Source organism: Paenibacillus hexagrammi, assembly GCF_021513275.1.
Lineage (GTDB): Bacteria > Bacillota > Bacilli > Paenibacillales > NBRC-103111 > Paenibacillus_E > Paenibacillus_E hexagrammi.
This window is the reverse complement of sequence record NZ_CP090978.1, coordinates 3,401,258-3,862,630: the sequence shown is the minus strand read 5'-3', so window position 1 is coordinate 3,862,630 and position 461,373 is coordinate 3,401,258. Positions and strand designations below refer to the sequence as shown.

Genomic DNA, 461,373 nt, shown 5'->3' with positions numbered 1-461,373 from the left:
GTTTCCGGCTCGCGAACTTTCAGGTTCATGATATTAAAAATGGGTTCATAAGTAAATAAGCGGAGGTAAAAAGAACATGTCAAACAGCCGTCCGGCATCACTAATCTGATGTGCGGACGGCTGTCATATGCCGGGTATTAATAATTTACGTCAGGTGTATAGTTGTTATTGGCGTTCCATAGTAAGAATTCATCAATGCCGTTGTCTTTGAGAGCCTTGATTTGTTCTTCGACTTCATGCTTGCCGTATTTAATATGGCCGGGTACCCAGGACGCTGTAAAGTCTTGGATCCAAGGTCTAACGATAGGCTTTAACCCCTGAGTTTCGAGGCTTTCCAGTTTCTTATTCGTATCGACTGAAGCTCCGTTGATGGTCGCATAAGGAGCAGCGTCCGGTACTTTAGTTCCAAACCAGCCGTTGCCGTAATGGCTTGGGTAAATCATGGGACAAATCACATTTACATTCTCGGAAATTTTCTCAAAATCTTGCCCGATTCCTTCTGCTGCGGGTACTGATGCCGCATATCCGAAAATATCAACGGAAACACGCACACCTAGTGGCTCTAGTTGCTCCCTAGCATATTTGACAAAAGAAGCTACGGCATCAATGCGGCTACGTTCGTCTCTGGTGTATTTCAGAATATCGGCTCTTTTTTCAAAGCCTTCCGGAAAGCGGACATAATCAAACTGGATTTCTTTAAAGCCTGCTTTGACAGCTTCCTTAGCCACGGCAATGTTGTAGTCCCATACTTCCTTCATGTATGGATTCACAAAGCTGTCAGGTGGAGTTTTGCTATTGCCCCACAGCGTACCGTCAGGGTTTATGTACGATAGCTCTGGGTGCTTCTTGGCTAGCACCGTATCCTTAAATACCACGATACGTCCGATCGGATAAATGTCATGCTCCTTGAGTGTGTTCATAAGCGCAGGCATGTCGCCGATAATCTTCTGGGTAGTGCCCATGGCGTCAAGGTCCGGATTGCCGGTCTCCCATGTGATATAGCCCCAGTCGTCCTTCACGTCGATGACCATGGAATTAAGCTCCGTATCATCCATCAGTTTTACAAGTGTGTTCAAACGGCTTCCACCTGCGCTATGCGCTGTGGAGTAAATTCCCTTCACTTTAGGAGCGTCCTTCTGCGGGTCGACCTTGTTTACAGGAACCAGCGTATTCGTCCCATCTGCAGCAGCCGTTTGCACAACAGCATTCTTGGCATCCAGGGATGCCTGAACTAGCTGCTCAAAATTGGCGTCGGGGTTTGTAGCCGTAACATTTCCCCAAATCATCACTAAAGAAGCAAGTAAAATATCCATGATGAATAATTCCTCTCCCATCTATCATTCTATTAGTATTATAAGGCAAGCAAGAATTCCCGCACAGAGGAAAATTGTAGAGGATTGTTGAAACACGTAGATGACTGTCAGGAAGGAAGACGTGATAAGCTTTTCGTGAACAAAAAAACACCCTGGACTCTTAGGGCTTATGCAAGCCAACTTAGAACCGGGTGTCTTTTCTTTACTTTTGAACTTGTCCTGTTTCGGAATTGGTGATTTCTGCTTGGTTTACTTCTTTACGTGGCAGCTGCTCGTCTGAGGAGTTGCCGTTGTTTCCGTTCGTAGCGTCCTTGAATTCTCTAAACATTTTACCAAAACCGCGTCCTAGCTCAGGCAGCTTGTTGGGCCCAAACAAGAGAAGCGCGACAATCGCAATCAATATGATGTGCCATGGTGATAACGCACCCATGATAACACCTCCAAGTTTCGTTTCTTCTCCTACCATCATACCACGATCTTATTATAAACTACACAGCCTATTTATTACAAAACTCAAACAAATCCGTCTGCAGAAAAAAACGCCTCTTAATGGTAAAAGGCGTCTTTGTGGTGCTCAGAGATGCTGAATTGAATAATTTCCATCACGTCTTCCGCTTCGAGTGCTTCCAATCCATATCGCAGTACGATTTCGGATTCCAGCTCACTGCTGGTCAAAAAGGAAATCAACTCCGGCGTTAATTTCATCACAATCCTGGATAACTTGACTGTCTCCACAAGCATCACCCTTCCAATCATAAGATTAGAAAAAGACCTACGCCTGAACCACTGTGATCAAACCAGAACTATATGAAATTACAATTCTTATTATAGCACAACAAAAGACGCTTCTGAAAGAGGCTGTTTTCACGGTTGTTTCAAAATCTCTCACTTAGGCTTGCGGAATTCGCCCATAACACCAACCGTTTCAACTACATTTACGAATGCTTTCGGATCTATTGCTTTGATTATCCGTTTTAACTCTGCAAGCTCATACCGTGTGGTTACAGTCATCAACATGTCATGCTGCTTGTTCGTATAAGCACCTTCTGTTTTCATAACCGTTACGCCGCGCGGCAATTGCAGCAGCCGTTTTAGTAATTCATCTTTTTGCATCGTAACGATAAAAGCTGTCACTTTCACATGCCGGATGTGGATGGCATCCACGACCTTACCGCTGATGTAGATCGTAAGCATCGAGTAGAGGGGAAGATCCCAATCCTGCTTGTAGTAACCTAATAATAGAATTACGCCGCCGTTCAGTGCAGAGAGGATTGTACCAAGTGGAAAATCAAATTTACGGGTTAGAACGGAACCCACAATATCAAATCCGCCGGTGGAGCCGCCGATCCTAAGCGTAATACCGCTGCCAATACCAATTAGAACGCCGCCGAATACAGCACCGAGGATAGGAGCTTGCGCGACATAGCTCGTGGGCAGCACCTGCATAAGCCAAGAAGTAAGTACGACGGATATGACGCTGTAAACAATGAATCGTTTGCCAATAGAGAGGGAGTCCCCAGATCATAATTGGCATATTGAGCAGCAGGTAGAGCAGAGCGATATTCCACTTGGTAAAATAGCCGATCAGCATGGCGATACCGGAGACGCCTCCGCTGAGCAGCTGGTGCGGAATGAGGAACATGTTAAAACCGACGGATATGAGAATCGCGCCGACAAAAATGATAAGAATATCAAGCGTTTTTTTCAAAAATCTCCACCTCTACATCCTATGGGGTTCATGCCTGTATCATTCGCACAAATGAAGTGTAAACTTTATTTTAACTATGGTCAATAAATGAAAAAAAGAAAACAAGCTTATTCTTTCTTGAAGAATTTGCTTGTTTTCTTAATGAGGCTATCTTCTTTTAAAGGATCCTGTTCGTTTCGTAGTGCTGGGTTTGCTAACCGAAGGTTTGGTTACTTTGTTCGGCGTAGATCCATCGTTTTTTCTTGTCGTTGAGCTGCTGCCGCTGCCAGCGGTTCCTGTATTCATACTGGAGTTACCGGTGCCGGTTTTGAACGTCCCCGTGCGGTCAGAAGTAGTCGGTTTTTTATCGCTTGTCGTATCCGTGACAGGAGGCTTGGCAGTCGATCCACCACCTGCACTGTAGGTTGGAGTTCGAGTGTAACCCCGATAATCATAGTCTCTATGGCTATTAAACCAACCTCCGCCAAAAACGGATTGCAGGAGGCTCGCGGTTAAATATCCTTGCAAGAATGAGGAATCGTAATGCTCTCTTGCATATTGAATCGTATTGATTTCTACAAGTGTATTATTACTTGCCTGAGGATCCTTTTGAATATTGATAATCTTATCGTTATAGAGCAAGAACATCTCGTCATCGGATTCCTTGCTTTTCTCTTGCGGTGTCTCCTGTGCTGCCAGTTCTGCTGCAACAGCTGGAACTGTCTTGCCTTCTACTGCGTAGACCTTTTGCAAATTGCTTCCCTTGCCGTCCACACTGACCAGAGGGTATTCGTTCTTCACATAGCTTCCGGCGTCTCCGCATGCAGTCAAAAGGGAAATGGTAAGTACAATGGCAATCCAAAAAGACCATTTTTTCATGAATAGCATCCCTCCTTCCGGTGCATGGTTAATGATACCACAGCTCGTTTATAGCGTCGATTTTAAAAATTTTATTTGATTACCCGGTGTCCGCTCGCCTTCCATAGCTACAAATTTACCATCCTGCCACTGCAGGAAGAAAAACCTTTTATCCGGTCCGAAATATCGCCAAAACATCACATCGTCACCGCTGCGGAAATCTGTATTACCTTCTGTGCGTGTCATATCACTGCGGTAATGTTCTAATTCGAAAACCGTATCGCCATCAAGCTCTAAACGGGAAGGAACATCATTAGGATCGTCTAAGGCGCCTTCCACAAAACTGCATATAAAGCAGTCGAACGTTCTTCCTTTTTCTACAATTAAACATTGAATATTCGTTCCGCTTTGCAAGTAGTATGCGTAACGGTGGGGGGCAAATCCCCGGTCAAAATAAACAACCTTTCCAGAAATCACATACTCTTCAAGGTCTACATTAACGATATCCCCGACACGCGAATCTTCTAAGGGATTGGTCGGTTCAGCAGAGGCTGGTGCTTGCTTTTGACTGCGGATTATATTGCTCACACGTTTAAATATTGACATATGAAACGCTCCTCTTTATATTTCGATTGTTTTCTCTATTTGTCTTATACGTGTAGGGTGTACGGCTGGTTTCGTTCTAATCAAAGAAGTGCCTCTGGAAATATGTAATGAGATTGTGGTATAATACTCGAGATATTCTTAAGGGCGGCCGGTTGGATCATGGATGATGTAAATCGAGAAGTGGATTCCGCTAAGAAAACTATAGACACGGATAGGAAGTCGTACTTAAGGGTAAAAAAGAAACAAGGCATTAGCCTGCCCTGTACAAAAGGAGATTGAATGTATTGAAAACATTTCAAGAGTTTGGTTTAGAACCAAAAATTTTACGCGCAATTACGGAGATGGGTTTTGAAGAATCTACACCGATTCAAGAAAAAACAATTCCGCTCGCTATGGAAGGCCGCGATTTAATCGGTCAAGCACAGACCGGTACGGAAAAACCGCAGCATTCGGTATACCGCTTGTTAATAAAATCAACATCACAGAAGACCGGATTAGTGCACTTATCATGTGTCCTACAAGAGAGCTTGCGATTCAGGTAGCGGAAGAGATCGAGAAGCTTGGACGCTTCAAAGGAATTCGCTCACTGCCAATTTACGGCGGACAGGATATCGTTAAGCAAATTCGTGCACTTAAAAAGAAACCGCAGATCATTATCGGAACTCCAGGACGTTTGCTTGATCATATCAACCGCAAAACGATTAAACTGGATGATGTAAAAACTGTTATTCTTGATGAAGCGGATGAAATGCTGGATATGGGCTTCATGGATGATATTCAATCCATCCTGAGTCTAGTTCCTGACGAGCGTCATACGATGCTGTTCTCCGCAACTATGCCTGCTAACATTCAAAAATTGGCGCAACAATTCCTTAACAACCCTGAGCATGTTTCCGTTATTCCTAAGCATTAGCGCTCCGCTAATCGATCAGGCGTATATTGAGCTTCATGAGAAACAGAAGTTTGAGGCCCTTAGCCGTTTGCTGGATATGGAATCTCCTGAGCTTGCGATTATTTTCGGAAGAACAAAGCGAAGAGTCGATGAGCTTGCTGAAGCGTTGCAAAAAAGAGGTTACGCGGCAGAAGGCTTGCACGGCGACTTGTCCCAAAATCAACGTGACAATGTCATGAGAAAGTTCCGTGACGGCAGCATTGATGTTCTTGTTGCTACAGACGTGGCTGCACGCGGATTGGACGTGTCCGGTGTTACTCACGTAGTGAACTTTGACCTTCCTCAAGACCCTGAAAGCTACGTACACCGTATCGGTCGTACTGGACGCGCTGGTAAAGAAGGAACAGCTTGGACATTTGTTACCCCAAGAGAAATTGATCACCTGCATTTTATCGAAAAAGTGACTCGTCACCGCATTTCCAAAAAGCCGCTACCTAGCTTGGCGGATGCGATTGAAGGTAAACAAAAAGTCACAGCTGAACGCATTTTGGAAATTATGCAAAATGAAAGCCACAACGAGTTCAAAGGCTTGGCTATTCAAATGCTTGAGCAGTATGATTCCGTTAACTTGCTTGCGGCTGCAATGAAGCTACTGACCGGCGAGAAGAAAGAAGTTGAAATCGAACTTACTCCGGAAGAGCCAATTCGCGCTAGAAAGAAAAAATTCGATGTTCGCAGCTCAGGCCGCCGTGTAGGCGGAGGCGGTTACGGCTCAGGAGACCGTAGAAACGATCGTCAAGGCGGGGGAGGCTATGGCTCTAACTCCAGATATCCTCGCAGAGACGGACGCGATTACGGTTCCAAAGAAGGCGGCTACAACCGTGATGGAGAAGGACGCAGTTCTTCAAATCGCAACCGAGATTATAACAGCGGAAACCGTGACCGTTCCAGAGCTCCGCGCAAGAACGAAGAGACTTTGGTGAACAACTAATATATGAGAGGGGCGGGGATTACAAGATCCTCGCCTTTTTTGCGCTGTTTCCAATCCTTTCAAACGTCTACCTATATAGATGAAAATAAGTTATAATGGAAACATTACATCTGCTGAGGAGGGCCCAGTTTTGGAGTTTAGAGGAGTCATGGGAGGGCTATACAGAATTACCGAATGGATTATGCGGTTAACCGTCATTAATCTTTTGTGGATTGTGTGCTCGATTCCAGTTTTCTTTTTCGGATTTATGGGTTTGGTAAGTCAAACTACGGATGCATTTCTATCCATACTTCCTATTGTAGCGATATTGTCACCGTTTACATTATTTCCTGCAACGGCCGCGATGTTCACCGTAGCAAGAAAATGGGTGACTGGGGAAGAAGATGTGCCGCTTCTGAAAACATTTTTCCGCGGCTATAAAGAAAATTATGTTCAGAGTATGGTTGGCGGAATCATATTCATTATTGTTATCGCGATCATTGTCGTGAACTATTTCTTTTACACCAAGCAAGGCGGATCTCTGAAAATGCTTTCTGTGCTGTTTATCGCATTTTCAGTAGTTATTGCTATCGCCATGTTTAACTTCTTCTCCATCATGGTTCATTTGCATATGAAGGTGCTTCAGATAGTCAAAAACTCCATTCTGATCACTATTGGCAGTCCGATCAATTCGATCGTCACCATACTTTGTAATGGTGTAATCGTCTACATCTGCTTAACCAAGATGAATTTTTTCCTTGTTGTATTCTTCATGGGAAGCGTTGTCGCAACGTTCTCCTTCTGGCAGTTTAACCGTAGCTTCACGAAGCTTCAAATGAAACAGCAGGAGCTTGAAGAGAAGGCTCAAATGAATCAAGAGCAGAACGAAGATGACAACGATAAAGACATCACAGAATCGGAGCCTAGCTTGTCAGAATCTCATGAGTCGGACACGCATACTTCATCCAATGATGAGAACAATAAAGTGTAAACCTACCAGTTGAAAAACATGTTGTAGAGCACTATAATAAGAACTACAAAAGAATCCTGCGATGTTCGTCTCGGTTTTAAGTTGTTTTGAACCAATGACTGTTTCTAGGGAGACCTAAATCAAAGCATAGCTGACATGCCCTCGAAAAGGGACTTCTAATATGCTTTTGCGGACACCCACCTGCGAGAGCGGGTTTGAAACACCAAAACCGGACGGCATATGCGGGTTTCTTTTTTTGTGTAAAAACGAAAGTAAGCAAAAACGGACTATCTCTATGTAGAGATAGTCCGTTTTTGCTGGACATGGAATTATACATTCCATTTGTCTTTTAGTTCTTGTGGGATTTCTGGGGAGTTAGCAGACCAACTTAATGGACCAGCCAATGGAATGATCATAGCTACTGCTGCGACAATCATAGATATTGCAGTTAACGTAATTTTTTTTCATGGTTGTTTCCTCCTTTCTAAGAGTATGAATAATTTTTCGAATAAAGGACTTATTGATATAGAATAAAAAGCAAAACTAAGAATGATAGTGGAATTTCCCAAGACTAGACTTAAGAGAATAAGTAGTACACCTAGCCATTTTAGATATTTGAAATTTTCTTTCTTGAATTTGAAAAAAACTCTAACATTTTTTGGAGCATATAATATTATAGATAATGCTGCTAGGAAACCAATAAAGTAGTTGAAATAAGAGTTGTCAATATTAATATGAGTGAGTCCTATCATAACTAGTGATGAATATATCATACATAAACTTGATGATTCAAAATGTAAACTGCCAATAAACATTTTAAGAAGAATTGTACAAAGTATAACGAGTAATGCTTCTTTTATGTGATTTGTAAAAATCGATATAATAAGTGTTGTAGCGAAGCTAACGGAAATATTTTGCCAAAACTTTAAAAACAAAAACGATAACCTCTCGAGATGGAGATTTCGGATTATTATTAACAGAATAATCAGCAATGCTTGCTATATATCTATCAATTAAATCCATGTCGAATTCCCGTTTCTATTATATTTATCTTTTAGAAGTTTCTTATTTAATTTATAAGAGAAAGTTACAACTAGAAATGTACATATTAATAATAATACTGTACCAATTAAATGAATAATTCCAATATTTCCAATGTATAAATAATTAACAAAGACTGTAACTAATAGGGATGTTATCATACACGAAGAAACAATGAAAAAAAGTTTGTTTAATGGAGGATTTGCGTAAATATTAGGAATTAAAAATCCAAATTTTTTCCTGCTTAACAAAACAGAGACTAAGTAAAGAACAAGTGCAACAGAAAATAGAACTATGTTCCTCGTTAAGTCATCGATTTTATTTAAATTTATTGATTCAATTAAATTTCCTATCATAAACCCAATCAATTCAAGTCCAACACCCAACAAGCCTGAAACAATGCCAATTAACATACTAAACCAGATCGAAATTTGAAAAAATACTACTAACGAAATTATCCACAAAAATAAAGTGAACATAAAGTTTATTAGTGCGTTATGCCAATAAGTTGTAAAATATGCTGATTCTAAGGCGAGAAATAAAGATATAATCACGTGTTTTAATCTCTTGTTCTTCTCTACTGGCAATCTGAAGAGTACATCCGCAAAGGAAAGGCCCGCTAGAAACTCAATAAATGAAAAGAAAATATTAATTAAGAAGTTCATGTTGATTCACCATCGTTTCATTATTATGTTTTCTGCTTTTTTATTCGTTCTTTTGTATAGCCAATCCTCTTAAAGAGAGTATAAGCCTATTTATACCAAAAGCATATACTATTTAATATACTACAAAGGTCGACATAAATCGACTTCGACCAGTTATATATGATTGGAAACATTAATTATAAAAATAAAGTTTAAAATTAAATGCCCTATTAGGGTTGGAATTATGGAACTAGATTTATAGTAAATATAGCAGAAAACAACTCCGATAACGAAGTATAGTAGGAATCCTTGCCAATCGTTATGCAAAGCAGCAAATAGTATAGAACTAATAAAAGCGCTGATAAAAAAATTGCTTTTCGAAACTAAGGATCCAAAGATTATCTTACGGAAAATTATTTCTTCTACGATAGGAGCGTTTAAAATCATATGAACGGACTGAATTGGATACTCCAGCATAAGTTGATGTGGCACATTAATTTTAGAGCTAGGAACCAATAAATTGAAAGCGATTTCTAATAATAATGGAATAAAAATCGCCTTCTGAACCCAACCGCCGATTGATATTCTGGAGAAGGCTTCTTTTATGCTTATTCTTATGTATTCAGCTCTGATTAAGTACAGTGTAGATGCTAATGTTATAAGCGGCAGATCAACAACCATAAATTTATTTAATGTAAAATAGGTAGGTATGGTCGCACACATATAAATCAATAAGATTAGCAAATAATTTCTTTTTGGTTTGGATGATTTCTGTTGACATAAAAATCTCCTATAATAGTTATACTTCTACTTATAGTATAAAAATCTTATACATTCAAGTAATATGAAGAAAAAGCCCCTTTTTAAATAGAAAGGGCTTTTTCTTTTTCTATTTTTGTACCAAATCGCTCAATTCATGGAAAGTTTCTTTTAATGTTCCATACAGTTTGCGGTAGATTTGGTAGTAGCTATTGTAGCGGTTATGGTTTTCGGCTATCGGTTCCATGCGATCAACAACTTGGATCCATTTCTCACATAGGGTAGTGATATCTTCCTGGAGTACTCCGGAAGCGGCCATGATTGCCGCGCCGTAGGCAGGTCCATCTGTTGAGTTGACGGTAACAACAGGAATACCGAAGATGTCTGCAATCATTTGACGCCAGAAAGGACTTCTGGCTCCACCACCATTGACTCGCAGCTCCGTAACTTCGATGCCTGACTCCTTGATTAGCTGCATAGAGTCATACAGTCCAAATGTAATACCTTCAAGAATAGCGCGAGTTAGATGAGCTTTGCCATGACGTAGGTTCAAGCCAATGAAGCCGCCGCGTGCTTTAGGGTCCGGATGCGGTGTACGTTCGCCGGATAAGTAGGGTAGGAAGATCAGTCCTTCGCTGCCCAGTGGTGCAGCTTCTGCTTCGGCTGTCAGAATCTCATAGACGTCTTTTCCTTCTCGCTTAGCCTGCTCAAGCTCTTCGTGGGCAAAGTGATTGCGCCACCATTGGAAAGAGCCGCCAGCCGCTAGCATAACACCCATGCGATGCCATTTGCCTGGCACGCCGTGACAGAAGGAATGAAGTCGGCACGCTTCATCCGCTTGATAAGTGTCGTCGTGGACAAAGACGACACCGGAAGTGCCGAGCGCCACGGACGCGATGCCATGGCGGACAACGCCGACGCCGACGGCGCCGCAGGCTTGATCGCCGCCCCCGGCGACGATTGGCGTACCGGCGGCTAGCCCGGTCAAGGCTGCTGCTTCAGGCAGCAACTTGCCCGCTACGTCGCCGGACTCAAAGAGCGGCGGCAGCCATGCCATGGGGATGCCGAGTCGATCAACGACCGTCTCCGACCATTTGCGGCCGGCTACGTCCAAGAGCAGCGTGCCGCTTGCGTCCGCCATGTCCATGCCGAATTCTCCTGTCAGGCGCAGCCTGACATAATCCTTCGGCAGCAGCACGTGGCGAACACGCTCATAATGCTCCGGCTCTTGATCGCGGAGCCAAATGATCTTAGGCGCTGTAAAACCAGTGAGCGCCTTATTGCCTGTGAGACGGCCAAGCTCTTCGCGGCCTACTGTATTTTCGATATATTCGCACTGCTCCCCAGTACGTTGATCACACCAAAGGAGAGCGGGGCGAATGACTTGCTGCGCTTCATCCAAGAAGACAGAACCATGCATTTGGCCGGAAAAACCAATTCCTGCTATTTCATTACCTTGAATACCAGCCTTCTGGATCAGCGCGCGGATCCCCTCGACAGTAGCCATCCACCAATCTTCAGGATGCTGTTCTGCCCATCCCGGATGTGGTTGATACAGAGGATATTCAACACTGTGACTTGCAGTTACATGGCCCGTATCATCAACAAGGATACATTTGACAGCAGATGTTCCTAAATCTAAGCCTAAAAAATACGTCATGAATCGAATCACCCCTGGAAATTATGAATAAAATAGTGTTTGCATCATCTTTGTTTGTTTAATAAATATACAAAGATATATTCTTAACATATTCGCACTGCTGGCTTGAAATCCTTCTTCAGCAAGAAATAATTTTCTGCAAAATTTACGATTATTGCATTGTAAACTTCAGATTTTCCGGGCTCGTAGATGTGACCTATAAATTAAAGCTTAATTGCAGCAGCAACAAGAGAAGCTTCATCTCATTTTTACTGGTACATCTTGCGATTCATTTTCATAAGCTGAACCAACGAAGTAAATGGGCTTGGTCCTAAACTTTCTGAAAGGATAGGGAACTTTCATCATACATGTCTTCAAATGTTTCCTTAGGGAAAAATATTTCCGTATGCACATAACTGTTTGCCAGTAGCATAATATGAAGTTGTGTAGTATAATTGCAATATAAAGTTTCCCCCGGACAACATTATTGGTCACACGAAAGAAGGGATCGATTTATGGAAGTGGCTTACAAGAAGACGGATGAAGAATTAAAAGGCTGGAGAAGCAAGTCTCCTATGCCGAGTTTGCCGGAAGTGCACCAAAGCTTGTCTGTACCCAAGAAGGCCGGATTTTTTCGTAAGCTTCTTGCCTTTGTGGGACCAGGATATTTGGTTGCGGTGGGTTATATGGACCCTGGTAACTGGGCAACCGATTTGGCGGGCGGCTCACAGTTTGGTTATACGCTCTTATCCGTTATTTTAATCTCGAATTTGATGGCCATTTTACTGCAAGCATTATCAGGACGTTTAGGTATTGTTACTGGCCGAGATTTGGCCCAGGCGTGTAGAGATCATTATAGTAAGCCGGTCTCTTTTGTGCTATGGATACTTTGCGAATTAGCGATTGCCGCATGTGATTTGGCGGAAGTCATCGGTGCTGCTATTGCATTAAATCTCCTGTTTGGGATCCGTTGATTTATGGTGTCATACTTACAGCTGTAGATGTCTTAATTGTTCTGATGCTTCAGAAAAAAGGATTTCGTTATATAGAAGCTTTAGTTATTAGTTTAATGGTTTTAATCACCGTTTGTTTTGTTTTCGAGCTCATATTCTCACAACCTGAATTAAAAGCTGTCGCAGCAGGTTTTATTCCAACGACAGAGGTCGTGACGAATCCCGCAATGCTTTATATTGCTTTAGGTATTCTAGGTGCGACTGTGATGCCGCATAATCTCTATCTACACTCATCAATTGTTCAAACTCGTAAAATTGAGCCTACCATTGAAGGGAAACGCTCGGCAATTCGTTTTGCTACGATTGATTCGACGGTTGCATTAATGTTGGCGCTGTTTGTTAATGCAGCAATTCTGATCCTGTCTGCCGCTGCATTCCATTCGGCGGGCCAAGAAGTAGCAGAAATCCAAGATGCCTATAAGCTGCTTGGACCTGTACTTGGAACTGGAGCAGCAAGTATTTTATTCGGAGTTGCTTTACTAGCATCGGGGCAAAACTCGACTTTAACCGGTACTTTGGCAGGTCAGATCGTAATGGAGGGGTTCCTCAATATTCGGTTAACTCCATGGCTTCGCCGTTTAATTACCCGAATGATTGCGATTGTGCCTGCAGTTATTGTCATCGCAATCTCAGGAGAAAAGGGTGCTTCAGATCTGCTGGTACTTAGCCAGGTCATCCTTTCCTTGCAGCTATCCTTCGCCGTAATACCGCTTGTAAAATTTACAGCTGACCGTAAGAAAATGGGTGAGCTTGTCGCTCCAGTATGGATGCAGGTGTTAAGTTGGTTTGTTGCTATTGTTATTGCAGTTTTGAATGCTTACCTGCTGTATAGCACATTTTTTGGATGATCATATGCAAAATAAGGCAAATAGAGCAGGGGTGCGACACATCCTTGCTCTTCTTACTTTTATTTTACCTCTTTTTCTTGGGCTTAATCAGTGGTAAGATAGGGGAAGTGTAGAAAAGGCAAGCGGTCTATACACTTCATTGAAGGGGGAACGGCTTTTGCTAAAGAGAATGTTAATAGGTTTGGTTCGTAGTCACGAATCGACCGGGGAGAGAGCCAAGGATCCACTGCTCAAAACAAGATATTATAAGCTGCCTAAGGACCAAGTATGGGAGGAAGTAACGGCGGTCATTAAGAAGACACCGGGGTACAAGCTTCTGCATGAGGTTAAAAATGTTGGTGAAATCGTAGTTGAACGAAGAACAATGCTGGGACGTACACAGGATGTGACTTTAACCCTGTTTGGTATTACTCCTGTTAAGACGGCTATAGATATTTATTCAGCTTCCCGCGGTTCTATGGGAGACTTGGGGTCCAATTATCGGACAATCTTGGATATTTATAAGCAATTAGATCGAAAGCTAGCTTCATATAAAATTGACTCATAACAAAAACAGCAGGGAAGCTTGGCCTCCTTGCTGTTTTTATTTCGCTATAAGAATAAATAGGTTGTGGGTTTCAGCTGCCTTACACGAGTTTCTTTACAGCTTCAATAGCTGTTTCATAGTTCGGATGACTCGTCATTTCACCCAGGTATTCTACATATTGAACCGTATCGTTAGCATCAATCACGAAGATTGAACGCATATCAAGCTGAATTTCTTTAATAAGTACGCCGTAAGCTTCGCCAAACGCTCTCGTTTTGTAGTCGGACAAAGTAATGACTTTGTCGATTCCAGCAGCGCCACACCAGCGGGATTGGGCGAACGGAAGGTCTACGCTCACGGTAATAACAACAACATTATCGCCAAGCTTAGCTGCTTCTTCGTTGAAACGACGAGTTTGTGCATCACACACGCCTGTATCTAGAGAAGGAACAACGCTGATCAGCTTAACTTTACCGGCATAGTCAGCTAGAGTAGCTTGATTCATCAGGTCTTTGTTGAGTGAGAAGTTAGGTGCTTTGTCACCTACTTTAATTTCAGGACCTACGAGAGTGATCGGATTACCTTTTAGTGTTGCAACACCTGTGCGTTCTTGTGCCATATGTACGTTTCCTCCTTTATTTACCATCCAAAATACCAACTTTATTATTATAAGCTTTTTGAACTCGGCTTGTCCAATTACCGTGCTAAAGCTATAATTAGAGCCGTATGACCTCAGATTTTTCTTTAGCTGTCCGTTGATGTTGGAGGATTGGAATGTGGAACTAAGACAATTGCAATATTTCGTGAAAGTAGCCAGAAAACAGCACGTTACGCAAGCTGCGGAGGAAATGCACGTGGCGCAATCGGCTGTCAGCCGTCAGATTCACTTATTGGAAGAAGAGCTAGGAGTAAGTCTTTTTGTACAGAAGGGGCGTAACCTTCATTTGACGTCAGTCGGACAGTTATTCTTGAGCCGAGTGGAAGGGATTTTAACGGATTTGGAGCGAGCGGTCGGAGAAATTCACGAATTTCTTGATCCCGAGGCCGGCGAAATTCGAATTGGTTTTCCGCATAGCTTGGTCATTCATTTGCTTCCTTCCGTCATTGCTGCTTTTAAGAAGGACCATCCTAATGTGAAGTTTAGACTTCGTCAAGGGACGTATAATAGTCTGATTCGGGATGTTTCGAAAGGTGAGCTGGATCTCGCATTTATTTCCCCATTTCCTGAGTCTCATGATTATGTCACCGGAGAAATCCTGCTTACAGAAGAGTTGTTTGCCATCCTCCCTCCCAATCATATTCTTGCGGATTACAATTCGATCCGACTTCAACAGCTTAAAGATGATTCCTTTGTGATGTTCAGCGAGGAGTACACGCTGCGTTCGATTGTGATGGAAGCATGTGTGAAAGCTGGTTTCACGCCCAAGATCGAATTTGAAGGTGAAGAAACCGATACGATCAGAGGGTTAGTTGCTGCAGGTATGGGAGTCAGCCTGCTGCCAAGTATGGCGCTGATGGAAGGCGGAATTATGCAGCCGGCGAAAATAAGGGTTACGGACCCGCAGGTCACCCGTACAGTCGGTCTTATTCGTAGAAACGAGCAAAAGCTGCCGCTTGTTGCAGATGTGTTTCGTCGATTTTTATTTGATTATTTTCAAATTCTTAAATAATGCGAAAAGAAGAAGCTTTCCGGTATCTCCCTTAGAGGGCGGGACCGAAAAGCTTTTTTAGTTTACCTTTATTCGTCATCGCTGCGGCTGTTGAATATCATAATATATTTGAGCAGCTCCAATATGGATATGAGAGCGGCAGCAACGTAAGTGAGAGCAGCGGCGTTGAGCACTTTGGCGACTCCGCGTTCCTCCTGATTGGTTATGAAGCCTTCGGCAACCATGAGCTCACGAGCTCGGGAGCTGGCATTGAATTCGACAGGCAGAGTGACTAATTGAAAAGCAACTGCAGCAGAGAAGAAAATAATACCAAGTCCGAGAAGCCAAGGGATTTGTTGAAAGAGGAAACCCGCCAATATCAGAAACGGTGCTACGCCTGAAGCGAAATTTACAACGGGAAACATTTGATGGCGAAGCACGAGCATCGGATAATGAACCTTATGCTGAATGGCATGCCCCACTTCATGGCAAGCTACGGATACAGCTGAAACGGAGTTTTGATAATAAACAGCCTCGGAAAGACGGACAACTCTTGCAAGAGGGTCGTAATGGTCGCTGAGTGCGCCGGGGACTACCTCAATGGGTACATCATACAAGCCGTTAGCATCAAGCATTCGTCTGGCCGCTTGGGCGCCTGTCATGCCTGAATACACAGGTACGTCCGACCATTTGTTGAATGTTCCCCTTACGCGGAACGAAGCCCACATGGAAAGTGCGAATGCAATAATAATGAGAAAATCCATCGGGTGAAAAAACATGTGCATTCCTCCAAATCAATTTATGAGAATGGATTTTTGCCCAGGAGGATCACAAGCGCCTCAATGCAGGCAGCGGTGGGCTGCGTAAGAATCTTATAAAGTTTTTTCATTTGACTGGGCTTAAGCTGCTGAATGATCGGATCCAATTCCTTGGCTTCTTTCACAACCTGCTCCAAGTGAAGTTGAATTGATGTCAGCTTATCTCTCACCGAGTCGTCTGGAGATACTTTATTTAACTGCTGCAGACTCGCTTTGATTTCCTCTAAGGTATACTTCTCGTTCTTCATGAGTTCAATACGCCTCAGCAAGCTCAAAGTTTCATCGCTGTACAATCGGTAATTGGTATCAGACCGTTTTTCCGGTTCAATCAATCCCAGCTTGGTGTAGTAATCAATCGTTCGAGGACTGACATCGCTAAGCTTGGCTAATTCTCCGATTTTATAGAGCTTTGCGTTCCCCATTAACAATCACCTCTACTCCATGTTTGGTTTGTTGCTTCTACTATACTTAATGATAACTGATTCCAAACCGTACAGTCAAACGTAATGCTTTTATTGGCAGGTGCGGGAATAGGCATTCTCGGCAGATTCCTTAACATTGACTTCTGTATATGAAGGGAAACACGAATTATGCATGTAACATGTTAGGTTTATTTTCGTTTTTTTCATTTTTTTCGTGAATATCCTATTGTCAAACTATACCTTCCTGTATATAATGACATTAAGAATTTCATTGCGTGTTATAAAAACTAACATTAAGGGAAGTGGTCGTATGGTGAAGAAGTTTGTGTTAGCTTTTGGTCTCATGTCATTATTGTTCCCGACTCTGGCGTTTGCAGATGATCCGACAACGCCGCAATTAGCGAGTGCAGTCAATGCCGTTTGGGTTATGCTGGCAGCTGTCTTAGTTATCTTCATGCAAGCCGGTTTCGCACTGCTGGAAGCAGGTTCTACTAGAATGAAAAATGCCGGACACGTAGCAGGTAAAACAATTCTAACTTTCGGTATTTGCGCGATTGCTTTCTGGGCCATCGGTTTTGGTTTAGCCTTTGGTGATGGCAACTCCTTCTTCGGTGAAACAGGATTCTTCGTTTCCGGACTTGAGGATCAAGCGAAGGCGGCATTTAGCTCCTTGGCTGCAGCGGATGTTCCTATTTCCATTAAGTTCTTGTTTCAATTGGCCTTTGCTGGCGTATCGCTTGCCATTGCTTGGGGCGGATTTGCTGAGAGAGCGAAGCTTTCTGTTTACTTTATCTTCAGTATTTTGTTCACAGTAGTCATTTATCCGATTGTTGCTCACTGGGTATGGGGCGGAGGTTGGCTGGCTCAGCTTGGAATGCAAGACTTTGCAGGCTCCACAGTTGTTCACTTGCAAGGCGCAACAGCGGCACTTGTGGCAACAATCTTGCTGAAGCCGCGTATTGGCAAATATAATAAAGACAAAACAGTAAACTTGATCCCTGGACATAACCAAGTCCTGTCCGTTCTGGGTGTTATCATTCTTTGGATTGGCTGGTTCGGATTCAACGCGGGTAGTACCGTAAGTGCTATGGGTGACGGATTCTTCGGTTATGTTGCTTTAACAACAAACATGGCAGCCGCGGCAGGCGGTGTTGCAGCGCTTGTTATCTCTTGGATTTACTTCGGTAAAGCGGATATTCCTAGCATGTTGAATGGTGTTCTCGCAGCACTTGTTGCAATCACTGCGGCTTGTGCGTTCGTAGATACTTGGGCGGCTATCGTAATCGGTGCGGTATCCGGTATCCTTACCTTCTTCACGGCTCAATGGTTTGAAAAGGCGGGTATTGACGATCCGATCTTCGCATTCTCCGTACACGGTATTGCAGGTATTTGGGGGACGTTATCCACTGGTTTGTTCGCAACGCCAGAATTGGCTGAGAAAGTAGCGATCGGCGGTCCTGGTTTATTCTATGGCGGCGGATTCCACCAACTTGGTATTCAAGCTCTGGGTGTATTCGGAGCATTCGCATTCGTTATTGTATTGTCCTTCATTATTCTAGGAATTGTGAAAGCAACGGTAGGCCTTCGTGTAACGGAAGAGGAAGAAATCATCGGTTTGGATTTGTCTGAACATGGTTCCTACGGCTATCCTGAACAAATGAAAAAAGCAAATCAAAGCGGAGTTTCTGTTTAAACAAAAAGTACTGATTATACTACTGTCGATTACTGACTAGAGCGAGGGGATGCAACATGAAACATCTCTCATTGGAACAGATCATGGAACGCATTCATTTATCTGAGCATTTTGATGAAATGCGAATAACCAGGGATCAGGTGCATGAGATGTTTCGGGAGCATCTCCTTTTTTCCCTATTCCGAAGAGACGAACTGTGAGATTAACTTGTTCCATGATACGTTGATCCGAAGAACAGTTGAGCTTTCTGAACAAATGTTGGAGGATCAAGGTTTTGGGAAGCCTCCGGTCCGATATGCGTTCATGTTGTTTGGCAGCGGGGGCAGGAGTGAACAAACGCTGTGGAGTGACCAAGACAACGGATTTATTTATGAAGAGTCACCTCACCATACCGAAGAAGAGCTGGAAGATTACTTTTCAGAATTGGTGGCTTGTATCTTACAGGGTCTTCATGTGCTTGGCTATCCGCCTTGTCAGGGGAATGTGGTCTCGAGTAATAAGCAATGGAGAAAATCTTGTTCAGCTTACAGCTTGATGTTAAGGGAATGGCTTGAGAATCCCAATTGGGAAAGCGTACGGTACTTGTTAATTGTTGCTGATATGCGCTGTGTGTATGGATCGAATGAGCTGGTAGAGCAACTAAGGGCAGAGCTTCTTGGGTATGTGAGGCAGCATCCGCTTATTCTCAAAAGCCTGCTGTCGAACACACTTCACCACAAGATTTCGTTAGGGGTATTTGGTCAATTAATTACGGAGCGATACGGGGAAGATGCAGGAGGATTTGATATCAAATATGGAGCGTATATTCCGATTGTGAATGGAATTAGGCTGCTTGCTATACAGTCCGGTATCACCGAATCATCGACAATAGGGCGAATGAATAAACTGCTTGAAGCATCGGCCGTGCCTGAGGGGCTCATTCAAAGCTGGCGCGAGGCGTTTGCCATTGCCGTGAAGCTGAGGGATCAGACTCCGTTTCAATTGGAAGGCGGATATTATACGACAAGAAGTAAAATTTCAGCCGAACAGCTGACGAAGGATTGCAAGCTGGAGTTGAAGTTCTGTCTTAAGATTGGCATGGATTTGCAAAAGTATGTTAGTAAATCCATAGATACGCGGGTAGATAGAGAAAAAGGTTAATTTGGACGGATCGGTGGAAGAGGTGAAAGGCTATGAAGGATATGCGTCCCGCCGGCAGGATGTGGCACTTGTATAAGATGGGAGGCATTACACCCGCTATTACTTCTATGTTCGACGCGCAAAACGCACAGCAGATGGCATTTATTCGTTCCATGTTGAAAGAACAGAGGAAGAATTCACTGTTTGATATGCCGCTCCATTCCATGGAGATAGCTGTCTTTGACCTGGAGACAACAGGTTTCTCTCCATATAATGGAGATGAAATTATTTCATTTGGGGCAGTTTCGGTAATTGGCGATAAGATTGAGCATGGGAACACCTTTTATAGTGTGGTAAATCCTAAGAGGAAAATTCCTGAAGATATCATTGAACTAACAGGGATAACCAATGAAATGGCACAGGATTCTCCAGACCTCATTCAGGTTTTGAGAGAGTTTTTGGAATTTGTCGGACAAAAGGTTCTAGTAGCACACGCAACCGGTCATGATAAAAATTTCTTGAATGCAGCTCTCTGGAAAACATCGAAGGTAAGTTTGTCACATCGTGTGCTTGATACCATGATGATCGCAAAGTGGCTCATGCCGAAGAGGAAAGATTTGAGCTTGGATGCATTGCTCGACACCTATCAAATACCTGTCACGAAGAGGCATCACGCGTTAGAGGATTCTCTGATGACAGCCCAATTATGGTCGAAATTTATGGAAGAAATTAAGTCTAGAAATGTGGACACACTAGGGGACTTATATGCGCTGTTAAGCCATTACTAATCACTCTCAAACGAAAGTTTGTTGAAGGAGATTGGGGCGGCTTTTTTTATTTCATAAAATTGCATATGGGGTCGATCTGCGTTTTGAAGTGAAATGATGCCATACAAAGGGAATGTGTGCCACAATGTGCTTGTATCTAAGCTTGAGGGTTCTGCTGCTGCTGTAGGATGGGAATGGTAAATGCCAAGGATACTGTGGGTAGCGTTTGTAAGAATTGGAATTGAAACAGCTGGATCCATGGTAAAATGAGTTTGGGATTGCTTGGATATGTTGGGAACCGGGATGAAAGAGAGAACCTCATAACATCGACTCTGTATGTTTCCCAGTAAGAATCCACACGATTCAGCGGGCAGTTTCTCGCAAGAGTTCTTTATCAAACTATTAAGCAATTCTTTCCGCATGAATACGTGTCTGCACATAGTGGGTCTCCTTCTTTTTATCTTAGAAGGTATTATATGTGATAAGAAGAGAAAAAGACAGACTCAGTTACATCTGCCTCTCTCTATGAAGAACTAGCTAATCTGGCCTTTAGGTTTGATCAAGAAGAAGACAAGTCCGAGTGTGATCAGTGATAGGGTGGAAACAGTAATAAAAACGGTTTGATGAGATATTTTCATTAACCATCCAAAAATTGGCGGACCAAAGGCAACGCCGATAAAACGAAGGCTGCTATATATGGAAGTGATCATGCCGCGCTGTTCTTTTTCTACAGAGCCTGTGATCATCGTATTCAGACAAGGAAGCAGCAAGCCGGTGCCAATAGCGCTTATAGTAAGAAGGCCAATGAAGATATAGAGATTTGTATTGAAGAAAATCGTTAATGCAAGCGAAACGGTCATCAAGGCTAAACCAATATTGATTAGCCACCGCATAAGCGTACCGTTCTTTTTGATCAGTGCTCCTGTTGTATAGGAGGTTATAACCATTCCAAGCAAAGGGATAGCTAACACTAGCCCTTTTTTCACTCCGTCGATATTATGAGGCGGCTCTTCCAGGATATCTGACAGATAAAAGAGTACGCCGAACAAAATAAATAAGGCCAGAGATCCGGCAAAGAATGAGGTGATGAGCCATCTTCCCTTTTTTTCAGAATGCTGCCGATCTGTCCGATATATTGTTTAAGAGGCTGCGGTTTTTTCTTTTGTTTAGGTTCTTTGATGATGAAAATAACGGCTAACAAAGATAACACGCAAAAAATCGGAAATGCGAAAAAAGGAGTGAACCACACGATTAAAGCTAGCAAGGAACCGATAATAGGGCTTAGTACCTTACCTGCGCCGTTAGAGGCTTCTGTGAGGCCTAGAGCTTTACTTTCTGTAGCTCCCTTGTACAAATCACCTACGAGTGCCATCGCGATTGGGGGCGGTTCCTGCGGCGCCTATGCCTTGTAAAGCCCTGGCCATAATAAGAATCGTATACGACTTCCATATCGCGCCAAAACCTGCAAGGACACCTGCTGCTCCATAGATGATAAGAGAAGGAATGATGACTGATTTCCGGGAAAATCGATCAGAAAGGTATCCGGATATCGGGATAATAAGACCTGCAGTGACGGAAAATAAAGAAATGACCAGGCTGCTTTGAAAGCGTGTGATTCCTAATTCATCTTGCAGTTGAGGTAGAATGGGCACAAGCATTGAGTTCCCTAAAACAAGCACTAACGGAATAGTAGCAATCGCAATAAACTGCCAAATTAATCCTTTAGCGGCATTCTTGTCTTCTTTCTCGTCGCTTTTCTTGACATTCGTTTTGTTGGTTTTATCAAAGAGTTCACTCTCAAATACGATGTCAAGCCGTCTGTTCTTTGTCTTCTCCATCGCTCGGCTCCTTTGTGGCTATAAAGTTGTACCCTTACTTTCTCCCTAACGATGTCTCTGCATTCTTAAAATTTTCTTCAGATGTTGGAATTGTCGAGCTTTTGGAGATAATATAGACAGAGTGGAGGTGCACTATGTGGAAGAAGAATGGCTTTATCTTAGCCATCGTTGTTATTTTAGCCGGATTAGCCGTATACCAAAGTGTAAGCAATTCCGACCGGCAGACAAGTCTCCCAGCGGAAGAAGCGCCACAGACGAACTATTTGGCGCCGACGTTCACGCTGACAGGACTAGACGGTAAAGAATATACCGTTGGCGGAGCCAGGGATAAGCCTATGCTTGTTAACTTTTGGGCGTCCTGGTGCGGGCCGTGTGAGGAAGAAGCTCCGGAATTAGTGGATGTATATAAAAAATACGAAGGGCAATTCGATCTATACGCTGTTAATGTAACACCGGGTGATAAAATCGAGAATATCAAGAAATTCGTTGAACAATATAAGTACCCGTTTCCAGTCTTGCTAGACAAGCAGGGGACCAATGCAGATACTTATAAGGTAATCGCGATTCCTACAAGCTTTTTAATTGATAAAAATGGTGTAGTGCGCGATGTCATTCATGTCGTTTCTCCGAAGGAATTGGATAAGAAAATTAGTCAATTGATTAAGAGCACATAGAAAAAAAGCTGCAGTCGAATTTCTGGCTTTTGTCCAGGTTCGATGCAGCTTTTGTTTTTGTATTAATGATTGACTAGACCAAGACGTTCTTGTTGGTCCTTGTTAGCAGGTTCTACTTTTGTTTTCCCGAGTAAAGCGTATCGTAAGCTGTCGGTCAGCGCATACCAGCTTGCTTCAATAATGTTGCTTGATACACCTAACGTGCTCCATGTGCTGTTGAAATCGGTGGATTCCATTAAGACCCTGACTTTCGCGGCAGTAGCATCTTTCTCATCCAAGACGCGCACCTTGTAATCCGACAAATGTACCTGCTGGATATCCGGGTAGTACTGAACGAGAGCTTTTCTTAAAGCGTTATCCAGTGCATTGACTGGTCCGTTGCCTTCTGCCGCGGTATAAATGGTCTCACCGTGTACTTTTACTTTCACGATCGCTTCCGACACGACAGAATGATTGGCGCTTTTCTCTACAAGCATTTTGAAGGATTCTAAAGTGAAAATCTCTTCAAGTCCCTCGAAAGCTTCGCGGAGCAGAAGCTCAAGTGAAGCGTCGGCACCTTCGAACTGATAGCCTTGATGCTCGAGGTCTTTGATTTTCTCAATGATTTCTTTCGTTTTTTGATGCTCTTTGTTGAAATCCAGGTTTAATTCTTGCGCCTTGACCAATACATTGCTTTGTCCTGCTAATTCAGAGACGAGCACGCGCTGCTTGTTGCCGACGAGCTCTGGCGTGATATGCTCGTAGGTGCTAGCGGCCTTCAGGATGGCCGACACATGAATGCCGCCTTTATGGGCGAATGCAGCGTTGCCGACATATGGCTGGTTAACCGGCATGTGCATATTGGCGATTTCACTGACATAGCGGGAAACTTGAGTTAAAGATTTTAATTGCTCCTCCGAAATGACCTCATAGTCCAGCTTCAGTTGAAGATTCGGGATGATGGAGCTTAAGTTGGCATTGCCGCAGCGCTCTCCATAGCCATTGATTGTCCCTTGAACTTGTCTGGCACCGGCTTGTACGGCAGCCAAACTATTAGCTACAGCTAGTTCGCAATCATTATGTGCGTGGATGCCCACTGGTGTATTGATGCTCGATTTGACAGCTGTTACAATCGAAGTGATTTCCTGCGGCAAGGATCCGCCATTCGTATCGCACAGTACAATCCAATCCGCACCGGCTTCCTGAGCTTTCTTGATGGTTTGCATGGCGTATTCGGAATTGTTCTTGTAGCCGTCGAAAAAATGCTCTGCGTCATAAATGACTTCGAGTCCCTTGCTTTTCAGATAATGTACCGAGTCATAGATCATGGCCAGGTTCTCTTCAAGTGTAGTTTGAATGGCTGTATGAACATGGAAATCCCATGATTTGCCGAAGATCGTAGCGACCTTGACACCTGATTCCACAAGCCTGTTCAAGTTGATGTCATCTTCAGGTTTGGAGTCTTTACGGCGCGTGCTTCCGAATGCTGTGATTTTGGCATTTTGAAATTGCATATCCCTAACGCGGTCGAAAAACTCAATATCCTTGCTGTTGCTTCCGGGCCATCCGCCTTCAATATAATGAACGCCCAGCTCATCGAGCTTCAAGGCGATTTTGATTTTGTCCTCTACGGAAAGGCTGATTCCTTCACCTTGAGTTCCGTCACGTAAGGTAGTATCGAAGATTTTGACTGATGTTGACATGGCTTCCTCCTTAAAAGCTAGCAGCTGACTGACGATACGCAGTATGTGTTGTAGAAAACGTTTGCTTTAAAGCGCTAATGTATAATTAGTAATTATAGCATAATTCCCATACTAAGGACACAACTTAGGATACAATTTAGCAAAATTACGTTTGAAGGGCAGAATGTTTTTTTGTATGCTGAGGATGAAGAGATCTCAGTAGACGCTGAAACATGCAGTCGGAAGGAGACAAGTATGAGCATCCAATCCACGCATGAGCATTATCCCAAAAAGGGCAGAGTCATCCTGCATATTGATATGAACGCGTTTTACTGCTCGGTTCACGAAGCTGTTGACCCGGCCTCTTATAAAGGTAAGCCTCTTGCAGTTGCGGGAAGCGTAGAGCTTCGCAAAGGCATCATTGTTACTTCTTCGTATGCTGCCAGGGCAAAAGGTGTCAGAACTGGTATGCAGGTTAGACAGGCTCTTGTGCTATGCCCTGACTTGATCCTTCTGCGTCCAGATTTTGAGCTTTACCGGAGTTTTTCCAGACGGTTTATGCAAATCGCTTACAGCTATTCGCCGATGGTGGAATCCATGTCCATTGATGAATGCTTTGTTGATATTACAGGCTCCAAGCAATTCGGGACTCCCATTGAAATTGCACAGCAGATTCAGTTTCGGATTATGGAGGAGCTTAGGCTCCCATGTTCGATCGGCATTGCTCCTAATAAGCTGCTTGCGAAAATGGGATCAGATATGAAAAAACCAAACGGCATCTCGATCATCCGTTTGCGAGACGTTCCTCAACTGTTTTGGAGCAAACCTTGCAATGAATTATATGGAATTGGCAAAAAAACAGCGGACAAGCTGAACAAGCTGGGCATTATGACGATTGGTCAGCTCGCCCAGGCAGATGAGTCCCGGCTGAGTAAGCATTTTGGCATTCTAGGTCCGCATTTAATCATGTCGGCTGGCGGCATCGATCACTCTCCGGTGAATCCGGAGCAGGAACAGAGCAAGTCAATCGGTCATACTACCACTTTGCCGCAGGATTGTACGGAATCTAAAGAAGCACACCGCATTTTCTTAAATGTGGCCGATCAGGTGGCAAGAAGGTTGAGGCGTCAGCAATTGGTGGCTTCCACTGTGCAGATCACGATCAGAGATCCCAATATGAGAACAATTACCCGTTCATTGACCTTGGAGACACCGACGGATAATATGGATGACGTGTACAAGACTGCTTGTAAGCTCTTCGATTACCATTGGGATGAAGGCAAGCCTATCCGCTTGTTAGGTATAACGCTTCAAAATTTATCCGGAAAAAAAGAGACTGCTATTCAACTGGATATGTTTGATTATGAGAAGCAGCCTCGTCGAGATGAGCTTAACCGAATTATGGACAAGCTGCGTGATAAATTTGGGGAAAATGCAATTCTAACGGCAGGTATGCTGGGAGAAGATCCTTCAACGATGATTAGAAATCATAAAGCGAGAGGAACCTCCTTGCAAATGGATCATTTAAAGAACAATCCTCTGCATGGAAAGGAGGAGTAAACGGGATGACTCATATCATCGGCTTTGCGGGTTATTCGAATAGCGGAAAGACTACACTAATCTCGAAGATTGTATGTGAGCTGCAAATACGTGGATACCGTGTTGCTGTATTGAAGCATGACGCTCATGGGCATTATAAAGAAGCGGAAGGTTCAGATTCGGATGTCTTCATGAAGTCAGGTGCAGATACGGTGGTAACTGTGTCACCCGATGCGTTCCACATGACCATGAAACAAACCGATTCATCATTAGGAGCGGCGATACAGAGCATTCCGAAATCGGATTATGTAGTCATTGAAGGCTTCAAATCAGAACAACATCCTAAGATCGCAGTGTTCAGAAATGAAATGCAGATGTCCATCATCGAGCAATTAGATCCAAAACCTATTGCGGCAGCCACAGATATGCAAGGGTTGGACTTGAATATTTCGGTGTTTCATCTAAACGCTGCAGCTGAGATCGTGAATTTCCTGGAATTGTATTTTACTAACAAATAGATATTAAAAGTTTGAACTTTATAAACTTTTATATTATATTTTATTCTGAGGATATATTGAGGAGGAGTTCAGAATGGCTAAGTATACTTGGGTAGAAAAAGAAACCTGCATCGCTTGCGGCGCATGTGGAGCAACTGCACCTGACATCTACGATTATGACGATGAAGGTTTGGCTGAAGTTATTTTCGAAAATGATGGCAACAAAGGTGTAACAGAAATTCCTGAAGATTTGTACGATGATCTGCAGGATGCACAAGATGGTTGCCCTACGGATTCCATCAAAGTTGCAGATTCACCTTTTAACTAATATTAACAAAGTCTACGTTTGCGGGCATGCTCGCAGATGTCGAAGAAGCTCGATTCCTGTTGAGGGATCGGGCTTTTTTTGTGATACATTTTGTAGATTGCTGGAACATTTGATTGCCAATTTGCAATCCCCATTTTACAATGAAGCTAGTACATATACAGGAGGAACATATGGGCAAGAAGAACTGGATTCAGCCGCTTGCAGCAACATTGGTGTTGATCGTTTTTTCGACATTTTTATACACCGCTGGATCTGTTGGCAGGTTGTCTTACATCGAAGAGCCGCTGCAAGATTTCTTGCGTAAAACGAAGTCGGTTGACGAAAGAGAACCTGAGGATCGCATTAAGATTGTAAAAATTGACGACAAATCCTTAAAGGCGATTGGGAAATTTCCGTGGGACCGTGCAATTTATGCGCAAATTATTGAAAAGCTGGAGCAATCCGGAGCGGCTGCAATCGGTATTGACGTCGTTATGGCAGAGCCTTCCAAAAACCCCCCGCAGATGATCAAGCATTGGCAGATGTTTTGGCCAAATATCATAATGTCATCTTACCAATTCAAATCAATTACCCCGCTACTCAGCAATCCGCTGGTGATCTGATCCCTGAAAAGATAGACTATCCTTCCAGCACGTTAACAACGGATAAAAACCAAATGGCGCATATTAATGTTTTTGTCGATAAAGATGGTAAGGCTCGCAAGCTGCCGGTAGGTTTGCCCGATGAAAATAATCAATACATACCTGCTTTCAGTGCTGCGCTCGCAAATCTAGTATTATCGGATCAAGAGAAAATTAAAAGAGACCCGGTATCCGGGATTTGGACGCGCGGCGATACAGTGATACCAACCAATGAGAAAAACCAGGTCACTACTGAGTTTTACTCCAAGCCCAGACAAAAGATAGGTACAGATACAGGGTACGAATCGCTCTCTTTCGTGGATGTACTTAACAGCAAGGACGGCATTCCTTTACCCGAAGGTGCTATTGTACTGGTAGGGCCGTTTGTGACAGCGATGCAGGATGAATATCCAACTCCAATAAGCTCGGTCAAAATGTTCGGGATTGAAATTCATGCGAATATGATTCAAACGCTGCTGGAAAGCAAATTTTACAAGGATTCCAGCAAAACAACAGGCGTTACAATCATTGTATTGATGGGGATTCTCGCTGCGTTCTTATTTGAAAGATATAAGGGCAAGGCAGCTTTGATCCTGTTCATAAGCTTGTTCGTCATCTACATACTCGTATGGTTTGTGATGTACACGGTTTGGAATACATTTTTTCCAATGATCTATCCGGTCTTCACATTAGTGACGATATATATATGGTCAATTGTCAGTCATTACTTATCTGAACGGAAAGAGAGAAATCGAGTTACGGGCATTTTCGGTCGATTTGTCTCTAAGTCTGTCGTAGATGAACTGCTCCAATCCGGGGAGGATGTCAAGCTCGGGGGAAGCAGAAAGGATATCTCACTTATCTTTGTGGATATCCGCGGATTCACGCCGATGTCCGAACGCTTGGAACCGGAGCAGGTTATTCAAGTGTTAAACGAATACCTTGATGTATGTACAAAGGCAATCTTCAAGTTTAACGGCACACTGGATAAATTTATCGGGGATGGCGTTATGGCGATGTTCGGAGCTCCTATCGAATATGATAACCACCCAGAAATGGCAGTAAGGGCTGCTATCGAAATGAAGAGTCAAGCGAACATTCTAGAACAGAAATTGATTGAAATGTACGGTATCGGCGTCAAGTTCGGTCTTGGCATCAACAGTGGTCCAGCCGTAGTAGGCAATATCGGATCTGAAGATTTAAGGCTGGATTATACGGCGATCGGCGACACGGTTAACTTGTCTGCACGATTAGAATCGAATGCCAAACCTGGGCAAATTTTGATCAGTGAAAATACGTATGCCAGAGTGAAGGACTTATTTCAGATTGAAGCGGTGGGCGAGATCAAAGTTAAGGGGAAAGAAAAACCTGTTATGGTGTATGAAGTGTTAGGACATTTGTAGGAAGAGGAGGAAGTCATGGTGGAATTTAAAATTAAAATCCCAAGCATCCATATGACTCAGAAATCATTTTTATCGTTATTTATAAGCTTTTGTATGGTATTTGCACTTGTATCATCCATTTGGGTTAAGCCTGTTCATGCGAAAACCGTTCGTATTGCCGTTGTGTCGTCCATATTTGGAGACGTAACAGTGAAGAAGGGCGGAGGTTCGAAGACTTATGAGGCGTATGAAGATATGAGCTTGAATGAGGGAGACACCATTTATACAGGCGATAGCTCTGGCGCTACATTAACACTCAGTGAGGGTGATGGTGAAGTGACTGTCGGTGCGAACGCCGAGATGAGTGTCTCTGATCTTAGCTCATCGGACAGCGGTAAGAAGTCTAAGTTGAAAATTTGGGCGGGATCTCTTTGGGTGAAAGTAAAATCCCTTGCCAGCTCTGATGATGAGTTTGAGGTAGAAACACCAACGGCTGTCATGGGTGTGCGCGGGACAGAGTTTTACGTAGGCGTAGATCCTTTGAAGGGGAAAACGACGATGTTCGTTGCAGCTGGTAAGGTTTCCGCAACCACAGTAACAAATGACGAGAATAATCAGCAGTTTAAGAAAGTGGCTTATTTGTATCCGACTCAGCAGATAAATCTCGATTCCAGGGATGAAGTGAGCGATCCGAATTTAAAAGTAGAGTTCGTTAACATCAACGACATTGTGGACCAGGCATCGGCAAATGTAATTGAAGCGATGATCAAGAATAAAGCGGAAATTGATAAAGAAAACGACGAATTCTTGAAAAAGAATAAGGAATTGCTTGAACAAGGAAAAGTCAATCAGACAGACGGTTCGTTTATCATCCGATCCATGGATGAGCTCGACAAGGTATCACGAAATTTTGATAACCTTATTGGAAACATTGCTAAACAAGCCGTTGCAACGAAGAAGATTGAACAAGCTACAATGAATAACATTATTGATGAGGCTAACAAAAAAATTGAAAAGCAAGAGCGCAAGCTTGACCTGGGTAATGTGAAGAAATTAGATAAAACAGCAGGCACAGATCCAGAGAAGGAAAAAGCCAAATTGGAAGCTTTGAAAAAAGAAGCAGCTAAAAAACTGTTAGAGAAGGCTGCGACAGCCAAAAAACGTGAAGAAGTTATCAAGCAATTAGAGAAATTTATTGAACAGGTTGCAAAGACGAACTCCTCCAATACGGAAGCAAATTCTCAAGCACAAGCAGATCAAGCAGAACAAGCGGAGGTTGTGTTTAAATCAAATAATCCTCCTGAGATTGTCGAGCAGTACGAGGAAGCCAAGAATAACTCAGCCCCAACAACTCCATCAACACCTTCGACCAGTGGAAGCAATAATAGTGGAAGCAACAATGGCGGAAACAACGGAAGTACGGATACAACGTCTCCTTCTGTAACTTTAGAGAAAATGGCGGACCCTGATCATCCATCAAATCCAAGTTATTTCAATTTAAATGTCAATATGAGTAACTTTACAGGAAATCAATCCATTTATGCGGTTGAGCTACATCTGATGTATTATAGTGGCTCCGCTGACGCAAGTGGAATCTATGTTACAGATTCTACTCCTGTAGCGAATCATCCAAACGGAAAAATTTTCGATGACTCATCAAGTGCTGAATCAATTAAAGAATATGAAGAATACGATCAAACTTCTAATTTATATAAGAAAGAACTGATCTACGCGGTAACGAACTTCGGGACAAGCTCTGACAACATCTCTGTATCCGGAACAAAAACGCTTGTAAGTATACCGTTCCGTGCGATCAATTATGACGATAACAATGACATTCCGGCACAAATTGAAGTAGGCTATATCAAAGTCATTAAAAAGGATGGCACCGTATCTTATGCTAATCTTCAAGTAGCACCTTTAACGATGACGATTGGACACGGCAGCAACTATAAATTTTCAGAGTAGACTGGAATTTAAATAAAGGGAGAAGCATATGAAACCATTGAAACATCTTGTAGTTTCGTCCATTACGGCTGCAGCACTTCTCACAGGGTCATCTGTCTGGGCAGCAGAACTATCCGGCGACGCTTTATATACAAGTCAGGGGCAGATCATGTCTGATGTGGGAACACATGCAGGTATCGGTGATTTCGATGATATAAATGGAAAGGCGGCCGCTGCCGCTTTCCGTTCACCCAGCAGCGTTGCGCAGCTTCCTGATGGAGGTATCATCGTAGCGGATACGAGAAACCACATGATTCGTAAAATTAAAGATGGGCAAGTAACGACCTTTGCCGGACCAGAGGTTACTGTAACCAAGGACGAGCAGGGATTTCCTACGGGCGGGTTCTTGAACGGAAAGGCTTCGGAATCATTTTTTAATGAGCCCTCAGCTATAGCTGTAGACGGTAACGGCAATGTGTATGTGGCGGACGCAGGTAATCATGCGATTCGCAAAATCGATACCAAAGGCCAAGTAACCACTTTGGCCGGTAATGGTGTCATGGGCAATAAAGACGGTAAAGGGACCGAGGCGCAGTTTGACCATCCTACGGACCTTGCTGTTACAACTGATGGCATCGTATATGTAGCCGATACGTTAAATCATGAAATTCGTAAAATTACGCCGGATGGAACAGTAAGCACTTTGAATGCAGCCTCTACTCGAGCGATTCAAATTCGGCCTGGCGCTGCGTCCTTTGCAGGGGAATACAAGGATGGTGCTCTATCTGTAGCCAAGTTTAATGAGCCGTCGGGTATTGCTTTGGATAGTAAAGGAAACTTGTATGTCAGTGATACGGGTAACCAACGGATCCGGTACGTGGATCTGTCGTCCGGTACGGTGAAGACGGTGGCGGGATTCTCATCGCAGCTTAGTGGCAATACATGGTACGATAAGGATGAGCTCTATGTAGACGGAGATTATGCAGACGGCCAAGCACTAAAAGCGAAATTTAATTTTCCTAAGGGATTAGCGGTTACATCTGAAGGTGGTTTGTTGATTGCGGACAGTCTTAATCACTCTATTCGCTATTTGCTGAATGATCGGGTCAGCACGATTGCAGGACAAGCCAAGACTGGTGAGAGTGATGGTGTAGAGAGTGCAGCTGCCTTTTACAACCCGACCGATGTTATCGTAACCGAGCAAGGGAATCTGGTTGTTGCTGATGCATTTAATAATAAGATTCGGAAAATCCTTCCGTATCATCTTCCTCAGGGGCTCCCTGACAATGGAGAAATCAAGGTCGTTAACGGGAATACCATCATTCAATTCGACGCGCAGCCTGAGCTGTCAGAGGGAAGAACGATGGTGCCTGTAAGAGCGATCAGCGAGGCGCTTGGTTATGAGGTGAAATATACCGAAGCCAATGGAACTTCAACAATTCAATTAATAAAAGGCGATGTTACGGTCGAGCTGTATATCGGCCGAACCGGAGTGAAGCGGATTACAGGCAACCAGCCTGCAGTACTTCAAAAGACCGATGCTGCTCCGTACATCTCACAAGATCGGACATATGTCCCTATTCGCTTCTTTGCCGAACAAATCGGATTAGATGTGGAGTGGGACGATGCGCATAAAACCGTCATTTTACGTACGAAATCTTATGATGTTGAATAGCTGATTGATTGAAAAAGAATGTGCAGGATTCACCTGCGCATTCTTTTTTATATGAGATAGGAATTAATTAATTTCTATCTTTCTACGCAATACGTGAGTCAGCTTCGACGTTAAGACTCCACTTCGATATGAAGACTAGGTTCGATGTTATGACACCGCTTAGTTGCAGGAATTTACGTGTGGATTCCCATTATATAGCTAAGTCTGCTTTGCAGTTATCGGGCTATAATGTGAAGCTGTTTTCATTCACTTTTTGGTAGAGTTTGCCGATAAAAGGGGAAGTAGCTATTTGGTGCAAAAGGAGGAGAATTCATTGAAAGGGAGTCAGCGGAACGATCAGCTGGAGCGCTTTTTTCAACATCATCCATTCGAAGATCCTCTCTACCTAAAACGATATGTCAAAGAGCATCCTGATCATAAAATGGCCTGGTATTTGCTGGGGAGGGAGTACGCAGCTCAGGGCAAAGAAGGAAAAGCGGCGTATTGCTTCGCACAGTCCGGGGAAATTTACGAGGCGTTCGAGCGGCAGAAGATAGTCGTCGAGGGTCCGCTGCCGCCATGGAATCCTGCAGTAAACCAACGCACGGCACCAGTGGTTAAGAGGAGGGTAACAAGTTCAATTAGGGCATGGTCTGTTTGGCTCCTCTTGTTGCTGCTACTTGCACTTCCCGCCTCAATGGACAGTGCAAAGGATGATGTTACGACTCAGCTTCCATCACTGCCAATGGAGGTTAGGGGAGGAGAGGCACTTGCAGAGACGCCTGTTTCTTCGAAGATGAAGATTTACTTGGCAGGAAACGATTGGTCGGACAAGCTTAAAGAAGTGCTAGCGCCGACAGGGGCGAGAAATAAGGAATCGATCCTAGTATCAGCTTCGCAGAGTGCGGATGGGAATTGGCTTCAGTGGAACGAGCCTTTGCAGCTATTGCTTGGTGTGGAGCAGACAAGTGGAAATGAGTATGGAGCTGTTGTTCGATATTATAGCCCTCAAGTATGCTCCTGCCAATTGGCTGACGGCAGCCGATTGACGCCGATCCTTCAGCGTTGGATGCGAGCTAACGAACAGGCTGTTGTTCTTCGAAGTGCCATTCAGGCTTACGAGAAGAAGCAGGGCCGCATGCCCGAGCAAGCAGAACAGTTAGCAGCGCCATATCCAGACAACATCCTGCCCGGAATTACGGAAGATATGAAGGATATGTTTGCTGAGATTAATCGTGAAGCAAACGGAGGAGCGACGCCTCAAGGAGATGCTGCAGAAAAGACAGAAGCAACTGAGGCCACTGAAGATAGCGGCTCAACAGGGAGTTCAACAGACCCGGCTGCAAGCAATCCGACTGGAAAGCCTGCTGAGATGGCCGCCAATTCTCCGCTGCAAGAGCCTGTTAGCATCGTGATTGATACGGTGAAACATCGTTTGGCCTTAGTCAGCGGCAACATCATTCTCAGAAGCTATCCGGTAGGTCTGGGAGGTACAAAGACGCCACAAGGCGAGTTTGTCATTACGGAGAAAGTCCGGAATCCGAATGGGAAATCGAATGGTGAATTTGGCAGTAGAGGAATGACACTCTCTGACACGCTGTATGCGATACATGGTACCAATAAACCTTCCAGTATCGGCAAGGACGAATCGCATGGATGCGTCAGAATGAAGCAGGAGGATATAGAGGAGCTGTACGATATGACTCCTCAGCAGACAAAGGTAACGATCGGCAAAGATGTGCTTCCCGACGATGGCGCGGGAAGTTCCAACCCTGATGAAGGAGTGGGGGCGGGGAGAGGGAATGCTAAGCAGTCTTTTGCATTGCCTTTACAAACCAACGATTCCAACCCGCACAAAACGTATAAATGGTTGGAGTAGTTGCGTCAAATACATGGTGAAAGGTCGTAAAAGAAGTCAAGAGCTCCTTGGAGGGAACTCTTGACTTTGGGTTGGTAAGCGGTTACAATAATCAATGTGATTGAAACGATCATTTCGCTGTGAACTAGCTGTTTAAAATGATCAAAACGGCCATCACAATGATGATGACAAGCAATACGGAGCCCGTCCATATAAGCGCTTTCTTATTGATTTCATCTTTAGCTTTGCGGGACACAGCTGCTGGTTTTCGTTTCGACATCGAACACCACTCCTATGAAATGATTAAGTAGATGTGCCTATTTTATCACAGATTGGGTTCAACTTAGAAGTTGAATATTCAGGCAATAAAATGATTGACGGCCATGTTATCTTGGTGTAATATTAAGTTACAAATTACCATGCAAACAATCTAATATGTTAGTTTTAATAACATGTTACCGAAAGGGCATTAGTTATTGAAGATTGCAAGTCGTCTTCTTTAACTGTGCTCTTTTTTTTGTTGTTTTTTTTCAGACTAATCTTGAAAGGGGGCGGTAGCTCCAACTACTGCTGCAGCTTCAAGGGATTCTTAGAAACAAAAAGCACCAACCGAATTTATATGAAAAGGGAGAAGATGGACACATGAAGTTAAAAAAATGGTCTACGATGAGCATGGCGGCAATAATGGCAATGGTAGCCGCAGGTTGCGGTAATTCCGCAGCTCCGGCAGAAACGACAAATGCCGCAGCAACAGCAGCACCGACAGCGGCTGCTGCAACAGCCGCAGCTGCAAGTCCTACGTCGGACGGCGGCAAAAAATTAACCGGTGACTTCGAAATTCAATATTTCGTCGGCGGCTATGGCGATGCTTGGTGGAAAAAGTCATCGCTGATTTCCAAGCGGCGAATCCGGATTTGAAAATTAAGCAGAGTGCGGGACCAAAAATCAACGAACAAATGAAACCGCGTTGGATCGCGGGCAACCCGCCTGATTTCGTATATATTGACGGCCCTGAGCTCTTTGACCGCCAAATGGTGACAGACGGTCAGCTCGAGGATTTGACGGACTGGATCAAAGACGCCAAAAACGTTGATGGCGAGAAGATCCTGGATCTACTTGCTCAGAAACCACAGGAATTTGATGGGAAAATCTATAATATTCCTTTTGTTTTAAGCGCATGGGGCATTTTTTATGACAAAGCCTTGTTCAAGGACAAAGGCTGGGCGGAGCCGAAAGATTTCGAAGACTTCTTGGCAACAAGCGAAACCATTAAAGCTGCCGGTATTAATCCTTTCATTCATACAGGTAAATATCCGTATTATATTAACGGAGCCGTACTCTACCCGGCTATCGTATCAGCAAACAACAATGATTACACCTTGCTGCAAAATATGGCAAAGAACGATCCGGAAGCTTGGAAAAATCCAGCCATCCTGAAAGCGTTAAACAGAATCGTACAAATTCGTGATAAGGGCTTTATTGATAAAGCTTCCGTACAAATCAATCACACCGATTCGCAGTCGTTATTCCTGCAGCACAAAGACGCCTTCATCCCGAACGGACTGTGGCTGCCAAATGAAATGGCCAAAGATGTTCCCGGCGGATTTGATTTCGGCTTCATCCCATCCATTACGCAGGACAAAGGCGGCAAGTTTGTAGCCAATACATCGACAGCAACTTTTGGTATTGCAAAAAAAGCAAAAAACAAGGATGCGGCCAAAGCGTTCATGCAGTTCGTCTTCTCTAAAGCACAAGCGACTCAATGGGCTGAGCTTAGCGGCGCTCCATCTAACGTCAAAGGTGACATCTCCTCCTCCAAGGCACCTAACTTTGTTAAGGATGCAGCTAGATTCTTGTCTTCCCCAGACACGGTAGTCGTACCGACCGTTTCGTTCTCGGCAGATGTGGATAAAGCGATGCAAGATGCAACAGTAGCGCTTACCATTGGCAAGATTACACCTGAAGAATGGGTGAAACGCGTGAGTGATGTCGTAGCCAAGCAAAAGAAATAACAGTTGAGTAGCAGCAACGGAGGATGAGAAAGGCAGCAGCCTCGCTCATTCTCCGCCACTTTAACGATTGGACGGTGGAGATAGAATGAAGACCAGCGCGAAAATGTGGAAACGGAACCTGTTTATCGCTTCATTCATCATTCCGACATTTCTGTTCTTCTGCGTGTTTACGGTGTATCCGGTTATCCAGGCGCTTCAGAAATCATTCTATGATTGGTCGGGAATGTCTGAAAACAGCGAATTTATCGGGTTTGACAATTTTATCGAGATGTTTAAAGATCCCATCATTTTAACAGCCATTGGCAATGATTATTTCTTAGTAGTTGGAAAAGTGATCGGTATTATGATGCTGGCGACCTTCTTTGCCGTTGCTTTAACAAGATTCAAATTGAGAAGCTCGGGATTTTTCAGAGCCATCTTCTTTATTCCGAACGTGATTTCGGTAGTCGTCATCGGAGTGCTATGGAATTTCATCTATAACCCTCAGATCGGGTTCCTCAATGCATTTTTATCCCTGTTCACCAAAGAAAAGGTTGACATCGCTTGGTTAGGCTTTCCCAAGCACACGATCTGGATGCTGCTGCCGCCTACGATTTGGGCAGGTATCGGATTTTACATGATTTTGATGATTGCCGCAATCGTGAATATTCCTGCTTCGTACTACGAGGCAGCTAATATAGACGGAGCGGGTCAATGGGGCCAGTTCCGCCATATCACCATGCCGCTCATCTGGGAGCAGATTAAAGTCTCCATTATTAACATTGTCATAACGACACTCAACGGATCTTTTGTTATCGTACAGCTGATGACAAATGGCGGACAGCCTGACAATACAACTCATGTGATGGGCTCCTATCTGTATCGGATGGCTTTTCAACAGTATCATTTCGGTTACGGCGCGGCTATCGGTGTCATGATCCTGGTCATTTCTATGATTACCACGCTGATTCTCCAGCGGATCCTGCGACAGGAAACCATTGAAATGAGCTAAACCGACCAAGAATATGATACTGAAGGAGGGACAAACGGAACCATGACTGTGAAAAATCCTATTGCAAAACTGAGTGTATGGCTTGTGCTCTTGATCTGGAGCATTGCGGTTCTTTATCCGCTGTTGTGGACCTTATTGGATGCCTTGAAAAATAACGAACAGTTCTTTCTAAATATGCCGTGGGCTCTTCCCAAAGCTCCGCTGCTCTGGTCTAATTTTACCTATGTGTGGAGCAAGTATAATTTCAGCACTTATTTTATCAACTCGATCGTAGTGACTATAGGAAGTACCCTCTTGGGTATGATTTTATCCGCCATGACGGCTTACATTTTAGCCAGATACGAGTTTAAAGGGGGTAAAATTCTCTACGGAATTTATATCTCCTCTATGATGATTCCGTTTGCGCTCGCGCTCATCCCGCTCTTTTTCCTGCTGAATGATTTGAATTTAATTAATACTTGGCTAGGGCTTATCCTCGTTTACGCTGCGCTTAATTTACCATTCGGTATTTTCTTGTTGGTGGGCTTCTATAAAACGCTCCCGAAAGAGATTGAAGAAGCGGCAATCATCGATGGAACCTCGCATTACGGAACGTTTTTTCGGGTTATGCTGCCACTTTCGCAGCCGGGGCTCATTACGGTTTTGATCACCAATATGCTCAATAACTGGAACGAGTATTTTCTAGGTGTCGTCTTGACGAATGATCCTGCGAAATACACACTCCCGATCGGACTTGCGGTCATGCAGGCGGAGATGCAGTATCGGGTCAGTGGGGGCCGCTATTCGCGGGACTGCTCATCACGACGATACCGACGCTCATCATCTATATGATCTTCCAAAGGCAGATCGCCAGTGGGATCACAGCCGGCGCTGTCAAATAAATCGGCATAGCAATATAGAAAAAACACCTTACCCTAGAGGAATTTATCCTTTCAGGGCAGGTGTTCTTTCTACTATAATGAGCTTATCAAAAGATGGAGCGGGAATCGGACCCCGTCAGCAGACGAACTAGGAGATCAAGATATGAAAATCATGTATTTGCTGCAAAAAATCGGCCGTTCCTTAATGATTCCAATCGCCGTGCTGCCGGCAGCATCCATTCTGCTGCGGATTGGCAAGATGGAGTTCAGCCATCCGGCGCTTGTACAGCTTGCGCAAATCTTTGAGTCAGGCGGCAGTGCCATCCTTGACCATCTTCCGCTGATATTCGCCGTAGGGATCGCCATCGGATTAACCTCGGGAGAAGGGATCGCTGCGCTTGCGGCAACCGTCGGCTATCTGGTATTTGATAACGTGCTGAAGCATTTTCAGGCAGGGACTTCCTCGATCGACAGGCTTGATATGGGCGTGTTGGGCGGCATAGCTGTAGGAATGCTTTCGGCGCTGTTTTTTGAGAAATTTCAACATGTGGAGCTTCCTGAAGCGCTTGGTTTTTTCGGAGGAAAAAGATTTGTCCCCATCGTGACTTCGCTGGCCATGGTCGTGCTCGGAGTTATCATGGGCTATGTATGGCCCCCGGTTCAACACGGGATTAGTGAGATAGGGCTGTGGGTCGTAGATAACGGTGAAATCGGCGTATTTATCTATGGAACTCTGAACAGACTGCTGATCCCAACTGGGCTGCATCATATCATTAACAACATTGCCTGGTTCCAGATCGGTGACTTTGTGACTCCAACGGGTAAAGTGGTTCATGGCGATATGTCCAGGTTCTACGCCGGTGATGCCGAGGCGGGCATATTTATGACAGGTTTCTATCCCATCTTCATGTTCGGTCTACCTGCTGCGGCGCTGGCCATAGCGAGGTCCGAACGTTCCGGTAATCGGAAAATGGTGGTATCAGTCATGCTGACGGCAGGTTTAACAAGCTTTTTAACCGGCATAACAGAGCCGATCGAATTCGCATTCATGTTTCTGGCACCTGGATTATATGTAGCGCATGCGGTCTTGACGGGATTATCCCTCATGCTGATGAAGCTCCTGCAGGTGCATATGGGCTTTACATTCTCGGCAGGCTTCATCGATTTTGCACTCAGCTGGAGTGCTTCTACCAAGCCGTATTGGATTTTGCTGCTGGCACCTGTTTATTTTATCGTTTATTACTTTACATTTCGTCTGGTTATCAACTTTTTTCCTTTTAAATTGCGGGAGCGCTCTGAGGATCAACATTCGGAGGCAAGCAATGATTTAGCAGATGCAGAGTTCGTCAATCCGGGCAAGGAAGACAGAGTGGGCAGCATTTTGAAGCATATTGGAGGAGCAGCTAATGTTGTCTCGGTGGAAGCATGCATCACGAGACTGCGGCTGCTTGTTAAGGAAGAACATCGGGTGCAGGATACGGAGCTCAAAGCGCTGGGAGCTATCGGGGTCATTAGGCTTGGTAAAGGCAATGTCCACGTTGTATTCGGTACGGAATCCGAGCAAATTCGTGAGGGTATCAAGCCCATGCTTGTTGCAGATCGGGATTCAAATCAGGACTAGCCTAAGTACATTCGGAGGTGTCTTATGATTGAACGGACCATTATTCATGTGCTGTCCCATAATGTTGTGATGGCGCACTTATCTTCTGGAAAGAATTCGATCGCCTTCGGGAAAGGAATCGGCTTCAAGAAAACGCCCGGTATGTCTCTTGATGGTGAAATTACGCAAGAATTTCTGCTGCATACTTCCGAAGTGCTAAAAAATTATGAGCAGATCCTAAACGCAGTCGATGTGAAGATTATCGGTATTACCGAAGAAGTCATTGCCTACGCGCAAGGCATGCTGGAAGGTGAATTCTCCGAAACGATTCATGCATCGCTCGTGGATCATATTAATTTTGCAGTGGAGCGTCAGAAGCGGGGAATCTTTATTACAAATCCGTTTGCCTATGAGATCCAATATATGTACCCGGAGGAGTATAAGGTCGCCAGCAAAGCCGTGCAATTTTTGAATGAACATCTGGATGTGATGCTGCCTGAAGATGAAATTGCCTTCTTGGCGATGCATTTCAAAGGGGCGCGCTCGCAGGAACGTCCAACGGAATCGCTGGCGGTTGTGAAGCTGGTATCGCAAACGATTGAGGCGGCCAAGGAGCTCGGCTTCGGCTTTGAGGATTCGTTTTCCACACTGCGTTTTATCAGCCATTTAAAAGGGTTGATTGAACGGGTCAAGCAGGGGAAAACCTTGCAAAATACACTGCTTGATAAAATAAAAGAAGAGTACGGCGACATATACTTGAAAGCAACGGTCTTATCCATGCAGCTTAGCGATGCTCTCAAGGTTGAAGTGCCCCCGGATGAGACCGGATATTTGACGATGCATCTGGAACGTGTCCTTCAGCGCAGCAGCGTCTAACGAATTCAGTTTTCTACATAAGCTTCAGACCGAGTTCCTTGCGCCGACAGGCTGCAGGGATTTTTGCTGTTAGGGACGATATATGGCAGGAAGATTCGATGTTTGTCGATTGCATAATTTGGTTTTGTCAGCTAAACTGACAGTTAGAGTAATTACAGAACGGAGTGTATGGACATGCTGTATAAAACGATTGGCAAACCGATTTTGTTTCGAATGGACCCTGAAAAAGCGCACCATCTTATCATAGACGGCCTCGGGGGTGTAGGCTCATTTCCCGGCGGGAAGCAAGTGCTGAAGGCAATCTGGGGGGTTGCCCGAGACACGAGCATGGCCCAGCAGCTATGGGGAATTGACTTTTCGAATCCGGTCGGACTTGCTGCGGGCTTGGATAAGAATGCGAAAGCGGTAAAGAGCTTTTCGCAGCTTGGATTTGGCTTTATGGAAGTGGGCACGATTACACCGCAGCCGCAGCCCGGCAACGAACAGCCCCGCCTGTTCCGTTTACCGCAGGATCATGCGCTCATTAATCGAATGGGCTTTAACAATGTTGGTGTGGAGGAAATGGCCTCCAATCTTCGTAAAGCAGGCAAGAGAGATATACCCGTAGCTATTAATATAGGTAAGAACAAGGTGACTCCGAATGAACGTGCGGAAGATGATTACCGTGCATGCATTCAGGCGTTGTATACATATGGGGACTTTTTTGTGGTAAACATCAGTTCACCAAACACGCCGGACTTGCGTAATTTACAACATGGCAACGATTTGGAGAGATTGCTGGATGCAGTTACAGATGAAATGAATGTGCAGCAGCGAAAGCACCAGGATTCCGGTAAGCCTGTCCTCGTGAAGATTGCTCCGGATCTTACCGACGCTGAATTGGAGTTGACGGTGAAGACTATCCAGAACAGCGGAGTCTCTGGCATCATAGCGACGAATACGACACTGAATCGGGCGGGGACGACTCACTCGAATAGGCTCGAAACAGGCGGTCTCAGCGGCAAACCTCTTACGGAGCGTTCGACGGAGGTAATTCGCCGCGTATACCAATTAACTGGTGGAAAGCTTCCTATTATCGGCTCCGGAGGCATTTTTTCTGCACAGGATGCATATGACAAAATACGGGCCGGGGCCAGCCTCGTAGAAGTATATACTTCATTAATATATGAAGGTCCTGGACTGCTAGGCCAATTAAACAAAGGTGTTAAAGCGTTGCTCGCTAAAGATGGATACACGCATATTTCCCAGGCAATAGGTGCCGATCATAAGTGACTTCATCAGTGAATGGAGGGCAGAAAAGATGGATGGACGAGACTGGAAGAAGTTTTTACTCCCTTATGAACAATCTGTAGAAGAGCTGAAAGTGAAATTTAAGACGCTCCGCGGCGAGCTGAAGAGCCGAGAAGAATACTCGCCGATCGAATTTGTAACCGGCAGGGTTAAGAAAATTTCAAGCATTTTGGATAAAGCCAAGCGGCTAAACGTTCCGGTAGATCAGCTGGAATCCGGAATTGAAGATATAGCGGGGATTCGCATCATGTGCCAATTCGTTGAAGACATCGAACGGCTTGCTGATCTCATTAGAGCCAGACAGGACATGTCTGTTGTGTATGAAAAGGACTATATTGCGAATAAGAAGCCAAGCGGCTACCGCAGCTATCATATAATTATTGAATACCCCGTTCAAACCGCATTGGGGATGAAAAGAGTTCTTGCGGAGATACAAATCAGAACGTTAGCGATGAATTTCTGGGCTACGATCGAGCATTCATTAAATTACAAGTATAAAGAGACACTACCAGAAGATGTGAGAGCGAGACTTAGCAAAGCGGCTGAAGCGGCTTATTTACTGGATCAGGAAATGTCGAGCATCCGGGATGAGATTGTTGAAGCGCAGCAAATGTTCGAGGACAACTCCAATCTGGTCAACAAAGTGCTTAACAACATACAGGTGCTCTATTTTTACCACCGGATTCGGGAAGCGGCCCAATTTCAGCTGCGATTTAATGAAATCTGGGAGAATGAAGATGTATGGAGCTTAAGTGATTTGTCGATGGAGATCGAAGCTGCGATCTCAAGAGCCAAAAAAGGAGATCAATCCTAACTCTATGAATCAGAATCAATATGATCGTCTATATGTCGAGTACCTGTATTATTTTAATGAAGCAAGAGATTATTTTGAATGTCATGAGGTGATGGAGGAGCTTTGGCTGGAAGAAGGACGAAGCCCTCTATATCAAGGTCTGCTGCAGATTGCAGTAGGCCTTTATCATCATGCAAATGGAAACGTAAGCGGTTCGATCAAGCTGTTCAGTGCCGGTATTCAAAAGCTGGAGAATTATCCGACTCCTACACTGGGTATTGATCTAAACAAACTCTTGAATGACAGTCGTGTATATTTGAACAAGCTTAGCGCGATCGAGGAAGCTTTCTTTCTCCCCTATGATCTGGATATTGTGATTGTCGATGAGCATCTGCAGCGATTGTTGGAGGAAGTGAAGGCAAATCCCCCTGTCCCAGGCGAGGAGGAATCGCTATGATTGAGGTTAGGCATCTGAGCAAACATTACCGGGTACATGAACGGGAGCCGGGGTTTGCAGCATCGATACGCAGCTTGTGGAATCGAAAATTTCGGACAGTGAAGGCTGTGGAGGATATCTCCTTTACCATTCCGGAAGGAAGCATAGTTGCATTTCTTGGGCCAAATGGAGCAGGGAAAACAACGACCATGAAGGTGCTGACAGGCTTGCTGTACCCTACTAGCGGTGAAGTAAGCGTTGGTGGGTTCAAGCCTTTTGAGCAGAAGAAAGAGTTCAAGAAACAGATTAGTCTAGTGATGGGGCAGAAGAGCCAATTGATATGGGACATACCTGCCGCCGAAACCTTTCTGGTTAATAAGGTGATCTATGAAATTCCCGAAAGGGAGTATCGAGAAACCCTTAATGATTTGATAGAGCTCCTTGAACTCGAAGAGGTGATCCGTAAGCCTGTGAGACAGCTTTCCCTCGGAGAGCGCATGAAATGTGAACTGGCGGCGGCTTTGCTGCATCGTCCGCGCATCGTCTTTTTGGATGAGCCTACCATTGGGCTGGACGTGAATATGCAGGAGGTTATGCGGCGGTTCATACAGGATTACAATCAAAAGTATCGAGCGACCATACTGCTAACGAGCCATTATATGGCGGATGTTACCGCGCTTTGTGAACGTGTGCTTGTCATCGGCAAGGGCAAGCTGCTTTATGATGGGGACATAGCCGCATTGGTAGATACCTACGCACCCAACAAGCACATCCGTCTGCAGTTGGCTCAGCGGATTAAGCAGCGAAGTGAGTTCGAGCGGATTGTTGCTGAGGGCGGGGGAAGCTTATTCATGATGCGTTCCCGGACCTAGAGCTTGAAGTGCCGCGGGATCAGGTATCAAGCCTCTCTGGCAAATTGCTGACGACCTTTAACATCATGGATTTGACGATTGAGGACCCTTCCATGGAATCCGTGATCTCAAGAGCATTTGAAGGGAAGCCGAAAGCGGCGGAAGGCAGGAATGATTCATGAGAGCCTGGCAGCTGTTTTGGAATAAATATAAGGCGCTATGCCGAGTGGAATGGGCGGTCCTATTAGCCTATCGGAGCGAAAGTGTCATCTGGATGGCAGGTGCTTTGATCCAACCATTGGTCAGCCTAGCTGTATGGCTATCCATCAGCTCAGGAGGCTCGGTGGCCGGCTTTAACGCGCATGATTATATCGTGTACTTTCTGGGCGTCCTTCTGGTAGACAGACTGACAAGCACTTGGGATGTGTGGGACTTGGATGCAAATATTCAGGACGGCTCCTTGTCCTCTAAGCTGGTGCGTCCCTTTCACCCGATTCATTGGAGCATTGCTCAAAATTTGGTATATAAAATGTTTTTTGCGGTTGTGCTGATTCCCGCTTGGTTGGTATTAGCCTGGATATTTCCCGCTTTGCGGCTTGAAGCTTCGCCTAGCCTCTACGTCCTGGCTGTTCTGGCGATTCTTCTTTCCTCGGCACAGCGGTTGCTTATTGGGTTCGAGTTCGGCCTGTTGGCGTTTTGGACCAATCGGGCTACAGCCATTTATGGCTTATACGAGGGGCTGCATTTATTTTTGGCTGGCCGGCTGGCACCGCTCACCATGTTTCCGGAATGGGTGGAAATGACGGCAAGATGGCTGCCCTTCTACGGCGCGGTTGGATTTCCTGTGGAGCTGCTGACAGGTAAGCTGCAGGGAGGAGCGGGAGCCATCCTTCCTAATTTTGCCGTTCAATTCGCTTGGCTGCTGCTCCTTTATGCCGTGTATCGCTGGGAATGGAGACAAGGGATTAAGAAGTTCGGGGCTGTTGGAGGTTAGCATTCAGAAGACACCGTAACAGCTTTCCAGCAAGGAGGAGCACGGACATGAAGTATGTGCGCTTATTTCGAGAATTTGTAAGGGCGTGCTTGGTCGAAGAATTTGAATACCGCGCCAATTTCGCCGCTAATCTGCTAAGCACCGTTTTCTGGCTGGCGATGGCTGTGCTGACGGTTCAGCTGTACTTCTACAGATCTGGCCAGGTCGGTGGCTGGGGATATTATGAGGTAATGGTTCTGCTTGGAATTTTCAATGCCGTTCACGGCTTTATCGAATTTTTCCTGCAGCCCAATATGTCGAGGCTCGTCAGTCATATCCGCAAAGGAACATTGGACTTTGTTCTCACCAAGCCGGTAGACAGCCAGTTTTATATCAGCTTTCGCCACCTTGTATTCTGGAGACTTGCCGATGTACTGCTCGGATTGGGGCTCGTTGTATACAGTTTGTGGAAATTGGATGCAATGCCGACCGTATCACAGGCCTTCATGTTCCTCATAGTATTTCTGGCGTCGCTTGTCGTCATCTACTCCTTATGGATGGGGATGATGATTCTCTCCTTCTGGGCGGTGAAAGTGGACAATTTGTCCTTCTTATTCAGCTCCGTATTTGAAACGGCCAGATTCCCGGTGACGGTGTATAAAGGCGTGCTGAAATTCGTGCTTACGTATTTGTTTCCGGTAGCATTTATAACGACTTATCCCGCTGCTGCGCTCATTGGCAAGCTGACCTTGTATCAGGCCGGGGTCAGCTTGGCTGCTGCTGCTATATTTTTCGCGCTGGTTCGATGGTTTTGGAAGTTTGCTCTAAGGCGTTATGCGAGTGCTAGTAGTTGACATGGAGGGGGAATGTGTCAGGGGAGATAGACGTAAGTAACTAAAGGAGATTTATACGTAATGAAAACGGATCGTATAAAAATTCCCCAGGGATTCTGGGCGGGATTGCAACAATTAGGAATGATACCGCACGAAGTAGTTCGTAATGCGGGGCTGCCTCTATCGGTTATTGCAGAATCAACGGCAGTCACTGCAGCCCAATATTTTAAAATCTGGCAAGCATACTCCGATCACGTTGGCGAAACTGCCAAGGCCATCACTAAGCTTGTAACTGTCTTTGAGACGACACAATACCCGCCGGCCGTCTTAGCGACCTACCATGCTCGTAACTATCGCGACGCTCTTAATCGAATGTCCCGGTACAAACAAATGTGCCCTCCGGAAAGATTACATGTAACCGAAGAAGGAGAGCGCTGTATCATCGACTTGGACTGGACGAGTATCGATCATCCCGAACCGCCCGTGTTGATTGGAACCACATTGGCCTTTCTTCTTGAGCTTGGGAGACGGGGAACAGGCCAGTCTATAACTGCAAAGTCTGTGGAATTTTCTCAATCGATGGGTGATATAAAGACCCTGAAACCTACTTTGGGTGCCCAATCCGTATGGGTACAACCTATAACCGAATGATTCTGCATCGAAACGATCTGGATCGTCCTTTTATTTCGTATAATAATGAGTTGCTGGAAATCCTGACTCCCGTATTGGATCGCTCATTGGAGGAACAGCGCAGCCCAACAATCACCGAGATGGTCAGATGGATCTTTAAGCGCAGTTTACCTGGAGGGCACTTTGACATATATGCTGTAGCGAGTGAATTAGGTATGAGCGATCGTACCCTACAGCGCCGCCTTAATGACGAAGGGATGACTTTCAAGCAGCTTTTGACACAGGTTCGGCATGAGCAGGCTCGAGAATACTTGGCAGACCCGAAGCTCGAAATAAAAGAAGTTGCTTTCTTAGTTGGATATAAAGATCAGAATTCGTTTTACCGCGCTTTTCGCCTATGGGAAGGGGACACACCATCAAATTGGCGTACCGCATACGAAAGGGAGTAACTGCCGTGTTCTTGAATTCTAATTTAATTAGGTCTATGAATGGCTAACAATTCCTACGGTTCATGATTTGGCGGGTTAAACAAGAAGTTTGGCGCTTTACGCTAGTTACTGATTGATCCATACAAAGTAATATACTCTCTATCGGCAGTGCTTGCCGTGAATGACATCAAAGGGAGATATATATGATGGATATGGGATTAAGGTACAAAACAGCTTTAGTGACCGGATCGACCAGAGGCATAGGAAAAGCAATTGCCATTGAGCTTGCCAGAGAAGGTGTTAATGTCCTTGTTAATGGACGGAGTCATGAAGAGGTAGAACGAGTGGTAAATGAACTGAAATCGGAGTTCCCGTCTACCAATCCTCTGAATGCATCAGGCGATATCGTGGATACGCTGCAAAGGGAAGCTTTGTTTGAGAAATATCCCTATGTCGATATTCTGGTTAACAATATGGGGATTTATGAAATCATGTCTTATGAAGATGTTGATGATGAAGTATGGGAAACCTATTTCCGAACGAACGTCCTTGCTGCAAATGGATTAACCAAATACTATTTGCCTAAAATGCTGAAGAATAATTATGGACGAATCATCTTTATTGCAAGTGAAGAAGCGATTATGCCCTCAGGGCAAATGCCTCAGTATTGTATAACCAAATCCATGTTATTGTCTCTGTCAAAAAGCTTATCTAAATTAACGATAGGAACGGAAGTTACATCCAACACGATCATGCCGGGACCAACGCTTACCGAAAATGTATATAAAATCATTGATAGTTTGTTTCCTAATGATATGGAATTTTCTGAGAAAGAGAAAACATTTATGACTGCAAATCTCCCTCAATCCGAGTTACAGCGATTTATTAAGCCCTTTGAAATAGGCAGACTGGCTTCATTCATATGTAGTCCGTATGCCTCCGCATTTAAGGGTTCTCCTATTCGCATGGATGGGGGGATGGTACCTACAATTTTTTAATTTTTTAATCATGGATTCGTTGTGTAACTGGTCCCGTAGATGTTTACGGAACCAGTTTTTTTTTGCGCAGAGAGCGATTATGCTTGCTCACCGGAAATCGAGGAAGAGGATGAGGAGGAGGAGGTTCGCGAAGAAGATTCGAAGGCGAGGGTCGCGCCGAACCAGATGTAGACGAGGTGGATGAGGGAAAACGAATAATCGAAGATTTGCAGCGGAATAAAGCGCCCGATGATGAGTAAAGCAAGAACAACGAGAGCTAGGATGCCGGGGCCTTTGGGCAGGATGCGCGCTTTGAGCGAGGAGAGGCCGGTTAGGAGTAGACCGATCAAAATACAGGGCAGGATGGGGATCAGTACCAGCAGCTGCAGCGGGTATTGGTCGACGCTCAAATTGTTGATTTGATCGGATACGAGTTTAAGCGCCGCATCATCGTGGATGGAGCCAAATAGAATAAGGTAGGCAAGAATTTGGACAGGACCGTGGAAAATTTCGAACATCATGCCGATGAAGAGCAGCGGCAGTCCGACCCAGCCCCACACTCGAAGACCTTGGGATTGCCGTAAAAAAAGTCCTGGCAGACCCATGAGAAGAAAAGTGGAGGAGAAGGCGAGCATAACGTGAATGCTAACGGCTTGCTTGAGAAACGAGGGAATGGCTGCGACTGATTCGGGCACATCGCCTGCATGAAGAATTTGCCCGATAACCCCGAGTATACCGCCAAGAAAGAGCGCCCAGCCCGAGAAACGCAAGAACCCTTTGGGTAATGTAAGATGCATAATGTCCTCCTTTTGCCGTTCCCTGCAGAACAGCGTGCTTTGTTATCATTATCATAGCAGGCAGACCACTCCCGGTAGGAAGAGGCAGCGCATCCCAAAGGCTGGGAAAAGGTTTGGGAAATTGACTCACGGCAGGGAAAATCCATTTACGCTGCTATAAGGCGGCTGTTATAATTTTTTCATTCATATTCACTATGCTGAGAAACGGAGCATCCAAACCGTGAACCTATTTCGTATCTTAACCGCAGTAATCGGACTATCTGCGTTAGCATTATTTGCCGCCAGTATTCCAACCTTTTATACCCAGTTAAGAGATTATTGCAGCTTGCAGCCTTGTCAATCTTTCTACGTGCCTCCTCCACCAGCAGGTTGGTTGGCCGCTCATCATGTTACTCCTGGTCAGTACGCATTCAGTTATGAAGTGATTTATGCGGTATTCGGCTTCGTCTACGTGCTAGCAGGCATGCTCATTTATTACAAAAAGCCGAACGAGTGGCTTGGCTTACTCGGTACGATGATGCTGATGTCTCTCGGGACGACGTTCACACCGATAACCTCAGCTCTGATGCAGTATCCGTGGTTGACCTATCCGTTTCGTATCATTGAAGGGTTGGGCTTTGCTGCATTTATTCTGTTTTTCTTCATGTTCCCAACTGGGAAGTTCGTTCCCAAATGGTCGATGATCGCAGCGTTCTTGGTCATTGGGGTAAGAGTTCCGGGCATGTTGGCTCCGGGTACGATCTTGGACATTCAATATTGGTCACAAATTCTCATGTTTGTGTGGCTGTTTGGGTGGGCTTCCTGTCTAATCGGCGTTCAAATCTACCGTTATAAAAGAGAGATGAAGCCCCTCGAGCGACAGCAGACCAAATGGGTCGTGTATGGACTTGTCGTTTCGTTGTCCGGCCTTCTCGGCTTCACGATCATCTATATCATTTGGCAATCGGCATTTGATTCGGACCCGTATTTAACCTATCTCATGGAAGTATGCATCCACTTCTCGATGCTGATTATTGCGGTAACGCTGATGATGGCGATCCTCAAGCACAGGCTGTGGGATATAGATCCTCTGATGAACCGAACTTTGGTGTACGGGATCCTGACTGCTTGTGTGGTCGGAGTGTATGCGCTTAGCATAGGCTACTTCAGCAAGCTGCTGAACGGACAGCATCATTGGTTTGCTTCAGTTGTCGCTACGGGCATTGTCGCTGTCATGTTCGCGCCCGTCAAAGCGAAGCTGCAGCGCTGGATCAACAGGCTGATGTACGGTGAGCAGGATGACCCGCAATCGGTGCTCGTAAAGCTTGGTAAAAAGCTGGAGGAGCCTATGCCTCCGGAAGAAGTCTTGAGACTGGTTGTTCGTACCATAAAAGAGGCGCTGCGACTGCCTTATGCAAGTCTGCTTTTGACGCAGGGCAACCGGGGGATTGTTCAGATTGAAGACGGATCGCCTCAACCGGATTGCCACGAATATGGGGTTGTTCATCAGGGCGAGCAAGTTGCGAAGCTCTTGTTAGCCCCTAGGGGACCTGGAGAGACATTCACGGCTTCCGACCGAAGCTTTTTGGAGACGCTCATGCATCAGGCGGCAACCATTGTAAACAGTGTGAAAATATCGCTGGATGTGAAGCTGCTGGCTGAGGATTTGCAGGAGTCGAGAGAAAGATTGGTGCTGGCCCGGGAAGAAGAAAGAAGAAGGCTCCGCAGCAACTTGCATGACGACTTGGCTCCCCGCCTGGCGGCGCTCGCTTTCACTACGGCAGCAGCTGAGGAACTGCTGGAATCCGATCCTGCTACTTCCAAAGGCATATTAGCTGAGCTTAGGACAACGATTAGAAGCACAGTATCTGAGGTTCGCAGCTTGGTGCATAATTTGAGACCGCCCGCTCTTGATGAGCTGGGACTGATTGGAGCGATTCGTGAACGGATCAACGATGTCATCTCTCCGTTTCAGCGCTTCCAGCAAGGGGGCCATTTGCAAGGGCTTCACATCGAATTAGATGCGCCTGACCGATTAGCGGAATTGCCTGCAGCCGTAGAGGTTGCGGCGTATCGGATCGCGACGGAAGGGATCGTGAATGTCGTTCGTCATTCTGGGGCTACTCATTGCCATGTCGTGGTACAGCATAATGAAGAACGAGCACAGCTTACCCTGGAAATCACAGATAACGGCAGGGGGCTTCGTCCGGCGGAGAATCGGGGTTCGACTGGTGGAATAGGGTTAGCTTCAATGAGAGAGCGCGCTGAGGAGCTCGGGGGAAGTTTTCATATCGAGAGCCTTCCGCAGGGCGGTACAAAGCTGATGGCTGCATTGCCAACGAATGAGTAATTGGAGGAGTAATGATGAAACAACTAAGGCTTGTGATCGCTGACGATCATCCGCTGTTTAGACACGGTGTGAGCACACTGTTCAGCACCATTCCCGATCTGGAGATTGTAGGAGAGGCTTCTAACGGAGAAGAAGCCGTTCGGATGGCGGCCGAGCTGCAGCCGGATGTCATCTTGATGGATATACGAATGCCGGGCATGAATGGAATTGAAGCAACCAAACGGATTGTCAGTGCCAATCTTGGCGTTCAAATTCTAATTTTAACGATGTTCCAGGACGATACCTCCGTATTCACAGCTATGCGTGCGGGAGCTAGGGGATATGTACTGAAGGATGCGGAAAAGGACGAGCTGCTCAGGGCCATCCGGGCAGTGGGAAGCGGGGAGGCCATATTCAGCAGCGGGATTGCTTCCCGTATGATTGAATACTTTGCGATGCCTCGCCCGGCGGCTCGGGAGGAGATGTTTCCGCAGCTTGCGCAAAGGGAGCGGGAGGTTCTTTATTTGATGGCGGATGGCGCCACGAATGCTCAAATTGCGCAGAAGCTGGAGCTGAGCGGGAAAACGGTCTCCAACTATGTAACCAACATTCTCAACAAGCTTCAAGTGGCTGACCGCAAGGAAGCGATTCGACTAGTCAAAGAGTCGCGTCCGGATCAAGGCGAATCGGATAGTTATTTATAAGAGGAAAATCCCCTATTCGAGCTGATGTTGTCAGCGCGCATCGGGGATTTTAACCGTTTACTTCGTCTTATATTTTTCGAAAAAGGCTTTATACTGTTCCGGTTTGTTGCCTACGGATGGGTCGCTCTCGGGAATGCCGCCTTCCATACGCTCAACCTCCACTCCGTCTTTGTAATAGACGAGCGTCGGTGTTACTTCAATGTTATACTTCTGCCAGCCGTCTTTATACTCCTGAAGATTGAATTCCTTCACGTCAATGCCCAACTCTTTTTCCATTGGAACGAGGACCGGCGTGGTCACCTTACAATGCGGACAGGTGGAGGAATAAAAATATTGGAAAAAGGATTCCTTATTTTTCAGTCTTTGATCCAAGTCTTTTGGAACAATGACGTTTTGATAATTCGGATCATTCAGCTGCTTGACGGTTTCGGGATGAAGCTGGCTGACGGATACACCGTATGGATTATAAGGATAATCTTTGTCGGCAGACTGGCTGGACTGCCTGTTAACGAAGTAGAGACCTCCGAACAGTACGACAACAATCCCCAAGTAAATAAGGAGCTTTTTCATCATACACCTCTTTTTATATATCTTTGTGGATAGATTCTATTAGTAGAATAGCATATCCTGTGCGATTTTTGAAAATAATTGGCTGTTTGGTGACAAGTCGGCTATAATACCGTTAGATTAGGGGAGAACGCCCGTAGCAAAGGAAAGATGAAATCATGAGCAGCAAGCTTCCTGCCGCATTTGTAGAGAAAATGAATGATCTGCTGGGCACGGATCAGATAGAGCCATTCATGGCTTCCTACGACCAGCCGAGAGCATTCGGCATTCGAGTCAATACGGCCAAGATCAGCATAGAGGATTTTAAGCAATGTGCCACGTTTGCCATCCAGCCCGTACCTTGGGCGCCGGAAGGCTTCTATTATGAAGAAGGTGTAAGACCCGGCAAGCATCCCTACTATCATGCGGGTCTTTACTATATACAAGAACCGAGTGCGATGGCGCCCGTTCAATTACTGGATGTGAAGCCTGGAGAGCGTGTGCTGGATCTGTGCGCTGCGCCGGGAGGAAAATCCACCCAAATTGCCGCGAAGCTTCAAGGAGAAGGTGTGCTTGTCGTCAATGACAACCATTCGGACCGGGTTAAAGCGCTTGTGAAAAATTTGGAGCTGTTCGGCGTCCGTAATGCCGTTGTACTGAATGAAAAGCCGGAACGAATGATTCCTGTGTTCCGCGGTTATTTTGATAAAATTTTGATTGACGGCCCTTGCTCCGGGGAAGGGATGTTCCGTAAGGAAGAAGACATGATGTCTTCTTGGGAGCGGCATTCGGTGGAGCAGTGCTCCCTGATGCAGCGGGAACTGCTTGTTCAGGCAGCTCAGATGCTGGCCCCGGGCGGCAGGATTGTCTACTCCACCTGCACCTTCTCTCCGGAGGAGAATGAGGCGCAGATTGCCGCCTTTTTGGACGGGCATGAGGAATTCGAGGTCGTGCCCGTCCGCGATTTTGAGCCGGGCCGTCCGGATTGGCTGCGGGCGCCCTGGGTCGACCCGTGCGCGTTCTCGCCGCGCGCCGTAGAAGCCGTCGCCGGCACGGCGCGGCTGTGGCCCCATCGCCTGAAGGGCGAGGGCCACTTCGCCGCGGTGCTGCGGCGCGCACCCGCATCCGCCGGCCGTGCCGCGGATGAAAGACCCGCCGCTGCGGCTGCGCAGCCGCCGGCGGCAGGCAAGCGCAGCGGCCGCGAGGCGCTGCGCCAGGGCAAGGGCCGCGCGGAGCCTCCGCGCGCGGCCGTGAGCCTCGAACCGCTGCGCGCGTTCGAGAAGGAGCTGCTGCGCGGCGAGCCTTACGGCGCCGCGCAGCTGGTTTGCTACGGCGAGCACGCGTACGCGTCGCCGGCGGGCTTGCCCGAGCTGCACGGACTGAAGGTCGTGCGGCCGGGCTGGTACATCGGCGCGCTGCACCGCGGCCGATTTGAGCCGTCCCATGCGCTAGCCATGGGACTGCGCATGAGCGAAGCGAAGCGGGCGCTGAGCTTCGCGATCCAGGACGGGCGCGCCCTTCGCTACTTGAAGGGCGAGACGCTGGAGGTCGCGGAGAGCGAGATTGTCCGCGACCCGGCAGGAAGCGGCTCGGCCAAGGGGTACTGCCTCGTTGGTATAGACGGTCATCCTGTCGGCTGGGGAAAATGGAACGACGGCATGCTCAAGAATGAGTACCCGCCGGGTTGGAGGTGGACGTAAGAAGCCATGAAGCAGACACAGCGATTGGATAAAATTTTATCCCATATGGGGATCGGAACCAGATCGGAGCTCAAACGTCTCGCCAAAAGCGGAGCGATTTATGTCAACGGCTCCAAGGTCAAGGACAGCGGCATGCAAGTCAATCCGCTGCAGGATGAGATTACGGTGAACGGTGAGCCGGTCACCTATAAGGAATTTATATATGTGATGATGAATAAGCCGCAAGGGGTTGTCTCTGCTACAGAGGATAACCGGGACCGGACAGTTGTAGATTTATTGGATGATGAGTACGCTGCTTTCGATGTTTTTCCGGTTGGCAGGCTGGACAAAGATACGGAGGGCTTGCTTTTGCTGACGAACGATGGCAAGCTTGCCCACAATTTGCTTTCCCCGCGCAAGCATGTTCCCAAAACTTATTTCGCCAAGGTCGAATGGGGCGTAGGACAGGCGGATATTGATGCATTTGCCCAGGGAGTAACGCTGGATGACGGCTACGAGACGCTGCCGGGGGAACTGCGTATCCTTCGGCAGGGAAGCGAGGCAGCAGGGGAGCCGTCGGAAATTGAGCTTACGATTATGGAAGGTAAGTTTCATCAGGTAAAGCGAATGTTTCAGGCCGTGGGCAAGACGGTCGTGTACCTAAAACGGATATCGATGGGGCCGCTTTTATTGGATGGCAATCTGAGATTAGGACAGTCTCGAGAGTTGACGGAAGAAGAGCTGCAAGCCCTACGATCCGTCCATGAATAACGAAATTTGACCGGCGGAAAGCATAGACGGCTTCTTTACCGGCCGGCTTCATTTATGCTTATATGGAATATTTTCTATAGTAGAGAACAAAGTTTTCGGGAAGGAGTCATTGCCAGATGACCTACAAGCTAATCGCATTAGACGTAGACGGAACCTTGCTGAATGATGAGCACCGGCTCACGGAGCAGACCATTCAGACGATCCGAGAAGTGCACGAAGCAGGAAGTCATATTGTGCTTTGCACCGGACGGGCTCCTGCAAGTACAGTGCCGATTCTTCAAGAGCTCGGACTGGAAGGAACCATGATTACGCATAACGGCGCTGTTACGGTTCAAGCTGATGAGCGTGGACAGGCGCTGCTGCATGAATTTTCATTTTCACTGGATGATATTCAGCCGATGCTCAATGATGTGAGAGAAAAGGGCATTCATTTCGATGTGTGCACCCCTTTCAACATGTACATTGAACGATTGGGTGAGTATGAGAAAGCGATGTATAAAAAATTTCTCATTAACCCCAAGCTTGTGACGGATGTGTCGGAGCTTGGCATGCCAATTGTGAAATTTACCTTGTTCAGCCAGCCTGAAGTTCTGGATTTGGTGGAAAAGGATTGGTCGGAACGCAAGTTGTATGGCGATCTTCGCATGATTCGTTCCGGCGAGCTGTTTATCGACGTCATGAGCGCGGAAGCGAACAAGGGCAATGCGCTGAAAGCATTGGCTGCATCGTGGGAGATTGATGCACATGAAGTCATGGCCATCGGCAACTACTATAACGATTTGGAAATGATGGCCTTTGCCGGGCTAGGCATTGCGGTGGACAATTCGCCTGAAGATGTCAAGCAGGCAGCCGACGCCGTTACAGCTTCTAATAATGAAGAAGGTGTGCATCATGCCCTTGTGCGTTATTGCTTGTAAAGACAACCTAGCCATTGGATGTCGGAACAGCCAACTGATCGCACTCTGTCCTCACATGTCGGAACAGCCTGCTGATCGCACTCTGTCCTCACATGTCGGAACAATCTGCTGATCGCACTCTGTCTACGCATGTCGGGACAGCCAGCTGATCCCACTCTGCCATCGCATGTCGAATCAGCCTATCCCTCTCACCTCCCATTCGAGGTTGGGATCCATTCATGCTCTCACCCCACCCTCGAATGGTGGGTTTTTTTGTCGTTTATGGGTTCTACAGTCATGGATAGCTATGGTAGAATGATAGAAAGAATCATGCTAGAAAGTAGGATGTGATGCCCGTGAACAAGAAACAGAAGCCCTTTTCCAAAAAAGAGAAGGCGGTTGCGGCTGTTGTGACCACTGCGCTGGTCTCAGCCCCGTTTTTCCTTAGCTCATCTTTTGATATGAACGTTCGTGCGCAGGACAGTGTCGGCACCACCAGGTATCCGGTGGATAAATTGACAACCATGGTAATGCCCACAACCGGAAGCTTTATCACGCTGGATCTGAATGCTGTTTACGGTCCGGCTCAAAGTACATTTTTTGTTACAAATATAGAAGGAGAGGCCGCTTCTGTCATTAGCAGCTATGCCGAGCAAGGAATTCTTAAGATATACCCGAACGAAGCAGGTTCGACTACTTTCTACGTAGAGTTCAAGCAAGACGGACTTTATTATGAGGATGAGTTCACGGTCATTACCGACGCCACGCTAAGTCCCTCCGATTCCTTCCATCGTTTTGATATTACGGATGTACTGCGACATGTTATCAATCTGCCCGATGACCCTGCAAGCGGAGAAACCGTCAAGCAGTTACTCTCTGACCTGGCTCCTGTTCGCACCTCCGGCATTGCTCCAGATAATCAGCCTCCCTATTTAATTTCCGAAGAATCGCCTCAAATGGAGCTTCATACAGACGAATCGACCGCACTTCCGCAGCTGGCCGCATTATTTGGCGATGCCGATGAGGATGAGATCGAAGTTACCTTATTGCCGCAATCCTATGAGCATATCGAGCTAACGCAGGATGAGGTTAGTGGTGAATGGTCGGTGAAAGGCATTTCGGCAGGAGTAGAGATGATCAGGCTTGTGGCGAGAGATGGCAGAGGGGGCATATTGGAAACGCAGCTGCAGGTGACCGTTCAGGGTTCTCCGCAAGCGAATCAAAAGCCTTTGCTGGTCGGCATCCAACCGGTCGTTAAGCATTTTACAGATTATCCTGCTGCGGACGGCGGCGTTATGATCCTGTCGAATGGAGCCGAAATCGACCTTACCCATCTATTCTCCGATCCGGACGGAGATACCTTGCATTATCAGTTCGTAGCGGATTATATGGCAACCTCATCTGATATCGTTTCGCGAACTTATGATCTAGATGCTACCTCTCCAGTCCTCTCATGGGAGACATGGCCCGATCAAGTTCAAGCGATAAAGAAGCTTATTGCTTATGATGATGCGCATCCATCCGAGCCTGTAGAGCTGGATGTTTATATTGATCAAGGGGACGAAGGTCCTTTTAGTAATGAAATGGACATGTATGAGTCCAATAGTGCGGGGACGAGCAGCTATATCTTTCATACTCATTATCAATTCGGCTCGGATATGGAAGTGTATGCAGACGATATTTCTACGAAGTCAGGATCGTCTGTAACTGCGTCCGTGTATGACGAAGAGCATATCAAGCTGGATGCGATAGGTTCAGCGGGAAGCACGCCGACGGAGTTTACCTTTTACTCGCACCTTAGAGAGACGGGTTATGTGTTATACCAAGACGACGTTAAGGTTAACCTTATTTCGCCGAACGATACGCCTAATCCGGATGATCATCTGCCGGCCATAAGTTTGGCTCGACTGTATCCGAATTATTGGAACTATTTGGGCAATTTGTTTCCTAGCGATCAAAATGATCCTGATAATTACATTACATTAAATCCACATGTTCCTATTACGTTCGAAACCGGAGATGCATTTACGATGCATCCGGATGGAAGCGGCATACAAACCGTGTTCACCATCGATCCGGATAAAGGCACAGACGACAGCGGAAGCCGCGTCTTTATAATTCCATTCATTAAGGAGTAAAGCGCTGCGATGAAAGCAAAATACCAAGCGATTGCGTCGCTGCTCAGAGACCGCCAATTCAAAAAGGCAGAAGATGAAGCGAAAGAAGCAGTCCGACGAATACCGTTAGATGGGCAATTCTGGATGATGCTGGGGGAAGCGCTGCTGCACCAGGGATACGGACTTGCTGCGAAGCGGGTATTCGAGCGGGCTTGGCTCTTGGATCCTCAAGCGGAATGGGTTCATCGTATGTATGACAGGATCGCTTCTACTCCCCGTGGGGACGAACGATATGATATTGAGGGCTTACTCCATGTACCTCGAGTGAAGGTTGCTGCTGCGATTTTGACTCGCAATGAGGCTTCCCGGATATCGAGATGTATCGAAGCACTTCAGGCTGCGGTTGATGAAATCATTGTAGTCGATTCCTCAACGGATGAGACTCCTGAGCTTGCAGCCCGCTATGCGAAAGTAAAAGTAATTCCGATAGAATGGAGGGATGACTTCGCTGCAGCACGTAATGCGGCGCTGCCGCATTTGCAATCCGATTGGGTCATATGGATTGACGCCGATGAAGAATTGCTCGCCGAAGATGTGGGTGCGATCCGTGAAGTCGCAGGGCTGTTTCACAATCTTGAGACGATCCCGGTTCTGCATGTTTGGCATTTAAACCTTGTACATGGGGACATCCATCATGATTTTTCCCAATCTAGGATGTTTCCGCTCCAGCGAGGGCTTCAATTCTGGGGGCGGATTCATGAACAAATTGGGACTGCCGAAGGCATTTATGGACAAGACACCTACAGACGCACGGTTCGAATCCGGCTGCGCCATAATGGATACGATCCTGAAGTGGTAAAGACCCGCGGTAAGCTGGAAAGAAATATTCGTCTTCTTCGTTTGATGATCGAGGAAGAGCCGGGTAATCCGGGCCATTATTTGTACTTGGGTAGGGAGTTGCTTGCTAGTGGTGAGCAGCAACAGGCTGCGGAGATGCTTAGGAGGGCGGAACAGCTTGCTCTTCAGACGCCTAGCTTTGGCAGACAGCTGGATATTTACAAGCTGCTTGTCCATCTAATGATCGAGCAGAGGAAGTATGCGGAAGCGGAGAGCTACTGCTTGAAAGCGCTGGAATATGAACCGAATTTTCCGGATGCGCATTATTTGCTTGCACAAGTCAGGATAAGGCAGGCGGACGAGCTGTACCGTTTGGCAGAGGAAGCGCTTCATGCGGCTGTTCGTTATCTGCCTAGCTATCGCGGAACTGTAAACCCCGACTATCAAATTGGGGAATGGAAGGCAGAGGCTGCTCTCGCAGAAGCTGCAATTCGGAGCGGTCGGTTGTCCGTGGCACGAAGTCTGCTTGATAAGCTTAAGCGCCATCAGCCATCATGGGTGGAGAAGAGACTTACATGGATCGAGCGGGAACGTGAACTGCTGAACGCATCAAAGCCTATGGATTGATAAAAGGGTAAATGAAGGGCTCCGCAGTTTATGAATAAAACAAAACCGAGGCGAACTTCGCCTCGGTTCTTAGTATGAGGCCCAGAAGGGCCGGAGGATATGAGGAATTAAAGTAGGAAAGAGCGGGAAATGATCACTAACAGAATGAACAGCACCAGGATCGCACCAGTCGAAGAGTAAGCTCCTACAGCAGACATTCGTAAAACCTCCCTTATGAATATGTTTTTCCAACAGCTTATTTGGATTTGTCGGAAGGATGTTTGTGTGTGTAAGGTTGTTGTCATGTGCATTGATGTTTGTTCCTTGCCGTTGGTTTACTTTAGAATATGGCTTTATGTCCATATGTGTATAGACATTTATCCCAGTTATTCATAATTTGGGCGCAACTGGGATACGCTACGGAGGAAGATGAATCCGTGAGGGGGCGAACCATGTCGTGAGCAGCATCCAGCTAAGACCTGATTTGAAGACAGCGGGCGGTGAGGTCTGCGATATCTTGTTGGGTGATCAATTTGTAGGTACATTAACACTTGTATACAGGGAGATGGACCGGATAGCCGGCTCCATCCAGCTTGAGCACAATTTGCTGACCAGTCAGGATAAGGAACATGTCTATTCATTTGTTCAATCTCATATTCAGCACATGATAGATGCCCTGTATATTCAGGATTGTGAGGTTGTAGTTACATGCAGCGATTATGATATGGTGATTGCAACCGAGCCTGCTCGGCAGTCGATGGAATCAGGAAGTCCCAGCATATCCCGCATGGATGACGATGAAGCTGACTACGAGTGGGTTAGGGATGAGTCCAGATTTGATGACGTCGATCCGGAGAGCTGGGATCAGATGGATATGGCTGCGGACCCAAAGAAGCAATTAGGCTATGAGCTTGTGATTGTTAATGAGAAGCGGAATCTTGTGGAATATCACGTGTATGACGGTGATTCGGAAATCGTGGCTGAGGCGATCTTACATGTTTATGGATCGGAAGTCGTCGGAGAGATTCATTGGAAATTCGATCCTTTCGACGAAGAGATGGATCATGTATCGGAGCTGATGGTCGAGGACTTTGATGACGAGGAGACGGATACTTTCGTCTTCCATATGATCTATAACGGTGAGACTATCGATACGATTGAGCTTACGCATATTGATTTACTGGATGACGGCGATGAGATGTGGTCAGAACTAGAGGAACCAGACCGGGATGATTACAGCGTTATTTTAGCTAGAGACGATGGAGATACATTAACGTATGAAATTTACCAGCAATCCTACGGCGGGCTGCCTATCGGGACGGCAACAGTGGATATCAGCCAACGTCAAATAACGGGATTTATTGATTTTCGTGAGCCTGGCAGCAGCGATGACCGTGAGCTGATCGCGTCTCTTCTTCTTGAAGAACTGGATAAGGAAAAAGAGTATGAGACGGTGAATTTGTCCATGCTGTTCCGCAATAAGCTGATCGATGAAATTTTGTTTGAGACGGAGCACATCCATTAATGAAAAGGCATGAAGCTCTTCATCTGAAGAAGCTGCATGCCTTTTATAGTTGAGCATTAAAGCCAAGACTCCACGTTGCAGTGGATTTTATATGATTCAATTAGAACGTATTCGCTACCGTTACTTGATCCAAAGAAAGGCGTCCGGATGGTCTTGCCGGTTTCGCCGGCAGGCCTACGCTGATGAGCATAACAGGTACATAACGCTCAGGTACGTTAAATTCTTTAACGAAACGAGCAGCGTCGTATCCGCCCATTGGGCAAGTTTCATAGCCAAGCGCTTTAGCAGCGATCATGAGCTGCATAGCAGCCAGGGAAGCATTGCGAACCGCTTCGTCACGGGCAACCTGAGGATATTTATAGGCGCCTTCGACTTGACCAGCCAGGTTATCATACAATTCTTTAGGCATGTGACCAGCTTCAAGCAAAGGACCGAAAACGAGCTCATAATTTTTATTCGCTTCGAGGTCGCCAAGGACAGCAATGACAACGGAGCTTTCTACGATTTGTTTTTGTCCATAAGCGATAGGAAGAAGCTTTTCTTTGTAAGCCTGGTCTTCAATGACGACGAATTTCCAGTGCTGCAGGTTCCAGGAAGATGGAGCTTGGGTAGTAGAAGTAAGAAGCTGCTCAAGGTGCTCCTTAGGCATTTTGTGGCCGGCTTGATATTCTTTTACACTGTGACGCTCAGCAAGTACTTTCAATACTTCGGATTGGATAGCTTGTTGACTCATTAGGAATCCCTCCAATTAATTTATCTTGGTTATTGTCATTCTTAGGTGTGAAAATATACAGCTCATGCTTTGGAAAATTATCTATGTTAATGAACTGTAAATACATAAGTAACTGTAAAAAGTATAATGCCTGAAATTACTGTAATCATAATTGTTATAGAATAGAATGTCAAGGGTGTCTTTCGTCCTATCGAAAAATGTTGGATAATGGTAACAAGAGAGGGGTTGTTCGGATGAACATAACGCAAAAGGAGTTAAGTCATCTTGTTTTCTTGTCGGAAGTTGTTTTAACGGCGAAAAAAAAGAGCCTCATGGAAGAGACTCTACAGTGCTTGCTCTATATTGTGAAATCTGTTGAGGAAGTAGAATTGCCCGACTCCGTCGTAGATCAAATTGAGGGCTTAATCGCCATGATTGAATCCGACTTGCGGGAAGAGAATACCCGTGTGCAAGAGATTCGCAGTCATTTGGACTGGCCTCAGAATCGGCGCAAGCCTTTGGGATAATGATTCTTGAGCTGACCTTCGCTTTCTTTGCCCCATCCCAGAGCCAAGCCGTCCACGATTACAATCGCCCAGCCCTGTGTGCTTCGATCGGTGAAAAGGGTCTCGCCGCGGAGATAAGCGTGAGCTTCTGCGGAATCCGGGCTCAAATCGTACGTCCTAGCAGAGCGCAGCACCTCATGTGACACCGCTAGAGCTAAAGCATGCGACGGTTCGAAGCGGTTCTTCTTTACCTCGCCCAGATGCAGACCGGCGCGAAGTACCTTCAATCCTTCCAATTGGGCTATCGTCAATGGACGTTCTTTCGCCGCAGGCAGCACATACAGATGCTCACCGAATAGAAGCGACTCTCCTGTTGGAAGCTGATAAGCAGGCATTGCTTCGTTACATAAGCTTTGAAACATCGTCATCGCTTCTTTAACGGCTTTTTGCAGCTGCTGTTTGGATGGCGTGTTCGACGTGATCTTGCTCTTCTTGCCTGGCATGCGCGATGATGCTTCCTCTGATTCATCGAGATCGGAATGTGTATGCTGCTTTCGCAGCAGCGCCACGAAATGTCCTTCCCCTTTATGCTTATGCGGCCATATCCGTTCAGTTCGCACTACTTCCAGCTCTGGAAATCTCCGCAACAACTCATCTATTGTAGCTTCGTTTTCTTCCTTATTAAACGTACAGGTGGAGTAGGCCATCTGGCCGCCGGGCTTTAGCATCGTTACGGCATCCGGCAAAATATCCATTTGTCTGGCAGCGCACATCGTGACATGCTGCGGCGACCACTCGGCAATGGCATCGTGATCCTTGCGGAACATCCCCTCTCCGGAGCAAGGAGCATCCAACATGATTTTATCAAAGAAGGCTGGGAATTTACTTGCCAGCCGATCTGGCGCGGCATTGGTGACGACCGCATTGCGGATGCCCATGCGTTCTACATTCTCAGAGAGAATCTTGGCTCTGCCCGGATGAATTTCATTGGCGATCAGAATGCCTTCGCCGAGCATTTTGCCTGCGATGTGCGAGGTCTTGCCTCCTGGCGCAGCGGCCAGGTCCAATACAATGTCGCCAGGCTCTGGTGCCAATAGCTCTACCGCAGACATGGCGGAAGGCTCCTGAATGTAATAAAGGCCGGCTTGATGAAACGGATGCTTCCCCGGTCGAAGCGGTTCCTCGTAATAAAACCCGGTAGAGCACCAGGGTACGGGCTCCAGTTGAAATTGCCGGATCAGCTCCCGGATGATCGGACTGCTCATGTCAGCCTTAAGGGGGTTGAAGCGAACCCCTTGTGTTCTTGGTTGTTCGTAGCTTTGGAGAAAAAGAGGAGTTTCTTCTCCCAGCATATCGTTCATTTGTTTGATATAGGAAGCGGGCAGCTGTACCATTCGTTACTAACTCCTTTGTTGCGATTGTCAAAAAGTTCAAGACTATTATACCCTCTATGAAGGATTGTGAGAAGTTGACTCTCCGTGATATAATGGGGAGTACTTGTTTTTTCATAGATGAGGTGAATGATATGACATATGAAATCCCAAAGGATGTACAACTGCTGGGGCGTGACATCACAGAGCAGCAACTCAAATATCATCACAAATCCGTATTGGTTTCCAAGGAGTTTACGTTTGACAGCGCGCATCATTTGCACTGTTATGAGGGAAAATGTAAAAATCTGCACGGCCACACCTACAAGCTGCAAGTGATTATGCGCGGTAAAGTAGACAGCCGGGGGATCGCTATAGATTTTGGGGATATCAAACGAATTGCCAAAGAGCGTGTTGTCGACCGCTTGGACCACAAATATTTGAACGTTGTACTGCCGCCGATGAACACAACCGCCGAGAATATGGTGGTGTGGATGTACGAGCAAATTCAAGAAGCTTTACAGGAAGAAGGGCTATACCCGGCCATCATGCTGGAGGAAATTCGACTCTGGGAGACTCCGACGAGCTACGCGGCAGTTACCCGCCAGATGATGGAGGAGGAAGCGTAATGCTAGATACTCGAATCCCGATGGTGGAAATATTCGAGACGGTTGAAGGCGAAGGAACCCGTGCCGGGTTTCCGACCGTCTTCGTCCGTCTTTTGGCTGTAATCTGCGCTGCAGCTGGTGTGACACGACCTACAGCTACCCGCCTGCAGAGGCGGAATTTGTCATGACGATCGGTGAAATCGTTCAAGAAGTGCAGAAGTACCGTTCCAGGCACATATGCCTTACGGGCGGCGAGCCGCTGCTCTATGGAGAGAGATCGCTAGCTTTGGTGCAAGCGCTGGCTGAGTTGGAGCAGGTGGAGGATCTTCACATTGAAACGAACGGAGCCATTGATTTAACGATGTTCATAGAGCGGATCGAATCACCGAAGGTTCGCTACGTCATGGACTTCAAGCTGCCCGACTCCGGCGAAATGGAACGTATGGTAACCGGCAACTTTGCGCTTCTTCGCAAGCAGGACGAGCTGAAATTCGTCATTGGCAGCGATTTGGACTTTCAAACGGCTGTGGAAGTGCTCGAGCAGCACCCAACGAAGGCCTTGCCTATGTTCAGTCCGGTGTGGGAGACGATGCCGCCGCGCAAGCTGGTGGAGCTTATGCTGGATAAGGGTTTATCTCATGTCAAGCTGAATATGCAGCTGCACAAGATCATTTGGGACCCGGCGATGCGCGGGGTCTAATGCTTTTGCTTTGAGAATGGTGGAAGAAGAATGGTGCAAGAAGAAGTATGGAAGAATGGAGCGAATACACATATGAGTGAAACTGTGAAAAAAGCGGTCGTCATCCTGAGCGGAGGCTTGGACAGCACGACCTGTATGGGAATCGCGAAAGCGGAAGGATATGAGCTGTACCCGATTACGTTTGACTACGGACAAAGACACCGCATTGAGATCGAAAATGCCAAGCAAGTCGCTGAGCATTACGGTGTAGGCGCGCGTCACAAAATCATCAAGCTGGACTTCCTCAGAGATTTCGGAGGAAGCGCGCTGACAGACGAAAGCATTGATGTGCCGAAGGTATCGATGGATGCGGAGGATTCTGCTGAGATTCCGGTCACGTATGTGCCGGGGCGTAATCTGCTATTCTTGTCCATCGCGACTTCCTATGCGGAGGTTACCGGGTCAGAGGCTATTTATATCGGTGTCAATGCTCTCGATTACAGCGGCTATCCCGATTGCCGTCCGGAATTTATTGCGAAGGTCGAAGAAGTCATTGAATTAGCAACCAAGGTCGGAGTAGAGGGTAAAGGGATCGCGATCCGCACGCCGCTCGGCGAATGGACGAAGGCAAGAATCATTCAAGAAGGCCTGAAGCTGGGCGTGCCGTATGAATTGTCCACTTCTTGCTATAACGGTAAGGCGGAGGCGTGCGGTGAGTGTGACAGCTGCAGACTTCGCTTGAAGGGCTTTGCTGAGGCGGGTTCTGAGGATCCTATCGCGTATATGCATCGCTAGATCAAGCATAAGGGCCAAAGATGGAAGGACGGTGAGCGCGTGGCAAAGATACTCGTCGTGGATGATGACCCGGATATTCGCGAGCTGATCAAGGTTTATTTGATTGGCGAGGGCCTGGAGGTCATTGAAGCTAGTAATGGACTTGATGCATTGGAAATTCTGGATCGTATTCAAACCGATTTGGTTGTACTGGATATTATGATGCCTCATATGGACGGCTGGGAGCTTTGCCGCGAGCTCAGAGCCAGATACAGGGATCTGCCTCTGCTAATGGTCACTGCGAAGGGGGAGTCGACGCATAAAGTGAAGGGATTTCAACTAGGGACCGACGATTATGTTGTGAAGCCTTTTGACCCTGTGGAGCTTGTTATGCGGGTGAAGGCCCTGCTTAAGCGATATCGGATCGCCTCGTCGCAAACCGTCCAAATCGGAGGCACACAGATTGACCGGAGCACCTATGAAGTTCGGCTGGACGGAAAGAGGTTCGTTTTACCGCCTAAGGAATTTGAGCTGCTGTATAAGCTAGCAAGCTATCCGGCGCAAATTTTTACAAGAGCCCAGCTTATCGAACAAATTTGGGGAATGGATTACGAAGGCGACGAACGAACGGTGGACGTGCATATTAAGAGATTGCGCGAGCGCTTTGAGCCTGTGACCGACGAGTTTCATATTGCTACCATTCGAGGGTTGGGTTATCGTCTTGAGGTTCAGTCATGATCAAAACCCTGTATTTACGAGTAGTCCTTACATTTACAGCCGTGGTGATTGTCAGTGTCTTACTTTCTTTTCCGATCTCGTTGTTCCTATACACGAATCAAATTACGACCGAAATTCAGAATAAACTGCTGAGTGTAGGCAAAAGCGTTGCCAAGATGAGCCAGGAAGTGAACTCGCTCCAATTGGAATCGCTATTAACGGGAAGCACGGAGCTTAATGACGGCTATATCCTAATCCTCTACGACAGCCTAGGCCATTCAGAGGCTTACGGCGTGCAAGTGGCTAATCCGGACCTGCACATCTCCGAACAAGATGTTAAGAGTGTCCTGCAAGGGAAGGCGTACAAAGGGATTGAAGTGAATTACCGCGATTTCAGATATCCGGCCACGTTAAGAATCGGAGTCCCTCTTACGGTGAGCGGCAAGCCCTATGCCCTGTTTGTTATGCCTCAATATACGGAAGCAGCACGGAAACAAATCAATATCGCCATTATTTCCGTTTTGTCTATCGTACTGGTTCTAGGCAGTATTTTTATTCTGGTGGCTTCCCGGTATATCGTCAATCCCATCAAGAAATTGACTTTGGCGACCAATCGATTAGCCAGAGGTAATTTTGATGTGAATGTAACGGTGAAGCAAAAGGATGAGCTTGGTCTTCTGGCTGACAGCTTCAATCACATGGCCGGTGAGCTGAAGCAGTTGGAGCAGATGAGACAGGACTTTGTGTCCAATGTCTCGCATGAGATACAGTCTCCTTTAACCTCGATCCGCGGATTTTCGAAAGCGCTGCGTCAGCCTGATCTGAAGGAAGAGTCGCGGCTTCATTATTTAGAGATCATTGAACGCGAGAGTGAGCGGCTCTCTCGGTTAAGCGAGAATCTTCTGAAGCTGGCTTCCTTGGAGTCCGAACACCATCCGTTTCAGCTAACGACCTTTGATCTCGACGAGCAGCTTCGCAGAGTGGTTGTGTTCTATGAACCTCAGTGGTCGGAAAAGAAGCTGGATATGGAGCTTAAGCTGCCCAAGGTGAAGATCAGTGCCGATGCGGATCAACTGAATCAGGTGTGGGTCAATCTACTAGGCAACGCGATTAAATTTACACCTGAGCATGGCAAAATTGAGGTTTCACTTATACCGTATACAGATCATGTGCAAGTATCCATTAAGGATACCGGCATCGGGATACGCAAAGAAGATCAGGAACAGATATTCACTCGCTTTTATAAAGGGGATACCTCCAGAGAGAGAAGCAAGGGCGGCAGCGGTTTGGGACTTGCCATCGTCCGCAAAATCATCGATGTCCATCAAGGAACAATTGAGGTGCAAAGCGAACTGGGACAAGGCGCAATATTTATCGTTTCGCTGCCGATTTTGACCAAGCATAGAAAAAAATGAAGAAGAGCTGTCGAAGCTCGCAATCAAATATGCGATTAAACATTGTGACCTTGGAGGCTTCTTCCAAGGTTTTTTTTACTTGTTCATATTGGGTTCATATTCAGCTAGTATCTTATTGTTACAAACGCTAGCCGGATATGCGCAGCGTGATGGTAAAGAGAGGAGTGCAGGAATGAACCGACTTACGAAGTTTTCTATGAAAAACGTCTCGGCCTTATTCATTATGATGATCATGCTGTTTGTGGGCGGATTTTATTCGTCTACACAGCTTAAAGTTGAGAACATGCCGGACGTTTCATTCCCTGTTGTAGTCGTAACGACAACCTACACAGGAGCTCCCAAGGATGTCATGGACGAAGTAACCGATCCGCTTGAGGAGAAGCTGGCCAACATTGAAGACTTGGATTCCATGACTTCAACATCCAGTGATAATTTCTCTTTGATTATCATGATGTTCAAACAAAATGTAGACACAGACAAGAAGAAACAAGATGTGCAAGACCTGCTGTCAGAGGTTAATTTGCCTGCCGCTGCGGGAACACCGAAAGCCTCTACCTTCGGTGCGGCCTCATCTCCTTCCAACTATCTGGTTGCTTACGCTCAGAACGGTATGAGCCAAACCGAGCTGGATAAGTTGTTTAAGGATACGATCAAGCCTGGATTGGAAGGAATAAAAGGCATTGACCATATGGACATTGTCGGTGCGCGTGATACATCACTTGATATTGAATTAGATGCCAGCGCGATGGATGTATATGGTCTATCTCCTGCTCAGCTAACGGGCGCAATTAATGCTGCTGTCGCGAAGAGCCCAATCGGCAGTGTAGAGATCAGCGGCAACGATAAGATGGCTCGGGTAACCGGTAATATTACCAGTGTATACGAATTGGAGCAGCTTGAAATTACAACGCCGAAAGGCGACATTGTCACCTTATCTCAAGTTGCGCATGTGAAATCCATTACGGAGTCCGACTTTAACGGACGACTTGACGGCAACCCTGCAATCGGCATGATTTTGTATAAAGCAAGCAGTGCCAATGCGGTTGACTTTTCCGGAGAGATTGGGAAGAAGATTCAGGAATGGAAGACGACGATGCCGAACGTTACGTTCAAAAACACGTACGACAGCGCCGACCAAATTAAAGATTCCATCTCCGGATTAATTCGCGAGGGTATTGTCGGAGCGATTCTGGCTTCGATTATGATTCTTGTATTCCTGCGTAATGTGCGGATGACGCTGATCGTGCTCGTGTCGATTCCGCTGTCCATTCTGATTACACTGCTTCTCATGTCTCAGCTTGGACTGACGCTTAATACCATGACCCTTGGCGGAATTTTTATTGCAGTGGGAAGGGTCGTCGATGACTCGATTGTTGTTATTGAAAATATTTACGCTTCATTAGAAAAAGCGCAGCAGCGCAATGAGTCGGTTATTGCCTTGGCGACCAGCCAAGTTTCGATGGCGATTACGTCCTCTACACTTGCAACAGTCGGAGTATTTGCTCCGCTTGCATTAGTTACAGGCGTGGTCGGGGGCTTCTTCCGTCCTTTCGCTTTGACGATCGGATGCGCGCTCTTGTCTTCTCTGATCGTTGCTTTGACGGTAATTCCGATGCTGGCGAAAATATTGGTGCTGCGAGGTAAACCTGGCAAAACTCACGATGAGAACCAGCCCAGCAAGCTTACCAACTTCTATGAATCTGTTCTTTCTTGGAGCTTGAAGCACCGGATCAAAACACTTCTGATTGCGGGCTTGCTGTTTGTTCTGACAATTGGGGCAACCATTCCGTTACTATCGGTATCGTTCATGCCGAGCTCCAAGGCGTCCAAGACGATGTATTTTCAATTGAAACTGCCTTATTCTACGTCGTTTGAAGCTACAGACGCCAAGACGAAGGAAATTGAGAAGGTACTGATGGACACCAAGGATTCTAACGGAAATAAAGTGTTCGACTTTGTTGAGGCGCTCGTCGGTTATGCCGGTGACGATGAAAGTCGTACCCCGTATGCTTCGCAAATTTTCGTTGAAGTCAACGATAAAGTTGATCCAGATGTAGTCAAGAAGCAAATGAAAGACTTCATTCTGTCTGAGCTTCCTGCGGGCTCCGAGGTTCAGCCGAAATCCATGGAAGGCGACTACGGAGTTTCGTCAACAGACTTTGAATATACGTTGCAGGGGGAAGATCAGCTTCAGCTGGAGAAAGCAGCCGCACTCGTAAAAGAGAAGCTGAATACATTCCCGGAGCTTAGTGAGGTTGAAGATAATCTTAGCGATGAGAAGACAGAAATCGAAATTGCCGTTGATCAGAAAAAAGCAAGAGCGTATGGTCTAAGTGCATCGACTGTCCGCGATACGGCAAGAGCTTGGATTCAAAAGCAGGATTTAGGCGATATGAAATTTGATAATATTGTGTACACCACAACGGTATCTTTGGACAAAACCGATAAAGATACACTTGAAAAGCTTGGCAACATTCCGCTCACCAGCACGAGCGGCTCGACCGTTTTGTTGAAGGAAGTTGCCAAAGTCAGTGAAATTCAGGGTGCAGCATCCTTGTCCAGAGAAGATGGCAAACAGCTTGTCAAGGTATCGGCTAAAATTAACTCCACCAACAAAACAGCGGTGAGTGCGAAGCTTGCCATGGCCTTGAAACAAGTAGAACTGCCGGAAGGCGTTTCGCCGAAAGTCGGCGGTGTCTCCGAGGATGTCAATGAAAGCTTTAAGCAATTATTCGTAGCGATGGCTGCAGCTATCTTCGTCGTGTACTTGATTATGGTTCTGGCATTCGGTAACGCAGGTGCCCCATTTGCGATCTTGTTCTCCCTGCCGCTGGCAGCGATTGGCGGACTGCTGGGTCTCGTAATTGCGAGGGAGCCGCTGACGGTTACCTCGATGATCGGGTTCCTCATGTTGATTGGTATCGTAGTGACGAATGCGATCGTACTTGTTGATAAAGCACAGCAGCTCAGACAGGAAGGCTACACGGTACGGCATGCCCTGATCGAAGCAGGTAAGGTTCGTCTTCGTCCGATTATCATGACGGCAGGTGCAACGATTATGGCGCTGATGCCGCTTGCGTTAGGAATATCCAGCGAAGGCGGATTGATCGGAAAAGGTCTCGGTGTTGTCGTAATCGGCGGTCTAACTACTTCTACGGTACTAACACTAGTAGTTGTACCGATCGTATATGAGCTTATCGAAAGCATGAAAAACCGAATCAGCCGGATGTTTGGGCGGAAAAAAGGCAGCGAGTCAGCAGCGCCGAACACCATGGAAGTGTAATCAAGATCTAATCAAGATCATGGATGTCCTTGGATGTATTATGGGATAACCAAGTCAATCTGTTAGGGGAGGCACATAGATGAATATGGGTAGTATGCGTCAACGGAAAGTCAAATATCGATCATTAGGTGTATTGGCCTTATTGAGCGCGGCCGCGATTATGGCGGCAGGTTGCGGGGTGCCGGGCGGAGCGGGTCCGGCCACTGCTCAGCTCGCACCGAGGGCTGTGAAGACGGAAGTGATCACGAAGCAGAAGATCAGTAGTCCCGTCGAGCAGGTTGCTGACGTTGCAGCGGGTACGACACTGGACGTCACCCCTAAGGCTAGCGGTGAAGTTACGGAAGTGCTGAAAAAACGAGGAGAATACGTGGAGAAAGGCGAAGTCCTTTTCGTCATCGATGATAAAGATGCAGTTTCGAACAAACGCAAGAGCGAGCTGCAGCTGCGAAGCGCACAGGAAGCTTTGCAGTCCGCAAGAGATAACAAAGTCAACAACCGCAAGGATTTGGTGGACAATGTGACGAAAGCGGAGACAGCAGCACACAATGCGCAGCAGGATTATAATAAAATCCGGAATGATTTCGACTCCGGTCTTGCGACCGAGCATCAAGTCGAGCAATCGAAGCAGGCGCTAGATAGCGCGCAAATGAATCTGGAATCTATGCAGAATAAGCTTTCTGCTTTTGACAATACCGATGCGATCGCTTCGGCTCAGACTCAGGCAGACAGCGCCAGCCTTGCACTTGAAGATGCGACTCGCGCTCTTGATAATTACGAGGTGAAAGCTCCTGGGAGCGGGATCCTTACTGACTTTAACGTCGTAGCTGGGCAAACTGTATCGGCGGCCGCAGGCAAAGTAGGCCAAGTCCAGGCCGTGGATCCGGTTAAAATCAAAACAGAGCTGGCTGAAACCAACTATGAGCTTGTAAAAGGGAAACAAGAGCTGGTGTATTACAATCCGGACACGCCGGATGTAAAACAATCAGCTAAAATCAGCTATTTGGCTCCTATTATGAGCGCAGCTACTAAGACTTATACGCTCGAGCTCGAGGTGCCGAATCCGGATCATACGATCCAACCGGGTACCCGTTACATGATCCAACTGACGACGGATGCCGAAGAACAAGTCGTAGCTGTTCCTACGCTGAGCATTATTCGTGAAGAGTCCGATACCTTTGTATTTGTTCAGCAAGGCGATCAGTACCAGAAGAGAAAGGTGAAGCTCGGACGAATTAACGGAGAAAATCAAGAGATATTGGAGGGCGTGAAGGAAGGCGAGCTGCTTGTAGTAACCGGTCAAAACACGCTTTCCGACGGACAAAAGGTAGATGCAGCGCCTAGCCCTGCAGCAACAACAGCTACAACTCCGGCAGCTAAGTAAAGCCGCATAACATATAGATAAAAGGAGTGTACGATATGAAAAGGCAATGGAAAACGGGATTAACATCCATCGTACTTGGTACGATGATCATTCAGGGAGGTATTCCGGTATTTGCCGCTGACTCAGTAGCTGCGGTAACGAGCGTTGTATCGGCGCCTTCCTCCAACTACGGATTAACAGACGAGATTCGAGCGGCAATTAAGAACGTTGCTGTGGAGTCTACGGCAAACGGTGTACAGATTTCGGCTACGATCCGAGTCTATAATGGCGGTAATACGGAAAATAGGCTGCCGGAACACGAGCTTCGCGTTCGCACGGCTGAAGGCCTGGTATATACACTGCAGCCGAGCGCAACGAATAAGGCTGCCTTACAGCCGAAGGAAATCGGTGAGCTGACCTACATGGCTGTCATCGACAGCAAGGAGCTTACCAAAATTGATTCCTTGTCCTTTGTTAACGTAGATGTCTACTCTTATCCCAAAGTAGAGACGACGCTGCTAACCATGCCGGCTGCTAACGTATGGTATGGAACCGGCAATGCCGAGCTGCAGAAGCTGGATGCGCTGAGCTGGGGGCAAGCCTTTACGCTGCCTGGTATAAATTCAGGTCTGGTGTACACGCCGGTAGAAGCCTCCATGCAAAATACCAGCACAAGCCGCGCGGCTGTTGTTACTCTGCTGGCGGAAAATCCGGGAGCAGGACGGGAAACTATGCCGGATTTCCGCATCGATGGACAGTCCGAGCTGAAAACCTATGAAGGTACACGTGCAGAGAAAGATGCCGTCACCCTCGAAGCAGGTGAAAAGAAGTATATCCATTTTTCAATTCCGGTAGAGAATGGTGTCAATTTGTCCAATCTGCTGGTCGTTTCTACCGATAGTTTTGTACCAAAATCCGGTGGGCAATCGACCGTCATTGACACAGGGAAGCTGGCTTTTGCATGGCCGGCGGCAAGCGAGGCGAACGCTTCCGCGACAGCTTATACCATTGGCGCACCGATTGCATTCGATGCCTTAACGAAGGTCATCGATAGCAAGACTCAGGTGTCTTTGATGGAAATGCATATGCATGAAAATCCAGGCGAAGGTTACCAAACAGTCGTTGCCAAGTTCAAGCTGACCAATACCAGTGATGTGCCGACCGCGTTCCCTGCTTTCCAAACGGAAATTGTGAGCGGCAGCGGCGTAACCTACCGCGGTGCAAGACAAGCGAATGTCACTTCCACCATGAATCCAGGCCTAAGCTATGTGGTGAGCTATTCCTATATCGTCCCGCAAACGGAAACGGGGGATGCTTTCACGGTGAAAGTATTGGATGCGCAAGCGGCAGCGCCGTTTACGACTACCATCGCTTCACTCAAAACGACAACGCAAGCTGAAGAGAAAGGCAGCACCTTCTCTCTGTATCCGTTTGATTTGACAGTGAACAACTGCAGTGTTTCCTATCAATATGCCGCACTTCAATATTCATACAAAATCAGTCTCGACTTGGATATCAAGCAGGCAGAGAATGTAGTCGTCGACAACAACTTCTCCACGCTAAGATTTGAGATCGTTGATGGACTTGGTCGTGTCATGGGCTCGAAGGACGCTTCCTTCACCGGAGCCAATAAACTCATAAGCGGCAAACAGATTATTGATGCAAGCAATGTCACCTCGGAGCAATTTGTTTCGCCGGTTTCGGTCAATGTCTATGAAGTGATCCAAACTGAAAATGGAACAGCGAAACGTTTGTTGGAAAATGTAAAATAATACACCTTGAGATGTCCTGTAAGCAGAAATGATGCGAGCAGGGCATCTTTTTTTGAAAATTGTGATCTATCAATCCGTTTCCTATGGTAGAATGAAGATGGATTTCTTGGAAGCGCTCTATTCGTACTCGGAATCATCCCTATCTTCAAGAAGCAGGGAGTGGAACGGTTGAATAAAAAGGTTTGGGCGAGCGGAGCGGCTGGCCTGTTCGCATGTCTTCTATTATTGATCGCTTACCTATCTTATGTGCGTCCTGAGCATTCTCTAAAAAGGGCTATGTTCTCCTCTGAACCGACCTCTACTCCACAATCGGAGGTTCATACTAAAGCCGCTGACGAGGAAGCGCAAAAACAACGGCTTGAGGAGATCGGCCGTTGGGAGGAAGCCGGGACCCATTTTATAACCGATACAAAAGAACCTGTTGTTTTGCTTCGTGGCAAAGATCAGGTTGTTTACATACAGAGCAATCAGCTTCGCTTTGAATGGGTGGGAGGCAGCGATTATGCCAATATCCCACTCAGCTTTCCTGTAACCCGATCCGGTTATATTTGGCGCAGCGGAGCCACTGCTTATGTGGGATTTGCACCTCTGCCAGGCAGTCAAACGACCAAAGGCGATTGGTATGTGATCCAGCTAAGCCCCGGCTCTGGAGGCAACCCGCTTCGCAGACTTGGCGATATGCCGCTCTCACCTTCCAAGGTTGAGAGGGTGACTTTTTCCAGTAAGCCGGAGGGCGTTCTTTTACTCGAGCAGGAAGAAGAATCCTATCAAGAGTACTGGATCAGCGGCCAAGGCAGGCAGCAGTTATATGTAAATGACTACTCCGCGGCTGCCCAACCGACGGTTAATGATAATTCCCCCCAACATCCCGCTAAACCAACACAATTCACTAAGACGATTGAACTGAACGACACCACGTATGTAATGGAAGACGACCTGGGAATGCTTGTGTATGTGAAAAGCAGCAAAGGTCCGCGTATATACCGGTTGTCCGGCTATGAGTATCAACAAACCGGTAACATCCAACTTGATCCTGCCTTGCGCATGAAAGCGCCATATTCCGAATCTGATGCAGAGCTCATCTACATAACGGATCGACGAAACCGTACGACCCAAGCCTTCCTTCTTCCTTCAACGCGCCCGTACACCTTCATCCCCGATCCTTCGCTCGTGCAATACGACTGGCAACTGCTGGAGGGCTTGAATTTTGTTCGAATGGATACCTCTCATATGTACACCATGAGCTACGAGTACGATGAAGAGTGGCATACGCTCCCTGTCTGGAAATCATTCATATCCATAGAAGGGCTCAGCGAAGTAAGCAGACAGTACAAGTGGATTACGGCTAAAAAGGGAAAAGAGAGCCTGAGTGCTCATCTGGATGATGTTATGAATATCAGGTTTGCTGAGAATATGCACGGATCCTTCTGGCTAAGGTCTCTACCGGAAGTCAGAAAAATGGAAGATCAGAAGAAAGAGAATACGGGATCGACTGTGGATGCGGCTATTCCGAAGCAGGAGGCCGAAGCTGAACAGAAATTGGTCTATAGTGAACAAGATCGAGATCAAGATCAGGAGCAGAAGCAAGGCGAAGAGCAGAAGCAAGAGCAGAAGCAAGAGCAGAAGCAAGAGCAGAAGCAAGAGCAGAAGCAAGAGCAGAAGCAAGAGCAGAAGCAAGAGCAGAAGCAAGAGCAGAAGCAAGAGCAGAAGCAAGAGCAGAAGCGGGACGAAGAGAAAAAGCAGAACCAAGAGAAAAAGCAGAACCAAGAGCAGAAGCAAGAGAAACCGCTTCTGTTACCTGTTCAAAAACAGATAGAGCTTCAACAAGTGACTGTCGATTCGGAAGCTGTCTATGATGATTCGCATGGAATGCGCTGGATCTATGCCGCGGGACACTTGTATGTGAAGCAGGGAGATCAATTCGTGAAGCATTACGATCTTCACTCGCAAGCTGACAGCTATGAGTCTGCGAAGCTCGTTCCTTACGGAAATCAGGTGCTGCTCCTGTTGAACAAGCACATTCACGTTTTTGACAGTAAAGGTGTCTGGGAGAAAGTCATTCAACTGGACTCAGAGCTTCAGGAAGCCGGGGATGAGCCGGACAGTTCTGTTGAAAATTCGTATGTGCTGGATGCCAAGGAAGACCGTTTATATGTGACGCATGGCACCAAGATACTTTCCATTGGGCTGCAGAAGGGGGACGTTCAAACAATGTTTTGGCAGCTGCATGCGCAGTTCGGCCGCTTGCTGCTGGACAATGGGATTCTATATGTAACCTTGCATTCTACGAGCGGAAGCATGGAGCTGTCTGCCTACGGCTCCGAATTGCTCAGCATACATACGGACACGGGGGAGCTAGTTAGGTATCGGCTTCCAGGGAACTATGATACGGAAGCCATAAGCGCAGCTAAGGAGCTTCAGCTTTGGTCACCGTCCGATTTGAATCGGTTAGGCTCCGAGGGTACCAGGCTGCTTATTCCGCTGAACGTGTTGTCTGATAATAAAGTCGTTTAAATTATAATAAAGTTATTTAATTCATAATAAAGTTGTTTAAAAATCAGCGGTCCGCATACAGCATAGAGGATAATGCTAATAACAGGTTTGAAATAGAAGCATTATTAAAAATATAAGCTTCTCGAAACGTAAAGGTAAGTCCTATCAAGGGGGAGTAAAAAATTCATGGAAATCAATGAAGTAAAAGAAGGAGTATTGTGTTGGATCATATTTAACGAAAATCAAATTAGCTTTGATAACACATTGAAATGGATGAATGATTTTCGTTTCTTTACTCCATCCAAAGTAAAATACCGTGGAAAGAAAAAAGCAACAGTAAAGTTTTCGGAAAAAAATCTGCATGAGGGAATTAAGCAGACAATTACTTATAAAGATCACTATTTGCTTGAGATTATGGACTCGAATAATTCCCTTAAGTTACACAGGGGTTCTAGAGCATTACTAACTCTAAATCTTGATATAGAGACATTTGATAAGAGTGCTAATAAAATTATGGACACGGTTAACAAGTTTTTCCTTGGTCATGAAGGGTTTGTGGGAATTGTTTGTTCATCAAAGGATAACTTTATTCAAAATATTTCGGATCCTGCCTGGATGCGTCTCTATGGATTACCAGTGAATGAATCTGCATTAATATCTGATCCTATGGTGACAAGTAGAATAATTTACGATATAGAGAATAATCCGGGGCATAGCCATCATTTACATGGCCTATGGTTTGGTTCATGTTGGGCGATGTGGTATGGGAACCAGTACTTCGATTTTGTATCTAAAGCTGCTCTTCTTGCCTTTAATAATTGCAGTGAAAATATTGAGTTAAGTGAAGATGCTATCAGGATAATATTACATGATAATATTTGGGATTATAATCTGCCACAAAACAGGGATAAGCAATGGGCATTTCGTAAAGCTGCATCTATCGATGAAGTGGCAGAAAGACTTAAGAACACCCCTTACTATTCGAATAACAGCAATCCGTCAATTGAGATAAATACAGGGTCTTTCGATCACGGTGGTGTAAGACAAATTATCTACTACTTGGATGAGAACGGTAAGAACGTTTCTAAAGCTATTGCCAAGAGGTATAGAATTAGTGAACTTGATAAAGATGGGGTTACACTTTGGGAGAAAGAAGTACCAGTACAGTAGGCGTATGCCCCAAATAAATATAAATATCCGATATACATTCTAATGGCATCAGGTTTTTGGGTAAGTCCTACGAAAAGGAAAATTTTATTTGTTTATTTACTGTTTCCATCATAAATACTCCTTGTGGAATGTAAATTCCGATCGATTGAACAAATATTTAATATTATGAAGGATGCACTATTATACATCAAGCTGCATCTATAAGGGACAGAATTTAAACAAATTTATTATTATCCTCTTTCATTCATTCATTCATTCATTCATTTGTGTCTTCTTACTTTATTTTTAAACAACTTTATTTTCAGAATTCAGTATAATATCCCTTATGGAATCAGTAGCTAGGAATATTGTTTTAAACAACTTTTTTATCAAGCAACAGAACGGGCACGGAGACATTCAGCCTTAAATAATGAAGGGACACAGCGTCTGAATTGCGCTGTGTCCCTTCTGCTGTGCGTAGGCTTATCAGGTATTTGGTGTTTCTTGGCTCTGACGTTCTTTCCAAAATAGGGCGGTCAGCATTCGCTCAATCCATTCTTTGTCGTCTTCCGACAAGATGATCCCGTCAAACATCAGCTCATTTTCACGGAGAAATCGGCGTAAATTAACTGGGCTTCGGCGGTAATCAGGCGGAATCGGCTGTGCCGATTCCAAATATCCAGCGATTTCCATGAGCTCAGAGTAGGAGGTATTCAGCCCCTCAGAGAGCTTCATCAATACATCGGGAGAAGGTATGCCGCGGTTTCCGTTCTCCAGTTGGGAGATGTACGCCGCGGAGACGCCGGAACGGTCGGCTAGTTCCCGGATCGTAAATCCTTTTAATTTGCGCATATCTTTTAGCTTGTCATAAAAATACACGGACGCTCACCCTCGCCAGTCAACGGTAAGTAAACATAAGTTAACAGTTTTATATTAGCAGTTAACTGTTGTAATTACAATTGAGGGGAGCGAATGTGTTTTATTCGTACCGCTTAAAGATAAGCACGGCATTATGTCCGCCAAAGCCGAAGGAATTGGATAAGCCAACACGAACGTCTGCCTTTCTTGCTTGAAGCGGGACATAATCCAGATCGCACTGTGGATCCGGATTGTCGAGATTGATCGTCGGCGGAATGACGCCCTCCTGCAGCGATTTGATCAGCCCTACGGCCTCCACGCCTCCGGCTGCCCCTAGCATATGGCCGATCATCGATTTGTTCGCTGTGATCGGCACTTGATCGCTCTTCTTGCCAAGCAGCCGCTTGATTGCCATCGTCTCGGACAGGTCGCCTGCCGGCGTGCTCGTCGCATGAGCGTTGATCGTGTCGATCTCCTCAGCGGCGAGACCGGCGTCCTCCAGCGCAATAGCCATGGCGCGGTACGCTCCCGCGCCTTCCGGGTCGGTCGCCACAATGTGGTAGGCGTCCGCAGTTGAGCCATAGCCGATGAGCTCGGCATGGATACGTGCACCGCGCCGCTCGGCATGCTCGAGCGACTCGAGCACGTGCACGCCCGCGCCTTCGGCGGAGACGAAGCCGCTGCGCTGCGCGTCGAACGGGCGGCTCGCCTTCTCCGGCGCGTCCGTGCGGCCGGCCAGCGCCGTCGCATTGCCGAAGCCGGCGAGCGCGAGGTCGGTGACCGACGCTTCGGCTCCGCCGGCAATGACAGCATCGGCGCCTCCGCGCTGGATCAGCTTGAACGCCTCGCCGATGGCGTTATTGCCGGTCGCGCAAGCAGTCACCGGCGCGAGGACCGGGCCCTTGGCGCCGTAGATGATGCTGACCTGGGCTGCAGCCATATTGGCGATCATCATCGGCACCACGGTAGGGCTCACCCGTCCTGGACCGCGCTGCAGAAGTGTCCGGTAGTTGTCCAGAATCGTCTGGATGCCGCCGACACCTGAGCCGATATAGACGCCGATGCGCTCCGCATTCGTATCGTCGATCACAAGTGAGGCGTCCTCCAGCGCCATTTTGGCAGCTGCGACGGCGAATTGACAGTAGCGGTCCATCCGCCGCACATCGCGTCGCCCTACAGTCGCTTCGGGATCAAAGTCTTTGATGCTGCCGGCAATATTGGATTTATAGTCGCTGCTGTCAAACGATTCAATGAAAGAGATGCCTGATTTTCCTTGAACCAGTTTGTCCCAGAATGTCTCCACATCATTGCCAAGAGGTGTCAGAACCCCCATGCCTGTAATTACAACTCGCTTCATCTCCATAACCTCCAACGATTTTTCTATAGATTGTCATATAATTTATCCTATTACAAGTTAGAGTTTATACTGGTATAATTAGTTCCATGATATAGCTGCGCCGCCTATGTAAGTCAACTTTCGTACCACGCGAAGCTCCCATCGAGAGGTGTGGCGTGGCTTGACGGTCGTCAGCCACACGCAAATGCCATAGGGTATTGGTGTAGGTGCAGGTACAATGACAGATACAGATGAAGCACATGCTGCAGCTAGGAGGAAAACCTTTGAATGCGAAAGAACGTTTAGAAGCCTTATCTCAATTTCTCATTGCCCATCGCGCTAGGCTTCAGCCGGGAGATGTGGGGCTGCCGGCCGGCTCGAGAAGGAGAACCCCGGGACTTCGCCGGGAAGAAGTAGCCCAAATTGCCAACGTAAGCACGACCTGGTATACATGGCTGGAGCAGGGCCGCGAGATCAAAATGTCCGTTCAAGTGCTCGAACGCATCGCTTATGCGCTAAAACTCAACGAAGACGAGCGGCAGTATATGTTTATGCTGGCTTTAGAACAGCCTGCTCCTGCAGCGGTAGTGGACAGCCCTCCGGCGATCAGCCCCGCCTTGCATCGGATTTTGAGCGAGCTACGCGAGTGTCCGGCCATTGTATTTGATAGAAGATGTCATATCGTAGGCTGGAACCAGGCTGCGGCAACAGTTTTTCTCGATTTCGAACGTATTCCCGCGGAAGAGCGCAATATGATCTGGCTGTTATTCACACGTAAAGAGCTCAAGGCATTGGCCGCCAACTGGAATGAATTCGTTCGGGGCTTCCTTGGCATGTTTCGAGCCTTCTACGGCCAGTATGCCGGGGATAACTGGTATAGTGACTTTATCCAGAAGATGCTGGATACGAATCCAGAGTTCAAAACCTTTTGGAATCACAATGATGTTAGCTCCGCCCCCAAAGTACTGGTTGAATTTCGGCATGCGAAGGTTGGAAAAATGCTGTTTGACTTGACTACGCTGCACGTACAAGGGCCGACGGATTTACGCTGCAGCGTATACACACCGGCTCCCGAAAGTGAAACGGAGCAAAAGCTGCGAGGCTTAATGCGCAGAATAACCGAAAGCAAGGAAAATATACTAAGGTAAACATATTTGGTTGCATTAGTAAAAAACCGTGTTATAATGAAAATATGAGAACAGGAGGAGAACGGAGGAAGCAGAAGGGCGATGAAGATCATGGCAAAGACCGATATATTCATCAGAGCAAGGATTATGAAGGGATATTCACAGAGGGATTTGGCCAAGCATTCCGGATTAAGTCATGCGTATATCAGCCTCTTGGAGCGCTCCGTGAAACCGGTCGGACCTGCTACAGCCAAGAAGCTCAGCGAATTGCTGGAGAAGAGCATGGAGGATTTGTTTCGGATTGAAATTATGTAACCAAGAATAATAGATTGCCAAGACGTCCGAATTGCATTATCATACGACAGAGTACGGATCTATTTTCGCTTGAAACGACTTAGAACGACCATAAATAAATGAAACGGTGGGATGCCCTTCTCATGAGGTGAAGGGCATTTGTTTTTGTCGACGTTTGGTCAAGGAAAGAGCAAATCCATTTCACTTCTTAGGAGTTGTTTGACGGACTATGAACAAGAAAGAACTTGCGCACATTCGCAAGCAGCTGAAGCTGGACCACGACATGCTTGAAATTTTTACGATTCTCAACGTGTATATCATGAAGGAAAGTAACGAAATCTATCATTTTGAACGTCAGCCGTTCGCCCTGTTGGACAGAGAGAAGCAGGAGCTTTATATGGCGAATTTCAAAAAGCTGATGACCGGTGAACTGGATCAAAAAATGTTCGAATTAAAGTTCCAGGAGGAAGCGGAGTCGCCTTCACAAGTGCTTCTCCATCAAGGCCTGGTGACGGGAAATCCGGAAGAATGGCAGGATCTGATGCTTCTGCTGGTGGACAAGATGCTGGCGGATACCAAATATGAAAAGGATATGGTCGTGACTTTCGTCCACGGACAGTATCTCAAACCGACTAGGGTCAGGACTGAGGAATCCGAGGAGAGCGAAAAGGACGAGATGTTCGCGAATCCGTTTATTTTGTGCAGCGTGAATTCTACAGAACAGCAGCGGAAAACGCTCATGTTTGATTACGTTGAACGGGAATTCAAGTATAATGTCTTTGTGGATCCGATCATTAAATTAAACACGCCGGAGCAAGGGTTCTTCTATCCGAGTGTGACGGATAACTATTCGGACGTGAATCGCGTTCTGTACTGCGCGGGCAAAGCCCATGAGCCGAATGTACCATTCATTGAGCAGGTCTTGAATGCTGAGATGATTGTGACGGCACTCGAGGAGAGAACCTATTTTGAGGATATTGTGAAGGAAGTAGCGGGGGATCAGCTTGATGCTGCAACGATCGCTCATGTCTATGAGGAAATTCATCGTGTCATCGAGACTAACGAAGAAGAAGAACCTCCCAAGCTCGATTATAAAGATGTGGAGCGTATGCTGACCGTGAGCGGCGTGGAGCACGTGACAGAGGAAAAAGTGGAACGAGCGTTTCAAAACGTCATCGACGATAAGAACTATGAAATCAAAGCGAGCAGCGTCATGCCGAAGTTTACTTCGAAATCGATTAAGATTGATACGAAAGTCGCCACCATTTCCGTCAGTCCGCAGGATTTAAAGTTCGTGAGACAGGTCAACTTTCAAGGAAAACGATGCATTCTCATCGAGGTTGATGAGGATGTCGTGATCGAAGGATTTACACTGAACACGGAAACGTTGTAGGAACATAACCCTATGTAACAGTCTAAGCCCTCCTTTCATAGGAAGGGCTTTTTTGGCTGTTTGTTGATCCTGTATTCTTTCGGTGTAAGCCCGTATCGCTGTTGAAAAAGCTCATAGTTCGGACGCAGTCGGACTTGGATTCTGATCGGTAACGTAATTGGTGCTCTAGAGCCGGACCAAGTTTGGCTTTCTCCGGTATTATCGGGGGCGTGCTCTCGGATCAGAGCGTACATGTTCTATATGGAGATCCCGAGCTCAGCGCGCGACAAAGGGTTGTATGGAAGGTCAAAAATTTGGAGCGTGGCAACTGCCCATGTGATAGGATTTTTAAAAGCACTGCGGAGAAATCTATATGTTTGATACACTTTGTATCTGTTTTTTAAACATTTATATCTGTTTTTTAAGTGGGATTATCTAGGGGGGAAAAGTAAGATAGGAATGAAAGCACTTACATGTGAGGGGGTATCGTACGGATTCCAGATCCATTTCTTTCTTTGGCTTTTCATTATAAAAGGGAAAGCGAGGTTTAGTAGATAATGACAAGAAGAAAAACTAAGCGTGCATTGACCGTATCCATTGGCGCCTTTATGCTGGCTTCCAGCGTATTGCCGCTCACTCCGCAGGGAGTAAATACAGTTCATGCCGAAACGCTGTCAGGCGTTATGAAGTTCGATTTTGGTACGCAATCAAGTCCGGTGATGAGTGGATATCATCAGGTGCATGACGGGCTGCTTTATACGCCGGAGCTGGGGTACGGGTTGGATAAGTCGGTTATTTCCAGACTTCGTACAGGATCGGATGATTTGTACAACGATTTTATTTTAGGTACGGATTATACCTTTATGGTGGATGTACCTGACGGAGAATATGATGTGACGGTCTATTCAGGCGATCTGCTGACGGGAACTTCAACGACCAAGACGACGGTTTCCCTGGAGGGTGAGACGAAAGGGACCATCCAAACGAAACAAGCGGTGGCTGAAGAGACATTTCATACCACAGTTACGGACGGTCAATTAACAGTTGGTATCACGGGGGTCGGCGCGGGCGGATATGTCAATGGTATGGTCATTGAACAGGTAACTCAGGAGCCGCCTGCTGCTCCGCAAGGACTTGCTGTAAGCTCCGTTTCTGCAAGCGAGAATGAATCCGCTGTAAGCTTGCAGTGGAGCAATGTGCCGGATGCTGCAAGCTACAATGTGTATCGGGCTACCTTCGGCAGCGAAGAGTATACCAAGCTCGGTTCGACTGACGCGGCCGCTTATACGGATGCTACAGCTGTGTTCAACAATCGTTACTCGTATCAGGTATCTGCGGTAAATGCCGCTGGTCTTGAATCCGCATTCAGCGACGCGGTTACGGTTGAGGTGAAGCCGCCAAGTGAGGCTCCCGCAGCACCTGCGGACGTGTCAATCATCCATATAGCAGAAGATGAAGTTAGTCTATCGTGGACGGCAGTGAACTATGCGGCGAGCTACACGATTTTCAGATCCGATGAGGAAAACGGTGACTACGTAGAAATCGGAACGACGGATTCGACGAATTACACGGACACCACGGCAGACACATCTACAGCTTGGTATTACAAAGTAAAAGCAGTGAATGTCAGCGGGCTGTCACTATTCTCCAGCGCTGCAAGGAGTACGCCTTACTCCGCACCGCAGCCGCTGCCGGAAGGCACCCCAATAAAGTTTGATTTTGGATCCGGTGCTGTGGCCGATGGATATATCGGGGTAGCTTCTACGACAGCATACAACGAGCAGTTACAATATGGATTTACTGATCCAAGCAAGGTCAGCGCTGAAGATAGGGGGGAGCGGACCCGCTGAAGAGCGATTTTGCCGCACCTGCCGATACATCCTTTGCTGTGGATCTTCCTAATGGCGATTACACCGTATCGCTAATTGCCGGGGATGAATCTGAAGCCACGGACGTTGCCATTAAAGCCGAAACGATTCAAAAAGTTCAGGAAACAAGTAAAGAAGCCGGCGAGTATCTCGAAACAAGCTTTGACATTGCGCTTATAGACGGACAGCTGAATCTCCAGTTCTCCGGTACAGCGCCGAAAATCAATGCGATTGTCATCACGAAGCTGCCGGAAAGGCAAGCGGGAGAGAAACCGGATGTCTACATCGCGGGAGATTCCACCGTTCAGACCTATGATCCATATTGGCGGCCGCAAGCCGGCTGGGGGCAAATGATTCCGAAATTTTTCACAGATGATGTCCATTTCTTGAATAAGGCAATCGGCGGCCGAAGCTCGAAGTCGTTTATCGTGGAAGGACGTTTGGACGAGATTCTTCGCGAGATCAAACCGGGGGATTATTTCCTTGTCCAGTTCGGTCATAATGATTCCACCATCAGCGTACCTGAGCGCTACGCTTCTGTTGCCGATTACAAAGTATATCTGAAAAGCTATGTGAACGGAGCGAGGCAGCGCGGAGCTACACCGATTCTGGTCACGCCGATGGGACGCCGCAGCTTCGACGAAGCCACAGGCAAGTTCAATGTAAGCTTCGCTGGTTATGTAGCGGGCATGAAAGAGGTCGCCCAAGAATTGAACGTGAAGTTGGTGGATTTAAGCACGCTGAGCGTGGCTTATTATGATTCAATTGGTCCCGCCGCATCACTATCCGTATTCCTGCATGTGGAGCCAGGTGTCTATGCCGCATTCCCTAACGGCGACGCAGACGATACGCATTTCCAGGAATATGGCGCGATCCAGCTAGCCCGCTTGCTCTCGGGAGGCATTAGAGAGTTAAGCTTGCCATTATCGGGGTATGTCAAGGATATTGAGGTTCCCGCTGAAGTGCCGGCGAAGCCGACAGGCTTAACTGCAAGCAGTATCAGCAATGCGGCTGCCGTGCTCAAATGGGATACAGTTACTGGCGCCGATATCTACAGAATTTACCGCAAGCTTGCCACTGATACAGATTATACGATGGTAGGATCGTCTACAATCCCAACCGCAAGCATAGGAAGTATGCAGGACAATACGACTTATGATGTTCGGATTTCAGCGGTGAACGGGCGTGGCGAATCGGATATGTCTGATAGGCTTTCCATTACAACGAAGTCAGCAACGTATAAATACGACATGGGAACAGTTACGAGTCCCGTCATGGAAGGATACACAGCGATTACTTTCGATTCGGTTTATACACCGGAGAAGGGCTACGGGATCACCTCTACGGAGGGCATGATCACTCGTGAGCGTACCGGCGGCAACGAATTGACAAACGACTGGCTGGGATATTTTTCAAACAACTGGGAGTTTAAGGTCGATGTTCCTAACGGAACTTACGCAGTGAAGTTATATGTGGGCGATTATCTGGGAACCGCCAAAACGGATGTTACAGTTGAAGGTCAAAGCTACGGTACGGTATCAGCGCCTAGCAAGTCTGTAACCGAAAAGGTGATTAACGAAGTAAATGTAACTGACGGTCAAATCAACTTTGTGTTCGGCGGTGCAACCGGTATTGTCAACGGTGTTGAGCTTACTCCACTGGATCAGTCACCTGTCTCTGATGAGACGTCAACGACATTAACTGGCTCATCCACTGTCGCATCCGGTCAACCTTTCTATTTGACATATGGACTAAGTGGCATCACAGAGAATGTGTATGCCCAGGACCTGACCATCACGTATGATCCTAACCAGGTGGAATTCGTTTCTGCGGAATCGCTCCAGGAAGGTTATCAAATGCTTGCTGTTTCCGACCCGGAAGCGACTCCGGGCAGCGTGCGCATCATTGCAGCCGCTCTGGGGCAGGACAGTGCGCTTCAAGCAGGAGGAGACTTGCTGAAGCTGAACTGGAAGGCGCTGTCCCAGTCGGGGGAAGCAGCCATCCTTGTGAGCAAGGCGATTCTTGCAAACGGCGAGGGTACGGAGAGTGCTGCGCTCGGTACTTCCAAAACCATACAGATTCAAGCAACAGCTGATAAAACGACTTTGCTTACAGCGATTGCCGACGCACAGGCGAAGCATGATTCGGCCATAGAAGGTGATCATGCCGGTCAATATCCTGCCGGAGCCAAAGCTGCACTCCAAACGGCTATCGATCAAGCGAAGACAATCGTGAATGATGCTTCGGCAACGCAGGAGCAGGTAGAGCAGGCCGTTCAAGAGCTGAATACGGCGGTTCAAGCTTTCCTGTCGTCCGTTCATACGGCATCTCCTGGCGATATGAACGGAGACGGAGCATTCACGGTCGGTGACCTGGCTATTGTGGCAGCCGCTTACGGCAAGACATCCGCAGATGCGGAGTGGTCCAGCTATCAAGAAGCCGATATTGTCCAAGACGGTATCATCGATATTCAGGATTTGGCGGCTGTTGCCAGCAAAATACTGGAGTAAGGAGTGGCGATTCTGACGCTTGTGGGCGCAGAATCGCTCTTCAAATGTTCAAGATGCGGAGGGTAACTATGAAACGAAAACAAAGCTCAATATCCATCATGATAATGGTGGCCGTTATGTTCACTCTTATTCTAGGCAGCTTCAATCCCAAATCAGCGTTTGCTGCCGAGCAGCAATTTCCTCTAAAATTTGATTTCGGCACGTCATCAAGTGTGGTGGCCGACGGCTATATAGGAGTTGGGCCTTCACTGATCTACACGGCGGAGAAAGGCTACGGGCTAAACCAAGCGATCGACTCTCGCGATCGTTCGACCAATTCGAATTCTCTGCTGAGAGATTTTGTGATCTCAAGCCAATCCTATACCTTTCAGGTTGATCTGCCAAATGATGTATATAATGTGAAGGTAATCGCAGGAGACGACATTGCGTCGAACAGAACGGCAGTTACTGCAGAAGGTATTGATCTTGGGTCGACAAGCACGCCAAAAGGACAGTTCGCAGAACTGAACGCTTCCGTTCCTGTTACGGAAGGCAAGATGGTGTTCACGATCACTGGGAACGACGGACGTCTGAACGGTATTGAGATCAGCAGGTCGGGGGACGGAGACAACACACCTCCGCAAGATGTTACACTCGTCGATAACGGCAGCACCGTTACGCTGAAGAACTCCAAAATTTCCTTCGATGTCAATAAAACAACGGCAAATATATCATCGATCTTTTTTACCGACAGTAAAAATCCTTATTTCAACTTAGTAGGAGGCCAAAACGGCAGAGGCTATTATCTGGCCAATTATAGTGTTGACGGCACATCCTATCAGAAAGGCATATCGGGAGCCGACTTCAAGGTGGTCTCTCAAACGCCTGAACGCGCAGAGATTTCCATGACGGTCAATGATCCGAGCACCCTTCAATTCTACCTGGAAGTTCATATGGTGCTGGAGAAAGACTCACCGGGCTTCTATTATTACACGGTTTATAAGTATCCCGATACGATGCCTGACGGCTTAAGCATCGGTCAATTAAGATATGCTTTTGCGCTCGGCGATCCTTCCTTTACTTACTTTGCCGTGGACGATCAGCGCGGTATTCAGCAAAGACCGACCATTGACGATTTGAGCAACGATACTACGCTTCAAGATACTACGTATCTGCTGCCAGGCGCCGACTTGCCTGAGGGCAGAATCTATTCAAAATATCAGAATATCTCGAATATGGAAGGCGACAATCATGTGTTTATGGCTTCCAACGGCAAGGTCGGCGTATCCATCATTCAAGCGAGTAAGGAATATGTGGACGGCGGACCAACCAAGCAGGATTTAACGGTTCATGATTACTATAACGGGGAAATTCTGCTGTGGCATGAGCATACCGGCCATTACGGAACTCCTGCAATCGAGCCTGCGAAAGGCTGGGAAAAGGTCTATGGCCCCTTCTACTTGTATGTAAATGAAGGCTCCGGTTCGGATGCATCTGTTGCCAATGTGCAGGAGATGTGGGAGGACGCCAAAGCGAAAGCAAGCGAGGAGCAAGCCAAATGGCCGTATACCTGGATTACCGATCCGACCTATGCGGCGTCCAGCCGATCTGATGTGAGCGGAAAGCTGGAAATTTCCGACGGCTCCTCCGCAAACGAGGCACATGTCATTCTATCGCGTCCTGGCATAGATTGGCAGCTGGATACAGAAAGCTATACATATTCGGCTCGCGCCGGTGCTGACGGTAAATTTACGATTCCTGCCGTACGTCCGGGCACCTATACGCTGACGGCCTTTGTAGATGGCGTAATGGGAGAATATAAACAAGAAAATATCACGGTGGGAAGCGCCACTCCGCTTGATCTTGGTACGATAAGATGGACACCTGCAAAATATGGAGACCTGGTCTGGCAGATCGGTACACCGGACCGCTCAGCCGAGGAATTCCATGTATACGGCGGAGAAGAGGGCTTTAGAAAGCATTTGACCTGGCTGGAGTATCCGTATGAATTCCCGAATGGTGTTGACTTTAAAATCGGAGAAAGCGATCCGAAAACAGACTGGAACTACTTCCAGCCGATGTTTAAGACACCAGGCACCCCAACTCAGCTGGATCTGCGAGGCACAACGGAAGACCAGTCGCTAACCGAATGGAAAATCCGCTTTGATTCGGATGGATATCAGGAAGGTACCGCAACCTTGAATATTGCCCTTGCAAGCTCTGTATTCGGTTCTCTCGATGTAAAGCTGAACGGTACCCCCGTCGGGAGCTTTGAAACACTGCCGGGGCCCCCTGGAGACAACGCCTTATACCGATTGGCTGTTCGCAGTGTGTACCGACAATTGGATCCCATTCAATTTGATGCAAATCTGATTCATGAGGGAGAGAACATCATAACGCTCTCGCCGCATCAAACTCCTACTGCCCCGACCTCCGACGATTGGATGAACCCTATGGCCAGCATCATGTATGATGCCATTCGGTTAGAGGTAGCGGATGATGCGGCTCCAGCAGGCCCAATCAGCGCAGTACTGAACGCCTCGGATCAAGTTACCGGCGGTGCGGAATTCGAAGTTGCTTATGGTCTAGAGAGTGTCACAGATAGCGTCTATGCTCAAGATCTGACCTTCACTTATGATCCGTCCGCAGTTGAATTTGACTCAGCGGAATCCGTCAAGGAAGGACTTCAGATCATCAGCAAGAAGGAAGCTTCCGGTCAGGTGCGGCTACTGCTCGCAAGCTTGGGCTCGGAGAATGCTGTGCAATCAGCAGGAGATCTCGTGAAGCTGAAATTCAAAGCAAAGTCAGATGCCGCTTCAGCCAGCACTGTCATTACTTTAACTCAAGCAGTTATTTCTAACGGAAACGGCGATGAAACGGAACTTGCAGCTGCTGCGAAATCGATCGCGATCATACCTGTTAATCCTTCGATACCGGGAGATATGAACGGAGAAGGTCATGTAACCGTTGGGGATCTGGCTATCGTGGCAAGCGGCTACGGCAAAACCAGCAGCGATGCGGACTGGGCTACCTACAAAGCAGCGGACCTGAGTGGCGATGGTAAGATTGGAATTGAAGATCTGGCTCAAATCGCACGATTGATTCTAGGGATGGAATAGAATAAGGGCATGCGGGTTTACCTAGCTTTGTGATCCTTGGCTTTCCCTGCAATCAATTCGCTGACCAGGAACCGGATGATAATGACAAAGCCGTTTTGAATCAACTACGGACCCTATTGAAATGAAACCGGCTTTTGAAGCTGCGCTTCAAGATTCATATGACATGCCAAACTGCAGTTCTCCAAGTGAGAGCCCAATGTCATTTAGTTAAGATGCAGTGCTAAATATCAACTGAAAGAGCAGGTTATCAAAATGATAGCCCGCTCTTTTTTTACGCCAAAATGAGAAATAGGACTTGACAATCAGTTGGAAGTATGTGGCGAAGCCCCTTGAAAAAACGAGGAGGTTACGCCTGTGAATGCCTACGCGAATTCGCTAAAAGAAACGCTGACATCCCTCATACGAGAAATGTCAGCGCTACCCGCACCCTATGTCAAAAACCCAGAAAGAGATTTTACCCGAAAGAAGAAGCTGCCCTTTGAAACGGTCATGCAGCTCCTGATCTCCATGGGCGGTAACAGTATCTATAAGGAACTCTTAGAATCCCAGGGTTATGATGTAAACACCGCAACCACTTCTGCTTTTGTTCAGCAGAGGAATAAAATCCTACCGTCTGCTGTGGAATTCCTGTTTCACAAATTTACACAATCACAAACGGATATCAAAAACTACCGTGGTTATCGATTGCTTGCGATTGACGGTTCGGATTTACATATCGCAACGGATCCTACGGACAAGGACACCTACTTTCAAAATCAACCGAACACGAAAGGCTACAATCTTTTGCATTTGAACGCAGCTTATGACCTCTGCAACAGACTTTACGTGGATGCCATTGTTCAGCCGCGAAGATTAAGTAACGAGGGAAGAGCACTGGCAGCTATGGTTGATCGTTCCCCTATAAAAGGCAAAATCATCGTTATTTCCGATCGAGGCTATGAAAGTTACAACAATTTCGCGCATATTGAGCGTAAAGGGTGGAACTACATCATTCGAGTAAAAGATTTGGATTCCAATGGTATTCTTTCGGGCTTGAGTTTGCCCTCTAGCGGAGAGTTTGATCAGGAGGTTCATTTGACACTCACCAAAAAACAAACGAAAGAGGTTAAGGCTCATCCCGAGATGTACAAGTTCATCCCGTCCAAGTCAACATTTGATTATTTGGATTTACATGAAAACTTGTATTATCCAATTTCCTTTCGGGTTGTTCGTTTCGTCCTGCCAAGTGGCGCTTATGAAACTGTTATCACGAATCTTTCAGCCGCAGACTTCCCACCCGATGAACTAAAGTCCATTTATAACATGCGCTGGGGCATTGGCGTGTCCAGTTAAGGACACAACATCTAGTCGGTGAAAGTCCGACCGGGAGAAAAGACTAGACTCCCGTAGCCTGAGAGGCGCCGTGGAGCGAAAGCGAGACGGTGAAGCCCTCTGACATCACGCTCAAAAGGAGCATGGGCAAAATTCCAGGTTGTAACGTACAGTGAACGCAGACGTAGCCTCGTTACACGCAATTCCGGTGGCTGAGACGGTCGATAACGCGCGAAAGCAGCAAGAACTGACCGAAAGAGTCTGAAACGGCAGTTCTCACCGGCGGGGTATCAGCGGCGACATGGAGTGAAAGATGTTATGGAAACTGGAGAAGCCCTCGGCATCCGGTGAAGAAAGCTCACCGAGGAGGCATTCCCTATAACCGTGATCGGGAAATGGGACATGCAGATGTCAGGGTGGCGGATCGGACCGTAGTACTTTAGATCCGCGTGCAGCAAAACGCGCGGGGAGGGAAGGGTCCGGACCGGTAAACAAATCCGTATAACCAAAGGAGGCAAGGGTGAAAATGACAAAAACACCCATCAGTCTGCAGGAACTGAGGCAACGGATATATCAAAAGGCGAAGTCTGAACCTACGCATCGGTTCTGGGGTCTATTTACCCACATAACCAGCATAACGACTCTCCATGAAGCGTACCGACATGCGAAGAAAAACGGCGGTGCCGCAGGCACAGACGGACAAAGCTTCGCAGACGTGGAAAAAGAGGGTGTTATCCCGTTTCTCGAAGGCATCCAAGAAGAACTCCAAACGGGAACGTACCAACCTCAAGCCAACCGGAAGTTAGATATACCGAAGGCGAACGGCAAAATGCGAACTTTACAAATTCCCGTAATCCGGGATCGCGTTGTACAAGGTGCTCTAAAATTGATTCTCGAAGCGATCTTTGAAGCTGACTTCTGCCCAAATTCGTATGGATTTCGACCGAAGCGCTCACCTCACCAAGCATTAGCCGAAGTGAGACGAAGTGTACTGCGACGCATGACCAATGTAATCGATGTCGATTTATCCCGATACTTTGATACAATCCGGCACTCGATTCTACTGGAGAAGATGTCGAAGCGCATCCAAGACCCACAAGTGATGCACCTGATCAAACAGGTGATAAAAGCGGCGGGAAAGATCGGCGTACCCCAAGGTGGGCCGTTTTCTCCATTAGCTTCGAATATCTACCTGAATGAGGTAGACTGGGCATTTGATGCCATTCGGCGTAAAACGGCAGAAGGCAGTTACGAAGCGGTCAATTACCATCGATTTGCCGATGATATGGTGATCACCGTAAGCGGACACTCCAGCAAACAAGGGTGGGCTGAACTAGCTCTTAAAAGACTTCAGGAACAGCTGAAACCGTTGGGTGTAGAACTAAATCTGGAGAAAACTCGGATGGTTAACGTCCTGAAAGGCGAGGCATTTGCTTTCCTTGGATTTGACTTAAGGCGAGTACCAAACCGTAGTGGAACTGGATACTTCATCCTCATGACACCGAAGAAGAAAGCACGCATTGCAGTCAAGGCGCGAATCCGCGAGCTAATCCAAAATGGCGGGGCAACCCCGGCAAAAGACATGGTGAAACGGATCAATGCCGTATTAGCTGGATGGGTGAATTATTTTCGGGTTGGCAATTCGAGTGATGCATTTAGCGAGGTGCGTGACTACACGGAGATGAAAATACGAACCTTGCTGACGAGAAGAAAACGGAGAAGAAAGCGTAGTGTCGGATGGCGAAGATGGAGTAATGAGTACCTCTACGGTGTATTGGGACTATATTGGGATTGGAAAGTCCATCCCCTCAAGAACGTAGAAGGATACCGATGAAAGTGATCGCCATTTGATAGGTCTCATAACCCTTTTGAAGAAGTTTACTGGGTGAGCTGCTTGAGGGAAAACCTCACGAGCAGTTCTTATGGGGAGGGGCTGGAAACGGGTCGCAAACGACACCGCGCCAATTCTTTACCCGACAAACCTCTTTCAGAGCGTTGAAGTACACCGTCGGATTGACGAGTTTTCACGCAAAGAAACAAGAGTCCATCATCCAAGAGATTTTCGCAAGAATGATCATGTACAATTTCGCTGAAATGATGACCTCGCACGTCGTCATTTCCCAAATGGATAAGCGGCACCACTACCAAGTCAATTTCACGGTTGCCGTTCATGTTTGTAGACATTACCTGCGCTCAAAAGATGATGAACCCCCGCCCGATGTTGAAGCGCTGATTCGCAAAAACATTTTGCCAATTCGACCCATCCGACCAGGACAGCAGAATATGCGCAAAATCCGCTACAAATCATCTGTTAGCTTCGTCTACAGAGTAGCATAATTCAGCTCATCTGAACATTTTTTTAAGTGGATATTCCATCCGCTTGTTTGCTGTTCACTTTTTTTCCTAGCTTGAACAGAAAACAAACGGCACAGAGATTTTTCCCGTGCCGTTCCAGATTCCATTTTTATATCTCAAAGCATAACTAAATGACATTGAGTGAGAGCCTGCAGTTTTTTAATGTTCTAAGCTGTGCAATTTTTGGTGCCATCTCCAAGCGTGTTCAATGATCGAGCGAATGGATGAGAATTGCGGTTTCCATGTGAGAGCACGTCGGGCTCTAGCCGTATCCGCTATCAATAGATCGGGATCCCGGGTCTCCTCTCTTGTATGTGGTATGGAATGGGTTTCCTGTAAGTCTTCGTGCTTCAGCGATAATATCTAGAATGGAATATCCGGTACCGCTGCCTAAATTAAAGCTATCCGTTGGGTGTCCGTCATTCAAGGCTTCTAAGGCCTGAACATGTGCTCTTGCAAGATCGGTAACATGGATAAAGTCCCGGACACAAGTACCGTCTTTCGTATTGTAATTGTTTCCGTAAATATGAACATGAGGTCTTATCTCTGCGGCAGTATCGAGTATAAGGGGGATAAGATGTGTCTCTGGGTTATGGTTCTCACCGATATCCAAATCAGGGTCTGCGCCTGCGGCATTGAAATAACGAAGTGATATACTCTTGATCCCATAGGCCGCATCTGCGTCTGCCAGAATGGTTTCAATCATAGACTTTGAACGGCCGTAGGGATTAATAGGGCGTTGCGGATGGGATTCTGTGATGGGAGTTTCAATAGGATTGCCATAAACTGCGCACGTTGAAGAAAAAACCAGCTTATTTACGCCGATATGTTTCATAGCTTCCAGTACATTCAAGGTGCCAACTACATTGTTACGATAATAGAGAAAGGGCTTCTTGATGGATTCTCCTACATAAGCGGATGCCGCAAAATGAAGCACAGCCAGAGGCTTATACTTGCCAACGATGAACTTTAGTTTATCCAAGTCCAAAAGCTCCCCGATCTCGAGCACACCCCACTTTACGAACTCTGCGTGTCCCATACTTAAATTATCATAAACAACAACGCTGTATCCGTTCTTAGATAATTCTTTACACGTATGGGAGCCGACGAAGCCCGCCCCTCCGGTGACCAGGACCGTTCTATTTACCATACAAACTCCCTCCATTTAATGCTTTAAGTAGCGCTCGGCAGATGTCTTGCAAGCACTCTTGAGAGCTGTAATGAGATCAGCCTGCTCTTGTGTATGACCATTATTTTGAAGTATACGCAATGTATTGTGATAGATTCGTATATCCCTAATAGGATCGAGGACACTCATCAGGGTTAGCTCTGGATCCTCAACACCGTACTTTTCATAAAGTCTAGTAAAAAAGGTCTTTCCGCCGTCGGCTACCTGTTTTTTTACGGCAGGATGATCCTGATGGTAGCCAATACTTCTATCAATGTGTGCGAAAGATAATCCGTATTTATACAAACGATACCCTAGCTCCTGGTCCTCTCCTCCGTATATAAGCTTTTCGTCAAATAAACCAACCTTAAGCAAATATGCTTTCTCAACCGAAGCACAGCGGCTAATAAACATCACCCAGGGAGCGACATCCAACCGGTTAAACTCGTTATTTTCGATTCCTTGAGGAAAAAATTCGTCCCATGACCATAGAAGCGAGTTTACGATGTTAAAGTTATTGCGAATATCTTCTTGCGTAATGATCGGCGTTACTTTCGATACATGCAGGAAGCTTTCTTTCCAGAGACCGGCTTTGGTTAACAAAGATTTAAGCATCTCTTTATTGCCAGCTGCTAAATTCCGGATAAAAATTAGTAAATACACTTTTCAAAAAGCTTAATGGGCTCCCAGAAACAGCTGTTTTCGGGTACAGTTAATGGTATTTGGCATGCGTTTCTACAAAGTCGGGGGTGACCAAGAAATCAAGATCACAAAAGATGATATAGGTTCCGCGGGCTAGTTCAATACCAACATTACGGGCATGGCATCGACCTCTTGTGCTGCGGATGGTTTTATAAATAAAAGGATAGGACGGGCGGTAATTCTTTAACAGTTGATCGGTGTGATCGGTAGATCCATCGTTAATGACGACAACTTCAAATCGGCTATGATCATAGGTTTGGAGCTCGAAGCTAGTTAAAGTGAGAATTAATTCTTCGATTCGGTTATGACTTGGAATGACCACGGAAAAATCAATACCCATACAATCACCTCGTCAAATGTACTCTTGTTCTAAGAGTATTCATTTCGAAGGGGAACGCAACGGTTGTTGACCTAGTTCGATGTGATAAGCGATTAGACTATAGGGCAACTGGTGACCTGCCGTGGATAAAAATCTCATAACGAATAAGATGTAAAGCATGAGGGGCTTTTGAGATATGTAAGGGAGGGTGAACGGATGAAGGTATCGGTCATTACAGCGGTATTCAATGGAGAAGCTTATATTCAAGAAGCAATTGATAGCATTCTAGGTCAGACTTACACCGATTTGGAATATATCATCGTGAATGATGGATCAACGGATAAGACGAGGGAAATCCTCGATCGAATTCAAGACCCAAGAGTTAAAGTCATTCATCTACCCGAAAATCAAGGCGCAGCACGTTGCATGAATCTGGCTGCTTCACATGCTACAGGGGAGTGGATAGCCGTACAGGATGCAGATGATATCAGCTTGCCTCGGCGTTTGGAGCTTCAAGTTGAACATATTCGAAAGAATCCGAAGCTGGTACTAGTAGGATCGAAGATTGATTGCATTTCGGGGGACGAAGGGGGAAATTAAAATCAAAAATTGAAGCGGTAAAAAAATACTGGAATAAAAATAGATTCTCACAGAGATCAATGCGGAGGGAGATTCTAAGAGGCTGTCCGCTTTGTCACGGTTCTGTTATGTACTCGAAAGAGCACTTTGAGCGGGCAGGGGGATACAATCCCAAAATCAAGATCGCGTATGATTGGGACTTGTGGATACGGATTTTTCAACTAGGCGAGGTGGAAAAGGTACCCGAAATCTTATATGTATATCGGCTGCACCCGAAATCATTATCACACATGAGTTGGAAGGAAACCTGTAATGAGATGATGAGTATATCGGTTCGATATATAAAGGAGCTGCGTTTTCCGAATCACACTCTTCCGGTTCGCTTCGTTGTCATTGGCAGAGAAGAAGGGTGCTACCGGTTTCAGAAGCATGTAGAACTAAGGAAAAAGGTGAAAATTATTACCTATATCACCGATAACCATTACGAATATGCTTATGAATTGTATAAGAACAATAAAGCAGATGGAATTTTACTCCTGGATCATCCCCGGAAAAAAGAAATAGTGCAATTTTTGAAAGACAACGGAATGAAATATAACCACAATTATTTCCGACTTCACAGTGGAAACTTTTGATTGCATGTGGTCCCTTCCTCTTTTCTAGATCTGCCTCATAAAATGATATCATCTGCTAGAACCTCCTGCTACTATAGTAGATATATCGGAAGAACGAATTTGTTCTCAACAGGAGGCGAAAGTTTTGAAAAGATGGATGTATAGAGCCCAGTTGCAGCAAGGACTAGAGCATGAAGGTTTGCATCGCATGAAAGAAAACCACACAGCCGCAGCCTTGGCAGCAGCGGGGCTGCTCATGACGGCTGCGGGCTATTCCTGGAATCAACAATTATTCATCTATTATGAGTGTGTGGAGAGGGATATTGCACCAGAAGAGCTGCTACCTGGAATGGAGGCGTATCTCGTGGATTGGCCGGGGGGCCAGGCTCCAGCACGGAAATGGGTGCCTATGGTGGATGTATTCCACTTTAATGCTCCGGCAAGCTTTGAACACTGGATGCGCAAGGAACCAGTGGAGCGCCGTGTCGGGAGGGTGGCTCATTTGAAGCCGGACATGATCAGCAGCTATATCTACTATCATTACCAGCTCCAGGAGGAGCGGGCGTTCTTGGGTGATAAGTATGAGATCATTGCGATCCATGAGAATCTGCTCTTTGGCTATCAGGAATTCCCGAAAGTGGTGGAGGAACCGCTCCTTCCCAAGAAGCTGCATACACAGGGAACACCGGCCAACTGGAACGATTCCCGCATGGATTTGCATTTTCAGCCTTGGGACGATGGTCATTTGTATTTTAAACCGATCGAAACGGTCTTTACCTACTACAGCGGGGAAAAACGACAGGAATAGTTACTTGGGAGTAAAAAAAGGCTGCGGTCACCCGCAGCCTATTCATATTTGACGACTTTGTTTTTACCGGTGGTTTTCGCCTTGTACATGGCTTCATCCGCCTGCTTGATCAGCTCTTCGGCACTAAGCCCCTTCTTGTACTTGCTGTATCCGATGCTCGCCGTAACGATGGTTTCGCTCTCGATCCGCTTGCGGACGCGTTCGGCGAAAGCATCCATCTTGATGCCGGGATCGGTCACCATGACCACCATCTCTTCTCCGCCGTACCGTCCGGCGATGCCGTATTCTTCCACCTCATCCTTTAAGATCTGCGCCACCTGCTTGAGTACTTCGTCACCTTTTTGATGCCCTTGCGTATCGTTCAGTTTCTTGAAATTGTCAATATCGCTGAATAAAACGGAAATCGGCAGGTGCCGCTGTACATGTTGAGTGACCCGGTTATAAAAATATTTGCGGTTGTACAGCCGGGTTAATCCGTCAGTGATGGAAGAATTGTAGATCGCCTGCATCAGCTCGACCACCCGCTCAAACAGTATGAGGAACAACAAGAAGTAGTACACGATCGGAAGTACATTGTCGGCAATGGACAGCCACGCCTTCGAATCCCCGTATAAATAAGTATTCAAGAGGTGGGCTACTTGTCTGAAAAAAGACGGTGAGCGCTACCTGATATTTGATTTGCTGCCCGATGTGAGGCGGTACCATGTAGAAGCATAAGAAAATAAGCACGAATATGTACAGTTCAAGTCCGATATTTTGCAAGAGAAGGACTTGGTCGGGGGCTCCTTGATAAATCCGGGGAACATAGAAGTGCAGCATGGAGACGACAAAGCCTAAAATAATAAGTCCGTAAAAAAATACATATTGTCTTCTGCTAGTCCGATTGTAAAGCTGATAAATTCCCATATTGACCAAAATAAAAGATATGATTTTGAGCATGAGCGATATGTAAGCCGTCATACTTGTATGTATAGGGGTTAGCAGTACATACAGCTGAAACATATCATGAATGCCGAGGATGACGAGCGAGATCGTCATGGATAAGTATCCTTTTTTCCTTCTGTCCAAGAAGAGCCGCAGTGAAACGACAAAGATGAGCACGAGGATCACAAGAGTAATCGTTTGGGACAGAATAGAGGCGCTGCTGCCTGAAACGAAGTCAGAATAGGTCATGTTGTGCTTTCCTCCAAGTGTCTGAAGCTGGGTAGGTTCTACCATGTTCTATTATAAAGGAAAATGACAGATTGGGATAGAATCCGTTACAATAAGAACGAAAGCTCAAGGATTGGGAGAGGGGCTCATGCAATGAACATCTTGCAAGCTTTATTTTTTCCCCGGAACAGCCGGGCGGAGTGTCATCCATGGTTCCCTATATTTTGGAACGTTTTAATAGAAAAGGCTGGGAAATGGATTTATTCTCGCTGCCGAAGCGGATTCGGGGCAAAGGTACGGAGGAAGTGGAGTTTGCTACCTTTGATTGGCGAGAATATGCCGGACATCCTATCGTAGATAGATACATACAAACTTATAAAGATTATGTATGGTGGACCAAACTCAGAATTAAAAAGCAATATGATTTGATTCATGCCCATCATCCGATCGCGGCGCTCGTCATGAAGCAGCTGTACCCGGATATTCCGGTTATTATGACCATCCACTCCAGCTTCGAGCGGGAGCTGATATTGAACGGGCGAATTCCGGAGAACGGACCGGAGCATCAATTTCTAACTCTGATTTACGGCGAGCTGGAAGCCAAGCTGGATCAGCTGATTACGGTCTCGAATTCATTCAAGCATTATGTGTCGGACTATGTGCAGGACCCAGAACGGGTGGGCGTCATTCCCAACGGCTATGATGAAAAGCGCTTTCGTCCCATTTCCCACGAAAATAAAGTAACGCAATTTATTACCGTATGCCGTCTGGTTCCGGCTAAAGGGCTTGGATACGCTGCTGCTCGCTTGCGGAGAATTGAAAAGACGAGGGCATCCGTTTGTCCTTCATATTATTGGCGACGGCCCAAGCCGAGAAGAGCTGGAAAAGCTCGCAATCGAGCAAAATATTTATGAAGATACCATTTTTTACGGCTATATGCTGCACCCGGAGGAATTCATGCCGTTCTTTGATGTGTTCGTTCTGCCATCCAGAGCGGAGGCGTTCGGCTCCGTGTTTGCGGAAGCGGCGCTATGCTGGCTCGCTTTGATCGGAACGAATGTTGGAGGGATCGCCGAGCAAATCGAACACGGTCATAACGGACTGCTCGTTCCTGTAGGTGATGCCCATGCGTTAAGCCAAGCGTTAGAGAAAGTCATCATTGATCCGACCTATCGCTACAATATGGCGCGTGCCGCTTGGGATAAAGCGAAGAAAACCTACTCGCTGAACCGAGTGCTCCAACAGTTGAAAGGCGTATATGAGCTGTACCGAGTGAAGAAATCATAGCAAACTGACATACAACCGGAAGAAAGGCGGTGCAATCATGAAGAGATTGCGGTTTCTGCATGCCGCCGATCTGCATCTGGATAGCCCGTTCAAAGGTATGAACCAGATTCCCGCAACCGTTCGCGAGCGTGTGCGGGAATCTACTTTTGAGGCTTTAAGCCTACTTGTGAACTTAGCTATTCAAGAGCGGGTCGATTTTATCGTAATAAGCGGGGATGTGTACGATCTGGCGGATCGTTCCCTTCGCGCTCAAATTCGATTTCAAAAAGCATTGCGTCATCTGGCGGAGGAAGGAATTCCCGCTTATATCGTTCATGGCAATCATGACCCCGAGGATGGACGCGCAGCGAAGCTACAATGGCCGGCTGCCGTCCATTTTTTTGCATGCGACCGGGTAGAAACCGCCGAGGTGGTAAAGCCGGGCCGCGGCGTCATTGCTCACATTCACGGCATCTCCTATGCAACTGCTGCGGTTACCGAGAATTTGGCGCAGCGCTTCCGTGCAAAGGCAGAGGACATCTGCCAGATTGGACTGCTTCATACCAATGTCGATGGCGATGCTTCACATGACAATTATGCGCCCTGCAGCAAATCCGATCTGCTCGCAGCCGGGATGCATTACTGGGCGCTTGGTCATGTACATACCCGCGAAGTGCTGAATGAAAGTCCGGCCATCGTATACCCGGGCAATCTTCAAGGGCGCAGCATTCGCGAAACCGGCCCTCGCGGCTGCTACATCGTGGACATACAGGAAGACGGTCGAGCGGAGCTCACCTTTCACGCGCTGGACCAAGTGCGTTGGTTCCGAGAGTCTTTGTCCGTCGCGGGTATGCAGACGGAGCAAGAACTTAAGGACCGGCTCGGGGAGCTCCTCGAGCGGGTAAGGGCGGAAGCGGACGGCCGTGACGCCGTCGTTCGCATCGTGCTGGAAGGCCGTGGTCCCGTGCACGGCCTGCTGCGAAGGGGGCGGGCGCTGGACGAGCTGACCGCCGAGCTGCGGGAGGACGAAGCGGAGCGCAGCCGCTTCGTCTGGATTGAATCAATCGAGGACCGCACAGGGCGGGGAGCTCGATCTACATGCGCTGAGGCAGCAGAAGAGCTTTCTTGGCGATCTGCTGCGCCTTTCTGAAGAGCTGCGCGCCGATAGCGCAGCGCTCAGCGGTTTCGCAGCCGAGGCGCTGGCTGCGCTGCAGGGCTTGCCGCAGACAGCCGGAGGCCCGGCTGCGCGAAGCCCCGAGCAGCTGCGCGAGTGGCTGCGCGCTGCGGAAGAGCTGGCCGCGGACCTGTTATCCGCGGATGGGGGGTGGGATGGATGAGAATCATCTCCATCCATGTGGAAGGCTTCGGTGTCCTCCGGGAGAGGACACTGTATACGAACGGCCCGCTTACGCTGTTCTACGGCGCCAACGAAGCGGGCAAAAGCACGCTCATGGGCTTCGTGCGTGCCGTGCTGTTCGGCTTCCCGGCGAGGTCGAGCCGGGCCGAGCGCTATGAGCCGCAGGGCGGAGGCGCCCACGGCGGCTGGCTGACCCTGGAGAACGAGCAGGGTCAGCAGATCCGCGTCGAACGGTACGACGCGCCGGCCGCAGGCGGCAGACGCGCCTCGTCCGGGCGCGTTCTAGTTACGCTCCCCGACGGTACGACCGGGGGAGAAGAGCTGCTCAGCACGCTGCTGGGCGGCCTCTCGGCCGACCTCTTCCGCAGCTTGTTCGCCTTCGGGCTGACGGAGCTGCAGGAGCTTCGCACTCTGCAGACGGAAGAGCTGAGCGGCTATCTGTACAGCGCCGGTCTTGGCGTAAGCGGCTCCGCGATCATGGACGCGCAGCGGAAGCTGGCGGCGCAGGCGGAGAGCCTGTACAAGCCCCGCGGTCGCAATCAGGAGATCAATGTTCTCCTGAGGGAGCTTGAGGGGCTGGAGCAGGCGCTGCGCCGCAGCCGGGACCAGGCAGCCGACTATGATCGGCTGCAGGAGGAACGCCGCTCGGCGGAGGAGCGCATCGCTGCCGCTGAGCGGCAGCTGGAGGCGCTGCGCGCCGAGCAGCGCTGGCTGGACCTGGCCGGGAAGGCTCGAAGCGGATGGATCCGCTTGAAGAGAATCGGCCAGGAGCTTGCGGCGCTGCCGCAGCCCGGCGGCTTCCCGGAGCAAGCGTCCGCGAGGCTGGATGCGCTCGAAGCGGAGCAGGAGCGCATCCAGAGCGAGCTGGCGCGCGCAGCCGTGAAGCAGCGCGCGCTGCAGGAAGAGCTGGCCGGCCTCGATATCCGGCCGGAGCTCTTGGCGCATGCGACAGCGCTGAATGCGCTGCTGGAGCAGCTCCCGGTCTATGATGAACAGCTGCGAACAGCTGCTCAATTGGACGTGGAGCTGGAGCATCTGCAAGAGAAAGTGGGCAGCATGCTGAAGCATATCGATGCGGAGTGGACGATGCAGATGTTGGAAGCATTTCCCGTTTCGATTTCACTTAGGAACAAATCCGTTCCTTTCAAGGAAGGCTGCAGCAGCTGTCCATGAAACGGCAGCAGAAGGCAGCTGAACTCGGTGGGCTGCAGCTGCAGATGCGAAGAGAGCAAGAGTTGATTCAGGCTCTGGAGATAGAATTGAAGAAAAAAGGAATTCCCTTGGTTTCAGCCGATTATGGTCTTGAGAACGATGAAATGGCCGTACTGCAGCATCTAGCAAAAGATTACTCCCGCTGGCGGATGTTGATGAAGGACGCCGAGCATCAGCAGGAACGGGAAGCGGACAGGCTGCAGCATCTTCGCATGGCGGAGGAGCTTTCAGTGCAGGGGAAAGTTAAACTTAGGCAAATGCTACTTCGATTGTCTTTCGCTGCTGCGGTGATGGCGGTGCTGCTGCCCTTATGGTTAATTCTGGAGGGGGATATTGCCGCAGGAGCTATTGCGTTCTTGCTTCTTGCTGGGGGTTCCGTCTATTTATGGATCGCCAGCCGCCCCGAAGCGAAGAAGAGGTCCTCCCGATCACTCGCTTTATCCAGCGTCGAGTCACGAGGGGGGCCCGGCTCGGAGCTTGGCAGGCTGAACGACCAGCTGACGGACTTGGAGGCAAGACTGCGCGAGCAAATTGAGAAGCAGCTGTCCGGCCAGGCAGATTCTTCAAGGCTGTCCAGACACTCAGGGTTACCTGAGTCTGAGCTGTCCGAACAGCCAGGACAGTCAAGATTGTCCGGCCAGGCAGATTCTTCAAGGTTGTCCAGACACTCAGGGCTACATGAGTCTGAACTGCCCGAACAGCCAGGACACACGGGGAGCTCATTGACGAACTCACGGCTCTCCAAGCTTTCCGTTCAGGAGGCAGCAGCAGCTGCTGAAGGCGCGAGTCCGTTAATTGGCATCGTTGATGCCGCCAGGAGCGGTTCAGCTACAAGCCGATACACAGGTAACGGCACGAGAAGCACTGACACCAGTACCAGCAGCAGCAGAGGTACCTCGACATCGCCATTCTCGGCCTTTCTTCGTGAGTTTGAGCCCCAGCTTGATGCTTGGATCAGAGAAGCGGAACAGAAGCAGCGATTAAGCGGAGAGCTGAAGCTCAAGGCGGAAAAGCTAGCGGATTCGCGTCATGAGTGGCACATTCTTGCCAAACAGGAGGAGCAGCTGCTCCATGATTTGCGAGAGTACGATTTGATGACCGATGCCGTGCAGGATCAGTGGAAGCAGTGGCTAAGAGGACGCGATTTGCATGAGGAGCTTTCTCCTGAAGCGGCGCTGGAAACCGTGCAAGCTGTTGAACAGGGACACGAGCTGCTCCGCCAGCTGCGTAAGGCAGAAGGAAAGCGCGAGCAGCTTGGAAAGCTTATTCAGCAGTTTGAAGATGATGTGATGTCCTGCTTGCAAGTACAGCCGCAACAGAAACGCGATTTCCCCCTTCTCCTTAAGCGGTGGAAAGAAGAAGAGCGAGAGCAGCGCAAGCTTCTCTCCCATAAAGAGCAGTTTTTGCTTTTGCTTTCGGAGAGCAGTGAGCAGTACAAGGTGCTGGAACGGCAGCTTGAACTCGTCCAGGCGCGTATCGATGCCCTGCTTCAGGAGGCGTCTTCTGAAAGCGGCGAGCAGCTGCGCTCTCTGCAGAGGAAGGTGGAGCGGTATGCCGCTCTGCTTCAGGAGCAAGCTGCTGCCGAAGAATTCCTTGAATCATTGGCAGGAGGCAGCCACGTAACAGAGCTCACGGGCATTCTTGAATCACAAGGCGAAGAGGAGCTGGAGACGAGCAGGCAGCAGCTGGAGACCCGAGCGGCTCTTCTGCATGAAGAATGCAATACCCTCAGAGAAAGTCTAGGCCAATTAGCAGCTGAAATCAGCGCCTTGGAACAAGGTACAGCGCAAGCCGACCGACGGCTGCAGGCGGAAACGGTGCGAAGCTCAATGGGGCGGCTTGTGGACCAATATGCCGCTGCCTCGTTCGCGTCGCTTTTGATCAAGAAGGCACGCGATGTGTACGAGCGGGAACGCCAGCCCGATGTGCTGCTCAGAGCCGGCGCTTATTTTGCCATCATGACGGATGGCAAATACCGCTGGATCAAAGCGCCTTTCGGCGAGCAGAGGCTGGTCGCTGTCAGAGAGAGCGGTCAAGCGGTAGATACGAGTCAGCTAAGCAGGGGAACGGCTGAACAGCTCTATCTCTCTATGAGATTCGCACTCGCAGAGGAATATGCGGGCAGGGTCGTGCTGCCTCTGGTCATGGACGACATTCTGGTTAATTTCGATGAGAAAAGGATGGAGAGCTGCTTGAAGGTGATTGAGGAGCTGAGCCGCCGTCACCAGATTCTCCTTTTCACTTGCCACAGTCATGTCCGGGATGCGGCGGCAAAGCTCATTGCTACTTGTCAACTCATTGATCTCTAAATGTATGAAACCTGATTGAGAAGCAGGAGCATCGAATTTGACACATAAGATTATGAATGAAATTTCGGAGAACCGAGGTGAAGGACGATGGAATCCGGTCCGGAAAAAAGAAAAGAACCAAGAGAGATTACGTATCAGGTAGGCTGGAAAAAGGGCAAGATCGCTTATCAAGAGGAATCTGTACGGGAGGACTCGAAGGAAGATAAGCAGCTAGATCAATCGCACGCCCAAGCTGCGCACATACGGCTGCTGACGTTATGGAAAGCGGCTCCTTCCTTGCCGGAAGGCATGCTGCTTCCACTGCTCTACGGGTTGCCTCTTGTCTTATTCATAGCTACACTAATTCTTGTATATGAGTTAAGGGGGCCATCTTAATGTATGGATTTCTGGCAGTTTTCGGAGGGATGCTGGGGTTGTTTATCACAGGTGTGGCGGTATACACGGCCTGGTTGATCCACCAGCTTTGGAAGCAGCAGGCCGCTGCTCCCAAGCCTTCCAGTCAAACGCAAATTGCTGCGCAATATTTATCCAGATGGACATTTCTCGATTTCGCTACCGTAGGTGTATTTATCATCGGTATGCTGCTGCTGCTTGCTGAATTAGTAGCCGTCCTTCGGGACAAGGCGGCGCTGGAGAATTTCCATTTTGCCTATTTATTATCCGGCATTCTTCTCTCTTTCATGGGTATGCTGCTTTTGGTTGTCCGTCTGCTTGTCGTTCTTGGTTTCAAACAGCCGTCCGTGTCAAGCAGTGCGGTTTCGCCAGACCATCATGACCAGCCAAACCATGCTGATTAGGCCGAAAATGGGATAGAGTGCAGAAAGCAGTGCTTTAAATCCGATCAGGCTCACACAGTAGCTGAGAGCGAGAATTCCCATGATCAGCACGTTAGGACGGATATTCATGCGCTGTTGAAGCTGCAGGGACAGCCCGTAGGCATCCGCGATGAAGGTTGTAAATATTTCACCGTAGATCACGAGGATATAGGCGACTTGCGGAACGGACCCCAGCTTCGTAATGATATGTCCCATGGGGATTTCATAGTGGGCGATTCCAGGCATTTGCGCCGCTAGGGAGTAGTGTGCGGCTAACAGAAGCAGACCGATGCCGGCTCCGCCTAGAAGTCCGCCCCATACCAGCACGGTTTTGTTGGCAACTGCGGCACCCATGGGGACAAGGACGGCTTGCGCCATTGCCAGATTAAATGCGGTATAGAGAATCGGCGCCGTCCATACCTTTAGAAGTGAATGCTGGGTAGGGGCCGTAATCCAATTGGATGAGTCCGGCGAGTGCGACGTATAAACAACGAGTACAAGGCTAAAGAAAAGCATGATAGGAACCACGATCGAATTGACGGTCATAATGGCTTGTATGCCTTTGGAGAGGATAATATAGGCTAGCACGAGCGTGATGAGCAGGCCGATTTGATAGGGCAGATGAAGCTGTTCCTGAAAAATCGTGCCTCCGCCAGCCAGCATGACCGTTGTAATTCCGAACAAGACAAGCATGGTAAAAAGACTGACCCATCTGCCTGCTTTTTTACCGAACAGCAGGTTATTCAAATCCTCATACGAGGCTGCTTTGACCTCATGCGCCATCAGCATCAGCTTAATGCCAAGACCTATGAAGAGAAGGGTAGACAATGCGATGGTCACGGAGGCCATCCATCCATACCGGGTGAAGAATTGCAGGATCTCCTGACCGGAAGCGAATCCTGCTCCAACGATCGTTCCGATATACGTAAAAGCAACCCGCATGATTGCAAGCCCTGTTCGCATTTGTTGCTCCACTCCCTGTCCTTTGATATAGTACAAGGTATGTTCTTGTTGACACAAGCATGACTGGAACTTGGGGTCAAGCCCTCAATTTGTAGGTCTAATATGAATACAGTTTCTTGGATTCTGTTCGGGAGTGTGTCTGCGTGCAGCAAACCATGTTTGAGTTTATTAATCATTACGGATACTTTGCGCTGTATATCCTGCTCTCTGCGGGTATCGTAGGAGTGCCTGTGCCTGATGAGACCCTAATGGCCATTGTTGGCTCCCTGACGGCGCCTGGAGGGCCTTTTCGATTCACTACTGCACTTATGGTCATTTATGCGGGCACCATGACAGGTATGATCGTCAGCTATACGCTGGGACACCGTGTCGGCAAGCCGCTGCTGTACCGCTATGGCAAATGGTTCAAGCTGACGCCGGGGCGTATTGAACGTGCGGAGGGCTGGTTCAAAAAGTACGGTTTGTGGACGGTGTTTTTCGGCTATTTCGTGCCGGGGGTGCGTCATTTTACCTGTTACTTGTCAGGCGTGAGCGGTGTGAAATTTTACAAGTATTTGCTTTATGCGGGCACAGGTGCCATGCTTTGGTGTACGACGTTTTTGACACTTGGGCACTTTATTGGGCGTAATTTGGAAGGGATCTTTCATTTGCTTCACCGCTACATGGGGATGAGCTTCCTGGTTCTTGCCGTTTTTGCCGGCATCGGTTGTTACATCTATCTACGATTACGTAAACGTCGGACGGTATAGTCTGTTCAACATAAAAGCCTTCAAATCCGCTTGCGTGGAAATGAAGGCTTTTTTTGCTAACGATCAGCAAACAGCTTAATCGATTGGATTGTGTTTTCCTTTGGGTCGATATCGAGTTTAAGAATCGTACCTTGTGCTTTATAAGAAAGAACGAACGTCGTGTTCGTGTCAGGCTTCCCTAATATAGCCACTGCATCTTCGATTTTTGTCCTAACCGCACGCCGCGGAGACCAGGATCAATATCTTCGGAATGAATATCGACAAACTCCAGCTCATTCTTCTGGTTGAAGCCTATCGAAAAGTCCTGATAATCATAGACATCTACAGGATCTTCATCCTCATCCATTACGAATTGTTTCTTCGCTTTTCCAAACCTATCCAAGACTTTATCTTTCGCAGCTCCCAGCTTAAGACCCATAAGTGTCGGCTTCTCCTGCTGGTAGGCATCTTCCTCGTCAATTTTCGGCTTAGGTGTAGGTTTAGCGGTTGGTGCTGCAGGCTTGCCTAGGGTCGGGTCGTCGCTTTTCACACTGTTGGCTACCTGAGCTTCATGCTGACTCTTATCCTCTACAGGTGTAGATGTCGGCTCCGGAGACGGGTTGCTAATGGTCGGGGGTGTCTGGATTGCTGCCATAGACTGACCTTGGGAGGTAGTCTGTACAGGCGATTGAACAATCGGAACAGATGACTTTTGGCAGCCGGATAACAGCATTGCAGAGAATGCGATTGGCATGCAGCTAAGAACTATAACCTTACATTGCTTGTTCATCGTCATCTTTCCTTTCTTTCTAAGTTCTACTTATAGAAGCACAACATTACTTATCATAATGTTTTGGTCTTTCAATCTCAATCGTCAAATGAGCGCAAAAAAGTAGGATTTTTACTTGAAAACGGACGATTTTCATTTTCACGATCGTGTTTTCATCGCAAAGGTAGTCCTTTTAGAGACTTATATCATTATAGACAGTTTGAAATGGGAAAAAGTTTCACTTCTATGGTCCTATTTCGGAAAATTGGGACTTGAAACCTAGTTGATCAATATGGTAATTTACTCATAATACACTGGTATGGAGGGTTACATATGGAATTACTGAAGCAGCGGATCTTAGAAGTAGGTGTCGTCGTATCGGATCAAGTATTAAAGCTGGACGCCATCTTGAATCATCAGGTGGATCCGGTGCTGATTATGGAGATGGGTAGAGAGTTCGCTAGGCTGTTCCGCGAGACAAGACCGGATAAGGTACTAACTGTAGAGTCCTCGGGGATTCCAATCGCCTTTGCAACAGCTCTTCATCTAGAGGTTCCAATGATATTTGCCAGACGCAAAAAGACGCTCACGATGGACCAGGATACCTACAGTGAACGCGTCCCTTCATTTACCAAAGGAATCGTAACGGATATTATGGTATCATCTCACTTGTTGCACAAAGGGGAACGAGTCCTGCTGATTGATGATTTTATCGCCAATGGTGATGCTGCTCGCGGTTTGATTCGAATTATTGAAAAAGCCGAGGCAGAGCTGGTAGGTGTAGGCATTGCTGTAGAGAAGCTGTTCCAGGCAGGCGGTAAATCGATTCGCGAGCGCGGTATTCGCGTGGAATCACTGGCTCGAATCTCATCGCTGGCTAACGGCCAGATCGCGTTTGACTAATTTTTCATAAGGATAATGCCTTCCCTGTAAGCGAATTTTCCTTTATAATGATTACATGGTATGAGAGGAGGCTGACATCTATGGGTATTGAAAATGGTTCCGCCGAATATTTTATGACCAAGTTGGCTGAGGCTAAGAATCACTTTGAACGTGCTCTCGATTGTAAGCATACAGAGTTCGATGATCTGTATCCCTATATGATTGAACACCCTCAATTTTTCTGGTACAAACGCTATGTAGCTTGGTCAGAGCTGCTGACAATCGTTAAGCTGTGTACGGAATTGTCTATGGAGTGGGAGCAGCAGTTCTCCGCTCAGCAAGTCGAGTACATTAAGAAACGAGTCATGTCCAGTAAGGTCCTTGATTTCTGGTTTGAAACCAATGATTCCAAGGAACATGTAAGCTAATTGATGAACGGATTTACCTTATAAAAAGACTTTGGTCCTTCTGGGATCAAAGTCTTTTGTTTTGCTTGCATCTGCAAGTTTGATCTGCGGAAAAATTCATGTATGCTAGTAATGGCAGCTTCTAGGCCCGAAAGCTTTGATGCTAGTTCATTTTTGGAGGTATGATTGGGAATGATTTCGGATGATCAATTGGATACATACAGAATCGAGAATATCGTATTGCGGGTGGTACGTGATGTGAATCCGGCCAACGATGTCAAGGGAATCGTAGTAGCTTGGGATGACGAAAGTGTGTTGATTCGCAAACAAAACAGGCGTGTAGTCAAGCTGGGACGCGGCTATGTCTATCAGCCTTTTACGGACCCAAGACCCCCTGAATACATGCTTCCCCAAGAGTCGGCCGTATTAGAGGATGAGGAGTAACGTGCATGCGCTCGGTCGGGAGCCCGCTGGAATGATGAAACATCATTTGCACATACCATTACCGGGCATAAATTTAAAAAGAATCAGTTCCTCTCGCGGAGAGTATCTCATAGCCCAAAGTGAAGCACCTTTGTACACGTTGAATTCCTCGCCTTGGGGGGCGGATTTGGCTATCACCGCACTTTAATTAACAGACAGGTGGACAAGCATTATCAAGCCGAGGATCCCGTGGGCGAGATGAACGAATTTCTTACGTTAGAGGGGTTCAATCCTCAGGACTGTGCAAGTATGTTAACCGCGGCCTATGTAAAACAAGCAGGTTGCTTTACTTTGAGCACCATTGATATTGAAACGGACCGAACTGTGCAGTCGGTTTCCGATGAGGATAACAGGCTTCAGGTAACTTCGTGTGTAACCTCCGGATTCAGCAATAAAGCACGGGCAGGCAGTAGGACTGGGAATGATTTGTACCCAGGAACGATTAATATTATGGTAATTGTGAATGGTTGTATGACCGACGCTTGTATGGCCAATGCCATCATAACCGCTACAGAAGCCAAAACAGCAGCGCTTCAGGATCTAGGCGTTACATTAGACAACGGAAAGTCGGCAACGGGCACTACTACGGATGCAGTTCTTATCGCAGCGACAGGGCGTGGCAGAGTGTTACATTATGCGGGCACAGCCACTCAGCTAGGTTACTTGCTAGGCAAAACGGTATACGATGGCCTGATAGCTTCTGGTCGGCTGTGTATATGACTATTGCCCTGGTCTTGTAAGGAGATAAGTGACCAGGGCGTCTTGGTCATATGAAGCTGATCAGTCTCACTCTATGTTCTTCTAAACAGACCATAAGCAGCTGCGGCAGCAGGTACATCTGCAGTTAAATCATCGTCAGAATCAATTTGGTTGGCGGGATCATGCACGATAGCTTGCGCCTCGCCTTCTGTTAGATCCCTTTGATTCCCCGTGAATTTTGGTTCTAGGGCGTCAATTTCTTTTTGATCCATGGGTTGTCTACCTCCTTTTTGTGTTAGGTTTTGCTGCTAGTGGGTGAAGTATGCAGCCATCGATCATTTGGATTTGACTTCATATAGGTTGCATGATATATTTGATTTTGTCACTACGACAAGCGGTCGTGGCGGAATTGGCAGACGCGCACGGTTCAGGTCCGTGTGGGCTAACCCCCGTGGAGGTTCGAGTCCTCTCGACCGCATACTCAAAATAGACCTTTCAGAACATCATTTCTGAAGGGTCTATTTTATTTTGAAACGCGTTAAAGCCGAATTTCGTATGGGATGAAGAGTTTACTCTATTCCGAGGTGATGCTCATGCTAGTACGCCGCAAGAACCCTTCGCAACGTAACCGTAGGTGGTTTAAACGTTTTCAAGACATTGAAATGGAAGCTATCGGAGAAATGATTTCGGAACTACTGGTTCGGGGAGGCTTCAGGCTCATTACTGCGATAGTCAAAGCACTCATGCATGGCTAACGGGATGTGATAGCTGCTAAGCCCCGCCAACCTGAATTCTGAATTCATGCTTTGGGTAGCTACTTACATGAATTCTGGATATAATGCATAGTATAGGTTGTACAAAATTTAACTAGTAGGAGTTGAAAGTCATGGAAAGAACGATAACAGCTTCTCATACAGGCAGTTTTGCTCATGTACTACAGACGTTTGCCATATCGCTGCTGGTTTCCTTCATCGGCATGCTCATAGGCGCTATGGTCGTGCCGCCGCAGATGATCATGCTGTTTGTAGTTGCTGAACTTGGGATGCTCGTGGCAGCATTCGTCATTCGAATTCGCGGCCGACATATCGGCTATGGCTTCCTCTATGCCTTCACCGCGATATCAGGCGTGACGCTGTATCCGGTCATTATGAACTATGGTAGTTTGCTGGGTGCTAACCTTGTATCTGGAGCTTTCTTAGCTACTGCCGCCATATTTGGGGGGCTTGCTCTCTACGCACACCGTTCTAAGAGAGATTTTAGCTTCTTAGGTGGCTTCCTATTTGCCGCTACAATCGGTCTAGTGATCATGAGCTTAGTAAACCTCTTTTTCACCTTCGGTTCGGCGATGAGCATAGTGTGGTCAATGATCGGCATTCTTATTTTTAGCGGATGGATCCTTTACGATGTATCTCAATATCGAGATGGGGTTGCAGCTGAGGAAGTTCCCCTTGCGGCGCTGAACATTTACCTGGATTTCATCAATTTGTTCTTGTATATTCTGCGCTTCATCGCTTCTATTGCAGGAGCAAGCAGAGATTAGTTCATCTGTAGAAGCACCTTCTTATTGTGCCATCGTGTACAACCAAGAAGGTGCTTTTTTTCATTCTATAAATGTGTGTCCGACTCGGGAGGACCGTTTAGTGGAGCCGGCTCAAAGTAAGCCTTGTCGCCTCGGAAGTTTCGGTTGATTTCCAGCATGGCCTGAATCATTTCTATCACTTCAGCATGATTGAGCTGAATCGACACGGGGGAGGAGGGATCTTGAGCAGCAAGCTTAATCTCCATAATTTGATTTTCCGTGTTCATCTGAATATCCATTCTATCCGTGTGCAGCATTGGTTTCCACATTCTAGCAAACACCTCTTCCAAATCTATTTGTTCTAGTATATGCAGGACAAAAAAGAATAGAAGCCGAAATTGGCTCCTATTCTTGTCTGCGGATTCAATGTTTACCTTCATTCATTTGCCTCTGTGCTTCGCCTTGGCTTTAAGCCGGGCCATTTCACGTTTCATCTCCTTGGCTGCTTCGCGCTGCTCGCGGGAGACAACTTTACGTTCCTTTTTCCGATGCTCAAGCTCAAGCTTTAGCGCCTCCTGGGCTGCCGAAGATACGCCTCTACGTTCCAGTTCCTTCGCGGCGAGGCGCGCGATCCGTTTGGGATTCAACTTGCGCTCCGAGAGCGGAGCAACCTCTGTTGACCTCTGGACGCGTTCCAGCCAAGCGGTCATTTTGGTATTCACGAAGTCTAGGACTTCAGCATCGTAAGGCTCTGAACCAAATACGTAGCGGACAGCCCGCAACCTGCCGTTTCGCTCTTCTTCGACGACGCCGACCCAGAATGGTTGTTCAAAAAATACCGTTAATTTCATAGGTATTCCCCTCCTGATTACATATCGCGATGGACATCCCGAGGGGGGAAGGATACGACATAGTGCGTCCGCTATGCATCCGGACTACCAACCGGACCGTGTTTTTTCGCTTGTTCTATTATACGGGACGGAGCGGAGGCCTGCCAACAGGCACAATATTCAATCCCGCGGCAACCCCCAAGAGGTGTCGAAGTGAATGTAGAGAAGGTGAGGATTGAAACTGGATTTCTTTTCTAGACAAGCACTTTTTTGGCTCCCAGTTTCATACAATTTATTGAGACTTCAGGGTGAAGGGGAGATGACCTATGGCGGCGTGCAGCACATGGACATATAAAGGTATTTCGTCTTCGGTATTTAAAGGACTTCAGAGTGTAGGAAGAAAGCAAGGCTTTTCCATCCCGAATGCGCCTTCAGGTAAATTCAACATATCGGTAGCAGGCTTGAATGTAGGCTTTCAATATGCGTGGGATATGAACAGCCAAACACTGCTGCTGCAGTGTGTCAACAAGCCCATGCTGCTTGGCTGCGGCACGATTAAATCGTTCGCCGATAAGATCGTAACCGAAAGCGGTGGCAAAATAGCTTAAGCATCCAGCCTCTGCCTGTCCGACCAGTTTAATCCTTTATTTCCTAGGTAATAATGAGAGGAAAAGGGAAGGACAGGTGGCGGAATGGCGAAAAGCGATGATCTTGTCAAATTTATTACGCAGCAGGTTATTACTTACATAGAAACGCCCAAAGATGTACGCAGACAGGTCAGAGCCAGCAGTAAAGAACAAAGGGAAGCCTGGCAGACTCGTTGGTTCGGAATGATCCCTTTATCAACAAAAATGCTTATAGACCAAACCAAATCTATTAAGCAAGCCCTACGAAGGCTAAAATCCTGATGATAGAATCACCTCCTGTCTATCTTGTACTTTTTGATAGATGTAGGAGGTTTTTTTTATTTAAGCCGCGAATGATAATACGATTCAATGATGGGAGGGGTATTGAAGCATGAAGCTGGAACGCGGGGACAAGCTCGTCATGATTGGCGATTCGGTTACGGATTGTGAGCGGGCAAGGCCTGTTGGACAAGGATTGTTTGGGGCATTGGGCAAAGGCTACGTCTCGTTAGTCGACGGTCAATTGAATGCACTTTATCCGGAATTAGGCCTGAAAGTGATCAATGTCGGCACAAGCGGAAATACTGTTCTGGATTTGAAAAAGCGGTGGCAGACGGATGTCGTTGATTTGAAGCCTGACTGGGTGTCCGTGATGATCGGGATCAATGATGTATGGCGGCAATTTGATTCACCGCATCAGCCCGAGTTAATGGTTGATCTGGAGACCTATGAATCTACACTGAGAGAATTGGTTCAAGCGACGAAGCCGCAGGTTAAGGGCATGGTCCTCATGACTCCGTTCTACATAGAGCCTAATCCGCAAGACGCTATGCGCAGCAGAATGGACCAATATGGTGAAGTCGTCAAAAGGATTGCCCATGAGACCGGGTCGGTCATGGTGGATACACAAGCGGCATTTGAGCCGGTGCTGAAATCTTACTATGCTGCTTATCTGGCATGGGACCGTGTCCATCCGAATCATGTGGGGCATACGGTGCTCGCGAATGCTTTCCTGCGTGGAATCGGTTTTCAGTGGAACTGAGCGAGATGAGAGCTGACTATACGGTCGTGACAAAACGTCGATCATGACTCCATAAAACCTCAAAAGCCCTTGAAGTCTGCGTGACGAACGCGCTTCAAGGGCTTTGCTTCTTTTCATGCTATTAGATTGAGCTAAGAGAAATGTGTCCTTGGCGGACGGCATTATGGAGCAGGATAAACCGCGGCCCCTCTTGATCAACAATGAGGTATGGCTCTTCGGAGTCCCACTGCCGGTAGCCTAGCACAGCAAGGGGTATGGTAACCTGATGATCATAGAGCTCTGCTACATAAGTAAGCTTAGACTGCTGATCCAGTTGGTTCTGGAGGTCTTTCAGCTCTGTTATCGCTAGAGGCTCTCCGACAATCCATGACATGTTTTCATAGGGATCAAAGCTCGGTACCCGTCTTTCTTGAATGGAGCCGTTCAGCGAGGTTCCCGTTCTTAGCTCTGCGGCGAGTGAGCTTGATGCGGGATCTTCATGTATAGGCAGCAGCTCGCCAGTCTTGGCATCTACATAATAGGTTTGGTCAGGAAGCTGTACTTTCCATACCGATGTGAAACCATCCATGTATAACCGTTCTTTAGTTATCATGCCGCTCTCACTGAACTGCATGAAGCTGATTGTGGGAGGTATAAGTTCTTGCTGTATCAACGTGCGATACAGCGTATTCAAGCTGAATAAGGGTTGATCTCCGCTGCCGTATTCGGTCAGTTGGAGAGAGCCGTTTTCCGCGGCGCTGATGACCATGTAACCGACTTCCTGTTGGCCGCTGTTTAAGATAACCACCCAGCCGTGTGTGCCTGGTCCAAGCGGATATTGTTTCCATGCAGCATCCTTCCAGCTCTCAAAGCCTTGCTCCTTCGACAGTTCCATTTGCCATTTGTTGACGGTGTTCGTAAACGCAGCTTCGCTCGACACAGCGGGATTGTTTTCTTGCATTCCTGCGGAATTCTGTTCGGGATCGGCTTCTGCGCGGTTTGCAGGATCACTGGGTATAGATGCCTCATTGATCTCATTTACAAGAACACGGGGTGCTTGTTCCTCAGTGTATTTGCTGCTTTGAATCAAGCTTGTCCGGCTTGCATCATCCGTTGCCGAGCTGCGGACAGGGGCTTGCAAGAGGCCGCCTATGCCAATCAGGCAGGCTGTCGTCCATATTAGCCATTTCATCTGGAATCGTTCACCTACCTATCTGTAACCTATCAAGATATGCTTTATTTTAATAGATATGCGTTAAAAAGAATGTTAGAACCTGTAGCGATGTATTTGAAAGGTTTTAGCGACTGGCGTCAATTTCTGGTTGCTCTGCCTGAGTTCAGGTGAAACAATCCGCAATTGATGACAGAAACGACGATTCTTGGCTTATATTGCCAATCAATTTCCTGCAGACGGTTGCGGCATTGAAGCTCGATCTCGGGGCGCTGCTCAGGTTCGGCACTGAGCAGTAGTCCATCATAGTACGATTCGACACGGTTAATTTCGCTGCGGTGCTGATCATTCGCTTCAGCGGCCCATGTATGGTCGTAGCGGCTGATTTTGCGTTCTAGAAGCATCTCGAGCGCATTGACGGCCTTAGGGATTGTGAGAGTATCGGGCAGCATTTGGCAGCCGATGGGCAGCTTGGGCGAGAGACTCTTGTTCAGCATCTGCTTATGAAAGTTTTCCCGGATTTCGCCGCTGTTGAGCTGAATGCCGAGCGAGTGAATCTCACTGCGTTTGCGGTCGCAGGCCAGCTCTACCTTGTAATTCACGCAAAACCAGCGGTCATAGATGAGCGCTTGCGACGAAGGAGCCTGCATCGGGAATGGCTCTTCAAATAAATGAACGAACCTTCCGCGTTGTCTGACAATGCCGAAGAGCTGCTCCAGTCTGCGGCTCCCGAACGTGAGTTCATCCTGCGGGACGCGGGCTGTAACAGCCGTCGGAACGAAGCCGAAATATCGGCCGAGGATGCTCTCGGAGCCTCCCCTGCGCAGCACCTTCTGCAGGCGGAGCGGGTGCAGCTGCAGGGGTGACCGCTTGCGGCTTAGGCTTTGCTTCCGCTTTCATCTGTTCCGGGTCGAAGATGAATTTGTAAGTCATCGTCTCCGCTTGAGCGCCTGTTCGTTCCACAAAGCTCCAATAATAAGGCCTGCCGGTCAATTCCTTATCTGCTTCAGGTGAAAGCTTTACGGTGACGTAAGCGGGTGTCTTTTCCATAATGGTGCAGTCGTAAGCTTCTAGAAATCTCATGACGAAAGTATGGATGTTTCGTTTGTTCATGGTCTGACCTCGATGTTGTGGCTGCCTACGGCATCCAGTATAGCGGCGAGAGGAGCGCCGTCGCTCTCAACTTCGCTTTGAATTTCGGAGAAGGAAGAGCCCAACTCATCTAGCTTTCTTCGAATATCCTCCTGAGAGCCGGACTCCATAACCATGCGGAATAAGGAGGACTCTAGAGAGCCTTTTTCTCAATCCGCTCCAGAATCGTATCCAATTGTCCAATCACCATTTCAAACATGTTGATCTTCTCATGCAGCAAAGACAAAATATGCTCTTCAATGGTATTGCGGGTTGATAGGTTGTAAATGTTGACATCATGTGTTTGCCCGAGCCTGTGGACGCGGCCGATCCGCTGCTCTACACGCATCGGATTCCATGGAAGATCGAAGTTGATCATGTTGTGGCAGAATTGCAGGTTGATACCCTCACCGCCTGCTTCCGTAGCGACAAGGACCTGGGCGCGGTTGCGGAACAAGTCCATCATCCAATCCTTTTTGCCGCGATTCATGCCGCCTCGATAAGGAACGGCTGTGATTTTCTTTTCCTTCAAATAATTCATTAAGTATTCCTGGGATGCGCGGTATTCGGTGAAAATGATGACCTTCTCCCCGATATCCTGAATGAGCTCGACCGTCTTCTCCGCTTTGGAATTCGCCTTGATGCTGCGTATGAGCTCCACAAGCTCCCAGATTTTCGCTCGTATCGGCGAATCTTCAGCTGTCTTTTTAAATAAATTCACGAGTGTTATAAAGACAGCATCCCGTGAGCTGCAGACCTCCCTCTGAAGCGTCAGCAAGGACAGCATGCTGGTCGCGTCCCCCTTGCTTTCTTGATAGCGGGAGCGAACGAACTCCGTTACACCGTCGTAGAGCGCCTGCTCGTCCGGAGAAAGGGTGAGCGGTATATTCTTAACCACACGCTTTGTATACTGCAGTCCGCCGTCACCGCGACGGTTGCGGATCATGACCTTAGACAGCTCCTGCTGCAGGAGACCTTCATTCTTCGGCATCCGTTTTCCGACGACAAAGTTGGATTTGAAGCTGCTTTGCCCCCCGAGCTGACCCGGCTTGAGGAGTGTAATAAGGTTGTAAAGCTCTTTCAGATCGTTCTGAACCGGTGTAGCGGTTAACAGCAGGCAGTATTTTTTTCGAAGACCGTTGACAAAGGTGTAGTTCGTCGTTTTCTTATTTTTGAGCTTGTGTGCTTCGTCGACAATGAGCATGTCATATTCAAGCCCCATGACGATATCACGGTGCGGATCTCGTTTGGCTGTTTCCATAGAAGCGACAACAATATCGCAGTTCTCCCACATGTAAGCTTTCTTTTGCGCGGCTGCCGGGATGCCGAATTTGGTGTTCAGCTCTCTGACCCACTGCAGGACGAGAGAAGCGGGGACGAGGATCAGCACCTTTCGCACCAAGCCGCGAATCATGTATTCCTTCAGAATCAAGCCAGCCTCGATTGTTTTACCCAGCCCGACCTCATCGGCCAAAATCGCGCGGCCTCTCATTTCGTTCAGAACTCTCTTGGCCGTTTGAAGCTGATGCGGCATCGGTTCGAGCTGTCCCAGATGGACAAGGCATTGAAGCTCGTCGAAGCTCGGAATTAAAGCGGATTCCTCCGACTCATACGCAAGCTGATATAGCGTCCAGTCGTCCCAGGGGCCGCCTCCCCGGATGCGACTCTCTAATTCCGTAGACCATTCCCGGTCAAAATGCATATGAAGATGATCATGAATGGGGCGAATGTTCTCTTGCTGTTCATTCTGACGCATAGGCGTGCCTCCTTATGATCGTGCGAATACGTGTTAGTATGTCCGCTTTTGACCCATTTCATAACTTTTCCACTGGCTCCGGGCTGGGGCTCAGGTATAAAAAAGCTGTCTTTGCGAGTTGTGAAATCTTACGTTCATAAGTTAATTTTAGATTAATGTTTGCAGGTAGGGCCTGTGCTAGAATGGCTGTTGAATGGATATTCGTGCCAAACGTACGGTCCTAATCAGACGACAAGAGGAATGACGATTATAATGAAACGATGGCGGATGAGAAGCTGGCAAACACTGCTCTTGATCTTGGTGCTGGGAGTGGCGGCAATTGGCGTTGCGCAGCATGTGATGACATGGAGTAAGCCTAGTACAATGGAATTTCAAGCGGAGAAGGTGCCGGCAGGCGCTTCGGATGCGGGCGGACAGCAGGGAGGAAGCGAACCGGCTGTCCAACCGTCGCAGCAAGGAGGAAGCGGATCGGCAGTTCTGCAGGAGCAGCAGGGAGGAAGTGGATCGGCAGTTCTGCAGGAGCAGCAGGGAGGAAGTGGATCGGCAGCTCTGCCAGTACAACAAGGCGGAAACGTAATAACTGTTCTAAAGCCTGCCTTGCCTTCAATCAATAAAGCACAGACGTTGTCTCTAACGAACGTCACCCCCAAAACGTATTACAAGAACAAGGTTGCTGTCTTAACGTACCATCATCTGGATAGCGAAGAGTCCTCCGTCACCATTACACCTGAACGGTTCAAAGCTCATATGGATGCACTGAAAGCCTACGGATTTCATGTGATTTCCATTGAGGATTTCATAGATTTCTTGCAGAAGAAAAAATCCGTGCCAGCTAACGCGGTCGTTCTCACCTTTGACGATGGTTACGAATCGGTCTACCGGTATGCATATCCGATTCTGAAGTCGGAAGGGATGCCGGCGACGGTCTTCTTAATCGTTGGCTATGTCGAGGACGGTACGGCTAGAAAACCCGCTATTTTAAATTGGTCGGAAATCACGGAGATGAAGCGTAACGGCTTTAGCTTCTACTCGCATACCTATAACTCCCACGACACGGTGGTGCAAAAGGGAAAAGAATATTCGCAGCTTACCGCCAAAATCGTGAGTTCGGCAACAAACAAGCTGGAAACGGATCAAGAATATAGGACGAGGGTTCGGACAGATCTTGAGAAAGCTGACCAGATTCTTGCAGACAAGCTCGGGAATAAGCTCAATCTGCTGTGCTTGCCTCATGGACAATCGAATTCGGAAGTGAACGAAATTGCGGCGCAGGTGCATATTCCTTACATTTTCACTGGGGACGATGGTTTTAACACCAATAAAGCGAAGCTGATCAAAAGAATTAATGCAGGATCACCCTATGTAACGGACAAGCTGTTGATTACGCGGTTAACTTCTGGCAGGTGAAGCCATTTGGTCGATGGTACAGGGGCTATTTGTTGGAGATTTCAAGGGATTGATGCTGCGTGTGCGGGATTTTTTCTCAGAGATTGTGGTATGATGGACGAGTTGTAGATATAGTTAGTGAAGCGAAATGGAGTTGCATGCTGATGGAAAAGTGGCGTTTCGTACATACGGGAGATCGTTCTCCCGCTGAAAATATGGCAATGGATGAGGCAATGCTGACCATGCACAGTCAAGGCAAGGTACCGCCTACAGTGCGTTTTTACGGATGGAACCCGGCTACGCTGTCGATCGGCTATTTCCAGAAGGCGTCGGAAGTGAACCAAGAGGCAGTCGCTGCAGAAGGAATTGGTTTTGTCAGGCGTCCGACAGGCGGCAGAGCCGTGCTGCACGACAAGGAACTGACTTACAGTATCATTGTCTCGGAGACCTATCCGGGCATACCGCGTAATGTAACGGAAGCTTACCGGGTGCTTAGTGAAGGGCTGCTGCAAGGGTTTCGCGGGTTAGGCTTAGATGCGGAAATGGTACAGCTCGCTTCGGAAGAAGAGAAGGAGAAATATGCGTCCGTAGGCTCGTCCGCTTGCTTCGATTCGCCTTCCTGGTACGAGCTTGTCGTGGAAGGACGCAAGGTGGCGGGCAGCGCCCAGGTCCGGCAGAAGGATGTCGTCCTGCAGCACGGCTCGATCCTTTTGGACATGGACATCGATCAGTTGTTTCGTCTTTTGACTTTCAGTAATGAGAAAGTGGCGGAACGGATGAAGGCGAGCTTTGTGAAAAAAGCGGTGGCGATCAACGATCTGCTGCGGGCGCAGGGCAAGGCAGCTGTTACGCTCAAGCAGGTGGAGGAGGCCTTCCGCAGCGGGATCGCAACTGGACTTGGCGTCGAGCTGGAACCATCTGCTCCCACGCCGGAGGAAGAGGAATTGGCAGCACAGCTGGTTCAGGAGAAATATGGCACGGATGCGTGGAATTTGCGCAGATAAGCTGGAATGTGGCGGACGACCATCTAGCGATGCTACACCGCGAGCTGGGAGCTTCGCGTGGGAGTTGAGTTAGAGGAAATAGAGAAAGGCGCTTGCCCGGGAAGGGGCAGGCGCCTTTTGCTAGTTCGCTTGGCAGCGCTCCGACTAAGGAGTGAGATCTTCTGCATACCGTAAGGAAGCCGAAGTGTATAGCTGAAGCATAGCATAAAAATTTGTAAGTGAAGATAGGTGAGGTTACGAGGACATATCCCAGGACAAGCGTCATCTTTGAGGTGAGAGTCCCGAACTTGGGCTAGTCGCCTTCTGGTTGAATGTTGCTAGGGACGGGCTTCACGATCACTTGCTAAAAGTACGTTCGAACTGCTGCTGCAATTGCTTGGTGATGGTTCCGGGAATACCGGAGCCTATCGGTTTATTGTCGATTTCTACAAGTGGTGTAATCTCGACTGTAGTTCCGGTAATGAACGCTTCATCAGCCTGGTACAAATCCTCAAGCGTGAACGGTTCTTCGCGCACCTCCAGCTTCAAAGCGTGAGCTAATCGCAGAACAACCATGCGGGTAATGCCATGCAGAATTAAGTGGTTCGCCGGGTGTGTGTGCAGAATTTGGTTCTTGACCATCATCAGGTTCGAAGCGCTGCATTCCGTAACGATGCCGCCTCGGTGCAGCACAACTTCTTGAACGCCGTGATCCACGGCCGCTTGTTTGGACAGCACATTAGGCAGCAGATTGAGTGTTTTGAGGTCGCAGCGCAGCCATCGGATATCGTCTTGGGAGATGGCGCGGATGCCATTATCCATGGCATCGGTCGGTCTCGGGACATCTGTGCAGTAGGCGGTCATGACAGGCTTGCCGTTCTGAGGGAACGAGTGTGCCCGCGGAGCCTCACCTCTGGTGATTTGCATGTATAGTGTGCCTTCGGAAATACGGCTTTTTTTGACAAGTGTGGTAATGATCTCTCTAATTTGCTCTAAGGAATATGGCAGCTCAATGCGTACGTCTTTAGCACTCCGGACTAACCTTACCAAATGTGCTTCCTGTTCATAAACCTTGCCATGGTATATACGAAACACCTCATAGATCCCATCTCCAAAGTAATACCCTCTATCATCTGGTGAAATCATTCGGTCCGTCTTCTCGACAAATGAATCCTTATAAAAATACATGCGGGCTGCCTCCTGCCGATAATGAATTCTCATATCAGATTTCCACAAACTAGGCGTAAATCCTTCAAGAAGGTTATATTCTAAAAATATACAAACGTATGTTCTATTTAGAGGCAGGTTATGATATACTACATGTAAGAAACATAGTCTTAGTGTCTGCGAAAATTGTCGAATTTCTTTATCGGATTATATTGAAATAACGAGCAATCCGTAGAAAATCGACGAAAACTGCATCTAGGCTTGGACTAATCGTAAAATTTGGTTGAAAACCTATTCGATACACAACATATAGTGCTGTATAATGAAAAACGCACACAATATATAGTGCTTTTACATAAACTTCATACACAGATTTTATCTATATTGTTGCAAATCATGGAGCTTATTGGGAGGGTGTTGTTGTTGGAAATGATGCAATCAAGCAGGAAGTTGGAAGGCTTAAGCGAGAAGATTTTTTGGATCGTTACGCGCTCAAGAACGCGGATACGAACCTGGCCAAGGTCGGCGATACTGTGCTTGTTCTTACGAAGGATGATCCCAAATTCCCAGCCAAGGAAGTCGGCGAAATCATCAGCCGTGAAGAAAAAATGGTCAAAGTGAGAACACGCAGCGGTCATGTTGTGGAATCCGCTGTGGAGAAGCTTACTTTAAATATAGAAAAAACACCTGAAGAAATGTGGGATCGGCTCGCAGGAGCAATGGCTTCTGTAGAGGCACCTGAGAAGAAACAGGAATGGACTGAGAAATTCCGTTATATTCTAAATGACTGGAAGCTCGTTCCGGGAGGACGGATTGCAGCGGGTGCTGATGCTAGTGATGAGTTAACGCTGTTTAACTGCTATGTCATTCCATCGCCTCACGACAGCCGTGGCGGAATTATGAATACATTGTCTGAAATGACAGAGATCATGTCACGCGGCGGGGGCGTAGGTATTAATTTATCCTCACTGCGACCAAGACGCTCTATCGTGAAAGGCGTGAACGGATCTTCAAGCGGCGCCGTATCGTGGGGCGGTCTATTCAGCTATACAACCGGCCTGATCGAGCAAGGAGGCAGCCGACGCGGCGCACTCATGCTGATGATCAATGATTGGCATCCGGATCTGGAAGACTTTATTACCGTGAAGTCCACCATGGGACAAATTACGAACGCTAATCTTTCGGTTTGCGTCAGCAATGGGTTTATGAAAGCAGTCAAAGAAGACTTAGAGTGGGATCTAGTATTCCCGGATACGACGGATCCTGATTACAACGATAAATGGGACGGCAATCTGGACGCGTGGAAGCAGCTCGGTAAGGGCGTGAAGCATTATCGTACGGTTCGCGCGCGTGATGTGTGGCACACCATTATCGAATCTGCATGGAAATCCGCAGAGCCTGGCGTTGTGTTTATGGAGTACTATAACCAGATGTCCAACAGTTGGTATTTTAACCCGATCATCTGTACGAATCCATGCGGTGAGCAAGGGCTGCCGGCTTGGGGGGTATGTAACTTATCCGCAATCAATCTTTCCAAATTCTACGATGCAGCCAAGCATGATGTGGATTGGGAGGATTTGGGCAGAGTCGTCCGCTACTCGACACGGTTTCTGGACAATGTCATTGATAAGACGCCGTACCATTTCGAAGAAAACCGGGAAAACCAGCAAAGTGAGCGCCGCGTAGGACTGGGGACGATGGGACTAGCCGAGCTGATGATTAAGCTGAGAATTCGTTACGGAAGTAAGGAATCCTTGGACTTCCTTGATCGAATCTATGGTTTTATGGCGAAAGAAGCCTACCTGGCATCCTCAGAAATTGCAGCGGAAAAAGGCTCTTTCAAGCAGTTTGATGCCGAAAAATTCCTGCAAAGCGGATTTATGAAAAACATGACCTCAGAATTTCCAGAGGTAGGTGTAGCTGTTCAAAAGAACGGAATGCGCAACGTTACCGTGATTACCCAGGCCCCTACAGGAAGTACGGGTACCATGGTGGGGACTTCAACGGGAATCGAGCCTTATTTCGCATTTGAATATTACCGCCAAAGCCGCCTTGGCTTTGATAAGCAGTACGTGCCAATCGCGCAGGAATGGAAGGACCAGCATCCGGATCAGGATCTGCCGGACTACTTCGTAACGGCGATGTCCTTGACTGCGGAAGACCATATTCGCGCGCAAGCCGCTATTCAGCGGTGGGTAGACAGCTCTATCTCCAAAACAGCGAACTGTCCGGCTGACTTCACAGTCGAAGAGACCAAGCGTCTCTACGAGCTGGCATTTGACCTGGGATGTAAAGGCGTAACGATCTATCGTGACGGAAGCCGTGACGTGCAGGTGTTGAGCACAAGCTCAGACAAGAAAGAAGAGAAGAAAGAGGAAGCTGCACAATCCTCGGCGGAAGCTGCTGCTTCTCCGGTGGCTGAGACAGCCCCGACTCCGGTCGCTGAGACTGCTGCAGCTTCGGCAGCGCAGGAGTCAGCGTCATTCTCAGCTATCTCGAATCAGCTAGCTGTCGACGTAGATGCGAAGACGGAGCAAGTCTTCGACAAGCAGTACAAGCGCCGCCCGCAAATCCTACGCGGGGCTACCTATAAAGTCAACACGCCGTTTGGCATGGCGTATATCACCATTAATGATATGAACGGCACACCAAGTGAAATTTTCTTAAACGTAGGGAAAGCAGGCTCTGACGTGTTCGCCATGTCCGAGGCGCTCGGTCGGGTATGCTCCTTGTTCCTGCGCTATGGTGACCACGGCGATAAAGTGAAGCTTCTCGTGAAGCACCTCAAAGGCATCGGCGGCTCCGGCGCCATCGGCTTCGGCAACAACCGTGTCGAGTCCATCGCCGACGCAGTTGCCAAAGCCTTGAGCAGCACGACGAAGTCATGAACGAGTCGGACGACGCTCGCAACTACGTCACCGCGACCAGCGAGGTGCTCGACGCACCGGTAGCTGTCGCAGCAGCTCCAGTAAGCAGCGGTGCTGGAAGCCAGGGCCAGGGCTACTCCAGCTCGGCGGCCAGTTCTTCGACGAAGGACCTGTGTCCATCGTGCGGCTCCGCTTCGCTGATCAACAGCGAAGGCTGCAAAAATTGCGCAAATTGCGGATATAGTAGATGTAGCTAAGGGGAAGACCAGGCGGGAGCCTGGTCTTTTTTTTTATTTTTATTTACTTTTACTTACGATTTTCTTTTCTTTTTTTTCATTTGTGCCACCTTTTGGGGTGGCATTTTATTTTTGTTTAGTGTGTCCTTGCAACAAACCATCATTTACTCGCGGAGTCCCTTGGATTCTAAATAACTCTGGAATATCACTGTTTTCTTTCATTGAAGCTGAGTTCTCACTTTATATATAAATGTTCTGTACGTTTCGAAGTATGTTCTTTACTTTCCAGACTAAAGTTTCTTGAATCTAGAAATATCTCATATTAGAATATAATCAATAATCAGGTATTGGGTTATTTGTATAATATTGCTTGTAGAAAGGATGATTTCTTATGGAATATATCGAAATTAATCCTCAAATTGAATTATTCATCAATAGACACTCCACACCCAATTGGATTATTGAAGATGCCACAACAGATTTTATCGACTTAACCTATATCTTCAAAGGTAGAGCTTATTATTCTATTAACGGCACCGTGTATGAAGTCAATCAAGGTGATCTCATATGTATTCCTAAAGGCAGCCGCCGAAGCGCAACCACCGACCCAACTAATTTGATGACCAGTTATGCACTGAACATTCATCTCTATGATTTGAAAGGCAGAGACATTCGCTTACCGTTTCCTTTCATTTCGCATATCGGTGAGCAGGAGGAATTGCAATCCTTATACAATGAATTAACATTTGAATGGTTAAAGAAAAACGAAGGTTATGAATTGAAAGCGCGTGCATTACTGCTTCTCATTCTTCATTATTATTTCAAGTCTCTCTATTACAAAGGCAACAATTTGAATATAGACAAACGTATTCAGAGAGCTATTAGATACGTATTAAGCAACTTGCAGAAACAAATTGAGGTTGAAGAGCTAGCATCTATTAGTGGTTTGACTACCGCATATTTTGGAACGCTATTCAAGAAAAACATGGGAACATCCGTCAAAGAATATATCAATAGAATGAAAATCAACAATGCTGAGAATATCCTCCTTAGCGGTGAGTTTACCGTTCAGGAGGCTGCCTATAAATGCGGTTTTGAAGACATTTATTATTTCAGCAAGTTATTCAAAAAAATAAAGGGATTTCCCCCCTCCAGACTTCTGCTGCATAATAGCAGGTCCGATCGGCAGGAGTTAAATATCATAAACAAGTAAGATAAAAGGACTTATCGAGGATAGCGATAGGTCCTTTTTCCATGCAAAAAATGTTATCCATAATTAGTACAAATGGGTAAAAGTTTGTCCATGGATTTTGTAAGCGCTTAACACTACAATGCAAATATAAAAAAATCTTCAGGAGCTCAGGATTGTTTGTATCTGACGCATCTGATGAAAGCAACAATACCAATAGTTACAAAGAGGTGAGTACACCAGATGGAGAGGAATGATGTAATGAAAACAGAAGCAAGAACTACAACCTCCATTCTTGCAGTTAAAGGAGGTGGCGTCGCCTACTTGAAAAGACAATGGCCACTTTACGCAATGATGACCATACCCATGGCATTCTTTATCATTTTTAGGTATATTCCGATGGCTGGCGTTATGGTTGCTTTCAAGGATTACAACATTTTTAAAGGGGTTTGGGCCAGTCCTTGGGTAGGCTTCGCGGTCTTTAAAGAAATTTTCACCATGCCCGAATTTTATAAGGCACTACGCAACACTCTGATGTTGAACGTGCTCGGATTGCTTACCTTTCCGGTTCCTATTCTATTAGCCCTTCTTCTGAATGAACTACGGGTGCAGTGGTACAAGAAAGTAAGCCAGACATTGATGTATTTGCCGCATTTTATTTCGTGGGTCATCGTTGGGGGAATGGCCATCGAGTTGCTTTCAACGAATAATGGTTCGATTAATCATATGCTGATGGCAATCGGCGCTCCCCCGTTCCATTCTTGGAAAAACCGGCTCTATGGATTGCTACTTATGTTGGGACAGGGGTTTGGCACAATGCCGGATGGGGAACGATTTTGTATTTGGCAGCGCTTACAGGAATTAATAAGGAGCTGTATGAAGCGGCAGAAGTGGATGGTGCAACCCGGATGCGCAAGATTTGGCATATTACTTTGCCAGGGATTAAGCCGACCATCGTCGTCCTGTTCATTCTTCAGATCGGGAATATGGCGAATATCAGCTTCGAACAGCCTTATGTTCTGAAGAACTCATATGTGATGGATTACGCTCAAGTAATCAGCACTTATGTATACTCTGTAGGGATTCAGTCGGCAAGATTCGCACTTGCAACTGCTGTCGGCTTGTTCCAATCCGTAGTAGGACTAATTCTTCTGCTGTCGGCAGAGTTCATTTCGAGAAAAATCAATAATCAGGGCATTTTCTAAATGGGGGTACATCTATGACTCAAAATCCGGCTGAGAAAATAGGCAATACAATTATTATGCTTTTGCTGGGTATCTTCTGTTTGTTTTGCGTGGTGCCCATGATCCATATGTTCGCGTTATCTCTAAGTGGTAATCGGGCAATCATGTCCGGCGAAGTGACATTATGGCCGATAGATTTAAATTTCGAACCGTATAAGAACGTATTTGGTGACCTGAGCATGATTCGCTCGTTGCTGTTTACGATTTGCCTTGTTGTCGGTTACACCTTTGTGAGCTTGATCGCTACGATCCTGGCTGCGTATCCGCTTAGCCGACGGAATTTTAAGGGAAGAAATATTCTGTTCGCAATGATCATCATAACCATGTTCTTTAATCCGGGCATTATCCCAAACTATTTATTGATTAAAGAGCTTCATCTATTGAATAGCGTAGGGTCGCTGGTCTTACCGCTGCTTATCAACGCCTTCCTCTTGATTATCCTGAAAACATCGTTCACGCAGCTCCCTGCTGAACTGGAAGATTCCGCTTGGATGGACGGCTGCGGTCATTTTCGTTATTTAATGCAAATCGTGCTGCCGCTGTCACTGCCGATTTTGGCTACATTGGCTCTGTATTCCGCTGTCGACCGATGGAACATGTTTCAGGATGCTCTGTTCTATATCAATGACTCACGCCTATACCCGATTCAACAGAAGCTCTATGAGATCGTGATCAACAGTCAGGTGAATGACGCCACGGCACAGGAGGGATTTGGAGGTTCTGCGCCGGTTCCGGAGAGCTTACAGGCCGCAAGCATTATGTTTGCAACTGTGCCCATTCTACTCGTATACCCTTGGCTTCAACGTTATTTTATATCTGGCATGCTTGTTGGTGCAGTTAAAGGTTGATAGCTGTCTCGACCGCTTCAAGCGGTTGAATTCACTATATACTCTAGAGGATGAAAGGGAGGTACGAAACATGCGAGTAAAATTTCGCAAGACATTGAACGCAGCTATGGCAGTATTAGCGACGACTGCTATCGCGCTTGCAGGATGCAGCAGCTCACCAAACAGCTCAAGTAACTCAGCTTCGCCGGGAAGTTCGGCAGGTGCGAGCGAGAATCCTAAGGGTCCGCCAATCACGTTAACAGTCGAGCTGTTTGATCGGAGTAATGCACCAGCGGGGGCTCCGCCCATCACTGACAATTTCATGACACAATACGTGCAGAAAAACTTCGGAGATCCGAATCATATCACAGTGAAGTTTGTCACGGTCCCTCGCTCCGAGGAAGTCAAGAAGCTCAATGTATTAATGGCGTCGGGAACCGCACCGGATCTCGTCTTTACGTATGACAAGCCAACCGTTCAAAGCTATGTGCAAAATGGCGGCATTGCGGATCTGGGGCAGGCGATTGAGAAATACGGACCGCAGTTGAAGAAAGTGCTTGCTCCAACACTGAAGGATGGCGTTTTTAACGGCAAGCAATATGCCATTCCGGCACTCCGGGTCATCCAATCCCAAACGACAAGTATTATCCGTAAAGATTGGCTGGATAAGTTGAACCTGCCTTTGCCGACGACAAGGGATGAATGGTATCAAGCATTGAAAGCTTTTAAGGAGAAGGATCCGGGGAATACTGGCGGTAAAGTCATTCCTTTTACATTGATCGATATGTTCCATATTAAACCGCTAACCAACTCCTTCTGGGACTGGAGTAAAATCTCCGAAGAAGACTTATTTGCTGATCCAGACGGATGGACGCTACCTGGCAACAAGGAAGCCTTCCAGTTTTTAAACAAACTGTACAATGAAGGCCTGATCGATAAAGACTTCCCGCTAGAGGCAGATTTCAGTCAGACTTTCAACAAGCAAGTCGTCAGTGGCCTAGCAGGGTCCGCTACCCCGAACACAAACGATCCTGTTTACAGCGGGTATTATGCAAACCTGAAGAAAAATAATCCTGAGGCTGTTCTAGCACCGATTGATCCATTCAAAGCATCGAACGGCAAGTATCCTAAACCGATGTATTCTCCTAGCGGTATTTATCTGATGGTTCCAGCAGCGAGTAAAAATGTTGATTCGGTTATCAAATATTTGAACTGGATGGCGGAACCGAAGAATCTGATCGCACTTCAATTCGGACAAGAAGACGTTTCTTACAAAACAGGTGATGATGGCATTCCATTTGCCTTGACAACGCCTGAAGCCAATCAGATTCTTTTTAATAATCAAGATTATGCCATGATTATGAATGGCAAATACGTGAGCACGGACAACCCGGAACAGAACATGGCGGCCAATGCAACCGACCCGCAATTTAAAGATTTTACCATTGACAGTATTAAGACTGGTGCCCGAGATGGCTACACAGGTCCACGTGTGGACATTCCCATTCAAGCGGAAATCAAGTATTCACAGATACTGACCGACAAGGTTAAGCAGATGCTCGCAAAGATTATTACGGCCAAGTCTTCGGATGTCGACAATATCTATGACCAGCAGGTCAAGGAATGGAAAGATGCAGGCGGCGAAGCCGTTATGAAAGAAAGAAGAGAGGCATATCAGCAAACCTACAAGAAATAATATCTTTACCAGCCTAGCGGACTCGGTTCTCTCCCCATGGGGAACCGAGTTTCATTATTCTATTTTTAAGGAAGTAAGGAAGATACAAAATATTTATAGTTTTTTAATAAAATATTCCATATAATTCCTATCCATGTTTGATTAAAATTTCATTAACAGCAAATTCGAGGGAACGTATGAAAAAAAGAAGGGAAATGGTGATAGACATTATTGGCAAGGAATAGCCTATTAACTACTCAAGGAGTTGAAATCAGTGAATTTACGTTTTAAAAAACATGTAGCATTCTCTTGGCATGTGTAACCGCACTGCCGTTATTCCTCGTCCCCTTATCGACGGAGGCATTAGCCGCTTCGGAAGCTAATGATGTAGTTGTTAATTTATCGGCAGAGAAGCAAGTGATTCGTGGATTTGGTGGGATTAACCACCCGGCGGATCGGGGATTTGACACCTGAGCAAAGAGAAACCGCTTTTGGTAACGGAGAGAATCAGTTGGGTTTTTCTGTTTTAAGGATTTTTATCGATCCAGATAAGAATAACTGGTATAAAGAACTGGAAACAGCTAAAAAAGCGATTGAGCGGGGAGCAATCGTGTTTGCATCTCCATGGAACCCTCCAAGTGAAATGCTCGAGACCTTCACCCTCGGGATGAGCTCAGGGAGCGGCACCACATATGAAGCGGAGACGGGAACAACTCTAACCAGTTCCACAACGGAAGCGACCCAGCCCGGTTATTCCGGCACAGGATATGTCAACTTTCAAGCAGCATCGGGTGCGGCCATTCAGTGGGGGAATATTGGAATTGGCAGTACAGGCACGAAAAACGTAAAGATTCGGTACGCTCAACAGGAAGAAACAAGCAATCTAGATGTTTATGTGAATGGGGCGAAAGTGCTCTCTAATGTAGCCTTTGCAACTACCGGCAGCCTGTCAACTTGGGGAGAACGATCCATTCAAGTTCCTATGAATAGCGGGAACAATACGTTAAAACTGGTAACTACCGGCGCAGATGGACCGAATATCGATAATATCAACCTAACTGCATATATTGAAGTTCCATCAGCGAAACGCCTTAAACATGATATGTACGATGAATATGCACAGTATTTGAATGAATTCGATTCATACATGAAGAGTCATGGTGTGGATCTGTATGCGATTTCTGTTCAAAATGAGCCTGATTATGCATACGATTGGACGTGGTGGAGTCCCGAAGAAATGCTGCGCTTTATGAAAGAAAATGCGGGAGCTATCCATAACAGGGTTATCGCACCGGAGTCATTTTCTTACGTGAAGCAAATGTCAGACCCGATATTGAACGATCCGGAAGCATTAGCAAATTTGGATATTCTAGGCGCTCACACGTATGGCACAAGTTATAAAGATTTCCCGTACCCGCTTTTTGAACAGAAAGGTTCGGGTAAAGAACTCTGGATGACGGAAGTGTACTATCCAAATAGTGAGAATAATTCAGCGGATCGTTGGCCCGAGGCATTAGGCGTTGCAGAGCATATGTATAATGCCATGGTAGAAGGGAACTTCCAAACATACGTATGGTGGTATATACGAAGACAATACGGTCCCATGAAAGAAGACGGAACGATAAGTAAGCGTGGATACATGATGGCCCAATACTCGAAATTTATCCGACCCGGCTATGTTAGGGTAGAAGCCACTAAAAATCCCGATCCGCAGGTATTTATATCTGCATATAAAGGCAGCAATAAAGCGGTTATTGTAGCAGTAAATAAGGGGAATTCAGCCGTGAGTCAAAAATTTGTTCTGCAAAACGAGACCGCAACGAGTGTAGCTTCATGGTTAACGGATGGCACTAGGAATCTTGTTGCCGGAGCGCCCCTCAATGTGTCGAATAATTCCTTTACGGCCGAGCTGCCTGCCCAAAGCGTTACGACTTTTGTTGCGGATTTGAATAACGGCACCCTAGTACCAACAGCAGCACTTTCAGCTGACAACAGTGTGACGCCTGGTAGCAGCTTTACAGTGGGAGTTAGCTTGAACAACTTGGGAGATCGTGTTTATGCCGAAGACCTTACATTGACCTATGATGCCGATAAATTTGACTATGTAAGTGCGGCAGGGGCAAATAGTAACATTGAAATTGTCGGAGAGGACAAAACAACGGCCGGCAAAGTCAGGCTTATTGCAGCTAACATTGGAGGTATAACTGGAGCAAGCATTCCGGCTTTGAATTTAAATTTTAAAGTAAAAGCGGGTGTTCAAGACACGATTGGCACGATTGAAGCTTCTAAGGCAGAACTTGCTAATTCTGATGGATCCGTGTTTCAGGCAGCGCTTGGCAGCAAGAGAATTTCGATTGGTAGTGTAGAAGAAAATGTAGATAAGTCCGCTCTGACAACGGCCATTATGAATGCACAAAGTCTTTATGAAGCTGCTGTCGTTGGCACAGAACCAGGCCAATACCCACAGGCGGCCAAAGATGCCTTCGGTACTGCGATTGATGCAGCAGAAGTGGTAAAAGACAGTGCAAATGCGACGCAATCTCAGGTGGACACTGCCTTAGCAGCATTGGGCAGCGCGGTAGAACTCTTTCAGGCAGCAGCTATTAAATCTCCTGATCTCAACAAAGATGGACACATAAGTGTAGGCGATCTAGCGATTGTGGCTTATCATTACGGCAAGGATTCTAACAGTGCAGATTGGGCAACGGCTAAGATAGCTGATCTAAATCGAGATCAAAAGATTGATATTAAGGATCTCACATTTGCAGCATCCAAGATACTTGGATAATTTGATACAGATCGACCGCCGAACTCGCGGTTGGTCTGTATTTTTTCTATATAATTAGACTCCGAACCCATGTAGCGGGCCGCTCCGCGCTTTTGTTCCTTACAATAAAAACTGTTGTCAAATTCTATACAGTTATGATATGGTGTAACAACAAATAGATCAGATTTCTGAAAATGGAATCAAACTTGGAGAAGGAGAACATCAAAGAATGAGTCACAAAAGCAATAACAATACCGTGAGGCTGGCGCTGCTGCTCGGTTTATTTTCGACACTCGGGCCTTTTACCATTGATATGTATTTACCGGCTTTTCCTCAGATCGTCAAGCAATTTGGGACAACAGCTTCCCTCGTTCAGCTCAGTTTGACTGCATGTCTGCTGGGACTTGGCGTTGGCCAGTTGGTCATGGGCTCGCTCAGCGACGTCCATGGCAGACGCAAGCCGCTGCTCATTTCCATGGCAATCTATGTTGCGGCATCAGTAGCTTGTGCGATCTCGCCAAGTATTTGGCTGCTGATTCTCTCGCGGCTCGTGCAGGGATTCGTGGCGTCGGCGGGCATTGTGATATCCCGTGCAATCGCACGCGATATGTTTAGCGGCCACGAGCTCACCAAATTTTTCTCAATGCTCCTGCTTGTCGGGAATCTGGGGCCTCTTGTAGCACCTGTAACGGGAAGCGGAGTGTTAGCGGTCTCTAGCTGGGTAGGTGTCTTTGTTGCCTTGTCGCTGCTGGGGATCTACCTTCTGGCCATGACGAAGTGGAAGCTCCAGGAGACGCTTCCTGTCGAGCGCCGTAGTCCTAGTAATTTTGTTCAGCAATTACGCAACTACGGATCTCTTTTGCGCGACCGCTCCTTTACGGGCTATATGCTTGCGCAGGGGATCATGATCGCGGGGGTATTCGCGTACGTCTCCGGGACCCCTTTTATTTATCAAAATATTTACGGCGTTTCTCCTACGGTATTTGCTCTGTTGTTCGGTTCCAACGGTATCAGCTTGATTATTGGCTCGCAGTTAGTCGGTCGTATGGCACACCGTGTGTCGGAGCAGACCTTCCTGCAGCTCGGACTATGGATTGCCGCTGCTGCCAGCGTTACCGTCTTATTGGTGGCCTATTTCCACGGACCACTGTATGCGCTCGTAATTCCGCTCGTTTTCTTTGTAGCCTCCATCGGGATTACATCCACGGCGGCATTTCCACTTGCGATGGAGAGCCAGGGGCATATGGCGGGAAGTGCGGCTGCGCTGATGGGCGTCATTCCCTTTTTGCTCGGCGCTGTCGTTTCTCCACTAGTCGGTATCGCTGGAGAAGACACGGCAGTTCCGTTGGGTGTCATTATTTTATGCACGAGTGCAATCGCAATGCTGTCCTACTTCCTTTTAGTGAAAAAAGGGGTTAAAAAGGCGGATAGCGGCGAAGAAAAGCAGGCGACGGTTTGAAGTTGGGCTTAAAAAGGTTGAATTAGGCAAGGGCATCACGATCAGATCCAGTTATGAATTCTTGCTGGAAAACGAAACATCTAACATGGAAAAAGCAGTCCATCCTCTACAGAGGAAGGGCTGCTTTTGTTCTAGAATCAGCTCTTTTCTAACAGAAAATGAATAAAACTTGCAGAATGTAACGACTTTCTTCAAAATAAGACATATCAATCACGCCATGAGAAGGGGAGTACACGGAATGAGAAGGAGAGCAGATGCAATGAAGCTATCAGTTAAACTTGTTATAGGGATCGTCGCTCTGATTGCCTTAGCTGGGGTAATAACAGGAGCAATGGCCTTGAAATCCATTCAGGACTCGAACAAAATCACGAATATTGAATTGGTGGATGGCCAATCCGTATATGGAATACCTGGCGCACAAATGATCGTTCGAATGGGGAAAACAATTGCCGTCAGTACAGACAACGAAGGGATTCCCGATCTAACTGCCGGAAAAGATTTGCTGCCGGGTACATCAGTCGCTGACAACCACTTGTTATTTTTCCCGAAGGACACTCGCGGGCTCAAAGCCGACCCGAACACAGACAATGAGATCTGGATCACAGTTCGTGGCGGTTTTACAGCTTATGACTCCAATGGGAAAAAGATTGCGCCGATTAGTGAGTAGGAGAGGTTGAATGAAAAGTTAAATGTAGAAAAGGGTAAGCAATTGAATCACTTGCTTACCCTTTTTGCATTGGCAGTGTTAAACCGAGTAATCTATTGCAAAAAAAATATTTTGTCGAATATTTGTGAAGGGATTTTCTAGTAAATAAAGAATAACTTTGTATATTCTTTTGTCATTCAGGAGGCCACAATGAAGAAATTTTTATTAGGTTTATCAGGATTAATAATTTTGAGCAGCATGCCAACAACGATGGCTTTTGCGAATACTGATGTGCCGGATCCGATTGTCCTACCGCTAAAGGATGATAGCGGACACAATTGGTCTCTTTTAAATGAGAATAACATGTACCGATTGAAGTGGTCATATACAAGTGATAGTCAATATGATCATTTTGATGCTAGGAAGGTAAACGAACATACAATCATTATACATAGCTTTAACGAGGTGTTTGCAGTTGATGAGAATGGCCATGTCTTATGGAAGCAAGATGGCTCTAGTCATGAGCTTGAAACAAGTGTGGATGGAAATCTTTTTACGGCTACCGACGATTTTGCTTTCCTAGATCCAGAGGCTAAAACATCGAAGGCAACGATTACCCGTTTTAATAACAACGGAACTATCCTTAACCAGTATAAAGATATTCCTTTAGCAATTGTTCGTCCTGGTAGTACTTTTACGGCAGCTCGGTTTTATACAATTGATTGGAAGGGCAACTTGATAGCGTTGTTGGAAAATGGACTAACGATGCTTCGACAGGATGGAAGTGTCAAATGGCAATTTAAAGAGTTGAAGGTCAACGATGTTTCATACAGTATGTCTCAGGTAAAAGCACTTCTCTCTGATTCCCAAGGCCATCTATTGGTTGCCAGTGATAAACAATTATTTTGCTTAAATGATGATGGAAAAGTGATATGGAATATCCCCTATCAAAATTCGAAAACCCAAATAAAAATAAATAAGGACTATCTTGTGATTGGGGAAAACATATACAAGGTTTCATCAACTGGCATTACAGAAGTGACAGACCCAGAAGTTACTGTTGAATTAAGCGGCAGAGCTAGTGACCATCATGGCGGTTATTACCAAGTTGATGAGAACACTTCTACTCTAATGGATAAAAGCTTTCAAGCCAACACAACTCTTTGGAGCTATAAGTTAAGCGATCCTGAACAATCGGCAGGATACAATATGGCAGGAAATTTCGATCAGAATTTGGTGGCAGATGATGAAGGGAACGTCTATGTATCAACAAATGGCGGAACAATTCATTCTCTAGATAATCAGGGAAATCCAAGATTTACTCTTCAAATTACGAATAAAATCATTGGGTACTCTCAAATCATTCCGCTCAATCCGAATAATATTGTCATCACGAACAATAGAAATGTTCTCTGTCTCGAAAGAGTAGACAATCAACAAAGCGATATCTCTTTATGGTTGAACGGAAAAGAACAATTCATGAAGAAGAAGCTCTTTATGAAAGATGGTCGAGTTATGATATCACTTCGTGAAATTTTTGAAATGCTTGGGGCGGAGGTTACGTGGAAAGCAGAAAATGAACAAATTTTGGCCAAGAGAAACGGGAAACAGATTGCATTTCAAATTGGCTCTAATGATGCATACGTAGATGACACTGCTATAGTACTCGATGCTGCGCCAGTACTCATAGATGAAGTGACCTATGTGCCGCTAAGATATGTTACCGAAGCACTCGGAAGCAATGTAGAGTGGGATGCTACAAATAAGGTAGTAAAAATTATCGATTCTGAATCGAATGATCCGAAATGAGAGAAAAAAGAAGATATCCGGCAATCGCCTCTCTATTATCTATCCTGGTACCTGGATTATGCCAGTTTTATAACGGACAAATTCGTAAAGCCAGCATGTTACTTTTTCTACGATTAGCGTTATTGTATGTTTTTCTTTTTACTGGAATGCTTGATCATTATTATGGCATGGTAAGTCTAATGCTAATCGAAATATGTATCTGCTTGTTTGCTATCATTGATGCTGTCGTCATATCCATAGTTAGAAAAAAAGTAGTGTTACGTAAATATCAACGGATATATATCTACCTACTTATTATTATGATAGCCTGTGGTTATTCATATTTTATTGACACTAGCATGGTAATAGGAAGGAAGGCAGAAATTAGTTCTGGTTCATCCATGGCTCCTACCCTCCAAGCAAATGAACGATTTGTTATTGATACTCGAACGAAACATTTCAAGCGAGGGGATATCATTGTATTTTGGCGACCAGGCGGGGGACAGCAACAATTTGTGAAACGAATTATAGCGATTGGGGGGGACACAATTGAAATGAAAGAAGGAAAGGTGTTTGTTAATGGTGAAGAGATATCAGAGTCCTATATCACTACGCCTAAAATGAACACGCACTGGGGACCTGCCCAAATACCTGAGGGACAATATTTTGTGTTGGGTGATAATCGGGACAATAGTTTAGACAGTCATATCTTCGGCCCAATATCTGAATCATTAATCATTGGAAAGGCCAAGTTTATTTATTGGGCAAGTGACACCGGTAGGCTGGGGAGACAGCTTTAATGTGTGTATGATTATTTGATTTCAATGAAATAACGAAATGGCAACAGCGATCGGAGAAAAGCTACTGATGCTCGAAATGGAACCTACGTTATCAACAAACAGAGGTTGAACAGTTATTCCCTGTTCAACCTTTTTCCACGTTCATCATTACTTTCCCTGAGCCAAAATCGATTCCCACAAAGCGCCTTTACCGTACAACTCTTTGTTTACCTGTGTCCAGCCGCCCAAGTAATTGATGTCGAATAAGCCTTCTGGTGTTTGGTAGTTCTTTTCGTACTGTTTGGCTATGGTTTCATCGACAGCCCGAAAGCCCTTTTCAGCAAAAACTTTCTGCGCTTCGGGACTCCACAGGTAGTTCAGGAATGCTTCAGCGACTTCCCGATTGCCGTGCTTGTCGACGTATTTATCCACGAGGGCTACTGGGTTTTGGATGGAGGTTGTGTACGTCGGGATGACTTCCTCATATTTTTTGCCGCTTTGCATGCGTGAAATCAATTCATTCTCATAAGTGACGATGGCATCGCCTACACCTTTGTCAAAGGTAGCCAGGGAGTCAGCACCGCTCTTATCCAGCACTTTAATATTTTTATAGACGCCTGTAAGCAATTGCTTTGCTTGTTCAGGGTCTTTTTTGCCTGAAGCTTCGGAGGCTTTAAGTCCTGCACCGTAAATGGCGTTAATATCCCATTTTGCGCCTCCGGAGGTACTAGGATTTGGGATCAAAACTTCAACACCTGGCTTCGCTAAATCGGCAAAATCTTTGATGCCCTTAGGATTACCTTCCCGCACCCCAATCGCTGCGATTGAGGCCGTCATCATGCCGCCATGCGGTTTGCTTTTCCAATCACTTGTGATCAAGCCTTTCTCCACGATTTTTTGAATATCCCCCTCCAATGAAAGAGGCGCGATATCCGCTTCAAAACCTTGAATGATGGCTGTTGCTTGAGAGCCTGAGGCCTGGTAGGATTCTTTGAATTCTACCGTTTGTCCGGTTTTCTTTTTCCATTCCTCTTTAAATGTAGGCAATAATTCATCGAAGGAGTCCTTCAAAATAGAGTAAGCGCCAATTGTGATGGTGACGGTTCCTCCTTCAGCAGCTTTCGGGGTTGAATTTGCTGGAGAGGCTGAAGAGGCTGAAGAGGCTTTTACCGATGAAGCAGACGAGGCCGATGATGAAGCCGCTTGGTTGGCGGTACCGCATGCCGTTAGTGCTAAGCTCGCAGTGAATAATGTTGCTGTAAGTAGGCTGAATGATCTTTTGTTTTTCATGAATTCCAACTCCCCTTTAATGGTAAGTGATTTTATATAAAAACAGGCATAGGATCTTGCTTGGCCTGATTGTCTAACAGCTTGTTATCTGTTTGTGTAAAAACGGAAATTTGGTGAATCAGCAGATTAACTTCATCTCCGACTTGAAAGGCGTTCTCTTTAAGAGACTGATAAGCAAAAAGCTTCTGAGTCCCTGCCTCGATCTCCAGATACCAGGAATCTCCGCGGAAATGAACGTGGGTAACCGTGCCAGTTTCACCGGCAGAAGGGAGATGTGTGGTGTTAGACGGACGCACCTCGATGGCTTCAGGTCTTACGAGTACATGCACATCTTTCTTCCAGCGCCCTTCTTGCTGAATCTCCTTCAGATAAGGGAAGCCCTTGAGCGGAACATACGATTCCACCCTATTGGATTCACCTATGAATGAAGCAACGAAGGGGGTTGCAGGCTTGGTATAGATCTCCCAAGGAGTGCCCTGTTGTTCGACTTTCCCCTGTTGCACGATAATGATCTCATCAGCAACTTCGATGGCTTCGTCCTGATCATGAGTAACAAAAATAGTAGTCACTTTAAACTCATCGATCAGATTTCGCAGCCAAACGCGCAGTTCTTTACGAATTTTTGCATCGATTGCCGCAAAGGGTTCATCAAGCAGCAACAGACCGGGCTCTGGTGCAAGAGCTCTAGCGAAAGCTACCCGCTGACGCTGCCCACCGGATAATTGATGAGGATACTTACGCTCACTTCCAGCTAAGCCCATTAGACGCAGGAGGTAGGTGACCCGATCGTGTATCACTTCTTTCGGTTTTTTCAAGACTCTTAAGCCGTAAGCTACATTGTCAAACACAGTCATATGTTTAAAGAGCGCATAGCTTTGGAACACAAATCCGATCCCTCTTTCCTGAACCGGAAGATTCGTAGCTACTTTGCCGTCAAAATAAATATCGCCGGTGCTCGGACGTTCCAGTCCGGAGAGCATTCTAAGAATGGATGTTTTCCCTCCTCCGCTCGGACCGATTAAGCCGACCAGGTGCCCCTTGGTAATACTGAAATTCACATCCTTGATTGCGTGAAAATCTCCAAAGTATTTATTGATATTCTTCGCTTCTATTTGCATGGGACAAGACCTCCAACTCATATTCACTATTTTCGCAAAAGCTCACTGCGGTGCTTCAACCATTCTAAGGATAATAAAGTGCCTATTGATACAATTCCGAGAACGAAAGCGACGCTGTTGGCGGCAACCATATTGAAATTCTCAGCATCCTGATAAACAAGTGTTGTTGCGGTTTGTGTCTCGTTGATAATATTGCCGGAAACGACAAGGATGGAACCGAATTCCCCCAACGATCTGGCTATAGTTAGGATGAGTCCGTACATAACTCCCCAACGAATGGCCGGCCAAGTAACCTGAGTAAAGGTTCGCCAAGATCCTGCACCTAGCGTAGCTGATGCTTCTTCCGATTGGGTGCCGATCTCCTGCAGAAGCGGGGCAACCTCCCGAACCATGAGCGGGAAAGTAATGAACGTTGTAGCCATGATCATGCCTGGCAATGCGTATACGATTTTCATATGGTGATCTTCGAAAAAAGTACCGAGTACTGTATTGGGACCGAACAACAGGATGACCATTAATCCGGCGATGATTGGCGAAACGGCGAAGGGCAAATCGATCAAAGCGTTGATGAAAGGCTTCATCCATCTGGAGATCCAACTGCCTCGAACAAGCTCTAATGAAAGATAAATACCCACAATCGTATTCAGCGCCGCAACGACAACGACAATGATGAGAGAAATCATAAATGCATGCACGGCTTCGGGCCGTACCAGTGAATCAAGGAAAGCGCCGAATCCATCTTGAAAAGCACCGAACGTGATACCTAGGAACGGTAACACAATGAGAAGTATAATGACTGCAAATGAGATACCGATTAAAAGACGTCTCATGCCAACCGCCCCTTTCCACGTGTGAGTATGTGAATGACCCACAGGATGATGAGTGAAAGTGTGAGTAAGACAATGGAAATGGCGGCAGCGCCTTCCGGATTGTAGTTTTGTGTTTCGCCATAAATATAGACAGAGGCAACCATTGTTTTACCGGGCAAATTACCGGATATCAGAGAAATGGCGCCAAATTCGGCAAGAGATCGGGAGAAAGTCAGCATACTGCCTGCAAGAATTCCTGGGATCATGGCGGGAAGGATAATTCTTCGAAACGTGTACCATTTGCCTGCACCAAGGGTGAAGCTCGCTTGCTCTTCACTAAGGTCAATCTGTTCAAGAAGCGGTTGAACCGTTCTAATGACGAAGGGGAAGGTAACGAAAACAAGTCCGATGACAATAGCGGTTTGATTATATAGAAGAGAAATCCCTATATGGTTGAGCCACGTACCGATAGGACTTTGAGGACCCAGTAAGGTCAAAAACATAAGACCGGCTACTGAGGTGGGCAGAGAGAAAGGGAGGTCTACCATACTGTTTAAAAGATGTTTCCCCTTGAAGGAGTACCTCACCAGTACATATGCGATGATCGTACCGATTACAGCTTCGATAGCTGTAGAAACAATACTTAGCTTCACCGTAAGTAAAATAGACTTCCAGGCTAGAGGACCTGTGATCTCCTGCAGGAATGCTTCCCATCCTAACGAAAAGCCTTTTACATAAATAGAGGCAATCGGCAGCAGAAGAAGTACGATTAAATAGCCTATAAGCACAGAACGAACTGTAGCTCTAAAAACTGGGTTACCCATAGTGCACCGCCTAAAATATATTATTCACATTGTTTTACTCGGATTTAAAATTGAATATAACAGCGGTAAAACATGTTTGTCAATAATTAAATTTTATGCATCGAATAAATTTTGTTGATAGTTGCAGCGGTATATGAACATAAAATTCGTCATTGACAGTAAATCAAGCACAGTGATAACATTTGCCTTATTAAACCAAGTAACCGCATCGGAATATAAAATTCGATGAGCTTTTACTTTGATCCATGATTACATAATAGAGCGGAGGGATGATGAAATGGCAAAACCTTTGGAGTTGGATGAATTATGGCTGGATCGTATTAAACAAAGCTTGAATGGCCTAGAGTATGGATCTGTGCAAATCGTTGTTCACGATGGTAAAATTGCGCAAATTGATAAAACAGAACGCAAACGATTTGAAGCGGTGTCTCCTGGTAGAGAAAAGCTGCAAGTGGTAAAAGCCGAAAAAAAACAAAAATGATGCAGCAGAATGTCTTGACGACCTGCCAGGCAGGTTGTATATTGAATTCATCGTAAATAATACTAAGTAAACTCATCGGAATAATGCATTTGTCTACCGGACCACCGGAGACTTCCTATATTTCCAGAAGAAGGTTCTGTCTATTTGTATGGGACACCCTTATCTTCCGGAGATACATGGAGGTCTCTTTTTATTTTCTCTTCTGAGAGGAAAGACGTGAAACGTTCGATGTACGACTGGATGTAAACGACGAGAAGGAAATGGGGAGGACTCACATGTTAGGGAAAAAGTTAATTCTTGTATCTATCAGTACGATTTTGTTATTAGCAGGCTGCGGTAAGCCAGCTCCAGCCAGCAATTCGGTTTCAGCATCTGCTGTACCATCAAGTAAGGTGAAAAATAATGAAGTGATCCATATCGGCTATCAGCTTTATGGCTCTTCGGTCATTTTAAAAGCTAAGGGGACACTGGATAAGAAGCTGACGGATCTCGGTTATAAAATTGAGTGGACGCAGTTCCCTGGCGGGCCTCAGCTCTTGGAAGCACTAAACGCAGGCAGCATTGACCTTGGTGAAACGGGGGATGCCCCACCGATCTTCGCACAATCTGCTGGTGCGCCCCTAGTCTATTTGGCACATGAACCTGCTAGTCCCAAAGGAGAAGCGATTCTTGTGCCTGAGAATTCTCCGCTGAAAACAGTGGAGGATTTGAAAGGAAAAAAGTAGCCCTTAACAAAGGATCAAATGTGCACTATTTGTTGGTGAGCACTTTACAAAAAGCCGGTATCCAATATTCCGAAATCGAGCCGCGTTACTTAGCACCAGCAGATGCCAGAGCAGCCTTCGAGCAGGGAAGTGTGGATGCGTGGGCGATATGGGACCCTTATCTGGCAGCAGCACAAACAGCCACACATGCAAGAATCTTATCCAATGGAACCGGCATTGTGAATAATTATCAGTTTTACTTTGCCGCGAGACCATTTACTGAGAAGCATGAGGATGTCATTAAAGCTTATCTAGAAGAGCTTCAAAAGATAGATGATGAGGTAAAAGCCGATATTCGCAAGAGTGCGGAATTCCTTTCTCCAAGTATCGGTATTGATGTGGAATCGTTAGTCAACGCGCTTAGCCGAAGAGAATACGGCATTCAGCCAATCGATGATCAAGTTGTGAAGGGGCAGCAGGACATGGCAGAAGCATTTCAGAGATTGGGATTAATTCCCAAGCCTATACAAGTGAAAGACACTGTCATAAAAGCCGATTGGCGTTAATTTTGAGAGGAGATAGAGAGATGAAAGTTTTCTGGTTTATTCCGACACACGGTGATGGCAAATATTTAGGAAGTCAGGTAGGGGCTCGCGCCGTCAATCATCATTATGTCAAACAGATTGCACAGGCAGCTGATGAGCTTGGTTTCGAAGGAGTGCTGCTGCCGACAGGCCGTTCCTGCGAGGACGCATGGGTTGTGGCATCGACCTTGATTCCTGTTACAGAAAGACTGAAATTTCTTATAGCGGTGCGCCCGGGTTTAATGTCACCTACTCTGTCTGCTAGGATGGCAGCGACGTTTGATCGGATGTCGGGCGGCAGATTGTTAATCAATGTCGTGACAGGTGGAGACCCTATTGAGAATGAGGCGGATGGATTATTCCTGAGTCATCAGGAGCGATACGAGGTAACCGATGAATTTTTGCGTATATGGCGTCAGGAGCTGTCCGGGCAGGAAGTCAATTACAACGGCAAGCACCTGCAGGTCAAAGGCGGGAAGGTTTTGTATCCAACCATTCAGAAGCCTTATCCACCGCTATACTTTGGAGGCTCGTCCAGCAGTGCTCAAGATGTGGCTGCCAATCATGTTGATGTGTATCTGACTTGGGGGGAGCCGCCTCAGCAGGTGAAGGAGAAGATCGACGCCGTTCGTAAACTCGCTACCGCTCAGGGAAGAATGGTCCGCTTCGGAATTCGTCTGCATGTCATCGTTCGCGAAACGAATGAGCTGGCGTGGAAAGCAGCGGAGGAGTTAATCCAGTACGTAGACGATAAGTCGATACAAGAAGCTCAGAAGGTATTCGCGAGAATGGATTCCGTGGGCCAGAAGAGAATGTCGCAGCTGCATAACGGCAGCAGGGGGAATCTGGAAATTAGTCCGAATCTTTGGGCTGGAGTGGGGCTTGTTAGAGGAGGGGCTGGAACGGCCTTGGTCGGGGACCCTGATACCGTAGCGCAGAGAATGCGTGAATATGCAGATTTGGGTATTGAAACGTTCATATTCTCCGGGTATCCGCATCTTGAGGAAGCCTATCGGGTAGCGGAATTGCTTTTTCCAAAGCTGCCGCTGGAAGACAAGCGCGAACGGGAGAAAACTTCGTTTATCAGTCCTTTCGGGGAGATGGTGGGTAATGAATACGTTCCTGCGGCAAAATAAACCGCTGCTTCCCTGGGTTGTTCCGTTCGTGATCGTGATCCTATGGCAGATTTTGGGGCAGTATGGCTTGATTTCCACTCGAGTCCTGCCTACTCCGATTCAGGTTACTCGTGCCCTGTTTTCTTTGATGGATCAAGGAACCATTTGGACCTATATCGGAACCAGTACGAAGAGAGCATTCTTAGGGTTTGTCATTGGCGGAGGAGTTGGATTCTTGATTGGGTTAAGCAACGGAATTTCCTCCATATCAGAAAAGCTGACTGACACTACTTTACAAATGATCCGGAACATTCCCCATTTAGCTTTAATTCCGCTAGTGATTCTGTGGTTCGGGATTGGGGAGGAGGCGAAAGTGTTTCTTGTCGCATTGGGCGTACTGTTCCCCATCTACCTGAACACGTATCACGGGATACGATCTGTAGATCCAGGTTTGATCGAGATGGGACGCGTGTATGGACTAAAGGGAGCATCCCTCTTTCGCCAAATTATCCTTCCCGGAGCACTTCCATCCATTCTGGTTGGTGTTCGGTTCGCGCTTGGCATTATGTGGGTAACTCTCATTGTCGCCGAGACAATCTCCGCTGATTCAGGTATTGGCTATATGGCGATGAATGCTAGAGAATTCATGCAGATGGACGTGGTGGTGCTAGGCATTATTCTGTATGCGCTGTTGGGCAAAATATCCGATTGGGTAACGGTGATGATCGAAAGCCGACTTTTGCGTTGGCATCACAATTATACGAAAAATCTTTAAGTAGGTGGGGCTGATGGTACAAACCGGACTACGTATACGTCTCGACGGAGTCAGTAAAACATACGGATCGACAGAGGTCTTAAAGGGAATAGAGCTGGAGATGAAAGCAGGCGAATTTATCGCTGTAGTGGGCCGAAGCGGATGCGGCAAGAGTACCTTGTTGAGGTTAATCGCCGGTTTAGAGCAGCCTTCGAGCGGGAGCATTCATGCGGATGCTGCACGGATCAACGGGATTCATCCCGAAATCCGTGTTATGTTTCAAGAATCACGGCTGCTTCCCTGGAAAAAGGTACTGAACAATGTTCGCATTGGACTAGGTGACAAAAGTGAAGCACTCGCGGAGGAAGCGCTGCGGTTGGTCGGATTGGGCGACAGGAAAAACGAGTATCCGAGCGTACTGTCCGGGGGGCAGAAGCAGCGCGTCGCTCTAGCAAGAGCTTTGGCCTCTCATCCGCGTGTATTACTGCTCGATGAGCCTCTCGGGGCACTCGATGCATTAACCCGAATTGAAATGCAGGATTTAATCGGTACCATTTGGGAAGATCAACGATTTACCGCCCTTCTTGTCACTCATGACGTAAGCGAAGCCATAGCGTTAGCCGATCGTGTCATTGTGATCGAAGAAGGGAAAACTGCTGTAGATCAACCCATTCCGTTAGCTCGTCCTCGTGAGCGGGATGCCGATTTTATGTACTACGAAAAACTGATCTTGGATAGGCTCATGCAGAGGACTCGTTCAGGCGCAGCTCCAAGCAGGAAAATTATCTAAACATCATAATAAAGGTAAGGGAGTGTTCGTCTCATGCCCAACATCGTTATTGTTACAGGCAGCCCATCCAAAATATCCCGATTGAACGGGCTAACCGAATATGCAGACAATTCACTGCGATCCTTCGGCATACAAACCGAATGGATTTATGCTGCAGACCTGCCGGCAGAAGCTTTAGTTAAAGCTAAATTTGATGACCCACAAATCATCGAAGCCAATCAAAGGGTGGAGCAAGCAGACGCTGTTATTATAGCAAGTCCGGTATATAAAGCAGCGTATACAGGAGTTTTAAAGACATATTTAGATTTGCTGCCGCAGAAGGGGCTTCTTGGTAAAAGCGTGCTTCCCTTATTCATCGGGGGCTCACTGGCTCATTATCTAACGATAGATTATGCGTTAAAGCCTGTACTAGCTTCGCTTGGAGCAAGACATATACTGGCGGGAGTATACGCTGTGGACAGTTGGGTAACCCGCCAAGAACCTGGTGTTTTCGAATTAACGGAAGAGCTGACAGAGCGTTTAAATGAATCCATCCATGATCTGGTTAGAGAGTTGGGCGGGCGTAAGGTTAGGGCAGTATAAGAGGATGGATTTATATAGTGCCTTTCACTTGGAAATATCTAAGTGTGAGGCCTTTTTTATTGGAGATAATATTTTTCTAAAGTGGACCCTGGGCAATTTTGGGAACTTTATACAGAGAAGAATCGTCTTTTTCAAGATAGATCGCATGAATCTACGTTACGGGAGTGAAAGAATGGAGACGTATTGGAATCACAATACTGCATTTCATCAAGAATTAGTGAATGACGCGAAAGTGAGAGGTGGAAGAGTGCTCGATATCGGATGTGGCGACGGGCTACTCCTTGAGCGACTAGCACCGTTTGCTAAGCAGGTGGTCGGTATAGACCCCGATCCAAAAAGTATCGTGCGCGCACAAACGCGCCTTGCATCATTATCAAATGTCTCCCTGTTGAACGATGATTTTTTGACCATGCCAATTCCTTCTGAAGAAGAGCGTTATTCTACTATAATCTGTGTGGCATCCTTGCATCATATGGAATTGAGAAGGGCTCTGCATAAGATGAGTCAATGTCTCGTAACAGGAGGAAAGCTTCTAGTCATTGGTTTAGCAGCGGATAAATCTATCATGGATAAAATCATCTCAGGACTACTCATTCTTCCAATTCGTATCATGGATCGACTGCATGGAGGAATGCAAGAGATAGGGGTGACGATTGCAGAGCCGCAAGAATCCATAAGTGAGATTCGACGTGCGGCACATGACGTTATGCCAGGAGCAATCGTGCAACGCCGCTTCTACTTCCGTTATTTAATGGCTTGGAATAAACCGATGATAGAATCGTAATAGTTATCATAACAAGGATCATTAGAGTTCACCGACAACGGAGGAAAAGGAGCAGTTGCAGCGGCAGCAGCTGTTCCTATTTGGGTTGCCAAAACTAGAAATGTTGAATTTTGAAAACCGGACGACAGCTATTAGCGGGCTGTTTTATTTTTTTTTAAGGAAGAGATAAACCCGAAAACACCAGCAAGCAAACTGCCAGCCACCATGCCAAATGCTATGTACATATACGAACTTCCTTTGATTAGATTTAAGTAGCAATCATAATATTCCCATAAACTAAAAAAATAACACAGGGGCTGACATGGAAATTAAGTATTCACCAAAGCATTAGTAAAAAGAGCTGAGAGGATATTGCGCTAGAAAATTGAAGCCTCTATCACATCCTTACAAAGAAGGATACAATAGAGGCCTTTCTATGTTTTACTTTTGTGGGCCGAGCTCTTTCAGGGCTTGGTCTACATATTGACTGTCTAGTACTTGAGAGGTATCGAGCTTCTTATTAATAGCTTTTACCGAATACAGGAAGTCGGCTTGCTCTTGATGAGCTTTCGCGAATTCAGGCGTTATGGATGACAAAATAGGTACACTATTTTTTAACACATCCACGATAATCGGTTTATCGAGCTTCTGGGATTTCACCAGTTCATCGGCAATTTCATCTTGATGCTCTACGTAATATCTTCGAGCTTCCTCATAGGTTTTCAAAAAGAGAACCGTCAGGTCCGGATGCTGCTTGGTAAAGTCCGTTCGTGCGATGAGGAAGATCGGCGCGTTAATGTTCAAATCTTCACCGGAAACAAGAATTTTGGCTCCTGTTTGGTACACGGCTGTAGTCGCATAAGGGTCCCAAATGGACCAAGCGTCGATCGCTCCGCTATCCAACGCAGGTCTAGCTTCATCAGGTTGAAGCTGTATGACTTTGACATCGTCACCTTTTAACCCTGCCTTATCGATCGCCATGTATAAGAAGTTGTAGGCGCTGCTTCCTTTGGCTACGGCCACTTTTTTACCTTTTAAGTCTTTGATATCTTGGATCGGACTATTCTTCGGAATGACGATCATATTTCCTTTTTTACCATCACTGGTCACGCCGATCGCCTTAAAATCCACACCTCCGACTTGACCGGAGATCACCGGAGTTCCCCCTGTGCTGCCAAAATCGAGACGGCCTGCCGCGAGAGCTTCAAAGTGCGGAGGACCGCTTGCGAACTCGCTCCAAGCTACATCTGCGCCTACAGCGGCGAAGGCTTTTTCGAAGTAGCCTTTTTCTCGGGCAAATACAAGTACGCCGGTTTTTCCTTGGACTCCAATATTTACCGTAACTTTCTCTTTCTCTTTCGGTTTAGAATCTGAAGCAGCTTGAGCACTTTGAGCAGTTGGGGTTGTAGTCGAAGCCGCCCCGTTAGCAGGTGATGAAGCATCTTTGCCGCATCCTGCCAGAAGTACAATGGAAAGTATGGAAAATATCGAAATGAATCTGAAATGCCATCGTTTATTTGTCATCTTCAGTTCCCCTTATCATGAAAATCGAATTAATGAATAGCAAGCTTGTTAAATCGGTTTGCAGGCTTGGCAAGCCCTAGATGCTCGCGCAGTGTTGAGCCACTGTATTCGGTTCGAAACAATCCCCGGCGCTGAAGCTCCGGAATAACGAGATCTACGAATTCCTCCAGACCTCCGGGTAAGTAAGGAGGCATGATATTGAACCCATCGCAAGCTCCATCCGTGAACCAGTCTTCTAATTGATCTGCGATGGTTGCCGCTGTTCCGGCGATAGTTCGGTGCCCGCGCGCACCTGTAACTCTGGCGATCAATTGACGAATGGTCAGATTCTCTCTTCTTGCCATATCCAAGATAAGCTGGTATCGGCTTTTGCCTCCATTAATATCCGTTGAATCAGGAAGATCTGGGAGCGGTCCATCTAACGGGTATGAGGAGAGGTCCACACGTAGCATATTTGAAACCATCGAAAGGCCGACAGCGGGATGGACGAGTTCCTGGAATTCCGCTTCTTTTTCACGTGCTTCTTCTTCTGTACGTCCGATGATGGGCAGGATGCCTGGAAGAATTTTTAAATCATCAGACGTTCTGCCGTAGGTGGGAAGTTTGCTTTTCAAACTATTGTAAAAAGCTTTGGCTTCCTCTTTAGTTTGCCAGGCTGTAAATACCGCCTCTGCCGTCTGGGCAGCGAAATCCTGCCCTGCCTCTGAAGAGCCGGCCTGCACAATAACCGGGCGTCCTTGCGGGGTTCTGTTCACGTTTAATGGTCCATGTACGGAAAAATGTGCCCCTTCGTGCTGGATCGCATGTACTTTTGATGGATCGGCAAATATACCTGTCGTTTTATCTGCGATGACCGCGCTTTCCTCCCAACTGTCCCAAAGCCCGGTAACCACATCGACAAATTCTTTGGCCCGCTCATATCGCACTGAATGCTCCAAGTGGTGATCGCGACCGAAGTTCTGAGCAGCGATTTCCATACTTGTTGTCACTGCGTTCCATCCTGCACGGCCTCCACTCAAATGGTCCAAGGAGGCGAACTTCCTCGCTACATGGAAGGGTTCGCTGTAAGTGGTGGACACCGTGCCTACTAGGCCGATTTTCCTGGTTACGGATGCAAGCGCCGATAAGAGTGTCAATGGTTCAGCTCGAACAGGAACTGTGTATCGGATAGCCGTCTCCAGTCGTTCGGGCAGTGTGGGAATGTCCTCGATGAAGACCATGTCGAACTTCCCTCGCTCAGCTGTCTGCGCGAATTTTCGATAAAAATCTAGTGTTAGTAAACCGAGGGTATCAGTATGAGGATAACGCCAGGCTGCAACATGATGGCCGACACCGAAAATAAATGCGCCTAGGTGGAGCTTCTTTTTATTACTTGGTGTACTCATAGGGATCGATCCTCTCTATGCGAAATGTTCCGCTTGTGTGGCGGCTGGTGCATGGTATTTGCTTGCGGGCCGATGAAGGCCTAGATGCTCCCGCAGCGTTGAGCCGCTGTATTCGGTTCGAAACAAACCCCGGCGCTGAAGCTCCGGAATGACGAGGTCAACGAATTCCTCCAGCCCTCCCGGGAGGTAAGGAGGCATAATATTGAAGCCGTCGCAAGCTCCGTTTACGAACCATTCTTCCAGCTGATCGGCAATTTGAGCTGGTGTGCCGTATATGGTTCGATGCCCGCGGGCGCCGGTTACGCGATAAATCAGTTCGCGAATGGTTAGTCCCTCGCGGTGCGCCATATCAGCGACGAGCTGGAAGCGGCTTTTGCCACCATTAATTTGTGCGAGCTCTGGCAGCTCGGGGAGAGGACCGTCAAGCGGATACCCACTCAGATCCACACCGAGTGAGGAGCTAAGCATGGACAGGCCGACTTCGGGCACGACCAACTGTTGAAGAAATGCTTCTTTTTTTTGGGCTTTTTCTTCTGTAGCAGCGATGACAGGGAAGATGCCAGGCATGATCTTGATATCCTCCGGCGAACGTCCATATTGAATAGCTAGAGACTTGACACTCGAGTAAAACCTCTGTGCTTCTTCAAGCGTTTGCCATGCCGTAAAGATGACCTCAGCTGTTTGAGCGGCCAGATGTTGACCTGTCAGGGAAGCGCCGGCTTGAATGATTACGGGTCTGCCTTGTGGAGAGCGGGGAAGATTAAGCGGTCCTCGAACCGAGAATTCATCACCTTTATGATGAAGTTCATGAACTTTGCCAGGGTCAGCGAACAAGCCGGACTCCTTGTCGGCGATAATGGCTTCATCTTCCCAGCTGTCCCAAAGCGAAGTGACGACATCGACGAATTCCTTGGCACGTGCATAGCGCTTATCATGCTCTGGGTGTTTCGATTTGCTAAAATTGCGTGCCTCTTCATCTCTGCCGGAGGTGACGACATTCCATGCAGCGCGCCCACCGCTAAGATGGTCCAATGTAGAAAATTCGCGGGCAAGATTATAGGGCTCGTGATAGGTGGTGGATACCGTACCGGCTAAGCCGATTTTGTCTGTTACACCAGATAGATAGGACAAGAGAGTGAGCGGCTCTGGACGTATTGTAACCGTATGTTTGATTCCGGTTCCCGATCGGTCGATAACCGCGAGTGTATCCGCTAGGAACACCATATCGAATTTTCCCCGTTCGGCTGTTTGGGCAAAGTGCTCATAGAACTCATGCTGCAGCAGTCCGCGAGTTTCCGTGTCGGGATAGCGCCATGCCGCAATATGATGACCAACTTGGAAGAGAAAGGCGCCTAGATGGAGTTGCTTCTTTGGGTTTTCAGACAATGCATATTCCTCCTTTGTTCGATAAGACGCAAAAAAGACTCCGCAACGCTGTTCATGACACGAACAGGAAGGGAGCCTTTGGCGATCCAATCGGCTGTAATTTGAATGATGAGAGTCATATTAGCATGATAATTCCGATTAATCAAGTGGGGAAAATAAGAATTTGTTTTTCGATAAGTATTGTATTGACGAGGGGAATGTGACAATGCTAAGCTAAACTCACAATTAATTCCGAGTAAACAAGTGCGAATTGATGAATGAAATAGGGTCTACCGGTCAACTGGAGACTTCCTACCGTTCCTTGATGTAAGTATGGAACGAAGCGGAAGTCTCCTTTTGTTTTGTACCAAGTAAAATGCTGAAGGAGGAGTTTCTAAATGAGTGTACTGTCATTAGACATCGATTTGCCGCACAAATGGTTTCATACGCCACAAGGTACCAAGGTTGAGGCACTGCACAATATTAAGCTAACCGTGAAACAAGGCGAATTTATCACAATCATAGGCCCGAGCGGATGCGGCAAAAGCACGCTGCTAAAAATCATAGCAGGATTGGATACGGACCACACTGGCAAAGTACATCTGGATCATAAGCAGGTCGATAAACCTGGAATCGACAAAGGCTTTATTTTTCAGGAGCATCGATTATTCCCTTGGCTGACAGTTGAAAAGAATATTGCAGCGGACCTCAATTTGAAAGACCCGGAAGTTCGGGCCAGAGTTGATGAACTGATCGATCTGGTTAAGTTAAAAGGATTCGAAAAGTCATATCCCCGCGAGCTGTCGGGCGGTATGTCACAGCGAGTAGCAATCGCACGCGCTTTATTGCGAAAACCGAAGGTGCTGCTGTTGGATGAACCTTTCGGAGCGCTCGACGCTTTCACCCGATCCCATCTCCAAGAGGTGACCTTAGACATTTGGGAGAAAAATCGGACTACGATGATACTTGTCACGCATGATATTGATGAAGCCGTATACCTTGCAACTCGCGTAGTTGTCATGAATGCAAGACCGGGCACGATCCGCAAATTCATTCCGATTGATCTTCCTTATCCGAGGAAAAAAGCAACTTCGTCATTTTTAGAGCTGCGCAAAATGGTCCTTAGTGAATTTGAACGTGTGGATGAATTGGAACTGATCGACAGTTCGGGTATCTAATCAGAGTATTCTTACTATTAAGGAAAAGAGAGGGATCAGATGATGAGCCAAGTGGAAATTGTACGAAAAGCAAGCAGCCAGTCCATAACGAGAGCAAATCTAGATAACAGCTCAGCTCGGGAGGCTTCCAGGGGGACAGCCGGAAGGTTTAAAAGTGATAAATGGAAGCAAATTGTTAGAGGTTCTATTTTACCATTGCTTGTCCTGGTGATTTGGCAAATATCCGGTTCTTTAGGTTTTGTGTCTAAGACAATGCTTCCGACACCATATGAGATTTGGCTAGCATTTTATGACTTACTCAGAAGCGGAGAGCTGTTTCGGCATTTGGAAATTAGTATTTGGCGCGCAGCCGTAGGATTTTTGTTAGGAGGAAGCTTGGGACTGGTATTCGGACTGCTTGTTGGTTTATTCCGCAAGTTGGAGCATTCCGTCGATCCATCGATTCAGATGCTGAGAACGGTGCCTCATTTAGCTATTACACCCCTGTTTATTCTATGGTTCGGTTTTGGGGAATTTTCAAAAATCCTACTAATTGCGAAGGGGGCCTTTTTCCCTCTCTACGTACAAACCTTTCTCGGTATCCGGAGCGTGGATTCCAAGCTGTTCGACGTGGCCCGCGTACTTGAGTTTAGTAAATTCAAGCAAGTGACCAAGCTAGTGCTGCCCGCAGCGCTACCTAATATATTACTCGGTCTGCGGCTTTCTATTGGTGTCGCCTGGTTAGGTCTGGTGGTTGCCGAATTAATGGGTTCGAGCGAAGGCGTGGGATATTTGATCCTGGATGCCAGACAGTTCTCTCAGACGGCTATTGTGTTTGTCGGGATTATCATTTTCGCTATAGTTGGCAAAGGCTCCGATTCGCTTGTCCGGATCTTGGAGAAGAGACTGCTGAAATGGCGGGATAGCTTTAATGGGTAATAGATTCATCGTTGGAAGCAGCGCAAATAGGCGTCTGCTTTTTTCTTTTATCCACCGAATCTGATTATTCATCTGACTAAACATAAGAACCTGCATTTACAATAACTTAACCGCCTATCATATTGATCCTGTCACTGATCTATATTAGCATTTCTTATGTAACTCGATACATAATGTATCGAGTTGGCGTATCAAGTGTGGCGTGAGAGCGGTTGCGGGTGCCGTTACATATTCCGCATTTATCGATGGTTGAAGAACGCCGTTTGAAATTAGGAGGTGGTAGTGGTACTGGACAACCCTGACTGGATAGAAAAGCGGAATAAAAGATAGGATTACCTCGTTAAATGTGATTCTCCCTTTCGCTTACAATATGAAATGATGAAGCGGTTTCAACCAAGGAACGGACGAAAGGGGAAGATGAAATGAAACATGATGTCATCACCCGGGGAAGAACATGCATTGACTATGGAAAGAGGAGGCAAAGGAAGTGAGCAGAAACACCTCGTTTAAAGAACGTGCGCTTATTGTCATCATGGCTTGTACGTTGATGTTCACCGGTACTTCATCCGCCATGCTGGCTGAAGCGAATACGGGAGAGGCGGACCCGACTTTACCTAATGAATCGGCGAATGTGACTGATTGGAAGGTGCAAGGGGATGGCTCTGACCCAAATACCGTCATACAAAATGTTTATTCCGACAACGGCGCTTCACTTGCTGTACCGCTAGTGATGCAGCAATCGAATGCAAAAGAGCATGGCTTGCTAGGTGAGTACTATACAGGAACTGACACGTTCGGCTTTGGGGAGCATAAAGCAACGACTGTTATTACGCAGATCAATTTTACGAATCTGGATCCGGTGCTGCAAAGCTGGACAGGGAAGCAAGATAATGCCAATGCCCGTTGGAGCGGTCAGATCATGCCTCCTCAAACGGATACCTATACCTTCTATATGATCGGTGATAACGGATTCCGCTTGTGGGTGAATGACCAGCTTGTCATTGACCATTGGGTGGACGATTGGGATAAGGAGCAGACGGGGATACCGATTACTTTGGAAGGCGGAAAAAAATACAGCTTCAAAGTGGAATACTTTGAGAACTATGGCGGTTCGAATTTATATCTCCTTTGGTCTACACCTACGATGGCGAAAACGATTGTTCCGGCTGACGCTTTTTACTTGCCGCAAAATTACATAGGACCAGTAGCTGGGACTGTCGCAAGTGATGGTAGGAGTGTTTCGCTAAGTGTGTACTCGGACATGAATCCGCTGCCGGCGTCGCTGCTTCAGCATTTGACTCTACAGGCAGATGGTACATCCATTCCTATTCAGCAAGTGGAGCAGGGTAGTGAGCTTTCTACACTCAAGTTGAATGCGGCCTCTGTGATCAAACCCGATCAGATCGTAAACGTTATGTATGATGGAGCTGCGGGACTTCAGGCAGCCGATGGCACGGTTGTTGGAAGCTTCACATTTAGTCCCGTGAATATGTCAGAAGCAGAAGATTATTCACCATTCGCCATCGCGATGTCTTTCTATGGCAGTCCTAAGACTAACCGATCGTTTGCTTGGTATACGAATTACAACATCCCGGAGCATGCACCAGCGGATAGCAAGGACAGCATCGTTGAGGTGGTGCCGGCCGATCAGGAATTCGGATCACCTGCGGTTAAACGCTATACAGGGAAGCCGGAGGATACGAGAGTTCTGGAGAACCTGAAAATCACCAATTCTACCAACGGATCCTTCATCAGCCATAAAGTGCTCGTCGACGGATTAACGCCAGGCACTGCCTATAAATACCGGGTAGGTAATGACGGCAACTGGAGCGCTGCGGGTACATTTACGACTGAGGCAGATAACGAGAATGCTTATGATTTCTTATACATGACGGATTCACAAGGCTCAAATACACAAGAATACCAGACTTGGGGGAACACGCTCAAGAACGGCTTAAGTGATTATCCGAACGCCAAATTTTTGGTTATGACCGGAGACGAGGTTGATGCGGGTGCGTTGGAAAGCCAATGGCTGGACTACTTCGGTCAAGCGCAGGACAAATTCATGAAACTGCCGGTCATGGCTGCCGTCGGTAACCACGAAGGTCCTTATAACGATAACTATTATTACCATTTTAATTATCCGAATGATTCGATTGACGATCCGTTGCCGCCTGGCAGTGTGTACGCTTTTGATTATGGTGATGCCCACATTATGGTTCTGAATACGATGGATATTGGCTGGGATGACCGCCAGAAGGCATCGTTCGATCAGGAGATAGACTGGCTGAAGAGAGAAGTTGCCGAAACGGATAAAAAATGGAAGATTGTAGCCTTCCATAAAGCGATTTATTCATTGGGTAACCATGCGATTGATTCGGATATCTTGGCGCTTAGAAGCAAAATGTACCCGATTTTCGATGAGCTTGGCATCGATGTGGTTTTGCAAGGACATGATCATACCTTCATGAGATCGTACCAAATGTATCATGACAAACCTGTCGAGAACGTGGAAAAAGACGCAGACGGCAATGCGCTGAATCCGGACGGCACGCTGTATATGATTAACAATTCGGCGGGGAAAAAGTACTACGATCTGAAAGACGGTGTAGACAGATATTATGCAGCGACCTACCAGCAGCCGAAGAAGCCGATTTACTCGGGTATTCGGATGACGGAGGACAGCTTTACGATCGATTCCTACATTTCAGGTGAAGAGCAGCCTTTTGACACCTATACCATTGTTAGAAAGGATTCGAAGCCTGCTCCCGTCGAGCAGCTTTCGGCTACAATCTCAGACGGTAAGAGCCTGTTATCCTGGCATCAACCTCAAAATGATCAAGCGGAGGATGCAGTTCGAGGATTTAGAATTTACGAGACTCAGGGAAAACTGGGCAAGAACTGGAGTGTTTATGTTCCAGCTGTCGAAAGCCAAGAGAGCTACCAATATACGATAGAGGGTATCGACCCAAGTAAGGCTTATGAATTTGCGGTTAAGGCTGTCGACAAGCGGGATAACTCGCTTCCCGTTACCGTTAGCACGGCAGTTGCGGCGCCGACGAACCCCGTGGCGGACGATGGACGCAACACATTCGGGTGGACGAATGTCCCCGGATTCGACGACCCGTCCAGCTATGAATACAGTGTTGACGGCGGAAGCAGCTGGATGCCGGTAACGGCCAATCCTCAACCGATCGGGAACTATGACTATGCAGCGGGCTCGGTGATGGTGCGCGTGAAAGGCGACGAAGCTGCGGAAGCTCCGCCTGGTGCAGCTCTTGCTTCCCAAAGCGCCTTCACAGCGGATAACAGCTTAGGCAAGTATTCCTTTACAGGCGAAATGAAAAGAGGTCAGCAGTTGCAGCTCGACGTGACGGTGGAGAAGCTGGATGCGGATTATCATGACGGCGCCTATGCGGTATTTGAGTTGATGGACGGGGATGCTCCGCTCCTGATTAGCGCGGTTCCGATCGAACAGGACCAAATGAAGATCTCTCAATATTTTCATGTGAGCGGAGAGAATTACAAAGTAAAAGTGTTCATATCCGATCAATTTAACAGTGATTTGAACGTACAGAAGCAGCTGGCAAGACCGCTCCTGTTCCAATAACGTAAGGGAGGATGGAAGACGTTGAAGACTTATAAAGCGGCCTTTATAGCATTGTTACTTACAGTCTCTCCGCTTTCCGCTCATGCAGCGTCCTCCGTCGCACTGAATATAAGTGCGGCGGAAGTGCTGCGTGGCGGGGAGATCGACATCTCTGGGACAGTTGACAGCAATGTGCATGAGGTTTCGGTAAAAATTATTAGCCCGGCTCAGACTGTCTTCTATATCGATCACATCTCAGCTTCAGAGGGCAGCTTTTCTAAGAAGATCGCCATTTCGACGAATGAAGATTTTACTCCATATGGGGTTTACAGTGTGGTTGCAGGTACCGAAGACGGAAGTGTTGTTCAAACATTCTCTGTTGTCGATGAGATTGGAGGCGGCCCGGAAACGGATCCGGGGTCTAATCACGGCGGACATTCCAGCTCACCAGGCAGCTCGAGCAATGCCGCGAATCCTGAATCGAACACATCCATTCCTCTTAGTGCAGGTACAATGAAAGCTGATGTCCTGAAGCCGGACCTGGCTGAGGACGGGCGATATCTCATCGGCAGTGCAACGTGGACTAGTGCGATTGAGCAAGCAAGCGGTTCGATCACGATTGAGCTGCCTGCATCCTCCGAACAGTCCGGGCAAGCGTTGGAGTTTCCGGCTGAAGTCTTACAGAGCCTTAAAGAGAAAGAATTGGATTTGATCATCAAATCCGAGAGCTATACCATGCGCTTTCCGGCCGGTTCGATACCCGCATCGGGCGAAGCGGGGCAGCGGCTTCGTATTATGATCAACTCCGTGTGGTCGGATGAAGCTAAAGATGCCGTTCTTTCTTCGATTAAATCAAACCCGGATTATCATGCACCTGGCATGGCACTATCGGTTGAGATTCAAACTATATCCGGCGATCAGTCTACTCCGATTCATAAGCTGAATCAACCCGCAGAGGTTACGTTCAAGCTGACGAGTGAGCAGGCAAAGCAGATTTCATCTAATCTTGCCGGTGTTTATCAGGTGGACGGTGGTCGACCGGAATACGTCGGAGGCTATATTCATGACGGCGAGATGACGTTTAAGGCCGGGCATTTTTCAACGTATACGATTCTCGAGTTGGAGAAGAAGTTTGTGGATACATCGAGGCACTGGGCAGAGCCTTCAATCAAGTCGCTTGCAGCCAAGCATATTGTTAGCGGTGTCGACGATCAGCATTATGAACCGAATCGTGGGATCACCCGTGCAGAGTTCGTTACACTGCTGATGCGTGCGCACGACTGGACCGGGCAGACTCCGAATAAGGCGGGAAGCAATCCGTTCTCGGATGTGGCAGCTGGCCAATACTATTCCGGGCAGGTGGCGAAAGCGGCGTCATTAGGCATTATTTCCGGTTATAACGGCGCATTCAGGCCTGCCGACAGCATTACGCGTGAGGAAGCAGTGGTAGCGTTGGTGAATGCGAAAGCCTATTTCAACTTGACGCAGTCTGACAAAGGGACGCCACGCTTTGAGGATCAGGACGAGATTTCCGACTGGGCCAAAGCGGCGGTTAAAGAAGCGTTCATGGCAGGCCTAATCGAAGGGGACGGTACACATTTTAACCCAAAACAATCCGTTACTCGGGCTGAGGTCGCTGCCATGATTCAAAGATTGCTGCCCAGCGGCTCTTTATAACAAATAGGGAGGAACCTATTGCAATGTGGAAAAAGTTGATTCCAGTTTGGATGATGTTCTTGCAGCTGTTTGGCATGGTCGAGCCGGTTGCTGCGAATACGGCATCCTCTGCACCCGCATCCTTCTCGACAGATCAAGCTGTCAAGACGAGAAATGTGGCCTTGGATGCGCAAGTGACAGCATCAGGTCAATGCAACAGCAATGAGATGGGGAAATACGCCGTGGATGGCAAAACCGATACCAAATGGTGCGACAATACGAGCGCAACCATCAAATGGCTGAAGCTGGACTTGGGCAAAGTATATAACTTGAACGAATGGACGCTAAAAAATGCTGCGATTAATGAATCGGCTAACAGTCCGTTCTGGAACACGAAAGACTTCCGCCTGCAAAAAAGCGATGACGGCAAAACCTGGGTGGACGTCGACGTTGTCAAAGACAACGTTCAGACGATCGTCGACCGTTATCTCCCTGAGCCGGTTGCGGCAAGGTACATCCGCTTGTATGTGAGCAAGGGAGCCTACGATAGCAATACCGTGCGTTTGTATGAACTCGAGCTGTACGGCGTGGATGAGGATCAAATCCCTGCCTATCCGGCAACGAATCTTGCACCTGTCGATTATGTCAATCCGTTTATCAATACGTTAGGCGATAACGGTCAGACGAACCCGGGTCCAACCATGCCGTTTGGTCTCGTATCCCTTGGACCTGACAGTGATGGAGGGGCATTCAGCGGGTATTACTACCAAGATAAATACTTGAAAGGCTTCTCACACTTAAGGTTCAATGGCGTAGGCTGCAGCGGAGCCGGAGGCAATATTTTGATGATGCCGGAAACCCGTGTTTTTACGAAAAATAGCAGTGAATATAAGCAGCAGTATATCAAGAGCAGCGAGCAGGCATCCCCCGGTTATTATGCTGTGAACCTTGCGTCCGGGATCGGCGTTGAGCTTACCGCATCGGACAATGTCGGGTTTCATCGTTATACTTTCCCGGATACAAGCACCGGTTCCGTATTGGTCGATCTCTCCAACTCTTATGCCGGTATGCTCGATGCCAACCTGAAGGTGGAGAACAACAACGAGATTTCTGGCATGATTAAATCGCAGAATGTGTGCGGACATGGCTATTACACCATGTACTACTCGATTCAGTTTGATCACGACTTTGATTCCTATACATCCTGGCAGGGAGACACTACGGGAGCAGTCGCAGAACGCACAGGCTCTAACAGCGGAGTTTGGGTCAATTTCGACACAGCGGATCACAAAGTCATTCAAGCTAAAGTAGGACTTTCGGCAGTTAGTCTGGAGCAAGCTAAGTATGAGCGTGATCACGATATTGCGAATTGGGATTTTGAAGCGCAGCATGCCAAGATCAGAAACGCTTGGAGCGAGCTGCTGAATAAAGTGGAAGTTACGGATTCCAATGAAGAGAACAAGAAAGTATTTTATACACACCTCTACCATACGTTCCTTCATCCGAAAAATGTAACCAGCTCACTTGGCACCTTTAAGGCGGGAAGGGACGAGAATACGATTCGTCAGGCATCCGAGCTGGGAGCGGATTTCCAGTATTATAACGGATGGACGACGTGGGATGATTTTCGTAAATATGCCCTGTTTTCCGTGCTAGTGCCGAAGCAGTACAACAACATGGTGAAATCCTTGGCGGACTTGTACAAAACCAGAGGCTCCTACACCCAGTGGGGGGACGGCTACTGGCCTAGTCCGACGGTACGTAATGAATTTAACGGTGCGGTCATTCTCGATGGCTATGCCAAGGGCTTTACCGATATCGATGTGCACAAAGCGCTTCAAGGAATGGCCGTGGATGCGGACAATTTCTCGATCAGCGAAGACGAAATATCCGGGAAGCTGGAAAAAGCGAAAAGCGGATATTTTCCAATGAAGCTTGCTGAAATGATCGGGGATCAGGTTACGTATGAGAAATACAAACCTCTCGCCATGTCCTATAAAAATCTGTGGAATCCGAATCAAGTGGATGAAAATGGAAACAAACTGGGATTCTTTACGCCTAACGCGACTACTGTAGACAAATCAGATGTCACGAAGGTTGATAAATTCGCTTATCAAGGTAACCTTTGGTCGTACCGCTGGTCTGCTTCTCAGGATATCAACGGACTCGCTGCTTTAATGGGCGGCAAAAGAGAAATGGCAGTGCAGCTGCAGCAATTTTTCAAAAATAATGAATATGTGGTGATTAACGAAGAAGACTTGGATGCCCCGTATTTGTTCAATTATTTGGGTATGCCGTATTTGACCCAGTATTATGCGAGGCAGTACACGACGGAGGTTGTGACTCAAAAGTATCATAACCATGGCGCGTATGCTTACCCGATAAAAGCACGTGTGTACCGGACTGATCCGGAAGGGTATCTACCGTCGATGGATGATGACGCGGGTGCGATGTCTTCCTGGTTTGTATACAGTGCCTTGGGGCTGTTCCCAGGCAATCCCGGAGATGCAAATTTCTTGATCGGTTCACCGATCTTCTCTGAAGTGAAAGTGCATCTAGACGGAGGCAAAACGTTTACGATCAAGGCCAATCAGGTTTCCAGCACCAACCGTTTCATTCAATCTGCATCATTGAACGGGAACAATTTTGATCAGGCCTGGATTCGTTATGCCGATATCATGGCTGGCGGTACTCTGGAGTTTGAGATGGGTTCACAGCCGAATACGGACTGGGGAGCATCACCGAACTCGGCTCCGCCCATGACGGATTACAGCGCCAATGTCGAGAATACGATCAGCCGTCAGTCGCTCATTGCTGAGGGGGCGGATTGGAAGTATCGTGACAACGGCCAGTACCCCGGCAGCGGATGGAAGGCGGCAAACTTTGATGACAGCAGCTGGGCTTCCGGTCCTGCCGCGCTTGGCTACGATAACACGAAGTATGCAAAAACGATGGTAAGCTACGGTCCGGATGCGAACAACAAGTACACGACCACATACTTCCGTAAGTCTTTCGAAGTCTCGGATTTACAAGGGTTGATCGAGCTGGACGCTTCCCTCATTCGTGACGACGGGGCGGTCGTATATGTAAACGGTCACGAGGTCATTCGCACCAATATGCCTGCGGGCCATATCGAATACAGCACCTTTGCGAATGCAACGGTGGGCAATGAACGCGATCGGAATGTCTATTCCATTGATCCGTCCTATTTGGTGGAAGGTACGAATGTCGTAACTGCAGAAGTGCATCAGGTAAATGCGACCAGCTCGGATATTGCATTCGATTTCAGCATGGAAGCCGTTAAGCAAATGGTACGACCGGATGCGCCGAGTCATCCTGTCGTTGACGATACGGCCAATACTTTCGGCTGGACCTTCGTGCCTGGCTACGAAGAGGCAGGAGACTATGAATTTAGCGTCGACGGAGGCAGAAGCTGGAGCGCTGCAACCGTGAACCCGCAAACGGTAGGACCTGCTGCTTATGAAGCGGGCAAGGTACAGGTGAGGGTGAGAGCCGATGAGAGCCGCAACCGTGCGACGGGTCAGACCCTTGTTTCGAATGCTGCCTATACATCAGATATTCAGTGGAATGTATATGATCTGAAGGCGGATGTGAAACGAACCGGCAATATGGTTGTCGACATTACGGGTACGTTGAAGGCTGACTATACCGACTCAGCTGTTGCTGTGATCCAGCTTATCAACGATGAAGGCCAGACGATATTGTCCAGTAGTGCCCCTGTTACAGTCGGCAGCTTCAAGACATCGCAAATGTTTAACGTCCATGCCAGCAACTATCAAGTGAATGTCTATCTGGTGGATGCCTACAACGGCAACATCTATGATTCTCTATGGCTTGCGGAGCCGATTGTATCCCATGCAGAGCCTAGGCCAGAGCCGGGCCAGGACCCGGATACGCCGGGAGGAGAAGATCCGCAGCCTGAGCCCAAGCCGGATCCGCTTCCGATTCCGGAACCTGAGCCCGAGTTACCGGATGTGCCTGTTGAACCGGACCCACCAGCAGAGGATGTTAAGACGATTCAGTTTGAAGACAAAAGCGAGTGGACTACAGCTGTGAATACGTTTAACGGCAGCCCGCTCAAAACCGAAAGCGGTAATGGCGGAACCGTTGTTGCCAACACGTTTACCGGCGCATGGCTCTCCTATGCGAATGTAGATTTCGGGACCGAAGGAGCGAATCGCATCACCGTAGAATACACGGCACCATCCGACAAAACGCCAAATGACGCAGCGCTTGAGTTCCGATTGGGCGCAGCAGACGGTGAACTCGTCGGTACGCTTGCCCTGCCTAATACAGGCACAGGCTGGGGACCTTATCAAACGGTAGCAGCTTCCTTGAGCAAAACGATAACCGGTGTACAAAATTTGTACATCGTGATGAAAGGCAGTACAGACAGTGCCCATCGATACATGGGTAACTTTGACCGCTTCACTTGGAGCTACCAGAAGACGAGAACGGATTACAATAAGCTGGAGCTAGAAAGCTTTGACGAATGGTCTGCGGGGGTCAATCCTGTGAACAATGGACCGCTGAAGACAGAGGGCGGAAAAAGCGGCCAGCAGGTTGCGAATACGTATAACGGCGCATGGCTTGCCTACAAAGGGATGGACTTCGGCAGCGCCGGTGTGAATCAGCTTTCCATTGAGTATGCAAGCAACAGCGGCAATTGCGCATCAGATTCTGCGGTCGAAGTTCGCCTTGGCGGAGTGGACGGCACTTTAGTCGGAACACTAGCTGTACCTCCGACAGCAAGCGGTTGGGGAACGTACAAAACGGTAACGGGTAATCTCACCCAAACCTTGACCGGTATTCAAGACGTCTACCTTGTGCTTACGGGAACTACCGATTCAACCTTCAAATATCTCGGTAATTTCGATAACGCCAGTTTTACTTCCGGGTCCATGCGGACTGATGCTGCCAATCTTCAGTTTGAGTCCTACGACGAATGGTCCACAGCAGTGAATCCGGCCAACAATGCTCCTTTAAAAACAGAAACATCAGGCAGCAGAAAGCAGGTTGCGAATACGTATAACGGCGCGTGGCTTGCTTACAAGCGAATGGACTTTGGCAGCACGGGAGCGAACCAAATGTCCATCGAGTATGCAAGCAACAGCGGCAATTGCGCGGCCGACTCGGCCGTGGAGGTTCGACTGGGCAGCGTGGATGGCACTTTAGTCGGAACGCTAGCTGTACCTCCGACAGCTAGCGGTTGGGGAACGTACAAAACGGTAACAGGCAGCTTGACCCAAAAAATTACCGGTATCCAGGACGTCTATCTTGTATTTACAGGGACGACCAGTTCGACTTATAAGTACATCGGCAATTTCGATAACGCCAGTTTTTCGTTACTGCGATGATGCGTTAGCGATGTATGACGGTTGAAGCGCTAGAGCGAAGCTGGTACAGAGTAGTATAAAGTGCTGCGCAGGGCGGTACTCGAGGGACCTTAGACGGGTTCCGAGGGTGCCGTTTTCTTATTGAATTTCACTAGTTAGCTTCAAGAGTTAATCGACGATTGATCGTCACTACTAAAATATCACATTGAAACATCTGTTAAATTATGGTATAAAAGCCTGGTTGAATTTGAAAGGAGCACACAAAATGAAAATTGGGATTGTTGGTGATTTTAGTCCAGATTATTCATCACAGGTAGCTATTAACGATGCTCTCATGCATTCATCAAGGAAGTTAGGAATGTTTATCGAGTATGAGTGGATACCTACAGCTACAATAATGAATCAACTAGATTCCCTAATGGAAATCTATCAAGGTTATTGGATTGGACCTGGGTATCCTGATTCCATGGACGGGGTACTTCGTATCATTCAATTTGCACGCGAACATAATTTGCCTTTGTTAGGGACATGCGGTGGATTTCAATACATGATTATGGAATATGTAAGAAACAAAATGATGCTGAAAAATGTGGGGCACGAAGAACGAGATCCCCAGGCAATTCAATTAGTTATTAGTAAGTTAACATGTTCATTAGTCGGCCAAAAAGGTGAGGTGTTTATAAAGAAACCTTCGAGAAGCTTTGGTATGTATCAAGTCGAAAATGTGATTGAACAATTCAGATGTAACTATGGACTTAATGCGGAATATAAGAAACAAATCCATGAAGCCGGATTAAGAATAGTCGGAACAGATTCCGTTGGTAACCCAAGGATTATTGAACTACCTGAGCATAAGTTCTTCATCGGCACACTATTTGTTCCCCAATTAAGTTCCACTACCGATTCAACACACTGCATTGTTGACTCTTTTATTACTACTCTAATAAGTTCATCAGAGGATTAAACAGAAGCAGGGGGATGAAGATGGATTGAGATTTCAGCGATTAGCGGCTATGTTATGAGCACTCGAGGAATACGATTATCTAAAGATATTCGGACATTCGGTAATTTGGTAAGAGATGCGATTAAGTGAAAAACAGAGACCATCATTTCAAAAAAATTATCCTCCCCTTTGAGTGATCCACATAAACCACGACGTAGTAATTAGTAGTATAACGCCGGAGGTTCGTATCAAGTTTAAAAATGAGAACCATAAATGGGCTAAAAGATTCAAAAGCCGCGACAAGCATGCTTTAGAAGAAGCAATCGATGCTTTTGGTCCGAGCGTTCAAGCACTCGTTAGGCGCGTGTTATCCGGTGCTGGCAGCGCTGAGGACGTGGAAGAGTGCGTGAGCGACGTTTTTTTGGCGGCGTGGCATAGCATTGAAAGCTACGAGGAAAGTCGTGCCTCATTTCGGACATGGTTACTTGTGTTATCCAAATACAAGGCACTGGACCTGAGCCGTAAACTTCTGCGTCCCGGTGCTGAACTCATGATGCTTCGGGACGTGGAGTCGACGATACAAACTCAGTATTCCGCTGAACAACATGCTCTTTCTCGCGAATCGGCCAGGGAGTTGATCGAATTTGTCAAAATGATGGGCGAGCCGGACCGCAGTTTGTTTTGGCGAAGGTACTTCTATTACGAAAGCCTCGATGAACTGGCAATGATGTTCGGCCTTACTAAGAAAGCGATTGAAAGCCGACTCTATCGGTGCCGAACGGCGCTTAAGCAGGCACTAGGGCTGGCGGATGCTGAGAAAAGGGGGATCAATCATGGAAGATGAGGAAAAGATCATGTTTGAGTTGTTCGACCAACTCGATGCGGAACGTGCAGACCGGGAACTACTTGAATCGTTGGAGGACAAATCCCAACTTTTATCCGTGGGGGATGCCGCCTCCATCTTGCGCATTAAGGCTCGCACTCTCTCAAGAGTACAATTAGAAAAGGTCGATATGTCCCTTTCTCCCGCTGTCCACTCGCCCCGACGCCGACGCATTGCCGTAGTTGCATCCTTAGCTGCCGCTTTACTTATTGCGGTTGGAGCAGGCTCCACACCTTCCGTGGAAGCCGAACTGAAAAAGGTCCTTCAATTCCTCCCCGGCTTTGGTACGGTTCAGGAAGGAGATCTCTCACAACTGACATTCGTGTTGGAAAAGCCTTACGTGCAGGAGATCGGTGGCGGAAAGCTGACCATTGACGGTATCGCATTGCAGTCGAAACTCGCGACGATTACGCTCCGCGGAGTACAGACGGCAGAGGTAAAGGAATTCAAAGCCGAAATTAACGGTCGAACGTATACATTTACTTCTTCGATGCGTTCCTCCTCTTCTGGAGACTGGTACGGCGATTACATCTCTGCAAGTGGCACGAATGTACCTGTTGCTGACGAGATCTCGTTGTATATCAACGGTACAACCATTGGTCCTTTAAAGCTGGTTCCGCCGAAAACCGCCGCCGACCTAGAGCATCTCGGCTCAAGCGCAGTGCAGCAGGACGTAAAGGTTACAGCATTTCCAACCAGACTCGAGGAGGGGGTTGTCCGCGTTCAACTGATTTCAAAGCTTCCGCAGCCAAGTCTTATTGTTCACTCGTACGGGGTATCTCCGAATGTGACGGATACGGGCTTGTACGTCGAGGATGCAAACGAAACGAAAGCTGAGCTAATTAAGCCAGAGCCATTAACGTATCCGTCCGATTTTCAATTTTATGAAATACCTAATAGCGGTTTGCTGCAGTATACGGTTGTCGTCCCTTACATCGAAGTGTCCGATAGGGAGGCGATCTCCAAAGAAGTATCGATACCTCTGCCGGACGTTGGTGATGAACGTACCATAGACGTTCCGGCTGAAGTGAGTGGCTTCCCTGTACACTTTACCCGCATGAAGCGTACTGGTGAAACAACCGTCGAACTTGACGTTGATGTACAGTTCGATCTGTCGAAGCCGAGGACGTTATTGTACTTTATGATTCGTTATCTAGGTTCGAATGTTAACAATTCATTTAGTTGGGAGAACGTCAATAAGAGTAATACCGTCATGAAGACGCTCCACCTTGAAACAATGCCTGGCCAAACGTCGCTTCGATTTTCACTGGCGGAGCCACATTTTTTGATTAAAGGACCATGGAAACTACCTCTAAACTTAGATTAAGTGGGCTTATTTTTAGGACGGATACATCAGCTACAAAGAACTTTTTCGCGATTATACCGTTAGATGTTAATTTTAAGGCGTAATTCCGCCATCATAGCCTCAGCTTGCTGTGGATCTTCATTCAGCAGCTTCCTATATGTCAGCATCCAATTCAGCGTTACAAGCATATGATCGTACTCGTCCTTCTTGCGCTCGATCTCATGGATCTTTTGAAGAATCCATTCGATTACTTCTTGGTTGGTCCGTGCGTTCGTATCATGATCCTGCAAAATCGTCTTTAGTTCAGCTAACGAGCAGCCGATGCCTTGAAATTTCTTAATCAGCTTTAACCGATCAATGGCTTCGTCTGAGTAGTTGCGGTAATTATTCTTCTCTCGCTGAATATGCCTGCTGTCAAGTAAGCCTTCCTTCTCATAAAAACGAATGGTGTGGGGGGTTAAACCCATTAAGTCTGCTAATTCCTGAATTTTCATATAAAATTATGCCTCCAAACGCTTGCCTTAGAGTTCACTTCATAGTTTAGACTGGAGTCATATCTTCGTCAAATGCTTAAGGAGGTTATAAAGATTATGCGTATATTTGTAACAGGTGCAGCAGGCTATATTGGAACAGCTGTTGTCCGCGAGCTCATTGGCGCGGGACATCAGGTAGTAGGTCTGACCCGTTCAGAGAGCGGTGCTCACGTATTAGAAGGCTTGGGAGCTGAGGCGGTTCGCGGTGTTTTAGAGGATCTGGATTTACTGCGCAGCAGCGCAGCTGCTTCCGACGGTGTAATTCATCTGGCATTTAACCACGATTTCACTAATTTCGCCGCATCACTAGCAACGGATCTTGCCGCCATAAAAACGATGGGAGAGGGGCTTGCGGGCTCTGGTAAACCGCTTGTTATCACGGCTCATGCGAATGGCCAAGCATCGGAGGATGCAGCACTTGCTTTGATAGATCAAGGCGTGAGAGCATCGATCGTCTCGCTTGCACCTTCCGTTCATGGTGAAGGGGATAAAGGCTTCGTGCCGCAACTCATCCGGATCGCCCGGGAAAGAGGCTCTTCGGCTTACATTGGAGACGGCACCAATCGTTGGCCAGCAATTCATCGCTTGGATGCGGCAGTTTTATTCCGCCTTGCTGTAGAATCTGCGCCTGCAGGCTCACGACTGGATGGCGTGGACGACGAAGGCATTCCGTTTAGAGACATTGCCGAAGTCATCGGTCGGCACCTTGGTGTGCCGGTAGTCAGCATCCCGCGTGAAGAGACGCAAGCGATTTTCGGCTTTCTAGGCATGGTCGCGTCGCTTGACTTAGCGAGATCGAGCGATGGGACGAAGGAACTGCTAGGCTGGAAGCCTGTCCAGCATGGACTTCTCGCGGACCTGGAACAAGGACATTATTTTACAAAATAGCGTTAGATTCCAATCAGTCATTTTTGACATGTACATACAACTTGTTGTGGCGTTCACATATATTTAGAGTGCCTGCAGGACAAACCTTTCGTGTTAATTTTTTCATTTCATTGGCTGCTGTGTTCTTGGAGAGAAAATAATGCTAGCCTAACTTGTACGTACAAGATATAATGAGAATAGTAAACATGGATATGTAATGTGCAGCAACACAAGGGCATCGTATTCATCAAGGAGCCAGGCAGATATGCAGTGGGTCAGTGTTGAAGAATATGCTCTGATCTTTATATAGGGGATGGAGGAATAACAATGAGTTTTGATGTGACACAAGCAATTCAAGAAGGTAAAACTTCCCTCGGTATTGAGTTCGGTTCTACAAGAATCAAGGCCGTGCTGATCGATGAGAACCACGCGCCGATTGCCTCCGGTAGCCATGATTGGGAAAATAGTTATGTGAATCAAGTGTGGACCTATAGCTTGGAGGATATCTGGAAGGGCTTACAAGACAGCTATCGGAAAATGGCTCTCGATGTGAAGCAGCGCTACGGTGTTACTTTGCAAACGATTGGCTCCATCGGAATCAGCGGCATGATGCATGGTTATATGGCGTTTGATAAGAACGGTGAGCTGCTGGTGCCGTTCCGCACTTGGAGGAACAATATCACGGAGCAAGCCTCGAAAGTACTGACCGAATTGTTTCAATACCACATTCCACAGCGTTGGAGTATCGCTCACTTGTATCAAGCGATTTTGAATCAAGAAGAGCATATCGGTGTGATTGATTTCCAGACCACGCTCGCAGGTTATATTCATTGGAAGCTTACCGGTCAAAAGGTGCTTGGTGTAGGCGAAGCGTCCGGTGTGTTCCCGATTGATCTGACGACGAAAGGTTATCATACTAAAATGTTGGGGCAATTTAATGAATTACTTGCAGATCGTAACCTGCCGTGGAAGCTTGAAGATATTTTACCTAAAGTACTCACTGCCGGTGAAAGCGGAAGCATCCTTACAGAGGATGGAGCTAAACTGCTGGATCCGACTGGAGAACTGCAAGCCGGTATTCCGCTTTGTCCGCCTGAGGGTGATGCAGGTACAGGGATGGTGGCAACGAACAGTGTGGCTCAGCGCACAGGTAACGTATCCGCAGGAACATCCGTTTTTGCTATGATCGTTTTGGAGAAAGAGCTGTCTAAACTGTACACCGAGATCGATTTGGTCACGACCCCAACGGGCAGCTTGGTGGCTATGGCTCATTCGAACAACTGCTCCTCCGACCTGAATGCATGGGTAGGTTTGTTTGATGAGTTTGCTCAGGTAATGGGTCTGAACGTGGACAAAAATCAATTATACGGCACCCTGTATAACATGGCTCTTCAAGGAGACCCGGATTGCGGGGGCTTACTGGCGTACGGATACCTCTCAGGTGAGCATATGACCCATTTTGAAGAAGGGCGTCCTTTGTTTGTTCGTTCGTCGGACAGCAAATTCAACCTGTCGAATTTTATTCGGGTCCACTTGTTCACTGCACTCGGTGCGCTTAAAATCGGCATGGACATTTTGCTGAAGCAAGAGTCTGTGAAGTTGGAGGAAATCCTGGGTCACGGGGGCTTTTTCAAAACGGAAGGTGTTGGGCAGAAAATCATGGCTGCTGCACTCCAAGTTCCCGTTTCCGTTATGGAAACCGCTGGAGAAGGCGGAGCATGGGGCATTGCTTTGTTAGCATCCTATATGATTAATAAGGCGGAAGGCCAGACGTTAGAAGATTACTTAAGCCAGCGCGTATTTGCAACGCAAGCGGTTAAGACATTGGCTCCTGATGCCAAAGACGTAGCAGGGTTCGAAGCGTTCATGCAGAGGTATGTGAAAGGGCTGGCGATCGAAAGAGCGGCGGTAGAGAATCTACAATAAATTTTAGTGGAAAAAACGACTCCACCTTATCCTTTTTGGGGTAATGGTGAGTCGTTTTTGATTTTTAGCGGTGGTAGTAACTATCGCGATGGTAACTCACAAACTGGACACAACTTTGTCGATCAAGCCATACTCTTTTGCCTCAGCTGCAGTCAGATAGTAGTCGCGATCGAAATCCCGCTCGATTTTTTCGAGTGGATGTTTGGTTGTTTCCGAATAGATACGGGCTAACGTTTGTTTGGTTTTTAAAATATGCTGGGCACGAATCTGGATATCGCTTGCTTGCCCTTGTGTGCCGCCCCATGGCTGGTGAATCATAATTTCCGAATTCGGCAGAGCGAATCTTTTGCCAGGTGCACCAGCTGTAAGAAGGAGGGAACCCATGGATGCGGCCATGCCAACACATATTGTGGAGACATCTGGTTTAATAAACTGCATCGTATCATAGATGGCAAGACCCGCACTAGTCGAGCCACCAGGGGAGTTAATATAGAGCGAAATATCTTTCTCCGGGTCTTCCGCCGAAAGGAAGAGCAGCTGCGCGATGACAGCGTTGGCGACTTGATCATCAACGGCTGAGCCTAAGAAGACGATGCGGTCTTTTAACAATCGGGAGTAAATGTCGTAAGAACGCTCTCCGCGTCCGGACTGCTCAACAACCATTGGAATAAAACTCATGGTAATCATCCTTTCGCGCTAGCTTGTTTAAGCAGCGGCTTTGATTTGTAGGGAAGAACGGATCGTAGACACTTTTTGGCCAAAGCCCGAAGAAATAATGGTAAGTGGAATCGGTTGGCCGGCTGGAGTCGAATATAGATTCCTGCTAATTACGACGGCTTCAGCTTCTTGTGCAGGGCTTCTATGCTGCTGCCTGTGAATGTCGAGTGAAATAACCTTGGAATCCGTTGCAGGGGCGTTCACCGGTGATGCTTGAAGTGGCTGCTCCCAAATGACAGTAGGTAAAGAATCTCTAGATGCATCGCTCTTGTGTTGATTATCTTCCATAGTTCATCCTCCTCATTCTTGGATCTTCGGATAGACGGCGGCAATAAGTTGATACATATGATCTCCTTGTGCGGAACAGCCATAGCGCTCGACTAACTGTTGGACCAACTTTGAGTACTCTTCTACAAAAGCTGCCCGCTTGCTCTCGTCCGGAAGATGGACTTGCAGCTGCAAAGAGGCGCTAGGTACGGTTTCCTCGGCATCGGATCTTTCCATGAGCAGGAGTGCGTCCTTCTTCAAGCGGTCCGATGTAGTGATCAGATGGGCCAGAGACCCTTGATCCTTCAGCTTTTGCACCGTCTCCGGCTTCATGCTTAAAGATTCGGCAAGCACAAAAGATTTCGCGATAGAGCGGTACAGCACTTCGACCAGATTGCGCACTTGGCGGGTTCCTACTTTGCGAACGAGACCGGCTTTCACAAGTGCTTTCAGATGATAGTTCACACGCTGAGCAGTGTCTCCAATCTGCCTTGCTACTTCCGCTGCGGAAGCGGGTGCGGTAAGTTGAGCTAATATCTCGCCGCGGAGCGGGTTCAGCAGAACCATGGCTTGCTCGGGCAGCTCGATGTAATACGATTCTTGAATGTCCTGTTCCATGGAGAGTGCCTCCATTACAAATTATATGTTACGTAAAAATATTTTATTACGTGGAGGGTGGAATGTCAAATGGCTTTTTGCCTTGGAGAGTGCCTCCATTACAAATTATATGTTACGTAAAAATATTTTATTACGTGGAGGGTGGAATGTCAAATGGCTTTTTGCCTTGGAGAGTGCCTCCATTACAAATTATATTTTACGTAAAAATTTTTTATTACATTGATGCTGGAATGTCAAATAGCCTTTTGCCCAACACAAGCCTGCAGCTGCTAAATGGAGGTTTTTATGCTATTAATAGATCTTCTTTTTTGATACTTCACACAGAAATATAACTCCTTTGACATTTTTATACAGCTGTGCTATAGTCAGTGGGACAAGGCAAGGCCGGTAGCGGCTGTGCTTGTAGATTGAGTAGAGACAGGTAAGTTAGAATGAGCGGAGCCGAGAGCTTTTATTTGCGTTGCCCCTATTAGCGACCTATCCCGTTCTTTCCCCTGTTCCTCTAGCATAAGGAGGAAACGCTTTGAAATCACCGTTTATGTCCATTCAACAGCCCCAAATCCATTACTATTCTCCGTCCGAAGGCATGACGATTAAACGCAGAATCGAGTTCCTGAACGTCGATGAAGCGACCCAACCAATTCTAAAAGCCATTGATACGAATAAAGGCGCGCTTTTCACGAGCCGTTATGAATACCCCGGGCGCTATTCACGCTGGGATATTGGATTCATTAACCCACCGATCGAGATTCGCTCGTCCGGAAAGGTTTTTACGGTAACGGCGCTTAATGAGCGCGGGTCTATTTTGTTGCAATATCTAGAGCGTTCATTGTCGGTCATGAAAGATGCCGACGTAACGCGAGACGGCGACATCATTACGGGCCGGATAATTGCCGGCGGATCGGTCGTATATGAAGAGCAAAGGACGCAACAGACATCGCTGTTCTCCGTCATGCGCGTGATTAAGGAATCCTTCTACTCCGAAGAAGATTCCCATCTTGGGCTTTATGGCGCGTTCGCTTACGATTTGATTTTTCAATTCGAGCCGATCGAGTTGAAACATGCGCGCAATGGCGAGCAGCCGGACATGGTGCTATACTTACCAGATGAATTGACCGTTGTGGACCATCAGATGACGTGCGCGTATCGGATTGCTTACGATTTTGTGTTCGATGGGCAGACGACTGAGTCGTTGCCGTGCACGGGACAACCGACGGTTCGCAATATTAGCGATGAAACGGCAATCCAACCGTTCCGTGAAGGGATGTACGCGAAGCTCGTGGACGAAGCGATCAAAGCATTCAAGGTTGGAGATTTGTTCGAGGTCGTGCCGTCGCATACGTTGCAAGAGCGCTGCACGGAGGCCGCTTCGGATATTTTCTTGAAATTAACGGAAATCAATCCAAGCCCTTATTGTTTCATCGTCAATCTTGGCAATGAATATTTGGTCGGAACGTCGCCGGAAATGTATGTTCGCGTAGAAGGGAATCGGGTCGAGACGTGCCCGATCTCGGGCACGATTAAGCGCGGCGCGTCCGCTATCGAGGATTCCGAGCAGATTCGCACGCTGCTTAATTCGACGAAGGACGAAGCGGAGCTTACGATGTGCACCGACGTCGACCGCAACGACAAGTCCAGAATCTGTATCCCCGGCTCCGTCGAAGTCATCGGCAGGCGTCAGCTTGAGATTTACTCGCATCTGATTCATACGGTCGACCATGTCGAAGGTACGATGGATCCTCAATTCGATTCACTAGACGCGTTCATGACTCACATGTGGGCGGTAACGATTACCGGTGCGCCTAAGCGAGCGGCCGTTACATGGATTGAGAATCACGAGGATTCGCCGCGCAAATGGTATGGCGGCGCAGTCGGTTACTACGCCTTTAACGGCAACTTAAATACGGGCTTGACGCTCCGAACGATCCGAATCCAAGACAGCATTGCCGAAATTCGGGTCGGTGCTACCTTACTCTACGATTCAATTCCCGAGGAGGAGGAGCAGGAAACGCTTGTGAAGGCAGCGGCGCTTATCGACGTGATTCGCGGCAAACGCAAGGCGCTTAGCCGGACGCTTGAGTCGGTCGAGCAGGTAGGTAGAGGGAAGAAAATTCTACTCGTTGACCACGAGGATTCGTTCGTCCATACGCTGGCGAGCTATTTCCGTCAATGCGGCGCCCAGGTGCATACGCTGCGATCGCCGATAGCGCGCGAAATGCTGGCTTCGGGCGAACGCTTCGATATGGTTGTGTTGTCCCCGGGACCGGGCAAGCCGGAGCAGTTCCGCTTGGATCAGACGATCGAGCTGTGCTTGCGGCACGAAATGCCGATATTCGGCGTTTGCTTAGGCCTTCAAGGCATCGTCGAATACTTTGGCGGGTGTCTAGGCGTACTTGGCTACCCACAGCACGGCAAACCGGCGAACGTTCGTGTCGTGCACGATAGCCTGCTGTGGAAGGAGCTTCCGGGAAGCTTCCAAGTAGGGCGTTACCATTCGCTTTACGTTTCCGAAATGCCGGATTGCCTGCATGTAACGGCGGAGACGGAGGCTGACCGCGTCGTGATGGCGATCGAGCATAAGGAATTGCCGATAACAGCGGTCCAATTCCATCCGGAATCGATTCTGACGTTCGACAAAGGTGCAGGAATGACGATGATCAGCAACGTGCTGGCGCAGTTGTCGGCCGTGCCGCAGTAATGTACTCGGCCGTCATGGGTAACCCTACCTGTGACGGTTTATTTTTATCGTAACGGAGGCTTGTAAGGGACTATGTCTGAACTTCGGCAGGAAGCGCCAATCTATATTCGGTTCGATCTCACAAACGAAGGGGAACCACTGCGGTTCGCCGATCCGGTAATCGTACTGCAAGCCGATCGGCTTGAACGAGTCAACCAGGTGATGGATGACGTACAGCAATACCTCGATCGTGGCTATTATGCGGCAGGGTATATTTCGTATGAAGCCGCGCCCGCATTCGATCCGTCTCTGACTGTGAAGCAAGGAAACCGGATGCCGTTGTGCTGGTTCGGCATATTCGAAGCGGCATGCGACGAAGGTGATAGCAGCGGCGATTGCCCCGCAATGCAGGGCGATCGGGAGGTGGGATACCGGGTAACGGCGTGGCAGGAGGATACAAGCCAGTTGGATTATGAGAGCAAAATCGGCGCGATCAAAGATTTCATTGGCGCCGGCGCAACCTATCAGGTGAACTATACGATCCGCATGCACGCGCAATTCGAAGGCGACGATTATGCATATTACCTTCATCTTCTTGAGAGGCAGCAAGCTACATATAGCGCTTATTTGAACATGGGCAAGTATCGGGTGTTGTCATTGTCGCCAGAGTTGTTCGTCCGAATGGACGGTAATCGGCTGGAGACGCGTCCGATGAAAGGGACGATCGGAAGAGGCGACTCGGCCGAGACGGACAGCCGGAATAAGGAGGCACTCGCGCAATCGCAGAAAGACAGGGCGGAGAACGTCATGATCGTGGATTTGCTGCGAAGCGATCTCGGACGCATCTCGAAGATGGGGAGCGTGCGGGTGGATTTGCTGTTCGCGATCGAAACGTATAATACCGTCTTCCAGATGACGTCGACGATTTCGGCAGAGACGCCGTCGCGTTTATCGATGCGTGAGGTCATGCAGGCCGTATTCCCGTGCGGTTCGGTTACGGGGGCGCCTAAGCGGAGCACCATGGAAATTATCGAGCAACTCGAAAGCTCGCCGAGAGAAGTTTATTGCGGCGCATTAGGATACATGACGCCTCATGGCAAGGGCGTGTTCAACGTGCCGATTCGCACGGCATGGCTCGATAGCGAGACGGGGTGGGCTGAATTCGGAGTTGGGGGTGGTGTTACGTGGGACTCAACGTCGGACGGAGAATACGAAGAAGTGCAAGTTAAAGCGAAATTCATAAAAAAATAAAAATTGACAACAAATAATTGATCTGTATATACTAATTTCCAGAAATAGTATAACTATATTATCCTTGGATATTAAGGGTTTTATCGGTTTGGAATCTAACGAGCTTAGGTTCGAATAAGCTATTTTGCCTTCGATGCGTAGACGTACGCACATTGTATGCAAATGGCTTATTAATCTAATCTTATCATGTGAACAGCGTGTTCCACTATTTCAACTCGTTTGCGCAAACGATTGCACGAAGCAAAACACTAACCAGTTTTAAGGCGTGACGGATGGAGGCTAATTGTATTAATGCTAATAAATCCTTATACATAATGGCATGGCCGATACTTTTAGAATTGCTTTTCTTCCGGTTAATGGGCACCGTCGATACGTTGATGTTAAGCCGGTACGCTGATAACGCCGCGGCGGCGGTAGGGTTCTCGAATCAGATCCTATTGATGGTAACGGTGATGTTCAATAGTGTTGCTATTGGAGCCGGCACACTCATATCCCAATTCATCGGGAGAAACGATAAGGACAAGATTGGGGAAGTTACGGTTTCAATGTTGGTGATAAATGCGGCATTCGGCTTGTTCGTCAGCGTGCTCCTCATTGCGTTCTCGAACTCGCTACTGGCGGGTCTGCAGCTTCCGCAAGGGTTAAGGGAAGATGCCGACAGCTACCTGAGCATTGTCGGGGGCGCCGCATTGTTGCAAGCGTTGCTGATCGCCGCTTCTTGCGTCGTCAGGAGCATGGGTTTTACCCGATACTCGATGTACGTGAATGTAGGCATTAACGTCTTTCATGCGATCGTCAACGCGTTTCTGATCTATGGACTCTGGTTTTTTCCCGAGCTTGGCGTAGAGGGATCGGCTATCTCTACCGTCATTAGCCGAGGTTTGGGTCTGGTTGCGCTGCTCTTCCTGGTGGGTAAGCTCCAGGGCGGACTCGCTTGGCGAGCGATTTTTCGTTACAAGCGGACGATCTATAAGGTCATGAAGCTGGGCAGTACAGTGGCGGGAGAGTCGCTCTCCATCTATATCTCGCAAATGGTCATCACCGTATTCATTGCCATGCTCGGGGCGGAAGCGTTGTCGGCAAAAGTGTATGTGCAAAATTTGACCACGTTCATCTCGCTGTTCGCCAGTGCATCGGGCCAAGCGCTTCAGATCATGGTCGGCCATCTCGTTGGCCAAAGCGATTCGCGCGCGGCGTACCGAACGGCGCTGACGGGATTTCGGAATGCCGCGCTTGTATCGGCATCGGTATCGTTAGCGGTATGGTTGTTTGGTAAATCGATTTTGGGGATGTATACGGACGATTCGGGTCTAGTGTCGTTATGCCGCGCCATGCTGGTCATAACCGTGCTGATGGAAGTCGGAAGAGCGTTTAATTTGACCGTATCCAGCTCGCTGCGCGGCGCAGGCGACATCCGGTACACATCCTTGATCTGCATCTTCTTCGTCTGGTTCGTCAGTGTGCCATTATCGTATATGCTAGGCATACATTGGGGGTACGGTATCCTAGGCATTTGGGCGGCCCTTGCGCTCGATGAATGGCTGCGCGGCCTGCTAATGCTGAGAAGATGGAAGGCAAGAAAATGGGAGACCAAGTCTCTTGCCGCATAAATATTTCGGAAACCAAAAGGGGACAGCGCAAGGTATGAATAAAGCTTGGTGGAAAGAAAGCGTCGTCTATCAAATCTATCCTCGCAGCTTCGCGGACAGCAACAAAGACGGCATCGGCGATTTGGCAGGCATCGTCTCGAAACTCGATTACTTGAAGGACTTGGGGATTGACATCATCTGGATTTGCCCGGTCTTCGAATCTCCCAATAAGGATAATGGCTATGACATCAGCGATTATTTGGCCATCATGAAGGAATTTGGCACGATGGAAGATATGGAGCTATTGATCGAAGAGGCGCATGCGCGAGACATTAGAGTCATCCTCGATTTTGTATTGAACCATACGTCGGATCAGCATCCATGGTTCATTGAATCGCGTGCTTCGAAGGACAATCGCTACCGGGACTATTTCATTTGGAGAGAGGGCCAGTCGGGCAAGGAACCATCGAACTGGAAGTCGATCTTCGGTGGGGCGGCTTGGACGCACAACGCGAATACGGAAGACTATTATTTTCACTTGTTCCTAATGGAGCAGCCCGATCTGAACTGGGAGAACGAATCGCTCCGTCATGAAGTATATGCGGTCATGAGGTGGTGGCTCGACAAAGGCATCGACGGATTCAGATTGGACGCGCTGTCGCATATCAAGAAAAACCAGTCATTTCCTGACGTGGAGGGAGAAAGCGACGAGGCGTATCAGCGTGCCTCCCATTATTACAGCAACCAGCCTGGGTTGCACGAATATTTGCGGGAGATGAAAGCAAACGTAATTGACCGGTACGATATCGTCACAATAGCGGAAACTAACGGCGTATCTCATGAAGACGCCATTCATTACGTCCACGAGACGGAAGGCAACCTGAATAGTTCAGAACATCCTCTCTCCAATAACCCTTGTCGCCCCAATCCTTCATTAATTTGGCATAGTCCTCGAAGACGGAATCAAAGATCGGGCTGTACGCCGTATACTTCTCATCATACGATTTACCATAGAATAGCGGGAACAAACCTGTACTTACCGGAAGCTCCAACGCGTCCGTGCGCGTATTCACATACCCGCCGATCGTGGTTACGTTCGTTCCGTTGGAATCCCAAGGAATAACTCCGGGCTTGTTGTCCTTCACGCCTTGTAAATACTTGCCTAGTGCATCAAAATCCTTGATCGGTTCGTTGATGCCGAATTCCTTCGCCCAATCTCCCCGATACAAAAATCCGTGATTCACCCACTGTGTGTAATGATCCTCAGGAATCAACATGATCTGATTATTGTATTTGGTTTCGGCCCAATCCTCAGGCGGAACCTCTTTATAGGTTAACGGGGCGTATTGCGGCAGTAATTTGTCCAACGGCATAAAAGCGCCTTTTTGAGAGTTTTGCCAAGTATCTAACCAGTCCGTCGCAACAGTAATCAAATCCAGAGGTTCCCCGGAGGCTAGCAGGAGATTGTATTTGGTCTGCCAATCTGCCCACTCCACCCACTTTACTTCCAGATTTGCATTCGCTTTCTGCTTCAAGAGCGCATTAACTTTCTCCATCACCTTCTCGAACTGGCCGTTTTTCGGTTTATCTCCAAGCATGACGTAGGAAATGGTTTGAAACTCGCTGGTCGAGCTTTTTCCTGCATCAGATGCAGCCGGTTGGCCTGAGTCATTGTTCGTATTATTACTATCCGTTCCACCTGTTGAACTGCTGCAAGCTGCAAGATTTGCGGTTAGTATGACTGCAATGGATACCCCCAACATTTTGCCAATGAACTTTTTCATAAAATCTCTTTGCCTCCCTTATCATGTTCATCTATGTGCGAAGATGCGGACTAAGGCACCGCACCTGTATCGCCTGACATTCATACTAGCTAACCTTTCACCGCTCCTACGGTTATCCCTTGGATAAAGAAGCGTTGAACCAAAGGATAGAACAAGATGACCGGTCCGGTCGCCACGACCGCTGTAGCCATTTTCATCGATTCGAGCGGCATATCCCGCGGTTGGATGTTGGATGATACCGAAGAATTTTTGATAAAATCGGCGCTGGTCACCACGTTGTACAAAAATAGCTGCAGCGGACGGTATTTCATGTCCGGAGACAGGAACAGCATCGAATTGTACCATTCATTCCAATAGCCTAAGGCAATGAACAAACCGATTGTGGCTAGTGCCGGCGTTGTCATGGGCAGAATCAACTTGGCAAAGATGTTGAAATCCCCTGCCCCATCGATTTTAGCTGACTCTGTAATCGCGTGCGGTATTGATTTGACAAAGCTTTTCATCATAATGATCAGAAACGGACTCATGAGTCCCGGCAGCAATACAGCCAAATAATTATCCTTGAGATGCAGCCACTGAGTCATAATCAAGTAGAAGGGAACGACCCCGCCTTGAAACAACGTTGTGAAGTAAATAAAAAACGAGATCCGATTGCGATATGGAAAATCAGGACGCTGCAGCGAGTAGCCAGTCATCGCCACGATAAATAATCCAATAGCTGTCCCGACAATGGTAATGCCTAAAGTAACCGCATAAGAACCGACGATCATCTGAGGATTCTCGAATACGATTTTATACGCGAATACGCTGAAGTCTTTCGGCCATAGATTATATCCATGCAGTGTAATGGACTTCTCGGCTGTAAAAGACGTTCCCAATACAAGTAAAAAAGGCAGTACGCAACCAAGAGCAAACAATCCTATCGTGATATAACCAACTGTTCGAACCAGGGAGGAAGAGAAATCCTTGCCCCGATGCTTACCTATAGCAGTTTCCATCCTGTTCCCCCTTAAAAGAGTGTGTTCTCCGGAGATACTTAAAGGCGATAACCGCTCCGAGCTCGAAGCCGGCAAGTCGGGTGTCGATCAGCATCATACCCAGACCTTCCTGGGCGAACGTCAAAAGATGGATAAACTTCAGCCGGGCTCCGATCTGCAGTTCTTTCCATTTGCGGCTACACGCAATAACTTGATCTCCATGTCGATTACTCACGGGGGAACATCCATCGGAGCGCATAGTAAACATGCGGAACGTGCATTGATGGTGTATGATTTACTTCGCCAGGATCCGGAAATCTATCACCTTTTCAACTATGGTTTGGAAGGCGTTCAATATGTGGTGAAAGACGGCAAACGTTATCGTCCGGATGGCTATGATGTTCAGCGTGATGATTTTTACTCTGATTTCTGGGGAGGACGTATCGATAAGAACGAAATTCCGGATGGGAACGATTGGAGCGGCAAGGCGGATCTGTATGCCTCCTATGATAAAATCAAAAAGCCGTATCCTTACGGAAGATTCGTATTTGATAAAGCGCCAGTAGAAAATGAGTTGACTGCCATTACACAAGTTGTTGGTCAAATGGCACCGGCCATTGCATACGGCAAAGCAGGCGATCCTGTAAAAGCGGTGAATGAATTCCGTGATAAGCTAAAGGCCGCAGGTCATGATAAAGTGATGGCGGAGCTGCAGAAGCAGCTCGACAACTTTAAGAAAATGGTTGAATCCAGTAAATAAACTAGCAAGCTCCCATAAAGGAAGGGGATTAACATCGATTAATTCCCTTTCTTTTTTGGCTTCATGGCTCGAAGCTATGAGGGGGTGTCTGCTATAATCAATAGTAGCTATAAGGGATCATGCAAACGAAAGAAACGGAAAGGACTGCCTTTCATGAAGATACCTGCACGTTTGTTCGCTTCAATGTTGACTTTAGGTCTGGTGATCGGCTGTCAGTCTAGCCCCATAAACAATCAAAATGAAGTGAAGTCACATGCGGATACCAAAGAAGTCACGATAACTTGGCTGCATCATTTTGACGAAGAAGGTGCCCGTAGGTGGTTGGAACAGGGAACGGCCATGTACACCAAACTTCATCCTGAAGTCAATTTTCATTTGGTAGGTGTCGATGGAGGCAACTACATGAACCTGCTGCGTACGCGAGTTGTCGCTGACAATATGCCGGACTTATATATGATTGATACGATTTCCTCTTCTCTCGATATTATCGACAAAGGATATGCAGCGGATGTAAGCGATCAGCCCTTTATTCATAAGATCCAAGAGAAATATCTTAATGGAGTGAAAACGTCCGACGGGAAGATCTGGGCCATGCCTATTGATGTGAATGGAGTCGGGGTTATTTATAACAAGGATGTGTTTGCTAAAGCAGGCATAACTAAGGTCCCGGCTACGTGGGCGGAGTTTATTCAAGTTTGTCAGCAGTTACGGAAGGTAGGTGTAACCCCTATCGCTGCGGGATTCAAAGATCAATGGACACTGTTTACTGATATTGCACCTGATCTATTGGCAAACGAAACATTATAATTACCAGCTTGTTCTAAATAAAGATGATGGCACGGACCAGTTTAAACAGGACGCGACTTTTTATAGAGTGCAAGGGCTAGCAGACTCATCCAAGGTCTCTTATCATTCCTATAACTTCCCAACCTATTACATCCGGCACTTTAATTACAAACTACGAATTGATCCGATTGCAACTACAACGGATAAACAGGATGCAACCTTTATCGAGCATTAATTGGTGAAATCGAAAAGCATGATTTGATAATTGGGGGGCTACATAGGCTCCCCTTTTGAAAGGAGTTATCTTGAAATGCTAGTAGGTCAAATAAATTTGAAGAAAATGTATATGGTCCTTCTTGCCACGTTCCTGTTAACCCTGATGGTACCCTTTCACGCTTTTGCGGATTCCATCGAATTTCATAATAAACTGATTGAGCGTAGAGCGGACCCATTTATTTATAAACATACTGACGGCTATTATTATTTCATGGCATCAGTTCCAGAGTATGATCGGCTAGAGCTTCGTAAATCGAGAACGATTACTGGAATTAAAGAAGCCGCTCCCCAAGTGATATGGACCAAGCCTGCAACCGGTGAACGAAACGGCTGGATTTGGGCGCCTGAAATTCATTTTATTGACGGAAAATGGTATGTCTATTACTCGGCCTCACCGAGTAGCGATCTGGCAGGAGGACAACGCATTTACGTGCTTGAGAATGCTTCCGCAGATCCGACAACCGGTTCGTGGGTGGACAAAGGAAGACTGATGCCGGATCTCAATGAATTCCATATAGATGGCACTTATTTTGAAAATAACGGGCAAAAATACTTCGCTTGGTCCGGAGTAGGGACTAACGGTAATTCTATTTATATGGCTTCCATGAGCAATGCATGGACAGTTAGCAGCTCAAGAGTGTTGTTGACAGAACCAACCCTTTCCTGGGAACGGGTAAGCAGTGCGGTGAATGAAGGCCCCGAATTTATTAAACGAAATGGCAAGGTTTTTTTAACGTACTCCTCCGATTATTGTGATGCGAATTATAAAATGGGAATTTTGTCTGCGCCGGATACCGCCAACTTGTTAGATCGCGCTTCCTGGACAAAATCTTCTCAACCGATATTTAGTTCCAATCCGCAAGGGAATGTGTTCGGTCCGGGTCATCACAGTTTTACGAGGTCGCCGGATGATACTCAAGATGTTATCGTTTATCATGCCATTGACAGCAGTAGCGGAGGCTGTGATGCTAGTCGGAGCGTACGAGCGCAGACATTCTCCTGGAATAGTGACGGGTCCCCCAATCTGAGCATTCCCGTTTCAGAAGGCACGGTGATGCCCCCTCCATCGGGCGAGAACCGCTTTGAGGCTGAGTATGCGGACTCAATTGCAGGCTTGGCTACCGTCATGAGCTATTCTCAAGCCTCCAATGGCAAAGATGTCGGTTATTTGAATAACTCCTCGAGCTATATTCAATTTAATCAAGTGAAAGTCCCAGCAGCAGGAACCTATACGCTAACTATCCGTTATGGTAACGGCAGCGGCAAGACCTCTACCCATGCGTTGTCAATCAACGGGGGTGCCCCTATTACCGTTAGTTATCCAAACCTTGGCTCTTGGGGGACATTTGGAACCGTTAAAGTCAATGTGGATTTAAAAGCGGGAACGAATACTTTGAAGCTGGCTTATTACAGCAGTTATGCAGAAGTAGACTATGTCCAAGTGGATGTACCTAGTTATGAAGCGGAGGACGCAACCGTTAACCATGCTACGGTATTGAATGAGTCTGGTGCTTCCGGCAATAGAAAAGTGGGATACGTCGATTATTCAGACAGCTATGTTGAGTTTACTGTGAATGTGCCTTCAGCCAAAACTTACACACTTGCTGCCAGATATACGAATGGTTCGGGAACTGCCGCCACGCAAAACGTTACGATCAATGGAAGCGCTGGCTATATCATGGATTATCCCAATTACAATGAAAGCTGGCTTACCTACCGAATGACTTCTATTGATGTTGTCCTGAATCAAGGCGTGAATACCATACGTTTTGCGAAAGGAACGAGTTATGCAGAGCTGGACTCCATTACACTTGTTCCAACAGTTGCATCCGGTTCTGTCATGAAGCTAATCAATCAGAGCAGCGGTAAAGTAGCGGATGTTGCCAATGCATCAACAAATGATGGGGCGGATGTACGACAATGGTCCGATTTAAACAATAATGCTCAAAAATTCAGATTTGATAGTGCTGGAAGTGGGTACTACAAAATAACGAATGTAGGAAGCGGTAAAGTGTTAGATGTTCAAAATGCATCAACAGCAGACGGTGCGAATGTATGGCAGTGGTCTGACCTGGGGAATGATGCGCAGAAATGGCGTTTGGTTTACGTAGGTCTTGGCAGCTACAAGCTCATCTCAAAGAACAGCGGAAAAGCACTGGATCTTGCCAATGCCGATCCTAATAATGGAGCCGATATTCGTCAGTGGAGCGACAACGGCAACAAGGCACAGGTGTGGGTTCTGGAATTAATACCATAGGCTTTAGGATAAGCGAAATTATGATGATCATGTGCTCTGCTTCGTTCATTCTGCGAAGCAGAGCTTTTTGAATCATTGGTGCGAAGCTTCTTACTTTTGTTATATATTTTAAAGTTTTGTTCAATGTAATGAATTGGAAAAATCGATATAATGACGAAGATATGAATTGTAAGCGCTTAAAAATGGGGAGGTGAAGGAGGGGGGACAAGGGGTTAGCAGTAAGTAGCTTCTTAATGAGGAGGTAATGATCTACATGGGGCTGTTTAAAAAGTCAAGTACTGCCATGCTTTCTTTATTCATTACACTTTCCGGCAGTCAGGCGGCCGGGGTGTTTTCAATTCCTGCATACGCTTCAGAAACAACTCCTATTACCATTGATATGAGCCATACGTATCAAACAATCGATAATTTTGGAGCATCGGATGCCTGGTCTATGGATCCCATTGGCGAGAACTGGTCTGAAGAGAATAAGGAGAAAGTAGCGGATCTATTATTCTCAACCGATAAAGGAATTGGCTTATCCGCATGGCGCTTTAATATTGGTGCAGGTTCATCCGAAACGGATCAGTTGATCATATCCAACCCATGGAGAAGAGCAGAAGCTTTCAAGCAGACGGAAACTTCGCCTTACGATTGGACGAAGCAAGCTGGTCAGCAATGGTTTCTTCGGGCAGCCAAGGCTCGAGGCGTCGGCACGTTGATTGGTTTTGTTAACAGTCCTCCTGTATGGATGACGAAGAACGGCCATGCACAGCCGGACTCTAGCGTTGGATCTACCAATCTTAAGCCAGATTATGTAGATGACTTCGCAGCTTATCTAGCCGATGTAACGAAACACTTTGATGAGCAGGGCCTTCATTTTGACTACATAAGCCCTATTAATGAGCCTGTTTGGACATGGGATGGAGCGGGTCAGGAAGGGAATCGTTATAATAACAGCGATATCAAAAGTGTAGTAAATGCACTCTATGCTGCACTTAGCGATCATGGACTTACGACAAAAATCAGTGCCCCGGAAGGCGTTGAAATCACTTCGCTGCTGAATGACGAATTCTATCAGAAGTTCACGGCTACGCTTACTAGCTCCCAAGATAATCCCACACAGTACTCAGGCGGAGCGAATTCCATGGGCGTAGGCAAATATCGGGAATACATCAAGGATATGCTGAGTGACCCGGCCTTCGCAGCAAAAATAGACAATATGATCGGTTCGCATTCTTACTGGTCTGATTTTGCAAGTGCGGAGCAGGGAGACCGATTGGGATATTTGCACGATTTGTTATGGCAAAATCTCATGGAAGTAAACCCTGCCGCTCGTTATTGGATGACAGAATACTGCATCTTGGGGGATGGCGGCGATGTTCACGGAAGCGGACGAGACCTAGGGATTGATCCTGCTTTGTATATGGCGAGGACCATTCATTATGACTTAGTCAAGGCGAATGCTTCTGCATGGCAATGGTGGACTGCTGTATCCAAAGAGGATTACAAGGACGGTCTCATTTATACTGACTACAAATTCCCCGGCGATAAGCAGACGATTTATGAGTCAAAGATGCTGTGGGGATTGGGGAATTATAGTAAATTTATTCGTCCAGGTGCCAAACGTGTTGATCTTCAAGGTCTAGCAGATAACGATCCGACGGGTCTTATGGGCTCGGCATACGTTAACGAGGCAGACAACAAACTGACCAATGTCTATGTGAATTATTCGAACGAACCTCAATCTGTATCGATACAGGTTACTCATGTACCTAGTGGTTATCAGATATTCGGGCTAACACCTTATGTAACTTCATCAACGGAAAGCTTAGCCGAACAGCCCTTAATCACTCCGGATGACCAAGGTGTCTTCACGTATATCATTCCTGCCCGATCGATCGTTACGCTGAGTGGCGATTACTATCCAACGGATCAAGCTCCTGCACCAACTGAGCTGACCTCGTTGACATCTCTGAATAAAGCAGCAGAAGTGAAATTTGCTAAAGCGTCCGGTGCAGATCGCTATAAGATTACTTATGGCACCAATCCTAATAATTTGGATCAAAGCGTGATCGTAACGGCAACCGATTATACGTTGCAAGGACTCACGAACAACAGCACATATTATGTACGTGTATCAGCTATGAATGATTTTGGGGAGAGTGAAGCCTCTCCAGCACAGTCTGTTACTCCGGAATTGAAGCCACCGGCGAGCATTAAGGCGAAAGCTTTGGACGGGGGATTCAAATAACCTTCGCGGGAGACACGAACGTTCCAGCATATCAAGTACACTGGGGAACGGAAAGTGGCAACTACAGCCATTTCGTAATGGCTGAACGGATTGGAAGTAGCGATGAATACTCAGCTATTGTAAATGGCTTATCTAATGGAACGGTCTACTACGCTGCCGTGACCGCTCAAGATGGAGCGGATGTAAGCTCGTTATCGGAGGAAGTCAACGTAACACCAATCGTTGAAGCTCCCTCAAAATTGATTGTTATACCAGGGAATGGGAGCGCGCACGTGGAGTTTCCTGAGGTGCCTGGCATACAGGCATACAAGCTGACTTATCAACAAATTCCCGATGGAACCGAAGTTTCCGTTTCTTTGACGACGAACCACACAACGGTTGAGAATCTGACAAATGGCAGTACCTATCAATTCCAAGTTTCTTCTCAAGGCGCAGGCGGTGGGGGAGAACCCACTTTGCCGGTTCAAACCGTTCCTTCGGATGATCATGTCATTTGGGAAGATTCATTTGAAGCGGCAGATCTCTCCGATTATAACCAGGATGTCAGCACATGGGTAGAGGAAGGTGGCTTATTGAAGCATAGCTCCGGTGGTGATAACCGAGGCGAATTATCGGTGAAACATGCTTCAATTATTAACGGAACCATTACGGCTATAGCTAAGCATGCCACGACAGCATCCGACTGGGGAATCGTATTTCGCGGAACCGATTATAATCATGCGTACTCATTTGGTTTTGAGAATGACGCCTTGTATCTGCGCAAAAATGGCGAGAATTTAGCTGGAACGATTCCTTTTACCGCGGAGACTAATGGCATTTACGAATTACAGGTTGTACTAAACGGTAGTCATATTCAAGCTTATTTGGATGGTGACTTGAAGTTTGATGTCATGGATCACACATACACGAGTGGTATGCTGGGGCTGCATAGTTGGGCTGATGCGCAGTTTGCGTATATCCAAGCAAGTCATCCTGATGCGGCTTTGGAAGCTCCGCAAATCTATTCGGCTATAGCTGGTGAGCGCCAGATTACGTTGAAATTCTCTGAAGTCGATGGCGCCACTTCTTACAAAGTGAAGTATGGAACTCAGAGTGGAGTTTATACGGAAGAAATGGAGAGTTCGGCTGGGGCAGTCACCATTCAAGGTCTCGAAAATGATCTGCGCTACTATTTTAAAGTGGTGGCTTCTAACGGATCGGATGAGACTGAGTCCGATGAGGTGAACGCAGTCCCTCGTGCCAATAGCCAGTCGCAGCTTCTCTATTATGTAGATGCGGGAGACGGCAGTGTCACTGTTCCTGAAGAGGGAGAAAATCTGGGGATCTATAATGGTTTAGAAGATCAAGCCTACGGAGACGATCCTGTGACAGGGATGAAGTGGGGCTATGTAGCTGACGATGATTCGACTTGGGCGAAGACGGATGATACCGATGCATTTGGAACAATCAGGCAATATGATGCCAATGAAACAGGCAAAGGTTTAGCCTATGTGTTTACACTGCCGAACGGAACATACAAGGTAAGCGTCGGATTCTATGATCCTTGGCAGGACAATAACCGAAGCATGGACCTGGTTATTAATGGGGCGACCAAAGAATCTAATTATGTCATTGGCGACAAAATAGAAGTCAAATCATACGGCGATATTGCGGTTACCGGTGGGGAGCTTACTCTGAAGATTGTGAAAAGAGGCTCTTCCAAACCAATGCTTAGCTGGATCAAAATTGAAAATAATCCCGATCCTGCACCAACGCTTACCTGGTCTGGGGTGACCAGTGTGCAATCTGGCCAAGACTTTGAAGCGACGCTGAGATTAAACACGGTGACGAACAATGTCTATGCACAGGATATGACGTTACAATTCGATCCAGAGAAGGTTGAATTTGTTTCTGCGGAAGCAATGAAACCCGGATTGACCATCGTTGGTCAATTGGAAACACCGGGCAAAGTTCGTTTCTTGACGGCAGACCTCCAGCCGGATTCATTCTCGGATGCCTCCTTAGATCTGATCAAGCTGAAACTGAAGGCAAAGGAAGCGGACGAAACCCAAACCAGCAGCTTATCTCTAAGCGATGTTGTATTTGCAGATGGAAATGGCGCTGAAACTTCAATCGGTAGTCCCAGTCCATGGAACTTCGACATCGTATTCGTCGATATGACCGGGTTACCGGGCGATGTGAATGGAGATCGCACAGTCCGCATTGGGGATCTTGCTATGGTAGCATCTCATTATGGTCTAACTTCCGCGGACCCTGACTGGAATGAGTTCAAGAACGGGGATATCAATCATGATGGCAGAATTGATATTGAAGATCTAACTGCGATAGCCAGATTAATTATTGGCGAATAAGGAAAGAAGGGCTGTACCTTTAAGAAAGTAATCGGATTATCCGTTCAAGAATTCCGTAAAGGTCCAGGCAAATACAACTCCAATTGGATTTAAGTAAACAAAGAGAGACCATGACATAGTGAAGTCATGGTCTCTTGTTGTTTATTTTTAATTGCTAAGGTGTAATCATCCAGGCCTGATTCGCTCCGTCGTTATCCGCCCATTGATTGACATTAGCTCCATCAGCAGTTGAAGCCCCGTAAACATCCAGAAGTTTAACACTATTGACATTGATGAGTTTATAATAACCCCCGCCTATATCAACGATTTGCCAGTGCTGATTGGCTCCGCCATTATCGGCCCATTGGTCTGCATTTCCGCCGTCGGCGGTAGAAAGTCCATATACATCAAGTAACTTGCTGCTGTTACGATTCACGAATTTATAGGATCCGTCGCTTGTGGTGACGAGTCCCCATTTCTGGTTTAAGCCTCCATTATCTGTGGATTGAATAACATTGGCACCGTCCGCACCCGAAGCTTGATACACATCAAGCAATTTGCCGCTGTTCTTGTTGATCAGCTTATAATTGGCATTAGGATCAAACTGGGAAGTCACAGGGGCCGCAATTTGGATGGTGTCGATATTGGGAGCATAACCGGAAGAACTGTTAGAGAATTTGATCGTATTGCTGCCTGCATTCAAACTCACGTTCACTACAGTAGTACGATAGTTGGACCAGCCTAGCGTATTGCGGAAATATACTTTACGCGGACTGCCATTGTTGACACTAATATCGGCGTAACGATCCACGATATTACTGTTATAGTTGGATGCACCTGATCCGAGCTCGCCGTTTGCGTAGGTGACAACCATACGGTATTGGCCGGACGTAGGGACGGTAACGTTATTGAACTGCAATGTATTGCTCGCGCCGGCTCCGATAAAGCCGACATACTTGCCCCCGGAAGCAGCAGTATCGCTAGTAACTACTGCTGTGCCGCCTAAGGTATTGCCTGTCGCTTCCGCTTCATAGCTGTTTACCTGCCCTGCACTTGAAGGAGTCACATCGATACAGTCGATATTAATGGCATCACTGTCATCGGATGTGTAAGCATTGAAGTTGATGCGATTGATTCCGGCAGTAAGGAACATGGTCATCGTTTTACTATTCCACGTATTCCAATCAGAGGTACCGGTAAGTGCCGCATCTACCAATTGTGCGCCGTTTACCATCACCCGCGTACTTCGATTGCTGGGAGCGCTTCCTATCGGACCAGCCGAATAACGCAGAGTCACATTATAATAGCCATTGTTGGGAGCCGTAACAACAAAGTTAGTTTCTGCATTATTTGTACCTCCATATCCCTCTACAAAATAAGTCCCCGAGTAACCTGTATTCGATCCATAGGTTATATGTGCGCTTCCGCTCAAATCGGCATATTCTGCTTCATAACGAGTTGTTGTATTGGTTGATGATAAACTTGTAGCCGGCGTAATGATCATGTGATAGGCAGACAGCGCTTTCATGTTTGAAATGGGAACCGTAATTTGCCCGTTAGTCACATTATAATCGCCTTCTTGGACGAAATAAGGTCCACTGGATGGATTCAAACCAGTGTTATCAACGCCCCACACAGTAGCATGGACCTTGCTGCCGAAATAAGAAGCGGAGCTCAAGCTTTTACGACCACATCCGTATTAAAGACGTCCGTATTGTTTAACGATCCGCCAAAAATGACGCGTGCTTGCTTTTTGCTGCTATCTAGGGTGGCAACACCTTGTAGAGAACCATTTTGAGTCGGAGGTGTGACAGTCACAGTATTTCCGGTCATTTCACCATACCACTTGTAAAGCCACCATCCACCTGTCGCTTTATTGTTTTCTGTCACGAGATCATTGAGTGCACCTGCAGTTGTCCAATAGGCAAGATATCCGTCAACTTTTGTATTTTCAAAGCGGGTAATCCATTGGACCAAATTGCCCGGAACACCGAGGTCTCCGGAAATTCTTGCGTATTCATTAATGACGATGGGATGCTGCGAAAGACCCAGCTGCGACTCAACACTTCGTAAATGGTTATAGTGGTTGTAGTAATCAGTAAAGAAGTTATTATCGAGCTCATGCCATGTGATAACATCGGGAACCACGTTGTGTGCTTTGGCAAAACCCATGAAATCGGCCATGAGTTGTGAATTGTACGCGCTGAAATTAGGTCCTGCAATTTTTGAGACGGAATCGATAGAGCGAATGTGCGAATAGACTGTCGCCCAGTCATTGAAAAATTGCTGCCGAATCGCATCATTGCTGCTTGAGGAATAATCACCCATGCCCCCATACCAAATCCAGTCAGGTTCATTGAAAGGCACATAGACATAAACTTCGATCTCAGTCAGTGGCATAGGAGGCTCGACTTCCATAACCGAAAATAAGGGCACACTTCAAATGCAGGCTGTCGTAAGCCCGGCAAACGCAAGCTCTTCCTTCGTATGGAGTGTGACTGACTCAGCAGGAGCTGAGACCGATCTTGCTTCGATAACAGCAGATGGGAAATTAACGGCCAAAGGCAAGAATGGCACCGTAAAAGTGACGGCAGCCACGAATGATGGGAGCGGGATCAAAGGAGAAGTGACTGTCATTATTCGTGGACAATTAGCTTCAATCACGGGTGATCCTTATGGTCAGAGTCCATCGTGGTCGGCAGGAAGCGAGTTTGATAAAGCATTTGATGGCGATACCAATACTTACTATGACTATGCGAATGCTAATGGCGGCTACACGGGTATAGATCTAGGCGATGGAAACGCGGGAGCTGTCAAGCAGATCCGGTTTTATCCTCGATCCGGGTATACCGGCCGAATGGTGGGCGGACAATTCCAAGGCTCCAATACATCACCTACAGATGGCTTCGTGACTTTCTATACGGTCACAGAGGAACCTGCACTGCAATGGAATGCCGTCCCTGTTACAGACCCAACGGCATATCGCTACTTGCGATATTTGTCTCCGAATGGGAGCTATGGCAGCGTGGCGGAGATTGAATTTTACAGCACTCCTTCGGCGACACTGACGTGGTCCGGACCAACTAGCGTGACTTCCAATCAAAGCTTTGAAGTGACGCTTAGTCTGAACACGGTGACGAACAATGTCTATGCGCAAGATATGACGCTGAATTATGATCCGCAGAAGGTTGAATTTATCTCCGCGGAAGCCATAAAGCCTGGGTTATCCATCATTGATAAGTCAGCGGCATCGGGGCAAGTTCGATTCCTTACCGCAGACCTTCAACCTGATCAAGTGGGTAACGACTCGTTAGATCTGATAAAAGTTCACTTTAAAGCTAAGGAAGTCCATGAGAGCCAGACAGAAATGATCTCTTTAAATGATATTATTTTTGCGAATGGGAACGGCGTCGAGACGTCAATCGGTAGTCCGGATCCATGGAACTTCGCCATCGAATTCGTGGATACGACAGGGGTACCCGGCGATGTGAATGGAGATAGCACAGTCCACATCGGGGATCTTGCCATCGTAGCGTCTCATTATGGTCTAACTTCTGCGGATCCGGACTGGAACGAGTTCAAGAGCGGGGATATGAATCATGATGGTAAGATTGATATTGAGGATTTAACCGCGATTGCCAGATTGATTATTGGATGATGTTCATTTACTGGACTTAGGCGATTATGTGACACGTGCTAAAAGTAGCGGCAATAATATGAATGATAATGCTATTCTTTCAATTTACAGAAATAGGAAGGTATCGGAATATGCGAAGGAACTTTTGTCAGCGCAGTCATCGTTAAGTAAATCGAATTTTATCGTTACAGCTAACAAGTTTTTATCCATTTCTATGGAGGAAAGCTTAGAGAGTAATGATATCTTATTGAATATTCTAGCTTTGGTTGACAGTTGAGTTGGTGAAAAATGGATTTTAGGCATGGCCGAAAAGATGAAGCTCAAGCATCCAACTGTACAGTATTTTTTTGAACTGCGACTTCATACATTATCAAAATAAGTAACTGGTGCTGTATGAAAAAAGTAATATAGTCATTCACTCTTTTTGTATTATTTTTTCACTGGATATTAATATCGATAACAGTAAGTCTACTATTTTCGCGGGGAGCATATATGCAGAATAGATTAGAGCAAGACATTAGTACTACGGCAGAAAGTTTCGTAAACAATTTTTCAGATAAAGGAAATTTTGATTTTAGTGTGCAAAGTCTACGAAAACTTGATGACCTTCTAGAAGAGTTATGTGAGTATCAAATAGATGATGCCTCGACAATCTGTCGTTTCCTTTACAAGATCCAATTGACTATTTTTAAGAACCTAATGCAGACCAGCAGTGTTCGTCGTTATACTAGACACAATAGCATCATGAAAAACAAGCTGCCGGCGAATCGGCAGCTTGTTGAACGATCGGGCAGTATAATGTTAATGAAAAACCAGTGATTTATATCCGGAATATGGTATTATTAAAAAGGTATTGGGAATCCAAAGCCTATATTTCTTTTACTAAGTGAGACCCCACTTTATTTCAGAAAGGGAGCCCATAATATGATTTATTATGCGATCGCATTATTCGTCTTATTAATTGATCAATATTCCAAATGGATTATTAGGAATAAACTTAGTTTGGATGAATCCCGTCCTATAATTAGAGATGTCCTTCAAATCACTTCAATCCGTAACAGAGGAGCTGCTTATGGTATTCTAGAGGGGCAACATTGGTTTTTTATTGCAATTACGGTCATTATTATAGGTGGAATTTTGTGGTACATCCGCAAAGTGCTGAGAGAAAAAAAGAAAATCTTAGCAATTGCAAGCTGTTTTATTTTAGGTGGAGCGATCGGGAATTTTACGGATCGAATTTTTTACGGTAAAGTGGTAGATTTCATTCAATTTAATTTTCATTTTACAATTTTCGGACATTTGTTTTATCCGCTTCAGATTTTTAACATAGCAGATTCAGCTATTTTTTTTGGTGTTGTACTTATTTTTACCAATGCCTCTTTTGATTGGATAAAAGAGATAAAAGTTAAGAAAGCCTATTAATTAAACGAATAGGGACACGATAGTTAAACAGTGAAGGGCTGCCGCGTGGCAGCCCTTCACCCCGCTAACGGGCAGATTTGCATAACAAATGAACTCGTTTGCTTGTCTATTGTAATGAATCTGTATCTGTTGAAATTTTGAGGGGAGGGATCGGATGGTGAAAGAAAAGAGGAATACGCCTGCTAAATTGATTCTATTCTGTGTTCTTTTCGCAATTATTGTTATAGGTGATAGCTTATTAGTTATTAACTCACCCTTTTTATTTGTTAGGATGTTAAACCTTTTCGTAGTAATTGTTTTATCACTAATTATAGGTGCATTTATTAGGGAAATATTTAATATAAGGATTAGAGAAAAGTCAGATTCAACATAATCATTATTCAACTATCGGATAACGTTAGTTCAATCAAACAGCGACAGTCTAGGACATTTTATAACTTTATTTGTCAATTTATTTTTCACGAAGAAACCAGCAAACCCTTGAGTTTGCTGGCTTTTTGCACTTCAAAACTTATTTGTCATCCAACAATTAGTAGAGCCGTCTTGTATGGAATGAACACTTCGCCGGCTTTGCCGCCCATCACGGATTTCTGCTCCGGCGCTGTGACCCTTACCGAGCTCGATCGAAAGGCAAAGTGGAAAACGGCGTCGGTTATGTACGCAAGAACTTCTGGCCACGCATCCGCACGTTCACGGGCCTCATTGAACTGAACATCCAGGCTCGCCACTGGCTGGATGCAGTTGCGAACGTCCGGCATTCATGGTGCTACGCATGAGTACCGGTTCAGCGGCTCCAGCGAGAGCAGCTGAAGTCCTTTAATCTCATCCCTTTTGAGGATTGAGCGGCATGAGTATGGAGAATCTCCGGAATGCGGCTCCATCCGAACTGCTGAAAAGCTTCTTGAAGACGTTCTTGGACAACGACCATTGTAGCACCGCTTCCTCTAGAAATTGCTCATATATCGACAGCTTGCGTTCCACGACCTGCGGGGTCTCCTGCAGAGCGAAACGAGGCATGGGGCTTGTGTAGGTTTGCCGCAAGCTGAACGGATACCCTCCATTGTGCTTACGGTTCATGACGAGCTGATGGCGCCCCGCCGATCTCTCATGTTCGGCAATGCATCCGCTACCGGCGTAGATACGGATGCAACCCGTTCTGCTCATCTTACTGATACACGGTTTGTCCAACATAGCGCCAGGGAACCGAGTACCGATTAGCGTCATATGAAACGAGTGATTCTGTCGCCTCCAAGCACAAGAGCTAATATTTGGAGTTTCTTGGCAAGCTTCTGCGAGATCTTGAGCTATTGTTTACAGCGGAAACCTTACTGTCCGTTGCCCTATACGAATTAAACAAAGAAAAAACGAGTGATGATGAAGGCTACACCCACGGCGAAATAGTTCGTGGCTTCTTCCACACTAGTTGTCAGGTCCGCATGTCAAACCACAAAAGGCAACAGCGAATCTCTATTAAAATCGAAGGCATAGGCTCATCATCTGGACCTATTTCTTTCGTATAGACTATGTTTAATTCCACTGTTAATACTTGACCATAATTAGCTCCTCACTGTATTTTCGTTAATGCGGTCTCCTTCCCGGTTCATGATGACAGCAATCTTCCGATACCCAAGGAATGAATGCTGCGTGTATAGCTCGTCAATCCGGTGATTGAGGCTTATTTCCTCCGGTAAGGGAGGGACCGGATTGTAATTGTAATAAAGTCCAGAGCGATGTAAGCACAGTAGTTTGGCTTGTACGGCGGGCAGAAGCTCAGAACACTCCCAATCCAGAAGGTCAATACATTCCGTGCGGGTTCGTTCAGTATCCAGATTTTTTTTGAGCCAAGGATTTTGAGTAATTCTAGTGCCTATTTAGATATTGTCAACTGCCCCGCAGTTTTTTAAGACATGAGGGCAGTTAACAATTAGTAGAAGTGCAATTACCAGTTATTCCCTGATGTTCTTGTTACAATGAAGTTCGGACATTTGTCTTCGCCGTAGATGGCTTTAACTCCCGGGTTGTTAATTTTCACGTTCGTAAAACTTGCCCCACCCACAACTGGACCTTGCCCTTGCTCCGCACTGACGACAAGCTTGATGCCATAGCGTGTCGGGTTGTTGATGTTGACGTTCTCGATTCGAACATTCTGCATCGGGAGGTTCTCAGGCGACTTCGACTGGAACATTAGGCCAAAATACACCGAATTATTGATGTCAACGTTTTTCACCAAGATGTTTTTAAATACCTTGTCGCCTCCGAAGAACCAGATAGCTCCGAAGTTCTGGTAATCGTTGATCTTGTCGTCGGCTCCGACACTGGTCCAGAAATCGCCGCCCGTTCGGTCCAACGTTATGCTGTCGAATACCGTATCTTGGTCGCCAAAGCCCAAAGTATTGTAACCGAAGCTCAAGCTGCTGATCGTAAGGCCCGGATATGTCAATGTATCTGCTGCATACAGGTTCTGGAAGAGGTTGCCGGAACCTCCGTATGCGGCAAAAGCAGCTGCTCGCCGTACGCAAACGGCTGTATTGTTGGTGAATTGGTTTCCTACGTTGTAGGAACCGCCGGCATCAACCGCACTGAACTCCGCGAAGGAATCGTCACCTGTTGCCCTTGCGTAGTTATTGTCAATGATGTTGTTATTGGAACCATTAGTCATGTTGATTCCGTCCGCGAACGTGTTCTTGATGCGGTTGTTGCGGAACGTATTGTTGGAAGCTCCAACTCCCCAGTACAAGCAGATGAAGTGCTCTGCCCACACGTTTTGAATCGTAACGTTTTGCATGTGGTCTCCGTCGAGGAACTTGCCGGGCCCATCAACGCGGTACTGATAGTTCCCCCAGGCAGACAAGTCGCGGATGGTGGTGCCGTTCGCCGTAGAATCAATTCTGAATCCTACGTCCGTATTGGATTGGTCTTGCGGAGCCGTCAACTTCGTAAACCATGGTCCAGCACCGATAATTTCAGTTGCGCGTCCGTATATGGAAATTTTGCCGGGGAGCGTCCACGTGCCGGCCGGGATAAAGATTCCCTTTCTTGGTCGTGTCTTGTCTGAATTCTGCAAGAGCTTGATCGATTGACTTCGTCGCGGAAACTTCCACATATTTGGACGGATCAGGATTGGAGGCTGCTGCAGTAACGTTCTCCGTTTCGAGCAAATCTACATAGATCCAAGATACATCTCCGCTGTCGATTTGGACTTTGATTTTTGTTCCAGCAGGATACACTTGATCCAACATCAACTGCGAGTCTTCATAGAGCCAGTAAGCTTTCGTACCAGAATTGTCGTATCCAAGCCGGCCTAGCGTGCTAGGCGTCGCATACAAATACGAAAATTTGGACGTTACGTTGAACTTGCCTTTGTTTACTCCGTTAGCGTAAATGCTTACGGAGCCGTTCGTATTTTCCGCTAATGCGCTGCGAAGAACGAAAGCGTTTGCCGGGGAAGTAAGCGTAAACTCAACATATTTGCCTGCCGAATCCAGATATATGGCGGAACGTCCGGAAGCTTCGCCGGCGAAATCACCCGGATTGAAGTTCGGGGAAAGCTTCGTGCCGTTTGTCGCATTGGCAGAAGATTCCGCTTCGATAACCGTAAACGGCATGTTCGCTCCACGGCCGACAAAAAACGATTGCAATTGGACGTTATTGCTTTGCTTAGCCGGAATTTCCGCGGAATCGATCGTTATCGAGGTTGTGACTGTATAGCTGCCGTTTGCTGCCGTCCAAGTGCCCATGCTGATTGGACTTGTCGTCGCGCCGGCGGCGATAGCGTCGCCAAGTGAGCCGGTCAACGTAGTTACGACATCGCCGGTCGTAGCGTTCCTCAACGTAAGCGTAATATTATGCGCTCCGCTTGCAGAAGTTATCGTACCTTGGTTCTTGATCGAAACGGAGAAGTTCACGAGATTGCCAGCTGAAGGATTGTTTGGTGTCCAGCTCACGACGGGAACCAAATCGGAGCTCGGGACCGGATTGACTATCAGGCTGGAGCTGCTCGTGAAGCTGTTGTTCGTTTCATCCAGCTCGATGACGGCATTCTCCTCGTCAACTTTTGCGGACGGTGTATAGGTGCCTGCCGTTTGTGCCCCTATGCTTGCCGATACGGTCGCCGATGCTCCTGCTGCCAGCGCGGGTGCTGATGCGGAACCGACTTTCGTCGCCCCCATGTAGAAGTTAACGGTAGTCGCTGCAGAGGAGGCGGTGCCGCTGTTTTTTACGACGGCATTCAGCGTAATCGAATCAGTCTCGATCGGCGAAGCCGGCGACCAGGTTAGGCCGGTGATCTCCAGGTCCGGGTTCGGAGCCGGCGTGCCGATGACTTCAACCTCGACTGCTTGCGCGCCAGGGGCACCGGAATTCGACGTAAATTTTAACTGTACGTCGCTGGCTGTCGCCGACACCGGAATTGTGACGGTGTTACCAGAAGATGGATCGAACGGATAGACAGTCGCGGGGACGAGCGTCGTGAAAGAGGAGCCACCTTGCACTTTGCCGAGCACTTCGATCGTCTGGGTACGTGTCGCCCACGCCGGGTCCGGGTTCAGCTTGACGTTAACGGACGAGATGGAAGCATTCGCGCCCAAACTTACTGCGAGTGTCGCCGGATAAGCGCCCGATGCGCTCTCCCAATATGTAGCCAGATTGCCGTCATTGGCATTGGTTGCGACATACGATTGCGTGCTGGTCGAGGCGGTGATCGTCTTGCCAGCAGCGAGGTTGGTGCCGCCTCCGCTGCTGCCAATACGAGTTACCGTGTTGCTGGCAGCAGACACATTGCCAGCAGCGTCCTTGGCGACAACGTAATAGCTGACGGTCGCCGTATCCGGCTGGTTATCGGTGTAAGTAAGTACATTGCCGGCAACGCTGGCATGAAGGCTGCCGCCTACATAGATGTCGTAGCCGGTGACGCCGACGTTATCAGTTGAAGCGCTCCACGTCAGATTAATTTGGCCAGAATCCGGTGTTGTACAAGCCAGATTCACCGGAGCCGTAGGTGCTTGCGTGTCGCCGTTCTGGATCAGGGTGCCGTGAACCTCGAATTCCGCGACTTGAGCGCCCGGAGGCGCTGGAGTTGGCCGTGATTTTCAGTTGTACGTCGCTGGCCGTCCCAGATACGGGGATCGTTACCGTATTGCCGCTGGACGGATTGAATGTATAGGCGGTCGCGGGGACGAGCGTTGTGAAGGCGGATCCGCCAAGCGTTTTGCCCAGCACCTCGATCGTTTGCGTGCGTGTCGCCCATGCCGGGTCCGGGTTCAGCTTGACATTAACTGACGAAAGGGAAGCGTTCGCACCCAAGCTTACTGCGAGTGTTGCCGGATAAGCGCCCGATGCGCTTCCAGTATGATGCTACGTTGCCGTCGTTAGAGTTCGCCGCGACGTAGGTTTGCGTGTTGGAAGACGCGGTGACCGTTTTGCCAGCAGCGAGGTTAGTGCCGCCTCCGGTGTTTCCGTTACGCGTAACCGTATTGCTGGCGGTAGACACGTTGCCTGCCGCATCCTTGGCGACGACGTAATAGCTGACAGTCGCCGTAACCGGCTGGTTATCGGTATAGGTCAGCACGTTGCCGGCAACGCTGGCGCGAAGGCTGCCGCCCGCAAAGATGTCGTAGCCGGTGACGCCGACGTTATCCGTCGAAGCGTTCCACGTCAGTTTGATTTGGCCGGAAGCCGGCGTCGTATAAGTCAGATTGGCCGGTGCCGTCGGCGCTTGCGTGTCGTCCGTCGACGTGCCGTACACTTCGAATTCGGACAGCTGCGCAGCAGGCCAGCCGCTGTTGGCGGTAAACGTCAATTTGACATACCGGGCGGAAGTCGTCGGCAAATTGATCGTAACGATGTTGCTGCTTGCGGGGTCAAACGTATAGCTGGCCGAGCCTGAGAGAGTCGTATAGGTCGCATCATCCAAGCTGCCCAGCACGGACAGCGTCTGGCTGCGCGATCCCCAGTCGGCAGGAAGCTTCAGCACGGCCTGATTGATCGCATATACGCTTCCTAAGTCTACGCGAATCGTTTGGGGAAATGCATTGTTCGAGCTTTCCCAATATGTTGCTTGATTGCCGTCGTTGACGTTGACCGGCACATAGACGTCATTATAGCCGGTTGCGGCCACCGGTTTGCCGGCCGCCAGGTTCGTGGCTGCGAGAGCGGCAGGCACCACAACGCCAAGTTGAGCAAGCAACAATACCACCATAAGAGCGACCAGCAAGCTCTTCGGCTTGCGAGGTCTATTGAACGGGCTGTACAAGATAACATAACCTCCTAATTGGATATTAGTAATGAAAACATTCAATAATAGCTTGATGCAGATAACGTATCGAGAGAACCTTTCCTCCTTTCGTGGTATTCGTAACGCCTCCTCCGGCTCAGGCGCACATCCTGAACGCATGCTAATTGTAGCTCCATTCAAAGTTGCGACCTACCACAATTGTGATCTGAAATGACGCGATTGTGATAAGTAATGAACGAAGAAGAGTTTCTTAAAGCGTTATGAGAGTACTACTCAAGCTATCAAGAATTTGGACTACGTCAGAGGTTTTTGCTATACACAGTTAACCGACGTACAACAGGAAGTAAATGCTTACTTACGGTCCATTGGGAATCGAAGCTCGACATCAATTCAATTAAAAGAATCAATACAAGATATTGAGAAGCCTCGGGCGTAAAAACCGATCGGGGTTATTTGGCTGGAAGAGCGACAGTATCACGGATGACCTGGTTGGTAAAGGCACTGAATTGAAAAACACGACTCTGTCGGCTGCCGCAAAACAGTTTTACAACCGACTTCTTAAATCCTGAAATTCGATAGGGAAAATGGGTGAATTTGGTTATATAGATATCCGGCATTGAGTCATCTTTTTAACAGGAATTTCACATCATCGATGGAATACTACAAAGTAGTAGTCTTGAGTTTGGGGTGATTCTCATGAGCAAAAAAACAATCGGCGTACTCACCGCGCTAACGGACGGCTTCTATTTCAACGGTATGCTGCAAGGTATTCATAAAGCAGCCCTAGAACATAATGTGAACGTCGTCAATATTCAGACGTACGACTCCGCCCATGTCAATCAATACCGCGGGTATTTGGGCTGCGAGTATGTCGACGGCTGGATCGTTTTATTGAATGCAATTACAGATCCTGAACATATTGCACGTCTGGAAGCTAGCGGAAAACCTGTCGTCTGCACGCCGGATTCGTCCGGTTTTGCCGAGTGTACGACATTTATCATCGATAACGAACAGGGGGGTTACGAGGCGGCCAGGCATATGATTGAGCACGGACATCGGAGGATCGCGTTCGTTCAATGTTCGAATAATCCGGAGATCATGCTGCGGTTCCAGGGATATTTGCGTGCGCTTCAGGAATTCGGTATCCCGTTTGACGAAGGTCTCATCTACGATGTGCCCAACCTGTGGGAGAAGTATGGCAAGGAAGTTGCGGAGCAAATGAAACAGCGGGGATTCGATTTTACTTCCGTTGTCATCAGCGCAGATTTAACTGCTGTAGGGATTATGGAATCTTTTCAATCGTTCGGCGTTCGGGTGCCTGAAGATATTGCGGTTTTCAGTTTTGACAATACCGAATATGCTCGACGGCTGCACTTGTCTTCCGTTGCGCAGCCTTTGTTCGAACGGGGCCGGGACATGTGCGAGTATCTGCTCCGCCGATTTGAAGGAATGCCTTCGACTGGCCCGGTCATTGTGAATAAGATGCAGCCGGTATTCCGGCAGTCCTGCGGATGCAGCGTCCCTTCCGAACCCGAGAATATGGACACTTTGTACAGCGATGGGCTGGAGATGATCGAATTTTTGTCCAACGCCATACAAAGGAACCATCATATCGGCGGAAACCTGATCCGATCCAACCCGGAAGAAATCAGGGATATGACCTGGCTCTCTTATACCCCTTATACTTGGGGGTGCCTGGCTTTATGGAATACGGATCAAAGTGATGTCAAAACATTGAGGATCGACAACATATTCAGCCGAAAGCAAGAATGCATCGTGGAAGTCGGCGAAATATTCGCCGAAGAGGCTTTTCCTCCAGCCTGGCTGGGGCAAATCGTTGAAGCCAATGAAAGCCTGACCGTTCATACCCTGAAAACGGAAAAACGGGATTTCGGCTTTATCGTGCTGATCGGAAATATTTTTGACAAGAGTCATACAAGCAGCCTGGGGCCGCTGATTCACTCCGTCAGACATACGCTGGACCTTCTTGCCCATGCACTGGAACGCGAGACTCTCTATGAAGAGGCGCGGCAAAGGGAGCACAGACTCGAAATCGTCTCTTCCGCCACGAATGACGGCATTTTTGACTGGGACCTTGACACGAATCTGATCGAGTGGAACCGAAAAATTAACCATATCCTGGACCATGAAGGCCTCATGATGCAGGCAAGCGAGTTCATACAGCGTATTCACCCCGATGACTGGCCGGGATTACGGGATGCGATGATGGATCATTATCGGCATGGCACGCATTTTCAACGGGAATTCCGGATGCTTAAAAATCAAAAAGACCTGATCTGGATCAGTGCGGCAGGCGAGGCGGTACGGGATCAGAAAGGTCAGCCGATCCGCATGATCGGATCGATCGTCGATATTACGGTGCGTAAGAAGGCTGAAGAAGATATTTATTTTATCGCCTATCACGATGCGCTCACGGGCCTTTCAAACCGCAGGTACATCTACAACCGAATTACCGAGGAGCTTGCCCAAGAGGAGAATCCTCTCGCCGTGATCATGCTGGATCTTGACCGGTTCAAAGTTGTCAACGACAGCTTGGGTCACTTGGTCGGAGATCAGCTATTATGCCAAATCGCCAGGCTGCTGGAGCGCTCCGTCGGCCCTCTTGATATCGTCGGCCGCTTGGGCGGTGACGAGTTCATTATCATATGCACGAAGCTGCAGTCGTATCAGTATGCCGAAACTGTGGCCCAATCCATTCTGCGGGCGCTTAATGCGCCGCTCAATATTGATGGGCACCTCGTTTACGCTACACCCAGCATCGGCATCTGTTTCTGTCCCGAGCACGGCTCAGACCGGGAATCGCTGATTCAGTACGCCGACATTGCGATGTATCAAGCCAAAGAAAACGGTAAAAACCGTTACCACGTCTACAGCCAGGAAATGAACGAGGATTCGCTGCAAAAACTGACGATGGAGGGCTGCTTGCGAGGAGCTTTGAAGCAGGCGAATTCGAACTGCACTATCAGCCGCAAGTGGAGTTTTCTACAGGAGCCATCATCGGGATGGAGGCGCTGCTGCGTTGGTCTTCGCCGGTATTCGGCAAAGTGCCGCCCGGAGAATTCATACCGCTTGCCGAAGAAACGGGGATGATCATCCCGCTCAGCGAATGGGTTCTCCTGCAAGCCTGCACGGACAACAAGCGGCTGCTTGACGAAGGATACCCGCCGCTTATGGTATCCATCAACATCTCCTTTGTGCATATTGCGCAGAGCAATTTTGTCGAGACGATTACAAAGATACTGGAGCGGACGAGCCTGCCCCCTCATTTGCTTTGCCTTGAAATCACCGAACATGCGGCCATTCAAAAAATGGAGCAAACCTCCGCGCACATGAAACAATTAATGAATCTCGGCGTACGCATTGCCTTGGATGACTTCGGCGTTGGCAACTCGTCGCTGTCGATTATTAAATCCTTACCGCTCAACATTATCAAAATCGACCGGATGTTCGTCAAAGATATCCAGCACAACGAAATCAGCAGCGCTATTTTTCATTCCATTCTCAGCCTTATTGAAGACTTGAAGCTAGTGAGCTGCGTCGAAGGGATCGAACTCCAGGAACAATATGAGCTAGCCATGCAGCATCATTGTGAAATGGCGCAGGGTTTCCACATTTGCCGGCCGATTCTGCTGTCCGATTTGCGCTCCTTTTTAAAGAAGGAGTCCTGAGTAGGAGACTCCAGTGAGCGAAAACATGCTTAGAATATACATGGAAAGCCCCCTGGTAAATCCGATGATTATTTAGGGGGGCATTTCTATGGCAGTTAAGGGACAGAGCCGCTGAATGGTCCTCCAAGCAGATCGCGGCAACGTTGGCGATGTCGCCGGCAGCGGTGAACAGCGCCTTGCAAAAAGCCCGAGAGACGATGGACCGGGCGCAGCTTCGCTCGGATGAGCTAAGCAGCAACAAAACTAATCATCGCAAAGAAGACGCCTGGGATGATGCCCGGCGTCTTTCTTTTTGAACCCTAGTACGAGCGTGCTCTCGGATAGCTTTAACCTTGTGCTGCATCCATGTTCATGCAGTTAATGGCCCACAGATGGCCGTCCAAGTCCACGAAGCCCCAATGATACATGAACCCATGATATTCAGGATCAGCGTGCAATTTACCGCCCAAGGAGACCGCGGTATTCACGATTTCATCGACTTTTTCCCGGCTCTCGAAGGAGAGTGCGATCGTCATCTGCGCATACTTGCTCGTATCGACGGTTTCCTTTTCCGTGAGCGTATTAAAGAATGCTTGATTGATCAGCATGACCTGCAGGTTGTCACCGATCACGATGGCTACCGAATTCTCGTTATCGGGGAATTGCGGGTTGAGCTCGAATCCGAGTCCGGTGAAGAACGCTTTCGATTGTTCTACGTTTTTTACAGGCAGGTTGAAGCTAGTGAATCCGGACGTTAATGCCATTTCAAAACACCTCTTCGTCAAATTAGTTTGTGTTCATTTAAGCCTTCGTTTATATAGACGACATCCGTTCCGGGAATTCATCGGTCTCATGGAGATTCAAGACATTGTTTGATAGATGTGTTGGTTGTTGTATGATGGATAATAAAATCAAACATAGGAGGCTGACATGGCCTGGAGCAAGTTGAAACAACAACTGGAGAGTTTTCTCAGTCCTGCGCTATATGGGAGGGTCGAATACCTTTCAACCAGCTATCGCTATCTACCGGATAAAGCAGGACTTTGTTATATGGCAGTAGATAAAAAGAACGTGCTCAATATGAGTGATACCTTGATCAAATGGTATCAGACAGAGCTAGAGATTAAGAATGATGCAGATATTCAAATCCCTATTAGTAATGAAGAAATCGAGGCGGTCAGAAAAAATACCAATGGGGGGATTCCGGAGCATCGTTTACAAGTAATAGCTAGAAGTAGGAAAATATCGGAATATGCGAAGGAGCTTATATCAGCGCAGTCATCATTAAGTAAATCGAATTTTATCGTTACAGCTAATAAGTTTTTATCCATCTCTATAGAGGAAAGCTTAGAGAGTAATGATATCTTATTGAATATTCTAGCTTTGGTTGACAGACGAGTTGGAAAAAAACGGATTTTGGGCATAGCCGAAAAGATGAAGCTCAAACATCCAATTGTACAGTATTTTTTTGAGCTGCGACTTCATACATTATCAAAATAAGTAACTGCTGCTAACTGTGATACTAACTGGCACACTCAACAATCAACAGCAACATAGAACTTTTTTTCACTAGATATTAATATCACTAACAGTAAGTCTACTATTTTCGGAGGGAGTATATATGCGAAATAGATTAGAGCAAGACATTAGTACTACAGCGGAAAGTTTCATAAATAATTTTTCAGATAAAGGAAATTTTGATTTTAGTGTGCAAAGTCTACGAAAACTTGAGTTGGGCAGTTCATTTGGGTAAAAGAAAGTGAACAACCCGTGTTAATTACTGGAGAGCCTGAATATTCAATTTCCCTATTTGCATTTGATAAAGTTAAAGGCAGAATTCGCAATGGTAAAGAAGATGATATACCTTATTATTTCGATGGCTATATCGAGGCAGTTGATAAAGTTAAACATACAGGGTACAGAGCTACAATTGTTTAGCTTCGGGTATGAAACTAAAGGGAGATGAGAATACAATAAATTGCTCAAAGCAGTGCCACAGTTGATCCTAAAACGTAGAAGGTGCACGGAACTGCTTTCGTATTCGATTCATTCGTCGCAGTGTTTTTGATCCCAGACAGTCGTCAAGAAAAACCAGAAATTGTCTCCGTTTCTAAGCCACAAATACGTGAAATGAAATATACATTGTTGAACTTATCGATTCCGCGGAAGGCGCTCTAATATTAACGATGTAAAGGTATAATAATTCTGTAAAAGATATAATTTCCCAGTGCAATGTGCTAATATTAGAAATTAATGCAAATGATGGAGGAATGATATTGTGCTGAGGATAAAATTTATGTATAAACAATTTTTAAGGGAACCTCTGTGGTTTAAGATCCTTATCTCTTCAACGTTGCTGGTTACGATAGTATGTAGCAGTTCATTTTTTTCGAATCTTGGATATTACCAGAGCGTTGCAAAGCTTGCCGCTGCAATTTTTTTTACTTCATATGGCATCAAGTTCCGTAGAAACACTCGTATCTCAGTCATCTTTTTCGCATTAACCATTCTAAGCATATATCTGTCCTGGGTCAGTTTTGAGCACACACATCTTTAAGCTGACGGAAACGTTTGCACAGAAAACAGGGAGCAGAATGCCACGGCAACTGTTCCCTGATTTTTAAGTAACTCGCAGTTTACCCTGATGGTGAATGATAGTTGAAGGGGCGTGCTTGTTGACAGACCCTCTTTATTTTTATTGATACAAAAAGCTGTTATCTGCAATTACAAAAAAAATTGTCATATTAATTTTTGCAAAAAAGCCAGCGACCCTTGTGTTTGCTGGCTTTCCTCATTTCAAAACCAACTTGTCATCCAACAAGAATTAACAGCAAATTTTTGGGGGAGATTTTCTGACCTGACGGGAATCAGCAAGAGCACTTTGCGATGGACTCGATTCGCATCGGAGTTTCAAATCTGGAAAAATCGATTCAATGGTATGCAAGTTATCTAGGGTTTGAAACGATTCAACAGACTGGGACATATGCAATTTTAAGGGGCAAAGAGGAATCAGTGATTATGCTTGAGAAATTACCTAGCCCTAAAACTTGAATGACACGAAGAGGAAGGAGTTGCCACGTTGCAAACTCCTTCTTTATTTTATCGTTATGACTGTTCCATAATTAAGTAAAGAAGCTGAGCTTAAAGAGCGTTGGAGCGGGAAAAAGTGAAAAATGCTTTTATTATTTACGATCATGTATAATATTGGCAGGTGTAATGTGCCTGGTTCTGTAACGACAGACGCTGTTAATGGATGGGGGGGACTTTATGAACACAGATTTTTTGGTAAGTTTCATGGAAACGGCCCGCTTAAAAAGCATAGCTAAGGCGAGCGAAGCTTTACATATAAGTCATACTGCGCTCAGCAAGCAATTGAGGAGTTTGGAAAAGCAGTACGATGTACAGCTTTTTGTCCGTTCTTCGCAAGGTGTCGAACTAACAGGAGCCGGAAAGGTCATGTATGATGCCTCGATCCGGCTGTTAGATCAATTATCTGCTTTGGAGGATGGATTGAAACCATTTAAAGTGTGGAGTCGCATTAAAATTGCATCAGTTCCGGATATCGCTACTAGGTATCTGATGTCCGGGCTTCCCAAACTGCAGGAACAGGGCTATGAAGTGGAAATCGTATATCGGCAATCAACGAAAGAAGCTTACAAGCTGCTGATCGACGGGGAAGTTGATTTGGCTGTTGCCGAACGCGTCTCCACACATCCGTCCATATGGAGCGGGGAGTTACAAAAAGAGATGTTTTATGTGGTTATGCCGAAAGAGCATCCATTATCCAGACAGATGGAAATCACGTTGATGGAGTTAAGCAAACAGCCTCTTATTCTCTATCACGAAGGATGTACGATCCGAGCAGCTTTGACCCAGATGTTCGAAGCCCATAAGACGTCCATGCAAATCATAACCGAGGTCGGCTTCAGTGAAGTCATCCTCGGTTATGTAGGGAATGGGTCAGGAGTCACGGTGTTACCAGAAGCTCTTGTATCCCAGATGTACTCCGATCGGTTCGTGTATCGACCCTTAAATCATCCGGATGCTCACCGGACCATTGCCGTGGCTAGCATGAACCAGGCAAAGGGCCAGCGCATTTTACGACTGATCGGTTAGTTAACTAGGACCGCATTTTGAATCCCGAATACTTGCATCGAAATATAAGGGTAGGAATTATATCGAATGGCAAGCTCCAATTCAAGCAACGTAAAACGTTCGATTGTCCGATTATTCTCGAGCTTACCCGCGTAAAGGAACCTGAATGGAAGGGGTTTGACATGTTCCAGGAAGGTTTGAACTGCGTGTTCGTCGTTCCCAGTGACAAGAACATCACTAAGTTGACTATTGCATATAGGCTCATCAAAGACCTTAAAGAAAGTATTTTTAAATGCACCGATTATCATGGAGTCCGGCAGCAAGGACTGAAGCTGCTCAGCGGATGACTCGCCCCAGGCTGTAGTGAACCCGCTGAAATCAGAGTTAAACGGATTCGAAATATCTACGATGATCTTGCCTCGTAACAGCTCCTTATTAGCTATTGCCCATTTTTTAAAATGGCTGTGTGAAAAGTAGGAATCAAGATGTCGGCTTGTTGCGCCTCCTCATAGGTGCATACCATAGTGTTCGGCAGTGCGAGTGTCTCCACAAGTTGCTTTGCTTCCTCAGGATTTCGTGAACCCCAAAGGATCGAATTTTTACTATTTGCAGCAAATTGTTTCACCAATGCTTTACCCATATTGCCAGTACCCATAACCGAAATTTTCATGTTTACCACTCCTTCTTGTTATTGATTTAAGCTTACCAGGGGAGGGATGGTTACAGAAGTTCGGTATTTTCCGGGGTATCCAACTTTTAGTTTCGGCTCAATGGAAAAGGGATGATTAGTGGGCTGTATATTCCATACACCAGAGGATTTTGAAGAGTTTGTAAAAGGTTATTACGGATCCAGATTAATTTAACAATCTTCCCCCTTTATTATGGGTGAACTTTATGTTATGATTCTGTTGCAGTAAAAATAAATCGTAACGAGGTGAGGACAATGAAAACAAAAACAACATATACGTCCTATCCTCATATTGCTTTCTAATTACTTATTACGAATTCATTAGGCTCTGAGGGCAGGATACCCCTCAGGGCTTTTATATTTAGGCGGAAGGAAAGTTTTGGCTTTCTCGCCGGTCTATGACAGTCGCTCAGGGAGTGGCTGTCTTTTTTTTTCGCGGTAAATTTCAAACAGTTTTCCAAATATGAAAGGATGATACTTTATTAAAAGACTCGCTCAATATTTTCGATCATTACAATCCGATCAGTCAACTTACGGAATAATTTATGAAGGTTCATACTTTGATGATGGCGGTATGATATCTGATCCAACCTATTGGTATAATGATGTTGCTTATTACATTGAACGGACGCATAAACTCACTCTGGATAAACCATGTATCACCATAAAAATACCTTTTGACCGTCTCGGCTTAGACGAAAATACCAATTCAGTTGTTCTCTCCGATTTTGCATTAAGAGAATGGGTTCATCATATTGCGGCATTAAATAAATTGATTTATAACCGGTCACGTTCTGATAAGGAAAATGGTGCATTTTATTGTTTCCGACCAACGAATGTGGTGTTAAAACGTAATGCATCCTATGTCGAAAAAATTTCGGATAAATCGTATTTGTGTTTAATGATTACAGTCCAACTTCCATTTAAGAACAACGATAAGGCGATGCGTATGCTTTGCAAGATGCTTCCAAAAGAAGTGGATGAGTTCATATTAGAGTTTGATCACAACAAATTAAATGCTGCTGTCGAATTGGAAAATAAACAGAATTTGATTCGCGAATGGCTGAAAGCCAGTAGATACTGTGCATTTATTGCCAATGGCAGCATTTTACCAAGAAATAAAGACAATAGCGGTCCTCTGGAGGTGGCACTGTCCTTTATATCCCCGGCAGATATTGAAATTGAAATTGAAATTTTTGGTTGTAGAGGAATGGGAATAAAACGTGGTGTGACCGTCATCACTGGCGGCGGCTATTCGGGTAAGAGCACAATGTTGGATGCGCTAAATTCGGGGATTTACAATCATTGCCTTGGCGACGGACGAGAATTAGTGATTACAGACCAAACTGCAATGGAAATATCGGCTGAGGAAGGTCGTTCCATTAAAAATATCAATATCACGCCTTTCATAAAATGGATACCTAATGGTTCGGCTGAACAGTTTTCAACTGACTATGCCTCAGGTTCCACATCGCAAGCCGCGAATATTATGGAGGCAATCGACTACGGGTGTAAGCTTCTTCTTATTGATGAGGACAGAAGTGCCACGAATTTTATGATACAAGACATCAAAATGCGTTCATTAATCAAACGTGAGCCTATAACCCCTTTTACGGAACGGGTTAGGGAACTTTATGAATCAGTCGGCGTTTCTTCCGTCTTGGTCATTGGTGGAAGCGGTGAATTTTTATCCGTTGCCGATCAAGTCATCCTGATGGACAATTTCGTGCCAGAAAACGTGACGCAGGAAGCCAAACGTTTATGTGAACACGACAAACCACGCGAACGGACTCCCTTTACAAATTGGGAAATAGAGAGAAAGATTAGCGCAGATCGCTTTTCGAGTTATCCACAAGGAAATGGTACAGAAAAGCTGATGGTTTCAACCATGGGATACATCGTGATAGGTGATGAACAAATTGATATCAGAGGGCTTTACAACATCACATCAAACGCCCAACTTGTAGCTATTGCCTTTTTGATTCGAAAACTTGCTATAAGTAATCAGGATAACGTCATTTTTATTCACGAAAAGATTAAAGAAGCTCTTGAAGATATGGAAAGGGAAGGCTTAGATACTGTATTTTCTTCCTTTTTTCCTGGATTCGAAAGATGGCTTGAATTACCAAGAATCAATGAAGTATTATCTGTTTTTAACAGAATGAAACATTTGAATTTTATTTAGCTTGACGATACTTCAACAACTAAAGGAGCAGACTGCCAGTGCTGCTCTTTTTTTCAATTAGCTAAAAAAGAGCGTAGATTTTAAGCGTGCATTTAATCTAATTTCTCAATATGGCAACTGAAAGAATGCAGACTCGAATTTCTAGATTGGCGGGATAATCAGTTTGATTATCGAAGCTGGTACAGCATGGACCATGAACCGATTGGCCGAATGGGGAACATGGAACGGTTCGCATCTTATCTCTCAAGGGGCGAAGAAGGCACGAATCTCTCCGGCCAACAATTCGGGCTCCTCGAATGCGGCAAAATGCCCGCCTCGCAAGGATTTGATTATTGCAAGCGTTTGGATTCTGTTTGAAATTATAAACGTGAGTTGAATAAACAATCAATGTTCATTTTATACATCTCGCCATACCGTGAGTACGGAGTAACACCTACAGTCCCGCGACTTGGATTGGGAGCACATGATGGCGACTCGCTCTATGTATGACCTATGCAAATAAGGAGGTGCAACGAAATGGACTATACAAAACTTGGAAATACCGGCTTGGATGTATCTCGGATTTGTCTTGGTTGTATGGGGTTCGGCGACGCGGAAAAGGGGCATCATCAATGGGTACTTGAGGAGGAGCGCGCTCGTCCAACTTGGTCTTGTAGTCATTCCTAAGTCGGCAAATCCAGATCATATGAGAATCAATGCAGAGCTTGATTTTGTTATCAGTGATGCAGATATGGAGACTTTGAAGAATGTAGAACGCATCCAGAACTACGGTGAGCACAGCTTCTTCCCTGTATTCGGAGGAAAATTAAAGTAAAGCAGTTATTAGTAAAAGACGACTCTTCCCTTAGGTGGGATAAGGGTCGTTTTTTGCATTCTAATTAGTTTTCAAGCGCACTAATGCCCGAAAGTGCTAATTTATGAAACATTTGATCGATCTCTTTTGCAGAGTATGGCCTGCTCTGTTCCATCCACCAAGTTACAATGGACCAAAATGTATTGACAACAAATTCGGTTGCAACTTCTTGCGGAATGATGGGGGGAGTGGAGCTTGGCAGAAATGCTGCAATTTCTTCACGTGCTATTTCAGTAAGCATACGTTTGATGTGATAGATGACAAGAACCCCGCTTTGTTTGCCGGCTACCGCTCTAAAAATAAGTTTATGGCTTTGCACATGCTGAATCATGGCTAAGCTGAAACCGAATCGATACTCGCCTGGCTCTCCCTGTGAGGAAGGGATGACACGTTGCTCCTTAAGAAATTCTCGAAGTTGGTCGACGTTTTCCAATAGAAGCTGCTCTTTATCTAGGAAATGAGAATAAAAGGTCGAACGACCAATGTTTGCCCGATCAATAATGTCTTGTATCGTAATGGCGTCGTACCCTTTTTCCACGATAAGGTCCATTAATGCTTCAAACAGCATGCCTCGCGTGCGCTGCACTCGCCTGTCTTCCTTTTTGGCTGTCATGGTTATCCTCCCTTTTTACTGAACAGTTTGAAGTGTTTTGTTTCATTTCGAACAATTTCAAGGATATTGGTTATTGTTACCAGTTATTTATGAACATTATAATCGAAATGAAACAACATGTTCAATAAAAAGAGATAGTAGGAGGTTGGGGGTATGAGCCAACAAACACTCAGTCGAGAAAAAAGAAATGAAGCATCATTACAGAGTGAACCGATCATAACAGTAAATCGGGTCTCTAAATGGTATGACACGCCCTCCGGTTCTTTTATGGCTCTAAGAGAAGTAAGCCTGCAGGTTCAGAAAGGTGAATTTGTCGCTGTTGTCGGCAAATCAGGCAGTGGGAAATCGACTTTAATCAATTTGATTACCGGTATCGATACGCCTTCTTCCGGAGAAGTAATTGTGGCCTCTAAGGCTGTACACGCTCTAAATCAGGAACAGCTAGCCATTTGGCGAGGAGTCAATGTCGGCGTCATCTTTCAATTCTTTCAATTACTGCCGACTCTGACAGTTGCGGAAAATGTCATGCTGCCCATGGATTTTTGCAAAACATATCCAGCACGTGAACGGCGAGCAAGAGCTGTTTCTTTGTTGAGAAAGGTTGGAATTGCTGAACAAGCGGATAAACTGCCTTCCGATTTGTCGGGAGGTCAACAACAACGCGCAGCAATCGCACGGGCTCTTGCCAACGATCCTTCTATACTTGTAGCCGACGAGCCGACTGGCAATCTTGATTCCGGGACATCAGATGACGTTATGCAATTATTCGCGAATCTGGCGATGGAAGGAAAGACGGTCGTCATGGTGACGCACGAGCGTGATTTAAGCAGATACTTTTCAAGGACGATCATGTTAGCTGATGGGGCTGTCGTCACCGAAGCACCTATGAAAGCGGAGGCGAAGTTGTCATGATTAGCCCGCGTTGGTGGAAATTGCTGCGCGATATTCAGTTGGCAAAAGGGCGAATGGCGATGATGGTGCTGGCAATTGCTGTCGGTATATTCGGCGTTGGCGCCATATTGAGCGCATACACGATTCTAACGCGTGAGATTAGCCGAAATTATCTAAATACGAACCCGGCTTCCGCTCTTATGGAATTGGATAAAGTTAGTGATTCATTGGTGGATGCGGTTAGACTTCGTCCTGAAATCGCAGATGCGGAAGCAAGTTCTACGATTGTAGCGAGAATTGAGGTCAAACCTAACGAGTGGCTGCCACTGCTGCTGTTCGTCGTAAAAGATTTTAATGCGATGCACATGAATACATTTCGGCCTGAAAGTGGCGCCTGGCCTCCGCCGGATGGGTCCATTTTATTGGAACGGGAAGCGTTGCCGCTTGTGCATGCCAGGGTAGGTGAATCACTGAGAGTTCAAACACCTGGTGGTTCCAACAGTGCCGTTACCCTATCTGGACTTGTCCATGACCCAGGCTTAGCCCCTGCCGGACAGGAACAAACCGTGTATGGCTATACGACCCCTTCAACGTTGCGTATGTTAGGAGAAAGCGACACATTAAACATTCTAAAAATCATGGTGAAGGATCAGCCGCTCAATGTGGCATCGATCGAACATACAGTCAGCGAACTATCCAGTTGGTTGAAACAACAAGGTCATTCGGTAAAAGAGGTGCGCATACCTCCGCCTGGCAAACATCCGCATCAGACTCAAATGAATTCCATTCTAGTCATGATGTTCATCTTCAGTTTACTGACACTCCTGCTAAGTGCCATCCTGACTGCAACCATGATCGGCGGATTACTGGCCCAACAGGTCCGGCAAATTGGTGTGATGAAAGCGATTGGCGCACGATCGATCCAAATAGCTGGCCTATATCTTGTTCTGATTGTACTGGTTGGCATCGTGGCGGTTGTGATTGGCTTGCCGCCAAGTATGACGGTAGGACGTTATTTTGCGAGAGTGGTGGCTGAGCTGCTGAATTTCACTTTATATAGTGAGGCAATTCCTGCTTGGGTTTACATCGTTCAGTGCTTCATTGGAATTCTCGTTCCACTTTTCGTCGCCCTTATCCCGATTATAAAAACCACACGAATCACCGTTCGTGAAGCGATCCATGATTTCGGCATAAGCAAGAAGAACTTCGGCTCTCGCCCGTTAGATGCATGGCTCGGTAAGATACAGGGGTTGGATCGCACCTTGATATTGGCTTTGCGCAACACATTTCGGCGCAGAGGCCGTTTACTGCTCACGCTTAGCTTACTAGCTGCCGCTGGTGGAATGTTCATGACGAGCTTAAATGTAAAAGCAGCATGGGAACAAAATCTCGCTGATGCAGCAGCTGATCGGCATTACGATCTTGAAATTCGTCTGAATCGTCTCGAAGCGGAAGATAAGGTCTTCTCTATCATCAAAAGTGTTCCTGGAGTTCAAAAAGTGGAGACATGGAATATAGTGGCTGCGGCAGCAAATCGTTCGGATCATTTGGAACTTTTAAAAACTTACCCTGATGGAGGACATGGAAGCTTTAGCATCCGTTCGGCTCCAGTGGATAGCAAATTGATCCAATTAACTCAACAAAGTGGACGATGGCTCCAGACGGGCGATATCGATGGTGTGGTACTTAATCATACGGCGCATGCGTTATTTCCAAACATTAACGTTGGCGATCCAATCGATTTGACCGTAAATGGAGGTCCTGTTACTTTGCATGTTGTTGGCATTGCGCGGGAAATCATAACGCCCGCATCAGCATACGTATCACCGGATACATTCGCCAAAATCATGGGTAAATCGGGGCAAACCAATGCCTTACGAATCGTCATGAATCATCACGATGCGAATAGCATCAGTTCAATAACTAAAGACATCGAGTTTGCTTTAGAAAAGGAACATGTAAGCGTGAAAGCCGACATCTCGGAAACAAGACTGGACTCGGCGCTTAATGGTCATGTGTATATTCTCATTTTTGCATTGATTGTCATGGCAGTGTTGATGGCTTTTGTCGGAGGGCTGGGCCTTATGTCTACTATGGCAATTAATGTAGTAGAGCGTACCCGAGAATTCGGCATTATGCGCACCATTGGAGGTAAATCGGCTACGGTAATACGTAACGTTATAAGTGAAGGGCTCTTCATCGGCCTCATTAGTTGGGCGATCTCTATTGTGCTTTCGCTTCCAATGTCCTACTTCGTTGGCAGATTGATCGGCAATTTATCATTTAAATTACCGCTTCCCTTGGAATTGTCGCATGTGGCTGCAGCTATTTGGTTAACGATTATTGTTCTGGGATCCATCGCAGCAAGTGCTTATCCAGCTTGGCAGGCATCACGATTGACTATTCGGGAAACACTCGCTCATATTTAGAGTCGTTTATATGATAGGGGAGGTTTATCTATGAAAAGATCAATGAAAATAACTGCAATTGCCATCATTGTTCTCGTGGCAGCAGGTCTTACCCTTCATTTGCTTGATCCGTTTGGTATCCGTCAACATGACGCTGGAGGTCATACCGGTCTTGTTGGCATTTTAAAAAAATTGCACGGTGGCTGATTCTGTTATTTTCTAGAATAGGAGTGAGGGTAGACATGAGAATCATTCAAAAAGATACCATTCATCAAATCACATTTTATAATCGTCAGTCTTTATCCGTTAATTGCTATTTCGTGGAGGAGGAGGATAGTTTAACACTTGTGGATACTGCGGTGGCTGCCGGCTCGCATGAAATCCTACAGTTCGCTGATAAGATTGGCAAACCGATTACAAGGATCCTTCTAACCCATCTACATCATGATCATGTAGGAGGTCTCGATGCTCTTAAAGAAATGCTCCCTGATGCCATTGTCTATATCTCCGGCAGGGAGGCTCGCTTGATGTCAGGTGACTATACGTTAGATCCTGAAGAATTAGATACCCCCATTCTAGGGATTATACCGAATAATCTGAAGACGAGAGCCGACGTTCTTCTCAAAGACGGAGATCAGATAGGTTCGTTAATCGCTCTGTCTGCACCGGGACATACACCTGGTTCGATGGCATTTTTCGATACGCGTAATAAGAATTTGATTGCCGGCGACACTTTTCAAACAGAAGGCGGTATCGCAGTAGCCGGTCAGCTTCGGCCTTTGTTTCCTTTCCTTTCCAAAAACACCTGGGATAAACAAGCGTCGTTAGCAAGTGCGCTCAAATTACGTGAATATTCTCCTTTATTACTCGCTGTAGGGCATGGAGAAATGCTTGAACTGCCTTGTGCTGATATGGACCGTGCCATTAAAGAAGCAGAATGTAATCTTGAACTTGAAAAGTGACAAAGCGGTAACTAACAAACATGAATTTGGACACACTGTAAGGTGAATGAACATCAGCTTGTATTCATTTAGCAGTTGTCCATCGAACCTAATATGGATCTCAGAAGTAACTAAGCATTCACTCAACTGGGTGAATGTTTTTTGTGAAAAGGAACTCAACTTTAAATCTCGAATATCTAGGATAATCGGAAAGTTGAAAAATGGATGACAGACAGGAGTTTGATACCATGATAAAAGGTTTTGGAGGAATATTCTGGAGGACTAAGAATCTAGAAGTTGTGAAAAAGTGGTACAGTGAAGTGCTGAGGATTGAAATCGAAAATTGGAATGGAACTATGATAAGACCCCAAGCAGGAAATGAGACGATTTTTTCTTTCTTTACCGAGGATGACAGTTATTTTCCAACAGACCAACAAGTGATGTTAAATTTTCAAGTACATAATCTAGACGAGACGATGAAGCATCTTGAACAAATTGGCGTACCTCTCGCAAAAGAAAAAGAGATTAGTGAATTTGGAACATTTATCTGGATTGAAGACCCTGAAGGCCGACTGGTTGAGCTTTGGGAGAAATAATTTTCGATACTAAAACCGTGCGCTGCGCGGTTTTTTGTCATTCACGGAAGTGATTGTTTTAGGTGAAGTACTTCGTTTCTAAAAGTACCTTGACAGACAAAGTACTTTGACGTATTATACAGTTATGGAGGTGATGAAATGAGCGAGAACAAGATCACATCCGACCTGCTTCGCGGACATACGGATACGATGATTTTAAGGCTTTTGTCCGAGGCTGATCGATACGGCTATGAGATTGTCAAGCTGATCGCTGAGCGTTCGGGTGGCGAATATGAGCTCAAGGAAGCCACGATGTATTCCAGCTTCCGGAGGCTCGAAGCAGAAGGTGATATCGAATGGTATTGGGGCGATGAATCACAGGGCGGACGACGCAAATATTTTAGGATTACCGAAAGGGGCAAGGATACATACGCCCGTAACAAAAGCAATTGGGAGTATGCAAAGCGTGTACTAGAAAATTTATTATAAAGGAGACTTGACATGATGAATTCCAAATTGACGAACTATTTGAACGGTGTTTTTACGCCATATGATGGGGTGAAAAGCGTTACTGAGCTAAAGGCCGATCTGCACTCCGATTTGCAGGAGCGGTATCGTGAGCTAATAGATGCGGGGAAAGATGATGAAACAGCGTTTAAGTTGACGATTGAAAGCATCGGCGACATCGAGCAAACGATTCTGGAAGTCGCCAATCTTTCCCGCTCATTGGAACGTCAAGTAGTGACGAACTTTAGCGCAAGCAACCTGGTGAAAAGCGACTTTGCAGGCGTTACGGCCCATAAAGGACAGTTTAATGGCAGCGCATTGCATGGTTCCGACTTTTCGGGTGCAGATTTAACCGGTAGTTCATTTAAGGCCAGCGACGTACGTGATGCGAATTTTGACGGTGCGAATCTGACGGACTGCAGCTTCTCCGCTCTTGACCTGTCACATGCAAGCTTTACGAAGACGATCCTTGTAAGAACCAATTTCAGCAAATCGGGGCTAGACGGAGCCAAATTCACAGGAGTTAAACTGACCGACGTGACGTTAACCATGACCGATCTTAGAAAAACGGCTTTTGAAGGTTGTTTATTTGACGGGGTTGACTTTACGTACTCTGACCTGCGCGGGTTGTGTTTGGACGGACAGACGTTTATCGGTGTGAAGTTTGACAAAGCGGCATTAAACGATGTTTCGTTCAAAGGCGCAACGTTTAAAAATGTTTCTTTCCAAGCTGGATTTACAATCTCTAAGAAGTACTATCGCGCGATCAAGAGTATCTGCTTTGACGGCGCAACGATGGATAAACTGACCTTTGCTCTGCTAAAAGGCATGGAAGCCAATTTGACTAAAGTTACAGTCATGTAATGGAAGGGAGGAAATCCTATGCAAACCGTTCCAACTAAGCCTATTCAAGTACAAGGACTGAAAAATCCTACAAGCAGCATCAAGTGCTGAAGGACGTGGATTTCGAGGTGGAAAAAGGCAGTATTTTCGCACTCCTTGGCTCTAACGGGGCAGGCAAGACAACGGTTGTCAAAATCCTTACCACACTGCTCAAGGCGGACGGCGGAATCGCCGCCGTCGGAGGATTCGATGTCGCGGCAAAACCCGAATATGTCCGTCAGGCGATTAGTCTGACCGGACAATTCGCTGCAGTAGATGAGATATTAACCGGACGTGAAAATCTTGTCATGATCGCGAAGCTGAGATACTTGAAGGATCCGCGTCAGGTTGCAGAAGACTTGCTTCAACGCTTCGGTCTGACGGACGCCGCGGATCGCCGGGTGTCTACTTATTCGGGCGGGATGCGCCGCAGGCTCGATATTGCCTTAAGCCTCGTGGGTAACCCAGAGATTATTTTCCTGGATGAACCAACCACAGGGCTTGACCCCGAAGCACGCATCGAGGTTTGGAAGATTGTCAAGGAGCTGGTAGCCGGCGGCACGACCATCTTCTTAACCACGCAGTATTTAGAGGAGGCTGAGCAGCTTGCCGACCGAATTGCTATCCTGCATGAGGGTAGGATTATTGCAACCGGCACGTTACCAGAATTGAAGCAGCTGTTTCCAAGCGTCAAGGTTGAGTATGTTGAAAAGCAGCCGACTTTGGAGGAGATCTTCCTCGCAATCGTGGGTACTAAGGAGGAGAAATAAATGGAGACGACAAAGCGTCACTTTTTCAGCGATATGAGCGTCATGCTCGGACGGTCCATGCTTCATATCTCCCGCAGCATGGACACCATTATAACGGTCACCGTCATGCCGATCGCTTTTATGCTGCTGTTCGTCTATGTGTTCGGCGGCGCCATTCAAACCGGAACGGATCATTATGTGAATTACCTGCTGCCTGGTATCCTGCTGATCGCGATTGCTAGCGGTGTGGCCTACACGGCTTTCCGCCTGTTTACTGATGTCCAGCGTGGTATATTCGAGCGGTTTCACACCATGCCGATTTCTCGATCCACCTTATTGTGGGGGCATGTCCTAACCTCGCTGGTATCCAATGCCATTTCAGTTGTTGTCATCATACTCGTAGCATTACTTATGGGCTTTCGTTCTTCTGCAGGAGTACTGCCATGGCTTGCTGTAGCCGGCATACTCGCTCTGTTTACATTGGCTTTGACTTGGGTCGCAGCTATAGCAGGACTATCCGCCAAAACAGTTGATGGCGCAAGCGCCTTTTCCTACCCCATTATCTTCCTGCCTTTTATCAGCTCCGCATTTGTACCAACCAAGTCGATGCCGACCATCGTTCGCATCTTTGCCGAAAACCAGCCGGTGACCTCGATCGTAGAATCTATCCGCGCATTGCTGTCGGGTCAGCCTTTAGATAACGATATTTGGATTGCTCTTGCGTGGTGCCTCGGAGTTATGTTCTTGGCTTATATGTTTGCGATGCGGGTGTATAAAAAGAGAGTATAAAACCGAGCGGAGCAATATGCTATAATGTGCTTGAATCGGGAGACAAGGGAGAATATGTGATGAAGTTAATTGACTTAAGCGTACCAATCAGCCCGCGCATCCGAGAGCCAATACCAGCGGAGATCAAGTATGAGAGCCATGAAGCTGGGGCCCTGCAAGCGGCGGCGGTACTCGGGCTTAAGCAGGACGATTTTCCGGAAAGCAAAGCATGGGCGACGGAAACGGTAACCTTAAATACGCATTCGGGAACTCATATCGATGCACCATGGCACTACTGGCCGACGTCGGAAGGGAAGCAGGCTAGAACGGTTGACGAATTGCCTCTCGAATGGTTTTATTCCGACGGAGTAGTGCTCGATTTCAGTACAAAGCCGCCGGGTTACGAGATTACGACGGATGATTTGAAGGCTGAGTTACAACGAATCGAGTATACGTTGAAGCCTTATGATATTGTTCTCATCCGGAGCGATGCGGACAAACGGCTCTATCATGAACATTATGCGTTCCTTCACGCGGGTGTGTCTGCTGAAGCTACGCTGTGGCTGCTGGATCAAGGCATCAAGGTAGTCGGTACTGACGGTTGGGGTTGGGATATTCCGCTCAATCTGCAAGCTGAAGCGTACAAAAAGCAGCCAAGGGAAGGTGTTCTGTGGGCAGCGCACTATGTCGGCAAGGACCGGGAATATTGCCAGATCGAGAAATTGGCCAATTTGGAACAAATACCGAAGCCGTTCGGCTTCAAAGTATGCTGCTTTCCAATTAAAGTGGAAAAGGCGAGTGCGGGCTGGGCGCGTCCGGTTGCAATCGTGGAATAGCGATTTCATTCATACTACGCGTTCATATGGGGATAATAACCACAACAAATTGCGGAGGTTCTTTATGAAGCAAATGATTGTGGTTTTGTTACTTTTGGGAAGTGTGTTGATGAGTCCAAAGAATGGATATGCTCTTGCATCCATGCCTTGCAGCTCTGTTTTAGAGCCCGTAAATGCTGGCTATGCGAATGCAAAAGGAGCAGCTCTCATTTATAAAGTGAAGTTAACACCAAGCTTCCCGCGCACCAGTATAAGCATTCATGCTACTCATCTTCCTACACCTTCATCAATCGGAGAATATGATGGTTTTGAGGGCTTTGCCTATATTCAAAATGAGATTAGCTGGAGATTCAAGCTATACCCGACTCCAGAAGAGGATGGACCTACTTGGGCAGGTAGATTTGATGATATAACCGCAAATTTAGCAAATAGTAAAATAGAGGTACGCCTTTCTAACTCAAAAACAGGACAGCTAGGTCCTGCAGTCTTGGGAAGTAATTTTACCAATTGTAAGTAGAGTAGAACATTGTACTGCCGCCATAACATACAGAGGCGGCTTTTTTGCGCATCTGGTGGAGCTTCCTATATGAATTGTGATTTTTTGCTGATACGTTAACATAAAACTGGGTCCAACGCCTAATTGTTCCATCCATGAAGAGAGACTATGATAAGGTGTAAATCATGATCATGGTATGAAGGAGCAATGAGGGCATATGGATGCTAATCAGGAAACGCTTTTAGATGAAATGAAACGGCAAATCGATAACTGGATGGCTGATTTGAACGATGATCATGCGGAGAAAATTGTGAAGCGTACCCCTCTTCAGGCCGGAATTCACAGTTATGCGCTGCTCGAATATGCCAAGGGAAAGGTATCTGTGACGGATGTGGAGCCCGACTTGACGATGCAGGAAGAAGAGACTGGTTTCGGGGAGTTCTTGAGCGAGGCACAACTGCGAGAGCAGATCGTTCCTGAGCTTGCATCTTATACAAAGGATATATTGATGGCCATGCTGCCTGGGGTCATTGATTACAAGTATACGCTTAGCGGCAGTTTCCACACGACGGATGGCTGGGTACATGTTCGAATTCTCGAATACGTGGACGAAACGAAAAGAGAACAGCTATTGGCACGAATTTCCAACTATATAGCAGTCAAACTCGAAGTGGGCAAATATCCGACCAAGCCCTTGGAGTCATTTTTCCTTGCTAGGCATTTGTTGGACAAGGGGCTGTTTCCGGAAGCCGATTCAAGCTGGATCATAGCTGTTTTCGAGAGCATTCAACAAGTGAATAAGGGCAACAAACATCTTGCCGAGCATCGGGGTTATCTGATCGGTGCTTTGCGGAGTTGGGTAGAGAGTCAGTGGTTGCCTGCTTATTACGATAACATAGGGACAGCATGGCAGAAGGAATATAAGAAAAAAGCGATGCCCAGCTAGAGAATACAGAGCAAGGTCCGATCGAATTGGTCATCTATGCGGCTATTTTGATTCTAAGATACGAGCCTTCCTACAGTAGAAGTATGGGGCTGGAATTATTGAATTTTGCAATCGAAATGGGTAGCGCCCAAGCAATACGTCTAACGATGGAGGGCAGCGGAGCAATCGCCAAGGAGGATATCAGCTATCAGGACGAATTGGTTGAATGCAGCGCCAATGATGTGTTTGCTGAAGTGACGATAATCATGAAGCAGGAAACCGAGGAAAGCTATGGCCGAGCGCTCCGATTTCTGACCCGTTTGTTAAGCATTGGCTTCCCAAAGAGTTACCAAATCAAGCTGAAGTCTAGCGTCAAGCAATGGCTGTCCATGAAAGGACTGGCCAAGTCGAGCACACACCGCTTTTTTGCCAACGCATTGGAATATCCCAATTTGCAGCCTTTACTAGAGGTACGCGCGTGTGGCTATGGAAACTTTTGAATGGTATGCGGATGCAGAAGGGGAATCATGCTGCATGCCAGGCAGTTATGCGGTCTTCGGACTTGGCTTGACGGATCGAGCTTATTTTCCACTAGTAGTAGATTATATGGAAAAGGTGGATGAAGAACATCAGTCCGTTCAGAACGATTTCATCGTTGCTTTGGCAAAGCGGCATGGCGTTAATACGGATACAATTCCTACGCTGGTGAAATGCATGCTGCATAGTTCGGATTCAATGAAGGTGAATATGAAAAACGAAATGGAAGACGATAGGCACCTTAGACTGCTACTAGACCAAATTCACGGTCTTCAGCATGAAGTAGTGGAGCATATCGTTTATTTGATCTGGGGCGGTACGGAAAAGCTAAAGAAGCTAGCCGCCAGGGCTGAAGGGGATCGGGGCATATTGCTATCTCAGATAGCGCAGGCAGCAAGCCGAAGGTAAGTTTGAAAGGATAGAAGGAAGACAGAGTTTGAAATGATGGAAAAGTGGTGATATCCATTGGAGGATATGTATAAAGAAGTTGATACTCTCATAGAGAAGATGCAGGCAGCATTAGTCAAAGAGAAGGAAGGAAATCCTCAATTTTACGCCATGCAATTGATCACGGAAGCAGAGGAGAAGATCATACGAACCGTTTCGGACACATGGCGTCTACCAGAGGAATACTTGTACTTTTTGAAGCGTTATGTACCCGAAAAGGTTTCTTGGTGTACGGACGAATATATCAGTCTTCATATTTATGGCGCCAAGGATATTCTGCCAGGTCAATCAGGATACAATTATAATCATGTTACGGATGAAGCGATTACCGAATGGCCTACTAATTATCTGGTTATTGCATCGGATGAAGGCGATCCTTATTGTATCGATCTTTCAAGAGGGGATACCACAATTTATACGGCAAAGCATGGAATGGGATATTGGGATTTTTCCGTTGCTTACAATAATCTTGTGGATTTTCTACATAGCGTCTTACGGCCACGAACTTTGGGGAGTGCGAGAACGATGAGAATGAACCTTACGATTACTACAAAGTATTGATTACAGGTGCAGGTACAGACAAGATAAAAACACTGGTGTTCATCAAAAAAATGTTCTCCTGCGATTATACGAAAGCGAAAGCATATTTGGAAGCGACGCCTCTGTTGGTGTTTAAGGGCATTGAGCAGAATGCTGCTAAAGTAGAGGATCAATTAAAGAGCATTGGTGCTAACTATGAAATGCATAAAATTAGTCTGGACGATTTTTTGTTTAATGAACAGAAATGATCGATATGGTACATTTTTTATTGTTATAAATGTTTCGTAAAGAAAAAAGAGAAGCCTCCAGACCTATTGATAAAGCGGAAGTGAAGAGCTCAGTAGTTTTCGGAGAAGCGTAGCGGTTGCCTTTGACAGTTTTGGTATCACCTTATCAGCTTTTATTTCAATGGAATAACAAAATGTCAACAGCAATCGGAGAAAAGCTACTGAAGCTCGTAATGGACCTAGCTTTATCAACAAACTCAGAGACTCCCTGTAAAGAGGAGCCTCCGCCTTGCCCATCAATCGGTGAGCAGATGTAAGTTCAAATTTGGATAGGTTTCCGAAATGCCGGCAATTTCACTGGCAAACAGACTTTGGTCGAAACTTGAATGGAATATTTCTTTGTCGGGAACAAACGTAAGGCTGGTTCCTGTTTCATTGGTTAGTCCGACAGTGAGAAGTGAAGTTTGAGGGATGCCGTGCTTGTATTCCTGACGGAACACCTTGCCCTCTCTTCGCACTTCTACCGTAAGCCTTTGTGACAACGCGTTAACGATTGGAATGGTGATACCCTTTTGGCTGTTCGGTGCATTGAATGATGCTGAAAAACGACTTATTTCAGTGAGAATAGCTTGAACACGCGGCTTTTCCGAGTTTGAAAAAGGTTGAACAGGAATTCCCCGACCGTTATCGGAAACAGTCACGCTGCCGTCGCTATGAAAAACCACGCTAACATCGGAACAATACCCCGCTTGATGTTCGAGGATTGTATTCTCCAATACGGATCGAAGCAAAAGATGCGGATCGTATTCCTCAGCTGTGTTGCCTAGATAATCACCTGCGTTATTTCTCGCTTCTGATAACTCCATATAGTCACTTGTATCAAGCAGCTCCGATACTGCAGCTAATAAAAGCAAAAATGGGAGTGCTCGATGCCCAGGGAATGTATAGTTACCGCCACGTTCTTCTTGCTTTAGGAGGTCAGCTCCAGCAATGCTTTAATATGATGATACAATTGTCCGGTTGTACCCATATTTAAGCGATCTACGAGTTCTGCACCTGTCAAGGGTTGCTGTAAGACGGCTTTTAAGATATCGATACGTTGTTTATGACCAAGTGCAGATAAAATTTTCGCAACTTTATCGCTATCGAGATCTACCAGTTGTTTAACATCCCGTCCGTGTGGTTCCCATCTATAACGCGACTTCTCGCCAAGGTATTGACCTGAAAAAAATAGTTCACCCAAATTTCCCTGTCCTGTGTTGTTGTCTACAAGAAATCGGCCCGACTGATCATCATCTTCTTTGGTTCGTGTTTCTTTGCTTGACGAGTTTTTCGCGATCTGTTTAACCATCTCTTGAAGTTCAGCTAATTGCGTCTTGAGTCCGTCCAGTTCTACACCATAGTCACGAGTCAAAAACATCACCTCATATTATTTATTTAAATAATACGTAATTACGTAAATAAATAATAACATAACACAATTAACTTGTAAATGTTATCAAAGCCATTGTTTTACCAAACAGAGTTTGTCGCTGAGCTACTGAAGGCTAACTCGAATTTGGAAATTCCTCACCAGACTACTGCTTGCTTCATCCTGGCGGCTTTATATTCTGTCTATTCCTATTTTGCAGAGTATCTCAAGACGGTGACCGGTATGGATGGCAAAACAGTTAGTCTTATGTTAGTTCTCTTTGGTGCCAGCGGTATAGTTGGAAATCTGCACACCGCTAAATTTTTAAGTAAGAACATGGTAAACACCACAATGCTTTATCCCATTGTGTTTGTTGGCATTTATTTACTGATATTTTGTCTTGGAGGGTACTTCATTCCCATGATTGCAATAGTACTTGTATGGGGAGCCGTGTTTACGGGAGGTCTTATTACAAGTCAAACTTGGCTAACCTCGGAAGCACGAGAAGCGCCTGAGTTTGCTAATAGCTTGTTCGTCTCCTTTGCGAATTTGGGCGTCACGCTTGGCACGGTTCTAGGCGGATGGTTTCTATCCCATATGGGAGCACAACAAATATCTTGGAGCGGAATATTGTTTCTACTCATTGCATTTTTTGTGTATTAGGTTGAAAATAACGTTATTTGATTAAAACGAATTTCTATAATCCACAGGAGATTGGTTTGTTTTGCTTTTAAAAAGCTTACTGAAAGACTGAGGATGTTCAAACCCGAGCAGGTATGCAATTTGTAGTCAGAATGAAGATATGTGTAACTGATCTCTGTTATTTGGGAGATTTCCCACCCGCATATGAAGCATATCGTGAGTATAAGTTTTCGACTTTATGAGGAAGAGCGCTACATACGATGTAAATAACAATAATGACATAATTACAAACGATATTTATTTATTGTTAAACAATAAATCCTGTGGTAAAGTCATCTTATCAATAACTTAGCGAGGTGTCTCTTAATGAAACGGGGAACAACACTTTTCCTGAAGACGGCTGTTATTCTGATTGGAATCCCAATTCTTGCTTTGTGCCTATTTGTAGTACCGAAGTTCGGGAATTTTGCTGGAGGATTGTACCCAGAGCTCGCATATATCAAGCCTCTCGTTTTCATCGATATGTACGCGGCTGCGATACCTTTTTACTTTGCTCTGTATCAAGTTTTTAAGATTTTAGGCAATATTGATAGGAACCAAGCATTCTCGGAATTATCTGTTAAGGCATTAAAGAAAATTAAATACTGTGCCATCACCATTAGTAGCTTGTACCTGTTAGGAATGCCGCTCTACTCTCTCTTGGCGAGGAGAGTTGACCCTCCAATTATCACAGGTCCTGCATTCGTCATTATTTTTGCTTCTATCGTGATCGCTGTTTTTGCTGCTGTTCTTCAAAGACTTTTACAGGAAGCTATCAATATGAAAGCAGAAAATGATTTAACGATCTAAGTTGAAAGAACAACGAAAACCAATAGCTAAAAAAAGGGACAGTTCACCTCAATTGGCGACTGTTCCTTTTAGTTGAGGGGTGTCATCTTCATCAAAGGGATGGCTCAGGATTATGTTGTGAGGCTGTTTACAGCTCGGTTACGGTCCCAGCATGGAATAAGCTTTGTCGTTTACCATGGATATCATAGGTATAATGGGTATAAACAGTCATCCTACTAAGATCAATAATTTGGCTAACGGTGTAGGCTTCTTCCAACCAATACATAAAGTAAATACAAGGGCAATCTCAACATAATTAAATTGATAGTATCCTTTGAGCCCCTTATGTTGCCCGGCAATCCCTTCATCATGCCGATGTGTGGAGTCGAAGAAATGAATGATGAAGACATTGCCATCTGAATAATCGTAGCGATAAGTCTTTCCTGCGTAAACAGGGATGGGATGACTTAATTGACCATATTGAAAATGGGGATGATACATACCATACTCCTCCTTTTAGGAGCAGTATATGCACAATGTAGGCGTATGCTCTTGTGTCAAGTTAGACCTTGTAAAGCTTGCGCTTATGAATTCTATCCATCTTCCTTCTGGGAACGAAACATACCCCATTGGATGTGAGAGAGCTCCTTAAGATGAATCTCGGATAGTTTATATAACAGTTCTTGTCCCTTGGATGTTAACCGAATGAGAATACTACGACCGTCTTCCGGGTTGGAGGCTCGCTCTACTAAGCCTTGGGCTTCGCAGCGGTTGATCAGGCCTAGGCAGGCATGGCGCGTCAACTGCAGCCTTTCAGCAAGTTCACTTGGAGTCGCGTAGTCCCTCCCTGCAAATCCCATAATTGCAAGCATTAACTGATGCGCTTGAGGAGTCAGCCCTAATTGACGGGCTGCTTGCTCACTAAAATGGAGAAAATGGCGAATCTGATACCGGAATTCCGCAAGTTGTTCATAAATCGTTTTATCGATGAGCTTGTTCATAGAATTTTTCCTTTCGATCCTGGAATATATATCTCAATGCGATATATTTTACAGCTTGAGGAGGAAGAATTATGGATTCATGGAAGGGACGTTTATCCGACTTTCGTTTTGGCCCAAATAACGCCATTATTGCAGGAATAGCCGTCGTTGTTGGAGCCGCAGGTGCGGGAATCGCTATCATTCTGCAAAATATGATCGGATTTTTTACAAATCTGTTCTATTTCCATCGTTTTTCCTTCGATTTCGTTTCCCCATATCCTAATCAATTCGGCTGGATGAACATGCTTGCGCCGGTGATTGGCGGACTCATTATCGGTCTAATGGCTCGTTATGGGTCCGATAAAATAAGAGGACACGGCATACCCGAGGCGATGGAGTCCATTCTCCATGGCAAGAGCGTTGTTTCCCCAAAGCTTGCTATGCTTAAGCCCATTTCCGCGGCGATTTCCATCGGCAGCGGAGGCCCATTTGGAGCTGAAGGACCGATCATCATGTCTGGTGGATCGTTAGGTTCAGTCATAGGGCAATTTTTCAATCTTACTGCTAGCGAGAGGAAGGTTCTCCTGCTATGCGGTGCTGCAGCGGGCATGAGCGCTACATTTCATGCCCCGATCGCTTCCATTTTTTTCGCCGTCGAATTGCTTGCATTCGAACTGCGCCCTCGTAGTGTCATCCCGATAGTCATCGCCAGTGTCGTATCCGATTATCTAAGGCAGTATTGGATTGGTGATGCCGCAGTATTTCCAAGCTCTGTTGTTCCGGCCAGCCACAGTGAAATCATAGTGGTTGCGGTAGGTCTTGGTGTAGTAGGTGCAGCACTTGCTTATGTATTAACAAAGGCCATCTACGGCACTGAAGATTTGTTCGATAAGATCAATATTCATTGGATGTGGTGGCCAGCTATTGGCGGTGTAATCATCGGAATAGGCGGAATTCTCCAGCCTGAGGTACTAGGCGTGGGCTATGATTCCATACGTTCCTTCGTTACTGGGCAATTTCCGGTCCAGATGCTGCTATCGTTTCTAATCATCAAGTCAATCATTTGGATTGTCGCGCTCGGTTCTGGCACCTCCGGCGGAATTATGGCTCCATTGTTGCTAATAGGAGGGGCATCCGGAGAGGCATTAGCCTTCTTATTTCATGCATCTGATCCTGCGGTATGGGCGATTGTTGGAATGGCTGCTGTTTTTTCCGGAGTGACACGCTCCCCGCTTACGACTTCGGTGTTTATGCTTGAACTCACGCACGACCTAGCTCTGATGCTGCCGATTTTACTCTCCTGTGCGATTGCTACCGGTATATCCGTTATTGCGCTCCCGCGTTCAATCCTAACTGAGAAGCTGGCGCGCCGGGGAAGTCATATTTCCCGAGACTATGCAGTGGACCCCATGGAGAGAATGACAATTTCCCAGTTGGAGTCACCAAGTCTAGTCACGTTTCCACAAGAGCTGACTATAGCAGGTGCCTGGAAAATGATGCGCCAAGAGCCAGACAAATATGGCCATAAAGCATATCCGATTCTGGATGCGAGTGGAAAAATGATCGGTGAAGTTTGCTTCAAGGATTTGCAATTGGCGGCAGTTGAACCTGAAAAGTATTCTCTCCCTCTGTCTCACTTGGCTTGTAAGGAATTCCGTCAAGTATCGATGGATCAGACAATCCAAAGGGCGCTTCAAATCATGCTCGAAAGTGGCCGTTCGAGGATCTATGTGGTGAATCAGGCAGGGAAGCCCCTTTCCATGTTGACTCGACGCTCCATCTTGGATGCGTGCCGAAAAAATTGGGAGGAAGAGCACTTTAGAGAAAGATTCCTAGGCCTCCACCCGAGAGAAAAGAAACTGCCACATAGGCTCCCTTCTATAGCCAAACAACAGGTTGATCAATAGTGGAGAGGAGTCGCCTCTTTCTATTATAGTACTTGTCCTTTTGCCTCAGTACAGTTAGTAAAGGTAAATGGCTTTTCGTTGGATGAATCGCTTGACACCGAGACATTTTCCAATTATTGTGAAAGTAATATAAAGGCAATGTAACCGAAAGGTTCAACCTCGCTGAAGTTGGGGTTGGGCCTTTTTTTTGTACTCATGCATGAATATGTTTGGGGCTCGCCACGAAGTATTTGTACCAGTAGCGAAACCAAGGTTCGACTTTATGGGGTTATTTTATAAGCTGAATGGAGGAGATTGAATGGCTAAGAAAGAACAGCTTCTTGGAAGGCTGGATGCAATCGGAGGTTCAATAGAGCGGAGAGGCGAATCGCTGCTATTGCTGGGAGTCGGGTCGGTTGGAGTGGAAACGGAGCGAATTGATGCGTATTCGGACTTGGACTTTTTCGTCATTGTGAAGCCGGGGTATAAGCAAGCGTATATAGAGCGATTGGATTGGCTGGAGGAGGTAGGTCCGTTGGCGTATTCCTTCCATAATACGCCGGACGGATGCAAGATCTTATTCGAGGACGGGATTTATGGCGAGTATGCCATTTTCGAGGAGGAGGAAATGGAGAATATCGCGTATTCGGAAGGCAGAATCGTTTGGATGGATCCGAATTACGACAGGCCGAAGATCGCGAAGGGCAGCAAGAAAATCGAGACGAAACGGAGAGCGGGTCTGGATTTTCCGGTGAATGAGGCTTTGACCAACTTGTACGTGGGTCTTTGCCGATATGCGCGGGGAGAGAAACTCTCCGCAGCTCGGTTCGTTCAGAGCCATGCCGTGGACAGCATCCTGTCCGTTCTGCATTTGTTGGAGAAGGAGGAAGCATACTACCCTGATGTATTCGGGGAGGATCGGCGGCTGGAAAAGAGGTACCCTTACTTCGCAGAAAGGGTAGGCGATATGATTTTGGGGTACGAGCGGACCCAGGAATCGGCGCTGCATATTCTTCGCTTCCTAGAAGAAGTGTATCCTGTTAATGCTAGAATGAGCATGGAAATTAGACGATTGGCCAATAGTACGATAGGCTGAACTGATCTGTAGTCAATGAGCATCCTTGTTGATCTCATTAGCAAAGAAGCCAGCAAACCATTGAGTTTGCTGGCTTCTTGCACTCTAAATTGCAAAGCTCTATTCACTGATAATTTCCAAATCCCGTAATCGCTATTTCAGATAAGTCCCTGTATCGCCGATTTTACCGCTACCGTTTAGCACGTATACTCTTGCGTTCCCTTTGCCGGAGCAATTCAAGGTGATGGTGCCGTTTGTAACCGTTTTCGTATCGCCGGTAACTGCATCCACATAGGTGCCGTTCGGAATGCCTGTAAATTGAGCATCTCCGGAAATGGTAACCAATACAAAGCTGTCAATTCCGCTTGAGGCGTCGGTATATCTTCTTTTGAAAGCTAGTTCTCCGGATACATTCTCTGTGGAATATTGTCCTTTTTGTAAAGCAGGAATGGCTCTTCTCATCAGGTTCAGTTTTCTGATATGTTGGGCCAACGGATAATTAAGGGAATCGGCGAGCTGGCCGGTAGCATTGGTATATTTTCCATAATCTTGAACTGTTACAGAGCCTTCCAAATGATCCCCGTAGTAAGCGCGGCCTGTTTCGCTGAGTGGTTTCGTTGGGCCTGGGTCAATGACGGCACCCTTCTGGAATTCGATCTCACTTCCATAGAAGATGGCAGGGATGCCGCGGAATGTAAACAATAGGTCCAAATTCTCTGCCCAAGTGTCTTGAGTTCCAGCAAATCTTTCATTTTCCGGAGCTTGATCCGGTGCATAGTCATGGGAATCGACATAAGTTACATTCCAGGTTGCGTCATTATAGTACTGGTCGCCGCTTCGCATGCCAAAGGCTTCTTTGGCTGTTTTAAATGCCCAGTGCATCGGGAAGTCGATAACATCCAAGCCTGATTTCATAGAGTAGTCTGGAGTATGATAGGAATTCCCGTTCAGTATGGCATTGTTTGATGTAGGCTGTCCTGCGGTCGTCGAGTTGTCCGCCCAGTTTTGTTCAACAGAGGCCTTGTTAGCCGCGTAATCGTCTACATTGTCACCTGGGTAAGCTTTGGATTCTTTCCATGTATAGAAAGGAGTCGATATGGCTGGAATACCGCTGTTCCATACATCTCTATATCTTGTAGCTACTTCTCCAAAGATATAGAAATTCGAACCGCCTCGGTTCTTCCATGCAGGGATAAAATATTTGTTAAAATCGTAGCGGCTTACGTGTTTCACGGTATCCACCCGGAAAGCATCTACGCCCATATCAATATATTTGTTGTAGGTGTCGATCAAATAATGGGCTACGGCGGGATTTTCCGTATTCAAGTCCACGCAGTCGCCTGCGATTTGTCCTGTCTGAACCGTGTAGGATTCCCAGGATAGGCTTTTTCCGTATGGTAGATGTTGTTGTTGGTTTCCGCTGTTTTCATTAATGCGATTCTGGCCTGATATTGCTGGTCAGGTGTCATGGTATCATAGTTGGATGGCAGCTTGTCGGTTATTTTGACCAGATTGTTAGCAGTGTCCGGCTTTGTAGGATCTTTCTTAAACATCGGAAACAGGTTCTCTTCGCCGAAGTTGCCGGTATGATTCACAACAATATCTTGAATAATTTTCAGCCCTTTGGCATGAGCGGCGTTGATCAAATCTTGATAGGAAGCACCGGCGGATTCATATCTAGGGTCTACTTTGGCAAAATTGATTGCATGGTAGCCGTGATAATCGTAGCCGCTGGCGTTTTGAACAACAGGTGTAATCCAGATCGCGCTGAATCCAAGCGCTTTGATATAATCGAGTTTTTGTATCAATCCTTTAAAGTCGCCGCGCCACGCCGGATCCGAGTCGGGATTTCCTGCTTTGGCATCATCCCAGGCATGCACGTTGTTACTCGGGTCTCCGTCGTAGAAGCGGGAAGTGATGACGAAGTAAATCGAGTCTTCGCGGAAATCGCCGCCGCTCCCAATGTTATAGACGAAGCTTTGCGTGGTACGATTGCCTTTTCCATCGATAACGAGGAATCTTAACGTTGTTGTTTTAGGAAATAAGAATTCCCGGTCCGGTCAGGCCGTTTGACGCATCGCCGGAGATATAGGTTTGGGAATTAATTGAAGGCTCTGTGCCGTCTACCGTGTAATAAGAGGTGGTAGGTGCAGATTTGTTATCTTTAACAATAAAGGATACAGTAACGGCAGTATTGGAATGTCCCACTGGCAGGTTCGGTGTAATCGTAGGAGATTGTGTATCCGCATTGGGATCAATCACGTAAGTAAAGGTGACTGTATTTTCTGCTTGACCGCTTGCGTTTACGCCAAACACTTTAATCGTCGAAGAGGAGGTTACGGGAATCCCTGCGGTATACAAGGCCGACGAAGTCGTAGAGGTTGGAGCCGTCCGTCGTATAGTAAATGCGATCACCGCTGTTGGTGCTAGTTAGCGTTACTGTTAGTGGGGAGTCGTAGGTCTTAGGCTCAGGTGTGGCGGTAATCACTGGAATCTTAGGAGCTTCAGGATTGGAGTTGTACCATGTATTGTCGGTGTAGAACCATCCTTCATTCGTGCTGCGAGACAAATCTGCCGTTTGATGACCGCTGCCGTCATTAAAAATGAGGCTGGAGCCGCTTGCTCCGGCTATTGAGTAGCTGTACCAGTCGTTTCCGTCCGATTGCATGAGAATTCCCGGCCAAGCGCCGCTTGTAGGAACAGTTGAAGGCGTTAAGTTCCAATAATGGATTCGCATGGAGGATCCCCAATTGGATGGTTTTTTGACATGAACCGTGAGTCCAGTAGGCGTAGGAGTAGGGGTGGCAGTAGGTGTTGCGGTAGGTGTTGCGGTAGGTGTTGCAGTTGGTGTTGCTGTAGGTGTAGCGGTTGGTGTTGCCGTAGGTGTCGCGGTCGGTGTTGTTGTAGGAGTCGGTGTAGGTGATAGGGTTGGAGAAGGCGACGGGGAAACACTTGTGGAAGCAAGTGTCAGACTATCCAGATTGATATTCCCGGTGTCACCGGATTCGTATTTGTACGCAATGGTGTTGTTACCTGCATTTAACTGGACAGTTTCAGATTGATCGGCCCAAGTATCCCAGTTGGCGAGGTTGGTTAGTACCGTTTGCTTGAGCTTGGAGCCGTTCACGTATAAGGAAACCGTCCGGGAGCCGCCGGTCGCATTGGCATAGTGGAGCGTTGCCTGATAATTGGCAGCTGCAGCTACTTGTACCGTGAATGTCGTTGTTGCCCCGGATGTTGTGTACCCATCAATAAATCCGGTCCCGGAGTACCCAGTATGATTCGAATTTACTTTTGCCCCGCCTGATAATGCGGCATTCTCAGCTTCGTATTTTCCGTTGATGGGAAGTATAGTTACCCAATTTTTCCCGCTGTTGTTATCCCAGCTTTCGGTCGGGGCTGTAATGTGGAAGCAGTAGATGAGTTTGGAGCCTCCTGGAATACCGAGATCAGTGGAAAATACGGTGCCATTCTTGGTCAAGACCGTATCATTGGTGGTCGTCCAGTTATCTGTCGTCCAGTGAAGCGTAACCGATGTTGCTGTTGTGTTCGTATAATTGACCGTATAACTGATCGTATCGGCCGCAGCCCTGCTCGTTAGTCCAGCCAAACTAAAACATAGAATTAGGCTAAGAAATAATGTTACGATCTTCAAAGATGCACTTCTTATCAAAATTAATAACCTCCTATCAAAATGCAATCGTTTGCATGAATGAAATTACGTACCCTTTTAGAGCAATTCCAGTACTAGTGGAAGAAACATAATCAATGAGAAGAGTAATCAGAATGTAAGAGGAAAGATACCGTTTGTTTTTACGGGGATGCTCTGCTTCTAGGGTCCATTCGAGTCATTGAACTACCTCCCATGCCTTCACCTCCTTAGCCATATTTCTTGTATGCGCTTTCGTGGAACCATGCCGGGAATGCTATTTTTACGAAAAGATGTGAATCTTAAATATCGGAACAAAGCAAACGTTTGCATAATATGCTTGAAACCTATTATCTCAATGTCAAACTTGCGCGTCAATAGTGCCATCTAACTAAATAGGAACATGGGCATGTTTGCCATTCCGCATCGCTCAACTGGTACAACTTCCTGTACGGGTGCGTGGAAATGAAGCAAGTGATTCCTTGGGCACATACTTTCTAGTCGAGCGATACGAAAGCAGCAAAGAATCGTCTATCCACATACGAATCGCAACCAGCTCTTCTTCGATTTCTGAGCGCTCCTCCTATTCGAAAATGAAGGCCGAGGCAGGCGGCGAATCTGTACAATCAACGGTTAGACAGATGAGGCTCATTAAAGAATCCGTTGAGCAATCGAATGCGATTATTCAAAGTCTTGACGACAAGTCCAAGCAAATCGGCGGAATTGTCAGTATGATCCAAGAGATTGCGAATCAGACGAATTTGCTATCGTTGAATGAAGCGATTGAAGCGGCTAGGGCCTTTGAATCAGGACGGGGGTTTGCGGTGGTAGCTGCCGAGGTCAAAAAACTCGCGGAGCAATCCTCCAGCTCTTCTTCCAAAATCTCCAGCCTTATCTTTGAAATACAAAATGAGATGAGAGATTCGATTCAATCTTTGGAGAATGTCAACGATGAGGTGAATGAGGGTCTTAAAATCACAATGGAAACGAACGAGGCTTTTCATGAAATTTTAGACACAACTAAAGATATTGCTTCCCAAATCGAAGATATGTCAAATGTTTCTCAACAGATGTCGGTCGGCTCCCGTTAAATAACCGCATCCGTCTCAAGCATCGCGGAAATAGCCAAACAAACATCGGTGGGGTCACCTGCCTCTGAACTATGCCGGCAGCTCCATTTGGATATAGCTGCTAATAGGTTGTTAACGCGAAAAAAGTGAAATTTTGAAGGAAAATATGAGGATTTTCATAGATGAATCCTGCGAATTCTGTGGTAAGATGAACACAATGTAAGCGCTTAGATAGGAGTCTGAGCTTTATGATACAAAACGTATCATAATTCGAGGAGGTGTCGTCTAGTACACGAGCCATATATGTTTGGAATGAAGCTAAGTAATCTATAAAATTAAAGGCTAAGGAGAATCATATTCGATGCGTAATAGACCTCGAAAAAGAGTTAAAGCAGCCCAAATTGCTCTAGGTGCAGTTTTTTGCAGTGCTCTACTGACGAACACATTTCCTCCGACACTTGTGCTTGCTAACGAGAATCCCGTTTCATTAACCTCCAATGCCTTACTGAATGCTTCAGCTGAAGGCACTCAAAGTATTGATTTTAACAACGATTGGCAGTTTTACTTGGCTACCCGGACTCCGACTCTAAATACGGGTGGAGTAAAGAACGGCCTGCAAGACCCAGCCGGCGGCCCTTCTACGGAGGAAATTATTTCTCCAGGCTTTGACGATAGCTCTTGGAGAACCTTAAACGTTCCTCACGATTGGAGTATTGAGGGACAAAAAGTTTCGGGAGCTAGCAATGCCCAGGGCTACCTACAAGGCGGCTTGGGCTGGTACCGAAAAACCTTCACATTGCCGGAAACATTAAGTGAGAAGAAAATTTATATCGATTTTGACGGGGTTTATACCGACTCTATCGTTTATGTAAATGGAAATGCGGTTGGAGAATATCCGAACGGGTATACGGGCTTCTCCTACGATATTACGCCATATCTTCATTACGGAAATGATGAATCGAACGTTATTGTGGTAAAAGTTCAAAATATGGCACCTTCGGGACGCTGGTATACAGGTTCAGGGATTACAAGACCCGTGCATTTGCTCGTTACTGACAAGACGCATTTCTTGAGGCACGGTGTTACCTATACGACTGCCGATCTTGAGACAAGCTATAAGAGTGGCGGCAGTGCAAACCTGGCTATTTCCGCAGATTTATATTCGGAGGCATCCAACGGCGTGGCGCAGCTTCGAACATCTGTAATCGATGCTTCTGGCAATGTCGTCGCTTCTCATACAAGCGATGCAGTGGATTATAATCCTTCTACGAAGCTCACTCTTCTTGACAGCCTTAATGTGCCGAATGTGCATTTATGGTCTACAGAGGACCCCTATTTGTATAAAATCCGCACGGAGCTGATTACAGAAATCAACGGCGGCACCGGACCGCAGGTTGTCGATTCATCCGAAACGGAATATGGCTTCCGTTGGTTCAAAATGGAGAAGACCGATCCTGCAAATACGGCTAACTCCGGAGGCTTTTATCTGAACGGCGTCTATACCAAGCTGCAAGGCGTCGATCTTCATCATGACGATGGAGCTTTAGGAGCGGCAGGAAACCTGGATGCGGCGATGCGTAAATTTAAAATCCTGAAGGATATGGGAGTCAACGCCTTCCGCACCTCCCACAACCCTCCGAGCAAGGAAGTGATTCAAGCGTGCGAACGCTTGGGAATCGTCGTCATGGAGGAGGCCTTCGACGGCTGGGGCTCAGCTAAAGCTTCCTATGATTTCGGGAACTGGTTTTTAACGAATGTACCTGAGGAGTGGGCCGGTACCACACTTCCTCCAGCTCCTTCCACACCGGGAGCCCAGTATATGTGGAGCGATTGGGTCATTCAGGAGATGGTCAATCGAGATAAAAATTCACCTGCCGTCGTGATGTGGTCAATCGGTAATGAGGTCCGGGGCGTAGGGAGCAAGCCTTCATGGATGAATACCCAAAGCTTGTATGGTGTAAGCTCATTTAATGAATACAGCGAAGCTATTCGTCTGAAACGCGATATTAGTGCAATTGATCCGACGCGTCCTGTCGTCATGGGCGGCGATCAACAACGAAATGCACCAAGCACGAGCAGTACTTGGGGATTAATCGACAACTATTTAAGCGGGTTTGGCTTGAATTACAACACGGCCCAATCGGTCGATGTTCTGATGAGCCGATATCCGAATACATTTTTCTTTGAATCCGAATCCTCCTCCCAAACCAGTGCGCGGGGCGTGTATCAAGATCCGAGTCTTGTGAATACAGGTGTGAATCAAACTCCGGGTTCGCGGGGAACTTCGTCCTACGACAATAACTTTGCCTCCTGGACAATGGGTAATGAATACGGTCTTAAGAAGGACCGCGACCGTAAGCCGTTTTTGGGGCAATTCATTTGGTCGGGCTTCGATTATATCGGAGAACCTACACCCTATAATATTTACCCAGTAGGTGTTTCATCTTTTGGGGCTATCGATACAGCAGGCTTTCCAAAGGATTCCTATTACCTTTTTAAAAGCCAGTGGACCAAGCAGCCTATGGCCCATATCGTTCCTATGGATTGGACAACCTGGCGTCCGGGGGAAGACGTAGAGGTCTGGGTAAATACGAACCAGCAAAGCGCGGAATTGTTCCTCAACGGGCAATCTCTGGGACGTAAAAGCTTTGACGTGAAAACCACGAATTACGGCAGAGAATATTATGAAACTTCGGAGCTGACCAAAGACGACAAGCTGAATACTAGCGCTTCGAATACGGGCGGATATTTGAGTCCGACGGGAACCTACGGAAAGCTTCATTTGACTTGGAATGTACCGTTTACGCCGGGGACCCTTGAGGTGAAGACATACGCAGATACAACGAGCAGCGTTGTTACGGCAACAGATGTGATCAGAACCGCAGCGCAGCCGTATACAATCACGTTAAGTCCAGATAAAAGGGTTATTGCAGCTGACGGTAAAAGTCTTTCCTATGTAGAAGCCGATGTAGTGGATCAGGACGGTAATATCGTTCCGAACGCTAACAACCTGCTCAAGTTTGATGTAACAGGCGGGACCATCGTCGGTGTAGATAACGGAAAGCAGGAAAGCAATGAGCTGTACAAATGGGAAAATGTAGAACATAATACACACTCGGAACGCAGCGCTTACAACGGCAAGGCACTAGTTATTATTCAATCCAATGAAGGACAGTCAGGACCAATTACCGTGAATGCTTCTTTTGACGGGTCCGTTGCTGCTCAAACTACCGTGTATGCAAAAGACGGTGACTCAGAGGGGAATCTTGGAGTAGTTCCGGTTCAGGTAAGTGTCATGAAAGGCTCGCCTGTAAGCTTGCCATCAGAAGTATCCGTTGTCCATGCAGACGGCACTACGTCGCAAGAGGCGGTTACTTGGACGAATGTGCCAAGCACTAGTGAGGTGGGAACATTCCAAGCTGCTGCAGCCGTGAACGGACTTCAAGCAAAAGCTGAAGTGACGGTATATGATGTTGCGGATGCTTCGGTTAAGATCTCCACCGCAGTAGGAGAGATTCCCGTATTACCTGAGAATGTAAAGGTGAAGTTTACCCATGGTTTAAACGCTTCAATGCCAGTGAAATGGCCGGAAATAACAGCAAGCCAGGTGCAAAACAGCGGTATTTTAAAAATAAAAGGTCAGATTCAAGGAGTTGCTAGCGAAGCTGAGGCAATTGTAAAGATATCCAGCCAATTCACTCCAGACGTTAACCTTGCGCTTAGCGATCAAGGAACAGGTGCCCAGGATACGGTCTCTTCAACCGGACCGCTTGCTACGGCATCGTTTACGAATGGTACTTCTTACCCGAATCTCATGCTCGACGGGAATACAACAAGCGGAGGCTGGACAAATCGATACAGTATATCTGCGACAGCTAATCTGCCGCTCGTGAATGCTACACGTCCGTATGAATTTGTTCAAGTGTACTGGCCGGACTACAAGACGTTCCACTCCATCAAATTGTATTTCACTACAGGCGGAACCGCACCGACGAATAATTTGCCTAAATCCTTAGATGTACAGTATTGGAACGGTTTGCAATGGGTTTCTGCAAAAAATCAACAAGTAAACTGGGCGACAGCTTCCAATGAAGCTACCACGATCACCTTTGACCCGGCAATTGCAACGAAAGTCCGCGTTGGCATGGAGAATGCAACACCGTATTCAAGTGCGTCAGGTGCTATGGCCATAACCGAATTTGAAGTGTACGGTACCAAGGTTGATGCTAGTACGAATATGATTTCAGAAATTAAGCCGGTGGAAGTTACGACAGAAGTTGGAACTGCGCCTTCCCTGCCTAGTGTCGTAGATGCTGTGTATGAAGATGGAACAACGGTCCAACTCCCCGTAACATGGGATAACGTAAGTCCAGACTCTTACTCGCAGGTTGGGAATTTCGAAGTGCATGGTTCTGTCGAAGGAACCGATATTCAAGCTTTGGCTCAAGTCACTGTTACTAATTCCAATAAAGTAACGGGCATTACTTTAAACAAGAGTGAGTTGAGTCTTGTCATCGGAAGTTCTGAGACTCTTCTCGCGAATGTCTTGCCGGACCACGCGGCTACCAAAAAGATTATTTGGTCGACGAGTGACTCAACGGTTGCTGTAGTCGACGGTAATGGTTTAGTTACCGCCGTGTCTCTAGGATCGGCTTCTATAACTGCAAAAACAGAAGACGGCGGATTTGAAGCTAGGGCAAGTGTAACGGTGTCTCCGGTTCCTCCGCCGAAAGGGAACTTGTCTGAGACCGGAACGGTCCATCCGGGTCAAACCTTTTCCATGACCTACAGTTTAAATGAACTGGCAAACAGCTCAATCAGCTCGATTTACGCGCAAGATGTCGTCGTTTCTTTTGATCCTGCCATCTTGGAGTTTGTGCAAGCGGATTCTGTGAAAGAAGGTTTGGAAGTTGTAGAAAGTAAAGTGAATGAAGCGGGTCAGCTTCGTCTTCTTCTCGCCAGTCTGGGGCAAGGCAACGACATTCATGATGCTGGGTCACTTGTGCAGTTGACGTGGAAGGTCAAAAGCGGAGCAGTTGCGCAGTCGGCCGTTATAGGGATTTCCTCCCTGGTGCTTTCGGACGAAACAGGCCGGGAGGTAGCAGCAGCATTATCTTCTCAAACAATTCCAGTATCTGCTAATGATCATTTAGCATTAACTAACCTGATTTTATTGGTTCAAAGTGCACTGAGTACAGCTGTAGAAGGCTCGCAGCCAGGGCAATATCCTGTTGGTTCGAAGACTGAGCTTCAATCAGCTTTGAGTGCTGCAATCCTCGTTAATGAAGATTCGTCGTCTTCGCAGGATCAGATTGATGCGGCGGTAAGTACGCTGGATGCAGCGCTGCAAACCTTCCGTAGTAAGCTGATTGCTGGAATTCCAGGGGATGCCAACCATGACGATAAGGTCTCCATCGGTGATTTGGCAATCGTGGCTGCACATTATGGCATGTCGATCAGCAGCCCAGGCTGGGAGGATGTCAAACAACTTGACTTGAATAACGATCATGTCATTGATATTGCAGATTTGGCCATTATCGCGAAGAAAATATTTGAATAATAGTTAGTAATTAGAGCTGCCCCATGTCATTACAAGTGACTTGGGGCGGCGTATTTATCCTAGGGGAAATTTCAGCAAGGGCTTTACCATATCGAAGGAGATGTGGTATTATAATCTCTAACAAACCGACCGGCGGTATGTATCGTGGAAAGAAGAGGAAGGCGGATATATCATGCTAATAACTAACGATCGAAAAGAACTGCTGCAGATGGGGGCAGTTGAGATGGCCAAAGGGATTCGTGAGGGATACTTTACTTCTCAGGAATTGGTTGAAGCTCATATTGAGCGAATTATGGAAATAAATCCTGTGCTACATGCAGTAGCCATTCCGCTGTTTGAGGAAGCGCGGCTTGCTGCTAAGCGGGCGGATCTCCAAGCAGCTAAGGGAGGGGAGCTGGGGCCATTGCACGGCGTTCCTGTGACGGTTAAGGAATCTCTTGATGTCGCGGGAACTCCCAGCACGTGGGGTCTCCCGCACCGTCAGGGCAAGCTGTCGCAGGCTGACGACCCAGGCGTTGCCCTGCTCAAGCAGGCAGGGGCGATTGTTATCGGCAAAAGCAACATCATGCAGCTGTTAATGGGGTGCGAGTCAGTCAACCCATTGTACGGACGGGTGCGCAACCCGTGGCGTCCGGAGGAGCGGTCCTCCGGCGGAAGCAGCGGCGGCGAAGCGGCCATCATAGCAGCCGGAGGTTCGCCTCTCGGCCTTGGTACCGATGTCGGCGGCAGTATCCGCACACCGTCCCACTTTTGCGGCATCCATGGCTTGAAGCCGACTCCAGGACGAGTGCCTTCAGGCAAACCGGAGGGCATCGTTCACGTCCTACCGGAAGCGGCGATGATGGCGAGCACGGGGCCGATGGCCCGGCGGGTCGAGGATCTCGTGCTTGCTATGGAGATTCTTTCGACGCCGGAGTACTTGAAGCAATCGCCTATTCGACCATCCAGCTCTCTGTCTATTCAAGGGCTGCACGTTGGCTTCTATACGACGGACGGCATTCTGGCTCCATCATCTGCCCTTCAACGCACAGTTCGAGAAGCGGCCGACGCCTTGGCACAATGCGGCGCAATCGTCAAAGAATTCGTGCTGCCCGAGCCTGAATTTGCACTTCATCAATTCTACTCGCTCATGTCGGCGGGGGGAGCAGCCGGCATTGAACGATCGTTGAATGGTGACGAAATGTCGGCGCAATTAGCCGGTGTCCATCGATCGTTCGGACTTACTAAAGGCAAGAAACGGTTTGTTTCTGGAATCCTTCGTTTACTTGGGCAGAAAATCGTGGGCCATCATATCGTTCCGTATCTCGGAGCAAAGACAGAAGATGAACGACACGAGCTTGTTCGGCAGCAGGAGCTTTACAGGCAAAGATTTCTTAAAGAAATGGAGCGGCAACAAGTTGATGTTCTCATCTCGCCGCCATTCCTGACACCATCCATCCAGCACGATCAATCCCTACAAATGTCCTATGAAGGCTCGTATGCACTGATGTACAACTATTTGCAAATGCCTGCGGGGATCGTTAGCACAACCCGTGTCCGAATGGATGAAGTGGCTGCCCGCCTCCGCAGCAGCGACAAGACCGTGCAGGCTGCAAATAAGGTCGATGAACACAGTGCCGGACTGCCTGTCGGCGTACAGGTTGCCGCCCCTCCGTGGCGAGAAGATCTGGTGTTGACGGTTATGGCATGTCTGGAGGAGCAGTTCATGCAGACGGAGGAGTATCCGGTTGGGAAGCTCGGTCACGATGGCGATTCCAAGCTTTTCATCTAGCCTAATATGTTCAGAATCGTGCTGTTGCCGGCGCCGGCACTACTCTGATTAGTTGATTCCTATGAACCGCGAAGCCTCTGAACATCCAACTTTGGCGGTCGTCCGTACATTCGGGCATATTCCCGGCTGAACTGGGATGGACTTTCGTAGCCTACGCGGAAGGCCGCATCGGAGGCTTGCATGGTTTCCGTCAACATCAAGCGGCGTGCTTCTTGTAAGCGCACGGTTTTCTGGTATTGCAGCGGGCTCATCGCTGTGACACGCTTGAAATGCTTGTGAAAGGCTGATGTACTCATGTTTACAGAATTCGCAAGCTGTTCAATCAGGAGCGGCCGGTCGTACTGCCTGTTAATCAACTGAATCGCTTGGGCAATATGGTGAGCCTGGCTGCCAATAACCGCGAATTGACGAAACAGGGACCCTTGCTCGCTTTGCAGCACTCGATACAGAATTTCTCGAATGACAAGCGGAGCCAGGACCTTCGCATCTTCAGGCGTACGTAATAGCTGCATGAGCCGTATGATGGCCTCGAGCAGGGAAGGTGTCGTTCTGTTCACGGTGATACCACGACAGGCTTCGGCAGGTGCTTCCCCCGTGAGGGTGCTTTCCTTGATCATATCCACAATCATGTCGGCTTCAAAGCTAAGCTTTAAGCTTAAGTACGGAGTGTCGGACGAGGCTTCCGTAATTCTTCCTACAATTGGAAGTTCAACAGAAGTGACCAGATAAGTGGAGGGATCATACCGAAAGGTTTCTTCGGCTAATGTGGCGGTCTTTGCCCCTTGAGCTACCACACATATGGAAGGTTTATAGACAGATTCTAACGGTTCAGAGGGCTCTGTGGCATGCATAAGCATCAAAGAAGGTACAGGTGTTTGATGTGTGCCGTTACTCGGAGCATGCGTGCGAATTAATAACGCCAATTGCTGCAAGGCTTGCTCTATGCGTATAGATTCATCCATGTTGGCGATCCTCCCTTTGGGAATGGTTTCCTTTATATTAGCGAATCCGAAGAGAATTAGGCAAGGATCAAATAGGTATGTTCTAACGGGGTACACAGATATTGGGTATAATGGATCCAGAAGGTCGCACAATGGAGAACAACATAAAGTCAAAATTGAAACCAGAGGAGAGAATAAACATGCATTTAAATGAAAAAGTCGCCATCATTACAGGAGCATCGCGAGGCATCGGAAGACAGATAGCCCTTCAGCTGGCACAGTCAGGTGCGAAAGTGGTTGTTAACTATTCTGCCAATCGTGAGAAAGCCGACGAGGTCGTGAAGCTTATTGAGCAGGCCGGAGGAGCAGCTGCCGCAATTCGCGCTGATATGGGCAAAGTGAGCGAAGTGGAAGCGATGTTTGCTGAGACGCTCGAGCGGTTTGGAAGCTTGGACATTCTGGTTAATAATGCCGGCGTCATGCAATGCAAAGCGATTCAGGATGTGACGGAGGAGATGTTCGACCAGCATTTTGACGTCAATGTGAAAGGAACCTATTTCGCTTGTCAGCAAGCGATGAAGCATATGGCCCAAGGAGGAACGATCATCAATTTCTCAACCTCTGTGTCTGGGGCGATGCTCCCAGCGTACAGTGTATATGCCGCAACCAAGGGAGCGGTTGAGCAATTGACCAGGCAGCTGGCCAAGGAATTCGGGCCGAAGGACATTACGATTAACTGCATAGCGCCTGGGCAAGTGTCGACGGAGTTATTTTTAAATGGCAAATCCGAAGAGCTGGTTGATTCATTCCGCCGTATGAATGCCTTTGGACGACTTGAGAGCCGGAGGATATCGCGAACGCCGTTGAGCTGTTAGTTAGCGACAAAGCCCGTTGGATAACGGGACAAACGATTCGTGTAAACGGCGGCTTTAATTAGGAGATAACGCGAAATAGCTGCGGACAGAATGTCTGCAGCACATGGAGAGAATGTATTGAAGAATGTAATGGAATCATTTATCGATGATGTAAGCATGAGCGACCGGCTCATGCTTTTTTTTCATGTAAAAAAACTTAAATTTCCGCACATGAAGCTAAAAAAACCTCATTCTAAACGAATGTGAGAGCGTGTACGCTTGAATACATAATCTTTCAAAGCTTCAAGACAGAAAGGAAGGAACGCTCATGGTCATTCAGAATCCAATTTTGAAAGGCTTTCATCCCGATGCATCGGCGATTCGAGTCGGCGATGACTATTATATCGCTACATCTACCTTTGAATGGTTTCCCGGCGTGCTGATTCATCATTCCAAGGACTTGGTTCATTGGCGTCCGCTGGCACGACCTTTGGATCGGATCAGCCTGCTGGATTTAAAAGGGGTTCCCAGTTCCGGCGGTATCTGGGCTCCGTCACTTAGCTATGATCAAGGTACTTTTTACTTGTGCTACACCCATGTAGTTTGCCGTAAAGGGGTTTACAAAGACTTGCACAATTACATCACAACCGCACCATCCATCGAGGGTCCATGGTCGGAACCGGTGTATCTCAATGCAAGCGGCTTTGACCATTTCTTGTTTCATGATACAGACGGTCGAAAGTATGTGTTCAATATGCAGTGGGATTTCCGGAAGAACAAAAACCGCTTTGCCGGAATCATCATGCAGGAATACAGCCCAGAGGAACGGAAACTGATCGGTCCGGTCAAAAGGGTTACACAAGGAACCCATCTGGGAGTAACCGAAGGGCCTATGGTTTACAAGAAAGACGGCTATTACTATCTGTTGGTGGCGGAAGGCGGAACAGGGATGAATCATGCAGCAACCTTGATGCGTTCCCGGCAAGTTGATGGACCCTATGAGGTGGACCCGTATTATCCTCTGCTTACCTCATTCGGGCATTCGGAGCATCCTCTGCAGAAGGCCGGTCACGGAAGCTTGGTCGAGACGCAGAACGGTGAGTGGTACATGGTGCACATTTGCAGCCGCAGTTTGCCGGATGGCAGCGGATTAAGTCCTTTAGGCAGGGAGACATCGATCCAAAAGGTCATCTGGACAGAAGACGGCTGGCTTCGGCTTGCATCGGGAGGGCAACTGCCCGATCTTGAGGTACCGGCACCGGATCTGCCGCTGCATCCATTCCCTGTCCAACCGGAGCGGGACCATTTTGACAAGGAAGAACTGGGCTTGAATTGGTCCACGCTGCGGGTTCCCGCTGACGACTCATGGCTAACGCTTCGGGAGAGATCAGGATATTTGCGTTTGTATGGCCGGGAATCGCTCTATTCTTTGCATAAGCAGAGTATGGTCGCCCGAAGAATAGAGAGCTTCGAGTGCGAGGTGGAGACCTGTTTGGAATTCGAACCCGAGGATTTTACCCAAATGGCCGGGCTGGTGCTTTATTACGACGAGTCGGATCACTTCTATGTCAGAGTCTCCTATGATGACGAGCATGGCAAACATCTCGCAGTTATCGTTAACGATCAAGGTGCCTACGAGGAAGCGGAGGACTATGTCGCGGTTCATAGCTGGGAGAGGTGTTACCTGAAGGCAACGATTCGATATGAAAAAGTCCAGTTTTATTATTCAGCCGACGGGATCGCGTGGACGCCGATCGGTCCTAGCCTGTACATGGGGATTTTAGCTGATGAATATCAAGGAAAGCTTTCCTTCACAGGGGCATTCGCAGGCGTATGCGTGCAAGATTTAAAGGGAACTCGTCTCCATGCGGATTTTGATTACCGCGAATAGCTAGGGAAAACAGAAAGTGGGGAGTAAACTGTGCTGAAAGAAACCGATCACAAGTGGGTTCATACCGTTATTGAGAAGATCACCAAAAAAATGGACTGGGTTAGTGAAAAATCGAAATATAAAATTCCTTATACAGCAGTTAACGGAAATCATGATGACAGGGCAGCTGAGAATCCTAGCGGTGCGGATGCAGATGGCATTTGCTGGTGGACCAACGGCTTCTGGGGCGGCATGATGTGGCTTATGCACCACGAGACCGGCCAAGACAAATATAAGGAAATCGCCAATATTTCAGAAGACTATCTGGATCGGTGCTTCGAGGAATTCTATGGTTTGCACCACGATGTGGGCTTCATGTGGCTGCCTACCAGTGTGGCCAATTATAAGGTGACGAAGAATCCTGTTTCACGTAAAAGAGCCCTGCATGCCGCCAATCTGTTAGCAGGAAGGTTCAATCTGGCGGGAGGCTTCATCCGTGCGTGGAACGATCTGGACGAAGGGGATACTAGAGGCTGGGCGATTATCGACTGTATGTTTAATATCCCTTTACTCTATTGGGCGACGGAGGAAACCGGTGATCCAAGATTTAAGCAAACTGCCATGAAGCATGCGGACACAGCAATGTCGGCGTTCGTACGCCCTGATGGTTCCGTTCATCACATCGTGGAATTTGATCCGTTTCACGGCGGGGTAGTCCGCACATACGGGGGACAAGGCTATGAAGAGGGCTCCTCTTGGACAAGAGGGCAGACGTGGGCTCTCTATGGCTTCATGATGAGCTATATCCATACCGGGAAGGAAGAGTATCTCCAGACCGCCAAGCGAATTGCTCATTATTTCATGGCCAATATTCCGGAAGACGGCGTCATTCCTGTGGATTTTCGCCAGCCCTTGGAGCCGAAGCGGGAGGATGACACAGCGGCGGCCATTGCAGCATGCGGGTTAATCGAGATTGCCAAAGCAGTCGGGACCTATGAGAAGGACGTATATCTGAATGCTGCGTTGAAGCTGCTGAAAACGCTGGATGCAAGGTCCGATTGGACACAGGCAAGCGATAGCATCATTCAGCGAGGCACCGAATCCTACCATAACAGGCGTCATCACCTTCCTATTATTTATGGGGATTATTATTTCATGGAAGCCGTGTTTAAGCTAAAGGGCAATGATTTGTATTTGTGGTAATTTTAGACGTTCGATAGACCCTCTTTTCGACAGACTGAAGAATCCTTACATTTGAAGGGTTCTTCTTCATTTTTCATCTGACAGGGAGCTATGGGTAGTAACCAAGCGGTAAAACTAGAAGAGACATTGGGAGTGGATGATATGATTGATCAAAACAACAAGGAGCCTTATATCAACGTATGGGCAGGGAATTTTTACAAACCGGCTTTTGATGATGAGGGCTTCGTGCAATATTCTGTCAAATTGGCTAAGCGGCTTGGCTTTAACAGCTTTCTTCTGGACGCTAAGGCCTGGGAAGATTTTCGAGACAGATACCAGGGGCTTGAAGCGAGCCAGTACTTGAAGATGATTGAGTTTACCATCAAGACACTCCAAGAGCACGGGATGAGCCATGAGTTTCTGGCTTTGTATTTGAACGGCGACAACTTATACCCGAATATTCGATTCAGCCCGCCTATTTATGGAGATTCAGTGGTGAATCCGGACGGCTCCAACGGAAAATGGTATCGATACTGGTCATCTAAAGCGCAGGATTCCATGATGGAGCATGTACAAGGCTTGTTAACCACATACGGCGAGAATGGCACAAGTGTCGAGGTGAACGGGCAAATCAGAAAACCGATTTGCAGCATGTGGGATCCTATTGTCGCACCTAGCTTTGACGAGGAGGGGATCGCAAGGTATGTCGATTGGTTATCTGGAGCTTATCATGATGACATTCATGCTTTTAATCAAAAGTATGGGACATCGTTTACAGCGTTCGCCGATTTAGCTCCAGCTGATTATTGGTATGAGTTGGCATACAGAGACGAAGCTATGTACACCGCAGAGGATGTGGCGGGATTGGCTCCTAAGGCCGTCATGTGGGCAGACAATATGAAATGGAGAAAAGAAGAGCTTTGCCGGTACTTTGAGTCCATGCAGAGACGTTTCAAAGAGTGGGACGAGTCCTTGTACTTATGTCCGAATTTGGCCCAGTGGAGCTACTTCCTGAATATTGATGGGTCGCTGCTCTCAAATGTAGGCTTCAGTGACCTATGGGATACTGCCATGCGAGGTCTTGATATTTATGCTTTGGCGCCCTATGTGGATACGGCTCACTTTATCACCGTTCCTGTTACGCCTTACGGAGATGCTGATCCTTACATCGTGTCTTGTCAGCACAGCATGATGCGGGCGATGAACGATGGCAGGGGATTTGTAGGAGGAATTTACTGGGGAAGGTTTCTGTATAACGATATCTATGCAACCGTAACTCCTTGTGAAATCGTTGGGAGCATTGTAGCCAGCGGTGCAAAAGGATATACCTCCTACGGAATGTGCGGTCTTGATGATGGTGGAGTTCTGCATCGTATGGGCGAAGACTTCCAAGACTCTCTTGCTGCTGCAAATCAATGGGCAAAGCGCGTTATTCCGATGATCCAAGGGAATAGAAGAAAGGATATTGCGCTCCTGTTCCCATCAGCGATGTCAACATTCGAACCGATGTCTGTAGACGGGAATAAAGAACGCAGAATGGATCTGCTGGGCTGGTTTAAATCCTGCTGTGACGCCGGATATTCCGCGGACATTATCGATCTCGTCATGATTGAGAAGAATTATTTGGACAACTACAAAGTCCTCATTATAAGCGCGAATGATTGTTATCTCCTAGAACCAAACTCGGAAGCTGAGAAACGGATCAGAGATTGGGTGCATCAAGGGGGCATTCTGCTGCATGGACCTGCCGATAAGCTTGTGGAATCGGCTCTGTCTATACAAGGTGCTGCTCATGAGCTTGATTGTATCCAGTATGGCGAAGGAGGATTGCCACAAGGGAGCTGTTTTGAGAGCTTTACAGGCGAGGAAGTCCATGCAACTTATATGAAGGACCAGAACGGCTGCGTAGTTTCCAATCCGAGGGGAAAAGGTGTAGTGTATTCCTTTGGCTTTTACTATGGGTATTCCTACAGTGCAAAAGTCGCTCCACATGTTCCGTTAGAACAGAAGAATAATGAGCTTTATCCGATCCCTATGATGAAAAGCGATATCGCCAAGGATCTGATTGGTCGGCATTTGAAGCCAAGTTGCGGGTTCCATCAAACGAATGTGGAAACCGCAGTATTTGATAATGGCATCGTCGTTGTGAATCATTCTTCTTATCCTGTCCTTTTGAAGGCATTAGTTGGCCAAAGGCACTTCCAATACCCAGTGAATGAAGATCTGTTATTGCCGCGAACCGCCGTCTTTATTGAGCTCTTCCCTGCTGGGCAAACATCTTAAAATCCTGCATATGAAGCTTAAAAAACAGCATACTAAACAATTTTGGCGTATGTTAGTCTTGATTCATGGAACAAATAACGGTGCAGATACTGAAGCATCGGATTTAATAAGCAGGCAGTAAGCAAGGTTAGACATAATAGGGAGGTTATACACGGATGAAAAACATTCAAAAAAACATGCTAGTATCCGTTACCACCGTAACGGCACTTTCGCTCCTCTTATCCGCATGCGGTGGCAGCAGCTCGTCTGAGCCAAGCTCCAGCCCGGCTGCGACAGGCTCTACGGCGCCAAAGAAAAATGTAACGTTCACCATTGGCTATGCGACAGGTGACCCGGCTACCAAGCAAGCGATGGCAGATGCTGTAGCGGCATTTACCAAAGCAAATCCGAATATCAAGATCAACGACCTGTCTGAAGGTGGAATGGCGTCTTACCTGGATTGGCTTAAAACCAAGGATGCCGTTAACGAATTCCCGGATCTCGTTGAAATGCGTGACACGCAGCTGTTCTCCGAAGCGGGTAAAATCGCCGAGCTGCCGGCTGAATGGCTTGAACTATTCAAAGATGCGCCCAAATTGAACGGCAAGAATTGGACGGCCCCTATCGTGGGGACGGCTCCGCAAGGAATTATCTATAGCAAAAAAGCGTATGCAGATGCAGGGATAACTGCCGAGCCCAAAACGTATGATGAATTCCTTCAAATCCAAGAAAAGCTGAAAGCAAAGGGCATTACCCCGCTAACCTTCGGAGGCAAAGATATTTTCCACTGGGGCTTCTGGGTGAACAAGTTCCTGATGGACGATGTATTTGCGGATGATCCGGATTGGAACTCCAAGCGGACCAAAGGTCAAGTAAGCTTCACGGATGCAGGACCTATGCAAGCTATGACGGACTTCAACGAGCTATTTGCGAAAGGTTATGTGGATAAAGGTTTCCTGAGTACAGCGGACAATCAAACGGCTTCGATGCTGGTAACCGGGAAAGCCGCTGAGTTATTCTCGGGTCCTTGGATGTTCTCGCAAATTTCTCAGGCGGATCCGAAATTCGAATTTGGCTGGTACCCGGTGCCTGACCGTAAAGGGCGAATTGTTGTAAACGGCTTGAACTCCTTTCAAGGATGGTCGATCTCCAAGAACGCGAATCAAGATGCGGATAAGAAAGCAGCCATCACGGAATTTATTCATTTCTTCTTCTCCAAAGATCAATACACGAAATTCATGAAAGCTGTGAATGGAATTCCGACAACCAAAGAAGCCATCTCCTACGAAGCCGGCCCGCAGATGAAGCGTGTGCTTGAAGTCATGAATGATCCGAACACCATGAAATCACTTCAAATCAACAGCTTCTGGGGCGAGAATCAAATGCCTCCGCAATGGCGCAATTGGTACTACAAATTAATTCAAGACTGGCTCACTAAAGGTGATTTCAGTGCAGAATACATGAAGAAAGCCGATGCTGAGTGGGATGCTAACGTAAAGGCGAACGCAGCAGGCAAAAAATAGACTGGATTAGCGGAGCAATCTACTGAGGTTAAGCGGGTGGATTGCTCCTTCTCAAATAGCAGTACATTTAGGAGTGAGAGTATGCCGAATGCGAATACGCTAGGAGTAACGACCAACACGAAGGCGGCAGCCAAAAAGAAAACCTGGCTCTCCTTCTCCGTTCTTTTTATTCTTCCATCATTTATTTTGTATACATTATTTGTCATCTATCCTACCTTAAATAGCTTTAACTTAAGCTTCACGAACTGGGATGGCGTCAGCGATGAGATTCATTACATTGGATTTGACAACTTTGTAGAGATGTTTCACAGTGAACGGGTCTATAACGCTCTTAAGAATACGGTCATCCTATCCGTTGCCTTGGTTATTCTGGAGAATATATTGGCTATTATATTGGCCATGCTGGTGGATCAAGTTCGCTGGTTCAAAAATTTGCTGCGAAGCATCTTTTATTTTCCGGTACTGCTTAGCGGTATTGTGATGGGGTTCGTGTGGGCTATTATCTTCAACTATAACTTCGGAGTCATTTCGCAGCTGTTGGACCGAATTGGTCTTAGCGCTTATAAGATTGATTGGCTGGGGAATCCCAATTATGCACTCATTGCTATCCTGATTACGACCGTTTGGAAAGGCGCCGGGTATTATATGATCATTTACTTGGCGGGTCTGCAGGGCATTCCACCCGAGCTGCATGAAGCAGCTGCCATCGATGGAGCGAGCCGCTGGCAGCAATTTCGTCACATCACATTCCCTCTGCTCGCCGGAGCCATGACGGTATGTGTGATGCTCTCGATGATCGGTGCCTTGAAGATTTTTGACCAAATCGCGGTTATGACAGACGGAGGTCCGGGATTCGCTACGGAAACCTTAACCTATATTGTTTATAAAGTTGGATTCGGAGAGCTGCGCCAGGGATACGGCACGGCATTGTCATTGGTACTCTTCATCCTGATCCTGATTGTATCTCTAATACAGGTGAAGCTGCTTCGGAAACGGGAGGTGCAGATGTAATGCATAAATCAAAAAAGGGTTTGGAAATCATCCTGTTTGCAGTCGCAGCGGTCTTGGCGGTTTTGTTTTTCTTCCCGGTGTACTTCAGTTTGATTTCAGCGTTCAAATCCAACGGAGAGATTTTGCGCAACGCAATGGCCCTTCCGTCTAGCTTGTATCTGGAGAGCTTCAAATATTTATTAACTAAGACAGATTTTCCGAAAGCTATGCTGAACAGCCTGATCTTGACGACCGTATCGATTCTCTTCATGGTTCTGATCATTCCCATGGCTGCTTATGCCATTGAGCGTACCGGAAAAAAATGGACGAACTTCGTGTACATCTATTATTTATCAGGGATGATGATTCCCTTTCAGGTCTATATGATCCCCTTGTTCAAAGAGATGAGAACTTTCGGCTTCTACGGTACATTAACCGCTCCAATCCTCATTTATATCTCGGGCTCGGTTGGTATGGGCGTACTGCTGTACACCAGTTTTATTAAAGGAATTCCGGCTGAAATTGAAGAAGCTGCTTCCATTGACGGATGCTCGAGAATTCGCACCTTTTGGCAGATCGTATTTCCGCTTCTCGGACCTTGCACAGCAAGTATGGTCGTTCTTCAAGGACTGGGGATCTGGAATGACTTCTTAATGCCGAGTCTGGTACTTCATTCTAATAATCGAACGATGATCGTGGAAATTTTCAAATTTGTGGGAGAGCTTGCCTCCCAGTGGGATATGGTGTTTGCCGGCACGCGGATTTAACAAGATGACGGATCGTCTAAACAGCTATATTGATGAGGTTTACGTTGCTCAGATTAAACAGAAGCAAGCGGAATTAACGGCTCTGAAGAGTCAAATCCGTCCTCATTATCTGTATAATACGTTGGAGGTTATTCGCATGAGTGCGGTCGCGAATGATGATGAGGAGGTAGCTGATATGATTCTCTCCTTGTCCCAACAATTAAAATATGTACTCGATTATGGGGAAGAGAATGTTACGCTCTTGGAAGAGAAAATGAACATAGAGCAGTATTTCCGCCTGATGATGCTTCGTTACGGGGAGCATCGGTTGGCTTTGGATTTGCGCATGGATGGAGAGTTGATGGGATGTATGCTCCCGAAGCTATCCATTCAACCGTTGGTAGAGAATGCGATTTACCATGGAATTATGCCTAAATCAGGTAAAGGGACGATCCGGCTCACAGCTGCGAAGGAGAGTGGACGATTCATACTGACCGTGGATGATGACGGAATCGGTATGGATGGGGCTGCGCTGGAACAGCTGAGAAGCAGACTTCAGGGGAGTGTTCCATCGGATCCAAGCTCCGGAGGGATCGGTCTTAAAAACGTACATGATCGAATTACAGGATTGTATGGACAAGACTACGGAATTCAGGTAAACAGCACACGTCATATAGGAACCTCCGTACAAATGGTTCTTCCCATCATGAAAGAGGTGAAAGCTCCATGATTACTGCGGTTTTGGCCGATGACGAGCCTATTATTATTAAAGGTTTAAAGAAGCTTATCCCCTGGGAGGAGCTCGGTATTCGTATTGTAGGAGAAGCATGGACGGGTAAAGGGCTCATGGAGCTGATTGAGCGGGAAAAGCCTTCTTTGGTTATTACCGACATTAGCATGCCCGACGGGTCCGGTATTGATGTGCTTAAAGAAATTACGAGCCGGGGACTGAGGAGTAAGGTCCTATTTATCAGTGCGTATCAGGAGTTCTCCTATGCCAAGGATGCCCTTGCACTCGGTGCTGTTGACTATCTGGTCAAGCCGATCGAAAAGGGGCTGCTGCTAAGCGCTGTCGACAAGGCTATAACCCTATTAAAGGAAGAGTCGGAAGGAATTCAATATAAAACGAAGCTGGCCGTGTATGAGCATAAGGACCGCAAAACCCAGCTGGAGGAATTATTCGACCGTCTTCTGGACGGGGATGTTCGGATGGAAGAGGCCGAAGACAAGCTCAGGAGCCTGGATTCCGGCTGTACGTACAGTCATTATACGGTGATGCTGCTCGAACCCGAGCAATCCGGAGAGAATTCCCGCTGGGGGGAACACGAAAAGCGGCTGCTGCTATTCGCCATTGGTAACATGGCGGAGGAATTGATGTGCGCCGATGCCGCAGGGATCATCCTACGTAAAGGAGAGCGTCTCTGCGCAGTGGTGAATCATCATGGAAATTACGCTGTGCAAGCTCTTGCTGCGAATATAATTCATAACGTACAGCTTTTTTTGAAAATTACGCTTTCTGTCGGAATTGGAAAAACGGCTACCGGGCTTGAAGCAATCAAGGAATCCTACCGGACGGCTTGCGAGGCGATGGGTCTTGTCTTTTTCAAAGGTGGAAGGGCTCATTCCTGGTCTGACATTCAGGTGAAGAGCGAAGTGTCAGAGCGGGACCTCAGCGATGCCAGACAACAGGTTTTCCAAGCTCTGGTCACGAAGGAGCGGGCACTTGTGGAGTCACGGCTTTTTGAATTGCTTGCGAACATACGCGATTTTTCCGGAGGCAGCCGGGATAAAGCGGTGATGGCCTGCTACAGCACGCTGCTCGAGTGGTCAGTAGGACTGGAGGAAATCGGAATTCCACTCGTTGAAGAAGGACAAGAGCTTAAGAGTCACTTGACTGTCATGCACAATGCTAACCGCTACGAGGAACTAGAGCAGTATCTTCAGGATCTTACGGAAGGGCTGCTTAGGCGTCTGGAGTCTGGCGGAGTTGGCAAAGAGGCTCAGCAGCTGCTCACTGTGAAAGAGTATATGGAGCGCTGTTATATGGATAATATTACTTTAGAAGGGGCAGCCTCCAAAATCTTCATGAATCCCTACTACTTCAGCACCTTCTTCAAAAAGCATACTCAAATGAACTTCAAGCAATATTTAACCGAGGTTCGAATGAAGCAGGCGGTTAAGCTGCTGCTTCAAACCGATCTGATGGTGTATGAAATCGCGGAGCAGGTGGGGGATAACAACGCCAGACAGTTTAGCGATATGTTCAAGAAATACTACGGAAAGCTTCCGCAGGAGTATAAAATGCAGAGCGGTGATAAGTAGCGGGGGTCAACAGCGATCGGAAAAGCTGCTGAAGCTCGTAATGAGCATTGCTTGATCAACGGACAAAGGGAAGGGGATGCCCAGGGCTACCCCTTCCCTTTTAGATTTGCATCTCTAGCTTCTCACTCGCTAACATTGTCGAACAATGCCTCTACGTTAGAACATATGTCGGCAGAAAGGAATTCGTTATTTTTCAGCGAATCTCTTAGCCAATTCATGAAGAAGAGCAGGGCACTTAATTTGAGCTTTCAAAGGAGGGATAACATGGAGGTTGATGATTTGGAGGATATTTCCAATGATACCATTGTCGCTGACGGGTTAGATATTGATGATGAGGACGAAGATGAGGAGTATCACGCTTCGTTCAAACGAAATGATAGAAGAGGCCGATAATAGCTGCCGTCACTTCATAAGAATTTCTAGTTTCATGGAAAGATATTCTATTTTAAAGGCAGCATCTGGAACATACAATGAGGCTAGGTTTAAGGGGAGGAGGAAGGAATTTACAATTAACGGAGATGGCAGAAGGAAGATCTCGCATCTATTGCAAGCGCATTCAATGATGAAGAAGTACAGGAGGGAACTATGAATACTCGTGTTCGAAAAGGATTTTCAGTACTGTTATCGGCATTGATGCTTTTTTTGCTGCTTCCCGCACAGATCATTCTAGCTGACGAAACAACGAATGCGGCAAACGGGTTAATCGCTCATTATGATATGTCAAAGGCAGGAAGTAAACTGACAGACGTAAGCGGTAATGGGCTTGATGCCGAATATGTCGGTTTTCAAGATAGCGACTTTGTCAAGGACCAAGGAGCGACCGTCTTAAACTTTACAGGAGACAAGTCCAAGTATGTCAAGCTGCCCAAAGGGCTTATCAACAGTGAGTCCTTTACGATCGAAACCAAGTTTACTACCAGTACCAAAGCTGCACAGTGGCTTTACACACTGGGTACCAAGTCCGGCACTTGGCCCAATGTGAACAACTACGTATTTTTGAATCCTATGCAGGGTAATGGATCGGTTAGATTCGGCATTAAGGATGCAACGACGGAGCTGCTGTTTCAAAATGCGACCCTAAAGTCAGGTGAGTATAACACGTTTACCGCAGCCTTTGAGCCGGGGAACATTACGTTGTATCTCAATGGGGAACTGGTTGGCAATATCGCTCATACGTATTCGGTCATGGATATTTTGGCGGCGGGTACGGACTCGGCTGCCAACGAGATCGGCTACCTTGGAAAATCGCTGTACACGCCGGACGCGGCTTTTGTAGGTAAATTAGCTGATTTCAAAGTGTATAACTACACCTTATCGGCCGAGGAAGTGAAGCAAAACGAAGCATTGCCTGACGAACTTCTTGTTGAAGAAGCGAAGCAGCAACTGGAAATACCGAATGCTAGCGATATTCGCGGAAACATTACGCTGCCTTCCACTGGCTACAAAGGAGCCCAAATTACTTGGGCAACGGATCGTCCTGATGTCGTAAACCTGAATGAAATCACAAATGACAATTACGATAACATGCCTCCTGGTGTTGTAACTAGACAAGATGCCGATACGCAGGTGAAATTAACGGCGACCCTCACATCCGGCAGTGCTAGTGCAACCAAGGATATAACCCTAACCGTGAAAGCCAAGTCTGCGAAACCGGATCTTCAGAAGTATTTGTTCACCCACTTTACGGGTGAAAGCGCGACTGGAGAGCAGATTTATTTTGCAGGAAGTGAAGATGGCTTGCATTGGACGGATTTGAATGACGGCAATCCGGTGCTAACCTCAGATCTTGGGGAAAAGGGGGTTCGCGATCCGTTCATTATGCGCTCCGCTGAGGGCGACAAGTTCTACATTATCGCGACGGATTTGAGAATTGCCAGCGGCAAAGGCTGGGGGATGCTCAGCAGAACGGAAGCAAATCGCTCATCATATGGGAATCGGACGATCTGGTGAACTGGTCGCAGCCACGGATGGTGCAGGTCGCACTTCCTAACGCGGGATATGCGTGGGCACCGGAAGCCACCTATGATGAGAAAACCGGCGAATACGTCGTATATTGGGCATCCAGCCTGCAGGAGAACGGGCATGGCAGCCGCCGAACATTTACTACGCGAAGACACGAGATTTCTACACATTTACAGATACGAAATTGTATATCGACAGACCGGGAACGCAGGGCATTATTGATACGACGATGATTAAAGCGGACGGCCATTATTACCGGATGTCAGGTGACGGCCAAATTACCATCGAACAAAGCGATCAAGTGCTTGGCACGTGGAACAAAATCGGTGACCTGCAGCCAATTGGGCTAACAGGAAGCGATGTGGAAGGACCTCTGGTATATAAGTTTAACGACCGGAATGAATGGAATCTTATGGTCGATCAGTATGCAACAGGGAAAGGGTACCTGCCGTTACTGACATCGGATCTCTCCAGCGGGAACTTTAGAAAGCTAACGACAAGCGAGTACAGTCTTGGTAGCAATCTGAAGCGGCACGGTACGATTCTGAATGTAACTCAGGCGGAATATGACGCCATTATGGCCAAATGGAATCGCCAGGTACAAGTACCTGATGAAGATGCGAGCCAAAGTCCGATTCTAGAGTACAACTTTGAAGAGAACAGTACGGACGGCAGCATCCTGGATGCTACGGGCAATCATCATACAGGAGCATTGAACGGAAATGCAGCCTACGTAACCGATGCGGAAAAGAATTCGAAAGTGCTTTATTTGGACGGAACGAGCGGCACGTTTGCTGCCTTCCCTGAAGGCTTTTTCGAGGGGAGAAATACCGTGACCATCTCCATGGATGTTAAAGCGGAGACCGTTTCCGGCAATTTCTTTACCCTAGCCATCGGTCAAAATGATCAGAAGTATATGTTCCTGCGCACAAGAGACACCGAAATTCGTAATGCCATTACGACTGGGAGCTGGACAACGGAGCAGGAAGCAAAAGCCTCTACTTCATCGATCAAAAGCAAGTGGATGAACCTGAAGCTTGTCATGACCCCTACGAGTATGGCGATTTATAAAGACGGTGTCTTATTTGCTCAAAACAATAATCTCAGCATTTCCATGTCGGATTTAGGTGCGAATCTGCTTGCTTATCTAGGCAAATCCTTCTATTCGGGAGATGCTTATTTCAAAGGGTATTTCGATAATGTGAAGGTGTATAACCGTGCGCTGTCCCCTTCGGAAATATCGGGAGATACAGCTTCGATCGATAAAGTAGAGCTTGATGCGTTAAAAACGGACGCTGTGATCGATCACACGAGTCACAAGATTACCATGGTGGTACAGTCAGGCAGCGATATGAAGCAGCTTGCTCCTACATTTACACTGTCAGACGGGGCGACCATCAGTCCGGCCTCCGGGTCGGCGCAAGACTTTTCTAATCCGGTCACGTACACCGTCACAGGTCAAGATAATAAAGTTCAAACGTGGACTGTAACTGCGCATCAGCTCAATACGCCAATTCTTCCTGGACTGTATGCGGATCCGAACGTGGTCGTATTCGGCAATAAGTTCTATATTTATCCGACTACCGACGGTTTTGCCGGTTGGTCAGGAACGCAGTTCAAGGTTTTCTCCTCCGATGATTTGGTTCATTGGACCGATCATGGTGTCATCTTCGATGTTCCGAAGGATACCACATGGGCGACAGGCCGTGCTTGGGCTCCAACGATTGAAGAGAAGAACGGCAAGTATTACTTCTACTTCTGCGCGGATGCCCAAATTGGTGTGGCGGTTTCCGACTCACCGACAGGACCATTCGTTGATGCGCTGGGTAAGCCAATGATCGCAACAGGACAATACGGAAGCGGTCAAATGATTGATCCGGCTGTATTCACGGATGACGACGGGCAATCTTATCTTTATTTTGGTAACGGCCATGCTTACGTAGGCAAGTTAAGCGAGGATATGCTTTCGCTCAGCGGAGTCAAAGATATTACGCCATCAGGGTATAACGAAGGATCTTTTGTCTTCAAGCGTAACGGCAAGTATTACTTTATGTGGTCCGAGAACGATACGCGGGATGAGAACTATCGGGTTGATTATGCGATCGGCGATTCTCCATGGGGACCTTTCACGAAACAATCCATTGTGCTTCAAAAGGATCTTTCCTTAGGTATCAAAGGCACAGGTCATCATTCTGTTGTCAAAGTGCCAGGCACGGACGATTATTACATGGTCTATCACCGATTCGCGATCCCAGGCGGGGACGGAACTCATCGGGAAACAACCATCGATAAGATGGAATTTAATGCGGATGGAACAATTAAACCGGTAACCGTCACCGTTGAAGGTATCGCTCCGGTATCTATTCCTGGGGTACCAGCTACACCTAAGGCATCCTTACAAGGGCCATCCAGTGTCATGAACGGACAATCGTTTGAAGTCACATATGGACTGAGCAGTGTGAGCAATAATGTGTATGCGCAGGATGTGACGGTCTCCTATGATCCGCAGCAGCTTGAGTTTGTTTCAGCAAGCGAGCTGAGTGAGGATTGGCGCATTCTTGCCACGTCCACGGAAGTGAGCGGGAAAGTTAGAATCATTGCGGCTAAGATCGGTTCCCAGCAGGATACTTCAGGCGATCAGTTCAAGCTGACTTGGAAAGCGAAGAGTACGAACACAGCTTATACAAGCACATTGGCTCTGAATAACGTCATGACAGCTGATGCCAGCGGTACGGAGTCGAATGTGGAGGGAAGCAGCTACAATGTAGAGGTTACAGTCGTACAGCAAACACCTGGAGATTTGAATGACGATCAGAGATTCTCCATCGGCGACTTGGCGCTTGTAGCTACTTACTATGGGAAGACCTCTTCTGATACAAATTGGAACGAAATCTACAAGAAGGCGGACATGAACAATGACGGAATCATCGATATTGCTGACATTTCGGCTGTGGCTAGATTGATTCTGCAGGATTAAATCATATCGTAGAACGAATGAGGGGGAGAAGCGATTCTCCCTCTGTTTATCGTGAGATCCCCCTTATATCCTGCTCTTCATAGGTTTTCTTTAGTCGAATACTTCCAATCCCTAAGATCGTAAATATTTCAAGTTTCAGCGAAATTTTTTCTATTGAGGTCATCAATCCTGAGGAGTAAAGTGAATCTACATGGATACATTACGTATCGATTATAGTAGAGATCGCATTTAACCACGATGTAACAACAAGTTTTGGAACAGTTGAAAGCGCTTTAGAGGGGAGGCCCATGAAATAGCAATTCTGTAACGTAGACATGAGGGATTAGTAGAATTCAAAAAGAGTAACATGAAACCTGGAGGGAATTTGCTATGAGTGAGTTACAAATGATCCGTGACGGCTTCTCGTACACGCGAACAAGGAAAAGCCTTGGTCACAAAGTATGCTCCGTACTATTGTCGAGTGCCTTGATTGCAGGAGTCTTTGCAGTAGGCGAGGGCGGAAAAGCCTATGCGGCGGACACGCCATCAGCACCTCAGAATGGACTTATTGCTGATTATTCGTTCGCTCAAACGCCGCAGGATGGCAAGACGATTGCAAACCTGGCTACGAATGCCGGTGCTGTCGGCAGTGCAGTCGTACAGAATGAATCCACTGCCAAATGGGAAGACAGCGCTCTTGTGTTTTCTGGTGTGGGCACCTCGGTAAGCAGTCCGACAGGAACGTGGGTGTCGCTGCCTAACGATATTTTGAGCGGTAAGACCTCTGCTACGGTAAACATCGAGGTCAAGCCTAGTGCATCCATCATCACGAAGAACCATTTCCTTTGGAGCATCGGTAACACGGGGACCAACACGTATTGGTTCACCAACACACTGGCGCCTCGCACGTCGATCAAATACGGCGGCAGTGAAAAGACGGCTCAATCTTCCTCGGCGCTGAAGGCGGACCGTTGGTACAGCCTTACGTCCGTTATTGATGCTGAGACGAAGATGATCTCATTCTACGTTGACGGTGTCAAAGTTGGCGAGAAGCAGGACAGCGGCATGTCGCTAGCACAGGTGGCTGATCAGTCGCGGAACACAATCGGAAGGGCGCCGTACAACGATGTGCTGTTCCAAGGTTCGGTAGCTTCTTTCCGTATTTATGACCGAGCCCTGGGGGCAGATGAAGTGAATCAGATCTCGGAGGTTGACGCAAAGCTCCATGAGAGCTCCATTGAGCAGGCTGTGCAAGAAGCGGTTAATAACGTGCAAGATGTAACGATCTCAGATTCAACAGTGACCCTGCCGAGCTACAACGGAACAGTCAAGTGGACCTCGAAGACTCCGGCGGTTCACATTATGGAAGATGGTGTGACTGCAACGGCGCTTCAGCCAGCAGCTGGAGAAAGTCCGCTTACCGGCACCTTGACGGCGACAATGACCTCGCGTGGTGTGAGCGTGTTCAAGGACGTGAATGTCACCGTCAACGCGGTGCCGACCGCAGCCGACCCGTACGGCTATCTTATGGTTCATTTCATTGAAGACTCCGGCGGTTATGCTGAGAAAATCTACCTGGACGTCTCACGTGGAGATAACCCGGAGCAGTGGGATCCGCTGAACGGCGGCAAGCCGATCCTCGCTTCCAATATGGGCACGACAGGTGTGCGCGACCCTTATTTGACCTATAACCCGGAGACGAAGACTTACTACATGATTGCGACTGATCTGCGCGTTTTCGGCGGTGACGGTGCGGGCTGGGGAGTGTGGCAGAAGAGCTACAGTACCAAGGTGAATGTATGGGAGTCCAAGGATCTCATCACTTGGAGCGATATGCGTCAGTTCGATGTAGCGCGCGACAAAGAAGGTAACAAAGTTGCTGAGCTCGGCATGATGTGGGCGCCTGAAGCGACTTGGGTTCCGGATTATTACGGCGAAGGCAAAGGTGCGTTCATCATGTATTGGTCCTCGCAGCTTTATGCAAATGACGACCCGAACCATGATAATGCGACTTACAGCCGTGTCATGTGGGGCGCAACAACCGATTTCACGCAAAGCACTTTCCAGTACGGCGGTGTCTTTGTTGATTTTAATGGCAACACGATTGATACGACAATGATTCAAAATAACGGGAAGACCTACCGCATCACCAAGGATAACTCCCGTGGCAATGCCATCTATATGGAGTCTACCGATGCGAAGCAGTGGTGGAAGCCTGAAACCGTGTGGTCCACCATTCAAACCAAAATCGGTTCTGCATACGGCAGCGTTGAGGGTCCGGCTGTGTTCAAAAGCCATAGCGAAGACAAATGGTATCTCTATGTCGATGTAATCCCTTCCACAGGTTATCGTCCTATGGTGACTACAAACCTCGATAATGGCTGGACGCAGCTGAACAGCGCAGGCTTCTATATGGCTCCTTCTACGAAGCATGGCGGAGTGATCTCGTTAACAAAGGCACAATATGATGCCATTCGGAATGCTGATGCAGCTTCTGCAATATCCCAAGATCTTGGCGATACAGAAATAGCGCAAGGAACTTCATCTGAAGGCCTTGCTGCGGCTCTGCCGAAAACAGCATCAGTTAACCTCGCCTATCAACGCGGTAGTTCTCAGCTTCCCGTTACTTGGGACACATCCGAAGTTGATCTGAACACAGTGGGCACTTATTCCATTACCGGCCGGGTTCAATCCATCGGCGCGAATCTCAATCAATGGGTGGGTAAGGACGGATTAACCAGTTATTTGGCAGAGGATAAGGAGCTGTACAGCTCCACAGCGATAACAGTTACAGGTTCCGTTACCGTGAAGGAATCAACAAGCGGGGCAGATGCCTTCTTGCAAGGTGCGGACACGGTAAAAGCCGGGCAGACATTCGATCTGACCTATCACTTGAATCCGCAGGAAGCTGAGGCCATGGCGCAGGATGTCACGATTAGCTACAATGCGGACCTGTTGGAGTTTGCGGGTGCGGATTCTATGAATGACAATTTCCAGATTCTAGCTGTGAGTGATCCGCTGACAACGCCGGGACAAGTGCGGATCATTGCTGCTCAAGTAGGCGAACCAGTTACTGACAGCGGAGACTTGATTAAGCTACATTGGAAAGCGAAATCACCTGCAGCGGATGCTGTGGCGACTACGACAATCAGCTTGTCTAAAGTCATTGTAGCTGACCGATCAGGCACGGAGACCGAGCTGAGCGGAGATTCCCACAGCGTACAGGTCCAAGTTATGGATTCGAGCCAAATTCTTGCTCTCATCGCCGAGGCTCAGTCCAAGCATGATGCTGCCGTAGAGGGGAATCAAGCTGGGCAATATCCTGCCGGTTCCAAAGCGAAGCTGCAATCTGCGATCGATAGCGCGAAGGCGGTTGCCGAGGATGCAAATGCAACTCAGCAGCAGCTGGATGCAGCGAAGTCAGCGCTTAGCAGCGCTCTGCAGGAGTTCACAGCAACCGTCATCACTCGAAACCCAGGGGACGTGAATTCCGATAATAAGATCAGCATCGGGGATCTGGCAATCATCGCACACGCGTATGGGAAAACATCGAATGATACAGATTGGAACGATTATAAGGCGTCCGATCTGAATGGTGACGGTATAGTGGATATCGAGGATCTGTCTGCGATGGCGCGATTGATTGTAAGTGAATAGCATCCGTACATTTAGAAAACGCGGAAAATGTAGGTGTGAAGCGGGAAATGGAGAGTTAGGATAACAAGGCAGAGAGGGAGAAATATTCTCCCTCTCTATTCTTTCTTTAAATTACAGATATTGGTTTGATACGTATTGTATTTAGAAATTTTCGCGCCAATTGGTAAAAATAGACGTATGAAAAGTAAAGATAATTGCATGCATACGAGCTTATATCTCGCTACAATTTAAGGTGTAACCGCTTTTATTTTTGATAAGCGACTTGAACGACTTGGTTGAACAAAGGAGGGAAAGGCAACAGCCCTGCAGTAGCGTATGGCATTTATTTTGGCGTTTGTCCTGACTACACTCTCATTTTACAGCTATGCCGATCATTCGCTGCAATGCCTGAAGCTGCAGGTTTTTATCATGGAACGGCAAGATAACATGGAGTCTAAGGAGGATATGAATGGGCATCAAACTAAACGTCAGAAATAAGATGTGTTCGATCGCAATGTCCGCCATGCTCGTGCTGGAATTGGTTCCGGCATTCGGTATGGCCACTGTATCAGCAGCCGAGCTCGATCCCCTTTACGCTTCCGCTTACATGGGGGCGAATTCAGCTGAGGGAACTACACTTCCGGACAGCATTGAAATCAGCGGTCAGAGCACACCGGTTACGTGGCAAATCAGTGATGACGCTTTTGCAGTTCCATATGACACGGTAACAGTCACGGGCACGGCAGGCGGCCAAACCGTCATGGCCAACGTAGAAGTCATTCCTCCTGCAAGCAATCCCTTAGTTTACTTTGTGGACAGCGGCAGGGCCGGTGATTCCTACGGCAATCCATCATCAGCCTCACCGTTATATGAAGCGGTCAAAGCGTTAGATGGTCCGAGTTTGCTTAATCAAGCGCCCGATCAGAAGTATGTCAGTGGGACGACTACATGGGGCTTTGATGATTCCGTCCAAAAGGTGAAAAACTCCCAAAACGGAGGGCTTACTAATCCAGCGACCGATCCGTCGATCTGGGTTGTCGGACTTCGATCCGCCACCAACGACATCGTGTATCAACTGAAAGCGCTTGAAGCGGGCACGTATACGCTGAGCAGCGGTTTCTATGACTGGTACGGCAATCGCAGCCGTCAAATAGGGCCTAGAATCGAGTATCAGGATACGACTGGTGCCAAGAAGACGATTTCGCTAGATTCATTCAACACAAGCACATCTCAGCTAAACTCCAGTGAATTTACCATCCCCTCAGACATAGACACAAGTAGTCCTATGACCTTAACTTACGCTTACGTATCCGGCGAGAAACCGATCCTAAGCTGGTACGCCATTGCCAAGGGCGGCATTAAAAAAACGATTGATGACGCAAGAGCAGCTGCTTCCTCTACGGTCAGAGTTTCTCTTGACGGCAACAATATCAAAGCCGATAACGTCAACGGTCTCACATTCAAAGGTTTTGGCGTGCTTAGCGGCAACAGCACCAGCGCACTGCTGATGGATTACAAATCCGAGCATCCTGAAGCGTATGCCCAAATGCTGCAGATTCTGTTCGGCGGCGAACATCCGATTATGACACATGTGAAAATCGAAATGGGGAATGACCGCAACAACTCCACCGGTCCTGATCCAGCTACAATGCGTACAGCTGATGAAGAGGCTAACGTTGCCCGTCATCCCGGTTTCCAGCTAGCTGCCGACGCAAAGAAGGTAAATCCGAATCTTAAGGTAAGTATTCTGCGCTGGAACGCGCCGGGCTGGGCAGATAGCAATGACAAGATTTACACCTGGTACAAAAAAACCATTCTGGCCGCATACCGCCAGTACGGGTATATGGTCGATTACGTCAACCCAGGCATTAATGAAAGCTCTCCCAATTTGACATGGACTAAACAGTATGCGGAGGAAGTCAAGACCGACAACACGGGCTTTAACGACGATACCGAAAAGGCACTCTACAATCAGATTAAGATTGTCATTTCGGATGAATCAGGAATCGGCTCCTTTGGCGGCAGCATGGTTAACGATATTTCCCTGCGCGATGCCGTAGCGGTTGCGGGTTACCACTATAACACGGACGATGACAGCGGGGGCAACTTCAAGAAGCTTGCTGAGGATTTTGATAAAGAAATTTGGAACAGTGAAGCGCAGGCAACCTTCAGTAACTCTTCCTTCCGTCCAAATAACAATATGAAGGATCCAACTGTGGCCGGCACAGGAATCGGCGGAACAGGCGGTCCGCTTGAAATGGGCAATACCATTATCAAAGGATTTGTCAATTCGCGCCGGACGCACTTTATGTATCAACCGGCTATCGGTTCCTTCTACGAAGGCGGACAGTATTCCTTTAAGGAACTGGTCAGCGCTCGCGATCCATGGTCAGGTTGGATGCACTACGACGCAGGCCTTGTCATTCTGGAGCATTTCAACTGGTTTGCGAAGGCAGGCTGGGAGAATGAGGACAACACAGCTGGAATCTGGAGAGCGGTTCCTCAAGCGAGTTCTACAGGGGCAAGCGGTACGAATCCAGTGAACGGACGCAACGGTGCACCGAACTATATGACACTAGCTGCTCCTGATAAGAGCAATTTCTCAACTGTTATCATCAATGACAGTGAGTATGCAAAAACGTATAAGCTTCAAGCAGCAAATATGAGCTACTCGGGCAACCCTTCTCTAGAAATGTGGGAAACTCGAGCCGCAGATCAGGGCAAAGCATTCAACAGCAACTATATGAAATACCTGGGTAATGCTGCCGCAGATGGAGGCGGTGTATACACAGTTCATGTAAAACCTTACTCGATTGTTACCGTAACTACCCTGCAAAATCATGAGAAAGCGTCCTACAACACTCCGCTGCCTGTAGAAGGTGAGCGTACGATTCTCGACACAGACGCAACAGGTGCGGTGCAAAATACGGAGGATAAATTCCTCTATGCAGATGATTTTGATTATTCCCACAAAACCGCTGCAGTCATCGGCGAAGGCGGCCAAGTGACGGGGGAGCAAAGCTACATCGACTCCCGAGGCGGTGCAAAAGCGCGATTCCTCGCTATACGCACGATCGCAATGGTGCTTTCGAGGCCTATCTTCCGGACGGATCCAATAACTATGTTCTGCGTCAACAAGTTGACAAAAGCATTATGGGACTTGGCGGTACGTGGAATAACGGCGATCCTGTGACAGCCATTGGAGATTACCGTTGGATGAACTACAAGGCGAGCGCAGACGTATCCTTTGAGAACAACAGTACTCAAGGTGGCGCCAATTACGCTGCAATCGGTGCAAGATATCAAGGAGGCGGCAGCTCCCACACGATCAGCGGTACGCCTTATGTGTTGAAGTTCTGGTTTGACGGCGGTTGGCAGCTGCTTGTGAACAACAGCTCCGTAGCTAACGGCAATGTCGTAACTGGCTCCGGCGGCGTGACCTTGAATGGATTTAACAGCGCCTATGACGCATGGCATAACATTGCCGTACAAGTAGCAGGTGACGAAGTAACCGCCTATCTGGACGGAGTGAAGCTTGCTTCGTACACAGATCCAAGTCCTAAATTAACCGGACGCGTAGATTTGGCTAGCGGCTATTATAACGTACGTTTTGATAATCTGAAGGTTGAAACTGTTGATGGGTATGCTCCTTATTATTCCGAGCACCTGGATGATCTGGAAATGAACGATTTGGCGGCTGCTCCTGCAGCTAAGCTGATGTACAGCGGAGCGTGGAGCCATCAAAACGGTCAAGGGATGTACGTCTATCAGCGATCCATTTCCACCAGCCAAGGAGCAGGAGCTGCACTGACTTACACCTTTACTGGTACCGGCTTGGATATTCTTGGAGCTAATGACGGTTCTGCGAAGCTTGAAGTGACGGTGGATGGTCAGGTCGTCACGAAGTCCGCTCCTACAATGGCATCCAAGGAGTTTTACCAAACGTACACACTTCGCGGTCTTTCGTATGGTGAGCATACAGTTCAGTTGAAAGTGATAAGCGGAACATTGAATGTAGATTCTGTCGGGGTTGTTTCCGGTGAAGTGAAAGGAGCTCCCGATACTGCTGCTCTTGGGGATGCAGTAACAGCAGCACAAAGCATTACTCGTCAAGATGAATTTAACGAAAGCGATTGGAATCTGTTTGAAGCTGTAAGAGGTATGGCGCAGAATGCAACAACGGATCCTGCATCCTACCGATTAGATCAAGAAGGTGCCAACCAGCTGGCTGCACGTCTTACCTACGCTCAGAACCTGCTCTTTTCGGATGATGTAAGGGAACTTGCTTCTCCTAGTTATGCGGCGACCTACGTCGGTACGGCTCCGAATCTTCCGCAGCAGGTGTCAGCGACGCTTGCGGATGGTTCAACCAAGCTTGTATCCGTGAAATGGGAGCTTGACAAAGTAAGCTTCGATACTCCATACCAGACAGTAGCGGTGACCGGAACATACGGGAATCTGAAAACCGTTTGTTATGTGGAAGTCGTGCCTGAGAACATGAAGTACTTCGTGGACTTGAACGCAACTGCGAGTGGCCTCACTTCAGGGCATTCTACCTCGAACACTCTCGGCTATGCTTCACCGGCATACACGGCTATTGAGGCGCTTGTGACCGCATCGGGCGAATCACTTCTTAATAACGCTCCTGACCAGATTTATAACGCTGCGAATGGTTGGGGTCATGGAGGCTATGATGCTAACGGCACGCCATCCGTCAGCTACAAGGGCATCGTAAGCGGTCCTTACAGCAAGCAAAGCACAACAGGTATTTATACGGCTAATCAAAATGGAGCGGCTGTAACCTACACGTTTGATAACCTGCCTGCCGGCGACTTTACATTGACACTTGGCAGCTACAGCTGGTGGTCTAGTAACTCCCGCACGGAGCAAGTTGTTTTAGAGCATGACAATCAAAGCGATCAGGTCGACACCATTACGCTGGATAGCAGCTCATATGATGCTGTGAAGAGCTATACATTTACGATGGCGGATCCTGGCAAGCTGACACTCAAGCTGGTGGCTGCGCAATCCAATCAGTCGCCGATGCTTTCCTTCGTTGGCGTAGCACAGGTGAAGCAGGGCGAGACTGTTGTCGACAAAACCGAACTACAAGCTTTGTACGATGCTTACAAAGGCAAGGAAAATGACGGCTATGATGATACAAAATGGACCACATTCCAAGATGCTCTGGCTAACGCGCTGAGCGTACTTAACGATGAGAGTGCAGCGCAGGAGACAGTAGGTGAAGCATTGGCTGCTTTGCAAAACGCGGTAGACGGTCTTCAAAATTCGCAGGAGCCGGATACGGTTCAGCCTGTCATTACGCTTGTGGGAGATGCGATTGTCCATCTGGAGAATGGAGCTGAATATACCGATGCTGGCGCAACGGCGGCGGATAACCAAGACGGTGATATCACTAGCAGCATCGTAACTTCCATTACGCGTGACGGTAATGCCGTCGAGGCGATGGATACATCAGTAGCTGGTACGTACACGTACCACTATAACGTAGGTGATGCGGCAGGTAACACCGCTGCGGAAGTGACTAGAACGGTGATCGTTGCTCCTGCAGCGCTCAAAGCTGAATTGCATGGACCTTCCAGCGTCATGAACGGTCAGTCCTTTGATGTGACGTATGGATTTAACACGGTAAGCAGTAACGTATATGCTCAAGATGTGACGATCTCTTACGACCCGCAGCAGCTTGAGTTTGTATCAGCCAGTGAGCTAAGCGATGATTGGACCCTACTTGCGACTTCCTCGGATGTAAGCGGGAAAATTAGAATCATTGCAGCGAGAATAGGCTCCCAAAGCGAGAATAATGGTGATCTGTTTAAGCTAAGTTGGAAAAGTAAGACTGCTCAATCTGCTTACACAAGCACGCTTTCGCTGACGAACGTTACAGTTGCCGATGGCAGTGGTGCGGAAACAGGTGTAGAAGGAACAGATTTCAACATACAGGTTACAGTCATTCAACAGACACCTGGAGATCTGAACAGCGATAGCAAGTTCTCCATCGGGGATCTGGCGCTTGTAGCATCCTACTACGGCAAAACATCCAATGACGAGAACTGGACTGAAATTTACAAGAATGCGGATATGAACAATGATGGCGTCATTGACATTGCTGACATTGCCGCAGTAGCAAGATTGATCCTACAAAATTAAGCTTCAGCCTTGATTAGTGAGGGAGAAACGAAGAGTTTCTCCTCTCTTTTCAATTCTTAAGCAAGAATAGGGGATTACTCCTGCTCGGCTCAACCTTGACAACCATGCAAGTCCTTTGAATAGGACGTCGAAAAGGGTTTATCCTTGTATCGTAAATAATTCAAGGTTGAGCGTAAGTTATTCTATTGAGATTGGCGGGCAAGAAAAGTAAAGTGGAGTTGATACTAAATGTATCAAATTGTAAACGCTTTATTTGGGGAGGGGAGATTCGATATCATCATGAATTCTTTCACTCGAAGTGAATAGTAAGGGGAAGGATCGTGACATATGAAACGGTTTTCTGCATTAGTTCTAGCAGGAATCATGCTGCTTGGATATTCCCCTGGCGGAATCTCAGCAGTTAAGGCGGCAGAAGTAAGATCAGGTTCGGCATTGGCTGCAGCCAGCTTGGCCACCACAGCGGAATCGGCAAACCTTTTGGCACACTATCCACTGCTGGAGGACTTGAAGGATACATCAGGAAACGGCAAGGATGGCGAAGCGGTCGGGAATGTAACATTCAGCGATGGCTTAACGCTACCTGGAGGAACAAACAGCAGCACGAATTATGTGAAATTGCCGGATGGTCTATTTGACAACCAGAACAGTGTAACGATATCGTCATGGATCAAAAGCAATACGCCGAGCGGTAACTATTCAGCGTTGTTTTTCGGAACAAAAGCAAATGCCAGTAAGGTCCCCGAAAATTATTGGCTCTTTAATCCGACGAACCCAAGCGGCAAATTCAAGTCTGTTTTCACGAATTCCGTGAGCAGCAGTGCGCCTTGGGGAATGGAGGTGGGTGTTACTGCGACGGATACAACAGTGAATCGAGGAGTGTGGGCTCATTATACGACGGTGATTTCTCCGACTTCGATAACCGGGTATATGAACGGGACGAAGATCGGAACGGTCAGCAAGACGAGAACGACAAGCGATTTTGGAACTGGACTTAATGCCTACATAGGGCGGTCCAACTACTTGAATGACTATACCTTTGCAGGATCTTTCCAGGATCTGCGTATTTATGGGGAGGCTATGGATGACAATGGCGTAGCAGCCATCTACAAAGATGCTCATAAGATGATGTCGCTGCAGCTTGCCGAGAAATCGTTGAGCTTAGGAGATACTTCATCGGTAACAAGTAATCTGACGCTGCCTTCGACCGGATCAAACGGTACATCCATCACTTGGTCTTCAAGCAATGAGGAAGCTGTTTCAAATACAGGTGTTGTTACTTTAAGTAATGTTGAGCAGACCGTAACATTAACGGCTGTCATTTCTCTGGACGGCAGTCAGGTTACCAAAGACTTTACGGTCGTTCTGGTATCTGCCGAGCATGTCACACAAATAATCGCTGATAAACTGTACATCCCATATGTGCTTACGCAAGCTGATCAACTGCCTTCATCCATTGAAGGGGCCTCCATCACCTGGAGCAGCAGTGACTCCTCCATCATCGGTAATGACGGAAGCATGAATCCGCCAGCTGCAGGCATGGCAGAGGTGGACCTGACTGCAGCAGTAACCTTTGCCGGGAAGCAGGTTACGAAAGATTTTCATGTACAAGTCATGGAAAGCTCACCGTCTTTCATTCTTAGCTATACCCGTTCGGGCAGCTCGGTTGTGACGGATGCTCTGCATCTGGGATACAGTGCGGACGGCTCGGACTATACCGCATTAAATAATAATACGGGAGTACTTTTCGCCAAAGCAGATTATGCCGACGGCATCGTTGGCGTGACGAAGAAGCTTGTTCATCCTTATGTATTCAGAATGAAGGATGGAACCTTCGGTGTGGTTGGGTCGCGCTACAATACAGCTGGCAGTCAGACCGATGCCGAGAAGTCCTCGGTGCTGCTGTTTACTTCTCCGGACCTTGTTACTTTCACGGAAGCGGGACTTGTTTCTTTGCAAACCGACAAGACGGTTACCGCACCTGTTTGTGAATTTGATGCATCTGCTCTGGAGTATCGGATTGAATGGAAAGACGCCGATGGAATCAGCTACTTTAACACGACGAAGGATTTCGTAACGGTCAGTCAACCAGCATCAGGCTCCAAAATCGCTGTAAAGCAAGCATCAGCAAGCATTGCAAGTGCGCTTCCGGTTGACAGCCTTCCGGTTACGAAAGCGGAAGCCAAGGTCATCACAAATAAGCTTGCAAAGGTTATGAATACAGCGGTATCCGGCCTGGATATTGAAGTTCAATCAGACAACGGTTTGACGTTTGATGAACTTAGCTCCAAGAAAGTGACCGCTTCCTACAACGACGGGTCAACGGCTGAAAAGGCGGTGAATTGGAATCAAGATCAATTCAATCAAATTGACTTCAGCCAGCCAGGCGTATACACCGTAGGCGGTACCGTCAAACAGACGGCATACCCCAAGGACATGATTCCGCAGTACGCAGACCCGAACGTCCTGCTGTATAACGGCAAGTATTATTTTATTGCAACGAATGAGAATGGACAGATGAATTTGAATATGAGAGAAGCCGACACAATTCTTGGTCTGAAGGATGCAGCCTCAACGACGATCTGGTCAGCTAATGCCTCCGGCGATATGTCAGGCAGTATTTGGGCGCCTGAGCTGCATATTGTTGGTCAAGATCTGTATATTTTCTTCGCAGCGGGCAGTCCTGCTGCTTGGAATACGGTTCAATCTCGTGTCATGAAATTAAAAACAGGCGGCAATCCCATGTCCCCATCGGATTGGGAAACTCCGGTACGTGTGCTGAATAAAGACGGCAGCTACCTCTACACGGGCGGAATCACACTGGATATGACTTATTTTGAGCAAAACGGAGAGTCTTACTTGATTTGGGCACAGAGACTCATCGGCAGTCCGAACGGCAGCTCCGACCTTTACATTGCGAAGACAAGTGAGCAGCAGCCATGGAAGCTGACCACAGATCCGGTTCGAATCTCAAGACCTGAATATGGTTGGGAAAGATGGACCACAGAAGTGGATGAAGGACCGTTCGTGCTGCAGCATGGGAATCAGGTATTTGTTACGTTTTCAGCATCTGGCGTGAATACAACGTATTCCATCGGTCTTTTATCGGCGAATAAGGATAGTGATCTGCTGAACCCAGCTTCATGGACGAAGCTTCCTTACCCGCTGCTTAATTCTGAATCGGTGCCTGGGGAGTATGGTCCTGGCCACAACTCCTACACGGTTGACGAGGATGGCAATACCGTTAACATCTACCACACGATTCCAGCATCAGGAGGCAAGCGGAATATGAATGCCAGAAGGGTGCATTGGGCAGCAGATGGCACACCAGTACTGGATATGGTGCCGGAGCGGGAAATTTTACCGGCAAATCAGACGGTTACCGCAACCATTACAGTTACGGATTCCGGTGAAGGCGTTGCTTCGCATGCAGGGCTGCATGGTACTGATTCAGTGAATGGCGGGCAACCGTTCGAGCTTACCTATGGACTAAGTAATGTGGATGGTGATGTTTACGCAGAAGATGTGACCGTGTCCTACAATGCGGAGCAAGTAGAGTTCATAGGAGCTGAATCCTTGCGGGATCATGTCAAAATCGCAGCTGTGTCCGAACAGGCCACAAGCCAAGGTCAAGTACGGATCATTGCTGCGCTAATCGGAGAAGATCGCACGGTGAACGGTGATGCCATTCGGCTTAACTGGAAAGCGAAGGAGCTCGCATCGGATGCAGCAGCTACGATCAGCCTGTCCCAAGTTGTGATCGCGGACGGACTTGGAGCCGAGACGGAGTTGAGCGGACAATCACACGTTGTTCAAATACATGCTTTGGATAAGAGCAGGCTTAGCGCATTGCTTGCAGAAGCCCAGGTGAAGCATGATGCGGCTATTGAGGGCACTGAAGCAGGTCAATATCCGGCAGGCTCTAAAGCAGCATTGCAAGTTGCAATTGATCGTGCAAAGGCTGTCGCGGAGAATCCTGAAGCTACCCAGCAGCAGGTGGAACAAGCGGTTACTGATCTGACGGCTGCCCTGCAAACCTTCATCGATTCCGTCCATCATACACAGCCGGGAGATACGAACGGTGACGGCCGCTATTCTGTAGGCGACTTGGCTATCGTCGCAGCGGCATACGGCAAAACACTAGACGATCCGAACTGGTCCGAGTACCAGAAGGGCGATCTAAATCAAGACGGTAAGATTGATATTGAAGATCTGGCGGCTATGGCTAGAAAGATATTGGAATAGGGATTCGTACGCGAGAATTGATACGAAATGTAACTGAATTAAAAGAGGGCTACTATGCCCTCTTTCCAACCATATCATCGTTTCAGGAGGATGTCCTTTTATGAAAAAACGACTCAAGCTCAATCAACGCAAGCTGGCTCTCTGGGCCTTATCAACAGTTATGATATCCGGTGAATTACTCTCCGGGCAGGCTGTATTTGCAGCTGAGACTGACCCGCTGGCAGCTTTAAATGCTTCGAAGGTTTTATCCATGGAATTTGAAGGTAATGTAACCGACAGCTCAGGCAAAGGGAATAATGGAACCATTAAGGGCAGTAACTTTTCTTACGTCGACGGTCTGCAAGGAAGTAAAGCGCTCAAGCTAGATGGCAGCACTTATGTGGATATGGGGAAAAGCGGCACGCTTCAGCCATCGGATCTAACGCTCTCTTTTTGGATCAAGCCTAATGCAACGATGACTGGCGAGCAGATGATCATGTGGAACAAAACCGCTTGGTACACGGATGGCTGGTATCTATCTTCGGAGAACGACAGCAAGCCGCTGGCGATTTCGCTCGGATCCGCGGATGCCAATAAGCAACCTTACAAGGTTAGTATCAGCGGATCGAGAGCGGACTTTTTCCCGGTTGGGGTCTGGACACATGTCGCCATTACCTATGACAGCAAGACGAAGTCGGTGAATATGTACCGCAACGGGATTAAGCAAAGCACGAACGTTGATTACAACTACGGAGCAGATGGAGCGGACGGCATCATCACATCGGACGAAACCACACAGAAGTCGATCGGCTACAACGGCCCAAATTACAATGGCGCTTACGCGAAGTATGCACTCGATGATTATGAAATGTTCAGCACAGCCGCCAGATATGAGGACATTATAGCCCTCTATGAGCAGCAATCGGGAACGGTCTTTGATTATGAGCAGATCGCTAGGTCGGATGCGGATGCCATCACATTGCCCGAGCAAACGATTGGGGACATATCCCTGCCTTTGAAGGGGAAGTCGGATTCTACCATATCGTGGACTTCCAGCAATGAGAATGTCATTGATTTGATGGGCAACGTTACCAGACCCTCTGATGGTGAAAGTGATGCTACCGTAACCTTAACGGCGACCGTTACCTTCGGAGCTAAGCAGGTTACACGGGAGTTTACAGTGACTGTGCCGGCAAAAAATAGCACCAATTCCTTGCAGGATGTACCGATGTCGAACGTCGTATTAACCGACAGCTATTACACGAATGCTTTTAGCAAAGAAGTGGATTATTTAATGTCCTTAGAGCCGGATCGTCTGCTCAGCGCCTTCCGCACAACCAGCGGTCTCGAAGCGAAAGCTCAGGTGTATGACGGTTGGGAAAATACGGAGATCCGCGGCCATACGTTAGGCCACTACTTGTCTGCGATTTCGATGGCGTATGTAAATGCGTCGGGGGATGATAAGGCTCGTTTAAAAGAGCGCCTGGACTATATCATCGATGAATTGGCGGCTTGTCAAGAGGCCAACGGCAACGGCTATGTATCCGCATTCCCGACTTCCTTCTTGGACAGAGTGGAGAACGGTCAGGCGGTTTGGGTTCCATGGTATACGCTACATAAGATTTTGGCCGGTTTGGTCAGCGCAGCCGAGTATGGTGATAATCCGAAGGCTTTGCAGGTGGCAGAAGGGTTAGGGGAATACATTTACAATCGCACATCTAAGTGGGATGACGCCATGAAAGCGAAGGTTCTCAGCGTGGAATACGGCGGGATGAATGACGCTTTGTATGACCTGTATCATCTTTCCGGGAACAATCACTTTAAACTGGCAGCCGAAAAATTCGATGAGCTGGCTTTGTTCAATTCTTTCTATAATAATGTCGATGTTCTGAACGGCAAGCATGCCAATACGACGATTCCGAAGGTAATCGGAGCATTAAAACGTTATGAAGTGTTAGATCAATCGGAAAGCGAAGAGTACTATCTGCAAGTAGCGAAGAATTTTTGGGATATGGTGGTTCAGCATCATTCTTATGTTACGGGCGGCAACAGCGATAACGAGCATTTCGGACCTGCCGATGTTCTCGACGCTGAGCGTACGAATGTGAATGATGAAACCTGTAACGTCTACAATATGCTGAAGCTGACTAGAGAGTTGTACAAAATCACCAAGGATAGAAAATACGCGGATTTCTATGAGAATACGTATACGAATTCGATCATTTCTTCTCAAAATCCGGAAACCGGGATGACGACGTACTTCCAGCCGATGGATACAGGCTATTTTAAAGTATTCAGCAGTGAGTTTTTCCATTTCTGGTGCTGTACGGGAACCGGTATGGAGAATTTCTCTAAGCTGAATGACAGCGTCTACTTCACTGACAAAGATAGCGTGTACGTCAATATGTACTTGTCATCTGTTTTGACGCTGCCGGATAAGAATCTGACCCTCACACAAAAGTCCGAGCTGCCGAATACGGGATCGGGTGACTCATCGTCTGGCAAGGTGACCTTTACGGTTCATACAACCGGGCAGACAGACACAGCGCTTAAGTTCAGAATACCGGACTGGGCAAAAACGAACCCTCAGCTATCGGTGAACGGAGCTCCGGTTCAAAATTATACCGTCGAAGGCGGATACATCGTCCTTGCCCAAGACTGGACAGACGGAACGACCATCACATTGGACTTCCCAATGGAAGTCGTCCTCTATACGCTTCCTGACGGACCTGACACCGTAGCCTTTAAGTACGGTCCTGTGGTGCTAAGTGCGGGACTCGGAACAAATAACATGACAACGAGCCCTCATGGCGTCAACGTACTGAAACCGAACAAAGACACGTCCGCAAGAGATTTTATTACCGTCGTTAACGGGGATACAGAGACTTGGAAGTCCAATATTGCACAGAATCTGGTGAAAACCCCCGGCAAGCTCGAGTTTACGTTAAAAGGAACCGATGCCGACGGCGGGGTCTTGACCTTTACGCCGCATTTTGAGAGATATGAAGACCGGTACGGCATTTACTTCAACCTCGTAACCGCCGATTCGGAATTCTTCCAAGAGGCCATTCGGAAGGCGAAGGAAGCAGGGCGTGCGGAGTCTTCCACCGTTAGCTTCGTCATTGTTGCTAACGACCAGTATGAACTGGCGGCTAATCGTCAGACTTCCAACTCGACAGTCGGAACCTATAACGGGAAGTCTTACCGGGATGCGAGAGCGAACGGATGGTTCAGCTATGATATGGAAGTCACGCCTGGAGTGGCTAACTATCTGTTCTCCACCTACTACAGCGGGGACGCGGGCCGCAAATTTGATATTTACGTGGATGATACGAAGCTTGTTAGTGAAGCCATCGAGAACAAAAATCCTGGAGATTTCTACAACCAAACACGGAAAATTACGCAGGAGCTTGTAGATAACAGCAGAACGAAAACGATAACCGAAACAGATGAGCACGGCAATCAAGTACAAAGAACGGTTCATTATGTGACGGTCAAGTTTGCAAGCACAGGCGGTTTTGTTGGTGGATTGTTCGATATATTCCGGGTGATTACCGATTACAAAACCAATGCGAACTTGAAGAGCTTATCGTTTGACAAAGGCACCTTATCTCAGCCGTTTGACCCTGAAGTTACGGAATACACGCTAACCGTGCCGAGCTCGGCGACATCTGTCTCCATGACTGCCGCTCCGACGGATGAATACGGACTTGTATATGACGGCAGCATCTTGATCAATGACAAGCTGGAACGTACCGTACCGCTAACTGGGGATACGACAGAGCTGGTCCTGACGGCCAAAGCGGAGGACCATACCACCTCGAAGCAGTATACGGTTCATTTGGTTAAAGGCGAGGAGAGCCCCGCAACCCTTACGGGGGCAAGGAGCGTCGCCTCCAATCAATTATTTGATGTGACGCTGGGCACGAATACGGTCACAACGAATGTGTACGCCCAGGACATCACGTTCGAGTACGATCCTGAACAGGTCGAGTTTGTGGAAGCGGAGTCCTTGAAGGACGGATTAGCCATTGTGGATAAAGCCGTAACAGCAGGCAAAGTGCGCTTGATCCTTGCGGACCTGAAGCCCGGTCAAGAAGCGGGAAGCACAGCAAATCTGGTGAAGCTTCAGTTTAAGGCTAAACCGGTTAGTGAAACAGTGAGCAGCTCCATCCAGGTAACGAGCATGATTGACGCGGATGGCAGCGGCACAGAAACAACGATCATGAATCCAACTCCGTACCAATTCCAAATCACGTCAGCCGTTACGAAGGACGCCTTGAGCGCAGCGATCGCACAGGCACAGGCACGCTATGATGCTGCAGTCGAGGGAACACATCCGGGACAATATCCTGCCGGGGCGAAAGCCGCACTCCTAACCGCTATTCAAAACGCGAGCAATGTGCTCAATGATGCTGCAGCGACACAAACTCAGGTTGATCAAGCTTTAACGCAGTTGAACAGCGAGGTACAAACCTTCGAGTCGTCGGTTATCACGAAGCTGCCTGGAGATGTCAACGGAGATAACACCGTTCGAATCGGCGACCTCGCTATTGCCGCAGCGCATTACGGCTTCACTTCAGCGGATCCAAATTGGATTCAATTCAAATCGGCCGACGTCAACGATGACGGCAAGATCGATATTGAAGACTTGGCGGCGCTTGCGAGATTGATATTTGGCGAATAAGCATCATGCTGTTCATCCAAAATAATTCTAGTTTTAGATAAAATTATTCTATTGTGATTGAAGGTATAGAAGGATAAAATTTCCATGCAGGCACACTGAAAGCGATTGCACCCTACGATGATTTCGATGGGAAAGTTATCAGTGTGCCGCTTTTTTGTGAAGGTTGGTTGAGTAATTGGCATTGCAGAGGAGGGGAAGCAGAAAGAAGAGCTATGAAATAGGTATGAAAGAGTAAGGCGTTACCCTGTAAGTTTCCAAATTAGAGCGGACAGGTTAAATTTGAACACTATCGCGTTCAAATTGCGGGAAAAATGACTCAATTGTAGTTACACTAAAAATCTTGAGTCAACATTGTGCATGCTGCACAAGAAAGGAATGTGATCAATTTATGCCTATGCATGTACGGATAAGAAAGCTTGTAGCTCAGGTGACTCTTATCACGATGTTATTCAGCCTGTTTGTCGGGTTTCCGACCCTTTCAAGCGCCGCAGAAAGCAGCTCCATCACTTCCATAAGGCAGGTTATTGCCTCCACGGTTGCTGGAACGGCTCCGGTACTGCCAAGTACAGTGACGGCTGAACACGACGATGCTTTAACCTCTCAGGAGGCTGTAGTCTGGTCGGCTATCAATCCCTCTAGCCATGCAGCTGCCGGGAAATTCCAGGTCGAGGGTGCAGTAACCGGAACGTCGATCAAGGCGGTTGCAACCGTTACAGTTCTGCAAGACACATCAAAGAACTTGAAGGTTTGGTACAAATTCGAAGAGGGAACGGGTACTACGGTTGCCGACTCTTCCGGTAATGGAAATAACGGAACCATGAATGCGAGCGCCTCTGACAGCAACAGATGGTCGTCTGCCAACAAAATGCAGGGGGGTTATGCGGCAAATTTTAATGGCGGATCTGGATCTTCGACAACGGCCAATTACGTAAAAATGCCTAACGGTATTTTACAAGGCGTCAATGAAATGTCCATTGCCTTGTGGGTTAGAAACACGAATAGCTCATCTGCATGGCAGCGGGTCTTTGATCTTGGGAACAACAATACGCATTACATGTTCTATACGCTGAACTCCGGTTCGGATTCCAGACTTGGCGTCAAGCTAACGGATGGGGGGAGCAGACAGTCAGCGGTCCGAGGTATACGACAAACAATGTTTGGCGACACCTTGTAGTCACCTATAAGGATTCCACAGCCTCTATTTATGTGGATGGGGTTAAGGTCGGATCCAGCAGCGTGACAACCAAGCCTTCGGATTTGGAGACTATGCTGGGAGGAACGGTAAGTAATTTCCTCGGCAAATCCCAGTTTTCTGCGGATTCTTACTTTTATGGACAAATGGACGACTTCAGATTATACACGACAGCATTAGACGACAACACCATTTCCGCTCTCTATGCAAGTACCTCGACCGATGACGCCGGTGTGGTGGCGCTTGCCAAGAATCAACTGGCCATTACGGATGCGTCCGCCATTGTCAGCGATGTGAGCCTGCCTAACTTCTTATATGGAGCTAATATCAGCTGGGCTTCCAGTAATTCAAAGATTGTGTCCGATACAGGTGCAGTGACCAGACCCGCAAAAGGCGAGTCCGCAGCTGCTGTTACGTTAACGGCTACAATCTTTAAAAATGGTGTAACTGATACGAAAAGTATCAATATCACCGTTCTTCCTATGGGTACAGCTCCAAGTAGTATCGAAATTGATGCCAAAGGCAAAGGAGTCGATATTAACCCGACGACCTGGGGCGTATTTTTTGAGGATATTAACTATGCTCTGGACGGAGGACTATACGCGGAGCTTGTGCAGAACAGATCGTTTGAAATGGTGAAGGTGAGCGGGTCCAGATCTTCCACTTCAACAGCCACTGCAACAGGAATACCTGCGTACACCTATGCATGGAACCTGGTACAAAACGGCTCTGGTGCGGGTACGATGACGACTAGTGCGGACAACGGTCTTAACGCAAACAATCCGAATTTCTTGAGATTATCTGTCACGAACCCGGGGGATGGAGGAGTCTACAACACCGGCTACTCCAGCACTACAGGGACGCAAGTTCCAAGCATTAACCTCGTTCAAGGCGATAAGTATAATGTTTCTATGTATGTGCGAAGCAGTGATTATTCGGGACCGGTCGAGGTGTCATTGACTAGCAGTGACGGATCCAGCGTGTATGCTTCGACTGAATTAACGGGCATTACGAATTCGTGGCAAAAACTAAGCGCAGTGATCGAGCCTAACCTTTCAACAGGATCAGCTAGACTTCAGGTTCTTGTCAAAGGTACCGGAACCGTTGATATGGATATGGTTTCCTTGATGCCGCAAAAAACTTGGATGAACCGGCCTAACGGAGCCAGATATGACATCGCGAAGCAAATTGCCGACCTGCATCCGAAGTACTTCCGATTCCCGGGAGGGTGCGCTGTTCAAGGTATCACCACCAACGATTCCTATCGCTGGAAGCTGTCGGTTGGACCTGTAGAAGAGCGTAAGAACAACATCAACTTCTGGTTTGACTCAACACGGCCCTATTACAATCAATCCTTAGGCTTCGGCTTCTATGAATTTTTCCAATTTGCGGAGGATATCGGAGCGGCGCCTGTTCCTGCGATCAATGTGGGTATGTCCTGGGGGACTTCCACGATTATTCCTCTTGATCAGATGGGACCTTATATTCAAGATGCCGTAGATCTGGCGGACTTTGCCAACAGCACGGATATGAGCAACAAATGGGCAAAGCTTAGATCCGATATGGGTCATCCGGCACCGTTCAACCTGAGATATATGGAAATTGGAAACGAAGATTCCGGTACGAATTACTATACCCGCTATGCGATGGTTGCAGACGCTATGCGGAAAGCTCACCCTGAAATCAAGCTGATTATTGGCGGCGGAATCACAATGGGTGACAATTTCAACCTGACAACCTGGTCCAATTTACAGAAGCAAGCAGAATTCAACGGATTAAAAACAGATGCCGACCTGGTAGATGAGCATTACTATACGTCAAATGCGAATTTATACGCGAACGTAACCCGCTATGACAATTATGACCGAAAGGCGCAGAAGGTATTTATCGGCGAGTACGCATCGAACTCTTCCAGCAGTTACTTGCAGGATGCACTGGCGGAAGCCGCATATATGACGCATATCGAAGAAAACGGAGACATTGTCGAGCTCGCCTCTTATGCGCCGCTTCTGGCTAAGCAGAATTATACACAATGGACGCCGGACCTGATTTACTTCAACAATCAGAGTGTATATGGCACGGCCAACTACTATGTGCAGAAGATGTTTTTCAGAAATACCGGAAATATCACACTCCCTACTGAAATTGTCAAAGCAGGCCAAGAGAGCTATAAGATCAAGGGAGCAGTTGGTCTTGGAGGCTACAATACGGCGAATCAGTTCAAAGATGTTGTCGTAACTGACAACAAGACGAATGCTGTGCTGTTCAGCGACGACTTCACTAAGGATGCGTCCAAATGGACCGCTCCTACGGGCACTTGGTCGATTAGTAATGGAGCCTATTCGCAAACCAGCACCAACACGGCAAACACGCTTGCATATGCAGGCAGTACGGACATGACGGACTACACAGTAACCTTCCAGGCTAAGAAAACGGCTGGTTCTGAGGGCTTTCTGCTGTATGCCGGTGTCAAGGATTCGGGCAATTACTACCGCTGGAATGTTGGCGGATATTCGAATGCGAGAAGTACGTTCGAGAAGGCTGAGAACGGAGTAACCACAACGCTCACGACCCTGTCCGATTATGCCAAGCTGCCAACTGTAACGACAGACCAATGGTATAACTTCAAAATGGTCGTCTCCGGCAACAACATTGATTGCTATGTCAATGATCAGCTTGTTTTTCATATTGTAGACAGACCATGGAAGAAATCGAGCAGTGTTTACACCGTAACGAGTAAAGATGAAGCGACAGGCGATATCTATGTGAAGGTTGTGAATCCGCAAAGCACACCGCAGCTGCTGAATGTCAATTTGAACGGCGCGGACTACATCAATCCGGTTGGATTAAAAACAGTTCTAACGGGCGCGGCAACGGCGGCGAATTCCTATTCCAATCCGCAAAACGTGTACCCGGTTTCAACGAAATTAACCAACCTGAGCACATCCAACGAAATGACATTTGATCCGTATTCGTTAACGGTTCTGAAATTCAGGACATCAGCTGTGAATGAGCCGGATCTTCAAGAAGTCACGGTTGCTGCAGCTAAAACCTCTGCGAAAACCGGTGATACGATAAGATTGAACATTACTGGCAGCAAGCTGAGTGATAACCAAGAAGCGGACTTAAGCATTGCGGCAGTCTCTTACGAGTCGGACCATCCGGATTTTGTCACCTTCGATACGGAGGGCAAAGCGACAATCGGTCAAACTGGCGCGGCTAAATCCGTGAAGCTGTGGGCGAACGTTAGCTTGAACGGTGTTACGGTCAAATCCAACGTAGTGAACATTTCGTTAACTCCGGAGCAGGCACCTGATGGGCCTCCTTACATCATGTCTTACAGCAGTCAGCTAGGATCGACCGGCTCCAATGACGGCTACATGAGCTTCTACGATGACAGCCTGCATCTTGCTTACAGCACGGACGGTCAAAGCTGGACTCCGCTTAATGATAATAAAGGTGTTCTGTTTTACCGCGTTGCCAGCACAAGCACCAGCTCAACGGCTTACAATAGCGCTGCGGCGAAGCAGTTCCGCGATCCTTATGTGTTCCGCAAGGCTGATGGAACCTATGTATTGCTGGCAACAACCGTCAGATACAACGGTGCTATAGCTGATACCACGATCAACTACTGGGATTCCACGGATTTGGTAAACTGGGATCATCAAAATCTGATCACGGTTAGCAGCGGAAATGTTTACGCCCAAAAGCCGCAGGCTAAATATGATGTAGCTGCTAACAGCTATGTCATCATATGGAGCGATACTTCCGGCAATAAATACTACAATACCATCGATAGCAGCTTTACTACACCATCGGCTGCTGCTCCATATACCGGAACAGACTACCCGGCTTTGATGCCGAATGACGTAAATATCAGCAATGCTCCAGCCGGCGCGCTGATTGGAAGCGTAATTGGTGTAGGACAGCCGGTCCTGGATGATGTGGTTTCGCACCTCGGCACACCTACGATTCCTGTTGGGACAGATCAAGATGGCTTGCAAGTTACTACGGAAGCGGGCAAGGCTCCTGCTCTGCCTGAAACAGTTCATGTTAAGTACAGTGACGGATCAATGGTAGAAAAAGTATTGAACTGGGATTCGATCGATCCCGCAAGCTATGCCAAGGAAGGAACCTTTACGGCTGCAGGTCTGGTCGAGGGCGCTCCAAACTACATGAATCCTTTGAATAAAAACGGGGCTGACCCGGATATTTTCAAAGGACCGGACGGTTATTACTACTACACTTCTTCCTATATGGATTACGATCATAACGGTTCCAAAGATGATCAATACGACCGAGTTGCGATTAGAAGAGCCTCCACGATCGAGGGCCTTGCAACGGCGGAAGAGAAGACCGTCTTCTGGAGGAAAGCATCTGGCGATGCATCCTACCACATTTGGGCTCCCGAAATTCATTACATGAAGTTCCCAGGTGAAGCCGAAGGAAAATGGGTGATTTACTTTGCCGGCGGTAAAGTAACTTCCAACTTTGACCTCCGTGTGTATGAAATCGAGTGTGACTCTCAGGATCCGATGACAGGCAACTGGTCCGATATCACCAAGGTCACAATTAACGGAGAGGCTTTCGACCTGGATGCGACCGTGTTTGAGCATAACAATGAATGGTATATGGCTTGGGCGCATAAGCCGGGCAGCAACTCTTTGATTAACATTGCCAAAATGACCAACCGCACAACCCTGGGCAGCGAACAAGCAACCATTGCTTTCCCGGAATATACTTGGGAGCGAAGAAGGGACAGAGTCCTGGAGGGTCCGACCGTTATGAAGAAGAACGGTAAAATCTTCATGGGCTATGCGGCGGGATCTACGGATTCTACTTACGCCATCGGATTGCTAACCGCTGAAGATTCTCCGTATACGAATCTACTGGATCCGGCTGCTTGGAAGAAAACGCCTTATCCGTTAATGATCACATCCAAGGACAATCAGCAGTTCGGTCCTGGTCACGCAACCTTTACCGAGGCTGAAGACGGTCAGACAGCCATCTTGTCATATCACGCACGTCCGAATGAAGGCTATTCCGGCGTATCAGGCTATAGTCCTTTATATGATGCTACCCGATATGCACGTGTAGCGGTCATTTACTGGCATGGGGACGGCACCCCTTACTTCGGTATTCCACCTAAGGACGGTTACCTGCCGGGCGCGGGAGTAACAGCAACGATTCAAGTGACTCCATCGAATTCGGTTGATCGGTCAGGTTTAGAGGCCTTAATCACGGAGGTTCAAGGATTGACCTCGACTGATTACACGGAAGCGACCTGGGCCGCCTTGCAAGAAGCGCTGAATGCAGCACAGACGGTGAGCAGCAATGAGCAAGCGACACAAGCGGATGTGGACGCTGCTGCTGCAAATCTGCAAGCGGCGATCAGCGGCTTACAGCAGGTGGAGAAGCAGCTTGAGGCTTCCCTGTCAGTGCCGGATAGTGTGTATGCAGGCCAGGATTTCGATGTGGTTTACGGCTTGGTAAACGTCCAAGACGATATTTACGCACAAGACTTTACAATCGCGTACAATCCTGAGAAAGTACAGTATGTTTCCTCGGAAAGCTTACAGCCTGGGGTTGAAGTTGTAAGCGAGACAGCAGCTCAAACAGGCGGTATGCGATTGATTACAGCTAGTTTAGGAAGTGACGGCGCGGTGAAGGAAAGCGGAGATGTGTTGAAGCTGCACTTTACAGCGAAATCGCTCAGCGCCTCAACGGATGCTGCACTTTCCATCACTCAAGCCATTGTGTCCGATGGCTTCGGGAAGGAAACGCAGCTACAAGGAATGTCACGGACTACACAGATTATTTATATCAATAAGACTGCCTTGAATGCGCTGATTAGCGATGCTCAAAGCAAGCATGATTCGGCTGTTGAAGGCTCCTCCGCAGGTCAATACCCTGCTGGTTCCAAAGCTGCGCTGCAGGCAGCTATCGACACTGCTCGAGCAGCTGCAGGCAACCTAGCAGCAAGCCAAGCAGAAGTTGATCAAGCGAAAGCTGACTTGAATACGGCCTTGCATGCCTTCATGAATGCCAAGATTACCCGCACCTCCGGCGATGTGAACGACAACGGTACGGTCAGCATTGGTGATTTGGCCCTTGTAGCCAAATATTACGGCGCAACATCCGCAGATGAGGATTGGCAGCTTGCCAAAGCCGCAGACGTAACGAATGACGGCGTGGTGGATATCAGCGACCTTGCGAAACTGGCACGCATGATTCTTGGATTTGAATAATTGATTCTTAAGATGAGGAAGCCGGCAAATAGCCGGCTTCAGTTTGGTGATAAACTAATTTCCATTACGAACTTCAGTAGCTTTTCTCCGATCGCTGTTGACATTTTGTTATTTCATTGAAATAAAAGCCTTATAGGGTGTTAACAAAACTGTCAAAGGCGACCGTTACGCTTCTCCGAAAACTACTGAGTTCTACATTCCAGTTTATCAACAGTCTGAAGCCGGCAAATAGTCGGCTTTTTCATCTTTTTAGGCTGTTGCTAAGACTCAAAATCAGGAATCACTTGAATTTATAGGCGTAAATCGACATTATTTTACTTTTTCTAAGTCAAAAGTAGTAAAAATCGACGTATGATAAGTAAATAAAGTTGTATGTACGGCGATGTACACCTTGATACAATATTTGTAACCGCTTTACTTATGGAGCTGGGGTCAACATGAAGGAGCAAAGGGGTGAAGCTGTTCAGGTAAAAAGAAATGATTTCGGAATGTGGGATCCGCTGATGTCCCCTTCTGTAAGTGCGAATTGCTGTAGCAACTCGTCAATTCGTACGTGGTTGCTTAACTCTAAAGTTGAGTAATCTCATCAGTATAGTTGATTATGAATTGAAGGAGGATCGGTACATGAGCAAAACACATATCGTCAGTAAGAAGTTCGTCTCCATCGCGATGACGGCTATCTTGTCGTTTGGATTCTTACCCGCTTTCGGTTTGCCAACTGCATCCGCAGCTACAGTCGAGACTGTTTATGCAGCCGCCTACATGGGAGCGACAACCGCTGCAGAGACCACACTGCCTGCAGAAGTCGAAGTGGACGGACTGAGTACGCCCGTGACCTGGAATATCGGAGACGATACATTCGCCGTGCCTTATGATACGGCTACCGTTACAGGAATGGCCGGTGGCACCTCGGTGAGCGCCAATGTAGAAATCGTGCCGCCGTCGGCCAATCCATTGGTTTATTTTGTAGACAGCGGCAGAGGCGGAGACTCATTAGGCATGCCTGCGACGTCATCGCCGGTATTTGAAGCTGTCAAAGAACTCAGCGACAGCACGCTGCTGAATGAAGCTCCGGATCAGAGATATGTCAGCGGTTCAACAGATTGGGGGTTTTGACGATTCAACGCAAAAGGTGAAAAATTCTCAAAGCGGAGGTTTGACGAATCCCGCGACTGACACGTCCATTTGGGTTGTCGGACTACGAAGCGCCACGAACGATATCGTGTACAAATTGAAAGCGCTTGAAGCGGGAACGTATACGCTTAGCAGCGGATTCAATGACTGGTATGGCAGTCGCTCGCGTAAAATTGGACCTAAGCTAGAGTATTTGGATACCAATGGTGATACACAAACCATATCGTTTGACCCGTTCAATACGAACCAAATCAAATCCATTTCCGGTGAATTTACCATTCCCGAAGACATAGACACGAGTAAGCCAATGACATTGACTTATGCCTATGTATCCGATGAGAAACCGATCTTAAGCTGGTTCTCCATTGCCAAGGGCGGAATCAAACAGTTGATCAGTGACGCGCAGCAGGCTGCTGCCTCTACCGTCAAGGTTGCACTGGATGGTAACGATATTAAGGCTGACAATGTCAACGGTCTTACCTTCAAGGGCTTTGGCGTGCTGAGCGGGAACAGCAGCAGTGCGCTGCTGATGGATTACAAATCGGAGCAGCCTGAAGCTTATGCTGAGATGCTGCGCGTATTATTTGGCGGCGAGCATCCGATCATGACGCATGTGAAAATCGAGATGGGCAACGACCGGAATAACTCTACGGGCCCGGATCCGGCTACGATGCGTACGGCGGATGAAGCGGCGAATGTACAGCGTCATCCGGGATTTCAGCTGGCAGCTGATGCCAAAAAGTTGAATCCTAATCTCAAAGTCAGCTTCCTACGATGGAGCGCTCCAGCATGGGCCGACAACAACGACAAGATCTATACCTGGTACAAAAATACGATTTTGGCTGCTTATCGAACCTATGGGTATATGGTCGATTATGTGAATCCCGGTATAAACGAGCATTCGCCGGATTTAGCCTGGGCTAAGCAGTACGCCAACCTGGTTCAAACGGACAGCACCGGTTTTGAATCCGAAACGGAAAAAGAGCTGTACAACCGTATTAAGGTTGTGATTTCCGATGAGGTGGGTACAGGTACCTTTGGCGGCAGCATGATCAGCGATGCAGACTTGATGAATGCGGTGTCCGTCGCCGGCTTCCACTACAGCACGGATGATGATGGTTCGGGCAATTTTAAAAAGTTGGCCGATCAATATGATAAAGAAGTGTGGAACAGTGAAGCGCAGGCTACTTTCAGCAACTCATCCTATCGTCCTAACAACAATACAAAGGATCCTTCAACAGCAGGCACCGGCATTGGTGGCGTAGGCAGTCCGCTTGAAATGGGCAACACGATTATCAAAGGATTTGTCAATTCCCGCCGGACTCATTTCGTGTATCAACCGGCGATCGGTTCGTTCTACGAAGGCGGTCAATATTCGTTTAAAGAGCTGGTTAGCGCGCGCGATCCATGGTCAGGCTGGATGCACTACGATGCGGGGCTGGACATCTTGCAGCACTTCAGTTTGTTTGCCCATGCAGGCTGGGAGAACGACAGCAATACGGCGGGAATCTGGCGAGCAGTTCCGGAGGCTAGCGCTGCGGGAGCGACGGGAACGAATCCTGTCAACGGACGCAACGGCCTTCCTAACTATATGACGCTTGCAGCTCCTGACAAGAGCAACTTCTCAACAGTGATTGTTAATGACAGTGAATATGAAAGAATTTATAAGATTCAAGCTTTTAATATGAGTTACACCGGCAATCCATCGATGGAAGTATGGAAACCCGCGCTGCGGACAGCGGAGCTGCCTTTAACAGCAACTACATGAAATATGTAGGAAATGTAAATGCTGATGGCGGCGGTGTGTATACTGTTCATGTCAAACCTTATTCCATTATGACGGTTAGTACGCTGCAAAGTCATGATAAGCCGGATTTTCACACACCTCTGCCTGTAGAGGGTCAAAGAACCGTACTTGATACTGATGCAACAGGTGCCATACAGAATATAGATGACCATTTCCTCTATGCTGATGATTTTGATTATACGAGTAAGACGGTTCCGGTCATTGGATCTGATGGTCAAATCTCCGGCAGTGAAAGTTATGTCGATTCCCGGGGAGGGTCCAAGAGCGTCATTCCTCGCTATACGTCTGATCGCAACGGCGCGTTCGAGGCGTATCTTCCGGACGGCTCGAGCAACTATGTACTTCGCCAACAGCTAGATCAGGCCATAATGGGACTCGGCGGCACATGGAACGGAGGTAATCCGGTCACGGGCATCGGGGACAACCGTTGGTTGAACTATAAGGCAAGCGTGGATGTTTCTTTTGAAAATAACAGCACGCAGAGCGGCAGTAATTATGCTGCTATCGGTGCCCGGGAGCAAGGCGGCGGCAGCTCGCAAGATATTTCCGGCACGCCTTATGTTTTCAAGTATTGGTTTGACGGCGGATGGCAGCTGTTGGTCAATAACAGTGCGGTTTCCAGCGGCAATGTCGTAAGTGGCGCTGGCGGCGTGCAGATTAATGGATTTAACGTGAGCTATGACGCATGGCATAATATTGCCATTCAAGTGGCCGGCAATGTTGTAACAGCCTATTTGGATGGTACGATGATTGCCACATATACCGATTCAGCCCCTAAACTGTCCGGTCGCGTGGATTTAGCTAGCGGATATTATAACGTTCAATTCGATAATTTGAAGGTTGAAACGGTTGATGGATACGCACCGTACTATTCTGAGCTATTGGATAATATGGAAATGTACGATTTGGCTCCGACTCCGAACGCCAAGCTCGTTTATACGGGAGCATGGAATCATCAAGATGGTCAGGGCATGTACGTGTACCAACGTTCCATTTCTACAAGTCAAGGTGCGGATGCGGCGTTGTCCTATACGTTTACAGGCACCGGCTTCGATATTCTCGGTGCAAACGACGGCTCGGCGAAGCTGGAGGTAACGGTGGACGGGCAAGTCGTCACGACATCAGCTGCAACGGCGGCCTCGAAGGAATTCTACCAGACATTCACGCTTCGCGGACTTGCCTATGGCGAGCATACCGTGAGTGTGAAGGTGCTCAGCGGAACATTGAATGTTGATGCTGTAGGAGTTGTTTCTGGTGAAGTAAAAGGATCAGCTGATACGTCCGATCTGCAAACAGCGGTAACAGCAGCTCAAGAGGTGAGCCGTCAAGACGAGTTTAAGGATAGCGATTGGCAGCTTTTTGAAAGTCTGCGCAGTACGGCACAAGAAGCATTGACAGATCCCTCAACATACCGTTTGGATCAAGAAGGAGCCGAACAGCTGATTGGTCGTCTCACTTATATTCAGAATCAGATGGTGATGGGAGACATTCAGTCCATTGCATCGCCCCTGTATGTGGCTACCTCTGTCGGTAAGCTCCCGAATCTTCCTCAGCAGGTAGAAGCGAGCAACTTGGACGGCACCAAGAAGATGGTTACTGTCAAATGGAATCTGGATGGAATCAGCTTTCATAATGCCTATGAGACCGTAGCGGTCACAGGCACCTATGGCAATCTGCAAACGGTATGTTACGTAGAGGTGGTACCTGAGAATATTCTCTATTTTGTTGATCTCAATGCAACGCAAACAGGGCTGACTTCCGGACATTCATCCTCCAACACATTAGGCTATGATTCGCCTGCATATGGCGCAGTAGCAGCCTTTGCCGCAGCGAATAGCAAACCGCTGCTCAACAACGCTCCCGATCAAATTTATGATTCAACGAATGGTTGGGGCCATGGAGGCCAAAATTCAAGCGGCGCATACAGTGTCAGCTACAAAGGGATTGTAGCAGGGCCTTACAGCAAGCAAAGCACAACAGGGATCTACACGGCTAATCAGATTGGCGCTTCTGTTTTCTATACATTTGATAATGTTCCCGCCGGTGACAATCAAATTACGCTCGGCACTTACAATTGGTGGTCAAATGTGACACGTACAGAAGAAGTGTACTTGGTACATGACAACAACGAAGAACTCGTAGATACCATAACACTGAATAGCAGTACGGTAGATGTATCCAAAACGTATAACTTTACGATGGCGGAAGCAGGTAAAATGACGATTAAACTGGTGGCTGCTCAGGCTGCTCAATCACCATTAATGTCCTTTGTGGGAATTGCACCGGTACCGAGCGTGCCTCCTGCGGATAAAACAGTGCTTCAGGCGGTTTACGACGAACAGAAGAACAAAGTAAATGATCAATATACGGAACTAAGCTGGAGCAGCTTTCAAGATGCTCTTACAGAAGCGAATCGTGTCCTAGAGGATACGAACGCGACGCAGGATGACGTCGATGTTGCTCTGCAAGCTTTAAACTCTGCCGTGGACGGTCTTACACAGGATGTTGTAGCGGATACAACCAAACCTACGATTACCCTACTTGGTGAACCGATCGTCAACTTGAGCATTGGCGCCGTGTATACCGATGCTGGTGTCTCGGCAATGGATGATCGGGATGGAGATATTACGAGTCAAACCGTAACGACTATCACCTATAATGGTATCCTAGTGCCTAACATCAGCACTGTAACAGCAGCAACGTATTTGTACCATTATAATGTCAGCGATGCGGCAGGCAATGCTGCTCTTGAAGTAACAAGAACGATCAACATTATGCAGGATGACGAACCCATCGTCGATACGGTGAAGCCGGTTATCACACTGCTAGGAGACGCTTCGGTCACCTTGTCAGCGGGTGCAAGCTACACCGATGCAGGAGCAACAGCAACGGATGACCTTGACGGCAATATCACCAGCCGTATTGTCACCACGATCATGCACAATGGTAACGTTGTGCCGTCGATCAATACGGGGGAAGCAGGAACGTATACGTATCATTACAACGTAAGTGATGCGGCAGGCAATTCGGCTGTTGAAGTAACGAGAAGCGTTACCGTTAATGGGGTAGACGATCATCATTCTTCACACTCGTCTTCAGGCTCTTCTTCGCCTTCGGTGCCTTCGGTGCCTGAGACGACGAAGGTCATTGGCGCGGAAGAATTGAAAGCGCCGGGCAAAGGTTCAGTTACCGTACAGGTAGCGCAGAATCAAGATACCGTTCTGCTTCCTGGCCATATCGCCGATCTGGTTGGAGATCATGGCCTTCGATTAGAGACGCCTAATATGACGATTGAATTCCCTAAAGAAGTGCTGCAAAGTATTCAAGGTATGAATGCGGATGATCAGTCCGATGAAGCGCAAATTCAATTCTCTGCAAAACCTGCTTCGAAAGAGGATGCTGACAAGAGAATTCAGCACTCGGATCCTGCCGGTTCCGTTAAGTTGAAAACAGCAAGTCAAGTGTATGATTTCAGCTTGCAAATCACTTCGGCAGACGGCACGGTCGTACCGGTGACTACGTTTAAGCAGCCACTTACGATTACGTTTAAAGTCGATCCAAGTGCCAACCCTGATCTGCTTGGTGTTTATTATTTGAAAGCAGACGGAGAGCCCGAGTTTATCGGCGGAACCTTAGTAAATGGAGTCATGAGCGCACAAGTGAATCATTTCTCCCAATACGCAGTGCTGGAATATAACAAGACCTTTGCAGATGTAAGCGATAGCTCTTGGGCCAGTAAGGTCATTAAGAAAATGGCAGCCAAGCATATCATCGAGGGAGTCGGCTCGTCCAACTTTGAACCTCAAGGTAATGTAACACGCGCCCAATTTGCAGCGATGCTTTCTCGCGCACTAGGATTAAGCGCTGTGAACGGTCCGGTCTTTACGGACGTTGATCCTCATGCTTGGTATGCGGATGCGATTGCCAAAGTAAGCAAGGCGGGAATCGTGAACGGACGCTCTTCTGATACATTTGCGCCGGATGCTGCGATTACCCGTGAAGAAATGGCTGTGATGACGGTACGGGCATATGATTTTGTGAATGCTCAACAGACAGCTGTATTCTCTCCAAGCTCTTTCAATGATCAAGACCAAATTCAAGCATGGGCTCAGGATGCGGTGGCTTCCGCTCAACAATTGGGTCTAGTGAACGGACGAAGCAATAACCTATTTGCTCCACAGGAGCTAATGACCCGCGCGGAGAGCGCACAAGTAATATCCAACCTGTTGAAATAAGCAGGGCAGCAATGCCAAATAAGGCGAGTACATACCGTTATGGGTATGGCTCGCTTTATTTTAATTAAGAGGCAAGATTAGAGAGCGCTTTCATATCGTCAACATCGGGTAACTAAGTAAAGAAATGTACGTTGTTCGATGTTTGTTCTTTCCAATATAATAGAATGTGACAAGCAAAAGGCTTTAACATTCCTTCTTAGGGGTTGAATATGAAAAGGATAATGACTAGAACAATGACAGTGTTCCTTTTCGTTTGGCTGATAGCGTCGGTTTTAGCCGGCTGCAAGAGTCAAAGCAGCTCATCCGGAGCGCTCTGGAGCTCACCAGCAGAGGGGAGCATGAATAAGTCAAGGCTTCAAAGTGGAAGAAACCAAGATCCGTTGGGGAAATATGACCCGCCTATACAGGTTGCATTTATAAGAAATGAAAGTGAAGTCGTAGAAAATAACGTACTCAAAGTGTTAAAGGGCGAATCGTTTGAGGATAACCGTTGGACGCGATTATACAGTGATCAGTTAGGTATCAATATTACATATAAATGGATTGTAAAAGGGATCCCAGTTCGGACCCGTATAAGCAGAAAGTTAGTATGATGCTAGCTTCAGGCGACTTGCCGGATGTCATCGCTGTAGATGCAACTCAGCTAAAACAATTAGCTGATGCAGGACAAATTGAAGATATGACGGCTTTATACGAAACCTACGCATCACCGTTCACGAAGGAAATCTTAAGTCAAGAAGGTTTGGGACCTTTCGATGCGGCAACGATTAATGGTAGATTAATGGCCATTCCACAGGTCGGATCTTCCACGGAGCGAGCGATGTTTATCTGGATCCGCACAGATTGGTTAGAGAAGCTGGGTTTAAAACCGCCTCAAACATTAGCGGATGTGCAAGCGATCTCCAAAGCTTTTACTGAGCAGGATCCCGATGGAAATGGGATTAAAGATACCTACGGTCTAGGGATTACCAAATTCTTATGGGGAGGAGCTATGGCGCTTGAAGGCTTCATGGCCGGATATGACGCCTATCCGAACATTTGGGTGGAGAACGGTTCAGGCCAGCTTGTATATGGAAGCCTGCAGCCGCAGGTAAAGAAAGCGCTTGAAGTCCTTCAGACCATGTACAAGAACGGGGAACTTGATCCGGAATTTGGTATGAAGGACGGCGGAAAAGTTGCCGAGCAAATCTCTAATGGGAAAATCGGCCTGGAATACGGGCAGCAATGGAACTCCATCTATCCGCTCCAATTAAATCGTAATCAAGATTCGAAGGCGCAGTGGCAAGCATTCCCCATTGTAACGGAATCAGGTGAAGTCCCCAAAGTGCCGCTGCCCTTCAGCACGAATGTATTCTTTGCAGTGAAAAAGGATGTCCAGCACCCGGAAGCTGTTATCAAGCTGTTCAACCTTTTCCTAGAAAAGAACTGGGGCCAAACTGAGGATTTCTCTACTTATTATGCACCTGAGGAAGCTGAGAGCGTATGGCAATTATCGCCAGTCACAGCGTCTCCCTCCAGGAAAAACCTGACAGCATTCAGAGAAATCGAAGAGGCACGCAAGAAAGGCGACATGTCTCAATTAAAAGGTGAAGCCCGGACCATTCAGCAAAAGCTCGATGCCTTCGCTTCGGGTGCAAAAGCTGGCTTTGCGTTATGGGGCTGGGAGCGGATTTACGGTCCTCACGGGGCTCAGGCGGTTCTGGATCAGTACGATCGGAACAACCAATTTTTGCTGGAGAAATTCATTGCCGGACCAACTCCTACGATGGTGGATCGCAAATCGGTTTTGGATAAGCTGCAGGACCGAGTCTTTACCAGAATCATTATGGGCAGTCCCCTTGAGGAATTCGATAAATTTGTAGAGGATTGGAATGAGCTTGGCGGAAGCAGCATCACAAGGGAAGTGAACGCTTGGTATGCATCGAAGAGAAAGGAATAGACATCAACCCTTTGAATTTCGAAATACGATTTTTGTTAGAATGATCATCACTTTTTTGCTTATAATGCTCCCCATCATAACGTTCGGTGTCTTTCTTTACGGATGGATCCTACAGACAACTAGTGAGGACATTTCCAAAAATGCGGTATCTCAAATTAAATTCTATCTTACTGATTTTGCGAATGAAATCGAAAGATTGAAGCTGCTTCAGTATGGTCTGCTGGAAGACGAGGACTTGAATGAAATCGTGTTTACATGGAAGACCATGGATAACATTGGACGTATGGACAAAATAAATATGCTCTCGAAACGGCTGAGCATGGTTCAGAACAGCAGCATGTACATCAAGGAGGTTAGCGTTCATATTGGCCCCATTTCAAAATCTGTTTCTTCTTTAACCGGAGTCGGTCAGTTCGATGCCGAGAAGTATGACGGGATTCGACCGGTCTATGGTGCCGGCAGTCAAATTATCGATTGGAATGACGGGCTTTACTTGAGTGCTCTAAAGCAAAGCACAACAGAAGGGAACAGACCGCTCTTCATCATCGACATTGAACTTGATACGAAAAAGCTGGGAGAGGCGTTAAATCAATTTAATACGTACACGGGAAGCGGTACGCTGCTGATTTCCGGAAAGAGCGACTTCGTTCTAGCAAGCGGATCTACCGTGTATATGAAACAAGCTGCGCTTGATTTAGTCCGTGGTCTGGGCCAGGCATCCATTGAAACCTCCCATACCTATGAACTTTCGGGTAATCGTTATTACATGGCAAATGCGAACTCCAAAAGTCTAAATATGTCCATTTATCGTTTCATTCCTGAACAGATCATTCATAAGCCGCTGAATAAGATTTATGCGTGGGCCTGGCTGCTGGCTGCTGCAACTTTTGTTTTCATTGCTTTGTATGCGATTTCGACCTATAAGGTTATCCATAAGCCTTTACTATTGCTAATGAGAAGCTTCAAACGTCTGGAAAATGGGGATCTTAACCTGGTTATCGAGCATGGAACCAAAGATGAGTTTGGTTATTTGTACGGAAGATTTAATCAAATGGTAGATACACTTCGGAACCTGATTAATCAAGTTTACAAGCAGAAGATTATGGCTCAGAGAGCGGAGCTGAAGCAGCTGCAATCACAGATTAATCCGCATTTTCTCTTTAATAGCTTCTTTATCCTTAGCACGATGGCAAAAAACAGGGGACTTGGAGCGAATCGAGTTATTTACGAAGCAGCTTGGTGAGTATTTCCAGTTTGTAACTAGGAATGCATCCGATGAAATTCCATTAGTGGATGAAATTCATCATGCATGGGTCTATAGTGAGATCCAGCAGCTCCGGTTTTCCAGAAGAATTCAAGTACAGTTTGAAGAGCTGCCCAAAGCCGTTGAACATGTGAAAGTTCCCCGTTTAATCGTGCAGCCTATCCTTGAGAATGCTTTCGAGCACAGTTTAGAGCGTATGTCGAGCGGCGGCGTTGTCGCCGTGCGATTTGATCTGACCGATACAGAAATCCGCGTAGTTGTCGAAGATAACGGTAACGGTCTAACCGATGAGCTTTTACATGATATCGCTGAATCTCTGAAAAAATAATGAGCATATGGAGATAACCGGGATGGTTAATATTCACCGGCGTTTAAGACTCACATTTGGGGAAGGACACGGCTTAGAGGTATCTCGAGGAGCACTTGGTGGGTTGAAAGTGATCATCCGAATTTCCCGCAAAGAGAGGTGATGCCTATGTATAGAATGCTGATTGTCGATGATGAGGAGATTATTACGGACGGACTCTTTGGCGTGTTCAGCCAATTGAATCTTGGACTCGATGTATATAAAGCATACTCCGGCTTGGAAGCTCTGGATCTGATGCGCAGTACGAGAGTGGATATCGTATTAAGCGACATTCGAATGCCAGGCATGGACGGCCTGAAGCTTATGCAAACAATTCGAAGCAACTGGGAGCATTGCAAAATTATATTTTTGACCGGGTATAACGACTTTGATTATATATATCAAGCCATTCAAACGCCAGGGGTTAGTTACCTCCCTTAAGAGCGAGGGCTACGACACCATTATCAAAAAAGTTACTGAAGCTATCGCTGATTTGGAAAATAGCTTGAAATTCAATAATCTCATTAAAGATTCGAAAGAGAAGCTCACCACGCTGGAAACACTCGCACAAGGCAACTATTTCCGTTATTTGCTGCAGGAACGCGGGATGCGGAAGAATTGGACATTGATTTTCGTAAATTAGGTATTCATCTCAATCCTTCTGTACCGGTAATTATGGCTTTTTGCGAGCTGCAGCATACCAGTCTGCATGATTCGTTTGGCCGAAAGTCAAGATGCTGCGCTTGCCGTGAAATTCTTGACAGACTCCTTCTTGGCGGAACGAACGCGATGCCTCGGCATCATCGACCGATATGGGGACCTTATCTGGTTGATCCAACCGATCCATGACAGCGCAGAGGACGGAAGTGATCCCTATGCACGTACAGTAAAATTTCTGGAGGGCCAATTCGAGCTCATTCAACGGGCAACCGCCGACTCACTGGGAATGAATTTTGCGGTAACAATCTGTGCGGACCCTAGTGAATGGAGGCAGCTTTCAGCCGTACACGATCGGATTCGAAATCAACAGCATAAGCGGGGTGGAGACGGAGCCCAATTGGTACAGACCATCCATATGGAAACCATTGAGACCGCTGCACAATCACGGTTATTGAAGGAGAAGACAGAGCTCTTGGCCGTTCATCTTGAAGGGGAAGAAGAGAGTTCTTTTTACAGCTGCTGGATGAGCTAACCGGGATGGCACTTCGTGATAGCGCTAATGGAGGCCCCTTTTTATTGGAGCTTTACTATACGATCGCCCTTATTCTTCTATCCTATGTGAATCGTTGGGAGCTGCACGATAAGGTATCGATAAGCGCTCTCATGCAGGGGGATATGCATGCTTCTTGGATAGACAGATTCGAGTATTTGAAGAAAAAGGCGGTATCCTTATTTGATCTTCGATTGAGCGGAGAACTCAATAGGGCGGCAGCAGCAATAGATAAGGTACGCTCGTACATTGAGGAACATATCGGAGAGGATTTGTCACTCGTACGTTTACCGGCGTGATTCACTTCAACCCTTCCTACTTATCACGACTGTTTAAACAGGAATGCGGAGTGAATCTATCTGAGTATATGGACGAGGTTCGAATCGAAATATCCAAGGATTTACTTAAGCAGGACGAATTGAAAATTGCAGAGGTAGGCGCTCGGGTGGGGTATGAAACTCCACATTCGTTTACCCGGTTTTTTAAAAAAATAACAGGTATGACCCCGTTGGAATATCGTGAAATTGTGCGGAAATAAGAGCCGCGGCTGGGCCTGGATGGTCCGGCTTCTAGTACGGCGACGGTTACAGCTGCCAGGGGCAAAGGCGGCAATGAAGAACCTTTGGCTAAGCGAAAGTTAATGAGGTAGGGAATCGCATGTCCGTTGTGATACAAATTGTATCTCGTATTTATGTTATTGGAAGCGTTTTATTCGGAGGAGTCTGAAATCGGTAAGCTTCGAAAATAAATCTAGTTTTATTAAAAAAAATTCTATTTTTATATGAAGGCTAGAATGATACAGTTGATATGTGAGTATCAAATTTTTACATAATATGTAAAAATAAGTAAATTTAAATGATGCTCTCATGATGATGATAAAAACAGATCAAGGAGGTGAGTGGAAGACCCTACTAAGCAGCGGAGATTCACTGGAGCTTCTGTAGCTCAAAACAATATGGAAAGGTAGAGGTTGTTCAATGAAGAAATGGAAGAAAATGCTGGGGATGACGATGGCGTTATCGTTAGCTATTACAGCCATCCCTGCTACAGCACAAGTAGAGGCAGCGACAACTACCCCTCACTCCAGCGTTGGCTAAAACACCCGGCAAAGCCAACCCCTCATTTACTCAAAAGTTTGGCGCCGATCCATTTGCGATGGTCTATAACGGCAGAGTGTATGTGTATATGACCAATGATGTGTTTGAATACAACGCTGACGGGACCGTAAAGGATAATGGATATGGCAAAATTAATAAGATTACGGTCGTTTCGTCCGATGATATGGTGAACTGGACCGATCATGGCGAAATCCCTGTAGCAGGGGGCAGGGTGCGGCTAAATGGGCCAATAACTCCTGGGCACCGGCAGCTGCGCATAAAACGATAGACGGCAAGGAAAAGTTCTTTCTCTATTTTGCGGATAGTGCAAACGGCATCGGTGTGCTCGAAGCGGACAGTCCCATAGGCCCCTCTCAAAGACCCGGATAGGAAAGCCGCTAGTCAGTAGAAGCACGCCAGGAGCTAGTGATGTTACATGGCTGTCCGACCCTGCGGGGTGCTGGTTGACGATGATGGCAGCGGCTATATTTATTTTGGCGGTGGGGTTCCGACAGGCAAGGACGCCGACCTGGGAACCGCGCGAGTCGCCAAGCTTGGAGCGGATATGACAAGCCTGGACTTGACTGCAACAGGAGGTTCTGTGAAGCCGATTAATCCGCCATGGCTGTTTGAGGATTCAGGAATCAACAAATATAACGGAAAATACTATTATCTCCTATTGCACCAATTTTCTCAGGAGGACATCCGTCGGATATACCTACGGGAACGATTGCCTACATGGTCAGCGACAACCTCGCTCGGTCCATTTACCTTTGAAAAAGACGATCCTGCCGAACCCTGCTACTTTCTTCGGCGTAGGCGGTAACAATCACCATGCGATGTTTGAATTTAACGGGAAATGGTATATCACCTACCATGCGCAGACGCTCGCGAAGGCCATGGCGGAAAGCGGCATGTACCCGCAAATGGGGGGGCAGCCGGCATTGGGTACCGCAATGCACTACATCAATGAGGTGAGCTTTGACTCAAACGGAGTGATTCAGAATATTACCGGCGATTATGCAGGTGTTTCGCAGGTTAAAAACTTGAATCCGTATACAAGGGTTGAAGCGGAAACGATTGGGTGGAACGGAGGCATTTCCACGGAGAGCACCACGGAACCCGGAGGAATGGTAAGTGACATCAATCTGGCAGTCAGCAGTATCAATGATGGAGATTGGACAGCCGCATCCAAAGTAGACTTTTTGCAGACGGCGCAGGTACATTTACTGCCAAGGTTGCGAGCGGGTCGAGCGGTGGAACTGTAGAGCTGCATCTGGACAGTGCGGATGGCGCATTGATCGGGACGCTTCCTCATTACCAATACAGGCGGGGAAAATAGCTGGAAGACGGAAACAACCAATGTTACCGGAGCTGCAGGCGTCCATGACCTCTATATGGTATATAGGGGAGCACCGGCAGATAATCTCTTTTAAAATGGATTATTGGCAATTCTTGCACAAAAGAGCGCTGCCCATGATCTGGTTGCGATCAATGCGGTATACGGATAAGTACAAAATCGATACAGCTTCAGGGACGAATACAGCTGCAATGAATGTGAAGGCGATCTATGCGGATGGAACAAGCGAAGATGTAACGACCTGCAAGCGGCTGCAAGCCCAGCACAAAGCGGTATTGTCAATGTCACGGGCGGGACAGTAACCGGAGTGGGCTATGGCACAACGAGCATTGACGTTAACTATGGCGGAAAAACAGACACGCTGAATATGCTAGTCAAGGATCTAAACAGCGAGCTGACGGTGAAGAAGCTTACAGCTGATAACAGCACGATATCACTGTGGTCTGGAGGTGCGAAATCCTTTTACCATAACGGCCGAATTATATGGATGGTCGTACTGTGGATGTGACCAATGCGGCAACTTACAGCAACCCTCCATCCGGAGATTGCCGAAGTGACTAACGGTAAAGATTACGGCCAAGTCAAACGGTACAACAATTGTAACTGTGAGCTTTAAAGGCGCATTAGGTGAACCCGTCACAACCCAGTTATCCATAACGGTTACCAAGCTGACGGAGCTGCTGGAAAACGGCGGGTTTGAGAATGGTCAATCACCGTGGACCGTAAATGATACGGCGAATCTATCCGTTTCCGGGATCAAGTTTTATATAGCGGATCGCACAGTTTGTATGTTGCCGGCAGAAAGACAACTGGCTCCGGACCTAAGCAATCCGTTGACGGAAAAGTGAAAGCAGGCGTGACCTATAAGTATTCCGCGAAGGTTAAATATGACTTCTGGTCCTGCTACTTAGACAATTTAACCTTACCCTTCGAAATGAAGATCCGGTTAATATGAGTCAATCTGATACATCATGGTGGCAGTACAAAGATTTTGGGCATGGCACCATCACCAAAGGGGTCTGGGGAACTATCGAAGGAACGGTTACCGTTCCAGCAGATGCCGTCTTTAGCAGACCTGCCATTTTCGTCGAGACATCTTGGGTTCAAAATCCCAGCCAAACCAATGACCTCATGGATTTTTACGTCGACGATGTTTTCTCTTAGATACTTCTGCACCGGCGTCAGTATCGGTATCCGGTATTACATTAGCTCCTGAAGCATTGACCCTTCAAGCAGGAACTAATGGAACGATTGCAGCCTCAGTGGCTCCTGAGAATGCAACCAATAAGAATTTGACATGGACATCCAGCAATCAAGCAGTAGCAACGGTTGACGAATTGGGGAACGTAACGGCGGTAGCAGCCGGTACGGCAACAATTACAGCAACAGCGCAGGATGGCTCGGGCAAGAAAGCAGAAGCTGAGGTCACAGTTACAGCTCCTCAAGGTGCGGTTCTTCAAGGGCCGGCAGAAGCTTCTAGGGGGCAGCTTTTGATTTGAACCTTATGGCTTAAGCGGTATGGACCAAAAATATTTACGCCCAGGATGTAACGTTTACTTATGATCCTGCCCAACTGGAATTCGTATCTTGCCGACTCCGAGAAACCGGATGAAGTAGTAATCGTTGACAAGACTCAGAAGCAGGGGAAGTTCGGTTCATTGTAGCTACAATCGGACAAAACGCCCAACTTGATGGCAGTCTTCTGAACATGCATTGGAAAGTAAAATCTGATACTCAGGCTTCTGCATCTACGATCTCTTTATCCCATGCAGTGATCGCTAATGAATCAGGGGCTGAAAGTGATTTGGCGGAGTAAGACATTACACGGTTCAGCTTAGCAATGTCGTTGTTGACAAAACTGCTCTCCTTACATTAATTAGCGATGCTCAAAGCAAACATGATGCGGCAACGGAGGGAACCGGCGCAGGTCAATATCCGGCAGGCTCCAAAGCAACGCTTCAAGCAGCGATTGATCAAGCGAAGGCTGTAGCAGAGAATACGGAGGCAACTCAGCAGCAGGTAGAGGATGCGGTGAATGCACTGACTGCAGCGCTGAAAACGTTTACGGATTCGATCATCACCACGCAGCCTGGTGATACCAACGGTGACGGTCATTATTCCGTAGGCGATTTGGGTATGGTTGCAGCAGCGTTGGAGGAAAACTTCTGCTGATCCAGATTGGTCTAGCTACAAGAATGCGGACTTGAACAATGACGGTAAGGTTGATATCGAAGACCTTGCAGCAGTGGCTAAGAAAATTCTTGAGAGAAGTAAACATCTGCCCCTCCTTGATACAAAATGTAACATTGCTTATTTGAATGAGGGGGAGGGCTGTCCCTGTAGACTGTTGATAATGGTACATGGAAGGATGGCTCTCCCCCAGATTCACTAGAGCTTCTGTACTACAAAACTTCAATATGGAAAGGTAGAGGTTGATCAATGAAAAAATGGAAGAAAATGCTGGGGATGACGATGGCGTTCACACTAGCTATTATTCAGCCATCCCTGCTACAGCACAAGTAGAGGCAGCGACAGCTAACCTCACTCCAGCGATGGCTAAAACACCCGGCAAAGCCAACCCGCTATTTACTCAAAAGTTTGGCGCCGATCCCTTTGCGATGGTCTATAACGGCAGAGTGTATGTGTATATGACCAATGATGTGTTTGAATACAACGCTGACGGGACCGTAAAGGATAATGGTTACGGCAAGATCAACAAAATTACCGTTGTTTCATCTGACGATATGGTGAACTGGACCGGATCACGGTGAAATACCGGTAGCAGGCGGACAGGGGGCGGCTAAATGGGCCAATAACTCCTGGGCACCGGCAGCTGCGCATAAAACGATAGACGGCAAGGAAAAGTTCTTCCCTCTATTTTGCAGATAGCGCGAACGGCATCGGTGTGCTCGAGGCGGACAGTCCCATTGGGCCTTTTACGGACCCCATAGGAAAGCCGTTGGTTAGCAGAAGCACGCCAGGGGCAAGCGATGTCACATGGCTGTCGACCCTGCGGTGCTGGTTGACGATGATGGCAGCGGCTATATCTATTTTGGCGGAGGGGTTCCGACAGGCAAGGATGCCGACCCGGGAACAGCGCGAGTTAGCTTGGAGCGGATATGACAAGCCTGGACTTGACTGCAACAGGAGGTTCTGTGAAGCCGATCAATCCGCCATGGCTGTTTGAGGATTCCAGGAATCAATAAATATAACGGGAAATACTATTATTCGTATTGCACCAATTTCTCAGGAGGGCATCCGTCGGATATACCTACGGGAACGATTGCCTACATGGTCAGCGACAATCCGCTGGGTCCATTTACCTTTGAAAAGACGATCCTGCCGAATCCTGCTACTTTCTTCGGCGTAGGCGGTAACAATCACCACGCGATGTTTGAATTTAACGGGAAATGGTATATCACCTACCATGCACAGACTCTTGCGAAGGCCATGGCGGGAGAGCGGCATGTACCCGCAAATGGGCGGGCAGCCGCATGGCTACCGCAATGCACACATCAATGAAGTGAGTTTTGACTCAAACGGAGGGGATTCAGAATATTACCGGCGATTATGCAGGTGTTTCCCAGGTTAAGAACTTGAATCCGTATACAAGGGTTGAAGCGGAAACGATTGGGTGGAACGGTGGTATTTCTACGGAAAGCACTACGGAACCCGGAGGAATGGTAAGCGACATCAATCTGGCAGTCAGCAGTATCAATGACGGAGATTGGACAGCCGCATCCCAAGTAGACTTTGGCAGACGGCGCAGGTACATTTACTGCCAAGGTTGCGAGCGGGTCGAGCGGTGGAACTGTAGAGCTGCATCTGGACAGTGCGGATGGCGCATTGATCGGGACGCTTCCTCATTACCAATACAGGCGGGGAAAATAGCTGGAAGACGGAAACAACCAATGTTTCCGGAGCTGCAGGCGTCCATGACCTCTATATGGTATACAGGGGGAGCCCCATCAGCTAATCTCTTTAAAGTAGATTATTGGCAGTTTACACAAAAGAGCGCTGCGCATGATCTGATTGCGATCAATGCGTATACGGATAAGTACAAAATTGACACAGCTTCAGGAACGAATACAGCTGCAATGAATGTCAAGGCGATCTATGCGGATGGAACAAGCGAAGATGTAACGACTCAGCTGCTGCAACCCCGGCGCAAAGCGGTATTGTCAATGTCGAGGGCGGGGCTGTAACTGAGGGGGGCTATGGCACAACGAGCATTGACGTCAGCTATGGCGGAAAAACAGACACACTGAATATGCTCGTCAAGGACTTGAACAGCGAGCTGACAGTGAAGCAGATTACCGTTGATAAGACTTCGGTTGCTCTGGATGCCGGTCAAACAGCCACTTATAAGGTAACGGCCGAGTACTTCGGGATGGTCACACCCAAGATGTGACTCAAAGCGCAACCTATAACAATCCTAGTCCTGCTGTCGCAGAGGTAAGTAACGGCAAGATTACGGCCAAAGCCAGCGGAACGACGGATGTTACAATCAGCTTTAAAGGTGAGCTGGGTGAAGCTGCAACGGCGCATATTCAAGTCACGGTCAATTCGCCCGTTGTAGTGGCTATTGAGGCAGAGACTGCTGCAGCTAATTCTGCTTACTGCCTACGTATATGGCACGATAAGCGATCCATACATGGTCCATGGTTAATGGACAGACGACAAAAGCAATGCTTTTTGGTCCTGACACGGGTTTCGCTATGTCTGGTACAGATGCTGCTACACTGGCATCAGGCTCCAGATTAGGATACAAGATCAATTTTACCACCGCAGGGAATTATAACGTCTGGGCATTGGTGAATACGGATAGCTCCAATTATAATGGCGATTCCGTTCATGTTGGATTGGATAACAAGTATGCTTTCACAACCAATGGTTTGGCAGCCAGCGGCACTGGCTGGGTGTGGGTGAATCTCAGTACTGCTTCTGGGGGCGCTACGCTAAATATTCCTACCGGTTCGCATGAATTGAATTTCTGGGGACGGGAAGATGGACTAATCATCGACCGAATTTATTTGACGACAAGTAATTCGACTACAGCCCCAGTCTGGCCGTCTGCACCTAGCGGTGTTGTTCTTAGCGGGCCTGCAGAAGCTGCTAAAGGCTCCAACTTCGACATGAGTTATGGATTAAGCGGCATGGATCAAAATATTTACGGTCAGGATATCACGTTTACGTATGACCCGACACAGGTGGAATTCGAATCCGCTGAATCCGTGAATCCGGATCAAGTGGTCATTGTCGATAAGGCTCAGAAGCAGGGGGAAGTCCGATTCATTGTTGCTACTTTGGGACAAAACGCCCATCTCGACGGCAGCTTATTGAACCTTCATTGGAAGGTCAAGAATGATACGGCGGCAACAGCTTCTACTATTTCCCTTTCTAAAGGTATCATCGCCGATGAAGCCGGTATTGAAAAGGAAGTAGACAGCAGATCGTATACCGTCCAGCTTAGTGGCGTAGTCGTTGATAAGGCTGCACTGCTTGCATTAATTGCCGATGCACAAAGCAAGCATGATGCGGCAACAGAGGGAACCGGTGTAGGACAATATCCGGCAGGCACCAAAGCAGCGCTTCAAGCAGCAATTGATCAAGCGAAAGCTGTAGCGGATAACACGGCAGCAACTCAGCAGCAGGTAGAACAAGCGGTAAGCTCACTCACTGCAGCGTTGAAAACGTTCACGGATTCCGTCATCACTAGGAAACCAGGTGATACGAACGGTGACGGTCAATACTCCGTAGGCGATTTGGGCATGGTCGCAGCAGCCTATGGTAAAACATCCGCCGATTCGGATTGGAACAGCTACAAAGCTGCCGACCTGAACAACGATGGCAAGATTGACATTGAAGACTTGGCGGCAATGGCTAGAAAAATACTTGAATAGGTTTAGTTACATCTGAGGGAGGCAGCCTCCTCTCTCTATGATTGAAATCTTCAACGACTATGGATCAAAATGGGAGGAATTCGAATCCATGTACAAACGATTATTTGCATTCGTATTCGCATTCACATTGTTACTTGGCATTCTTCCAGCTGCATCAATACATGCTGAAGAGAGTACGGCGAAAAACCCCATCATATGGGCAGATGTACCGGATGTGGATGTGATTAGGGTCGGAGATTCGTATTATATGACCAGCACGACCATGCACATGAACCCTGGGGTTCCGATCATGAAATCCAAGGATCTCGTCAATTGGGAAATTGTAAATTACGTGTATGATATTCTCGCTTCCGGCGATAAGCAAACGCTATCAAACGGGCAGAACATATACGGGCAAGGCTCATGGGCCAGCAGCATTAGATATCATAACGGCAAGTTCTATGTTGTATTTGCCTCTAACGATATTGGCAAAACTTATATCTTCCAAACAACAGATATCGAGAAGGGTCCTTGGGGAGAAGCATGAGCTTGCAGGCGGTGTTTATCATGATATGTCGCTGCTGTTCGATGATGACGGACGCGTATATTTGGTTTATGGAGGCGGAACCATTAAGGTGATTGAGCTTACTTCAGATGCAACAGCCATTAAAGAAGGCGGCATGAATAAGACAATCATTGAAAATGCAAGCGCTCCCGGCGGTTCCGGCGGTCTTGGAGCTGAAGGCTCACACATCTATAAAATCAATGGCAAATATTATATTTTCAATATCTCATGGCCATCAGGAAGTATTCGTACCGAATTGGTACACAGAGCTGATTCGATCGATGGCACCTATGAAGGCAAAATTGCGCTAAGATCGGGAAGTAATTCAAACAGTGCAGGTGTCGCGCAGGGCGGGATTGTTCAATCCCCTGACGGCAAATGGTACGGCGTATTGTTCCAGGACTACGGTTCAGTAGGACGTATTCCCTACATTGTACCGATGACATGGAGTGAAGACGGGTGGCCAGTATTTAGTGATGTCAATGATACGGGAATTCCAGCTGAACTTTCAAAGTCGTGGGTTTCGTCGGATGATTTCGATCAGAGATCCGAGAAAGTCGCGGCCTACCATACAGAGGTAGCAAGCGGGGAAAATGATGACAATGGATCTCACCTTGGACTTGTTTGGCAGTGGAATCATAACCCAGACAATAGATATTGGTCGCTTACTGACCGTCCGGGGTACCTAAGATTGACCACAGGCAGAACGAGTACCGACATTCTTGATGCGAGGAATTCATTGACACAAAGAACCTTCGGGCCAGAGAGCTCAGGAACCGTTTCCGTGGATGTCAGCCACATGAAGGATGGAGATTATGCCGGAATTGCCGCATTCCAGAAAAACTACGGATTCGTCGGTGTTAAGATGTCAGGTGATACCAAATCTGTGGTTATGGTCAACGGAAGCTCAGGCACAGCTGTAGAGCTGGCAAGTATCCCTGTGACTCAGAACACTATATATTTAAGAACGGAATTGGATTTTAAAAATAGAACGGATAAAGCTTATTTCCTTTACAGTCTTGACGGTGAGCATTGGGCATCCATAGGGAACGCGCTTCAAATGTCCTATACATTGCCGCATTTTATGGGCTATCGCTTTGCTTTGTTTAACTTTGCTACTAAAACAACAGGCGGATACGTAGACTTTGACTATTTCAAACTCGATGATAAGCTGTCAGGTGCCAATTTTGACACGAACCTGAAGAGCCTTCAAGTGAATGGTTCACAAGTGAGCGGATTTAATCCGAGCATTTACAGCTATTCCATTGACGTTCCTGCTGGATCGGCTATTCCTCAGGTTACCGCTGCAGCCAGCGATTCTGATGCAAGCGTTACAATTGCACAAGCAACATCGCTGCCAGGTAAAGCTACAGTGACCGTAAGCAGAGACGGCTTACAAACTACAGTCTATACGATTAATTTTGATACGCCAGCTATGGTGGCTATTGAGGCGGAAAAAGCAGCGGAAAACACCGCTGATGCTTATGTATCTGGTACGGCTAACGGCCATACGTGGACGCTTGTTGACGGACAGTCCTCGAAAGCGATGCAATTTTTGCCTGACGACGGCACTTCAGTTACACCAGGTACGGATGCTGCCAGCCTTGCTGCGGGTTCTAAATTGGGATATAAAATAAACTTCCCAACTTCAGGAACCTACAATGTTTGGATTCTTGCCAAGAGTCATAGCTACCAAACGGACTCTATCCACGTTGGAATAGACAATCAATATAAGTTTACGTCCAATGGCATTCAAGCTATCAGTAACAGTGATTTTAGATGGATGAATCTTAGCAATGGAGGTTCGGCAGTTACCGGCGGCACCACATTAAATATTTCCGCAGGTATGCATGAATTGAACTTCTGGGGAAGGGAATCTGGCTTAATTATTGATCGGATTTACGTTACAACTAGCAATTCGGCCGCAGACCCTGTATGGCCGACGAATACAACAGGTGTTGCACTTGAGGGGCCAGCGCAAGCTGCTAAAGGATCAGCCTTTGATTTGAAATACGGGTTACACGGTATGAATCAGAATATCTATGGTCAGGATGTAACCTTTACGTATGATCCGACCCAAGTAGAGTTCGTATCCGCTGAATCCGTGAATCCGGACGAAGTGGTGATCGTTGACAAAGCCCAGAAGCAAGGTGAGGTTCGTCTACTTGCAGCCACAATCGGCCCGAACGCACGTCTGGACGGCAACCTTATTCAACTTCACTGGAAGGCGAAATCCGACACTACGGCAAATGCTTCTACGATTTCCCTGTCCAAAGGGACCATTGCCGATGAAGCTGGTCACGAGAAAGAATTGGGGAGCAAATCGTACACCGTTCAGCTCACCGGAGCTGTCGTTGACAAAGCTGCACTTCTTGCATTGATCGCGGATGCGCAAAGCAAGCATGATGCGGCAATCGAGGGCAGCGGCGCAGGACAGTATCCAGCTGGCTCCAAGTCAGCGCTTCAAGTGGCAATTGATCAAGCGAAAGCTGTTGCGGGCAGCACGGAGGCAACTCAAGAGCAAGTTGAGCAAGCGGTAAGCGCATTGACAGCAGCATTGCAAACGTTCGAGGATTCAGTCATTACCATTCAACCTGGTGACACGAACGGGGATGGACATTATTCCATTGGCGACTTGGGCATCGTTGCAGCAGCCTATGGCAAAACATCTGCTGATCCGAACTGGTCCAGCTACCAAAATGCTGATTTGAACGGTGACGGTAAAGTGGATATCGAGGATCTTGCGGCCATGGCTAGGAAGATACTTGAGTAGGTAGTATTCCATCTAGCAATTCGTCAACCTACAAACTCGAGAGGGAGGATAACCTCCCTCTCCATACTTAAACGTTTTGCTTCCTGTACGATTTTGAAAATGGAGGTATAACATCTTGAAAAAAGTGGTAAGCGCTTTTATGGCATGCAGTATCTGTGCAGCGATGTTTGCTTCCGTGACCTTTGCAGATAATCCAGTCGTGCAAACCACATATACCGCTGACCCTGCACCAATGGTGTATAACGGTACGGTGTATCTTTACACAGGGCATGACCTGGATATTGCTACGAATTCGTATAAGATGGTCGATTGGAAATGCTACTCATCAACCGATATGGTGAACTGGACCGATCACGGTTCTGTGTTGGATGTTACTGCTTTTAAATGGGCTAACCAGACACAGGATGCCAATGCGGCCCAGGTTATTTATCGAAATGGGAAATTTTACTACTATGCAGCGGTCTCTTCTACGATTCCTGGCAAGGGAGGTATCGCCTTAGGTGTTGCTGTGTCGGATAGTCCCACAGGTCCCTTCAAAGATGCGATCGGAGGACCGCTTGTTACCAATGACATGACGAAGTACGCATCCCACTCTTGGGATGATCTTGATCCGACGGTTATTCATTGATGATGATGGTCAGGCCTACTTGTACTGGGGCAACAATGCCTTGTATTATGCCAAGTTAAACGATGATATGATTTCGCTCGACGGCGATATCACGGCGATTCCTTTAACAACAGATTCGATAGGACCGGATTACGAAGAAGCTCCGTGGGTCTACAAACGCGATGGACTCTATTATCTGGTCTATGCGTCCGGTTTTCCGGAATCTATTCGGTACTCTACAAGTACCAGCCCAACCGGACCTTGGACATATAGAGGGGTTGTCATGCCGCAACAAGGCACCAGCTCGACGAACCATCCGGGAATCATTGATTACAAAGGAAATTCCTACTTCTTTTATCACAAAGCAGGGCTGCCAGGAGGTGGAAGTTACAAGCGTTCTGTTAGTATTGAAAAATTTGAATATAATGCCGACGGTACGATACCGACATTTAATATGACGACTGCAGGTGTTGCGAACAGCACGGGTCATTTAAATCCGTATACCAATAATGAAGCTGAAACCATAGCCTGGGAGTCCGGTATTACAACCGAGCCCTCCAGTCAAGGAGGAATGGTCGTAAGCAGCGTTGATAACGGGGACTATATCAAAGTGGAGAGTGTTGATTTTGGCGACATAGGTGCAGGAACATTTAAAGCTCAAGTTGCAAGCAGTTCAGCAGGTGGAACGATTGAACTGCATCTTGACAGTGCGGACGGCGCCTTGATCGGGACCCTCCCTATTTCCAACACCGGTGGCGATAGCAGCTGGATGACGAAAGCAACGACTGTATCTGGTGCAGTTGGAGTCCATGATCTATACATGGTATATAGAGGGGCATCCACAGGGAATCTCTTCACAGTAGATAACTGGCAATTCGGGGAAAAGAGCGCTGTTCATGATCTTGCAGCGATCAATGCATCCTCCGATACATATAAAATTGATACGGCTTCGGGAACCAACAAGGCAAGCATGAAGGTTACAGCCATTTATACCGACGGAACAAGTGAGGATGTTACTGCTCAGGCAGCAATAACTCCAGAGCAAAGCGGAATTGTCAGTGTCAGCGGCGGTGCTGTAACCGGAGTGGGCTATGGCTCTACTAGCATTAATGTCAGCTACGGAGGAAAAACAGATTCACTGAATATGCTCGTAAAGGATATGAACAGTGAACTGACGGTGAAGAGGATTACCGTTGACAACCCTTCCGTTGCGCTGGATTCCGGTAAAACAGCAGCATTTAAAGTAACCGCAGAATATCTCGACGGCCACACGGAAGACGTGACACAAAGAGCTGAATACAGGAATCCAAGTCCTGGAATCGCAGATGTTTCGAACGGCACAATTACGGCGAAAGCCAGTGGAACAACCGATGTGGTTGTAAGTTATAAAGGGGAACTGGGCGATGCTGTAAGCGCACAGATACATGTCACGGTCAATACACCTACGGTGGTGGCCATTGAGGCGGAAAAAGCGGCTGAAAATTCAGCAGACGCTTATGTTATTGGCAATGCAAACGGCCATACTTGGTCACTAGTGGACGGAGAGTCTACGAAAGCCATGCAATTTTTACCTGATGACGGGACCTCGGTTACTCCGGGGACGGATGCGGCAAGCCTCGCTGCGGGCTCCAAGCTGGGGTATAAAGTTAACTTTCCGACTTCAGGAACTTACAATGTTTGGATTCTAGCCAAGAGTCATAGCTATCAAACGGATTCCATTCACGTTGGACTCGATAATCAGTATAAGTTCACTTCCAATGGAATTCAGGGTGTTAGCAACGGTCAGTTTAAATGGGTGAATCTCAGTAATGGAGGTGATATTGTAACCGGCGGCACTACTTTGAATATTTCTGCCGGCATGCATGAATTGAACTTCTGGGGGCGGGAATCGGGACTCAGTATCGACCGGATTTATTTGACCACTAGTAATGCAACCACAGATCCTGTATGGTTGACAACACCCAAAGGTGCCCTACTCGGAGGGCCAACGGAAGCAGCTAAAGGATCAACGTTTGAACTGAATTATGGCTTAAGCGGCATGGATCAAAATGTTTATGCACAAGATGTAACATTTACGTATGATCCAAGCCAGGTAGAGTTTGTTTCGGCCGAATCCGAGAATCCGAATCAAGTTGTGATCGTTGATAAGGCTCAGAAGCAAGGTGAAGTGCGATTCATTGCAGCAACTATTGGGCAAAACGCGCATCTTGACGGCAGCATTCTGAAGCTCCATTGGAAGGTGAAATCCGATACTGCAGCAGCTGCATCTACAATTTCTCTATCCAAAGGGATCATTGCGGATCAGACAGGTGCTGAAAAAGATCTGGAGAGCAGGGCTATTGCCGTTCGTCTCACTGGCGTAGTTGTTGACAAGACCGCACTGCTAGCCTTAATTACGGATGCACAAACCAAGCATGATGCAGCTGCAGAAGGAACCGGTGTTGGCCAGTATCCGGTAGGCTCCAAAGCAGTGCTTCAGACAGCGATCGATCAAGCGAAAGCAATTGCAGATAACTCATCTTCATCTCAGCAGCAAGTAGAGCAGGCGGTAGTTGCATTGACGACAGCGCTGCAAACGTTCATGGATTCTGTCGTTACCAAACAGCCTGGCGATGTGAACAATGATGGCCGTTATTCTGTGGGCGATTTGGGTATGGTTGCGGCAGCTTATGGCAAAACATCCGCTGATCCGAACTGGTCTACTTATAAAGATGCAGATTTGAACAACGATGGTAAGATCGACATCGAGGATCTTGCAGCTATGGCAAGGCAGATACTCAATTAGGTTATTTGGTATTTTGATTGATACTTTTTGTATCAATCTCATAATTCATCATTTTTGGAGGAATGAGAGTGAGAAAAAGTTTATCGACCCTTATTTTGTTCATGATTCTCTGCATGCTATTCTTAACTCCTGCCTATCAGGCGGAGGCTGCTAGTAACGGACTTGCTGAAACGCCGCCGATGGGGTGGAACAGCTGGAACAAGTTCGGCTGCAATGTCAGCGAGAACATGATTAAAGAAATGGCAGATGCCATGGTTTCAAGCGGCATGAAGGATGCCGGTTATCAATATGTGAATATCGACGATTGCTGGCAAACGGATCGAGAACCAACAACAGGTAAAATTGTGGCCGATCCAGTTCGGTTTCCGAGTGGAATGAAAGCTCTTGCTGATTACGTGCATTCGAAAGGTTTAAAACTTGGACTTTATACGGATGTCGGCTTTAAGACTTGCGGCGGGCGTCCAGGCAGTCGAGGTTATTACGACATTGACGCAAAGACGTATGCGGAATGGGGCATTGATTATGTCAAAGTTGACTGGTGTTATGTTGACCCGGATGGGAAATTGTTAAACTATGGCGCGAAGCCTGATGCTGCAACTTGGTATAGTGAATTTGGTGAAGCACTAAAGAATTCAGGTCGAGGAATTGTTTTTAGTATTTGCAACTGGGGCGAGCAATCACCATGGGATTGGGGACCTCAGATTGGGAATTTGTGGAGAACCGGGCAGGATATTGGGGATGCATGGGAGAGAGGTACAAATTGGTATTATGGAATCATCAATGCTTATGATGTAGCTGTCAATCATAGCGCAAGTGCAGGACCTGGAGGCTGGAATGACCCGGATATGCTTGAAATAGGCAATGGCGGTGCAACGAATGTAGAATACCGTTCGCAATTTAGTCTGTGGAGTATGCTAGCGGCACCGCTGATTGCCGGGAATGATCTCAGAAGCATGTCGCAGGAAACCAAAGATATTCTGATGAATAAGGAAGTCATTGCTGTCAATCAGGACCCTCTTGGTGTTCAAGCGACTAAAATTATTGACAATGGAGATATTGAAATACTTGTGAAGCCGCTTTCGAATGGTGACAAGGCAATCGCATTGTTAAATAGAGGGGCTCAGTCAGCGAAAATAAGCGTGACAGCTGCAGAGGCAGGACTTCCTGCTTCGGAGGGATATATTGTAAGAGACCTATGGCAGCATTTTAGCAAGGGATCCACAGGAACCATCAAGGCGGATGTTCCTTCTCACGGTACGGCTATGTTCAGAGTGAGTCCTGCAACCATAGATAATTTGCCAGCTTCTTTGGATATGACGATTGCTGCTTCCAGCGGTCAAATACAATCAGGCAAGTCAGCTGAGCTTACGGCTACCCTGCATAATGACGGTGTCAAGGATGTAACTAAAGCCGCTATTAGCTTGCAGCTTCCAAGCGGTTGGACAGCTGCTCCGTTATCCTCCACCAGTTTTGAGCGTGTAGCAGCAGACCAAACGGTATCGGCAAAGTGGAGTGTTACTGCTCCATCTGATGCAGTCGGAGTTAAAGATATTGGTGTGACCGCAACCTATGAAGACGTGGATGGAATCAAGCAATTGCAGAGCAGTCAGAGATTCAATGTCCTGCCTCCTGACGGCACAATATATGTAAGTGATATGGAGCCTCAGGATTCTACAAATGGTTGGGGTCCAATCGAGAAAGACATGTCTAATGGGGAAGCAAGCAAAGGTGACGGCAAGACGATTACGATCAAAGGAGTTCCATACAATAAGGGCATAGGGACAAATGCAGCAAGCTCCATTACCTACAATATTGACGGTAAATTTGATTCGTTCATTTCCGATGTGGGAATTGATGATGAAGTAAGCGGGCGTGGAAGTGTGACGTTTGAAGTATGGGGAGATGGCAAAAAGCTTTGGGACAGCGGACTCATAAAGGCAGCTTCCTCAACAATTGGTGCGGAGGTTAACGTAAAGGGTGTTAAGCTACTCAAGCTGGTTGTTACCGATGGCGGAGATGGCAATGCCTACGACCATGGTGATTGGGCAGGTGCTAGATTGACAGCAACGGCTCAGGAATCCAAGGGTGCTGTACTTGAAGGACCTGACCAAGCTGCTGCAGGAACAACTTTTGATCTGAGCTATGGCCTAAGCGGCATGGATCAAAACGTATATGCTCAAGATCTAACCTTCCGTTATGATCCATCCCAGGTGGAGTTCGTATCGGCGGAATCCGTGAATTCGGATGCGGTCGTGATCGTTGACAAGGCTCAGAAGCAAGATGAGGTACGTCTGCTTGCAGCTACAATTGGCTCTAATGCGAAGCTCGAAGGTGATCTGCTTAAGCTTCATTGGAAGGTGAAGTCTAATACAGCGGCAACAGCTTCTACGATAACCCTTTCGAAGGCTGTAATGGCTGATGGAACGGGTGTTGAAACTGAATTGGATAGCAAGTCCTACACACTTCAGATTAATTCCGTTGACAAGGCTGCACTTCTTGCATTGATTACGGATGCGCAAGGCAAGCATGATGCGGCAGTCGAAGGCAGCAGCGCAGGACAGTATCCAGCTGGCTCCAAGGCAGCACTTCAAGCGGCAATCGATCAAGCGAAGGCTGTAGCGGATAACACTGCGGCAACCCAAGCACAAGTTGAGCAAGCGATAAACGCATTGACAGCTGCGCTGCAGACCTTTACAGATTCAGTGATAACCACTGAGCCTGGAGATACGAATGGCGACGGCCGTTATTCCATCGGTGACCTGGCTATCATTGCTGCAGCTTATGGCAAAACCTCCGCTGATCCGAATTGGTCCAGCTATAAGAAATCCGATTTGAATAATGACGGCAAGATTGATATCGAGGATCTATCTGCAATAGCTAGGAAAATATTGGAGTAGCTGATTAGCTCCAATGTATCGAATAAATGCCCATACACAGGACACTTAAAAAGTGCCTGATGTGTGGGTATTTTCTATTTAAGTTAAAACTCGTCTTGCTTCTATGAAGCGCTGCTGCCATTGCCCAGTAAATTCCGAAACCGTTACGCCTATACCCGGCCTGAACGTATGTAGAATAAGTCCATTCCCCATGTAGAGAGCCACATGTCCGATTCGCTGCACACCTTCTTTATTTTTCCGCTCGGGCGTTGTGAAGAATAGCAGGTCTCCGTCCTGCAGGTCGTCTTTCGTAATGCTTGTTCCGACCTGACTTTGCTCGCGTGAATCCCGAGGCAACTTAATTTGTTCGCTTGCAAATATATATTTCAAGAACGAAGAGCAGTCAAAATCTTTGGTTTGTCCGTATTTAGCTCCAAAAACATACGGCGTGCCCAAGTAATTCATTCCTTTGGCAATGATACGCTGAGCGATATGTCCGTTGGAACGTCCTGTGTCAGAAGCTTGAACAGATTTGTAATACGTAGCGAGTTTAGCAATTTCCTTATCGGACAGCTTGACCGTCTTGGAGTCTGGCACAGGGTCGTAAGGGGTATTAATCCAGGTGACTCGAGTATCAGATAATTCTTGCTTCTGAGCGGCTTGTGATGCATTCAATAGTTTGGAACTGGAAGTGCTATCGGCACGTTCGTGCCAGGTACGGAATTTAAAAGTGCAGCCCCCAATAAGGAGAAGTGAGGCGCCTAGAATGATGATCCATGATTTCATGCTGCATGCCTCCGAGTCTTAAGTTGTTTATGTAGATATGTCACCTATATAATTCTTTCATATTTTCTGAAATAAAGGGGTGATGGGAATGGGAATATTAGGCGATTGCGCGAACGGCGGTTGCAGATCAACGTGTGAACGGTAAGGTTGGTGTTCCAACCGAAAGGATGCCTCTACTCATGCAGTTATGCTAAAATAATTTTACATAGCTAAGGAGGGGGAGACCGATGTCCGACCAAGATGAACTTTCGGAGCGGAGAAAAAATAAACTGAAGCTCATTCAATTCAGCAAAGATGATCAGATGCTTGTAGAATCGGAAAAGCCCAAGGAGACATTCGCGGATGTAGGCGGCTTGGAGGATGTTAAGAAGAAAATTCGCATGAATTTCATCCTTCCACTCAAGCAGCCGGAGGTTTTTGCAGCTTACGGCAAAGAGGCCGGAGGAAGCCTGCTGCTTTACGGGCCCCCGGGCTGCGGGAAGACCTTTATCGCGAGGGCGGTTGCCGGAGAGATCGATGCGAATTTCTTGCATATCGAACTGCAGGCCATACTTTCGATGTATGTGGGGCAGAGTGAGCATAATCTGCATGATATTTTTGAAAAAGCCAGGGAGAATAAGCCGTGCGTCATTTTCATAGATGAATTGGATGCTATGGGAGGAAGCCGCCATCAAATGAGGCAGCATCACGATCGGATGCTTGTGAATCAGCTGCTGCTGGAGCTTGACGGTCTGCAGGCGAATAATGATCAAGTATTCGTAATTGGTGCTACCAACACGCCATGGTACCTTGATTCTGCGTTGCGTCGTCCGGGAAGGTTTAATCACCTTGTCTTCGTACCGCCTCCACAGGAAGCAGAGCGTGAAGCCATTCTGGAGCTGAAGCTTTCCGGCAAGCCAACCGGCAACTTAAAGCTTGCGAAGATTGCTGCGCAGACCAAGCTGTTTTCGGGAGCTGATCTTGAGCAGGTGGTTAAGGATGCCGTAGAGTGTGCGATGGAGCGGACATTCGAGACCGGCGAGATACAGCCTATTTCGCAGGAAGATTTGTTAACAGCGGCAAAAGATCGCAAAGCGACGACTCTGGATTGGTTCTCTACAGCGAAGAATTATGCAACCTTTAGCGACGTCAACCAAGATTACAAACTTGTGTTGGATTATATGAAACAACATGGAATCAAGTAGCGGCAGGAGTGGTGGAAGCAATGACAGCCGATAATCCGATTCAAGCGGCTTATGCTGCCGCACACCAGCTGATTAGCTGGAAGAGGTATAAGGAAGCTCTTGTGGAGTTGGAAAAAATCTTACAGCAAGACCCGGAGGATGCAGATGCCTATGCGCTGCGAGCCCGCGTATTCCTCAAGTTGAATGATTATGACAAAGCGCTACATGAAACCAAAGAAGCCCTTAAGAGGAGTCCGGAGCATCAGCATGCCTGGTTTGTTCTCGTGGGAGTCTATTATGAGACTGATAAGGACCATGAATTTGAACGGGCCCTTACAGAGGCTCAGCGCATTGACCCTTATGAGGCGCACTATTTCTTCCTGAAAGCGAATCGGTTGAATAAAAAAGGGAAGTTCAAAGAGTCCAAGGAGCAGCTGCTGTTAGCACTCGAGCTTGAGCCGGAAACACCGATTTATTTGGCGATGCTCAGCTATCAAGAGGCTCTTCTGGGTAATGACGAGGCATCAAGACAATTGGACCGGGAAGCTATTCGATATGATGCGGAAACGTCTCACGTGCTTCTCTACTTGGCTTGGGCGGCATCAAGGCGTGGAGACTATGATTTGCAAGAGAGCTATATGCGCAGTGCAGTCCGGCTTAATCCGGAGTCTAAACAGTTTCAAGATGAGTATCTCCAGGCGCTACAGCACAGCAACAAATTGTATCGTATGTTTCTTTGGCCTTCTCGTATTCTTCGGAAAATGAAAGCGTGGCAAATCTGGCTCGCCTGGATTGTGGCATGGTTTTTATTCAAGCCCTTAATCCTGCTCTTTATCTTGTTGTATGTTATAACGCATTGGGTGACGAAGGCGATCGTGCACGTCCGGGTGTTCGGATGGAGAAGAAGGGGCAGTTGAATTTTCCAGTCTGTGTGCTTAAATATTAGAGGCCGTTTTCAGGTAGAAAAGCCTGAAACGGCTTTTTCTTAAATTTTGAGACTTCCCGCAAAGTACATTAATCTGGTTAGATACAGCTAACGCTCTATTTATTGGGGTTATTTTGTAGCCTTGGATTTAGATTCCAAGAACGTGTCCAGCACCTCAAATTTTTCTAGTTTTTCTGAAATTTTTTCTATTGATTTATCGTCTCTGCGGGTGTAAGTTTATGAAATGAAAGATACGAATTGTATCAATTGAAATCGTATACATGAGGGGAGAGGATACATCTTTATCGAGTTGAGCCTCAAGAAGACCTGACAACTACATACCTGGGAGGATCCCTATGAAAAAGAGTTTCACTACCCTGTTAGCTACGGTGTTAACCTTCGGAAGTGTTATCGGTGCTGTACCTGGGTCCGTGTCCGCTGCGGAAACTTCGACTGATGCCGATCTTATCCTGCACTACGATATGAAAGATTTGAATGGTTCTGTGGTGAAAGATCAGACGGGACATTACGACGGAACCTGGGTCAATCCGCAGAATGCTTCCTGGATGAAAACCGCTGAAGCAGGCGCGATCAGCTTTACTGGGGGCAGCACGAGCTCCTATATCTCGATTCCTACTGGAGTCCTGGACAATTTAACGGATATCACGGTTTCTACTCTAGTCAACTGGAGCGGCAAGAATCCCGTGGAGTGGGTATATGCGCTAGGACAAACGGGAGCCAGCACGAATTATTTATATTTTACACCTAAATATAATTCGGACGGCACAGCACGGTTCGGTATTGCCACGAATGGTTGGAGAAATGAGCTATCAGCGAAAGCTCCGACGCTAACATCCAACACATGGAAACTGGTAACTACAGTTCTTTCGGGTTCTAACAAAACGCTGACGACGTATATTGACGGCGTTCAGGTGGCTACGGGATCAACTGGAGATATGACACTTGCACAAATTAAGGATGCAACCGGGCTAAGCGGTTTTCTGGGCAAATCGTTTTATTCAGCTGACCCTTATTTTGGCGGCATGATCTCAGATTTTCAAATTTACAAAACCGCTTTATCCGCCGATCAAATCTCCAATCTGGAAGAAGAGGCCGAGCAGAAAATATCCAAGATGGACCATCTTTCTTTGGACAGCGCAGCCGATCAATTAACCGAGTCTGGTCTACTAGGTACGAACACGGATGCGGAAAGCATCATGAGTAATCTTAGCTTACCGACACAGGGAAGCTATGGTACGACCATATCCTGGACTTCAGACAAAGCTAACGTGATCAGCAGCTCGGGCGTTGTTAATCGTCCTGCCTTTGAGGACGGCAATCAAACGGTTACACTCACGGCAGCGGTAACGGATGGGACGAATACGGTGAATCGAACATTTACGTTTACCGTTATTCGCCAATCTAGTGCAGAAGAAGCTGTACTTCTGGACGCCGCAGGCTTGGTGGTTCACCATATTGACGATGTGCGAGGCAACTTGACGCTTCCGACTTCCGGAAGCAACGGTTCGGTGATTACGTGGAAGTCGGAGAACCCTTCGGTTATTACGCCTACAGGTGAAGTGACCCGCCCTGCTAACGGAAGCGGAGATACGACGATTAAGCTAACAGCGACGATCACTTCAGGAGCGGCAGTACTTACCAAGGCTTTTGCAGCAAAAGTAAAGGAATTGCCTGCTTCCCAAGCGTATTCAGGCTATTTGTTTGGATACTTCACAGGTGAAGGCTACTCAAATGGCGAGCAAATTTATTTTGCCCGAAGTCAAGGCAATGACCCGCTGCATTGGACGGAACTTAACGGAGGAAATCCTGCGATTACTTCCGATTTAGGTGAGAAAGGACTTCGAGATCCGTTTATTATGCGTTCGCCTGAAGGCGATAAGTTCTACATGATCGCAACCGATTTGAAAATGTACGGAAGCGGCGACTGGACGCGTGCACAAACCGCTGGTAGCCGATCCATTATGGTTTGGGAATCCGATGACCTGATCCATTGGTCCAATCAGCGCATGGCCGAAGTATCTCCGCCGGAAGCAGGCAATACCTGGGCCCCTGAGATTGCATATGATCATTCTACCGGCGAATACGTGGTCTTCTGGGCATCCAAAATCTACGATGATGCGGCGCATTCAGGCAGCAGCTATCAGCGGATTATGTATGCAAAAACCAGAGACTTCTATACATTCTCGGAGCCGGCTGAATACTTGGATTACGGCTATTCAACGATTGATACAACGATGATCCAAAATGACGGTAAGGTATACCGCTTTACGAAGGATGAGAGAAATAATTCGACCTCTACGCCAAATGGGAAGTTTGTTTTTGAGGAAGCGGGCAATTCTATCTTCGATCCGAATTTCACAATGGTAAAAGAAGGCGTTGGCAAAGGGTCCATCAGCCGTGGTGAAGGACCGACGGTATTCAAATCCAACACCGAGAACAAATGGTATCTGTTCATCGATGAATTTGGCGGCAGAGGGTACGTACCTTTTGAAACAACGGATTTAGCTTCGGGCAATTGGACAATGTCTTCTAACTATGAACTGCCATCCCGCCCTCGGCACGGTACAGTACTTCCTGTTACAGAATCGGAGTACAATCTGCTGCAGAGTCAGGTGCCAACAGTTGAAACGCCTAGTGCGGATGTTCCCGTAAGCGGTATTTCCGTCGATCAAGAGCATGTTGTCTTGGAAAAAGGCTCGGACGCGCAGTTACAGGCAGCAGTTCAGCCAGCTAATGCCGCTAATCCTTCGATCTTATGGTCAAGCAGCAATGAGGAAGTTGCTGTTGTGGACGAATCGGGCAAAGTTACGGCCTTGAGTGAAGGGACGGCACGGATTACGGCATCAACTGTTGACGGAGGATATATCGCTGTAAGTGAAGTACAGGTGAACGAAGCAGCGTCTACTACGGCTGGTGCTGTACTGGCAGGACCTGATCAAGTAATCCCCGGTTCTCAGTTTGAAATCACATACGGACTAAGCCACGTCGACCAGCAAGTATTGGCTGAAGATATCACTGTGACGTACGATCCACAGCAAGTAGAGCTTGTGTCAGCAGATACACTTGACGAGTCCAAATTCGTCATTGTCGACCATAAAGCGGTCGATGCCGGCACCGAACGTCTGCTTGGCGTTCATTTTGGAGAAGCTCAAACCAGTCCGAATGCAAATTGGATGAAGCTGACCTTTAAAGTGAAAGAAGGGGCTGCAAGCGGCTCCGCTCTAGTGAGAGTGTCCGGGTTATCCACGGCGAATGCAGAAGGAATCGAAGCAGTGCTCGAAGGGGCTGTGTATTCCGTCCAAGTGAGCCAGATTGACAAATCGGCACTGAATGCACTGATTCTAGAAGCTCAGACGAAGCACGACGCAGCTGTTGAAGGTACGCATGCAGGCGAGTATCCAGCAGGGGCGAAAGCTGCGCTGCAAACGGCTATTACAAGCGCTCAGCAAATTGTTGACAATGCAGCAGCAACGCAGGCTCAGGTTGAGCAGGCAGTCGCGAACCTGCATACTGCGCTAGATACGTTCCTCAATTCCGTTATTCAGCGGATGCCTGGCGATAGCAATCATGATAACAGGGTTAGCGTCGGCGACCTTGCCATCGTGGCTAAAGCTTACGGCGCTGTCTCTACAGATGCGAATTGGAATGATGTGAAGCAGGGAGATTTGAACGGAGACGGCAAGATTGATGTGGAGGATCTGGCTGCGCTGGCAAGATTGATACTCGCAGAGTAACCTTCCCATGCATAGACCGCACTAGCGATTTGATGGATGATTCATCACGCTGTGCGGTCTTTTGTCCAAATATAAGAATGTATAAGTTTCACTCCATAATTCGGCTTATATTTTTTTATAAACGTACTCGCCATTAAAGGACGGAGTAAGCCGTTTATCTCATGTATACCATGGTAATCGACTGGCCCCTACAAGCTCATTTGACAAAATATGACCACCATAGTAAGGTGAGTATGAGTTAACTCATACTTTATCGATAACTATGCTAATCATCTTACACTTGGCATAGTTTCCTAGCAACTGGGGGTGAGCTTTCCTATGAGTGAGAATGTGACGATGCGGGACATAGCTGAGAGGCTCGGTGTAAGCAGTGTGACCGTTTCGAAGGCTATTAACGATAAAGAAGGCGTAAGCGAGGAGCTAAGAAAGAAAATTAAAGATTTGGCTGCAGAGATGGGCTACCGCTTCAACACACTGGCCAAGTCGATGAAAGAAGGCCTGTTTTATAATATCGGCATTATCATTCCGGAGCGGTTCACCGGAGCAACCCAAGCTTTTTACATGCAATTCTATCAAATATTAAATAAAGTGCTGGAGGAATATGATTACTCCGGCATCTTGCATATTCTGAGCGTGGAAGACGAGGAAGAGCTTGTACTGCCGAGAATTTACCGCGAGAAAAAAGTGGACGGCTTTATTATTTTGGGCCAACTTAACATCCAATATATGGATATGTTCCTGGATACGGGAGTTTCCGTCGTCCTGCTTGATTTTTACAATGACCAGCCTGAAGTCGACTGTGTGATTACGGATAGCTTCTACGGGGTTTATGACCTGACGAACTACTTAATCAAGCTGGGACATCGGGACATTGCTTTTGTCGGAGATATCCGTGCGACCAGCAGCATTCAGGATCGGTTCCTTGGCTACTATAAGTCCATGCTTGAGCACGACATTTCATTTCCCGAAGATTACGTGATTAAGGACCGTGACAACAAGGGCAAGTACATTGATTTGAAGATGCCGGCGAAGATGCCGACTGCATTCGTATGCAACTGTGATCAGATTGCCTATCATTTGGTGACAACGCTGCAAAAACAAGGCTACAGTGTCCCTGAGGATTGTTCGGTGGTTGGGTTCGATAATGATATCTTTGCAACGCTGGCGCAACCAAATCTAACCACCGTGGAAGTGAATATGGAAGAGATGTCACGATCGGCTGCATCCATGATGATGCGAAAAATCAAAGACAGCAGCAGCTCACACGGTCGAGTAACGGTCAAAGGAAAGATCATCTATCGGGACTCCGTGCGGGACTTGCGGAATATATAAGTAACTTAACAAGTATGAGCCAGAACGATAAGCTCATGCTTTTTAATTTGCCCATAAAAGCCGATACAAACAACAAATAGTTAGTTATTAGTGCTAACAACTAAAAATACAATAACAAATCAACAAGTAAATATTGACATGTAAGCGATATCATCATATAGTTAATTTGTAACTTAATCGATAACTTAATTTCAAGGGGGAATAGCAAGTGAAAAAAACAATGTTTACGCTGCCGATGGTGGTCGTACTTGCTACAGGTATGCTAACCGCCTGCGGCAGCAATACTGGCAACAATGAAAGCGCTACAAATTCGCCTGCAGCTACAAATGCCGCATCGCCTGCAGCTTCAGCCGCTGCGACAGCCTCGGGAGATAAGAAGCCAAGCGGCTCAATCACTGTGCTCACGCAGCGTACGGATATTGTGGATACACTGCAAAATGAATTTACTGCAGAATTTAATAAAGTTTACCCTGATATCAAAGTAAAATGGGAAGCTGTCCAGGATTACGAAAATAATATTAAGATCCGCATGAATACTTCGGATTACGGTGACGTGCTGCTGATCCCTAATAACGTTGAGCCTAAGGATTTTCCTAATTTCTTTGAGCCGCTTGGCGATTATGAAGCTGATAAAGCGAAATATTCGCAGATCGACGCTCACCGATTCGAAGGCAAGTACTACGGTCTCCCGATGGCCATCAATACACTGGGAATCGTTTACAATAAAAAAGTGTTTAAGGATGCCGGCGTAACGGAAGTACCAAAAACACCGGAGCAGTTCCTCGCTGCTATGCATAAAATCAAAGACAATACGAAAGCGGTACCACTTTACACAAACTATAAAGATGACTGGACGCTCAGCCAATGGGCCGATTATTTACAGCCTGCTTCCGGTGATCCTAACTATCCAAACCTGGGAGTCCTGCAGGATCCTCATCCATGGGCGCCGGGCAAGCCTTTCAACGATATTTTCAAGCTCATGTATGACGTAGCCAAGCAGGGCTTAATTGAAGAAGATCCGACAACTACGGATTGGGAATCATCCAAAGGGATGCTGAACCGCGGTGAAATCGGAACGATGGTGCTCGGTTCCTGGGCGATCACGCAAATGCAAGGCGCCGGTCCGAACCCGCAAGACATCGGCTACATGCCGTTCCCTACGAATGCTGCCAAGCTGTCCGCGCCATTAGCTGCAGACTATAACTGGTCGATTAACGTTCATAGTAAAAACAAAGAAGCAGCGAACGCCTTCATTCATTGGGTCGTCGACACCTCCGATTATGCTTCCAAGTATCAAGGCGGCTTCAGTGCCAAATTGCCTCTGCAAATTCCTGAGCTGTTAAAAGGCTTCCAGGATCTCGGGGTTACCATGGAAGTATCCACTCCGGGACCGGATGATCTGAACGGTATTTTGACCAAAATTGATAACGACTCTGAAGTAGGGATTCACAACCCTGACTTTAAAAAGCGCTTGATTGAATCCGCGATCGGCAACAGGGACGAATCCTTCGAGGACATTATGAAAGATCTGGATACAAGATGGAATAAATCGTGGGAAAAGCTGATTCCTGCGAATTACAAGAAATAACGGTATAGAGAGTACACTTAGGGGAAAGTGCACATGTACTTTCCCTTTCGTGCTTGGAATCTGATAAGGGCGGAGGTAGAAGGGGATGTTTAGATTATCCAATCTTAGCTATAGAGCGCAGCGTATTGTCATTATCGCATTATTTTCCATCATCCCGATTATGCTGCTAGTTACATTTTCTTATATTCCTGTCCTCGGCATGTTTAAATATTCATTTACGGATTGGAACGGCTTGTCTCCGACCTACAACTGGGTAGGATTTGATAATTTCATCACGATCTTCACGGATGAGAAATATTACGAGGGCTTTATCAACAGTATTTATTATTTTCTCGGAAGCTTCGTTCAGCTGGCTATTGCGTTATATTTCGCCACCATTCTCAGTTTTGCGGTGAGAGGCAGAAATTTTTTCAAAGGTGTATTTTTCTTTCCGAGCATGATCAATAGTGTGGCAGTAGGGTTGATTTTTCTGTTCTTTTTCAGACCTGAAGGGACACTGGACACCATTCTTAGCTTCATGGGAATAACGAATCCGCCCAAATGGCTGCTGAATCCGGACATCATTAATATATCCTTGGTCGGCGCCTCTGTATGGCGATATCTAGGCTTTAACCTGATCCTGATGATTGGAGCGATTAGCTCCGTTCCGTCGGATTTGTATGAGGCTGCTGAAATTGATGGTGCCAACAGATGGCATCAATTCAGATATATTATTTTGCCGAGTATCAGGCGAATTGTTGCGATTACCGTAATCTTGTCAATAAGTGGCTCCGTTGCGCCCTTCGAAATTCCTTATATTATGACCGGCGGCTCGAACGGAAGTAACACGTTTGTCATTCAGACGGTTACAACCACATTCAAATATAACAAATACGGGATGGGGTCAGCGATGGCCGTTGTGCTGTTCCTTATCGTCATTCTGGTGACACTCATTCAAAAGACGTTTATTAAGGAGGAGAAGTAGGCGTGCATAAGCTCAAATACGGTTCACTGACTACACTCAAGTATCTTACCTTAATAATTGGCGTGTTTGGGGCGCTGGCTCCGCTGGTCGTCGTACTCTTTGCTTCCTTCAAGGACACTATGGAATACCATAATACAAGCGCGCTGACTCCGCCTATGCACTGGCTGAACTTTGATAACTATGTCACAGCGTTTACGAAAGGTCAGATGCTCACCGGCTTCAAAAATACCCTGATCATCATGGTCGTAGCCATTCTGGGAAATATTTTCATCGGAACGATGATTGCCTATGTGCTCCAACGGTTTCGATTCCGCGGGCGCGGCGCTATCATGGCTGCATTCTTATTTGCCGCTTTGATTCCAGGTGTCACGACACAAGTCATTACCTTCCAAATCGTGCACTGGCTCGGTCTGTTTAACAGTATGGGGGCTGCGATTGTGCTCTATATGGGGACGGACATTATCGGTATTTATGTGTTCATTCAGTTTATGGATAATATTTCCTCCCAGCTGGATGAGTCCGCGATGATAGACGGGGCTTCTTATTTTACGATTTTTACAAAAATCATCTTTCCGCTGCTTACCCCGGCCATCGTCACCATGACGATTATCAAAGGTATCGGAATTTATAATGACTTTTATATCCCATTTCTCTATATGCCGGACCCCAGTCTGAGGACGATCTCAACTTCACTGTTCGCGTTCAAAGGTCCGTTCGGGTCGCATTGGGAAACGATCTGTGCCGCGGTGATGATCATTATTGCTCCTACGGCGATCTTGTTCGTCGCGCTTCAGAAATATATTTACAGCGGCTTCACGCAGGGTGCGGTTAAATAGACTGCGGCTCGAAGGCCATCTTCGGATGGCTTTCTTTTTTTGGGGAATGACTTGAATGTAAGCGCAACAATGTTATAATAAGATTGTAAGTTTAATGAATAAACTAACTTAAATGGTGGAAGGATAATGATACCTATGGATAACAACAAACAAGTACAACCCAAGACTCCTTTAGTCACGCATATCTATACGGCAGATCCGTCTGCGCATGTATTTGAAGGAAAACTATACATATACCCATCCCACGACCTAGATCACGACGGCCCTTCCAATGACAATGGCGACCAATATGCGATGGAAGATTATCATGTGCTTTCTATTGAAAATTTTGACTCACCGTGTGTTGATCATGGGGAAGCGCTTCACTTGAGAGACATTCCATGGGCTAAGCAGCAGCTTTGGGCGCCGGATGCCGCTTTTAAGAACGACACCTATTACTTATTTTTCCCGGCCCGCGACCATGACGGAATCTTCAGAATCGGCGTAGCAACAAGCAAATCGCCATCCGGTCCTTTCAAGCCTGAAGAGAATTACATCCCTGGAAGCTTCAGTATCGATCCAGCGGTGCTAGTGGACGACGACAACAGAGCGTACATGTACTTCGGCGGGCTATGGGGCGGCCAGTTGGAAAAATGGCAGACCGGCACTTTTGTAGAAGGCGCGGAAGGTCCGGCTTTGAATGCTCCTGCATTAGGACCAAGAATGGCTGAACTTACTGACGATATGCTTGGATTTAAAACCGAGCCTAAAGAAATCTCCATTGTCGATGAAGAGGGCAATCCTATCACTGCTGGCGATGAGGACCGCAGATACTTTGAAGGTCCGTGGGTGCATAAATACAACGGGTACTATTACCTGTCCTACTCAACTGGAACAACACACTGCCTGGTATACGGTATGAGTAAAAATCCGGAGGGACCTTATGTATTCAAAGGGACAATCCTGACTCCGGTCATCGGCTGGACGACTCATCATTCCATCGTTCAATTCCAGGATAAATGGTACTTATTCTACCATGACTGCTCGTTGTCCGACGGAGTGAACCATAAGCGTTGCGTAAAATATACCGAGCTGACTTATCATGAGGACGGTACGATCCAAACGATAGATCCATATAAGTAAGATAAGCTTGTCTATACTTCAGAAGTAATTATGTGTCAAAGCAAAACCGTTAGGACTCACGTTAAAAAGTGAGTGTTTAACGGTTTTTTAACGTTATTTTGATCTTCATCCGACTATTTTGACTACTTACCCAAGATGTGATACAAACCGCCCCGATTCTCGTATAATCGGTTCATAGTCCAAAGATGATGGAGGTTTATGACGATGGCGAAAGGCTGGGAGCTGCCGATCACACAGAACCCGTTACAAACGAAAAAAGATTGGCAGCGTGCATTTCAGGAGCTGACCGATCCACTCAAGAGGTACTACAGTTCAGACTCAACCAGGCTGTATGTTGGGCACACAGGTACAAGCTATGCGGATGAAGTCGCAGGTTTGGAAGGCTTTTCACGCATCTTATGGGGGCTTGCTCCTCTGCTGGCAGGCGGGGGCGAAAGCGATCTATGGGATACGTATATAGAAGGAATACGAAACGGAACAAATCCCGAACATGAGAATTATTGGGGGCAGGTGAACCATTACGATCAGAGGTTAGTTGAGATGGCCGCGTTTGGATTAATGGTGGCACTTACTCCTGATAAGCTGAAGGAAAAGCTGAATGAACAAGAAATGGAGCGGCTCGTCAGCTGGCTGAGTCAAATTAACGATCATCATTTGTACGATTGCAATTGGCTCCTGTTTCGAGTTATGGTGCAGCTGGGCTTCCAGCAAGCGGGCATGCCATACCGCCGCGATCTGATGGATGAAATATTAGTCCAAGTAGAACGCTTCTATTTGGAAGAAGGCTGGTATTCGGATGGAGTAGGCGGCCATAGCGACTATTATGTGCCGTTTGCGATTCACTTTTATTGTCTAGTTTACGCTAAGTTTATGGAGCAGGAGGATCCTGATCGATCTGCTTTATATAAAGAACGCGCAGTCCAGTTTGCTTCTCAATTCATTCATTGGTTTGCGGACGAGGGAAGCGCTCTGCCGTATGGCCGCAGCCTTGCTTACCGTTTCTCGCAATGTGCGTTTTGGAGTGCGATGGTTTTTGCCGGTGTGGAGGCTTTCCCTATTGGCGTGATGAAAGGGATGATCAATCGACATTTACGCTGGTGGTTTTCACAGCCTATTTTTCAAGCGGATGGTGTTCTGACCATCGGTTATGCGTACCCCAATCTGGTTATGGCTGAAAATTATAACGCTCCGGGCTCGCCTTACTGGGCGATGAAGTCTTTCCTCTTGCTGGCTCTGCCGGACGCGCATCCATACTGGAGTGCTGAGGAGCTGCCTATACCGGAGCTGCCGGCGAAATCAGTCCAGAAAGCGGCGCATCTGGTGATCTGCAGATCGCCTATGGCTCAGGACAAGGCTCCTGCTCAGAATGCGCATGTGTTCGCGTTTAATTCGGGACACTTGTCCACGAATGAACACACACATACTTCTGCCAAATATGAGAAATTCGTCTATTCTACGGCATTTGGCTTTAGTGTGCCGAGAGCCGAGTGGGGGATTGTGCAGGGCGCTTTCGATTCGATGCTGGCCCTGAGCGAAGGAGACAACCTATACAGAGTAAAGAGGAAGTGCGAGGAGACTCATATTGATGATTATGGCACCATCTTCGCGCGGTGGAAGCCTTGGTCCGATGTCGAGGTCCAAACATGGCTGCTGCCCGGAGCGCCGTGGCACATCCGCGTGCATCGCATCGACTCGGTTCGCTCCTTAGACGGAGCGGACGGCGGCTATGCCCTTGGCATCGACAGCGGCCGTCAGTCAACCGGACCGCTGGAGCTTGTGCGCGCTGACGACAGTCTCCTCGCGTACAATGAGCTTGGCGCCAGCGGAGTGAAGCTCCTTGCAGGCAGCGGAGCGGCAGAGCTCGTGCAGCCTCAGGCGAACACGAACATTCTGCACCCGCGCACGGTCATCCCTACTGTGCGGATGTCTTTTCAGCCGGGCGTCACCTGGTTGGTGACGGCTGTATTCGGCTCGCCGAACGGCTCCGGCTGCGAGTCGACATCAGCCGATTGGCAGGCTGCTCCCTATGCCGAGATGCAAGACGGTGAGCTGTTCATTTATGAACAGAAGGGAGGGGCTCTCCTCTGGAGTCGGCCGGTGAAGTAAGGTGTGGGCTGAGGCTGTCGATAAAGGGGCAACGGAGTGCTCCTTTCACCGGCGCTCGGAGAAAATCTACTGAAGTACGTAACGGCCATTGCTTGATCCATAAAAAGAGCTTGCTCATAAGAGCAGGCTCTTTTCCAATTTTGAACATTTGATGACGGATATAGAGGCAATGTGCCGTCATCTTTTACCAGACAATTGCCAAGAAATGAACACTCTGCTATGATATGACTGATCAGTCAGTCACGGATTTGAGGGAGAGTGGGGGAAGTCATGTACACCAAACGAAATACCGCTATCATAGCCCTGATAGCCATCATGTTAACCGTCTCTGGATGCGGCGCAGCGCCTGCAGGGACAGCTTCCGAGACGCCTGTGGCAGCTATGCCGAAAGTGGTCAAGGTTAGCGATGTACAGAAGATGAAGTGGGAAGACAGCGCAGAGCTGGCGGCCGACGTCATTCCTTTTGTTGAGCTTGATGTCGTAGCTAAAGTCAGCGGCGATGTGGTTGACATTCTTAAGAAACGCGGAGATTCCGTTAATAAGGATGACGCGATTCTGGAGGTTGATCAGACGGATATCGCCCGAGAAAAGGAAAAGGTAGACGCAGCGCTGCAGGCGGCGAACGAACAGTATGACAAAGCGAAACGGGATTTGGCCGACAGCAAAAAAGAGATCAATCTCTCTATTGCGAAAGCGGAGCTGTCTATTTCGGATTTGAGCGGGATTACGCAAGAATGCGCAACAATTTTGATGAAGGTATCGGTGAGCAAAGGGATCTGACATCGATGGAGACCAAGCTGGATCAGGCTAAAATGGATCTAGAGATCCTTCAGGACAAGAAGAAGACGCTCGAAACAAGCAATCCTCTCAGCCAAGCGGAATACCAGCTCAAGCAAGCTCAGATCTCACAGGAAGAATGGGAGCGCACGCAATCCTATTATACGGTTAAAGCACCGATCAGCGGTGTGCTCACCTACATGCCTGCAGAGGTCGGAATGACCTTGCAGCCGGGACTTCAGCTAGCGAAGGTACAGCAGCAAAATCCGGTGAAGATCAAAGCAAACCTGACGGAAGCTTATTGGCAATTGCTGCAGAATAAGGAAGAACTGAGCTTTACGGATCCCGCAACGGGAGAGTCTTTTACCGGTAAAGTAATTTATCTCTCTTCCACAGCTGATTTACAAACCAAAACGTTCGAGCTGCAGCTCCAAGCGGATAACGAGCAGGGGAAGCTGAAACCAGGCAGCAGAGTCCAGCTTCAGATCAATCAATCCGGCACCATCGAGTCATTGGCAGTCCCCAGCGAGGCGGTTGTTCGGGAGAACGGTCAAGTCTTTGTTTACGTGATTAGCGGTGATCAAGCGCAAAAGCGTGTCGTCAAGACAGGCAAAGAAAAAGACGGCAAGCTGGAAATCACTTCCGGTCTGGAAGCAACCGATAAAGTCGTAACCGAAGGACAGCTTAGATTGCAGGACGGGGAGAAAGTCTCTGTCTCGCAGCCATAAATGGGAGGACCTATGCCAAAGGATAACGAGCTAACCAAACAGAAGCTGTTGGCAGCGGCTGTTGAAATGTTTACGGAAAACGGGTATTACGATACAAAAATTTCCGACATTGTCAAAAAAGCGGGCGTCGCCCAAGGAACGTTTTATTTATATTTTCAAACGAAAGAGAGCATTTTTACTTCAATTATTAAAGAGACCAACGAGAGAATGATTCATCAGATCGATCATATTTTTGCCGATCACGTCTCTCCGGAAATGTCTGAAGACGAATTGAAGCAGCGCCTTTACGAGACGATCTCAGGCTGTATGAGCTTGTATAGAGAACACAAAGCGATTGTGTATATGATGCGGATTCACGGCTCCTCCCAATTTGCTGAAGCGCAGCGGGTGGCGGCTGAATGTGATGAGAGCTTATTAAGCATTATTATCAAGCTTTTTAAGAAATTTCATTTATTTCCCGAGTATGACCAGTTCCAGTATCAGGTTGCCGCAAGCGCGATCAACGGTATGATGAATGAAACATGCATGCAGTACGTCATCTTGCGGGATGCGACGGATGAAGACATTAGCAAGATCTCAAGGGTCGTCACCCAAATGATTTATGATATGACAGTCGGTAAAGAATGCAAGTCGTGACGGAAGGAAGAGTGCTATGATCGCAAGGGCGCTGAAATACCGTAAAATTACGTTATTGTTTATGTTGATAGCCATCGTGGTCGGCATCGCCAATTTTAGCGGGCTCCAGCAGCGGGAAAATCCGGAGATTACAGCAACGGTAGCAAGCGTACGGACCTTGTATCCGGGGGCAGCTCCCGATAAAGTAGAGCAGCTCGTAACGAAGAAGCTGGAAGATCACATCAATGAGATGGATAATATTTTAAAAGTTACATCCACTTCGCAGGAAAGCGTCTCGTCGATTCTCGTTGAACTTGTGCCGGGAACGGATACGAAGCAATCCTGGGATACGCTTCGCCAGAAGCTGCAATCAGCGGAAGCGGATTTGCCTGATGATGCAGAGAAACCGGAAATTAATACGAACATCACGGAAATCTCCGAGCAGATTCTTCACTTGGTCGTAGACAAACCGGAGCAGTTTGAAAGCTTAAGGGCACTTACGGAGAACTGGAAGGAGCAGCTTCGAACGGTTTCCGGTGTAAGCAGCGTTGAAGTAATCGGGCTGCCGGATCAGCAAATCAAGGTCGAGCTTGATCCTGCGAAGCTGGAGAAGTACCGGCTGAACTGGGGACTGATCGCCCAGGCGCTGCAAACGTCTAGAGAGCGCGTCCCGATCGGGACACTGGACCAGAATAATCAAAGACTGTACCATCAGCTGACAGGGGAATGGGACTCGGCGGAAGATGTTGCGGAAACTGTCGTATTCCGCAGTGACGGGGCAGGACCTCCGCTCAAGCTGAAGGACGTGGCGGATGTAGCATTATCCACGAAAAAGCTGGAGCAGAGGATTTATTATAATGGCAAGCCGGCGATCGATATCGCTATCAAAGCGCAAAAGGTGTCGATGTGCCTTCTCTGCAGGACCGCATTGATGAGAAAATGATCTCCCTGAAGAAGCAGCTTCCAAGCGAAGTGCAATTAGTTTCTGCTTTTAACCAGAAGGATAATGTCGACAAATTGTTTTCGGACCTTGGAAGAGAGCTTCTAATTGGTATCATTGCAGTCATTATCGTGTGTTCGCTTGGACTTACGTGGGGCACCTCACTTCTGGTTTCAACAGCGATTCCATTATCCATCTTAATCGGACTAATTCCGATGCAGCTGTTTGGCATCGACTTGAATCAAATCTCCATCGTGGCTCTCGTTATCGTGCTTGGAATTCTCGTCGATGATGCAATCGTTGTGAATGACAACATCGAACGCAGGCTGCAGCTCGGGGATTCCCCGCACGATGCGGCCTTTAAGGGAAGTCGTGAAGTGGGGGTATCTATCTTAACGGCTACGATAGCTACCGCTTCTGCGTTCTTTCCGCTGTATTTTCTCAAAGGGAATATCGGGGATTTCATCCGGCCGATTCCGCTTGTGATTACAAGCACCCTGATCGTATCGATGGTGATGTCCCTAACTGTCGTGCCGATTGTCCGGCAATGGGGTCAAGAGCGGCTGCAGCGCCGAAATCGCAAAGCGGCATCCTCTATGCAGGATAGGTATCCAGGTCTGTTGGGACGCCAGTTCTACAGCCTCAGCATCTTCTATGAGAAGAGCCTGAGAGGCATCATGCGTAAGCCGCTTTTGGCGGGTATCATTGCCATGGCTGTCGGGACCTCGAGCTTTGGCTTATTGCCGCTGCTCGGCGTCCAATATTTCCTCCTGCGGAGAGGGAGCAGATGCTTGTGGATATTGAGCTTCCCACTGGAAGCACGTTTGCGGATACAACGGACACGACCAATGCGATCGGCGCCTGGATTCAGCAGCAGCCTGGGGTAAAGGAGGTGTCGTCGTATGCAGGGCGTACAGCTCCCAAATTTTACTATACGGAAGTAGATAAGTTCGATAGCCGCGTAGGTCAAGTGCTGGCGATTGTCGATATGAAGAAGGTGAAAACAGAGGAGCTGGTCGCAGCCTGGCGTAAAGGACTGACTGCTCTGTATCCAGGAGTTCAGATTACTCCGCGCGAGCTGGAGAATGGTCCACCTGTAGGGGCACCAATTGCTATTCGCATTAGCGGAACGGACCAGAATGAATTGAAACAACTGTCTAACCAGGTACAGCAGATGCTGCATGAGATCAAGGGAGCGGTGGATATTTCCGATGATATCGGAAATCCGACGCCTACGGTACAGATGGTTCTGGATAAGGATAAAGCGAACTATTTCGGCGTTACGGATAAAGATCTTTCTGCGACGGTGCGCTTGGCAACGGATGGCATTAAGGTTTCGGATATGCAGCTGGATAACCGATTGATTGATATTACGATGTACACGGATCACAGTTCTTCAGGGCAAGCGGCAGACCCTCTGTAGCGAATGTTCTCGTTCCTTCACAGACTGGGAAGCTTTATGCTTTGAAAGAATTTGTCTCCTTGGAAAAGGAGAGATGCTCTCCAAAGTGCAGCGCTACAACCTGATGCGTACGGTCACAGTGCGATCGTATACAGAAGGGGCTCTGCCTGCTGATGTAATGAAGGTTTTGCAGCCTAAGCTGAATGCGATGAAGCTTCCTGACGGCTATTCCATCAACGTCGGCGGTGAGAATGAGGAGCGAGATAAGTCGTTTGCATCCATCGGTAAATTGTCTATTGTCGTGTTGTTCCTGATCTTCATGATCATTGCGATGCAGTTCTATTCCTTATCAACGCCGGTATTGATTCTATCGACTGTCTATCTTGCGGTGGGCGGCGCACTTATCGGACTGTTCCTAACGGGAGCTCCGATTGGCTTCATGGCGCTCATGGGCGTTGTGAGTTTATCGGGTATGGTTGTGCGAAACGGAATCGTCATGGTGGAATTCGTGGAGCAGGCGATAGAAGAGCGGGGACTTGAATTAAATGAAGCTATAGTAGAAGCAGGCAAAGCAAGGCTGCGGCCGATTCTGCTGACTAGCTGCAACCGCAGTAAGCGGGTTAATGCCGATGGCGATTTCCGGAGGGAGCTTATGGCGGCCGATGGCAGTATCGATTATCTCTGGTCTCATCTATTCAACGATGCTGACATTGGTTGTAGTTCCTTCCCTCTATAAGATATTGATTTCTTGGAAAATACGCCGTGCCGGTGCTAACCATCAGCATCAGCAGCCATCCGCTCCGCACCATTCGGCTTAGCGGGTCAGAGCAGGTGAAGCTTCCAGGCTCGGAATGGACGCTGCTTGTTTCATAGATAGATCATCAGGTAAGAAGCTCGACTGAGATGTGGTCGGGCTTTTTACCTATAACGCTAACCTTTCTAGATGTTTATTTCTTTTTGTGAACGCGCGTTTGTTGAAACAAGCATCCGTTTGTGGGACAATGGAAAAGGACATAGAAATGCCAACAACCTGCAAGATATAAGGGAGGATATTCATCGTGTTGAAAACGATTCAATTAGGAACAAGCGAACTGCAAGTCCCTGTAATTGCTGTGGGCTGTATGCGGATTAATTCACTTAATAAGCAAGAGGCTGAGCGTTTTGTTAAAAGTGCCATGGAGATCGGAGCTAATTTCTTCGACCATGCTGATATATATGGCGGCGGCGCTTGTGAAGAGATTTTCGCAGATGCTATTGGTATGAACGCGGATATTCGCAGTAACATGATTCTGCAATCCAAATGCGGTATCCGCAAAGGAATGTTCGATTTCTCGAAAGAGCACATTTTGGAGTCGGTAGACGGCATTTTGAAGCGCTTAAAAACCGACTATTTGGATGTGCTGTTATTGCATCGTCCGGATGCGTTAGTTGAGCCGGATGAGGTAGCTGAGGCATTTGACCAGCTGGAGAGCTCGGCAAAGTTCGTCACTTCGGCGTTTCCAATCAAAATCCGCTGCAAATTCAACTGCTGAAAAAGTCGGTCAAACAGCCGCTTATCGCAAATCAATTGCAGCTCAGTATAACGAACGCTACCATGATTTCAAACGGAATTAACGTGAATATGGCAAACGAATCTGCAGTAAACAGAGACGGAAGCATCCTCGATTACTGCAGACTGAATGACATCACCATCCAGCCTTGGTCGCCGTTCCAGTACGGATTCTTTGAAGGAGTGTTTCTTGGCAGCGAGAAATTCCCGGAGCTGAACAAAGCCATTGATGAGATTGCGGCCAAATACGAAGTAAGTAATACGACGATCGCCATCGCTTGGCTGTTACGCCATCCTGCCCGTATGCAGCCAGTAACAGGTACGATGAACATTGAACGTCTGAAGGATTGCTGCAAGGCAAGCGATGTGAATCTGACCCGCCAGGAATGGTACGAAATTTATCGCGCGGCAGGCAACATTCTTCCTTAAAATCAACCTATGATGAGAGCCCTACATGCAAAACACACATTGCATTAGGGCTTTTTTACGTTTCGGAAATCCTTTGGTCCCCCCTGCACCATAAACTTTTCAAAAGTGTAATAAACGTAACAGTTTTTATTTCCTGGAAATGATACAATCTGAAGCATAAACCTGAAGGAGAGAACAAGAAGACTATGACCCGATTGAAAAGCCTCGCATCGCTAACCCTCGTTGCAACCCTCACACTCTCTGCCACCGGCTGCGGTGCAAATTGTAAAAAATGAAGATGACTCCAGCGAAGAGATCTACCTGATTAATTTACTGCTCACAGAGTCTTTGTAAGACAAAATAGAACCCTAAGCTGCTGCTTAGGGTTCTATTTTGTCGATAGGGATCACTCCTGCACGTGCTACTGGAGAATTTCTTGAGTGTACAGCTAGATGGTAGCATACATCCCAGCAACATCTAGAATTAAAGCAACATGTCCATTCCCCAATATGGTGGCATTGGAGATGATGTCTTTCTTTTGAACACGTTCGCTGATCGGTTTAACTACGATATCCTGAAAGCCGATCAGCTCTGTGACTGGGATGCCAAAACGTTTCTCCGAGATCCCGACTACGATGACCTTCATCACGCGCTTGTCTTGAAAGTCTCTAGGCAGAGCAAAATCCTCTTGAATAAAGCGGATTGGCAGGAAATGGTCCCTGTAGCGAAACACCTGCTTTCCTGCGGCTTCTTCAATCTGATCATACCGGATATTAATAATTTCGAGAACGCTGTTCATGGATAATGCGAAGGTATGATCTCCCAGCTTGAATAACATTCCCGGAATAATGGCCAAAGTAAGCGGTAAACGAATATGCAGCTCTGTGCCTTTGCCGACTTCAGAATGAATCTCGATGATGCCGTTTAGCTTTTCAATATGGCTCCTTACAATATCCATCCCGACACCTCTGCCGGATATATCGGTTACTTGCTTAGCTGTTGAAAATCCAGAAGCGAAAATAAGCTGAATCGCTTGCTGGTCGGTCAGTTGAGCGGCTTCCTGTGAGGTGATGACCCCTTTATCCACCGCGGTATTCTTGATTTTCTCGGGATCAATCCCTCCGCCGTCATCGGAGATCGTTAATATTACATGGTTCTCCTGCTGCGCAGCTTTTAGCCTTATCCATCCCTTAGCCGGTTTATTTCGCCGAGCGCGCAGCTCCGCGTCCTCGATCCCATGATCTAGCGAATTGCGAAGCAAATGAATGATCGGATCGCTAATTTCTTCCAAAACGGTACGGTCGAGTTCTGTTTCTCCGCCCTCCAGAATAAGCTCCACTTCTTTTTGAAGCGTTTGGGAGACATCTCGCACCATACGGGGAAGTCTGCTGTACAGATTCTCAACAGGCTGCATCCTTGTTTTGATCACGTGCTCCTGAAGCTCTCCTATAACTTTGGACATCGTCGCGGTGTTCTCCGTGAGATCGAGAATGGCATCGTTCCCCTGAAGCGTATTCGCGAGATCTTTGCTAATCTGGACGTTGCGGGTTTGGTAGATAACTAACTCGCTGAGTGTATTCATGAGCTGTTCTAAGCGCTCAACATCCAGCCGGATGGTTTTATTCTTTTTTATCTGGCGCGGTCTGCTGCTTAGTCGGTAACGATTTGCTTGTTTGCTCCGCAATGCGATCTGCTTCGTTAATTGTCGGATCCTGCTCCATGAGCGGAAAAGAATCAAGCAGCTCTATCGTATAAGATGAAATATCGGAGTCCAGAAAAACCCTTTCCCTGATTTCACTATCCTTGAGTGAACTGGTTAACAGGATCTGCAGCTCAGAAGCATTCATCTCCAAGTCATCTATACTAGGGTGGGTATTGGCTACTTTGCCAAGCGCATGACATTCGTTCATGATGACATGCATGCGGGCCAGCGGCAGAGGCAAATCATCGCGCAAACGAATGTGGATGGCATACAATTGCTCCCCTTGCTGCATGGCCTGCAGGATCCGTTGAATCTCTTCTTCGTTCATGTCCCATAACGGATTGATTCCAGACTGAATCCTGCTTTGTTCAGTGGTGTTCACGTGTGCACTTTGATTTAATAGTTGATCCATTTGACGAATAATTCTCATCGGTAGGCACTTGATTCAATGATTCGTTTTTTTGAATCGTATCCTTCATATGTGTCAATAGATCAAGATTTGTAAACAAAATATGGATGACTTGCGCATCAATCGTCAGCTGATCGCTGCGGATGCGATCCAGTATATCCTCCATACGGTGCGTAAGCTGTGTAACTTGATCAAAGCCCATCGCTGCCGACGATCCTTTCAAGGAGTGAGCGGCACGGAAAATAACGGTAATCCTTTCAGTGTCTGCACCATGCTTTTCCATCTGCAGCAGTGCATCCTCGAACAAGTAAAGATGCTCCTCCATATCGGAGAGAAACACGGCCAGATATTCGGACATATCATAATCGGACAAGGAACTACACCTGCTTTACCTTGAATTTGTTTCTACAAAGATGCGCTCTGCTTGAAGAATATGGATCAGCACATTCTTCTCTTGGGCAATGCCGGCAATTAAGTCGTGACTCTCCTGAACGGCATATTCTGGCGGCGGGACAATGCTGGGCAATTCAGTCACCCTATTAACTTGATCCACAATAGCGCCGAACATTTCACCCTGAACATCTAAAATAAGTATTCTGGACAAGGATGTAGTCTCGCCTCGATCCAGTCCCATCCGCTCGCGGAGACCCACAACGGGAAGTACTTGACCACGAAGATTAATGACACCTTTGACAAATGGTTTGTGATTCGGAATGTGCGTCATTTCCCGCACTCGGATGATCTCATGGATATGGTGAATAGTCATGGCGTAGGTAACTTGATTGACGACGAATTCAACATACTGATCTTGCACGGCTTCTTCCATCATGGTCACAACCTACAATCTGGTGATCAATTGGTTCATATTTTCTACCATTTTTACCATCTCTGTCGTAGAGGAAGCCGTTTGCTCAGCTCCAGCCGCAGTTTCTTCAATTACAGCAGCGATGCTTTGAATATTCGTTTGGACCTCCGTGCTTTGGCTGGCCTGCTCTTCACAAGCAGCGGCAATTTCCGCAATGCTGGAAGCTGTTTGCTGAATGGTCCTTCTAATCTCTCCAAAAGCGGCTCCTGCCTTAGCGGATGCATCATCTCCGGATTTTGCAGCGACTACAGCCTCATGTGTATTGTGCTGGATCGATTTAATTAATCCGCGATTTCCTTGGTCGCATGACTGCTTCGTTCAGCCAGCTTGCGTACTTCATCTGCGACGACCGCGAAACCTTTGCCTGCATTGCCGGCCCGAGCTGCTTCTAGAGCTGCATTTAAAGCGAGCAAATTGGTTTGGTCTGCAATTTCGTCGATTACTTCGATGATATCGCCTATTTTTTCCGAGCGAACGGACAGCTCCTCAATTTTCGTAGAGATTGCTTTCATGCCCGCAATGGTTGCATCAATCATATCATTGCCGGTTTGCGCCAATTCAACCACTTGCTCAGCTGCTACACTGGCACGTTCCGAATGAACGGCAACACTTTGTACGGCATGTGTCATTTCATTTACCATAGCACTGGATGTTTCTGCGGAGCTGGCTTGGGTTTGATTGCCATTGGCGATTTCCTCTGTACTGGCCATAATTTCCTGAGAGCTGGCAAACACTTGATTGGAATACGAGCCGATTCTCTTGACGATCGTGCTGGTGGATAGGTAGACAATGATGCATGTAATGATACCGAGAATAAGTGCAAGAATCGCAAGAATGGTCACGATGGTGATGTTCGTATTCACGGATGCTTCAATTTGCTGCTTTGCAGCATCGGCATATTCATTTTGGTTAGCTACGAGTGCGTCTGAGAGCTCTGTAGCTTTATCTAAATGAACACGTCCGTTAACAGCGGCAGCTTTTGCCTTTTCCAGGTCCGATTTGCCAACATTAGAAATCTCAAAGATAACGGACTCATAAGATTTGATCGAACTTTCTATATTTTTGAGAAGCTGCTTATTTTCTTCCACAGTGAGCAGGCCGTCTAGCTCCATCAAGGTTGTTTGCATGTGTTTGAGCGATTCATTGGCTTTGAGCATTAGTGCTTCATCATTAAACAAGAGATATCCGCGAATTCCGTTATTAATATCAATTACATCTGTTTTTACCTGCTGGGCTTTCAGCTGCGAAAGCAAAATGCGGTCGATCGTATCCGTATACTGGGCGCGAATCGATTCCATACGCAGTAAGGCAAAGGACGAAATCGCGAGTAGCAGAACCAGTACGCAAGCAAATCCCGTTGTCATTTTCTTTCGAACGCTTAGTTGGTTGATCCAAGTCATGTGATGAACTCCTCTTCGATGTTTTTATTGTCGCCTTTACATTCTGTGATGGAGGAGGTTCAACCTTCATTTTTCGACATAGTCATCAAATACTAAGAAATTCTCATTTCAAGCAGGCAAAAACTAACAATAATGCAAGGTAAGTAACAATAGAGATAGAAAAATGAAAGAGTAGTCCTTATAATAGGAGCACGCTCGGAATAAAGGGGGGATAGTCTTCATGAACCAATCTAATGCATGCTGTTTAAGAACAAGTGAAGGAGATGAGGCGAGTTTGACAAGATGATAACAGGACTTCTCAGTACGATATGATGAGGAGGAATTTTTTTGTGATAAAGGTGGTTTTGATTGATAATCAAAGGCTTTTAGTAGAAGGCATTAAATCCATATTGGAAAAAGCGGACGATATCCAAGTGGCAGGTTTCGCCTTCGATACCAAGAGCGCATTACAGCTTTGTCAGCAGCATCAGCCCGAGGTAGTCATTCTGGACATTCATATGCAGGGAGTAGATGGTATTGCGCTGACAGGACAAATTCATAAGCAGTTTCCCCAGTCCAAAATTATCATATTAACAGGACGTCAAGAGATGGATTCCGTCGTACAAGCCATGAATCAAGGAGCGTGCGGCTACATGCTCAAACACATCAACCCCGACGAACTGATTATGACAGTAAGAAGCACGGCACTTGGGTTAAGTGTCATGCATAAGGAAGTACTAGTGAAATTCACCCGTTCTCTGCCTGTCACAGAGTCCCCCGAAGCACCGCCTGCCCCAAAACTTCCCTTTGAACTTACGGAAAGAGAAATCGATATTATCAAGCATGTCGTGGAAGGCAGAGAGAACATGGAGATCGCCAAGAGCTTGTTTTTATCTTTAGGCACCGTAAAGAAGACCCTCTCGATCATATTGAAAAAGGTGGATGTGAAGGACCGCGTGGAGCTTGCGGTGTATGCTATGAAAAACAACATTATTTAAGCGCTTACAAAATGGTGGAGAACTTCGTCATCCGAACAGGACGTTTGCGTTTTGTCTGATTCAACTGAAAAAGGGCCGGGTGGATACGTGGATGTATCCGCGCGGCTTTTTTTTACAGAAGTGGAGACATAAGGATACACAGAACGAGACTAAGGACCTCTAGTTCACTTGCTAGTCATCCTGTAATCTGAAAGCAAGCACAAGAAGGAGGGAAGAATTCGTGACAACCGAGGAGAAAATTGTTGAAATCATTGCTATGGTGTTTCGAATGGAGGTGGATCGCGTTAAGCGGTTATCCGGGGAAGAGCCGCTGAGTCAAATCGGGCTTGACTCCATCAACTGTATGGAGGTTGTAGTAAATCTGGAGGAAGAATTCTCGATTACGTTTAATGACGAGGAGCTGCTGCTGGAAAACTTAAATACCATCCAGAAGCTGCTTCAGCTTGTCACACAGAAGCAGGCTGAAATCAGCGTTATCTAATCGGAAAGGAGCAGGCAATGGCATATATCGAAGTAAATGACTTGGTTAAAGAATACCGCTTAAACGTCCGAAACAAAGGAGTTCTGGGTTCTATCAAGAGTCTGTTGATTCCCGAATTTACGACGAAGAGAGCAGTAGATGGGATCAGCTTTTCCATCGAGCGCGGCGAAACAGTCGGATTCATCGGACCAAACGGGGCAGGCAAATCCTCGACGGTGAAAATGCTCACCGGTATTTTGGTGCCCACTTCCGGGACGATCTCCATTGACGGACTATCCCCTTACAAAGATCGCAGACGTAATGCTTCCAGAATTGGCGTTGTATTCGGTCAGCGAACCCAGCTTTGGTGGGATTTGCCCGTAAGCGATACGTACGATTTGCTCAAGCATATCTACAAGATTCCCGAGCGCTTGTTTAAAAAGAATATGGACATGTTCAGCGAAATGCTGGATTTGCATGAATTTATGCGTCAGCCGGTAAGGCAGCTTAGCCTGGGCCAGAAGATGCGTGCGGAGATCGCAGCTGCGCTGCTGCATGATCCGGAAATGATCTTTTTCGATGAGCCGACCATTGGACTGGACGTTGTGGCCAAAGAGAAGATCCGCGCCTTCGTCAAGCAGGTGAATCAAGAGAAGGGCACAACCATGCTGTTTACAACCCATGATATGGTGGATATCGAGAAAACCTGCGAGCGCATGATCATCATCGACGGAGGCAGAACCATCTATGACGGGGCAGTTGAGGCGATGAAGGACCAATACGGCAAAGAACGTGTACTCGTTGTCGAATTCGCTGAGTATCAACCTTCCGTTTTCCTTCCAGGTGTTCAATTGATGTTGGAAAAGGAGAATAAAAAGTGGTTTCGCTACTCGAAAGATGCCGTCCAGGTGTCTGAGCTGATCAGTATGCTGTCCGAACGATACCCTATCGTGGACTTAACGGTTCAAGATACCGGAATTGAAGAAATCATCAGGATGATTTATCAAGGAGGTATCCCGCTCGGTGAGAGTTTATCTGGAGTTTGCTAAAAAGTCCTTCCAGAACAACATCGTCTATAGAATGGATTACTTCGCAGGAGTCTTGAATGCACTCGTCATGATTTTTGTCAATATATCCATCTGGAGAGCCATCTATGAGGAAGAAGAATCCTTGGAAGGCGTGCAGTTTAAAATGCTGGTCACCTATATCGTCCTCTCCTTTCTGATGCAGGTGGTCTATACCATGGATGAGTATGTCATTGAATCCAAGGTAAGGAGCGGACTTATCTCGTCAGATTTGCTCAAGCCGATCCATTTTCGGCTGTATTTACTCGCACATCATGCAGGAGCGACAGTTTTTCGGTTGACTATGCAGATGACACCGGCGGTTGTTGTCGCGGCGCTGCTGTTTCACTTGCTGCCTCCGTTCTCGGTAAGCATGCTGCTGTACTTTTTACTAAGCGCACTGCTCGGTTATCTGGTCTTATACAATCTGAATTTTATCGTATGGGTAAGTTCCTTTTGGTTCTACTGGACCTTCAGCCTGGTCACGATCAAGGATGCTGCCGTGATGATCTTCTCGGGGGCATTGATTCCACTTTGGTTTTTGCCGCAACCGCTTATTGATTTTATCCAGTTGACGCCGTTTGATTCCATTTTCTACACACCGATCCGCATCTATCTGGGCATGATTCCGCAAGAAGATATTTGGTTTAGTCTCATGCGTCAGAGCATATGGATTGCCGTTTTATTCGTGATAGGCCAATTGCTTTGGAAAGCGGCAGCTAAGAAGCTGGTTGTACAGGGGGGATAGCGATGAAATATTCATGGCTGGAGCTGTCGTCCCTTTTCCTGAGATACACGAAGCTTACGCTCAAGACTACCTTGGAGTACAAGTTCGACAGAACCTTGATTACGGTTGCGATCTTTTGCCGAGAGATGATTAGTGTTGCTGTCATGTTCTTGATTTTACTGCGATTTCTGCACATTAAGGGATGGGAAATGAATGAGCTGATGTTCCTCTACAGCTTTCTGTTTCTCTCCTACAGTTTGTTTGTCTTTCTGTTTGCAGGGGTCCGCGACTTTGATTATATGGTTCATTCAGGCGAGTTTGATAGATTTTTAACCAGACCGCTTGGGCTCCTTTTTCAGATTATTGCTTCCCGTGTCGATTATCCGGCGACTCTGGGACACGGTATTGTTGGGATTGTCCTATTCGTCAATACGGCATTTGGAGTCGGCATTCACTGGACGTGGGCTAATATCTTGTTTTACATAACCGCACTATTGGGGGCGCCGTCATTCAAGCTTCCATTTTTACGCTTTCCGCCAGCTTCAGCTTTTGGTCGGTGAAGACGGAGAATTTGCGCAATCTCATCTTTTTTAACGGGAGAAGAATTGCCGGGTATCCGATCAGCTTCTATCCGGGACTTATTCAAAAGCTTCTAATTTTCTTCATTCCCTTCTCCTTTGTGAATTACTTTCCTGCTCAATTTTTTCTGCACAAGGAGGAGGCACAGCCTTTCTGGAGCGGCTACATGTATATGACGCCAATCGTAGGTGCAGGGATGTTTGTGCTGGTATACATCATCTGGTCGTACGGGGTTAAGCGATATACAAGCACCGGAAATTCTATGTACTAAAAAGACTATATTTCAAAATTTCAAAATCTGAAATTCCATGTTCTACCAAATTTCATCTACTCAAAAGGGGAAACCGGAATATTTATGAGGAAGTATACGAATCTCATTGTACTCGGTGTGTTACTTCTAGGCGGAGCCATATTTCTAACGGTGAAGACTGTTAATTTCAAGGATGTGCTGCTGGCGGTTGGCTACTATGACGATAAGATCAGCTTGATCAATACGGGGGATATGCACGGACATCTTGTCTATGATGAGGCAAACGGCGGATATTATACGCTGGATGAAGTCAATATCGAGATGGGAATGCCTTTGGTCAAAGGGATTGTCGACGACCTGCGCAAGAAGAATCCTCATTCCTTGCTTCTAGACAGCGGGGATATGTTCCACGGTACGAATGAAGCGAATATTGATGAAGCGAAGGGTGTAGTAGAAGCCGTAAATCTCATGGGCTATGACGCAATGGCTCTGGGTAATCACGATTTGGATTTCGGTTTTGAGCGGGCGCAGGAGATCAAGTCGCAGCTGAAGTTTCCTATGCTCTCGGCTAATACCTTGCGGGACGGTAAGCCGGCTTTTGAGGGATATCGTATTGTTCAAGTAGGAGATAAGCAAATCGGACTGTTTGGACTTACCGTTCCGGAAGCGCTTTCGAATATGAATGTGGACGATCCCAATGGTGTCCAGTTTGAGGACCCGGAAGTGACCGCTCGGCGAGTCGTTAAGGAACTGCAGGATAAGAACGTGGATGCCATCGTGCTGCTGTCGCATCTAGGCGACGACCTGGATAAGGAGCTAATCAAGCATGTGGATGGTATTAATTTTATCCTATGCGGCCATCACCACTGGCTGTACACCGATGTCGGAAAAATCAATGAAACTTATTTTGCCGAACCGGGCTCATACACCACGCATGTAGGTCTTGCTGATCTGTATTTCCGCAAAGGTAAGGTTGCGACAGTCGGCTGGAGTCTGCACCAATCGAAGGATAGGTCGAAGGAAGCACCGGCTGTAGTTGAGGTTGCGGAGAAGTACCATCAAATTGCTCTGGAAAAAGGCAAAGAAGTGGTCGGGAATTCCACCGTCCAGCTCAACGGGATACGCTCTCAGGTTCGTTCGAAAGAAACCAATTTAGCGGACTTGGTGACCGATGCCATGCGCCAGGAAGGAGAGGCGGATATTGCCCTTCTGAATGGAGGCGGGATTAGGGAGAGTGTTCCTAAGGGCGAGATTTCGCTATACAACGTAGGTAAACCACTTCCGTTCGTGAACTCGCTCATTGTAGTCGAGATGACAGGCGAGCGTGTGTATGAAGCGCTGGAACGCGGGCTCAGGGAATGGCCTAATGGTGCGAGTAATGGAGGATTCCTACAGGTATCCGGCATCGCCTATTCGATTGACGGCTCGAAGCCTGCTGGCAAGCGGTTAGTTGAAGTCACAATGGACGGGAAGCCATTAGACAAAAACAAGCTGTATAAGGTAGCGACAAACGATTATCTTGTGCATGGTGGAGACAACTACGAGGAATTCAAGGATGCCAAGTTGATTCGCCAGGGCGATTTGCTTCGTGATGTGCTCGCCTCCTATATCAAAAAGTCGGAGATATATCCATCCAAACGGATGGCAGAATCAAGATTATCAATGAACGTTATAAATAATTGAAAGGGAGATGAAGAACCATGAGTACAAATCTAAATCTGAATCTAGATGATCAAATTGTTGGGGCAATTCAAGAAATCGCTGTTGGCGTTGAAGCTGCAGCCATTACCGATGACAGACTATTAACGGAGCTCGGTATTGATTCCTTAAAATATGTGGAGCTGCTTGTACGTATTGAAGAGCTGTGTGAGATCACCTTTAATGAGTCCGATCTTGGCGTCGAATCACTACGCAGTGTAGGGGACTTGAAATCGCTGACAGCAAGGACCGCCGGCACCCCGGACGGGTTGCTATGAGCTTGTGGGAGTCGCTGGAATCAGCTATGCAGCTGCACAGGATCGTCCGGCTATGACACAGCCGGATGGTACGCTGCTCGGTATGGCGACCTGCTCCATATCGTGCAAGCGAAAGCGGAAAAGCTAAGCCGATTCATTCCCGCCGGCAGCCGGGTTGCCTTCATGGAGGAGCAGCCTGTACATGAAGCTGAGCTTGTGCTAGCGCTAATTCGGCTGCAAGTGACTGTAGTCCCCATCGCGCTGAAATACGGAGAGCAGCGGGCTTTGCAAATCCTCGAGCATACGCAGCCTGAGTTCTTGTACACCGGCAGCGCCTCGCTGATCTCTGAGGCTTGCTTGCAAGCTTGCATCCGCACAGGTACAACCATCATCGCTGATCAGACGATATGTCTGCATGGGAGCACATCATCGTTAACCTCCCGCCACACATCGGTTGGAACGATGCGTTCAAGTATGATTATGTATACATCGGGCAGCACCGGCAAACCGAAAGGCGCGGTACTCCCCTACGAAAGCATAGAAGCCAATATTCGGGATATTCAAACTTATTGGGACATTCATGAACAAGATCATCTGCTGATCCATCGGTCGCTCAGCCATGCGTCTGTGATGACGGGCGAACTTCTGCATGGTGTGATCAGCGGCTCTAGACTTACCTTTTATCAAGAGGTTTTTCTGCCCCGACGGATGCTCAGCTTCATGGAGAGGAGGGGATAACCGTATTCTGTACCACTCCTACGGTCATGCATCAGCTGGCGTTGGATAAATCATCGTACACGCTTCAGCAGCTGCGTCTCGTTGCCCTCATGGGCGAATATTTACATCTGACGGTTGCGCAGAGAATACAAGCCCGCTTTCCGCATACGGCTTGTTATATGAATTACGGACAGACGGAAGCTTCTCCGAGAATTACCTTTTTGCCTGCGGCTTACTTTACCGTGAAGGAAGGCTGCATTGGGCTGCCGCTGCCCAGCCTGGATGTGTGCATTGCAGGAGCTGATGGTGAGAATGTAAGAGACGGGGAGGTCGGTGAGCTTTGGTAAAGGGGCCGAGCATCTTCAGCGGCTATTGGGCGCAGCCGGAGCTGACAAGCGTCAAGCTTCAAGACGGCTGGCTGCACACCGGCGATATGGTATATCAAGGCGGCGACGGGCTCTTGTATATAGCAGGCAGGAAGGACGATATGATCATCCGTGGCGGAATGAATATTTATCCAGTTGAGATCGAGGATGTGCTGCTCCGGGATCCCAGAATCCGTGAAGCGGTTGTGTATGGTGTGCCGGACACGAAGTTCGGGCACAAGCTGATCATCACTGTAGTACCACAAGAAGACTGCTTGATCACGCCTTCGGATGTGCTGCAGCTGTGCAGAGAGCACTTAGCTTCGTACCAATATCCGGACGATATTCAGATTGTCGATGCTATGGAGCGTAATGCCACCGGTAAAACGTTGAGGAAGCGTGTTATCTAACATTCATTTTAATAAGGAGTGATTTCACTGATGAATAAAACCCTTGAGCAAGAGCTTGTATTGGAGCTGTCCCAATTTCGTAATCCAAATGCCAACCGGATCAAGGAGCTCGTCTCCGAGAAACTGGATTGGGCCGAGGTACTGGGACATCTCATCTATAATCGGACGGCGGGCATTGCGTATCACGTGCTGCGCCAGAGTGAAGCGCCTTTTTTTAACCGTGAATTCGAGTTCGGCCTCTTTCTGATCCACGAAATACAGCGGCAGCGCACGGAGTCGCATCGTATTCACATAACCCAGCTTGCCGAAGCTATGGAATAAAAGCGGTATTCCGCATGCATTCCTGAAAGGCTCGATTCTGGCTCATTCCATCTACCCGGCCGGTTGCCGCATCTCCAGCGATATTGATATCTTACTGCGGGCTGAAGATTTGACGGCTTGCGGACATGTTCTGAAGGAACTTGGGTTCATTCAAGGATTTTACGATGAAAATGAACGGATTGTTGTACCTGCTACCCGGAGGGAAATTCTGAATCATCGGATGAACTACGGCGAGGTCGTTCCTTACCGGAAGGCGGTTCAAGAACCGGGGGATCAACCTAATCGAAATTGATATTAATTTTTCATTGGACTGGATGGCACATGGAACGGAGAGAGCGGTGGACGCGTTCATCCGTCAAGCAGAGGAATATCCTTTTCAAGACGGCGTTTCCATCAGCTCGCTGCCCAAAGAGTATTTCCTGGCGCACCTCTGCGTGCATCTCTACAAGGAAGCAGCTGTGAAAACGTGGGTAGAATTTCAGCGTGACTTAGGACTCTACAAGTTCGTGGACATTTACGGCTTCTTGACCGATCCCCAGCTCCAACTGGATTGGGATACATTCATGGCTATTTTACAAGACAATCAAATTGTGAATGAAGCGTACTATGCACTTGAACATACCAGAGGATTCTTCCCTGTACTGAATCAATATCCAGCATTCATGCAGGCCCTGCAGCGTATAAAGCCGGACAATATTGCCTACCTGGAGCAAGTTGTAGATGCAGCAAATCCGGAAATCGTGTACCAATGGAACAAAGATTTAATCAGCCGTTTTTTTGATATGAAACGTTACAATTGCTTGGATAGATTAGCAGGCAATGCGAATGAAGTGTATGAGCTCTCCTGAATCATGGAACCGTGATCGCCAGAGAGGAGTCTTCATCGTATTTGAAGGTATTAGCGGTTCCGGCAAAAGCGAAGGCATCTCCTCTCTGCTTCGTTATGCGGCTGATTTGGACCCACAACCTGTTGTTACGGAGTGGAATTCGAATAGGTTCATTCGATGGATCGTGACGAGACTGGATCAGAAGCGTTGGCTGTCGCCTAATCTATACAGTCTGCTGCAGTGGATCAGTTTCGTAATCGATTACTGGAGAATCATCATGCCAGCATTATGGAAAGGGAGAACGGTTATAGCAGATCGCTACATGTATACCGGATTATGCCGCGATGAGGTGAATGGTTCAATCCAATGGCTGGGCGAATGGGTGGCAGGTTGGGTGCGTAAACCGGATAAGGTCGTTTACTTTCACACATCTCCGGTGATCTGCTTTACCCGTATTCAAAAGCGTGGAAAGACGTTGTTTTACCCCAAACGTAAATCAAGCGACGCTGCAAAGGATGATCTGACTTATCTCCAAAATATGCATACTGCATATATGAGTACTTTCTCGCGATATATATCCAAGGAGACCGAGCTTCAAATTGCCGAGAATGGAGAGAGCTATTACATGCATCAGCTGGCGGCTTATATGTTGACACACTCGGAAAGGCGCAGCCAAACAACGATCACGTTACCGTCAAATCCGAAGGAGAAGGCGAGGGAGATGTAATGGAACTTCAGGCGTATTTGGAAAAATTAGTAGCCATCACCCATTGTCCGATCACATTCAGCGGGGATGTGCCCAATGCGCTAAGCCGTTGGCTGATTAGGAGCATCAAGATCAATGAAGAAAGGCCGATGGGGACGCAGCCGTATTTGGATACGTCAGCTAGGCTGCTGATGTTCAATGAACTGGCGATCCTGGATAAGTCGGAGCTGGAGAACAACTGGCGGCAATACATTGCTGATATGGTCGATCGTTATCAAGAGGTGAACACACCCAAGGGACTCTTTACCGTGGGGCCGCATACATACATGTATGCGTTGAATACTGTGTATTGTGAGCAAGCCAGAGATGTTATGGTGAATGTCATTACCTTTCATCCGACTCCGCTTCGAATGTGGATCAATGGTGAGCTGGTTATAGCGGGGAATCATAAGTACTTGGTGAAGGATTACTTTTTCCTCTTCCGATTCCGAGAGGGCAGTAATACGGTGCTGATTGAGACGCCGTTATCCTTGGAAGTGCCTGTAGCCAATCAAGAAATCGTCGTCAAGCTAAACCCATTAGAGTCCTTAGTTGCAAATGGAAAGGAATTCTTGGACGATGATCTTCTCTCTTCCTACATGAACACCTACAGCGTGTTTCTGGAAAAAGCTATGTTGGAGACTGGCGAGACATTGCGATTTCTTGTTCTCCCGCGCTATGCCGGCGGGGAGCGTGAGCGGATCCGCGTGAGGCTTTCTACTGTGACCGGTGAATCGCTGCTTGATGAAGAATCCTGCACGTCAGAAGTGATCAGCACCCAGCTTCCGCCTGACTTCCAAGGGTTGCTGCGCATTCAGGCCGACTCTATAGGAAGTGAGGGGAAAGCAGGCAAGTCACATCTGTATGTTGGAGATATACTTCACGGAATGGAAAAGGCTCTTCAGCAGGCTTCACTCCGATCTGATCTGGATCCGGGAATTCCTGTGACTGTGAAAGAACTGATCGAGCTGCCACAGGCATTTCAAGCTCTCAACCAATATGTGCCTGCAGAAATGTATCAGACCATCTTCCCTGTTTTGGAGAGCTTCTTGCAGTACTTAGGTCAGCCTGAGCGAACTGTGAAGCAGGGATATCCGGATGTATTCGGATCCACCTTTACAGTCTATGAGCAGCAGCCGAATTCAGATCGGTTGTCTGCCTATACGGTGACGCTTCCTGAGCAATATCATCCCTCAAATACGTATCCGCTGGTTATTTATTTTCATGATGCGCAAGCCCGGTCGTTCCCCATGGACCTGCCATGGGCCAAACGAAGCTCCATCAGCGAGGCTATTATCGTGAACATGGTCGGAATCGGCAGGATGAATTACGTCGATGATGTGATGATTATGCAGCGGATTAGCAGGTTGCTGGAGACGTATCCGATCGACCGCAATCGGATACACCTCATTGGTTTTTGTACGGGAGGACCCAAAACGTATCGGATTGCCATGCAATCTCCCGATGTATTTGCGGGAATTGCCAGTCTGGTTGGAGACATGCGTCTTAGTATTAATGAGCCCGAGTACGATCGACTTGCGAACGTAAGCAATATGTCGGTTATGGGGATGCTTTGTACGGAGAATTGGTTCTTCAACAGCTCCCGTAAGCTTCACTTTCTAAAGCAGCTGCCCAAGGCCCGGGCGTATATGTTTCATGGCTTTATGCATAATGAGTTTAATTCACTGATGAATTCAAAAGCCATGCTCCGCATGCTGATCGAACATCAAAGGGATCCGTATCCGAAGGAAGTAAGCTTAAATCCGCTCGAACCATACTACAACAAGTCCTATTGGATCAAGCTGGAGGCTGCTGCCGATCTGCAGCAGAAATCTTATGTCAAAACCACCATTACAACGGCTTCGCAAATCGACATTCAGATGACCAATACGGCCAGTTTATGTCTCTTTCTTAGCAGGGAACATATGGCACTCCAGTCTCAGGTGAACATCAAGGTGAACGGTACAGATTTAGCCATACACTTACCTGACTACGCCAAAGTTCGAATTCTAGAGGAGAACGGCACTTACCGTACGCTCATTCGAAGCATGAGTGCATCTGATTTCGAGCGGGAATATAACGAGATTAGTGTGGACTATCGGGTACTCGGTATCAAACAAGCCTATCTACACGCATGCAAAGTAGTAAAGCCCGAAGGACCGCATATTACAAGGAGATGCTTAGCGAGCAAGCTTGCCTACTTGCTGCAAAATCCCATCAAGGACCGTTACATTTATTACAGGTACGAGTCCTGCACAGTAGAGGAGTTTGAACGAGTTCAAGTCGATTCATCGCAAAGCGCTTATGTCCTCATTTTGGATGCCGCTCACCTGAATGATTGGCAGCGTCAGCTCCTCTCCAGACTCAATATCCAATTGGATGAGCAGCAGCTTATTTATCGTAAGCAAACCTATCAAGGTACATGCTTTGCTTTTATTCTCTGTCAACATCCCGAGAGCCCGGATACCCCGCTGCTGCTCGTCCTTTATAATGACCCGCAAGTTGAAAGTGAGATGATTGGCTTCATGAACAGCTTCGACACCAATCCGATCTTTTATAACGATGCTGTTGTGTACCATGAAGGTCAGTATCACGGCTTTCGAGATTGGCCCGCAGTTTTGACAATGGAGGAATGGGAAGATGAATCAACCTTTGTGGGACAGCATCGCTAACACGTTTGGAACTCCCGCGTACGTATATGACGGCGAATGCATGGTCAGACAGTTTGCGTTGTTGAAAGACTGTTTACCGGAGTCCTTTGACATATTTTTCTCTGTAAAATCCAATCCGCTCTTAGGCATATGCGAGCTGCTTAAGCAGCAAGGAGCTTGTGTGGAGGTAGCCTCCGCAGGCGAATTGTATCTGGCGCTTCAAGCTGGATTTCCGCCGCAGGATATCATCTTCACGTCCCCGGGGAAAAGCCAGGAGGATCTGGAGTATGCTCTGAATACCGGCATTTTCAGTATCAATGTGGAATCCTTGCGGGAGCTGTACCTGATTCATCAGCTCGCAGCTAAGCGAGGGCAAATCGCCCACGTCTCTCTTCGAATCAATCCCTCCTTTCAGCATAACGGAGCAGGTCTCAAGATGAGCGGCGTTCCTTCCCAATTCGGTATCGATCAAGATCAACTTGGTGGCGTGTTTGAGGAACTTGAAGACATGCCCTACATTCACTTGAGGGGAATTCATGTTTTTTTCGGCAGTCAAATACTGGATAGCGGTCATCTCTTACGTAATGTGCAGTCGATTTTGGAGCTGGCTGTGCAGCTTATGGATACGAATCGCATGGAATTTGATTTTATCGATATCGGAGGCGGCTTCGGCGTTCCTTACTTTAAAGGAGAGACGGAGCTGCAGACAGACGTGCTGAAGAGTGGACTTATGGAAATTTGGAAAGGTTACAGCGAGCGGCTTTCAGGCGTGCGGGTCGGGGTGGAAAGCGGTCGCTTCCTGCTAGCGGAGGCTGGCTCCTTTCTTACGAAGGTGTTATATGTCAAAGAGAGCAAGGGAGCTACTTACTATGTTTGCGACGGTGGCTCCAATCATCATGCGTCCAGCGCGTTCCTCGGTCGGTACGTCCGTAACAATTTCCCCATGCACTTGCCCGGCATGAAGGGGGAGCTCTCTGAGGTTCATGTCGTTGGCTCTCTATGCACACCTACGGATGTGCTGGGACAGAAGGTTATGCTGCCTAAAGCTGAGCCCGGGGATTTGCTCGTTATCGAAAAGTCAGGTGCATACGGCTTAACACACAGCCCCGTTCTGTTCCTGAGCCACGCACTGCCTCCAGAAATCCTCGTCTATGAGGGTGAACTGATAGTCCTTCGGGAACGAGGCCAGAATTCTGATGTACTTAGAGGCCAGCATTCACTGCACAGCATTAAGCTTGCGGAAGCTAGAGGAAGCTAGAGGAAGGGGAGGATCATGAGATGGCAGTCCCGTTTCATTTGATCGATTATTTAGGCAAAAAGCGGCAGGACGGCGTGATCGTATGGCTGATGAATATCGGCGTTGAGAAGTACTGGAATCGGCTTTCTCCCGGCATTGTGGATCGCAATGAAGAACGGATTGTCAATCGGGTCGAAGAGATGAACCTTCTACTGTGCAGAGAGCAGGACATTCTCATCCTTCGACATCAGCCTGACCCGGCATTTCTGGCCCAACTGAAGAGCTGGGGCTTTTCCATCCCGACGATTTTGACCCCTCGATGGGTGGATGCGCACACCCCGATCTCCGAGCTTGTTCTCGGAGATGAAGACTTACTTCAACAATTAACTCTCATGGCACACGAACGGGAAGATATATTTTTCGTCCCATACGGAGTATCGAGTCTGGAGGAGCAAATTGCATCGAGATGCGGCTTAACGCTGATTGGTGCGCCATCCTCACTCCAAGCGGTCATAAATGATAAAGTGTTCAATCGGCAAATCGCGCAGCAATTGCAAATGGACATCAGCGAGGGCTACATTTGTGAACATGTTGAACAAATCAAGGAAGCATGCCATACTCTCTTATCCGAAGGTTCCGGATTCAGCAAAGTCATTATTAAAGAACCGCATGGAGCCTCCGGCAAAGGTCTCTATCTGATTGATGACCCTTCACGGCTAACGCCGCTGTTGGCACGGTTTACCCGTACTGCCCGAACAAACTCCGACGCCAAATGGCTGGTTGAAGGCTGGTATGAAAAAAGGCGGATTTGAATTATCAAATCTATATTTCTCCGCAAGGCGATGTGGAGCTGTTCTCCATGAAACAGCAAATCCTCCGGGATACGGTTTATATCGGTTCGAAGCTCCCGGTCGATATCGATGCTAGCACCTTGAATGCTTATCAGCAGTATGCTGAGCAAATCGGAGGACATTTGTATCAACTCGGCTATACGGGGGTAGCTGGCATTGACACGATGATTACGATGGATGATACGATCATCCCCATCATTGAAATCAACGGTCGATTTACACTGTCCACCTATATCTCTTTCCTGGAGCGGGTACTCGGCCAGGTCAACGTCTTCTCCCGATATTTCAAGTGGTCATCTTCCGAGGCATACGATTTTACCAGAGTCTGCCGGATATTGGAGCGAGAAGGTATGCTCTACGATTCTGACAAACGGGAAGGAATTCTCGTGTATACAGCCGGAACACTGCCCGTCCAGCTGGATGAAGGGGGGCGGCATACTCGGCAGATTGTTCGTGCTGCTCATTTCACCGGTGCTTGAACGAATCGAAAGCTATAACTCCCGGTTAGAACAGCTGATGGAATCACTGAATCTTCAAACTGCGACCATGGCGACTTAACGATTGCGCCAACAACAGCTTTTCCTGTTCCGATACGGATCATGGAGGAGCTGTTTCTTTTTATTGTATACAACCGCAATGCAGCGTTATTTTTACACAATACTGACAATACCGAATGAACCTCATTCTTGTTACTCTGTTCATATGAAATTCGATCTACATACAGTCAGGGAGGGTTCATACGTGTTAAAAGTTGCCATAATCGGTTCGGGAGCCATATCTACGGCTCATATTGAAGCTTATCTGCAATTTCAGGAGCGCTGCCAGATCGTTGCGATCAGTGATATTTATGTAGACAAAGCGCAAGCCCGCATTGATCAATTTCAATTGAACGCTCGGGCGGTAAAGGAATACAAGGAGCTGCTCGATGAAGATATTGATGTGATTTCCATCTGTACACCGCCATATACGCATGCTCCGTTAACGGTTGCCTGTCTTGAAGCGGGCAAACATGTCATCGTGGAGAAGCCAATGGCCTCCTCTCTTGAAGAATGCGACCAAATGAATGCAGCCGCTGAACGAAGCGGTAAAATCCTTTCTATCGTTGCGCAAAACCGCTTCAAGACACCCATGATGAAGCTGAAGTCGGTGCTGGACAGCGGACTCATGGGGAATATCGTTCATGCACAGGTAGATTCTTTCTGGTGGCGAGGTCACAGCTACTATGATTTGTGGTGGCGGGGAACTTGGGAAAAAGAAGGCGGAGGCTGCACATTAAACCACGCAGTCCATCACATCGACGCCCTGCTTTGGATGATGGGACGTCCTAGGGAGATTCAGGCGTTCATGTCGAACGTTTCACATGATAATGCAGAGGTAGAGGATCTCTCGATCGGCCTTCTGCGCTATGAGAACGGCGCGTTAGGGCAAGTAACGAGCTCGGTGGTCCATCATGGGGAAGAGCAGCAGCTCATTTTCCAAGGCTCGCAGGCCCGGGTTTCCGTTCCGTGGAACCTGAAAGCCTCCAGTGCGAAGCAGAATGGCTTCCCTGAGCCCAATCCGGCGCTTGAAGAGGAGATTCAAACCTTCTATGACACGCTGCCTGAAGTCCGATATGAAGGGCATACCGGACAAATCGACAATGTGCTTACGGCTATTGAGACTGGCGCTCCTGTTCTTATTGATGGTGTAAGCGGAAGGCAGACTCTTGAATTCATCATTGGAATTTACAAGTCCGCCAGCACTGGAGAACTTGTCCGGTTTCCGCTTGGTCCGGAAGATCCCTTCTATACAAGAAGCGGTATCCAAGAGAAGGCGACCCATTTTTACGAGAAAAGCAGCTCTGTTGAAAATTTTCAAGATGTGAGCATTACGACCGGAAGCAATTATCGCACGCAAGGTTAACGGTAGGCTCGCAGATTTTTTCGAAATTGATGGGGCGTGACGCCCATATGGCTTTTGAACAATTTACAGAAGTAGGAACTGTTCGTAATCCCGACTTCTTCACCAATCTGGGAGATGGATTGCTCACTCGAGCTTAATAGAAGCATCGCCTCACGCATGCGCCTGGCTGCGATATAGTCGGTGATACTGCTGCCCGTACACTCTTTGAATAAATGAGAGAGATGGTAGGGGGACAAATGCAGGTCGGCCGACATTTGCTCCAGGCGCAGCGGTTCTTTATAGTGGGTGTCCAGCCATTTCAAAATGCGTTCCGCCTGATGGGACTGGCGTGTCTCGGAAGGCTCCGAAGGGGAGTCGTCTTGCTCCCACAGTGATTTGAACACCCGGAAAAAGGAAACCAGAAACAGGGAGAACTCCTCGAAATAATCTTTTTTTGATAGCTGAGGTATGTGATGGTACATGGTTGTAAACAACTGCTCCAGCTCTATCGATTCTTGCATCATATATCTGCACGCATGCGGCAGCTTACTGGTATGGATATGTTTAAAAAAGGCATGCATCGCAGGCCATTTGTCAAAGTAAGCTTCGAATAAAGAAGGCTCGAAATGCACGATCGACCGGACAAACGGCGTCTCGTCGGTGAGTTCTACTTGGATGTGATGGAGTTGAAAAGGCTGAAAGATGCCGATTAATCCCGCACGCAGCTCGTAGCTCTTTTGATCCACAATTAAGGTTCCTTTGCCCTGATGAACGAATAAAATTTCTATGCCTTGATGAGCATGAAACGTCCCCCGGTACTTCTCACTGGAGGTGCTTGTATGGGTATTGGTTCGCCTGTATACAAAATAAAGCGGCATCTTATGGAGCTCGGTTGGAAGGATGTAAGTCACAGTCTGCACTCTCCATGCATTCAGGTTCATACCTTTATTGTAAGGGAAGCGGAGAGTTACTTACAAATAGCCTTGGATGCAGCAAAAAACGATCCATGCGACATGATAAACATTCACAGCGAGATACAGCCAGAACGTCATGGATAAGCTCACGTCGAACCATCGGCGCTCACGTACATAAGGGAATAGCAAGGCTAACAGCAGGGGAAATAACAGCTTGTACGCATAGTAGCCGGTTACATTCCAGTTGTATACATGTCGAATAAGAGGGTTAAGCTCCTCCACAAGCTGCAGGCGGATCCCCATATGGGTGCATGCGGCATCGGTGAAACTGAATACTAGCAGCCAAAATATTCTTCGGTCTAGCGAAAAACGTAAGACACTGTTCATGCCAGCCCCCCTTCCCACTTCAATGATACAAAATGTATCAAAAATAAGCAACAAGGTCATGAAATTGAAGGAGGTCACATGAAGCGGACGGGCCAAGGGGAATCCAACCGATATCCGTAAATGTCAGCAGCGGCAGGCTAAAACTTTATTTTCAGTGTTGCCCGCCGCCGCCTCTTCTAATGGATTAGTCTAACGCTTATTCTCAACAAACAGCATCATCGCATACATTTATGCGTTAACATCTCAACTTTCGCACCTAATAAATCAGCGTAAGTCCAGGTGCGTACTGGATTTGTGATCGATAAGATACCCTGCTTGAAAATAGAAAAACACCGCTTCCTTTGGTAAAGTGAGAGTGTCGAAGTCACACTACTACCACACAGAAGAGGTGTCCTCTATATGATAGAGCAAAAGCTATCCATTGATCAACTGCCAGCAGAAATTAAGTTGGCTTTCCAGGAACTGAAGGTCATTAAACACTTGAATGACGCTGGCTTCAAAAAGAAGTTCGGCTTCACCTGTGCGACCTTGTTCCGAATCATATTTGTACTGTTGTTTCAGCAGAAAAATTGGTTTCGTCTGCTCGAAAGCCCTCAGGGCACAAATTATCCTGGGAAAGATGCGGTCTATCGTTTTCTCAATCACAGTGGATATGCTTGGCGACGCTTTTTAACACTACTAAGCCATGAGACCGTTCATCGCATGGAGCACCTTACCTCTGACAAGCGCGAAACGGCATTCATCTTCGATGATTCAATGTTTGAACGTAACCGAAGCAAGGCTGTCGAGATGCTCGCACGCTTTAAAGATCATGCCACAGGAGCGTACTATAAGGGTTTCCGCATGCTAACCATGGGATGGACAGATGGACATTCCTTCGTTCCAATTGACTTCGCGCTTCTCAGTTCGAACAACTCCAGCATCAATGGGATCGCCGACGGTATCGATAAACGCTCGTCAGGTTACAAGCGTCGGAAAGAAGCGCTGCAAAGTGCTCCAGATAACATCGCCGCTATGCTGGATCGCGCTATGGCTGCCGGTCTTTCCGCGTCCTATGTGCTCATGGATAGCTGGTTTACTCACGCGCCACTGATTCAAGAGATGCGTAATCGCGAATTACACGTCATTGGCATGGTGAAAAACGATAGAAAGCGATATCTAGTAGATGGGCATCGCATTTGCCTGAATTCACTATATTCACTTGCGGCTCGCATCGAGGGAAAGAACCGGCACATCCTTCGGCAGATTCGGACGGAGCTAGCTCCAGGGATCCCCGTCATGGTTGTGTTCGTCCGTCATCGATCCAAGAAGAAGGAATGGCTAGCTATCCTCTCTACCGATCTTACGTTATCTGCTTCAGACATCATTCGGATTTACAGAATGCGTTGGGAAATAGAAGTCTTCTTTAAGTGCGCCAAATCCTTGCTGCGCCTGCAGAAGGAGTTTCAAGGACGCTCTTACGATCTGCTTATTAGCCATACAACGATCGTATTCGCGCGCTATATCTTACTGGCTTGGCAGCATCGCCAAAGCACGGATCAGCGGACAATTGGCGGTCTGTTCTATTTGTTGTGTGACGAAGTTGGCACGATTGACTGGGTCGTTGCACTTCAACAACTGGTCGAACTGATGAACGAAGTTGCCACAAAAGTTGGGAAGAGAATCTCAAAACTGATCCATCGTCAACTCCACGATTGGATAGCCGGTTTGCCTAGCTACATCAAGGTTTATTTGCCAATTTCAAGCTGCGAAAGTTGAGTTAACATGCTTTTGGCTTAAGCTTTTTATTCAGCTTCCATATAATGTTCCTTGCAAAAGCTTTCTACGATCGCAGCCTCATCGTCTTCCAACTCAAAATCCAGCAGTAGCTCCGTGCTTTTCTCGAAAATTTCATGCTTGACGAGCGCCTGCTTTTCGTCCTCGACACTGTAAATGGCTCTGACATACAAGCCGTTCTCAGTGTATAGCTCGTCCTCCTCTGGCACGTCAATGTCCAACAGGAACTCGTACCGTTTTCCTTTCAAAATACCAAATGGATCTTTGACGAATTCTACACTAAATCCCGTAATGGTTAACATCGACATGTTCCTTTCTTTCCGCTTCTAAGCTTTCTTGTAAAGTCACGCCTTTCGGCAGAGCAGCCTCAACATGTTCACGCAGTGGTTTCATTTCCTGGAGCTCTCTGCTGAGTATCGCGATAAAGCCGCAGTCATCGCTTTTTCGAATCAGACGTCCAATTCCCTGTCTCAATCGCAGCAGCATATAGGGCAGATCCACTTCTTCAAAAGGGGCTTCCGAAGCTTGGCGCTTAGCTGTAAAGACCGGATCGTTAGGAGGAAACGGCAGTGACCAGATAATCACACTCGACAATGAAGGACCTGGTACATCCAATCCCTCCCACAAGCTTACGGCGCACAGACAGCTAGCTTCATCATGCTGAAATTCAGCAATCAAGTGACTGATTTCTTGGTCCCCTTCGAACAGGAAACGCATTTGCGAGCACTCTTGATAAAAGGCGATCTCCCTTTTGAAGCTATTCAGGTCTTCTTTGGTTTGGAATAGCAGCAGCGTTCTGCCTCCGGTACGTTCTAGTAAACTCACAGCTGCTTTCATTTTTTCCGAAAAGGTTGCGCTGTAAGCCCATTTTGGAGCGAGAACGCTCATTTGCTGCTCATAATCGTAAGGTGATTCGACCGAGAAGGATAAATAATCGGACACGCCAAGGCTGTCCACCACGAAATTGAATGAGCCTTCCACCGATAAGGTGGCAGATGAGAATACGATGGGCATTCGGGCAGAGAAGACGCGCTCCTTCAGTACCTCTTTGACTGTCCTTGGCATAATCACGAGCGTCATCCCGTTCCGGCTTTCCGTCGCCCAGCAAATCAGGGTCTCCTTCTCGCGGAATAGCTGCAGCGCTTTCTGCATCATCTCCAGGTGCTCTTCCACGATTCGAAGCTGGTACTCGTTTAACGTGTACAGCTCGCTCTCAAATACGAGCTCTTCCTCAATGGCGGTAAGAATTCTGCAGAGCTCATCGATTGCTTGTATGAATACCTCATTCAATTCGATCTCCATAAGCTCAGAGCCGGGTACCGATTTCGTCTGACGCTCCAGAACTTGGAACATATACTCGCTCTGATCCACGGCTTCGTCAATGAGCACGGCTAGAGACTCCCGGATTTCGCCCTTCAACAGCCGCGTAATCAGTTCTTCAAACACGTTGTGCTGGATTCGGTAAGTCAGCGCTTTTTGAGCCGCGGATTCCAGCAAATGGCCTTCATCGAACACGACGGCGCAGTGCTCAGGCAGCAGCGGAAGCTGGCCTTCGCGTTTGCGTCCCTCGTAAGTCCAGACATGCTCCATGTAGAAGTCATGAGAGCAGATGATGAGATCCGCCGAGCGGCGATAGTGATCTCTTGAGAGTGTTTGCCCGCAGCGGTGCCGCTTCTCACAGACAAAGCAGTCCTGAAAACTGTCCCAGCCTATGCGGTTCCACTGCTCGTCGTTCATGTGCGGATAATCCTTCCGATCACCGTAGGCGTGAAAAGACTGCAGCGCTTCATGGGTATGTATGAAGTCTGGAAGGCTCTCGTAGAGATCACGATAGAGATCGACATCTTCATAGCCGAACCTGGCGCTGTCCAGCTTTTGCAGACATACATATTGGTCGGGAGATTTTCCAAGTCTAGCGTCGATGTGCAGCTGAAGATGTTTAGATATTTTGGCGATATCTCCTTCGGGCTTGACAAGTTGCTCAATGAGAGATTCATCGGCACAGGCAATGACCGCAGGCTTCTTCATATATCTGGCATAACAGATCGCATACAGCAAGTAGACAAGCGTCTTACCTGTACCGACGCCGGCTTCAGCGAAAATCGGTTTTTTCTCGGCAAATGCCCGTTCTAGTTGATAGGCCATATAGATTTGTTCGTCGCGGATTTCAAACCCGGCTTCTGGCAGAATATCGTAAAAAACATCCGCAACCCATTCACCGACCTGCTGAATGAAGGGTCTGGAATGATCAAAGGCAAAAGGATACCGTTCCACGCTAAATAAGCCTCCAAGTCAAAAGTAAGAATGCCATATTATCACATGTGCGCTTCTTAAAGTAAAGCAGGAACTAAAGCAGATCGTGTATGGAAACACGCCTGCTGCGTGATATAGTAGAAACAAGACGAATTCAAGTACATAAAGGAGCCACTATGATTCGATTTGGAGTAATTGGAACCAACTGGATTACTGAGGAATTTATTCAATCGGCAAGCGAAACGGGACAGTTCGAGTTATGTGCTGTCTATTCCCGAACGGAGGATAAAGCAAAGGAATTTGCAGGGAAATTTCATATTACTTATACCTACACGGATCTTCAAGCATTTGCACAATCTGATGAATTTGATGCCGTGTACATTGCAAGTCCGAATTCCATGCATGCGGAGCAATCGATTCTTTGTATGAATCATGGCAAGCATGTGCTTTGCGAAAAACCTGCCGCTTCGAATGCAGCTGAGCTGCAAGCAGTTATAGAAGCAGCTAAGAGCAACCAGGTCGTATTCATGGAGGCGCTCAAGTCCACACTTCTGCCTAACTTTCGGGTTATTCAAGATCATCTGCATAAGTTAGGCCCGATTCGCCGCTACTTTGCAAGCTATTGCCAATATTCCTCTCGTTATGATGCTTATAAGCAGGGGAATGTGCTCAATGCTTTTAAACCGGAATTGTCGAACGGATCGCTAATGGATCTAGGGGTCTACTGCCTATATCCGCTTGCTGTTCTGTTCGGTAAGCCTGAACGGCTTCAGGCTCACGCATTTATGCTGGAGTCAGGGGTGGATGGTCAAGGCAGCCTGCTGCTAAGCTACCCGAATATGGATGCAGTTGTCATGCATTCCAAGATTAGCAGTTCGTATCTGCCCGCTGAAATACACGGTGAAGCAGGCACGATGATCATCGATAGTATTAATATCCCTTCACAGGTGGAAATACACTACCGCGGCGGTGAAGTGGAGAAGCTCACGCAGCCTCAGTCGGATAAAAGCATGATGTATGAAGCAGCCGAATTCATTCGTTTGATTAAAGAAGGACAGCAAGAATCCTCCGTCAATTCCCATGCAGCTTCGTTATTGACAGCACAGCTGCTAGAAGAAGCGCGCAAGCAGATTGGTCTTGTATTCCCGGCTGATCAAAAGTGAAATGAGCGCAACGAAAGCCTGCCCAGATCGACAGAATATGTCAGAGCTGGCAGGCTTATTTATTTCCTTCACTTTCCATTCATGCTCTTCTAACATAAAGCGAATATGGTAAAGCTAGTAGAAAATTCTTCGAATAAAGCATGGAAAGGAATCCAGATACTTAAACCCAATAGAATCCATTGGAACAAAGTCTCCAACCATGAACCTGTATCGATCGCTGCAAACTTGGGAAGCACACGGACATGGAATCTTAACGGCCACCAGAGCTGTACGCCTTTCTCATTGAACATGTCAATGAGTGGATGTGAGAAATAAGCGGCAATCAGTACCTGATGGTATAAAGGAGGCAACGCTGCGGTAGCTAGCGTTAGTATCAGAACAAAAATAAGAGAATGAGTGAGTGCGCGGTGCTTTACGTGCAATAGCTTCAGCAGAGCAGATACCGGAAACAACACCTTAGCCATCGTAGAACCCTGCTTATCCACATCAGCAAGTGTGCCTGCCACACATCCTAGTAAGACCGCACCTCCAGCCTGCCATGACAGGATCGGTATGTCCTTTGACACAATGACGAGCTCGGCTGCTAATAGGCCCGCAATACTATGGGTTTTCTGTAAAATAATTGATCACTCCTTCATGATGTATACATCAATTGTAAAACAAAACATATGTTCTTACAAAGCCTAATGAATATGACCTATGTAAACGAATCGAGAGGAGGGAATTGAGCCCATGAAGATGGATGTTCAAATATTAAAGGATTATTTGCCGCACGCGGTAAAGGAAAGCAGACCTTTTGCGGCAAAAGGAGAGGTAGCAGCCTATATTCCCGAGCTGTCCAAAGCTCCTAAAGAGGCACTTGGCATTTGTATGATGGATAAAAGCGGTGTGTGTACTTCGGAAGGCGATACGGGATTAACATTTACGCTGCAAAGTATTTCAAAAGTTTTTACTTTAATTCTGGCGTTAATGGATAACGGGGAAGAGGTTGTGTTTTCCAAGGTAGGCAAGGAGCCGAGCGGAGACGATTTTAACTCCATGCTGAAGCTTGAGCTTGTAGAACCCGGTATCCCGTTCAATCCTCTAATTAACGCGGGAGCTATAGCGATATCCTCACTGATTCAGGGGAAAAGCCCACAAGATAAATCCAACCGGATTCTAACGTTTTTTCGCGAGATCGCAGGCAGTGATAAGATAGACATCAATTTAGGTGTATATCGCTCTGAATCGGCTTCGGCTCACAGAAACCGGTCTCTTGCCTATTTTTTAAAGGATAATGGTGTATTAACGGGTGACGTAGAGGAGGTCCTTGATGTATACTTTCGGCACTGCTCTATTGAAGTCACTTGTTCCGATATTGCCAGAATGGCGCTTTTGTTAGCTTGTGACGGAACGGACCCTGTAAGCGGCAAGGAATGGATTCCTCGAAGATACGTACAGATTGCTAAGACATTCATGGTGACATGCGGCATGTACAATGCATCAGGAGAGTTTGCCATTTGTGTTGGGCTGCCAGCCAAAAGCGGCGTATCCGGCGGCATTCTTACCATGGTACCGGGGCATTATGGAATTGGGGTCATCGGTCCGGCGCTGAATAGTAAAGGAAATAGCTTGGCAGGTGTGCACTTGTTAGAGCTTTTGTCACAAAAGTTCGACTGGAGCATGTTTTAACCATGCAAAAAAGCAGCGTGCCCCGGCATGCTGCTTTATCTATACGGGGATAGCTCTCCATTAACTGAGCCACGTTTCGAAAAACCGCTGATACCCTTTTTTCATGACGGTACTCGAGAAACTTTCGAATGCGTAATCCCTGTTTTCTTGAGAAACTTTGCGCGGCGAGCCTAGAGCCATATTGACTAGCTCAAACCAATTCTTCTCATTGCCGGCAAAAGAATGCTGCGAGCTGATGTGATTGTAGCAAGGATGCTCCGGCTTGACGACGATTTTGCCCATTGCAAGCGCTTCGGTTAACGGCATAGCAAAAGTGTCGAATTTGGAGCAGCTCCAGTATACCTTAGCTGAATTCATCAGCGTAAAAATCTCATCCTGACTCAAAGCGAAGCGGAGCTGCACATTTGCAGGTATCTGATACTTTTTCATGCTCTCCTTATAACGTTCACCACCAAAAACCATGAACACTTCCGTCTGCGGGTTGCGTCTTGCATACTCAATCACGAGGTCCGGACGTCTGTTTTCCTCATCTCTCCCGATCCACAGCAGGCGGTTATCAACGACTTGAGCAGGATCGAAGTGCTTATTCGCCAACGACTCATTAAACCCAATCGGGATGACAGTAACATCATTCACACCAAAGTTACGGCCAAGCTCACTCTTTAGGAATTCCGTTTGAACAATAGCCTTATCAACCATTTGGTAAAAGGCTTCATCATTTCGTAACCGGTCAGTGCGGGATCTGAAAGCTGTGAGGAAACAGAACACTGTTTTTAATAAACATTTTCAAATAAGTAAAGCCCGAAACCGTATAAATCACATGTTCAATATGATGGGCATATAGTTGATCGAGAACGATGTCGTAATTGACCAGGTCACCTTTTTCATGCTCGTAGCCGGGGAGCCAGTCATATCCGCTGACGTGACGCTCGGGAGAGATAAACACGATCTCCACGCCAAGTTCTTGTCCGATTTGTTTAAGCCTTTCTGCAAAGACACGAGGACCTTGAGCCTCTGTAAATTGAATTTTCCTCATAACTAATCCGACTTTTTCAAAAATAACGCCTGCCTTTACCAAATTTATAATGCTGCCGCGCACTCCATTAACGTTCGCATCGTTTCTTGAAACTGCTGCTCCAGCGCTACTTTCGGCCATTTATCCGTGTTGCTGATGAGATCGTTCTTGATCAATAACAGCATCCATAAGGAAAATATCGATGCGATCGTTATGTACTCCTGCCAAAATGCCTGCCGATCAAGTCTCTTCCCCGTAAAGCTCTGCACATGATCTATATAAACGTCTATGGCCTCTTTGCGAAAAGGTGCGGAGGAATGGCGTGCCCAAGTAGGATGGGATATATCCAACGCATGAAAAAGATCCCAGAAGCGGGTGTTCACATGAGTATGCTCCCAATCCAGCACAACAACTCTATCTGCTTGTCTAGCAAAGTTACCTGCATGCAGATCACCGTGGCACAGGACCATTTCATCGCTCTCGGCATACCGCTTCATTGCAGAAATTACGATGTTGATGGAAGGGGCGGCATAAGGTAGCTGATCGATCAGTAGCTCGATGTCTTTTTGCTTTGCCGTCAATAGCTCTTCTTTCATCTTTGAAACTGAGGGCTTAGGTCCCGCCAAAGGTGCATGGTTCAAGGATTCTGTTGGCGTCGCGTGCCACTTGGCTATCGCTGTAACTATGCTTAATATCGTTTCGCGATCATGCGTGTGATCCAATACGCCTAGATCTTCCATGATGATCCAATATCGATCAGGGTCTGAATCAGAAGAGGAAGCCAGGATTTTAGGGTACACTTGTGGAAGACTCGGCATAATATGCTCGAACACCCACATTTCTGAACCCATACGGTCTACATTCGTTAACGGTTTGAAAATATAGCTTTGTGATTCATTCACATAAAACCGCTCTACAAATTTCCCATTGTTCCCTTTGTATAGCAATTCTTGCTTCGAAATTTTGGAGGGGTTTAGCCTCCCGTCGGGAAGAACGTAGGTATGCAAATTTAACATAGGCGATATCTCCGAAATACTTTTTAACAAATAGTATCATAATTGCCGTTCATACGTATATGTACGCAACACTTGAAAAAGCTATATGACTTCGCTGACATACTGAAGGCCAATTTTTGTTCATAGCGAACTTACACTCCATAGATGTTCTGATGAACTGTGACATGCTTGTTACGGATACCTAGGTGTGCTATGTTTTCTACCTGTTCAGGCATGATGTCTATTTGTAATATCACATTAGAAGCAATACCGCTAACATGAACTTGCACACTGAAATTGAATGTGATATATTGTGTTTCCTGCTTTCGAGACAAGTAGAGATAAGATCAGATGTAGTGAAAAAGAAATTTTAAAAAGCACTTGCAATTGAATTTTAGACATGGTATATTACTTCTCGCTGCTCCGGTAACACGGCAGTGAACGAAAGAAAATTGTTCTTTGAAAACTGAACAACGAGTGAAGAAAGCAAGTCGTGTAAACGACTCTAAACAATGAGATTGTAAAATCTCGCTAGCTTAGACATTGAGCTTATTCAGCTTAACGGATATATCCCGGACAGACTTCGGTTTTGTTTCGGGCCCCGAGAAAGTAATCGGAATTCTCTTCGGAGAATCTGCTTCACTTTCTTGGGTATCTTGGAGAGTTTGATCCTGGCTCAGGACGAACGCTGGCGGCGTGCCTAATACATGCAAGTCGAGCGGGCTTGTCCCTTCGGGGACAAGCTAGCGGCGGACGGGTGAGTAACACGTAGGCAACCTGCCTGTAAGACCGGGATAACTATCGGAAACGATAGCTAAGACCGGATAGCTGGTTTCTCTGCATGGAGAGATCATGAAACACGGTGCAAGCTGTGGCTTACAGATGGGCCTGCGGCGCATTAGCTAGTTGGTGAGGTAACGGCTCACCAAGGCGACGATGCGTAGCCGACCTGAGAGGGTGAACGGCCACACTGGGACTGAGACACGGCCCAGACTCCTACGGGAGGCAGCAGTAGGGAATCTTCCGCAATGGACGAAAGTCTGACGGAGCAACGCCGCGTGAGTGATGAAGGTTTTCGGATCGTAAAGCTCTGTTGCCCTAGACGAACAGCATCAGGAGTAACTGCCTGGTGTGTGACGGTATAGGAGAAGAAAGCCCCGGCTAACTACGTGCCAGCAGCCGCGGTAATACGTAGGGGGCAAGCGTTGTCCGGAATTATTGGGCGTAAAGCGCGCGCAGGCGGCTATTTAAGTTTGGTGTTTAAGCCCGGGGCTCAACCCCGGTTCGCATCGAAAACTGGATGGCTTGAGTGTAGGAGAGGAAAGTGGAATTCCACGTGTAGCGGTGAAATGCGTAGAGATGTGGAGGAACACCAGTGGCGAAGGCGACTTTCTGGCCTATAACTGACGCTGAGGCGCGAAAGCGTGGGGAGCAAACAGGATTAGATACCCTGGTAGTCCACGCCGTAAACGATGCATGCTAGGTGTCGGGGATTCGATTCCTCGGTGCCGAAGTAAACACAGTAAGCATGCCGCCTGGGGAGTACGCTCGCAAGAGTGAAACTCAAAGGAATTGACGGGGACCCGCACAAGCAGTGGAGTATGTGGTTTAATTCGAAGCAACGCGAAGAACCTTACCAGGTCTTGACATCCCTCTGACCGTCCTAGAGATAGGGCTTCCCTTCGGGGCAGAGGAGACAGGTGGTGCATGGTTGTCGTCAGCTCGTGTCGTGAGATGTTGGGTTAAGTCCCGCAACGAGCGCAACCCTTGATCTTAGTTGCCAGCACCTTGGGTGGGCACTCTAAGATGACTGCCGGTGACAAACCGGAGGAAGGTGGGGATGACGTCAAATCATCATGCCCCTTATGACCTGGGCTACACACGTACTACAATGGTCGTTACAACGGGAAGCGAAGGAGCGATCTGGAGCCAATCCTAAAAAGGCGATCTCAGTTCGGATTGCAGGCTGCAACTCGCCTGCATGAAGTCGGAATTGCTAGTAATCGCGGATCAGCATGCCGCGGTGAATACGTTCCCGGGTCTTGTACACACCGCCCGTCACACCACGAGAGTTTACAACACCCGAAGTCGGTGAGGTAACCGCAAGGGGCCAGCCGCCGAAGGTGGGGTAGATGATTGGGGTGAAGTCGTAACAAGGTAGCCGTATCGGAAGGTGCGGCTGGATCACCTCCTTTCTATGGAGACTCGGTTCTGAAACGAACCAGTCAAGTGCTTAAAGCACAAATAGCTTCTTCACTCGTGTTCAGTTTTGAAAGGATAAACCTTTCAATTTGGTTGACAACTGACATCGCTTCGCGAATGTAACAGTTGCAACTCAGATGATAACTGACAGTGCTCTGCATTTGTAGCGGTTACATCGTTTGTTCCTTGAAAACTAGATAACGAAAACGAAACGTAAAGCGTGAAACTTAGAATTCCTAATCACCATTTGTGCAAACAAGTGATGAAGTGAAATTTTAGCAAAGCTGATTCTTACGTAGCAATGATTGCTGCGCAATAATCTAAGGTTAAGCTAGAAAGAGCACACGGAGGATGCCTAGGCGCTAGGAGCCGAAGAAGGACGTGGCGAACGACGAAATGCCTCGGGGAGCCGTAAGCAGGCTTTGATCCGGGGATGTCCGAATGGGGGAACCCAGCTGTGGTAATGCGCAGTTACTATGCAGTGAATACATAGCTGCATGAGAGGCATACCCAGGGAACTGAAACATCTAAGTACCTGGAGGAAAAGAAAACAAAATGTGATTCCGTCAGTAGCGGCGAGCGAAAGCGGATTAGCCCAAACCAAGGAGCTTGCTCCTTGGGGTTGTAGGACCTCAACGTGGCAAAAGTTTGTTAGGCGAAGTGATCTGGAAAGGTCCGGCAAAGAGGGTAAAAGCCCCGTAGCCAAAAACAAACGTATGCCTAGAGGGATCCTGAGTACGGTGGGACACGTGAAACCCCGTCGGAATCCGGCAGGACCATCTGCCAAGGCTAAATACTACCTAGCGACCGATAGTGAAGCAGTACCGTGAGGGAAAGGTGAAAAGCACCGCGGAAGCGGAGTGAAAAAGAACCTGAAACCGTGTGCTTACAAGAAGTCAGAGCCCTCTTTATGGGTGATGGCGTGCCTTTTGTAGAATGAACCGGCGAGTTACGTTCCCGTGCGAGGTTAAGCTGAAGAAGCGGAGCCGCAGCGAAAGCGAGTCTGAATAGGGCGCTTTAGTACGTGGACGTAGACCCGAAACCGTGTGATCTACCCCTGTCCAGGGTGAAGGTGAGGTAACACTCACTGGAGGCCCGAACCCACGAATGTTGAAAAATTCGGGGATGAGGTGGGGGTAGCGGAGAAATTCCAATCGAACTCGGAGATAGCTGGTTCTCCCCGAAATAGCTTTAGGGCTAGCCTCGGAATCAAGAGTTGTGGAGGTAAAGCACTGATTGGGTGCGGGGCCCGCCAAGGGTTACCAAGTCCAGTCAAACTCTGAATGCCACAAACTCATATCCGGGAGTCAGACAGTGAGTGCTAAGATCCATTGTCAAAAGGGAAACAGCCCAGACCATCAGCTAAGGTCCCCAAGTGTGTGTTAAGTGGGAAAGGATGTGGAGTTGCACAGACAACCAGGATGTTGGCTTAGAAGCAGCCACCATTGAAAGAGTGCGTAATAGCTCACTGGTCGAGTGACTCTGCGCCGAAAATGTAACGGGGCTAAACACGCCACCGAAGCTATGGCATGTACGTAAGTACTTGGGTAGGGGAGCGTTGAATGCGGGTAGAAGTCAGACCGGAAGGACTGGTGGACTACATTCAAGTGAGAATGCCGGTATAAGTAACGAAAAGATCAGTGAGAATCTGATCCGCCGAAAGCCTAAGGGTTCCTGAGGAAGGTTCGTCCGCTCAGGGTCAGTCGGGACCTAAGGCGAGGCCGAAAGGCGTAGTCGATGGACAACAGGTTGATATTCCTGTACCACCGTAGCCGTTATGAGTGATGGAGTGACGCAGAAGGATAGTGACGCGAGCTGATGGATGCTCGTCCAAGCAGTGAGGCTGGTGTGTAGGCAAATCCGCACACCATAAGGCTGGGCTGTGATGGGGAGGGAAATTTATAGTACCGAAGGTCATGATTTCACACTGCCAAGAAAAGCTTCTAGCCAGGCGAAGGTGCCCGTACCGCAAACCGACACAGGTGGGCGAGAAGAGAATTCTAAGGCGCGCGGAAGAACTCTCGTTAAGGAACTCGGCAAAATGACCCCGTAACTTCGGGAGAAGGGGTGCCTCGGTAGGGTGAATAGCCCGAGGGGGCCGCAGTGAAAAGGCCCAAGCGACTGTTTAGCAAAAACACAGGTCTGTGCGAAGCCGCAAGGCGAAGTATACGGGCTGACGCCTGCCCGGTGCTGGAAGGTTAAGGGGAGCGGTTAGGGAGTAATCCCGAAGCTGTGAACCGAAGCCCCAGTAAACGGCGGCCGTAACTATAACGGTCCTAAGGTAGCGAAATTCCTTGTCAGGTAAATTCTGACCCGCACGAATGGCGTAACGACTTGGGCGCTGTCTCAACGAGAGATCCGGTGAAATTTTAATACCTGTGAAGATGCAGGTTACCCGCGACAAGACGGAAAGACCCCATGGAGCTTTACTGCAGCTTGATATTGGACTTTGGTACGATCTGTACAGGATAGGTGGGAGCCGTAGAAGCCTGAGCGCCAGCTTGGGTGGAGGCGCCGTTGGGATACCACCCTGATCGTATCGGAGTTCTAACCTGGTACCGTGATCCGGTACGGGGACAGTGTCAGGTGGGCAGTTTGACTGGGGCGGTCGCCTCCTAAAAAGTAACGGAGGCGTCTAAAGGTTCCCTCAGAATGGTTGGAAATCATTCGAAGAGTGCAAAGGCATAAGGGAGCTTGACTGCGAGACAAACAGGTCGAGCAGGGACGAAAGTCGGGCTTAGTGATCCGGTGGTACCGAATGGAAGGGCCATCGCTCAACGGATAAAAGCTACCCTGGGGATAACAGGCTTATCTCCCCCAAGAGTCCACATCGACGGGGAGGTTTGGCACCTCGATGTCGGCTCATCGCATCCTGGGGCTGAAGTAGGTCCCAAGGGTTGGGCTGTTCGCCCATTAAAGCGGTACGCGAGCTGGGTTCAGAACGTCGTGAGACAGTTCGGTCCCTATCTGTCGCGGGCGTAGGAAATTTGAGAGGAGCTGTCCTTAGTACGAGAGGACCGGGATGGACGTACCGCTGGTGTACCAGTTGTCTCGCCAGAGGCATAGCTGGGTAGCTATGTACGGAAGGGATAAGCGCTGAAAGCATCTAAGCGTGAAGCCCACCTCAAGATGAGATTTCCCAATTCGTAAGACCCCTTGTAGACGACGAGGTTGATAGGTTCGAGGTGGAAGTGCAGCAATGTATGGAGCTGACGAATACTAATCGGTCGAGGGCTTAACCAAAACAGTCCCCACAAAGTGACGTGAAGCTAACGAAGCAAATTCCGATTACTTTGCGGGGGCCCCGAGGATCAAAATCCAAGGGAACCCGGAAACAAACCGGTCTAACAAATACTCACACTTTACGTAAGTTTCGTATCTAGTTTTCAGGGTGCAAGCCACCTTGAATAAAGAGCATAAGATGTTTCCTGGCTGAAGCATCGTAAGTATGCTCACCACAGTTTTGCTAACACAAAACAACCGTTTGGTGATGATGGCGGAGGGATCCACGCGTTCCCATCTCGAACACGACCGTTAAGCCCTCCAGCGTCAATGGTACTTGAACCGAAGGGTTCTGGGAGAGTAGAACGTTGCCAAGCAAACTACGTTATTTGAAATATTCAAATAACGTTCATTAAGGCCCGTTGGTCAAGGGGTTAAGACACCTCCCTTTCACGGAGGTAACAGGGGTTCGAATCCCCTACGGGTCACCAATATTCCCCACAAAGTAACGTAAAGCTGACGAAGCTCAATCTGATTACTTTATGCGGACACCATAAGATCTTCCATGGAGGCTTAGCTCAGCTGGGAGAGCATCTGCCTTACAAGCAGAGGGTCGGCGGTTCGATCCCGTCAGCCTCCACCATAACTTTCCTATCAGCAGATAGGAAGTGAATATATGTAATAATGACGCGGGGTGGAGCAGCCCGGTAGCTCGTCGGGCTCATAACCCGAAGGCCGCAGGTTCAAATCCTGCCCCCGCAACCAAATTCCATAAAAGGAATGCAGAGTAAATCGAGAAGAAGATACTGATCTACTTCGTTACTTCAATTTCCGTAGTGTTGGGGCTCGGTAGCTCAGTCGGTAGAGCAGAGGACTGAAAATCCTCGTGTCGGCGGTTCGATTCCGTCCCGAGCCACCATTGATAGATTTATATGCCGTTGTAGCTCAACTGGTAGAGCAACTGACTTGTAATCAGTAGGTTGGGGGTTCAAGTCCTCTCGACGGCACCATTTTTCAATTGAGTAAGGCGTATACGGAGGCTTAGTGAAGTGGCTAAACACGGCAGACTGTAAATCTGCTCTCTACGAGTTCGGTGGTTCGAATCCATCAGCCTCCATTGTTTTAACTTGGCGGTCGTGGCGAAGGGGTTAACGCACTGGTCTGTGGCTCCAGCATTCGTGGGTTCAAGTCCCATCGATCGCCCCATGATTCTTTTAAAGCATGATGGGGATTAGCCAAGCGGTAAGGCAACGGACTTTGACTCCGTCATGCCTAGGTTCGAATCCTAGATCCCCAGTTTCTTTTAAGTGACACCTGACATTAAGAGCCATTAGCTCAGTTGGTAGAGCACCTGACTTTTAATCAGGGTGTCGTAGGTTCGAGTCCTACATGGCTCATCGCTTTAACCGAAAGGGTAAAGTGAATGTGGTGAAGGGAACCCGAAAGATTTTCGGTGGGACCTATTTGAATTATGCGCGTATGGCGGAATTGGCAGACGCACTAGACTTAGGATCTAGCGGGCGACCGTGGGGGTTCAAGTCCCTCTACGCGCATTATGCTTCCATCTAGGATGGGAGCTGCCCATGCGGAAGTGGCTCAGGGGTAGAGCATCGCCTTGCCAAGGCGAGGGTCGCGGGTTCGAATCCCGTCTTCCGCTCCAATATTATAATGTGCCCTTAGCTCAGCCGGATAGAGCGTTTGACTACGAATCAAAAGGTCGGGAGTTCGAATCTCTCAGGGCACGCCATCTTCAAGCCTGCCGGCGTGGCGGAATGGCAGACGCGCTCGACTCAAAATCGAGTGGGAAACCGTGGAGGTTCGAGTCCTCTCGCCGGTATGTATCGGGACGTAGCTCAGCTTGGTAGAGCACCTGCTTTGGGAGCAGGGGGTCGCATGTTCAAATCGTGTCGTCCCGATTATGATGCGGGTGTAGTTCAATGGTAGAACTCCAGCCTTCCAAGCTGGTAGCGTGGGTTCGATTCCCATCACCCGCTTTAAAGTGAAAGTAAAAACCTGTCGCTAATGCGATGGGTTTTTATTTTATATAGGCTTGTCGGTGTAGTAAGAATCAAATTCATCTTAATTGATACTAAATGTATCAATAGTTCGTGATTTTTGTAAAAAAGAGCTCATTTATGTAAATACTTTTGATGCTCCCCTTTTCTATAATAAAGAGGCCGAAAGCTTGTAGTTATTATGGAAGGGAGGAAGGAAATGACTTACTGCAAGTTCATGTAAGCGCAAACACTTTGATACATAATGTATTAAAAAGGAGGAAGACAGCAACGCTATGAAGGTGAAAAAATGGCTAAGCACAATTGTCACGTCTACAATGGTTCTATCCATGCTATCTGCTGGAGTGATTCTTCCAAGATCCGCTCAAGCCGCGGAAGCTGCAGCGTCTCAAGTACATGGTTTGAAAGCGGAGTATTATACCAACTCAGGGTCTCCGCAATTTAATTTTTTGACGAAGAAAGCGACAGTTGTGGATCCCAATGTTAACTTTGATAACCTGGAGTCAGCACTCAATCAATTGACAGGACAATCGGACCGAGTCAGCGTAAGATGGACGGGACAGATATCCCCTGCTTTCTCTGAAGATTATACATTCTCTATGATCGGCGATAACGGCTTTAGACTATGGATCAATAATCAACTTGTCATTGACCATTGGGTTGATGATTGGGAGAAGGAACAGGTTAGCGCGCCGGTTTCTTTAGTGGCAGGCCAAAAGTATGATTTTAAAATCGAGTATTTTGAAAATAACGGCGGCTCCAATTTACATCTGAAATGGTCGAGTCCGAGTGTGCCGAAGCAGCCGATTCCAACAGAAGCTTTTTACGTCCCTGAAGGCTTCGAACCTGTAGGCACGATTAGTGAAGACGGGTTAAAAGCGGAATTCCATCTGGATCAAGCTGTAAAAGAACTGCCTTCCAATATTCTGGATCATATTCAGGTTAAGGTGGCAGGTAGCAATTGGCCGGTTTCAACCGTATCCTTTAAAGACAATGATCATAGTGTTGTTAGTCTAGACTTAACTGACCCCGTATATTCGAAAGATGTAACACAGGTTAGTGTTGCGTACGATGGCAGCGGTGGACTTCAAACGGAGGAAGGGACTGTGGTTCCTGCGTTTACGAAGTTTTTGCAAAACGGTTCCAAATATCAGATCATGACGCCTTGGGCTAGCGAAGTCAATGAGAACAACGCTTTGCCTGAATATCCTAGACCTCAATTGGCACGTGACCAGTGGATGAATCTCAATGGCAAATGGGAATTCCAAGCAGCCAAAGAGAATGATGAAGTGCCAACAGGCCAAACGTTGAAAGAGAATATTCTGGTGCCTTTTGCGACAGAGTCCATTTTGTCCGGTATCCACCGTGTTGAAAGTTTAATGTGGTATAAGCGCTCTTTTACGGTGCCTGATAATTGGAATGGGGAGCGTGTTAAACTGAATTTCGGTGCCGTCGACTACTTGGCTACTATTTATGTAAACGGTCAGCTTGTCGGCACTCATAAAGGCGGGTATACTTCGTTCAGCTTTGATATCACAGATTATCTCAAAAGCGGCGAGAATGAACTGATCGTTCATGTCCTGGATAAAACGGATATGGGGGATGATCAGCCGGTAGGAAAGCAAACTGTTAAAAAACTCGGAGGAATTTGGTATACTTCCGTGTCCGGGATTTGGCAGACGGTTTGGCTTGAGCCAGTTGCTCCTGCACATATCGAAAAGCTAGATATGGTTCCCGATATTGAACATAACGTTCTGAAGCTGAAAACAGCTACTTCCGGTAACGGAACGTTAACTGTCGAAGCAACGGCTTCTGCGAACGGTGAGGTTGTGGGAACTGCTTCCGGTGACGCTGGTACTGAGATCTCGATTCCGGTTCCGAATGCAAGGTTATGGTCACCTGATGATCCATTCTTGTATGACTTAACTGTGAAATTAAAAAGTGGTGCTCAGGTAACCGATCAGGTAAGCAGTTATTTTGGTATGAGAGAAATCAAGTTGGGCATGGTTGACGGCATCATGAGACCGCTGCTCAATGGGAATTTTGTTTTCCAGATGGGTCCTCTTGATCAAGGATTTTATCCGGATGGCATTTATACAGCTCCTACCGATGAAGCTCTAAAATTTGATATCTCCACTGTGAAGCGTATAGGTATGAATACGATTCGCAAGCATATTAAAGTGGAGCCGGCGCGCTGGTACTATTGGGCAGATAAATTAGGCGTGCTGGTATGGCAAGATATGCCGAGCTTAGAGGATCGCCAAGGCAACCAGGGCAGAGATATTTCTGACGCAGCAAAAACAGAATGGTTGAGACAATACAAAGAAATGGTCGACCAGCTCCGCAGCGTTCCATCCATTATCGTATGGACCGTGTTCAACGAAGGCTGGGGCGAGTTCGATGCAGGCGGTCAATTGAGTAAGGATGCGGTCAACTACGTGAAAAGCCTTGATTCTACAAGGCTCATCAATAATGCGAGTGGTTGGTGGGATACCGGCGCAGGCGATCTGGTCGATATGCACAGTTATCCTGCCCCTAATTCTCCGACACCATCTGCTACGCGCGCAGCGGTGCTTGGAGAGTACGGTGGACTTGGCCTGCATGTAGCAGGACACGAGTGGACGCCACTTACGTTCTCTTATCAGCTGATGAATAGCAAAGAAGAATTGACAGATCGATACATTCAATACATTAACAGAGTGAAAGAACTCAAAAACAGCGGGTTGAGTGCAGCGATTTATACACAGATAACCGATGTGGAGTATGAAATCAATGGACTCATGACGTATGACCGTAAAGTAGAGAAGATGGATTTTGATAGGATTGCTGAGGCACATAGATCGTTAACCGGCAGTGTGAATAAATCCGATCTTCAAGCGGAAATTACAAAAGCACAAACCTTCCTAGGTCATGTTCGGATCGGTTCCGGGGCAGGCCAATATCCGCAAAGCGCAGTGAATGAATTGCAGACCATTGTCCAATCTGCTATGGATGTCATGCAAAATGAGCAGGCTTCCGTAAGCAATATTCAACAAGCTCTTAATGCTGTAAAAACAGGATTTAAGCAATTAAAGCTGTACGTTCATGATCCGATTCCGAACGGTGCAGCCGTAGATTCGTTTGATTCCGCTCAACTAGATGCTAAATGGAGTATTTATCGTCCGGATAATACGAAGTGGAGCTTGGCAACAAAACCGGGCAGCCTGCACATTGACTCTCTTGGCGGTGATAGCTTCGAAAAAAGCAATGCGATCAAGAATGTTTTCTTACAGCAGGCACCGGAAGGTGATTTCTCCATAACCACAAAGGTAACTGCATCGGTTTCTAAAAATTATCAGCAAGCAGGATTATTTATTTGGCAGGATGAAGATAACTACGCCCGATTAGGGCACGTATGGGATACAGATGGATCAACAGGCAAATCGCTAGAGACGGCTTATGAGAAAAATGCGGTCTACACGAAGGCTACCCATATGGCGGTGCATCCTGGCTCCGATACCGTTTATTTGCAGCTGCGCAAGGTTGGAAATCAGGTTACTTCCTATTTCTGGGACGGCACGGCTTGGGCACAAGCAGCTGATCCGGTAACTGTAGATCTGAACAATGTAAAAGTAGGTCTTTATACGATGTCCGCTACAGACGGTACTTCGGTTCCTGTGGATTTTGACTACTTTACGGTAGGAGGAGCACAAGCTTCCGAAGAGCCAACCGCTGTTCTTGACGGACCGGCAACTGTTGCCAGTGGACAGCCGTTTGATGTAACGGTTGGTTTCCAAAGTGTGGCGGATAGCGTATACGCTCAAGACCTGACAGTGACGTATGACCCGGCAAAAGTAGAATTTGTTTCGGCTGACGAATTGAAAGACGGCTACATGATTGTCGATCAATCGAGCACACCGGGTACACTCCGACTCATTACGGCAAATGTTGGCGGGGGAAGTATCGATGGCGATTTGATCAAGCTGCATTGGAAAGCAGTGACAACAGCGCAATCAGCTAATACGGAAATTACAATCAGCAAAGCGATTTCCGCCAATGGGCAAGGAGAGGAATCAGAATACGCTGGAGTTACCCACAGTTTATCCATCACAGCTTCTGTGGATAAAGTTGCCCTTCGCAGCGCTATTCTAGATGCACAAGCTAAGCATGACGCTGCGGTTGAAGGTGACCATGCAGGACAATATCCAACAGGTTCCAAAGCTGCTCTTCAATCAGCTATAGATGCTGCTCAAGCGGTAACTGACAATACAAGCGCAACACAACAGCAAGTGGAACAGGCCATTAGCGATCTCAATGCTGCTCTGCAAACGTTCCTGAATTCTGTGCATACAACAACTCCTGGCGATACAAACAATGATGGCAGATTCTCAGTAGGTGACCTCGCTATTATCGCAGCAGCATATGGCAAAGTTTCATCAGATTCCGATTGGGAACAATACAAACAAGCAGACCTGAACAGCGACGGCAAAGTTGACTTGACCGACCTGACGGTGATGGCACAAAAAATATTTGAATAAGGCTCAATAAAAAGTGCTGAATTGGATACAGAATGTATTCAATTCAGCACTTTTTCTATTTTACAGAGTTACCAGCTTTTGGTCGCTCCGATAACTACTTAGTCATCTTGGTAGTGATGGTTCGTAGTGTGGTGCAGGTTTACTATCTATTTTTTCTAAAAAAAGTGCGGAATTTTGAAAAGACAATCGTAGATTTGTGTGGTAATCTAGTAATAGATTCTGATACATTATGTATCTAGGAGTTGAATTGTACATGCAGCAGCATGAAGGTAATCGGTTGAAATGAAAGCGATTCCATTGTAATCGGAACTAATCACCGTGCCTATCGGCTGCAAATGCGACAGAGACTAGAGGGAGTGTGAATGACAGACATGAGGGATGGCGTTCAAAAACAGATTCGTGTAAGGAGGATTGCATGGTTGCGTGTGCTTTGCTCACTGCTTGTATTACTGATTGCAAGTCCGCTGCAGAGAGCATCGACCACCTACGCCGCTGAAATGACGCAAGCAACTGCAGCTTTGTCGGGCACGTCGGCAGTAAGTGTCAATGAGACGTTTCCGATTACTTACGGGTTAAACGTGGTCACGGGTAGTGTGTATGCTCAAGATGTGACTTTTGCTTACGACCCGGAACGTGTGGAATTTTTATCTGCGGAATCCGTTCAAGAGGGCTTTCAGATTATCGAAGAAAAGCAAGCCGTCGGACAAGTGAGGCTTGTCGCAGCTAGCATTGGTTCCGGTAATGCGGTTCATCAATCTGAAGATTTGATTCGGGTTCTGTGGAAAGCAAAGCCTTCTGCGCAAACGGCTGACACGAATATCACGCTTTCTTCCATTCGCATTGCTGATGGCGAGGGGCAGGAAGTGAATGTAGCTAGCGTAACTCATAAAGTAACAATCTCATCTGTAGATAAGTCTGCTCTGCTCGATATTATCAGCGATGCTCAGGCGAAGCATGACGCTGCAGTTGAAGGTACATCCGTCGGTCAATATCCGATTGGTGCAAAGGCTGCACTGCAGCAAGCTATAGATGCTGCCCAGCATATTGCTAATGATCCTGCTGCAACAGCAGATCAAGTATCGCAAGCTGCGGAGCAGCTGAAGCTTCAGCTTGATGCCTTCACCCAGTCTGTGAACAAAAGCAGCATAGAAGGAGACTTGAATGGAGATCGGAAGCTGAGTATTGGTGACCTGGGTATCGTCGCTGCAGCTATCGGCAAATCTTCTTCAGACCCTGATTGGCTGGCGTATCTAAAAGCAGATTTGAATCACGATGGTAAAGTGGATGCTGAAGATTTGAGTATTGTCGCTAGATGGATATTAACGGGAATTCCAGCTCCTGAGCAGGAGCCAAAAGCTGTGCTGGATAGTGTGTATGGCGCTTCAGTGGGGCAATCCTTTGATGTTACCTTTGGTATTACGAATGTGACGGGAAGTGTTTATGCTCAGGATGTGACGTTTACTTATGATCCTGCCCTTCTGGAATTGGTGTCTATTGACGCTATTCATGCGGAATATCCGATTTTGGAACAGAAAGATGTACCCAACGGGGTACGCGTACTGCTTATTCACAAGCCTGAGGAAGCAAGTGATGACGAGATGCCTTCTGCCACTGCAGAGGACACCGTTAATTATGTGAAGCTTCAATTGAAGGTGCTAGAGGGAGCAGCCGACCAAAGCAATACGGCCTCCATCGAAGTGGCGGGTACAATTGCCGACTCCAATGGCCATGAGACGAGTCTGACGGGAACCTCTAGGACGATTCACCTAACTCGGGCTGAAGAGCCGGGTTCGGGAGATTTGAATAGTGACGGACATGTAACGGTAGGTGACTTAGCCATTATGGTGAAAGGCTATGGCAAAACGTCCGCGGATGAGGACTGGTCATTGGTTAAAAGCGCCGATCTGAATGCGGATAATCGCATCGATATTCTGGATTTGTCAGAAATGGCCCACCGGATTTTGCAATAAAACACCATGATGTTGAAGAAAAGCTGCACGTTCCTGAACGAATCAGGAGCGTGCAGTTTTTTTTGATTTTACATTTCTGAATGACGGAATAACGCAAAAAATGACTTTTCGGTGTAAATACTTGGGTCCTCCATTCGAACTACAATAAGGATGTAGAAATCAAACAAGGAGGATTTGAAAATGAAAAACAAAAGAAACGTAATGGGGTCTTTAGTAGCAGCAACAGTGATGTTAGCACTCGTAGCAGGATGCGGTACAAACCAAACAACGGCGCCTGCAGCAACGGCTGCTCCTACAAAAGCAGCTGAAAAACCAGCCGACAACGGTGGTGCAGCAAAAACAGATGACAACAAAAAAATCGTCGTAGGCTTCTCCCAAATCGGCGCAGAAAGCGGCTGGCGCGGAGCGGAAACTCAATCTATCCAGGATACGGCTAAAAACGATCCTTCGATCGAATTGAAATTCTCCGATGCTCAGCAAAAGCAAGAGAATCAAATCAAAGCGATTCGTTCCTTCATCGCACAAAAGGTAGACGTCATCGCAATGGCGCCAGTTGTAGAAACAGGTTGGGAACAAGTGTTGACAGAAGCGAAGCAAGCGAAAATCCCTGTTATCCTTGTAGACCGTGGTATTGATAAGAAAAATGAAGATCTTTACACATCCTTTATCGGTTCCGACTTCATTCAAGAGGGTCAAAATGCTGCTAAAGAATTGGCTAAATTGATCGGTGAAGACAAAAAAGCCAATATCGTGGAGCTAGAAGGTACAGGGGCGCAAGCGCTGCAACGGACCGTAAAAAAGGCTTTGAAGATCAAATTAAGAACTACCCAGGCTTTAAAGTTGTAAAAACAGGCAATGGAGACTTTAACCGTGCTACGGGTAAACAAGTTATGGAAGCGATTCTTAAATCACCAGAAGGACAAGACATTCAAGCTGTATATGCGCACAATGACGATATGGCAATGGGTGCTATTCAAGCACTTGAGGAAGCAGGTAAAAAACCGGGCAGCGATATCAAAATCGTATCCATTGACGGAATTAAAGATGCTTTCCAAGCTGTAGCTGACGGTAAGCATAACATTGTCGTTGAATGTAACCCTCTTCTCGGACCTCAATTGTTCCAAGCAGCTAAAGATTTGAAAGCAGGCAAAGAGCTGCCAAAATGGATCAAATCCAATGAAGATGTATTCGTAGGACAAAAAGCAATCGACGCGCTGCCAAGCCGTAAATACTAATTTTGCAAAGCTAAGCAGGCAGGCTATAAAACGCAATATTCCGCGAAATCAAGAGCAAAGAAGTCGCTCTTGATTTCGCTTCCTAAATTTATAGAGAAGGAGAGATCAACCATGCAGGAGGCGTTGCTAGTCGTTGAAGGTGTCAGTAAGTCGTTTCCAGGCGTCAAAGCTTTAACGAATGTGGATTTTCAACTTAGAAGAGGTGAAATTCATGCTTTGATGGGGCAAAACGGGGCAGGCAAATCCACCTTGATTAAAGTTTTGACAGGTGTTTATGAACGGGACAGCGGCCGTGTCCAGCTAAACGGCAAGGAGGTTAGCTTTAAAACACCTTTGGAGGCCCAGGCAATTGGAATCAGTACGGTCTATCAGGAGGTCAATCTATGCAACAATTTATCCGTAGCTGAGAATTTATTTATCGGCAGACAGCCCCGCACCAAGAGAGGGCATATTATTTGGAATCAACTGTACGAGCAGGCGGAAGCCCTCATGAATCGGCTGAATATTCAGATCGATGTCACGAAGCCGTTGTCCGAGTATTCCATTGCGATTCAGCAAATGGTCGCGATTGCTAGAGCGGTGGATATTTCATCCGGCGTTTTGATATTGGATGAGCCGACATCAAGCTTGGATCAGCAGGAAGTGGAGCAGCTGTTTCAGATCATGAGAAAGCTAAAATCGGAGGGCATGGCAATTGTTTTCGTCACACATTTTATGGATCAGGTTTACGCAGTTTCAGACTGCATCACAGTACTCAGAAACGGCGAGCTGGTGGGCGAATATAAAGCGGCAGAGCTGTCTCGAATGGATTTGATTTCTAAGATGATTGGTAAGGAATGGAGTGAAGAGCAGGCGCAGAAATCTGCAGTTTCTCACCTTATCAAAGAAGATTGGATCACAGCGAAGCAATTGGGACGCAAGGGCTCGATGGATCCGTTCGATATAACGATCCGCAAGGGTGAGGTGCTGGGACTTGCAGGGCTGCTAGGCTCCGGCCGTACGGAAATTGCCAAACTGCTGTTTGGAATTGATAAGGCCGATCAAGGCGTTTTGATTGTGAATAATGAGAAAATGAAAAGCATGTATCCAAAGAAGGCTATTGAATACGGGATGGCATTTTGTCCGGAAGAACGTAAGGTGGAAGGCATCGTAGGGGAGCTATCGGTACGTGAAAATATTGTGCTGGCTCTGCAGGCCAAACGGGGGGTATTCAGCTATTTGCCGTTATCCAAGCAGCAGGAAATTGCGGATAAATATATCCGTTTGCTGAGCATCAAGACAGCGGGTTCGGAGCAAAGGATCGACCAGCTAAGCGGGGGCAATCAGCAGAAGGCGATCCTGGGAAGATGGCTGGCAACGGATCCCAAGCTGCTTATCCTCGATGAGCCCACACGCGGAATTGACGTCGGCTCTAAAGCAGAAATTCGTAAGCTCATTTTGTCACTGGCAGATGAAGGAATGACCATACTGATTATTACTTCCGAATGGGAAGAGATGGTGGGTTGCTGCGATCGGATTCTCGTCCTGCGTGACCGTCAAGTAATTGGTCAGCTGTCCGGTGACGAAATTGCAGAAACACGCATTATGCAGATGATTGCAGAGGAGGGGAACAGCCATGAGTCAGCAACCGAGCATGCTTCATAGGATCAAACGGTCCAAAATGTTTTGGCCGTCTGTCGGCCTTGCGCTAATCCTTCTATTTAATTTGTTTTTTACGCCTGGCTTTTTTAACATTCGCATTCAGAGCGGTCATTTGTTTGGGAGTCTGATCGATATTTTGAACAGGGGAACGCCGCTTATCATCATCTCGCTGGGGATGACCTTGGTTATTGCGAAAGAAGGTATTGATATCTCCGTTGGCTCCGTCTTAGCGATTGCGGCTTCGGTATCCGCATTCCTGCTGCAGAAGCAGGTACCGTTTGTGCTTGCCTTGGTGGCAGGACTTCTATGCGGTGCGCTGTGCGGGTATTGGAACGGGCTTCTTATCGCGAAGATGAAAATACAACCGATGATTGCAACGCTTATTCTGCTTACGGTAGGCCGGGGCATTGCACAGCTTATCACCGGAGGGCAGATTATTACCATCTCCGATAAAGCGTACCGGTATGTGGGCGGCGGGTATTTGCTGGGGATTCCTTTTGCCGTCATCATCGCCATGATCGTGTTCCTGCTCTTGTACTTTTTGATGCGACGTACGGCGTTCGGGCTATTCTTGGAGGCTGTCGGCGCCAATCGGATCTCCAGCGAGTTTGCAGGGGTACATGCATCCCGTGTCATGCTATCTGTCTATATCATAAGCGGCTTGTGTGCAGCCATTGCCGGCATTATTATCAGCTCTAATATCACAGGTGCAGATGCTAACAATGCCGGCCTCTGGATCGAGCTTGATGCCATTCTGGCCGTAGTCATCGGAGGCACTTCGATGCGAGGCGGGAGATTTTACCTGGGAGGAACGATCCTTGGCGCCTTGTTTATCCAAACCTTGACTACGACCATTTACACGCTTGGTGTACCTCCGCAAATCGTAATGTTCGTGAAAGCGATCGTTGTCATTGTTGTATGTCTGCTTCAATCCGACATCTTCCGCAATATCGTTGCGGCTTCATTCGGTAGTAAACAAGGGAAGAAGGTGCTGGCATCATGAGACCGTCTTTGAAGATTACTTCATCCAATATCACTATTCTGGCTACACTGCTCTTATTTCTGGTGCTATACGGTATTGGCTCGGTGATGTTTACCGGATTTTTTTCCTTACAAGTATTCTTGAACTTGTTTGTGGATAACGCGTATCTCATCATCGTGGCTACGGGGATGGCCTTCGTGATTTTGACCGGAGGTATTGATCTATCCGTCGCAGCATTAATCGCTCTAGTCAGTGTAGTTTCGGCAGAGCTTCTGCGTGCAGGCGTCCATCCGATGCTTGTGATTCCGTCAGTTCTCGTGCTTGGCACGATATTTGGATACTTGCAGGGCTACTTAATTTGCCGGTTTGATATACATCCATGGATTGTTACTTTGGGCGGTATGTTTTTGGCTCGCGGAACCTGCTTCTTAATCAGCACAGAGAGCATCGTCATCGACAATCCCATGTATCGCAGCATTTCCAATGCGAAGGTTCCCTTGTTCGGTGGAGCAAGCTTATCCGTAAGTGTCATTATTGCGCTTATCACCGTAGCGGCAGGCATGTACGTATCCAAGTATACGGCCTTCGGCCGTAATGTCTATGCGATTGGCGGCAATGAACGTTCCGCATCCCTGATGGGGCTTCCGGTTTATTCCACCAAGTTGGCTGTTTATACGCTCAGTGGATTTTGTTCGGCACTCGGCGGCGTGATTTTTACCTTCTATATGCTCTCCGGCTATGCTCTGCATTTGATGGGAGGAGAAATGGATGCCATTGCTGCTTGTGTAATCGGCGGTATCCTGTTAACTGGCGGATTCGGATATCTGATCGGTCCGATGCTGGGCGTTCTTAGTGCCGGAGTCATTCAAACGATTATTATGTTCCAAGGTACGCTTAGCTCATGGTGGACAAAAATTGTGATCGGCTTTCTATTGTTCGCCTTCATCGCGCTGCAGCGAGCGATCGTGTCCCGCAGGGAAAAATCTCGCAAACCGGATGCATTGAAAAAGAAAGATTCTCAAAAGGCGGCTATTTCCTTATAATGAGAATTGTGTGATAGAGAAAGGTTTGGAGGAGGCTGGTCGGTGGACGTTATTCGTCGATACTGGCAGGATCAAAGTATTCGCTTTAAGCTAAACTGCATTTTTCTGCTTATCATATTAGTCTCTTTACTTACACTTAGCCTCTGGGGAAGCAAGAAATATGGCGATTACTCCGAACAGCAGGCCGATCAGTATACGCTGCAAATGATTCATCAGGTTAAAAGCAATGTTGACTTTTATATCAACCATTTAAAAGATATATCATTCTACATCGGCAGCGAGCCGGTGATAGAGAAGTACATGCAGACGAGAGGAGCCCCTGACGGTCTTGCTTCCGGGCAAGTGCCGCAGGTGCTCCGCAAGTATGCGGAGCGTAATTCAGAGATAGCAGGCATCATGTTAATCAGCCAAAGCGGCATGTTTTTAGGCCATGAAATGTATCGCATTACGCGAGATCCTTTAACGGAAGAAAGCTGGTACAAAGAGAGCAGTAGCATCTCCGGATGAGACACTTTTAATCAGCAACCCGATCGGTCGAAATGTAACTACAAGCCAAACATACAGCTCCAACGATGTACTATCGCTTGTTCGCGCATGGAGAGACCCGGACACCAAGGAAGTGTTAGGCGTCATCCTGATTGATTTGCGCATGGATATGTTTAAGAAAATCTTTGAAAACCTGCAGCTGGAAAAGTCCGGCTTTATTTATATTTTGGATAAAAATGGAGAAATCGTATATTCTCCAGTGAATTCTATTGTATACAGGATTAGGCAAGAGTGGCTTCAGGACAACCCTAGTGTGACCAAAGAGATAAGAGGCCATGATTACCGGATTCTTTATAACGATTATGAAGCTTATCATTGGAAAATTATCGGAGTCATCCCGAATGACGATTACAGGCGCGTCGTGATGGATCTTCGTACCTATACGTTTATTGTGACCATCATTACACTGGTGCTCGCTTCCCTTGCAGCTACGTATTTTACCGAGACGATCATTCGCCCTGTACGCAAGCTAATGAGGTTGATGAGAAGAGTACAGAGCGGGGATCTGAACCAACGGTTCGTGAGTGAAACGAAGGACGAAATCGGGCAGTTGGGACACAGTTTTAATCACATGGTCGAAGAGATCAAGAATTTGATCAATCTTGTCTATATGGAGCAGAAAAAGAAACGGGAAGCGGAGCTTCAGGTGCTGCAGGCTCAAATCAAGCCGCATTTTCTATACAATACGCTGGATACCATCCAGTGGATGGCGCAGGAATACAAAGCGGACGATATTATCGAAATTATCGGCGCACTTACCAATCTCTTCCGTATAGGCCTTAACAAAGGGTATGAATTGATTTCGATCCGTGAAGAAGTGAAGCATGCGGAAAGCTATTTAATTATACAAATGTCAAGGTATATGGGGAAAATGGAGTTTGAAATGGATATTCCTGAGGAGGTCAAACGCTATCATATCCTAAAGCTTGTCCTTCAGCCCTTGATTGAAAACGCTATCTATCACGGAATTAAGGCAAGGCTGGGCAAGGGCAGGATACGTATCAGCGCATTACTACATCAAGATACTGTACGATTTCGGGTGGAAGATGACGGAGCAGGAATCAAGCCGGAGCGTCTGGAAGAAATCAACCGGGTTTTACGCGGTGAAGAAAAGCGAAGCGAAGAAGCAGGCTTTGGTCTGTTTAACGTGAATGAGCGAATTCAGCTCACTTATGGAATCGCTTACGGTCTTCGCGTATACAGCGAGTACGGCAAAGGTACTACCGTCGAGCTGATTCATCCGATCGTACATACGAAGCATGAAGAGGTGACAAACCATGTGGAAGCTAATGATCGCGGACGATGAGCCGCGGATTCGCAACGGTCTTCGCAAAGCCCTCCCTTGGGAGGAGAAAGAGATTGAAGTGGTGGCGGAAGCCGAGAATGGACTAGAAGCCCTGGACGTTGCACAGCAAGTGCGCCCTGACTTAATGTTTGTCGATATCAACATGCCTTTTATGAATGGGCTTGAATTGATTGAAAGACTGAAGGAAGTATTGCCTGCTTGTATTGTGATTGTGATTTCCGGACACGATGAGTTTTCCTATGCACAACGGGCAGTCCGCTTAAACGTATTTGATTACTTATTAAAGCCGGTACAGAGGGCCGACTTAAGCGATATTGTCGATAAGGCGATTGAAACGCTGCGTAAAGACTTAATGGAGCAAAGGCATACGGAATGGATGAGCAACAAGCTTCAGGCGACATCCTCACTGCTACGCGAAGATTTCATGAAGGGCTGGATGACAGGCACGCTTTCCAAAGAGCGCATTCAGGAGGAACGGGCATTCTATGGCCTCCACTTTCCTGGACAAATCGGGCTCATGCTCATTAAGCCGCTTGGCAAAATCAGCATGAATGTGCCTAATAAAACCTGGGATCCTCAACTGCTGGAATTTGCTGTGAAAAATATTTGGGAGGAGATGCTCCAGTCGGAGTCTACCTCGATCGTGTTTCATTTAAGTAAAGGGATGCTATGCGGAATCACTGCCCTAACCGATATATCCGCGTGGATGACGTTTCAGGTGGAGTTTGAACGTATTGTTGCGGCCTATCTAGGTGTAAATGTGCTCTGTGTTCAAGCAACCGTGGAACAAATTGACGAGCTTCCTCAGCAAACCGAGCAGCTTATAGCAGAAATTAATCAGGCCAATAGCTTGACGCCAATTGTATTAATGACCAAGAAATATTTGGAAACCTACTATTATAAGGAAGACTTGTCGCTCTCGGAAGTTGCGGAGCATATGAACGTCAACGCTAACTACTTGAGCAAGCTGCTGAAAAAAGAGCTCGGCCGCTCGTTTGTTGATTATTTAACGGAAGTCCGCATTAAGAAAGCCATTCAATACTTAAATGATCCCACTTCGAAAATGTATGAGATCGCGGAAAAGGTCGGCTATCATACTCAGCACTATTTTAGCCATACCTTCAAGAAAATGACCGGGGTATCACCTATGGAATTTAGAAAACGCGGGGATCATGTATGAAGGCTGCATCTCGGATGAGGGTTGTTTTCGTCGTAGCATTGATTAGCTTGCTTGTTCTCACGATGACAACGGTGGGGAGTTATATGCTGTCTACTGATTCTGCTACCGATGATCAACAGTTTCTGATTGGCATCAGCCAGCCGAATCTGGATGAGCCGAGGCAGCTCTTCATGAATAATGAAATTCGTAAGGAGGCGGAGAAGCACAGCAATGTGCGGCTTATATTCACGGATGCGGCTGAGAACAGCGAGAAGCAAATCTATGATGTAGAAAAGCTGATGCAGTACGGCATCGATTTGCTGATCATATCCTTGAACGATTCCGAACAGTTGACGCCCATCGTAACGGAGGCCTACAAGAGCATTCCGGTGATTGTGTTAGGCCGAGGCGTAACCGGCTACGATTATTCCTTATTTATCGGACCGGATAATGAATCGATTGGTCGAAAATCCGCACAGCTCGCTTCAGAGCTCCTGAAAGGCAGCGGCGGAGACATTATCGAGATTGAAGGTGTAGCCAACTCCACTTCAGTCGAAGAAACGAGCCGCGGATTCAATGATGAGCTGGAGCGGAGGATGAATAAGCCGATTGTCAAATCGGTCGTCGGTGATTGGCAGCGGGACAAGGCAGAGGATGAAATGCTTCGTATATTGCCCGATTACCCGAAGGTACGGCTTATTTTTGCTCACAGTGATGCTATGGCCCTCGGAGCTTCGCGGGCTATTCAGAAATTAGGTTTACAAGGCATTCATGTGCTGGGTATAGATGGGCTTGATACGATCGATGGCGGTTTTGAGCTGGTTAAGAATGGGATTTTGAGCGGCAGTGTAACGAGCCCGATCGGTGGCAAAGAAGCTGTGCAGTATGCGCTGGACATTCTCCATCATGAGAAGGGGCTGCCGAAGAAGATCATCTTGCGCAGTCATTTGATCACCGGTGAACTGACAAGTGGCGAGCTGAGTCCTGGGGTGACCGAAGAGCCTGCTAAAGAATCGGAGGAATTGACTAACGCGAAGAAAATCGTGCTTGGGGTTGCCGTTGTAGGTAACGAAAGCAGCTGGCGTAATGTCAATACGGAATCCATTCGGGAAGCTGCGGAAGGTGAAAAGGACATTGAACTGGTTATGCAAAATGCCCAAGGCAGTCAGGAGAAGCAAATTCAGATTATACGCAATTTTATTGCGCGAAAGGTAGATGCGATCGCGTTCTCACCGATTGTAGAGACGGGCTGGGATGAGGTGCTGAAGGAAGCGAAAGATGCAGGGATCCCCATCCTTCTGACGGACCGGAAGGTGAAGGTAGAGGATGATTCGCTCTGGACGACATTCATTGGATCCGACTTTATCGAAGAGGGAAGACGTGCGGCCAGATGGCTTGTGGAGCGGGAGCAGTCGGAAAGCAGCGGCGGAAGACAGGTGAACATTGTTGAACTGCAAGGGACGAAAGGATCCGCTCCAGCAATTGAACGCAAAAAAGGCTTTGAAGAGGTACTTTCTGAGAATGAAGCCTTTCATATCGTGGCTTCGGAAATCGGAGATTTTACTTTGGAATCCGGTCAGCAATTGATGGAAAAGGTGCTGCGCAGCGGTATCAAGCCGGATGTGGTGTTTGCTCATAATGACGACATGGCACTGGGAGCCATTAAAGCTCTGGAGCAAGCGGGCTTAAAACCGGGCACGGATATACAGGTTCTTTCCGTAGATGCGACCCGGGTTGCATTTCAAGCCATGATTGCCCAAAAATTGAACATGTCCGTGGAATGTAATCCGCTCCTTGGCCCACAAATTATGAAGGCCGTCAAGGATTTGGCTGCGGGGAAGGAAATTCCGCTTAATATCATCACGGCGGAAGGGATATTTACTCAGGAAACGGCCAAGCGTGAATTCTCAATCCGCAAATATTAATACATTGCAACAGGATCTGACATTGACACGTCCCTTTCCCATGTGTAAGTTTAATGTAGCGGAAACACGAATGATCAGAACTGGAGCATAAAGCGATGAAAAAGTTTAAAAAGTTTTATATCGAGATTACAAGTGTATGTAATTTGGCCTGCTCGTTTTGCCCTCCGACGGAACGGAAGGCTAATTTTATATCGATAGAGGATTTTACAAAGACGCTAGACCAGGTTAAGCCGCACGCCGAATATATTTATTTTCATGTTAAAGGCGAACCGCTGCTGCATCCGAAGATTGATCAGCTGCTTGATCTAAGCCACGAACGCGGCTTTAAAGTAAATATCACGTCCAACGGAACGCTAATTACGAAGAATAGGCACAAGCTGTTGGGCAAACCGGCGCTGAGGCAGATGAATTTTTCCTTGCACAGCTTTGACGGACACGAAGGCTCAACAGACAAGGCCGGATATTTGGCCGGTATTCTGGATTTTATTCATGAGGCGCGAACGATGTCGGATACGATCTTCTCACTGCGTCTGTGGAACCTGGATCGAGATAACGCGACGAATGCTGAGCGCAATCGAAATAGGGAGCTGCTGGGTATGATCGAACAAGCCTTTCATCTGGACTACCGGATTGAAGAGCAGGTTGTGCGCGGCAAAGGCACCAAGATCGCACCGAATATTTATATCAATCAGGATTACGAATTTGTATGGCCGGCGCTGAAAGAGGAAGAAGATGACGGAAAGGGCTTCTGCCATGGTCTCCGCAACCAAGCAGGCGTGCTTGTAGACGGCACAGTTATACCCTGCTGTCTGGACGGCGAAGGTGTCATTAATCTAGGGAACATCCATAAGCAGCATTTCTCTGAGATTATCGAAGGCGAGCGAGCCGCGAACTTGTACGACGGCTTCTCGCGGAGGGAAGTTGTCGAGGAGCTTTGCCGGAAGTGCGATTACCGGAGAAGATTTTTGTAGACTGAAAACATCTACAGGGGCTCGTAATGAACTTTCTTTATCTGCATACGCGCGATCCTTATTATTGTACAATAAAATCCCTGCAATTCTGCTGTAGTGGCGGAACTGCAGGGTTTTTTACCTTTTGCTAATCGCGGCCGGTTATCTTAGTTAGACCTCGCTGCTTTTCGCTTCCAAATTCGCGTTGATCCGCGCCATAATGGACCGCAGGAGAGCAATTTCTTCATCGGAGACCGAATGAAGTATGCTTTGGACGAACTCTTTCTCTATCGGCTCCAGTTCATCGCTCAGTGCGCGGCCGCTTTCTGTGGCATAAGTAAGAAAGGAACGGCGATCTTCTTCGTTGGCAACCCGTTCAATCCAGCCCTTGCGCTCTAATTGGTCGAGAATGCGGGTGACATTCGTCGGATCCTTCTCAATCCGGCATGAGAGCTCCTTCTGAGTAATACCGCCTTCCTCTGCGAGCTTATTCAGCACGGACCATTGCTCGGTCGTAATATCATAGGGCTGGAATTGAATTGACAGCATCTGATTCAGCTTCCTTGCCGTCTTGCTAATGATAAAGCCTATGGAATCATTGACACTCACGGAATGTTCACCTGCTAACCATGTATTTGAGATGGGACGCGCCGCCGTTAAGCTTTGAAAAGCACGACCGCACTATAAAGGATTTTACCTGCGTTAGGATCGAAAACGGCTTGATGGGAAACGGATTGAACGTTCAGCAGCAGCGCTTTATTATTTTCAATCTGAACATCAATTTTTTCTCCAACGTACGTAAATCATAAGCTTCGAAAAACTCCACTTTCGACTCGATCTTGTCTAATCTGAATTCCATATTGATTCTCCTATTCGTGAATTAGCACTATTTTAACATAAAATCGCCTATTCGTAAGCGAAAGGCGTATAATGGGTAAGGGCGCTGTGATAACAACAACTAGGAAGTGATTCGGGTTGAAATCTACAAGGTTACTGAGTGATTATGTCAGAGAACACTGGCGGCTGTATGTCCTTGCGGCGATGTTAATTTCGATCGCTAATATTGTTCAGTCATATTACCCTAAGGTTCTCGGGATATTTACGGACCAGCTGCAGGCTGGTCAGTTAACCTCATCACTGATTGTTGAATACAGCTTGGAGCTGCTGGCAATCGGGGTGACGTTCGGTGTACTGGCTGCAATCGGTCAATACCTGATTATGAGAACGGGAAGAAAATTCGAGTTTGTCGCGAGAAATCGCTTGTTCGACCATTTTACGAAGCTGGGAGCCAGTTTTTATTCCCGGCACGGCGTAGGAAGACTGCTTAGCTATGTGGTGAACGATGTTACGGCAGTCAGGGGAATCCATCTCCATGGGGATTAACCAAACGGTAAACTCGACCATTTTGATCGGGGCAGTCGTCATTACGATGCTGTTCAGCTCCATTCCGCTCTATCTGATCGCGGTTTGTGTAACGCCCCTTTTGTTTATCCCATATCTTGTGGTTCGATTCCGGCCCATTATCAAGAAAAGGTCCACCCATGTACAGGAAGCACTAAGCGCCATGACAGAATCAGCGGAGGAGCAGTTTGGAGGCATTCGGGTAGCGAAAAAATTCGCGGTCGAAGACATCATGATTCGCCGATTCGGTGTGACGGTAGACCGCATTCGCGACAATCAACTCAGCCTTGTACGCTTGTCATCACTGTTTGAAGCATTGATCCCTTTCTTGGGAGCGCTGTCTTTGGTGGTAACATTGGCGTTCGGAGGCTACTTAACGGTTCGACATCAAATCACACTTGGCGATTTCGTGGCACTGACACTCTATATTCGAATGATGGTCAACCCGCTGCAGCAGATCGGCAGGGTCATCAATACGATGCAGCGTTCAAGGGCTTCGCTTGAAAGAATCAACGACCTGCTCACGATGCGTTCGGAGATCTTGGAGATTGAGAGTGCCAAACAGGCGGATTTTCAACAATCGGTGATTCGCATCGAGAATCTCTCGTTCGCTTATCCAGGGGAAGAAGATGAGGTGCTGCACGATATCAGCCTCCGGATTGAGCCCGGCAAATCAATTGGCATTGTAGGAAAGACCGGCAGTGGCAAAACGACGCTGGTCAAGCTGCTGCTCCGTATCTACGATCCTCCCGAAGGTACGGTATGGATCGGGGATCGTGACATCCGCGACCATACCCTGGAGAGCCTGCGCAATCAGATTGCTTATGTGCCGCAGGAGGGCTTTCTGTTTAGCACGACAATTCGTGACAATATCGCGTTTTACCAAAGGAATACCCCTTTCGAGCAGGTTGAGCAGGCTGCTCGTAAAGCGGAAATATTCAGCAGTATTGCAGCATTTCCGGACCGCTTTGAGACCAAGCTCGGAGAGCGCGGCGTGACCCTCTCCGGTGGGCAGCGCCAGCGAACGAGGCCTGGCAAGGGGAATTATCAAGGATTCGCCGCTGATGATTCTGGATGACAGTGTCAGTGCGGTCGATTCGGTAACGGAGAAGCATATTATTGATACGATTCGTAAGGAGCGTGCGGCCAAAACAACGATATGGATCGCTCATCGGATCAGTGCTCTCAAGCATGTCGATGAGATCATCGTGCTGGATCAAGGACGCATTGTCGAGCGCGGGACTCACCGACAGCTGCTTGCACAGCGCGGCTTGTATGCCAAGCTGCATGATATTCAAGAGGGAGGGGGCCCGACTACCGATGAATACGACCAAAGCGCCCAATAGACCGGATACGGACTCCGCTTCTAAAAAGTTATCGGCTCTTCGGGCATTATCCATCTACGCCAAGCCGCACAAATGGACGTTCCTGCTGGTGTTCGTGTGCATTATATTGGGCATCGCGGCCGATTTATTTCAGCCATATTTGGTTAAAATTGCGATTGACGACCATCTGATGAAAGGCATAGGCGAATATAAGCCGATCATCACCATCTGTCTTCTGTATGTAGGACTGTCTGTCAGCAGCTTGATATTCAGCTATGTGCAAAACAATCTCCTGCAATTTGCCGGGCAAAGTATTGTCGCCCGCATCCGCAAGGATTTGTTTCAGCATATTTTTCGGCTGTCCATGTCTTACTATGACCGTACGCCGAGCGGCAGCTTGATTACTCACGTTTCGAGCGATACGGAGACGTTAAACCAATTTTTTACACAGGTGATGCTGAGTGTAATCAGGGACGGAATGACGCTTGTTTTCATCATCGTGCTGATGTTTCAGCTCGATCCTCAGCTGACATTCGACAGCATGCTGGTTTTGCCGATCATCGCAGTGATCGCCATATCATTCCGTTCCTATATGCGCAAAACGTATCAATGGTCCAGAGCGCAGCTGTCCCAGCTGATCGGCTTCGCGGCCGAAAATTTGTCTGGTATGCATCTGATTCAGGCGTTTCATCAGGAGCGGGAGCAGATGAAACGTTTTACGGAACGAAATCAGGGGTATTTTCAAGCCAATCTTCGCGAAATTCGCACAAATGTATGGTTCAACCGCTCCTTCGATCTGTTAGGTAATCTGTCCGTAGCTTTTATCACATGGCTTGGCGGAATGGCAGTTTTGCATAAAAGCATTGAATTCGGTGTGCTGTATGCCTTTATCACGTATATTCGCCAATTTTTCCAACCGATTAATAACATTACGCAGCAGTGGAATACGCTTCAATCTGCAACTGTTTCCGAGAACCGGATTTGGAATATATTTTCCATCAAGCCTGAAGTGCCGGAGCCCCTCCAGCCTATCGATATGAATCCGGCTTCCATCCGGGGACATATTCATTTCTCCTGTGTCAGCTTCAGCTATCAAGCGGGGACAAAAGTCATCGATGATCTTGACCTTCTTATTAAACCGGGAGAGATGATCGGAATCGTCGGAACGACCGGAGCAGGCAAGAGCTCTTTGATCAGCCTGCTTTGCCGGTTCTATGATGTGCAGGAGGGACGAATACTGGTAGACGGCACGGATATCCGTGATATTTCTCAAGCGCAGCTTCATAAGCTGATCGGGCTCGTTCAACAAGAGCCATACCTGTATTCGGGCAGTGTTCTGGATAATGTCCGTATGTTTGATGAAACGATTTCTGCGGATGAAGTCATTCGCGCCTGCAAGCTGGTTGGAGCCGACGCTTTGATCGACAGAATGAAAGACGGCTATGAGACAAGGATATCCGAAAGAGGGAGCGGGCTCTCCGCCGGAGAGCGTCAGCTGATCTCTTTTGCTCGAATTATTGTCTTTCAGCCTAAGATTCTTATTCTGGACGAAGCGACAGCGAATCTGGATTCGCATACGGAGCAGTTGATTCAATCCGCGCTGCATACGGTGGCGAAAGGGAGAACCTCGCTCATCATCGCCCACCGCATTTCTACCATTGTGAACGCCAATCGGATCATCGTCATGAGGCAAGGACGTATCGCGGAAGAAGGCACGCATGAGCAGCTGCTTAAGCAGCATGGCTACTATGAACAGCTGTACCTGCACGCTCAAGGCCGCGTGAGCTCGTCACATACAGGATGAACGAGGGATGTTATCCACAGAGGGTAGTTTGTGGATAACTTGGACTTAGGGAAGATACATATATGTATCTGTTCATGCACGGGAGTAGATGTGATAAACTTTGGTGCATAGTGAATCAGATGGAGGTCATCGATAACATGATGTGGTTGTTTTTTGCCGTGCTTGCAGCAGTCAGCTTCGGGCTTCGGGGCATTTTGTACCATTGGACGAGTCAACAATCCTTGAACCGCAATGCTTTACTTAGCGGCGCTTTCTTTATGGGGGCTTTGATCAGCTTAGTCTGCAGTATGGTCTACCATGAAAGCTGGACCGTCTCATCCTTGATCGGGATACAGATGGGCTTATTTTCCTTTGGTGCGAATGCAAGTATGTTCAAAGGATTTGCTGTAGGTAAAGCTTCACTGGTTGCGATATTAACCGCTCTGCCGTCAATAGTCGTCGTTGCGCTCGCTTATGTGATATGGGGGAAACCTTTGAATCCATCGCAAATGGTCGCATTTGTCGTCATCGTCGCGGTATTTTGCTGGTTCGATATTCCAACGACCTGTCCTTTCGTAATTTGCAAGGGGCTGAGTGGGGGATGCTTGCTTTGTTGCTTTTTGCCTTTAACGATTTATCAGGAAAATGGTCCACTCTTCAGGATTCTCCAACATTCCCGACGCTGTTCTGCATGTTTGCTACGGGTAGCCTATGCTTTGGCGGATGGTGGTTGAAAGATCATGCGCGCGCTTCCGACGGTAAGGGGAGTGCTCAAGCTGCGAGCCCTAGATGGAGTGAGGGCCGCACCTTCCTGATCGGCATGGGGGTCGGTATAACCAACGCTGTGGGTATGGTGCTGATCTTGCATGCTTTCGAACTCGGTAAAGCCGGCCTGGTGTCAGCTGTCGTAGCTCTGAACGTACTCATTGTCCTGCTATATACGCGCTTTGTTGTGAAGGATCGTTTCAGCGGTTTGGAGCTTTCCGGGATGAGTATGGCTTTTGTCGGTATTATCATGATGCGGATATTCTCTTAAAGCGATTGACGATGGTGTAGTTAAGAGCCGAGACAGGCTACTCCCCTTTCCCATAAGATGAGATATACGAAAGGGGATAGTAGGCCTATGGTGCGATCTCGCGTGCAAACTTTTCGGTATAAAGCCGGCAAACGAACCGTTATCGTGATTAACATTGTTCAGACGGCTAGAGCTGCGGCGAAACTAGGCAATGTACTGGCTAGCAATGCAGTGAATATTCAAATTACGAAAAAGCAAAAGAAGCGTTAATCTGCCGATTCACCGTAAAGACCTTGAGATAGCCTCCTGTTTCGTCGGGATCAGGTATTTGTAAGGAGGTGAATGGGGATGAAACGCAAAGCGTTGAATTCGAAAAACTGGAGTAACGGAAAAACGAAGGTTCGCGTGAGACAGTCCGGCCGGGCAAACATTGCGCAGGGCGGTAACGCGATTGTTGTAAATGCTTCCGAAATCGGTGTCGTCAGGATACGTCCATAAGTTCATCATTACATGTGAAAAATGCCTTCCTTCGTCTGCGAGCAGCGGACTGGGGAGGCATTTTTTTCTACGAATGACCAATTAGCTAACAAGGTTTTCCGACAGTCTCTGTCGACATAATCACTACCTAAATATCGTATCGTTTCAAAAGATAAAGTTTACATCAGACCAGAATTTGAGCATTGTCTCTTCTGCGGCGTAGAATTAAAGAGAAGTCATATCGCTCAAGAAAAGCCTTCGCGGCATTCGCGAAATCGAAAGGAAACTCGACAACAGTACTCACGAAGAAGCCGAAGTCGTGAAAGACTACTTGGCTGCAGTCCGTTAGCTGCTCCTCGAAGATAGTAACCCGTATTCTGCGATGAAATCGATGGCGGGCTCTCCACCTTTCTTGAAGCCGTGGCGCACAAGGCGATCGCGACCGGGCTGCCATGCAGGGCCGTTTCGACGGATTTCCCAAGGGACGCGGCATCGCGAGGATCAAGGAAATGCTGCAAGCCGGTGTCAATGTCAGCATCGCACATGACGATATTCAGACACCATTTTACCCGTTAGGAAATGGAAGCTTGCTGCAGGCTGCTCATATGGCTGCGCATCTGGCTCATATGACGGGACGGCAGGACTTGTATGAGCTGGTGCGAATGGTCACAGACCGGGCGGCTCAAGTCATGCAGCTTGGCAGTTACGGAATTAGTGAAGGCAATCCCGCCAGTTTCGTGCTCATGCCTGCCGAGGATGCAGCTGATCTGCTTCGTGTACAGCCGGTTTGCAGGTATGTGGTCCGTCATGGACGCATCATTTCCCAAACAACCCCTCCTCAAAATAGTCTCAATGTGTCGCTATCCTAAGCGGCTTGAAAGACAGAATATATAGAAAAAAATAGGAATAGCTTTCTGAAAGCGTATAATTGAGGTACAATAGGTACGATGCAAGTGCGCTTACTATGAACAAGCAGGAGGCTACGACTGTAATGACTGAAAACAATATGGAAACGCAGAACGAAACCGAGCAAGATGAACAGCGTGATCCGGAGCAAGAACAGGCAAAAGCTATACTTGTTTGGTTCCAACACGTTCAACAGGTACTGAAGGAATATTTCAGCGAATATGAAGTCGATGGACAAATTGGCAACAACCCTGCCTATGGTCCGATGTTGGCTTTTACACTTAGCAAAGACGGCAAGTCCAGCTCATGCGGATTTTTCCTGAATGAAATTATGAGGAACTTTCAATCCAATCCCAATGCGATATTGTGGTTAAGCTCCTTCTTCGTGGATCTGCTTCGCAGTCCGGACAGCCACCCGCTGCCGAGCCCGCCTCAAACCGAAGACGATGCCAAGGCATTGTTTGACAAGCACATCGTGCCATACTGCGCACAAACCGTAAGAGAAGAGTTCTCGGATCAGCAGGTTTATGTTGATCTTGAGCTTCATCCGGAGCACGGACCTGTGCTGGAGACAGGCTTTGTGGCCGTCAAAGAAGGCAATAATACCTGTGCGCTGCCGCTGCATTATCTGTTGACCCTGTATCTGCTTAACCGCGATCCGGCTGAACCGATTATTCAAGCGATGTACAAGCTGTATGAAGAGAACAACCTGGGCTCGCAGCAAGCATAGAGGCTACATAAATAGGTAAGCACGAAGTAAATAGATGTTCAAAATTGAGGCGTTTTCCTTTTTTAGGGAAGCGTCTTTTTTGTTCATCGAGATCCTCCTATGCAAGCGACTCGTTTAAGACAAGAAAAGCCTTTTATACTTGTTTGTTCTAGCGGCGGTTCTATCCGTCATTATTAGTTGGGCTATGTGTTTGCTATAGCATACAATTTTACAAATAATTCATAAATGCATCATCATTCTTTCATAAATGTGCGCTATGTTGGGATTACACAGCTTGCCCAAAAATTATATAAGAAGTTGTAGACGGAGGTTAGGATTTCATGAAGTCGCTTAGAAGCATTTCTTTCATCGCTGCCGTCACGGCCGTGACTGTGATAGCGGGGTGCAGCACGGCCGGAACCGCTGCAAAGCCTGGGGCAAACAACCGCTCGGCAGTGCGTCAGATGACGGTGGAAACACAAACGGTCAAACTGTCTGACATTGGCGGGGGACAAGTATTTACAGGCTCCATTACACCTGCGTTTACAACCAATATTTCCTCGAAGGTCAGCGGTCGCGTCAATGCGATCAACGTTGCAGTTGGAGACCACGTACAGGTCGGAGAAGCATTGGCGGAGATCGATACAACCTCCCTCAGACAGTCCCTGGAACAGTCGCAAATGGACCTGGCGGTCACTCAGGCGCAGTACAACAAGGCGATTGCCGATCAGCAGAACAGTTTAGTAGCCGCTCAAAAGTCTCTAGCTGTTCAGCAAGCAGCCTATGAAAAGACGATTAATGATCAGAAAAAATGCTGTCGCTACCGCGCAAATTCAATTAAATAACGCTCTCGCGGCGCAGCAAAATTCAATTGAAAGCGCGAAGCAGGATGTTGCCAGCGCTGAAGCCAGCTTCAGCAAGTCGCAGGCGGATGCAGCTAATGCCGTTACGATTGCGCAGACGAATTTGAATTCACAGCTGGACAGCCTGTTGACGACGCAAACCAATAATATTGATAGCTATACACTGGCGGTTCAACAAGCTGTTGTAGGTTATAATGCTGCGATGCAAAATGGCGGTGATACGAGCACAGCGATGAATAAGCTGCAAAGCGCCCAGCTCCAGCTCCAGCAAGCACAGCAGGCTCAGTACAAAGACACGCAGAGCGCGCAGAACTCACTGACAAATCTGCAAAATGCGCTTCTTTCCGCTCAGAGCTCACAATCTGTTCAGGTAGCGCAGGAGACGCTCAATTCAGCGCTGCTAAAGCTTGCTTCCACGCAATCATCAGCTGCAGCTCAGATTGAACAAAATCGTCAGCAGCTTGCTCAGGCGCAGTCGGGTCAACAGCTTGCACTGAACAGCGCGCAAGCCTCGTTGGACCAATCCAAGCAAAGTGTTAACAACGCAAGTTCCACAGAAGGTCTAAAAGTGAATGAGGCGCAGCTGCAGCAGGGAGAAACCAAAGTCAAGCTGCTGTCCGAACAGCTGCAGGACGGAGTTCTAGCAAGCCCTGTAGAAGGTGTCGTAACGTCAATTATGACTCCTGTAGGGCAAAATGCAGGTCAATCGGCGATTCTCTCGATCGCCTCCACGGACCCGGTTATTGCTACAGTTAACGTTTCGGAAGCGTCTGTTGGTAAATTCAAAGCAGGAATTCCGATGAGTGTGAAAATACCTACGTTGAATAAAGATTTTGACGGTGAAGTAGCGGTCGTTCATCCGGCGATGGATGCAACGACGAAATCCTATCTGGTTGACATCAAGCTGAAGGATGACCAGCACGAGCTGCTGCCCGGCATGTTTGCGACGTCCTCGCTCAAAAGCGAAGGCAAGCAGTCGATTGTGGTTCCTGCCGATGCGGTGTTAAGCCAATCCAGCGGAAATGCCGTGTTTATTGTGAAAGACGGCAAAGCGAAGAAAGTGCTTGTTAAGATTGGAGTTATGACGAGCTCTTCCTTTGAAATCACAGACGGATTGAATGTAGGCGATGAGCTGGTCGTGAAAGGGCAGGAGCTGCTCTCCGATAATGTTCCGGTTCAAGTCGGACAGCCTGGCAAAGGAACTGGCGGAGCGCAAGGCGGCAAAGGAGCCGGCGGTGCACAGGGCGGTCAGGGAGCGCAAGGCGGTAAAGGGCAAGGCAGCCAAGGTCAAGGCGCAGCAGGAGACGGTCAAAAGAAATGGCAGGGCGGGTCCGGAGGTAAAGAGGGTGAAGGCAAGCCTGCTGACGCGGACGCAGCATCCGGCGGAGCAAAACCAGAAGCGCAGAAAGCGGGGGCTGGACAGTGAAGTTAGCTAATTTCTCCGTTCATCGTCCCGTTACGATCTTCATGATTATGATCGCATTGGTCATTGTCGGAGCCATAGCGGTTCCGCTTTTGCCGGTGGATCTGTACCCGAATCTGGAAATTCCGTCAGCTAACGTGTCAGTCTCATGGAGCGGGGCATCTCCCGGTCAGATCGAGCAGCAAATTACCAAGCCGATCGAGAACGCGATGGCAACCGTAGCAGGTGTGACCAGTATAACATCGAACTCCCGAACAGGCTCGGCGAACGTGACGCTGCAGTTCAACTACGGAACGGACATTGATCAAGTGACGTTAACGATGAGGGATAAGCTGGACAGAGTTCGAAGGCAGCTCCCGACCGATGCCGACGCGCCGGTCGTTTCAGGGTAGACCCGAACAGCTCGCCGATCATGACGCTGGCCTTGTACGGCGATAAGGATCTAGTGACGCTGCGCGACTTGGCGGATAACATCGTCAGTCCGGAAGTACAGCGGGCAGATGGAGTTGCTTCGGTAGGTGTTACCGGCGGTCGGGTAAGACAAATTCAAATCCTTGTCGATCCAAGCAAGCTGCAGCAGTATAATATTTCATTCAGCACTTTAACTTCAGCGCTGGGCAACGATAACACCTCGACGGACGCAGGTCTTGTCAACAAGGGACAGCAGCTCGTTCCTTTACATATCGACGGTGAGTTTAAATCCGTTGCCGATATTTCGAAAGTACAAGTGCAGCTCGGCAAAGGGCAGACGATTGCTTTAGGTGAGATCGGTCAAATTATTGATACGTATCAAGATGTAACCCTGGAAGCGCGTAAAGACGGTCAGCCGAGTGTCAGCTTATCGGTCCTTAAACAATCCGACGGCAATACCGTATCGGTTTCCGACAATATTCAAAAAGCAGTCAAAGAGATGCAGGCCAAATTGCCGGAAGGTGTTCATGTCGCAGTCCTCAGCGATCAGGCCAAATTTATTAGAAGCTCCTTGAATACGGTCGTTGAGCATACCCTGATGGGCGGCGTCTTCTCGGTCATTATCTTGCTCTTATTCTTGCGCAGCATCAGAGCAACACTCATTATCGGCATGGTTATTCCGATTTCGATCATCAGTACGTTCAGTATGATGTATTTCGGTCATCAGACCATCAACACGATTACGCTAGGCGGCTTGGCGCTTGGTTTAGGCTCGCTCGTTGACTTTGCGGTCGTTGTTTTGGAGAGTATTTTCCGAAAACGCCACGAGGGCATGTCTCCCGAGGAAGCTGCCAAGGCTGGCACGGCGGAGGTAGGAACGGCTGTAATGGCCTCAGCCCTAGCTCAAATCGCAGTTTTTGCGCCGACAGCTTTTATTGATGGGCTTGTCAAACAATTTTTCTGGCCGATGGCCCTCACCGTATGCTTCTCGCATATTGCCGCATGGTTCGCGGCTGTTACGCTGGTCCCTATGCTGGCCGCCAAAATTTTGCGCGGCAAGGTTGATGAAGAGCTGCCGAAAGGCAGATCGGTTAACCCGATGGTTTGGTTCGGCCGCGCTTTGCAGGGCATAACCAATGTGTACTCGCGCTTGCTCCGCTGGTCGCTCACGCACCGCTGGGTGGTCATTCTTGTGACGGTCGTTCTATTCGGAGCCAGCGTGTATGCAACCCGCTTTATCGGAAGTGAGCTCACACCGAAAACAGACCAAGGACAAGTCAACCTTTTCGTCAATTTGCCTCAGGGTACGGATTTTGATGTGACGAACAAGGTGGCAAGTACGCTGGAGGAACGGCTTAAATCGGTTCCTGAAATCGACTCTGTCTTTACTTCTGTCGGTTCTGCCGGTGGCGGAGCCTTCCAATCGTCGGCAACGAATACCGCTAATATTCAGATCATGCTCAAGCCGATTGGCGAGCGGAAGAAAAGCACAGATCAAGTTGCGGAGCAAGTTCGCGGACTTACGACAGGCTTTACCGGAGCCCAAATCGGTGTCAACGTTCCTTCAGGTGTAAGACTCCCCGGTCTTGGTGGTGGTGGAGGCTTTGGTGGCGGCGATATCCAGGTCAATCTTTCGGGACCGGATCTAGCAATTCTGCAAAAATTAGGCGACCTCGTGGAAGAAGAAATCAGCTCCGTCGAGGGCACGCGAAATGTTCAAAATACACTGGACCGCGCGATTCCGCAGTTTAATCTGACGGTTGACCGCGACGCTGCCGCCCATTACGGGGTTTCTCTAAGAGATGTTATGACGGCACTGCGTACGGCTTATCAGGGAAGCGTAGCCACCCAGTTTAAAACCGCCAGTACTCAGATCTCGGTATTAGTGAAATACCCGAACGATTTTACGAATAAATTGGAAAACTTCAATAACATCTCCATTACGACTTCATCCGGAGCCATTATTCCGGTTAGTTTAATTGCTAAAGTGGAGCCGGGCACAGGCCCTGCACAGATTCGCAGACAGGACCAGAACAGGGTGGCCTCCGTGCAAGCTTCCGTATTCGGAGCTTCGGTCGGGGAGGTATCAGCTAAGGTCAAGGAGAAAATCGATGCGATTCAAGCGCCTGACGGATATCAGGTGACGATGGGCGGGCAGCAGCAAAGCCAGAGCTCATCCTTCCAAAGCCTGTACTTGATCTTGATTCTCTCCGTTGTATTAGTCTACATGGTTATGGCGAGCCAGTTCGAGTCCCTCTACGGTCCGTTCATTATCATGTTCTCTTTGCCGCCTACATTCATCGGAGCCATTCTGGGGCTGCTCGTGACGCACAGAACGATCAACATGAACTCGATTATCGGGATGATTATGCTTGTTGGTATTGTCGTTAACAATGCGATCGTACTAGTGGATTACACGAATCAAAAGCGCAAAGCCGGGATGTCTCTGCCGGATGCGTTGATGGAAGCCGGTAAAGTTAGGCTCCGTCCTATTTTGATGACAACCGCAACGACAGTGCTCGCGATGCTTCCACTTGTGATAGGTTTTGGCGAAGGAGCTGAAACGCAGGCTTCAATGGCAACCGTTGTTGCTTTCGGGCTTAGCTTGTCAACACTCGTAACATTAGTACTAATTCCTGTTGTATATACATTGCTTGACGGTTGGATGGATGGCGTTAAGAAGAGGTTCAAGCGCAAGCCGGCGGCCATTCAGGATTCGGGAGCAACCGCATCTTCATGACGATGATAGTGAAGCGAAGGAGAAGACCATGAAAATAGTCAATCATATTTGTTCCATCTTGTTGTGCGGTCTGCTGGTTGCCGGTACAGCCGGCGGACTCGCCGGCCTTCCTTCCCGAGTATCTGCGGAGGAAGCAGGGGCTGCTGTATCAGATATAGAACAATCGGCATCATCCTCGATCCAACAAATCGCAGGAGGTAAAGGCTTCACGGTTGTATTGAAGCAGGACGGCACGGTTTGGACGCTCGGGGATAACCTGAGAGGAAAGCTGGGCGGGGGGTTGCAGAGCCGGAAGCAGGCAGTAAAGGTAAGCGGGCTTTCGGACGTTACGGCTATTGCTGCCGGTCAATCCCATACGCTGGCACTCAAGAAAGACGGCACCGTGTGGGCGTGGGGCGAGAATACCTACGGACAACTGGGGAACGGTACCATAATCGATCAGAACACGCCTGTTCAAGTGAAGGGCCTGTCACATGTTGTTTCGATTTCTGCAGGTATCTTCCATTCAGTTGCTCTGAAGGATGATGGCACTGTATGGACCTGGGGTGACAACACGTACGGCCAGCTTGGAGATTCCACGATGGACGCGAAAAATGAACCCGTGCAAATCAAAGGAAACCTTGCCGGCGTGAAGGCGATTGCCAGCGGCGCCTACCACAATTTAGCTATTGATAACGATGGTATTGTGTGGGCTTGGGGAGACAATTACTTCGGTGAATTGGGCTATGGCTATGATCAGAATCGGCTGAACACGCCGATTATGGTAACAACAGGGAGCAGCTGGAAGATCACGCAGATTGCAGCCGGCCTTGATTTTTCACTCGCGGTAAAAGATGACGGGACGCTGTTATATTGGGGCCTTATGAGCAGCCGGCAGAATGTCATCGGGAATTCGAACGGTATCAACGTGAATTATTCGGAGCAAAAGCTGCCTCTGCTTGTAAATGGCGTCGAAGATATTACGCAAATTGCTGCTGGCGGCTCCTATGCTGCGGCGCTCACGAAAGACGGAAGTGTTTATACCTGGGGCGAGAACAGCTATGGACAGCTCGGAATCGGCTTAGGCTATGACGGTGCAACGTGGGACCGTTCATTCCCTGCTAAAGTAAACGGTCTTCCAGCGGTATCATCGATTGGAACTGGACCTAATTTTATGTTTGCGGTGGATACCGATGGTCAATTATGGTCATGGGGCAGTAACAGCTACGGACAGCTGGGCGATGGCACGAACAATAATCAACCATCTCCGGTTGAGTCTTCCATTGTAAAATCCTTGGAAGCTACGGTGAAGAAGCCAGGTGAAGGAAATAAGCTGATAAAAAATCCCAAAGCTGTTTCATTGGCTGCGGGTGGAAGCGACACCTTTGCAATTCGGCCTAACGGGGTCTTTGGATGGGGTGTGAACACATACGGTCAATTGGGCATCGGTTCCAATCTATCGGCGCAGTCCCCTAAGCAGCTTGAATTGGGGGATGTGTCAGCCATATCGTCCGGCAATGCGCATACGTTGGCAGTCAAGAATGACGGTACATTGTGGAGCTGGGGTCAAAATTACTTCGGCCAGCTTGGATCAACAGGCTTAGACAATCAAAGCATGCCTGTACAGGTAAGCACGTTAACCGATGTCGTTTCTGCTTTCGCCGGAAACAATCACTCGATTGCACTTTTGGCGAACGGCACGGTGTGGACCTTTGGTGACAATACGTACGGTCAGCTGGGCCACGACTCAGATCCTCTGCCCGCCGCCGTACCGTCGTTATCCAACATCGTTGCAGTCTCTGCCGGCGCGAATTTCAACCTTGCGCTGGAGAACAGCGGAACGATATGGGCATGGGGGGACAATACCAACGGACAGTTGGGTGACGGGACGTTTGCCAGCAAACAGCAGCCAGTACCAATTACTGGAGTAACAGGCGTAATCGCCATCTCCGCTGGCAAAAACCACGCACTCGCGCTGAAAAGCGACGGCTCCGTATGGGCCTGGGGCTACAACGCATTCGGTCAATTAGGTGACGGTACGACAACTAGCAGCAATAAGCCGGTTCGAGTTACGAAGCTGAATCAGGCAGCAGCTATTCAGGCCGGTGCGTATCATAGCATGGCTATCGGCAAGGATGGGAGTGTATGGTCCTGGGGCCAAAATCTCTTTGGTCAACTAGGCGATGGTACCCTAAACAACCGCAATCAGCCTGTCCAAGTGAAAGATATGGCAAATGTCAGTCAAATGGCTGCTGGAACGGATCATAGTGCAGTCATGTTAAAGAATGGTTCGATCTGGACTTGGGGAGGCAATTCTTCCGGCCAGCTTGGTGATGGAACTCTGACGAATCGCTCAGAACCTGCGCTTGTCCCGGGGCTGACGGATACTTACAATGATATATCCGGCCATTGGGCGGAGACCGCTATTGAAGAGGCTGCAGCTAAAGGGTATATAAACGGCTACGATGACGGCAGCTTTAAACCGGATCACACGATAACCAGAGCAGAGTTTGTCAAAATGCTGATGACCGGTCTCCGGGAGAATGTGCAGCCGGCAAGCGATGAAGTATGGTACAAGCCCTATGTGGAAGCTGCCCAGCGGCTCGGTCTATTGCAAGAAGGTGACCTGCAGGGAGAGATGAATGAACCGATTACCCGTCAAGAGCTTGCTATACTAAGCCTAAGAGCGGCAACCTCCAAGCTGTCGAAGCCCTACATGCCGATCACAAGCAAAGATGCTATGAACGATGCGGTGCAAAACGGGATCATGGAAGGTCTGGCTGACGGTGAGCTTGCTCCAACAGGAGAATCGACTCGCGCACAAGCTGTCATTGTACTGAAAAGAACGCTGGATTGGAAATATAAGGTGGCAAACACTGTGCCAGCACCTTATTAAGGTATCGTAACCCGTAACGTGCACAAGTTTTGAAGAAAAAGCGATGGATCCAGGAGCATGCAGCTCAAGGAATCATCGCTTTTTACTATACCTAGAGGTTTTTTGAATGGAGGAGAAAATCCGCGTAGGTACGAATGAGAGGAGGCTGCTTGGAAAGCCTGACATCCGTGTATTTCATATGATGGGAGGTGTTGAACAATGTGACGGTATCTTCTGGACGAATCCATCCGCTGTCGCACAGGGCTGTTAGACCTGCCCACGTAGCCGATCCCTCGGGTGAAGCGGAGACTCCTAGTGATCCTAGGCTATAGGAGGCATCTTGAATGTCGCTACGGCTGACAGCAATCGAAGTGCCGCCGCTTTCCTTGACGATGGCAAGCAGCAGCTCAAGATCAGGAGGCTGAGGTACCCGCATTCCAGTTGGACTTGGCGCAGTTCGGTGCTCTTCACCGGCGGTGTGATTTGCGGCTGAGAGAGCGTCAACAATCGGTTGGCAGCCTTCTTCTTGCACACAGACGAATCTAGGCATATCTCCGTCTATCCAGCCTAACCTCTTGAGCTCTTTGTAAGCCTTCCACATCCCCACAATACCCGATCCCCCGCCCGTAGGATAGATAATGACGTCAGGGAATTTCCAACCCAGCTGTTCGGCAAGCTCGAGTCCCATTGTTTTCTTGCCTTCTACCCGTCCTGCTTCCTTCAGTGTGCCTACATTCACCCATCCCTGCTCATGCTTGCCTTCTTCAATGATGGCACCGGCATCATGAATGAGACCGTCGACCAGGTAGGTGGAAGCCCCATACTGGATGCATTCCTGTACGATTAAAGGCGGACAGTCTTGGGGGATAAACACATAGGCCGGAATGCCCGCGCGTGCTGCATAAGCGGCTAACGCACTGGCGGCATTGCCGTTGGAAGGTACAGCCGCACGTGCTGCACCAGCTTCTTTCAAAAGGGAGACGGCAGCAGAGAACCCTCGGCTTTTGAAGCTGCCTGTCGGGTTCTGTTCTTCCCGTTTGACCCAAAGCTGCTTCAGCGGCAGTTTTTTCTCCATGCCGTGCATCCGCAGCAGCGGCGTCCATCCCTCGCCTAATGAGACAATTGCTTCATCCTGGGTCAGCGGCAGCAATTCCCGGTATCTCCACATGGAAGGATATCGTTTGGATACTGTCTCTTTGGAAAATGAGCGACCTATTTGTTCTACATCGTAATCAACAAGCAGCGTACCGCCGCACGTGCACTTCATGTCGGAATAACGAAAAGGCAGCCTGGCTGCGCATCGTGTGCATAGAAGCCCGAATCGGTTCATGGCTAACCTCCTAAGTTTATTGCACCAGCTATCTTAGACTATTAGCGGATGAACCGATTCGGGACGGCGATTGGCTTGGGGCATCTATCACTTCTTTGTGTAAGAAACGATAGTCCGATACATCGACTTGTCTTTCAGTTTCAAAAACAGTCCGAGCATCGGAGCGAAGTTCACCTCGATAACCCACGGCTTGCCTTTTCCATCCAGCCCCATATCTACACCCATCGTCCGCTGATTCGAATAATATTTCTGCAGCTGGCGCGCGGAGCGGAGAGCTGTCCGGTTAACGGCGGCGTTTATTGCGGATTGGGAATTGTTTTTTAGCCCGGAACGGCGGATTGCTTCGCTAAAGCTTAGGATCGAGCCGTTGCTGCGTCTCATGTTGGTAACAATAAAGCCTTTACCGGCTACTTTAGCGAGAGTTCCCGTTACCTTCCAATCTCCTCGTTTCTTCCTTTGCACCATAACACGTAAATCAAACGGCCTTTTTTGAACCGTGGCTAGAGAGATACGGCGCTGTACAAGCTGGTTGCGTCTCCTTCTTTTTTTCAAGACGGCCGACGTCAGTTCAGCCTTGGTTGCATATTTTCTCTTTTTAGCGCCATCATGGACCTCATAGTAAACGCCCTTGTTACGTACACGAATGACGCCTTCGCCGCCATAGCTGCCAGTGGGCTTAACAATCACTTCGCCATATTTGTCCAGTAAGCTCCAAAAGGCTTTCTCACTTAGCCACAAGGTTTCCGGAAGGTGTGCTCGTAGGGAGGCGTCTTTGCGCATAAACTTATATTTGGTCCACTTGCTTGTGCCGTATTTACCCATTACGCTTCACTTCCTGCTTCTCGATCACGAGATCGTGCTCTTCCACAGACAGCAATTGATTCTGTTCATCAACAAAAACAACCTGCGGCTTCAGAGCGGCGATTTCTTCTTCATCCAGAAGGGCGAGACTGAGTATGATTACCAAATCGCCGGGAGAAAACAGATGGGCGGGAGGACCGTTCAGGCCGATCTTGCCGCAGCCCTCTGGTGCTGGAATTGCGTAGGTTTTCCAACGGGTGGCGTTCTTCAAGCTGGTAACCTGCACCATTTCGTAGGGGTGAATATTGGCTTTTTTCATGAGCAAGCCATCTATGGTTATACTGCCCACATAATTCAGGTCGGCTTCCGTTACGGTAGCTCTATGGATTTTGCCTTTACACATTAAACGCTGCATGCACAGTAGCTCCTTTGTTCGTGGCATTGGGTGTTCATCACAGCGTATGAATGCCCGGCTTCGGATGCATAGGCAGATGACCAGGTTGCGTGAAAATGGGTTATTATCCAAACCTACTGCTTGTATTTCCCGGGGAAGCGCATAAACCGACATCTATCGCGCAGCAGCAAAAAACCTTCCCAATGGTCCATGCCCACTTAAGCAGCGAGCTTGTTCCTAGGAAGGTTTTATGTCGTGTTGGTGTTTCCTTACGTTCAAATCAGCTTGAGCCCGCTGATCAGTACAAGGCTTGCGATAATGGTGCGCAGCGCATTTGTAGGGGCTTTGGCGGATAACATACTGCCGATGATAACCCCGGGAATGGACCCTGCTAGCAGGTTTAACACCAGCGTGTAATTCACATTTCCCATACTTGCATGAAGGATGCCTGCAACAGTAGCGAGCAGGAATGCGTGAGCGATGTCAGTCCCAACGAGACGGGAGGTAGACATTCTGAAGAAGTACAGCATCGCAATGGCATACAAGGACCCCGAGCCGATAGAGGTCAGCCCGACGATGAATCCAAAGACAGCACCGATCGCAATCGTAAGACCGCGCTTTTCTTCAAGTGCTTTAAGCTGCCAGCGGTTTTCCTTGATCATATGGCCGAAGAATACTTTGAACAAAGTCGCGGCTGCCACAAGAATGAGCACATAGCCAAGTGCATGCTTGATAATCTGCTCTTGGTTATGATAGTAGGATTGGAACACATGCAGGAATCCTACGGCTATGATGACGCCGGGAATACTGCCGAACGCTAAATATTTGACGAGACGAAAGTCGATCGTTTTTTGCCGCCAATGTTGAATGGTTCCGAACAGTTTGGTGATGGAATTATAGAGAAGGTCTGTTCCAACAGCGATAGCAGGATTAATATTTAACATAATTAATATTGGAGTGAGAAGTGAAGCTCCTCCGACGCCGGTCAGCCCGACCAAAAAACCAACAAGTACACCCATCAGCAAGATGCTTATCGTCATGTTTATCAAGTCCCCAATCAATATCCCACTAATCTTATTGGATTTATTTTATTCCATGAAAAAGCCATTTGTAAAGAGATATTTTTATGACTAGTTGCAGTATATGGATTATAATGGGATGGGTGTATGTCCGGATGCTTGGCTAATTATGGTTTATCATCTTGTGCTTCAGGAGGGCTTGCTAGTGAATAATCGGGTAACGGTAATGATCAGTATCGTGCTAGCCATGCTTGTCTCATCGATGGATACGACAATAGCGAATACCACAATGCCGATTATTGTAGGTGAAATAGGGGGAAATGAATGGTTCGCTTGGGCGTTCACCTCCTATATGGTGCTCTCTACGGTGATGGCGCCTGTGGCAGGACGAGTATCTGATTTATATGGAAGAAAAGCGATCCTAGGCGCTGGAATTATTGTGTTCATGATCGGTTCGGTGCTGTGCGGATTTTCTCAATCTATGCTGCAATTGGTCTTATTTCGGGCGCTGCAAGGAATCGGAGCGGGGATTATGATGCCGTTTCCGAGCATTATTGCAGGTGACTTGTACCCTGTTGAAGAACGCGGCAAGGTACAAGCGCTTTCACAGGAATGTGGGGACTTGCTGCAGTGCTTGCGCCGCTGCTTGGCACTTTTTTTGTCACGTATATGAGCTGGAGATGGATTTTCTTTATCAATGTCCCTCTATGTATTGTTGCGCTTCTGGCGCTGCAGCCTTATCAGGAAGTGTATGAAGCGAAACGTTCTACGATCGATTATTTCGGTTCTGTCTTATTTGCAGTGGGAATCAGCTTGCTGCTGTTGACCACAGCCGTAGAACGATGGGTAATCCTATACGGAATCGCAGGCGTTATTGTCATGCTAATGTTTTATTGGTATGAGAGTAGGCAGGTATCCCCGATAGTTCCGATGCATGTACTCCGAAATAAACCGGTAGCTCTCATGATTGCGGGTTCCTTTCTTTCTTGTACGGCGCTGTTCGGCACTTCCAGCTTCATCCCGTTATTTTTGCAAAAAGAGGGCTATTCGCTCTTCATGAGCGGAGCCGCGCTGCTCGGAACCTCGATCGGCTGGATGGCTGTGGCGGTACCGGCGGGAAAATGGGTCCTTCGATACGGCTATAAAAAACTGCTGATCATCGGTAATGTGTGTTTGGTCGGTGCAGGCTTGATGCTCGCAGCCATGCGTGAGGGGACGTCCATCTGGTATGTGTTTGCAGCTATGATCATCCTTGGGACAGCTTTTGGCATGCTGTTTACGATCTCGACCATTGGATCTCAGCAGCTGGTTGCTGCGCATGAGAAAGGGATTTCCACATCGCTGCAGCTGTTTGCGCGAAATATCGGAACTGCCGTCAGCGTCACCGTGATGGGGGCGATCCTGGCAAAATCCGTACACTTCTACAGCGGGATTCACACGATGTTTGTATTCGGCGTCGTCGGCAGCTTGGTAGCGCTGATGATCCCGTTTGCCATCAAGATTCCGCTGCCGCAAAGAGATTAGGTCCTAATAAGCTGAGGAGACTTCCTACTGGAGTCTCTTTTTTTTGTCGTTATTTTGAATGAAAAGTGAAAAAATTGTAAAGACATGTCGAATCAATTTTACTATGATTGAGGAAAGAGAAGAGAGAAAGGAGATCATCATGATACATCGTATTTTCAAGTTTGGAAACGCTTCCATTAGAGTTAAGCTGGCTGTCGCCCTTATGATCATCATTGTATGCACGGCAGGAATCAGCACTTTACAGCTGTGGAGATTTTCCGGTTATATAGACGACTACAATAAGCTGCTTGTCGATTTATCTGATGCGAATGATATTAACGGCTTGCTAAAAAATCAGCTAGATTCCGAAATTCGCGATATTGTGTATGGTAAAATTTCGTTTGATCAAGGACGACAGTTCCAAATGCTTGACGATATGGAGCGAAAGGTAAGCAATATTCAAGCACGTGAGCACTACGGCAATGTGCTGGAAGCGCTTGGAGCCTTGCAAAATACAACCAATTACTTGCGCAAACAGGTGCAGGCGTTGAGTCAACAAAACGATGTGCAAGAGCGCACGGGTTCTTATGAGTCCATCACGGACACGACAGCCATTGTCGAGCAGGGGGTACAAGAGCTGATCCGCCAAAAGCTGCTCGCCAGCGAGTCGATCAAGCAGGGAATTATGGATAATTTTCAAAGAGATATTACGATATTTATCGTTGTAGTAGGATGTGTTGCTGTTATTTCCGGTATTATCGCTTGGGGACTCAACCGGGTACTTGCTCATCCGATACGGGTTCTAAGTCGAACCACAAGTATGGTTGCCGAGGGAAACTTGAACGTTGAACCTGTAACGAGTAAGTACCGTGACGAAATAGGGCGATTGTGCGCTGCGTTTAATGAGATGCTGCGAAACCTGCGTCTTCTGATCGGCGGTGTACGTGACGTTCATGGTAAAGTGCAGGGCTCCACGGAGCACATATACCAGCGGATGGAGGATAATCGCGGTTCCAGCGAGGAAGTGGCAAGGTCGGCGATGGCCATTGCCGAAACCGCACATTTGCAGTCGGAGCGAATTTCCGATGGCGCAGAGGAAGTGGACCGAGTTGTGATCTTGTTCGAGCAGATGCGAGGGCAGCTGGAGCGAATCTATGCGCACGCCGAGCAGTCAGCAGCAATGGCTGTACATGGTGACGAAAAAGTAACCGGCTTTGTGAATCAATTTCATCAAGTCGAGACAGGCATCCAATCGGTAAGCAAAGAGATTAAGGAGCTGCAGCAGCTCTCGGATGTTATGGTATCAACAATGAAGCAGATCAGCAGCATAGCGACGCAGACCAACATTCTATCCATCAATGCGAGCATTGAAGCAGCACGTGCGGGCAATGCCGGAAGGGGCTTTGCCGTCGTCGCTCAAAAGATCAAGGAGCTTGCTCAAAGCTCCAAGGACTTTGCGAATCAGACCCAAGAACAAATGGGTATCGTTCAGCAAAAAATAGAAACCGTGTATAAGCAGATGAACCAGGGAGCGGCAGATCTGCATAAGGGAGGGGTGCTCGCCGCAGAAGCGCAAGAATCGTTTGCTTCCATACGTTTGGCTAATCGGGACGTGCACAAGGAGCTCGGGGGAATTTCCCGTGAAATGAATGATGCCCACACGAATATGACGAAAGTCGGTTTTCTGATGAAGGATGTGAAGCAGCGTACCGCCTATATATGCTCAGAGGTTGATCAAATTTCTGCGATGGGTCAGGAACAGCTTTCCTCTTATGAAGAGGTTGTGGCAGCGGTCAACCTCCTAGTCAAGCATACGCGTGAGCTGGAAGCAGGGATGCAGAAATTCGCAGTCAGTATGTAAAACGATTTGCTGCTATTGAGTATCATGGACTCTTCTTTGCCAGCTAATCCTCATAAGTAACATGAAGAGCCCCTATCCTACGGAAATAGCGACAGTACAGGACGATGTTAGTTGTCCGGGACTGTCGCTGTTTTTGATCTCGTCCTTTAGGGACGGCCAAATCGTTTATCCTTGACATATAAGCGAACTCGTCATTAAAGGACGGTGTAAGCTGTTTATCTTATTTGCTTATCAGATGCTCGGTGAAGCTCCGCAAGGAGTGCGCAGCTTCCGCTCTGCTGTCAGGGTCCAGCCAAAGCTCACGCTGCTGTTCGATGGCATGCACGATGGCACTTCCGACAACGACGCCGTCCGCATAACGCGATACTTCACGGTACTGTTCCGAAGTGGAGATGCCGAACCCAACTACAGCGGGCAAGCCGCTGACCTCCTTCACGTACCGCACGAAAGCTTCCAGCTCGGTATGAAGCTGGGAACGCATGCCGGTAACGCCAAACGAAGAGACGCAGTAGATGAAGCCTGCTGCACGCTCTACGATTTTGGGGACTCTGTCCTTAGAGGTTAACGCAACCATAGGGATCAGGTGAATCCCAAATGTCTCAGACAAAGCGCGGACCCTCTCATTTTCCTCATAAGGCAAATCGGGAATAATGATTCCGTCAATGCCGGCCACGCTCATCCGTTCAAATGCGGTGTGTAATCCTAACTGAAGCAAGGGATTGTAGTAGGTGAACAGCAGCAAAGGAATCGTTAATCCCTGCTGTTTGGCAAGCTGAGCACATTCCAGAGCGGAGGTGAGTGTCACGCTATTCTTAAGCGCTCGTTGAGAGGAGCGTTGTATGACGGGGCCGTCGGCCAATGGATCTGAATAAGGAATACCGAGCTCAATCATGCTGGCTCCTGCTTCTTGCAGTGTAAGCAGGATGTCCACCGTGCACTCAGGGTTCGGGTCGCCGACCGTAACAAACGGCATAAATGCAGTACCCCCGCGCTGTTTCAAAGTCGCAAAGGAGTGATCTAGTGGATTCATTGCAGCCCGCCTCCTTCGTAACCAGCAATAGCCTCGACGTCCTTGTCTCCACGGCCTGATAAGCACACGACCATGATATGCTCGCTAGAGCATTCGGGAGCAAGTTTCACGGCTTGCGCTACTGCATGAGAACTCTCCAGAGCAGGGATGATCCCTTCGGTTCGGCTGAGCAGGTACAAGGCATCCAGTGCTTCTTGGTCCGTTATGGAGCAGTAGCGGACCCTGCCGCTATCCCTAAGGAAAGCATGCTCAGGACCTACACCAGGATAGTCCAGTCCGGCACTGATAGAATGCGCTTCTTTGACTTGACCGTGTATGTCTTGCAGGACATAGCTGTACGATCCCTGGAAAACACCAGGGGTTCCTTGCGAAAGAGTTGCGGCATGTGCGCCTGACTCGATCCCCCGACCCCCAGCCTCAACTCCCATGAGTGTGACTTGACTGTCGTCGATGAACGGATGAAACATGCCGATCGCGTTGCTCCCGCCACCGACACAAGCAATGACTGTGTCGGGCAGACGGCCCATGTTTGTTAGAGCCTGCTCCCGGGTTTCTTCGCCAATAACCTTCTGGAATTCGCGGACCATATAGGGATAAGGATGCGGTCCTGCGGCCGTGCCGAATAGCATGAACGTATCCTCAACGTTGGCTACCCAATATCGCATGGTTTCATTGCCGGCGTCCTTAAGTGTGCGGGAACCGGAAGTTACAGGTACGACCTCGGCACCCAGCATTCGCATACGATATACGTTCAGCTTTTTGTCTGCGAATATCTTCTTCTCCCATGAAAATCTTGCATTCCAGACCCAGCAGGGCGCAAACCGTCGCTGTCGCAACACCGTGCTGTCCGGCTCCGGTTTCCGCGACGACTTTTTCTTGCCCATTTTCTTCGCCAGCAAGCCTTGACCGATGGTGTTGTTGATCTTGTGAGCACCGGTGTGGTTTAGGTCCTCTCTTTTCAAAAAGATACGCGCACCACCGAGCTGATTGCTTAAGCGCTCCGCGAAGTAGAGCGGTGTCGGTCTGCCTGAATAGTCTTGCAGAAGCAGCTGCATCTCCCGCAAGAAGGCAGGCTCCTCCAATACTTCTCGAAGGCCAGTTCAAGCTCTGATAAAGCATACATCAATGTTTCCGGGACGAATTTGCCGCCGTATTCACCAAATTTACCCGCATTCACTTTAGGAATCCCCGTGTTCATGAATCCATCATCCTCTCGCCAATCGTTTGATTCTGATGTCAATTATAAAAACGCTTGAACAAAATTACAATGATGAACATTTGTCCAAGGTGGATGGGGAATCTCTCGTGTGGTAGCATGTCTCTAAGGAAAGAATGAATCGGAGGGTTGACAGCTATGGCAGAAGAAAGATTGCGGCTGTTGGTAAAAGTGAGCTCTATGTACTATTTGGAAGGCATGAATCAGCAGGATATTGCGCTTAAATTAGGCATATCACGGCCACAAATCAGCAGAATGCTGGGGGCGGCCAAGTCGGAGGGGATCGTACAGATTACGATCAAGAATCCGTTCTCGGAAGAACAGCAGGTGGAAAAAGAACTGATCGATGTATTCGGCTTACAGGATGCACTTGTGGTACATATGCCTGGAGCAGACCGGCAACTGTTGGATGCACAGCTTGCTAGAGCCGGCGCCGTATTACTTGAGAACGTACTGAAAGATCGGGATGTGGTTGGCGTCATGGCGGGGAAATCCGTTGCCGCTACTGGAGCGGAGCTGCAATTTTCGATTCAGAAGCACTTGCAAATCGTACCATTAGTTGGGGGATGGGGAGCAACAGGTACCGCATGGCATGCCAATGCCAATGCGAAGACAATTGGAGAGAAGCTGAAGTCGGCCTATTGGCAGCTGAATGCACCTGCAATTGTAGCCTCCGAGCAAGCAAGGGAGGTTTTTCTGCAGGAGGTTGAAATTGCAAAAGTGCTAGCCCTTGCAGCAAAGGCATCTACTGCGCTTGTAGGCATTGGTCAAGTATCCAAGGAGGCGACGATCGTCCAGTCCGGCCATATGGGGATGAAGGAGCTGGATGAGCTGCGATCCATCGGTGCTGTGGCAAATATCTGTACCGCATTCATTAACGAGCGCGGCGAAGCAGTACCACATTCCTCCGAAGGGCGCATGATCGGCTTAGACGCGAATGCGCTGAAGGTAATACCGAACGTAGTGGCTGTAGCCGGTGGGGAAGATAAGGTGATCGCCATAGCCGCGGCACTGCGGGGGAAGTGGGCAAGTACGATAGTTACGGACATGTTCACTGCCCAGCAGGTGCTCGAGTGGCATCGGGATCATCCCTTGTGAGGGGAAGAGGACGAAGATAGGGGAGCAGCTGTTCTCCTGCAGCGGATCCGATGGCGGCTATAGAGATCTCTCGCTCCGCCAAAGGATGATGGAGGGGAACAGCCGTCAGCCGAGCATGACTCAGCTGCGCCGCCACCATCTGCGGAAGGATACCTATACCGGCTCCGGCAGCTGTATAACCGGGGATGAACGCCCCGAAGGGAACTTCGGTTTTGATATGGGGGACTGCTTTCATTTCTGCAAATAAAGAAGTCATTTTCTTGCGAATGCTGCAAGCAGGGGGATACATGATCAGCGGCTGCTCAGCAAGCGATTCTAGGCAGATGCTTTGTTCGCCAGCTAAGGGATGATCGATCGGCATAATGACATAGTAGGGCTCAGTCCAAAGCTCCCTATTCCAAAAATCCGGTTTATCATCTTTAAACCGATCCACAAGGATGGCATCCAATTCACGGCTGTGGAGCATATCGGTAAGCTCTTCGGATGTATGCAGCACCGTCAGGTCGACGGGGATTCCATCCTGCTCCATCGCATGAACGACTGCAGGGAGATAGTGTTCAGCGAGGCTTGGCAGTGTACCTAGACGGACGGGACTGCTGCTGGTTAACAACAACATTTCTTGACGGATATCCGATAACTCAGCAAGAACACGAGGCAGTCGGTTGTATAAGACCTTTGCCGGCGGCAGTCAGCTGTACTCCCGATGAATTTCGCGTTAGCAGCTCGGTTCCGTAATACGTCTCCAGCTTGCGAATTTGCTTGCTGAGTGCAGGGTGAGTCAAGTGCAGCTTTTCGCTTGCCTTAGCCATGCTCTTCAGCTCGGCGGCAGTTAGAAAACTAGTGAGGTTGTCCAGATTCATGCGATGTCTGCCTCCCAATTAAATCGAGTTCTCTTTTGTATTAATCGACTTTAGCGCCATATGCGCGGAGAAAAGAAACAGCTTGGGACGCATCCATCCGTGCTCCCTTGACATTGATACTTGGGAAATCGATGCCATCCATGATCGCATCGCGTAAGTCAGCACCTTGCAGCTTGGCTCTTCCCAACTGGGCTCGTGTTAAATCTGAGTGACGCAGATTGGCTTTTTCCAGATTGGCTTCCGTTAAATCGGCTTCCGCAAAGCGCACTCCCCGCAGGTCCTGCTTGGCCAGCTTGGCAGCTCTGAAATTTACGTAGGACCAATCTCCCTGATCAATGGTCATACCGTCCAGATTTGCTTTTGTAAAATCGGAGCCTGTCATTTTGCATTCATGGAATTTGGCGACAAACAAGTTGGCTTCATGGAATTTGCAATTTACAAACGCGGATTGCTGATGAATCGATGCATTGAGCAGCGCACCGCGAAAATCGCATTCAATGAATCTGCTCGAAAGTGTAGAGATTTCCTCCATGGAAGTGGAGCGAAATTTGCATCTTGTAAATGTGCAGCGCGTCAGCTCCCCGTAACGAAGGTCTTTCTGAGAGAAATCGATGTCTTCGTAATGTTGTTCTACATATTGAAACATATCGGTACCGTCCTTCCGAAAAATGGGGATTGCTTGTTCTATCACTATCAAACAATTCGGCTGATTCTGTCAAGTTTGGTCGAGCCAATTTGGCGTCTATCGAGGATAGCTGCAACTTTTGGTTTCAATCCTAAACAAATATGGAAATTCCTGTGCCGACCGCTTCTTGATATGATCGGGTCAGAACATCAATAAACCCACTTGATCAGGAGGAATTCAAATGAAAATTAGCATCATCGGTACAGGGCGTATGGGTGTTGGACTGGCCACGCTTATGGATATTTTCATGTCCGGCGAGGAACTTTTATGGGGCTCCAGATCCATCAGTAAAGCAAAGCACCTTGTCGATGCGGGGGCATTGAAGCAGACCCGAGCGGTTAATATGGAGCAAGCTTTGGAGGCGGATGTTGTAGTCCCGACACTGTGGTTCCGCGATTTGATCCCATGGGTAACAAAGCATGAGAAGCAGCTGTGCGGTAAAATCGTCATAGATATCGTGAATCCATTTACCGAGGATTTCAGTGATTTCACACTGCAATGGGGTACATCTGCTGCTGAAGAGCTGCAGCGGGCTCTGCCGGATACCACAATCATCGGGGCATTCAAGAATACATTTTTTAAAGTGCTGGCGAATCCTATTTTTCAAAATCAACAAAGTGATGTCTATGTGACCGGGGATGATGAGCAGGCGAAACTAACCGTCATGCAGCTTCTTGAAGCAGTACCTTTTCGTATTTTGGACGGAGGACGGCTTGCTAATAATCGTACGATCGAAAGAATGACACTCTTTGAGCGCGAAATTGCGATCCGCTACGGAAACTATCCATATGTTTCTAATCGAATGTTTGGTTTAAACAAATAAGAAGTACGAGTCGGGTATAACTTGCCAGCTGTCCTTTTGTTCACTATAATCTACTTGCAAAATGGTAAGGGAGGATGGCAGTGGAACGAAAAGGAAGCGTTCGCGGCATCATGTTTGATATGGATAACACACTACTCAAATCTAATATTGATTTTGCAGCTATGAAGCAGGAAATTGCCCGTTTTTTTATCAGCGAGCGGGTGCTCCCGGAGGATTTTTCGATCCATCAGCATACGACTTCGACCATCATTGAGCATGCCAAGCAGCAAGGCATCAGTGATTCCCTGTATCAGGCTGCTATGGATATAGCCTCACATTACGAGATCATCGGTATGGATGGAGCTGACCTGGAGGAGCACGCGCGAGAACTGTTGGACCTGCTGGTGCATCGCTATGTCTTGGTCATTGTAACGAACAATGCTCAGGAGGCAGCTAGAATAGCACTGGAGACAACCTCTATCGCCTCATACTTTCACATGATTGTAGGAAGAGAACAGATGCAGTCTTTGAAGCCGTCTCCATCCGGTTGTGACTATGCGACGCGGCAATTCCCGGAGTTATCCCCTGAAGAATGGGTATTCGTCGGGGATTCATGGATTGACGGCAGGGCTGCAACGGATGCAGGCGTTCTCTTTATCCATTATGTATCCCATCAGCAGGATTTGGCGGAGAAGGGTGTTGTACCTATAGCTGAGATTTCGGATTTGCTCGACTTGGTAAGACATATTTGATAACTAATTTCAAAGGAGTGCAGGTGTAACGATATGACAGATACAGTACATGAAGCAACACTGATTGATATCAAATCCAAATTGCAAGAAGCTGAAATTCAAGAATTGCTGGGCTGCAGCGTGTTTCCCGACCCCGACCGTATAGATGAGGTCGTTCAGGAGTACCAAACGGACAGCGGGCTCTCGTTGTACGGTTATGTGTCTGAGGATTATTTGGTCGGTCTCATCGGATTTCGGATGGACGAGCAGCGGACACTCACGATTACTCATATTGCGGTTAAGCCGGATAGTCGAGGAGCAGGCTTTGGGCGCGGAATCATTCTGGAAACGATTGAGCTGCTGAAGCCGTCCTTACTATTGGCGGAGACGGATGAAGAAGCTGTGGACTTTTATCGGAGTATTGGATTCGTGATCATCAGCTTGGGGGAGAAGGTTTCTGGGATGGAACGTTTTCTATGCAGGTATGAGGTGGAAGAAGAGGATAGTTGAAGGAGCATTGGAGAGCTCCATAGTTTTCGGAGTAACGTAGCGGTTGCCTTCGACAGTTTGTTGTTAGCTTAGATGCATTTATTTCGATCGAATAACCATATGTCAACAGTATTGGAAAAAAAATCAACAGGCAGAGGAGAGAGAAAGGCGCTCTCCTTTTTTCTTTTTGTGAGCTGGTACCGACTAATGATAGCTTCCTGAGGGCTCATTCAGCACCCATTCCAGCATATCGATCATATCGCTCAAACGCTCTGCTTGAAGCTTTAGCGAATCTGTTTCTGCTGATGATCCAGCTTGCTCGGTTCGGGATTCTAGCGCCTGCCGCTGGCTCACGAGCTCATTTCGTTTACGTTTGATTTGGCTTTCTGTTCTCATATTTCCGTGATCTCCAATCTTGGGCTATTGTATATCATAACTATGATTTGAAAAGGAGTAACCGAATGAAGCTGCAGGGTATCAATCATTTCCTGTTTTCTGTTTCTGACCTCGAGAGGTCCATTCATTTCTACCAACAAGTGCTGGGAGCGAAGTTGCTTGTCAAAGGGCGCAAGCTGGCATATTTTGATTTGAACGGTCTCTGGCTAGCATTAAATGTAGAGGAAGACATTCCTCGTCGTGAGATTCATCAATCGTATACGCATATCGCCTTCACCATAGACAAAGAGGACTATGAAGCATATCTGGAGCGGTTCGCCGAGCTGGGTGTGCAGATTTTGACGGGCAGAGCGCGCCATGAGAGGGATGGATTGTCCATTTATTTTCAGGATCCTGACGGTCATAAGTTTGAGCTGCATACAGGCACTTTGCAAGACCGGCTTGAATACTACAAGGATGAGATGCATCATATGACTTTCTACGATAAGTCCGGAAGTCAAGATTGAATCGGAAAAAGGACATTGTAGTTAGTTGGGCATAAGGCCCTCCTGAGAGGTGTCCTTGAGCCAATATCCATTATTCAATGGCGCGGATGCCTTCCTGCAAATAAGCGAGAAATTTGATCTCCTTCTCGGGCTCGACACGTCCCGAAATGTGCCTGGCTATACGTTCGAAATTTTCAATGAGATGCTGTGCCGACATGCCATGCTTTTGCAGAATACCGTTCAGCCATATGGCATAGTCGATGAAAACCTGCTTGCTTTGCAAGGCATAAGCCGTCTCCAAATGCTTGAAGTGGTGTTCATTATCTTCTTTGCATTTTTGCTTGCCGCGCTCCCCGTATTTTTCCAGAAGTGAAGGGTCTGCTTCATAGATTTCCTCGGTAATTAGTTGAATGATGTCAGCGTAGGTATGTGTGTTAAGATGTTCCATTACTTGGCCACAACCTTATATTTATGAATTGTCGGGATAATGTTCGCGAGTTCTTGATCCGGATATTTCTTTTCGAGCTCATGGATTTTCTTGAATTCACTGCTGGTCACCCAAGCAAGATAATGCTCTTTCGTTTCCCACTCCATATGTACGGTCAGTTCTCCAGGTCTTGCTTCATCTTGAAGAAGTAAAAATTGGAGAAAGCCTTCCGCCTGATCAACCGATCTGGACCGGTTCCGATAAATTTGAATCACTTCGTCTGCCTTAAGTTCCGGGACAGCGAAGGTTGAATGTACGATATACATAGTTGCCCCCTCAATCTCAGTCGTGTGTCCATTGTAATATAATTGCTTCCCTACTTACAATTCTCCTTCTAGCTGCTTGACTGCATGCATCCCTTTAAACAGCTTAAACTACATTTCTCCATAGGAAAACGGAATTTGTCCATAGTGCTGCCGACTGGAAAGTAAGATAATATAAGCATATTTGTTTGGAGGGATAGTATGAGCATTACCTATGATTCGCAAAATCAATTGTTTCACTTGCAGAACAAAGAGATTAGCTATGTCATTCAAATTGTAAAAAACATGTATCCTGCTCATGTTTACTGGGGAAAAAGCATTCGTCCCGGACAGCTGCCGTTCATCCTGCAATATGTGGAGAGGTGCTCGTTCTCACCAAATCCTTTGCCGGAGGATCGTACGATTTCACTGGATACACTGCCTCAGGAATATCCGGCTTATGGGACCAGCGATTTTCGTGAGCCCGCGTATCAGACAGCTTTGCAAAACGGTTCCACCATCTCGGAGCTTGTCTATCAAGCTCATCGCATTTATTCGGGCAAACCGAAGCTGGAAGGGCTTCCTGCTACCTATACAGAGATTGACGAGGAAGCGCAAACACTGGAGCTGGAGCTGATCGATAACGTTACGGGCCTGCGTGTTGTTCTCATGTACACCGTATTTGAAGAGCACGCTGCTATTGCAAGATCCGTCAAGTTTATCAACGGGGGAAGCGAAGATATCAAGCTGCTGCGGGCGCTGAGTATGAGTGTAGATTTCAAGAGCAGCCAGTTCGATCTGCTTCAGCTTTCCGGAAGCTGGGCCAGAGAACGTCACTTGGAACGCAGAGCGCTAGCGCCTGGCAAAATAACTGTGGAAAGCCGCCGCGGAGCAAGCAGCCACCAGCATAACCCGTTTATCGCACTGTTGTCTAAGGATGCCAATGAGGATCACGGAGAAGTATACGGCTTTAGTCTCGTGTACAGCGGAAACTTTGCTGCTCATGCGGAAGTGGAGCCTTACGGGAATACCAGGGTATCCGTCGGGATCAATCCGTTCGATTTCAGCTGGCTGCTGCAGCCAGGAGAGTCGTTTCAAACACCGGAGGCCGTCATGGTGTATGCATCCGATGGGCTCGGAGATATGTCTCGAACGTATCATAAACTGTATCGGACCCGGTTATGCCGAGGTGAATTCCGTGACCGAACACGACCGGTTCTGGTTAATAACTGGGAGGCGACTTATTTTCAATTCAACGCGGAGAAGATTGAGAGTATTGCGAAGGCAGGGAAGGAGCTGGGTATAGAGCTGTTTGTGCTCGATGACGGTTGGTTCGGCAAACGAGACAGCGACAATAGCTCACTTGGAGATTGGTACGTCGATCAAGCCAAATTGCCAGGGGGCTCCATGATTTGGCCGGTAGAGTCAACCAGTTGGGCTTGCAGTTCGGCTTGTGGTTTGAGCCGGAGATGGTTTCACCCAACAGCGATCTGTACCGGAAGCACCCGGATTGGTGCCTGCATGTTCCAAATCGCCGGAGAACGGAAGGACGCCAGCAGCTGATCCTAGATTTTTCGCGTGAGGATGTGTGCGCAGAGATCGTTCGAATGATCGGGGATATTCTTCGAAGCGCGCCGATCACCTACGTGAAATGGGATATGAACCGTAATATGACGGAGATCGGCTCGGCCGCACTTCCGCCAGAGCGTCAGCGGGAGACCGCGCATCGCTACATGCTTGGGCTATATAAGGTCATGGAGCAGATTACCTCCGAATTTCCTCATATCCTTTTTGAAAGCTGTTCCGGAGGAGGAGGACGTTTTGACCCAGGTATTCTGTATTACATGCCTCAGACATGGACAAGCGACAACACAGATGCCGTGAGCCGCTTGAAGATCCAGTACGGCACAAGCCTGGTATATCCGGTAAGTACGATGGGGGCTCATGTGTCCGCCGTGCCGAACCATCAGGTGCATCGAGATACTTCACTGGAGATGCGAGGACATGTCGCCATGTCTGGTAACTTTGGATATGAGCTTGATCTGACCAAGTTCACGGTCGAAGAGCAGGAGGCGGTCAAACAACAAATCGCCACATACAAGAATATCAGGCCTCTGGTACAATTCGGAGCCATGTATAGGCTTTTGAGCCCTTTCGAAGGCAATGAGACCGCTTGGATGATCGTGGCGGAAGATAAAACGGAAGCGATTGCCTTCTACTTCCGTGTGCTGGCTGAGCCTAATCCGCCGCTGACATGGCTGCGGCTCAAAGGGCTTGACCCTGCTGCGGATTATGAAATCGACGGAATCGTATATCCGGGTGATCATCTGTTGTATGCCGGCCTTCCGGTATCCGGCCTTCACGGCGACTTTCAAAGCAAGGTGTGGCTGCTGAGAAAGATAGAGTCATCGTCGAACTGGGAGTCATAGTTCAATGTTAGTGTGATGCATTTCGCTCTCTAGCAAAGATTGGAATTCAGCTGATCTTAAGCTAATATAGAAGTAGCTATTAATCTTTCTATAGAGAGAGGAGTTCATGGACATATGCTGAATCGACCGGATAGCACGGAGTATTATCCTTATGTCAGCGGCTATATTCATCTTGTTCCAGATGGAGATTATATCTCCTATTTAGCTAAGCAGCTTGAAGAACTGAACGCTTTGTTTGCGGAAGTTTCTGAAGAACAGGGCAGCTATGCGTACGCTCCTGGTAAGTGGAGCATCAAGGAAATTATTGGACATATAACGGATACGGAACGTGTGATGAGTTATCGATTGCTGCGAATTGCACGAGGAGATTCGGATATCTCGCTGCCGGGTTTTGACCAGGATTCGTTTATTCAGTCAGCCGCTTTCTCAGAGCTTACTCTTGAGACGCTACTAGCTGATTTTAGAGCGGTTCGCAAAGCTACACTAACACTTCTCACAACCATCACCGATCAAGCATGGCTGCGCAAAGGACTGGTTAACGATAACGAAATTTCGGCCCGTGCCATTGCTTATACACTTGCAGGGCATGCTCAGCATCATATGAATGTGCTGCGCGATAAATATCTGTCATAATTACAAAAAACCGCTCCTTCTCCATGACTGTGCTCAGTCTAGGGATAAAGGGGCGGTTTCTTTCTTACTAGATAAGAAAGTATAACTTTTATTAATATGAAGTTATGTAGCGGCTTGTTCCCGCATATCATTAATAGAGAGATAATGCTAGCGAGTCTCTTTCATTGAGAGAATGCAGTATCGCTTCACATCCGACGATCTCGATGCTGATAATTGAATCCAAGCATTTCTTAATGGCCGTGCGGCCTTTTACTACCTTGGCTTCAAGCGCTGATTTCAAGAGGTTGAATTTCTTTCTATTTTTCTCGTCAGAGTATACGGGTACTGTTTTGTTGTGAATTGTGATGAACATTTTCATTAACTTCCACCATCCTAACAATTGGATATATGTCTAGCATAATAGACAATTATTAATCTAACATTAAAATAGTTTTACAGTTTTCAAACAAAGTTGTTGAATAACCTACTTTTTATACGTGCTTCCTAAAAGAAATGTTCCAATATGTTGCAAAAAAATTTTAGAGCGATAATTTGACGCAACCTGCTGGGTAAAGGTTCATTTTTGGACAAACTATTGCGGGACATTTTGCCGAAATAATTTCGGGGAGATACCATATTTTTGCTTGAAAGCGCGATGAAAGTACGGGTAGCTGCCAAACCCGCAGGTTTCGGCGACCTGCTCCAGGGACATGGAGCTGTCATGCATGCGCTCAACGGCAATGGCTAGGCGCACCTCCAAGGCATATTGGATCATGGTTTTCCCGAAGCATTCTTTAAACAAATGCACGGCGCGGGAGACGCTTAGCTCCACATGGGATGCGACATCCTCGATTTTAAAAGTGGAGGTTGCATGCGCCTCGATAAAGCGCTTCATTCGGGTTCCTGTAAAGGGCTTGCCCTTCAGCGTTATGGTTTCTTTAGCGGCCCGCTCCAAATATAAGCACAATGCTTTCAGCAGATATCCGCTAATTTCTTCATTTTCTTCTTCCATTCTTCGTTTTTCCAAAATCAGTTGGCGCCACAAAGAGATGAGCCTCGCGTCCAGGTCTACCTTGCTGCACATCGGTTTAGGGCTGCTGTTCCACCAAGCGTCCATCCATGGGCCTTTGCAGAACAAATAATAATCCCCGCTGGAGATTTTCCCGTCCTCGTGATCCTGCGATTGGTCAATTCTCAGCTCGTAGGGATCTGTCGGTTTGAACAACAGCAGGTGACCCGCTTGAATTTCGCGCATCTTGCCGTCGACAAGCGCTTCGCATACGCCTTCTGTTTGAAGGCGGAATAAATAGGAGGAAAGACCGTTTTTACTGCTTACCTCGAACCTTTCCATATGGTAGGAATATCCACAGGTCAGAAGCTCTATATCCATAGGAATTCACCTTTCACAGCCAAATAAGAGATGTTTTGATTATATCGTGAATGTTCATAATAAACCAGAATCCGCTATAATGTAGGTAAATAGGTTCACTATTGATTCAAAATAACAGCTCAAATGGAAAGAAGGAGTAAAAATGGCTCGTCTTGGAATTGGTCTTCAATTGTATACACTTAGAGACGATATGGAAAAAGATATGGAAGGCACACTTCGTTATGTAGCCGAATTAGGATACGAAGGTGTGGAGTTTGCCGGTTACTACGGCATGCCTGCCGAAAAGCTGAAACAGCTGCTTGATGAACTGGGACTGAAAGCAATCGGCAGCCATGTGAGCTTGGCGAGCCTTACTGATAATCTTCAAGGCGAGATTGACTATTTGAAAACACTTGGAGCTCAATATATCATCTGCCCTTACGTCATGCCTGAACAGCGGGAAACGTCCGAGCAATGGGAAGAAATCATCTCCCGCTGCGAAGGATTTGCTGCTGAAGCTAAGAAACAAGGTCTGCAGTTCTTATATCATAATCATGATTTCGAATTTCATCTTAAAATCAAGGATGAGTTTGTGTTCGATGCCATGTACGCGAATACAGGTGATAAGGCCATTAACGTGGAAATGGATGTATGCTGGGTACAGTTTGCAGGCCAAGATCCTCTGGCTTATATTGCGAAGTATGCTGGTCGTCTGCCGCTGGTTCATTTCAAGGATTTCTCCAAAGATGAAGAAGGTAAAATCATTACCTTGGAGCTTGGACTTGGCCAGGTTGATCTGAAGATGGTCATCGAAGCAGCTGAGAAGGCTGGCGCAGAATGGCTGGTTGTAGAACAAGACCACTGCCAGAAGCCTCCCCTCACTAGCGTGGCAAATAGCTTGAATTGGGTAAAAGAGAACTACACAGGCGTGCGCCAATAATCGTATATTATTCGAAGATAAAAGGAGATAAAGAAAATCATGAGTAAAGTTAGAGTTGCCGTCATTGGTTGCGGCTCCATTTCCAAGCATCGCCATATCCCGGAGTACGGTTGGAATCCGAATGTTGAGCTGGTTGCTTTTGCGGACCCGATTATTGAAAGAGCTGAGCATTACGCTCAAACTTATGGCGGTAAAGCATATAGCAGCTACGAAGAATTGCTTAAGAATGAGAAAGTAGACGCTGTCAGCGTATGTACGCCTAACTATCTTCACGCAGAGGTTTCCATCGCGGCTGCCAATGCTGGAGCACACGTATTGGTAGAGAAGCCGATGGCTACGACGGAAGCTGAGTCAAATGCTATGATCGAAGCGGCTAAAAAAGAACGGCGTATTCCTGATGGTTGGCCACAACCAAAGATTGATGCCTCCGCACGTGAAAGCAAAGGAAATCCTGGAGACGGGCAGACTTGGAAAAGTGCTGACATTCCGCACATCCTTCGGTCACCCAGGTCCTGAGGGCTGGAGTGTAGACGGCCGCGAGAGCTGGTTCTTCCGTAAGGGAGAAGCGATCATGGGCGCTATGGGAGACCTTGGTGTACACAAATCAGACCTGATCAGATACCTGCTCAGCGATGAGGTTTCCGAGGTTGCAGCATTCGTAGGCACCATCCATAAAGATGGTACAGATGTAGATGACAATGCAACTTGCATTCTTCGCATGAAGAGCGGCGCCATCGGTTCCCTTGTTGCATCCTGGACGTACTACAAAGGTGAAGACAACAGCACGGTTCTGTGGTGTGAGAACGGTGTTATGAAAATCGGTACAGACCCAGAGGATCAAGTTATTGTTGAACTGAGAGACGGTACGGTTGAACGCTACAAAGTAGGCGCAATCGCAACCAACGAGAAGCAAACCTCAAGCGGCGTGATCGATGAGTTCATCAGCTGCATTCAAGAAGGCAAAGCGCCTAGCATCTCCGGTGAGGAAGGCTTGCGTTCCTTGAATGTCATCCTGGCTGCTTTTGAATCCCAAGCAACGGGCAAAATCGTTTCCATTTCCTAAATCTTTTAGAACGCCAAAAATCCCTTGCCCATCCGATTGGGCAAGGGATTTTTTGGGGGTCAGACGATGAAGGGGAAATGGAGAGGTCCGTAGTTTTCGGAGAAGCGTAGTGGTCGCCTTTGACAGTTTGTTATCACCTTATAAGGCTTTTATTCCAATGAAATAACAAAATGTCAACAGCGATCGGAGAAAAGCTACGGTAGCTCTTAATGAACCCTACTTTATCGCTAAAAAAATCCCTTGCCCATAATGATTGGGCAAGGGATTTTTGGCGTTTAGCGTCCGCCCATTTCGATCGGCCAAGAATTGGAATGGTCGATGACGGTGTCCTTTGAATTTTTCACATTAATCTGTACGTCCCACATGCCTGGCTTCAACAGGTCGCCTTCCACTGTAGCAGCGAGACTATGTTCGTCTCTCCATTCGGTCTTCAGCGGTTTGCCGTTAAGCGTTACGTATCCCAGTGGCGGGAAGTTGCTGCCTGATAGTGTAATAGTAACTGATGAAAGACCAGATAGATCCTGCGTATCGGTTTCTGCCTTATCAATGGTGATTGGGCCATAGCCAAGATGATAATTTGGATCGATGATCGGCTTCGTGTAGTCTTTATAGGCATGACGATCCCCGAATAAAATGTCGTACTGTAGGGTGTCGTAGTCCTTCAAGTCCGCTTCATTGATATTCATTTCGGCATAATGGTCTTTCGGTGGAATAATGGGAATCTTCTTCGACAATTCATCCAAATAGTCCATATAATAATTTCCTTGCTGCCCGGACAAGTTAATCAAATAAGGTCCTAGGAACGAAGGGCTGATATTCAAATTATCTTTGTGCTCGGTGTCGAAATTGTTCCACACAACTAACGGCACGCTGTACATCTTTTTCAAGAAGTCAGGGTCGTCTTTGCCGCTGATATATTTGGTATCAATATAAGTTGCGTAGTCATCGCCGAGAGCGGGAAGATGATCCCCCCAGAATGCGATAATGGTTGGCTCGCCGCTATTCTGGTAATGCTCGACCAGCGTTTTTAACATGTTGTCTGCGCCGCTTTCTCCCTGAGCAAGGGTTTCAAGCATGCCTTGAGAAGAAGGAGCCATATCCCCGGTTACATCAATCGTGTTTTTTGGGGAATTTTCCTGGATAATAATGAAAATGGTTTTCCATCGTATTGGCAAATACAAAATCCGGTCCATCGCTTAACGAGGTGGTATGAATGATATTATCGGCAACCTCACTGTCCGCGATATAAGGGCCAGAGTAGTTAGGTTTAAAATATTCGATAGGAATATATTTCGAGAATCCAAAATCCTTATAAACCTTATCACTATTAAAATACCAGCTGTAAAAAGGACTAATTGCTGTAGAGGTGTAGCCCTGGCGTGCATAAATACTGGCCAGTGAATCTACCTCATTCGTAATATATTGGTTGTATGCAATAGAGCCTTGAGGCAGGAAACGCATAGAGTTGCCTGTCAATACCTCGAACTCTACATTGGCGGTACCTCCGCCATACTGCGGCGACAGCATCCAGCCGCTCGTATTTTCCTTTTGAAGCTTGTGGAAGAAGGGAATCGGATCTCTGCTGAACTCTACGCCAGGAATGATGGTCGGGTCCCAGAACGACTCGCTAAGTACGACGATAACGTTCGGTTTAACATCTTTTTGAGGAGTATCCCCGGCCTTCACAGGCTTAGGCGTTTGGCTGACAATAGCCGCGATCGCCTGATCGTCATAGCCTTCCCGGTCTTTATTGAACATCATCTTGGTATTGAGGACCGTAGAGAATGCAAAACCGTTGTTTTTGGCATTCTCCGCTTGATTCCAAGGTTCGGCGTGGATGCCCAGCCATTTTTCAACAGGTAGCGGTCCGTCTTTATAAATGGCGGTGATCATGAGTAGTGATATAACGGCCAGCACGATTCTTTCTTTGGCAGAAGCTTTCTTGGTATATAAGCTAGTACGGTATAAAAGAAAATAGCTGGCAACTGCAAAGATCAAGAGGCCGATCAAGACGCGGTAGGTCAATATATTTGTCACATATTGGACCATGTCTGAGGTCTCGCCAGCCAACACGAAATCCCACGGAAGCAGCGGAACTCCGAGCAGTTTCAATTTAACCCCGCTAACAAGTGATAAGATCAATAGAAGGGCACTAATTACCCAATAAGCAATTCGAGCTCTGCCAATGGCGGCAAAGGCCAGCAACAGGCAGGCTGTTACAATCATCATGTTGAATAAGAGTGCCGGGATATGCCCAGCGCTCCATGAGACCATTTCTCCGTAATGGCCCCGGCTCAACACTTCCATAATCAGTACAGGAACGAGTGCCGCAAGAATCAGCGGAAGCCTCGCTTTGACTGATTTCCAAATGTTCAGTAATAGTGTGCGCATCGATTTCTCCCATGTTTCGTAGTATAAACATTTTGTAAATGTCATAGGACATTATAACATGGGAGAATCTAATATTCGATGGTACCCCGTCTAACAATTTTTGTGCGTGCCGTAACGGTAACGGGAATCTCTGGAAAGATATCCTGGTTCCATGCTTCGTAGTCTAGGAGCACGCCTGATAGATGCTTACGGTATTCATTGCCGATACCTGCAGGATCTGCATGCATGGCTTGCAGCTTTTTTACTAAGCGGCTTACGTTTTGCTCCAGTTCTTCGGTGATTTCCCGCTCCAGGCTGGACACTTCAGTAGGAGTCGATATGTGTTGGCCGTGAAGCTCATCGATGTCCAAATCCATATGAAGGCTAATGTTAATACCTTGATTTGTTGCATGAATGGTAGTTTTGTAGTTTAATGCCATAGCCGTAGCGTCGGGAACATCAATGATCGTATTGTGCAAAGGGTTATTTTGCAGCATTTGTAAGTACATGGTTTCCTCAGATGTAATGCTTCCTACCAATTTGTCGCCTCGAAAGACTCCGAGCTGTCCTATTTCTATGTGATTGCCGCCTTGAAGGTTTTGCACATACATGGCGAAGGGAGTTTGGCCCGGCTCAACACTAAGCGAATAAAATTCATAGAGATAAATCGGTAATATTTCCGCCGTTTCCGTACCTGCTTGTGAGAATACATCGATAAACAAATCAGCTGTGGAATCAGGAATCTGAGGAACGGTCTCCAGAACATCTCTAGGTGAATCCTTGGTCAATGCAATCCAAGCAATGGGTTGAAACTCACTTCTCCTCATAAATAGGTCCAAATAAGGATCAAGCCCGTCCTTCGCAATCTCTTCGGAAAACAGAATGATTTTATTGTGCCCAAACTGAATGTCTCGGGAATTATCACGCTTCATTTTAAATAATGCTTCTGAGACGTCCCTGCCTTCTTCAGTAAGGATGTAATTGGGGGACTTTTGATTGCCTCCTGTGCCGCCCGGGGACAAAGCGGAAAAGCGGTTGGGAATAGCCAAGACAGCATGCACCTTCACCCCAACCTCCGACTTTTCCACACCAAGAGCCGTCACAAAGGTAATACGATTAATCTGTTTGACGTCCGTACATCCGCAAATAAGCAGAGGAAGGAGAGATAGGGACAGTAACATTCGCCGGCTTATGCTTTTCAGTGTCATGGCAGCTTCCTCCGTATTTTCATTCCGAGTACAACACATACAGGCAGAATCGCCAGGAATCCGAATGTCATGAATCCTAACGGGACGGATAGTGACTTTGCGAGAAAAGGAGAAGCTGAAACCCATTCGACGATGGCAATAAGAAGGCCCATAGGAATGATGATAAAGGCGTTAATTCGTACGCCGATAACCCCCGCAACGGCTCTTGAAGCGCAGCGCAGCAGGAAGGCTGATCCAATAAACTGCATGTATTTCCAATACAAGATCCAGATGAACACAATCCGCTCCAACACAAAATTTTCAATACGGGCTGTATTTACTACACTGTAGGTCAAATAAATGATTTCACCGGCCCGTTTAATCCCGAAGGTAGCAATGCCAATAATCATGAAATAGGTCGTGATGATGGCAATAATCAGGGAAAGGATGCCCAATGAAAGACCATGTATCGTTCGTCTTTTGTCGTGAATCAGCGAAATGGCGGCAAGCGGTAAATAAACAAGCATAGCGCTCGTAAAAGCGTGGATCGGGCTATTCCATTCTTGCCTGGTAAACAGAGGTGTAACCCAATTCCATCTCAGATGCAAAAGCGGTGCCAGCGAAATGAACAGAAAGAAAGGTACAACGAAAATCATCATGATGTGGGCATAACGAGCGTGTGTTTTTAAAGGTAATAACGCGATGCCAGTAGCCAATACGGTTTCGAGCAAGACGTACGCACGTAAATTGCCAAATAAGAGCGTTTTGGATAGGAAGTCCCCGGAAAGATAAGTAAAATACACCGTCCCGCCCGTGAACAATACAGCAAAGCAAGCATACAAAGACCTAGAGAGGAACACACCGCCGACTTGATGAGAAGCATCGATTAGCGACACACTGCCGCTGCGGGCGATCACCTGATGCATCCATATACCAAGCCAGACGCTCAGCAGACAAGGAATGAAGATCCAGATACTATTCCTACCGATCCCTAGGATGACTAATGACGGTGCACGAGTTACCGATAGTCCGAGCATGACGACAAAGAGCAAAAAAGGGTAATAGATGCTTTCCTCTTTGAGCCATTTCATGGCTACCATTCCCCACCTTCACTTGAATTGCGTGTCGTCCCTTTCGCCTCCTTGCTGTAAGTTGAGGGCCGCTTTTTTACTAAGGACAAGGGAGCCCGAAAGAGCGCATCACGAAAAATGTCCTTATAATGAAACGTAACGAACGGAGCTGCGTAAGGTACCCCTAGACAATCGATGTGGCTTAAATACAAGCCAATCATGGCGCTGCCTACTACGATGCCGTACAACCCCCATGGAATAGAGAGCAGGACGAGGAAAAAGCAGCAGAGCCGCCAGGCAAGGCCCACCATATAATTAGGCATCGTATAACTGCCGATCGCGGTAGTTGCCGTGATGACGATCATGATATAGCTAATGAGATGGGATTGCGCCGCGGCAGTACCTATGATCAAGCCTCCGACAATGGTGGCGGTACCCCCGATGGTTTTGGGTAATCGGACAGTAGCTTCATTAATGAGTTCAATGAGCAGCAGCATAATAATGACTTCTATGTACGCGGGATATGGTACGCCTTCCCGGCTCGAAGCAACCGCCAGCATGAATTGAATGCGAAACATGTCCTGATTTACAGCCGTAACCGCAATGTATAGAGCCGGCAAATATAAAGTGATGGCGAGCCCAATCATTCGAGTGAATCGAAGAAAGGAGCCGGATATACTGGGGAAATAATAATCATCAGATGCTTCAAACAAACAAGTCATCGTCACCGGCAGGATTAGACAGGTTGGCGTTGTGTCCGTCATCACGATAAAGCGCCCTTCTGCAATTGCTGATGTTGCCTTGTCAGGGCGTTCCGTAAGCTGATACATGGGAAACGGAGAGAAGCGTTGACCTGATGTTAGAGCCCCGATTTGGGAGGATTCCAGCAGCATATCGATATGTATACCCTTTAATCGTTGTTTAAACATATCCAAAGCCTTTCGGTTCACCAAACCGTCCATATAACCGATCATGACTTTCGTTCTGGACGTTGTGCCCAAGGTGTATTCTTCAAATCGCAGCGTATGGTGCCGGATTCGGCGGCGAATCATCGAAACATTGACACCAATATCCTCGATAAACGAATCTTTAGGACCGATGAGAGAGCTTTCCCGTTCTGGCTGGGTAACGGAACGGTTATGCCAGTCGCATGCCTCCACCGCTAATCCTCTAGAACAGCCCTGGTATAGGACAACACACTTGCCTTCAAACAGATTTTGCGTGATTGATTCAAAGCTTATGCGTATCAATGATCCTAGTGACCAGAGGCTTTCAACGCTTGGCCGTTTTAAAAAAGGCGTATCCTTGTCGTGAATCCGGTTGGATGATTCCAACAAAGGCACGAGCAGTCGATTATGTATCAAGTTTCCATCGGTAATCGTCTCCAGGAATACAAGTAAGGCCTCAGGATTATCGACATCCGTGTGAGCTACATAGTGAACCTGCAAATCAACAGGATTTCCCATAAATTCAGCAAGCTCTTCATAATATTGAAGCAAGGATTTCATGACTATTCACCATCCCCCTATCGATTAGCGTGCCGCCATCTGAGGAAATTTATGCTGAATGCTTTTAAAACCGATGAATTTTGTATGGTTTGCAGGAGAATCGAGGCTAGGGGGAGAAAAGTGTGAAGAGATATAGAGAAGGAGGAGATCATTCTGGCCAATCAACAGGTGAAGATGCAAAAGAAAGGATGAACCCGCTACCGCTTCAGCATAAGAAAATGACGAAGTTGGCTTTTATCAGAAGAGTCGTCTTTCTTTTCCTAGGCGCAGCACTGATGTCCGTAGGTTTAGAAATTTTCCTGGTTCCCAATAAAATTATTGATGGGGGAATTACAGGGATTTCTATCATTTTTTCTTACTTATTTAACACGCCTGTCGGTGTATTTTTGACCATTCTCAACTTGCCCTTTATTTATTTGGGCTATAAAATGATCGGCAAGACCTTTGCCTTATCAACACTATTTGCTATTCTTGTGATGTCCTTGGGTACAGCGCTGCTGCACCCAGTAGATCCGCTTACGATTGATCCTCTACTAGCGACGGTATTTGGTGGAATTATTCTGGGAATCGGCGTCGGAATGGTGATTCGGTTCGGGGGGTCGCTTGACGGTTCTGAAATTGTAGCTATTCTCGTTACCAAAAAGCTTCCGTTCTCTGTTGGTGAAATAGTCATGTTCATCAACGTATTTATTCTCGGCAGCGCAGGGTTTGTATTTGGCTGGGACCGGGCGATGTATTCCTTGATTGCTTATTATATCGCCTACAAAATGATTGATGTGACCATTGAAGGCTTTGACGAATCCAAATCGGTTTGGATTATCAGTGACCGTTACAGGGACATCGGCAAAGCGCTGGTCGATCGTTTAGGCCGGGGAGTTACTTACCTGGAAGGGGAGGGGGCTTCTCCGGTGATACGAAGAAGGTTATTTTTTGCGTCATTACCCGTCTGGAGGAAGCCAAGCTGAAGTCCATCGTGGAGGAGCTGGATCCTAGCGCATTTCTCGCTGTCGGCAACATTCACGATGTCAAGGGCGGCAGGTTTAAGAAGAAGGATATCCATTAAAAAAGGGGAAGCCGGTCAGTCCGGCTTCTTGTCAAACAATCCGAGGTCGCGCACTTTTTGCGCGGCCTCTTTGCTGCTGGAGCTGCCCAACTTTTTTAGAATATGGCCGACGTGGATCTTCACCGTGCGCAGGGAGATGACAAAGCGGTTCGCGATCTCGGTCTGCGTATGTCCCTGATCGATCATTTCAAGCACTTGAAGCTCTGTCGGTGTGATCAGATCCTTCATTTCTTTGACCTTAAATTCCTGTTCAAGCTTCTTCAAGCGGCGAAATTCTTCTCTCATCTGCTCTGCCACCGCAGCGTTAATGGTAGATTGCCGTAGATGAGCGGCTCGGATGACACCAGGGATTTCTTCGAAATTCGCTTTAATTTGATAATCGATGGCCCCGGCTTGGAACGAGCGGAAGATCAGATCCTTCTCTTCCATCGAAGTCAGCATGATGACCTTTACGCCCCACGCAGTTAAAGCTAGCTCAGCCAATCCAATCCCTGCCGGTTCATCTTGGAGCATAATGTCCATTAATACAACATCTGCAGGAGTGCAGGAACCTGTAAAAAGCGATTGTGCCTCAGCAGGAGTGGAAGCAGTCGCAATTACCTCCAGATCCGGTTCGCGGTTTACATATGAAATCAGACCTCTTAGCCAATCGCGGTCATCCTCGACGATCACGACCTTAATCTTGTTCATGGAGTACCTCCTTTGACGCTTTCGTAAGTGCTTTAGCTGGAAAAGACAGAAATACACTGGTGCCTTTTCCGGGCTCGCTGTTGATTTCCAAAGATCCGCCGTGTTTTTTCATTACACTGTAGCAGTAGGCTAGACCTAGACCAAAATTATTATGACTGCCGCTTTTCGTCGTATAAAATGGTTCTAATACGAGCGGAAGCGCACCTTTTTCAATGCCTGCTCCGCTGTCCCTAATCTCCAAAACAACATGCTTTTTGGTCATAAAGGTACGGATCTGCAGGCTGCCTCCTGAGGGCATGGCTTCTATCGCGTTCATGATGATATTGGTCAGAGTTTCTGTAACCTGCAAACGATCGATATGGAGTGAGATATTATCAGGCACGCTAAGCTGCAGTGCAATACCGTCTAGCTGGGGTTGGAGCGGTTTGATGACATCCTCCAAGAGGCTGCTCAGCCGAACGTCCGATTCGCGAAGTGGGAGCTCCTGCGTCTGTTCGTGCACCCTGCTGATCATCTCCCGGATATGGATAGCTGCGCTGTTCACGACTTGCAGATCTTCCAGCAGCTCGGTCTGATTCGTTTCTTCGGCATATTGCTTCATTTTATCAAGAAAAAGGCGCATTTTGCCCACATCGTTCTTAATCGCATGATTCAAGATCGCCGTTCCGGAGGTAATGGCGCGCAGTGTAGAATCCAGCTTTCGCCTCTCGATGAGCAGCCTCATGCCCAGAAATCCATATTTAAAAAAGGTGTAAATGAAAAATGGCACGACAAAGGCTAGTATCCATTGATGGTAGATCCACATCCGGTAAAAGCCCAGGCTGGGCATGATATAATTCAGTACGGCAAAACAGACAATCGGGGGCAGCAAGGTGAGACAGGTATACAAATGCGTGCGCTGCATGGCAGGCAGCCGCTCTCTTTTCATCATGATGTGAACGGCCGCTAGCAAAATATAAGGAACCGCCCATGTGGCTACAAGAGGAAAGCTAATCGGAATTTCCTCCGTGTAGGCCGGAGTGAACAGGACACAGGCAATCGGCGGCAGCAAAAGCAGCGCCGGCAGCCATCTCCGAATACGAGGGCGAGGCCAAGAACGATTGTATTCCAACGCTAGCATCGCGAATGAGTAGGGAAGTCCATAGTAAGACAGCTGAGAGCTGGCTGCTTGAATTTGAAACAAAAAATCGTGAATCGCCGGGTTCGGAATGATTTCCTTGATATAAGGAATGAAATCGTTCGACATGACGGCAGCAAGCGCACCGATTCCGCCTGTAAACGAAACCGCGCTCATCCAGCGCATCGTGCTTGAACGGGGATCAATGATGATAAGAAGCAAAGCAATGATCCATAGAGCTATAAGTACGAACAGCATGGGATAAAGTTCCTCCGCCTACCGATGTTTCCTTATATTGTGGCATGGGCGCTTCGATTGCACAAGGGAGAAGTTGGGAAAAAAGCGATGGCAGGAAAATGCTTCCTGCCCACGAATAGATGTAAGGACAGGAAAAAGGAGGAAACACTTGATGAACGAACGCAAAGGAGCGTGGATTTCAAGCCTTGCAATCGCCGGAAAACTGTTGCTGACGTTATTTTTTGCCTTTTTGATTACGGTTGTTCTCGCATTTATTGCTGCTGTGATTGTCGTTGTTCAGCATCCTGAGCTGATGTCAGGGCATCAGCAGCCCGAGATGATCATAAGCAGAATCGTCCAAGATCCCATTTTTACGAAAGGCTCCATGTACGCCCAATTTATCGGGTTTGTAGGGAGTGTATTCGTTTCCTATGTGATCTTTGAAAGAAGAAATCGTTGGTCCATCGGGCTGGGCACTCGATTCTTTGGCCGCCGCCTAGGGGAAGGCTTTGCTGCAGGAGTCATCCTCATTTCACTTAGCTGCGGGCTCATATGGATAAGCAGGGGAGTCAAGCTTCATGCTGTAGAAGGTGGCGTACTGTTTAGTTCTGACATGCTGTGGGGTGTTTTTCTTTTCATCTGTGTAGGGATCAATGAAGAAATGTTTGCACGAGGCTATCTGCAAGGCTTGGTGAATCATCGCTTCGGTCCGCGCACAGGTATAGCTGTTTCATCTTTGGTGTTTGCGCTTCTGCACGCTTTTAACCCCGGTATGTGGAATAATCCGCTGCCCGTCCTGAATTTGTTATTGGCCGGTCTTCTCTTCGGTGTGAGCCGGGAAGCTTCCGGAGGGCTTTGGATGCCGATTGCCATGCATTTTTCCTGGAATTTCTTTCAGGGGAATGTGTATGGATTTCTCGTATCCGGTACGCAGACGAAATCTGTCTTCCATATTCAGCAGCAAGGACCTGATTGGATTTCCGGTGGTGCCTTTGGGGCGGAGGGTAGCTTGATAACGAGTATGGTGCTGATTGGAGGCATTCTTGCTATTCGAGCGTATTATCGCAAACAATCGCATTACTCAAGCAGGCTTTATACGTCGATTTATAAGTAACTCAGATGGATGAGATCGTAGGAGGGTTCACATGTTGAATCGTTATGAGCTTCAAGAGTCAATTTGGGACGGAGAGACGACTTACAGGCTCGTCGACCGCGAAGCGGGGGCGGAGGCTGAGATTGTTCCAGCCGTAGGCTTACATCTGTTTCGCTTCGATGTGCGCGGCGAAGCCTACATCGCACAACCGGCGTCGCTGGCGGAGCTGCGCGCCCAGTCCTCGCGCTACGGCGTGCCCATTCTGTGCCCGCCGGGGCGCGTCAAGCAAGCGGCCTTCACCTTCGAAGGCCGCGAATACCGGCTCCCGCCGAACCGGGAGCCTCACCATGCCCACGGCGAGCTGCGCGAGCGGCCGTGGAAGGTCACAGCCGCCGGCGCAGACGACGTCGGCGGGGCATATCTCTCCGCGGAGCTTGACGTCGCGGAGCACCCCGATATGCTGGCCTACTTTCAGCACGAGGCCAGCTTCCGTTTCACGTACCGCCTGAAGGACGGTACGCTGTCGCTCAGCGGTGACGTCGTCAACCGCAGCGCAGTGGCAATGCCGCTCTCGCTGGGCTTCCATCCTTACTTCGCCTATGCGAAGGGGGAAGCGGCGCGAGTGCGCGTCAAGATCCCGGCAGCGGCGCAGTGGCCGCTGACTGATGACGGCTACGCGGCGGGACTGCCAGAGCCGTCGCCGCTGTGCGCGGCTCTGCGGCAAGGCGCCGCGGTGCAAGAGCTGCCCGAGTATCCGGGCGGCTCCCAGATGCTGACGATGGAGTCGGGGGCGCAGGTGTGCGAGATTCATTATGAAGCTCGGGGCACCAAGCTGCTATTTGATAGGGGCGACCGGTTTCCGATTCATGTCTTGTTCACGGCGCCGTGGACAGAGGCTGTTCCCTTGAGCCCTACACAAGCATAATGAACGTGTTCAACGAACCGTTTCCGCCTACGTTGTCAGGTGCTCAAGGACTTCCGGCAGGGGAAACCTTCCACTTTGCATGGTCATTGCAGGTACAATCCTTGTAAGTTTATCACTTTCAGTCATACTACGTGCTCCTTCCGCTTCAATGTCAGGCATAACTGTATGCTCCGCGGTACTCCAATAATCGTTAACTAACCTCTCCTTCTTTATGGTTTAAATCTTCTCACCTGGCGGCACCTCCGCGCCCTCGTATCCAAAACCGGGACCGCTAGTTCCGGCATAGCTGTGACGATGCGGGGTGCGGATAAGTCCCTCCTTCTGGGCGGAAATCTCGAGCGCATCTTTTCGGGACGTGTTAAATAAGTTCAGCTCCACGATGCCTTCGAGGTCATGGGTGTGATTCCCTCCGGGCAGCGGGATTGGAGGACCTGTTACCCCATAATACGTGTGGTAATGGCCATACTTAATGCCAGTGATGCCTTGATAATGATGAACATGTCCGTCGTAATCGCTGCCATTGACGCTGAAGGTGTACAGCCTGAGAACGTGATGATGTCCTAACTCTTCGGAAGTAATATCTGCGAAGAAATGAACGTGAGCAGGAGGAAATGGAGCTCGCATAAAAAAACCCCTTGAAAACGGATATGCAATCATCCTATTCCATGAGGGGGAGTGTCATTACTGTGTGAGGGTGTAAACGTTGGATTGGCCGATTTTCATCTTCTTATCATCAAGTATTCGTACCTCGATTTGATGCTCTTTGCCTTTCTCCCAATCCGTGTTCTCAGGTAATTCCGCAAATAACGTATCCGAACCGTTAAAGCTGGATTTTACCAATTGACCGTCTAAGTAAACGCTGCATGAGTAGAAGAAATTTGTTCCTACAATTTGCAGTTCTTTGTCTGTCTTCGTGGCTTTTGTAATGATCGGATCGCCATAGCCGAGCGTATAGGATGGCTGTACAATCGTATCTTTAAATCCTTTTAGCTGATAGCCATACCGGCCTCCAAAGAGGTTATCGTACTGCATGATTCTATAGTCCTTCAGATCATCGGGATTGATCTGATAGCGTGCCCATTGATCCTGCGGTGGGATGACTGGAATTTTTTGCGACAGGTTATATAAGTAATCGGTATAATAACTCCCTTGGACTCCGGCCATATGCAGAACAGTCGGTCCCAGGAATGAAGGGCTGATATGCATTCCCGGTATCTCTTGATCAACTGGCAGGAAGTTGTTCCAGATGACAAACGGCGTATTATGCGTCTTGCTGTACAGCTCAGGATCGTTAGGAAGGACATATTTCGCATCGCGATAGACCTTGTAGTCATCTTCAAGGAACGGGAAATGATCGCCGAAGAAGAGCAAAATGGTTGGCTCTTGTTTTTTGGAATAATACTCAACCAAAGTTCTTAAGCATTTATCGGCGTCTTTAATTCCTTGGGCATACGTTTCCAGCAGGCCTTTGGACTCCGGTGTAATGTCGCCGGTCACTTCGATTGTGTTCTTACTGAACTTTCCAGGGTTATAGGGATGATGATTTTCCATCGTATTGGCAAAGATAAAGTCCGGTCCCGGGCTTTTTTCTGTTTCTTCTATAATTTTGGCTGCCACCGCGCGATCGGCATAATTAGGACCCTCGAAGTCATTCGGGAAATATTCGCTGCTGATAAAGCGCGAGAAGCCAAAATGCTTGTAGACCTTTCGGCTGTCAAAAAACCAGCTGAAAAACGGGTTAATCGCTGTAGCATGGTAGCCCTGTCGGGTTGTAATGCTGGCTAACGAATCGACTCCATGGTTCATATATTCGATATACGGCAGGATTTTATCCGGTGATTGCCCGAAGAATCGCATTGAGTTACTGGAGAGCACTTCGAATTCCACATTAGCTGTACTGCCTCCAAACTGGGGGACAGCATCCAGCCGCTCGTGTATGTTTTTTGCAGACTGTGAAGGAAAGGAATCGGATCCTCGCTGAAGGTGAGATTCTTCATGACGGTAGGATCCATGAAAGATTCACTCAGCATGACAATGATGTTAGGTTGCTTGCCTCCTGACGGCTTGGTCTCCGGAATTTGATTCACGATGGATTCAACCGCTTTTTTACTATAGCCGGAGGGCTTGTCCACTTTTAACAAAGGCAGCATCTCGAGGGAAGACAACAAGAACCCATTCTCGTCGTAGGTAATGGTTTGATCCCATGGCACCGTGTATATACCGTTCATAGCGGTCAAAGGAATCGGTGTATCCGTATACAAGCTGCTCAAGAGCAGCAGAGCGATTATGGCATAAGCGGAGCGCTCTCCCCAATGCAGCCGAATCGGATGCTTGCGAAGCAGTACATGAAAGAGCAGCGCTAGGATGAGCAGAAAAGCAAGCACCGAAATCACAATAGATGACGTTACATATTGGCTTAAAAAGGAACGGTATTCGACGATTTGATTGTTAAATACGAGATCCCAAGGATAATAAGGGGCTCCAATTGCTTTCAACTTACTTCCGCTTATGGCTGCAAGGGGCAGCAGGCAAGCGCACAGTATCCAAAAAGGAAAGACGGCTTCTGCCTGTAATGGCAGTGAGTAATACATAGATGGATCCGGTAATGAGATACGCCATAAACGCTGCACCAGTGTGGTGCGCACACCATGTGTACATGTCCTGGAAGGAGCCTCGCTCCAAATACTCAACGAATGCTGCTAAAGCCAGCGGCAGTGCAGCAATCAAGAAACGAGAGGGAACTTGTTTCATTATTTGCAAAAGCTTCATCATGAGAAATCTCCTATCTGTTCAATCTGAACTCCATCTGTACATTATCTACCATAATTGCAAACAAAGGAAGGTGGTTGCCGCTGATCTTAGGTAACAATTGAAGGTTCAATTTCGCGGAATCACCAGAATATACCATTTACCCCATCGGAAGAATTTAATTCAACTGCCGGAACTTCTCCGGTGTTAGTCCCACATGCCTCCGAAAGCTGGAAACATAATGGCTTGCATCCCGAAAGCCGGATTGCTCAGCAACATGTTTTACCGTGATTTGGGGGCTGCTGAGAAGCAGCTCCTTGGATTTGCGAAGCCTCAGCAGAATTAAATAGGTATAGGGTGACAGATCGAAAGCATGGTGAAACAGGGTGTTCATGTGCCGGGGGGTTATGCCTAGTACTTCGGCCATTCGTGTCAGCCCCAAGTCAGGATCGGCGAAATGATGTTCAAGAAAGTCCAAGAGCGGCTGCAAATACATGATTTGCTTGCTGATGGATGCCCGGTTATTGACTTGACCGTGTTTTTTGAGCGCCATGAGAAAAGCGTAGAGGTCGGCGGAGGCATCGTACCCTGTATATTCGTTGCCGGTCTCTGCTTTGGCGAGTATGCGCATAATCGAAGTTGCAAGCGTCGTGGAGCTTTCCCATCTGTACATGGAAGCATCATGCAGTCCAAGTCGATGAAGGATCGCTTCCGCCAGCGGTCCGCCAAAGGTGATATACTGCGTACACCACACATCCGTGATACCCGAGTAAGCATGCTGCGCGGAAGGAGGAAGCAAAAACCCGCAGCAGCTGCTCAGGCGATAACATTTCCCCCCTGTCCAGAGCTCTCCTTCGCCGCTATAGGTTTGCAGCCAATGATAATAAGGATACCCCTCGTCTCTGATGATTTTCTCCTGATCCTCATGATGTCCGATGCTTTCGATAAAGAGGGGGTAAGGCTGGTCTGCGGAGGGGGTAAGTAACAGTCTTTTATGCAACGGTTCCACCTCGATCTGTTCCATATTTTTATATATGAGTACCAATATATTATATTTTAAGCATAGAAGAATTCAAATAAAATGGAAGTATTCTTATATAAATTCAATCTAGCTATAGAGCTAAGGAGTGTGCACAATGCTAAGCGACAAGCTTCCTAAAATATGGTACGGCGGCGACTATAATCCGGAACAATGGGACAAACCGGTCATGGATGAAGATATGCGGATGTTTCAATTGGCGGGCATCGATGTTGCGACGATTAACGTATTTTCATGGGCTTTATCACAGCCTGATGAGGATACCTACCACTTCGAATGGCTGGATGAAATCATCAACAAGCTTTATGATAACAACACCTATGTATGCTTGGCTACGAGCACCGGAGCGCATCCTGCGTGGATGGCTAAGAAATACCCGGATGTGCTGCGTGTAGATTTTGAAGGACGGAAGAGAAAATTTGGCGGACGTCATAACTCCTGCCCAAGCAGCCCGACATATCGGAAGTATTCGACCTTGATAGCGGATAAGCTGGCGGAGCGGTACAAGGATCATCCAGCTGTATTGATCTGGCACGTATCCAATGAGTATGGCGGCTATTGCTATTGTGATAACTGTGCGGAAGGTTTTCGGCAATGGCTTCAAGCCCGTTATGGCAGCTTGGAGCAAGTGAACCGTGTGTGGAACACCCGATTCTGGGGGCATACCTTCTATGAATGGGATGAAATTGTCCCTCCGAATGCTTTGTCCGAGGAGTGGGCCGGAGACCGGACCAACTTCCAGGGGATCTCGCTCGACTACCGCCGGTTCCAATCGGACAGCTTGCTCGAATGCTATAGGCTAGAATACGATGCGCTGAAAAAGCATACGCCGCATTTGCCTGTTACAACCAATTTGATGGGGACCTATAAAGAACTTGATTACTTCCAGTGGGCTAAATATATGGATGTCGTGTCATGGGACAATTATCCGTCTTTAGATACACCATACAGCTATACGGCTATGGTTCATGATCTGATGAGAGGACTCAAGGACGGTCAGCCGTTCATGCTGATGGAGCAGACCCCAAGCCAGCAGAACTGGCAGCCGTACAATTCGCTCAAGCGTCCCGGTGTGATGAAGTTGTGGAGCTATCAAGCGGTTGCCCGCGGAGCGGATACCGTCATGTTCTTCCAGTTGCGCAGGTCGGTAGGGGCTTGTGAGAAGTACCACGGTGCGGTCATTGAGCATGTCGGCCACGAGCATACACGGGTATTCCGCGAATGTGCAGAATTGGGCGGCGAATTGCAGCGGCTTGGCGATTCGCTATTGGATGCAAGAGTTCATTCCCGCGTGGCCATTGTGTACGATTGGGAGAACCGATGGGCGGTAGAGCTCTCGAGTGGTCCAACAGTGGGGCTGAAATACGTCGACGAAGTGCACAAATACTATGATGCTTTATATAAGATGAACATTCAGACGGACATGATTGGCGTTGATGCTGATTTGAGTAAATACGACATTGTCATTGCGCCTGTTCTGTATATGATCAAACCGGGCTATGTGAAGCGGATCGAAGAATTTGTCAACGCAGGAGGCACGTTTATCACAACCTTCTTCAGCGGTATTGTGAATGAGAGCGATATTGTGACGCTTGGCGGCTACCCGGGCGAGCTTCGCAATGTGTTAGGCATTTGGGCGGAGGAGATTGATGCTTTATTCCCTGATCAGACCAATCAAATCGTGATGAATGAGTCTTGGGGAGCTCTCGAAGGCAGCTATACCTGCGGCACCTTATGCGATCTCATTCATGCCGAAGGCGCTGAGGTTAAAGCGGTGTATGGCAGTGATTTCTACAAGGGCATGCCTGTGCTTACTGTTAACAGCTTCGGACAAGGTCAAGCCTGGTATGTTGCGTCGAGTCCGGATGCAGCGTTTATGCAAAGCTTTCTAGGTACTGTGTGCAAAGAGAAGCAGATTACTGCGCCGATTGCGCCTGTTCCCGGTGTAGAGATTTCTCAGCGTGAAAAAGACGGCAGCCGCTACTTATTCGTGATGAATCATAACAGCTGTGAAGCTCAAATAGAATTAGGAGAAATTCTTGCGGTGGATCAGATTTCAAGTAGAGAATTAAGCGGAATAATAGAAATGAAAGCTAAGGAAGTGCTAGTTTTAGCCTATTAACAATCACAAACGGAGCCTTTATTTTCTCTTAGGAGAGATAAAGGTTTTTTTGCAATCCAGACATATATTTACTATAGTAAATTCATAGATATATAGAGGTAGAAGCACGTATTGACGAGGGGGTTATTATGCACGAACAGCATTTATTTATCTGCTCGGACTCTGTAGGAGAAACTGCAGACGCTGTCGCGAGAGCAACCATACGCCAATTTAATGCGGAGCAGGTAAAAATCAACCTGTTCAGTCATATCCGTCAGGAATCAGAGATTCGTCAGATGCTGCTAAAGGCCTCCGCGGCAGGAGGATTTGTCGCCTATACGCTAGTTCAGCCCGAGCTGAGAGAGTTTATGAAAAACGAATCTGTTCGACTAGGCGTCAAAGCTGTCGATATTATGGGTCCCATGCTGCAGGCGTTTATGGATACTTACGGTGATTCACCTAAGCGAAAGCCGGGCCTTTTGCACGAAATGGATGCCGATTATTTTCGCAGAGTCGATGCCATTGAGTTTGCGGTCAAGTATGACGATGGGAAGGATAATAGAGGGATGCTGGAAGCGGAGGTCGTTCTCATCGGCGTTTCTAGGACCTCGAAAACCCCTCTTAGTATTTATTTAGCGCACAAGGGAATCAAGTCCGCGAATCTTCCAATCGTACCTGAAGTGAGGCTGCCAGCTGAGCTGTTTAAAATTCCAAGCAATCGCATTATCGGCTTGACTATGGAGGCAGAGCATATATTGCAGATTCGTCAGGAACGGCTGAAAACCGTCGGTTTGCCCAGTAATTCCTCCTACGCGGCACTCAAACGCATCCATGAGGAGCTAGATTATGCCGAAAGACTAATGAAGCAATTAAACTGCCATGTTATTGATGTGACCAACAAAGCGATCGAGGAAACAGCAGGCATGATCAGCCAGCTCATTCACGGGAAATCATAGGAAGGTCCTGATTCATTGATGAAAAAGATGCTTCAGATTCCGATTCATGTGTATCGGAAATTCATATCACCATTAAAGCCTCCTACATGCCGCTTTTATCCAACCTGCTCGCAGTATGCTTTGGAGGCATTGGAGCTGCACGGCGCATGCAAGGGATCGTGGCTTACCGTGAAACGGCTTTGCAAATGCCATCCATTTCATCCGGGCGGTATTGACTATGTGCCTAAGCCTGGATACAAGCAAGAGCAAGCTGGATCAACACGCAAGACGATCGATGATCAGGATAGATAGTCGTTGAACAGAACTAACTTGACATCCCGGCTGACTTTTCGATATATTTGCCTTAAAGCGTCACATATGGATTCGATGAACGGATAAGTACAGACGGATGCCTATGAACAGAGAGCCGGGGCAGGTGAAAGCCGGTATAGGAGCAGGTTTGGAAGATGGTCCCGGAGAATAAGCCTTCAAGCTGCCTTGGGTTGCGATGAGATGTTTGGGCATAAGCCGCAAGCATTCCGCCAGGGAGTGAGCTGGCTTCGTGTCCCAGCGTTAATGGGGAAGTCGTCATGACTTACTGAGCCCTGATCTTGTGAGAGACGGGGGAACCTGGGTGGTACCGCGTGAGTGTAGCTCTCGTCCCAAGATGGATGAGGGCTTTTTGTTATGTCTATTTCGTTGCCAGGAGGGCTTACGCCATGTCAAATCCAGCTAAAACATTTTACATCACTACACCGATCTATTATCCGAGCGACAAGCTGCACATCGGTCATGCCTATTCGACCGTAGCAGGGGACGTCATGGCGCGCTACAAGCGTCTTAGAGGCTTTGATGTCATGTACCTGACAGGTACAGATGAGCACGGGCAGAAGATCGAGCGCAAAGCGCAGGAGAAAGGCACTACACCGCAGCAATTCGTTGATCAAATCGTGGAAGGTATTAAAGAGCTTTGGGCGAAGCTGGATATTTCGTACAACGATTTTATCCGTACGACGGAAGCGCGCCATAAGGACTCAGTGTCCAAGATCTTCTCAAAGCTCCTGGAACAGGGCGATATTTATTTGGGTGAGTATGAGGGCTGGTACTGTGTGCCGTGCGAAACGTTCTTCCCAGAGAGCAAGCTGGTCGAAGGCAAATGTCCGGATTGCGGACGTCCTGTTGAAAAGATGAAGGAAGAAACGTATTTCTTCCGCATGAGCAAATATGCAGACCGTTTGGTGCAGTATTATGAAGAGAATCCTGACTTTATTCAGCCGGAGTCTCGCAAGAATGAAATGCTGAACAACTTTATCAAGCCTGGACTAGAAGATTTGGCGGTGTCCCGTACGACGTTTGACTGGGGGATTCGAGTTCCCGGTGATCCGAAGCATGTCATTTATGTGTGGATCGATGCTCTGTCCAACTATATTACAGCGCTTGGATACGGTTCTGAAGATCAAAGCAAATTTGAGAAATACTGGCCGGCCGACGTCCATCTCATGAGTAAGGAAATCGTACGCTTCCATACAATCTATTGGCCGATTATGCTGATGGCGCTCGATCTTCCTCTTCCGAAAAAGGTATTCGCGCACGGCTGGCTGCTCATGAAGGACGGCAAAATGTCCAAATCCAAAGGCAACGTTGTCGATCCGGTCACGCTGATCGACCGCTATGGTCTGGACGCGTTGCGTTACTACTTGATGAGAGAAGTGCCATTCGGTGCGGACGGCACGTTCACACCGGAGAGCTTCGTGGAGCGGGTCAATCATGACCTCGCTAACGACCTGGGCAATCTGCTCAATCGCACGATTGTCATGATTGACAAATATTTCGCCGGAAGCATCCCGACGTAAGATGCCGGGCGCTACCGAATTCCGAAGAAGGTCTCCTGGAGACCGTCCGCGCTACGGTAGCGAAGTATGAGGAAGCGATGGAGAAAATGGAGTTCTCCATCGCCCTGTCCGCCGTGTGGCAGCTGATCAGCCGCACGAACAAGTACATCGACGAGACGCAGCCGTGGTCGATGGTGAAGGACGAGGCCAAGCGCGAGACGCTTGGCTCGGTCATGTACGCGCTGGCCGAAGCACAGCGCATCTCGTCAGTGCTCCTTCGTCCGTTCCTGACGAAGACGCCGCAATTGATCTGGCAGCAGCTGGGCATTGCTGACGATGACCTGCCGCGCCTCACCTCGTGGGAGAGCGCGCAGACCTTCGGGCTGCTCCCTGCCGGCACCAAGGTGCGGAAGGGAGAGCCCATGTTCCCGCGACTGGACGTGGAGCCGGAAATCGGCTACATCGTCCAGGCCATGGGCGGCGGCGCTGCTGCAAGCGCCGCTGAGCCTGCTGCGGCAGCGCCTGCGGCCGCTGCCTCAAGCGTGCCCGCGCCGGAGCCGAAGGACGAAATCGGCATCGACGATTTCGCCAAGGTGGAGCTGCGCGTGGCGCAGGTGCTCGCAGCCGAGCCTGTGAAGGGCGCGGATAAGCTGCTGAAGCTGCAGCTGGATCTCGGCTATGAGCAGCGTCAGGTGGTATCCGGCATTGCGAAGTTCTACAAGCCGGAAGAGCTGGTCGGACGCAAGGTGATCTGCGTCACGAACCTGAAGCCCGCTAAGCTGCGCGGCGAGCTGTCACAAGGGATGATTCTCGCTGCTTCCCACGGCGACCAGCTGACGCTGGCTACCGTGCCGGAAGGTATGCCGAGCGGCGCGATTGTTAAATAGTTAATCGTCATAAACCCTATTGGAAGCTTGCTTAGGTCCAATAGGGTTTTTCCTTTTATTATCAGACTAGCAAGGCTTCTTTGCGGTTACTCTAAAGGAAAATAACAATGGAGTGACGCATATGTCGGCTAAACGGATTGTAAACATCCTTTTGCTAGCATGCATGTCTTGGGCCCTTACCGCTTGCGGTATGCTCGGTAGCGGGCAATCGCAAGATCAGAAGGGGCAGCAGAATCAAATCGGCGGGCAGAAGGGGGATCAGCAGAAGGCTCAAGGCGGTCAAGGTGGTGAGCAGAAGGCTCAAAGCACCCAGGGCGGCGCCAGCATCATTGATCAAGAGCTGAAGAAGCAGTACGATATTTATAAAGAGATCCTTCAGTACCAAGTAGAGCAGGACAAAAAGATGATCAAGCAGTCGGAAGAACGCTATAAGCAGCTAAAGAAAGAAAGTGAAAAACCTGTGAAAATCGAAGAGGAACCGAAGTCTTCTCCAAGTCCGAATGAAAAGCAATCATCCTCTAAATCAAAAAGCCAATCTTCTTCCTCCAAATCAAAGAAACAGGGTAATGAAGAGAAAGAAAGCATGGTCGAGTAGACAATGGACCTAGAATTGACAATCTCGCCGCTCTCATCTGAGGGCGGCTTTCTTTTTTTCAGTCTTATTGACATCCAGGGATGAGGCTCGTATAATCAATCCGTTAATAAAAAAATTTACGATTTAGAACGGGAATGAGAGGTGCTTACCATGCGCAGATTCATGGTTTTATACATAATGCTGTTCGCGCTGATTTCAGTCCTGCTGGCAGGCTGCGGCCAAAGCTCTGAAAAAGCTGCGATTGTCGAAGGGAAAGTCAACGTCATTACCAGCTTTTATCCGTTGTATGATTTTGCGCGCCATGTCGGTGGCGACAACGTCAACGTGATTAATCTGGTGCCAGCGGGGTTGAACCGCATAATTGGTCTCCCAAAAGCCGAGATTTGAAGAATATGACGAAGGCTCAGGTTTTTGTCTACCAAGGCGCAGGCTTTGAAGGATGGGTCAAGGATTTTCTGGAGAGCTTGCCCAAGGATTCCGAGCTTAAAGTGGTGGAAGCCAGTGAAGGAGCAAAGCTGCTGCAAACGTCCGATGGTAACGAGCAGTTTGACCCTCATGCGTGGTTAAGTCCATCCAACGCAATCGTGATGGCAGGTCACATTAAAGATGCTCTAGTTGCGGCAGACCCTGCGCATCAAGCTAGCTATGAGCAGAACTACGAAAGCTATGCGAAAGAGCTGTCTGACCTGGATGCCAGATATAAAAAGGAGCTGTCACAAACTCCGAAAAAAGCGATTGCTGTTTCTCACCAAGCGTTTGGTTATCTATGCCGTGACTATGGCTTGACGCAAATGTCAATAATGGGGCTATCGCCGGATTCTGAGCCGACTGCGCAGGACCTGAAACGAATGAATGCTTTTCTCAAAGATAACGATCTGAAGTATATCTTCTTCGAAGAGCTGGTTTCCGATAAGCTCGCCAAGACATTAGCGAAGGACGCAGGTGTCGAAACGATGGTGCTGAATCCGCTGGAAGGCTTGACAGAGGAACAAATAAAAGCCGGTAAAGACTATATATCGGTCATGGATGATAATTTGAAAAACCTTGTCAAAGCTTTACAATAGAGGAGTAGGTTCCAACCGGAAGGTATCCACAAAGAATAGGAGTCCTCAATTATGGAAACAAACGATGCGCAATCGTGCCACAGATGTATCGCCGCCATTGATCATGTCACTTTTTCATATGAACATAAGAAAGTGATCGACAACCTTCAGTTCAACATCCTGGAACGTGATTTTGTAGGGGTGATCGGCTCGAATGGGGCAGGTAAGACTACGTTATTAAAAATGCTCGTTGGATTGCTGAAGCCTACTCAGGGTGAAATTCGGCTCTTCGACCAACCGGTTGGGCAGTTTAAAGATTGGGAACGAATCGGCTATGTCCCACAGAAGAATGCCTTCAATCCTCTTTTTCCTGCAACGGTAAGGGAGGTTGTCACATCAGGTCTGTACAGCAAGAAGAAGATATACAAGCGCTTGACTAAGGCTGACCTGCAAAAAGCCGAGGATGCTATGCTGGCTATGCGGATTGAAGACCTGGCTGCCAGACGTATCGGACAGCTCTCCGGCGGGCAGCAGCAGCGCGCATTTTTGGCTCGTGCTATTGTGAACAATCCTGAGCTGTTGATCCTTGATGAGCCCACAGTCGGCATCGACGCGGAATCGCAAGCAGGATTTTTTCGCATGATCCGCCACATGCATCAGCATCATCATATGACCTTTATTATGGTTTCCCATGACATGGAAATGATGCAGGCTTATTTAGGGACGGAGCCGCAGCAGGTCAGCGGCGGTATTAAATTTTACGTTAAGCATACACATGACCCGGAGGATTGCCGGGAGACCAATCTCACTCATTCGATCGGTCAAATCCGTGAGATGATCGGGATTCAATAAGGAGCGAGCAGCTTGGATATTTTTACGGAATATTTTTTTCAAAGGGCTTTGATCGGCGGCATTCTGATCGGTTTGACAGCTCCGCTGATGGGCGTTTTTCTGGTGCTTCGGCGGCTGTCGATGATTGGAGATACGCTTGCGCATGTATCGATTGCCGGCGTTGCCCTTGGATTCTTAATTAACATTTATCCGCTAGGCGTGGGTCTCGTGTTCGCATTGCTGGCGTCTTTTGCCATCGAAAGACTGAGAAAAGCTTATAAGACCTATGCGGAGCTATCCATCGCAATCATCATGTCAGGGGGCGTGGCCTTAGCTACTCTCCTGTTTACACTAGGCAAGGGCTTCAATATGAATGTGATGAGCTATTTGTTCGGAAGCATATATACCCTTGATTCTACAGACCTATGGGTCGTATTCGGCGTCTGTCTCGTGGTGGTTGGGGTGATAGCTTTTCATTTCAAGGAGCTTTTTCTTATGTTTTTCGATGAGGATGCCGCCAGCGTCAGCGGGTTGCCGCTTCGATTCTACAACATGATGATTACGATGTTGACGGCGCTTGTTATTTCGGTGGCGATTAAAATTGTTGGCGCATTGCTTGTTTCATCGCTTTTGACGATTCCGGTTGCCTGCAGCCTGCTCATTGCCAAGAGCTTTAAGCATTCTGTCATATTGGCCGTCATTTTCTCCGAAATTGCCGTCATTGCGGGTTTGGTCATTGCCGGTGTTTGGGACCTTGCTCCTGGTGGAACTGTCGTCTTAAGCCTGATCGTACTGTTAATGGGCATTATTTTGAAGAAGGGGCTGAGAGTGTAGCATGGATTCGGTTAATATATGGATCGCATTATGGGCGGGGGTAGCCTCGTTCATATCTCCTTGTTGTTTGCCATTATATCCGTCCTATTTATCCTACATAACGGGAATTTCCGTGTCCGAACTAAAGTCGGGACAATCATCTGCAGCTGTAAGGCGTCAAACGATGCTGCACACTTTGAGCTTTATCGTAGGCTTTTCCATTATTTTTTACGCGTTAGGTCTTACCGCAGGCTTCTTAGGCAATTTTTTTATTGATTATCGCGACCTGCTTCGTCAGATTGCTGCCATTCTTATTTTCGTCATGGGCATGTTCTTAATTGGAATTTTCCAACCGCAGTGGCTGCTTAAAGAAAGAAAGCTTCAGATCAAGTTTCGTCCTGCCGGTTATATAGGCTCTATGCTTATTGGTATGGGGTTTGCTGCCGGGTGGTCGCCCTGTGTAGGGCCTATCCTTTCCGCGATACTTGCACTGGCTGCAACAGAACCAGGAACATGGCTGCAGCTGACTACAGCCTATTCGCTAGGTTTTGCCATTCCGTTCTTCGTGCTTTCCTTTTTCATCGGCTCCACCCGCTGGATTTTACGATATTCGGCAACGATTATGAAAATCGGCGGCGGATTGATGATTCTAATCTCCATTCTGCTCTACACGGGTAAAATGACACAAATTACGCTCTGGCTGAATTCCATTACGCCCGACTGGCTTCGCTTCTAAGTGAAATATTCAATCTTCGCTTCAGGGAATTTGTCAAAGATTTGTTCAGTGATGAATTCTCTGAGAGCGGTGGCTTGATCATCCGGATACACGTATTTGCCTTGTCCCCAACGACCCCATTTATATTTCCGCTTCTCCTCGTCCATCTCCAGCTTTGTCTTCGGATATCTCTTTTGAATGACATTTTTTGCTGTTTTAGTGAACCTGTGCTGAATCATCTCGAAAGTTAAGTCTCTGGTTGCTTCTTCCGGCAGAGCCGCGTGCAGCTTTTCGAGCAGCAGCTTATACCCATCTTCCCAGCCATCATGCCAAATAATAGGAGCAATAATAAAACCGAGCGGATAGCCTGCTTTTGCGACCTTACCAGCAGCTTCAATGCGTTCTTCAAACTTGGAGGTACCTGGCTCAAAGTTCTTAATCACATAATCTGCATTCACACTGAAACGAAAACGGGTGTGATTGTTATGCTTGGCGTCCAGTAACGAATCGACGTGGTGGTATTTGGTGACAAAGCGCAAACGCCCAAGCGGCTGCTGCCCCATAAACTCAATTAGTTGCTTCAACGAGCCAGAGATATGCTCCAGACCAACGGGATCGGATGTACAAGCCGCTTCAAAACGAGTGATTTCCGGTTCTCGCTCCTCGATATACTGTTTGGCGGCACCGAGAATATCGTCAATATTTACATAAACCCGTATATACGGCTTGGCACCAAGCGTCGTCTGCAAATAGCAGTAATGGCAATGCCCCATGCATCCCGTTGCGATGGGGATGGCATACTCGGCAGACGGCTTGAGGTATCGAATTTCAGTGTCTTACGGATACCCACGACTAAAGTCCGCTTCGCGATGCGGTATTTTTCCAGCTCGGAATCACCGGGTAAGTCCCTGATTTGATTGTGGGAGGTTGTCATGTGGATCTCTAAGCCTTGCTCTTTCGCCCATTGATAGATTTGTTGGCCTTTCGGGTAATTCATTGCATCAGGCTCGAAATAGACGAGCTCTGGAACGAAAACCGACGTATTGGGAACCGGGCGGGTTAACAGCTCTGTTGTCATTCGTAGCTCCTTTCTAAATCTTCGTATAAATTAAGTGCGTTTCTATTGTTCCAAGTCTGGAAGGAAATCAATCGTGGGAGATTTGACCGCACCAATGATCATGCATTATGATAGGGGGAGCGTTTGGGACAGGAATAACAAAGCAGGGGGAACTTGATCGCATGGCTACACCAAGCATGGAGGACTATCTGGAGAGAATCTACAAGCTCATTGACGAGAAGGGTTACGCTCGTGTCTCCGACATTGCTGAAGGGCTTGAGGTGCATCCCTCATCCGTAACGAAGATGATTCAGAAGCTGGACAAGGACAATTATCTGATATATGAAAAATACCGCGGTCTCATGCTGACCTCCAAAGGCAAGAAAATGGGCAAGAGGCTTGTTGACAGGCATCAATTGCTGGAACAATTTTTAACCGTGATCGGTGTTCATGATGATAATATTTATAAAGATGTGGAAGGCATTGAGCATCACCTCAGCTGGGATTCGATTACATGTATTGAGACCCTGCTTGAATATTTTCGCAGAGATCCGAGCCGGGCTGAAGCGCTCCAGCAAGTGCGCAAGGATATGGAAACGGAAAGCTAGCAAATTCAATAGAATAGTGATAACAAGGAGACAGGGATTCGCTATATGCGTTCTCTGTCTTTTTTCTGCGAGCTGCATGTATGGATGCACATGAGGTCACTGCAGTCAGCAGTCTCTGTTCTTTAGTATGGAAACAAACCCTTGCAGCATACATAATTTATGGAGCCTATATATTCTCAGGCGCGGCTCAAGGGAGTGATTTCGGAATGAAAATTAATGGTGTGTTTGAAGGCGGGGGCGTAAAAGGTATTGCATTAGCTGGAGCCGTGAGCGCAGCACAGGATAAAGGCTATGAGTTTCATGAGGTAGCAGGAACAAGCTCGGGGTCTATCGTAGCTGCTTTTTTGGCCGCGGGGTATACAGGGGAAGAAATGAAGCGGATGATCTTAAGCATGCCATTTCGGTCTTTCTTACAGCGCTCTCCGATATTCAATACAAGAATCTTGGGACCTGCCTCCCGGTTACTGATTAAGAAAGGCTTATATTCAGGCGAAGCGCTTGAGCATTGGGTATACCGAATCTTGTTGTCCAAAGGAATCCGCACCTTCGGGGACTTGAGGCCAAATCAGCTTCGAATCATCGCCTCTGACATTACACAAGGTAAAATTCTAGTGCTGCCAGACGATATTGCGCAGTACGGCATTGATCCACGGATGTTTCCTGTAGCTAAGGCAGTACGCATGAGTACAAGTATTCCTTACTTTTTCGACCCGGTTATGATCCGCATTCAGAGAAAAAGCTCGGCCGGGGCAGAGCCTTTTTCTAAACAATTTTATTATATTGTCGATGGGGGAGTATTGAGCAATTATCCCCTATGGGTGTTTGATCGAGAAGCCTTTGTGGATCGCACCCCGGTGATCGGATTCAGGCTGGTCGGGAAGAGCGAGTTTCATCATCATAATATTAGAGGTCCGATAACCATGTTTGAAGCGCTTTTTTCGACGATGCTCAGTGCACATGATGCCATGTATATTGAGAAACAGGATCGCTTCCGGACCGTGAAAATTCCTACTCTGGGTGTACAGAATACGGATTTCAATCTTTCCAAAGAAAAAAGCCTCGAATTATACGAGGCTGGTTACAACGCTGCAGCGCAATATTTTCAGACATGGAGCATGCAAACCTATGAACAAGATTACGAGAAGTTTGTGCTCCGTAAGCGCTAGTGATATTTAGGGAAATCGTCCGAATCACGGTCTTTGCTACCGGGAATCACGCGGAATTTAGCTGCTTTGGCTTTTCTTCGTGTGCCTGCTTTCGCTCCCGTACCAAATCTGGATTTCCATTCGTTAGGAGGAAACTTGTAGAGCAGGAATATAATCCCCAGTACCAGGATGGGAATGAACAATACCCGCAAGCTGGCCAGCAGACCGATGGCAATCAAAACCATAATGATAATGCTGCTCAGGGAATATTTCTGTCTCATTGTCGTCCCTCCATAATTCTTTTTCCGCTTCGCGCATGCGATTGAAGGAAGCTATGGAGACCTCCACTTGGCTGTCATCCGGTTCTTTGGTCGTCAGAAGCTGAAGCCATAGACCAGGGTAGCCCAGCACGCGAAGCACGGGGGTTTCCCGCAGTGAGTTGGTAAAGCGCAATACTTCGTATGAAACGCCGATGACCACCGGCAAAAGCAGAAGGCGTTGAACGATACGCTCGACATAGCCGTCATAGTGCAGGAAGGAATAAATCACAACCCCGATAATAACCGTAAAAACGATAAAACTGCTTCCACAGCGGTAATGTAGGGTATTGAATTTCTGCACATTGCTGACGGTAAGCTCCACACCCGCCTCGTAAGCGCTAATCACTTTGTGCTCAGCCCCGTGATATTGGAACAAGCGTTTAATCATGGGTGTAAGTGAAATAAAGTAAATGTAGCCGACCAACAGCACAATTTTGATCAATCCTTCAACTAGGTTATGAAGAATTTGATTGCTGAATACATTTCCAAATAAAAACTGTTCAATAATGGCAGGTACCAGCGTAAATACGAATTTTCCGAATAAAAATGAGATTACGCCGACTACCGCGACGCCTAGCACCATGGATATATTGGAAAAGATGCCGGGCTTTTCTTCTTTTTTTGCGTTTGATTCAGAATCTTCATCTTCTCCTGCGAAGGTTTCGGCGGAAAAATTCAGATGCTGCGCGCCCTTGGCACTGGATTCAATAATTCCGACGATTCCCCGTATAAAGGGGATTTTTTTAATGCTTGGACCCACGGGATATCCTTTTTGGGGACTTCCAGGTATTCCAAGGAGCCGTCCTTTTTGCGGACTGCGGTCACGTGCACGTTTCTGCCAGCGAACATGACTCCCTCAATGACGGCTTGTCCGCCGTATATGCTGTTTTGTTCCGACAATGGCTTCACCTTCTTCATCTGTACTCTGTGTGTTGAGCATTACTTTCTCATTGTAACGGATTCACGGTTTGAATGCTACCGATGACGGTAGAACATACTATTCCTGATCAGGAAACTGTGAACATGCTCTACAGAGAAAGGAAGTTGATCATCATGACCGGCCAGAGTGCACAATCGATGAAAACGAATAGGTGGTTCTTCTCGCTTTATATCGGATTCTTTGCTGGTTTATTACTAGGTGGACTCAAAATTATCGAGCAGTATTTTAAATTCACCAAAATCAGCATCGGATTTCTGGTGGAGCCGTTTTTTAAACATGAATTTCTCATGACCTGGAAGGGGACATTGATTGGATGGGGCTTCTTCACGGTCTTTTCCATTGTAGCTGCGTATATCTATATGATTACACTGTGGAAGCTGAGCGGCCCTTGGTGGGGAATCGGCTACGGCGCTTTTTGGTGGGGGGCTATCTACCTGTTATTCGGACCTTTCGCTGGGATGACCTACTGGATTCATGATCTGGATCTTAATTCTATCTTAAGCGATTTCTGTTTGTTTCTCGTCTGGGGCTTGTTCATTGGCTACTCAATTGCCGTCGAATACAATGATGAAAGAACGAGAGAGCCTATACACAATACATGAAAGTTATGGTAAAATGTCTACGGTACTGGGCGAGTGCTTGGCATAGCCCATACTTATGAAGCAGGTTTTCTTACGGAAAACGCGTAGGGGGTTCCCTTGTTGAAGAAGGTTCTCGTTATTAACGGTCCGAACTTGAATATGCTAGGTGTTCGGGAACCAGGCATATATGGAAGTTTATCGCTGGCATCGATCATCGATGGCTTGAACGAACTTGCTCCTAGTCTGGACATGGAGCTTGAGTGCTTTCAATCCAATCATGAGGGAGCCATTATCGATAAAATTCATGAGGCTTTTGGAATGAAGCATGGTATATTGATAAACCCGGGCGCATTTACACATTACAGCTATGCCATTCGGGATGCACTTGCCGCCGTACAGCTTCCTTGCGTAGAGGTTCACATATCGAACATACATAAGCGGGAAGAGTTTCGCCATCATTCCGTCATCGCTCCAGTCGTGATCGGTCAGATCTGCGGCCTTGGTGCGCACGGTTACGAGCTTGGACTCAGAGCCTTGCAATATCATATGTAAAAGGAATGGTGATTACGGATGCAGGACAAACGACTAGAGCGGCTGAGAAAACAGATGCAGCAGTTGGATTTGCCGGCCATATTCATTACGAATGCGTTTAATCGTCATTATT

At 47.5% G+C, this 461,373-nt stretch carries 378 protein-coding genes, 16 tRNA genes, 3 rRNA genes, 1 other RNA gene and 40 pseudogenes (1 of these 438 running past the window's edge); 319 read left to right on the top strand and 119 right to left on the bottom strand.

The window, feature by feature from the left end:
• Positions 1-137: 137 nt before the first annotated feature.
• The 6 genes and pseudogenes from L0M14_RS17595 to L0M14_RS17570 all read right to left on the bottom strand — a co-directional run bounded on the left by L0M14_RS17595 (position 138) and on the right by L0M14_RS17570 (position 4,464).
• Entirely contained in the window at positions 138-1,313 is a 1,176-nt protein-coding gene (locus tag L0M14_RS17595) for a putative glycoside hydrolase (protein WP_235117956.1), read from the bottom strand.
• A gap of 202 nt (positions 1,314-1,515) precedes the next feature.
• Positions 1,516-1,743, bottom strand: coding sequence for a Sec-independent protein translocase subunit TatA/TatB (locus L0M14_RS17590; RefSeq protein ID WP_235117955.1), 228 nt, complete (start codon positions 1,741-1,743; stop codon positions 1,516-1,518).
• 116 nt (positions 1,744-1,859) lie between these two features.
• Entirely contained in the window at positions 1,860-2,054 is a 195-nt protein-coding gene (locus tag L0M14_RS17585) for a hypothetical protein (RefSeq protein ID WP_235117954.1), read from the bottom strand.
• 144 nt (positions 2,055-2,198) lie between these two features.
• Positions 2,199-3,021, bottom strand: a pseudogene (locus tag L0M14_RS17580) (YitT family protein).
• Between the two features lie 147 nt (positions 3,022-3,168).
• Positions 3,169-3,879, bottom strand: coding sequence for a DUF4247 domain-containing protein (locus tag L0M14_RS17575; RefSeq protein ID WP_235117953.1), 711 nt, complete (start codon positions 3,877-3,879; stop codon positions 3,169-3,171).
• A gap of 48 nt (positions 3,880-3,927) precedes the next feature.
• Complete coding sequence (locus L0M14_RS17570) at positions 3,928-4,464, bottom strand: DUF4178 domain-containing protein (RefSeq protein ID WP_235117952.1); 537 nt, start codon at positions 4,462-4,464, stop codon at positions 3,928-3,930.
• Between the two features lie 284 nt (positions 4,465-4,748).
• On the opposite strand from L0M14_RS17570, the pseudogene L0M14_RS17565 reads away from it, so the two are divergent.
• The 3 genes and pseudogenes from L0M14_RS17565 (at position 4,749) to ssrS (ending at position 7,549) form a co-directional block, all read left to right on the top strand.
• Positions 4,749-6,347, top strand: a pseudogene (locus L0M14_RS17565) (DEAD/DEAH box helicase).
• A 130-nt stretch (positions 6,348-6,477) separates the two neighbouring features.
• Positions 6,478-7,317 carry a YesL family protein gene (locus L0M14_RS17560; protein ID WP_235117951.1) on the top strand — a complete coding sequence of 280 codons (840 nt, stop codon included), beginning with the start codon at positions 6,478-6,480 and terminating at the stop codon, positions 7,315-7,317.
• 50 nt (positions 7,318-7,367) lie between these two features.
• Positions 7,368-7,549, top strand: a non-coding RNA gene (gene ssrS / locus L0M14_RS17555) — 6S RNA.
• A gap of 211 nt (positions 7,550-7,760) precedes the next feature.
• On the opposite strand, the gene L0M14_RS32030 is transcribed toward ssrS, so the two are convergent.
• The 4 genes from L0M14_RS32030 to xylB form a co-directional block, all read right to left on the bottom strand.
• Entirely contained in the window at positions 7,761-8,231 is a 471-nt protein-coding gene (locus tag L0M14_RS32030; RefSeq protein WP_350340478.1) for an accessory gene regulator B family protein, read from the bottom strand.
• A gap of 78 nt (positions 8,232-8,309) precedes the next feature.
• Positions 8,310-9,002 carry a hypothetical protein gene (locus L0M14_RS17550; RefSeq protein WP_235117950.1) on the bottom strand — a complete coding sequence of 231 codons (693 nt, stop codon included), beginning with the start codon at positions 9,000-9,002 and terminating at the stop codon, positions 8,310-8,312.
• Positions 9,003-9,155: 153 nt separating this feature from the next.
• Entirely contained in the window at positions 9,156-9,428 is a 273-nt protein-coding gene (locus L0M14_RS32025) for a CPBP family intramembrane glutamic endopeptidase (RefSeq protein WP_350340518.1), read from the bottom strand.
• A gap of 442 nt (positions 9,429-9,870) precedes the next feature.
• The gene (gene xylB / locus L0M14_RS17545) at positions 9,871-11,400 is read right to left on the bottom strand and encodes a xylulokinase (protein ID WP_235117949.1); all 1,530 of its coding nucleotides are present in this window, start codon (positions 11,398-11,400) and stop codon (positions 9,871-9,873) included.
• Positions 11,401-11,894: 494 nt separating this feature from the next.
• On the opposite strand from xylB, the pseudogene L0M14_RS17540 reads away from it, so the two are divergent.
• A pseudogene (locus L0M14_RS17540) lies at positions 11,895-13,240 on the top strand (Nramp family divalent metal transporter).
• A gap of 157 nt (positions 13,241-13,397) precedes the next feature.
• Complete coding sequence (locus L0M14_RS17535) at positions 13,398-13,787, top strand: DUF1499 domain-containing protein (protein WP_235117948.1); 390 nt, start codon at positions 13,398-13,400, stop codon at positions 13,785-13,787.
• Positions 13,788-13,866: 79 nt separating this feature from the next.
• On the opposite strand, the gene tpx is transcribed toward L0M14_RS17535, so the two are convergent.
• Complete coding sequence (tpx, locus tag L0M14_RS17530; RefSeq protein ID WP_235117947.1) at positions 13,867-14,385, bottom strand: thiol peroxidase; 519 nt, start codon at positions 14,383-14,385, stop codon at positions 13,867-13,869.
• A 157-nt stretch (positions 14,386-14,542) separates the two neighbouring features.
• Between tpx and L0M14_RS17525 the strand changes: the two genes are divergently transcribed.
• Positions 14,543-15,436: a glutamate biosynthesis transcriptional regulator GltC gene (locus L0M14_RS17525; RefSeq protein ID WP_235117946.1), complete on the top strand. Its 894-nt coding sequence runs from the start codon at positions 14,543-14,545 to the stop codon at positions 15,434-15,436.
• A 68-nt stretch (positions 15,437-15,504) separates the two neighbouring features.
• On the opposite strand, the gene L0M14_RS17520 is transcribed toward L0M14_RS17525, so the two are convergent.
• Both L0M14_RS17520 and L0M14_RS17515 read right to left on the bottom strand, forming a co-directional pair.
• Positions 15,505-16,194: a zinc metallopeptidase gene (locus L0M14_RS17520; protein ID WP_235117945.1), complete on the bottom strand. Its 690-nt coding sequence runs from the start codon at positions 16,192-16,194 to the stop codon at positions 15,505-15,507.
• A gap of 20 nt (positions 16,195-16,214) precedes the next feature.
• Positions 16,215-16,655, bottom strand: coding sequence for a MerR family transcriptional regulator (locus tag L0M14_RS17515; protein ID WP_235117944.1), 441 nt, complete (start codon positions 16,653-16,655; stop codon positions 16,215-16,217).
• A gap of 310 nt (positions 16,656-16,965) precedes the next feature.
• Here L0M14_RS17515 and L0M14_RS17510 point away from each other — a divergent pair, with 310 nt between their 5' ends.
• The 3 genes from L0M14_RS17510 to L0M14_RS17500 all read left to right on the top strand — a co-directional run bounded on the left by L0M14_RS17510 (position 16,966) and on the right by L0M14_RS17500 (position 20,255).
• Positions 16,966-18,348, top strand: a complete 1,383-nt coding sequence (locus L0M14_RS17510) for an ammonium transporter (RefSeq protein WP_235117943.1) — start codon at positions 16,966-16,968, stop codon at positions 18,346-18,348.
• A 144-nt stretch (positions 18,349-18,492) separates the two neighbouring features.
• Positions 18,493-19,488: a DUF294 nucleotidyltransferase-like domain-containing protein gene (locus tag L0M14_RS17505; protein ID WP_235117942.1), complete on the top strand. Its 996-nt coding sequence runs from the start codon at positions 18,493-18,495 to the stop codon at positions 19,486-19,488.
• Positions 19,489-19,520: 32 nt separating this feature from the next.
• Positions 19,521-20,255: an exonuclease domain-containing protein gene (locus tag L0M14_RS17500; RefSeq protein WP_235117941.1), complete on the top strand. Its 735-nt coding sequence runs from the start codon at positions 19,521-19,523 to the stop codon at positions 20,253-20,255.
• On the opposite strand, the gene L0M14_RS32020 is transcribed toward L0M14_RS17500, so the two are convergent.
• The 4 genes from L0M14_RS32020 to L0M14_RS32005 form a co-directional block, all read right to left on the bottom strand.
• Positions 20,252-20,656: a M67 family metallopeptidase gene (locus L0M14_RS32020; protein ID WP_350340477.1), complete on the bottom strand. Its 405-nt coding sequence runs from the start codon at positions 20,654-20,656 to the stop codon at positions 20,252-20,254. The two genes, L0M14_RS17500 and L0M14_RS32020, sit on opposite strands and share 4 nt — an antisense overlap.
• A gap of 111 nt (positions 20,657-20,767) precedes the next feature.
• On the bottom strand, positions 20,768-21,283 hold the full coding sequence (locus L0M14_RS32015) for an MFS transporter (protein ID WP_350340476.1): 516 nt from the start codon (positions 21,281-21,283) through the stop codon (positions 20,768-20,770).
• Positions 21,217-21,606: an MFS transporter gene (locus L0M14_RS32010; RefSeq protein WP_350340475.1), complete on the bottom strand. Its 390-nt coding sequence runs from the start codon at positions 21,604-21,606 to the stop codon at positions 21,217-21,219. The genes L0M14_RS32015 and L0M14_RS32010 overlap by 67 nt, the downstream gene beginning before the upstream one ends.
• On the bottom strand, positions 21,590-22,072 hold the full coding sequence (locus tag L0M14_RS32005) for an MFS transporter (RefSeq protein ID WP_350340474.1): 483 nt from the start codon (positions 22,070-22,072) through the stop codon (positions 21,590-21,592). Before L0M14_RS32005 ends, L0M14_RS32010 begins: the two co-directional genes overlap by 17 nt.
• A gap of 134 nt (positions 22,073-22,206) precedes the next feature.
• Here L0M14_RS32005 and L0M14_RS17490 point away from each other — a divergent pair, with 134 nt between their 5' ends.
• Positions 22,207-22,746: a TlpA family protein disulfide reductase gene (locus L0M14_RS17490; RefSeq protein ID WP_235117940.1), complete on the top strand. Its 540-nt coding sequence runs from the start codon at positions 22,207-22,209 to the stop codon at positions 22,744-22,746.
• Between the two features lie 62 nt (positions 22,747-22,808).
• Here L0M14_RS17490 and cimA read toward each other — a convergent pair whose 3' ends face one another.
• On the bottom strand, positions 22,809-24,428 hold the full coding sequence (gene cimA, locus L0M14_RS17485) for a citramalate synthase (protein WP_235117939.1): 1,620 nt from the start codon (positions 24,426-24,428) through the stop codon (positions 22,809-22,811).
• Positions 24,429-24,662: 234 nt separating this feature from the next.
• Between cimA and L0M14_RS17480 the strand changes: the two genes are divergently transcribed.
• The 8 genes from L0M14_RS17480 (at position 24,663) to L0M14_RS17445 (ending at position 34,253) form a co-directional block, all read left to right on the top strand.
• Positions 24,663-25,967, top strand: a complete 1,305-nt coding sequence (locus L0M14_RS17480) for a DNA polymerase IV (RefSeq protein ID WP_235117938.1) — start codon at positions 24,663-24,665, stop codon at positions 25,965-25,967.
• A 5-nt stretch (positions 25,968-25,972) separates the two neighbouring features.
• Positions 25,973-26,464 (top strand): molybdopterin-guanine dinucleotide biosynthesis protein B, encoded by a 492-nt coding sequence (gene mobB / locus L0M14_RS17475; protein WP_235117937.1) that lies wholly within the window; start codon positions 25,973-25,975, stop codon positions 26,462-26,464.
• A 73-nt stretch (positions 26,465-26,537) separates the two neighbouring features.
• On the top strand, positions 26,538-26,771 hold the full coding sequence (locus L0M14_RS17470; protein ID WP_235117936.1) for a ferredoxin: 234 nt from the start codon (positions 26,538-26,540) through the stop codon (positions 26,769-26,771).
• Positions 26,772-26,941: 170 nt separating this feature from the next.
• Positions 26,942-27,373: a CHASE2 domain-containing protein gene (locus tag L0M14_RS17465; protein WP_235117935.1), complete on the top strand. Its 432-nt coding sequence runs from the start codon at positions 26,942-26,944 to the stop codon at positions 27,371-27,373.
• Positions 27,286-28,794, top strand: coding sequence for an adenylate/guanylate cyclase domain-containing protein (locus tag L0M14_RS17460; protein WP_311198729.1), 1,509 nt, complete (start codon positions 27,286-27,288; stop codon positions 28,792-28,794). Before L0M14_RS17465 ends, L0M14_RS17460 begins: the two co-directional genes overlap by 88 nt.
• An 18-nt stretch (positions 28,795-28,812) precedes the next feature.
• Positions 28,813-30,741, top strand: a complete 1,929-nt coding sequence (locus tag L0M14_RS17455) for a FecR domain-containing protein (RefSeq protein WP_235117934.1) — start codon at positions 28,813-28,815, stop codon at positions 30,739-30,741.
• Positions 30,742-30,769: 28 nt separating this feature from the next.
• A complete protein-coding gene (locus tag L0M14_RS17450) occupies positions 30,770-32,395 on the top strand; it encodes a stalk domain-containing protein (protein WP_235117933.1) in 1,626 nt (541 codons plus the stop codon).
• 313 nt (positions 32,396-32,708) lie between these two features.
• Positions 32,709-34,253, top strand: coding sequence for a L,D-transpeptidase (locus tag L0M14_RS17445; RefSeq protein ID WP_235117932.1), 1,545 nt, complete (start codon positions 32,709-32,711; stop codon positions 34,251-34,253).
• A gap of 124 nt (positions 34,254-34,377) precedes the next feature.
• On the opposite strand, the gene L0M14_RS31125 is transcribed toward L0M14_RS17445, so the two are convergent.
• On the bottom strand, positions 34,378-34,512 hold the full coding sequence (locus L0M14_RS31125) for a hypothetical protein (RefSeq protein ID WP_260115364.1): 135 nt from the start codon (positions 34,510-34,512) through the stop codon (positions 34,378-34,380).
• A 362-nt stretch (positions 34,513-34,874) separates the two neighbouring features.
• Between L0M14_RS31125 and L0M14_RS31585 the strand changes: the two genes are divergently transcribed.
• The 14 genes and pseudogenes from L0M14_RS31585 (at position 34,875) to L0M14_RS17380 (ending at position 47,803) form a co-directional block, all read left to right on the top strand.
• Positions 34,875-35,150, top strand: a complete 276-nt coding sequence (locus L0M14_RS31585; protein WP_311198728.1) for a hypothetical protein — start codon at positions 34,875-34,877, stop codon at positions 35,148-35,150.
• Positions 35,105-36,244, top strand: a complete 1,140-nt coding sequence (locus L0M14_RS17440; protein ID WP_311198727.1) for an ABC transporter substrate-binding protein — start codon at positions 35,105-35,107, stop codon at positions 36,242-36,244. The genes L0M14_RS31585 and L0M14_RS17440 overlap by 46 nt, the downstream gene beginning before the upstream one ends.
• Positions 36,245-36,329: 85 nt before the next feature.
• A complete protein-coding gene (locus L0M14_RS17435) occupies positions 36,330-37,235 on the top strand; it encodes a carbohydrate ABC transporter permease (protein ID WP_235117931.1) in 906 nt (301 codons plus the stop codon).
• A 42-nt stretch (positions 37,236-37,277) separates the two neighbouring features.
• On the top strand, positions 37,278-38,066 hold the full coding sequence (locus L0M14_RS17430) for a carbohydrate ABC transporter permease (protein ID WP_311198726.1): 789 nt from the start codon (positions 37,278-37,280) through the stop codon (positions 38,064-38,066).
• A 198-nt stretch (positions 38,067-38,264) separates the two neighbouring features.
• On the top strand, positions 38,265-39,716 hold the full coding sequence (locus L0M14_RS17425) for a PTS transporter subunit EIIC (protein ID WP_235122941.1): 1,452 nt from the start codon (positions 38,265-38,267) through the stop codon (positions 39,714-39,716).
• A 24-nt stretch (positions 39,717-39,740) separates the two neighbouring features.
• Positions 39,741-40,571, top strand: coding sequence for a PRD domain-containing protein (locus L0M14_RS17420; RefSeq protein WP_235117930.1), 831 nt, complete (start codon positions 39,741-39,743; stop codon positions 40,569-40,571).
• A gap of 174 nt (positions 40,572-40,745) precedes the next feature.
• The gene (locus L0M14_RS17415; RefSeq protein ID WP_235117929.1) at positions 40,746-41,843 is read left to right on the top strand and encodes a quinone-dependent dihydroorotate dehydrogenase; all 1,098 of its coding nucleotides are present in this window, start codon (positions 40,746-40,748) and stop codon (positions 41,841-41,843) included.
• A gap of 28 nt (positions 41,844-41,871) precedes the next feature.
• Complete coding sequence (locus L0M14_RS17410; protein WP_235117928.1) at positions 41,872-42,675, top strand: GTP diphosphokinase; 804 nt, start codon at positions 41,872-41,874, stop codon at positions 42,673-42,675.
• A gap of 4 nt (positions 42,676-42,679) precedes the next feature.
• Positions 42,680-43,111, top strand: coding sequence for a DUF309 domain-containing protein (locus L0M14_RS17405; RefSeq protein WP_235117927.1), 432 nt, complete (start codon positions 42,680-42,682; stop codon positions 43,109-43,111).
• Positions 43,108-43,962, top strand: coding sequence for an ABC transporter ATP-binding protein (locus tag L0M14_RS17400; protein WP_235117926.1), 855 nt, complete (start codon positions 43,108-43,110; stop codon positions 43,960-43,962). The genes L0M14_RS17405 and L0M14_RS17400 overlap by 4 nt, the downstream gene beginning before the upstream one ends.
• A gap of 157 nt (positions 43,963-44,119) precedes the next feature.
• Positions 44,120-44,935 carry an ABC transporter permease gene (locus tag L0M14_RS17395; RefSeq protein WP_235117925.1) on the top strand — a complete coding sequence of 272 codons (816 nt, stop codon included), beginning with the start codon at positions 44,120-44,122 and terminating at the stop codon, positions 44,933-44,935.
• Between the two features lie 47 nt (positions 44,936-44,982).
• Positions 44,983-45,768 (top strand): ABC transporter permease, encoded by a 786-nt coding sequence (locus L0M14_RS17390; protein ID WP_235117924.1) that lies wholly within the window; start codon positions 44,983-44,985, stop codon positions 45,766-45,768.
• 60 nt (positions 45,769-45,828) lie between these two features.
• Positions 45,829-46,826: pseudogene (locus L0M14_RS17385) on the top strand (helix-turn-helix domain-containing protein).
• Positions 46,827-47,011: 185 nt separating this feature from the next.
• On the top strand, positions 47,012-47,803 hold the full coding sequence (locus L0M14_RS17380) for an SDR family NAD(P)-dependent oxidoreductase (RefSeq protein ID WP_235122940.1): 792 nt from the start codon (positions 47,012-47,014) through the stop codon (positions 47,801-47,803).
• Positions 47,804-47,880: 77 nt separating this feature from the next.
• Here L0M14_RS17380 and L0M14_RS17375 read toward each other — a convergent pair whose 3' ends face one another.
• A complete protein-coding gene (locus tag L0M14_RS17375) occupies positions 47,881-48,579 on the bottom strand; it encodes a hypothetical protein (protein WP_235117923.1) in 699 nt (232 codons plus the stop codon).
• 220 nt (positions 48,580-48,799) lie between these two features.
• Between L0M14_RS17375 and L0M14_RS17370 the strand changes: the two genes are divergently transcribed.
• On the top strand, positions 48,800-50,908 hold the full coding sequence (locus L0M14_RS17370) for a histidine kinase (RefSeq protein WP_235117922.1): 2,109 nt from the start codon (positions 48,800-48,802) through the stop codon (positions 50,906-50,908).
• An 11-nt stretch (positions 50,909-50,919) separates the two neighbouring features.
• Positions 50,920-51,591, top strand: coding sequence for a response regulator (locus L0M14_RS17365; RefSeq protein ID WP_235117921.1), 672 nt, complete (start codon positions 50,920-50,922; stop codon positions 51,589-51,591).
• A 57-nt stretch (positions 51,592-51,648) separates the two neighbouring features.
• On the opposite strand, the gene L0M14_RS17360 is transcribed toward L0M14_RS17365, so the two are convergent.
• Positions 51,649-52,161 carry a thioredoxin family protein gene (locus tag L0M14_RS17360; RefSeq protein ID WP_235117920.1) on the bottom strand — a complete coding sequence of 171 codons (513 nt, stop codon included), beginning with the start codon at positions 52,159-52,161 and terminating at the stop codon, positions 51,649-51,651.
• Between the two features lie 155 nt (positions 52,162-52,316).
• On the opposite strand from L0M14_RS17360, the gene L0M14_RS17355 reads away from it, so the two are divergent.
• The 5 genes from L0M14_RS17355 to L0M14_RS17335 all read left to right on the top strand — a co-directional run bounded on the left by L0M14_RS17355 (position 52,317) and on the right by L0M14_RS17335 (position 59,064).
• Entirely contained in the window at positions 52,317-53,837 is a 1,521-nt protein-coding gene (locus L0M14_RS17355) for an RsmB/NOP family class I SAM-dependent RNA methyltransferase (RefSeq protein ID WP_235117919.1), read from the top strand.
• A gap of 6 nt (positions 53,838-53,843) precedes the next feature.
• Positions 53,844-54,587 carry a pseudouridine synthase gene (locus L0M14_RS17350; protein ID WP_235117918.1) on the top strand — a complete coding sequence of 248 codons (744 nt, stop codon included), beginning with the start codon at positions 53,844-53,846 and terminating at the stop codon, positions 54,585-54,587.
• A 116-nt stretch (positions 54,588-54,703) separates the two neighbouring features.
• Positions 54,704-55,504, top strand: a complete 801-nt coding sequence (locus L0M14_RS17345; RefSeq protein ID WP_235117917.1) for a Cof-type HAD-IIB family hydrolase — start codon at positions 54,704-54,706, stop codon at positions 55,502-55,504.
• A gap of 335 nt (positions 55,505-55,839) precedes the next feature.
• A complete protein-coding gene (locus L0M14_RS17340; protein WP_235117916.1) occupies positions 55,840-57,621 on the top strand; it encodes a hypothetical protein in 1,782 nt (593 codons plus the stop codon).
• Positions 57,622-57,630: 9 nt separating this feature from the next.
• The gene (locus L0M14_RS17335; protein WP_235117915.1) at positions 57,631-59,064 is read left to right on the top strand and encodes a glycosyltransferase; all 1,434 of its coding nucleotides are present in this window, start codon (positions 57,631-57,633) and stop codon (positions 59,062-59,064) included.
• Between the two features lie 107 nt (positions 59,065-59,171).
• Here L0M14_RS17335 and L0M14_RS17330 read toward each other — a convergent pair whose 3' ends face one another.
• A complete protein-coding gene (locus L0M14_RS17330) occupies positions 59,172-59,261 on the bottom strand; it encodes a YjcZ family sporulation protein (RefSeq protein ID WP_235117914.1) in 90 nt (29 codons plus the stop codon).
• Between the two features lie 239 nt (positions 59,262-59,500).
• Between L0M14_RS17330 and L0M14_RS17325 the strand changes: the two genes are divergently transcribed.
• Complete coding sequence (locus tag L0M14_RS17325; RefSeq protein ID WP_235117913.1) at positions 59,501-60,568, top strand: hypothetical protein; 1,068 nt, start codon at positions 59,501-59,503, stop codon at positions 60,566-60,568.
• A 100-nt stretch (positions 60,569-60,668) separates the two neighbouring features.
• Here L0M14_RS17325 and L0M14_RS17320 read toward each other — a convergent pair whose 3' ends face one another.
• Complete coding sequence (locus L0M14_RS17320; protein ID WP_235117912.1) at positions 60,669-61,301, bottom strand: nitroreductase family protein; 633 nt, start codon at positions 61,299-61,301, stop codon at positions 60,669-60,671.
• A gap of 233 nt (positions 61,302-61,534) precedes the next feature.
• Here L0M14_RS17320 and L0M14_RS17315 point away from each other — a divergent pair, with 233 nt between their 5' ends.
• A complete protein-coding gene (locus L0M14_RS17315) occupies positions 61,535-61,807 on the top strand; it encodes a hypothetical protein (RefSeq protein ID WP_235117911.1) in 273 nt (90 codons plus the stop codon).
• Here L0M14_RS17315 and L0M14_RS17310 read toward each other — a convergent pair.
• A complete protein-coding gene (locus L0M14_RS17310) occupies positions 61,780-63,180 on the bottom strand; it encodes an RsmB/NOP family class I SAM-dependent RNA methyltransferase (protein ID WP_235117910.1) in 1,401 nt (466 codons plus the stop codon). The two genes, L0M14_RS17315 and L0M14_RS17310, sit on opposite strands and share 28 nt — an antisense overlap.
• Positions 63,181-63,311: 131 nt before the next feature.
• On the opposite strand from L0M14_RS17310, the gene queD reads away from it, so the two are divergent.
• The 10 genes and pseudogenes from queD to L0M14_RS17260 all read left to right on the top strand — a co-directional run bounded on the left by queD (position 63,312) and on the right by L0M14_RS17260 (position 77,427).
• Complete coding sequence (gene queD / locus L0M14_RS17305; protein WP_235117909.1) at positions 63,312-63,785, top strand: 6-carboxytetrahydropterin synthase QueD; 474 nt, start codon at positions 63,312-63,314, stop codon at positions 63,783-63,785.
• Positions 63,785-64,464 (top strand): annotated as a pseudogene (locus L0M14_RS17300) (7-carboxy-7-deazaguanine synthase QueE). The gene queD and the pseudogene L0M14_RS17300 overlap by 1 nt, the downstream one beginning before the upstream one ends.
• Before the next feature lie 30 nt (positions 64,465-64,494).
• A complete protein-coding gene (gene queC, locus L0M14_RS17295; protein WP_235117908.1) occupies positions 64,495-65,238 on the top strand; it encodes a 7-cyano-7-deazaguanine synthase QueC in 744 nt (247 codons plus the stop codon).
• Positions 65,239-65,277: 39 nt separating this feature from the next.
• Positions 65,278-65,955 carry a response regulator transcription factor gene (locus L0M14_RS17290; RefSeq protein WP_235117907.1) on the top strand — a complete coding sequence of 226 codons (678 nt, stop codon included), beginning with the start codon at positions 65,278-65,280 and terminating at the stop codon, positions 65,953-65,955.
• Positions 65,952-67,349 (top strand): sensor histidine kinase, encoded by a 1,398-nt coding sequence (locus tag L0M14_RS17285; RefSeq protein ID WP_235117906.1) that lies wholly within the window; start codon positions 65,952-65,954, stop codon positions 67,347-67,349. Before L0M14_RS17290 ends, L0M14_RS17285 begins: the two co-directional genes overlap by 4 nt.
• A gap of 172 nt (positions 67,350-67,521) precedes the next feature.
• Complete coding sequence (locus L0M14_RS17280) at positions 67,522-70,632, top strand: efflux RND transporter permease subunit (RefSeq protein ID WP_235117905.1); 3,111 nt, start codon at positions 67,522-67,524, stop codon at positions 70,630-70,632.
• A gap of 79 nt (positions 70,633-70,711) precedes the next feature.
• On the top strand, positions 70,712-72,013 hold the full coding sequence (locus tag L0M14_RS17275) for an efflux RND transporter periplasmic adaptor subunit (RefSeq protein ID WP_235117904.1): 1,302 nt from the start codon (positions 70,712-70,714) through the stop codon (positions 72,011-72,013).
• A 35-nt stretch (positions 72,014-72,048) separates the two neighbouring features.
• Positions 72,049-73,764 carry a hypothetical protein gene (locus tag L0M14_RS17270; protein ID WP_235117903.1) on the top strand — a complete coding sequence of 572 codons (1,716 nt, stop codon included), beginning with the start codon at positions 72,049-72,051 and terminating at the stop codon, positions 73,762-73,764.
• A 168-nt stretch (positions 73,765-73,932) separates the two neighbouring features.
• Positions 73,933-76,278, top strand: coding sequence for a hypothetical protein (locus L0M14_RS17265; RefSeq protein WP_235117902.1), 2,346 nt, complete (start codon positions 73,933-73,935; stop codon positions 76,276-76,278).
• 165 nt (positions 76,279-76,443) lie between these two features.
• On the top strand, positions 76,444-77,427 hold the full coding sequence (locus L0M14_RS17260; RefSeq protein WP_235117901.1) for a hypothetical protein: 984 nt from the start codon (positions 76,444-76,446) through the stop codon (positions 77,425-77,427).
• Positions 77,428-77,892: 465 nt separating this feature from the next.
• Here L0M14_RS17260 and L0M14_RS17255 read toward each other — a convergent pair whose 3' ends face one another.
• Both L0M14_RS17255 and fabF read right to left on the bottom strand, forming a co-directional pair.
• Positions 77,893-78,285, bottom strand: a complete 393-nt coding sequence (locus tag L0M14_RS17255; protein WP_235117900.1) for a helix-turn-helix domain-containing protein — start codon at positions 78,283-78,285, stop codon at positions 77,893-77,895.
• A gap of 100 nt (positions 78,286-78,385) precedes the next feature.
• On the bottom strand, positions 78,386-79,621 hold the full coding sequence (gene fabF / locus L0M14_RS17250) for a beta-ketoacyl-ACP synthase II (protein ID WP_235117899.1): 1,236 nt from the start codon (positions 79,619-79,621) through the stop codon (positions 78,386-78,388).
• A 263-nt stretch (positions 79,622-79,884) separates the two neighbouring features.
• Between fabF and L0M14_RS17245 the strand changes: the two genes are divergently transcribed.
• The 10 genes from L0M14_RS17245 to L0M14_RS17205 all read left to right on the top strand — a co-directional run bounded on the left by L0M14_RS17245 (position 79,885) and on the right by L0M14_RS17205 (position 93,517).
• Complete coding sequence (locus tag L0M14_RS17245) at positions 79,885-80,748, top strand: helix-turn-helix transcriptional regulator (protein ID WP_235117898.1); 864 nt, start codon at positions 79,885-79,887, stop codon at positions 80,746-80,748.
• 81 nt (positions 80,749-80,829) lie between these two features.
• Positions 80,830-81,042: a helix-turn-helix domain-containing protein gene (locus L0M14_RS17240; RefSeq protein WP_235117897.1), complete on the top strand. Its 213-nt coding sequence runs from the start codon at positions 80,830-80,832 to the stop codon at positions 81,040-81,042.
• Positions 81,043-81,250: 208 nt separating this feature from the next.
• Positions 81,251-82,414 (top strand): DUF4317 domain-containing protein, encoded by a 1,164-nt coding sequence (locus tag L0M14_RS17235; protein WP_235117896.1) that lies wholly within the window; start codon positions 81,251-81,253, stop codon positions 82,412-82,414.
• 536 nt (positions 82,415-82,950) lie between these two features.
• Complete coding sequence (locus L0M14_RS17230) at positions 82,951-84,243, top strand: fibronectin type III domain-containing protein (protein ID WP_235117895.1); 1,293 nt, start codon at positions 82,951-82,953, stop codon at positions 84,241-84,243.
• A gap of 38 nt (positions 84,244-84,281) precedes the next feature.
• Positions 84,282-86,771, top strand: a complete 2,490-nt coding sequence (locus L0M14_RS17225; protein ID WP_235117894.1) for an SGNH/GDSL hydrolase family protein — start codon at positions 84,282-84,284, stop codon at positions 86,769-86,771.
• Positions 86,772-86,839: 68 nt separating this feature from the next.
• Complete coding sequence (locus L0M14_RS17220; RefSeq protein WP_235117893.1) at positions 86,840-89,869, top strand: polysaccharide lyase family protein; 3,030 nt, start codon at positions 86,840-86,842, stop codon at positions 89,867-89,869.
• 29 nt (positions 89,870-89,898) lie between these two features.
• Positions 89,899-89,994, top strand: a complete 96-nt coding sequence (locus tag L0M14_RS32000) for a hypothetical protein (protein WP_350340473.1) — start codon at positions 89,899-89,901, stop codon at positions 89,992-89,994.
• A gap of 229 nt (positions 89,995-90,223) precedes the next feature.
• Positions 90,224-91,201: an IS4 family transposase gene (locus L0M14_RS17215; protein WP_235117892.1), complete on the top strand. Its 978-nt coding sequence runs from the start codon at positions 90,224-90,226 to the stop codon at positions 91,199-91,201.
• Positions 91,202-91,706: 505 nt separating this feature from the next.
• Positions 91,707-93,014 (top strand): group II intron reverse transcriptase/maturase, encoded by a 1,308-nt coding sequence (ltrA, locus tag L0M14_RS17210; protein ID WP_235117891.1) that lies wholly within the window; start codon positions 91,707-91,709, stop codon positions 93,012-93,014.
• Between the two features lie 236 nt (positions 93,015-93,250).
• Positions 93,251-93,517 (top strand): hypothetical protein, encoded by a 267-nt coding sequence (locus tag L0M14_RS17205; protein WP_235117890.1) that lies wholly within the window; start codon positions 93,251-93,253, stop codon positions 93,515-93,517.
• Between the two features lie 280 nt (positions 93,518-93,797).
• On the opposite strand, the gene galE is transcribed toward L0M14_RS17205, so the two are convergent.
• From galE to L0M14_RS17190, 3 genes are all read right to left on the bottom strand, one after another.
• Positions 93,798-94,685 carry a UDP-glucose 4-epimerase GalE gene (gene galE, locus L0M14_RS17200; RefSeq protein ID WP_235117889.1) on the bottom strand — a complete coding sequence of 296 codons (888 nt, stop codon included), beginning with the start codon at positions 94,683-94,685 and terminating at the stop codon, positions 93,798-93,800.
• A 15-nt stretch (positions 94,686-94,700) separates the two neighbouring features.
• Entirely contained in the window at positions 94,701-95,318 is a 618-nt protein-coding gene (locus L0M14_RS17195) for a glycosyltransferase family 2 protein (RefSeq protein ID WP_235117888.1), read from the bottom strand.
• A 97-nt stretch (positions 95,319-95,415) separates the two neighbouring features.
• Positions 95,416-95,745 carry a glycosyltransferase family 2 protein gene (locus tag L0M14_RS17190; protein WP_235117887.1) on the bottom strand — a complete coding sequence of 110 codons (330 nt, stop codon included), beginning with the start codon at positions 95,743-95,745 and terminating at the stop codon, positions 95,416-95,418.
• Positions 95,746-95,940: 195 nt separating this feature from the next.
• Between L0M14_RS17190 and L0M14_RS17185 the strand changes: the two genes are divergently transcribed.
• The 3 genes from L0M14_RS17185 (at position 95,941) to L0M14_RS17175 (ending at position 97,725) form a co-directional block, all read left to right on the top strand.
• Positions 95,941-96,324 (top strand): glycosyltransferase family 2 protein, encoded by a 384-nt coding sequence (locus L0M14_RS17185; protein ID WP_235117886.1) that lies wholly within the window; start codon positions 95,941-95,943, stop codon positions 96,322-96,324.
• 296 nt (positions 96,325-96,620) lie between these two features.
• Positions 96,621-96,938 carry a thioredoxin domain-containing protein gene (locus L0M14_RS17180; RefSeq protein WP_235117885.1) on the top strand — a complete coding sequence of 106 codons (318 nt, stop codon included), beginning with the start codon at positions 96,621-96,623 and terminating at the stop codon, positions 96,936-96,938.
• Positions 96,939-97,062: 124 nt separating this feature from the next.
• Positions 97,063-97,725: a hypothetical protein gene (locus L0M14_RS17175; RefSeq protein ID WP_235117884.1), complete on the top strand. Its 663-nt coding sequence runs from the start codon at positions 97,063-97,065 to the stop codon at positions 97,723-97,725.
• 38 nt (positions 97,726-97,763) lie between these two features.
• Here L0M14_RS17175 and L0M14_RS17170 read toward each other — a convergent pair whose 3' ends face one another.
• Together L0M14_RS17170 and L0M14_RS17165 are read right to left on the bottom strand one after the other, a co-directional pair.
• Positions 97,764-98,234: a GGDEF domain-containing protein gene (locus tag L0M14_RS17170; protein WP_235117883.1), complete on the bottom strand. Its 471-nt coding sequence runs from the start codon at positions 98,232-98,234 to the stop codon at positions 97,764-97,766.
• A 16-nt stretch (positions 98,235-98,250) separates the two neighbouring features.
• Positions 98,251-98,898 (bottom strand): hypothetical protein, encoded by a 648-nt coding sequence (locus L0M14_RS17165; RefSeq protein WP_235117882.1) that lies wholly within the window; start codon positions 98,896-98,898, stop codon positions 98,251-98,253.
• A gap of 132 nt (positions 98,899-99,030) precedes the next feature.
• Between L0M14_RS17165 and L0M14_RS17160 the strand changes: the two are divergent.
• The 6 genes and pseudogenes from L0M14_RS17160 (at position 99,031) to L0M14_RS17135 (ending at position 105,818) form a co-directional block, all read left to right on the top strand.
• A pseudogene (locus L0M14_RS17160) lies at positions 99,031-100,164 on the top strand (glycosyltransferase family 4 protein).
• 37 nt (positions 100,165-100,201) lie between these two features.
• Positions 100,202-101,293, top strand: a complete 1,092-nt coding sequence (locus L0M14_RS17155) for a metallophosphoesterase family protein (protein WP_235117881.1) — start codon at positions 100,202-100,204, stop codon at positions 101,291-101,293.
• A 183-nt stretch (positions 101,294-101,476) separates the two neighbouring features.
• Complete coding sequence (locus L0M14_RS17150) at positions 101,477-102,673, top strand: AAA family ATPase (RefSeq protein WP_235117880.1); 1,197 nt, start codon at positions 101,477-101,479, stop codon at positions 102,671-102,673.
• Positions 102,670-105,021 (top strand): AAA family ATPase, encoded by a 2,352-nt coding sequence (locus L0M14_RS17145; RefSeq protein WP_235117879.1) that lies wholly within the window; start codon positions 102,670-102,672, stop codon positions 105,019-105,021. The genes L0M14_RS17150 and L0M14_RS17145 overlap by 4 nt, the downstream gene beginning before the upstream one ends.
• A gap of 87 nt (positions 105,022-105,108) precedes the next feature.
• Positions 105,109-105,396 (top strand): hypothetical protein, encoded by a 288-nt coding sequence (locus tag L0M14_RS17140; protein ID WP_235117878.1) that lies wholly within the window; start codon positions 105,109-105,111, stop codon positions 105,394-105,396.
• On the top strand, positions 105,396-105,818 hold the full coding sequence (locus L0M14_RS17135) for a hypothetical protein (RefSeq protein WP_235117877.1): 423 nt from the start codon (positions 105,396-105,398) through the stop codon (positions 105,816-105,818). Before L0M14_RS17140 ends, L0M14_RS17135 begins: the two co-directional genes overlap by 1 nt.
• Here the strand turns inward: L0M14_RS17135 and L0M14_RS17130 are convergent.
• Complete coding sequence (locus tag L0M14_RS17130; protein WP_235117876.1) at positions 105,765-106,799, bottom strand: YkvI family membrane protein; 1,035 nt, start codon at positions 106,797-106,799, stop codon at positions 105,765-105,767. The genes L0M14_RS17135 and L0M14_RS17130 overlap by 54 nt on opposite strands.
• 143 nt (positions 106,800-106,942) lie before the next feature.
• Here L0M14_RS17130 and L0M14_RS17125 point away from each other — a divergent pair, with 143 nt between their 5' ends.
• Positions 106,943-107,548 (top strand): DedA family protein, encoded by a 606-nt coding sequence (locus L0M14_RS17125; protein ID WP_235117875.1) that lies wholly within the window; start codon positions 106,943-106,945, stop codon positions 107,546-107,548.
• A gap of 178 nt (positions 107,549-107,726) precedes the next feature.
• Here the strand turns inward: L0M14_RS17125 and L0M14_RS17120 are convergent, their stop codons facing one another.
• On the bottom strand, positions 107,727-108,317 hold the full coding sequence (locus tag L0M14_RS17120) for a hypothetical protein (protein ID WP_235117874.1): 591 nt from the start codon (positions 108,315-108,317) through the stop codon (positions 107,727-107,729).
• 312 nt (positions 108,318-108,629) lie between these two features.
• Between L0M14_RS17120 and L0M14_RS17115 the strand changes: the two genes are divergently transcribed.
• The 4 genes from L0M14_RS17115 (at position 108,630) to L0M14_RS17100 (ending at position 110,788) form a co-directional block, all read left to right on the top strand.
• Positions 108,630-109,199: a xanthine phosphoribosyltransferase gene (locus tag L0M14_RS17115; protein ID WP_235117873.1), complete on the top strand. Its 570-nt coding sequence runs from the start codon at positions 108,630-108,632 to the stop codon at positions 109,197-109,199.
• Positions 109,200-109,279: 80 nt separating this feature from the next.
• Positions 109,280-109,606: a hypothetical protein gene (locus L0M14_RS17110; protein ID WP_235117872.1), complete on the top strand. Its 327-nt coding sequence runs from the start codon at positions 109,280-109,282 to the stop codon at positions 109,604-109,606.
• Positions 109,607-109,777: 171 nt separating this feature from the next.
• Entirely contained in the window at positions 109,778-110,029 is a 252-nt protein-coding gene (locus L0M14_RS17105) for a hypothetical protein (RefSeq protein ID WP_235117871.1), read from the top strand.
• A 198-nt stretch (positions 110,030-110,227) separates the two neighbouring features.
• The gene (locus tag L0M14_RS17100) at positions 110,228-110,788 is read left to right on the top strand and encodes an adenosylcobinamide amidohydrolase (RefSeq protein WP_235122939.1); all 561 of its coding nucleotides are present in this window, start codon (positions 110,228-110,230) and stop codon (positions 110,786-110,788) included.
• 71 nt (positions 110,789-110,859) lie between these two features.
• On the opposite strand, the gene L0M14_RS17095 is transcribed toward L0M14_RS17100, so the two are convergent.
• Positions 110,860-111,039, bottom strand: coding sequence for a hypothetical protein (locus tag L0M14_RS17095; protein ID WP_235117870.1), 180 nt, complete (start codon positions 111,037-111,039; stop codon positions 110,860-110,862).
• 122 nt (positions 111,040-111,161) lie between these two features.
• Here L0M14_RS17095 and L0M14_RS17090 point away from each other — a divergent pair.
• Positions 111,162-111,245 (top strand) — tRNA-Leu (locus L0M14_RS17090).
• A 408-nt stretch (positions 111,246-111,653) separates the two neighbouring features.
• Entirely contained in the window at positions 111,654-112,307 is a 654-nt protein-coding gene (locus tag L0M14_RS17085; RefSeq protein ID WP_235117869.1) for a Bax inhibitor-1/YccA family protein, read from the top strand.
• A gap of 65 nt (positions 112,308-112,372) precedes the next feature.
• On the opposite strand, the gene L0M14_RS17080 is transcribed toward L0M14_RS17085, so the two are convergent.
• Both L0M14_RS17080 and L0M14_RS17075 read right to left on the bottom strand, forming a co-directional pair.
• Entirely contained in the window at positions 112,373-112,615 is a 243-nt protein-coding gene (locus tag L0M14_RS17080; RefSeq protein ID WP_235117868.1) for a hypothetical protein, read from the bottom strand.
• A gap of 111 nt (positions 112,616-112,726) precedes the next feature.
• A complete protein-coding gene (locus L0M14_RS17075; RefSeq protein ID WP_235117867.1) occupies positions 112,727-113,137 on the bottom strand; it encodes a YjdF family protein in 411 nt (136 codons plus the stop codon).
• A gap of 305 nt (positions 113,138-113,442) precedes the next feature.
• On the opposite strand from L0M14_RS17075, the gene L0M14_RS17070 reads away from it, so the two are divergent.
• The 3 genes from L0M14_RS17070 to L0M14_RS17060 all read left to right on the top strand — a co-directional run bounded on the left by L0M14_RS17070 (position 113,443) and on the right by L0M14_RS17060 (position 114,784).
• Positions 113,443-113,724, top strand: a complete 282-nt coding sequence (locus L0M14_RS17070) for a hypothetical protein (RefSeq protein WP_235117866.1) — start codon at positions 113,443-113,445, stop codon at positions 113,722-113,724.
• Between the two features lie 84 nt (positions 113,725-113,808).
• A complete protein-coding gene (locus tag L0M14_RS17065) occupies positions 113,809-114,024 on the top strand; it encodes a YqzE family protein (protein WP_235117865.1) in 216 nt (71 codons plus the stop codon).
• A 109-nt stretch (positions 114,025-114,133) separates the two neighbouring features.
• Positions 114,134-114,784, top strand: a complete 651-nt coding sequence (locus L0M14_RS17060) for an SGNH/GDSL hydrolase family protein (RefSeq protein ID WP_235117864.1) — start codon at positions 114,134-114,136, stop codon at positions 114,782-114,784.
• Between the two features lie 121 nt (positions 114,785-114,905).
• Here the strand turns inward: L0M14_RS17060 and L0M14_RS17055 are convergent, their stop codons facing one another.
• From L0M14_RS17055 to L0M14_RS17045, 4 genes and pseudogenes are all read right to left on the bottom strand, one after another.
• Positions 114,906-115,955: a hypothetical protein gene (locus tag L0M14_RS17055; RefSeq protein WP_235117863.1), complete on the bottom strand. Its 1,050-nt coding sequence runs from the start codon at positions 115,953-115,955 to the stop codon at positions 114,906-114,908.
• A 119-nt stretch (positions 115,956-116,074) separates the two neighbouring features.
• Positions 116,075-116,764, bottom strand: a complete 690-nt coding sequence (locus L0M14_RS17050) for a YqhG family protein (protein WP_260115363.1) — start codon at positions 116,762-116,764, stop codon at positions 116,075-116,077.
• Positions 116,676-117,047, bottom strand: a complete 372-nt coding sequence (locus L0M14_RS31120; protein WP_260115362.1) for a YqhG family protein — start codon at positions 117,045-117,047, stop codon at positions 116,676-116,678. Before L0M14_RS31120 ends, L0M14_RS17050 begins: the two co-directional genes overlap by 89 nt.
• A pseudogene (locus L0M14_RS17045) lies at positions 117,044-118,821 on the bottom strand (DEAD/DEAH box helicase). Before L0M14_RS17045 ends, L0M14_RS31120 begins: the two are co-directional and overlap by 4 nt.
• 174 nt (positions 118,822-118,995) lie before the next feature.
• Between L0M14_RS17045 and L0M14_RS17040 the strand changes: the two are divergent.
• Both L0M14_RS17040 and L0M14_RS17035 read left to right on the top strand, forming a co-directional pair.
• Positions 118,996-120,228: a polysaccharide deacetylase family protein gene (locus L0M14_RS17040; RefSeq protein WP_235117862.1), complete on the top strand. Its 1,233-nt coding sequence runs from the start codon at positions 118,996-118,998 to the stop codon at positions 120,226-120,228.
• A gap of 143 nt (positions 120,229-120,371) precedes the next feature.
• A complete protein-coding gene (locus tag L0M14_RS17035) occupies positions 120,372-121,211 on the top strand; it encodes a lipoate--protein ligase family protein (protein ID WP_235117861.1) in 840 nt (279 codons plus the stop codon).
• Positions 121,212-121,547: 336 nt separating this feature from the next.
• On the opposite strand, the gene dat is transcribed toward L0M14_RS17035, so the two are convergent.
• A complete protein-coding gene (gene dat / locus L0M14_RS17030; RefSeq protein WP_235117860.1) occupies positions 121,548-122,378 on the bottom strand; it encodes a D-amino-acid transaminase in 831 nt (276 codons plus the stop codon).
• Positions 122,379-122,789: 411 nt separating this feature from the next.
• Between dat and L0M14_RS17025 the strand changes: the two are divergent.
• The 13 genes and pseudogenes from L0M14_RS17025 (at position 122,790) to lepB (ending at position 137,855) form a co-directional block, all read left to right on the top strand.
• Positions 122,790-125,481 (top strand): annotated as a pseudogene (locus L0M14_RS17025) (adenosylcobalamin-dependent ribonucleoside-diphosphate reductase).
• 370 nt (positions 125,482-125,851) lie between these two features.
• Entirely contained in the window at positions 125,852-126,673 is an 822-nt protein-coding gene (locus L0M14_RS17020; RefSeq protein ID WP_235117859.1) for an AraC family transcriptional regulator, read from the top strand.
• Between the two features lie 237 nt (positions 126,674-126,910).
• Positions 126,911-127,854: pseudogene (locus tag L0M14_RS17015) on the top strand (ABC transporter permease).
• Positions 127,855-127,868: 14 nt separating this feature from the next.
• On the top strand, positions 127,869-128,741 hold the full coding sequence (locus tag L0M14_RS17010) for a carbohydrate ABC transporter permease (RefSeq protein ID WP_235117858.1): 873 nt from the start codon (positions 127,869-127,871) through the stop codon (positions 128,739-128,741).
• 70 nt (positions 128,742-128,811) lie between these two features.
• On the top strand, positions 128,812-130,416 hold the full coding sequence (locus tag L0M14_RS17005) for an extracellular solute-binding protein (RefSeq protein ID WP_235117857.1): 1,605 nt from the start codon (positions 128,812-128,814) through the stop codon (positions 130,414-130,416).
• Positions 130,417-130,698: 282 nt separating this feature from the next.
• Positions 130,699-131,053, top strand: a pseudogene (locus L0M14_RS17000) (carbohydrate-binding protein); the annotation flags it as partial.
• A pseudogene (locus tag L0M14_RS16995) lies at positions 131,039-131,395 on the top strand (carbohydrate-binding protein); the annotation flags it as partial. The pseudogenes L0M14_RS17000 and L0M14_RS16995, both read left to right, overlap by 15 nt.
• 78 nt (positions 131,396-131,473) lie before the next feature.
• Positions 131,474-132,334 (top strand): annotated as a pseudogene (locus L0M14_RS16990) (carbohydrate-binding protein); the annotation flags it as partial.
• A 57-nt stretch (positions 132,335-132,391) separates the two neighbouring features.
• On the top strand, positions 132,392-133,183 hold the full coding sequence (locus L0M14_RS16985; protein ID WP_235122938.1) for a cohesin domain-containing protein: 792 nt from the start codon (positions 132,392-132,394) through the stop codon (positions 133,181-133,183).
• Positions 133,184-133,391: 208 nt separating this feature from the next.
• The gene (locus L0M14_RS16980; RefSeq protein WP_235117856.1) at positions 133,392-134,621 is read left to right on the top strand and encodes a multidrug effflux MFS transporter; all 1,230 of its coding nucleotides are present in this window, start codon (positions 133,392-133,394) and stop codon (positions 134,619-134,621) included.
• A 259-nt stretch (positions 134,622-134,880) separates the two neighbouring features.
• Complete coding sequence (locus L0M14_RS16975) at positions 134,881-135,288, top strand: hypothetical protein (RefSeq protein ID WP_235117855.1); 408 nt, start codon at positions 134,881-134,883, stop codon at positions 135,286-135,288.
• Positions 135,289-135,477: 189 nt separating this feature from the next.
• Positions 135,478-137,076, top strand: a complete 1,599-nt coding sequence (locus L0M14_RS16970) for a DUF5711 family protein (protein ID WP_235117854.1) — start codon at positions 135,478-135,480, stop codon at positions 137,074-137,076.
• Positions 137,073-137,855, top strand: coding sequence for a signal peptidase I (gene lepB, locus L0M14_RS16965; RefSeq protein ID WP_235117853.1), 783 nt, complete (start codon positions 137,073-137,075; stop codon positions 137,853-137,855). The genes L0M14_RS16970 and lepB overlap by 4 nt, the downstream gene beginning before the upstream one ends.
• Before the next feature lie 147 nt (positions 137,856-138,002).
• Here lepB and L0M14_RS16960 read toward each other — a convergent pair whose 3' ends face one another.
• From L0M14_RS16960 to cysT, 4 genes are read right to left on the bottom strand one after another with little or no spacing between them, the layout of a single operon-like run.
• A complete protein-coding gene (locus L0M14_RS16960; RefSeq protein WP_235117852.1) occupies positions 138,003-139,124 on the bottom strand; it encodes a sulfate ABC transporter substrate-binding protein in 1,122 nt (373 codons plus the stop codon).
• 32 nt (positions 139,125-139,156) lie between these two features.
• Positions 139,157-140,242, bottom strand: a complete 1,086-nt coding sequence (locus L0M14_RS16955) for a sulfate/molybdate ABC transporter ATP-binding protein (protein ID WP_235117851.1) — start codon at positions 140,240-140,242, stop codon at positions 139,157-139,159.
• A gap of 26 nt (positions 140,243-140,268) precedes the next feature.
• Complete coding sequence (locus L0M14_RS16950) at positions 140,269-141,072, bottom strand: sulfate ABC transporter permease subunit (protein WP_235117850.1); 804 nt, start codon at positions 141,070-141,072, stop codon at positions 140,269-140,271.
• A complete protein-coding gene (gene cysT / locus L0M14_RS16945) occupies positions 141,069-141,875 on the bottom strand; it encodes a sulfate ABC transporter permease subunit CysT (RefSeq protein ID WP_235117849.1) in 807 nt (268 codons plus the stop codon). The genes L0M14_RS16950 and cysT overlap by 4 nt, the downstream gene beginning before the upstream one ends.
• Before the next feature lie 277 nt (positions 141,876-142,152).
• Between cysT and L0M14_RS16940 the strand changes: the two genes are divergently transcribed.
• The 8 genes from L0M14_RS16940 (at position 142,153) to L0M14_RS16910 (ending at position 147,669) form a co-directional block, all read left to right on the top strand.
• Positions 142,153-142,356 (top strand): YezD family protein, encoded by a 204-nt coding sequence (locus tag L0M14_RS16940; protein WP_235117848.1) that lies wholly within the window; start codon positions 142,153-142,155, stop codon positions 142,354-142,356.
• A gap of 275 nt (positions 142,357-142,631) precedes the next feature.
• Complete coding sequence (locus L0M14_RS31575; protein ID WP_311198723.1) at positions 142,632-143,081, top strand: type 2 periplasmic-binding domain-containing protein; 450 nt, start codon at positions 142,632-142,634, stop codon at positions 143,079-143,081.
• Between the two features lie 35 nt (positions 143,082-143,116).
• Positions 143,117-143,626: a type 2 periplasmic-binding domain-containing protein gene (locus L0M14_RS31570; protein ID WP_311198722.1), complete on the top strand. Its 510-nt coding sequence runs from the start codon at positions 143,117-143,119 to the stop codon at positions 143,624-143,626.
• A gap of 20 nt (positions 143,627-143,646) precedes the next feature.
• Positions 143,647-144,780 carry an FMNH2-dependent alkanesulfonate monooxygenase gene (gene ssuD / locus L0M14_RS16930; protein WP_235117847.1) on the top strand — a complete coding sequence of 378 codons (1,134 nt, stop codon included), beginning with the start codon at positions 143,647-143,649 and terminating at the stop codon, positions 144,778-144,780.
• The gene (ssuC, locus tag L0M14_RS16925) at positions 144,755-145,534 is read left to right on the top strand and encodes an aliphatic sulfonate ABC transporter permease SsuC (RefSeq protein ID WP_235117846.1); all 780 of its coding nucleotides are present in this window, start codon (positions 144,755-144,757) and stop codon (positions 145,532-145,534) included. The genes ssuD and ssuC overlap by 26 nt, the downstream gene beginning before the upstream one ends.
• Before the next feature lie 13 nt (positions 145,535-145,547).
• Positions 145,548-146,303: an ABC transporter ATP-binding protein gene (locus L0M14_RS16920; RefSeq protein WP_235117845.1), complete on the top strand. Its 756-nt coding sequence runs from the start codon at positions 145,548-145,550 to the stop codon at positions 146,301-146,303.
• Positions 146,304-146,336: 33 nt separating this feature from the next.
• On the top strand, positions 146,337-146,885 hold the full coding sequence (gene ssuE, locus L0M14_RS16915; protein ID WP_235117844.1) for an NADPH-dependent FMN reductase: 549 nt from the start codon (positions 146,337-146,339) through the stop codon (positions 146,883-146,885).
• 172 nt (positions 146,886-147,057) lie between these two features.
• Entirely contained in the window at positions 147,058-147,669 is a 612-nt protein-coding gene (locus L0M14_RS16910; protein WP_235117843.1) for a class I SAM-dependent methyltransferase, read from the top strand.
• 420 nt (positions 147,670-148,089) lie between these two features.
• Here the strand turns inward: L0M14_RS16910 and L0M14_RS16905 are convergent, their stop codons facing one another.
• Genes L0M14_RS16905 through L0M14_RS16895 form a run of 3 tightly spaced genes read right to left on the bottom strand, consistent with a single transcriptional unit; the run spans position 148,090 to position 151,943 of the window.
• Positions 148,090-149,172, bottom strand: coding sequence for an aliphatic sulfonate ABC transporter substrate-binding protein (locus L0M14_RS16905; RefSeq protein ID WP_235117842.1), 1,083 nt, complete (start codon positions 149,170-149,172; stop codon positions 148,090-148,092).
• Positions 149,173-149,201: 29 nt separating this feature from the next.
• Positions 149,202-150,557 (bottom strand): LLM class flavin-dependent oxidoreductase, encoded by a 1,356-nt coding sequence (locus L0M14_RS16900; RefSeq protein WP_235117841.1) that lies wholly within the window; start codon positions 150,555-150,557, stop codon positions 149,202-149,204.
• Positions 150,558-150,572: 15 nt separating this feature from the next.
• Entirely contained in the window at positions 150,573-151,943 is a 1,371-nt protein-coding gene (locus tag L0M14_RS16895) for an LLM class flavin-dependent oxidoreductase (protein WP_235117840.1), read from the bottom strand.
• Between the two features lie 377 nt (positions 151,944-152,320).
• Between L0M14_RS16895 and L0M14_RS16890 the strand changes: the two genes are divergently transcribed.
• The 8 genes from L0M14_RS16890 to L0M14_RS16855 all read left to right on the top strand — a co-directional run bounded on the left by L0M14_RS16890 (position 152,321) and on the right by L0M14_RS16855 (position 167,773).
• Positions 152,321-153,100, top strand: a complete 780-nt coding sequence (locus tag L0M14_RS16890) for an ABC transporter ATP-binding protein (protein ID WP_235117839.1) — start codon at positions 152,321-152,323, stop codon at positions 153,098-153,100.
• Positions 153,101-153,139: 39 nt separating this feature from the next.
• Entirely contained in the window at positions 153,140-154,018 is an 879-nt protein-coding gene (locus tag L0M14_RS16885; protein WP_405030788.1) for an ABC transporter permease, read from the top strand.
• Between the two features lie 487 nt (positions 154,019-154,505).
• Positions 154,506-157,628 (top strand): PA14 domain-containing protein, encoded by a 3,123-nt coding sequence (locus L0M14_RS16880; RefSeq protein ID WP_235117838.1) that lies wholly within the window; start codon positions 154,506-154,508, stop codon positions 157,626-157,628.
• A 21-nt stretch (positions 157,629-157,649) separates the two neighbouring features.
• A complete protein-coding gene (locus L0M14_RS16875) occupies positions 157,650-159,284 on the top strand; it encodes an S-layer homology domain-containing protein (protein WP_235117837.1) in 1,635 nt (544 codons plus the stop codon).
• A 23-nt stretch (positions 159,285-159,307) separates the two neighbouring features.
• Positions 159,308-164,641: a GH92 family glycosyl hydrolase gene (locus L0M14_RS16870; RefSeq protein WP_235117836.1), complete on the top strand. Its 5,334-nt coding sequence runs from the start codon at positions 159,308-159,310 to the stop codon at positions 164,639-164,641.
• Positions 164,642-164,885: 244 nt separating this feature from the next.
• Positions 164,886-165,584 carry a CTP synthase C-terminal region-related (seleno)protein gene (locus L0M14_RS16865; protein ID WP_235117835.1) on the top strand — a complete coding sequence of 233 codons (699 nt, stop codon included), beginning with the start codon at positions 164,886-164,888 and terminating at the stop codon, positions 165,582-165,584.
• A 172-nt stretch (positions 165,585-165,756) separates the two neighbouring features.
• Positions 165,757-166,407 (top strand): sigma-70 family RNA polymerase sigma factor, encoded by a 651-nt coding sequence (locus tag L0M14_RS16860; RefSeq protein WP_311198721.1) that lies wholly within the window; start codon positions 165,757-165,759, stop codon positions 166,405-166,407.
• On the top strand, positions 166,397-167,773 hold the full coding sequence (locus L0M14_RS16855; RefSeq protein WP_235117833.1) for a hypothetical protein: 1,377 nt from the start codon (positions 166,397-166,399) through the stop codon (positions 167,771-167,773). The genes L0M14_RS16860 and L0M14_RS16855 overlap by 11 nt, the downstream gene beginning before the upstream one ends.
• A gap of 59 nt (positions 167,774-167,832) precedes the next feature.
• On the opposite strand, the gene L0M14_RS16850 is transcribed toward L0M14_RS16855, so the two are convergent.
• Positions 167,833-168,246, bottom strand: a complete 414-nt coding sequence (locus tag L0M14_RS16850) for a MerR family transcriptional regulator (protein WP_235117832.1) — start codon at positions 168,244-168,246, stop codon at positions 167,833-167,835.
• A gap of 96 nt (positions 168,247-168,342) precedes the next feature.
• Between L0M14_RS16850 and L0M14_RS16845 the strand changes: the two genes are divergently transcribed.
• Together L0M14_RS16845 and L0M14_RS16840 are read left to right on the top strand one after the other, a co-directional pair.
• On the top strand, positions 168,343-169,173 hold the full coding sequence (locus tag L0M14_RS16845) for an SDR family oxidoreductase (protein ID WP_235117831.1): 831 nt from the start codon (positions 168,343-168,345) through the stop codon (positions 169,171-169,173).
• A gap of 306 nt (positions 169,174-169,479) precedes the next feature.
• Positions 169,480-171,078: a xylulokinase gene (locus L0M14_RS16840; protein ID WP_235117830.1), complete on the top strand. Its 1,599-nt coding sequence runs from the start codon at positions 169,480-169,482 to the stop codon at positions 171,076-171,078.
• 96 nt (positions 171,079-171,174) lie between these two features.
• On the opposite strand, the gene clpP is transcribed toward L0M14_RS16840, so the two are convergent.
• Genes clpP through L0M14_RS16825 form a run of 3 tightly spaced genes read right to left on the bottom strand, consistent with a single transcriptional unit; the run spans position 171,175 to position 172,680 of the window.
• The gene (gene clpP / locus L0M14_RS16835) at positions 171,175-171,756 is read right to left on the bottom strand and encodes an ATP-dependent Clp endopeptidase proteolytic subunit ClpP (RefSeq protein WP_235117829.1); all 582 of its coding nucleotides are present in this window, start codon (positions 171,754-171,756) and stop codon (positions 171,175-171,177) included.
• A gap of 27 nt (positions 171,757-171,783) precedes the next feature.
• The gene (locus L0M14_RS16830) at positions 171,784-172,083 is read right to left on the bottom strand and encodes a hypothetical protein (RefSeq protein WP_235117828.1); all 300 of its coding nucleotides are present in this window, start codon (positions 172,081-172,083) and stop codon (positions 171,784-171,786) included.
• A 12-nt stretch (positions 172,084-172,095) separates the two neighbouring features.
• Positions 172,096-172,680 carry a winged helix-turn-helix domain-containing protein gene (locus L0M14_RS16825; protein WP_235117827.1) on the bottom strand — a complete coding sequence of 195 codons (585 nt, stop codon included), beginning with the start codon at positions 172,678-172,680 and terminating at the stop codon, positions 172,096-172,098.
• A 523-nt stretch (positions 172,681-173,203) separates the two neighbouring features.
• On the opposite strand from L0M14_RS16825, the gene L0M14_RS16820 reads away from it, so the two are divergent.
• The 4 genes and pseudogenes from L0M14_RS16820 to L0M14_RS16805 form a co-directional block, all read left to right on the top strand.
• Positions 173,204-175,378, top strand: a complete 2,175-nt coding sequence (locus L0M14_RS16820) for an anthranilate synthase component I (RefSeq protein WP_235117826.1) — start codon at positions 173,204-173,206, stop codon at positions 175,376-175,378.
• A gap of 72 nt (positions 175,379-175,450) precedes the next feature.
• Positions 175,451-176,608, top strand: a complete 1,158-nt coding sequence (pabB, locus tag L0M14_RS16815; RefSeq protein ID WP_235117825.1) for an aminodeoxychorismate synthase component I — start codon at positions 175,451-175,453, stop codon at positions 176,606-176,608.
• Between the two features lie 272 nt (positions 176,609-176,880).
• Complete coding sequence (locus L0M14_RS16810; RefSeq protein ID WP_235117824.1) at positions 176,881-178,218, top strand: MATE family efflux transporter; 1,338 nt, start codon at positions 176,881-176,883, stop codon at positions 178,216-178,218.
• 34 nt (positions 178,219-178,252) lie between these two features.
• Positions 178,253-179,020: pseudogene (locus L0M14_RS16805) on the top strand (alpha-amylase family glycosyl hydrolase); the annotation flags it as partial.
• 1 nt (position 179,021) lies between these two features.
• On the opposite strand, the gene L0M14_RS32355 reads toward L0M14_RS16805, so the two are convergent.
• Entirely contained in the window at positions 179,022-179,981 is a 960-nt protein-coding gene (locus L0M14_RS32355; protein ID WP_450091467.1) for an ABC transporter substrate-binding protein, read from the bottom strand.
• 89 nt (positions 179,982-180,070) lie between these two features.
• A complete protein-coding gene (locus tag L0M14_RS16795) occupies positions 180,071-180,979 on the bottom strand; it encodes a carbohydrate ABC transporter permease (protein WP_235117823.1) in 909 nt (302 codons plus the stop codon).
• Here L0M14_RS16795 and L0M14_RS16790 point away from each other — a divergent pair.
• From L0M14_RS16790 to L0M14_RS16770, 6 genes are all read left to right on the top strand, one after another.
• Positions 180,948-181,718 carry a DUF3502 domain-containing protein gene (locus tag L0M14_RS16790; RefSeq protein WP_311198720.1) on the top strand — a complete coding sequence of 257 codons (771 nt, stop codon included), beginning with the start codon at positions 180,948-180,950 and terminating at the stop codon, positions 181,716-181,718. The two genes, L0M14_RS16795 and L0M14_RS16790, sit on opposite strands and share 32 nt — an antisense overlap.
• A 153-nt stretch (positions 181,719-181,871) precedes the next feature.
• Positions 181,872-182,525: an ABC transporter substrate-binding protein gene (locus L0M14_RS16785; protein ID WP_235117822.1), complete on the top strand. Its 654-nt coding sequence runs from the start codon at positions 181,872-181,874 to the stop codon at positions 182,523-182,525.
• The gene (locus tag L0M14_RS31995) at positions 182,491-182,739 is read left to right on the top strand and encodes an AbfB domain-containing protein (RefSeq protein ID WP_350340471.1); all 249 of its coding nucleotides are present in this window, start codon (positions 182,491-182,493) and stop codon (positions 182,737-182,739) included. The genes L0M14_RS16785 and L0M14_RS31995 overlap by 35 nt, the downstream gene beginning before the upstream one ends.
• 75 nt (positions 182,740-182,814) lie before the next feature.
• The gene (locus L0M14_RS16780; protein WP_235117821.1) at positions 182,815-185,037 is read left to right on the top strand and encodes a family 43 glycosylhydrolase; all 2,223 of its coding nucleotides are present in this window, start codon (positions 182,815-182,817) and stop codon (positions 185,035-185,037) included.
• 253 nt (positions 185,038-185,290) lie between these two features.
• Positions 185,291-187,270: a glycoside hydrolase gene (locus tag L0M14_RS16775; RefSeq protein ID WP_235117820.1), complete on the top strand. Its 1,980-nt coding sequence runs from the start codon at positions 185,291-185,293 to the stop codon at positions 187,268-187,270.
• Between the two features lie 77 nt (positions 187,271-187,347).
• Positions 187,348-189,621 carry a fibronectin type III domain-containing protein gene (locus L0M14_RS16770; RefSeq protein WP_235117819.1) on the top strand — a complete coding sequence of 758 codons (2,274 nt, stop codon included), beginning with the start codon at positions 187,348-187,350 and terminating at the stop codon, positions 189,619-189,621.
• Positions 189,622-189,775: 154 nt separating this feature from the next.
• On the opposite strand, the gene L0M14_RS16765 is transcribed toward L0M14_RS16770, so the two are convergent.
• Together L0M14_RS16765 and L0M14_RS16760 are read right to left on the bottom strand one after the other, a co-directional pair.
• On the bottom strand, positions 189,776-191,278 hold the full coding sequence (locus L0M14_RS16765; RefSeq protein WP_235117818.1) for an RICIN domain-containing protein: 1,503 nt from the start codon (positions 191,276-191,278) through the stop codon (positions 189,776-189,778).
• On the bottom strand, positions 191,275-192,000 hold the full coding sequence (locus tag L0M14_RS16760; RefSeq protein ID WP_235117817.1) for a hypothetical protein: 726 nt from the start codon (positions 191,998-192,000) through the stop codon (positions 191,275-191,277). The genes L0M14_RS16765 and L0M14_RS16760 overlap by 4 nt, the downstream gene beginning before the upstream one ends.
• Positions 192,001-192,043: 43 nt before the next feature.
• Here L0M14_RS16760 and L0M14_RS16755 point away from each other — a divergent pair, with 43 nt between their 5' ends.
• The 3 genes and pseudogenes from L0M14_RS16755 to lspA all read left to right on the top strand — a co-directional run bounded on the left by L0M14_RS16755 (position 192,044) and on the right by lspA (position 194,659).
• Positions 192,044-193,258 carry a cohesin domain-containing protein gene (locus L0M14_RS16755; RefSeq protein ID WP_235117816.1) on the top strand — a complete coding sequence of 405 codons (1,215 nt, stop codon included), beginning with the start codon at positions 192,044-192,046 and terminating at the stop codon, positions 193,256-193,258.
• Between the two features lie 82 nt (positions 193,259-193,340).
• Positions 193,341-193,616: pseudogene (locus L0M14_RS16750) on the top strand (SF0329 family protein); the annotation flags it as partial.
• Between the two features lie 545 nt (positions 193,617-194,161).
• A complete protein-coding gene (lspA, locus tag L0M14_RS16745; RefSeq protein WP_235117815.1) occupies positions 194,162-194,659 on the top strand; it encodes a signal peptidase II in 498 nt (165 codons plus the stop codon).
• Between the two features lie 518 nt (positions 194,660-195,177).
• Here lspA and L0M14_RS16740 read toward each other — a convergent pair.
• The 7 genes from L0M14_RS16740 to L0M14_RS16720 form a co-directional block, all read right to left on the bottom strand.
• A complete protein-coding gene (locus L0M14_RS16740; RefSeq protein ID WP_235117814.1) occupies positions 195,178-195,387 on the bottom strand; it encodes a hypothetical protein in 210 nt (69 codons plus the stop codon).
• Between the two features lie 94 nt (positions 195,388-195,481).
• The gene (locus L0M14_RS16735) at positions 195,482-195,823 is read right to left on the bottom strand and encodes a hypothetical protein (RefSeq protein ID WP_235117813.1); all 342 of its coding nucleotides are present in this window, start codon (positions 195,821-195,823) and stop codon (positions 195,482-195,484) included.
• 1 nt (position 195,824) lies between these two features.
• Entirely contained in the window at positions 195,825-195,911 is an 87-nt protein-coding gene (locus tag L0M14_RS32245; protein WP_405031092.1) for a Mu transposase domain-containing protein, read from the bottom strand.
• A gap of 304 nt (positions 195,912-196,215) precedes the next feature.
• On the bottom strand, positions 196,216-196,320 hold the full coding sequence (locus L0M14_RS31990) for a hypothetical protein (RefSeq protein WP_350340517.1): 105 nt from the start codon (positions 196,318-196,320) through the stop codon (positions 196,216-196,218).
• A 278-nt stretch (positions 196,321-196,598) separates the two neighbouring features.
• The gene (locus L0M14_RS16730) at positions 196,599-197,723 is read right to left on the bottom strand and encodes a right-handed parallel beta-helix repeat-containing protein (RefSeq protein WP_405030787.1); all 1,125 of its coding nucleotides are present in this window, start codon (positions 197,721-197,723) and stop codon (positions 196,599-196,601) included.
• Positions 197,623-199,644, bottom strand: coding sequence for a CARDB domain-containing protein (locus tag L0M14_RS16725; RefSeq protein WP_235117811.1), 2,022 nt, complete (start codon positions 199,642-199,644; stop codon positions 197,623-197,625). The genes L0M14_RS16730 and L0M14_RS16725 overlap by 101 nt, the downstream gene beginning before the upstream one ends.
• 284 nt (positions 199,645-199,928) lie before the next feature.
• Positions 199,929-201,050: a discoidin domain-containing protein gene (locus L0M14_RS16720; RefSeq protein WP_235117810.1), complete on the bottom strand. Its 1,122-nt coding sequence runs from the start codon at positions 201,048-201,050 to the stop codon at positions 199,929-199,931.
• Between the two features lie 537 nt (positions 201,051-201,587).
• Here L0M14_RS16720 and L0M14_RS16715 point away from each other — a divergent pair.
• The 3 genes from L0M14_RS16715 to L0M14_RS16705 all read left to right on the top strand — a co-directional run bounded on the left by L0M14_RS16715 (position 201,588) and on the right by L0M14_RS16705 (position 204,876).
• Positions 201,588-204,002 carry a diguanylate cyclase domain-containing protein gene (locus L0M14_RS16715; RefSeq protein ID WP_235117809.1) on the top strand — a complete coding sequence of 805 codons (2,415 nt, stop codon included), beginning with the start codon at positions 201,588-201,590 and terminating at the stop codon, positions 204,000-204,002.
• On the top strand, positions 203,885-204,580 hold the full coding sequence (locus tag L0M14_RS16710) for an EAL domain-containing protein (protein ID WP_235117808.1): 696 nt from the start codon (positions 203,885-203,887) through the stop codon (positions 204,578-204,580). The genes L0M14_RS16715 and L0M14_RS16710 overlap by 118 nt, the downstream gene beginning before the upstream one ends.
• 143 nt (positions 204,581-204,723) lie before the next feature.
• Complete coding sequence (locus L0M14_RS16705) at positions 204,724-204,876, top strand: hypothetical protein (protein WP_350340470.1); 153 nt, start codon at positions 204,724-204,726, stop codon at positions 204,874-204,876.
• A 30-nt stretch (positions 204,877-204,906) separates the two neighbouring features.
• Here L0M14_RS16705 and L0M14_RS16700 read toward each other — a convergent pair whose 3' ends face one another.
• Positions 204,907-205,323, bottom strand: coding sequence for a VOC family protein (locus tag L0M14_RS16700; RefSeq protein ID WP_235117807.1), 417 nt, complete (start codon positions 205,321-205,323; stop codon positions 204,907-204,909).
• A 166-nt stretch (positions 205,324-205,489) separates the two neighbouring features.
• Here L0M14_RS16700 and L0M14_RS16695 point away from each other — a divergent pair, with 166 nt between their 5' ends.
• The 3 genes from L0M14_RS16695 (at position 205,490) to L0M14_RS16690 (ending at position 208,675) form a co-directional block, all read left to right on the top strand.
• On the top strand, positions 205,490-206,059 hold the full coding sequence (locus L0M14_RS16695; protein WP_235117806.1) for an SF0329 family protein: 570 nt from the start codon (positions 205,490-205,492) through the stop codon (positions 206,057-206,059).
• Between the two features lie 1,386 nt (positions 206,060-207,445).
• Positions 207,446-207,610: a VOC family protein gene (locus L0M14_RS31985; RefSeq protein WP_350340469.1), complete on the top strand. Its 165-nt coding sequence runs from the start codon at positions 207,446-207,448 to the stop codon at positions 207,608-207,610.
• 216 nt (positions 207,611-207,826) lie between these two features.
• The gene (locus L0M14_RS16690; RefSeq protein WP_235117805.1) at positions 207,827-208,675 is read left to right on the top strand and encodes a LysR family transcriptional regulator; all 849 of its coding nucleotides are present in this window, start codon (positions 207,827-207,829) and stop codon (positions 208,673-208,675) included.
• Positions 208,676-209,093: 418 nt separating this feature from the next.
• Here the strand turns inward: L0M14_RS16690 and L0M14_RS16685 are convergent, their stop codons facing one another.
• Positions 209,094-209,324, bottom strand: a complete 231-nt coding sequence (locus L0M14_RS16685) for an NAD(P)-binding domain-containing protein (RefSeq protein ID WP_235117804.1) — start codon at positions 209,322-209,324, stop codon at positions 209,094-209,096.
• Between the two features lie 592 nt (positions 209,325-209,916).
• Between L0M14_RS16685 and L0M14_RS16680 the strand changes: the two genes are divergently transcribed.
• The 4 genes and pseudogenes from L0M14_RS16680 to L0M14_RS31115 all read left to right on the top strand — a co-directional run bounded on the left by L0M14_RS16680 (position 209,917) and on the right by L0M14_RS31115 (position 212,341).
• Positions 209,917-211,527 carry an ABC-ATPase domain-containing protein gene (locus L0M14_RS16680; RefSeq protein WP_235117803.1) on the top strand — a complete coding sequence of 537 codons (1,611 nt, stop codon included), beginning with the start codon at positions 209,917-209,919 and terminating at the stop codon, positions 211,525-211,527.
• Positions 211,528-211,690: 163 nt separating this feature from the next.
• On the top strand, positions 211,691-211,903 hold the full coding sequence (locus tag L0M14_RS16675; protein ID WP_235117802.1) for a hypothetical protein: 213 nt from the start codon (positions 211,691-211,693) through the stop codon (positions 211,901-211,903).
• 140 nt (positions 211,904-212,043) lie between these two features.
• Positions 212,044-212,169 (top strand): annotated as a pseudogene (locus L0M14_RS16670) (aldo/keto reductase); the annotation flags it as partial.
• Positions 212,170-212,212: 43 nt separating this feature from the next.
• Complete coding sequence (locus L0M14_RS31115) at positions 212,213-212,341, top strand: hypothetical protein (protein WP_260115361.1); 129 nt, start codon at positions 212,213-212,215, stop codon at positions 212,339-212,341.
• Positions 212,342-212,405: 64 nt separating this feature from the next.
• Here the strand turns inward: L0M14_RS31115 and L0M14_RS16665 are convergent, their stop codons facing one another.
• Positions 212,406-212,993: a TetR/AcrR family transcriptional regulator gene (locus L0M14_RS16665; protein ID WP_235117801.1), complete on the bottom strand. Its 588-nt coding sequence runs from the start codon at positions 212,991-212,993 to the stop codon at positions 212,406-212,408.
• A 153-nt stretch (positions 212,994-213,146) separates the two neighbouring features.
• Between L0M14_RS16665 and L0M14_RS16660 the strand changes: the two genes are divergently transcribed.
• The 14 genes and pseudogenes from L0M14_RS16660 to L0M14_RS16590 all read left to right on the top strand — a co-directional run bounded on the left by L0M14_RS16660 (position 213,147) and on the right by L0M14_RS16590 (position 224,743).
• Positions 213,147-213,905 (top strand): ABC transporter ATP-binding protein, encoded by a 759-nt coding sequence (locus tag L0M14_RS16660; RefSeq protein WP_235117800.1) that lies wholly within the window; start codon positions 213,147-213,149, stop codon positions 213,903-213,905.
• On the top strand, positions 213,902-216,313 hold the full coding sequence (locus L0M14_RS16655) for an ABC transporter permease (protein WP_235117799.1): 2,412 nt from the start codon (positions 213,902-213,904) through the stop codon (positions 216,311-216,313). Before L0M14_RS16660 ends, L0M14_RS16655 begins: the two co-directional genes overlap by 4 nt.
• A gap of 30 nt (positions 216,314-216,343) precedes the next feature.
• Entirely contained in the window at positions 216,344-216,499 is a 156-nt protein-coding gene (locus tag L0M14_RS16650) for a hypothetical protein (protein ID WP_235117798.1), read from the top strand.
• A 35-nt stretch (positions 216,500-216,534) separates the two neighbouring features.
• The gene (locus L0M14_RS16645) at positions 216,535-217,254 is read left to right on the top strand and encodes an MBL fold metallo-hydrolase (RefSeq protein ID WP_235117797.1); all 720 of its coding nucleotides are present in this window, start codon (positions 216,535-216,537) and stop codon (positions 217,252-217,254) included.
• Between the two features lie 227 nt (positions 217,255-217,481).
• Positions 217,482-217,829, top strand: coding sequence for a VOC family protein (locus L0M14_RS16640; protein WP_235117796.1), 348 nt, complete (start codon positions 217,482-217,484; stop codon positions 217,827-217,829).
• Positions 217,830-217,967: 138 nt separating this feature from the next.
• Positions 217,968-218,297, top strand: coding sequence for a PadR family transcriptional regulator (locus L0M14_RS16635; protein WP_235117795.1), 330 nt, complete (start codon positions 217,968-217,970; stop codon positions 218,295-218,297).
• Between the two features lie 15 nt (positions 218,298-218,312).
• The gene (locus L0M14_RS16630; protein WP_235122935.1) at positions 218,313-219,179 is read left to right on the top strand and encodes a pentapeptide repeat-containing protein; all 867 of its coding nucleotides are present in this window, start codon (positions 218,313-218,315) and stop codon (positions 219,177-219,179) included.
• Positions 219,180-219,197: 18 nt separating this feature from the next.
• Positions 219,198-219,967, top strand: a pseudogene (locus tag L0M14_RS16625) (ABC transporter ATP-binding protein).
• On the top strand, positions 219,968-220,735 hold the full coding sequence (locus L0M14_RS16620; protein ID WP_235117793.1) for an ABC transporter permease: 768 nt from the start codon (positions 219,968-219,970) through the stop codon (positions 220,733-220,735).
• 59 nt (positions 220,736-220,794) lie between these two features.
• Positions 220,795-221,550: a cyclase family protein gene (locus L0M14_RS16615; RefSeq protein ID WP_235117792.1), complete on the top strand. Its 756-nt coding sequence runs from the start codon at positions 220,795-220,797 to the stop codon at positions 221,548-221,550.
• A gap of 64 nt (positions 221,551-221,614) precedes the next feature.
• Complete coding sequence (locus tag L0M14_RS16610) at positions 221,615-222,067, top strand: YoqH family protein (protein WP_235117791.1); 453 nt, start codon at positions 221,615-221,617, stop codon at positions 222,065-222,067.
• Between the two features lie 196 nt (positions 222,068-222,263).
• Positions 222,264-223,916 (top strand): annotated as a pseudogene (locus tag L0M14_RS31980) (DUF6138 family protein).
• A 66-nt stretch (positions 223,917-223,982) separates the two neighbouring features.
• Positions 223,983-224,516 (top strand): SMI1/KNR4 family protein, encoded by a 534-nt coding sequence (locus L0M14_RS16595; RefSeq protein WP_235117789.1) that lies wholly within the window; start codon positions 223,983-223,985, stop codon positions 224,514-224,516.
• A gap of 35 nt (positions 224,517-224,551) precedes the next feature.
• Positions 224,552-224,743, top strand: coding sequence for a hypothetical protein (locus L0M14_RS16590; RefSeq protein ID WP_235117788.1), 192 nt, complete (start codon positions 224,552-224,554; stop codon positions 224,741-224,743).
• 275 nt (positions 224,744-225,018) lie between these two features.
• Here the strand turns inward: L0M14_RS16590 and L0M14_RS16585 are convergent, their stop codons facing one another.
• Both L0M14_RS16585 and L0M14_RS16580 read right to left on the bottom strand, forming a co-directional pair.
• Positions 225,019-225,588: an ATP-binding protein gene (locus L0M14_RS16585; RefSeq protein WP_235117787.1), complete on the bottom strand. Its 570-nt coding sequence runs from the start codon at positions 225,586-225,588 to the stop codon at positions 225,019-225,021.
• A gap of 104 nt (positions 225,589-225,692) precedes the next feature.
• Positions 225,693-226,136: a winged helix-turn-helix domain-containing protein gene (locus tag L0M14_RS16580; protein WP_235117786.1), complete on the bottom strand. Its 444-nt coding sequence runs from the start codon at positions 226,134-226,136 to the stop codon at positions 225,693-225,695.
• Between the two features lie 144 nt (positions 226,137-226,280).
• Here L0M14_RS16580 and L0M14_RS16575 point away from each other — a divergent pair, with 144 nt between their 5' ends.
• Positions 226,281-226,796 (top strand): MFS transporter, encoded by a 516-nt coding sequence (locus L0M14_RS16575; RefSeq protein ID WP_235117785.1) that lies wholly within the window; start codon positions 226,281-226,283, stop codon positions 226,794-226,796.
• Positions 226,797-226,817: 21 nt separating this feature from the next.
• On the opposite strand, the gene L0M14_RS31975 is transcribed toward L0M14_RS16575, so the two are convergent.
• Positions 226,818-226,907 carry an AraC family transcriptional regulator gene (locus tag L0M14_RS31975; RefSeq protein ID WP_350340516.1) on the bottom strand — a complete coding sequence of 30 codons (90 nt, stop codon included), beginning with the start codon at positions 226,905-226,907 and terminating at the stop codon, positions 226,818-226,820.
• A 234-nt stretch (positions 226,908-227,141) separates the two neighbouring features.
• Here L0M14_RS31975 and L0M14_RS16570 point away from each other — a divergent pair, with 234 nt between their 5' ends.
• Entirely contained in the window at positions 227,142-227,624 is a 483-nt protein-coding gene (locus tag L0M14_RS16570; RefSeq protein WP_235117784.1) for a DUF2975 domain-containing protein, read from the top strand.
• A gap of 207 nt (positions 227,625-227,831) precedes the next feature.
• On the opposite strand, the gene L0M14_RS16565 is transcribed toward L0M14_RS16570, so the two are convergent.
• Complete coding sequence (locus tag L0M14_RS16565; protein ID WP_235117783.1) at positions 227,832-228,104, bottom strand: hypothetical protein; 273 nt, start codon at positions 228,102-228,104, stop codon at positions 227,832-227,834.
• A gap of 92 nt (positions 228,105-228,196) precedes the next feature.
• The gene (locus L0M14_RS16560) at positions 228,197-228,604 is read right to left on the bottom strand and encodes a MarR family winged helix-turn-helix transcriptional regulator (RefSeq protein ID WP_235117782.1); all 408 of its coding nucleotides are present in this window, start codon (positions 228,602-228,604) and stop codon (positions 228,197-228,199) included.
• A gap of 71 nt (positions 228,605-228,675) precedes the next feature.
• Between L0M14_RS16560 and L0M14_RS16555 the strand changes: the two genes are divergently transcribed.
• Both L0M14_RS16555 and L0M14_RS16550 read left to right on the top strand, forming a co-directional pair.
• A complete protein-coding gene (locus L0M14_RS16555) occupies positions 228,676-230,490 on the top strand; it encodes a chloride channel protein (protein ID WP_235117781.1) in 1,815 nt (604 codons plus the stop codon).
• A 298-nt stretch (positions 230,491-230,788) separates the two neighbouring features.
• Entirely contained in the window at positions 230,789-231,565 is a 777-nt protein-coding gene (locus L0M14_RS16550) for a hypothetical protein (protein WP_235117780.1), read from the top strand.
• 132 nt (positions 231,566-231,697) lie between these two features.
• Here L0M14_RS16550 and L0M14_RS31970 read toward each other — a convergent pair whose 3' ends face one another.
• Together L0M14_RS31970 and L0M14_RS31965 are read right to left on the bottom strand one after the other, a co-directional pair.
• Positions 231,698-232,876 carry an alpha-amylase family glycosyl hydrolase gene (locus tag L0M14_RS31970; protein WP_450091464.1) on the bottom strand — a complete coding sequence of 393 codons (1,179 nt, stop codon included), beginning with the start codon at positions 232,874-232,876 and terminating at the stop codon, positions 231,698-231,700.
• The gene (locus tag L0M14_RS31965; protein WP_350340468.1) at positions 232,867-233,424 is read right to left on the bottom strand and encodes an alpha-amylase family glycosyl hydrolase; all 558 of its coding nucleotides are present in this window, start codon (positions 233,422-233,424) and stop codon (positions 232,867-232,869) included. The genes L0M14_RS31970 and L0M14_RS31965 overlap by 10 nt, the downstream gene beginning before the upstream one ends.
• On the opposite strand from L0M14_RS31965, the gene L0M14_RS31960 reads away from it, so the two are divergent.
• A complete protein-coding gene (locus L0M14_RS31960; RefSeq protein ID WP_235117779.1) occupies positions 233,419-233,568 on the top strand; it encodes a hypothetical protein in 150 nt (49 codons plus the stop codon). The two genes, L0M14_RS31965 and L0M14_RS31960, sit on opposite strands and share 6 nt — an antisense overlap.
• 10 nt (positions 233,569-233,578) lie before the next feature.
• Here L0M14_RS31960 and L0M14_RS31955 read toward each other — a convergent pair whose 3' ends face one another.
• Together L0M14_RS31955 and L0M14_RS31950 are read right to left on the bottom strand one after the other, a co-directional pair.
• Positions 233,579-233,959, bottom strand: coding sequence for a chitobiase/beta-hexosaminidase C-terminal domain-containing protein (locus tag L0M14_RS31955; protein ID WP_350340467.1), 381 nt, complete (start codon positions 233,957-233,959; stop codon positions 233,579-233,581).
• Entirely contained in the window at positions 233,862-235,217 is a 1,356-nt protein-coding gene (locus L0M14_RS31950; protein WP_350340466.1) for a starch-binding protein, read from the bottom strand. The genes L0M14_RS31955 and L0M14_RS31950 overlap by 98 nt, the downstream gene beginning before the upstream one ends.
• Before the next feature lie 389 nt (positions 235,218-235,606).
• Here L0M14_RS31950 and L0M14_RS16520 point away from each other — a divergent pair, with 389 nt between their 5' ends.
• From L0M14_RS16520 to L0M14_RS16510, 3 genes are all read left to right on the top strand, one after another.
• Positions 235,607-236,284: a methyl-accepting chemotaxis protein gene (locus L0M14_RS16520; RefSeq protein WP_235117777.1), complete on the top strand. Its 678-nt coding sequence runs from the start codon at positions 235,607-235,609 to the stop codon at positions 236,282-236,284.
• 340 nt (positions 236,285-236,624) lie between these two features.
• The gene (locus L0M14_RS16515) at positions 236,625-241,823 is read left to right on the top strand and encodes an Ig-like domain-containing protein (protein WP_235117776.1); all 5,199 of its coding nucleotides are present in this window, start codon (positions 236,625-236,627) and stop codon (positions 241,821-241,823) included.
• Between the two features lie 172 nt (positions 241,824-241,995).
• Entirely contained in the window at positions 241,996-243,594 is a 1,599-nt protein-coding gene (locus L0M14_RS16510; RefSeq protein WP_235117775.1) for an amidase, read from the top strand.
• A 59-nt stretch (positions 243,595-243,653) separates the two neighbouring features.
• On the opposite strand, the gene L0M14_RS16505 is transcribed toward L0M14_RS16510, so the two are convergent.
• Positions 243,654-244,556 (bottom strand): AraC family transcriptional regulator, encoded by a 903-nt coding sequence (locus L0M14_RS16505; RefSeq protein WP_235117774.1) that lies wholly within the window; start codon positions 244,554-244,556, stop codon positions 243,654-243,656.
• Positions 244,557-244,735: 179 nt separating this feature from the next.
• Here L0M14_RS16505 and L0M14_RS16500 point away from each other — a divergent pair.
• The 53 genes and pseudogenes from L0M14_RS16500 to L0M14_RS16245 all read left to right on the top strand — a co-directional run bounded on the left by L0M14_RS16500 (position 244,736) and on the right by L0M14_RS16245 (position 317,255).
• Positions 244,736-245,472, top strand: a pseudogene (locus tag L0M14_RS16500) (SDR family oxidoreductase).
• Between the two features lie 245 nt (positions 245,473-245,717).
• Positions 245,718-247,280, top strand: a complete 1,563-nt coding sequence (locus L0M14_RS16495) for a glycoside hydrolase family 43 protein (RefSeq protein WP_235117773.1) — start codon at positions 245,718-245,720, stop codon at positions 247,278-247,280.
• A gap of 90 nt (positions 247,281-247,370) precedes the next feature.
• A complete protein-coding gene (locus L0M14_RS16490; RefSeq protein ID WP_405031089.1) occupies positions 247,371-248,462 on the top strand; it encodes a glycoside hydrolase family 88 protein in 1,092 nt (363 codons plus the stop codon).
• 141 nt (positions 248,463-248,603) lie between these two features.
• Entirely contained in the window at positions 248,604-250,724 is a 2,121-nt protein-coding gene (locus tag L0M14_RS16485) for a type 1 glutamine amidotransferase family protein (RefSeq protein ID WP_235117771.1), read from the top strand.
• A 155-nt stretch (positions 250,725-250,879) separates the two neighbouring features.
• A complete protein-coding gene (locus L0M14_RS16480) occupies positions 250,880-252,226 on the top strand; it encodes an ABC transporter substrate-binding protein (RefSeq protein ID WP_235117770.1) in 1,347 nt (448 codons plus the stop codon).
• An 81-nt stretch (positions 252,227-252,307) separates the two neighbouring features.
• Positions 252,308-253,237 carry a carbohydrate ABC transporter permease gene (locus tag L0M14_RS16475; RefSeq protein WP_235117769.1) on the top strand — a complete coding sequence of 310 codons (930 nt, stop codon included), beginning with the start codon at positions 252,308-252,310 and terminating at the stop codon, positions 253,235-253,237.
• Entirely contained in the window at positions 253,237-253,983 is a 747-nt protein-coding gene (locus L0M14_RS16470; RefSeq protein ID WP_235117768.1) for a carbohydrate ABC transporter permease, read from the top strand. The genes L0M14_RS16475 and L0M14_RS16470 overlap by 1 nt, the downstream gene beginning before the upstream one ends.
• A gap of 4 nt (positions 253,984-253,987) precedes the next feature.
• Positions 253,988-254,692 (top strand): sensor histidine kinase, encoded by a 705-nt coding sequence (locus L0M14_RS16465; protein WP_235117767.1) that lies wholly within the window; start codon positions 253,988-253,990, stop codon positions 254,690-254,692.
• Positions 254,689-256,284, top strand: coding sequence for a response regulator (locus tag L0M14_RS16460; RefSeq protein WP_235117766.1), 1,596 nt, complete (start codon positions 254,689-254,691; stop codon positions 256,282-256,284). Before L0M14_RS16465 ends, L0M14_RS16460 begins: the two co-directional genes overlap by 4 nt.
• A gap of 264 nt (positions 256,285-256,548) precedes the next feature.
• On the top strand, positions 256,549-256,677 hold the full coding sequence (locus L0M14_RS31105; protein WP_260115360.1) for a hypothetical protein: 129 nt from the start codon (positions 256,549-256,551) through the stop codon (positions 256,675-256,677).
• 192 nt (positions 256,678-256,869) lie between these two features.
• Positions 256,870-258,234 (top strand): LamG domain-containing protein, encoded by a 1,365-nt coding sequence (locus L0M14_RS16455; protein ID WP_235117765.1) that lies wholly within the window; start codon positions 256,870-256,872, stop codon positions 258,232-258,234.
• 103 nt (positions 258,235-258,337) lie between these two features.
• Entirely contained in the window at positions 258,338-261,223 is a 2,886-nt protein-coding gene (locus L0M14_RS16450; RefSeq protein ID WP_235117764.1) for a family 43 glycosylhydrolase, read from the top strand.
• A gap of 369 nt (positions 261,224-261,592) precedes the next feature.
• Entirely contained in the window at positions 261,593-264,859 is a 3,267-nt protein-coding gene (locus L0M14_RS16445) for a LamG-like jellyroll fold domain-containing protein (protein WP_235117763.1), read from the top strand.
• 448 nt (positions 264,860-265,307) lie between these two features.
• On the top strand, positions 265,308-268,031 hold the full coding sequence (locus L0M14_RS16440; protein WP_235117762.1) for a glycoside hydrolase family 30 protein: 2,724 nt from the start codon (positions 265,308-265,310) through the stop codon (positions 268,029-268,031).
• Positions 267,965-271,006, top strand: coding sequence for an immunoglobulin-like domain-containing protein (locus L0M14_RS16435; RefSeq protein ID WP_350340514.1), 3,042 nt, complete (start codon positions 267,965-267,967; stop codon positions 271,004-271,006). Before L0M14_RS16440 ends, L0M14_RS16435 begins: the two co-directional genes overlap by 67 nt.
• A 327-nt stretch (positions 271,007-271,333) precedes the next feature.
• The gene (locus tag L0M14_RS16430; RefSeq protein WP_235117760.1) at positions 271,334-275,248 is read left to right on the top strand and encodes a family 43 glycosylhydrolase; all 3,915 of its coding nucleotides are present in this window, start codon (positions 271,334-271,336) and stop codon (positions 275,246-275,248) included.
• 100 nt (positions 275,249-275,348) lie between these two features.
• Positions 275,349-279,914 carry a beta-L-arabinofuranosidase domain-containing protein gene (locus L0M14_RS16425; protein WP_235117759.1) on the top strand — a complete coding sequence of 1,522 codons (4,566 nt, stop codon included), beginning with the start codon at positions 275,349-275,351 and terminating at the stop codon, positions 279,912-279,914.
• A 388-nt stretch (positions 279,915-280,302) separates the two neighbouring features.
• Positions 280,303-281,088 (top strand): Ig-like domain-containing protein, encoded by a 786-nt coding sequence (locus L0M14_RS16420; RefSeq protein ID WP_311198719.1) that lies wholly within the window; start codon positions 280,303-280,305, stop codon positions 281,086-281,088.
• Positions 281,019-281,240: pseudogene (locus L0M14_RS16415) on the top strand (LamG-like jellyroll fold domain-containing protein); the annotation flags it as partial. The gene L0M14_RS16420 and the pseudogene L0M14_RS16415, both read left to right, overlap by 70 nt.
• A gap of 12 nt (positions 281,241-281,252) precedes the next feature.
• Positions 281,253-287,354, top strand: a complete 6,102-nt coding sequence (locus tag L0M14_RS16410) for a family 43 glycosylhydrolase (protein WP_311198909.1) — start codon at positions 281,253-281,255, stop codon at positions 287,352-287,354.
• Between the two features lie 624 nt (positions 287,355-287,978).
• Positions 287,979-288,470 (top strand): hypothetical protein, encoded by a 492-nt coding sequence (locus L0M14_RS16405; RefSeq protein ID WP_235117758.1) that lies wholly within the window; start codon positions 287,979-287,981, stop codon positions 288,468-288,470.
• On the top strand, positions 288,439-290,256 hold the full coding sequence (locus L0M14_RS16400; RefSeq protein ID WP_235117757.1) for a glycoside hydrolase family 30 protein: 1,818 nt from the start codon (positions 288,439-288,441) through the stop codon (positions 290,254-290,256). The genes L0M14_RS16405 and L0M14_RS16400 overlap by 32 nt, the downstream gene beginning before the upstream one ends.
• Complete coding sequence (locus L0M14_RS16395; protein ID WP_235117756.1) at positions 290,205-294,530, top strand: S-layer homology domain-containing protein; 4,326 nt, start codon at positions 290,205-290,207, stop codon at positions 294,528-294,530. Before L0M14_RS16400 ends, L0M14_RS16395 begins: the two co-directional genes overlap by 52 nt.
• A 338-nt stretch (positions 294,531-294,868) precedes the next feature.
• Positions 294,869-296,469 (top strand): annotated as a pseudogene (locus tag L0M14_RS16390) (extracellular solute-binding protein).
• A 64-nt stretch (positions 296,470-296,533) separates the two neighbouring features.
• Entirely contained in the window at positions 296,534-297,712 is a 1,179-nt protein-coding gene (locus L0M14_RS16385; protein WP_235122932.1) for a sensor histidine kinase, read from the top strand.
• Positions 297,675-298,061, top strand: a complete 387-nt coding sequence (locus L0M14_RS16380; protein WP_235117754.1) for a sensor histidine kinase — start codon at positions 297,675-297,677, stop codon at positions 298,059-298,061. The genes L0M14_RS16385 and L0M14_RS16380 overlap by 38 nt, the downstream gene beginning before the upstream one ends.
• 147 nt (positions 298,062-298,208) lie before the next feature.
• Positions 298,209-298,520, top strand: coding sequence for a response regulator (locus L0M14_RS16375; RefSeq protein WP_235117753.1), 312 nt, complete (start codon positions 298,209-298,211; stop codon positions 298,518-298,520).
• A 64-nt stretch (positions 298,521-298,584) separates the two neighbouring features.
• Complete coding sequence (locus L0M14_RS16370; protein ID WP_235117752.1) at positions 298,585-298,722, top strand: hypothetical protein; 138 nt, start codon at positions 298,585-298,587, stop codon at positions 298,720-298,722.
• A gap of 66 nt (positions 298,723-298,788) precedes the next feature.
• Positions 298,789-299,271, top strand: coding sequence for a hypothetical protein (locus tag L0M14_RS16365; protein ID WP_235117751.1), 483 nt, complete (start codon positions 298,789-298,791; stop codon positions 299,269-299,271).
• 5 nt (positions 299,272-299,276) lie between these two features.
• Positions 299,277-299,588 (top strand): hypothetical protein, encoded by a 312-nt coding sequence (locus tag L0M14_RS16360; RefSeq protein WP_235117750.1) that lies wholly within the window; start codon positions 299,277-299,279, stop codon positions 299,586-299,588.
• A 50-nt stretch (positions 299,589-299,638) separates the two neighbouring features.
• Entirely contained in the window at positions 299,639-299,827 is a 189-nt protein-coding gene (locus L0M14_RS16355) for a helix-turn-helix domain-containing protein (protein WP_235117749.1), read from the top strand.
• 617 nt (positions 299,828-300,444) lie between these two features.
• Positions 300,445-301,841, top strand: a pseudogene (locus tag L0M14_RS32350) (glycoside hydrolase family 43 protein); the annotation flags it as partial.
• A 21-nt stretch (positions 301,842-301,862) separates the two neighbouring features.
• Entirely contained in the window at positions 301,863-302,048 is a 186-nt protein-coding gene (locus tag L0M14_RS16330; protein ID WP_235117745.1) for a hypothetical protein, read from the top strand.
• 5 nt (positions 302,049-302,053) lie between these two features.
• Positions 302,054-302,254, top strand: a complete 201-nt coding sequence (locus L0M14_RS16325) for a hypothetical protein (RefSeq protein ID WP_235117744.1) — start codon at positions 302,054-302,056, stop codon at positions 302,252-302,254.
• A gap of 97 nt (positions 302,255-302,351) precedes the next feature.
• Entirely contained in the window at positions 302,352-302,594 is a 243-nt protein-coding gene (locus tag L0M14_RS16320; RefSeq protein WP_235117743.1) for a hypothetical protein, read from the top strand.
• Positions 302,531-302,701, top strand: coding sequence for a carbohydrate binding domain-containing protein (locus L0M14_RS31945; protein WP_350340465.1), 171 nt, complete (start codon positions 302,531-302,533; stop codon positions 302,699-302,701). Before L0M14_RS16320 ends, L0M14_RS31945 begins: the two co-directional genes overlap by 64 nt.
• Positions 302,698-302,910, top strand: a complete 213-nt coding sequence (locus L0M14_RS16315) for a hypothetical protein (RefSeq protein WP_235117742.1) — start codon at positions 302,698-302,700, stop codon at positions 302,908-302,910. The genes L0M14_RS31945 and L0M14_RS16315 overlap by 4 nt, the downstream gene beginning before the upstream one ends.
• Positions 302,911-302,966: 56 nt before the next feature.
• The gene (locus tag L0M14_RS16310) at positions 302,967-303,245 is read left to right on the top strand and encodes an Ig-like domain-containing protein (protein ID WP_235117741.1); all 279 of its coding nucleotides are present in this window, start codon (positions 302,967-302,969) and stop codon (positions 303,243-303,245) included.
• A gap of 376 nt (positions 303,246-303,621) precedes the next feature.
• Positions 303,622-303,747: pseudogene (locus L0M14_RS31940) on the top strand (hypothetical protein); the annotation flags it as partial.
• A 30-nt stretch (positions 303,748-303,777) separates the two neighbouring features.
• Complete coding sequence (locus L0M14_RS16305) at positions 303,778-303,918, top strand: hypothetical protein (protein ID WP_235117740.1); 141 nt, start codon at positions 303,778-303,780, stop codon at positions 303,916-303,918.
• Complete coding sequence (locus L0M14_RS31935) at positions 303,887-304,138, top strand: dockerin type I domain-containing protein (protein WP_350340464.1); 252 nt, start codon at positions 303,887-303,889, stop codon at positions 304,136-304,138. The genes L0M14_RS16305 and L0M14_RS31935 overlap by 32 nt, the downstream gene beginning before the upstream one ends.
• 55 nt (positions 304,139-304,193) lie before the next feature.
• Positions 304,194-304,517, top strand: coding sequence for a hypothetical protein (locus L0M14_RS16300; protein ID WP_235117739.1), 324 nt, complete (start codon positions 304,194-304,196; stop codon positions 304,515-304,517).
• Between the two features lie 226 nt (positions 304,518-304,743).
• Entirely contained in the window at positions 304,744-304,869 is a 126-nt protein-coding gene (locus tag L0M14_RS31100) for a hypothetical protein (RefSeq protein ID WP_260115359.1), read from the top strand.
• Between the two features lie 60 nt (positions 304,870-304,929).
• Complete coding sequence (locus L0M14_RS16295; protein ID WP_235117738.1) at positions 304,930-305,268, top strand: glycoside hydrolase family protein; 339 nt, start codon at positions 304,930-304,932, stop codon at positions 305,266-305,268.
• Positions 305,269-305,276: 8 nt separating this feature from the next.
• Entirely contained in the window at positions 305,277-305,951 is a 675-nt protein-coding gene (locus L0M14_RS32345) for a carbohydrate-binding protein (RefSeq protein WP_450091463.1), read from the top strand.
• A 65-nt stretch (positions 305,952-306,016) separates the two neighbouring features.
• Positions 306,017-306,157 carry a hypothetical protein gene (locus tag L0M14_RS16280; RefSeq protein ID WP_235117735.1) on the top strand — a complete coding sequence of 47 codons (141 nt, stop codon included), beginning with the start codon at positions 306,017-306,019 and terminating at the stop codon, positions 306,155-306,157.
• A complete protein-coding gene (locus L0M14_RS16275; protein WP_235117734.1) occupies positions 306,154-306,510 on the top strand; it encodes a hypothetical protein in 357 nt (118 codons plus the stop codon). Before L0M14_RS16280 ends, L0M14_RS16275 begins: the two co-directional genes overlap by 4 nt.
• Complete coding sequence (locus tag L0M14_RS16270) at positions 306,465-307,649, top strand: cohesin domain-containing protein (RefSeq protein ID WP_235117733.1); 1,185 nt, start codon at positions 306,465-306,467, stop codon at positions 307,647-307,649. Before L0M14_RS16275 ends, L0M14_RS16270 begins: the two co-directional genes overlap by 46 nt.
• A gap of 88 nt (positions 307,650-307,737) precedes the next feature.
• Positions 307,738-308,175, top strand: a complete 438-nt coding sequence (locus L0M14_RS31560; protein WP_311198718.1) for a family 43 glycosylhydrolase — start codon at positions 307,738-307,740, stop codon at positions 308,173-308,175.
• A 25-nt stretch (positions 308,176-308,200) separates the two neighbouring features.
• Complete coding sequence (locus L0M14_RS31555; protein WP_311198717.1) at positions 308,201-310,966, top strand: beta-xylosidase family glycoside hydrolase; 2,766 nt, start codon at positions 308,201-308,203, stop codon at positions 310,964-310,966.
• A 124-nt stretch (positions 310,967-311,090) separates the two neighbouring features.
• Positions 311,091-311,594, top strand: a complete 504-nt coding sequence (locus tag L0M14_RS16255) for a family 43 glycosylhydrolase (protein ID WP_235122929.1) — start codon at positions 311,091-311,093, stop codon at positions 311,592-311,594.
• Complete coding sequence (locus L0M14_RS16250; protein WP_235117732.1) at positions 311,572-314,358, top strand: carbohydrate-binding protein; 2,787 nt, start codon at positions 311,572-311,574, stop codon at positions 314,356-314,358. The genes L0M14_RS16255 and L0M14_RS16250 overlap by 23 nt, the downstream gene beginning before the upstream one ends.
• Before the next feature lie 68 nt (positions 314,359-314,426).
• Positions 314,427-317,255, top strand: coding sequence for an NPCBM/NEW2 domain-containing protein (locus L0M14_RS16245; protein WP_235117731.1), 2,829 nt, complete (start codon positions 314,427-314,429; stop codon positions 317,253-317,255).
• A 78-nt stretch (positions 317,256-317,333) separates the two neighbouring features.
• Here L0M14_RS16245 and L0M14_RS16240 read toward each other — a convergent pair whose 3' ends face one another.
• Positions 317,334-318,020 (bottom strand): C40 family peptidase, encoded by a 687-nt coding sequence (locus L0M14_RS16240; RefSeq protein ID WP_235117730.1) that lies wholly within the window; start codon positions 318,018-318,020, stop codon positions 317,334-317,336.
• 227 nt (positions 318,021-318,247) lie between these two features.
• Between L0M14_RS16240 and L0M14_RS16235 the strand changes: the two genes are divergently transcribed.
• From L0M14_RS16235 to L0M14_RS16160, 16 genes and pseudogenes are all read left to right on the top strand, one after another.
• Positions 318,248-319,204 carry an ATP-binding protein gene (locus L0M14_RS16235; protein WP_235117729.1) on the top strand — a complete coding sequence of 319 codons (957 nt, stop codon included), beginning with the start codon at positions 318,248-318,250 and terminating at the stop codon, positions 319,202-319,204.
• Positions 319,205-319,224: 20 nt separating this feature from the next.
• A complete protein-coding gene (locus L0M14_RS16230; RefSeq protein WP_235117728.1) occupies positions 319,225-320,100 on the top strand; it encodes a tetratricopeptide repeat protein in 876 nt (291 codons plus the stop codon).
• A 364-nt stretch (positions 320,101-320,464) separates the two neighbouring features.
• The gene (locus L0M14_RS16225) at positions 320,465-323,863 is read left to right on the top strand and encodes an immunoglobulin-like domain-containing protein (protein WP_235117727.1); all 3,399 of its coding nucleotides are present in this window, start codon (positions 320,465-320,467) and stop codon (positions 323,861-323,863) included.
• A gap of 318 nt (positions 323,864-324,181) precedes the next feature.
• Positions 324,182-325,195: a LacI family DNA-binding transcriptional regulator gene (locus L0M14_RS16220; protein WP_235117726.1), complete on the top strand. Its 1,014-nt coding sequence runs from the start codon at positions 324,182-324,184 to the stop codon at positions 325,193-325,195.
• Positions 325,196-325,403: 208 nt separating this feature from the next.
• On the top strand, positions 325,404-326,783 hold the full coding sequence (locus L0M14_RS16215) for an ABC transporter substrate-binding protein (RefSeq protein ID WP_235117725.1): 1,380 nt from the start codon (positions 325,404-325,406) through the stop codon (positions 326,781-326,783).
• Positions 326,784-326,868: 85 nt separating this feature from the next.
• Positions 326,869-327,747, top strand: a complete 879-nt coding sequence (locus L0M14_RS16210) for a carbohydrate ABC transporter permease (RefSeq protein ID WP_235117724.1) — start codon at positions 326,869-326,871, stop codon at positions 327,745-327,747.
• 2 nt (positions 327,748-327,749) lie between these two features.
• The gene (locus L0M14_RS16205; protein ID WP_235117723.1) at positions 327,750-328,583 is read left to right on the top strand and encodes a carbohydrate ABC transporter permease; all 834 of its coding nucleotides are present in this window, start codon (positions 327,750-327,752) and stop codon (positions 328,581-328,583) included.
• Between the two features lie 135 nt (positions 328,584-328,718).
• Positions 328,719-329,705, top strand: coding sequence for a glycoside hydrolase family 43 protein (locus L0M14_RS16200; protein ID WP_235117722.1), 987 nt, complete (start codon positions 328,719-328,721; stop codon positions 329,703-329,705).
• Between the two features lie 204 nt (positions 329,706-329,909).
• Entirely contained in the window at positions 329,910-331,811 is a 1,902-nt protein-coding gene (locus L0M14_RS16195; RefSeq protein WP_235117721.1) for a DUF2264 domain-containing protein, read from the top strand.
• Positions 331,812-332,081: 270 nt separating this feature from the next.
• A complete protein-coding gene (locus L0M14_RS16190) occupies positions 332,082-332,591 on the top strand; it encodes an efflux RND transporter periplasmic adaptor subunit (protein ID WP_235117720.1) in 510 nt (169 codons plus the stop codon).
• On the top strand, positions 332,546-333,316 hold the full coding sequence (locus tag L0M14_RS16185) for an efflux RND transporter periplasmic adaptor subunit (protein WP_235117719.1): 771 nt from the start codon (positions 332,546-332,548) through the stop codon (positions 333,314-333,316). Before L0M14_RS16190 ends, L0M14_RS16185 begins: the two co-directional genes overlap by 46 nt.
• A 12-nt stretch (positions 333,317-333,328) precedes the next feature.
• The gene (locus L0M14_RS16180) at positions 333,329-333,952 is read left to right on the top strand and encodes a TetR/AcrR family transcriptional regulator (protein WP_235117718.1); all 624 of its coding nucleotides are present in this window, start codon (positions 333,329-333,331) and stop codon (positions 333,950-333,952) included.
• Positions 333,953-333,968: 16 nt separating this feature from the next.
• Positions 333,969-336,294 (top strand): annotated as a pseudogene (locus L0M14_RS31920) (efflux RND transporter permease subunit).
• Positions 336,295-336,367: 73 nt separating this feature from the next.
• Positions 336,368-337,009: an efflux RND transporter permease subunit gene (locus L0M14_RS31075; RefSeq protein WP_260115357.1), complete on the top strand. Its 642-nt coding sequence runs from the start codon at positions 336,368-336,370 to the stop codon at positions 337,007-337,009.
• A complete protein-coding gene (locus tag L0M14_RS31070; RefSeq protein WP_260115356.1) occupies positions 336,936-337,091 on the top strand; it encodes a hypothetical protein in 156 nt (51 codons plus the stop codon). The genes L0M14_RS31075 and L0M14_RS31070 overlap by 74 nt, the downstream gene beginning before the upstream one ends.
• A 243-nt stretch (positions 337,092-337,334) precedes the next feature.
• Positions 337,335-338,251: pseudogene (locus L0M14_RS16160) on the top strand (aldo/keto reductase).
• Between the two features lie 427 nt (positions 338,252-338,678).
• On the opposite strand, the gene L0M14_RS16155 reads toward L0M14_RS16160, so the two are convergent.
• Genes L0M14_RS16155 through L0M14_RS16140 form a run of 4 tightly spaced genes read right to left on the bottom strand, consistent with a single transcriptional unit; the run spans position 338,679 to position 341,155 of the window.
• On the bottom strand, positions 338,679-339,914 hold the full coding sequence (locus L0M14_RS16155; protein ID WP_235117715.1) for a chemotaxis protein CheA: 1,236 nt from the start codon (positions 339,912-339,914) through the stop codon (positions 338,679-338,681).
• Positions 339,850-340,344 (bottom strand): hypothetical protein, encoded by a 495-nt coding sequence (locus tag L0M14_RS16150; RefSeq protein WP_235117714.1) that lies wholly within the window; start codon positions 340,342-340,344, stop codon positions 339,850-339,852. The genes L0M14_RS16155 and L0M14_RS16150 overlap by 65 nt, the downstream gene beginning before the upstream one ends.
• Positions 340,301-340,714: an Hpt domain-containing protein gene (locus tag L0M14_RS16145; RefSeq protein ID WP_235117713.1), complete on the bottom strand. Its 414-nt coding sequence runs from the start codon at positions 340,712-340,714 to the stop codon at positions 340,301-340,303. The genes L0M14_RS16150 and L0M14_RS16145 overlap by 44 nt, the downstream gene beginning before the upstream one ends.
• Positions 340,715-340,729: 15 nt before the next feature.
• Positions 340,730-341,155 carry a chemotaxis protein CheW gene (locus L0M14_RS16140; protein WP_235117712.1) on the bottom strand — a complete coding sequence of 142 codons (426 nt, stop codon included), beginning with the start codon at positions 341,153-341,155 and terminating at the stop codon, positions 340,730-340,732.
• Between the two features lie 93 nt (positions 341,156-341,248).
• On the opposite strand from L0M14_RS16140, the gene L0M14_RS16135 reads away from it, so the two are divergent.
• A complete protein-coding gene (locus L0M14_RS16135) occupies positions 341,249-341,491 on the top strand; it encodes a hypothetical protein (protein ID WP_235117711.1) in 243 nt (80 codons plus the stop codon).
• On the opposite strand, the gene L0M14_RS16130 is transcribed toward L0M14_RS16135, so the two are convergent.
• Positions 341,488-342,606, bottom strand: a complete 1,119-nt coding sequence (locus tag L0M14_RS16130; RefSeq protein ID WP_235117710.1) for a HAMP domain-containing methyl-accepting chemotaxis protein — start codon at positions 342,604-342,606, stop codon at positions 341,488-341,490. The genes L0M14_RS16135 and L0M14_RS16130 overlap by 4 nt on opposite strands.
• A gap of 329 nt (positions 342,607-342,935) precedes the next feature.
• On the opposite strand from L0M14_RS16130, the gene L0M14_RS16125 reads away from it, so the two are divergent.
• From L0M14_RS16125 to L0M14_RS16030, 19 genes and pseudogenes are all read left to right on the top strand, one after another.
• Positions 342,936-343,583, top strand: a complete 648-nt coding sequence (locus tag L0M14_RS16125; RefSeq protein ID WP_235117709.1) for a response regulator — start codon at positions 342,936-342,938, stop codon at positions 343,581-343,583.
• A 220-nt stretch (positions 343,584-343,803) separates the two neighbouring features.
• Positions 343,804-344,064 carry an acyl carrier protein gene (locus L0M14_RS16120; RefSeq protein WP_235117708.1) on the top strand — a complete coding sequence of 87 codons (261 nt, stop codon included), beginning with the start codon at positions 343,804-343,806 and terminating at the stop codon, positions 344,062-344,064.
• Between the two features lie 17 nt (positions 344,065-344,081).
• Complete coding sequence (locus L0M14_RS16115) at positions 344,082-345,092, top strand: ABC transporter ATP-binding protein (RefSeq protein ID WP_235117707.1); 1,011 nt, start codon at positions 344,082-344,084, stop codon at positions 345,090-345,092.
• The gene (locus L0M14_RS16110; protein ID WP_235117706.1) at positions 345,067-345,855 is read left to right on the top strand and encodes an ABC transporter permease; all 789 of its coding nucleotides are present in this window, start codon (positions 345,067-345,069) and stop codon (positions 345,853-345,855) included. Before L0M14_RS16115 ends, L0M14_RS16110 begins: the two co-directional genes overlap by 26 nt.
• Before the next feature lie 2 nt (positions 345,856-345,857).
• Positions 345,858-346,684, top strand: a pseudogene (locus L0M14_RS31915) (ABC transporter permease).
• A gap of 84 nt (positions 346,685-346,768) precedes the next feature.
• Positions 346,769-348,346, top strand: a complete 1,578-nt coding sequence (locus L0M14_RS16095; protein WP_235117704.1) for a bifunctional metallophosphatase/5'-nucleotidase — start codon at positions 346,769-346,771, stop codon at positions 348,344-348,346.
• Between the two features lie 17 nt (positions 348,347-348,363).
• Entirely contained in the window at positions 348,364-348,639 is a 276-nt protein-coding gene (locus L0M14_RS16090) for an acyl carrier protein (RefSeq protein WP_235117703.1), read from the top strand.
• Positions 348,640-348,643: 4 nt separating this feature from the next.
• A complete protein-coding gene (locus tag L0M14_RS31065; protein ID WP_260115355.1) occupies positions 348,644-348,766 on the top strand; it encodes a hypothetical protein in 123 nt (40 codons plus the stop codon).
• A pseudogene (locus tag L0M14_RS16085) lies at positions 348,742-349,682 on the top strand (class I adenylate-forming enzyme family protein). Before L0M14_RS31065 ends, L0M14_RS16085 begins: the two are co-directional and overlap by 25 nt.
• Complete coding sequence (locus tag L0M14_RS16075; protein ID WP_235117700.1) at positions 349,676-350,110, top strand: class I adenylate-forming enzyme family protein; 435 nt, start codon at positions 349,676-349,678, stop codon at positions 350,108-350,110. Before L0M14_RS16085 ends, L0M14_RS16075 begins: the two are co-directional and overlap by 7 nt.
• Before the next feature lie 30 nt (positions 350,111-350,140).
• Positions 350,141-350,431 carry a hypothetical protein gene (locus L0M14_RS16070; RefSeq protein WP_235117699.1) on the top strand — a complete coding sequence of 97 codons (291 nt, stop codon included), beginning with the start codon at positions 350,141-350,143 and terminating at the stop codon, positions 350,429-350,431.
• Positions 350,412-350,723: a nucleotidyltransferase family protein gene (locus L0M14_RS16065; RefSeq protein WP_235117698.1), complete on the top strand. Its 312-nt coding sequence runs from the start codon at positions 350,412-350,414 to the stop codon at positions 350,721-350,723. Before L0M14_RS16070 ends, L0M14_RS16065 begins: the two co-directional genes overlap by 20 nt.
• Positions 350,724-350,745: 22 nt before the next feature.
• Entirely contained in the window at positions 350,746-351,279 is a 534-nt protein-coding gene (locus tag L0M14_RS16060; protein ID WP_235117697.1) for a nucleotidyltransferase family protein, read from the top strand.
• Positions 351,257-351,985 (top strand): deoxynucleoside kinase, encoded by a 729-nt coding sequence (locus L0M14_RS16055; protein ID WP_235117696.1) that lies wholly within the window; start codon positions 351,257-351,259, stop codon positions 351,983-351,985. The genes L0M14_RS16060 and L0M14_RS16055 overlap by 23 nt, the downstream gene beginning before the upstream one ends.
• On the top strand, positions 351,985-354,675 hold the full coding sequence (locus tag L0M14_RS16050) for a hypothetical protein (protein WP_235117695.1): 2,691 nt from the start codon (positions 351,985-351,987) through the stop codon (positions 354,673-354,675). The genes L0M14_RS16055 and L0M14_RS16050 overlap by 1 nt, the downstream gene beginning before the upstream one ends.
• Entirely contained in the window at positions 354,644-355,912 is a 1,269-nt protein-coding gene (locus tag L0M14_RS16045) for a type III PLP-dependent enzyme (RefSeq protein ID WP_235117694.1), read from the top strand. Before L0M14_RS16050 ends, L0M14_RS16045 begins: the two co-directional genes overlap by 32 nt.
• A gap of 20 nt (positions 355,913-355,932) precedes the next feature.
• Positions 355,933-356,703 carry a preATP grasp domain-containing protein gene (locus L0M14_RS16040; RefSeq protein WP_235117693.1) on the top strand — a complete coding sequence of 257 codons (771 nt, stop codon included), beginning with the start codon at positions 355,933-355,935 and terminating at the stop codon, positions 356,701-356,703.
• Positions 356,704-356,750: 47 nt separating this feature from the next.
• Positions 356,751-357,221 carry a peptide ligase PGM1-related protein gene (locus L0M14_RS16035; protein ID WP_235117692.1) on the top strand — a complete coding sequence of 157 codons (471 nt, stop codon included), beginning with the start codon at positions 356,751-356,753 and terminating at the stop codon, positions 357,219-357,221.
• Positions 357,222-357,483: 262 nt separating this feature from the next.
• A complete protein-coding gene (locus L0M14_RS16030) occupies positions 357,484-358,644 on the top strand; it encodes a Gfo/Idh/MocA family protein (RefSeq protein WP_235117691.1) in 1,161 nt (386 codons plus the stop codon).
• Here L0M14_RS16030 and L0M14_RS16025 read toward each other — a convergent pair.
• The gene (locus L0M14_RS16025; protein WP_235117690.1) at positions 358,641-359,534 is read right to left on the bottom strand and encodes an AraC family transcriptional regulator; all 894 of its coding nucleotides are present in this window, start codon (positions 359,532-359,534) and stop codon (positions 358,641-358,643) included. The genes L0M14_RS16030 and L0M14_RS16025 overlap by 4 nt on opposite strands.
• 60 nt (positions 359,535-359,594) lie before the next feature.
• Complete coding sequence (locus L0M14_RS16020) at positions 359,595-359,924, bottom strand: DUF5658 family protein (protein WP_235117689.1); 330 nt, start codon at positions 359,922-359,924, stop codon at positions 359,595-359,597.
• 399 nt (positions 359,925-360,323) lie between these two features.
• Between L0M14_RS16020 and L0M14_RS16015 the strand changes: the two genes are divergently transcribed.
• Positions 360,324-361,682 (top strand): IS4 family transposase, encoded by a 1,359-nt coding sequence (locus tag L0M14_RS16015; protein WP_235117563.1) that lies wholly within the window; start codon positions 360,324-360,326, stop codon positions 361,680-361,682.
• A gap of 26 nt (positions 361,683-361,708) precedes the next feature.
• On the opposite strand, the gene L0M14_RS16010 is transcribed toward L0M14_RS16015, so the two are convergent.
• The gene (locus L0M14_RS16010; protein WP_235117688.1) at positions 361,709-362,002 is read right to left on the bottom strand and encodes a DUF6509 family protein; all 294 of its coding nucleotides are present in this window, start codon (positions 362,000-362,002) and stop codon (positions 361,709-361,711) included.
• A complete protein-coding gene (locus tag L0M14_RS16005; protein WP_235117687.1) occupies positions 361,980-363,974 on the bottom strand; it encodes an ATP-dependent DNA helicase in 1,995 nt (664 codons plus the stop codon). Before L0M14_RS16005 ends, L0M14_RS16010 begins: the two co-directional genes overlap by 23 nt.
• 155 nt (positions 363,975-364,129) lie before the next feature.
• Here L0M14_RS16005 and L0M14_RS16000 point away from each other — a divergent pair, with 155 nt between their 5' ends.
• Positions 364,130-365,116: a Gfo/Idh/MocA family protein gene (locus tag L0M14_RS16000; RefSeq protein ID WP_235117686.1), complete on the top strand. Its 987-nt coding sequence runs from the start codon at positions 364,130-364,132 to the stop codon at positions 365,114-365,116.
• Positions 365,117-365,205: 89 nt separating this feature from the next.
• Here the strand turns inward: L0M14_RS16000 and L0M14_RS15995 are convergent, their stop codons facing one another.
• Positions 365,206-365,682, bottom strand: coding sequence for a metal-dependent hydrolase (locus L0M14_RS15995; RefSeq protein WP_235117685.1), 477 nt, complete (start codon positions 365,680-365,682; stop codon positions 365,206-365,208).
• 166 nt (positions 365,683-365,848) lie between these two features.
• Between L0M14_RS15995 and glsA the strand changes: the two genes are divergently transcribed.
• Positions 365,849-366,787 carry a glutaminase A gene (glsA, locus tag L0M14_RS15990; RefSeq protein WP_235117684.1) on the top strand — a complete coding sequence of 313 codons (939 nt, stop codon included), beginning with the start codon at positions 365,849-365,851 and terminating at the stop codon, positions 366,785-366,787.
• A gap of 60 nt (positions 366,788-366,847) precedes the next feature.
• Here the strand turns inward: glsA and L0M14_RS15985 are convergent.
• Positions 366,848-367,823: pseudogene (locus L0M14_RS15985) on the bottom strand (glycosyltransferase).
• 44 nt (positions 367,824-367,867) lie between these two features.
• A complete protein-coding gene (locus L0M14_RS15980) occupies positions 367,868-368,818 on the bottom strand; it encodes a phosphotransferase family protein (protein ID WP_235117683.1) in 951 nt (316 codons plus the stop codon).
• Positions 368,819-369,450: 632 nt separating this feature from the next.
• On the opposite strand from L0M14_RS15980, the gene L0M14_RS15975 reads away from it, so the two are divergent.
• From L0M14_RS15975 to L0M14_RS15830, 29 genes and pseudogenes are all read left to right on the top strand, one after another.
• Positions 369,451-370,992, top strand: a 16S ribosomal RNA gene (locus L0M14_RS15975).
• Between the two features lie 331 nt (positions 370,993-371,323).
• A 23S ribosomal RNA gene (locus tag L0M14_RS15970) occupies positions 371,324-374,242 on the top strand.
• A 240-nt stretch (positions 374,243-374,482) separates the two neighbouring features.
• A 5S ribosomal RNA gene (rrf, locus tag L0M14_RS15965) occupies positions 374,483-374,598 on the top strand.
• Together the 16S, 23S and 5S rRNA genes with 15 tRNA genes alongside form the textbook arrangement of a ribosomal RNA operon.
• A 39-nt stretch (positions 374,599-374,637) precedes the next feature.
• Positions 374,638-374,712 (top strand) — tRNA-Glu (locus L0M14_RS15960).
• A gap of 76 nt (positions 374,713-374,788) precedes the next feature.
• Positions 374,789-374,864: transfer RNA gene (locus L0M14_RS15955), tRNA-Val, on the top strand.
• A 45-nt stretch (positions 374,865-374,909) separates the two neighbouring features.
• Positions 374,910-374,986 (top strand) — tRNA-Met (locus L0M14_RS15950).
• Between the two features lie 78 nt (positions 374,987-375,064).
• Positions 375,065-375,140, top strand: a tRNA-Phe gene (locus L0M14_RS15945).
• A 15-nt stretch (positions 375,141-375,155) separates the two neighbouring features.
• Positions 375,156-375,231: transfer RNA gene (locus tag L0M14_RS15940), tRNA-Thr, on the top strand.
• Positions 375,232-375,256: 25 nt separating this feature from the next.
• A tRNA-Tyr gene (locus L0M14_RS15935) sits at positions 375,257-375,338 on the top strand.
• 13 nt (positions 375,339-375,351) lie between these two features.
• Positions 375,352-375,427, top strand: a tRNA-His gene (locus tag L0M14_RS15930).
• Between the two features lie 19 nt (positions 375,428-375,446).
• A tRNA-Gln gene (locus L0M14_RS15925) sits at positions 375,447-375,518 on the top strand.
• A gap of 27 nt (positions 375,519-375,545) precedes the next feature.
• A tRNA-Lys gene (locus L0M14_RS15920) sits at positions 375,546-375,618 on the top strand.
• A gap of 76 nt (positions 375,619-375,694) precedes the next feature.
• Positions 375,695-375,774, top strand: a tRNA-Leu gene (locus tag L0M14_RS15915).
• 32 nt (positions 375,775-375,806) lie between these two features.
• A tRNA-Gly gene (locus L0M14_RS15910) sits at positions 375,807-375,881 on the top strand.
• Positions 375,882-375,891: 10 nt separating this feature from the next.
• Positions 375,892-375,968 (top strand) — tRNA-Arg (locus L0M14_RS15905).
• Positions 375,969-375,979: 11 nt separating this feature from the next.
• A tRNA-Leu gene (locus tag L0M14_RS15900) sits at positions 375,980-376,058 on the top strand.
• A gap of 5 nt (positions 376,059-376,063) precedes the next feature.
• Positions 376,064-376,137 (top strand) — tRNA-Pro (locus L0M14_RS15895).
• Between the two features lie 7 nt (positions 376,138-376,144).
• Positions 376,145-376,215, top strand: a tRNA-Gly gene (locus L0M14_RS15890).
• 296 nt (positions 376,216-376,511) lie between these two features.
• Positions 376,512-380,753 (top strand): PA14 domain-containing protein, encoded by a 4,242-nt coding sequence (locus L0M14_RS15885; RefSeq protein WP_235117682.1) that lies wholly within the window; start codon positions 376,512-376,514, stop codon positions 380,751-380,753.
• 362 nt (positions 380,754-381,115) lie between these two features.
• On the top strand, positions 381,116-382,723 hold the full coding sequence (locus tag L0M14_RS15880; RefSeq protein ID WP_235117681.1) for a cohesin domain-containing protein: 1,608 nt from the start codon (positions 381,116-381,118) through the stop codon (positions 382,721-382,723).
• Positions 382,724-382,903: 180 nt separating this feature from the next.
• A pseudogene (locus L0M14_RS31910) lies at positions 382,904-383,958 on the top strand (ABC transporter substrate-binding protein).
• Positions 383,959-384,069: 111 nt separating this feature from the next.
• Positions 384,070-385,602, top strand: a complete 1,533-nt coding sequence (locus L0M14_RS15865) for a sugar ABC transporter ATP-binding protein (RefSeq protein WP_235117680.1) — start codon at positions 384,070-384,072, stop codon at positions 385,600-385,602.
• Positions 385,574-386,602 (top strand): ABC transporter permease, encoded by a 1,029-nt coding sequence (locus tag L0M14_RS15860; RefSeq protein WP_235117679.1) that lies wholly within the window; start codon positions 385,574-385,576, stop codon positions 386,600-386,602. Before L0M14_RS15865 ends, L0M14_RS15860 begins: the two co-directional genes overlap by 29 nt.
• Complete coding sequence (yjfF, locus tag L0M14_RS15855; protein ID WP_235117678.1) at positions 386,599-387,624, top strand: galactofuranose ABC transporter, permease protein YjfF; 1,026 nt, start codon at positions 386,599-386,601, stop codon at positions 387,622-387,624. Before L0M14_RS15860 ends, yjfF begins: the two co-directional genes overlap by 4 nt.
• Positions 387,625-387,666: 42 nt before the next feature.
• Entirely contained in the window at positions 387,667-388,131 is a 465-nt protein-coding gene (locus tag L0M14_RS15850; protein ID WP_235117677.1) for a cache domain-containing protein, read from the top strand.
• Between the two features lie 10 nt (positions 388,132-388,141).
• Complete coding sequence (locus L0M14_RS15845) at positions 388,142-389,476, top strand: sensor histidine kinase (protein WP_311198906.1); 1,335 nt, start codon at positions 388,142-388,144, stop codon at positions 389,474-389,476.
• Complete coding sequence (locus tag L0M14_RS15840) at positions 389,448-390,656, top strand: response regulator transcription factor (RefSeq protein WP_235117676.1); 1,209 nt, start codon at positions 389,448-389,450, stop codon at positions 390,654-390,656. The genes L0M14_RS15845 and L0M14_RS15840 overlap by 29 nt, the downstream gene beginning before the upstream one ends.
• On the top strand, positions 390,653-392,560 hold the full coding sequence (locus tag L0M14_RS15835) for a substrate-binding domain-containing protein (RefSeq protein WP_235117675.1): 1,908 nt from the start codon (positions 390,653-390,655) through the stop codon (positions 392,558-392,560). The genes L0M14_RS15840 and L0M14_RS15835 overlap by 4 nt, the downstream gene beginning before the upstream one ends.
• Positions 392,561-392,655: 95 nt before the next feature.
• Entirely contained in the window at positions 392,656-393,531 is an 876-nt protein-coding gene (locus L0M14_RS15830; protein WP_235117674.1) for a radical SAM/SPASM domain-containing protein, read from the top strand.
• A gap of 150 nt (positions 393,532-393,681) precedes the next feature.
• On the opposite strand, the gene L0M14_RS15825 is transcribed toward L0M14_RS15830, so the two are convergent.
• Together L0M14_RS15825 and L0M14_RS15820 are read right to left on the bottom strand one after the other, a co-directional pair.
• Positions 393,682-394,119 carry a MarR family winged helix-turn-helix transcriptional regulator gene (locus L0M14_RS15825; RefSeq protein WP_235117673.1) on the bottom strand — a complete coding sequence of 146 codons (438 nt, stop codon included), beginning with the start codon at positions 394,117-394,119 and terminating at the stop codon, positions 393,682-393,684.
• 47 nt (positions 394,120-394,166) lie between these two features.
• A pseudogene (locus tag L0M14_RS15820) lies at positions 394,167-394,369 on the bottom strand (YrzA family protein).
• A 116-nt stretch (positions 394,370-394,485) separates the two neighbouring features.
• Here L0M14_RS15820 and L0M14_RS15815 point away from each other — a divergent pair.
• From L0M14_RS15815 to L0M14_RS15755, 12 genes and pseudogenes are all read left to right on the top strand, one after another.
• A pseudogene (locus L0M14_RS15815) lies at positions 394,486-396,257 on the top strand (ABC transporter ATP-binding protein).
• Positions 396,232-398,040, top strand: a complete 1,809-nt coding sequence (locus tag L0M14_RS15810) for an ABC transporter ATP-binding protein (protein ID WP_235117672.1) — start codon at positions 396,232-396,234, stop codon at positions 398,038-398,040. The pseudogene L0M14_RS15815 and the gene L0M14_RS15810 overlap by 26 nt, the downstream one beginning before the upstream one ends.
• Positions 398,041-398,102: 62 nt before the next feature.
• Positions 398,103-398,495, top strand: a pseudogene (locus L0M14_RS15805) (hypothetical protein); the annotation flags it as partial.
• A gap of 5 nt (positions 398,496-398,500) precedes the next feature.
• On the top strand, positions 398,501-399,055 hold the full coding sequence (locus L0M14_RS15800; protein ID WP_311198716.1) for an EamA family transporter: 555 nt from the start codon (positions 398,501-398,503) through the stop codon (positions 399,053-399,055).
• 87 nt (positions 399,056-399,142) lie between these two features.
• Positions 399,143-399,304 (top strand): hypothetical protein, encoded by a 162-nt coding sequence (locus L0M14_RS15795; RefSeq protein WP_235117670.1) that lies wholly within the window; start codon positions 399,143-399,145, stop codon positions 399,302-399,304.
• A gap of 78 nt (positions 399,305-399,382) precedes the next feature.
• On the top strand, positions 399,383-399,532 hold the full coding sequence (locus tag L0M14_RS15790; protein WP_235117669.1) for a hypothetical protein: 150 nt from the start codon (positions 399,383-399,385) through the stop codon (positions 399,530-399,532).
• A gap of 431 nt (positions 399,533-399,963) precedes the next feature.
• Positions 399,964-400,380 (top strand): amidohydrolase family protein, encoded by a 417-nt coding sequence (locus L0M14_RS15785; RefSeq protein WP_235117668.1) that lies wholly within the window; start codon positions 399,964-399,966, stop codon positions 400,378-400,380.
• 122 nt (positions 400,381-400,502) lie between these two features.
• Positions 400,503-401,147, top strand: a complete 645-nt coding sequence (locus L0M14_RS15780) for a hypothetical protein (RefSeq protein ID WP_235117667.1) — start codon at positions 400,503-400,505, stop codon at positions 401,145-401,147.
• A gap of 320 nt (positions 401,148-401,467) precedes the next feature.
• Positions 401,468-401,971, top strand: coding sequence for an efflux RND transporter periplasmic adaptor subunit (locus L0M14_RS15775; protein WP_235117666.1), 504 nt, complete (start codon positions 401,468-401,470; stop codon positions 401,969-401,971).
• Entirely contained in the window at positions 401,910-403,415 is a 1,506-nt protein-coding gene (locus L0M14_RS15770) for an efflux RND transporter periplasmic adaptor subunit (RefSeq protein ID WP_235117665.1), read from the top strand. Before L0M14_RS15775 ends, L0M14_RS15770 begins: the two co-directional genes overlap by 62 nt.
• A 41-nt stretch (positions 403,416-403,456) precedes the next feature.
• Positions 403,457-406,563 (top strand): annotated as a pseudogene (locus tag L0M14_RS15760) (efflux RND transporter permease subunit).
• A gap of 28 nt (positions 406,564-406,591) precedes the next feature.
• A complete protein-coding gene (locus L0M14_RS15755) occupies positions 406,592-409,438 on the top strand; it encodes an RCC1 domain-containing protein (RefSeq protein WP_235117662.1) in 2,847 nt (948 codons plus the stop codon).
• Between the two features lie 91 nt (positions 409,439-409,529).
• Here the strand turns inward: L0M14_RS15755 and L0M14_RS15750 are convergent, their stop codons facing one another.
• The 4 genes from L0M14_RS15750 to L0M14_RS15735 form a co-directional block, all read right to left on the bottom strand.
• Entirely contained in the window at positions 409,530-410,747 is a 1,218-nt protein-coding gene (locus L0M14_RS15750) for a threonine synthase (protein WP_235117661.1), read from the bottom strand.
• An 87-nt stretch (positions 410,748-410,834) separates the two neighbouring features.
• Entirely contained in the window at positions 410,835-411,569 is a 735-nt protein-coding gene (locus tag L0M14_RS15745; protein ID WP_235117660.1) for a YheC/YheD family protein, read from the bottom strand.
• On the bottom strand, positions 411,562-411,963 hold the full coding sequence (gene panD / locus L0M14_RS15740) for an aspartate 1-decarboxylase (protein WP_235117659.1): 402 nt from the start codon (positions 411,961-411,963) through the stop codon (positions 411,562-411,564). Before panD ends, L0M14_RS15745 begins: the two co-directional genes overlap by 8 nt.
• A gap of 254 nt (positions 411,964-412,217) precedes the next feature.
• Positions 412,218-412,982 carry a sulfite exporter TauE/SafE family protein gene (locus tag L0M14_RS15735; RefSeq protein ID WP_235117658.1) on the bottom strand — a complete coding sequence of 255 codons (765 nt, stop codon included), beginning with the start codon at positions 412,980-412,982 and terminating at the stop codon, positions 412,218-412,220.
• 184 nt (positions 412,983-413,166) lie between these two features.
• On the opposite strand from L0M14_RS15735, the pseudogene L0M14_RS15730 reads away from it, so the two are divergent.
• Positions 413,167-414,485, top strand: a pseudogene (locus tag L0M14_RS15730) (MFS transporter).
• 139 nt (positions 414,486-414,624) lie between these two features.
• Positions 414,625-416,325, top strand: a complete 1,701-nt coding sequence (locus tag L0M14_RS15725; RefSeq protein WP_235117657.1) for a methyl-accepting chemotaxis protein — start codon at positions 414,625-414,627, stop codon at positions 416,323-416,325.
• 220 nt (positions 416,326-416,545) lie between these two features.
• Here L0M14_RS15725 and trpA read toward each other — a convergent pair whose 3' ends face one another.
• Entirely contained in the window at positions 416,546-417,355 is an 810-nt protein-coding gene (trpA, locus tag L0M14_RS15720) for a tryptophan synthase subunit alpha (RefSeq protein WP_235117656.1), read from the bottom strand.
• Complete coding sequence (gene trpB, locus L0M14_RS15715) at positions 417,352-418,410, bottom strand: tryptophan synthase subunit beta (protein ID WP_235122924.1); 1,059 nt, start codon at positions 418,408-418,410, stop codon at positions 417,352-417,354. Before trpB ends, trpA begins: the two co-directional genes overlap by 4 nt.
• Positions 418,411-418,709: 299 nt before the next feature.
• Here trpB and L0M14_RS15710 point away from each other — a divergent pair, with 299 nt between their 5' ends.
• Entirely contained in the window at positions 418,710-419,669 is a 960-nt protein-coding gene (locus L0M14_RS15710; protein WP_235117655.1) for a sugar-binding transcriptional regulator, read from the top strand.
• On the opposite strand, the gene L0M14_RS15705 is transcribed toward L0M14_RS15710, so the two are convergent.
• The 3 genes from L0M14_RS15705 to L0M14_RS15695 are packed head-to-tail and all read right to left on the bottom strand — an operon-like array spanning position 419,623 to position 421,175.
• A complete protein-coding gene (locus L0M14_RS15705; protein ID WP_235117654.1) occupies positions 419,623-420,285 on the bottom strand; it encodes a LysR family transcriptional regulator substrate-binding protein in 663 nt (220 codons plus the stop codon). The two genes, L0M14_RS15710 and L0M14_RS15705, sit on opposite strands and share 47 nt — an antisense overlap.
• 22 nt (positions 420,286-420,307) lie before the next feature.
• On the bottom strand, positions 420,308-420,529 hold the full coding sequence (locus tag L0M14_RS15700; RefSeq protein ID WP_235117653.1) for a LysR family transcriptional regulator: 222 nt from the start codon (positions 420,527-420,529) through the stop codon (positions 420,308-420,310).
• A 40-nt stretch (positions 420,530-420,569) separates the two neighbouring features.
• Positions 420,570-421,175 carry a pentapeptide repeat-containing protein gene (locus tag L0M14_RS15695; protein ID WP_235117652.1) on the bottom strand — a complete coding sequence of 202 codons (606 nt, stop codon included), beginning with the start codon at positions 421,173-421,175 and terminating at the stop codon, positions 420,570-420,572.
• Between the two features lie 220 nt (positions 421,176-421,395).
• Here L0M14_RS15695 and L0M14_RS15690 point away from each other — a divergent pair, with 220 nt between their 5' ends.
• From L0M14_RS15690 to L0M14_RS15680, 3 genes are all read left to right on the top strand, one after another.
• The gene (locus tag L0M14_RS15690; protein WP_235117651.1) at positions 421,396-422,037 is read left to right on the top strand and encodes an NADPH-dependent F420 reductase; all 642 of its coding nucleotides are present in this window, start codon (positions 421,396-421,398) and stop codon (positions 422,035-422,037) included.
• An 80-nt stretch (positions 422,038-422,117) separates the two neighbouring features.
• Complete coding sequence (locus L0M14_RS15685) at positions 422,118-422,768, top strand: HAD family hydrolase (protein WP_405030786.1); 651 nt, start codon at positions 422,118-422,120, stop codon at positions 422,766-422,768.
• Between the two features lie 33 nt (positions 422,769-422,801).
• Positions 422,802-423,257 (top strand): GNAT family N-acetyltransferase, encoded by a 456-nt coding sequence (locus tag L0M14_RS15680; RefSeq protein WP_235117649.1) that lies wholly within the window; start codon positions 422,802-422,804, stop codon positions 423,255-423,257.
• 183 nt (positions 423,258-423,440) lie between these two features.
• Here L0M14_RS15680 and L0M14_RS15675 read toward each other — a convergent pair whose 3' ends face one another.
• Entirely contained in the window at positions 423,441-423,632 is a 192-nt protein-coding gene (locus L0M14_RS15675) for a hypothetical protein (RefSeq protein WP_235117648.1), read from the bottom strand.
• A gap of 65 nt (positions 423,633-423,697) precedes the next feature.
• On the opposite strand from L0M14_RS15675, the gene fosB reads away from it, so the two are divergent.
• Complete coding sequence (gene fosB / locus L0M14_RS15670; protein ID WP_235117647.1) at positions 423,698-424,138, top strand: metallothiol transferase FosB; 441 nt, start codon at positions 423,698-423,700, stop codon at positions 424,136-424,138.
• Positions 424,139-424,208: 70 nt separating this feature from the next.
• Here fosB and L0M14_RS15665 read toward each other — a convergent pair whose 3' ends face one another.
• Positions 424,209-424,565 carry a hypothetical protein gene (locus tag L0M14_RS15665; RefSeq protein WP_235117646.1) on the bottom strand — a complete coding sequence of 119 codons (357 nt, stop codon included), beginning with the start codon at positions 424,563-424,565 and terminating at the stop codon, positions 424,209-424,211.
• On the bottom strand, positions 424,565-424,870 hold the full coding sequence (locus L0M14_RS15660) for an antibiotic biosynthesis monooxygenase family protein (RefSeq protein WP_235117645.1): 306 nt from the start codon (positions 424,868-424,870) through the stop codon (positions 424,565-424,567). Before L0M14_RS15660 ends, L0M14_RS15665 begins: the two co-directional genes overlap by 1 nt.
• A gap of 198 nt (positions 424,871-425,068) precedes the next feature.
• On the opposite strand from L0M14_RS15660, the pseudogene L0M14_RS15655 reads away from it, so the two are divergent.
• Positions 425,069-427,275, top strand: a pseudogene (locus L0M14_RS15655) (alpha-galactosidase).
• A gap of 114 nt (positions 427,276-427,389) precedes the next feature.
• A complete protein-coding gene (locus tag L0M14_RS15640; RefSeq protein WP_235117644.1) occupies positions 427,390-427,908 on the top strand; it encodes a DinB family protein in 519 nt (172 codons plus the stop codon).
• Between the two features lie 130 nt (positions 427,909-428,038).
• Here L0M14_RS15640 and L0M14_RS15635 read toward each other — a convergent pair whose 3' ends face one another.
• Together L0M14_RS15635 and L0M14_RS15630 are read right to left on the bottom strand one after the other, a co-directional pair.
• On the bottom strand, positions 428,039-428,266 hold the full coding sequence (locus L0M14_RS15635; RefSeq protein ID WP_235117643.1) for a 3-dehydroquinate dehydratase: 228 nt from the start codon (positions 428,264-428,266) through the stop codon (positions 428,039-428,041).
• 213 nt (positions 428,267-428,479) lie between these two features.
• Positions 428,480-429,277, bottom strand: a complete 798-nt coding sequence (locus L0M14_RS15630; protein ID WP_235117642.1) for an AraC family transcriptional regulator — start codon at positions 429,275-429,277, stop codon at positions 428,480-428,482.
• Between the two features lie 142 nt (positions 429,278-429,419).
• Here L0M14_RS15630 and L0M14_RS15625 point away from each other — a divergent pair, with 142 nt between their 5' ends.
• Positions 429,420-430,196, top strand: a complete 777-nt coding sequence (locus tag L0M14_RS15625; protein ID WP_235117641.1) for a sugar phosphate isomerase/epimerase family protein — start codon at positions 429,420-429,422, stop codon at positions 430,194-430,196.
• A 39-nt stretch (positions 430,197-430,235) separates the two neighbouring features.
• Positions 430,236-431,259: pseudogene (locus L0M14_RS15620) on the top strand (Gfo/Idh/MocA family protein).
• A 275-nt stretch (positions 431,260-431,534) separates the two neighbouring features.
• Here L0M14_RS15620 and L0M14_RS15615 read toward each other — a convergent pair.
• The 5 genes from L0M14_RS15615 to L0M14_RS15595 form a co-directional block, all read right to left on the bottom strand.
• Positions 431,535-432,293 carry a sulfatase-like hydrolase/transferase gene (locus L0M14_RS15615; RefSeq protein ID WP_235117640.1) on the bottom strand — a complete coding sequence of 253 codons (759 nt, stop codon included), beginning with the start codon at positions 432,291-432,293 and terminating at the stop codon, positions 431,535-431,537.
• Between the two features lie 76 nt (positions 432,294-432,369).
• A complete protein-coding gene (locus L0M14_RS15610) occupies positions 432,370-433,650 on the bottom strand; it encodes an LTA synthase family protein (protein ID WP_235117639.1) in 1,281 nt (426 codons plus the stop codon).
• A 68-nt stretch (positions 433,651-433,718) separates the two neighbouring features.
• Positions 433,719-434,837: a Ger(x)C family spore germination protein gene (locus tag L0M14_RS15605; protein WP_235117638.1), complete on the bottom strand. Its 1,119-nt coding sequence runs from the start codon at positions 434,835-434,837 to the stop codon at positions 433,719-433,721.
• Entirely contained in the window at positions 434,834-435,907 is a 1,074-nt protein-coding gene (locus tag L0M14_RS15600) for an SLC5/6 family protein (RefSeq protein ID WP_235117637.1), read from the bottom strand. The genes L0M14_RS15605 and L0M14_RS15600 overlap by 4 nt, the downstream gene beginning before the upstream one ends.
• 2 nt (positions 435,908-435,909) lie before the next feature.
• On the bottom strand, positions 435,910-437,394 hold the full coding sequence (locus L0M14_RS15595; protein WP_235117636.1) for a spore germination protein: 1,485 nt from the start codon (positions 437,392-437,394) through the stop codon (positions 435,910-435,912).
• Positions 437,395-437,612: 218 nt separating this feature from the next.
• Here L0M14_RS15595 and L0M14_RS15590 point away from each other — a divergent pair.
• A pseudogene (locus L0M14_RS15590) lies at positions 437,613-438,457 on the top strand (YitT family protein).
• A 15-nt stretch (positions 438,458-438,472) separates the two neighbouring features.
• Here L0M14_RS15590 and L0M14_RS15585 read toward each other — a convergent pair.
• Positions 438,473-439,147, bottom strand: coding sequence for a response regulator transcription factor (locus L0M14_RS15585; protein WP_235117635.1), 675 nt, complete (start codon positions 439,145-439,147; stop codon positions 438,473-438,475).
• A complete protein-coding gene (locus L0M14_RS15580; protein ID WP_235117634.1) occupies positions 439,134-440,522 on the bottom strand; it encodes a sensor histidine kinase in 1,389 nt (462 codons plus the stop codon). Before L0M14_RS15580 ends, L0M14_RS15585 begins: the two co-directional genes overlap by 14 nt.
• 151 nt (positions 440,523-440,673) lie before the next feature.
• On the opposite strand from L0M14_RS15580, the gene L0M14_RS15575 reads away from it, so the two are divergent.
• Both L0M14_RS15575 and L0M14_RS15570 read left to right on the top strand, forming a co-directional pair.
• Positions 440,674-441,615: a CPBP family intramembrane glutamic endopeptidase gene (locus tag L0M14_RS15575; protein WP_235117633.1), complete on the top strand. Its 942-nt coding sequence runs from the start codon at positions 440,674-440,676 to the stop codon at positions 441,613-441,615.
• 31 nt (positions 441,616-441,646) lie between these two features.
• A complete protein-coding gene (locus L0M14_RS15570) occupies positions 441,647-442,519 on the top strand; it encodes an aldose 1-epimerase (protein ID WP_235117632.1) in 873 nt (290 codons plus the stop codon).
• Between the two features lie 216 nt (positions 442,520-442,735).
• On the opposite strand, the gene L0M14_RS15565 is transcribed toward L0M14_RS15570, so the two are convergent.
• The 5 genes from L0M14_RS15565 to L0M14_RS15545 form a co-directional block, all read right to left on the bottom strand.
• Positions 442,736-443,143 carry a YmaF family protein gene (locus L0M14_RS15565; RefSeq protein ID WP_235117631.1) on the bottom strand — a complete coding sequence of 136 codons (408 nt, stop codon included), beginning with the start codon at positions 443,141-443,143 and terminating at the stop codon, positions 442,736-442,738.
• Between the two features lie 57 nt (positions 443,144-443,200).
• Entirely contained in the window at positions 443,201-444,406 is a 1,206-nt protein-coding gene (locus L0M14_RS15560) for an LTA synthase family protein (RefSeq protein ID WP_235117630.1), read from the bottom strand.
• Positions 444,322-445,014, bottom strand: coding sequence for a hypothetical protein (locus L0M14_RS15555; protein ID WP_235117629.1), 693 nt, complete (start codon positions 445,012-445,014; stop codon positions 444,322-444,324). Before L0M14_RS15555 ends, L0M14_RS15560 begins: the two co-directional genes overlap by 85 nt.
• Before the next feature lies 1 nt (position 445,015).
• Positions 445,016-445,291, bottom strand: coding sequence for a hypothetical protein (locus tag L0M14_RS15550; protein ID WP_235117628.1), 276 nt, complete (start codon positions 445,289-445,291; stop codon positions 445,016-445,018).
• A gap of 154 nt (positions 445,292-445,445) precedes the next feature.
• Complete coding sequence (locus L0M14_RS15545) at positions 445,446-446,267, bottom strand: AraC family transcriptional regulator (RefSeq protein ID WP_235117627.1); 822 nt, start codon at positions 446,265-446,267, stop codon at positions 445,446-445,448.
• A 136-nt stretch (positions 446,268-446,403) separates the two neighbouring features.
• Between L0M14_RS15545 and L0M14_RS15540 the strand changes: the two genes are divergently transcribed.
• From L0M14_RS15540 to L0M14_RS15500, 9 genes and pseudogenes are all read left to right on the top strand, one after another.
• A complete protein-coding gene (locus tag L0M14_RS15540; RefSeq protein WP_235117626.1) occupies positions 446,404-448,428 on the top strand; it encodes a beta-galactosidase in 2,025 nt (674 codons plus the stop codon).
• 128 nt (positions 448,429-448,556) lie between these two features.
• Positions 448,557-449,363, top strand: coding sequence for a pyruvate, water dikinase regulatory protein (locus L0M14_RS15535; RefSeq protein WP_235117625.1), 807 nt, complete (start codon positions 448,557-448,559; stop codon positions 449,361-449,363).
• An 18-nt stretch (positions 449,364-449,381) separates the two neighbouring features.
• The gene (gene yidD, locus L0M14_RS15530) at positions 449,382-449,654 is read left to right on the top strand and encodes a membrane protein insertion efficiency factor YidD (protein ID WP_235117624.1); all 273 of its coding nucleotides are present in this window, start codon (positions 449,382-449,384) and stop codon (positions 449,652-449,654) included.
• Between the two features lie 407 nt (positions 449,655-450,061).
• A pseudogene (gene metG / locus L0M14_RS15525) lies at positions 450,062-452,061 on the top strand (methionine--tRNA ligase).
• A 121-nt stretch (positions 452,062-452,182) separates the two neighbouring features.
• Entirely contained in the window at positions 452,183-452,656 is a 474-nt protein-coding gene (locus L0M14_RS15520; protein ID WP_235117623.1) for a hypothetical protein, read from the top strand.
• A 150-nt stretch (positions 452,657-452,806) separates the two neighbouring features.
• Positions 452,807-453,720 (top strand): annotated as a pseudogene (locus L0M14_RS15515) (metal ABC transporter substrate-binding protein).
• 51 nt (positions 453,721-453,771) lie between these two features.
• Positions 453,772-454,551, top strand: a complete 780-nt coding sequence (locus L0M14_RS15510) for a metal ABC transporter ATP-binding protein (RefSeq protein ID WP_235117622.1) — start codon at positions 453,772-453,774, stop codon at positions 454,549-454,551.
• Between the two features lie 12 nt (positions 454,552-454,563).
• On the top strand, positions 454,564-455,364 hold the full coding sequence (locus tag L0M14_RS15505) for a metal ABC transporter permease (RefSeq protein ID WP_235117621.1): 801 nt from the start codon (positions 454,564-454,566) through the stop codon (positions 455,362-455,364).
• A gap of 1 nt (position 455,365) precedes the next feature.
• Complete coding sequence (locus tag L0M14_RS15500) at positions 455,366-456,079, top strand: cytochrome c biogenesis CcdA family protein (protein WP_235117620.1); 714 nt, start codon at positions 455,366-455,368, stop codon at positions 456,077-456,079.
• On the opposite strand, the pseudogene splB reads toward L0M14_RS15500, so the two are convergent.
• Positions 456,076-457,136, bottom strand: a pseudogene (gene splB / locus L0M14_RS15495) (spore photoproduct lyase). The gene L0M14_RS15500 and the pseudogene splB sit on opposite strands and share 4 nt — an antisense overlap.
• A gap of 161 nt (positions 457,137-457,297) precedes the next feature.
• Here splB and mntR point away from each other — a divergent pair.
• A complete protein-coding gene (gene mntR / locus L0M14_RS15490) occupies positions 457,298-457,723 on the top strand; it encodes a transcriptional regulator MntR (protein ID WP_235117619.1) in 426 nt (141 codons plus the stop codon).
• 206 nt (positions 457,724-457,929) lie between these two features.
• Entirely contained in the window at positions 457,930-458,889 is a 960-nt protein-coding gene (locus L0M14_RS15485; RefSeq protein WP_235117618.1) for a patatin-like phospholipase family protein, read from the top strand.
• A gap of 273 nt (positions 458,890-459,162) precedes the next feature.
• On the opposite strand, the pseudogene L0M14_RS15480 reads toward L0M14_RS15485, so the two are convergent.
• A pseudogene (locus L0M14_RS15480) lies at positions 459,163-460,106 on the bottom strand (DUF1385 domain-containing protein); the annotation flags it as partial.
• A 135-nt stretch (positions 460,107-460,241) separates the two neighbouring features.
• Here L0M14_RS15480 and L0M14_RS15475 point away from each other — a divergent pair.
• The 3 genes from L0M14_RS15475 to L0M14_RS15465 form a co-directional block, all read left to right on the top strand.
• Positions 460,242-460,730 (top strand): YqhR family membrane protein, encoded by a 489-nt coding sequence (locus tag L0M14_RS15475; protein WP_235117617.1) that lies wholly within the window; start codon positions 460,242-460,244, stop codon positions 460,728-460,730.
• Between the two features lie 99 nt (positions 460,731-460,829).
• Positions 460,830-461,261, top strand: coding sequence for a type II 3-dehydroquinate dehydratase (gene aroQ / locus L0M14_RS15470; RefSeq protein ID WP_235117616.1), 432 nt, complete (start codon positions 460,830-460,832; stop codon positions 461,259-461,261).
• 18 nt (positions 461,262-461,279) lie between these two features.
• Positions 461,280-461,373: the beginning of a M24 family metallopeptidase gene (locus tag L0M14_RS15465; RefSeq protein ID WP_235117615.1), read on the top strand. 980 nt of this gene lie beyond the right edge of the window; 94 of the gene's 1,074 nt are visible here — the first part of the coding sequence; it begins with the start codon at positions 461,280-461,282; its stop codon lies beyond the right edge, outside the window.

Coding starts and splice junctions, on each gene's coding strand:
- L0M14_RS16130 (WP_235117710.1), bottom strand. CDS start 342,606: ATGACTTGGATCAACCAACTAAGCGTTCGAAAGAAAATGACAACGGGA.
- L0M14_RS17235 (WP_235117896.1), top strand. CDS start 81,251: ATGAACAAGAAAGAACTTGCGCACATTCGCAAGCAGCTGAAGCTGGAC.
- L0M14_RS17280 (WP_235117905.1), top strand. CDS start 67,522: ATGAACCGACTTACGAAGTTTTCTATGAAAAACGTCTCGGCCTTATTC.
- L0M14_RS16465 (WP_235117767.1), top strand. CDS start 253,988: ATGACGGATCGTCTAAACAGCTATATTGATGAGGTTTACGTTGCTCAG.
- L0M14_RS17105 (WP_235117871.1), top strand. CDS start 109,778: ATGATTTCGGATGATCAATTGGATACATACAGAATCGAGAATATCGTA.
- L0M14_RS16460 (WP_235117766.1), top strand. CDS start 254,689: ATGATTACTGCGGTTTTGGCCGATGACGAGCCTATTATTATTAAAGGT.
- L0M14_RS16375 (WP_235117753.1), top strand. CDS start 298,209: ATGTATAGAATGCTGATTGTCGATGATGAGGAGATTATTACGGACGGA.
- L0M14_RS31120 (WP_260115362.1), bottom strand. CDS start 117,047: ATGAACAAACGAAACATCCATACTTTCGTCATGAGATTTCTAGAAGCT.
- L0M14_RS17185 (WP_235117886.1), top strand. CDS start 95,941: ATGAAGGTATCGGTCATTACAGCGGTATTCAATGGAGAAGCTTATATT.
- L0M14_RS15735 (WP_235117658.1), bottom strand. CDS start 412,982: ATGACGATAAGCATCTTGCTGATGGGTGTACTTGTTGGTTTTTTGGTC.
- L0M14_RS17405 (WP_235117927.1), top strand. CDS start 42,680: ATGAATCAGAATCAATATGATCGTCTATATGTCGAGTACCTGTATTAT.
- L0M14_RS17335 (WP_235117915.1), top strand. CDS start 57,631: ATGAAAGCAAAATACCAAGCGATTGCGTCGCTGCTCAGAGACCGCCAA.
- L0M14_RS16400 (WP_235117757.1), top strand. CDS start 288,439: ATGTCAGCGGTTCAACAGATTGGGGGTTTTGACGATTCAACGCAAAAG.
- L0M14_RS15755 (WP_235117662.1), top strand. CDS start 406,592: ATGAAAATAGTCAATCATATTTGTTCCATCTTGTTGTGCGGTCTGCTG.
- L0M14_RS16095 (WP_235117704.1), top strand. CDS start 346,769: ATGAGGAAGTATACGAATCTCATTGTACTCGGTGTGTTACTTCTAGGC.
- lspA (WP_235117815.1), top strand. CDS start 194,162: ATGATTTATTATGCGATCGCATTATTCGTCTTATTAATTGATCAATAT.
- L0M14_RS15745 (WP_235117660.1), bottom strand. CDS start 411,569: ATGGGTAAATACGGCACAAGCAAGTGGACCAAATATAAGTTTATGCGC.
- L0M14_RS17035 (WP_235117861.1), top strand. CDS start 120,372: ATGGAAAAGTGGCGTTTCGTACATACGGGAGATCGTTCTCCCGCTGAA.
- L0M14_RS15725 (WP_235117657.1), top strand. CDS start 414,625: ATGATACATCGTATTTTCAAGTTTGGAAACGCTTCCATTAGAGTTAAG.
- L0M14_RS17070 (WP_235117866.1), top strand. CDS start 113,443: ATGGCGGCGTGCAGCACATGGACATATAAAGGTATTTCGTCTTCGGTA.
- queC (WP_235117908.1), top strand. CDS start 64,495: ATGGTGCAAGAAGAAGTATGGAAGAATGGAGCGAATACACATATGAGT.
- L0M14_RS16635 (WP_235117795.1), top strand. CDS start 217,968: ATGAGCGAGAACAAGATCACATCCGACCTGCTTCGCGGACATACGGAT.
- L0M14_RS16680 (WP_235117803.1), top strand. CDS start 209,917: ATGATATCTGATCCAACCTATTGGTATAATGATGTTGCTTATTACATT.
- L0M14_RS16715 (WP_235117809.1), top strand. CDS start 201,588: ATGAGCAAAAAAACAATCGGCGTACTCACCGCGCTAACGGACGGCTTC.
- L0M14_RS16410 (WP_311198909.1), top strand. CDS start 281,253: ATGGACGACTTCAGATTATACACGACAGCATTAGACGACAACACCATT.
- L0M14_RS15770 (WP_235117665.1), top strand. CDS start 401,910: ATGAAAAGACGATTAATGATCAGAAAAAATGCTGTCGCTACCGCGCAA.
- L0M14_RS16475 (WP_235117769.1), top strand. CDS start 252,308: ATGCCGAATGCGAATACGCTAGGAGTAACGACCAACACGAAGGCGGCA.
- L0M14_RS15840 (WP_235117676.1), top strand. CDS start 389,448: ATGTGGAAGCTAATGATCGCGGACGATGAGCCGCGGATTCGCAACGGT.
- lepB (WP_235117853.1), top strand. CDS start 137,073: ATGAGAGAAAAAAGAAGATATCCGGCAATCGCCTCTCTATTATCTATC.
- L0M14_RS15550 (WP_235117628.1), bottom strand. CDS start 445,291: ATGATGAAGCTTTTGCAAATAATGAAACAAGTTCCCTCTCGTTTCTTG.
- trpA (WP_235117656.1), bottom strand. CDS start 417,355: ATGAATCCACTAGATCACTCCTTTGCGACTTTGAAACAGCGCGGGGGT.
- L0M14_RS16900 (WP_235117841.1), bottom strand. CDS start 150,557: ATGAGTACACCAAGTAATAAAAAGAAGCTCCACCTAGGCGCATTTATT.
- L0M14_RS17285 (WP_235117906.1), top strand. CDS start 65,952: ATGATCAAAACCCTGTATTTACGAGTAGTCCTTACATTTACAGCCGTG.
- L0M14_RS16650 (WP_235117798.1), top strand. CDS start 216,344: ATGAAAAGATCAATGAAAATAACTGCAATTGCCATCATTGTTCTCGTG.
- L0M14_RS17230 (WP_235117895.1), top strand. CDS start 82,951: ATGACAAGAAGAAAAACTAAGCGTGCATTGACCGTATCCATTGGCGCC.
- L0M14_RS16470 (WP_235117768.1), top strand. CDS start 253,237: ATGCATAAATCAAAAAAGGGTTTGGAAATCATCCTGTTTGCAGTCGCA.
- L0M14_RS17585 (WP_235117954.1), bottom strand. CDS start 2,054: ATGCTTGTGGAGACAGTCAAGTTATCCAGGATTGTGATGAAATTAACG.
- L0M14_RS15780 (WP_235117667.1), top strand. CDS start 400,503: ATGACTGAAAACAATATGGAAACGCAGAACGAAACCGAGCAAGATGAA.
- L0M14_RS17180 (WP_235117885.1), top strand. CDS start 96,621: ATGATGAGTATATCGGTTCGATATATAAAGGAGCTGCGTTTTCCGAAT.
- L0M14_RS16270 (WP_235117733.1), top strand. CDS start 306,465: ATGTCTGGTACAGATGCTGCTACACTGGCATCAGGCTCCAGATTAGGA.
- L0M14_RS16655 (WP_235117799.1), top strand. CDS start 213,902: ATGATTAGCCCGCGTTGGTGGAAATTGCTGCGCGATATTCAGTTGGCA.
- L0M14_RS17480 (WP_235117938.1), top strand. CDS start 24,663: ATGAGCATCCAATCCACGCATGAGCATTATCCCAAAAAGGGCAGAGTC.
- L0M14_RS16200 (WP_235117722.1), top strand. CDS start 328,719: ATGGATAACAACAAACAAGTACAACCCAAGACTCCTTTAGTCACGCAT.
- L0M14_RS17150 (WP_235117880.1), top strand. CDS start 101,477: ATGAGAATCATCTCCATCCATGTGGAAGGCTTCGGTGTCCTCCGGGAG.
- queD (WP_235117909.1), top strand. CDS start 63,312: ATGACATATGAAATCCCAAAGGATGTACAACTGCTGGGGCGTGACATC.
- L0M14_RS31960 (WP_235117779.1), top strand. CDS start 233,419: ATGCACGTTGTTACTCGGGTCTCCGTCGTAGAAGCGGGAAGTGATGAC.
- L0M14_RS16850 (WP_235117832.1), bottom strand. CDS start 168,246: ATGAAAATTCAGGAATTAGCAGACTTAATGGGTTTAACCCCCCACACC.
- glsA (WP_235117684.1), top strand. CDS start 365,849: ATGAAGATGGATGTTCAAATATTAAAGGATTATTTGCCGCACGCGGTA.
- L0M14_RS16660 (WP_235117800.1), top strand. CDS start 213,147: ATGAGCCAACAAACACTCAGTCGAGAAAAAAGAAATGAAGCATCATTA.
- L0M14_RS16360 (WP_235117750.1), top strand. CDS start 299,277: ATGGCACTTCGTGATAGCGCTAATGGAGGCCCCTTTTTATTGGAGCTT.
- L0M14_RS16855 (WP_235117833.1), top strand. CDS start 166,397: ATGGAAGATGAGGAAAAGATCATGTTTGAGTTGTTCGACCAACTCGAT.
- L0M14_RS15860 (WP_235117679.1), top strand. CDS start 385,574: ATGAGTCAGCAACCGAGCATGCTTCATAGGATCAAACGGTCCAAAATG.
- L0M14_RS16315 (WP_235117742.1), top strand. CDS start 302,698: ATGAGTCAATCTGATACATCATGGTGGCAGTACAAAGATTTTGGGCAT.
- L0M14_RS17220 (WP_235117893.1), top strand. CDS start 86,840: ATGAAACGAAAACAAAGCTCAATATCCATCATGATAATGGTGGCCGTT.
- L0M14_RS17505 (WP_235117942.1), top strand. CDS start 18,493: ATGAGATGTTTCGGGAGCATCTCCTTTTTTCCCTATTCCGAAGAGACG.
- L0M14_RS15535 (WP_235117625.1), top strand. CDS start 448,557: ATGCACGAACAGCATTTATTTATCTGCTCGGACTCTGTAGGAGAAACT.
- L0M14_RS16150 (WP_235117714.1), bottom strand. CDS start 340,344: ATGGATCAACTATTAAATCAAAGTGCACACGTGAACACCACTGAACAA.
- L0M14_RS16555 (WP_235117781.1), top strand. CDS start 228,676: ATGGATTCATGGAAGGGACGTTTATCCGACTTTCGTTTTGGCCCAAAT.
- L0M14_RS16595 (WP_235117789.1), top strand. CDS start 223,983: ATGTATAAAGAAGTTGATACTCTCATAGAGAAGATGCAGGCAGCATTA.
- L0M14_RS16695 (WP_235117806.1), top strand. CDS start 205,490: ATGGCCTGGAGCAAGTTGAAACAACAACTGGAGAGTTTTCTCAGTCCT.
- L0M14_RS16870 (WP_235117836.1), top strand. CDS start 159,308: ATGTGGAAAAAGTTGATTCCAGTTTGGATGATGTTCTTGCAGCTGTTT.
- L0M14_RS15980 (WP_235117683.1), bottom strand. CDS start 368,818: ATGTTAAATTTGCATACCTACGTTCTTCCCGACGGGAGGCTAAACCCC.
- L0M14_RS17365 (WP_235117921.1), top strand. CDS start 50,920: ATGATGAAACAACTAAGGCTTGTGATCGCTGACGATCATCCGCTGTTT.
- L0M14_RS16615 (WP_235117792.1), top strand. CDS start 220,795: ATGAAGTTAATTGACTTAAGCGTACCAATCAGCCCGCGCATCCGAGAG.
- L0M14_RS17155 (WP_235117881.1), top strand. CDS start 100,202: ATGAAGAGATTGCGGTTTCTGCATGCCGCCGATCTGCATCTGGATAGC.
- L0M14_RS17075 (WP_235117867.1), bottom strand. CDS start 113,137: ATGAAATTAACGGTATTTTTTGAACAACCATTCTGGGTCGGCGTCGTC.
- L0M14_RS15640 (WP_235117644.1), top strand. CDS start 427,390: ATGCTGAATCGACCGGATAGCACGGAGTATTATCCTTATGTCAGCGGC.
- cysT (WP_235117849.1), bottom strand. CDS start 141,875: ATGGGTAACCCAGTTTTTAGAGCTACAGTTCGTTCTGTGCTTATAGGC.
- L0M14_RS16455 (WP_235117765.1), top strand. CDS start 256,870: ATGAATACTCGTGTTCGAAAAGGATTTTCAGTACTGTTATCGGCATTG.
- ssuD (WP_235117847.1), top strand. CDS start 143,647: ATGAAAGTTTTCTGGTTTATTCCGACACACGGTGATGGCAAATATTTA.
- L0M14_RS17350 (WP_235117918.1), top strand. CDS start 53,844: ATGAAGCAGACACAGCGATTGGATAAAATTTTATCCCATATGGGGATC.
- L0M14_RS16425 (WP_235117759.1), top strand. CDS start 275,349: ATGAAAAAACGACTCAAGCTCAATCAACGCAAGCTGGCTCTCTGGGCC.
- L0M14_RS16515 (WP_235117776.1), top strand. CDS start 236,625: ATGCGTAATAGACCTCGAAAAAGAGTTAAAGCAGCCCAAATTGCTCTA.
- L0M14_RS15520 (WP_235117623.1), top strand. CDS start 452,183: ATGTCGGCTAAACGGATTGTAAACATCCTTTTGCTAGCATGCATGTCT.
- L0M14_RS16495 (WP_235117773.1), top strand. CDS start 245,718: ATGGTCATTCAGAATCCAATTTTGAAAGGCTTTCATCCCGATGCATCG.
- ssuC (WP_235117846.1), top strand. CDS start 144,755: ATGAATACGTTCCTGCGGCAAAATAAACCGCTGCTTCCCTGGGTTGTT.
- L0M14_RS31985 (WP_350340469.1), top strand. CDS start 207,446: ATGGACTCGATTCGCATCGGAGTTTCAAATCTGGAAAAATCGATTCAA.
- L0M14_RS16225 (WP_235117727.1), top strand. CDS start 320,465: ATGAAAAAGAGTTTCACTACCCTGTTAGCTACGGTGTTAACCTTCGGA.
- L0M14_RS16280 (WP_235117735.1), top strand. CDS start 306,017: ATGCTCGTCAAGGACTTGAACAGCGAGCTGACAGTGAAGCAGATTACC.
- L0M14_RS17420 (WP_235117930.1), top strand. CDS start 39,741: ATGATTGAACGGACCATTATTCATGTGCTGTCCCATAATGTTGTGATG.
- L0M14_RS16550 (WP_235117780.1), top strand. CDS start 230,789: ATGGCTAAGAAAGAACAGCTTCTTGGAAGGCTGGATGCAATCGGAGGT.
- L0M14_RS15500 (WP_235117620.1), top strand. CDS start 455,366: ATGGATTCGGTTAATATATGGATCGCATTATGGGCGGGGGTAGCCTCG.
- L0M14_RS16775 (WP_235117820.1), top strand. CDS start 185,291: ATGGGGCTGTTTAAAAAGTCAAGTACTGCCATGCTTTCTTTATTCATT.
- L0M14_RS16565 (WP_235117783.1), bottom strand. CDS start 228,104: ATGTATCATCCCCATTTTCAATATGGTCAATTAAGTCATCCCATCCCT.
- L0M14_RS17355 (WP_235117919.1), top strand. CDS start 52,317: ATGAGCAGCAAGCTTCCTGCCGCATTTGTAGAGAAAATGAATGATCTG.
- L0M14_RS16920 (WP_235117845.1), top strand. CDS start 145,548: ATGGTACAAACCGGACTACGTATACGTCTCGACGGAGTCAGTAAAACA.
- L0M14_RS17110 (WP_235117872.1), top strand. CDS start 109,280: ATGGGTATTGAAAATGGTTCCGCCGAATATTTTATGACCAAGTTGGCT.
- L0M14_RS16195 (WP_235117721.1), top strand. CDS start 329,910: ATGGCGAAAGGCTGGGAGCTGCCGATCACACAGAACCCGTTACAAACG.
- L0M14_RS17240 (WP_235117897.1), top strand. CDS start 80,830: ATGAAGATCATGGCAAAGACCGATATATTCATCAGAGCAAGGATTATG.
- fabF (WP_235117899.1), bottom strand. CDS start 79,621: ATGAAGCGAGTTGTAATTACAGGCATGGGGGTTCTGACACCTCTTGGC.
- L0M14_RS17520 (WP_235117945.1), bottom strand. CDS start 16,194: ATGTTTTTTCACCCGATGGATTTTCTCATTATTATTGCATTCGCACTT.
- L0M14_RS17140 (WP_235117878.1), top strand. CDS start 105,109: ATGGAATCCGGTCCGGAAAAAAGAAAAGAACCAAGAGAGATTACGTAT.
- L0M14_RS15630 (WP_235117642.1), bottom strand. CDS start 429,277: ATGGATATAGAGCTTCTGACCTGTGGATATTCCTACCATATGGAAAGG.
- L0M14_RS17270 (WP_235117903.1), top strand. CDS start 72,049: ATGAAAAGGCAATGGAAAACGGGATTAACATCCATCGTACTTGGTACG.
- L0M14_RS15615 (WP_235117640.1), bottom strand. CDS start 432,293: ATGTTAAAAACGCTGGTCGAGCATTACCAGAATAGCGGCGAGCCAACC.
- L0M14_RS17500 (WP_235117941.1), top strand. CDS start 19,521: ATGAAGGATATGCGTCCCGCCGGCAGGATGTGGCACTTGTATAAGATG.
- L0M14_RS17170 (WP_235117883.1), bottom strand. CDS start 98,234: ATGCAGGCGATCTACAATTCTTCCATCACTGACGGATTAACCCGGCTG.
- L0M14_RS16585 (WP_235117787.1), bottom strand. CDS start 225,588: ATGGAGTTATCAGAAGCGAGAAATAACGCAGGTGATTATCTAGGCAAC.
- L0M14_RS31575 (WP_311198723.1), top strand. CDS start 142,632: ATGTTAGGGAAAAAGTTAATTCTTGTATCTATCAGTACGATTTTGTTA.
- L0M14_RS16115 (WP_235117707.1), top strand. CDS start 344,082: ATGGCATATATCGAAGTAAATGACTTGGTTAAAGAATACCGCTTAAAC.
- L0M14_RS17570 (WP_235117952.1), bottom strand. CDS start 4,464: ATGTCAATATTTAAACGTGTGAGCAATATAATCCGCAGTCAAAAGCAA.
- L0M14_RS17145 (WP_235117879.1), top strand. CDS start 102,670: ATGAAACGGCAGCAGAAGGCAGCTGAACTCGGTGGGCTGCAGCTGCAG.
- L0M14_RS16890 (WP_235117839.1), top strand. CDS start 152,321: ATGAGTGTACTGTCATTAGACATCGATTTGCCGCACAAATGGTTTCAT.
- L0M14_RS31100 (WP_260115359.1), top strand. CDS start 304,744: ATGGCTGTCGACCCTGCGGTGCTGGTTGACGATGATGGCAGCGGCTAT.
- L0M14_RS17415 (WP_235117929.1), top strand. CDS start 40,746: ATGCTGTATAAAACGATTGGCAAACCGATTTTGTTTCGAATGGACCCT.
- L0M14_RS16035 (WP_235117692.1), top strand. CDS start 356,751: ATGAAACAGCAAATCCTCCGGGATACGGTTTATATCGGTTCGAAGCTC.
- L0M14_RS17205 (WP_235117890.1), top strand. CDS start 93,251: ATGATCATGTACAATTTCGCTGAAATGATGACCTCGCACGTCGTCATT.
- L0M14_RS17130 (WP_235117876.1), bottom strand. CDS start 106,799: ATGCGAACAGGGCTTGCAATCATGCGGGTTGCTTTTACGTATATCGGA.
- L0M14_RS16445 (WP_235117763.1), top strand. CDS start 261,593: ATGAGTGAGTTACAAATGATCCGTGACGGCTTCTCGTACACGCGAACA.
- L0M14_RS17020 (WP_235117859.1), top strand. CDS start 125,852: ATGGAATATATCGAAATTAATCCTCAAATTGAATTATTCATCAATAGA.
- ltrA (WP_235117891.1), top strand. CDS start 91,707: ATGACAAAAACACCCATCAGTCTGCAGGAACTGAGGCAACGGATATAT.
- L0M14_RS16865 (WP_235117835.1), top strand. CDS start 164,886: ATGAAAATTGGGATTGTTGGTGATTTTAGTCCAGATTATTCATCACAG.
- L0M14_RS16020 (WP_235117689.1), bottom strand. CDS start 359,924: ATGAACAGTGTCTTACGTTTTTCGCTAGACCGAAGAATATTTTGGCTG.
- fosB (WP_235117647.1), top strand. CDS start 423,698: ATGAAGCTGCAGGGTATCAATCATTTCCTGTTTTCTGTTTCTGACCTC.
- L0M14_RS15775 (WP_235117666.1), top strand. CDS start 401,468: ATGAAGTCGCTTAGAAGCATTTCTTTCATCGCTGCCGTCACGGCCGTG.
- L0M14_RS17345 (WP_235117917.1), top strand. CDS start 54,704: ATGACCTACAAGCTAATCGCATTAGACGTAGACGGAACCTTGCTGAAT.
- L0M14_RS15565 (WP_235117631.1), bottom strand. CDS start 443,143: ATGCGAGCTCCATTTCCTCCTGCTCACGTTCATTTCTTCGCAGATATT.
- L0M14_RS17470 (WP_235117936.1), top strand. CDS start 26,538: ATGGCTAAGTATACTTGGGTAGAAAAAGAAACCTGCATCGCTTGCGGC.
- L0M14_RS17395 (WP_235117925.1), top strand. CDS start 44,120: ATGAGAGCCTGGCAGCTGTTTTGGAATAAATATAAGGCGCTATGCCGA.
- L0M14_RS15580 (WP_235117634.1), bottom strand. CDS start 440,522: ATGCTGTTCGTACTTATAGCTCTATGGATCATTGCTTTGCTTCTTATC.
- L0M14_RS17510 (WP_235117943.1), top strand. CDS start 16,966: ATGGTGAAGAAGTTTGTGTTAGCTTTTGGTCTCATGTCATTATTGTTC.
- L0M14_RS17080 (WP_235117868.1), bottom strand. CDS start 112,615: ATGTGGAAACCAATGCTGCACACGGATAGAATGGATATTCAGATGAAC.
- L0M14_RS16405 (WP_235117758.1), top strand. CDS start 287,979: ATGAGCAAAACACATATCGTCAGTAAGAAGTTCGTCTCCATCGCGATG.
- L0M14_RS16010 (WP_235117688.1), bottom strand. CDS start 362,002: ATGTTAACCATTACGGGATTTAGTGTAGAATTCGTCAAAGATCCATTT.
- L0M14_RS16840 (WP_235117830.1), top strand. CDS start 169,480: ATGAGTTTTGATGTGACACAAGCAATTCAAGAAGGTAAAACTTCCCTC.
- L0M14_RS16700 (WP_235117807.1), bottom strand. CDS start 205,323: ATGGCATTAACGTCCGGATTCACTAGCTTCAACCTGCCTGTAAAAAAC.
- L0M14_RS16950 (WP_235117850.1), bottom strand. CDS start 141,072: ATGAGACGTCTTTTAATCGGTATCTCATTTGCAGTCATTATACTTCTC.
- L0M14_RS15700 (WP_235117653.1), bottom strand. CDS start 420,529: ATGAATCTGGACAACCTCACTAGTTTTCTAACTGCCGCCGAGCTGAAG.
- L0M14_RS16795 (WP_235117823.1), bottom strand. CDS start 180,979: ATGGAAACTGCTATAGGTAAGCATCGGGGCAAGGATTTCTCTTCCTCC.
- L0M14_RS16940 (WP_235117848.1), top strand. CDS start 142,153: ATGGCAAAACCTTTGGAGTTGGATGAATTATGGCTGGATCGTATTAAA.
- L0M14_RS16060 (WP_235117697.1), top strand. CDS start 350,746: ATGGCACATGGAACGGAGAGAGCGGTGGACGCGTTCATCCGTCAAGCA.
- L0M14_RS16810 (WP_235117824.1), top strand. CDS start 176,881: ATGGAGGCTAATTGTATTAATGCTAATAAATCCTTATACATAATGGCA.
- L0M14_RS15600 (WP_235117637.1), bottom strand. CDS start 435,907: ATGAAATGGCTCAAAGAGGAAAGCATCTATTACCCTTTTTTGCTCTTT.
- L0M14_RS15830 (WP_235117674.1), top strand. CDS start 392,656: ATGAAAAAGTTTAAAAAGTTTTATATCGAGATTACAAGTGTATGTAAT.
- L0M14_RS17595 (WP_235117956.1), bottom strand. CDS start 1,313: ATGGATATTTTACTTGCTTCTTTAGTGATGATTTGGGGAAATGTTACG.
- L0M14_RS32025 (WP_350340518.1), bottom strand. CDS start 9,428: ATGATTTTAAACGCTCCTATCGTAGAAGAAATAATTTTCCGTAAGATA.
- L0M14_RS16385 (WP_235122932.1), top strand. CDS start 296,534: ATGCTCCCCATCATAACGTTCGGTGTCTTTCTTTACGGATGGATCCTA.
- L0M14_RS15475 (WP_235117617.1), top strand. CDS start 460,242: ATGACCGGCCAGAGTGCACAATCGATGAAAACGAATAGGTGGTTCTTC.
- L0M14_RS16430 (WP_235117760.1), top strand. CDS start 271,334: ATGAAACGGTTTTCTGCATTAGTTCTAGCAGGAATCATGCTGCTTGGA.
- L0M14_RS16560 (WP_235117782.1), bottom strand. CDS start 228,604: ATGAACAAGCTCATCGATAAAACGATTTATGAACAACTTGCGGAATTC.
- panD (WP_235117659.1), bottom strand. CDS start 411,963: ATGCAGCGTTTAATGTGTAAAGGCAAAATCCATAGAGCTACCGTAACG.
- L0M14_RS16770 (WP_235117819.1), top strand. CDS start 187,348: ATGGCTGAACGGATTGGAAGTAGCGATGAATACTCAGCTATTGTAAAT.
- L0M14_RS15680 (WP_235117649.1), top strand. CDS start 422,802: ATGACAGATACAGTACATGAAGCAACACTGATTGATATCAAATCCAAA.
- mntR (WP_235117619.1), top strand. CDS start 457,298: ATGGCTACACCAAGCATGGAGGACTATCTGGAGAGAATCTACAAGCTC.
- L0M14_RS16960 (WP_235117852.1), bottom strand. CDS start 139,124: ATGAAAAACAAAAGATCATTCAGCCTACTTACAGCAACATTATTCACT.
- L0M14_RS15865 (WP_235117680.1), top strand. CDS start 384,070: ATGCAGGAGGCGTTGCTAGTCGTTGAAGGTGTCAGTAAGTCGTTTCCA.
- L0M14_RS17055 (WP_235117863.1), bottom strand. CDS start 115,955: ATGAAATGGCTAATATGGACGACAGCCTGCCTGATTGGCATAGGCGGC.
- L0M14_RS16420 (WP_311198719.1), top strand. CDS start 280,303: ATGCCTATGCATGTACGGATAAGAAAGCTTGTAGCTCAGGTGACTCTT.
- L0M14_RS17010 (WP_235117858.1), top strand. CDS start 127,869: ATGACTCAAAATCCGGCTGAGAAAATAGGCAATACAATTATTATGCTT.
- L0M14_RS16630 (WP_235122935.1), top strand. CDS start 218,313: ATGAATTCCAAATTGACGAACTATTTGAACGGTGTTTTTACGCCATAT.
- L0M14_RS17060 (WP_235117864.1), top strand. CDS start 114,134: ATGAAGCTGGAACGCGGGGACAAGCTCGTCATGATTGGCGATTCGGTT.
- L0M14_RS16505 (WP_235117774.1), bottom strand. CDS start 244,556: ATGGATGAATCTATACGCATAGAGCAAGCCTTGCAGCAATTGGCGTTA.
- L0M14_RS15585 (WP_235117635.1), bottom strand. CDS start 439,147: ATGAACAAGATTAAGGTCGTGATCGTCGAGGATGACCGCGATTGGCTA.
- L0M14_RS16735 (WP_235117813.1), bottom strand. CDS start 195,823: ATGAGCAGAACGGGTTGCATCCGTATCTACGCCGGTAGCGGATGCATT.
- L0M14_RS17550 (WP_235117950.1), bottom strand. CDS start 9,002: ATGAACTTCTTAATTAATATTTTCTTTTCATTTATTGAGTTTCTAGCG.
- L0M14_RS17085 (WP_235117869.1), top strand. CDS start 111,654: ATGGAAAGAACGATAACAGCTTCTCATACAGGCAGTTTTGCTCATGTA.
- clpP (WP_235117829.1), bottom strand. CDS start 171,756: ATGAGTTTTATTCCAATGGTTGTTGAGCAGTCCGGACGCGGAGAGCGT.
- L0M14_RS16845 (WP_235117831.1), top strand. CDS start 168,343: ATGCGTATATTTGTAACAGGTGCAGCAGGCTATATTGGAACAGCTGTT.
- L0M14_RS16910 (WP_235117843.1), top strand. CDS start 147,058: ATGGAGACGTATTGGAATCACAATACTGCATTTCATCAAGAATTAGTG.
- tpx (WP_235117947.1), bottom strand. CDS start 14,385: ATGGCACAAGAACGCACAGGTGTTGCAACACTAAAAGGTAATCCGATC.
- L0M14_RS15570 (WP_235117632.1), top strand. CDS start 441,647: ATGTTGAATCGTTATGAGCTTCAAGAGTCAATTTGGGACGGAGAGACG.
- L0M14_RS15610 (WP_235117639.1), bottom strand. CDS start 433,650: ATGCGCACACTATTACTGAACATTTGGAAATCAGTCAAAGCGAGGCTT.
- L0M14_RS32005 (WP_350340474.1), bottom strand. CDS start 22,072: ATGGAGAAGACAAAGAACAGACGGCTTGACATCGTATTTGAGAGTGAA.
- L0M14_RS17380 (WP_235122940.1), top strand. CDS start 47,012: ATGGATATGGGATTAAGGTACAAAACAGCTTTAGTGACCGGATCGACC.
- L0M14_RS16040 (WP_235117693.1), top strand. CDS start 355,933: ATGGCAGTCCCGTTTCATTTGATCGATTATTTAGGCAAAAAGCGGCAG.
- L0M14_RS16760 (WP_235117817.1), bottom strand. CDS start 192,000: ATGCCACTGACTGAGATCGAAGTTTATGTCTATGTGCCTTTCAATGAA.
- L0M14_RS16045 (WP_235117694.1), top strand. CDS start 354,644: ATGAATCAACCTTTGTGGGACAGCATCGCTAACACGTTTGGAACTCCC.
- L0M14_RS31585 (WP_311198728.1), top strand. CDS start 34,875: ATGAAGTTAAAAAAATGGTCTACGATGAGCATGGCGGCAATAATGGCA.
- L0M14_RS17275 (WP_235117904.1), top strand. CDS start 70,712: ATGAATATGGGTAGTATGCGTCAACGGAAAGTCAAATATCGATCATTA.
- L0M14_RS16980 (WP_235117856.1), top strand. CDS start 133,392: ATGAGTCACAAAAGCAATAACAATACCGTGAGGCTGGCGCTGCTGCTC.
- L0M14_RS15785 (WP_235117668.1), top strand. CDS start 399,964: ATGCAGGGCCGTTTCGACGGATTTCCCAAGGGACGCGGCATCGCGAGG.
- L0M14_RS17400 (WP_235117926.1), top strand. CDS start 43,108: ATGATTGAGGTTAGGCATCTGAGCAAACATTACCGGGTACATGAACGG.
- L0M14_RS16210 (WP_235117724.1), top strand. CDS start 326,869: ATGTTTAGATTATCCAATCTTAGCTATAGAGCGCAGCGTATTGTCATT.
- L0M14_RS16055 (WP_235117696.1), top strand. CDS start 351,257: ATGAAGTGTATGAGCTCTCCTGAATCATGGAACCGTGATCGCCAGAGA.
- L0M14_RS16955 (WP_235117851.1), bottom strand. CDS start 140,242: ATGCAAATAGAAGCGAAGAATATCAATAAATACTTTGGAGATTTTCAC.
- L0M14_RS32020 (WP_350340477.1), bottom strand. CDS start 20,656: ATGCGGAAAGAATTGCTTAATAGTTTGATAAAGAACTCTTGCGAGAAA.
- L0M14_RS15880 (WP_235117681.1), top strand. CDS start 381,116: ATGACAGACATGAGGGATGGCGTTCAAAAACAGATTCGTGTAAGGAGG.
- yjfF (WP_235117678.1), top strand. CDS start 386,599: ATGAGACCGTCTTTGAAGATTACTTCATCCAATATCACTATTCTGGCT.
- L0M14_RS15660 (WP_235117645.1), bottom strand. CDS start 424,870: ATGTATATCGTACATTCAACCTTCGCTGTCCCGGAACTTAAGGCAGAC.
- L0M14_RS17120 (WP_235117874.1), bottom strand. CDS start 108,317: ATGAACAAGCAATGTAAGGTTATAGTTCTTAGCTGCATGCCAATCGCA.
- L0M14_RS17310 (WP_235117910.1), bottom strand. CDS start 63,180: ATGGTACAGCTGCCCGCTTCCTATATCAAACAAATGAACGATATGCTG.
- L0M14_RS15605 (WP_235117638.1), bottom strand. CDS start 434,837: ATGACACTGAAAAGCATAAGCCGGCGAATGTTACTGTCCCTATCTCTC.
- L0M14_RS17465 (WP_235117935.1), top strand. CDS start 26,942: ATGGGCAAGAAGAACTGGATTCAGCCGCTTGCAGCAACATTGGTGTTG.
- L0M14_RS15705 (WP_235117654.1), bottom strand. CDS start 420,285: ATGTTGTTGTTAACCAGCAGCAGTCCCGTCCGTCTAGGTACACTGCCA.
- L0M14_RS15790 (WP_235117669.1), top strand. CDS start 399,383: ATGAAACGCAAAGCGTTGAATTCGAAAAACTGGAGTAACGGAAAAACG.
- L0M14_RS17135 (WP_235117877.1), top strand. CDS start 105,396: ATGTATGGATTTCTGGCAGTTTTCGGAGGGATGCTGGGGTTGTTTATC.
- L0M14_RS17410 (WP_235117928.1), top strand. CDS start 41,872: ATGGATGGACGAGACTGGAAGAAGTTTTTACTCCCTTATGAACAATCT.
- dat (WP_235117860.1), bottom strand. CDS start 122,378: ATGTATTTTTATAAGGATTCATTTGTCGAGAAGACGGACCGAATGATT.
- L0M14_RS16485 (WP_235117771.1), top strand. CDS start 248,604: ATGATTGATCAAAACAACAAGGAGCCTTATATCAACGTATGGGCAGGG.
- L0M14_RS16480 (WP_235117770.1), top strand. CDS start 250,880: ATGAAAAACATTCAAAAAAACATGCTAGTATCCGTTACCACCGTAACG.
- L0M14_RS16690 (WP_235117805.1), top strand. CDS start 207,827: ATGAACACAGATTTTTTGGTAAGTTTCATGGAAACGGCCCGCTTAAAA.
- cimA (WP_235117939.1), bottom strand. CDS start 24,428: ATGTCAACATCAGTCAAAATCTTCGATACTACCTTACGTGACGGAACT.
- L0M14_RS15750 (WP_235117661.1), bottom strand. CDS start 410,747: ATGAACCGATTCGGGCTTCTATGCACACGATGCGCAGCCAGGCTGCCT.
- L0M14_RS16905 (WP_235117842.1), bottom strand. CDS start 149,172: ATGACAAATAAACGATGGCATTTCAGATTCATTTCGATATTTTCCATA.
- L0M14_RS16975 (WP_235117855.1), top strand. CDS start 134,881: ATGAAGCTATCAGTTAAACTTGTTATAGGGATCGTCGCTCTGATTGCC.
- L0M14_RS15795 (WP_235117670.1), top strand. CDS start 399,143: ATGGTGCGATCTCGCGTGCAAACTTTTCGGTATAAAGCCGGCAAACGA.
- L0M14_RS17430 (WP_311198726.1), top strand. CDS start 37,278: ATGACTGTGAAAAATCCTATTGCAAAACTGAGTGTATGGCTTGTGCTC.
- L0M14_RS16830 (WP_235117828.1), bottom strand. CDS start 172,083: ATGGAAGATAATCAACACAAGAGCGATGCATCTAGAGATTCTTTACCT.
- L0M14_RS17005 (WP_235117857.1), top strand. CDS start 128,812: ATGCGAGTAAAATTTCGCAAGACATTGAACGCAGCTATGGCAGTATTA.
- L0M14_RS16645 (WP_235117797.1), top strand. CDS start 216,535: ATGAGAATCATTCAAAAAGATACCATTCATCAAATCACATTTTATAAT.
- L0M14_RS16180 (WP_235117718.1), top strand. CDS start 333,329: ATGCCAAAGGATAACGAGCTAACCAAACAGAAGCTGTTGGCAGCGGCT.
- L0M14_RS15800 (WP_311198716.1), top strand. CDS start 398,501: ATGGGGGAAACCTTTGAATCCATCGCAAATGGTCGCATTTGTCGTCAT.
- L0M14_RS15675 (WP_235117648.1), bottom strand. CDS start 423,632: ATGAGAACAGAAAGCCAAATCAAACGTAAACGAAATGAGCTCGTGAGC.
- L0M14_RS15810 (WP_235117672.1), top strand. CDS start 396,232: ATGAATACGACCAAAGCGCCCAATAGACCGGATACGGACTCCGCTTCT.
- L0M14_RS31115 (WP_260115361.1), top strand. CDS start 212,213: ATGAGAATCAATGCAGAGCTTGATTTTGTTATCAGTGATGCAGATATG.
- ssuE (WP_235117844.1), top strand. CDS start 146,337: ATGCCCAACATCGTTATTGTTACAGGCAGCCCATCCAAAATATCCCGA.
- L0M14_RS32010 (WP_350340475.1), bottom strand. CDS start 21,606: ATGGCACTCGTAGGTGATTTGTACAAGGGAGCTACAGAAAGTAAAGCT.
- L0M14_RS17490 (WP_235117940.1), top strand. CDS start 22,207: ATGTGGAAGAAGAATGGCTTTATCTTAGCCATCGTTGTTATTTTAGCC.
- L0M14_RS17375 (WP_235117923.1), bottom strand. CDS start 48,579: ATGCATCTTACATTACCCAAAGGGTTCTTGCGTTTCTCGGGCTGGGCG.
- L0M14_RS17315 (WP_235117911.1), top strand. CDS start 61,535: ATGAACATAACGCAAAAGGAGTTAAGTCATCTTGTTTTCTTGTCGGAA.
- L0M14_RS15485 (WP_235117618.1), top strand. CDS start 457,930: ATGAAAATTAATGGTGTGTTTGAAGGCGGGGGCGTAAAAGGTATTGCA.
- L0M14_RS17435 (WP_235117931.1), top strand. CDS start 36,330: ATGAAGACCAGCGCGAAAATGTGGAAACGGAACCTGTTTATCGCTTCA.
- L0M14_RS16050 (WP_235117695.1), top strand. CDS start 351,985: ATGGAACTTCAGGCGTATTTGGAAAAATTAGTAGCCATCACCCATTGT.
- L0M14_RS16235 (WP_235117729.1), top strand. CDS start 318,248: ATGTCCGACCAAGATGAACTTTCGGAGCGGAGAAAAAATAAACTGAAG.
- L0M14_RS16620 (WP_235117793.1), top strand. CDS start 219,968: ATGGAGACGACAAAGCGTCACTTTTTCAGCGATATGAGCGTCATGCTC.
- L0M14_RS17450 (WP_235117933.1), top strand. CDS start 30,770: ATGAAACCATTGAAACATCTTGTAGTTTCGTCCATTACGGCTGCAGCA.
- L0M14_RS16720 (WP_235117810.1), bottom strand. CDS start 201,050: ATGCGTTCAGGATGTGCGCCTGAGCCGGAGGAGGCGTTACGAATACCA.
- L0M14_RS17360 (WP_235117920.1), bottom strand. CDS start 52,161: ATGAAAAAGCTCCTTATTTACTTGGGGATTGTTGTCGTACTGTTCGGA.
- L0M14_RS16230 (WP_235117728.1), top strand. CDS start 319,225: ATGACAGCCGATAATCCGATTCAAGCGGCTTATGCTGCCGCACACCAG.
- L0M14_RS15885 (WP_235117682.1), top strand. CDS start 376,512: ATGAAGGTGAAAAAATGGCTAAGCACAATTGTCACGTCTACAATGGTT.
- L0M14_RS17515 (WP_235117944.1), bottom strand. CDS start 16,655: ATGGGGAACGCAAAGCTCTATAAAATCGGAGAATTAGCCAAGCTTAGC.
- L0M14_RS15690 (WP_235117651.1), top strand. CDS start 421,396: ATGAAAATTAGCATCATCGGTACAGGGCGTATGGGTGTTGGACTGGCC.
- L0M14_RS16365 (WP_235117751.1), top strand. CDS start 298,789: ATGATTCGTTTGGCCGAAAGTCAAGATGCTGCGCTTGCCGTGAAATTC.
- L0M14_RS15835 (WP_235117675.1), top strand. CDS start 390,653: ATGAAGGCTGCATCTCGGATGAGGGTTGTTTTCGTCGTAGCATTGATT.
- L0M14_RS16190 (WP_235117720.1), top strand. CDS start 332,082: ATGTACACCAAACGAAATACCGCTATCATAGCCCTGATAGCCATCATG.
- L0M14_RS17065 (WP_235117865.1), top strand. CDS start 113,809: ATGGCGAAAAGCGATGATCTTGTCAAATTTATTACGCAGCAGGTTATT.
- L0M14_RS16440 (WP_235117762.1), top strand. CDS start 265,308: ATGGGCATCAAACTAAACGTCAGAAATAAGATGTGTTCGATCGCAATG.
- mobB (WP_235117937.1), top strand. CDS start 25,973: ATGACTCATATCATCGGCTTTGCGGGTTATTCGAATAGCGGAAAGACT.
- L0M14_RS15695 (WP_235117652.1), bottom strand. CDS start 421,175: ATGTTTCAATATGTAGAACAACATTACGAAGACATCGATTTCTCTCAG.
- L0M14_RS16185 (WP_235117719.1), top strand. CDS start 332,546: ATGCGCAACAATTTTGATGAAGGTATCGGTGAGCAAAGGGATCTGACA.
- L0M14_RS16395 (WP_235117756.1), top strand. CDS start 290,205: ATGGAAACCCGCGCTGCGGACAGCGGAGCTGCCTTTAACAGCAACTAC.
- L0M14_RS16685 (WP_235117804.1), bottom strand. CDS start 209,324: ATGAAAATTTCGGTTATGGGTACTGGCAATATGGGTAAAGCATTGGTG.
- L0M14_RS16090 (WP_235117703.1), top strand. CDS start 348,364: ATGAGTACAAATCTAAATCTGAATCTAGATGATCAAATTGTTGGGGCA.
- L0M14_RS16240 (WP_235117730.1), bottom strand. CDS start 318,020: ATGAAATCATGGATCATCATTCTAGGCGCCTCACTTCTCCTTATTGGG.
- L0M14_RS17390 (WP_235117924.1), top strand. CDS start 44,983: ATGAAGTATGTGCGCTTATTTCGAGAATTTGTAAGGGCGTGCTTGGTC.
- L0M14_RS15575 (WP_235117633.1), top strand. CDS start 440,674: ATGAACGAACGCAAAGGAGCGTGGATTTCAAGCCTTGCAATCGCCGGA.
- L0M14_RS17330 (WP_235117914.1), bottom strand. CDS start 59,261: ATGTCTGCTGTAGGAGCTTACTCTTCGACTGGTGCGATCCTGGTGCTG.
- L0M14_RS16665 (WP_235117801.1), bottom strand. CDS start 212,993: ATGACAGCCAAAAAGGAAGACAGGCGAGTGCAGCGCACGCGAGGCATG.
- galE (WP_235117889.1), bottom strand. CDS start 94,685: ATGGTAAATAGAACGGTCCTGGTCACCGGAGGGGCGGGCTTCGTCGGC.
- xylB (WP_235117949.1), bottom strand. CDS start 11,400: ATGACGTATTTTTTAGGCTTAGATTTAGGAACATCTGCTGTCAAATGT.
- L0M14_RS17195 (WP_235117888.1), bottom strand. CDS start 95,318: ATGCTTAAATCTTTGTTAACCAAAGCCGGTCTCTGGAAAGAAAGCTTC.
- L0M14_RS31555 (WP_311198717.1), top strand. CDS start 308,201: ATGTCGCTGCTGTTCGATGATGACGGACGCGTATATTTGGTTTATGGA.
- L0M14_RS15540 (WP_235117626.1), top strand. CDS start 446,404: ATGCTAAGCGACAAGCTTCCTAAAATATGGTACGGCGGCGACTATAAT.
- L0M14_RS17575 (WP_235117953.1), bottom strand. CDS start 3,879: ATGAAAAAATGGTCTTTTTGGATTGCCATTGTACTTACCATTTCCCTT.
- L0M14_RS16300 (WP_235117739.1), top strand. CDS start 304,194: ATGGAAGAAAATGCTGGGGATGACGATGGCGTTCACACTAGCTATTAT.
- L0M14_RS17115 (WP_235117873.1), top strand. CDS start 108,630: ATGGAATTACTGAAGCAGCGGATCTTAGAAGTAGGTGTCGTCGTATCG.
- L0M14_RS17190 (WP_235117887.1), bottom strand. CDS start 95,745: ATGGGTATTGATTTTTCCGTGGTCATTCCAAGTCATAACCGAATCGAA.
- L0M14_RS17260 (WP_235117901.1), top strand. CDS start 76,444: ATGGAAATCAATGAAGTAAAAGAAGGAGTATTGTGTTGGATCATATTT.
- L0M14_RS16640 (WP_235117796.1), top strand. CDS start 217,482: ATGATAAAAGGTTTTGGAGGAATATTCTGGAGGACTAAGAATCTAGAA.
- yidD (WP_235117624.1), top strand. CDS start 449,382: ATGAAAAAGATGCTTCAGATTCCGATTCATGTGTATCGGAAATTCATA.
- L0M14_RS15595 (WP_235117636.1), bottom strand. CDS start 437,394: ATGAAATCCTTGCTTCAATATTATGAAGAGCTTGCTGAATTTATGGGA.
- L0M14_RS16610 (WP_235117791.1), top strand. CDS start 221,615: ATGAAGCAAATGATTGTGGTTTTGTTACTTTTGGGAAGTGTGTTGATG.
- L0M14_RS16490 (WP_405031089.1), top strand. CDS start 247,371: ATGGACTGGGTTAGTGAAAAATCGAAATATAAAATTCCTTATACAGCA.
- L0M14_RS15665 (WP_235117646.1), bottom strand. CDS start 424,565: ATGGAACATCTTAACACACATACCTACGCTGACATCATTCAACTAATT.
- L0M14_RS15510 (WP_235117622.1), top strand. CDS start 453,772: ATGGAAACAAACGATGCGCAATCGTGCCACAGATGTATCGCCGCCATT.
- L0M14_RS16015 (WP_235117563.1), top strand. CDS start 360,324: ATGATAGAGCAAAAGCTATCCATTGATCAACTGCCAGCAGAAATTAAG.
- L0M14_RS15710 (WP_235117655.1), top strand. CDS start 418,710: ATGGCAGAAGAAAGATTGCGGCTGTTGGTAAAAGTGAGCTCTATGTAC.
- L0M14_RS16785 (WP_235117822.1), top strand. CDS start 181,872: ATGAAGATACCTGCACGTTTGTTCGCTTCAATGTTGACTTTAGGTCTG.
- L0M14_RS16330 (WP_235117745.1), top strand. CDS start 301,863: ATGATCTGGTTGCGATCAATGCGGTATACGGATAAGTACAAAATCGAT.
- L0M14_RS16570 (WP_235117784.1), top strand. CDS start 227,142: ATGAAACGGGGAACAACACTTTTCCTGAAGACGGCTGTTATTCTGATT.
- L0M14_RS16970 (WP_235117854.1), top strand. CDS start 135,478: ATGAAGAAATTTTTATTAGGTTTATCAGGATTAATAATTTTGAGCAGC.
- L0M14_RS15635 (WP_235117643.1), bottom strand. CDS start 428,266: ATGAAAATGTTCATCACAATTCACAACAAAACAGTACCCGTATACTCT.
- L0M14_RS32355 (WP_450091467.1), bottom strand. CDS start 179,981: ATGAAAAAGTTCATTGGCAAAATGTTGGGGGTATCCATTGCAGTCATA.
- L0M14_RS17095 (WP_235117870.1), bottom strand. CDS start 111,039: ATGGATCAAAAAGAAATTGACGCCCTAGAACCAAAATTCACGGGGAAT.
- L0M14_RS17590 (WP_235117955.1), bottom strand. CDS start 1,743: ATGGGTGCGTTATCACCATGGCACATCATATTGATTGCGATTGTCGCG.
- L0M14_RS16885 (WP_405030788.1), top strand. CDS start 153,140: ATGATGAGCCAAGTGGAAATTGTACGAAAAGCAAGCAGCCAGTCCATA.
- L0M14_RS16220 (WP_235117726.1), top strand. CDS start 324,182: ATGAGTGAGAATGTGACGATGCGGGACATAGCTGAGAGGCTCGGTGTA.
- L0M14_RS17320 (WP_235117912.1), bottom strand. CDS start 61,301: ATGAGTCAACAAGCTATCCAATCCGAAGTATTGAAAGTACTTGCTGAG.
- L0M14_RS15625 (WP_235117641.1), top strand. CDS start 429,420: ATGGCTCGTCTTGGAATTGGTCTTCAATTGTATACACTTAGAGACGAT.
- trpB (WP_235122924.1), bottom strand. CDS start 418,410: ATGCAGCTGCTTCTGCAAGACTATTCAGGCAGACCGACACCGCTCTAC.
- L0M14_RS16755 (WP_235117816.1), top strand. CDS start 192,044: ATGCAGGCTGTCGTAAGCCCGGCAAACGCAAGCTCTTCCTTCGTATGG.
- L0M14_RS16000 (WP_235117686.1), top strand. CDS start 364,130: ATGATTCGATTTGGAGTAATTGGAACCAACTGGATTACTGAGGAATTT.
- L0M14_RS31560 (WP_311198718.1), top strand. CDS start 307,738: ATGTACAAACGATTATTTGCATTCGTATTCGCATTCACATTGTTACTT.
- L0M14_RS16070 (WP_235117699.1), top strand. CDS start 350,141: ATGAATAAAACCCTTGAGCAAGAGCTTGTATTGGAGCTGTCCCAATTT.
- L0M14_RS16825 (WP_235117827.1), bottom strand. CDS start 172,680: ATGGAACAGGACATTCAAGAATCGTATTACATCGAGCTGCCCGAGCAA.
- L0M14_RS31070 (WP_260115356.1), top strand. CDS start 336,936: ATGGCAGTATCGATTATCTCTGGTCTCATCTATTCAACGATGCTGACA.
- L0M14_RS16510 (WP_235117775.1), top strand. CDS start 241,996: ATGCTAATAACTAACGATCGAAAAGAACTGCTGCAGATGGGGGCAGTT.
- L0M14_RS16780 (WP_235117821.1), top strand. CDS start 182,815: ATGCTAGTAGGTCAAATAAATTTGAAGAAAATGTATATGGTCCTTCTT.
- L0M14_RS17165 (WP_235117882.1), bottom strand. CDS start 98,898: ATGACCTATTCTGACTTCGTTTCAGGCAGCAGCGCCTCTATTCTGTCC.
- pabB (WP_235117825.1), top strand. CDS start 175,451: ATGTCTGAACTTCGGCAGGAAGCGCCAATCTATATTCGGTTCGATCTC.
- L0M14_RS31105 (WP_260115360.1), top strand. CDS start 256,549: ATGGAGGTTGATGATTTGGAGGATATTTCCAATGATACCATTGTCGCT.
- L0M14_RS31075 (WP_260115357.1), top strand. CDS start 336,368: ATGCTCTCCAAAGTGCAGCGCTACAACCTGATGCGTACGGTCACAGTG.
- L0M14_RS31125 (WP_260115364.1), bottom strand. CDS start 34,512: ATGTCGAAACGAAAACCAGCAGCTGTGTCCCGCAAAGCTAAAGATGAA.